This window comes from Leclercia sp. Colony189 (assembly GCF_009740165.1).
Classification (GTDB): Bacteria; Pseudomonadota; Gammaproteobacteria; order Enterobacterales; family Enterobacteriaceae; genus Enterobacter.
The window spans coordinates 2,692,089-3,150,823 of the sequence record NZ_CP046557.1 but is presented as its reverse complement, the minus strand read 5'-3'; the positions used below and the strand labels follow the sequence as shown (position 1 = coordinate 3,150,823).

General features: G+C 55.3%; 460 protein-coding genes, 8 tRNA genes, 11 pseudogenes and 1 other annotated feature (2 of these 480 cut by a window edge). Of the genes and pseudogenes, 320 read left to right on the top strand and 159 right to left on the bottom strand.

Annotated elements, in window-relative coordinates; translation table 11 throughout:
* The 3 genes in view from GNG29_RS15105 to GNG29_RS15095 are tightly spaced (at most 9 nt apart) and all read left to right on the top strand, a layout consistent with a single transcriptional unit that may run on beyond the window.
* A protein-coding gene (locus GNG29_RS15105) for an ABC transporter permease (protein WP_103180250.1) crosses the window boundary here: on the top strand, positions 1–502 show its 3' portion. 404 nt of this gene lie to the left of the window's left edge; the window shows 502 of its 906 coding nt (coding positions 405–906); the start codon falls outside the window, past its left edge; its stop codon occupies positions 500–502.
* Complete coding sequence (locus GNG29_RS15100) at positions 474–1,337, top strand: ABC transporter ATP-binding protein (RefSeq protein WP_103181111.1); 864 nt, start codon at positions 474–476, stop codon at positions 1,335–1,337. Before GNG29_RS15105 ends, GNG29_RS15100 begins: the two co-directional genes overlap by 29 nt.
* Positions 1,338–1,346: 9 nt before the next feature.
* Positions 1,347–2,120 carry an ABC transporter ATP-binding protein gene (locus GNG29_RS15095; RefSeq protein WP_103180249.1) on the top strand — a complete coding sequence of 258 codons (774 nt, stop codon included), beginning with the start codon at positions 1,347–1,349 and terminating at the stop codon, positions 2,118–2,120.
* Positions 2,121–2,205: 85 nt separating this feature from the next.
* On the opposite strand, the gene yegS is transcribed toward GNG29_RS15095, so the two are convergent.
* From yegS to ycgZ, 5 genes are all read right to left on the bottom strand, one after another.
* Positions 2,206–3,105, bottom strand: coding sequence for a lipid kinase YegS (yegS, locus tag GNG29_RS15090; RefSeq protein WP_103180248.1), 900 nt, complete (start codon positions 3,103–3,105; stop codon positions 2,206–2,208).
* A gap of 825 nt (positions 3,106–3,930) precedes the next feature.
* The gene (gene yegQ, locus GNG29_RS15085; protein ID WP_103180245.1) at positions 3,931–5,292 is read right to left on the bottom strand and encodes a tRNA 5-hydroxyuridine modification protein YegQ; all 1,362 of its coding nucleotides are present in this window, start codon (positions 5,290–5,292) and stop codon (positions 3,931–3,933) included.
* 172 nt (positions 5,293–5,464) lie between these two features.
* Positions 5,465–5,743 carry a biofilm development regulator YmgB/AriR family protein gene (locus GNG29_RS15080; RefSeq protein ID WP_103180244.1) on the bottom strand — a complete coding sequence of 93 codons (279 nt, stop codon included), beginning with the start codon at positions 5,741–5,743 and terminating at the stop codon, positions 5,465–5,467.
* A gap of 39 nt (positions 5,744–5,782) precedes the next feature.
* Entirely contained in the window at positions 5,783–6,100 is a 318-nt protein-coding gene (locus GNG29_RS15075; RefSeq protein ID WP_156654881.1) for a hypothetical protein, read from the bottom strand.
* Positions 6,101–6,237: 137 nt separating this feature from the next.
* Positions 6,238–6,477: a regulatory protein YcgZ gene (gene ycgZ / locus GNG29_RS15070; protein ID WP_103180242.1), complete on the bottom strand. Its 240-nt coding sequence runs from the start codon at positions 6,475–6,477 to the stop codon at positions 6,238–6,240.
* A gap of 305 nt (positions 6,478–6,782) precedes the next feature.
* On the opposite strand from ycgZ, the gene GNG29_RS15065 reads away from it, so the two are divergent.
* Positions 6,783–8,009 carry a diguanylate phosphodiesterase gene (locus tag GNG29_RS15065; protein ID WP_103180241.1) on the top strand — a complete coding sequence of 409 codons (1,227 nt, stop codon included), beginning with the start codon at positions 6,783–6,785 and terminating at the stop codon, positions 8,007–8,009.
* A gap of 108 nt (positions 8,010–8,117) precedes the next feature.
* Positions 8,118–8,861, top strand: coding sequence for a MerR family transcriptional regulator (locus tag GNG29_RS15060; RefSeq protein WP_103180240.1), 744 nt, complete (start codon positions 8,118–8,120; stop codon positions 8,859–8,861).
* Positions 8,862–8,898: 37 nt separating this feature from the next.
* Here the strand turns inward: GNG29_RS15060 and baeR are convergent, their stop codons facing one another.
* The 7 genes from baeR to yegD form a co-directional block, all read right to left on the bottom strand.
* A complete protein-coding gene (baeR, locus tag GNG29_RS15055; protein WP_156654880.1) occupies positions 8,899–9,624 on the bottom strand; it encodes a two-component system response regulator BaeR in 726 nt (241 codons plus the stop codon).
* A complete protein-coding gene (gene baeS / locus GNG29_RS15050) occupies positions 9,621–11,024 on the bottom strand; it encodes a two-component system sensor histidine kinase BaeS (RefSeq protein WP_103180238.1) in 1,404 nt (467 codons plus the stop codon). The genes baeR and baeS overlap by 4 nt, the downstream gene beginning before the upstream one ends.
* Positions 11,021–12,436 (bottom strand): MFS transporter, encoded by a 1,416-nt coding sequence (locus GNG29_RS15045; protein WP_156654879.1) that lies wholly within the window; start codon positions 12,434–12,436, stop codon positions 11,021–11,023. Before GNG29_RS15045 ends, baeS begins: the two co-directional genes overlap by 4 nt.
* Complete coding sequence (gene mdtC, locus GNG29_RS15040; protein ID WP_103180236.1) at positions 12,436–15,513, bottom strand: multidrug efflux RND transporter permease subunit MdtC; 3,078 nt, start codon at positions 15,511–15,513, stop codon at positions 12,436–12,438. The genes GNG29_RS15045 and mdtC overlap by 1 nt, the downstream gene beginning before the upstream one ends.
* Positions 15,514–18,639: an MdtB/MuxB family multidrug efflux RND transporter permease subunit gene (locus GNG29_RS15035; RefSeq protein ID WP_156654878.1), complete on the bottom strand. Its 3,126-nt coding sequence runs from the start codon at positions 18,637–18,639 to the stop codon at positions 15,514–15,516. It lies immediately after the preceding gene.
* Positions 18,639–19,871 carry an MdtA/MuxA family multidrug efflux RND transporter periplasmic adaptor subunit gene (locus GNG29_RS15030; RefSeq protein ID WP_103180234.1) on the bottom strand — a complete coding sequence of 411 codons (1,233 nt, stop codon included), beginning with the start codon at positions 19,869–19,871 and terminating at the stop codon, positions 18,639–18,641. The genes GNG29_RS15035 and GNG29_RS15030 overlap by 1 nt, the downstream gene beginning before the upstream one ends.
* Positions 19,872–20,095: 224 nt before the next feature.
* On the bottom strand, positions 20,096–21,448 hold the full coding sequence (gene yegD / locus GNG29_RS15025) for a molecular chaperone (RefSeq protein ID WP_103180233.1): 1,353 nt from the start codon (positions 21,446–21,448) through the stop codon (positions 20,096–20,098).
* 133 nt (positions 21,449–21,581) lie between these two features.
* Between yegD and alkA the strand changes: the two genes are divergently transcribed.
* On the top strand, positions 21,582–22,448 hold the full coding sequence (gene alkA / locus GNG29_RS15020) for a DNA-3-methyladenine glycosylase 2 (RefSeq protein ID WP_103180232.1): 867 nt from the start codon (positions 21,582–21,584) through the stop codon (positions 22,446–22,448).
* On the opposite strand, the gene GNG29_RS15015 is transcribed toward alkA, so the two are convergent.
* Positions 22,416–25,745 (bottom strand): diguanylate cyclase, encoded by a 3,330-nt coding sequence (locus tag GNG29_RS15015; protein ID WP_156654877.1) that lies wholly within the window; start codon positions 25,743–25,745, stop codon positions 22,416–22,418. The two genes, alkA and GNG29_RS15015, sit on opposite strands and share 33 nt — an antisense overlap.
* A gap of 343 nt (positions 25,746–26,088) precedes the next feature.
* Between GNG29_RS15015 and udk the strand changes: the two genes are divergently transcribed.
* From udk to asmA, 3 genes are all read left to right on the top strand, one after another.
* Positions 26,089–26,730: a uridine kinase gene (gene udk / locus GNG29_RS15010; protein ID WP_032612454.1), complete on the top strand. Its 642-nt coding sequence runs from the start codon at positions 26,089–26,091 to the stop codon at positions 26,728–26,730.
* A gap of 89 nt (positions 26,731–26,819) precedes the next feature.
* The gene (dcd, locus tag GNG29_RS15005) at positions 26,820–27,401 is read left to right on the top strand and encodes a dCTP deaminase (protein ID WP_103180230.1); all 582 of its coding nucleotides are present in this window, start codon (positions 26,820–26,822) and stop codon (positions 27,399–27,401) included.
* A gap of 27 nt (positions 27,402–27,428) precedes the next feature.
* The gene (gene asmA, locus GNG29_RS15000; protein ID WP_156654876.1) at positions 27,429–29,282 is read left to right on the top strand and encodes an outer membrane assembly protein AsmA; all 1,854 of its coding nucleotides are present in this window, start codon (positions 27,429–27,431) and stop codon (positions 29,280–29,282) included.
* Between the two features lie 39 nt (positions 29,283–29,321).
* Here asmA and GNG29_RS14995 read toward each other — a convergent pair whose 3' ends face one another.
* Positions 29,322–30,905, bottom strand: coding sequence for a TerC family protein (locus tag GNG29_RS14995; RefSeq protein ID WP_103180228.1), 1,584 nt, complete (start codon positions 30,903–30,905; stop codon positions 29,322–29,324).
* Between the two features lie 691 nt (positions 30,906–31,596).
* Here GNG29_RS14995 and GNG29_RS14990 point away from each other — a divergent pair.
* The 32 genes from GNG29_RS14990 (at position 31,597) to ugd (ending at position 67,864) form a co-directional block, all read left to right on the top strand.
* The gene (locus GNG29_RS14990; RefSeq protein ID WP_103180227.1) at positions 31,597–32,733 is read left to right on the top strand and encodes a polysaccharide export protein; all 1,137 of its coding nucleotides are present in this window, start codon (positions 31,597–31,599) and stop codon (positions 32,731–32,733) included.
* 5 nt (positions 32,734–32,738) lie between these two features.
* Entirely contained in the window at positions 32,739–33,182 is a 444-nt protein-coding gene (gene wzb, locus GNG29_RS14985) for a low molecular weight protein-tyrosine-phosphatase Wzb (protein ID WP_103180226.1), read from the top strand.
* Positions 33,183–33,184: 2 nt separating this feature from the next.
* Positions 33,185–35,347, top strand: a complete 2,163-nt coding sequence (wzc, locus tag GNG29_RS14980; protein WP_103180225.1) for a tyrosine-protein kinase Wzc — start codon at positions 33,185–33,187, stop codon at positions 35,345–35,347.
* Positions 35,348–35,367: 20 nt separating this feature from the next.
* Positions 35,368–36,207 (top strand): colanic acid biosynthesis glycosyltransferase WcaA, encoded by an 840-nt coding sequence (wcaA, locus tag GNG29_RS14975; RefSeq protein WP_103181110.1) that lies wholly within the window; start codon positions 35,368–35,370, stop codon positions 36,205–36,207.
* 2 nt (positions 36,208–36,209) lie between these two features.
* Complete coding sequence (gene wcaB / locus GNG29_RS14970) at positions 36,210–36,698, top strand: colanic acid biosynthesis acetyltransferase WcaB (RefSeq protein WP_103181109.1); 489 nt, start codon at positions 36,210–36,212, stop codon at positions 36,696–36,698.
* Positions 36,695–37,912: a colanic acid biosynthesis glycosyltransferase WcaC gene (wcaC, locus tag GNG29_RS14965; RefSeq protein WP_156654875.1), complete on the top strand. Its 1,218-nt coding sequence runs from the start codon at positions 36,695–36,697 to the stop codon at positions 37,910–37,912. Before wcaB ends, wcaC begins: the two co-directional genes overlap by 4 nt.
* A complete protein-coding gene (gene wcaD, locus GNG29_RS14960) occupies positions 37,887–39,107 on the top strand; it encodes a colanic acid polymerase WcaD (protein ID WP_156654874.1) in 1,221 nt (406 codons plus the stop codon). Before wcaC ends, wcaD begins: the two co-directional genes overlap by 26 nt.
* Positions 39,108–39,118: 11 nt before the next feature.
* Positions 39,119–39,865, top strand: a complete 747-nt coding sequence (wcaE, locus tag GNG29_RS14955) for a colanic acid biosynthesis glycosyltransferase WcaE (RefSeq protein ID WP_156654873.1) — start codon at positions 39,119–39,121, stop codon at positions 39,863–39,865.
* A 15-nt stretch (positions 39,866–39,880) separates the two neighbouring features.
* Positions 39,881–40,429: a colanic acid biosynthesis acetyltransferase WcaF gene (gene wcaF / locus GNG29_RS14950; RefSeq protein WP_156654872.1), complete on the top strand. Its 549-nt coding sequence runs from the start codon at positions 39,881–39,883 to the stop codon at positions 40,427–40,429.
* Between the two features lie 27 nt (positions 40,430–40,456).
* Positions 40,457–41,578, top strand: coding sequence for a GDP-mannose 4,6-dehydratase (gene gmd, locus GNG29_RS14945; protein WP_103180220.1), 1,122 nt, complete (start codon positions 40,457–40,459; stop codon positions 41,576–41,578).
* Between the two features lie 2 nt (positions 41,579–41,580).
* Positions 41,581–42,546, top strand: coding sequence for a GDP-L-fucose synthase (locus GNG29_RS14940; protein WP_103180219.1), 966 nt, complete (start codon positions 41,581–41,583; stop codon positions 42,544–42,546).
* A gap of 2 nt (positions 42,547–42,548) precedes the next feature.
* The gene (locus tag GNG29_RS14935) at positions 42,549–43,022 is read left to right on the top strand and encodes a GDP-mannose mannosyl hydrolase (protein WP_156654871.1); all 474 of its coding nucleotides are present in this window, start codon (positions 42,549–42,551) and stop codon (positions 43,020–43,022) included.
* Positions 43,019–44,242, top strand: a complete 1,224-nt coding sequence (gene wcaI / locus GNG29_RS14930; protein ID WP_103180217.1) for a colanic acid biosynthesis fucosyltransferase WcaI — start codon at positions 43,019–43,021, stop codon at positions 44,240–44,242. Before GNG29_RS14935 ends, wcaI begins: the two co-directional genes overlap by 4 nt.
* A 3-nt stretch (positions 44,243–44,245) precedes the next feature.
* The gene (cpsB, locus tag GNG29_RS14925; protein ID WP_103180216.1) at positions 44,246–45,682 is read left to right on the top strand and encodes a mannose-1-phosphate guanyltransferase; all 1,437 of its coding nucleotides are present in this window, start codon (positions 44,246–44,248) and stop codon (positions 45,680–45,682) included.
* Positions 45,683–45,793: 111 nt separating this feature from the next.
* The gene (gene cpsG / locus GNG29_RS14920; RefSeq protein ID WP_156654870.1) at positions 45,794–47,164 is read left to right on the top strand and encodes a colanic acid biosynthesis phosphomannomutase CpsG; all 1,371 of its coding nucleotides are present in this window, start codon (positions 45,794–45,796) and stop codon (positions 47,162–47,164) included.
* Between the two features lie 49 nt (positions 47,165–47,213).
* On the top strand, positions 47,214–48,608 hold the full coding sequence (gene wcaJ / locus GNG29_RS14915; protein WP_103180214.1) for an undecaprenyl-phosphate glucose phosphotransferase: 1,395 nt from the start codon (positions 47,214–47,216) through the stop codon (positions 48,606–48,608).
* A 1-nt stretch (position 48,609) separates the two neighbouring features.
* The gene (wzxC, locus tag GNG29_RS14910) at positions 48,610–50,088 is read left to right on the top strand and encodes a colanic acid undecaprenyl disphosphate flippase WzxC (RefSeq protein ID WP_103180213.1); all 1,479 of its coding nucleotides are present in this window, start codon (positions 48,610–48,612) and stop codon (positions 50,086–50,088) included.
* 50 nt (positions 50,089–50,138) lie between these two features.
* Positions 50,139–51,419, top strand: a complete 1,281-nt coding sequence (gene wcaK, locus GNG29_RS14905; RefSeq protein WP_156654869.1) for a colanic acid biosynthesis pyruvyl transferase WcaK — start codon at positions 50,139–50,141, stop codon at positions 51,417–51,419.
* On the top strand, positions 51,416–52,636 hold the full coding sequence (gene wcaL, locus GNG29_RS14900; protein WP_103180211.1) for a colanic acid biosynthesis glycosyltransferase WcaL: 1,221 nt from the start codon (positions 51,416–51,418) through the stop codon (positions 52,634–52,636). Before wcaK ends, wcaL begins: the two co-directional genes overlap by 4 nt.
* 11 nt (positions 52,637–52,647) lie before the next feature.
* Positions 52,648–54,033 carry a colanic acid biosynthesis protein WcaM gene (gene wcaM / locus GNG29_RS14895; protein WP_156654868.1) on the top strand — a complete coding sequence of 462 codons (1,386 nt, stop codon included), beginning with the start codon at positions 52,648–52,650 and terminating at the stop codon, positions 54,031–54,033.
* A 178-nt stretch (positions 54,034–54,211) separates the two neighbouring features.
* A complete protein-coding gene (gene galF, locus GNG29_RS14890; protein WP_156654867.1) occupies positions 54,212–55,108 on the top strand; it encodes a GalU regulator GalF in 897 nt (298 codons plus the stop codon).
* A gap of 371 nt (positions 55,109–55,479) precedes the next feature.
* Positions 55,480–56,565: a dTDP-glucose 4,6-dehydratase gene (gene rfbB, locus GNG29_RS14885; RefSeq protein WP_156654866.1), complete on the top strand. Its 1,086-nt coding sequence runs from the start codon at positions 55,480–55,482 to the stop codon at positions 56,563–56,565.
* Positions 56,565–57,464, top strand: a complete 900-nt coding sequence (rfbD, locus tag GNG29_RS14880) for a dTDP-4-dehydrorhamnose reductase (protein ID WP_156654865.1) — start codon at positions 56,565–56,567, stop codon at positions 57,462–57,464. Before rfbB ends, rfbD begins: the two co-directional genes overlap by 1 nt.
* Positions 57,465–57,516: 52 nt before the next feature.
* On the top strand, positions 57,517–58,395 hold the full coding sequence (rfbA, locus tag GNG29_RS14875; protein WP_156654864.1) for a glucose-1-phosphate thymidylyltransferase RfbA: 879 nt from the start codon (positions 57,517–57,519) through the stop codon (positions 58,393–58,395).
* A gap of 72 nt (positions 58,396–58,467) precedes the next feature.
* A complete protein-coding gene (locus GNG29_RS14870; protein ID WP_156654863.1) occupies positions 58,468–59,730 on the top strand; it encodes a flippase in 1,263 nt (420 codons plus the stop codon).
* A gap of 4 nt (positions 59,731–59,734) precedes the next feature.
* The gene (locus GNG29_RS14865) at positions 59,735–60,700 is read left to right on the top strand and encodes a glycosyltransferase family 2 protein (RefSeq protein WP_156654862.1); all 966 of its coding nucleotides are present in this window, start codon (positions 59,735–59,737) and stop codon (positions 60,698–60,700) included.
* Positions 60,690–61,463, top strand: a complete 774-nt coding sequence (locus tag GNG29_RS14860; protein ID WP_156654861.1) for a glycosyltransferase family 2 protein — start codon at positions 60,690–60,692, stop codon at positions 61,461–61,463. Before GNG29_RS14865 ends, GNG29_RS14860 begins: the two co-directional genes overlap by 11 nt.
* Before the next feature lie 12 nt (positions 61,464–61,475).
* The gene (locus GNG29_RS14855; RefSeq protein ID WP_156654860.1) at positions 61,476–62,612 is read left to right on the top strand and encodes a glycosyltransferase family 4 protein; all 1,137 of its coding nucleotides are present in this window, start codon (positions 61,476–61,478) and stop codon (positions 62,610–62,612) included.
* Complete coding sequence (locus tag GNG29_RS14850; protein WP_156654859.1) at positions 62,599–63,792, top strand: hypothetical protein; 1,194 nt, start codon at positions 62,599–62,601, stop codon at positions 63,790–63,792. The genes GNG29_RS14855 and GNG29_RS14850 overlap by 14 nt, the downstream gene beginning before the upstream one ends.
* Before the next feature lie 20 nt (positions 63,793–63,812).
* Positions 63,813–64,916: a glycosyltransferase gene (locus GNG29_RS14845; protein ID WP_156654858.1), complete on the top strand. Its 1,104-nt coding sequence runs from the start codon at positions 63,813–63,815 to the stop codon at positions 64,914–64,916.
* A 122-nt stretch (positions 64,917–65,038) separates the two neighbouring features.
* A complete protein-coding gene (gene gndA / locus GNG29_RS14840) occupies positions 65,039–66,445 on the top strand; it encodes an NADP-dependent phosphogluconate dehydrogenase (protein ID WP_156654857.1) in 1,407 nt (468 codons plus the stop codon).
* A gap of 252 nt (positions 66,446–66,697) precedes the next feature.
* Complete coding sequence (ugd, locus tag GNG29_RS14835) at positions 66,698–67,864, top strand: UDP-glucose 6-dehydrogenase (RefSeq protein WP_156654856.1); 1,167 nt, start codon at positions 66,698–66,700, stop codon at positions 67,862–67,864.
* A 42-nt stretch (positions 67,865–67,906) separates the two neighbouring features.
* On the opposite strand, the gene GNG29_RS14830 is transcribed toward ugd, so the two are convergent.
* Complete coding sequence (locus GNG29_RS14830) at positions 67,907–68,911, bottom strand: NAD-dependent epimerase (RefSeq protein ID WP_156654855.1); 1,005 nt, start codon at positions 68,909–68,911, stop codon at positions 67,907–67,909.
* A 194-nt stretch (positions 68,912–69,105) separates the two neighbouring features.
* Between GNG29_RS14830 and wzzB the strand changes: the two genes are divergently transcribed.
* Positions 69,106–70,086, top strand: coding sequence for an LPS O-antigen chain length determinant protein WzzB (gene wzzB, locus GNG29_RS14825; protein ID WP_156654854.1), 981 nt, complete (start codon positions 69,106–69,108; stop codon positions 70,084–70,086).
* Positions 70,087–70,117: 31 nt separating this feature from the next.
* On the opposite strand, the gene hisIE is transcribed toward wzzB, so the two are convergent.
* The 9 genes from hisIE to hisL all read right to left on the bottom strand — a co-directional run bounded on the left by hisIE (position 70,118) and on the right by hisL (position 77,334).
* Complete coding sequence (gene hisIE / locus GNG29_RS14820; RefSeq protein ID WP_156654853.1) at positions 70,118–70,729, bottom strand: bifunctional phosphoribosyl-AMP cyclohydrolase/phosphoribosyl-ATP diphosphatase HisIE; 612 nt, start codon at positions 70,727–70,729, stop codon at positions 70,118–70,120.
* Positions 70,723–71,499 carry an imidazole glycerol phosphate synthase subunit HisF gene (hisF, locus tag GNG29_RS14815; protein WP_156654852.1) on the bottom strand — a complete coding sequence of 259 codons (777 nt, stop codon included), beginning with the start codon at positions 71,497–71,499 and terminating at the stop codon, positions 70,723–70,725. Before hisF ends, hisIE begins: the two co-directional genes overlap by 7 nt.
* The gene (gene hisA / locus GNG29_RS14810) at positions 71,481–72,218 is read right to left on the bottom strand and encodes a 1-(5-phosphoribosyl)-5-[(5-phosphoribosylamino)methylideneamino]imidazole-4-carboxamide isomerase (protein ID WP_156654851.1); all 738 of its coding nucleotides are present in this window, start codon (positions 72,216–72,218) and stop codon (positions 71,481–71,483) included. Before hisA ends, hisF begins: the two co-directional genes overlap by 19 nt.
* A complete protein-coding gene (hisH, locus tag GNG29_RS14805; protein ID WP_103180193.1) occupies positions 72,218–72,808 on the bottom strand; it encodes an imidazole glycerol phosphate synthase subunit HisH in 591 nt (196 codons plus the stop codon). Before hisH ends, hisA begins: the two co-directional genes overlap by 1 nt.
* A complete protein-coding gene (hisB, locus tag GNG29_RS14800; protein WP_156654850.1) occupies positions 72,808–73,875 on the bottom strand; it encodes a bifunctional histidinol-phosphatase/imidazoleglycerol-phosphate dehydratase HisB in 1,068 nt (355 codons plus the stop codon). Before hisB ends, hisH begins: the two co-directional genes overlap by 1 nt.
* Positions 73,872–74,933 (bottom strand): histidinol-phosphate transaminase, encoded by a 1,062-nt coding sequence (gene hisC / locus GNG29_RS14795; protein WP_156654849.1) that lies wholly within the window; start codon positions 74,931–74,933, stop codon positions 73,872–73,874. Before hisC ends, hisB begins: the two co-directional genes overlap by 4 nt.
* Positions 74,930–76,234: a histidinol dehydrogenase gene (gene hisD, locus GNG29_RS14790; protein ID WP_103180190.1), complete on the bottom strand. Its 1,305-nt coding sequence runs from the start codon at positions 76,232–76,234 to the stop codon at positions 74,930–74,932. Before hisD ends, hisC begins: the two co-directional genes overlap by 4 nt.
* 5 nt (positions 76,235–76,239) lie before the next feature.
* On the bottom strand, positions 76,240–77,139 hold the full coding sequence (gene hisG / locus GNG29_RS14785; RefSeq protein ID WP_103180189.1) for an ATP phosphoribosyltransferase: 900 nt from the start codon (positions 77,137–77,139) through the stop codon (positions 76,240–76,242).
* Between the two features lie 45 nt (positions 77,140–77,184).
* Positions 77,185–77,308, bottom strand: a sequence feature (His leader region).
* Complete coding sequence (gene hisL / locus GNG29_RS14780; RefSeq protein WP_001364200.1) at positions 77,284–77,334, bottom strand: his operon leader peptide; 51 nt, start codon at positions 77,332–77,334, stop codon at positions 77,284–77,286. (Overlaps the previous feature by 25 nt.)
* A 174-nt stretch (positions 77,335–77,508) precedes the next feature.
* On the opposite strand from hisL, the gene GNG29_RS14775 reads away from it, so the two are divergent.
* The 4 genes from GNG29_RS14775 to GNG29_RS14760 all read left to right on the top strand — a co-directional run bounded on the left by GNG29_RS14775 (position 77,509) and on the right by GNG29_RS14760 (position 80,931).
* Positions 77,509–78,333 carry an SDR family oxidoreductase gene (locus GNG29_RS14775; protein WP_103180188.1) on the top strand — a complete coding sequence of 275 codons (825 nt, stop codon included), beginning with the start codon at positions 77,509–77,511 and terminating at the stop codon, positions 78,331–78,333.
* Positions 78,334–78,373: 40 nt separating this feature from the next.
* A complete protein-coding gene (locus GNG29_RS14770; protein ID WP_103180187.1) occupies positions 78,374–79,303 on the top strand; it encodes a LysR family transcriptional regulator in 930 nt (309 codons plus the stop codon).
* A 217-nt stretch (positions 79,304–79,520) separates the two neighbouring features.
* On the top strand, positions 79,521–79,583 hold the full coding sequence (gene yoeI, locus GNG29_RS23530; protein ID WP_138370007.1) for a membrane protein YoeI: 63 nt from the start codon (positions 79,521–79,523) through the stop codon (positions 79,581–79,583).
* Positions 79,573–80,931 carry an APC family permease gene (locus GNG29_RS14760; protein WP_168192029.1) on the top strand — a complete coding sequence of 453 codons (1,359 nt, stop codon included), beginning with the start codon at positions 79,573–79,575 and terminating at the stop codon, positions 80,929–80,931. Before yoeI ends, GNG29_RS14760 begins: the two co-directional genes overlap by 11 nt.
* Positions 80,932–81,027: 96 nt before the next feature.
* Here the strand turns inward: GNG29_RS14760 and sbcB are convergent, their stop codons facing one another.
* Entirely contained in the window at positions 81,028–82,452 is a 1,425-nt protein-coding gene (gene sbcB / locus GNG29_RS14755) for an exodeoxyribonuclease I (RefSeq protein WP_103181108.1), read from the bottom strand.
* Between the two features lie 204 nt (positions 82,453–82,656).
* On the opposite strand from sbcB, the gene dacD reads away from it, so the two are divergent.
* The 4 genes from dacD to GNG29_RS14735 all read left to right on the top strand — a co-directional run bounded on the left by dacD (position 82,657) and on the right by GNG29_RS14735 (position 86,088).
* A complete protein-coding gene (dacD, locus tag GNG29_RS14750) occupies positions 82,657–83,829 on the top strand; it encodes a serine-type D-Ala-D-Ala carboxypeptidase DacD (RefSeq protein WP_156654848.1) in 1,173 nt (390 codons plus the stop codon).
* 121 nt (positions 83,830–83,950) lie between these two features.
* On the top strand, positions 83,951–84,424 hold the full coding sequence (gene sbmC / locus GNG29_RS14745) for a DNA gyrase inhibitor SbmC (protein WP_156654847.1): 474 nt from the start codon (positions 83,951–83,953) through the stop codon (positions 84,422–84,424).
* Positions 84,425–84,526: 102 nt separating this feature from the next.
* A complete protein-coding gene (locus tag GNG29_RS14740; protein WP_103180182.1) occupies positions 84,527–85,585 on the top strand; it encodes an FUSC family protein in 1,059 nt (352 codons plus the stop codon).
* Between the two features lie 167 nt (positions 85,586–85,752).
* Positions 85,753–86,088, top strand: a complete 336-nt coding sequence (locus GNG29_RS14735; protein WP_103180181.1) for a DUF496 family protein — start codon at positions 85,753–85,755, stop codon at positions 86,086–86,088.
* Positions 86,089–86,198: 110 nt separating this feature from the next.
* On the opposite strand, the gene GNG29_RS14730 is transcribed toward GNG29_RS14735, so the two are convergent.
* Positions 86,199–86,274, bottom strand: a tRNA-Asn gene (locus GNG29_RS14730).
* Positions 86,275–86,467: 193 nt separating this feature from the next.
* Between GNG29_RS14730 and GNG29_RS14725 the strand changes: the two genes are divergently transcribed.
* The 4 genes from GNG29_RS14725 (at position 86,468) to GNG29_RS14710 (ending at position 91,668) form a co-directional block, all read left to right on the top strand.
* Positions 86,468–87,943: an EmmdR/YeeO family multidrug/toxin efflux MATE transporter gene (locus GNG29_RS14725; protein WP_114314540.1), complete on the top strand. Its 1,476-nt coding sequence runs from the start codon at positions 86,468–86,470 to the stop codon at positions 87,941–87,943.
* 80 nt (positions 87,944–88,023) lie between these two features.
* A tRNA-Asn gene (locus tag GNG29_RS14720) sits at positions 88,024–88,099 on the top strand.
* Between the two features lie 537 nt (positions 88,100–88,636).
* Positions 88,637–89,803: an anaerobic sulfatase maturase gene (locus tag GNG29_RS14715; RefSeq protein WP_156654846.1), complete on the top strand. Its 1,167-nt coding sequence runs from the start codon at positions 88,637–88,639 to the stop codon at positions 89,801–89,803.
* Positions 89,800–91,668, top strand: a complete 1,869-nt coding sequence (locus GNG29_RS14710) for a sulfatase-like hydrolase/transferase (protein WP_156654845.1) — start codon at positions 89,800–89,802, stop codon at positions 91,666–91,668. Before GNG29_RS14715 ends, GNG29_RS14710 begins: the two co-directional genes overlap by 4 nt.
* A 78-nt stretch (positions 91,669–91,746) precedes the next feature.
* Here GNG29_RS14710 and GNG29_RS14705 read toward each other — a convergent pair whose 3' ends face one another.
* From GNG29_RS14705 to shiA, 3 genes are all read right to left on the bottom strand, one after another.
* On the bottom strand, positions 91,747–93,519 hold the full coding sequence (locus GNG29_RS14705; protein ID WP_156654844.1) for an aminopeptidase P family protein: 1,773 nt from the start codon (positions 93,517–93,519) through the stop codon (positions 91,747–91,749).
* Between the two features lie 18 nt (positions 93,520–93,537).
* Entirely contained in the window at positions 93,538–94,992 is a 1,455-nt protein-coding gene (locus GNG29_RS14700) for an AMP nucleosidase (RefSeq protein WP_156654843.1), read from the bottom strand.
* A 73-nt stretch (positions 94,993–95,065) separates the two neighbouring features.
* Positions 95,066–96,376 carry a shikimate transporter gene (gene shiA, locus GNG29_RS14695; RefSeq protein ID WP_156654842.1) on the bottom strand — a complete coding sequence of 437 codons (1,311 nt, stop codon included), beginning with the start codon at positions 96,374–96,376 and terminating at the stop codon, positions 95,066–95,068.
* 234 nt (positions 96,377–96,610) lie between these two features.
* On the opposite strand from shiA, the gene ldtA reads away from it, so the two are divergent.
* From ldtA to GNG29_RS14670, 5 genes are all read left to right on the top strand, one after another.
* Positions 96,611–97,567 carry a L,D-transpeptidase gene (ldtA, locus tag GNG29_RS14690; protein WP_168192058.1) on the top strand — a complete coding sequence of 319 codons (957 nt, stop codon included), beginning with the start codon at positions 96,611–96,613 and terminating at the stop codon, positions 97,565–97,567.
* A gap of 170 nt (positions 97,568–97,737) precedes the next feature.
* Entirely contained in the window at positions 97,738–98,415 is a 678-nt protein-coding gene (locus GNG29_RS14685; RefSeq protein WP_156654841.1) for a molecular chaperone, read from the top strand.
* A 113-nt stretch (positions 98,416–98,528) separates the two neighbouring features.
* Positions 98,529–100,988, top strand: coding sequence for a fimbria/pilus outer membrane usher protein (locus tag GNG29_RS14680; protein ID WP_231736531.1), 2,460 nt, complete (start codon positions 98,529–98,531; stop codon positions 100,986–100,988).
* Entirely contained in the window at positions 100,972–101,928 is a 957-nt protein-coding gene (locus GNG29_RS14675) for a fimbrial protein (protein ID WP_156654840.1), read from the top strand. Before GNG29_RS14680 ends, GNG29_RS14675 begins: the two co-directional genes overlap by 17 nt.
* 39 nt (positions 101,929–101,967) lie before the next feature.
* Positions 101,968–102,495: a fimbrial protein gene (locus GNG29_RS14670; RefSeq protein WP_158251033.1), complete on the top strand. Its 528-nt coding sequence runs from the start codon at positions 101,968–101,970 to the stop codon at positions 102,493–102,495.
* A gap of 82 nt (positions 102,496–102,577) precedes the next feature.
* On the opposite strand, the gene GNG29_RS14665 is transcribed toward GNG29_RS14670, so the two are convergent.
* Positions 102,578–102,653, bottom strand: a tRNA-Asn gene (locus tag GNG29_RS14665).
* A 319-nt stretch (positions 102,654–102,972) separates the two neighbouring features.
* Here GNG29_RS14665 and nac point away from each other — a divergent pair.
* Positions 102,973–103,890 carry a nitrogen assimilation transcriptional regulator NAC gene (gene nac, locus GNG29_RS14660; RefSeq protein WP_103180170.1) on the top strand — a complete coding sequence of 306 codons (918 nt, stop codon included), beginning with the start codon at positions 102,973–102,975 and terminating at the stop codon, positions 103,888–103,890.
* 96 nt (positions 103,891–103,986) lie between these two features.
* Positions 103,987–104,937: an HTH-type transcriptional regulator Cbl gene (gene cbl / locus GNG29_RS14655; RefSeq protein ID WP_103180169.1), complete on the top strand. Its 951-nt coding sequence runs from the start codon at positions 103,987–103,989 to the stop codon at positions 104,935–104,937.
* A gap of 85 nt (positions 104,938–105,022) precedes the next feature.
* Here cbl and GNG29_RS14650 read toward each other — a convergent pair.
* A tRNA-Asn gene (locus tag GNG29_RS14650) sits at positions 105,023–105,098 on the bottom strand.
* A gap of 100 nt (positions 105,099–105,198) precedes the next feature.
* A complete protein-coding gene (mtfA, locus tag GNG29_RS14645; protein WP_103180168.1) occupies positions 105,199–105,996 on the bottom strand; it encodes a DgsA anti-repressor MtfA in 798 nt (265 codons plus the stop codon).
* A 92-nt stretch (positions 105,997–106,088) separates the two neighbouring features.
* On the opposite strand from mtfA, the gene GNG29_RS14640 reads away from it, so the two are divergent.
* Positions 106,089–106,178: transfer RNA gene (locus GNG29_RS14640), tRNA-Ser, on the top strand.
* A 161-nt stretch (positions 106,179–106,339) separates the two neighbouring features.
* On the opposite strand, the gene dcuR is transcribed toward GNG29_RS14640, so the two are convergent.
* The 3 genes from dcuR to GNG29_RS14625 form a co-directional block, all read right to left on the bottom strand.
* Positions 106,340–107,065, bottom strand: coding sequence for a two-component system response regulator DcuR (gene dcuR / locus GNG29_RS14635; RefSeq protein WP_103180167.1), 726 nt, complete (start codon positions 107,063–107,065; stop codon positions 106,340–106,342).
* Complete coding sequence (locus GNG29_RS14630; RefSeq protein ID WP_156654839.1) at positions 107,062–108,675, bottom strand: sensor histidine kinase; 1,614 nt, start codon at positions 108,673–108,675, stop codon at positions 107,062–107,064. Before GNG29_RS14630 ends, dcuR begins: the two co-directional genes overlap by 4 nt.
* Before the next feature lie 134 nt (positions 108,676–108,809).
* Positions 108,810–109,883, bottom strand: coding sequence for a porin (locus GNG29_RS14625; RefSeq protein WP_103180165.1), 1,074 nt, complete (start codon positions 109,881–109,883; stop codon positions 108,810–108,812).
* Between the two features lie 639 nt (positions 109,884–110,522).
* Here GNG29_RS14625 and drpB point away from each other — a divergent pair.
* Genes drpB through GNG29_RS14605 form a run of 4 tightly spaced genes read left to right on the top strand, consistent with a single transcriptional unit; the run spans position 110,523 to position 113,487 of the window.
* Positions 110,523–110,795 carry a cell division protein DrpB gene (gene drpB / locus GNG29_RS14620; protein ID WP_156654838.1) on the top strand — a complete coding sequence of 91 codons (273 nt, stop codon included), beginning with the start codon at positions 110,523–110,525 and terminating at the stop codon, positions 110,793–110,795.
* 41 nt (positions 110,796–110,836) lie between these two features.
* A complete protein-coding gene (locus GNG29_RS14615; protein WP_103180163.1) occupies positions 110,837–111,532 on the top strand; it encodes a phosphohydrolase in 696 nt (231 codons plus the stop codon).
* A gap of 49 nt (positions 111,533–111,581) precedes the next feature.
* Complete coding sequence (locus GNG29_RS14610) at positions 111,582–113,012, top strand: DNA cytosine methyltransferase (protein ID WP_168192028.1); 1,431 nt, start codon at positions 111,582–111,584, stop codon at positions 113,010–113,012.
* The gene (locus GNG29_RS14605; protein WP_103180161.1) at positions 112,996–113,487 is read left to right on the top strand and encodes a very short patch repair endonuclease; all 492 of its coding nucleotides are present in this window, start codon (positions 112,996–112,998) and stop codon (positions 113,485–113,487) included. The genes GNG29_RS14610 and GNG29_RS14605 overlap by 17 nt, the downstream gene beginning before the upstream one ends.
* Here the strand turns inward: GNG29_RS14605 and yedA are convergent.
* Complete coding sequence (gene yedA, locus GNG29_RS14600) at positions 113,459–114,373, bottom strand: drug/metabolite exporter YedA (RefSeq protein WP_156654837.1); 915 nt, start codon at positions 114,371–114,373, stop codon at positions 113,459–113,461. The genes GNG29_RS14605 and yedA overlap by 29 nt on opposite strands.
* A gap of 177 nt (positions 114,374–114,550) precedes the next feature.
* Here yedA and GNG29_RS14595 point away from each other — a divergent pair, with 177 nt between their 5' ends.
* The 3 genes and pseudogenes from GNG29_RS14595 (at position 114,551) to dgcQ (ending at position 117,528) form a co-directional block, all read left to right on the top strand.
* The gene (locus GNG29_RS14595; RefSeq protein ID WP_156654836.1) at positions 114,551–115,468 is read left to right on the top strand and encodes a DUF808 domain-containing protein; all 918 of its coding nucleotides are present in this window, start codon (positions 114,551–114,553) and stop codon (positions 115,466–115,468) included.
* A 78-nt stretch (positions 115,469–115,546) separates the two neighbouring features.
* Positions 115,547–115,729 carry a YodC family protein gene (locus GNG29_RS14590; protein WP_103180158.1) on the top strand — a complete coding sequence of 61 codons (183 nt, stop codon included), beginning with the start codon at positions 115,547–115,549 and terminating at the stop codon, positions 115,727–115,729.
* Between the two features lie 126 nt (positions 115,730–115,855).
* Positions 115,856–117,528, top strand: a pseudogene (gene dgcQ / locus GNG29_RS14585) (cellulose biosynthesis regulator diguanylate cyclase DgcQ).
* On the opposite strand, the gene GNG29_RS14580 reads toward dgcQ, so the two are convergent.
* Positions 117,510–118,322 carry a mannosyl-3-phosphoglycerate phosphatase-related protein gene (locus GNG29_RS14580; protein WP_103180156.1) on the bottom strand — a complete coding sequence of 271 codons (813 nt, stop codon included), beginning with the start codon at positions 118,320–118,322 and terminating at the stop codon, positions 117,510–117,512. The pseudogene dgcQ and the gene GNG29_RS14580 sit on opposite strands and share 19 nt — an antisense overlap.
* Positions 118,323–118,621: 299 nt before the next feature.
* Positions 118,622–118,849, bottom strand: coding sequence for a YodD family peroxide/acid resistance protein (gene yodD / locus GNG29_RS14575; RefSeq protein ID WP_103822455.1), 228 nt, complete (start codon positions 118,847–118,849; stop codon positions 118,622–118,624).
* Between the two features lie 127 nt (positions 118,850–118,976).
* Between yodD and dsrB the strand changes: the two genes are divergently transcribed.
* Positions 118,977–119,165 carry a protein DsrB gene (gene dsrB / locus GNG29_RS23200; RefSeq protein ID WP_180209824.1) on the top strand — a complete coding sequence of 63 codons (189 nt, stop codon included), beginning with the start codon at positions 118,977–118,979 and terminating at the stop codon, positions 119,163–119,165.
* A 91-nt stretch (positions 119,166–119,256) separates the two neighbouring features.
* On the opposite strand, the gene rcsA is transcribed toward dsrB, so the two are convergent.
* The 14 genes and pseudogenes from rcsA to fliF form a co-directional block, all read right to left on the bottom strand.
* Positions 119,257–119,880 carry a transcriptional regulator RcsA gene (gene rcsA, locus GNG29_RS14565; protein ID WP_103180154.1) on the bottom strand — a complete coding sequence of 208 codons (624 nt, stop codon included), beginning with the start codon at positions 119,878–119,880 and terminating at the stop codon, positions 119,257–119,259.
* Between the two features lie 286 nt (positions 119,881–120,166).
* Positions 120,167–120,959 (bottom strand): annotated as a pseudogene (gene fliR / locus GNG29_RS14560) (flagellar biosynthetic protein FliR); the annotation flags it as partial.
* A 2-nt stretch (positions 120,960–120,961) separates the two neighbouring features.
* Entirely contained in the window at positions 120,962–121,231 is a 270-nt protein-coding gene (fliQ, locus tag GNG29_RS14555) for a flagellar biosynthesis protein FliQ (protein WP_032612271.1), read from the bottom strand.
* Positions 121,232–121,241: 10 nt separating this feature from the next.
* On the bottom strand, positions 121,242–121,979 hold the full coding sequence (gene fliP / locus GNG29_RS14550; RefSeq protein WP_103180152.1) for a flagellar type III secretion system pore protein FliP: 738 nt from the start codon (positions 121,977–121,979) through the stop codon (positions 121,242–121,244).
* Entirely contained in the window at positions 121,979–122,353 is a 375-nt protein-coding gene (gene fliO / locus GNG29_RS14545; RefSeq protein WP_103180151.1) for a flagellar biosynthetic protein FliO, read from the bottom strand. Before fliO ends, fliP begins: the two co-directional genes overlap by 1 nt.
* A 2-nt stretch (positions 122,354–122,355) precedes the next feature.
* Positions 122,356–122,769, bottom strand: a complete 414-nt coding sequence (gene fliN, locus GNG29_RS14540) for a flagellar motor switch protein FliN (protein ID WP_103180150.1) — start codon at positions 122,767–122,769, stop codon at positions 122,356–122,358.
* Positions 122,766–123,770 carry a flagellar motor switch protein FliM gene (fliM, locus tag GNG29_RS14535; RefSeq protein ID WP_103180149.1) on the bottom strand — a complete coding sequence of 335 codons (1,005 nt, stop codon included), beginning with the start codon at positions 123,768–123,770 and terminating at the stop codon, positions 122,766–122,768. Before fliM ends, fliN begins: the two co-directional genes overlap by 4 nt.
* A gap of 4 nt (positions 123,771–123,774) precedes the next feature.
* Positions 123,775–124,242, bottom strand: a complete 468-nt coding sequence (gene fliL / locus GNG29_RS14530; protein WP_103180148.1) for a flagellar basal body-associated protein FliL — start codon at positions 124,240–124,242, stop codon at positions 123,775–123,777.
* Between the two features lie 111 nt (positions 124,243–124,353).
* The gene (gene fliK, locus GNG29_RS14525; protein ID WP_156654835.1) at positions 124,354–125,553 is read right to left on the bottom strand and encodes a flagellar hook length control protein FliK; all 1,200 of its coding nucleotides are present in this window, start codon (positions 125,551–125,553) and stop codon (positions 124,354–124,356) included.
* Entirely contained in the window at positions 125,550–125,993 is a 444-nt protein-coding gene (gene fliJ, locus GNG29_RS14520) for a flagellar export protein FliJ (RefSeq protein ID WP_103180146.1), read from the bottom strand. The genes fliK and fliJ overlap by 4 nt, the downstream gene beginning before the upstream one ends.
* Positions 125,994–126,013: 20 nt before the next feature.
* Entirely contained in the window at positions 126,014–127,384 is a 1,371-nt protein-coding gene (gene fliI / locus GNG29_RS14515; protein ID WP_156654834.1) for a flagellar protein export ATPase FliI, read from the bottom strand.
* Entirely contained in the window at positions 127,384–128,091 is a 708-nt protein-coding gene (fliH, locus tag GNG29_RS14510; RefSeq protein ID WP_103180144.1) for a flagellar assembly protein FliH, read from the bottom strand. The genes fliI and fliH overlap by 1 nt, the downstream gene beginning before the upstream one ends.
* Positions 128,084–129,079, bottom strand: coding sequence for a flagellar motor switch protein FliG (fliG, locus tag GNG29_RS14505; protein WP_103180143.1), 996 nt, complete (start codon positions 129,077–129,079; stop codon positions 128,084–128,086). The genes fliH and fliG overlap by 8 nt, the downstream gene beginning before the upstream one ends.
* Positions 129,072–130,751, bottom strand: coding sequence for a flagellar basal-body MS-ring/collar protein FliF (fliF, locus tag GNG29_RS14500; RefSeq protein WP_103180142.1), 1,680 nt, complete (start codon positions 130,749–130,751; stop codon positions 129,072–129,074). The genes fliG and fliF overlap by 8 nt, the downstream gene beginning before the upstream one ends.
* Before the next feature lie 227 nt (positions 130,752–130,978).
* Here fliF and fliE point away from each other — a divergent pair, with 227 nt between their 5' ends.
* Positions 130,979–131,293, top strand: coding sequence for a flagellar hook-basal body complex protein FliE (gene fliE / locus GNG29_RS14495; protein WP_103180141.1), 315 nt, complete (start codon positions 130,979–130,981; stop codon positions 131,291–131,293).
* Between the two features lie 68 nt (positions 131,294–131,361).
* A complete protein-coding gene (gene yedD, locus GNG29_RS14490) occupies positions 131,362–131,775 on the top strand; it encodes a lipoprotein YedD (RefSeq protein WP_103180136.1) in 414 nt (137 codons plus the stop codon).
* Between the two features lie 50 nt (positions 131,776–131,825).
* Here yedD and amyA read toward each other — a convergent pair whose 3' ends face one another.
* The 4 genes from amyA to fliD are packed head-to-tail and all read right to left on the bottom strand — an operon-like array spanning position 131,826 to position 135,591.
* Positions 131,826–133,310: an alpha-amylase gene (gene amyA, locus GNG29_RS14485; protein WP_156654833.1), complete on the bottom strand. Its 1,485-nt coding sequence runs from the start codon at positions 133,308–133,310 to the stop codon at positions 131,826–131,828.
* A gap of 54 nt (positions 133,311–133,364) precedes the next feature.
* Positions 133,365–133,739, bottom strand: a complete 375-nt coding sequence (fliT, locus tag GNG29_RS14480; RefSeq protein ID WP_156654832.1) for a flagella biosynthesis regulatory protein FliT — start codon at positions 133,737–133,739, stop codon at positions 133,365–133,367.
* A gap of 5 nt (positions 133,740–133,744) precedes the next feature.
* A complete protein-coding gene (gene fliS / locus GNG29_RS14475) occupies positions 133,745–134,149 on the bottom strand; it encodes a flagellar export chaperone FliS (protein WP_156654831.1) in 405 nt (134 codons plus the stop codon).
* 14 nt (positions 134,150–134,163) lie between these two features.
* The gene (fliD, locus tag GNG29_RS14470; protein ID WP_156654830.1) at positions 134,164–135,591 is read right to left on the bottom strand and encodes a flagellar filament capping protein FliD; all 1,428 of its coding nucleotides are present in this window, start codon (positions 135,589–135,591) and stop codon (positions 134,164–134,166) included.
* A gap of 392 nt (positions 135,592–135,983) precedes the next feature.
* On the opposite strand from fliD, the gene GNG29_RS14465 reads away from it, so the two are divergent.
* The 9 genes from GNG29_RS14465 (at position 135,984) to sdiA (ending at position 146,458) form a co-directional block, all read left to right on the top strand.
* Positions 135,984–136,964: a flagellin gene (locus GNG29_RS14465; RefSeq protein ID WP_269775901.1), complete on the top strand. Its 981-nt coding sequence runs from the start codon at positions 135,984–135,986 to the stop codon at positions 136,962–136,964.
* 156 nt (positions 136,965–137,120) lie between these two features.
* On the top strand, positions 137,121–140,588 hold the full coding sequence (locus GNG29_RS14460; RefSeq protein ID WP_156654829.1) for a methyltransferase regulatory domain-containing protein: 3,468 nt from the start codon (positions 137,121–137,123) through the stop codon (positions 140,586–140,588).
* A gap of 179 nt (positions 140,589–140,767) precedes the next feature.
* Positions 140,768–141,487, top strand: coding sequence for an RNA polymerase sigma factor FliA (gene fliA / locus GNG29_RS14455; RefSeq protein WP_039030897.1), 720 nt, complete (start codon positions 140,768–140,770; stop codon positions 141,485–141,487).
* 55 nt (positions 141,488–141,542) lie between these two features.
* A complete protein-coding gene (gene fliZ, locus GNG29_RS14450) occupies positions 141,543–142,094 on the top strand; it encodes a flagella biosynthesis regulatory protein FliZ (RefSeq protein ID WP_156654828.1) in 552 nt (183 codons plus the stop codon).
* Positions 142,095–142,182: 88 nt separating this feature from the next.
* Positions 142,183–142,983, top strand: a complete 801-nt coding sequence (gene tcyJ / locus GNG29_RS14445) for a cystine ABC transporter substrate-binding protein (RefSeq protein ID WP_114314567.1) — start codon at positions 142,183–142,185, stop codon at positions 142,981–142,983.
* 106 nt (positions 142,984–143,089) lie between these two features.
* Positions 143,090–144,076 (top strand): D-cysteine desulfhydrase, encoded by a 987-nt coding sequence (gene dcyD / locus GNG29_RS14440; RefSeq protein ID WP_103180127.1) that lies wholly within the window; start codon positions 143,090–143,092, stop codon positions 144,074–144,076.
* Positions 144,077–144,097: 21 nt separating this feature from the next.
* Positions 144,098–144,766 (top strand): cystine ABC transporter permease, encoded by a 669-nt coding sequence (gene tcyL, locus GNG29_RS14435; RefSeq protein WP_103180126.1) that lies wholly within the window; start codon positions 144,098–144,100, stop codon positions 144,764–144,766.
* On the top strand, positions 144,763–145,515 hold the full coding sequence (tcyN, locus tag GNG29_RS14430) for an L-cystine ABC transporter ATP-binding protein TcyN (RefSeq protein ID WP_103180125.1): 753 nt from the start codon (positions 144,763–144,765) through the stop codon (positions 145,513–145,515). Before tcyL ends, tcyN begins: the two co-directional genes overlap by 4 nt.
* Positions 145,516–145,735: 220 nt before the next feature.
* The gene (gene sdiA, locus GNG29_RS14425) at positions 145,736–146,458 is read left to right on the top strand and encodes a transcriptional regulator SdiA (RefSeq protein ID WP_156654827.1); all 723 of its coding nucleotides are present in this window, start codon (positions 145,736–145,738) and stop codon (positions 146,456–146,458) included.
* 66 nt (positions 146,459–146,524) lie between these two features.
* Here sdiA and GNG29_RS14420 read toward each other — a convergent pair whose 3' ends face one another.
* Positions 146,525–146,749 carry a DUF2594 family protein gene (locus tag GNG29_RS14420; RefSeq protein WP_103180123.1) on the bottom strand — a complete coding sequence of 75 codons (225 nt, stop codon included), beginning with the start codon at positions 146,747–146,749 and terminating at the stop codon, positions 146,525–146,527.
* Positions 146,750–147,221: 472 nt separating this feature from the next.
* On the opposite strand from GNG29_RS14420, the gene uvrY reads away from it, so the two are divergent.
* The 7 genes from uvrY (at position 147,222) to GNG29_RS14385 (ending at position 151,158) form a co-directional block, all read left to right on the top strand.
* The gene (gene uvrY, locus GNG29_RS14415) at positions 147,222–147,878 is read left to right on the top strand and encodes a UvrY/SirA/GacA family response regulator transcription factor (protein ID WP_156654826.1); all 657 of its coding nucleotides are present in this window, start codon (positions 147,222–147,224) and stop codon (positions 147,876–147,878) included.
* A complete protein-coding gene (gene uvrC / locus GNG29_RS14410) occupies positions 147,875–149,707 on the top strand; it encodes an excinuclease ABC subunit UvrC (RefSeq protein ID WP_156654825.1) in 1,833 nt (610 codons plus the stop codon). The genes uvrY and uvrC overlap by 4 nt, the downstream gene beginning before the upstream one ends.
* Before the next feature lie 56 nt (positions 149,708–149,763).
* A complete protein-coding gene (gene pgsA, locus GNG29_RS14405; protein ID WP_032612063.1) occupies positions 149,764–150,312 on the top strand; it encodes a CDP-diacylglycerol--glycerol-3-phosphate 3-phosphatidyltransferase in 549 nt (182 codons plus the stop codon).
* Between the two features lie 152 nt (positions 150,313–150,464).
* Positions 150,465–150,540, top strand: a tRNA-Gly gene (locus tag GNG29_RS14400).
* Positions 150,541–150,591: 51 nt separating this feature from the next.
* A tRNA-Cys gene (locus tag GNG29_RS14395) sits at positions 150,592–150,665 on the top strand.
* A 12-nt stretch (positions 150,666–150,677) separates the two neighbouring features.
* Positions 150,678–150,764, top strand: a tRNA-Leu gene (locus GNG29_RS14390).
* Positions 150,765–150,975: 211 nt separating this feature from the next.
* A complete protein-coding gene (locus GNG29_RS14385; RefSeq protein ID WP_103180120.1) occupies positions 150,976–151,158 on the top strand; it encodes a hypothetical protein in 183 nt (60 codons plus the stop codon).
* A 6-nt stretch (positions 151,159–151,164) separates the two neighbouring features.
* On the opposite strand, the gene GNG29_RS14380 is transcribed toward GNG29_RS14385, so the two are convergent.
* The 4 genes from GNG29_RS14380 to GNG29_RS14365 form a co-directional block, all read right to left on the bottom strand.
* Positions 151,165–152,130, bottom strand: a complete 966-nt coding sequence (locus tag GNG29_RS14380) for an ABC transporter permease (protein ID WP_103822432.1) — start codon at positions 152,128–152,130, stop codon at positions 151,165–151,167.
* Positions 152,127–153,107: an ABC transporter permease gene (locus GNG29_RS14375; RefSeq protein ID WP_103180118.1), complete on the bottom strand. Its 981-nt coding sequence runs from the start codon at positions 153,105–153,107 to the stop codon at positions 152,127–152,129. The genes GNG29_RS14380 and GNG29_RS14375 overlap by 4 nt, the downstream gene beginning before the upstream one ends.
* Positions 153,100–154,581 carry a sugar ABC transporter ATP-binding protein gene (locus tag GNG29_RS14370; protein ID WP_156654824.1) on the bottom strand — a complete coding sequence of 494 codons (1,482 nt, stop codon included), beginning with the start codon at positions 154,579–154,581 and terminating at the stop codon, positions 153,100–153,102. Before GNG29_RS14370 ends, GNG29_RS14375 begins: the two co-directional genes overlap by 8 nt.
* Before the next feature lie 72 nt (positions 154,582–154,653).
* Positions 154,654–155,637 carry an autoinducer 2 ABC transporter substrate-binding protein gene (locus GNG29_RS14365; protein ID WP_103822429.1) on the bottom strand — a complete coding sequence of 328 codons (984 nt, stop codon included), beginning with the start codon at positions 155,635–155,637 and terminating at the stop codon, positions 154,654–154,656.
* Between the two features lie 531 nt (positions 155,638–156,168).
* Between GNG29_RS14365 and GNG29_RS14360 the strand changes: the two genes are divergently transcribed.
* The 5 genes from GNG29_RS14360 to GNG29_RS14340 all read left to right on the top strand — a co-directional run bounded on the left by GNG29_RS14360 (position 156,169) and on the right by GNG29_RS14340 (position 160,615).
* Positions 156,169–157,311, top strand: coding sequence for a transglutaminase-like domain-containing protein (locus GNG29_RS14360; protein ID WP_156654823.1), 1,143 nt, complete (start codon positions 156,169–156,171; stop codon positions 157,309–157,311).
* Complete coding sequence (locus GNG29_RS14355; protein WP_156654822.1) at positions 157,289–157,645, top strand: mercuric transporter MerT family protein; 357 nt, start codon at positions 157,289–157,291, stop codon at positions 157,643–157,645. The genes GNG29_RS14360 and GNG29_RS14355 overlap by 23 nt, the downstream gene beginning before the upstream one ends.
* A complete protein-coding gene (locus tag GNG29_RS14350) occupies positions 157,642–157,923 on the top strand; it encodes a heavy-metal-associated domain-containing protein (protein WP_156654821.1) in 282 nt (93 codons plus the stop codon). Before GNG29_RS14355 ends, GNG29_RS14350 begins: the two co-directional genes overlap by 4 nt.
* 283 nt (positions 157,924–158,206) lie before the next feature.
* Positions 158,207–159,781 carry a sulfatase-like hydrolase/transferase gene (locus tag GNG29_RS14345; RefSeq protein ID WP_156654820.1) on the top strand — a complete coding sequence of 525 codons (1,575 nt, stop codon included), beginning with the start codon at positions 158,207–158,209 and terminating at the stop codon, positions 159,779–159,781.
* Between the two features lie 165 nt (positions 159,782–159,946).
* Positions 159,947–160,615: a YecA family protein gene (locus tag GNG29_RS14340; protein WP_156654819.1), complete on the top strand. Its 669-nt coding sequence runs from the start codon at positions 159,947–159,949 to the stop codon at positions 160,613–160,615.
* Positions 160,616–160,698: 83 nt separating this feature from the next.
* Here GNG29_RS14340 and tyrP read toward each other — a convergent pair whose 3' ends face one another.
* The gene (gene tyrP, locus GNG29_RS14335) at positions 160,699–161,910 is read right to left on the bottom strand and encodes a tyrosine transporter TyrP (protein ID WP_103180110.1); all 1,212 of its coding nucleotides are present in this window, start codon (positions 161,908–161,910) and stop codon (positions 160,699–160,701) included.
* A gap of 249 nt (positions 161,911–162,159) precedes the next feature.
* Between tyrP and GNG29_RS14330 the strand changes: the two genes are divergently transcribed.
* On the top strand, positions 162,160–162,501 hold the full coding sequence (locus GNG29_RS14330; protein WP_156654818.1) for a hypothetical protein: 342 nt from the start codon (positions 162,160–162,162) through the stop codon (positions 162,499–162,501).
* A gap of 67 nt (positions 162,502–162,568) precedes the next feature.
* Entirely contained in the window at positions 162,569–162,808 is a 240-nt protein-coding gene (locus GNG29_RS14325) for a YecH family metal-binding protein (protein ID WP_156654817.1), read from the top strand.
* Positions 162,809–162,841: 33 nt separating this feature from the next.
* Here GNG29_RS14325 and ftnA read toward each other — a convergent pair whose 3' ends face one another.
* Positions 162,842–163,339, bottom strand: coding sequence for a non-heme ferritin (ftnA, locus tag GNG29_RS14320; RefSeq protein WP_103180107.1), 498 nt, complete (start codon positions 163,337–163,339; stop codon positions 162,842–162,844).
* 206 nt (positions 163,340–163,545) lie between these two features.
* A complete protein-coding gene (gene yecR / locus GNG29_RS14315) occupies positions 163,546–163,887 on the bottom strand; it encodes a YecR family lipoprotein (protein WP_103180106.1) in 342 nt (113 codons plus the stop codon).
* Between the two features lie 293 nt (positions 163,888–164,180).
* Here yecR and GNG29_RS14310 point away from each other — a divergent pair, with 293 nt between their 5' ends.
* On the top strand, positions 164,181–164,819 hold the full coding sequence (locus GNG29_RS14310) for an RpiB/LacA/LacB family sugar-phosphate isomerase (protein ID WP_156654816.1): 639 nt from the start codon (positions 164,181–164,183) through the stop codon (positions 164,817–164,819).
* A 41-nt stretch (positions 164,820–164,860) separates the two neighbouring features.
* Here GNG29_RS14310 and GNG29_RS14305 read toward each other — a convergent pair whose 3' ends face one another.
* Positions 164,861–166,282 carry an MFS transporter gene (locus GNG29_RS14305; protein WP_156654815.1) on the bottom strand — a complete coding sequence of 474 codons (1,422 nt, stop codon included), beginning with the start codon at positions 166,280–166,282 and terminating at the stop codon, positions 164,861–164,863.
* A 212-nt stretch (positions 166,283–166,494) separates the two neighbouring features.
* Here GNG29_RS14305 and azuC point away from each other — a divergent pair, with 212 nt between their 5' ends.
* Together azuC and GNG29_RS14295 are read left to right on the top strand one after the other, a co-directional pair.
* Positions 166,495–166,578, top strand: coding sequence for a stress response protein AzuC (gene azuC, locus GNG29_RS14300; protein ID WP_098946254.1), 84 nt, complete (start codon positions 166,495–166,497; stop codon positions 166,576–166,578).
* A 96-nt stretch (positions 166,579–166,674) separates the two neighbouring features.
* Positions 166,675–166,926, top strand: coding sequence for a DUF2766 family protein (locus tag GNG29_RS14295; RefSeq protein ID WP_039030868.1), 252 nt, complete (start codon positions 166,675–166,677; stop codon positions 166,924–166,926).
* Positions 166,927–167,093: 167 nt separating this feature from the next.
* Here GNG29_RS14295 and GNG29_RS14290 read toward each other — a convergent pair whose 3' ends face one another.
* A complete protein-coding gene (locus tag GNG29_RS14290) occupies positions 167,094–167,597 on the bottom strand; it encodes a non-heme ferritin-like protein (protein ID WP_103181106.1) in 504 nt (167 codons plus the stop codon).
* A gap of 542 nt (positions 167,598–168,139) precedes the next feature.
* Here GNG29_RS14290 and GNG29_RS14285 point away from each other — a divergent pair.
* The 6 genes from GNG29_RS14285 (at position 168,140) to otsA (ending at position 174,951) form a co-directional block, all read left to right on the top strand.
* The gene (locus tag GNG29_RS14285) at positions 168,140–168,697 is read left to right on the top strand and encodes a DJ-1 family glyoxalase III (protein WP_103180103.1); all 558 of its coding nucleotides are present in this window, start codon (positions 168,140–168,142) and stop codon (positions 168,695–168,697) included.
* Positions 168,698–169,012: 315 nt separating this feature from the next.
* Entirely contained in the window at positions 169,013–170,002 is a 990-nt protein-coding gene (araF, locus tag GNG29_RS14280; RefSeq protein ID WP_103180102.1) for an arabinose ABC transporter substrate-binding protein AraF, read from the top strand.
* Positions 170,003–170,070: 68 nt separating this feature from the next.
* A complete protein-coding gene (gene araG / locus GNG29_RS14275) occupies positions 170,071–171,585 on the top strand; it encodes an L-arabinose ABC transporter ATP-binding protein AraG (protein WP_156654814.1) in 1,515 nt (504 codons plus the stop codon).
* Between the two features lie 14 nt (positions 171,586–171,599).
* Positions 171,600–172,580, top strand: coding sequence for an arabinose ABC transporter permease AraH (gene araH / locus GNG29_RS14270; RefSeq protein WP_103180100.1), 981 nt, complete (start codon positions 171,600–171,602; stop codon positions 172,578–172,580).
* Between the two features lie 165 nt (positions 172,581–172,745).
* The gene (gene otsB, locus GNG29_RS14265; RefSeq protein WP_156654813.1) at positions 172,746–173,552 is read left to right on the top strand and encodes a trehalose-phosphatase; all 807 of its coding nucleotides are present in this window, start codon (positions 172,746–172,748) and stop codon (positions 173,550–173,552) included.
* A complete protein-coding gene (gene otsA / locus GNG29_RS14260) occupies positions 173,527–174,951 on the top strand; it encodes an alpha,alpha-trehalose-phosphate synthase (protein WP_103180098.1) in 1,425 nt (474 codons plus the stop codon). The genes otsB and otsA overlap by 26 nt, the downstream gene beginning before the upstream one ends.
* A gap of 19 nt (positions 174,952–174,970) precedes the next feature.
* Here the strand turns inward: otsA and uspC are convergent, their stop codons facing one another.
* The gene (gene uspC, locus GNG29_RS14255) at positions 174,971–175,399 is read right to left on the bottom strand and encodes a universal stress protein UspC (protein ID WP_103180097.1); all 429 of its coding nucleotides are present in this window, start codon (positions 175,397–175,399) and stop codon (positions 174,971–174,973) included.
* A 790-nt stretch (positions 175,400–176,189) separates the two neighbouring features.
* On the opposite strand from uspC, the gene flhD reads away from it, so the two are divergent.
* The 24 genes from flhD (at position 176,190) to GNG29_RS14135 (ending at position 201,766) form a co-directional block, all read left to right on the top strand.
* Positions 176,190–176,540 (top strand): flagellar transcriptional regulator FlhD, encoded by a 351-nt coding sequence (flhD, locus tag GNG29_RS14250; protein ID WP_103180096.1) that lies wholly within the window; start codon positions 176,190–176,192, stop codon positions 176,538–176,540.
* A 2-nt stretch (positions 176,541–176,542) separates the two neighbouring features.
* Positions 176,543–177,121: a flagellar transcriptional regulator FlhC gene (gene flhC / locus GNG29_RS14245; RefSeq protein ID WP_103180095.1), complete on the top strand. Its 579-nt coding sequence runs from the start codon at positions 176,543–176,545 to the stop codon at positions 177,119–177,121.
* Between the two features lie 121 nt (positions 177,122–177,242).
* Complete coding sequence (motA, locus tag GNG29_RS14240; protein ID WP_103180094.1) at positions 177,243–178,130, top strand: flagellar motor stator protein MotA; 888 nt, start codon at positions 177,243–177,245, stop codon at positions 178,128–178,130.
* Entirely contained in the window at positions 178,127–179,056 is a 930-nt protein-coding gene (motB, locus tag GNG29_RS14235; protein WP_103180093.1) for a flagellar motor protein MotB, read from the top strand. The genes motA and motB overlap by 4 nt, the downstream gene beginning before the upstream one ends.
* A 4-nt stretch (positions 179,057–179,060) precedes the next feature.
* On the top strand, positions 179,061–181,088 hold the full coding sequence (gene cheA / locus GNG29_RS14230) for a chemotaxis protein CheA (RefSeq protein ID WP_103180092.1): 2,028 nt from the start codon (positions 179,061–179,063) through the stop codon (positions 181,086–181,088).
* 21 nt (positions 181,089–181,109) lie between these two features.
* Entirely contained in the window at positions 181,110–181,613 is a 504-nt protein-coding gene (cheW, locus tag GNG29_RS14225; RefSeq protein ID WP_032611989.1) for a chemotaxis protein CheW, read from the top strand.
* Positions 181,614–182,134: 521 nt separating this feature from the next.
* On the top strand, positions 182,135–182,659 hold the full coding sequence (locus tag GNG29_RS14220; protein WP_409201139.1) for a spore coat protein U domain-containing protein: 525 nt from the start codon (positions 182,135–182,137) through the stop codon (positions 182,657–182,659).
* A gap of 86 nt (positions 182,660–182,745) precedes the next feature.
* On the top strand, positions 182,746–183,219 hold the full coding sequence (locus GNG29_RS14215; protein ID WP_371816558.1) for a spore coat U domain-containing protein: 474 nt from the start codon (positions 182,746–182,748) through the stop codon (positions 183,217–183,219).
* Positions 183,220–183,235: 16 nt separating this feature from the next.
* Complete coding sequence (locus tag GNG29_RS14210; RefSeq protein WP_156654811.1) at positions 183,236–183,991, top strand: molecular chaperone; 756 nt, start codon at positions 183,236–183,238, stop codon at positions 183,989–183,991.
* Positions 183,967–186,348 (top strand): fimbria/pilus outer membrane usher protein, encoded by a 2,382-nt coding sequence (locus GNG29_RS14205; protein ID WP_156654810.1) that lies wholly within the window; start codon positions 183,967–183,969, stop codon positions 186,346–186,348. Before GNG29_RS14210 ends, GNG29_RS14205 begins: the two co-directional genes overlap by 25 nt.
* Entirely contained in the window at positions 186,345–187,307 is a 963-nt protein-coding gene (locus GNG29_RS14200; RefSeq protein WP_156654809.1) for a spore coat U domain-containing protein, read from the top strand. Before GNG29_RS14205 ends, GNG29_RS14200 begins: the two co-directional genes overlap by 4 nt.
* A gap of 83 nt (positions 187,308–187,390) precedes the next feature.
* A complete protein-coding gene (gene tar / locus GNG29_RS14195; protein ID WP_156654808.1) occupies positions 187,391–189,046 on the top strand; it encodes a methyl-accepting chemotaxis protein II in 1,656 nt (551 codons plus the stop codon).
* Positions 189,047–189,090: 44 nt separating this feature from the next.
* Complete coding sequence (gene tap / locus GNG29_RS14190) at positions 189,091–190,692, top strand: methyl-accepting chemotaxis protein IV (protein ID WP_156654807.1); 1,602 nt, start codon at positions 189,091–189,093, stop codon at positions 190,690–190,692.
* 23 nt (positions 190,693–190,715) lie between these two features.
* Positions 190,716–191,585 carry a protein-glutamate O-methyltransferase CheR gene (gene cheR, locus GNG29_RS14185; RefSeq protein ID WP_103180084.1) on the top strand — a complete coding sequence of 290 codons (870 nt, stop codon included), beginning with the start codon at positions 190,716–190,718 and terminating at the stop codon, positions 191,583–191,585.
* Entirely contained in the window at positions 191,582–192,631 is a 1,050-nt protein-coding gene (locus GNG29_RS14180) for a chemotaxis response regulator protein-glutamate methylesterase (RefSeq protein WP_156654806.1), read from the top strand. Before cheR ends, GNG29_RS14180 begins: the two co-directional genes overlap by 4 nt.
* A gap of 16 nt (positions 192,632–192,647) precedes the next feature.
* The gene (gene cheY, locus GNG29_RS14175; protein WP_032611971.1) at positions 192,648–193,037 is read left to right on the top strand and encodes a chemotaxis response regulator CheY; all 390 of its coding nucleotides are present in this window, start codon (positions 192,648–192,650) and stop codon (positions 193,035–193,037) included.
* Between the two features lie 10 nt (positions 193,038–193,047).
* Complete coding sequence (gene cheZ / locus GNG29_RS14170; protein ID WP_103180082.1) at positions 193,048–193,692, top strand: protein phosphatase CheZ; 645 nt, start codon at positions 193,048–193,050, stop codon at positions 193,690–193,692.
* Positions 193,693–193,965: 273 nt separating this feature from the next.
* The gene (gene flhB / locus GNG29_RS14165; RefSeq protein WP_156654805.1) at positions 193,966–195,114 is read left to right on the top strand and encodes a flagellar biosynthesis protein FlhB; all 1,149 of its coding nucleotides are present in this window, start codon (positions 193,966–193,968) and stop codon (positions 195,112–195,114) included.
* Entirely contained in the window at positions 195,107–197,185 is a 2,079-nt protein-coding gene (gene flhA / locus GNG29_RS14160; protein ID WP_103180081.1) for a flagellar biosynthesis protein FlhA, read from the top strand. The genes flhB and flhA overlap by 8 nt, the downstream gene beginning before the upstream one ends.
* Positions 197,185–197,577 carry a flagellar protein FlhE gene (gene flhe, locus GNG29_RS14155; protein WP_103180080.1) on the top strand — a complete coding sequence of 131 codons (393 nt, stop codon included), beginning with the start codon at positions 197,185–197,187 and terminating at the stop codon, positions 197,575–197,577. Before flhA ends, flhe begins: the two co-directional genes overlap by 1 nt.
* Before the next feature lie 198 nt (positions 197,578–197,775).
* Positions 197,776–198,225: a hypothetical protein gene (locus GNG29_RS14150; protein WP_103180079.1), complete on the top strand. Its 450-nt coding sequence runs from the start codon at positions 197,776–197,778 to the stop codon at positions 198,223–198,225.
* Positions 198,226–198,266: 41 nt separating this feature from the next.
* Positions 198,267–198,779, top strand: a complete 513-nt coding sequence (locus GNG29_RS14145) for a DUF805 domain-containing protein (RefSeq protein WP_156654804.1) — start codon at positions 198,267–198,269, stop codon at positions 198,777–198,779.
* A gap of 259 nt (positions 198,780–199,038) precedes the next feature.
* Positions 199,039–200,622, top strand: a complete 1,584-nt coding sequence (locus GNG29_RS14140; RefSeq protein WP_156654803.1) for an MFS transporter — start codon at positions 199,039–199,041, stop codon at positions 200,620–200,622.
* Between the two features lie 4 nt (positions 200,623–200,626).
* Positions 200,627–201,766, top strand: a complete 1,140-nt coding sequence (locus GNG29_RS14135) for a glycoside hydrolase family 105 protein (RefSeq protein WP_156654802.1) — start codon at positions 200,627–200,629, stop codon at positions 201,764–201,766.
* Positions 201,767–201,890: 124 nt separating this feature from the next.
* On the opposite strand, the gene argS is transcribed toward GNG29_RS14135, so the two are convergent.
* Positions 201,891–203,624, bottom strand: coding sequence for an arginine--tRNA ligase (gene argS, locus GNG29_RS14130; RefSeq protein WP_103180075.1), 1,734 nt, complete (start codon positions 203,622–203,624; stop codon positions 201,891–201,893).
* 174 nt (positions 203,625–203,798) lie between these two features.
* Here argS and GNG29_RS14125 point away from each other — a divergent pair, with 174 nt between their 5' ends.
* Both GNG29_RS14125 and cutC read left to right on the top strand, forming a co-directional pair.
* The gene (locus tag GNG29_RS14125; RefSeq protein WP_156655500.1) at positions 203,799–204,359 is read left to right on the top strand and encodes a VOC family protein; all 561 of its coding nucleotides are present in this window, start codon (positions 203,799–203,801) and stop codon (positions 204,357–204,359) included.
* Between the two features lie 84 nt (positions 204,360–204,443).
* The gene (gene cutC / locus GNG29_RS14120; RefSeq protein ID WP_156654801.1) at positions 204,444–205,187 is read left to right on the top strand and encodes a copper homeostasis protein CutC; all 744 of its coding nucleotides are present in this window, start codon (positions 204,444–204,446) and stop codon (positions 205,185–205,187) included.
* Positions 205,188–205,338: 151 nt separating this feature from the next.
* Here the strand turns inward: cutC and cmoB are convergent, their stop codons facing one another.
* From cmoB to GNG29_RS14045, 16 genes are all read right to left on the bottom strand, one after another.
* Positions 205,339–206,310 (bottom strand): tRNA 5-methoxyuridine(34)/uridine 5-oxyacetic acid(34) synthase CmoB, encoded by a 972-nt coding sequence (gene cmoB, locus GNG29_RS14115; RefSeq protein WP_103822389.1) that lies wholly within the window; start codon positions 206,308–206,310, stop codon positions 205,339–205,341.
* Entirely contained in the window at positions 206,307–207,047 is a 741-nt protein-coding gene (cmoA, locus tag GNG29_RS14110) for a carboxy-S-adenosyl-L-methionine synthase CmoA (protein ID WP_103180071.1), read from the bottom strand. Before cmoA ends, cmoB begins: the two co-directional genes overlap by 4 nt.
* Before the next feature lie 40 nt (positions 207,048–207,087).
* Entirely contained in the window at positions 207,088–207,483 is a 396-nt protein-coding gene (locus GNG29_RS14105; RefSeq protein ID WP_103180070.1) for an MAPEG family protein, read from the bottom strand.
* Between the two features lie 50 nt (positions 207,484–207,533).
* Positions 207,534–208,307, bottom strand: coding sequence for a DUF72 domain-containing protein (locus tag GNG29_RS14100; RefSeq protein ID WP_156654800.1), 774 nt, complete (start codon positions 208,305–208,307; stop codon positions 207,534–207,536).
* On the bottom strand, positions 208,286–209,599 hold the full coding sequence (locus GNG29_RS14095) for a site-specific integrase (RefSeq protein WP_156654799.1): 1,314 nt from the start codon (positions 209,597–209,599) through the stop codon (positions 208,286–208,288). Before GNG29_RS14095 ends, GNG29_RS14100 begins: the two co-directional genes overlap by 22 nt.
* A 55-nt stretch (positions 209,600–209,654) precedes the next feature.
* Positions 209,655–209,900: an excisionase family protein gene (locus GNG29_RS14090; protein WP_156654798.1), complete on the bottom strand. Its 246-nt coding sequence runs from the start codon at positions 209,898–209,900 to the stop codon at positions 209,655–209,657.
* Entirely contained in the window at positions 209,893–210,315 is a 423-nt protein-coding gene (locus GNG29_RS14085) for a hypothetical protein (protein WP_063135773.1), read from the bottom strand. The genes GNG29_RS14090 and GNG29_RS14085 overlap by 8 nt, the downstream gene beginning before the upstream one ends.
* A complete protein-coding gene (locus GNG29_RS14080) occupies positions 210,308–211,165 on the bottom strand; it encodes an ORF6N domain-containing protein (protein WP_156655499.1) in 858 nt (285 codons plus the stop codon). Before GNG29_RS14080 ends, GNG29_RS14085 begins: the two co-directional genes overlap by 8 nt.
* A 12-nt stretch (positions 211,166–211,177) precedes the next feature.
* On the bottom strand, positions 211,178–211,684 hold the full coding sequence (locus tag GNG29_RS14075) for a hypothetical protein (protein WP_156654797.1): 507 nt from the start codon (positions 211,682–211,684) through the stop codon (positions 211,178–211,180).
* Positions 211,681–211,899: a hypothetical protein gene (locus GNG29_RS14070; RefSeq protein WP_156654796.1), complete on the bottom strand. Its 219-nt coding sequence runs from the start codon at positions 211,897–211,899 to the stop codon at positions 211,681–211,683. The genes GNG29_RS14075 and GNG29_RS14070 overlap by 4 nt, the downstream gene beginning before the upstream one ends.
* Positions 211,871–212,113, bottom strand: coding sequence for a hypothetical protein (locus GNG29_RS23400; protein WP_231736530.1), 243 nt, complete (start codon positions 212,111–212,113; stop codon positions 211,871–211,873). Before GNG29_RS23400 ends, GNG29_RS14070 begins: the two co-directional genes overlap by 29 nt.
* Positions 212,091–212,471, bottom strand: coding sequence for a hypothetical protein (locus GNG29_RS14065; RefSeq protein ID WP_156654795.1), 381 nt, complete (start codon positions 212,469–212,471; stop codon positions 212,091–212,093). Before GNG29_RS14065 ends, GNG29_RS23400 begins: the two co-directional genes overlap by 23 nt.
* Positions 212,472–212,696 (bottom strand): hypothetical protein, encoded by a 225-nt coding sequence (locus GNG29_RS14060; protein WP_156654794.1) that lies wholly within the window; start codon positions 212,694–212,696, stop codon positions 212,472–212,474.
* A gap of 179 nt (positions 212,697–212,875) precedes the next feature.
* Positions 212,876–213,073 carry a hypothetical protein gene (locus tag GNG29_RS14055; RefSeq protein WP_156654793.1) on the bottom strand — a complete coding sequence of 66 codons (198 nt, stop codon included), beginning with the start codon at positions 213,071–213,073 and terminating at the stop codon, positions 212,876–212,878.
* On the bottom strand, positions 213,063–213,383 hold the full coding sequence (locus tag GNG29_RS14050) for a hypothetical protein (RefSeq protein ID WP_156654792.1): 321 nt from the start codon (positions 213,381–213,383) through the stop codon (positions 213,063–213,065). The genes GNG29_RS14055 and GNG29_RS14050 overlap by 11 nt, the downstream gene beginning before the upstream one ends.
* A gap of 183 nt (positions 213,384–213,566) precedes the next feature.
* Entirely contained in the window at positions 213,567–214,256 is a 690-nt protein-coding gene (locus tag GNG29_RS14045) for a helix-turn-helix transcriptional regulator (RefSeq protein WP_156654791.1), read from the bottom strand.
* Positions 214,257–214,375: 119 nt separating this feature from the next.
* Between GNG29_RS14045 and GNG29_RS14040 the strand changes: the two genes are divergently transcribed.
* The 44 genes and pseudogenes from GNG29_RS14040 (at position 214,376) to GNG29_RS13830 (ending at position 248,887) form a co-directional block, all read left to right on the top strand.
* A complete protein-coding gene (locus GNG29_RS14040; RefSeq protein WP_156654790.1) occupies positions 214,376–214,609 on the top strand; it encodes a helix-turn-helix transcriptional regulator in 234 nt (77 codons plus the stop codon).
* Positions 214,593–214,889, top strand: a complete 297-nt coding sequence (locus tag GNG29_RS14035; protein WP_156654789.1) for a hypothetical protein — start codon at positions 214,593–214,595, stop codon at positions 214,887–214,889. The genes GNG29_RS14040 and GNG29_RS14035 overlap by 17 nt, the downstream gene beginning before the upstream one ends.
* Before the next feature lie 426 nt (positions 214,890–215,315).
* Positions 215,316–216,926 (top strand): DEAD/DEAH box helicase, encoded by a 1,611-nt coding sequence (locus GNG29_RS14030; RefSeq protein ID WP_156654788.1) that lies wholly within the window; start codon positions 215,316–215,318, stop codon positions 216,924–216,926.
* A complete protein-coding gene (locus tag GNG29_RS14025) occupies positions 216,923–217,900 on the top strand; it encodes a toprim domain-containing protein (RefSeq protein WP_156654787.1) in 978 nt (325 codons plus the stop codon). Before GNG29_RS14030 ends, GNG29_RS14025 begins: the two co-directional genes overlap by 4 nt.
* On the top strand, positions 217,897–218,679 hold the full coding sequence (locus GNG29_RS14020) for an antitermination protein (protein ID WP_156654786.1): 783 nt from the start codon (positions 217,897–217,899) through the stop codon (positions 218,677–218,679). The genes GNG29_RS14025 and GNG29_RS14020 overlap by 4 nt, the downstream gene beginning before the upstream one ends.
* A 273-nt stretch (positions 218,680–218,952) precedes the next feature.
* Positions 218,953–219,381: a tellurite resistance TerB family protein gene (locus GNG29_RS14015; RefSeq protein ID WP_063160072.1), complete on the top strand. Its 429-nt coding sequence runs from the start codon at positions 218,953–218,955 to the stop codon at positions 219,379–219,381.
* A complete protein-coding gene (locus tag GNG29_RS14010; protein WP_156654785.1) occupies positions 219,378–219,533 on the top strand; it encodes a DUF3927 family protein in 156 nt (51 codons plus the stop codon). Before GNG29_RS14015 ends, GNG29_RS14010 begins: the two co-directional genes overlap by 4 nt.
* A 107-nt stretch (positions 219,534–219,640) precedes the next feature.
* On the top strand, positions 219,641–220,027 hold the full coding sequence (locus tag GNG29_RS14005) for a phage holin family protein (protein WP_063136051.1): 387 nt from the start codon (positions 219,641–219,643) through the stop codon (positions 220,025–220,027).
* On the top strand, positions 220,014–220,295 hold the full coding sequence (locus tag GNG29_RS14000) for a phage holin family protein (protein ID WP_156654784.1): 282 nt from the start codon (positions 220,014–220,016) through the stop codon (positions 220,293–220,295). The genes GNG29_RS14005 and GNG29_RS14000 overlap by 14 nt, the downstream gene beginning before the upstream one ends.
* Positions 220,295–220,924, top strand: a complete 630-nt coding sequence (locus GNG29_RS13995) for a glycoside hydrolase family 19 protein (protein ID WP_156654783.1) — start codon at positions 220,295–220,297, stop codon at positions 220,922–220,924. Before GNG29_RS14000 ends, GNG29_RS13995 begins: the two co-directional genes overlap by 1 nt.
* Before the next feature lie 7 nt (positions 220,925–220,931).
* Complete coding sequence (locus GNG29_RS13990; RefSeq protein ID WP_156654782.1) at positions 220,932–221,207, top strand: hypothetical protein; 276 nt, start codon at positions 220,932–220,934, stop codon at positions 221,205–221,207.
* On the top strand, positions 221,158–221,352 hold the full coding sequence (locus GNG29_RS13985; RefSeq protein ID WP_156654781.1) for a hypothetical protein: 195 nt from the start codon (positions 221,158–221,160) through the stop codon (positions 221,350–221,352). The genes GNG29_RS13990 and GNG29_RS13985 overlap by 50 nt, the downstream gene beginning before the upstream one ends.
* The gene (locus tag GNG29_RS13980; protein WP_156654780.1) at positions 221,349–221,642 is read left to right on the top strand and encodes a hypothetical protein; all 294 of its coding nucleotides are present in this window, start codon (positions 221,349–221,351) and stop codon (positions 221,640–221,642) included. Before GNG29_RS13985 ends, GNG29_RS13980 begins: the two co-directional genes overlap by 4 nt.
* Positions 221,643–221,739: 97 nt before the next feature.
* Positions 221,740–222,153, top strand: a complete 414-nt coding sequence (locus tag GNG29_RS13975; protein WP_156654779.1) for a hypothetical protein — start codon at positions 221,740–221,742, stop codon at positions 222,151–222,153.
* Positions 222,154–222,277: 124 nt separating this feature from the next.
* Complete coding sequence (locus tag GNG29_RS13970; RefSeq protein ID WP_156654778.1) at positions 222,278–223,735, top strand: glycosyltransferase family 2 protein; 1,458 nt, start codon at positions 222,278–222,280, stop codon at positions 223,733–223,735.
* On the top strand, positions 223,717–224,307 hold the full coding sequence (locus tag GNG29_RS13965; RefSeq protein WP_156654777.1) for a hypothetical protein: 591 nt from the start codon (positions 223,717–223,719) through the stop codon (positions 224,305–224,307). The genes GNG29_RS13970 and GNG29_RS13965 overlap by 19 nt, the downstream gene beginning before the upstream one ends.
* The gene (locus GNG29_RS13960; RefSeq protein WP_156654776.1) at positions 224,304–224,645 is read left to right on the top strand and encodes an HNH endonuclease signature motif containing protein; all 342 of its coding nucleotides are present in this window, start codon (positions 224,304–224,306) and stop codon (positions 224,643–224,645) included. Before GNG29_RS13965 ends, GNG29_RS13960 begins: the two co-directional genes overlap by 4 nt.
* Positions 224,645–224,848: a hypothetical protein gene (locus tag GNG29_RS13955; protein ID WP_156654775.1), complete on the top strand. Its 204-nt coding sequence runs from the start codon at positions 224,645–224,647 to the stop codon at positions 224,846–224,848. The genes GNG29_RS13960 and GNG29_RS13955 overlap by 1 nt, the downstream gene beginning before the upstream one ends.
* Before the next feature lie 183 nt (positions 224,849–225,031).
* Positions 225,032–225,517, top strand: coding sequence for a hypothetical protein (locus GNG29_RS13950; protein WP_063922244.1), 486 nt, complete (start codon positions 225,032–225,034; stop codon positions 225,515–225,517).
* 5 nt (positions 225,518–225,522) lie between these two features.
* Positions 225,523–227,037 carry a terminase large subunit gene (locus GNG29_RS13945; RefSeq protein ID WP_156654774.1) on the top strand — a complete coding sequence of 505 codons (1,515 nt, stop codon included), beginning with the start codon at positions 225,523–225,525 and terminating at the stop codon, positions 227,035–227,037.
* Positions 227,037–228,311 carry a phage portal protein gene (locus GNG29_RS13940; protein WP_156654773.1) on the top strand — a complete coding sequence of 425 codons (1,275 nt, stop codon included), beginning with the start codon at positions 227,037–227,039 and terminating at the stop codon, positions 228,309–228,311. The genes GNG29_RS13945 and GNG29_RS13940 overlap by 1 nt, the downstream gene beginning before the upstream one ends.
* 17 nt (positions 228,312–228,328) lie before the next feature.
* Positions 228,329–229,006, top strand: coding sequence for an HK97 family phage prohead protease (locus GNG29_RS13935; RefSeq protein WP_156654772.1), 678 nt, complete (start codon positions 228,329–228,331; stop codon positions 229,004–229,006).
* Between the two features lie 2 nt (positions 229,007–229,008).
* Positions 229,009–230,166: a phage major capsid protein gene (locus GNG29_RS13930; RefSeq protein ID WP_057059277.1), complete on the top strand. Its 1,158-nt coding sequence runs from the start codon at positions 229,009–229,011 to the stop codon at positions 230,164–230,166.
* Between the two features lie 34 nt (positions 230,167–230,200).
* Positions 230,201–230,527 (top strand): head-tail connector protein, encoded by a 327-nt coding sequence (locus GNG29_RS13925; protein ID WP_156654771.1) that lies wholly within the window; start codon positions 230,201–230,203, stop codon positions 230,525–230,527.
* The gene (locus tag GNG29_RS13920) at positions 230,527–230,865 is read left to right on the top strand and encodes a phage head closure protein (RefSeq protein WP_150320643.1); all 339 of its coding nucleotides are present in this window, start codon (positions 230,527–230,529) and stop codon (positions 230,863–230,865) included. The genes GNG29_RS13925 and GNG29_RS13920 overlap by 1 nt, the downstream gene beginning before the upstream one ends.
* Entirely contained in the window at positions 230,862–231,311 is a 450-nt protein-coding gene (locus tag GNG29_RS13915; protein WP_156654770.1) for an HK97-gp10 family putative phage morphogenesis protein, read from the top strand. Before GNG29_RS13920 ends, GNG29_RS13915 begins: the two co-directional genes overlap by 4 nt.
* Positions 231,308–231,655 carry a DUF3168 domain-containing protein gene (locus tag GNG29_RS13910; protein WP_156654769.1) on the top strand — a complete coding sequence of 116 codons (348 nt, stop codon included), beginning with the start codon at positions 231,308–231,310 and terminating at the stop codon, positions 231,653–231,655. The genes GNG29_RS13915 and GNG29_RS13910 overlap by 4 nt, the downstream gene beginning before the upstream one ends.
* A 54-nt stretch (positions 231,656–231,709) precedes the next feature.
* Positions 231,710–232,180: a phage tail tube protein gene (locus GNG29_RS13905; RefSeq protein ID WP_156654768.1), complete on the top strand. Its 471-nt coding sequence runs from the start codon at positions 231,710–231,712 to the stop codon at positions 232,178–232,180.
* A gap of 53 nt (positions 232,181–232,233) precedes the next feature.
* Entirely contained in the window at positions 232,234–232,635 is a 402-nt protein-coding gene (locus tag GNG29_RS13900) for a phage tail assembly chaperone (protein WP_156654767.1), read from the top strand.
* 23 nt (positions 232,636–232,658) lie between these two features.
* Positions 232,659–232,922, top strand: coding sequence for a DUF4035 domain-containing protein (locus GNG29_RS13895; RefSeq protein ID WP_156654766.1), 264 nt, complete (start codon positions 232,659–232,661; stop codon positions 232,920–232,922).
* Between the two features lie 70 nt (positions 232,923–232,992).
* A complete protein-coding gene (locus GNG29_RS13890) occupies positions 232,993–233,334 on the top strand; it encodes a hypothetical protein (protein ID WP_156654765.1) in 342 nt (113 codons plus the stop codon).
* 40 nt (positions 233,335–233,374) lie between these two features.
* Positions 233,375–236,653 carry a phage tail tape measure protein gene (locus GNG29_RS13885; RefSeq protein WP_156654764.1) on the top strand — a complete coding sequence of 1,093 codons (3,279 nt, stop codon included), beginning with the start codon at positions 233,375–233,377 and terminating at the stop codon, positions 236,651–236,653.
* Positions 236,654–236,661: 8 nt separating this feature from the next.
* Positions 236,662–237,003, top strand: a complete 342-nt coding sequence (locus GNG29_RS13880) for a phage tail protein (RefSeq protein ID WP_156654763.1) — start codon at positions 236,662–236,664, stop codon at positions 237,001–237,003.
* A gap of 52 nt (positions 237,004–237,055) precedes the next feature.
* A complete protein-coding gene (locus GNG29_RS13875) occupies positions 237,056–237,793 on the top strand; it encodes a phage minor tail protein L (RefSeq protein WP_156654762.1) in 738 nt (245 codons plus the stop codon).
* A gap of 2 nt (positions 237,794–237,795) precedes the next feature.
* Positions 237,796–238,542: a C40 family peptidase gene (locus GNG29_RS13870; protein ID WP_156654761.1), complete on the top strand. Its 747-nt coding sequence runs from the start codon at positions 237,796–237,798 to the stop codon at positions 238,540–238,542.
* A complete protein-coding gene (locus GNG29_RS13865; RefSeq protein ID WP_156654760.1) occupies positions 238,520–239,134 on the top strand; it encodes a tail assembly protein in 615 nt (204 codons plus the stop codon). The genes GNG29_RS13870 and GNG29_RS13865 overlap by 23 nt, the downstream gene beginning before the upstream one ends.
* A 53-nt stretch (positions 239,135–239,187) precedes the next feature.
* Positions 239,188–241,651, top strand: a pseudogene (locus GNG29_RS23395) (host specificity protein J); the annotation flags it as partial.
* Positions 241,652–241,674: 23 nt separating this feature from the next.
* Positions 241,675–244,116, top strand: a complete 2,442-nt coding sequence (locus tag GNG29_RS23390) for a DUF1983 domain-containing protein (RefSeq protein WP_409201138.1) — start codon at positions 241,675–241,677, stop codon at positions 244,114–244,116.
* A gap of 64 nt (positions 244,117–244,180) precedes the next feature.
* The gene (locus GNG29_RS13855; protein WP_156654758.1) at positions 244,181–245,842 is read left to right on the top strand and encodes a hypothetical protein; all 1,662 of its coding nucleotides are present in this window, start codon (positions 244,181–244,183) and stop codon (positions 245,840–245,842) included.
* A complete protein-coding gene (locus GNG29_RS13850) occupies positions 245,842–246,144 on the top strand; it encodes a hypothetical protein (RefSeq protein ID WP_156654757.1) in 303 nt (100 codons plus the stop codon). Before GNG29_RS13855 ends, GNG29_RS13850 begins: the two co-directional genes overlap by 1 nt.
* Before the next feature lie 10 nt (positions 246,145–246,154).
* Positions 246,155–247,018 (top strand): hypothetical protein, encoded by an 864-nt coding sequence (locus tag GNG29_RS23385; protein WP_231736528.1) that lies wholly within the window; start codon positions 246,155–246,157, stop codon positions 247,016–247,018.
* A gap of 695 nt (positions 247,019–247,713) precedes the next feature.
* Positions 247,714–247,953: a hypothetical protein gene (locus GNG29_RS13840; protein WP_142489979.1), complete on the top strand. Its 240-nt coding sequence runs from the start codon at positions 247,714–247,716 to the stop codon at positions 247,951–247,953.
* Positions 247,953–248,285 carry a hypothetical protein gene (locus GNG29_RS13835; RefSeq protein WP_142489978.1) on the top strand — a complete coding sequence of 111 codons (333 nt, stop codon included), beginning with the start codon at positions 247,953–247,955 and terminating at the stop codon, positions 248,283–248,285. Before GNG29_RS13840 ends, GNG29_RS13835 begins: the two co-directional genes overlap by 1 nt.
* A 191-nt stretch (positions 248,286–248,476) precedes the next feature.
* The gene (locus tag GNG29_RS13830; protein WP_048217473.1) at positions 248,477–248,887 is read left to right on the top strand and encodes a hemerythrin domain-containing protein; all 411 of its coding nucleotides are present in this window, start codon (positions 248,477–248,479) and stop codon (positions 248,885–248,887) included.
* A gap of 85 nt (positions 248,888–248,972) precedes the next feature.
* On the opposite strand, the gene GNG29_RS13825 is transcribed toward GNG29_RS13830, so the two are convergent.
* The 3 genes and pseudogenes from GNG29_RS13825 to GNG29_RS13820 all read right to left on the bottom strand — a co-directional run bounded on the left by GNG29_RS13825 (position 248,973) and on the right by GNG29_RS13820 (position 250,132).
* On the bottom strand, positions 248,973–249,212 hold the full coding sequence (locus GNG29_RS13825; RefSeq protein ID WP_000497460.1) for a DinI family protein: 240 nt from the start codon (positions 249,210–249,212) through the stop codon (positions 248,973–248,975).
* Positions 249,213–249,473: 261 nt separating this feature from the next.
* Positions 249,474–249,569, bottom strand: a pseudogene (locus GNG29_RS23380) (hypothetical protein); the annotation flags it as partial.
* Positions 249,566–250,132, bottom strand: a complete 567-nt coding sequence (locus GNG29_RS13820; RefSeq protein WP_103180068.1) for a hydrolase — start codon at positions 250,130–250,132, stop codon at positions 249,566–249,568. The gene GNG29_RS13820 and the pseudogene GNG29_RS23380, both read right to left, overlap by 4 nt.
* Positions 250,133–250,372: 240 nt before the next feature.
* Here GNG29_RS13820 and aspS point away from each other — a divergent pair, with 240 nt between their 5' ends.
* The 6 genes from aspS to ruvB all read left to right on the top strand — a co-directional run bounded on the left by aspS (position 250,373) and on the right by ruvB (position 255,628).
* Positions 250,373–252,145: an aspartate--tRNA ligase gene (gene aspS, locus GNG29_RS13815; protein WP_156654756.1), complete on the top strand. Its 1,773-nt coding sequence runs from the start codon at positions 250,373–250,375 to the stop codon at positions 252,143–252,145.
* 1 nt (position 252,146) lies between these two features.
* Positions 252,147–252,590 carry a dihydroneopterin triphosphate diphosphatase gene (gene nudB / locus GNG29_RS13810; RefSeq protein ID WP_103180066.1) on the top strand — a complete coding sequence of 148 codons (444 nt, stop codon included), beginning with the start codon at positions 252,147–252,149 and terminating at the stop codon, positions 252,588–252,590.
* 27 nt (positions 252,591–252,617) lie between these two features.
* Positions 252,618–253,358, top strand: coding sequence for a YebC/PmpR family DNA-binding transcriptional regulator (locus GNG29_RS13805; protein ID WP_103180065.1), 741 nt, complete (start codon positions 252,618–252,620; stop codon positions 253,356–253,358).
* A gap of 34 nt (positions 253,359–253,392) precedes the next feature.
* Entirely contained in the window at positions 253,393–253,914 is a 522-nt protein-coding gene (ruvC, locus tag GNG29_RS13800; RefSeq protein WP_103180064.1) for a crossover junction endodeoxyribonuclease RuvC, read from the top strand.
* An 83-nt stretch (positions 253,915–253,997) separates the two neighbouring features.
* On the top strand, positions 253,998–254,609 hold the full coding sequence (ruvA, locus tag GNG29_RS13795) for a Holliday junction branch migration protein RuvA (RefSeq protein WP_103180063.1): 612 nt from the start codon (positions 253,998–254,000) through the stop codon (positions 254,607–254,609).
* A gap of 8 nt (positions 254,610–254,617) precedes the next feature.
* Positions 254,618–255,628, top strand: a complete 1,011-nt coding sequence (ruvB, locus tag GNG29_RS13790) for a Holliday junction branch migration DNA helicase RuvB (protein WP_103180062.1) — start codon at positions 254,618–254,620, stop codon at positions 255,626–255,628.
* 101 nt (positions 255,629–255,729) lie between these two features.
* On the opposite strand, the gene znuB is transcribed toward ruvB, so the two are convergent.
* Both znuB and znuC read right to left on the bottom strand, forming a co-directional pair.
* Positions 255,730–256,515: a zinc ABC transporter permease subunit ZnuB gene (znuB, locus tag GNG29_RS13785; RefSeq protein ID WP_103180061.1), complete on the bottom strand. Its 786-nt coding sequence runs from the start codon at positions 256,513–256,515 to the stop codon at positions 255,730–255,732.
* On the bottom strand, positions 256,512–257,267 hold the full coding sequence (gene znuC, locus GNG29_RS13780; RefSeq protein WP_103180060.1) for a zinc ABC transporter ATP-binding protein ZnuC: 756 nt from the start codon (positions 257,265–257,267) through the stop codon (positions 256,512–256,514). The genes znuB and znuC overlap by 4 nt, the downstream gene beginning before the upstream one ends.
* A 77-nt stretch (positions 257,268–257,344) precedes the next feature.
* On the opposite strand from znuC, the gene znuA reads away from it, so the two are divergent.
* The 3 genes from znuA (at position 257,345) to lpxM (ending at position 260,715) form a co-directional block, all read left to right on the top strand.
* The gene (gene znuA, locus GNG29_RS13775; RefSeq protein WP_156655498.1) at positions 257,345–258,289 is read left to right on the top strand and encodes a zinc ABC transporter substrate-binding protein ZnuA; all 945 of its coding nucleotides are present in this window, start codon (positions 257,345–257,347) and stop codon (positions 258,287–258,289) included.
* A 15-nt stretch (positions 258,290–258,304) separates the two neighbouring features.
* Positions 258,305–259,627, top strand: coding sequence for a murein DD-endopeptidase MepM (mepM, locus tag GNG29_RS13770; RefSeq protein ID WP_103180059.1), 1,323 nt, complete (start codon positions 258,305–258,307; stop codon positions 259,625–259,627).
* A gap of 116 nt (positions 259,628–259,743) precedes the next feature.
* Positions 259,744–260,715 carry a lauroyl-Kdo(2)-lipid IV(A) myristoyltransferase gene (lpxM, locus tag GNG29_RS13765; protein WP_156654755.1) on the top strand — a complete coding sequence of 324 codons (972 nt, stop codon included), beginning with the start codon at positions 259,744–259,746 and terminating at the stop codon, positions 260,713–260,715.
* A gap of 111 nt (positions 260,716–260,826) precedes the next feature.
* Here lpxM and pyk read toward each other — a convergent pair whose 3' ends face one another.
* On the bottom strand, positions 260,827–262,269 hold the full coding sequence (pyk, locus tag GNG29_RS13760) for a pyruvate kinase (protein WP_103180057.1): 1,443 nt from the start codon (positions 262,267–262,269) through the stop codon (positions 260,827–260,829).
* A gap of 123 nt (positions 262,270–262,392) precedes the next feature.
* Positions 262,393–263,298 carry a MurR/RpiR family transcriptional regulator gene (locus GNG29_RS13755; RefSeq protein ID WP_103180056.1) on the bottom strand — a complete coding sequence of 302 codons (906 nt, stop codon included), beginning with the start codon at positions 263,296–263,298 and terminating at the stop codon, positions 262,393–262,395.
* Between the two features lie 323 nt (positions 263,299–263,621).
* On the opposite strand from GNG29_RS13755, the gene zwf reads away from it, so the two are divergent.
* From zwf to GNG29_RS13740, 3 genes are all read left to right on the top strand, one after another.
* On the top strand, positions 263,622–265,097 hold the full coding sequence (gene zwf, locus GNG29_RS13750; protein ID WP_103180055.1) for a glucose-6-phosphate dehydrogenase: 1,476 nt from the start codon (positions 263,622–263,624) through the stop codon (positions 265,095–265,097).
* A 234-nt stretch (positions 265,098–265,331) separates the two neighbouring features.
* Entirely contained in the window at positions 265,332–267,143 is a 1,812-nt protein-coding gene (gene edd, locus GNG29_RS13745; protein WP_103180054.1) for a phosphogluconate dehydratase, read from the top strand.
* Positions 267,144–267,182: 39 nt separating this feature from the next.
* Entirely contained in the window at positions 267,183–267,824 is a 642-nt protein-coding gene (locus GNG29_RS13740; protein ID WP_039030817.1) for a bifunctional 4-hydroxy-2-oxoglutarate aldolase/2-dehydro-3-deoxy-phosphogluconate aldolase, read from the top strand.
* Between the two features lie 105 nt (positions 267,825–267,929).
* On the opposite strand, the gene purT is transcribed toward GNG29_RS13740, so the two are convergent.
* Positions 267,930–269,108, bottom strand: a complete 1,179-nt coding sequence (gene purT / locus GNG29_RS13735) for a formate-dependent phosphoribosylglycinamide formyltransferase (protein WP_103180053.1) — start codon at positions 269,106–269,108, stop codon at positions 267,930–267,932.
* A 148-nt stretch (positions 269,109–269,256) separates the two neighbouring features.
* On the opposite strand from purT, the gene yebF reads away from it, so the two are divergent.
* The 3 genes from yebF (at position 269,257) to ptrB (ending at position 272,511) form a co-directional block, all read left to right on the top strand.
* Positions 269,257–269,604 (top strand): protein YebF, encoded by a 348-nt coding sequence (gene yebF, locus GNG29_RS13730; protein WP_103180052.1) that lies wholly within the window; start codon positions 269,257–269,259, stop codon positions 269,602–269,604.
* 87 nt (positions 269,605–269,691) lie between these two features.
* The gene (locus GNG29_RS13725) at positions 269,692–270,339 is read left to right on the top strand and encodes a tellurite resistance TerB family protein (protein WP_156654754.1); all 648 of its coding nucleotides are present in this window, start codon (positions 269,692–269,694) and stop codon (positions 270,337–270,339) included.
* 90 nt (positions 270,340–270,429) lie between these two features.
* Positions 270,430–272,511: an oligopeptidase B gene (gene ptrB / locus GNG29_RS13720; RefSeq protein WP_156654753.1), complete on the top strand. Its 2,082-nt coding sequence runs from the start codon at positions 270,430–270,432 to the stop codon at positions 272,509–272,511.
* Here the strand turns inward: ptrB and exoX are convergent.
* From exoX to GNG29_RS13705, 3 genes are all read right to left on the bottom strand, one after another.
* A complete protein-coding gene (gene exoX / locus GNG29_RS13715; protein WP_103180049.1) occupies positions 272,493–273,155 on the bottom strand; it encodes an exodeoxyribonuclease X in 663 nt (220 codons plus the stop codon). The two genes, ptrB and exoX, sit on opposite strands and share 19 nt — an antisense overlap.
* A 24-nt stretch (positions 273,156–273,179) precedes the next feature.
* Positions 273,180–273,836 (bottom strand): nitrilase-related carbon-nitrogen hydrolase, encoded by a 657-nt coding sequence (locus tag GNG29_RS13710; protein WP_103181103.1) that lies wholly within the window; start codon positions 273,834–273,836, stop codon positions 273,180–273,182.
* 107 nt (positions 273,837–273,943) lie between these two features.
* On the bottom strand, positions 273,944–274,174 hold the full coding sequence (locus GNG29_RS13705; protein ID WP_103180048.1) for a DNA polymerase III subunit theta: 231 nt from the start codon (positions 274,172–274,174) through the stop codon (positions 273,944–273,946).
* Between the two features lie 136 nt (positions 274,175–274,310).
* Here GNG29_RS13705 and yobA point away from each other — a divergent pair, with 136 nt between their 5' ends.
* The 3 genes from yobA to GNG29_RS13690 are packed head-to-tail and all read left to right on the top strand — an operon-like array spanning position 274,311 to position 275,903.
* A complete protein-coding gene (gene yobA, locus GNG29_RS13700; protein ID WP_103180047.1) occupies positions 274,311–274,676 on the top strand; it encodes a CopC domain-containing protein YobA in 366 nt (121 codons plus the stop codon).
* 1 nt (position 274,677) lies between these two features.
* Positions 274,678–275,550: a copper homeostasis membrane protein CopD gene (copD, locus tag GNG29_RS13695; protein WP_156654752.1), complete on the top strand. Its 873-nt coding sequence runs from the start codon at positions 274,678–274,680 to the stop codon at positions 275,548–275,550.
* 14 nt (positions 275,551–275,564) lie between these two features.
* Positions 275,565–275,903 carry a YebY family protein gene (locus GNG29_RS13690; RefSeq protein WP_103180045.1) on the top strand — a complete coding sequence of 113 codons (339 nt, stop codon included), beginning with the start codon at positions 275,565–275,567 and terminating at the stop codon, positions 275,901–275,903.
* 320 nt (positions 275,904–276,223) lie between these two features.
* Here the strand turns inward: GNG29_RS13690 and GNG29_RS13685 are convergent, their stop codons facing one another.
* From GNG29_RS13685 to GNG29_RS13645, 10 genes and pseudogenes are all read right to left on the bottom strand, one after another.
* Positions 276,224–277,309: a tyrosine-type recombinase/integrase gene (locus tag GNG29_RS13685; protein WP_156654751.1), complete on the bottom strand. Its 1,086-nt coding sequence runs from the start codon at positions 277,307–277,309 to the stop codon at positions 276,224–276,226.
* The gene (locus GNG29_RS13680) at positions 277,278–277,550 is read right to left on the bottom strand and encodes an excisionase (protein ID WP_032611896.1); all 273 of its coding nucleotides are present in this window, start codon (positions 277,548–277,550) and stop codon (positions 277,278–277,280) included. The genes GNG29_RS13685 and GNG29_RS13680 overlap by 32 nt, the downstream gene beginning before the upstream one ends.
* Positions 277,551–277,614: 64 nt before the next feature.
* Positions 277,615–277,854, bottom strand: coding sequence for a DUF4060 family protein (locus GNG29_RS13675; protein WP_156654750.1), 240 nt, complete (start codon positions 277,852–277,854; stop codon positions 277,615–277,617).
* A 37-nt stretch (positions 277,855–277,891) separates the two neighbouring features.
* Entirely contained in the window at positions 277,892–279,007 is a 1,116-nt protein-coding gene (locus GNG29_RS13670) for a RecT family recombinase (RefSeq protein ID WP_156654749.1), read from the bottom strand.
* A gap of 11 nt (positions 279,008–279,018) precedes the next feature.
* The gene (locus GNG29_RS13665) at positions 279,019–282,360 is read right to left on the bottom strand and encodes a RecE family exodeoxyribonuclease (protein WP_156654748.1); all 3,342 of its coding nucleotides are present in this window, start codon (positions 282,358–282,360) and stop codon (positions 279,019–279,021) included.
* Between the two features lie 138 nt (positions 282,361–282,498).
* Positions 282,499–282,660: a YdaE family protein gene (locus GNG29_RS23195; RefSeq protein ID WP_197431806.1), complete on the bottom strand. Its 162-nt coding sequence runs from the start codon at positions 282,658–282,660 to the stop codon at positions 282,499–282,501.
* 11 nt (positions 282,661–282,671) lie between these two features.
* Positions 282,672–282,887, bottom strand: a pseudogene (locus tag GNG29_RS13660) (cell division inhibitor protein); the annotation flags it as partial.
* A 360-nt stretch (positions 282,888–283,247) separates the two neighbouring features.
* On the bottom strand, positions 283,248–284,120 hold the full coding sequence (locus tag GNG29_RS13655; protein ID WP_301563372.1) for a hypothetical protein: 873 nt from the start codon (positions 284,118–284,120) through the stop codon (positions 283,248–283,250).
* Between the two features lie 56 nt (positions 284,121–284,176).
* Positions 284,177–284,650: a DUF6932 family protein gene (locus GNG29_RS13650; protein ID WP_156654746.1), complete on the bottom strand. Its 474-nt coding sequence runs from the start codon at positions 284,648–284,650 to the stop codon at positions 284,177–284,179.
* Between the two features lie 135 nt (positions 284,651–284,785).
* Positions 284,786–285,199, bottom strand: coding sequence for a helix-turn-helix domain-containing protein (locus GNG29_RS13645; protein ID WP_156654745.1), 414 nt, complete (start codon positions 285,197–285,199; stop codon positions 284,786–284,788).
* 72 nt (positions 285,200–285,271) lie between these two features.
* On the opposite strand from GNG29_RS13645, the gene GNG29_RS13640 reads away from it, so the two are divergent.
* From GNG29_RS13640 to GNG29_RS13550, 21 genes and pseudogenes are all read left to right on the top strand, one after another.
* Complete coding sequence (locus GNG29_RS13640; RefSeq protein WP_001568772.1) at positions 285,272–285,490, top strand: YdaS family helix-turn-helix protein; 219 nt, start codon at positions 285,272–285,274, stop codon at positions 285,488–285,490.
* An 11-nt stretch (positions 285,491–285,501) separates the two neighbouring features.
* Positions 285,502–286,071: a toxin YdaT family protein gene (locus tag GNG29_RS13635; protein ID WP_156654744.1), complete on the top strand. Its 570-nt coding sequence runs from the start codon at positions 285,502–285,504 to the stop codon at positions 286,069–286,071.
* An 81-nt stretch (positions 286,072–286,152) separates the two neighbouring features.
* Positions 286,153–286,761, top strand: a pseudogene (locus GNG29_RS23190) (replication protein); the annotation flags it as partial.
* Positions 286,762–287,121: 360 nt separating this feature from the next.
* Positions 287,122–287,433 (top strand): annotated as a pseudogene (locus tag GNG29_RS23375) (hypothetical protein); the annotation flags it as partial.
* 2 nt (positions 287,434–287,435) lie between these two features.
* Positions 287,436–288,188, top strand: coding sequence for an ATP-binding protein (locus tag GNG29_RS13625; protein ID WP_156654743.1), 753 nt, complete (start codon positions 287,436–287,438; stop codon positions 288,186–288,188).
* A 13-nt stretch (positions 288,189–288,201) separates the two neighbouring features.
* Positions 288,202–288,465 carry a DUF977 family protein gene (locus GNG29_RS13620; RefSeq protein WP_156654742.1) on the top strand — a complete coding sequence of 88 codons (264 nt, stop codon included), beginning with the start codon at positions 288,202–288,204 and terminating at the stop codon, positions 288,463–288,465.
* The gene (locus GNG29_RS13615; protein ID WP_231736527.1) at positions 288,458–288,904 is read left to right on the top strand and encodes a hypothetical protein; all 447 of its coding nucleotides are present in this window, start codon (positions 288,458–288,460) and stop codon (positions 288,902–288,904) included. The genes GNG29_RS13620 and GNG29_RS13615 overlap by 8 nt, the downstream gene beginning before the upstream one ends.
* Positions 288,901–289,233 (top strand): hypothetical protein, encoded by a 333-nt coding sequence (locus GNG29_RS13610; protein WP_156654741.1) that lies wholly within the window; start codon positions 288,901–288,903, stop codon positions 289,231–289,233. The genes GNG29_RS13615 and GNG29_RS13610 overlap by 4 nt, the downstream gene beginning before the upstream one ends.
* Positions 289,234–289,317, top strand: a pseudogene (locus tag GNG29_RS23370) (SAM-dependent methyltransferase); the annotation flags it as partial.
* A gap of 98 nt (positions 289,318–289,415) precedes the next feature.
* On the top strand, positions 289,416–290,198 hold the full coding sequence (locus GNG29_RS13605) for an HNH endonuclease (protein ID WP_156654740.1): 783 nt from the start codon (positions 289,416–289,418) through the stop codon (positions 290,196–290,198).
* Positions 290,199–291,089: 891 nt separating this feature from the next.
* Positions 291,090–291,329 carry a hypothetical protein gene (locus GNG29_RS13600; protein ID WP_156654739.1) on the top strand — a complete coding sequence of 80 codons (240 nt, stop codon included), beginning with the start codon at positions 291,090–291,092 and terminating at the stop codon, positions 291,327–291,329.
* 34 nt (positions 291,330–291,363) lie between these two features.
* Positions 291,364–291,960, top strand: a complete 597-nt coding sequence (locus GNG29_RS13595; protein WP_156654738.1) for a DUF1367 family protein — start codon at positions 291,364–291,366, stop codon at positions 291,958–291,960.
* Complete coding sequence (locus GNG29_RS13590) at positions 291,960–292,166, top strand: hypothetical protein (RefSeq protein WP_156655495.1); 207 nt, start codon at positions 291,960–291,962, stop codon at positions 292,164–292,166. The genes GNG29_RS13595 and GNG29_RS13590 overlap by 1 nt, the downstream gene beginning before the upstream one ends.
* A 2-nt stretch (positions 292,167–292,168) precedes the next feature.
* Complete coding sequence (locus GNG29_RS13585) at positions 292,169–292,780, top strand: recombination protein NinG (RefSeq protein WP_156654737.1); 612 nt, start codon at positions 292,169–292,171, stop codon at positions 292,778–292,780.
* Positions 292,777–292,917 carry a YlcG family protein gene (locus GNG29_RS13580; RefSeq protein WP_156654736.1) on the top strand — a complete coding sequence of 47 codons (141 nt, stop codon included), beginning with the start codon at positions 292,777–292,779 and terminating at the stop codon, positions 292,915–292,917. The genes GNG29_RS13585 and GNG29_RS13580 overlap by 4 nt, the downstream gene beginning before the upstream one ends.
* A complete protein-coding gene (locus GNG29_RS13575) occupies positions 292,914–293,696 on the top strand; it encodes an antitermination protein (RefSeq protein WP_156654735.1) in 783 nt (260 codons plus the stop codon). Before GNG29_RS13580 ends, GNG29_RS13575 begins: the two co-directional genes overlap by 4 nt.
* A 684-nt stretch (positions 293,697–294,380) precedes the next feature.
* Positions 294,381–294,566, top strand: coding sequence for a hypothetical protein (locus tag GNG29_RS13570; RefSeq protein ID WP_103179507.1), 186 nt, complete (start codon positions 294,381–294,383; stop codon positions 294,564–294,566).
* Positions 294,567–294,727: 161 nt separating this feature from the next.
* The gene (locus tag GNG29_RS13565) at positions 294,728–295,051 is read left to right on the top strand and encodes a four-helix bundle copper-binding protein (RefSeq protein ID WP_103179202.1); all 324 of its coding nucleotides are present in this window, start codon (positions 294,728–294,730) and stop codon (positions 295,049–295,051) included.
* Between the two features lie 521 nt (positions 295,052–295,572).
* Complete coding sequence (locus GNG29_RS13560; RefSeq protein ID WP_103179508.1) at positions 295,573–295,797, top strand: class II holin family protein; 225 nt, start codon at positions 295,573–295,575, stop codon at positions 295,795–295,797.
* Entirely contained in the window at positions 295,775–296,338 is a 564-nt protein-coding gene (locus GNG29_RS13555; RefSeq protein ID WP_103179509.1) for a lysozyme, read from the top strand. Before GNG29_RS13560 ends, GNG29_RS13555 begins: the two co-directional genes overlap by 23 nt.
* Positions 296,338–296,730: a DUF2570 domain-containing protein gene (locus GNG29_RS13550; protein WP_156654734.1), complete on the top strand. Its 393-nt coding sequence runs from the start codon at positions 296,338–296,340 to the stop codon at positions 296,728–296,730. Before GNG29_RS13555 ends, GNG29_RS13550 begins: the two co-directional genes overlap by 1 nt.
* 123 nt (positions 296,731–296,853) lie before the next feature.
* Here the strand turns inward: GNG29_RS13550 and GNG29_RS13545 are convergent, their stop codons facing one another.
* Together GNG29_RS13545 and GNG29_RS13540 are read right to left on the bottom strand one after the other, a co-directional pair.
* Positions 296,854–297,420, bottom strand: a complete 567-nt coding sequence (locus GNG29_RS13545) for a lecithin retinol acyltransferase family protein (RefSeq protein ID WP_156654733.1) — start codon at positions 297,418–297,420, stop codon at positions 296,854–296,856.
* A gap of 85 nt (positions 297,421–297,505) precedes the next feature.
* The gene (locus GNG29_RS13540; RefSeq protein WP_156654732.1) at positions 297,506–297,733 is read right to left on the bottom strand and encodes a hypothetical protein; all 228 of its coding nucleotides are present in this window, start codon (positions 297,731–297,733) and stop codon (positions 297,506–297,508) included.
* 23 nt (positions 297,734–297,756) lie between these two features.
* Here GNG29_RS13540 and GNG29_RS13535 point away from each other — a divergent pair, with 23 nt between their 5' ends.
* From GNG29_RS13535 to GNG29_RS13455, 17 genes are all read left to right on the top strand, one after another.
* The gene (locus GNG29_RS13535; protein WP_156654731.1) at positions 297,757–298,329 is read left to right on the top strand and encodes a terminase small subunit; all 573 of its coding nucleotides are present in this window, start codon (positions 297,757–297,759) and stop codon (positions 298,327–298,329) included.
* Positions 298,326–299,897 (top strand): terminase, encoded by a 1,572-nt coding sequence (locus GNG29_RS13530; RefSeq protein ID WP_156654730.1) that lies wholly within the window; start codon positions 298,326–298,328, stop codon positions 299,895–299,897. Before GNG29_RS13535 ends, GNG29_RS13530 begins: the two co-directional genes overlap by 4 nt.
* A 4-nt stretch (positions 299,898–299,901) precedes the next feature.
* The gene (locus GNG29_RS13525) at positions 299,902–301,305 is read left to right on the top strand and encodes a DUF4055 domain-containing protein (RefSeq protein WP_156654729.1); all 1,404 of its coding nucleotides are present in this window, start codon (positions 299,902–299,904) and stop codon (positions 301,303–301,305) included.
* Between the two features lies 1 nt (position 301,306).
* On the top strand, positions 301,307–302,413 hold the full coding sequence (locus GNG29_RS13520; RefSeq protein ID WP_156654728.1) for a phage minor head protein: 1,107 nt from the start codon (positions 301,307–301,309) through the stop codon (positions 302,411–302,413).
* 3 nt (positions 302,414–302,416) lie between these two features.
* Positions 302,417–302,626 carry a hypothetical protein gene (locus GNG29_RS13515; RefSeq protein WP_156654727.1) on the top strand — a complete coding sequence of 70 codons (210 nt, stop codon included), beginning with the start codon at positions 302,417–302,419 and terminating at the stop codon, positions 302,624–302,626.
* A 106-nt stretch (positions 302,627–302,732) separates the two neighbouring features.
* Positions 302,733–303,485 carry a DUF6651 domain-containing protein gene (locus GNG29_RS13510; RefSeq protein WP_156654726.1) on the top strand — a complete coding sequence of 251 codons (753 nt, stop codon included), beginning with the start codon at positions 302,733–302,735 and terminating at the stop codon, positions 303,483–303,485.
* Positions 303,486–303,501: 16 nt separating this feature from the next.
* Positions 303,502–304,638 (top strand): P22 phage major capsid protein family protein, encoded by a 1,137-nt coding sequence (locus GNG29_RS13505; RefSeq protein ID WP_156654725.1) that lies wholly within the window; start codon positions 303,502–303,504, stop codon positions 304,636–304,638.
* 39 nt (positions 304,639–304,677) lie between these two features.
* Positions 304,678–305,034 carry a hypothetical protein gene (locus tag GNG29_RS23360; protein ID WP_231736524.1) on the top strand — a complete coding sequence of 119 codons (357 nt, stop codon included), beginning with the start codon at positions 304,678–304,680 and terminating at the stop codon, positions 305,032–305,034.
* 2 nt (positions 305,035–305,036) lie between these two features.
* On the top strand, positions 305,037–305,519 hold the full coding sequence (locus GNG29_RS13495; protein ID WP_156654724.1) for a DnaT-like ssDNA-binding protein: 483 nt from the start codon (positions 305,037–305,039) through the stop codon (positions 305,517–305,519).
* Between the two features lies 1 nt (position 305,520).
* The gene (locus tag GNG29_RS13490; RefSeq protein WP_156654723.1) at positions 305,521–305,874 is read left to right on the top strand and encodes a hypothetical protein; all 354 of its coding nucleotides are present in this window, start codon (positions 305,521–305,523) and stop codon (positions 305,872–305,874) included.
* A 2-nt stretch (positions 305,875–305,876) separates the two neighbouring features.
* Positions 305,877–306,476, top strand: a complete 600-nt coding sequence (locus GNG29_RS13485) for a hypothetical protein (protein ID WP_156654722.1) — start codon at positions 305,877–305,879, stop codon at positions 306,474–306,476.
* The gene (locus tag GNG29_RS13480) at positions 306,466–306,915 is read left to right on the top strand and encodes a phage tail terminator-like protein (RefSeq protein ID WP_156654721.1); all 450 of its coding nucleotides are present in this window, start codon (positions 306,466–306,468) and stop codon (positions 306,913–306,915) included. Before GNG29_RS13485 ends, GNG29_RS13480 begins: the two co-directional genes overlap by 11 nt.
* Before the next feature lie 47 nt (positions 306,916–306,962).
* A complete protein-coding gene (locus GNG29_RS13475; RefSeq protein WP_156654720.1) occupies positions 306,963–307,895 on the top strand; it encodes a phage tail tube protein in 933 nt (310 codons plus the stop codon).
* A gap of 64 nt (positions 307,896–307,959) precedes the next feature.
* The gene (locus GNG29_RS13470) at positions 307,960–308,298 is read left to right on the top strand and encodes a phage tail assembly chaperone (protein ID WP_156654719.1); all 339 of its coding nucleotides are present in this window, start codon (positions 307,960–307,962) and stop codon (positions 308,296–308,298) included.
* A 17-nt stretch (positions 308,299–308,315) separates the two neighbouring features.
* A complete protein-coding gene (locus GNG29_RS13465) occupies positions 308,316–308,603 on the top strand; it encodes a DUF1799 domain-containing protein (protein ID WP_156654718.1) in 288 nt (95 codons plus the stop codon).
* Complete coding sequence (locus GNG29_RS13460; protein ID WP_156654717.1) at positions 308,603–311,758, top strand: phage tail tape measure protein; 3,156 nt, start codon at positions 308,603–308,605, stop codon at positions 311,756–311,758. The genes GNG29_RS13465 and GNG29_RS13460 overlap by 1 nt, the downstream gene beginning before the upstream one ends.
* 101 nt (positions 311,759–311,859) lie before the next feature.
* Complete coding sequence (locus tag GNG29_RS13455; protein ID WP_127472154.1) at positions 311,860–312,246, top strand: hypothetical protein; 387 nt, start codon at positions 311,860–311,862, stop codon at positions 312,244–312,246.
* Positions 312,247–312,752: 506 nt separating this feature from the next.
* Here GNG29_RS13455 and GNG29_RS13450 read toward each other — a convergent pair.
* A complete protein-coding gene (locus GNG29_RS13450) occupies positions 312,753–313,028 on the bottom strand; it encodes a DUF4236 domain-containing protein (RefSeq protein ID WP_156654716.1) in 276 nt (91 codons plus the stop codon).
* Positions 313,029–313,343: 315 nt separating this feature from the next.
* Between GNG29_RS13450 and GNG29_RS13445 the strand changes: the two genes are divergently transcribed.
* From GNG29_RS13445 to GNG29_RS13420, 6 genes are read left to right on the top strand one after another with little or no spacing between them, the layout of a single operon-like run.
* Positions 313,344–313,694 (top strand): phage tail protein, encoded by a 351-nt coding sequence (locus tag GNG29_RS13445; protein WP_156654715.1) that lies wholly within the window; start codon positions 313,344–313,346, stop codon positions 313,692–313,694.
* Positions 313,694–314,464: a phage minor tail protein L gene (locus GNG29_RS13440; RefSeq protein WP_059349861.1), complete on the top strand. Its 771-nt coding sequence runs from the start codon at positions 313,694–313,696 to the stop codon at positions 314,462–314,464. Before GNG29_RS13445 ends, GNG29_RS13440 begins: the two co-directional genes overlap by 1 nt.
* A gap of 12 nt (positions 314,465–314,476) precedes the next feature.
* Positions 314,477–315,208: a C40 family peptidase gene (locus tag GNG29_RS13435; protein ID WP_156654714.1), complete on the top strand. Its 732-nt coding sequence runs from the start codon at positions 314,477–314,479 to the stop codon at positions 315,206–315,208.
* Positions 315,196–315,789, top strand: a complete 594-nt coding sequence (locus tag GNG29_RS13430; protein WP_156654713.1) for a tail assembly protein — start codon at positions 315,196–315,198, stop codon at positions 315,787–315,789. Before GNG29_RS13435 ends, GNG29_RS13430 begins: the two co-directional genes overlap by 13 nt.
* Positions 315,790–315,844: 55 nt before the next feature.
* Positions 315,845–320,842, top strand: coding sequence for a DUF1983 domain-containing protein (locus GNG29_RS23355; protein ID WP_156654712.1), 4,998 nt, complete (start codon positions 315,845–315,847; stop codon positions 320,840–320,842).
* 60 nt (positions 320,843–320,902) lie between these two features.
* Positions 320,903–322,474 carry a hypothetical protein gene (locus tag GNG29_RS13420; RefSeq protein WP_156654711.1) on the top strand — a complete coding sequence of 524 codons (1,572 nt, stop codon included), beginning with the start codon at positions 320,903–320,905 and terminating at the stop codon, positions 322,472–322,474.
* 9 nt (positions 322,475–322,483) lie between these two features.
* Here GNG29_RS13420 and GNG29_RS13415 read toward each other — a convergent pair.
* Positions 322,484–323,604 (bottom strand): IS3-like element ISSen4 family transposase gene (locus GNG29_RS13415; RefSeq protein ID WP_156653759.1). Its coding sequence is split into 2 segments (ribosomal slippage): positions 322,484–323,346 and positions 323,346–323,604, totalling 1,122 coding nucleotides; the frame shifts between segments, so codons are not numbered across the junction.
* Positions 323,605–323,806: 202 nt separating this feature from the next.
* On the opposite strand from GNG29_RS13415, the gene GNG29_RS13410 reads away from it, so the two are divergent.
* The 4 genes from GNG29_RS13410 to GNG29_RS13400 all read left to right on the top strand — a co-directional run bounded on the left by GNG29_RS13410 (position 323,807) and on the right by GNG29_RS13400 (position 325,790).
* A complete protein-coding gene (locus tag GNG29_RS13410; protein ID WP_156654710.1) occupies positions 323,807–324,109 on the top strand; it encodes a hypothetical protein in 303 nt (100 codons plus the stop codon).
* Between the two features lie 11 nt (positions 324,110–324,120).
* Positions 324,121–325,119, top strand: coding sequence for a tail fiber domain-containing protein (locus GNG29_RS13405; RefSeq protein WP_156654709.1), 999 nt, complete (start codon positions 324,121–324,123; stop codon positions 325,117–325,119).
* 108 nt (positions 325,120–325,227) lie between these two features.
* Complete coding sequence (locus GNG29_RS23350; protein WP_032611736.1) at positions 325,228–325,467, top strand: hypothetical protein; 240 nt, start codon at positions 325,228–325,230, stop codon at positions 325,465–325,467.
* Positions 325,467–325,790 carry a hypothetical protein gene (locus GNG29_RS13400; protein WP_156655494.1) on the top strand — a complete coding sequence of 108 codons (324 nt, stop codon included), beginning with the start codon at positions 325,467–325,469 and terminating at the stop codon, positions 325,788–325,790. The genes GNG29_RS23350 and GNG29_RS13400 overlap by 1 nt, the downstream gene beginning before the upstream one ends.
* A 111-nt stretch (positions 325,791–325,901) precedes the next feature.
* Here GNG29_RS13400 and GNG29_RS13395 read toward each other — a convergent pair whose 3' ends face one another.
* The 3 genes from GNG29_RS13395 to GNG29_RS13385 all read right to left on the bottom strand — a co-directional run bounded on the left by GNG29_RS13395 (position 325,902) and on the right by GNG29_RS13385 (position 330,050).
* A complete protein-coding gene (locus tag GNG29_RS13395; protein ID WP_032611763.1) occupies positions 325,902–326,729 on the bottom strand; it encodes a universal stress protein in 828 nt (275 codons plus the stop codon).
* A 17-nt stretch (positions 326,730–326,746) separates the two neighbouring features.
* The gene (locus GNG29_RS13390) at positions 326,747–328,225 is read right to left on the bottom strand and encodes a SulP family inorganic anion transporter (RefSeq protein WP_032611732.1); all 1,479 of its coding nucleotides are present in this window, start codon (positions 328,223–328,225) and stop codon (positions 326,747–326,749) included.
* 877 nt (positions 328,226–329,102) lie between these two features.
* Entirely contained in the window at positions 329,103–330,050 is a 948-nt protein-coding gene (locus tag GNG29_RS13385; protein WP_231736520.1) for a VirK/YbjX family protein, read from the bottom strand.
* 176 nt (positions 330,051–330,226) lie between these two features.
* Between GNG29_RS13385 and pphA the strand changes: the two genes are divergently transcribed.
* A complete protein-coding gene (gene pphA, locus GNG29_RS13380; protein WP_156654708.1) occupies positions 330,227–330,871 on the top strand; it encodes a protein-serine/threonine phosphatase in 645 nt (214 codons plus the stop codon).
* Here the strand turns inward: pphA and GNG29_RS13375 are convergent, their stop codons facing one another.
* The 5 genes from GNG29_RS13375 to yebS all read right to left on the bottom strand — a co-directional run bounded on the left by GNG29_RS13375 (position 330,872) and on the right by yebS (position 336,915).
* Positions 330,872–331,063 carry a YebW family protein gene (locus GNG29_RS13375; RefSeq protein ID WP_039030805.1) on the bottom strand — a complete coding sequence of 64 codons (192 nt, stop codon included), beginning with the start codon at positions 331,061–331,063 and terminating at the stop codon, positions 330,872–330,874. It lies immediately after the preceding gene.
* A gap of 104 nt (positions 331,064–331,167) precedes the next feature.
* On the bottom strand, positions 331,168–331,407 hold the full coding sequence (locus GNG29_RS13370) for a YebV family protein (RefSeq protein ID WP_103181101.1): 240 nt from the start codon (positions 331,405–331,407) through the stop codon (positions 331,168–331,170).
* A gap of 103 nt (positions 331,408–331,510) precedes the next feature.
* A complete protein-coding gene (gene rsmF / locus GNG29_RS13365) occupies positions 331,511–332,953 on the bottom strand; it encodes a 16S rRNA (cytosine(1407)-C(5))-methyltransferase RsmF (RefSeq protein WP_103180043.1) in 1,443 nt (480 codons plus the stop codon).
* A gap of 76 nt (positions 332,954–333,029) precedes the next feature.
* Positions 333,030–335,663, bottom strand: coding sequence for a PqiB family protein (locus tag GNG29_RS13360; RefSeq protein ID WP_156654707.1), 2,634 nt, complete (start codon positions 335,661–335,663; stop codon positions 333,030–333,032).
* On the bottom strand, positions 335,632–336,915 hold the full coding sequence (yebS, locus tag GNG29_RS13355; RefSeq protein ID WP_103180041.1) for a membrane integrity lipid transport subunit YebS: 1,284 nt from the start codon (positions 336,913–336,915) through the stop codon (positions 335,632–335,634). Before yebS ends, GNG29_RS13360 begins: the two co-directional genes overlap by 32 nt.
* A 131-nt stretch (positions 336,916–337,046) precedes the next feature.
* On the opposite strand from yebS, the gene GNG29_RS13350 reads away from it, so the two are divergent.
* The 4 genes from GNG29_RS13350 (at position 337,047) to htpX (ending at position 341,470) form a co-directional block, all read left to right on the top strand.
* Positions 337,047–337,544, top strand: a complete 498-nt coding sequence (locus tag GNG29_RS13350) for a GAF domain-containing protein (RefSeq protein WP_103180040.1) — start codon at positions 337,047–337,049, stop codon at positions 337,542–337,544.
* A 97-nt stretch (positions 337,545–337,641) separates the two neighbouring features.
* Positions 337,642–338,325 carry an RNA chaperone ProQ gene (gene proQ, locus GNG29_RS13345; protein WP_103180039.1) on the top strand — a complete coding sequence of 228 codons (684 nt, stop codon included), beginning with the start codon at positions 337,642–337,644 and terminating at the stop codon, positions 338,323–338,325.
* 19 nt (positions 338,326–338,344) lie between these two features.
* Positions 338,345–340,393: a carboxy terminal-processing peptidase gene (gene prc / locus GNG29_RS13340; protein WP_103180038.1), complete on the top strand. Its 2,049-nt coding sequence runs from the start codon at positions 338,345–338,347 to the stop codon at positions 340,391–340,393.
* Positions 340,394–340,588: 195 nt separating this feature from the next.
* Complete coding sequence (htpX, locus tag GNG29_RS13335) at positions 340,589–341,470, top strand: protease HtpX (RefSeq protein WP_103180037.1); 882 nt, start codon at positions 340,589–340,591, stop codon at positions 341,468–341,470.
* Positions 341,471–341,517: 47 nt separating this feature from the next.
* On the opposite strand, the gene GNG29_RS13330 is transcribed toward htpX, so the two are convergent.
* Positions 341,518–342,891 carry an MFS transporter gene (locus GNG29_RS13330; RefSeq protein ID WP_103180036.1) on the bottom strand — a complete coding sequence of 458 codons (1,374 nt, stop codon included), beginning with the start codon at positions 342,889–342,891 and terminating at the stop codon, positions 341,518–341,520.
* A gap of 178 nt (positions 342,892–343,069) precedes the next feature.
* On the opposite strand from GNG29_RS13330, the gene kdgR reads away from it, so the two are divergent.
* Positions 343,070–343,861 carry a DNA-binding transcriptional regulator KdgR gene (gene kdgR, locus GNG29_RS13325; protein ID WP_039030796.1) on the top strand — a complete coding sequence of 264 codons (792 nt, stop codon included), beginning with the start codon at positions 343,070–343,072 and terminating at the stop codon, positions 343,859–343,861.
* Positions 343,862–343,916: 55 nt separating this feature from the next.
* On the opposite strand, the gene GNG29_RS13320 is transcribed toward kdgR, so the two are convergent.
* Positions 343,917–344,156 carry a YobH family protein gene (locus tag GNG29_RS13320; protein WP_103180035.1) on the bottom strand — a complete coding sequence of 80 codons (240 nt, stop codon included), beginning with the start codon at positions 344,154–344,156 and terminating at the stop codon, positions 343,917–343,919.
* 158 nt (positions 344,157–344,314) lie between these two features.
* On the opposite strand from GNG29_RS13320, the gene mgrB reads away from it, so the two are divergent.
* The 7 genes and pseudogenes from mgrB (at position 344,315) to rlmA (ending at position 349,541) form a co-directional block, all read left to right on the top strand.
* On the top strand, positions 344,315–344,458 hold the full coding sequence (mgrB, locus tag GNG29_RS13315; protein ID WP_103180034.1) for a PhoP/PhoQ regulator MgrB: 144 nt from the start codon (positions 344,315–344,317) through the stop codon (positions 344,456–344,458).
* A 73-nt stretch (positions 344,459–344,531) separates the two neighbouring features.
* Positions 344,532–344,822, top strand: a complete 291-nt coding sequence (locus GNG29_RS13310) for a YebO family protein (RefSeq protein WP_156654706.1) — start codon at positions 344,532–344,534, stop codon at positions 344,820–344,822.
* Positions 344,823–344,841: 19 nt separating this feature from the next.
* Positions 344,842–345,832: pseudogene (locus tag GNG29_RS13305) on the top strand (MBL fold metallo-hydrolase).
* 525 nt (positions 345,833–346,357) lie between these two features.
* Positions 346,358–346,502, top strand: a pseudogene (locus tag GNG29_RS13300) (DUF2627 domain-containing protein).
* Positions 346,503–346,514: 12 nt separating this feature from the next.
* The gene (gene cspE, locus GNG29_RS13295; protein ID WP_001062678.1) at positions 346,515–346,724 is read left to right on the top strand and encodes a transcription antiterminator/RNA stability regulator CspE; all 210 of its coding nucleotides are present in this window, start codon (positions 346,515–346,517) and stop codon (positions 346,722–346,724) included.
* A 219-nt stretch (positions 346,725–346,943) separates the two neighbouring features.
* A complete protein-coding gene (gene ftsI, locus GNG29_RS13290; RefSeq protein WP_103180030.1) occupies positions 346,944–348,662 on the top strand; it encodes a peptidoglycan glycosyltransferase FtsI in 1,719 nt (572 codons plus the stop codon).
* A gap of 63 nt (positions 348,663–348,725) precedes the next feature.
* Complete coding sequence (gene rlmA / locus GNG29_RS13285; RefSeq protein ID WP_156654705.1) at positions 348,726–349,541, top strand: 23S rRNA (guanine(745)-N(1))-methyltransferase; 816 nt, start codon at positions 348,726–348,728, stop codon at positions 349,539–349,541.
* On the opposite strand, the gene mntP is transcribed toward rlmA, so the two are convergent.
* From mntP to manX, 5 genes are all read right to left on the bottom strand, one after another.
* Positions 349,538–350,101: a manganese efflux pump MntP gene (mntP, locus tag GNG29_RS13280; protein ID WP_139156373.1), complete on the bottom strand. Its 564-nt coding sequence runs from the start codon at positions 350,099–350,101 to the stop codon at positions 349,538–349,540. The genes rlmA and mntP overlap by 4 nt on opposite strands.
* Positions 350,102–350,488: 387 nt before the next feature.
* Positions 350,489–350,947, bottom strand: coding sequence for a DUF986 family protein (locus GNG29_RS13275; RefSeq protein ID WP_103180027.1), 459 nt, complete (start codon positions 350,945–350,947; stop codon positions 350,489–350,491).
* Between the two features lie 57 nt (positions 350,948–351,004).
* On the bottom strand, positions 351,005–351,856 hold the full coding sequence (locus tag GNG29_RS13270; RefSeq protein WP_168192027.1) for a PTS mannose transporter subunit IID: 852 nt from the start codon (positions 351,854–351,856) through the stop codon (positions 351,005–351,007).
* Positions 351,857–351,868: 12 nt separating this feature from the next.
* The gene (locus GNG29_RS13265) at positions 351,869–352,666 is read right to left on the bottom strand and encodes a PTS mannose/fructose/sorbose transporter subunit IIC (protein WP_103180025.1); all 798 of its coding nucleotides are present in this window, start codon (positions 352,664–352,666) and stop codon (positions 351,869–351,871) included.
* Between the two features lie 58 nt (positions 352,667–352,724).
* Positions 352,725–353,702, bottom strand: a complete 978-nt coding sequence (gene manX, locus GNG29_RS13260) for a PTS mannose transporter subunit IIAB (RefSeq protein WP_114314650.1) — start codon at positions 353,700–353,702, stop codon at positions 352,725–352,727.
* 317 nt (positions 353,703–354,019) lie between these two features.
* Here manX and GNG29_RS23525 point away from each other — a divergent pair, with 317 nt between their 5' ends.
* Positions 354,020–354,178: a protein YoaL gene (locus GNG29_RS23525; protein ID WP_371413849.1), complete on the top strand. Its 159-nt coding sequence runs from the start codon at positions 354,020–354,022 to the stop codon at positions 354,176–354,178.
* The gene (gene yoaE, locus GNG29_RS13255; protein ID WP_103180023.1) at positions 354,166–355,725 is read left to right on the top strand and encodes a CNNM family cation transport protein YoaE; all 1,560 of its coding nucleotides are present in this window, start codon (positions 354,166–354,168) and stop codon (positions 355,723–355,725) included. The genes GNG29_RS23525 and yoaE overlap by 13 nt, the downstream gene beginning before the upstream one ends.
* Here the strand turns inward: yoaE and GNG29_RS13250 are convergent, their stop codons facing one another.
* The 4 genes from GNG29_RS13250 to pabB all read right to left on the bottom strand — a co-directional run bounded on the left by GNG29_RS13250 (position 355,726) and on the right by pabB (position 360,965).
* Complete coding sequence (locus tag GNG29_RS13250) at positions 355,726–357,318, bottom strand: EAL domain-containing protein (RefSeq protein WP_156654704.1); 1,593 nt, start codon at positions 357,316–357,318, stop codon at positions 355,726–355,728.
* Positions 357,319–357,482: 164 nt separating this feature from the next.
* Positions 357,483–358,847 carry an L-serine ammonia-lyase gene (gene sdaA / locus GNG29_RS13245; protein WP_156654703.1) on the bottom strand — a complete coding sequence of 455 codons (1,365 nt, stop codon included), beginning with the start codon at positions 358,845–358,847 and terminating at the stop codon, positions 357,483–357,485.
* A gap of 183 nt (positions 358,848–359,030) precedes the next feature.
* Positions 359,031–359,609 carry a CoA pyrophosphatase gene (locus GNG29_RS13240; RefSeq protein ID WP_103180020.1) on the bottom strand — a complete coding sequence of 193 codons (579 nt, stop codon included), beginning with the start codon at positions 359,607–359,609 and terminating at the stop codon, positions 359,031–359,033.
* Between the two features lie 3 nt (positions 359,610–359,612).
* Positions 359,613–360,965: an aminodeoxychorismate synthase component 1 gene (gene pabB, locus GNG29_RS13235; RefSeq protein WP_103180019.1), complete on the bottom strand. Its 1,353-nt coding sequence runs from the start codon at positions 360,963–360,965 to the stop codon at positions 359,613–359,615.
* Positions 360,966–361,026: 61 nt separating this feature from the next.
* On the opposite strand from pabB, the gene GNG29_RS13230 reads away from it, so the two are divergent.
* Positions 361,027–361,209 carry a YoaH family protein gene (locus tag GNG29_RS13230; RefSeq protein WP_039030781.1) on the top strand — a complete coding sequence of 61 codons (183 nt, stop codon included), beginning with the start codon at positions 361,027–361,029 and terminating at the stop codon, positions 361,207–361,209.
* Between the two features lie 5 nt (positions 361,210–361,214).
* Here the strand turns inward: GNG29_RS13230 and GNG29_RS13225 are convergent, their stop codons facing one another.
* A complete protein-coding gene (locus tag GNG29_RS13225; protein ID WP_103180017.1) occupies positions 361,215–361,559 on the bottom strand; it encodes a RidA family protein in 345 nt (114 codons plus the stop codon).
* A 126-nt stretch (positions 361,560–361,685) separates the two neighbouring features.
* Between GNG29_RS13225 and GNG29_RS13220 the strand changes: the two genes are divergently transcribed.
* The 5 genes from GNG29_RS13220 to rnd all read left to right on the top strand — a co-directional run bounded on the left by GNG29_RS13220 (position 361,686) and on the right by rnd (position 368,076).
* On the top strand, positions 361,686–363,596 hold the full coding sequence (locus GNG29_RS13220; protein WP_103180016.1) for an ATP-dependent DNA helicase: 1,911 nt from the start codon (positions 361,686–361,688) through the stop codon (positions 363,594–363,596).
* A 66-nt stretch (positions 363,597–363,662) separates the two neighbouring features.
* A complete protein-coding gene (gene tsaB, locus GNG29_RS13215; protein WP_156654702.1) occupies positions 363,663–364,358 on the top strand; it encodes a tRNA (adenosine(37)-N6)-threonylcarbamoyltransferase complex dimerization subunit type 1 TsaB in 696 nt (231 codons plus the stop codon).
* Positions 364,359–364,395: 37 nt separating this feature from the next.
* Positions 364,396–364,983, top strand: a complete 588-nt coding sequence (locus GNG29_RS13210; protein ID WP_156654701.1) for a Slp family lipoprotein — start codon at positions 364,396–364,398, stop codon at positions 364,981–364,983.
* A gap of 205 nt (positions 364,984–365,188) precedes the next feature.
* On the top strand, positions 365,189–366,874 hold the full coding sequence (gene fadD / locus GNG29_RS13205) for a long-chain-fatty-acid--CoA ligase FadD (RefSeq protein ID WP_156654700.1): 1,686 nt from the start codon (positions 365,189–365,191) through the stop codon (positions 366,872–366,874).
* Between the two features lie 74 nt (positions 366,875–366,948).
* Positions 366,949–368,076, top strand: a complete 1,128-nt coding sequence (gene rnd / locus GNG29_RS13200; protein WP_156655493.1) for a ribonuclease D — start codon at positions 366,949–366,951, stop codon at positions 368,074–368,076.
* Positions 368,077–368,174: 98 nt separating this feature from the next.
* On the opposite strand, the gene minE is transcribed toward rnd, so the two are convergent.
* The 3 genes from minE to minC are packed head-to-tail and all read right to left on the bottom strand — an operon-like array spanning position 368,175 to position 369,976.
* Positions 368,175–368,444 (bottom strand): cell division topological specificity factor MinE, encoded by a 270-nt coding sequence (gene minE / locus GNG29_RS13195; RefSeq protein WP_103180012.1) that lies wholly within the window; start codon positions 368,442–368,444, stop codon positions 368,175–368,177.
* A gap of 3 nt (positions 368,445–368,447) precedes the next feature.
* Positions 368,448–369,260, bottom strand: a complete 813-nt coding sequence (minD, locus tag GNG29_RS13190; protein ID WP_103180011.1) for a septum site-determining protein MinD — start codon at positions 369,258–369,260, stop codon at positions 368,448–368,450.
* A gap of 23 nt (positions 369,261–369,283) precedes the next feature.
* Positions 369,284–369,976 carry a septum site-determining protein MinC gene (gene minC / locus GNG29_RS13185; protein WP_103180010.1) on the bottom strand — a complete coding sequence of 231 codons (693 nt, stop codon included), beginning with the start codon at positions 369,974–369,976 and terminating at the stop codon, positions 369,284–369,286.
* Between the two features lie 126 nt (positions 369,977–370,102).
* On the opposite strand from minC, the gene GNG29_RS13180 reads away from it, so the two are divergent.
* From GNG29_RS13180 to GNG29_RS13170, 3 genes are all read left to right on the top strand, one after another.
* Entirely contained in the window at positions 370,103–370,378 is a 276-nt protein-coding gene (locus GNG29_RS13180) for a YcgL domain-containing protein (protein WP_103180009.1), read from the top strand.
* A gap of 46 nt (positions 370,379–370,424) precedes the next feature.
* Entirely contained in the window at positions 370,425–371,084 is a 660-nt protein-coding gene (locus GNG29_RS13175; RefSeq protein ID WP_103180008.1) for a fumarylacetoacetate hydrolase family protein, read from the top strand.
* 93 nt (positions 371,085–371,177) lie between these two features.
* Positions 371,178–371,618, top strand: a complete 441-nt coding sequence (locus GNG29_RS13170) for a YcgN family cysteine cluster protein (RefSeq protein WP_103180007.1) — start codon at positions 371,178–371,180, stop codon at positions 371,616–371,618.
* 101 nt (positions 371,619–371,719) lie between these two features.
* Here the strand turns inward: GNG29_RS13170 and dsbB are convergent, their stop codons facing one another.
* Both dsbB and nhaB read right to left on the bottom strand, forming a co-directional pair.
* A complete protein-coding gene (gene dsbB, locus GNG29_RS13165; RefSeq protein WP_103180006.1) occupies positions 371,720–372,250 on the bottom strand; it encodes a disulfide bond formation protein DsbB in 531 nt (176 codons plus the stop codon).
* A gap of 141 nt (positions 372,251–372,391) precedes the next feature.
* On the bottom strand, positions 372,392–373,930 hold the full coding sequence (gene nhaB, locus GNG29_RS13160; RefSeq protein WP_103180005.1) for a sodium/proton antiporter NhaB: 1,539 nt from the start codon (positions 373,928–373,930) through the stop codon (positions 372,392–372,394).
* A gap of 200 nt (positions 373,931–374,130) precedes the next feature.
* On the opposite strand from nhaB, the gene fadR reads away from it, so the two are divergent.
* Positions 374,131–374,850: a fatty acid metabolism transcriptional regulator FadR gene (fadR, locus tag GNG29_RS13155; RefSeq protein ID WP_103180004.1), complete on the top strand. Its 720-nt coding sequence runs from the start codon at positions 374,131–374,133 to the stop codon at positions 374,848–374,850.
* Positions 374,851–374,976: 126 nt separating this feature from the next.
* On the opposite strand, the gene GNG29_RS13150 is transcribed toward fadR, so the two are convergent.
* The gene (locus GNG29_RS13150) at positions 374,977–376,509 is read right to left on the bottom strand and encodes a SpoVR family protein (protein WP_103180003.1); all 1,533 of its coding nucleotides are present in this window, start codon (positions 376,507–376,509) and stop codon (positions 374,977–374,979) included.
* A 324-nt stretch (positions 376,510–376,833) separates the two neighbouring features.
* On the opposite strand from GNG29_RS13150, the gene GNG29_RS13145 reads away from it, so the two are divergent.
* Together GNG29_RS13145 and dadX are read left to right on the top strand one after the other, a co-directional pair.
* On the top strand, positions 376,834–378,132 hold the full coding sequence (locus GNG29_RS13145; protein ID WP_156654699.1) for a D-amino acid dehydrogenase: 1,299 nt from the start codon (positions 376,834–376,836) through the stop codon (positions 378,130–378,132).
* A 12-nt stretch (positions 378,133–378,144) separates the two neighbouring features.
* The gene (gene dadX, locus GNG29_RS13140; protein ID WP_103180001.1) at positions 378,145–379,215 is read left to right on the top strand and encodes a catabolic alanine racemase DadX; all 1,071 of its coding nucleotides are present in this window, start codon (positions 378,145–378,147) and stop codon (positions 379,213–379,215) included.
* Between the two features lie 81 nt (positions 379,216–379,296).
* Here dadX and GNG29_RS13135 read toward each other — a convergent pair whose 3' ends face one another.
* Together GNG29_RS13135 and ldcA are read right to left on the bottom strand one after the other, a co-directional pair.
* A complete protein-coding gene (locus GNG29_RS13135) occupies positions 379,297–381,030 on the bottom strand; it encodes a potassium/proton antiporter (protein ID WP_156654698.1) in 1,734 nt (577 codons plus the stop codon).
* A gap of 98 nt (positions 381,031–381,128) precedes the next feature.
* Entirely contained in the window at positions 381,129–382,043 is a 915-nt protein-coding gene (gene ldcA / locus GNG29_RS13130) for a muramoyltetrapeptide carboxypeptidase (protein WP_103179999.1), read from the bottom strand.
* A gap of 113 nt (positions 382,044–382,156) precedes the next feature.
* Here ldcA and emtA point away from each other — a divergent pair, with 113 nt between their 5' ends.
* Positions 382,157–382,768, top strand: coding sequence for a membrane-bound lytic murein transglycosylase EmtA (gene emtA / locus GNG29_RS13125; protein WP_103179998.1), 612 nt, complete (start codon positions 382,157–382,159; stop codon positions 382,766–382,768).
* A gap of 36 nt (positions 382,769–382,804) precedes the next feature.
* Here emtA and GNG29_RS13120 read toward each other — a convergent pair whose 3' ends face one another.
* A complete protein-coding gene (locus GNG29_RS13120) occupies positions 382,805–383,536 on the bottom strand; it encodes a flagellar brake protein (protein WP_156654697.1) in 732 nt (243 codons plus the stop codon).
* 207 nt (positions 383,537–383,743) lie between these two features.
* Between GNG29_RS13120 and GNG29_RS13115 the strand changes: the two genes are divergently transcribed.
* Positions 383,744–383,998 (top strand): GlsB/YeaQ/YmgE family stress response membrane protein, encoded by a 255-nt coding sequence (locus tag GNG29_RS13115; protein ID WP_103179996.1) that lies wholly within the window; start codon positions 383,744–383,746, stop codon positions 383,996–383,998.
* Between the two features lie 94 nt (positions 383,999–384,092).
* Here GNG29_RS13115 and GNG29_RS13110 read toward each other — a convergent pair whose 3' ends face one another.
* Positions 384,093–385,937, bottom strand: coding sequence for an alpha,alpha-trehalase (locus GNG29_RS13110; protein ID WP_156654696.1), 1,845 nt, complete (start codon positions 385,935–385,937; stop codon positions 384,093–384,095).
* A gap of 332 nt (positions 385,938–386,269) precedes the next feature.
* Between GNG29_RS13110 and GNG29_RS13105 the strand changes: the two genes are divergently transcribed.
* The 5 genes from GNG29_RS13105 (at position 386,270) to GNG29_RS13085 (ending at position 391,627) form a co-directional block, all read left to right on the top strand.
* The gene (locus tag GNG29_RS13105) at positions 386,270–387,628 is read left to right on the top strand and encodes a glycoside-pentoside-hexuronide (GPH):cation symporter (protein WP_156654695.1); all 1,359 of its coding nucleotides are present in this window, start codon (positions 386,270–386,272) and stop codon (positions 387,626–387,628) included.
* Positions 387,629–387,669: 41 nt separating this feature from the next.
* Entirely contained in the window at positions 387,670–389,013 is a 1,344-nt protein-coding gene (locus tag GNG29_RS13100) for a carbohydrate porin (RefSeq protein ID WP_103179994.1), read from the top strand.
* A gap of 89 nt (positions 389,014–389,102) precedes the next feature.
* Positions 389,103–389,900: an OBAP family protein gene (locus GNG29_RS13095; RefSeq protein ID WP_103179993.1), complete on the top strand. Its 798-nt coding sequence runs from the start codon at positions 389,103–389,105 to the stop codon at positions 389,898–389,900.
* 12 nt (positions 389,901–389,912) lie between these two features.
* The gene (locus GNG29_RS13090) at positions 389,913–390,749 is read left to right on the top strand and encodes an MBL fold metallo-hydrolase (protein ID WP_156654694.1); all 837 of its coding nucleotides are present in this window, start codon (positions 389,913–389,915) and stop codon (positions 390,747–390,749) included.
* Positions 390,750–390,877: 128 nt separating this feature from the next.
* The gene (locus tag GNG29_RS13085) at positions 390,878–391,627 is read left to right on the top strand and encodes a phage antirepressor KilAC domain-containing protein (RefSeq protein ID WP_103822326.1); all 750 of its coding nucleotides are present in this window, start codon (positions 390,878–390,880) and stop codon (positions 391,625–391,627) included.
* A 22-nt stretch (positions 391,628–391,649) separates the two neighbouring features.
* On the opposite strand, the pseudogene GNG29_RS13080 reads toward GNG29_RS13085, so the two are convergent.
* The 3 genes and pseudogenes from GNG29_RS13080 to hpaX form a co-directional block, all read right to left on the bottom strand.
* Positions 391,650–391,832 (bottom strand): annotated as a pseudogene (locus GNG29_RS13080) (helix-turn-helix domain-containing protein); the annotation flags it as partial.
* Between the two features lie 193 nt (positions 391,833–392,025).
* Positions 392,026–392,829, bottom strand: a complete 804-nt coding sequence (locus tag GNG29_RS13075; RefSeq protein ID WP_103179989.1) for a Zygote formation protein zyg1 — start codon at positions 392,827–392,829, stop codon at positions 392,026–392,028.
* A 329-nt stretch (positions 392,830–393,158) separates the two neighbouring features.
* A complete protein-coding gene (hpaX, locus tag GNG29_RS13070; RefSeq protein ID WP_371816556.1) occupies positions 393,159–394,526 on the bottom strand; it encodes a 4-hydroxyphenylacetate permease in 1,368 nt (455 codons plus the stop codon).
* A gap of 388 nt (positions 394,527–394,914) precedes the next feature.
* Here hpaX and GNG29_RS13065 point away from each other — a divergent pair, with 388 nt between their 5' ends.
* The 17 genes from GNG29_RS13065 to catA all read left to right on the top strand — a co-directional run bounded on the left by GNG29_RS13065 (position 394,915) and on the right by catA (position 408,830).
* Positions 394,915–395,379, top strand: a complete 465-nt coding sequence (locus GNG29_RS13065) for a MarR family winged helix-turn-helix transcriptional regulator (RefSeq protein WP_103179987.1) — start codon at positions 394,915–394,917, stop codon at positions 395,377–395,379.
* Between the two features lie 335 nt (positions 395,380–395,714).
* Positions 395,715–396,839, top strand: coding sequence for an amidase (locus tag GNG29_RS13060; protein WP_156654691.1), 1,125 nt, complete (start codon positions 395,715–395,717; stop codon positions 396,837–396,839).
* 102 nt (positions 396,840–396,941) lie between these two features.
* Positions 396,942–398,069 carry an acyl-CoA dehydrogenase family protein gene (locus tag GNG29_RS13055; RefSeq protein WP_156654690.1) on the top strand — a complete coding sequence of 376 codons (1,128 nt, stop codon included), beginning with the start codon at positions 396,942–396,944 and terminating at the stop codon, positions 398,067–398,069.
* A gap of 21 nt (positions 398,070–398,090) precedes the next feature.
* Positions 398,091–398,447: an IacB protein gene (locus GNG29_RS13050; RefSeq protein WP_156654689.1), complete on the top strand. Its 357-nt coding sequence runs from the start codon at positions 398,091–398,093 to the stop codon at positions 398,445–398,447.
* 11 nt (positions 398,448–398,458) lie between these two features.
* Positions 398,459–398,971 (top strand): nuclear transport factor 2 family protein, encoded by a 513-nt coding sequence (locus GNG29_RS13045; protein WP_156654688.1) that lies wholly within the window; start codon positions 398,459–398,461, stop codon positions 398,969–398,971.
* Between the two features lie 28 nt (positions 398,972–398,999).
* Positions 399,000–400,313 carry a Rieske 2Fe-2S domain-containing protein gene (locus GNG29_RS13040; RefSeq protein ID WP_156654687.1) on the top strand — a complete coding sequence of 438 codons (1,314 nt, stop codon included), beginning with the start codon at positions 399,000–399,002 and terminating at the stop codon, positions 400,311–400,313.
* A complete protein-coding gene (locus GNG29_RS13035) occupies positions 400,313–400,792 on the top strand; it encodes an aromatic-ring-hydroxylating dioxygenase subunit beta (protein WP_156655492.1) in 480 nt (159 codons plus the stop codon). The genes GNG29_RS13040 and GNG29_RS13035 overlap by 1 nt, the downstream gene beginning before the upstream one ends.
* A 10-nt stretch (positions 400,793–400,802) precedes the next feature.
* Positions 400,803–401,543 (top strand): SDR family NAD(P)-dependent oxidoreductase, encoded by a 741-nt coding sequence (locus GNG29_RS13030; protein ID WP_156654686.1) that lies wholly within the window; start codon positions 400,803–400,805, stop codon positions 401,541–401,543.
* A 9-nt stretch (positions 401,544–401,552) separates the two neighbouring features.
* Complete coding sequence (locus GNG29_RS13025; RefSeq protein ID WP_103179980.1) at positions 401,553–402,485, top strand: PDR/VanB family oxidoreductase; 933 nt, start codon at positions 401,553–401,555, stop codon at positions 402,483–402,485.
* Between the two features lie 10 nt (positions 402,486–402,495).
* Positions 402,496–402,990, top strand: a complete 495-nt coding sequence (locus GNG29_RS13020; RefSeq protein WP_103179979.1) for a flavin reductase — start codon at positions 402,496–402,498, stop codon at positions 402,988–402,990.
* An 86-nt stretch (positions 402,991–403,076) separates the two neighbouring features.
* The gene (locus tag GNG29_RS13015; protein WP_197431854.1) at positions 403,077–404,336 is read left to right on the top strand and encodes an MFS transporter; all 1,260 of its coding nucleotides are present in this window, start codon (positions 403,077–403,079) and stop codon (positions 404,334–404,336) included.
* Positions 404,333–405,019: a 3-oxoacid CoA-transferase subunit A gene (locus tag GNG29_RS13010; RefSeq protein WP_156654684.1), complete on the top strand. Its 687-nt coding sequence runs from the start codon at positions 404,333–404,335 to the stop codon at positions 405,017–405,019. The genes GNG29_RS13015 and GNG29_RS13010 overlap by 4 nt, the downstream gene beginning before the upstream one ends.
* A gap of 9 nt (positions 405,020–405,028) precedes the next feature.
* Entirely contained in the window at positions 405,029–405,691 is a 663-nt protein-coding gene (locus GNG29_RS13005; protein WP_103179976.1) for a 3-oxoacid CoA-transferase subunit B, read from the top strand.
* The gene (pcaD, locus tag GNG29_RS13000) at positions 405,692–406,459 is read left to right on the top strand and encodes a 3-oxoadipate enol-lactonase (protein ID WP_156654683.1); all 768 of its coding nucleotides are present in this window, start codon (positions 405,692–405,694) and stop codon (positions 406,457–406,459) included.
* Complete coding sequence (locus tag GNG29_RS12995; RefSeq protein ID WP_156654682.1) at positions 406,456–407,571, top strand: muconate cycloisomerase family protein; 1,116 nt, start codon at positions 406,456–406,458, stop codon at positions 407,569–407,571. Before pcaD ends, GNG29_RS12995 begins: the two co-directional genes overlap by 4 nt.
* Before the next feature lie 12 nt (positions 407,572–407,583).
* Positions 407,584–407,871 carry a muconolactone Delta-isomerase gene (gene catC / locus GNG29_RS12990; protein WP_103179973.1) on the top strand — a complete coding sequence of 96 codons (288 nt, stop codon included), beginning with the start codon at positions 407,584–407,586 and terminating at the stop codon, positions 407,869–407,871.
* Positions 407,872–407,903: 32 nt separating this feature from the next.
* Positions 407,904–408,830 (top strand): catechol 1,2-dioxygenase, encoded by a 927-nt coding sequence (gene catA / locus GNG29_RS12985; RefSeq protein ID WP_156654681.1) that lies wholly within the window; start codon positions 407,904–407,906, stop codon positions 408,828–408,830.
* A 143-nt stretch (positions 408,831–408,973) separates the two neighbouring features.
* Here catA and GNG29_RS12980 read toward each other — a convergent pair whose 3' ends face one another.
* The gene (locus tag GNG29_RS12980; RefSeq protein ID WP_156654680.1) at positions 408,974–410,140 is read right to left on the bottom strand and encodes an NACHT domain-containing NTPase; all 1,167 of its coding nucleotides are present in this window, start codon (positions 410,138–410,140) and stop codon (positions 408,974–408,976) included.
* A gap of 1,214 nt (positions 410,141–411,354) precedes the next feature.
* Here GNG29_RS12980 and GNG29_RS12975 point away from each other — a divergent pair.
* The 3 genes from GNG29_RS12975 to GNG29_RS12965 are packed head-to-tail and all read left to right on the top strand — an operon-like array spanning position 411,355 to position 412,555.
* On the top strand, positions 411,355–411,837 hold the full coding sequence (locus GNG29_RS12975) for an Hcp family type VI secretion system effector (RefSeq protein WP_103179970.1): 483 nt from the start codon (positions 411,355–411,357) through the stop codon (positions 411,835–411,837).
* Complete coding sequence (locus GNG29_RS12970) at positions 411,834–412,310, top strand: DUF2778 domain-containing protein (protein ID WP_103179969.1); 477 nt, start codon at positions 411,834–411,836, stop codon at positions 412,308–412,310. Before GNG29_RS12975 ends, GNG29_RS12970 begins: the two co-directional genes overlap by 4 nt.
* Before the next feature lie 2 nt (positions 412,311–412,312).
* Positions 412,313–412,555 carry a hypothetical protein gene (locus tag GNG29_RS12965; RefSeq protein ID WP_103179968.1) on the top strand — a complete coding sequence of 81 codons (243 nt, stop codon included), beginning with the start codon at positions 412,313–412,315 and terminating at the stop codon, positions 412,553–412,555.
* 55 nt (positions 412,556–412,610) lie between these two features.
* Here GNG29_RS12965 and GNG29_RS12960 read toward each other — a convergent pair whose 3' ends face one another.
* Positions 412,611–413,066: a hypothetical protein gene (locus GNG29_RS12960; protein ID WP_103179967.1), complete on the bottom strand. Its 456-nt coding sequence runs from the start codon at positions 413,064–413,066 to the stop codon at positions 412,611–412,613.
* A gap of 394 nt (positions 413,067–413,460) precedes the next feature.
* Between GNG29_RS12960 and GNG29_RS12955 the strand changes: the two genes are divergently transcribed.
* The 4 genes from GNG29_RS12955 (at position 413,461) to GNG29_RS12940 (ending at position 415,702) form a co-directional block, all read left to right on the top strand.
* Positions 413,461–414,189, top strand: coding sequence for an FUSC family protein (locus GNG29_RS12955; RefSeq protein WP_197431805.1), 729 nt, complete (start codon positions 413,461–413,463; stop codon positions 414,187–414,189).
* Between the two features lie 18 nt (positions 414,190–414,207).
* Positions 414,208–414,528 carry a hypothetical protein gene (locus tag GNG29_RS12950; RefSeq protein ID WP_156654678.1) on the top strand — a complete coding sequence of 107 codons (321 nt, stop codon included), beginning with the start codon at positions 414,208–414,210 and terminating at the stop codon, positions 414,526–414,528.
* Positions 414,529–414,642: 114 nt separating this feature from the next.
* A complete protein-coding gene (locus tag GNG29_RS12945) occupies positions 414,643–415,377 on the top strand; it encodes an AzlC family ABC transporter permease (RefSeq protein ID WP_103179965.1) in 735 nt (244 codons plus the stop codon).
* A gap of 1 nt (position 415,378) precedes the next feature.
* On the top strand, positions 415,379–415,702 hold the full coding sequence (locus tag GNG29_RS12940) for an AzlD domain-containing protein (RefSeq protein WP_103179964.1): 324 nt from the start codon (positions 415,379–415,381) through the stop codon (positions 415,700–415,702).
* 263 nt (positions 415,703–415,965) lie between these two features.
* Here the strand turns inward: GNG29_RS12940 and GNG29_RS12935 are convergent, their stop codons facing one another.
* On the bottom strand, positions 415,966–416,535 hold the full coding sequence (locus GNG29_RS12935; protein WP_156654677.1) for a hypothetical protein: 570 nt from the start codon (positions 416,533–416,535) through the stop codon (positions 415,966–415,968).
* Between the two features lie 245 nt (positions 416,536–416,780).
* Between GNG29_RS12935 and GNG29_RS12930 the strand changes: the two genes are divergently transcribed.
* A complete protein-coding gene (locus GNG29_RS12930; RefSeq protein ID WP_103179963.1) occupies positions 416,781–417,182 on the top strand; it encodes an SgcJ/EcaC family oxidoreductase in 402 nt (133 codons plus the stop codon).
* A gap of 90 nt (positions 417,183–417,272) precedes the next feature.
* On the opposite strand, the gene GNG29_RS12925 is transcribed toward GNG29_RS12930, so the two are convergent.
* The gene (locus GNG29_RS12925) at positions 417,273–419,546 is read right to left on the bottom strand and encodes an FdhF/YdeP family oxidoreductase (RefSeq protein WP_156654676.1); all 2,274 of its coding nucleotides are present in this window, start codon (positions 419,544–419,546) and stop codon (positions 417,273–417,275) included.
* Positions 419,547–419,842: 296 nt separating this feature from the next.
* Between GNG29_RS12925 and GNG29_RS12920 the strand changes: the two genes are divergently transcribed.
* Complete coding sequence (locus GNG29_RS12920) at positions 419,843–421,228, top strand: cytosine permease (RefSeq protein ID WP_197431853.1); 1,386 nt, start codon at positions 419,843–419,845, stop codon at positions 421,226–421,228.
* A 45-nt stretch (positions 421,229–421,273) separates the two neighbouring features.
* Here GNG29_RS12920 and GNG29_RS12915 read toward each other — a convergent pair whose 3' ends face one another.
* Entirely contained in the window at positions 421,274–421,669 is a 396-nt protein-coding gene (locus GNG29_RS12915; protein WP_156654674.1) for a rhodanese-like domain-containing protein, read from the bottom strand.
* 108 nt (positions 421,670–421,777) lie between these two features.
* On the opposite strand from GNG29_RS12915, the gene ftrA reads away from it, so the two are divergent.
* A complete protein-coding gene (ftrA, locus tag GNG29_RS12910) occupies positions 421,778–422,743 on the top strand; it encodes a transcriptional regulator FtrA (protein ID WP_156654673.1) in 966 nt (321 codons plus the stop codon).
* Between the two features lie 114 nt (positions 422,744–422,857).
* On the opposite strand, the gene ychF is transcribed toward ftrA, so the two are convergent.
* Both ychF and pth read right to left on the bottom strand, forming a co-directional pair.
* A complete protein-coding gene (gene ychF, locus GNG29_RS12905) occupies positions 422,858–423,952 on the bottom strand; it encodes a redox-regulated ATPase YchF (protein WP_103179958.1) in 1,095 nt (364 codons plus the stop codon).
* Between the two features lie 126 nt (positions 423,953–424,078).
* A complete protein-coding gene (pth, locus tag GNG29_RS12900) occupies positions 424,079–424,663 on the bottom strand; it encodes an aminoacyl-tRNA hydrolase (RefSeq protein WP_103179957.1) in 585 nt (194 codons plus the stop codon).
* 274 nt (positions 424,664–424,937) lie between these two features.
* Here pth and ychH point away from each other — a divergent pair, with 274 nt between their 5' ends.
* Positions 424,938–425,213, top strand: coding sequence for a stress-induced protein YchH (gene ychH / locus GNG29_RS12895; RefSeq protein WP_103179956.1), 276 nt, complete (start codon positions 424,938–424,940; stop codon positions 425,211–425,213).
* A gap of 117 nt (positions 425,214–425,330) precedes the next feature.
* Entirely contained in the window at positions 425,331–426,374 is a 1,044-nt protein-coding gene (locus GNG29_RS12890; RefSeq protein WP_103179955.1) for a MerR family transcriptional regulator, read from the top strand.
* Here the strand turns inward: GNG29_RS12890 and dauA are convergent.
* The 4 genes from dauA to lolB form a co-directional block, all read right to left on the bottom strand.
* Positions 426,360–428,036, bottom strand: coding sequence for a C4-dicarboxylic acid transporter DauA (dauA, locus tag GNG29_RS12885; RefSeq protein ID WP_197080164.1), 1,677 nt, complete (start codon positions 428,034–428,036; stop codon positions 426,360–426,362). The genes GNG29_RS12890 and dauA overlap by 15 nt on opposite strands.
* 120 nt (positions 428,037–428,156) lie before the next feature.
* Complete coding sequence (prs, locus tag GNG29_RS12880) at positions 428,157–429,104, bottom strand: ribose-phosphate diphosphokinase (RefSeq protein ID WP_003856663.1); 948 nt, start codon at positions 429,102–429,104, stop codon at positions 428,157–428,159.
* 123 nt (positions 429,105–429,227) lie between these two features.
* Complete coding sequence (ispE, locus tag GNG29_RS12875) at positions 429,228–430,097, bottom strand: 4-(cytidine 5'-diphospho)-2-C-methyl-D-erythritol kinase (protein ID WP_103179954.1); 870 nt, start codon at positions 430,095–430,097, stop codon at positions 429,228–429,230.
* Positions 430,094–430,705, bottom strand: a complete 612-nt coding sequence (gene lolB, locus GNG29_RS12870; protein ID WP_103179953.1) for a lipoprotein insertase outer membrane protein LolB — start codon at positions 430,703–430,705, stop codon at positions 430,094–430,096. Before lolB ends, ispE begins: the two co-directional genes overlap by 4 nt.
* Positions 430,706–430,926: 221 nt before the next feature.
* Between lolB and hemA the strand changes: the two genes are divergently transcribed.
* Genes hemA through kdsA form a run of 6 tightly spaced genes read left to right on the top strand, consistent with a single transcriptional unit; the run spans position 430,927 to position 436,230 of the window.
* Complete coding sequence (gene hemA, locus GNG29_RS12865; RefSeq protein ID WP_103179952.1) at positions 430,927–432,183, top strand: glutamyl-tRNA reductase; 1,257 nt, start codon at positions 430,927–430,929, stop codon at positions 432,181–432,183.
* Between the two features lie 42 nt (positions 432,184–432,225).
* Entirely contained in the window at positions 432,226–433,308 is a 1,083-nt protein-coding gene (gene prfA, locus GNG29_RS12860; RefSeq protein ID WP_103179951.1) for a peptide chain release factor 1, read from the top strand.
* Positions 433,308–434,141, top strand: coding sequence for a peptide chain release factor N(5)-glutamine methyltransferase (gene prmC / locus GNG29_RS12855; RefSeq protein WP_103179950.1), 834 nt, complete (start codon positions 433,308–433,310; stop codon positions 434,139–434,141). The genes prfA and prmC overlap by 1 nt, the downstream gene beginning before the upstream one ends.
* Positions 434,134–434,526: an invasion regulator SirB2 gene (gene sirB2 / locus GNG29_RS12850; protein ID WP_103179949.1), complete on the top strand. Its 393-nt coding sequence runs from the start codon at positions 434,134–434,136 to the stop codon at positions 434,524–434,526. The genes prmC and sirB2 overlap by 8 nt, the downstream gene beginning before the upstream one ends.
* A gap of 3 nt (positions 434,527–434,529) precedes the next feature.
* On the top strand, positions 434,530–435,339 hold the full coding sequence (gene sirB1, locus GNG29_RS12845; RefSeq protein WP_156654672.1) for an invasion regulator SirB1: 810 nt from the start codon (positions 434,530–434,532) through the stop codon (positions 435,337–435,339).
* 36 nt (positions 435,340–435,375) lie between these two features.
* A complete protein-coding gene (gene kdsA, locus GNG29_RS12840) occupies positions 435,376–436,230 on the top strand; it encodes a 3-deoxy-8-phosphooctulonate synthase (protein ID WP_103179947.1) in 855 nt (284 codons plus the stop codon).
* 113 nt (positions 436,231–436,343) lie between these two features.
* On the opposite strand, the gene chaA is transcribed toward kdsA, so the two are convergent.
* Positions 436,344–437,444: a sodium-potassium/proton antiporter ChaA gene (chaA, locus tag GNG29_RS12835; RefSeq protein ID WP_103179946.1), complete on the bottom strand. Its 1,101-nt coding sequence runs from the start codon at positions 437,442–437,444 to the stop codon at positions 436,344–436,346.
* Positions 437,445–437,712: 268 nt separating this feature from the next.
* On the opposite strand from chaA, the gene chaB reads away from it, so the two are divergent.
* Together chaB and GNG29_RS12825 are read left to right on the top strand one after the other, a co-directional pair.
* Positions 437,713–437,943: a putative cation transport regulator ChaB gene (chaB, locus tag GNG29_RS12830; protein WP_156654671.1), complete on the top strand. Its 231-nt coding sequence runs from the start codon at positions 437,713–437,715 to the stop codon at positions 437,941–437,943.
* 192 nt (positions 437,944–438,135) lie between these two features.
* Positions 438,136–438,831: a gamma-glutamylcyclotransferase gene (locus GNG29_RS12825; RefSeq protein WP_156654670.1), complete on the top strand. Its 696-nt coding sequence runs from the start codon at positions 438,136–438,138 to the stop codon at positions 438,829–438,831.
* Between the two features lie 40 nt (positions 438,832–438,871).
* Here GNG29_RS12825 and GNG29_RS12820 read toward each other — a convergent pair whose 3' ends face one another.
* The 3 genes from GNG29_RS12820 to ychN form a co-directional block, all read right to left on the bottom strand.
* Positions 438,872–439,114 carry a DUF1883 domain-containing protein gene (locus GNG29_RS12820; protein WP_103179943.1) on the bottom strand — a complete coding sequence of 81 codons (243 nt, stop codon included), beginning with the start codon at positions 439,112–439,114 and terminating at the stop codon, positions 438,872–438,874.
* A gap of 211 nt (positions 439,115–439,325) precedes the next feature.
* Complete coding sequence (locus tag GNG29_RS12815) at positions 439,326–441,110, bottom strand: methyl-accepting chemotaxis protein (RefSeq protein WP_103179942.1); 1,785 nt, start codon at positions 441,108–441,110, stop codon at positions 439,326–439,328.
* 106 nt (positions 441,111–441,216) lie between these two features.
* Positions 441,217–441,570, bottom strand: a complete 354-nt coding sequence (ychN, locus tag GNG29_RS12810) for a DsrE/F sulfur relay family protein YchN (protein WP_103179941.1) — start codon at positions 441,568–441,570, stop codon at positions 441,217–441,219.
* A gap of 73 nt (positions 441,571–441,643) precedes the next feature.
* Between ychN and nasR the strand changes: the two genes are divergently transcribed.
* The 7 genes from nasR (at position 441,644) to GNG29_RS12775 (ending at position 454,058) form a co-directional block, all read left to right on the top strand.
* A complete protein-coding gene (gene nasR, locus GNG29_RS12805) occupies positions 441,644–442,810 on the top strand; it encodes a nitrate regulatory protein NasR (RefSeq protein ID WP_103179940.1) in 1,167 nt (388 codons plus the stop codon).
* A gap of 228 nt (positions 442,811–443,038) precedes the next feature.
* On the top strand, positions 443,039–444,286 hold the full coding sequence (locus GNG29_RS12800; RefSeq protein ID WP_156654669.1) for a CmpA/NrtA family ABC transporter substrate-binding protein: 1,248 nt from the start codon (positions 443,039–443,041) through the stop codon (positions 444,284–444,286).
* Between the two features lies 1 nt (position 444,287).
* Positions 444,288–445,175, top strand: coding sequence for a nitrate ABC transporter permease (gene ntrB / locus GNG29_RS12795; protein WP_156654668.1), 888 nt, complete (start codon positions 444,288–444,290; stop codon positions 445,173–445,175).
* A 10-nt stretch (positions 445,176–445,185) separates the two neighbouring features.
* A complete protein-coding gene (locus GNG29_RS12790; protein ID WP_103179937.1) occupies positions 445,186–445,974 on the top strand; it encodes an ABC transporter ATP-binding protein in 789 nt (262 codons plus the stop codon).
* Between the two features lie 11 nt (positions 445,975–445,985).
* Entirely contained in the window at positions 445,986–449,966 is a 3,981-nt protein-coding gene (gene nirB, locus GNG29_RS12785) for a nitrite reductase large subunit NirB (RefSeq protein ID WP_156654667.1), read from the top strand.
* Positions 449,963–452,473: a nitrate reductase gene (locus GNG29_RS12780; RefSeq protein WP_156654666.1), complete on the top strand. Its 2,511-nt coding sequence runs from the start codon at positions 449,963–449,965 to the stop codon at positions 452,471–452,473. Before nirB ends, GNG29_RS12780 begins: the two co-directional genes overlap by 4 nt.
* Positions 452,474–452,654: 181 nt before the next feature.
* Entirely contained in the window at positions 452,655–454,058 is a 1,404-nt protein-coding gene (locus GNG29_RS12775) for a YchO/YchP family invasin (protein WP_156654665.1), read from the top strand.
* A gap of 2 nt (positions 454,059–454,060) precedes the next feature.
* Here GNG29_RS12775 and narL read toward each other — a convergent pair whose 3' ends face one another.
* Both narL and narX read right to left on the bottom strand, forming a co-directional pair.
* Positions 454,061–454,711 (bottom strand): two-component system response regulator NarL, encoded by a 651-nt coding sequence (gene narL / locus GNG29_RS12770; RefSeq protein WP_032611305.1) that lies wholly within the window; start codon positions 454,709–454,711, stop codon positions 454,061–454,063.
* The gene (gene narX, locus GNG29_RS12765; RefSeq protein WP_103179933.1) at positions 454,704–456,500 is read right to left on the bottom strand and encodes a nitrate/nitrite two-component system sensor histidine kinase NarX; all 1,797 of its coding nucleotides are present in this window, start codon (positions 456,498–456,500) and stop codon (positions 454,704–454,706) included. Before narX ends, narL begins: the two co-directional genes overlap by 8 nt.
* Positions 456,501–456,809: 309 nt before the next feature.
* Here narX and GNG29_RS12760 point away from each other — a divergent pair, with 309 nt between their 5' ends.
* Positions 456,810–458,204: a NarK family nitrate/nitrite MFS transporter gene (locus GNG29_RS12760; protein ID WP_103179932.1), complete on the top strand. Its 1,395-nt coding sequence runs from the start codon at positions 456,810–456,812 to the stop codon at positions 458,202–458,204.
* 378 nt (positions 458,205–458,582) lie between these two features.
* On the top strand, positions 458,583–458,735 hold the start of the coding sequence (locus tag GNG29_RS12755) for a nitrate reductase subunit alpha (RefSeq protein WP_156654664.1). 3,591 nt of this gene lie beyond the right edge of the window; the window shows 153 of its 3,744 coding nt (coding positions 1–153); it begins with the start codon at positions 458,583–458,585; the stop codon falls past the right edge of the window.

Genomic DNA, 458,735 nt, shown 5'->3' with positions numbered 1-458,735 from the left:
CCTGATGCGCGTCACCGATATCTTTATCTCTTTCCCGAGCCTGGTGCTGGCGCTGGCGTTTGTCGCAGCGCTCGGCCCGGGGCTGGAACATGTGGTGATCGCCATTACGCTCACCGCCTGGCCGCCGATAGCCCGACTGGCTCGCGCTGAAACCCTGTCGTTACGCCAGGCCGACTTTATCTCCGCCGTGCGTCTGCAGGGGGCCTCCCCGGTACGGGTGCTGTGGCGCCACATCGTGCCGCTGTGCCTGCCGTCGGTGATTATCCGTATCACCATGAATATGGCCGGGATCATCCTGACCGCTGCCGGGCTGGGCTTCCTCGGCCTTGGCGCGCAGCCGCCGGAGCCGGAGTGGGGGGCGATGATCTCCAGCGGCCGCACCTACATGATGGAGTGCTGGTGGGTGGTGACAATTCCGGGGCTGGCGATCCTGATTAACAGCCTGGCGTTCAACTTCTTAGGAGATGGCTTACGTGACATCCTCGATCCTCGCAGCGCCTGATGCGCCGCTGCTCGACGTGCGCGATCTGCACGTCGATTTTATCAACGGACGCGCGGTCACCCACGCGGTGCGCGGCGTCTCCTTTCAGCTCGGGCGCGAGAAGCTGGCGATTGTCGGTGAGTCGGGCTCCGGGAAATCCACCGTCGGGCGGGCGCTGCTGCGCCTGCACCCGGCAAAGGCGCAGATCACTGCCACCCGAATGCAGTTTGGCGATGTCGATTTACGCAGCGTCAGCGAGGCGCAGATGCGCGGCATCCGCGGCAAGCGCATCTCGATGATCATGCAGGATCCGAAGTACTCCCTGAACCCGGTGGTCTGCGTTGGGGATCAGATTGCCGAGGCCTGGCTGACTCATCATCCTGGGCGTAAGGCCGAGGCGAAAGCCAAAGTGCTGGAGATGCTCGATGTAGTGCGCATTCGCCAGCCGGAGCGGGTCTATCAGCTCTATCCGCATGAGATCTCCGGCGGGCAGGGGCAGCGCATCATGATCGCCATGATGCTGATCACGGACCCGGAGCTGGTGATTGCCGATGAGCCGACGTCAGCGCTGGACGTCTCGGTGCGGCTACAGGTGCTGGGCCTGCTGGACGATTTAGTCCAGTCCCGCGGGCTGGGGCTGATCTTTATCAGTCACGATATCAACCTGGTGCGCAGCTTCTGTGACCGGGTGCTGGTGATGTACGCCGGGCGGGTGGTGGAGTCCATCGCCGCCCACGATCTGCACAACGCGAAGCACCCCTACACGCAGGGGTTGATCAATGCCCTGCCTGAGATGAATCACCGCCGTCCGGTGCTGCCGGTGTTGCAGCGCCAGGCCAGCTGGCTGACCGAATAAGGAGCGAAGATGATCGAGGTAAAAAACCTGAATCTGGCTTTTGGTGAAGGGGAAAAACGCAGCCAGGTTCTGTACGACGTCAATATCAGCGTGCAGCCAGGGGAGATTTATGGCCTGGTAGGGGAGTCGGGTTCCGGTAAAACCACGGTGTTAAAGTGCCTGGCAGGATTATTCACCCACTGGGAGGGGGCGCTGGCGATTAACGGCCAGGCGCTGGAGCGGCGCATCAGCCCGCAACGCTGCCGTCTGGTGCAGATGGTATTTCAGGACCCGTACGGTTCGCTGCACCCCCGGCACACCATCGGCGATATTCTGGAAGAGCCGCTGCAAATTCACGGCATCAACGACCGGGAGCGACGTATTCACGGCTTGCTGGACAAGGTTGGTCTCAATCGCGCTTTCCGCGACCGCTACCCGCATCAGCTCTCCGGCGGCCAGCGCCAGCGCGTGGCCATTGCCAGGGCACTGATCCTGGAGCCGCAGGTGCTGTTGCTGGATGAACCTACCTCAGCGCTGGACGTCTCGGTACAGGCAGAAATCTTAAACCTGTTGGCGGAACTGCAGCGCGAGTCGAAACTCACCTACCTGATGGTGACCCATGACCTGGGGGTGATCGCCCATCTCTGCCAGAAGGTGGCGGTGATGCAGTACGGCAAAATTCTGGAAACGCTGACGGTGGATGACCTGGTGGCGGGGCAGGCTAAAACCGATTACACCCGAATGCTGGTCAGCGCCAGCCAGCAGTACAGCCGCGAGATGGCGAGGGAGGTGGCGGTCTATTAGTGCGGTCTGTTTGCCGGGTGGCGGCTTCGCCTTACCCGGCCTACAAAACCCGTAGACTCGCGCAAGCGCAGCGCCGCCGGGCAACTCAGCGCAGAAGCGGACAGTCCGGCGGCAACCGACATTTGAGCGCCCCCGGCAAAAGGGCGATGTGGAAGTGGTCCCCGCTCAACGGCTCGCCATCCAGGTTAAAGGTCATGCCGTGCGGCGCCTGAATTTCGAACCACGCCGACTCGCCATCCACAAGATGCGGGCTCTCTTCCGCTTTGGTCAGAGTAGTGAACAGGGCAGGCAGCAGCTCATCGCCAGTGATGATACGCACCCCGAGCAGCCCGTCATTGATCAGCGCCTCCGGGCAAAGCTGCTGACCGCCGCCTGCCTGACGGCCATTGCCGATGCCAATCACCAGGGCGTTACCCTGCCAGTGGAAGTTCTCGCCGCGGATTTCGCACAGATCGGGTTTCAGGGTATCTAATCGCGCCAGACCATGGATCAGGTACGAGACCCCACCCAATGCCGCTTTCAGTTTTTCCGGGGTTTCGCTGGTAATACGGGTGCCAAATCCCCCCGTCGCCATATTGATAAAGCAGGTTTTGTCGTTGACCCGGGCAATATCTACCGCCGTGGCTTTTCCGGCGATAGCCAACTGCAGGGCTTTATCGAGCGCCTCCGGGATGCCTGCGCTGGTGGCAAAATCGTTCGCTGTGCCGAGGGGCAGTATACCCAGCGCGGGACGGTGATCGCCCTGCAGATTAATTAATGCGGACGCCACCTCGTTAATGGTGCCATCACCACCGCCCGCAATGACCGTCTCGACGCCAAGCGTGCGGGCTTCATTGATATAGCGTGCCGCGTCGCCTTTTTCCCAGGTGACGCGCACGTGGATTTGAACGCCTTCGTCGCGTAACAGTGTAACCGCCTCGCGCAAAAGATCGTTGCCCGCGCTTTTACCATTGAGAATTAATAAACTTGCCGGATAGGTCGCCATCCACGTTGCTCCTGTGCTGATCTTCAAGAAGTGTATCGCAGCGCGGAGAAAAGCGGGTAAGAAGAGGACGAAAGGCGAAAAATTAAATGAGTGGCGATCCTAAGTTTGCGCCACTCGGTCAGGATATTAAGACGTTATCGCGCCATAGGGACATAATGCAAAGACGCAGTCGCGACGATGCATACAGCGGGTGATCAGCGCCCCCTCATTGCCAGGGCAGCCGGAACTTTTCAGAAATGATGACCAAAGCGTGGGGTTATAAGGGAATGTACGAAGAATGTTTAGTGCTCTGATTTTACCGTCGATAACAATACCGAAGGGACTTGTCACAAGGACCGAGCCGACGCTGATAAAATAATCTCCCTTGTACCAGATTATCAGCCTGAGATTTTTAACGGTGAGTACATGTATAAAAATTGTTCCAGTACGAGGGCAAACCATCCTTTTTTCAACCACCCAGTACATATTTCCTCCTTCTCCTTAAGTGAAATTTCCTTCATAAGAAGAATAGCATCAGACATGTTTATGAATAACCTGACTTTAATAAATTGATAAATTAAGTCACTTCCCGGCGAAAAAAGAAAGAAATTTACGTTAAGGGCGGGCTTTGAGGTCGTTACGATACTGGGTAGAAAAAAGAAGGGGTTTTTAGACAAAAAAATTAGCCTGCGTAAGGGAGATTACTCAGGCTAAGGAGGTGGTTCCTGGTACAGCTAGCATTTATGGGTTATGTTTTTCAGCGTTGGCAATAATACCCTCATCAAACGCAGCGGTATGTGATCGAATTCTAAGAATCATCTCATACCAAAAAATAACCCGCTTTCATTACTTAACGTGCGGCGCCTGGGTATTTTCGCCGTTAAAATTACGCATCAGTAACGCATAATCCAGGGCAATCTCTTCCGGGACCGGCAGCCAGACGGTATGTCCATCTCCCGGTGCGACGGTGACCGACTCGCCTTTGCCATTCACCATATGCTCCAGGGTAAAGTTGATATTGCCCTGCGGGGTCATCAACTCCAGGCTGTTGCCTACGAGGAACTTGTTTTTAACCGCCACCGCCGCAAGGTTGCCCTTGCGCTCGCCGGTGAACTCGCCGACAAACTGCTGGCGTTCAGAAACCGAGTGGCCATATTCATAGTTCTGGTAATCGTCATGGGTATGGCGTCGCAGGAAGCCTTCGGTATAACCGCGGTGCGCCAGCCCTTCCAGCGTTTGCAACAGGGTACTGTCGAACGGTTTACCTGCAGCCGCATCGTCAATCGCCTGGCGATAAACCTGGGCGGTACGCGCGCAGTAGTAATAGGACTTGGTGCGGCCTTCGATTTTAAGGGAGTGCACACCCATCTGGGTGAGGCGCTCCACGTGGGCAATGGCACGCAGATCTTTGGAGTTCATAATATAGGTGCCGTGCTCGTCTTCGAACGCGGTCATGTATTCACCCGGGCGCTGGGCCTCTTCAATCATAAACACGCTGTCGGTCGGAGCCCCGATACCCAGCGTCGGTTCAATATTTTGCACCGGAATAGGCTCGTGCTTATGCACGATATTGCCTACCTCATCCTGCTTGCCTTCCTGAACGTTATACTCCCAGCGGCAGGCGTTGGTGCAGGTGCCCTGGTTCGGGTCACGCTTGTTGATATACCCGGAGAGCAGGCAGCGGCCAGAGTAGGCCATGCACAACGCGCCGTGAACGAATATCTCCAGCTCCATGTCTGGCACCTGGGTGCGGATCTCTTCGATCTCTTCCAGCGACAGCTCGCGGGACAATATCACGCGGGTCAGCCCCATCTGCTTCCAGAATTTCACCGTCGCCCAGTTTACGGCGTTGGCCTGTACCGAGAGATGAATGTCCATCTCCGGGAAGTGCTCCCGCACCAGCATGATCAAACCCGGGTCCGACATGATCAACGCGTCTGGCCCCATCTCCACCACCGGCTTCAGGTCACGGATAAACGTTTTCAGCTTGGCGTTATGCGGCGCGATGTTGACCACCACGTAGAATTTTTTACCCTGCGCGTGGGCTTCGTTGATGCCGAGCTGCAGATTCTCATGGTTAAATTCATTATTACGCACGCGCAGGGAGTAGCGCGGCTGGCCCGCATAAACGGCATCGGCGCCGTAGGCGAAAGCGTAACGCATATTTTTCAGCGTTCCCGCCGGGGAGAGGAGTTCCGGTTTAAACATGTTCGTTCTCGTTCTGATGACAGGTCAGATGCGCGCACAAGGTGGGCGCCGGGAGGAGATCCCATACATTAAGGGCGGGCATTGTAGCGCTGCGGGAAGGGGAGGTAAACCATTGAGTGAGTAAACGCCGACGGCAGGACAGTACCGTCGGCATCAGCTCAGGCGTGGGGAATCAGAGGTCGTCCTGGGTGTGATCGACAATGATTTCCAGGGTCTTACGAATGACATCGGCACGGACAACGTCGCGCGTCGATTCAATTTCGCGGATCAAACGTAAAATAATCGCTTTGTTAGTCAGCGGTTCCTTCGCATCCAGAATGGCACCCGTTACAGTCTGAAGCAGCGCCCACTCTTCGGCCAGCAAACCGCCAGCACTGCGAAAGTAGTTGGACAATGCAGCATTGGGCAGTTCGTCGTAAAAATCATTATTCTGGAGCATAGCCTGGCTCATAGTGTCACACCGGTTCAGTTATATAAGTTAATTATGCAGTTAATGCTTATTTCTGTTGGCTTGCGGGCTATTGCCAAACAGAGGATAGACATTGCTGCTGCTGTGTCGACCATCCGTGTCCCACGCCTGTTGTTCACTTTGGTTATTACGCCGGGCGCTCCCTTTTCCATCATTGGAAATTTCCAGAATAATTTGGGAAAGCGCATTCCGGCGCTGCCCGTCCTGCTCTACCGATAACATCTGCTGCAGCCTCTCCAGCAACAGCTTCATGCTGATGGGGCCATTATCTTTCAGTAAAGAAAACGTGGCTTCGCCAATAAGTTCATCAGTCAGTCGTTCATGGTCACTTCTGTTCATAACTACGTCTCTGTCGCCGCATCTTCCTGCCAGGAGAGAAGCGGCATAAAGTCAGTCTGTGGCGACAGTATAAAAAAACTGTTGCAAAGAAAAAACTGACTCAAAAAACAAGGTAATCAGCTGCTGTGGCGTATCGCTTAACGTTCAAACAGCAGGCCAACCAGAGTTTGATATCGGCTCTCCTCTTCCCGATCCGACGCCTGTTCCATGCGGTGAAGAAGACGGGTACAAATCGCCTTTCGGTTAAGGATTTTTCCTTCCCGTAGAATTTCAACCACAATTTGACCCAGCGTCTCCTGCTGGGAGGGCTGGTTTGCTTTGTTAAAGTACTGGGCAATGGCATTGGCTGTGTTCGGTGTGTACCCGTTCTCGCGCATATGTCACTCCTGAATTCCGCTGTATTTAAATGGTTAATATCTTGTTAACTGGTAAATACTGTACATACTAATTGTACAAGTTAACAAATATATTTTGATCAATACGTGCTAAGTGTTTCTATTCAACATCTTAAAAAATACAAATTGTGTAAAACAGTCTAAAAAGATTGTACATTGTCGACGATTTTCGTCATTAAGGCGGGTACAGGTGACGGGCTATTTTCCCGTCTGGGCAGGCTGCCAAGACGTGCAGCCAACCATCTGATACTGTGGACTTTCATTCACCTCCTCTTATTGGAAACCCGATGCTCACTACCATCATTTACCGTAGTCATTTTCGTGACGACGTACCGGTTACCGTGCTGGAAGACATGGTTGTTGCAGCGAATGTAAAAAACAGAGAGGCCGGCGTAAGCGGCATTCTCCTGTTTACCGGCAAGCTCTTTTTTCAGCTGCTCGAAGGACCTGAGGAGAAGGTAAGAGCCATTTACCGCGCGATCTGTGAAGACCCGCGTCACCACAACGTGGTGGAACTGTTGTGCGATTACTCCCGCGCCCGACGCTTCGGCAAGTACGGCATGGAACTCTTCGATCTGCGCCACTATGACCGTCACGAGGTGATGCAAAACGTGCTGGATAAGGGCACCACAAAGTACCAGATGACCTATAACGACAGGGCGCTGCAGTTCTTCAGAACCTTCGTCGAGGAGAGTGAGAAAGAGAACTACTTTGAGCTGCCGTCAGGGGATCATTGGGTATTTGTCCCGGATAATGACGCTCCCAGCGTACGCGCGCTGCAGGGGCGTTTAAGCAATACGTGCAACTTCGCGTTCCAGCCGATTATCGACCCGCTGGCCCGTGAAATTGTCTCCTTCGAAGCCCTGATCCGCACCCCGGACGGGGAGTCTGCCCAGCACTGGTTTGAGGGGCTCGAAGGGGATGCTGTCTACGAAGCTGACCTCAAAAGCAAGAGCGTTGCTTTCGCGATGGCAAGCGAGTTGGGGCTGGGGGAACAGAGCCTGTCAGTGAACCTTTTACCGATGACGCTGGTCAATGTTCCCAATGCGGTCAACTATCTGCTCCAGGAGATAGAAGCTAACGGGCTGGTAGCCGAGCAGATTGTGGTAGAGTTTACCGAGCACGAGGTTATCTCCCGTCTGGACGAGTTCACCGGCGCGGTACGTGAGCTAAAAGCCGCAGGTATCGGCGTGGCGATCGATCACTTCGGTGGCGGGTTTGCCGGCTTATTGCTGCTGGCGCAGTTCCAGCCAGACAGAATTAAGATCAACCGGGACCTGATCCGCGACGTGCACAAGAGTGGTCCAAGGCAGGCGATTGTGCTCGCCATCATCAAATGTTGTACAGCTTTGGAAATATTGATCTCCGCGGTGGGCATTGAGCAGCCAGAAGAGTGGATGTGGCTCGAATCTGCCGGCGTTTCGCAGTTCCAGGGGCACCTGTTTGCCCACCCTGAACTGGCCGGCATCCCGCCAGTTTCGTGGCCTGAGCCGCGCGAGGAAGTCGTGCGCTAACCTTCGCCGGGCAGTGTTACAATTCTGTTGTACAATATAACGAGTTGTACAGCCCGGCGAGATTCGTTACCTTGAACAATGAATATATCGATCAGTCATGAGGAATCGATGGCCTTTTACAGTATTGGCGATGTGGCAGAACGTTGCGGCATCAACCCCGTCACCCTGCGTGCATGGCAGCGTCGGTATGGCCTGCTAAAACCGCAGCGCAGTGAAGGCGGACATCGACAATTTGATGATGACGACCTCCAGCGCATTGAGGAGATCAAGCGCTGGATTGAGCGTGGCGTACCGGTTGGTAAGGTAAAAGCCCTGCTTGACGGGGATAAAGCCCCCGAGCCGGGAGACTGGCGCGTGCTGCGGGAAGAGATGATTGCCACCCTGAGGCAGGTCAACCCGGCAAAATCCCGCGCGCAGATCGCGATTTTCTGCCAGCACCACTCCGTGGATGCGCTGGTAGACCATGTATTTATTCCCGTGCGGGCCACTCTCCGTCTCGATCACGCCACCGCGCGGGCGATGGGCAGCCTGCTGGACGGTATTCTGATCGAGCAGGCGGTCACCAGCCTGACGGAGTCGCGTGCGAAAGCAGGCAGGGATGCGTTACTGATAGGCTGGGGTATTGAGGACCGAACCCGCCTGTGGCTGGAAGCGTGGCGCCTTTCGCATCGGGGCTGGCGCATCAACGTATTTGCTGAACCTCTGGCGTTACCCCATCCGGAGTTCTTCCCGGGCCAACATATTCTCGTCTGGGCAGGCGAGACATTATCAGACGAACAGCGCCAGCAGCTGGAGCACTGGCAAAATCAGGGGTATGTCATTACGGCACACGGGGCGGCTGACGCCGTCTGATGCCATTACCCGCCGCAGCGGGTAACGTTCTCTCTTATCACCCGCCAATCCGGCACGCATCCGCTTCCCAGCGATACCCCACGCCATACACTGCGCGAATAAACGACTGGTCGGCATCCAGCGCTTCAAGCTTGCGGCGCAGATTTTTGATATGGCTGTCGATGGTGCGGTCCGTCACCACCCGGTAATCGTCATACAGGTGGTTCAGCAGCTGCTCGCGGGAGAATACCTTCCCCGGCTCATGGGAGAGGGTTTTCAGCAGACGAAATTCCGCCGGGGTGAGATCCAGTAACTTACTGCGCCAGCTTGCCTGAAAACGACCTTCATCAATGATGAGTGGGCTTTCGGCATCCAGCACCTGCAACTCACGCTGCGGTTTACAGCGGCGCAGAATGGTTTTCACCCGGGCCACCACTTCGCGCGGGCTGTAGGGTTTGCAGATGTAATCGTCGGCACCGATCTCAAGACCTAACAGGCGGTCAATCTCTTCAATTTTGGCGGTGACCATCACAATCGGCACTTCAGAGAAGCGGCGGATTTCGCGGCACAGGGTCAGGCCGTCGGTGCCCGGCAGCATCAGGTCAAGCAGGATCAGATCCGGCGGGGTCTGGCGTACATATGGCAGGACCTGATCGCCGTGGCTGCTAAGCGACGGGGCGTAGCTCGCCGCCCGCAGATAGTCGATTAATAACTGCCCAAGCTTAGGCTCGTCCTCCACAATCAGAATGCGGGGTGTGTTTTCGTCAATGGGTAACTCAGTCATGCTTCTCTCGATAAATCGCGTTCCAGCGGTAGCTCTACTGTAATGCTAACCCCGCCAAAAGGCGAATGGGCGGCGCGGAGGGTGCCGCCGTGGGCTTCAACGATGTTGACGCAGATCGCCAGTCCCAGGCCGGAGCCGCCGCTGGCACGATTGCGGGAGCCTTCGGTGCGGTAAAAACGCTCAAACAGCTTGTTGAGCTGGTCGTCCGTGACGCCAGGGGCGGTATCGGCGAAGGTCAGCGTAAAGCGCTGCTCTTCGCACTTGCCGGCGATCCGCAGCGCGCCGCCCGCGTCGGTATAGCGCAGGCTGTTTTCCAGCAGGTTGTTAAACAGCTGCATCAGCCGGTCGCGATCGCCAAACACTACGGCGTTTTCCGGTAGCGAGAGCTCAATGCGCAGGTCGCGGCTGGCAAAGCGTTCCCGGAAGGCGCCGCTGGCGACTTCCAGAATGTTGATCACATCCACCGGCGCTTTCTGGTAGGCCAGCGCCCCTTCGTCGGACATCGACAGCTGATGCAGATCCTCTACCAGTTTAGTGAGGGTGCCCACTTCCGCCTGTAAAGAGGCGACCGATTCCGGGGTGAACTTACGCACGCCATCCTGGATCGCCTCCAGTTCGCCGCGCAGCACCGCCAGCGGGGTGCGTAGCTCGTGGGAAATATCCGCCATAAAATCCCGGCGCATCTGCTGGTTTTTCTCCAGGGTACTGGCGAGCTGGTTAAAGTCCTGCGCCAGCTTGCCCAGTTCGTCCTGGCTGCGGGTATCGACGCGGGTGGAAAAATTCCCCGCAGCCAGCTGGTGGGTGCCGTCCACCAGCCGTTTGACCGGGGCCAGCAGGCCGCGCGCCAGCGGAAAGGTCGCCAGCGCCGCCAGCAGGGTGGAGAGCGCCACTATCAGCCAGCTGGTCTGGCGCTGCTGTCGATCAAAATTGATGTCGGTATTGCGCGTCAGCCGTTCGACCGGGGAGGCGATCACCCAGCCCACGGCCGCGCCGTTGACGGTGATGGCCCGCTTCGTGCCGTCCGGCGGTACCGGAGCCCGCGGGCCGACCAGCACACGCATCTCCTGGTCGATCACCCAGAACTGGGTGCGCCAGCCGTGGGGCGGCATGCCGGGTCCGGGACGATCGCTGTCGGTATCGTGCTCCAGCGAGCGCAGGATTTGAAAGACAAAGCGGTCATTGTTGCGTAAAAAGCGCCAGTTGCCGTGGAGAGCGTACTGCTCGGCCAGGGCATCGCTCAGGCCCTGCAGACGCTGCTCGTTACCGTGTTTGATGTAGTCAATAAAGCCGCGCTCAAAGCTGACCCGCACCGCCCAGTGCATGGTGATCAGCAGGACCATACAGGTGGCGAAAATGGCCAGAAACAGCTTGCCGGTGATACCCGGTCGCCAGAACTTCATCTTTCACTCCTTTTGCGCCGCCTGATGACGACATTCTTGCTGGTATCATCCGGAACCCGGGCGAAAATAAAGGCTGGCAGGGCGATAATCAGCGCCATGCTCAGGTAGGTGTAGAGGAATACCTGATGGACGACGGCACTGTCGGCGGTGAGCTGATGCTGCCCGTACAAGCCCAGCAGCAGCCCGGCAATCGTCACGCCCACGCTCATCGACAGCTGCATGATCATCGACAGCAGGCTGTTGCCGCTGCTCGCCTGCTCATCGGGCAGATCTTTCAGCGTCAGGGTATTCATGGAGGAGAAGCGGATGGAGTTGATCATCCCCTGGCAGAACAGCACCAGCGGCAGAACGTAGTACCAGCCCAGCAGCGCAACGCCCATAAACAGCAGGCTCACCAGCGCCAGCCCCAGGGTGGAGGCGACCAGCACCCGGCGATAACCGAAGTAGTTCACCACCTGCACGACAATGCGCTTCATCCCCATGCTGCCGAGCACCATCGGGATCATCATCAGCCCGGCGTGAAACGGCGAAAAGCCGAGGCCAATCTGCAAAAAGACCGGGGTCATAAACGGCAGCATGCCGCTGCCGATGCGTCCGGCCAGGCTGCCGAGCAGCCCCAGCCGGTAGGTGGTGTTCTTAAACAGCGTCAGGCTGAACAGCGCCCGGTCATTGCCCCGGGCGTGCCACAGATACCAGAGAATCGACACCACGCCGATGGCCACCAGTCCGGCGAGGGCCAGGGAGGAGATCCCGAGCCCCTTTTGCCCATCCAGCGCCAGGGTCAGGGTCGCCATCCCCGCCGCCAGCAGGAAAAAGCCACCCAGATCGAAACGCCGGGTCTGCATTTTGTAGTTCGGCATCAACATCAGGGTGGAAATCGCCCCGATAATCCCCACCGGCAGGTTAATCAGGAAGATCCAGTGCCAGGAGGCGTACTCCACCAGAACACCGCCCAGCGCCGGGCCCAGCAGCGGCCCCACCTGGCCGGGGAGGGTCACGAAGGTCATCGCCGCCATGTACTGCTCGCGCGGGACGATCTTCATCACCGTCAGCCTGCCTACCGGCACCATCATCGCGCCGCCGACGCCCTGCAACACCCGGGCCATCACCAGCTCGTTGAGCGTCTCCGCCCGGGCGCAGAACAGGGAGCCTGCGGTAAAAAGCACGATGGCGGTAAAGAAGATATTGCGCACCCCCACTTTGTCCGCCAGCCAGCCGCTGGCGGGGAGCATCACCGCCACCGTCAGCACATAGGCGACAATCACCATATGCATATGCAGCGGGCTCTCCCCAAGGCTTTTCGCCATTGAGGGGAGGGCGGTGTTGACGATAGTCGTATCCAGCGACTGCATAAAGAAGCCGAAGGCGACAATCCACAGCTGCCAGCGAACGTTCGCGGGGAGATCCGTCATTAGCCTGTTACCGTCTCTTTCTGTTTACGTGAAAAACGCACCCGTAAGCGATCAAAGAACAGATAGACCACCGGGGTGGTATAGAGCGTCAGCAGCTGGCTCATCACCAGCCCGCCAACAATGGTGATCCCCAGCGGCTGGCGCAGCTCCGCGCCATCCCCGCTGGAAATTACCAGCGGCAGAGCGCCGAACAGCGCCGCCAGGGTGGTCATCATAATCGGGCGAAAACGCAGCAGACAGGCCTGGAAGATCGCCTCCTGCGGCGTCATGTTGCCGTTGCGCTGTGCCTCCAGGGCAAAGTCGACCATCATGATGGCGTTTTTCTTCACGATGCCGATTAACAGCATAATACCGATCAACGCGATCAGGCTGAACGGGGCGCCAAACAGCTCCAGCGCCAGCAATGCGCCCACGCCCGCCGAGGGCAGGGTGGAGAGGATCGTCAGCGGATGAATATAGCTCTCATACAGCACCCCAAGCACGATATAGACCGTGGCGATCGCCGCCAGAATCAGGATCACCTGTGAGTTCATGGTCTCCTGGAACACCTGGGCGGTGCCGGCAAAGCTGCCACGCACGGTGGACGGCACCCCAAGCTGGGTCATGGCGCGGTTGATGGCGTCGCTCGCTTCCGAGAGGGATTTCCCGGTCGGCAGGTTAAACGACACGGTCGAGGCCGCCGACAGCCCCTGATGGTTGACCGACAGCGGCGCATTAGCGGGCTGCCAGCGGGCGAAATAGGAGAGCGGGATCGCCTTACCGTCGTTATTAATCACAAACATCTTATCCAGAGCGCTGATATCCTGCGTATAGCGGGGATCGACCTCCATCACCACCTTGTACTGGTTCATCGGCTGATAGATGGTGGAGATCTGCCGCTGGCCAAAGGCGTTGTTCAGCAGGCTGTTGGCGGCGCTGACGTCAATCCCCAGCCGCGACATGGTTTCGCGATCGTAGGTCAGGGCCATCTCCGCGCCGTTGTCCTGCTGGTCGGAGTTAACGTCCGCCAGCTCCGGCAGCGCTGCCAGCGCTTTGCGGATCTTCGGCTCCCACTCTCTGAGGGCGGCAAGATCGTCTGACAGCAGGGTGTACTGGTAGCTGGCATTCGACTGGCGCCCGCCCACGCGGATATCCTGCACCGCCACCAGGAACATATTTGCTCCCGGCTCTTTCGAAAGCGCGCCCCTGAGGCGGTCGATCACCTGCTGCGCAGTTTCGTTACGCTCGTCACGGGGCTTGAGGGTGATAAACATCATCCCGCTGTTGACCCGCGAGCCGCCGGTAAAGCCGGTGACGTTATCCACGGCTTTGTCTTCGCGGATGATCTTCATGAAATCCTGCAATTTGCCGCGCATCGCCTGGAAGGAGATGCTCTGGTCGGCCTGAATTCCCCCCATCAGCACCCCCGTGTCCTGCTCCGGGAAGAAAGTTTTTGGAATGGTGATATACATCCAGACATTGAGGGCGATAGTGCCGATCAGCACCAGCCCGACGATCCGGGTGTGGTTCAGCACCCACTTCAGCGATTTACCGTAGCCTGACTGCAACGCCATCAGCATCCGGCCAAAGCCCCGTTTGCGCGGCTGCGACGTCGGCGGGCTGCGTTTCAGCATCCAGCCGCACATCATCGGCGTGAGCGTCAGCGACACCAGCAGCGATATACCGATCGCCACCGACAGCGTGACCGCAAACTCACGCAGCAGACGCCCCGGCAGTCCGTCCATCAGCAGCAGGGGCAGGAACACCGCCACCAGGGAGAGACTCATGGAGAGCACCGTAAAGCCCACCTCACGCGAGCCTTGCAACGCCGCCTGCAGCGGTTTCATCCCCGCTTCGAGGTGGCGGGAGATGTTCTCCAGCACCACGATGGCGTCATCCACCACAAAGCCGGTGGCGATGGTCAGGGCCATCAGAGACAAATTGTTGAGGCTAAAGCCGCACAGGTACATGGCGGCGAAGGTGCCAATCAGCGACACCGGGACCGCCACCGCCGGGATCAGCGTCGCGCGCCCGGAGCGCAGGAAGAGAAATACCACCAGGATCACCAGCGCCACCGAGATAATCAGCGTTTGCTCTACCTCTTCGAGCGAGGCGCGAATGGTGGGGGAGCGATCCTGGGCAATCTGCAGATCGATGGCCGCCGGAATGGTCTCCTGCAGTTCCGGCAGACGGGCGCGGATGCTGTTCACCGTCTCAATAATGTTGGCTTCCGGCAGTTTGCGGATCATCAGCAAAATGGCGGGCTTAGCGTTGGTCATCCCGGCGTTGCGCACGTCCTGCACCGAGTCGGTGACGCTTGCCACGTCGCTTAAGCGCACCGCCGCGCCGTTATTGTAGTGGATGATTAAGGGCTGATATTCCTCCGCGGTCTTCAGCTCGTCGTTGGTCTGGATCTGCCAGCGGCGGCTGCCATCCTCCACCGACCCTTGCGGCCTGCGCACGTTGGCGTTGCTGATGGCGCTGCGCACGTCATCCAGCGAGACGCCCTGGTTAAAGAGCGCCTGCGGGTTCAGCCCCACGCGTACCGCGGGCAGGGAGCTGCCGCCGACGTCCACATCGCCCACGCCCTCGATCTGGGCGATGGTCTGCGCCAGCTGGGTGGAGGCGAAGTCGTACAGCTGCCCCTGGGAGTAGGTGTCCGAGGTGAGCGTCAGGATCATAATCGGCGCATCGGACGGATTGGCTTTGCGGTAGGTCGGACGGCTCGGCATGCCGCTCGGGAGCAGGCTTTGCGCGGCGTTGATCGCCGCCTGCACGTCGCGCGCCGCGCCGTTGATGTCGCGGTTAAAGTTAAACTCCAGAATGATGCGCGTACTGCCGAGCGAGCTGCTGGAGGTCATCTCGTTGACCCCGGCGATGCGCCCGAGCGAGCGCTCCAGCGGCGTTGCCACCGACGAGGCCATCGTTTCCGGGGAGGCGCCGGGGAGCGAGGCGCTGACCATGATCACCGGGAAATCCACCTGCGGCAGCGGGGCCACCGGCAGTAGCCGGAAGCCGAGCACGCCGCAGAGGGTGATGGCGAGGGAGATTAAAATCGTCGCCACCGGGCGGTAAATGAAGAGGGCGAAAAACTTCACTTACGCCTCCTCTTCTTCACGTTTCGGGAAGCGGCTTTTGCTCCACAGGGCCAGGCGGTCAAAGAGCAGATAGATCACCGGTGTGGTAAACAGAGTTAACACCTGGCTCACCAGCAGACCGCCCACCATGCCAATCCCCAACGGACGGCGCAGTTCGGCCCCGACCCCGGTGCTGAGCATCAGCGGCAGGGCGCCGAGCAGCGCGGCGAGGGTGGTCATCAGGATCGGACGAAAACGCAGCAGACAGGCCTGATAGATCGCCTCCCGCGGCGGCATGCCCTGCTCGCGCTCGGCGGCGAGGGCAAAGTCGATCATCATGATGGCGTTCTTCTTGACGATGCCGATCAGCAGGATAATGCCGATGATGGCAATCACATCCAGCTCGTTGCCCGCCAGCATCAGCGCCAGCAACGCACCCACGCCGGCGGTCGGCAGGGTCGAGAGGATGGTGATGGGATGAATAAAGCTCTCATAGAGCACCCCCAGCACGATGTACATCGCCACTACCGCGGCCACGATCAGCCAGATGGTGCTCCCGAGCGCCGCCTGGAACGCCAGCGTACTGCCCTGGAAGTGGGTCTGGATATCGGTCGGGAAGCTGAGACGTTTTTCCGTATCGGTAATGGCCTGAATCGCTTCGCCCAGCGAGTAGTCGTCCGGCACGTTAAACGAGATGGTGGTGGAGGGGAACTGATCCAGATGGTTCACCGCCAGCGGCGTAAAGCGCTCTTCCACTTTGGCAATTGCATTCAGGGGCACAATCCCGCCATCTTTGCTGGTCAGGCGCACCGAATCCAGTCCTGCCAGCCCCGGCGTCTGCCGGGTATCGTGCTCCAGCACCACCCGGTACTGGTTAGCCTGGGTATAGATGGTGGAGATCAGTCGCTGGCCGAAGGCGTTGTACAGGGCGTTATCCACATCCGCCATGCTAATGCCCAGCCGGCTGGCGCTGTCGCGATCGACATTGATATAGGCCGCCAGGCCTTTGTCCTGCCAGTCGCTGCTGACGTCCGAGAGCTGCGGCAGCTGCTGGAGCTCATCCACCAGCTGTGGCACCCAGGTGCTGAGCGCATCAAGGCTGGTGGCCTGCAACGTAAACTGATACTGAGTGCGGCTCACCGTGGTGTCAATGGTCAGATCCTGCGTCGGCTGCAGGTAGAGTTCCACGCCAGGCACCTTCGCCACTGCATTTTGCAGTCGGTCGATCACCGTGTTCACCCGGTCGTCGCGATCGTCCAGCGGCTTGAGGTTGATCTGCAGGCGAGCGCTATTGAGGGACGGGTTGGTGCCATCAACGCCGACGAACGAGGTCAGGCTCTCCACCGCCGGATCTTTCATGATCGCTTCTGAGACCGCCTGCTGGCGCTGGGCCATGCTGGCGAACGACACCGACTGCGGGGCCTGCAACGTGCCCTGAATAATGCCGTTATCCTGGATCGGGAAGAAGCCTTTTGGGATCATCACCCACAGCAGCACGCTCAGGGCCAGGGTACCCAGCGCCACGCCGAGGGTCGCCCACGGATGGTTCAGCACTTTGGCCAGCAGGCGTCCGTAAGCGGCAATAATCCGCTCGAACATCCGCTCCGAGGCGCGGGAGAAACGGTTCTGCTTGCGCAGAGATTCATGGCTCAGCATGCGGGCGCACATCATCGGCGTCAGGGTGAGCGACACCACCGCTGAGATTAAAATCGCCACCGCCAGGGTCACCGCAAACTCCCGGAACAGACGCCCGACGATATCGCCCATAAACAGCAGCGGGATCAGCACCGCAATTAACGAGAAGGTGAGGGAGATAATGGTGAAGCCGATCTCACCGGCCCCCTTCAACGCCGCCGCCAGCGGTTTCTCGCCTTTTTCGATATAGCGGGAGATGTTCTCGATTACCACGATAGCGTCATCCACCACAAAGCCGGTGGCGATGGTCAGGGCCATCAGCGTCAGGTTATTGATCGAGAAGTCGAGGAACACCATAACGGCGAAAGTGCCCACCAGTGACAGGGGCACCGCCACCGCCGGAATAATGGTCGCCGGAACGTTGCGCAGGAACAGGTAGATGATCATTACCACCAGCGCAATCGCCAGCATCAGTTCAAACTGGGTATCGCTCACCGACGCGCGAATGTTGGTGGTGCGATCCGACAGCACCTTAACGCTCACCGATTTTGGCAGACTATCGATAAGGGTGGGCAGCATCGCACGAATGCTGTCGGCGGTATCGATGATGTTAGCCCCCGGCTGGCGCTGGACGTTCATCACAATCGCCTGCTGTTTGTTGGCCCACGCCCCGAGCCAGCTGTTTTCTGCCCCCTGCTCGACGGTCGCCACGTCGCCAAGCCGGATCGCCGCCCCGTTCTGGTAGGCGACAATCAGCTGACGATACTCATCCGCGGACTGCATTTGGTCGTTAGCGGAGAGGGTCACCGCCCGGGTCGGACCATCGAGCGAGCCTTTCGCCGAGTTAACGTTGGCGTTAGTGATGGCGGTGCGGATGGTTTCGCTGGTCAACCCCAGGGAGGCGATCGCCTGGGCGTTGAGCTTCACGCGAACCGCCGGACGCTGGCCGCCGGAGAGGGTCACCAGCCCGACGCCGGAGACCTGGGAGATCTTCTGCGCCACGCGGGTTTCCACCATATCTTCCACCTGGGTCATCGGCATGGCAGAGGAGGTGACGGCGAGGGTCATGATCGGCGGATCCGCCGGGTTCACCTTGCTGTAGACCGGCGGGTTAGGCAGGTCGGACGGCAGCAGGTTGGTGGCAGCGTTGATAGCGGCCTGCACCTCCTGCTCGGCGACATCCAGCGACAGGCTGAGCTGGAACTGTAACGTCACCACCGACGCGCCGCCGGAGCTTTGGGAGGACATCTGCTTCAGGCCCGACATCTGCCCAAACTGGCGCTCCAGCGGGGCGGTGATGGCGGAAGTGACGACATCCGGGCTGGCGCCGGGGTAGAGCGTCACCACCTGAATGGTGGGGTAATCCACTTCCGGCAGGGCAGAGACCGGCAGGAAGCGGTAGCCAATGATCCCCGCCAGCAGGATCGCCACCATCAGCAGGGTGGTGGCGACAGGGCGCAGGATAAACAGACGCGACGGCCCGCCTGTAGCGCTCGGGGGCATCACCTGCATCAGGCGTTCTCTCCCTGTTTTTTAGCTTCGCGTTTGCCAGGATCGGCAGGGGTGTCGGCGTGGGATTCTACGACCTCCACTTTTGCCCCTTCGGTCAGACGGTCGATGCCGTCGGTCACCACGCGGTCGCCTGCCGACAGCCCGGCGGCAATGACCACGCTCTGGCTGTCCTGAATGCCCGGTTTCACCAGGTGCTTGCTGACCTTGTTGTCACTGTTCAGCACCCAGACGAAGTTGCCTTCGTTACCCATCTGCAACGCTGCCGTTGGGATCACCACCGCATTCTCTTCGGTAGCGACCAGCATGCGGGCGTTAACAAACTGGTTCGGGAACAGGGCGTCGTCCTGATTGTTAAACCGTGCTTTCAGCTTGATGGTGCCGGTGGTGGTGTCGATCTGGTTATCGAGGCTCAGCAGGGTGCCGTCGCTGAGCTTCTGCTTGTTGGCGCGATCCCAGGCCTCCACGGTTAAGCTTTTACCAGCTTTCTGCGCCTGGATAATGGTGGTGATATCGCTCTCCGGCAGGGTAAACACCAGATCGATAGGGTGGGTCTGGGTGAGCACCACGATCCCGGTGGTATCGCCGCTGGAGATCTGGTTGCCGATATCCACCTGTTTTAATCCCACGCGTCCGTCGATAGGGGCGGTGATGCGGCTCCAGTCGAGCTGGAGCTGCGCGCTGGCGACAGCGGCCTGGTCTGCCTTAATGGTCCCCATGCTTTCGCTCACCAGCGCCTGCTGGGCGTCGAGCTCCTGGCGGGAGACGAGGTTGGTTTTCACCAGCTGCTGATAACGGGCCAGATCCCGGCGGGCATTAGCAAGGGTGGCCTGATCTTTAGCCAGCTGTCCCTGGGCCTGGGCCAGCGCAACCTTGAACTGGCTGGGATCGACTTCGGCCAGCAGATCGCCAGCCTTCACCTGTTGTCCTTCCTGGAAGTGCAGGGCGATAAGTTGCCCGTCGACGCGGCTGCGCACGGTGACGGTGTTGGCGGCGGTAATGGTGCCGAGCCCGGAGAGATAACGCGGCACGGATTTACTGACTGCGGTGGCGGCCTGAACCGGCGCCAGAGCGCCGCCGCGCATGCCGTGACGTCCACCGCCTGCCGGGCGCTGCGCCTGGCTGGATGCACCGGCAGGAGCCGAAGCGTGTTGATGCCAGTACCACGCGGCGGCAAGGGCCACCACAATGATGCCAGCGGCGATTACCCAGCGGGATTTATTGCGGCCTTTCATCGTTATATGTTCTCGTCCTGAAACAGTGCGGAAAATAATACTAGTTTAGTGAGGCAATTGAGCGGAAAAATGGAGGAAATATGAAAGACTGTCGGGAATTGTCCGAATGGCGCGGGGCAAGGCCGGTGCGGTCTGCATGCCGGGTGGTGGCTGCGCCTTACCCGGCCTACGGGTTGGATGCGGTCTGCGTGCCGGGTAAGGCGTAGCCGCCCGGCATTTCCAGCCTAGCTGAAGACCACCTGCGCCCAGCGCGCCAGCCCGGCGGTGACAGAGCCAAAATCATCACCCCCGGCAATCGGGATGCCCGGCAACTGCTGCGCCAGGGCTTTTTTGATCAGCGGCGAACGGGCGCTGCCGCCGGTCAGGTAGATCACGTCCGGCTTCTCATTGCCGTTATCCAGCGCCAGCTGCACCTGCTCGAGGATGCGCTGTAACGGATGCGCCAGCGCCGCCTCCAGCCCCTGCTGGCTGATGGCCGTCGCCAGCTCATCGCTGATGAACGGCAGCGTTACGGCGTGTTCTGCGGCCTCGGAGAGGGCAATTTTGCTCTCTTCCGCGCTGCGTACCACCCGGTAGCTCAGACGTTGACGCCACACTTTATGCAACAGCGCCACTTTGTCGCCATCCTGAGCGTCGCGGATCAGATCGTTAAGAAAACGGCCATTGGCGACACTGTAGAATTCGCTTTGCGCCGGCACATCGTTTATCGCCACGGCGTTCCACCACGGCAGGATCGGAAGCGCGGTGCCTTTTTCTGTCTGCCCGCCCATGCCGAGCAGCGGCATCAGGCTCTTAAAGGCCAGGGCGATGTCCAGGTCATTACCGCCAATACGACAGCCGCTATGCCCCAGCAGGCTGTTCTCGCGATCCCGGCGCTGATGCCACTGCGGGCCCATCAGCAGCAGCGAGCAGTCGGTGGTTCCGCCGCCGATATCCACGACAAGTACCCGTTTTTCGCTCTCAAGCGTCGCCTCAAAATCGAGACCGGCAGCGACTGGCTCATACTGGAATACCACATCGCGGAAACCGGCGCGCTGCGCGGCGCGTTCCAGAATCCCCTGCGCCTGCTGATTGGCGTCATCGCCGCCCAGCCCCTGGAAGTTAATCGGCCGGCCAATCACCGCCTGGGTGATCGTATCCGTCAGCTGAGTCTGCGCCTGCTGGCGAATATGCAGCATCATGGCGCAGACCAGATCTTCAAACAGCGCCACCTGCTGCGGCTTCAGGCCGCTGGCGCCGAGGAAAGATTTTGGCGACTTCACAAAGTAGACCTCTTCCGGATCCTCAATGTAGTGACCCAGGGAAGAGAGGCCAAACTGTACGCTGGCCGGGGTGACGTCGATATCTTCTTCGCGGTTAAAGCTCACAGCCCGACGCAGCAGCGCCTGGGTTTCTGTGCCGGTAGCCGGCACCTGATGATGGCGGTACAGCCACTCGCTCACCGCCTCGCGGGTCGGCGCGCAGAGCATCGACGGCAACAGCGTGCTGTTATTTTCCATTTTCAGCAGCTGCGGCTGCCCGTTTTGCATCACCGCAACTGAACAGTTGGCGGTGCCATAGTCAAATCCGATAAACACTTCAGCGTCCCCATGCCATTGAGAAGGGGCGAGACTGTAGCGAAATGTCTGGCTGGCGACAACAGGAATATGAAAGCAAGGCGCAGGTGGCAATCTCCGTTTATGCTGTGACAGGACAAAATAAGGAGCGACGATGTTTACCCTCACCTGGCAGCCGCCCTATGACTGGCAATGGATGTTGAAATTTCTCGGCGATCGCGCGGTCGCCGGGATTGAAACCGTGACCCCCACCGACTACACCCGCAGCTTTGCCTGCCTGGGACACCGGGGGCTGATCCGCGTTACGCCACAGCCCGGGGGCACGCTGGAAGTAGGGCTCAGCGAGGGCCTGCTGCCCATCGCTGAACTGTGCCTGGCACGGCTTACCCGCCTGTTCGATTTGCACTGCGATCCGCAGCAGATCGCTCAGGCGCTGGGCTCGCTCGGCGCCGCGCGGCCTGGCCTGCGCCTGCCGGGCTCGATGGATACCTGGGAGCAGGGCGTGCGCGCCATCCTCGGGCAGCTGGTCAGCGTGGCCATGGCCGCGAAACTCACCGCGAAGCTGGTGGCGCTCTGTGGTGACCCCCTGCCGGAGGCGCCGGGCTATTGCTGTTTCCCGACGCCTGCCGCGGTAGCACAAACCGATCCGCTGGCACTGAAAGCGCTGGGCATGCCGCTGAAACGCGCAGAGTCGCTGATCCATCTGGCCCGGTCGGTCATGGCAGGGGATTTCCCGACAGAGGCCCCGGCCGATATTGAAAGCGCGATTAAAGGGTTGCAGACCCGGCCCGGAATTGGCCGCTGGACGGCAAACTACTTTGCCCTGCGCGGCTGGCAGGCAAAAGATGTCTTTCTGGCGGACGATTATCTGATTAAGCAGCGCTTTGCCGGCATGACGCCGGCGCAAATCCGCCGCTATGCTGAACGCTGGCAGCCGTGGCGCTCGTACGCCCTGCTGCATATCTGGTATACCGACGGCTGGTCGCCGTCAGTTGATGCCGAAATAGCTGGTATTCAGTAGCAGCTCCAGCGGCTGCGGCTCGCCAATGGTATTGCCGTAGATATAGTCGATGCCAATGCCGGAGAGGGTATCCATCATGATCGGTTGATTGCTCGGCCCGGCGATTGTTTTGATGCCCAGCCGCTGGGCGTGGCCCTGGATAATGGTCACCAGCATCTCATCCATCAGATTTCCATGAACGTTCGCCACCAGCTCGGGATCGAGGAGGAGATAATCGGCCATCTGCGCACTCAGGTGGTTGAACACCTCCATATCGCGGCCCACATGGCTCAGGATGATACGGCATCCGGCTTCACGCAGCTTCTGCAGATTGTGGTGGGTATTGTCATCCTCCTGCGTCAGGACGCTGACGTTAACGATCAGATGCAGCAGTCGCGGCTGCAGCGGACAGGCGCGCAGCATCTCCAGCAGTTCATCCACCAGCGTGGCGCTGGCAAGACCGGCCATGGAGAGCGGCAGGGCGACCCCGGTGCCTTTGTTGGTCAATGGGGTGGCGAAGTTGCGGAAAAACTCCTGCAAAATACGTCTGTCCAGGGCGTGGATTAACTCCGGCTCCGCCAGCCCCGCCCGGAAAGCCTGCTCTTCGAGCATCTCGCCGTCGTTGGTCCACAGACGCAGGGCAAGCATCCAGAAGGTGCTGCTTTCAGGGATACGCGGCGAGGCGACGCTGCGGGCAATCATCAGCAGATGATTGTCTTTGATCATGTGCCACTGCTCGTCCAGCGAGATGGTGCCCGGCGCGTTCAGCATTCGCTCCTGTTGCGGTTCATACACCGTCACTACGCCACGGCCACTGTTCTTCGACGAGTAGCAGGCGATATCGGCCTGGGACATCACCTCTGAGGCCTGGTTATTGCGCTCGTCGATCTGGGTGATCCCGGCGCTGGCCCCGATGCGGTGCAGGCGGCCCTCCCACATAAAGTGATACCCATTGATGGCGTCGATGATACGACCGGCAATATAGCGCGCGCTTTCGGTGTTGCAGTCCGGCAGCAGCAGGCCAAACTCATCCCCGCCCAGACGGGCCAGCATATCGGTAGAACGCAGCATGCTCAGCATCAGGGAGGAGAGCTCCCGCAGCAGCGCATCCCCCGCCGCGTGGCCTGCGGTGTCGTTGACCGCTTTAAAGCGGTCCAGATCGATAAACACCAGCGCGTGACGCTGGCGCGTCTCCTGTACGGTGTGCAACATCCGCTTAAGGGAAGCCTCAAAACTGACGCGGTTCGCCAGGTGGGTAAGGGCATCATGAGAAGCGTTATAGCTCAGCTCGCGCAGCATTTTACGCGATTCGGTAACGTCCTGAATAACCAGCACCGAGCCGATGTTCTGCCCGTCGAGGGTGCTTAGCGGGGTAATGCTGTAGTGAATATCGTAGCTGCCGCCGTTGCGGCTGTGCAGCACCACATCCTGTTCGATATCGCTACGGGACATATCTCCGCTGTGGATGTTCTCCATCAGCGGGCCGTTATCGCCAAAGGTGATATGCAGAACCGAGAGGATCGGCTGCGACAGTGCCTCTTCCTGCAGCCAGCCGCTCATCTTCTCCGCCACCGGGTTCATAAAGGTGACGTTCATATTGATATCGGTACAGAGCACCGCTTCGCCGATGGAGTCGAGGGTAATATGCAGGCGCTCTTTTTCCTGGAACAGCGCCTCGTTCAGCTCTTTCACCTCGGTCATATCCATATTGATACCAAGCAGGCGTTCCACTTCACCCTGCTTATTCAGCACCCGGTTCGCCAGGGCGCGAATATGGCGGATACCGTCTTTTACCCGGATACGGAACTCCAGCTTGAACGGAACGCGGGCCGCCAGCGAATCCCGTACCACCTGTTCCGCCATGGCACGATCTTCCGGCAGCATGCACTCATGCCAGAGCTGCCAGGTGGGTTTAACATGGGCAGGCACTTCATACAGCTCGAACATGCGCTTATCCCAGCTGATAACGTTGGGTTTGACGTCCCACTCCCAGATACCAATTCCGCCAGCCTCGTTGGCAAGCGTAATACGTTCCATCAGTCGCTTGTTCACCCACTCGGTATGCTTGAGGTCGTTAATATCTTCAATCTGTGCAATAAAGTAGAGCGGGGTACCATCGGCGTGACGTACCAGGGAGACCGCGAGCAGAGCCCAGACCACCTCGCCGCTACGGGTGTAGTAACGCTTTTCCAGCGAGTAACTGTTGATTTTGCCTTGCAGCAGTTGATCCAGTTGCTCCAGATCGCTCTCTAAATCTTCCGGCCAGGTAAGTTGCTGGAAGCTAAGGGAACGCAGCTCGGACTGGGAGTAGCCGAGGAACTGACACAGCGCTTTGTTAGCCTGCAGCCACTGCCCGTCGGTGCTGACCAGCGCCATACCGATAACGGAATACTCCATCGCATTGCGAAAACGCTCTTCGCTCTCGGTAATGTGCTTACGCTCGGCGCGAAATGCGTACATCACCATCGTCATTACGTTGGCGGGCAGCAGCATCATCAGGAAGGGCAACCATGGGGCGTTGGTCATCGCGCCAAAATTTTGCGTGGTCAGCGGAACCGGATTTTTGGCAATCATCAACGACACCATCATGACCGTCACCAGGAAGACCAGGAAGGCTTCAAGACGCGGCAGACGCACGGCGCTCCACATCAGCAGAACAATGATGGCCGTAAAGGGCCAGGGCAAAAAATGCAGAGCGATCCAGCTCAGAAGCAGCGTCACTGCCATGGTCAGCAGGGTTTCAAACAGCAGGCGCGGGTTGCGATGGCGCAGCAGATAGTGCGGCTTAAACAGCAGGCCTAATGGCACCAGCGCCAGCGAGCCGACAGATTCTGACAGCACCCAGACCATAAAGCTGCGCAGCGGCTCGTCGCTTGGGACCAGCAGCCAGACCAGCACGCCGCCCAGCAGGGGCGGGATAAGCGCGCTGCCGATCGCCAGACGGATCCAGTCTCCGAGATTCTGTAAGGAATTGTAGGCGGGGAGCAGTTTGCGCAGCAGTAAAGCACCGGCAAAGGCCTCCACAACGTTGATGCCCGTGTACCACAGGTTGACGGTGTCCCAGGAGAAGATAAGCCAGGTGGCGAAGATATTCCCGACGCTACAGGCGAGGGCGATCCCGGGCCACATCTTTCCGGCGTGGCGGTAAAACGCCACCATCATAATTGAGGTCGGGAACCATAAAGGTGCTAAAAAAGTGCCTAAACGCGTTAATTCGAGCGAGAAAAGTGTGAATATAAAGGTAACCAGTCCAAGACTGACAAGCCGTAGTAAAGGATGTGGCGTAGTGACCAAAACGCGCTGGTATTTTTTATTCATTACCGCTCTATCCGAAGACACCATGCCGCCAGGAGTCTTCTCCAGACGAGTTCATTTTTTAATTTTGATCATGCTAGTACAAACAATTTACAATTTATATGGTATGCGCTCATAAATTGACATCACAGCATTATTAAATACTTATCCTGCAAAAAATTCATCTTTGGCGCTGGAAAAGTAGCCGAAAAAATTTGTATCAGGAGTAATCTGCACGGACTTTGAACGTGTCTCGCATAACATTTCTATTCGGCTGGTATCAGGCCGATGAAATCCCTATAATTGCCGCGTTTGACGCTCAGGCGTCGTCTTTCCTTACATCCAGGTTACTCAGGTCGCAAAATTTATGACTGATAAGTCTCATCAGTGCGTCATTATAGGCATCGCCGGCGCATCGGCTTCAGGTAAAAGTCTCATTGCCAGTACGCTTTACCGTGAATTACGTGAACAGGTCGGTGATGAGCACATCGGCGTTATTCCAGAAGACAGCTATTACAAAGATCAAAGCCATCTGTCGATGGAAGAGCGTGTCAAGACCAACTATGACCATCCCAGCGCGATGGACCACAGCTTGTTATTCCAGCATCTTCAGGCCCTGAAGAACGGCACTGCCATTGAGCTGCCCGTCTATAGCTATGTTGAACACACCCGTCTGCAGGAAACCGTGCGCATTGCGCCGAAAAAGGTCATTATCCTCGAAGGGATCCTGCTGCTCACCGACGCCCGTCTGCGCGAATCCATGAACTTCTCGATTTTTGTCGACACCCCGCTGGATATCTGCCTGATGCGCCGCATCAAACGCGACGTGAACGAACGCGGCCGCTCAATGGATTCGGTGATGGCGCAATACCAGAAAACGGTCCGCCCAATGTTCCTGCAGTTTATTGAACCGTCCAAACAGTACGCCGATATCATCGTGCCGCGCGGGGGTAAAAACCGCATCGCTATTGATATTCTGAAAGCGAAAATCAGCCAGTTTTTTGAATAACACGCGCGAATTGTGTACCGTTCAAAGATAACCGGGCTCGCCCTCCGGCTCTGGTGGCCTGAGGGCGCGCTGCACGAAAGGAGAAAGTGATGCGTCTTTGTGACCGAGATATTGAAGCCTGGCTGGACGAAGGACGTCTGAGCATTACCCCGCGCCCGCCGGTCGAGCGCATTAACGGCGTGACTGTCGATGTCCGTCTGGGGAATAAGTTTCGTACCTTTAGCGGCCATACCGCGCCCTTTATCGACCTCAGTGGGCCGAAAGATGAAGTCAGCGCCGCACTCGATCGGGTGATGAGCGACGAAATCGTGCTGGACGACGGCGAGGCGTTCTATTTACATCCGGGTGAACTGGCGCTGGCCGTCACCTTTGAATCCATCACCCTGCCTGCGGATCTGGTTGGCTGGCTCGACGGACGTTCGTCGCTGGCGCGTCTGGGGCTGATGGTACACGTGACCGCGCACCGTATCGATCCGGGCTGGTCAGGGCGTATCGTGCTGGAGTTCTTCAACGCCGGTAAACTGCCCCTGGCGCTGCGTCCGGGCATGATGATTGGCGCGTTGAGTTTTGAGCCGTTAACCGGCCCGGCGGCACGTCCTTACAACCGCCGCCAGGATGCTAAATATCGCGATCAGCAGGGTGCTGTCGCCAGTCGTATTGATAAAGATTGAGCTTAAATCCGGTCCATTGAGGAAGCCATGAGAAGAGTTCTGACAACGCTGATGATTTTGCTGGTGGTGCTGATTGCAGGCCTGTCAGCGTTGGTTCTGTTGGTCAATCCCAATGACTTTCGCACCTACATGGTGCGTCAGGTGGAGGCGCGCAGCGGCTATGTCCTGAAGCTGGATGGCCCGCTGCGCTGGCACGTCTGGCCGCAGCTTAGCATCCTTTCCGGACGCATGTCCCTCACCGCGCCGGGGGCGTCGGTGCCGATGGTGACTGCCGACAATATGCGCCTTGACGTGGCGTTAATGCCGCTGCTGTCGCATCAGTTGCAGGTCAATGAGGTGATGCTCAAAGGGGCGGTGATCCAGCTGACCCCGCAGTCTGAAGCGGTACGTAATGCCGATGCGCCGGTGGCCCCGCGTGAAAACACGCTGCCGGATAAAGCCGAGGATACCGGCTGGTCATTCGATATTGGCCGTCTGAAGGTGGCTGACAGCCTGCTGGTGTTCCAGCACGAGGGGGACGAGCAGGTCACGGTTCGCAATCTCAACCTGCAGATGGAACAGGATGAACACCACAAAGGCAAAATCGATTTTAGCGCCCGCGTGAACCGCAATCAGCGCGATCTGAACCTCGCATTTAGCGCTAACGTCAACGCCTCTGACTATCCGCATCTGCTGAGCGCCGACATTGAGCAGCTCACCTGGCAACTGACCGGCGTCGATCTGCCGGCGCAGGGCATCAGCGGGCAGGGCACCTTACAGGTTCAGTGGCGCGAGGAGCAGAAACAGCTCGCGCTCAATCAACTCAATTTGCAGGCTAATGACAGTGCCCTCACCGGACAGGCCAGCGTGATCCTGGGTACCGACCCGCAGTGGAACATGAATCTGCAGTTCGACAGGCTTAATCTGGAAAATCTGCTCCCGGCGCAGGCGACCGCAGCGGCAAACAATCAGGCGGTACAGCAGGGGCAAAATCAGGCCAGAGCCCAGCGCCCGGTTATCGCCTCCAGTCTGGACCAGCCTGATTACAACGGTCTGCGTGGCTTCAGTGCCGATATCCAGCTCAAAGCCAACAGCGTACGCTGGCGTGGGATGGACTTCACCCAGGTCAGCAGCCAGATGAGCAACGAGAACGGGCTTCTGACCATTGCGGAACTGAGCGGTAAATTGGGGGAAGGGCAGCTCTCCTTGCCCGGTACGCTCGACGTGCGTAAAGCCACCGCCCAGACCACCTTCCAGCCGCGTCTCGATAACATTGAGAGCGGCACCATCCTGAAGGCCTTTAATTATCCGATTGCGCTGACCGGCAGCCTGAACCTGGCCGGGGACTTCTCCGGCAGCAAGATTGACGCGGAAGCCTTCCGCCACAACTGGCAGGGTAAGGCGCATCTGGAAATGCACAATACCCGCATGGAAGGGCTTAACTTCCAGCAACTGGTGCAGCAGGCGGTGGAGCGCAGCAGTAACGTGAAGGTCAAAGACAACTTTGACAATGCGACCCGTCTGGACAGCTTTGTCACCGATCTGACCCTCAATAAGGGGCAGGTGACGCTGGAGGGGATGCAGGGCGAATCACCAATGTTGATGCTCGAAGGCAACGGCACGCTGGATCTGGTTAAGGAGACCGCCGACACCCGCTTCAAAGTTCGGGTGCTGGAGGGCTGGCTTGGCGAAGGTAAGCTGGTCGATTTCCTGAAAACGACGCCGATCCCGCTGAATGTCTACGGCAAATGGCAGGCGCTGAACTACACCCTGCAGGTGGATCAGCTGCTGCGTAAGCATCTCCAGGATGAAGCGAAACGTCGTCTGAGCGACTGGGCAGAGAAGAATAAAGAGTCGAAGAACGGGAAAGATGTGAAGAAGTTGCTGGATAAGCTTCAGTAGCGCTATCTCCCCTCACCCGAGAGGGTGAGGGGAATCGCATCACACCTCGTAATCCACATCATCCTCCGTGATCAGCGGGATTAGTTGTACCTTCTGCACCCGGTGGTTCTCCACCTCCAGCGTTTTCAGCGCGTAATCACCCACCTGCACCTCTTCCCCCGGCTGGGGGATTCGCTGCAGGTTCTCCATCAGCAGCCCGGCGATGGTATGATATTCGCGCTTATCATCCAGCGGCAACGGCACATACTGCACCAGATCTTCCAGCGGCATATGGCCGTTCGCGGTCCAGCTTCCGTCGGCGTTCTTCTGGATATCATGCCGGGCGTCGATCTCTTCCACTTCGTTTGGCAGGTTACCCGCGATGGTCTCCATCACGTCGCTAAGGGTGACAATCCCCTCCACGGAACCAAACTCATCCACCACAAAAGCAAAGTGGGTGCGCGCGTTGCGGAACTGCTCCAGGGCCTGCAGCAGCGGCAGCACCTCCGGGAAGACCAGCGGCTGACGGATCAGCACCCGCAGGTTTAACGGCTCGCCGCGCAGTTGCTGATTGAGCAGATCAATCACATGAACCACCCCCAGCAGCTCCTCTTCCCGGTCGCTACCGGTGACCACAATGCGGGTGTGCTGGTTTTTATCCAGCAGCGCACGGATGGTCGCCTCCGGGGCATTGAGGTCGATATGCTCGATATCATGGCGCGAGGTCATGATGCTGCTGACGGAGCGCTGGTTCAGGTGGAGCACCCGCTCAATCATCCGCCGCTCCTGAGGAGCGAAGATCGGGCTGTTGTCATGGTCGGCCAGCAGGGAGGCGGACTGCGCATCCAGCTCGGCATCCTCCTTTTTACCGCTCAGCAGACGAATCACCGTCTCGGCGGTGCGCTGGCGCAGCGTCTGATTGGCGGAGAGAAAGCGACGGCGGTTGAAAATCGCCAGCTGGTTCAGCGCCTCGATTATCACCGAGAAGCCGATCGCGGCGTAGAGATACCCCTTCGGAATATGGAAACCAAAACCGTCCGCCACGAGACTAAAGCCAATCATCAGCAGGAAGCTCAGGCAGAGAATGACAATGGTCGGGTGGTCGTTAACGAAGCGCGTCAGCGCCTTGCTGGCCATCACCATCAGCGCAATGGCAATAATGACGGCGGCCATCATGACGGGCAGATGATCGACCATCCCCACGGCGGTGATGACTGAATCCAGCGAGAAGACGGCGTCCAGCACCACGATTTGCGCCACCACCGCCCAGAACTTCGCCCCACGGCGTTGGGTGGGGTTCTCGCTGTCCTTGCCTTCCAGCCTTTCGTTGAGTTCGACAGTGGCTTTGAAGATCAGGAAAAATCCCCCAAACAGCATGATCAGATCGCGGGCGCTGAAGCCAAAGCCGTGGACGGTAAACAGCGGGCGGGTGAGGGTCACCAGCCAGGAGATAGAGGCCAACAGCAGCAGGCGCATGACCATCGCCATTAACAGACCGGTGATGCGGGCGCGGTCGCGCTGAGCAGGGGGCAGTTTTTCGGCGAGAATGGCGATAAAGACCAGGTTATCGATACCGAGCACAAGTTCCAGCACCACCAGGGTGACCAGACCGGCCCATATTGATGGATCTGCTATCCATTCCATAGTGAGCGTAATACCTTTCGTTATATGACAATTGTCACATTTCGATCATGGATACTGCGCCAGAAAAATGCAATGCCGGCCTGGCATTTATCTGCATAGATTTTCCTTATCTGGCCGGTAATAAACCCTGCATTCTGTGTGTTAATATCGGAATAATTCCGAATCAATAAAAATAAGAAATATCGCAGGGTGAATGGTGTTATTTAATAATGTCAATATAAAGCTATTCCTAAAAACACGGAAATGCGACCGTTAATATTATTCTTAAAAGACACGCCTTCGTTGATGATTCCTTGCCTGCTTTTCAGATAGCTGCAACAATTCTTTCAGCATCAAATAGCGGTCGTTTTTGGTGCTATTTCTGTGTCGGTTTAATGACCTGAAAAATGTATATCGTGTTCGGATTAATCTTGCCCGTTATATATTCTCATTAAACCCTGTCAAAGAGGGTGCTTGTCCCTAACTAGCTGTTTAAACAGTAGATTGGTAACTGAAAGCCAAGGGCGGTAGCGTGCCTGAAAGCGTGTTAATCAGCCTCGATTATTCTGTCAATAGCCTGAGAGCGAATAAGCTTCTTTTAGGACTGATGCCAGTTATATTTCTCTTTTATTGACTGCATGCTAAAAGTAATACGCCTTCGCACTTATTTAAATGCACAGGATAATTACTCTGCCATAGTGATAAATAATCAATGATGAAATCCAAAATGAAATTGATGCCATTATTGGTCTCTGTGACCTTGATGAGTGGTTGTACGATCTTCCCCGGCAGCAATATCTCAACTTCCGGTAAGGATGTGATTAAACAGCAGGATGCTGATTTTGACATCAACCGCATGGTTAACGTTTATCCCATGACCCCGCAGCTGGTTGAACAATTACGCCCTCGCCCGATTGTCGCACGGCCGAATGTCGATCTCGACCAGGAGATCGCCAACTACCAGTACCGCGTCGGGCCCGGGGACGTGATTAACGTCACCGTCTGGGATCACCCGGAGCTGACCACCCCGGCGGGGCAGTATCGTAGCTCCAGCGATACCGGTAACTGGGTTCAGGCAGATGGCACCATGTTCTATCCCTATGTCGGCAAACTTCGCGTGGCGGGCAAAACGCTCGCACAGATCCGTAGTGATATTACCGGCCGTTTAGCGCAGTACATCGCTGACCCGCAGGTGGACGTTAATATCGCCGCATTCCGTTCGCAGAAAGTCTATGTCTCCGGCCAGGTGAATAAATCCGGCCAACAGCCGATCACCAACGTGCCGCTGACGGTGCTTGACGCCATCAACTCCGCGGGCGGGCTCACTGATGGCGCCGACTGGCGCAATGTGGTGCTGACCCATAAAGGCAAAGAGGAGCGTATCTCCCTGCAGGCGCTGATGCAGAACGGCGATCTGAGCCAGAACCGTCTGCTCTATCCGGGCGACATCCTGTTCGTGCCGCGCAATGACGACCTGAAAGTGTTCGTGATGGGTGAAGTGAAGAAACAGAGCACCCTCAAGATGGACCTGAGCGGTATGACCCTGACCGAAGCGCTGGGCAACGCGGAAGGGCTGGATATGAGCACCTCCGACGCCAGCGGTATCTTCGTGATCCGTCCGATTACAGGAAACAATGCGAAGGGCAAGATTGCCAACGTCTACCAGCTGGATATGTCTGATGCCACCTCACTGGTGATGGCGACCGGCTTCCGCCTCCAGCCGTATGACGTGGTCTATGTCACCACCGCGCCGATAACGCGCTGGAACCGTGTGATGAACCAGCTGATGCCGACCATCAACAATATCCATACCATGACCGACACGGTACATCAGTACCACAACTGGTGATAACGATGTTTAACAAAATTCTGGTGGTTTGTGTGGGGAATATCTGCCGTTCCCCTACCGCTGAGCGGCTACTTAAGCAGTACCAACCGCAGCTCACCGTGGCGTCAGCCGGGTTGGGCGCGCTGGTGGGCAAAGGGGCCGATGAGCGTGCAAGTCAGGTTGCGGCAGAGCATCAGCTTTCACTCGACGGGCATTGCGCCCGTCAGGTGACGGCCAGCCTGTGCCGGGACTACGACCTGATCCTCGCGATGGAAAAACGCCACATTCATGCCCTGTGCGATATCGCACCGGAGATGCGCGGCAAAGTGATGCTGTTTGGTCACTGGGACAACGAGCGTGAGATCCCCGACCCGTACCGCAAAAGCCATGAAGCGTTTGAGGCGGTTTACACCTTACTCGACCAGTCTGCCCGCCAGTGGGCAGAGGCACTGAACGTTCAGCAGGGATAATAATGACAGCAAACGTAAAACCTTCTGCCGCCCCGAGTGCGGGCAGTGATGAAATTGATATTGGTCGTCTGATCGGAACCGTGGTCGAGGCGCGCTGGTGGGTGATTGGCATCACCGCGCTCTTTGCCGTTGCGGCGGTGATTTACACCTTTTTTGCCACCCCGATCTACAGCGCCGACGCGCTGGTACAAATAGAGCAAAACACCGGCAATTCGCTGGTGCAGGACATCGGTTCGGCGCTGGCAAACAAGCCGCCCGCCTCACAGGCGGAAATTGAGCTGATCCAGTCCCGCCTGGTGCTGGGAAAAACCGTGGACGATCTGGATCTCGACATCGGCGTTACTAAAAACACCTTCCCGGTGTTTGGTGCGGGCTGGGACCGGTTGATGGGCCGTCAGAATGATACGGTTAAAGTGACCACCTTCCAGCTTCCTGCCGGGGGCGCCAGCCAGGAGTTTACCCTTGAAGTGCTGGGGAAAGATCAGTATCAGCTTACCAGCGACGCCGGGTTTAGCGCCCGCGGCAAGGTGGGGGAGATGCTGAATAAAGATGGCGTCAGCATGATGGTCAGCGACATCCATGCCCAGAGCGGCAGCGAGTTCACCGTCAGCAAATTCTCAATGCTCGGGATGATCAATAATCTGCAGGGCAACCTGTCGGTCACCGAAACCGGAAAGGATACCGGGGTGCTGAGACTGACCTTTACCGGCGAGGATAAGGACAAGATCCGCGACATTCTCAACAGCATTACCCGCAACTACCAGGCGCAGAACGTGAAGCGTAAGTCGGAAGAGGCGTCAAAAAGCCTCGACTTCCTCGCGAAACAGCTCCCGGAAGTGCGCGCCCATCTGGATCAGGCCGAGAACAAGCTCAACGCTTTCCGTCAGGATAAAGACTCCGTCGACCTGCCGCTCGAAGCGAAGTCGGTGCTGGATTCGATGGTCAATATCGACGCCCAGATCAACGAGCTGACCTTTAAAGAGGCGGAAATTTCCAAACTCTACACCAAACGCCATCCGGCCTACCGTACGCTGCTGGAAAAACGCCAGACGCTGGAAGAGGAAAAAGCCAAACTCAATAACCGCGTCACCGCGATGCCAAAGACTCAGCAGGAGATCCTGCGTCTGACCCGCGACGTGGAGTCTGGCCAGCAGGTCTATATGCAGCTGCTGAACAAACAGCAGGAGCTGAAGATCACCGAGGCGAGCACCGTTGGCGATGTGCGTATTGTCGACCCGGCCATCACCCAGCCGGGCGTGCTGAAGCCGAAGAAGGCGCTGATTATTCTCGGCAGCATTATTCTCGGTCTGATGCTCTCCATCGTCGGCGTACTGCTGCGCTCCCTGTTTAACCGTGGGATCGAAAGCCCGCAGGTTCTGGAGGAGCACGGCATCAACGTCTACGCCAGCATCCCGCTGTCGGAGTGGCAGAAATCGCGTGACAGCGTCAAAACGTCCAATGGCATCAAACGTTACAAGCAGAGCCAGCTGCTGGCAGTCGGCAATCCGACGGATCTGGCTATCGAGGCTATCCGCAGCCTGCGCACCAGTCTGCACTTCGCCATGATGCAGGCCAGCAACAACGTATTGATGCTCAGCGGGGTCAGCCCCTCCATCGGCAAGACCTTTGTCTGCGCCAACCTGGCGGCGGTAGTCAGCCAGACCAACAAGCGCGTGCTGCTGATCGACTGCGATATGCGTAAGGGCTATACCCACGAGCTGCTCGGCACGAACAACGTAAACGGTCTGTCGGACATCCTGCTGGGCAAGGGCGATATCAGCCAGTGCGCGAAGCCGACCTCCATCCCTAACTTTGACCTGGTCACGCGCGGACAGGTGCCGCCGAACCCATCGGAACTGCTGATGAGCGAACGCTTTACCCAGCTGGTGAAGTGGGCCAGTGAAAACTATGACCTGGTGCTGATCGACACCCCGCCAATCCTCGCGGTAACGGATGCGGCAATTGTCGGTCGCCATGCGGGCACCACGCTGATGGTGGCGCGCTACGCGGTGAACACCCTGAAAGAGGTCGAAACCAGCCTCAGCCGCTTCGAACAGAACGGCATTGCGGTGAAAGGGGTGATCCTCAACTCCATCTTCCGCCGCGCCACCGGGTATCAAGATTACGGGTATTACGAGTACGAATATAAGTCGGACAGCAAGTAATGAGCCATTCGGGGAACACCATGACACCACGTCCTTTGATTTCCATTTATATGCCGACATGGAACCGTCAGCAGCTGGCGATCCGTGCGATAAAATCGGTATTACGCCAGGATTATGACCACTGGGAATTGATCATCGTCGATGACTGCTCCTCCTCGTACGAGCAGCTCCAGAAGTTTGTCGCTGACCTGGACGACCCGCGGGTGATCTACACCCATAACGCCATTAACTCCGGCGCCTGCGCGGTCCGCAATCAGGCTATTTTGCAGGCCTCTGGCCAGTATCTGACCGGTATTGACGATGACGACGAGTGGACGCCAAACCGGCTGTCTACCTTCCTGGCGCATCAGCATCACCTGGTTACCCACGCCTTTTTGTACGCCAACGACTATGTTTGCGAGGGGGAGGTCTACTCTCAGCCCGCCAGCCTGCCGTTGTACCCAAAATCGCCGTACTCCCGCCGCCTGTTCTACAAGCGCAACATTATCGGCAATCAGGTCTTTACCTGGGCGTGGCGCTTCAAGGAGTGCCTGTTCGATACGTCACTGGCCGCCGCCCAGGATTACGACATCTTCCTGCGGATGGTGGTGGAGTATGGCGAGCCGTGGAAGGTAGAAGAAGCCACTCAGATCCTGCACATCAATCATGGTGAAATGCAGATCACCTCGTCGCCGAAGAAGTTTTCCGGCTACTTCCACTTCTACCGCAAGCACCGGGATAAGTTCGACCGCGCCAGCCGCAAGTATCAGCTCTTTACGCTGTATCAGATCCGCAATAAGCGGATGAACTGGCGCACCCTGTTGACGCTGATTTCGGTTCGTAACGGTAAGCGTCTGGCCGACGGACTGCGGGGGAAATAATGGTGCTGGAAGATTGTCGCGCAAACAGCTGGAGCCTGCGCCCCTGCTGCATGGTGCTGGCCTACCGGGTGGCCCATTTTTGCTCGGTGTGGCGCAAAAAAAACGTCCTTAACAATCTCTGGGCGGCGCCGGTTCTGGTGCTTTACCGCCTCATCACCGAGTGCATTTTCGGCTACGAAATCCAGGCTGCGGCCACCATCGGCCGCCGCTTCACCATTCACCACGGCTATGCCGTGGTGATCAATAAATTCGTGGTCGCCGGGGATGATTTTACCATCCGCCACGGGGTGACCCTCGGTAACCGCGGCCCGGACAGCCTGGCCTGTCCGGTCATCGGCAATAACGTTGAGCTGGGTGCCAACGTGGTGATGATCGGTGATATCACCGTCGGTAATAACGTCACCGTGGGGGCAGGAAGCGTAGTGCTGGACAGCATCCCCGACAACGCGCTGGTGGTGGGCGAGAAGGCCCGCGTGAAGGTGATCAAATGAACATTCTGCAATTTAATGTCCGTCTCGCCGAGGGCGGGGCGGCGGGAGTGGCGCTGGATCTGCACCAGCGCGCGCTGCAAAAAGGACTTCAGTCGCGCTTTATCTACGGCTACGGCAAGGGCGGTAAAAAAAGCGTCAGCCACGATCGCTATCCGCAGGTGGTGAAACATACCCCGCGCCTGACCTCGGTGGCCAATATTGCCCTGTTCCGTCTGTTTAACCGCGATCTCTTTGGCAATCTTAACCGCCTCTATCGCACCGTTACCCGCACGCCGGGCCCGGTAGTGCTCCATTTTCACGTCCTGCACAGCTACTGGCTGAAACTGGAAGAGGTCGTGGCGTTTTGCCAGAAGGTGCAGGCGCACAAACCCGACACCACGTTCGTCTGGACCCTGCACGATCACTGGAGCGTCACTGGCCGCTGCGCCTTTACCGACGGCTGCGAAGGCTGGAAAACGAACTGCCAGAAGTGCCCGACGCTCAGCAACTATCCGCCGGTGAAGGTGGATCGCGCCCGTAAGCTGGTAGATGGCAAGCGTCAGCTGTTCCGTGACATGCTGGCGCTGGGCTGTCAGTTTATCTCTCCCAGCCAGCATGTGGCCGATGCCTTTAACAGCCTGTACGGGGCAGGGCGCTGCCGGATCATCAATAACGGTATCGACGTGGCGACAGAGGCGATTCTGGCAGAGCTGACCCCGGTCGCCGTTACCGCCGGCAAGCCGAAAATTGCCGTCGTCGCTCACGATCTGCGCTACGACGGCAAAACCAACCAGCAGCTGGTGCGGGATATGATGGCGCTTGGCGACAAGATCGAGCTGCACACCTTCGGCAAATTCTCGCCGTTTGAAGGGCCGAACGTGGTGAACCACGGCTTCGAAACCGACAAACGCAAACTGATGAGCGCCCTGAACGGGATGGATGCGCTGGTGTTCAGCTCCAGGGTGGATAACTACCCGCTGATCCTGTGCGAAGCGCTCTCCATCGGAGTACCGGTGATCGCCACCCACAGCGACGCCGCGCGGGAAGTACTGGAAAAATCGGGGGGCAAAACCTTCAGCGAAGAGGAAGTGCTGCCTCTGGTGCAGCTGGCGAAAGCGGATATCGCCCAGGCGGTATTTGGCACCTCCCTTGAGGCATTCCGCACCCGCAGCCGCCAGGCCTACAGTGGACAACAGATGCTGGAGGAGTATGTCTCGTTCTATCAGAATCTGTAGCTATCTGCTGCTGCCGCTCATCTACCTGCTGGTCAACGTCAAGATTGCCCAGCTGGGAGAGAGCTTCCCCATCACTATCGTGACCTTTTTACCGCTGCTGCTGTTGCTGTTTGTCGACAAAATCAGCGTGAAAAAGCTGATGATAGCGCTGGGGCTGGGGGCGGGGCTGACGGCCTTCAACTACATTTTTGGTCAGTCGCTGGATGCCAGTAAATACGTTACTTCCACCATGCTGTTTGTTTATATCGTCATCATTATCGGCATGGTGTGGAGTATCCGCTTTAAAACCGTCTCGCCGCACAATTATCGGAAGATCCTCAGGTTCTTTTATCTGGTCATTGGAATCATTGTCACCCTCGCCGCACTGGAGATGGCGCAAATTATTCTGACCGGTGGCAGTAGCCTGATGGAAATAATTTCGAAATATCTTATTTACAGTAATAGCTATGTACTGAATTTCATTAAATTTGGCGGCAAACGTACCACAGCGCTCTATTTTGAACCGGCATTCTTCGCTCTGGCGTTAATCTCAATTTGGCTCAGCATCAAACAGTTTGGTATCAAAACGCCCAAGAGCGATGCTATGATTCTTACAGGAATCGTTCTGTCAGGATCGTTCTCTGGGGTTATGACGTTTATTCTGTTTTACCTTCTGGAGTGGGCGTTCCAGTATCTGAATAAAGAGGCGATCAGGAAAAAGTTACCTTTAGCGATCATTTCATTGTCCGTCTTTTTAGTCGGGGTGGTATTTGCCTTCCCGTATATTTCCGAGCGTCTGGGTGATTTGGGCACCGAAGGATCATCCTCTTATTACCGTATTATCGGTCCGCTGGTGATGGTGGGGTACTCTTTAACCCATATTGACGGTGTAGTCAGATTTGGCTCACTTTATGAATATGTCGCGTCATTCGGAATCTTTAACGGTGCGGACGTCGGAAAAACAATAGACAATGGCTTGTATCTGCTGATTATTTATTTTTCATGGTTCGCAGTATTATTAACGGCGTGGTATCTGTTTAAAGTTTTCAAAATGATGATCAGCGCCTTTGGTGATAATCAGAATTTTCGCGTACAGCTTTACCTCTTTACGCCAGTATCGCTGTTTTTTACCGGGTCAATATTTAGCCCAGAGTATGCATTTTTGATTGTATGCCCGTTTATTTTGCGCAAGGCGCTTAATATTACGCATTCATAACGAGGTGGTTTATGTTACTAAGCGTTATTACTGTCGCCTTTCGTAACTACGAGGGCGTGGTAAAAACCTGGCGGTCGCTGCGTAATCTGGCAGGCGATCACAGCCTCAACTTTGAATGGATTGTGGTGGATGGTGGTTCGAACGACGGCACCGCAGAGTTCCTCGAAAAACTGAATGGTGAGTATAACTTACGCTACATCAGCGAGAAAGATCGCGGTATCTACGATGCCATGAATAAAGGTATCGACATGGCGCAGGGGCGCTATGCCATCTTCCTTAATTCTGGCGATATTTTTCATGACGACGTAGCGCAGTTTGTCCGTCAACTCGTTCGAGTCCAGGATAACGCCATGTACATGGGCGATGCGTTACTTGATTTCGGTGATGGAAATAAAGTACGCCGTACGGCGAAACCGGGCTGGTATATTTATCACAGCCTGCCGGCCAGCCATCAGGCGATTTTCTTCCCGCTGAGCGGGTTAAAAACGTACCCGTACGATCTGCAGTACCGCGTTTCATCGGATTACGCACTGGCCGCTCGGCTGTATAAAGCCGGATATCCTTTTAAACGTCTGCCAGGTCTGGTTTCTGAATTTTCGATGGGCGGCGTGTCAACGTCGAATAATCTGGAATTATGCCAGGATGCCCGCAAGGTGCAGCGCGACATATTACGCGTACCGGGCGTATGGGCGGAATTATCTTATTTATTGCGCCTTAAAACCACGGGTAAAACCAAAGCCTTATATAACAAAGTCTGAATATAAGGAAAAAGTATGCAGGAATTAAGCGGCTTCTCTGTGCCAAAAGGATTTCGTGGCGCAGGGGGGATTAAGGTGCAGTTATGGTGGGCGGTACAGGCGACATTATTTGCCTGGTCCCCACAAATTATGTATCGCTGGCGCGCATTTTTATTACGCAGCTTCGGTGCAAAAATCGGAAAAAACGTAGTGATTCGCCCGTCGGTAAAAATTACTTACCCATGGAAATTAACCCTTGGGGATAACGCCTGGGTTGGTGACGACGCGGTGTTATATACGCTGGGTGAAATTTCGATTGGCGCGAATGCAGTGGTATCTCAGAAATGCTACCTCTGTACCGGCAGCCACGATTATATGAGTCAACATTTTGATATTAACGCGCAGCCAATCACCATTGGCGAGAAATGCTGGCTGGCGACCGACGTATTTGTCGCCCCCGGTGTCTCCATTGGCAATGGCACCGTTATAGGTGCGCGCAGCAGTGTTTTTAAATCGCTACCGGCAAACAAACTTTGCCGTGGCAATCCCGCAGTGGTGATACGCGAACGCGTTGAAACTGAATAACTTCTGATAAGTCTGGAGAAAATAAACATGTCTAAAGTCGCTCTCATCACCGGCGTAACCGGACAGGATGGTTCTTATCTGGCGGAACTCCTGCTGGAAAAAGGCTACGAAGTGCACGGAATCAAACGTCGTGCCTCCTCTTTTAACACCGAGCGCGTGGATCATATCTATCAGGATCCGCACGCGGCGAACCCGAAATTCCATCTGCACTACGGCGATCTGACCGATACCTCCAACCTGACCCGTATTCTGCAGGAAGTCCAGCCGGATGAAGTCTATAACCTGGGCGCGATGAGCCACGTGGCCGTCTCCTTCGAATCCCCGGAATATACCGCTGACGTGGATGCCATCGGCACCCTGCGTCTGCTGGAAGCGATTCGTTTCCTCGGTCTTGAGAAGAAAACCCGTTTCTATCAGGCCTCCACCTCCGAGCTCTACGGCCTGGTGCAGGAGATCCCACAGAAAGAGACGACGCCGTTCTACCCGCGCTCCCCGTATGCAGTGGCAAAAATGTACGCCTACTGGATCACCGTTAACTACCGTGAATCCTACGGCATGTACGCCTGCAACGGCATCCTGTTCAACCACGAGTCTCCGCGCCGTGGCGAGACCTTCGTGACCCGTAAGATCACCCGCGCGATCGCCAACATCGCCCAGGGCCTGGAGAAGAAGCTCCACCTCGGCAATATGGACTCCCTGCGTGACTGGGGCCATGCCAAAGACTACGTAAAAATGCAGTGGATGATGCTGCAGCAGGAAAAACCGGAAGACTTCGTTATCGCCACCGGCGTGCAGTACTCCGTGCGTCAGTTCGTTGAGATGGCCGCTGCTCAGCTGGGCATCAAGCTGCGCTTCGAAGGCACCGGCGTGGACGAGAAAGGCATTGTGGTCTCCGTCACCGGCCACGACGCACCGGGCGTACAGCCGGGCGACGTGATTGTGGAAGTTGACCCGCGCTACTTCCGTCCTGCCGAGGTAGAAACCCTGCTGGGCGACCCGACCAAGGCGCACGAAAAACTGGGCTGGAAACCAGAAACCACGCTGCAGGAGATGGTCTCCGAGATGGTGGCAAAAGATCTCGAAGCGGCGAAAAAACACTCCTTGCTTAAATCCCACGGCTACGAGGTTGCCATCGCGCTGGAGTCCTGAGAATGACCAAACAACGTATTTTTGTTGCCGGACATCGCGGGATGGTGGGTTCGGCGATTGTTCGCCAGCTGGAGCAGCGTGGCAACGTCGAGCTGGTGCTGCGCACCCGTGACGAGCTTAACCTGCTGGATGCGCAAGCAGTCGAGGCTTTCTTTGCTGAACAGCGCATCGACCAGGTCTATCTGGCGGCGGCAAAAGTGGGTGGGATTGTCGCCAACAATACCTACCCGGCGGATTTCATCTACGAGAACATGATGATCGAGAGCAATATCATTCACGCGGCGCACCTGCACAACGTGAACAAGCTGCTGTTCCTCGGCTCATCCTGTATCTACCCGAAGATGGCGAAGCAGCCTATTGCCGAGAGCGAGCTGCTGCAGGGCACGCTTGAGGCAACCAACGAGCCCTACGCGATTGCCAAGATTGCCGGGATCAAGCTGTGCGAGTCCTACAACCGCCAGTATGGCCGCGATTATCGTTCGGTGATGCCGACCAACCTGTACGGCCCGAACGATAACTTCCACCCGAGCAACTCCCATGTGATCCCGGCGCTGCTGCGCCGGTTCCATGAAGCCACCGTCAGCAACGCACCGGAAGTGGTGGTGTGGGGCAGCGGTACGCCGATGCGCGAATTCCTGCACGTGGATGATATGGCTGCCGCCAGCATTCATGTGATGGAGCTGGCCCGCGAGGTGTGGCAGGAGAATACCGAGCCGATGCTGTCGCATATCAACGTTGGCACCGGGGTGGACTGCACTATCCGCGAACTGGCTGAAACCATCGCTGAGGTGGTGGGGTACAAGGGCCGCGTGGCCTTCGATGCCACTAAACCCGACGGCACCCCGCGCAAGCTGCTGGACGTGACCCGTCTGCACCAGCTGGGCTGGTTCCACGAGGTGACGCTGGCCCAGGGGCTGGCCAGCACCTATCAGTGGTTCCTGGAAAATCAGCACCGCTTCCGGGGGTAACTATGTTTTTAAGTCAGGAAGATTTTGCCACGGTAGTGCGTTCCACGCCGCTGATCTCCATCGATCTGATTGTGGAGAACGAGCGTGGCGAGTTCCTGCTCGGACAGCGCACCAATCGTCCGGCACAGGGCTACTGGTTCGTGCCAGGTGGGCGGGTGCAGAAAGATGAGACGCTGGAAAATGCCTTTGCGCGTCTGACGCAGGCGGAGCTGGGGCTCCGTCTGCCGATGACGGCAGGGCAGTTCTACGGGGTCTGGCAGCACTTCTATGACGACAACTTTTCCGGCACCGATTTCACCACCCACTATGTGGTGCTCGGTTTTCGCCTGAAGGTGGATCAGGCAGAGCTGCATCTGCCTGATGCGCAGCATGACGACTATCGCTGGCTGACGCCCGACGCGCTGCTGGCCAGCGATAACGTCCATGACAACAGCCGGGCCTATTTTCTGAAGCAGGCCGGAGTGCCGGGTTTATGAAAATTCTCGTATACGGCATTAACTACTCGCCGGAGCTGACCGGGATCGGTAAGTACACCGGCGAGATGGTGGAGTGGATGGCCCGTCAGGGCCATGAGGTGCGGGTCATTACCGCACCACCTTATTACCCGGAGTGGCAGGTGGACGAGCACTATTCCAGCTGGCGCTACCGCCGCGAAGAGGGGGCCGCGACCGTCTGGCGCTGTCCGCTTTACGTGCCAAAGCAGCCCTCGACCTTAAAGCGGTTGATTCATCTGGGCAGCTTTGCCCTGAGCAGTTTCTTCCCGCTGATGGCGCAACGTCGCTGGAAGCCGGATCGCATTATCGGCGTGGTGCCGACCCTGTTTTGCACCCCAGGTATGCGCCTGCTGGGCAAGCTCTCAGGCGCCCGCACCCTGCTGCACATTCAGGATTACGAAGTGGACGCCATGCTGGGCCTGGGAATGGCCGGGAAAGGCAAGGGCGGCAAAGTGGCGAAACTGGCCAGCGCCTTCGAGCGCAGCAGCCTGCATAACGTCGATTACGTCTCGACCATCTCCCGCTCGATGATGAACAAAGCGCAGGAGAAGGGCGTGGCAGCGGAGAAGGTGATCTTCTTTCCAAACTGGTCGGAAGTGGCCCGTTTTCGCGATGTGACTGCTGTTGAGGCGGCGGCCCTGCGCGAGCAGCTGGGTCTGCCAGAAGCCAAAAAAATCATTCTCTATTCGGGCAACATCGGTGAGAAGCAGGGGCTTGAGAACGTTATTGATGCCGCTGAGCAGCTCCGCGACCAGCCCTGGCAGTTTGTGATTGTCGGCCAGGGGGGTGGCAAAGCGCGGCTGCAAAAGATGGCCCAGGAACGTGGCCTGCAGAACATCACTTTCCTGCCGCTGCAGCCCTACGAGGCCTTACCGGCGCTGCTGAAGATGGCCGATTGCCATCTGGTTGTGCAAAAGCGCGGCGCGGCGGATGCCGTTCTGCCCTCCAAGCTGACCAACATTCTGGCGGTGGGCGGCAACGCGGTGATCACCGCCGAGGCCCATACCGAGCTGGGCCAGCTGTGCGACACCCTGCCGGGGATCGCGGTGTGCGTCGAGCCGGAGTCGGTATCCGCCCTGGTGGGCGGGATCGAACAGGCGCTGAATATGCCCAAAGAGAACGCCATCGCGCGTGACTATGCCGAACGCACGCTCGAGAAAGAGAACGTGCTGAACCAGTTTATTGCAGATATTCGGGGATAAATCATGAATAAGAATACGTTGTACCCGGTTGTGATGGCGGGTGGCTCAGGTAGCCGGTTATGGCCACTCTCCCGCGTGCTCTATCCGAAACAGTTCCTCTGCCTGAAAGGGGAGCTCACCATGCTGCAGACCACGGTAAACCGTCTTAATGGCGTCGATTGCGAAAGCCCGGTGGTGATCTGTAATGAACAGCACCGCTTTATCGTCGCCGAGCAGCTGCGACAGCTGAACAAGCTCACCGAAAATATCATTCTTGAACCGGCCGGACGCAATACCGCCCCGGCCATCGCTCTCGCCGCGCTGGCGGCGAAGCGCAGCAGCCCGGATTGCGATCCGCTGATGCTGGTGCTGGCGGCGGATCACGTCATCCAGCAGGAAGAGGCGTTCCGCGATGCGGTGCGTGCCGCCATCCCTTATGCCGAAAGCGGCAAGCTGGTCACCTTCGGCATCGTGCCGGACCTGCCGGAGACCGGCTATGGCTATATCCGTCGCGGTAACGTCACGCCGGGGGAGGGCGACAGCCTGGCCTTTGACGTCGCGCAGTTCGTTGAGAAACCGAATCTGGAAACCGCGCAGGCCTACGTCGCCAGCGGCGAGTACTACTGGAACAGCGGTATGTTCCTGTTCCGCGCCGGACGCTATCTGGAAGAGCTGCAAAAGTATCGCCCGGACATCCTGGAAGCCTGCGAACGCGCAATGGCCACCGTCGACCCGGATCTGGACTTTATCCGCGTGGACGAAGCCGCGTTCCTTGCCTGCCCGGAGGAGTCGGTGGATTACGCGGTAATGGAACGTACCGCCGATGCGGTGGTGGTGCCGATGGATGCGGGCTGGAGCGACGTCGGCTCCTGGTCATCCCTGTGGGAGATCAGCGCGCACACGCCGGAAGGTAACGTCCATCACGGGGATGTGATTAGCCATAAAACCGAGAACAGCTATGTCTATGCCGAATCGGGCCTGGTCACCACCGTCGGCGTTAAAGATCTGGTTGTAGTACAGACCAAAGACGCGGTGCTGATTGCCGATCGCAACGCGGTGCAGGACGTCAAAAAAGTGGTGGAGCAGATCAAGGCCGATGGCCGCCATGAGCACCACATTCACCGCGAAGTCTATCGTCCGTGGGGCAAATATGACTCCATCGACGAAGGTGACCGTTATCAGGTGAAACGCATCACCGTTAAACCGGGCGAGGGGCTGTCGGTGCAGATGCATCATCACCGGGCGGAACACTGGGTAGTGGTGGCAGGTACCGCCAAAGTCACTATCGACAATGTTGAAACCCTGCTCGGTGAAAACGAATCGATTTATATCCCGCTGGGGGCGACGCACTGCCTGGAAAACCCTGGGAAAATCCCTCTCGATCTGATTGAAGTGCGCTCCGGCTCCTATCTGGAAGAGGACGATATCGTCCGATTTGAGGACAGATACGGCAGGGTGTAGCACTCACGCATTTTGCCCGGTGGCGCTGCGCTTACCGGGCCTACGAAAACAAAAAAATCAAATTGGCCTGTATATCGGGCGGGCCAACTGTTGCCTGAAAAAGGGGTAATGATGCAAAAGTTAACCTGTTTTAAAGCCTACGACATTCGCGGCAAGCTCGGTGAAGAGCTGAATGAGGACATTGCGTGGCGCATTGGCCGCGCGTATGGCGAATATTTAAAGCCGAAAACCATCGTGCTGGGCGGCGACGTCCGTTTGACCAGCGAAGCGTTAAAACTGGCGCTGGCTAAAGGGTTGCAGGACGCGGGTGTGGATGTGCTGGATATCGGCCTTTCCGGTACCGAAGAGATCTATTTTGCCACCTTCCATTTAGGCGTGGACGGCGGGATCGAAGTGACCGCCAGTCATAATCCGATGGACTATAACGGCATGAAGTTGGTGCGCGAGGGTGCGCGCCCGATCAGCGGCGATACCGGCCTGCGCGACGTACAGCGTCTGGCGGAAGCCAACGACTTCCCACCGGTGAACGAGTCAACGCGCGGCAGCTATAAGAAAATCGATCTGCGTGATGCTTACATCGATCACCTGCTGGGCTACATCAATGTGGCGAACCTCAAACCGCTGAAGCTGGTCATCAACTCCGGCAACGGCGCCGCAGGCCCGGTGGTGGATGCCCTGGAAGCGCGCTTTAAGGCGCTTAACGTGCCGGTCACCTTCGTCAAAGTGCACAACACCCCGGACGGCACCTTCCCGAACGGTATTCCAAACCCGCTGCTGCCGGAGTGCCGCGACGATACCCGCAATGCAGTGATTGAACATGGCGCGGATATGGGCATCGCCTTTGACGGCGACTTCGACCGCTGCTTCCTGTTCGACGAAAAGGGGCAGTTTATCGAGGGCTACTATATCGTCGGCCTGCTGGCGGAAGCCTTCCTTGAGAAAAACCCCGGCTCGCGCATCATTCATGACCCGCGCCTCTCCTGGAATACGGTGGATGTGGTCTCCGCGGCAGGCGGCACACCGGTGATGTCCAAAACCGGTCACGCCTTTATCAAAGAGCGGATGCGCGAAGAAGACGCGATTTATGGCGGCGAGATGAGCGCCCATCACTACTTCCGCGATTTTGCCTACTGCGACAGCGGGATGATCCCGTGGCTGCTGGTGACCGAGCTGCTGTGCCTGAAGGGCCAGTCGCTGGGTGAACTGGTGCGCGACCGCATGGCGGCCTTCCCGGCGAGCGGCGAGATCAACAGCACGCTGGCGGCACCTGCCGAGGCGATTGCCCGGGTGGAGCATCACTTTGCCCTGCACGCGCTGGAGATCGACCGTACAGACGGTATCAGCATGACCTTCCCGCAGTGGCGCTTCAACCTGCGCTCGTCCAACACCGAGCCGGTGGTGCGCCTGAACGTAGAATCCCGTGCCGATGCGGCGCTGATGGCGGCGCGAACACAGGACATTATGGCGCTGTTGAATCAGTAACCTTTCCCCCTCTCCCGTTGGGGGAGGGGGCCCTGAAACAGGAACAACGATGACAAATCTAAAAAAGCGCGAGCGAGCCAAAACGAATGCATCGTTAATCTCTATGGTGCAGCGTTTTTCTGATATCACCATCATGTTCGGTGGGTTGTGGATGGTGTGTAAAATCAGCGGGCTGCCGTTCCTCTACATGCATCTGCTGATGGCGCTGATCGCGCTGGTCGTCTTCCAGATGATCGGCGGCATGACCGACTTCTACCGTTCATGGCGGGGCGTCAAAATCACCACCGAGCTGCAACTGCTGTTGCAGAACTGGACCTTAAGCCTGGTCTTCAGCTTCGGGCTGGTGGCCTTCAACAACGACTTCGATAATCGCTTTGCTACCTATTTTGCCTGGTATCTGTTAACCAGCGTGGGGATGGTGGTCTGTCGCTCTCTGATCCGCTTTGGCGCGGGCTGGCTGCGTAACCGGGGTTACAACACCCGCCGGGTGGCGGTAGCCGGGAGCCTGCCGGCCGGACTGGCGCTGCTTGACGGTTTTCGCAAAGAGCCGTGGCTGGGCTTTGACGTGGTGGGCGTTTATCACGACGCGCAGCCGGGTGGCGTCTCTTCGGACTGGGCCGGTAACTATTCGCAGCTGATTGACGATGCCAAAGCGGGCAAGATCCATAACGTCTACATTGCCATGCCGATGAGCGACGAGGCCCGTATCAAAACCCTGATGCGTAAGCTGGCAGACACCACCTGCTCGGTGATCCTCATCCCGGACGTGTTCACCTTTAACATTCTGCATTCCCGTATCGAAGAGGTGAACGGCGTACCGGTAGTGCCCCTGTATGACACGCCGCTCTCTGGCCTCAACCGGGTGCTGAAGCGCGTGGAGGACATCGTGCTGTCATCCCTGATCCTGCTGCTGATCTCCCCGGTGCTGTGCGCCATTGCGCTGGCGGTGAAGCTCACGTCAAAGGGGCCGGTGATCTTCCGCCAGACCCGTTACGGTATGGATGGTAAGCCGATCATGGTGTGGAAATTCCGCTCCATGAAGGTGATGGAAAACGACAACGTGGTGACCCAGGCGACGCAAAACGATCCGCGCGTCACCCGCGTGGGTAACTTCCTGCGCCGCACCTCGCTTGATGAACTGCCGCAGTTTATCAATGTGTTTACCGGTGGGATGTCCATTGTCGGCCCACGCCCGCACGCGGTAGCGCATAACGAGCAGTATCGTCAGCTGATCGAAGGTTACATGCTGCGCCACAAGGTGAAGCCGGGTATCACCGGCTGGGCGCAGATCAACGGCTGGCGCGGCGAAACTGACACCCTGGAGAAAATGGAAAAACGCATTGAGTTCGACCTCGAGTACATCCGCGAGTGGAGCCTCTGGTTCGATATCAAGATCGTCTTTCTGACCATCTTCAAGGGCTTTGTGAACAAAGCGGCGTACTGACATGAGCTTACGTGAAAAAACCCTCAGCGGGGCAAAGTGGTCGGCTATCGCGACGGTGATCATCATCGGCCTTGGGCTGGTGCAGATGACGGTGCTGGCGCGCATTATCGATAGCCACCAGTTTGGCCTGTTGACCGTCTCGCTGGTGATCATCGCCCTCGCCGATACACTGTCTGATTTCGGCATCGCCAACTCGATTATTCAGCGCAAAGAGATTAGCCAGCTGGAGCTAACCACCCTCTACTGGCTTAATGTCGGCCTCGGTATTCTCGTGTTCGTGTCGCTGTTCCTGCTGAGCGATCTTATTGCCCGGGTATTGAATAACCCTGAGCTGGCGCCCCTGATGCGCGCGCTGTCGTTCGCGTTTGTGGTGATCCCTCACGGACAGCAGTTCCGCGCGCTGATGCAAAAGGAGCTTGAGTTCAGCAAGATCGGCATGATCGAGACCAGCTCGGTGCTGGCCGGATTTACTTTTACCGTGATCAGCGCCCACTTCTGGCCGCTGGCGTTAACCGCCATCCTCGGCTACCTGGTCAACTCTGTCGTGCGCACGCTGCTGTTCGGCTACTTCGGGCGCAAAATCTACCGTCCGGGCTTCCACTTCTCGCTCGCATCGGTGTCCTCCAACCTGCGCTTCGGCGCCTGGCTGACCGCCGACAGCATCATCAACTATGTGAATACCAACCTCTCTACCCTGGTGCTGGCGCGTATTCTCGGTGCCAGCGTCGCCGGGGGCTATAACCTGGCGTACAACGTGGCGGTCGTTCCGCCAATGAAGCTCAACCCGATCATCACCCGGGTGCTGTTTCCGGCGTTCGCCAAAATTCAGGATGACACCGACAAACTCAGGCTCAACTTCTACAAGCTGCTGTCGGTGGTGGGGATCATTAACTTCCCGACCCTGCTGGGGCTGATGGTGGTCTCCGGCAATCTGGTGCCGCTGGTATTCGGTGAGAAGTGGTTGAGCATAGTTCCGATCCTGCAACTGTTGTGCGTGGTGGGGCTGTTGCGCTCCGTCGGCAACCCGATCGGATCGCTGCTGATGGCAAAAGCCCGCGTCGATATCAGCTTTAAATTCAACGTCTTCAAAACCTTTCTGTTTATTCCGGCGATCGTTATCGGCGGCCATCTGGCAGGCGCGATGGGCGTCACGCTGGGCTTCCTGCTGGTGCAGATCGTCAACACCATCCTGAGCTACTTCGTGATGATTAAGCCGGTGCTGGGCTCCAGCTACCGCCAGTACATCCTGAGCCTCTGGCTGCCGTTTTACCTCTCACTGCCAACCCTTGCCGTGAGCTATGGCTTAGGGCTGGCCCTGCAAGGCCATCTGCCGCTGGCGGCGTTGCTGGCGGTGCAGGTCGCCGCGGGCGCCCTGGCCTTCGCGGTGATGATTGTGCTGTCGCGGAACGCGCTGGTGGTGGAGATCAAGCGCCAGTTCTGCCGCAACGAAAAGATGAAAACGCTGCTTCGCGCAGGTTAATTATTTCCTCCCCCTCTCCGTTGGGGAGGGGAATTTTTTAAGAGGTTATTATGAAATTATTGATTCTGGGCAACCATACCTGTGGCAACCGCGGTGACAGCGCCATTCTGCGCGGCCTGCTGGATGCGATTTACACCCTCTCCCCTGAGACAGAAGTGGATGTGATGAGCCGTTATCCGGTCAGCTCCTCCTGGCTACTGAACCGCCCGGTGATGGGCGATCCGCTCTACAGCCAGATGAAGCAGCATAACAGCGCCGCGGGCGTGATGGGCCGGGTGAAAAAGGTGCTGCGCCGCCGCTATCAGCACCAGGTGCTGCTGTCACGTGTGACCGACACCGGCAAGCTGCGTAATATTGCCATTGCCCAGGGCTTTACCGATTTTGTCCGTCTGCTCTCCGGCTACGACGCCATTATTCAGGTGGGCGGATCCTTTTTTGTCGACCTTTACGGCGTGCCGCAGTTTGAGCATGCGCTCTGCACCTTTATGGCGAAAAAGCCGCTGTTTATGGTCGGTCACAGCGTCGGTCCGTTCCAGGATCCCCAGTTCAATCAGCTGGCAAACTACGTGTTTGGTCACTGTGACGCGCTAATCCTGCGCGAGTCGGTGAGCCTGAATCTGATGCAGCGTAGCGAGATCGACACAAGCAAGGTCGAGCAGGGAGTGGATACCGCCTGGCTGGTGGATCATCAGGAGGCGAATTTTACCCCCAGCTATGCCGTGCAGCACTGGCTGAACGTGGCGGCGCAGCAGAAGACCGTCGCCATTACCCTGCGCGAGCTGGCGCCGTTTGATAAGCGTCTTGGCACCACCCAGGCGGCCTATGAGAAAGCCTTTGCTGAGGTGGTCAACCGGGTGCTGGACAGCGGCTATCAGGTGCTGGCGCTCTCTACCTGTACCGGCATCGACAGCTACAACAAAGATGACCGGATGGTGGCGCTGAATCTGCGCCAGCACGTCAGCGATCCGTCCCGCTACCATGTGGTGATGGACGAACTTAACGATCTGGAGATGGGCAAGCTGCTGGGGGCGTGCGATCTGACCGTAGGCACCCGTCTGCATTCGGCCATTATCTCCATGAACTTCGGCACCCCGGCCATCGCGATTAACTACGAACACAAGTCTGCCGGGATCATGCAGCAGCTGGGTATGCCGGAGATGGCGGTGGATATTCGTCATCTGCTGGATGGCTCCCTGGGGGCAATGGTCGGCGATACCCTCGGCCAGCTGCCAGCCATCAACGAACGCCTGGCGGTAGCGGTGAAAGCCGAACGTGAAAACGGCATCAAAATGGTGAAATCGGTACTGGATCGGGTCGGGGAGGGCAAATGAAGGTTGGTTTCTTCTTACTGAAATTCCCGCTCTCCTCCGAAACGTTTGTGCTTAACCAGATCACCGCTTTTATCGATATGGGATATGACGTGGAGATTATCGCCCTGCAAAAGGGCGATACGCAAAATACCCACGCCGCATGGACGCAGTATGACCTCGCCAGCAAAACCCGCTGGCTGCAGGATGAGCCCCAGGGCCGGCTTGCGAAACTGCGTTACCGCGCCCGCCAGACCCTGCGCGGGCTGCACCGCCCTGGCACCTGGAAGGCGCTGAATATCTCCCGCTATGGCGCCGAGTCGCGCAATCTGATCCTCTCCGCCATTTGCGGCCAGACGCAGCGTCCCTGGCGTGCGGATGTGTTTATCGCCCACTTCGGTCCGGCAGGCGTGACGGCGGCCAAGCTGCGCGAGCTGGGCGTTATTGAGGGGAAAATCGCCACCGTCTTTCACGGCATTGATATCTCCAGCCGTGAGGTGCTGAACCACTATACACCTGAATACCAGCGGCTCTTTCAGCGCGGCGACATGATGCTGCCCATCAGCGAACTGTGGGCCGGGCGGCTCAAAACCATGGGCTGTCCGCCGGAGAAAATCACCGTTTCGCGCATGGGCGTGGATATGCAGCGCTTTACCCAGCGGCCGGTTAAAACGCCGGGAAGCCCACTGCAAATCATCTCTGTTGCACGTCTGACGGAGAAAAAAGGGCTACACGTGGCAATCGAAGCCTGCCGCCAGCTGAAAGCGCGTGGGGTGGATTTTCGCTACCGTATTCTGGGCATTGGCCCCTGGGAGCGCCGGCTGCGCACCCTGATCGAACAGTATGAGCTGGAGGCGCATGTCGAGATGCCAGGGTTCAAGCCCAGCCATGAGGTCAAAGCCATGCTCGATGCCGCCGATATCTTTTTACTTCCCTCCGTTACCGGCGCAGACGGTGATATGGAGGGGATCCCGGTTGCGCTGATGGAAGCCATGGCGGTGGGCATACCGGTCCTGTCCACGGTGCATAGCGGTATTCCTGAACTGATCGAACCAGGCCATTCCGGCTGGCTGGTGGAGGAGAACAATCCGGAGGCGCTGGCTAACCAGCTTGAACAGTTTGCCGCGATTGCCCATCAGGAGCTCTCGCCTGTGCTGCACAATGCGCGCAAAAAGGTGGAGACCGATTTCAATCAACACCTTATCAACCGACAGTTAGCCACTCTGCTACACACGCTTTAAACGGAGGCGATATGCCGAAAGAGATGACGCGACGCGCGTTTGTCACCACCTGTTCCGTGCTGGCGGCCGCGCCGCTGGTCGGCGTTCGGGCCGCCAAAAACGCTGCCACGGTGGAGATCAGCCGGTATGACCTTCGTGACGGAATTGCCGCATTTAAGAAGGCCTTTAACGAGGGTGATACCGTCGTGGTACCTGCGGACGTCACCTGCGAGAACATCAACGCCGCCATTTTTATTCCCGAGGGCAAAACCCTGCGCATTCTCGGTGCGATGACCGGCAATGGCCGCGGGCGGCTGGTATTGCAGGATGGCAGCAAGGTAATCGGGGAAGGGAAGGGGCGCAGCGAAAACATCACCCTCGACGTGCGCGGTTCTGACTGCGTGATCCAGGGCCTGGCGATGAGCGGCTATGGCCCGGTGACCCAGATCTACATTGGCGGTAAACAAAAGCGGGTGATGCGTAATCTGCTGATCGACAACCTGCGGGTCACTAAAGCCAACTATGCAATCCTGCGCCAGGGGTTTCATAACCAGATGGATGGCGTAAAGATTACCAACTGTCATTTCAGCTACCTGCAGGGTGACGCCATCGAATGGAACGTGGCGATTAATGACAAAAACATCCTCATCTCAGACCACGTGATCGACCATATCGACTGCACTAACGGGAAAATTAACTGGGGTATCGGCATCGGTCTGGCGGGCAGCACCTACGACAATAACTACCCTGAAGACCAGACGGTAAAGAACTTTGTGGTGGCCAATATTACCGGGAGCAATTGCCGTCAGCTGGTGCACGTTGAAAACGGCAAACACTTTATCATACGTAATGTTAAGGCCCGCAATATCACCCCGGACTTTAGTAAGAAAGCGGGTATTGATAACGCAACGGTCGCGATATATGGCTGCGATAATTTTGTCATCGATAATGTTGAGATGACCGACAGCGCCGGGATGTTAATTGGTTACGGCGTGATTAAAGGCGACTATTTGTCGATACCGCAGAATTTCCGCCTCAACAATATTCATCTGGATAACCAGAAACTTGCACGAAAATTGCGCGGAATACAGATCTCCTCCGGCAATAAAACCTCGTTCGTAGCCCTCACCAACCTTGAGATGAGGCGCGCTTCTCTGGAGTTCCATAATAAACCTCAGCATCTTTTTATGCGTAATATCAACGTGATGCAGGATGCAGACAGGGGCCCAGCCCTGAAGCTGAATTTTGATCTGCGCAAAGATGTGCGCGGCAAGTTTATGGCGCGGGACGAAACGCTGCTCTCGCTGGCGAACATTAACGCGGTTAATGAAAAGGGGCAAAGTTCGGTCGATATCGACCGAATTGACCATCATACGCTCAATACGGAACGGCTGAATTTTAACCTGCCGAAGCGCTAAATATTAACCAGCCGGCATTTTGCGAGGATTCCTGGAATTAAAGCGCGACTATTCGGATTGCATCCGCTGAAATTTACGCTGTAATTGCGTAACATCGTCTCCAGATTTGTAGCAATTCGTGCTGGCGAAACCAGGCTAAAGGGCTATAATTCGGCAACCATTTTAAGGTGGAAGAAATATGATTAATTTGAAAGCAGTCATTCCGGTAGCCGGTCTGGGCATGCATATGCTCCCGGCCACAAAAGCCATTCCTAAAGAGATGCTGCCGATCGTTGACAAGCCGATGATTCAGTACATCGTCGACGAGATTGTTGCTGCAGGGATCAAAGAAATCGTTCTGGTTACGCACTCCTCCAAGAATGCGGTGGAAAACCACTTCGACACCTCCTACGAACTTGAAGCCCTCCTGGAGCAGCGCGTTAAGCGTCAACTGCTGGCGGAAGTGCAGTCCATCTGCCCACCGGGCGTGACCATTATGAACGTTCGCCAGGCGCAGCCGCTGGGGCTGGGCCACTCTATTCTGTGCGCGCGTCCTGTAGTGGGGGATAACCCGTTCGTGGTCGTCCTGCCCGATATCATTCTGGACAATGCTTCTGCCGATCCGCTGCGCTATAACCTGGCGGCCATGGTGGCGCGTTTCAACGAGACGGGCCGTAGCCAGGTGCTGGCGAAGCGCATGAAAGGCGATCTGTCTGAATACTCCGTTATTCAGACCAAAGAGCCGCTGGATACCGAAGGTAAAGTCAGCCGTATCGTTGAATTTATCGAGAAGCCGGATCAACCTCAGACGCTGGATTCCGATCTGATGGCCGTCGGCCGCTATGTGCTGAACGCGGAAATCTGGGCTGAACTGGAACGTACCGAGCCAGGCGCCTGGGATCGTATCCAGCTGACGGATGCTATCGCTGAACTGGCGAAGAAGCAGTCAGTCGATGCGATGCTGATGACCGGGGACAGCTACGACTGCGGTAAAAAGATGGGTTACATGCAAGCCTTTGTACAGTATGGCCTGCGTAACCTGAAAGAGGGACAGAAGTTCCGGGAAAGCATGAAAAAACTCTTAACCAACGACTAACGGTTGGTTGGTCGTTGACTAAACGGCAGTGGATCATTCCAGGCGTTATTGGCCATGAGAATGACACTGCCGTTTTCTTTTTTTAAATTTGCCCTTAAATTTCAGTGAATTAATTGCAGCTTTTTTGTGTTGTTAGCCTGCTTTTTTCCCTTGTTTCTGCAAGCATTTAAGACGACAATTATTAATTGACTTGAACGCTACCCTGTCGCGATTTTGCCGGGGTCAGGCGGTGAATTACCTCATTTACGACAACGTTCAGTGCACTGGTAGCTGTAAAGCCAGGGGCGGTAGCGTGTCTGATTTCTGCCTTGCGATTAAAGGCCGCGGCAGTCGTCACTATCCCGAAATATTCATTTAACGGAAAATAACGCGTGAAAATTCTTGTTACTGGTGGTGCCGGTTTTATCGGCTCTGCGGTTGTCCGACATATTATTCAAAACACTCAGGACGAAGTCGTTAATGTCGATAAATTGACCTACGCCGGTAACCTGGAATCTCTTGCTGACGTGAGCAACAGCCCACGTTACGCTTTTGAGCATGCGGACATTTGCGAAAAAACGGCGATGGACCGTATTTTTGCCGAGCATAAGCCTGATGCGGTGATGCATCTGGCGGCAGAAAGCCACGTTGATCGCTCCATTACCGGACCGGCTGCGTTTATCGAGACCAATATTGTCGGTACCTATGTGCTGCTGGAGGCGGGCCGTGCATACTGGTCTACGCTTGACGAAGAGGCGAAAAAAGCCTTCCGCTTCCATCACATCTCCACGGATGAAGTCTATGGCGATCTACCGCACCCGGACGAGCATCCTGCCTCGGCAGCACTGCCGCTATTCACTGAAACAACGGCATATACTCCAAGCAGCCCTTACTCTGCTTCGAAGGCGTCCAGCGATCACCTTGTTCGCGCATGGTTACGTACTTACGGTTTCCCGACCATCGTGACCAACTGCTCCAATAACTACGGTCCTTATCACTTCCCGGAAAAACTGATTCCGCTGGTGATCCTCAATGCGCTGGAGGGGAAAGCGCTGCCAATTTATGGCAAGGGCGATCAGATCCGCGACTGGTTGTATGTTGAGGATCACGCTCGCGCGCTCTATATCGTGGTAACCCAGGGGCAGCCAGGCGAGACCTACAACATCGGCGGACACAACGAGAAGCAGAACCTGGATGTGGTGCATACCATCTGCGATTTGCTGGATGAGATCGTGCCTAAAGAGGGGTCGTATCGCGATCAGATCACCTATGTGACTGACCGTCCGGGTCATGACCGTCGTTATGCTATCGATGCCGATAAGATTAGCCAGACGTTGGGCTGGAAGCCGCAGGAGACCTTTGAGAGCGGCATCCGCAAAACGGTGGAATGGTATCTGGCTAATAACGAATGGGTTGAGAACGTGAAAAGTGGCAACTACCAGTCCTGGATTGAGCAGAACTATGGGGAACGTCAGTAATGAATATCCTTTTGTTCGGCAAAACAGGGCAGGTGGGTTGGGAGCTACAGCGCTCGCTCGCGCCCCTGGGTAATCTGATTGCCCTGGATGTTCGCTCCACCGAGTATTGCGGGGATTTCAGCGATCCTGAAGGGGTGGCTGAGACCGTCCGTCGCATTAAGCCTGATGTCATCGTGAATGCGGCTGCCCATACCGCCGTAGATAAAGCCGAGTCAGAGGCAGAATTTGCGCAGTTGCTGAATGCTACAAGCGTTGAAGCCATTGCCAAAGAAGCCGCCAAAATCGGTGCCTGGGTTGTGCACTATTCCACCGATTATGTTTTCCCGGGCAACGGCGAAAAACCATGGCGGGAGACAGATGCCACTGCGCCGCTGAATGTCTATGGCGAAACCAAACTGGCCGGTGAGAAAGCTTTGCAGGAAAATTGCGCCCGCCACTTAATTTTTCGCACCAGTTGGGTTTACGCGGGTAAAGGCAATAACTTTGCGAAAACCATGCTTCGTTTCGCCAAAGAGCGTACGGAGATGTCGGTCATCAACGATCAGTTTGGCGCACCGACAGGAGCTGAGTTGCTGGCAGACTGTACAGCGCATGCGATTCGTGTGGCGATGAAACAACCTGAAGTTGCAGGACTCTATCATCTGGTTGCGGGTGGCGTGACCACCTGGCATGACTACGCCGCCCTGGTATTCGACGAAGCGCGTGAAGCAGGTATTGAACTGGCGATTACAAAGCTTAACGCGGTGCCTACGAGCGCTTATCCTACCCCTGCACGCCGTCCGAATAACTCCCGTCTGAATACTGAGAAATTCCAGCAGAACTTCGACCTCGTATTACCTCAATGGGATATCGGGGTGAAACGAATGCTGGCTGAGCTGTTTACGACTACTGCGGTCTGACCTTACATTAAATGCCCGTTTACGGGCATTTTGCACATATAGAGATGATGAAATGAAAACGCGTAAAGGGATTATTTTAGCCGGTGGCTCAGGAACTCGTCTGTATCCGGTCACTATGGCTGTCAGCAAGCAGCTGCTGCCCATCTATGACAAACCGATGATCTACTACCCGCTCTCCACGCTCATGCTGGCGGGTATTCGTGACATTCTGATCATCAGTACCCCTCAGGATACGCCTCGCTTTGAGCAGTTGCTCGGTGATGGCAGTCAGTGGGGCCTTAATCTGCAGTACAAAGTCCAGCCGAGCCCGGACGGCCTGGCGCAGGCCTTTATTCTCGGCGAAGAGTTCATTGGTGACGATGACTGTGCGCTGGTGTTGGGCGACAACATCTTCTACGGCCATGACCTGCCGAAGTTAATGGACTCCGCTGTAAACAAAGAGAGCGGAGCTACCGTCTTTGCTTATCATGTGAACGATCCGGAGCGCTATGGTGTTGTTGAGTTTGATAAAGAAGGCACGGCTGTCAGTCTCGAAGAAAAACCGGCTGAGCCAAAAAGTAATTATGCCGTAACCGGTCTTTATTTCTATGACAATAGCGTGGTGGAAATGGCGAAGAGTCTGAAGCCCTCCCCGCGTGGCGAACTGGAAATCACTGACATCAACCGTCTGTATATGGAGCAGGGCCATCTCTCCGTTGCGATGATGGGCCGTGGTTTTGCCTGGCTGGATACGGGAACGCATCAAAGTTTGATTGAAGCGAGTAACTTCATTGCAACCATTGAAGAGCGCCAGGGATTGAAGGTGGCTTGTCCGGAAGAGATCGCCTACCGTAAAGGCTTCATCGATGCGGAGCAGGTTAAAGACCTTGCGAAACCTTTAGCGAAAAATGCTTACGGTCAATATTTGTTGAAAATGCTTAAAGGTTACTAACCAAATAAATCAATTGGCCAATTCAGAAAGGGTTACAATAAAACACTATTTATGAATAGAAATTACTAAATTATGTCACTTTTGAAAAACAGCATATGGAATATGGCAGGGTATGCAATCCCGACGTTGATTGCCATTCCAGCATTTGGAATTATCGCACGAAAGATAGGCGTTGAATTATTTGGGCTGTATACGTTGTCGATGATAGTTATTGGATATGCAAGCATATTTGATGCAGGTTTAACCAGAGCTGTTGTAAGAGAAATAGCGCTGTTAAAAGAGAATAAATCAGACAGCAATACCGTTATCATAACATCGCTCGTTGCTATTTTTATATTAGGATTGTTAGGTGGAGGGGCGTTATTTCTTTTCAGAGATAATATTATCACGTTGCTTAATATTAGCAGCCAGTATTATTCCGATGTATATCGTTCAATTGTCGTCCTTGCTTTACTTATTCCTGTGTTCTTAGTGACGCAAATATTCCTCGCCGAACTTGAAGGGCGTGAATATTTTGGGCATTTAAACATTCAAAAGAGCATTGGTAATTCACTTATTGCTGGTTTGCCTGTCTGCTTTGTTTTCTATCAGGAGAGTCTTTTTTTTGCCGTGTTAGGGATAGCTTTGGCTAGGATTATCTGCCTGCTATTAAGTTATTTATACGTCAGGAAAAGAATTACCTTAGGCATAAGCTATTTTTCACTATCTGTTTTAAAACGTATGTTTTATTACGGAGGGTGGGTAACCGTTAGTAACATTATATCGCCGCTGTTGATCAGCATGGATAGATTCATCTTATCAAATATTGCGGGCGCATCGAAAATTTCTTTTTATACTGTGCCAAATGAACTTGTAAACAGATTGTCTATAATACCGGGCTCATTAGGCAAAGCTATTTTCCCAAAACTTAGCCGCTTGAATAATTACGATGAGTCTATTACGCATCAGAAGAACGCCTACAAGCTGATGACACTTATCTGTCTCCCTTTATGTATTTTCGTCTATATTTTCGCTGAGAAAATATTAACTATCTGGATGGGTAGTCAATTTGCAGGGGCCTCGTCAACAATATTGCAAATTATGATTGTTGGCTTTTTCTTTAATTGCTTTTCACAAATACCATTTGCAAATATACAAGCCTTTGGCAAGGCAAAATATACAGCTTATATTCATATGCTAGAATTTATTCCGTATATGATTTTATTGTTTGTGTTTACTAAGCAATTCGGAATTGTTGGTGTTGCCTTTTTATGGACTGCAAGAGTTATTGTTGATTTTATGCTTTTGTATTATATGAGCCATAGATGTAATATTCTTATGAAGACGCAAAGGTAAAGTAATGGTATATGTAATAGTATTAAACTGGAATGGGGCGAAGGACACATGCCAGTGCGTCAATAGCTTACTCCAAATGAATTATGATAAATTTAGAATTATTATAATAGATAATAAATCAACGGATGACTCATATACCACGATAAAAAACGAAGTGATTAGCAAGGCCAGTGATAAGCGTCAGGCCAATATAATTACGACGGAAGAAATTAACACTTATAAAGTTAAGAATGATGAAAAAATAATTTACATTCAGTCAGATTATAATCGCGGCTATGCTGGTGGAAATAATCTGGGCGTGAAGTTTGCGCTTAACCAGGATGATGCCGATTATGTATGGGTGTTGAATAATGATACAGAAGTCGATATCAACGCACTTAAATATTTAGTTGATAAATGTAGTAAAGACTCAAGCCTTGGTATATGTGGTTCTCGGTTAGTATATTTTGATGACAGAGAAACGCAGCAAGGCTTAGGTGGATTACATAATAAATGGCTGTGTACAACAAAACAGTATGGCATCGGTGAAAGTGCACATGCTAAATATAATGATGAAGTTGTTGCTCAGCAAATCGATTATGTCATAGGCGCGGCGATGTTCTTCACTAAAGCGTGTCTGGATAAAATTGGTTTAATGTATGAAGAATATTTCTTATATTATGAAGAATTAGATATTTGTTTGCGGGCGAGAAAGGCTAATTTCAAACTGGGTGTTTGCTCTGACAGCATTGTTTATCATAAAGAAGGTGCAAGCACAGGCGGCGGTAAAAGTAAAGTTGCTGATTTTTGCTCCATCAGGAACCGACTTCTGGTAACTGCTAAGTTTTATCCTCAATGCTTTATCACAGTATGGTTATCTCTGTTCGGTGTTGCTTTTAATAGAGCCAGAAGAAAAGAATTCAACAAGATGATTGTATGTCTTCTCATTATTTTTAGTTTTGGTAGGAAAAAATTACAACATGGAAAATAATCAAAGTAAAATATTTATTTCCATTGTATCTCATGGTCATGACGATATGATTCGTGAAAGTGGGATTCTTGAACAAGTTAAAAATTATAAGAATATTAATCTTGTCGTTAAAAATAACAAAATACATTCCTCATTAAATGAAAAAGATTCAGAATGTATTTATTTTATCAATGAGCAATTTAATTGTGGATTTGGAGAGAATAACAATATTGTTTTCAACTTCTGTCAAAGTCATTTAAATATGAAAGGAGAAGATTACTTTATTGTTTTGAATCCAGATGTATTGATTGATTTAACTGATGTTGTTGAATTATGTCAGGCTATGCAACAAAATGATGAAAAAGCTGCAACAATAAATTTATTTAAAGATGATGCAAAAATCATTTACGATAATTCGATAAGACATTTTCCAAAATTTAAAGACTTTTTCCTTTCATATCTTGGTTTCCAAAATAAAACAATTATCGAAAAAGCTTCTATTAATAATAAATGTGTTGTTGATTGGGCAGCCGGTTCATTCCTCGCTTTCCGGGCAGATCATTACGCTAAGCTAGGCGGGTTTGATGAATCATTTTTCATGTATTGCGAAGATATCGATATTTGTTACAGAAGCAAAGTGGAGGGGATAAATCTCATCTATTACCCGATGATTAGCGCAGTACATAAAGCACAGCATGCCAATAGATCATTACTCTCTAAACATTTTGTTTGGCATGTGAGAAGTATTATTAAATATTGTGCTAAAACAAAAGCCTTTTTTTAGGGGAGCGTTTAGATGAAAGTTGCATTTCTGTCATCTTATGATCCTACCTCAACAGGTAGTTGGTCAGGGACACCTTATTATATGCTGTCTGCGCTTAAAAGGCATAATATTGACGTTAAGGTACTTGGTCCCGTAAATTCATTTACTAAGCCATTGTTGAAAGCATTTAAATTGGTTCTAAAATTATTCGGGATCAATTATGATTATAGTTACTCTTCGATTTTATCTTATGAATATGCGTTTCGGTTTAATAAAAGATTAAAAAAATTGTCAGGCATAGATTTCATTATTGCGCCGGCAGGCTCAACGCAAATAGCAAAATTAAAAACCAACATTCCAATATTATATTTATCAGACACAACTTACGATCAGCTAAAAAAATATTATAGTAATTTTAATTCTATTAATGATTCTTTCCATTACCAGGGAAGTAAGATTGAGAACGCTGCTTTAAATAACGCTGCAATAGTATCTTTCCCTTCAGACTGGGCTGCTGATTTTTGTGTCAAACATTACAACATACCTGAGTCAAAAGTTAAAAAATTACTCTGGGGGGCTAATATAGTAGAACCTTATACTCATCCAAAAATCAGAACCAAAGATGATGATAAATCGTGTACCTTATTATTTTTGGGCGTCGACTGGGAACGCAAAGGTGGAAAAGTAGCGTTAGAGGCAGTGCAATATTTGCGTGAAAGTAAAAATATTGCCGCTAAGCTTATTGTTTGCGGATGTACCCCTGATACCAGAGATCTTCCAGAGTGGGTTGAAGTGACAGGCCGCCTGAATAAAGACATTCCATCTGAGATGAATGTTTTTAAAAATGTTCTCCTTAAATCCGATGTGCTTTTATTACCAACGATCGCTGAATGCTATGGCATGGTGTTTTGTGAGGCAGCTGCTTATGGTATGCCAGTTGTTGCAACTAATACAGGCGGGATTAGTTCTATTGTTATTGAAGGTGAAACTGGATTGCTGATTAATGATCCAACAGATTCTCAAGCGTTCGCGAACAGTATTTATGAAATAATTCATAATTTAGATAACTATAATCGCTATGCAAGTAATGCATTTGAAAGATATCATAGTCATTTAAATTGGGACGCATGGGCAAAAGAAATAATTGAGTTAATGTATGACTATAAATAATTTTAAATCTCACAATACAAATACTTTTTTATTATTTTTGATGCTTGTGTTTATTGCTCCTGATTTTATATACTATCGATTAGGGCTTGGTAACTTTTCACTTGCAACTCTGGTCGCATTAACTGTCTTATTCGTTTTTTTACGCTTTAAATGGATAACCCGTGAGTGTCGTTTGGCAACTGCGCTGGTCTTTTTTGTGCTGGTATTAAATATTATTGCTAGCTTCTTTGTTAATGGTATTGCCGAACTCTTTAATATAAAGGTGTATTTCTCTGTTGTATCATTACTGCTTATGGTTTACTTCGCATCTTGTTTTGCGAATACTGTAAATTATCTGTCGGACTACACTATTAAAAAAGCTTCATTAAGAATGTTTTATATTCTTTGTGCTATAGGGTTGTTAGGAGCGCTGCTAATTATTGGCGGAGTAGTGCAAGATAAAAGCATGATATTTTTCTCTGAACCCTCTGCCTATGCCTTGATATTTTTGCCATTTTTTTCGTTTGCATTATTTTATGCAAGAGGGACAACCACGATAATTATCCTTATCGTATCGTTTAGTATTGCACTTGCCGTACAGAATTTGACCTTACTGGTTGGTTTGGCCTTTTGCGTAATTGCTCTTAAAAAGATAAGGGTTTTACCTTTCGCTATAGCGTTATGTTTGATAATATTTGTCTGGACTTTTTATCAGTTCACTTATGATTATACCTACTTTTCTTCGCGCTTAAGTTTTGCCAACTCTACCAACTTTTCTGTACTGGTATATCTTTCCGGGCTTGAACGTGCGTTTTTAAACTTCACTGAAAGTTTAGGGTTGGGTACAGGCTTCCAGCAAATGGGTTACAACGGCGTGGTTGGAGAAAGCCAAAAGGTCTTAGAAAGTTTAGGCGCCGGACATTTGAACTTGTATGATGGTTCATTTATTGCTTCGAAATTTATTTCTGAGTTTGGACTGATTGGTTTAGTTTTCTGCATTTTATTTACGCTTAAATTTATCAAGGCTTTCATTTCGTTTAACTCGAAAAAAACCTATTCTGCTCAGCATGTATTTGCTTATTGTTTCTTACTGTCATTTATTATTCCACTCTATATTCGTGGTGCCGGGTATTTGAACCCATATGTATTTATGATGATGTCATCGCTCTTTATGTACCGTAATTTAAATAAAAAAATGTAATCTGGTGGAAAGGAATATTTATGTTTATAGTCATTTCAGGCGTTAATCTTGTTGAGGGGGGAACGCTTAAGGTTTTCAGAGATGCATTGATAACATTAGATAAGAATACTTCTCCTGATGATACTGTTTATGCATTGGTACATAAAAAAGATTTGTTTAACGATATTGTTTTTAAAAACATCACATTCATTGAGTTTCCAGACATTAAAAAAAGCTGGCTCAAAAGACTCCATTTTGAGCTTGTGACATGTAAGGCTTTGAGTAAAAAATGGGGCGCGGATGTGTGGTTGGCTATGCACGATATCACACCAAATGTCACCGCTAAAAAACAATATGTTTATTGCCATAATTGCTCTACAGTGTATAAGGCAAATTTTAAGGATTTAGTATACGAGCCAAAGTTCTATCTTTTTTCTAAATTCTATAACTTGCTTTATAAAATCAATATCAAAAAAAACGATGCGATTATTGTACAGCAGCGTTGGTTTGGCGAGTATTTAAAAAACCATGTAGGAGCCGAGCGCTATATCGTTTCTCGCCCAATTAATCCTATTGTTAATGATTTGAAACCTTCTTTTACTCCTAAGCCTACGACGAATCTGTTCTATCCTGCATTACCCAGAACGTTCAAGAATTTTGAGTTATTGCTTGATGCACTCTCACTATTCAATGAGAAATTGCCTGAGCATAAAGGCAAGCTAACGCTCACCTTAACTTTTTCTGAAGATACGAATAAATATGCAAAACATTTAATTGAAAAATATAGACATGTTGAAGGTGTAAATTTTACCGGCATATTAAATTTTACTCAGGTTGAGCAGGCTTATTACCAATGTGACGTTGTTATATTCCCATCGTTGTTGGAAACATGGGGTCTGCCCATTTCAGAAGCGAAGACGCATGCAAAGCCGATTATATTGGCAGATTTACCCTATGCACATGAAACCTTGGGTAATTATGAATGCGCTGCTTTCATTGACCCTTATTCTTCAGATGCTTTAGCAGATTTGTTTGTTGATTTAGTGAATGGTAAACCCGTATTCAATGAAGTGAGTCTGGAAAAAGATGATGCATTTTATGATTGGGATAAAACCATAAAACACTTATTAACAACAAAAAATTAATATATTATCTGTTGCTAATATCCAAAAATTATCTTTTAAAAAAAACATTCGTTGAGTTAACATCTAAGCCACATTTCAAGCCGCGTACATGACGCGGTGACCACACCTGACAGGAGTATGTAATGTCCAAACAACAGATCGGCGTCGTCGGTATGGCAGTGATGGGGCGCAACCTGGCGCTGAACATCGAAAGCCGTGGTTATACCGTCTCCGTTTTCAACCGCTCCCGTGATAAAACTGAAGAAGTGATTGCCGAGAACCCAGGCAAAAAACTCGTTCCGTTCTATACGGTTCAGGAGTTTGTTGAATCCCTGGAGACGCCTCGTCGTATCCTGTTAATGGTGAAAGCTGGCGCTGGTACTGATGCTGCCATCGACTCCCTGAAACCGTATCTGGAAAAAGGCGACATCATCATTGATGGCGGCAACACCTTCTTCCACGACACCATTCGTCGTAACCGTGAACTGTCAGCTGAAGGCTTCAACTTTATCGGTACCGGTGTATCCGGCGGTGAAGAGGGCGCGCTGAAGGGCCCATCTATTATGCCAGGCGGCCAGAAAGATGCTTACGAGCTGGTTGCGCCAATCCTGACTAAGATTGCTGCTGTTGCCGAAGATGGTGAGCCGTGTGTAACCTATATCGGTCCGGATGGTGCGGGTCATTACGTAAAAATGGTTCACAACGGTATTGAATATGGCGATATGCAGCTGATTGCTGAAGCCTATTCTCTGCTGAAAGGCGGCCTGAATCTCACTAACGACGAGCTGGCGCAAACCTTCACCGACTGGAACAACGGTGAACTGAGCAGCTACCTGATCGACATCACCAAAGACATTTTCACCAAGAAAGATGAAGACGGTAAATACCTCGTCGATGTGATCCTTGATGAAGCGGCAAACAAAGGTACCGGTAAATGGACCAGCCAGAGCTCCCTGGATCTGGGCGAGCCCCTGTCCCTGATCACTGAATCGGTCTTTGCACGTTATATCTCTTCCCTGAAAGAGCAGCGTGTAGCGGCATCTAAGGTACTGAGCGGTCCGCAGCCGAAACTGGCCGGTGATAAAGCGGAATTTATCGAGAAAGTTCGCCGTGCACTGTACCTGGGCAAAATCGTCTCTTACGCTCAGGGCTTCTCTCAGCTGCGCGCCGCGTCTGACGAAAACAACTGGGATCTGAACTACGGTGAAATCGCGAAGATCTTCCGTGCCGGTTGCATCATACGCGCTCAGTTCCTGCAAAAAATCACCGATGCCTATACTGAAAACGCGGACATCGCAAACCTGCTGCTGGCACCATACTTCAAGCAGATTGCCGATGATTACCAGCAGGCGCTGCGTGATGTCGTCGCTTATGCGGTACAGAACGGTATTCCGGTTCCAACCTTCTCTGCAGCCGTTGCTTATTACGATAGCTATCGTGCCGCCGTGCTGCCTGCCAACCTGATTCAGGCGCAGCGTGACTACTTCGGTGCACATACCTATAAACGCACTGATAAAGAAGGTGTATTCCACACCGAGTGGCTGGATTAATCTGATTTAACTCAGTCATGTAGCGAAGCCCGGTGAACATCACCGGGCTTTTTTTATGTGTAATACCCTGCATTACCTCGGCTGATTCAACCGACACGCTAGAGCGCAGCATAAACCACTGTATTTATGCCTTTCTGTAGCCAGCCATACGCCTTGACATCAACTCGGCATACGAGGTAAAACCCCCAAAAGTTGCTTATTGCGGTGGGGCGGTAGTCGCTCCCGGACACTTAATCTAAAGAAGTTAACTCAATGAAAATAACAATCTCCGGAACAGGTTATGTGGGTCTCTCAAACGGGATCCTGATCGCGCAACACCACGAAGTGGTCGCACTGGATATCGTGCAGGCCAAAGTTGATATGCTGAACCAGAAGATCTCTCCCATCGTGGATAAAGAGATCCAGGAGTACCTGAGCAACAAGCCGTTGAACTTCCGGGCCACCACGGACAAAGTTGATGCCTACACCGGGGCCGATTTTGTCATCATCGCCACGCCAACCGACTACGATCCGAAGACGAACTACTTCAATACTTCAAGCGTTGAGGCGGTGATCAAGGACGTGACGGCAATCAATCCGAATGCCGTGATGATCATCAAATCGACCATTCCTGTTGGCTTCACTCAGTCGATTAAAGAAGAGCTGGGTATCGATAATGTCATCTTCTCACCCGAGTTTCTGCGTGAGGGCAGGGCATTGTACGATAACCTGCACCCATCCCGTATTGTTATCGGTGAGCGCTCAGAGCGTGCGGAACGCTTTGCTGCGCTGCTCCAGGAAGGCGCAATCAAAAAGGACATTGACGTGCTGTTCACGGATGCGACAGAAGCTGAAGCCATTAAACTCTTTGCTAACACCTATCTGGCTATGCGTGTTGCCTATTTTAACGAGCTGGACAGCTACGCAGAGAGCCTTGGGTTGAATACCCGTCAGATCATCGAAGGCGTGTGCCTCGACCCGCGTATCGGCAACCATTATAACAATCCGTCCTTCGGTTATGGCGGCTATTGCCTGCCGAAAGACACCAAGCAGCTGCTGGCTAACTATCAATCCGTACCAAACAATTTAATCTCTGCCATTGTGGATGCTAACCGGACGCGTAAGGACTTCATCGCCGACTCCATTCTGGCGCGTCACCCGAAAGTGGTGGGCGTGTACCGTCTGATCATGAAGAGCGGCTCGGATAACTTCCGTGCCTCCTCCATTCAGGGGATCATGAAGCGTATTAAGGCTAAGGGCGTACAGGTTATTATTTATGAACCGGTGATGAAAGAGGATGAATTCTTCCATTCACGTGTGGTTCGCGATCTGGAGGCCTTCAAAAAAGAGGCGGATGTGATCATCTCCAACCGGATGGCGGAAGAGCTCTCTGACGTGGCGGATAAGGTCTATACCCGCGATCTGTTTGGTAGCGACTGATACAGCAGTTAAAAAAGCCCGGCATTATCGCCGGGCTTTTTCTTATACCTTGTAAAATCCGCGGTACCAGTCAACGAAGTTTTTCACGCCATCCTTCACCGAAGTCTGCGGTTTAAAGCCGATGACCTCATACAGGGCGGAGGTATCCGCGCTGGTCTCCAGCACGTCGCCAGGCTGAATCGGCATCATGTTTTTGTCAGCTTCAATGCCTAACGCCTCCTCCAGCGCCGTAATGTAGTCCATCAGTTCGACAGGGGAGCTATTACCAATGTTATAAACGCGATACGGCGCGGAACTGGTGGCAGGAGAGCCAGACTCAACCGCCCATTCACTGTCTGCCTGAGGGATCACATCCTGCAGGCGAACAATGGCTTCAGCAATATCATCGATATAGGTGAAGTCGCGCTTCATCTTACCGAAGTTATAAACGTCAATACTTTTGCCTTCCACCATAGCTTTGGTGAACTTAAACAGCGCCATATCCGGACGACCCCACGGCCCATAAACGGTAAAGAAACGCAGACCGGTCGTTGGCAGCCCGTAAAGATGGGAGTAGGTGTGGGACATCAGTTCGTTGGCTTTTTTGGTCGCAGCGTAGAGCGATACCGGGTGGTCAACGGAATCATCGGTCGAGAAAGGCATTTTGCGGTTCAGGCCATAGACCGAACTTGATGATGCGTACAGCAGGTGCTGGACTTTATTGTGACGGCAGCCTTCCAGTACGTTCAGATGACCGACCAGGTTAGCTTCTGCGTAGGCGTGTGGATTATCCAGGGAGTAGCGTACGCCTGCCTGCGCGGCGAGATGAATGACGCGATCGAATTTTTCAGCGGCGAAGAGGGCCGCCATACCGTCGCGATCGGCCAGTTCAAGCTTATGGAAGCTAAAGTTCGCGGAGGTGAGCAGATCAAGACGCGCCTGCTTCAGGTTCACATCGTAATAGTCATTGAGGTTGTCGATACCCACAACCTGATGTCCGGCATCCAGGAGCCGCTTGCTGACATGAGCGCCGATAAAGCCTGCTGCGCCAGTGACCAGAAATTTCATAACTGTCCTCATCTGTTACTCATCATGTCCGGTGCGTTAAATACCGGATTTGCGGTATGATAACGCGATGCGCAGGGTAACCAAACATCATATTTTCGTTATGCCTCATCGGATTCCTATAGAAAATCCGAAAACAATCGATAAACTATATCTGAAACTTTATTATTTGCGCTTTTTGGCCTTCTAAGGATTATATGACGCACAACAACAATAACGCGGTCATGCGAAGCAATGACCCTGAACAGATTGATTTGATGGATCTTTTGGTGCAGCTGTGGCGTGGGAAATGGCTTATTGCTGTGTTTGTCTCCATCGCCCTTGTGATTGCCGGCCTGTACTTGGCCTTTGCCAAAGAGAAGTGGACCTCTACCGCGATCATCACCCAACCTGATGCAGCCCAAATTGGCAGTTACAGTAACGCGCTTAATATCCTTTATGGTAGTAATGCGCCGAAACTCACTGAGATTCAGGCAAGCGTAATCACGCGTTATAACGCCTCCTTCTCCGCATTATCCCAGACGCTGGAAAACGGTGCTGTCCCGGAAACGCTGACTATCGAGCCTACCGTTAAAGGCCAGGAGATGCCTCTAAGTATTAAATATGTGGGCAACTCGGCTGAAGCGGCGCAAAAGCAGGTGGCGCAATATATTCAGCAGATTGATGAACTAATTCAAAAAGAGCTTGAAGTTGATCTTAACGATAACATCAAGCAGCAGGTCACCAGCTTGAACGATGTGCTGGGTAACCAGCAGACCATTGCTCAGGAACAAAAAGACCTGCGAATCAGACAGATCACGGAAGCCCTGAAGTATGCTGAAGCGGCCAACATTACCACGCCAAAAATCCAGCAAACCCAGGATGTTACTCAGGAAACAATGTTCCTGTTAGGTACCGAAGCGTTGCAATCTATGATCGCTCATGAATCTTCGCGTCCGCTAACGTTGTCCGACAGCTACTATCAGAACAAACAGAAACTGCTCGATATTCAGAAACTAAAGATCGATCCGACTACCATCCATGCCTATCGCTATGTGATGAAGCCGGACCTGCCGATCCGCCGTGACAGTCCTAAACGTTCGCTGGTGCTTGTTCTGGCGGTACTGCTGGGCGGGATTGTCGGCTCCGGCATCGTGTTAGGACGTAATGCCCTACGCAATTATCAGAGCAGGGCGTAACAGCTAAAAAAACCGGGTTTCCCCGGTTTTTTTATTTGTGCCGCTGGCGCAGATTCTCAATCACCGTCGTTAAGTCCAGATCTTGATCCTGGAGCAGCACCAGCAGGTGATACATCAGGTCAGAGGCTTCATTGGTTAGTTCAGCCCGGTCGTTCACGGTGGCGGCCAGGGCTGTCTCAACGCCTTCTTCACCCACTTTCTGCGCGATGCGCTTAGTGCCGCTGGCATAGAGCTTCGCGGTATAGGAGCTTTGCGGGTCGGCCGTTTTGCGTTCGGCCAGCAGTTGCTCCAGCTGGTACAGGAACAGCCACTGGTGGCTGGCGTCGCCAAAGCAGCTGCTGGTGCCCAGGTGGCAGGTTGGTCCGATAGGGTTTACCAGCACCAGCAGGGTATCGTTATCGCAGTCCGGGGTGATGCTGACCACATTGAGAAAATGGCCGGAGGTTTCACCTTTAGTCCACAACCGCTGTTTGGTGCGTGAGAAGAAAGTCACTTTGCCGCTATCGACGGTCTTCGCCAGGGCGTCCTGATTCATATAGCCCAGCATCAGTACTTCACCGGACACCGCGTGCTGCACCACCACCGGCATCAGGCCGTCGGTTTTTTCCCAGTCCAGCTGCGCACGTTGTTGCTCTGTTAACATACCCTAATCTCCACGCCCTGATTCGCCAGGAACGTTTTTAACTCACCAATATTGATAATCTGCTTGTGGAATACCGAGGCCGCCAGCGCGCCGTCAACATCGGCATCACGGAAAGCTTCCAGGAAGTGCTCCATCGTGCCTGCGCCACCCGAGGCAATCAGCGGCACATGGCAGACGGCGCGCATCTTTTTCAGCTGCTCGAGGTCATAACCGTTGCGCACGCCGTCCTGGTTCATCATATTCAGGACAATCTCCCCCGCACCGCGCTTCTGCACTTCCTGTACCCACTCCAGTGTCTCCCACTGAGTCACGCGGGTACGGCTCTCATCGCCGGTGTACTGGTTAACGTGGTATTTGCCGGTGGCTTCATCAAACCAGGTGTCGATGCCGACCACAATGCACTGTACGCCAAAGCGATCCGCCAGACGGGTAATCAGTTCGGGATCGGCCAGGGCAGGGGAGTTGATGGAGATCTTATCGGCGCCAAAGGAGAGAATTTTGGCCGCATCGTCCGCCGATTTAATTCCACCCGCCACGCAGAAAGGAATATCGATCACTTCCGCCACGCGCGCCACCCAGCTTTTATCCACCACGCGGCCATCGCTGGACGCGGTGATATCGTAAAAGACCAGCTCGTCAGCCCCTTCTTCCGCATAGCGTTTTGCGAGGGGAACGATATCGCCGATGATCTCGTGGTTGCGGAACTGCACGCCTTTCACGACCTGACCATCCCGCACGTCGAGACAAGGAATTATCCGTTTTGCCAGCATTGAATCGCCTCCATCACAGTAAATTTTTCTTCCAGCAGGGCGCGACCAACGATAACCCCACGAACGCCCGTCCCGCGCAGGGCCGCGATATCATTTATATCACCAATGCCGCCTGAGGACTGGAACGCCACCTGCGGATAACGGGCGCACACCTCTTCGTACAGCGACACGTTGGAACCCGCCAGGGTGCCGTCGCGGGAGATATCGGTGCATAAAACATGCTTCAGGCCCACCGGCAGGTAGAGATCGACCAGCGCCTCCAGCGTCACCCCAGAGTTCTCCTGCCAGCCGCTGACCGCAACCTGTTTTTGACCCTGGTCATCGATACGCACATCCAGCGCCAGCACCAGCGCGTCGGCACCGAAGCGCCTGAACCAGCCTTTTACCGTCTCGGGATCGTTCACCGCGGTGGAGCCGACCACCACGCGCGCCACGCCCGCGTCGAGCAGCGCCGCCACATCTTCTTCGGTACGCACGCCGCCGCCAACCTGCACCGGAACATTAACGCCCGCGACCAGTTTTTTCAGCAGTGGGATCTGGCGTCTGGCCGGTTCTTTCGCCCCGGTGAGATCAACCAGGTGCAGCACCTCGGCGCCCTGGGCGGCATAGTCCTGCAGTCGGGGCAGCGGATCGTTGCCATAGTCGCGTTGCTGGCCGTAATCGCCCTGGTGCAGACGGACAACCGTGCCGTCAATTAAATCTAAAGCAGGAATAATCATCACATCTCCAGGAAGTTTTTCAGCAGCTGCGCGCCTGCGGCACCGGAGCGCTCCGGGTGAAACTGCACGCCGTAGAAGTTATCTTTCTGCACTGCGGCGGTGAAGGGCTCGCCGTAATGACACTGAGCGATAGTGTGTGTGTTCACCGGCATTGCGTAGCTGTGCACGAAATAGAAGTACGCCCCGTCCTCAATACCACGGAACAGGCGATCGCCCGCTTTCGGGTAGACGCGGTTCCAGCCCATGTGCGGCAGAGGTAAACCGTGATCGGTCATTTTCGGCACGTCTTCATCAATAATGCCCAGCAGGTCCACGCCGTTGGACTCTTCACTGCGGCGGCCCAGCAGCTGCATGCCCAGACAAATTCCCAGCACCGGCTGGGTACAGGCCTTAATCAGCTCGACCAGCTCACGCTGGTGGATCTGATCCATCGCCGCCTGTGCCGTACCGACGCCCGGTAAAAAGAGTTTACTGGCGCGCAGTACCACATCCGGATCGCGGCTAACCAGCGGCTCGTAGCCATGGCGGGCAATGGCTGATTTTACGGAGTTAAGGTTGGCGCAACCGGTATCGAGGATCACCACGTTCATCACAGCACTCCTTTCGACGACGGCAGGGTATCGCCTTCCACGCGAATGGCCTGGCGCAGGGTGCGGCCAAAGGCCTTAAAGAGGCTCTCCACGCGGTGGTGATCGTTCTTACCTTTGGTTTTCAGGTGCAGCGTCAGGCCCATGGCGTAGGAGAGGGAGCGGAAGAAGTGCTCAACCATCTCGGTGCTCAGGTCGCCTACGCGCTGGTAGGTAAAGTCAGCTTTATATTCCAGGTGCGGACGGCCAGAGATATCCAGCGCGCAGCGCGCCAGGCACTCATCCATCGGCAGCACAAAGCCAAAGCGGTTAATCCCGCGCTTGTCACCCAGCGCGAGCTTCAGCGCTTCGCCCAGCGCCAGGCCGGTATCTTCCACGGTGTGGTGATCGTCAATGTAGAGATCGCCTTTCACGCCGATCTCCATACGGAATCCGCCGTGGGTAGCGATCTGATCCAGCATATGATCGAAAAAGCCCACGCCGGTGTGGATTTTGCTGCCGCCTTCGCGATCCAGCCAGACCTTAACGTCGATCTGCGTCTCTTTGGTATTACGCTCCACGTGGGAGAAACGATCGCGTTTGGTCAGCTGCTCGCCAATCATCGCCCAGTTCAGGGCGTCACGGTGATAGCGCAGGCCCGTAATTCCCATATTAGCGGCCAGTTCTATGTCGGTAGCGCGATCGCCAATCACGTAGCTGTTGGCTTTATCCAGCGCCGCTTCGGCCAGATACTGCTCGACCAGCTTCACTTTCGGCTTACGGCAGTCGCAATTATCAGCGGGTAAATGCGGGCAAATCAACACTTCATCAAAGGCGACGCCCTGTGAGGTCAGGATCTGCATCATCAGATCGTGCGGGCCGTCAAAATCGGCCTGCGGGAAGCTGTCGGTGCCCAGACCGTCCTGGTTGGTGATCATTACCAGCTTAAAACCGGCTTTTTGCAGCTTAAGCAGCACCGGAATGACATCGGCTTCAAACGCCAGCTTGTCGAAACGATCGACCTGAAAATCCGAGGGTGGTTCCGAAATAATGGTGCCGTCACGATCGATAAAGAGGTACTTCTGGCTCATACTTTCTCCGCATTCAGGGCGTCGATAACGCGCTGGCTCTCTTCACGGGTACCCACGGTAATGCGTAAGCAGCCACTCAAAGAGGGTTGTTTGTTCTGGTCTCTAAGGATAATGCCCTGATCCCACAAAGATTTAAATACTGCACTCGAGGCGGTAAAACGCGCCAGAATATAGTTGGTTTCTGAGTCGAAAACCTGTTCAACGCAGGCAATGGTTTTAAGTGCGCTGACCAGATACTGACGCTCGTCAACGATCTGCGCCACGCGGCTGCGCATGGCCGTAATGCCGTCTGCCGACAGCGCCTGCGCGGCGATATCCGCCACTGGCGTCGAGAGCGGATAAGGCGCAATCACCTTCATCAGCAGATCGATCACCTCTTTATTCGCCAGGGTAAAGCCACAGCGCAACCCGGCCAGAGCAAACGCTTTTGAGAGGGTTCGCAGGATCACCAGGTGCGGATACTCTGCCAGCCAGCCGGCGAGCGTCGCCTGGGGGCAAAACTCGATATAGGCTTCATCGGCGACCACCAGGGCTTTGCCGCGGGTCATCTCCAGCAGGGCGCGAATATCCTGGGGATTAATCAGCTGGCCGGTGGGGTTATTCGGGCTGCAGACAAAGACCACCTTCACGCCGTCGAGATTATCGGCAATACCCTGTAAATCAAGCTGCCAATTTTCCAGAGTTGGCACTTTACGTAGCTCAACGTTGAAGGTTTCGGCGCTGACGCTGTACATGCCGTAGGTCGGCGGGCAGTAGAGCACTGCGTCTTTACCCGGCTCGCAGAAGGCGCGGATCAGCAGTTCGATGCCTTCATCCGCACCGCGGCTCACCAGCACCTGCTCCGGTTTTACACCAGCGTAGGCCGCATAGTTTTCAATCACCGCTTTCGGCTGACACTCCGGGTAGCGGTTCAGCGTCTGCTGGGTCAGCTCAAAGGCGACAGGCTTCGGAAATTCATTGGCATTCAGCCAGACATCGCCATTGCCCCCCAGGCGGCGGGCAGACTGATACGGGGTCAGGGCGCGAACGTTGTCGCGGGCTAACTCTTCAATACTCATGCTTGCTCCTTCAGGGCGGCAACGCGCAGCGTCACGGCATTTTTGTGGGCGGTCAGGCGTTCAGCGGCGGCCAGGGTTTCAATCGTCGCGGCAAGAGAGGCAAAGCCCTCGCGGGAGAGTTCCTGCACGGTCATACGCTTCTGGAAATCCGCCAGCCCCAGGCTGGAGCAGGTGGCGGTATAACCGTATGTCGGCAGCACGTGGTTCGTTCCGGAAGCGTAATCCCCTGCGGACTCCGGGGACCAGTCCCCAAGGAATACCGAACCGGCGCTGGTGATGCTGTCGACCAGCTCACGGGCGTTGCGGGTCTGAATGATCAGGTGCTCCGGGCCATAGAGATTAGAGATGGCGATGCACTGGTCCAGATCCCGGGCGACAATCAGGCGGCTGGCAGAGAGCGCCTGACGGGCAGTCTCTGCCCGGGGCAGATCCGCGAGCTGACGTTCTACGGCTTCACCCACTCGTTTTGCCATATCTGCATCCGGTGTCAGCAGGATAACCTGTGAATCCGGGCCGTGCTCGGCCTGGGAGAGCAGATCGGAAGCGACAAAATCCGGGGTCGCGCCGCTGTCTGCAATCACCAGTACCTCCGACGGACCGGCTGGCATATCGATGGCCGCACCGTCCAGCCGCTGGCTGACCTGGCGCTTGGCTTCGGTGACGAAGGCGTTGCCCGGGCCGAAGATTTTATCCACGCGCGGAACGGACTCCGTCCCCAGCGCCAGCGCCGCAATAGCCTGCGCCCCGCCGACGTTGAAGATCTCCTGTACCCCGCACAGCTGCGCGGCATAGAGGATTTCATCGGCAATCGGTGGCGGAGAGCAGAGCACCACTTTACGGCAACCGGCGATACGGGCAGGGGTCGCCAGCATCAACACGGTAGAGAAGAGCGGAGCGGAGCCACCCGGAATATACAAGCCCACCGAGTCGACCGGACGGGTCACCTGCTGGCAGCGTACGCCGGGCAGGGTTTCCACATCGACGGTTTGTAGCTTTTGCGCAGTGTGGAAGGTATCAATGTTCTGTACCGCGACAGCCATCGCCTGCCTTAACTCATCGCTCAGACGCGCTGCGGCCTCGGTAATCTCCTGCTCGCTGACCTTCAGCGCCGCGACGTCGGTTTTATCAAACTTAGCGCTGTACTCCCGCAGGGCGTCGTCGCCTCGGGTTTTCACATTTTCCAGAATCTCCGCCACGGTGCGGGTAATGCTCTGTGACGCGGAGATAGCCGGGCGCATCAGCAGGGCGCGCTGCTGTTCCGCGCTACAGGTGTTCCAGTCGATCACGGTGTTAAAGCTCATGGTTGTTACTCCATCATCTTCTCAATCGGCAACACCAGGATAGAGCTGGCCCCCAGCGCTTTCAGTTTTTCCATAGTTTCCCAGAACAGGGTTTCGCTGCTGACCATGTGCATCGCCACGCGCTGCTGATCCCCTGCCAGCGGCAGAATAGTAGGGCGTTCAGCGCCCGGCAGCAGGGCAATCACTTCATCCAGGCGTTCGGTAGGCGCATGCATCATGATGTACTTAGATTCACGGGCCTGGATCACACCCTGAATACGGGTCAGCAGACGGTCAATCAGCTGCTGCTTGGCTTCCGGCATTTCGCCGTCGCGCTGGATCAGACAGGCTTTGGAGCGGTAGATCACTTCCACTTCGCGCAGGCCGTTCGCTTCAAGCGTGGCGCCCGTGGAAACCAGATCGCAAATTGCATCAGCCAGACCGGCACGCGGCGCAACTTCAACAGAACCATTCAGCAGACAGGATTTAAACTGCACGCCCTTCTGATCGAGGTAGCGCTTCAGCAGGTGAGGGTAGGAGGTGGCAATTCGCTTGCCGTTCAGGGAAGCCGGGCCGTCCCACGGTTCGTCAGCCGCGGTGGCCAGCGACAGGCGGCAGCCGCCAAAATCCAGACGGCGCAGCGTGAAGTAGCGCGGATCTTCGCCCTGGGCGCGGCGGGTCAGCAGCTCTTCTTCCAGCACGTTTTCGCCAATGATGCCCAGATCCACCACGCCGTCCATCACCAGGCCCGGAATGTCATCGTCACGCACGCGCAGAATATCAATCGGCATATTCTCTGCCAGCGCAATCAGACGCTGCGTGTGCAGGTTAATTTTTATGCCACAGCGCGCCAGCAGTTCGCGTGAATCGTCGCTAAGACGACCTGATTTCTGCATAGCTATGCGTAAACGTGAATTATCTAACATTGTCGGTTCCTCATGATCCTGTTGTAACTTGCCTGAACACGGTCCAAAAAAAAGCCCCCGGAAGATGATCTTCCGGGGGCTTTTTCTTGCGTTCATGCACCACTGGAAGATCTAACTGTCTTCCAGCACACATCGCCTGAAAGACTAGTCAGGATGATGGTGATGATGGTGGTGTTTAAATTGAACGCGTGTCATAAAATTCTCGATGAATGCTTATTCATGTGATGTCGTTTAACCTAAACCACTTGCGCTATATAAAGCAAGGGCTTTTTTTAATCATTAAATGATTTCATATTAGCGCTATCAATTGTCAGTTCAGCGTGGCTGGCGTAGCCTTACAGCAGAGGCGTAATAGTCAGGAGAAAACGCATGAAAAAGGTCGCAATTGTCGGTCTGGGATGGCTTGGAATGCCGCTGGCTATGTCGTTACAGGCGCGGGGCTGGCACGTCACTGGCAGCAAAACCACCGCAGATGGCGTCGAGGCGGCGCGGATGTGCGGTATTGAGAGCGTTGAGTTGCGCCTTGAGCCGGAACTGGTATGCGACGCCGATGACCTGGACGCTCTGATGAATGTGGATGCGCTGGTATTAACGCTGCCGGCACGTCGCACCGGTCCGGGTGAAACCTATTATTTGCAGGCGGTGCAGGAAATTGTCGACAGCGCGCTGGCACACCATATTCCGCGCATTATTTTCACCAGCTCAACCTCGGTATATGGCGATGTCGAAGGTGCCGTCAAAGAAAATATGCCGCGCCAGCCGGTAACCTCCAGCGGGCGTGTTTTAAAAGAGCTGGAGGACTGGCTGCATAATTTACCCGGCACCCAGGTGGATATATTACGCCTTGCGGGGCTGGTTGGGCCTGGCCGTCATCCGGGGCGCTTTTTTGCCGGAAAATCAGCGCCTGACGGACAACATGGCGTCAATCTGGTACACCTTGAAGATGTTATTGGTGCGATTACTCTGCTATTACAGGCTCCAAAGGGCGGGCACATCTATAATATATGTGCGCCCTCTCATCCGACACGCAGTACATTCTATCCGGTGATGGCTCGTCAGCTTGGCCTGGCACCACCGCACTTTCACGATGCCCCTGGAGAGGGGAAGGGCAAATTGATTGATGGGAACCGCATCTGTCATGAACTGGGATTTGAGTATCTCTTTCCCGATCCGCTGGTTATGCCTATGGAGTAACGCCGCTGGCGGAGCGTAAGCGCACCACAAGGGGGTGAGCATGAAACCGCTGCTGGATGTCCTAATCATCCTCGATGCCCTGGAAAAAGAGGGGAGCTTTGCTGCGGCGTCGGCGAAGCTCTTTAAAACGCCCTCCGCCCTCAGTTATACCGTTCATAAGCTTGAAAGCGACCTCAACATTCAGATCCTCGACCGTACCGGCCACCGGGCGCGCTTTACCCGCACCGGAAAAATGCTGCTGGAAAAAGGGCGGGAAGTGCTGCATTCAGTACGCGAGCTGGAAAAGCAGGCCGTCAAACTGCATCAGGGCTGGGAAAATGAGCTGGTAATCGGCGTAGACGACACCTTTCCCTTTTCACTGCTCTCGCCGCTGATTGAAGCCTTCTATCAGCGACACAGCGTTACCCGGCTTAAGTTTATCAACGGCGTCCTCGCGGGCTCGTGGGAAGCGCTGGTGCAGGGGCGGGCAGATATCGTCGTCGGCGCATTACACGAGCCGCCCCAGCTCAGTGAATTTGGTTTTGCCTGTCTGGGGCAGCTCGAACAGGTCTTCGTCATTGCCCCGCACCATCCTTTAGCCCAGGAGCCAGAGCCAATTAACCGTCGGGTCATTAAAAGCTACCGTGCCATCGTGGTGGGCGACAGCGCTTTGCCTGGCTGCACCGCGTCATCGCAGCTGCTCGACGATCAGGAAGCCATTACCGTTTTCGATTTTAAAACCAAACTGGAACTGCAAATAAGCGGCTTAGGCTGCGGTTACCTTCCGCGTTATTTAGCTCAGCGTTTTATCGAAAGTGGGGCGTTAATTGAGAAGCAGGTGATGGCGCAATCCAGTTATGATTCAGTATGGATAGGCTGGAATGAACAGACTGCCGGCCTCGCCAGTGCCTGGTGGCGGCAGGAAATTTTAGCAAATAGTGCTATTGCTGCTGTTTATGCCCAAAGCGAAGCCGGAAAATCAAGCAATTAGTATGAATTATTGTTTCAAATTGCCGTCGCACCCTTGCCTTTTCGCCTCAAACCAGGGCAAAATGCGCCGCTGCAAACATATAAATAATCGACGATATAAAAGGCGTCGGTTATTTTTTTTTGCATGTAAGAAAATCATTTAAATCCAAGAGGCCGGGCTTCGTACCGGATAGATATTTACTAAAATCCGACAGTTGTTGTCGCTGAGGAAGAAAGAAATGGGGCAATCATTCGCTTACGTGGCGGTATTCACCGTAAAGGAGAATAACTATGTCGCATAACGCAACTCCAAAAACCTCTCGCGTGGAATTACGTAAAACGCTTACGTTGATTCCGGTTGTTATGATGGGCCTTGCCTATATGCAGCCGATGACGCTGTTTGATACATTCGGTATCGTATCAGGCCTCACTGACGGTCACGTTGCAACGGCGTATGCTTTTGCGCTGGTCGCGATCCTCTTTACTGCGCTGAGCTACGGCAAGCTGGTTCGCCGCTTCCCGTCCGCAGGCTCTGCGTACACCTATGCTCAGAAGTCCATTAGCCCGGCTGTTGGCTTTATGGTGGGCTGGTCATCACTGCTGGACTACCTGTTCATGCCGATGATCAACATTCTGCTGGCAAAAATTTACTTCGAAGCGCTGGTGCCTTCCGTGCCGTCGTGGATCTTCGTTGTGGCGCTGGTGGCCTTTATGACCATCTCTAACCTGCGCAGCATCAAGACCGTTGCCAACTTCAACACCCTGATCGTTATCCTGCAGATGGCGATTGTGGCGGTCATTGTCGGTCTGATCATCTACGGCGTTTCTCACGGTGAAGGTGCGGGTACGCTGGTAAGCTCACGTCCGTTCTGGTCTGAAGATGCGCATGTTGTGCCAATGATCACCGGTGCGACGATCCTCTGCTTCTCGTTCCTGGGCTTCGATGGTATCTCTTCTCTGTCTGAAGAGACGAAAGACGCAGAGCGTGTCATCCCGCGCGCTATCTTCCTGACGGCGCTGCTGGGCGGCATCATCTTTATCGGTGCGTCTTACTTCCTGCAGCTCTACTTCCCGGATATCTCTCGCTTCAAAGATCCGGACGCGTCACAGCCAGAAATCATGCTCTATGTTGCGGGTAAAACCTTCCAGTGGGGCGTGCTGATCTTCTCCAGCGTTACCGTACTGGCATCCGGCATGGCGGCGCACGCGGGCGTTTCTCGTCTGATGTATGTCATGGGCCGCGACGGCGTATTCCCGACGCGCTTCTTCGGTTATGTTCATCCGAAATGGCGTACCCCAGCATGGAACGTGCTGCTGGTCGGTGCGATTGCGCTGCTGGCGATTAACTTTGACCTGGTTACCGCTACCGCCCTGATTAACTTCGGTGCGCTGGTTGCCTTTACCTTTGTTAACCTCTCCGTGATCTCGCAGTTCTGGATCCGTGAGAAGCGCAACAAAACGCTGAAAGACCACTTCAACTATCTGCTTCTGCCGGTCTGTGGCGCGCTGACCGTGGGTGCGCTGTGGATCAACCTGGAAGAGAGCTCCATGGTTCTGGGTCTGATCTGGGGTGGTATTGGTCTGGTTTACCTGGCATGTGTGACTAAAAGCTTCCGCAACCCGGTACCGCAGTACGAAGACGTCGCCTGATTAATAGACCACAAAACCCGTAGGCCCGCGCCAGCGTAGTGCCGACGGGCAAAAAAAAGCCGGAGACATCGCCTCCGGCTTTTTTGCTTTCTCAGGTCACACTATCTCCTGCGCATACTGATACAGCGCTTTCAACAGTGCCTGCTTCTCCGCATTGCCTTCATACTCACCGTAGAGCATCTCCAGCTCCTGGGCATAAGCCTGTAAATACTCCGGCGTAAAGACGTTACGGCGATGCTGCAACCAGCGCTCCTGCTCGGCCTCATCCAGCGTGCCGGGGAAATTTCGCGCGCGGTAGTTAAACATCAGCTTCCTGATACGCTCATCCACAAAGGTAATGTCCAGTGCGGGCAGGTTGCGGGGATCGGTCTGCAAAACGATGTTCATGGCATTGCGGTCCGCATCGCTGAAAAAGCCGTTATAGAGCTGGGCATCGACATTCTCAGAAGGAATAAATGGTTCCGCTTCAGCGAAGATCGCCACCGCTTTTTCCCGCACCTGCGGGTTTTCCCGCAGCAGCTTCAGGTTAGCCAGGCAGCGTTGACGATCGATGCCCAACCGCTCGGCATCGATCGGGCGCAGGGTGTTGGCTGGCGCCAGCACCGGACACTTATTGATATGCACCAGCTTCACCGGTACGGCGGCATCGTCACCCAGCGCCTCTTTCGGCGTATACAAACGCTCGCGAAGCTGGTCGCTGTCGAGCGTCAGCAGCGGGGTAATATCGCCAGCCAGATCCACCATAATCACCGCGTTGCGGTTGTCCGGATGCCAGGCCAGCGGGGCGACCCAGCTGGTGTTGCCTCGCCAGGCGCCAAACATCCCGGAGATGTGCATCAGCGGTTTCATCTGCGGCACATCAATCAGAGTGGTTAATTTTTGCTTGCTGCGATGGCTTAGCAGATATTCAAACAGCTTCGGCTGTCGGGTCTTAACCAGCTTCGCCATCGCAATGGTGGCATACACATCCGCCATGGCATCATGGGCATTACTGTGTTCAATGCCGTTCGCGCGGGTCAGATGCTCCAGACGGAAGCTGGGCAGCCCGTCGTCGTTTTCCGGCCAGTTAATCCCCTCCGGACGCAGGGCGTAGCAGGCGCGCATCACGTCGAGCAGATCCCAGCGCGAATTACGGTTTTGCCAGCTCCAGGCGTAGGGATCGTAGAAGTTACGGTAAAAAATATGGCGGGTTACTTCATCATCGAAGCGCACGTTGTTGTAGCCCACCACGCAGGTGTTGGGCACGGTGAACAGGTCGTGAATGCGACGGGCAAACTCCGCCTCATTCACCCCTTTCTCGCGGGCCTCCTGCGGCGTAATACCGGTCACCATCACCGCCCCCGGCTGGGGTAAATAGTCATCGGCCGGTTTGCAATAGAATACCTCCGGCTCGCCAATAACGTTGAAATCCGCATCGGTGCGGATGGCAGCAAACTGGGCAGGGCGATCCAGCGAAGGGCTGGTGCCGAAGGTTTCGTAATCGTGGAATAAAAAAGTCGGGCGCGCGGCGGAGTCAGACACCAGTAATACCATCCTGTTTATGAGTGACACTGCTATGGTAAACCATCCGGCCAGGCACGCCGAAGAAAAAGCGCTGCCCACCTGCAAATTTGCGACCTGGTATCCGGGAAAAACATGCGTGCTGTCACATTTTTTTGCAATTATTCCAGGTATCCAGCGGGAAACTTCCGTAAAAAGGGCAACGATTTTAAATGACCTGAGGATATACCGTTGAAACGCCGTCTGTTTATTGCTGTTTCTTTACTCACTTTGAGCATTTCATCCGCGCTGGCTGCCGACCCGATTAATTATGCGCCGCAGCCGCCAGCTATCCAGGCGGGTTCCTGGGTGCTGATGGACTATACGACGGGACAAATTTTAACGGCGAGCAACGAACATCAGCAGCGCAATCCGGCCAGCCTGACCAAGCTGATGACCGGCTATGTGGTTGACCGCGCGATCGACAGCCATCGCATTACGCCGGACGATATGGTGACCGTAGGCCAGGACGCGTGGGCCAAAGGGAACCCGGTTTTTAACGGCTCCTCGCTAATGTTTTTGAAAGCGGGTGAACGGGTCTCCGTGCGCGACCTCAGCCGCGGACTGATTGTCGATTCCGGGAATGACGCCTGCGTGGCGCTGGCCGATTACGTGGCGGGCGGACAGCCGCAGTTCGTCAATATGATGAATGATTACGTTAAAAAGCTGAATTTGCGCGACACCCACTTTGAAACGGTACATGGTCTCGATGCGCCGGGCCAGCACAGCTCCGCTTACGATCTGGCGGTGCTCTCCCGCGCCATCATCCACGGCGAGCCGGCGTTTTACCATATGTACAGTGAAAAGAGCCTGACCTGGAACGGTATCACCCAGCAGAACCGGAACGGTCTGCTGTGGGACAAGTCGCTCAGCGTGGATGGCCTGAAAACCGGACACACCTCTGGCGCCGGCTTTAACCTGATCGCCTCTGCTGTTGACGGTGAGCGCCGTCTGATTGCTGTCGTCATGGGGGCTGAAAGCCCAAAAGGCCGCGAGGATCAGGCGCGCAAACTGCTCCACTGGGGCCAGCAGAATTTCGATACCGTGCAGATCCTGCGTAACGGTAAGCAGGTGGGCAACGAGCGCATCTGGTACGGCGATAAAGAGCGTATCTCGTTAGGTACCGATCGGGACTTCTGGCTGGCACTGCCAAAGGCGGAGCTGCCGAACATCAAGGCGAAGTATGTCCTGGATAAGAAAGAGCTCGAAGCACCGATTGCCGCCCATCAGCGGGTCGGGGAGATCGAACTGTACGATCGCGATAAAGTGGTAGCCCACTGGCCGCTGGTGACGCTGGAGAATGTGGGTAAAGGCGGGATGTTCTCGCGGCTGAGCGACTATCTGCACCATAAGGCGTAGCGCCTGGAGGAGCAGGCTGGCGACAGTGCGAGCCTGCTCCCATAATAGACAGGTCATTATTGTTAAACCGCTTTTTTCTGCATTACAGTGTATGTATATACAGTAAACAATCGGAGGCAGCATGGACTACAGCATCACGCACCAGAATAAACGCAAAATTGCCGGTTTTCATATGGTTGGCCCGTGGGAGCAAACCGTTAAGCAGGGTTTTGAACAACTGATGATGTGGGTAGAGGGGCGTCAGATCCAGCCGCTGGAGTGGGTGGCGGTCTATTATGATAACCCTGACGAAGTGCCTGCCGAAAAACTACGCTGCGACACGGTTGTCACCGTGCCGGACGATTTTGTTATCCCTCCCAACAGTGAAGGGGTGATCCTGACCGAAGTGGCGGCAGGCGACTACGCGGTGGCGACGGCCCGCGTTGAGAACCATGATTTCGCCACGCCGTGGAATCGGTTTTTCGACAGTCTGCTTGAGGATGTCGATTACCAGATCGCGCCAAAAGCCTGTTTTGAACGTTATCTGAATGATGGGAATGTCGACGGCTACTGGGATATTGAGATGTTTATTCCGGTACAGAGCCGCATGGCATAACGGTTCCTTAATGCCCACACTTAACAGGGTTTTTCTGCCGGGGAGCACAACTCCGGCAGAAAACGCAGTACAATCAGGGTTTGCCGTAAAGCTGGAGAGCGTGTGCGCCCCGACAAATCTCTAACGCCTTTTGAAATTCGACTGTATCGTCATTACCGCATCGTACATGGATGCCGTATCGCGCTGGCGTTTATCCTCACTTTTTTACTGGTGCGTCTGCTGGCCGTGCCGGAAGGGACATGGCCGCTGATCACCCTGGTGGTCATCATGGGGCCGATCTCCTTTTGGGGGAACGTCGTTCCGCGCGCGTATGAGCGCATTGGCGGCACCATTCTGGGCTCGGCAATGGGGTTAATTGCCCTGAAACTGGAGCTTATCTCTCTGCCGTTGATGCTGCTGTGGTGCGCGGCGGCCATGTTTCTCTGCGGCTGGCTGGCACTGGGCAAACGACCCTATCAGGCGCTGCTTATCGGTATCACCCTTGCGGTGGTGATTGGTGCGCCGACCGGGGATATGCAAACTGCGCTTTGGCGAAGCGGTGATGTGATCCTGGGGTCATTGCTGGCGATGCTCTTTACTGGCATCTGGCCGCAGCGGGCCTTTTTGCACTGGCGTATTCAGATGGCGAACTACGTCACCGCCTTTAACCGGGTCTATCAGGCGGGCTTTTCCCCCAACCTGGTGGAACGACCACGGCTGGAAAAACACCTGCAAACCATCCTCAACGATGTGGTCAAAATGCGCGGTCTGATTACCCCGGCCAGCAAAGAGACCCATATCCAGAAAGCGATCTTTGAAGCGATCCAGACCGTGAGCCGCAATCTTGTCTGCATGCTCGAGCTACAGATCAACGCCCACTGGTCCTCCCGGGCCAGCCATTTTGTGATGCTGAATGCCCGGACCTTAAAAGAGACGCAGCAGATGACACAGCAAACGCTGCTCACCATTGCCCATGCGCTTTATGAAGGCAATCCGCAGCCCATACTGGCGAACACCGAGCGGCTGAACGAAATCGTTGCCGAGCTGCGTCAGCTGATCAACGATCATCACAATGAAAACGTGGCGGAAACGCCCATACACGGCTATGTATGGTTGAGCATGGAACTTGCTCGCCAGCTGGAATTATTGTCGCATCTAATCTGCCGGGCATTGCGCAAATAAAAAGCGGCTATGCAGGGTTGTGTCGTCTGCTGCTTCGATTCAGCAGAAATTGAGGTTATGATAGGGACAACGGAAAAATTATTGTCATCAGCAATCGCTGTCAGTAAGGTTAATGCTATCGCGGTTGTTTAAACGAATCCGAATCTCACATTATCAGGGGTGTAAAAATGGAAACAACTAAGCCTTCGTTCCAGGATGTTCTGGAGTTCGTCCGCCTGTTCCGCCGCAAGAACAAACTGCAACGTGAAATCCAGGACGTTGAGAAGAAGATCCGTGACAACCAGAAGCGTGTTCTGCTGCTGGACAACCTGAGCGATTACATCAAGCCAGGCATGAGCGTTGAAGCAATCCAGGGCATCATTGCCAGCATGAAAAGCGACTACGAAGACCGCGTAGACGACTACATCATCAAAAACGCCGAGATCTCTAAAGAGCGTCGCGAGATCTCCAAGAAACTGAAAGTTATGGGCGAGATGAAGCACGCGGAAGCCAAAGGCGAGTAATCACCGCCAAAAAGCAAAGCCCTCCGACCTGTCGGGGGGCTTTTTTTTGGGCGCCGGTCTACCGTCATCAGAAAAGCAAAAAGCCTGCTCGAAAGCAGGCTTTTTAAATGTGGCTCCTCTGACTGGACTCGAACCAGTGACATACGGATTAACAGTCCGCCGTTCTACCGACTGAACTACAGAGGAATCGTTGTGGAGCGTTATCTTAGCGGCGAAAAAACTTTTGTCAAACCTGATCTTAGTCCGATTCGACCAACTGCCGATTCTGTCACCAGTTTGTCGTAATTCCCTACATATTTTTGTGGGAAATACTTTGCAGGATCTGCATTTCTCCCTCATTATTTGAAATGTAGTTTCAACTTTCTCTTTAAGGTCCACTTTGAACGTCACCTCCGCTTTACGCCAGGCCGTGATGCGCACGCGCTGGTATAGCAAACGCAAGAGCTACAAAGTTCTCTTCTGGCGCGAAATCACCCCCCTTGCCGTGCCTATCTTTCTGGAAAATACCTGTGTACTGCTGATGGGTGTGCTTAGCACTTTCCTGGTCAGCTGGCTCGGTAAAGAGGCGATGGCGGGTGTCGGGCTGGCCGACAGCTTCAATATGGTCATTATCTCCTTCTTCGCGGCGATAGACCTCGGTACCACGGTGGTGGTGGCCTTTAGCCTGGGCAAGCGCGATCCGCGCCGGGCCAGGGCTGCTGCGAGGCAATCGCTGGTGATCATGACGCTGTTCTCCATTGTACTGGCGGCGGTGATCCACTATTTTGGCGAAGAGATTATCGATGTGGTGGCTGGGGAAGCGACCGGAGAAGTAAAAGCTCTGGCGCTGTCGTATCTCGAAATGACGGTGCTCAGCTATCCGGCCGCGGCGATTGCGCTGATTGGCAGCGGGGCGCTGCGTGGGGCAGGGAACACCAAAATTCCGCTGTTGATAAACGGTGGGATGAACATCCTCAACATTCTAATCAGTAGCGTGCTGATTTACGGGCTTTTTTCCTGGGACGGGCTCGGTTTTATCGGGGCCGGTCTGGGTCTGACTATCTCCCGCTACATTGGCGCCATCGCCATTATTGTGGTGCTGGCGGTTGGTTTTAACCCGTCACTGCGCATCAGCCTCAAAAGTTATTTCAAGCCGCTCAACTTCGCCATTATCTGGGAAGTGATGGGGATCGGCGTACCCGCCAGCATTGAGTCGGTGCTGTTCAACGGCGGCAAGCTGTTGACCCAGATGTTCGTGGCGGGAATGGGTACTGACGTGATTGCCGGTAACTTTATCGCCTTCTCCATTGCCGCGTTGATCAACCTGCCGGGTAACGCGCTGGGTTCAGCCTCCACCATCATTACCGGTAAACGGCTCGGGAAAGGGCAGATAGGCCAGGCGGAGCGCCAGCTGCGCCATGTCTTCTGGCTTTCGACAATCGGGCTCACGGCCATTGCCTGGGGCACCGCGCCGTTTGCCAGCCTGATGGCGTCGTTCTACACCCATGAGCAGGATGTAAAAGACGTGGTGGTTATCTTAATCTGGCTGAATGCCGCCTTTATGCCCATCTGGGCGGCGTCGTGGGTGCTGCCTGCCGGGCTTAAAGGGGCGCGGGACGCCCGTTTTGCCATGTGGGTTTCGATGCTCGGGATGTGGGGCTGCCGCGTAGTAGCAGGTTACACCCTGGGGATCATGCTGGGTATGGGGGTGGTGGGTGTCTGGCTGGGGATGTTCCTCGACTGGACGGTTCGCGGCGCGCTGTTCTACTGGCGAATGGTCAGCGGGCGCTGGTTATGGAAATATCCGCGGCCTGTGCGTGAAAATGTGGCGGCGATCCCCGCAGAACGGATAGTGAATGCGCAAAGTGGGGAATAAATCGGCAAACGATGCAAAATCTGCATTCTGCCTTTGACAACGCCAGGTGGCATCGTTAATATTCGCCCCGTTCACACGATTCCTCTGTAGTTCAGTCGGTAGAACGGCGGACTGTTAATCCGTATGTCACTGGTTCGAGTCCAGTCAGAGGAGCCAAATTTTAATCTTAAGAAAGCGCAGTGACTCTTAGGATGCTTTAAAGCCAGATTAACCCGGCCATCTGAGTAAGATGGCCGGGTTTTTTGATCTCTGTCGCTTTTGCGGCCTGGTCGGGAACTTCACGCTCCGTTGGCCGTTTCTGATCCCCCATGGTCTCCTTCACTGATACCGCTATTCGCAAGCTCAGCCTCGTAGATAAATCCTTCACATCCGGCAAGCACCCGCGCAGTCAGTTCCAACCCTTACTGATATTTTCTTCGAATGCTTAATCCTCGAAAGCTTTTATAGCTTCCTGATAGATCACCTTAAAGAAACAGTCATCACGACCCAGAAATTTCTATTTCCAGATGATTAAGGCGTTATTAAATTACACCAATTATAACGGATAATAACATCTTCGCTTTTGTAGCTGACATAAATAAAGATAAAACAAGAAAAATATAATTACAGAACTATTAGTAACAATGGCAACGATCTTATTAATACAAATGATTTTATCATCACTGCAATTAATACCAACGAGCATAAGCAGTAATGAGTAATAATTTTAACACCGTCGCCAAACCAGGGGGCAATCTTTGTAATCTGGCATGTGATTATTGTTTCTATCTTAAAAATAATGTGTCCCGTCCTGCCTGTACCGTAATGGATGACGAAACGCTGGGAGCCTATATCCAGAATACCATTGCGTCGACACCCTCTATGAGCGTGGAGTTTTGTTGGCAAGGTGGTGAACCCACATTATGTGGACTGGCGTTCTTTGAACAGGTGGTTGCGCTGCAACAGCGTTACCGTGGTAACAAAACCATTCACAACAGCCTGCAAACCAACGGCATTCTGCTTGATGATAAGTGGGCCCGTTTTCTGAAAGAGAACGATTTTCTGGTGGGGTTATCAATTGATGGGCCCGCTTCACTTCACGACGCATGGCGTAAAACGCGTGCGGGAAAGCCCTCCTGGAAAAAAGTCGTACAGGCAATTCGCTGCCTTCAGCAGCACGATGTCCCGGTTAACGCCATGGTGGTGGTCAGCCATCAGTCTGAGACTCAGGGACAGACCCTCTACCGTTGTCTGACCCGGAAACTGGGCCTCCGCCATATTCAGTTCATTCCTCTCGTTGAACCTGCGTTTCCCTGGTCAGTGACGCCAGAGGGCTGGGGGGAATTTTTGTGCGCTATTTTCAATGAATGGCTGGAACAGGATGTCGGAGAGGTGTTTATCCAGTTTTTTGACAACCTGCTTGGCGTATGGACAGGGCAGCCCGCAACACTTTGTACAATGCAACCGACCTGCGGACAGAGCTTATTGGTTGAAAAAAATGGCGATGTCTACAGCTGCGATCACTTTGTCTCACCGGAATATAAGCTGGGCAATCTTAAACAGGACTCAATGGCCGTTCTGGCCAGTTCGCCGTTTCAACGGCAGTTTGGGCAAGAAAAGGCCCGGCTTTCCTCACGCTGTATGAACTGTCACTGGCGCTTTGCCTGCCATGGCGGATGCCCTAAACACCGTATTATCGCCGAGGGCAACGAGGCACAGAATTACCTCTGCGAAGGCTATTTAGCTTTTTTCCGCCATATCACACCCTATATGAACGTCATGAGAACGCTTCTATTAAATCACCAGCCGCCCGCATTGGTGATGAAAATTGCCCCGGAAATCCGGGCGCAGGTAGTAAAATTAACGGAGTCTGGAGAATGAAAGAAAAGAATATAATAAATGAAAATCGTCGTGATTTATTAAAAGGCCTGGGGATTGCCGTTGTTGCCAGTCTGTTGCCAGAAACCGGAAATGCAGCGCAGAGCTGTGCTGAAACTAAACCTGCCTGGGATAGGCCGTTTACAGGTAAAATTCCGGAAACCCTCCCTGAAGGCTATAACATTTTATTGATAACCTGCGATCAGGAACGTTTTTTCGATCGTTATCCCTTTCCTGTGCCTGGACGTGAGCGGTTGATGAAAACAGGGGTGACTTTTACCAATCACCAGAATACGGCCAACGTTTGTACACCTTCACGGTCAGTGATGTATACCGGGTTACATATGCCGCAAACCCGCATGTTTGATAACCTTGGCTTTCCATGGATGAATTACGATCTTGATCCTGAGCTCCGCACCGTCGGTCATATGATGCGTGAACTGGGCTACTACTCCGCTTACAAAGGAAAATGGCACTTAACACGGGAAATCGATCAGCCTGTTGCTGGGAAATCGGTAGAAGAAATTGATATTGCAGAAATCCCAACGCCTCGCCTGAACCAGATTATGGAAGAGTATGGTTTTTCTGACTATCACGGTATTGGCGATCTTATTGGTAAAAGTAAAGGCGGCTATTTCTTTGACTCGGTGACCACAGGGCAAACGATAAGCTGGTTACGTAATACCGGGCGCCCGCTGAATGATGAGAACAAACCCTGGTTTGCCGCCGTTAATCTGGTTAATCCACATGATGTGATGTTTATCGATACTGATGAAGCGGGTGAAAAAGTGCAATGGAAAGGCCCAATGGATAAAGAAAATCATACATTGCTCCCGACACAGCCGCCGCATAATAAAATTTATCAGCAGAGCTGGCCTGATTATCCTCTTCCGGCCAACCGCCACCAGGCATTTGACGAACCCGGAAGACCTGCCGCACATAAAGAGTATCAGAATGCCCGGGCCGTCATGGAGGGGCAGTTTCCAGACGAAGATCGCCGCTGGCGCAAATTGCTGGATTATTATTTCAACTGTATTCGCGACAATGACCGGCATCTTGAGGCTATTCTCAACGAACTGGATAATCTGCTCCTGACCGATAAGACCATCATCGTTTTTACCGCAGACCATGGGGAATTAGGCGGGGCACATCAGATGCATGGCAAAGGTTCATCAGTTTACAAAGAGCAGATTCACACCCCGATGATTATCCGCCACCCCGCTTATCCGGGAAACAAACGTTGTAATAGTTTAACCAACCATCTGGATTTAGTGCCGACGCTGGTGGGTCTGACCGGATGTGATATAGAAAAACGCAGTAAAGTTCTGGCTGGCAGGAAAGGCCGCGATATGAGCGTACTGCTTAGTCAGCCAGAAAGAGCAGGTGTACATACCCTTCGCTCTGGCTCACTTTATTGCTATGGGATGATCTTATATATGGATGCGAAATATACTGCACAATTCAGAGCGCTTGCAGCCCAAAAGCTTCCCCATGAGGAGTTCAAAAAAGAGATATCTAAAATAGCGCCTGATTTTAAGCACCGCTCCGCTATCCGAATGATTAATGATGGTCAGTATAAATTTGCTCGCTACTTCTCCCTGAAACAGCATAATACTCCAGTGACACTGGAAGCATTGCTGGATAATAACGATGTTGAACTCTTCGATATCGTCAACGATCCCGATGAAAACCATAATCTGGCTACAGAGCCGGAACGCTATCGCGATCTGATCATAAAAATGAACGACAAATTAAATCAGCTGATCGCGGATGAACTCGGTGTGGATGATGGCAGCTATATGCCACTATTTGATGGAGGCCACTGGAATCTGACGGCTTCAGAAATGTACCAGTATATGCGTGATTAACATCTTTCCGCTTCCCTGAAAATGGGTCGGTAAACCGAAAACGGTAACCCGAAGGTTACCGTTTCTGGTCTTTGTGCTTTAACCGTGTACGCGAACAGGCGCCGTGGCCGCGATCAGCCATGGGCGCGCCTCACTGTTAACGTGCGGCGAGAGTGCCTCACGCACCTGGTGATGATAATCATCCAGCCATTTAATCTCTTTTTCGCTCAGCAGATGCAGATCCACCTGACTCAGGTCGATGGGGACCAGCGTCAGCGACGCAAAGCGGCAGAAGCCCGGTACGCTCTCCACCACCTCTACCTGGTTTTCAATGCGAATGCCATATGCATCGGCCAGGTAATAGCCCGGCTCGATGGTGATGATATTTCCCGCCACCAGCGGCCAGGGGTTAACCTTCTTCGCGATACGCTGCGGATTTTCATGGATCAGCAGCTGATGACCCACGCCGTGTCCGGTGCCGTGATCAAAATCGAGCCCCAGCCCCCACAGCTCACGCCGCGCGAACGCATCGATCTGATGCCCGCAGGTTCCGGACGGGAATTGCAGGGAAATAAGCGAGAGAAAGCCTTTTAGCACGGCGGTGTAATGCAGACGGCACTGGTCGCTCAGCGGCCCGAAAGCCAGCGTGCGCGTGGCGTCGGTCGTGCCGTTGTGATACTGCCCGCCGGAATCATTGAGGTAAAAATGATTGCGGGTGATAGCCGCATTAGTCTGCTCGCTGGCGTGGTAATGGCACATCGCCGCATTGCTGCCAGAGGCGGAGATAGTGGCAAAACTCTGCTCGATAAAGCCCGGTCGCTGCTGACGGAAGAGAAGCTGCTGCGCCTGGGCTTCCAGCTCGGTAATGGGTTGACCAGAGGCTTCGCGACGCGGCACCTCGTGCGCCAGCCAGGCCAGGAAATTGACCCATGCCACGCCATCCTGATGGTGGCTGTCGCGGTAGCCCGCCAGCTCAATCGGGTTTTTGTACGCTTTTATCGCGGTGATCGGGTCAGCGTGCCAGAGAATCTCCCCCTGCGGCTCTACGGCAAAGCGCAGGGCGACAGGGGCGGAATCGGCATCCACCATCACGCGCTTACCGGCGCACAGCTGCTGGCTTTGCGACAGAAAATCGGATTCAGGCGCCAGCGTCAGGCTCTCCAGCAGCGCGGGCGGAAGCGCGCGGGTTTTTTCAGGCGTGACAAACCACGTCACCGCGCCGTCGCGGCTCAGCAGGGCAAACGAGTTCGGTACCGGGCTCGTCGGAATATCGCTGCCGCGTACGTTCAACAGCCAGGCGATGTTATCCGGCTGGGTGATGGCCAGATAATCGGCGTGCTGTTCTGCCAGAATGGCAGCAACGCGCTGGCGCTTGTCGGTACTGCTTTCACCGCTGATCTCCACCGGCATTTCGCGGATGGCACCCGCAGGCGGGGCCGGACGATCCTGCCAGAGGGTATCAAACGGCGATGCATTCAGGGCGACAAGCTCACAGTGACTGGCATTGAGTGCTTCATACTGGGTATGGGTCATCAGCATCGCTTCAAAGGCGATACGCGCCCCGGGCTTCATGTTCTGCTGTAACCAGTCTGCCAGCGGATCGTTGTGCAGATGCAGGATCTCAATCTCGGCCAGATTAACCTGTTCCCGGGCCTGAACCTGATAGCGTCCATCAACAAACAGCAGGGCGCGATCGCGCAGGATCAGGGCGTGTCCCGCCGAGCCGTCAAAGCCGGTCAGCCAGGCGAGAATATCGTCATGAGGGTGGCAATATTCGCTCTGAAAGGCATCGGCGCGGGGGACGATAATGCCATCCAGCGCCTGGGTCTCCAGCCACTGGCGCAGGGTGGATAGGGGTGAGGTGGTTTGCATAACTTTCCTTTTTTATGATCAGCGGAACGGCGGCTCGTTAAAGGTACGCAGTTTACGCGAGTGCAATTTATCCCCTTCGGCGCGCAGCAGATCGATAGCGCGAATGCCAATCTGCAGATGCTCGGAGATCGCCCCCTCGTAAAAACGGTTTGCCTGGCCGGGAAGTTTAATTTCCCCGTGCAGCGGCTTGTCGGAGACGCAGAGCAGAGTGCCGTAGGGTACGCGGAAGCGGTAACCCTGAGCGGCGATGGTGGCGCTCTCCATATCAATCGCCACCGCGCGGCTCAGGTTAAAGCGCAGCGCCGAGGCCGAGTAGCGCAGCTCCCAGTTACGGTCGTCAGTGGTAACAACCGTGCCGGTGCGCAACCGTTGCTTAACTTCTTCTCCCGGCATGCCGCTCACCTCTTTGGTGGCGTCGTACAGCGCCCGCTGCACTTCGGCGATGCTTGGGATCGGAATGTCCGGCGGCAACACCGCATCCAGCACATGGTCGTCACGCAGATAGGCGTGGGCGAGCACGTAATCGCCAATCAACTGGCTCTCACGCAGGCCGCCGCAGTGACCAATCATCAGCCAGACGTCCGGGCGTAGCACGGCGAGGTGGTCGCAGATGGTTTTGGCGTTCGACGGGCCCACGCCAATGTTAATCAGGGTGATGCCCTGACCGTCGGCGGTGACCAGGTGCCAGGCGGGCATCTGGTGTTTTTTCCACGCCAGGTCAGAAATGGCCTGCTCCGGCGCTTCGGTTTCGGCGGTGATCCAGATCCCGCCCGCGCAGGAGAGAGCAATATAGGGGCTGTTGGGATCGAGGATCTGGCTACAGCCCCAGCGGACAAACTCATCCACGTAACGGGTGTAGTTGGTGAACAGCACAAATGGCTGAAAGTGTTCGGCGGGGGTGCCAGTGTAGTGTCGCAGGCGCGCCAGCGAAAAATCGACCCGGCGGGCATCAAAGTGCGACAGCGGGGAAAACTCCGCCGGATGGTAGATCCCGTCTGCGGTCTCATCGCCGATCTGCGAAAGCTCGGTGGTCGGGAAATGGCGCGTTAAGCCCGCGCTCATGGAGCGGTCCAGGGTCAGCTCTGAGCCATCGATAACGTACGGGTAGGGGATCTCATGGCGCGAGGGCTCCACGGTGATATGGGCACCGTAATCCTGATACAGCAGCGTCAGCTGCTCCTCCAGGTAAGGGCGGAACAGCGTCGGACGGGTGACCGTGGTGGAGTAGCAGCCAGCGTGAGTGAATCGCGCATAGGCGCGGGTCTTCGGCGTATTGGTGGCGCTGCCATCCCAGGTCACGGAGAGTGACGGATAAACAAAGAGGCCATTCATTCTGGCCTCGGCATCGGGGAGCGTTCCGTCTTTGATATAGTCGCTGATGGCGCTGCGCAGGGCGTTAACCGCCTGATCGTACAGCGCATCCAGCATGTCCAGTGCCTGAGCCGGGGTCAGGCTGGAGTCCTTATTATTCATCTCTGTCTCCTTGTTCCACAGGTGTACGGCGTTACCCGATAGTATGTCACCTGTATGTGAAACAAAAGTGAGATCAGGTAGCGGCCGGTTTCATCACCAGGCAGGTGGCGGCGGAGAGCAGGCACCCGGCCAGCAGGTAGATCGCCACGCTGTGCCAGTCACCGCCGGAGAAGGTCACCAGCGCGGCGGCAATAAACGGCGTAAAACCGCCGCCTACTACGCTCGCCACCTGATAGCCAACCCCGGCGCCACTGTAGCGGTAACTTGCGCCAAACATCTCAGTGAACATCGGCTGCTGGACACACACCACCATGTCATGGGCGATATTCGCCAGCAAAATGGCAAACACCACAATCCAGATAACGGACTGGGCTTCGAGGGCCATAAAGAACGGGAAGGTACTCAATGCGCCCGTTAACGCCCCGGTGATATAGACCCGACGGCGGCCAAACCGGTCCGCCAGCCAGGCAAAACAGGGAATAGTGAGACAACTGATGCCCCCCACCAGCAGGCCGATATTCAAAAACAGCTCCCGGGGCAGGCCGAGATTCTGGGTGGAGTAGCTCAGCGCAAAAGCCGTGACGATATACATGGTCAGCAGCTCGCACAGGCGCAGGGCGATAATTTTCAAAAACGCGGCCGGATGACGGATCAGCGCGTCCATCACCGGCAGGCGACGCTTCTCTGCGGGTTGTTGCCGCTGCTGCTCGAACTCGGCAGACTCATCCATCCTGTTACGCACCCACAGTGCCCCCAGCACCAGCACAATGCTGAAAAGGAACGGGATGCGCCAGCCCCAGCTCAGGAACTGTTTATCGGTGGTCAGCGTGCTGATCAGCGACACCAGCCCGGTAGAAAGCAACAGACCTACGCCATAGCCCACCTGTACGCCGCTGCTATAGAAGGCTTTTTTCCGTGCCGGGGCGCTTTCAACGGACAGCAGCGCGGCGCCACCCCATTCGCCGCCGACGGCAAAACCCTGCACGGCCCGCAGGGTCACCAGCAGAACCGGTGCCCACCAGCCAATAACGGCAAAAGAGGGGAGGAGACCAATCAGCGCTGTGGCGATGCCCATCATCCAGACCGTCAGCATCAGCATTCGCTTGCGGCCCAGCTTGTCGCCGAAATGGCCGAAAATCACCCCGCCCAGCGGGCGGAACAAAAAACCGACGCCAAAGGTGGCAAAGGCGGCGAGGGTGCCCATCGCCGGATCGATCTGCGGGAAAAACTCACGGTTAAAAACCAGCGCGGCGGTAATGCCGTAGAGCAAAAAATCGTACCAGTCGACTACCGCACCGGCAAAACTGCCGAGGGCCGCGCGGCGCGCGCGATGCAGCGATGGTATAGCCCCGTCGGGGGACGAGGAGGCGAGGGTGGTATCCATAGTGATCCTGTCTGACGTTATTTTTTATAGGTATTAGAAAGAATATCGCTCACGTTGCGGTCGCCCTGAAACGGCGACGGGTATGAGACTACCGCGATAGCGGACGGGTGAAAACGATTTTATCCCCGCGTGAGGTAAACGGGTGATATTCATTGAAATGATGGTTTGTTAACTGGCGATAAACACAGCAACAGGGCTATGCTTGTCAGATACGCGGAGCGACAGAGGAAGGGAATAATGCGTCGTATAATGAAGTTGGGCTTTATCGCTGCTTTATTGGTCAGTCAGCATGCGCTGGCGGTGAGTTATCCGTTGCCGCCTGAAGGGAGTCGTCTGGTGGGAGCCTCGCAGGTGATCACCGTTCCGCAGGACAACAAACTGCCGCTGGAGGCGTTTGCGGCCCAGTACGGGCAGGGGCTCAGTAATATGCTGGAGGCGAACCCGGGCGTTGATCCGTTTTTGCCTCAACCCGGTACACAGCTGGTAGTGCCGCAACAGCTCATCCTCCCCGCAACCGTGCGTGAGGGGATTGTGGTCAACGTGGCGGAGATGCGCCTCTATTATTACCCGCCAGGGGGTAGCACCGTTGAGATCTTCCCCATCGGTATCGGCGAAGCCGGGCGCGAGACGCCGCGTAACTGGGTAACCGCCGTCGAGCGCAAGCAGGACGGGCCCACCTGGACGCCAACCCCAAACACCCGTCGGGCTTACGCCAAAGAGGGCAAGACTCTGCCCGCGTTTGTACCTGCGGGGCCGGACAACCCGATGGGGCTGTATGCGCTCTATATCGGCAGGCTTTACGCAATTCATGGCACCAATTCAAACTTTGGGATCGGGCTGCGCGTGAGCCAGGGCTGCATTCGTCTGCGCAACGACGATATCAAATACCTCTTCGATAATGTTCCGGTCGGGACGCGCGTGCAGCTTATCGATCAGCCGATTAAAGTCACCACCGAGCCGGACGGCAGTCGTTGGGTCGAAGTGCATGAGCCGCTGTCCCGTAATCGTGCGGAGTTTGAATCGACAAATAAGGTGCCGCTACCGATGACCGCAGGGTTACGCGCCCAGCTCAACGGCGCGGATGTGGATGCCGTGAAGGCTAGCGGGGCGCTGGAGCGCCGGTCGGGGATGCCGGTGAATGTCGGTATCGGCGCACAGAGCACGCCGCTGGTCATGACGTCCAGCCAGTAAGCCTGGCCGTAAGAATAAAAGCCCGCTTAAGTCTCCTTAAGCGGGCTTTTACTTTAATGCAGGTAAAGCGTCTGTCAGAGTAAAATTACGCTGGGTTTTCATTGTTGGCTTAAATGAAAAGATAAATACTCTGGTGAAATATTTACCAGCTTATTTAAAACCCAGATTTTATGAAACGTTTCAGAAATATCCTTTTTACCGTTTTGCTGGCACTCTCTGGCGCATCGTCAGCCTATGCGGGCGTTAATATAGGCGGAACGCGAGTGATTTACGACGGCGGAAAAAAGGAAGCAGCCATTAGCGTTTCCAATCCCGATACCGTGCCTTACCTTATTCAGTCATGGTTTGATAATCAGGATAATAGCACCGGAAGGATCCCCTTTATTATTACGCCTCCTCTGTACCGACTGGATCGCGGTCAGGAGAATGTGATGAGGATCGTCCGCGCCGGGAATTTACCGGACAATAAAGAATCGATGTACTGGTTAAATATCAAGGCCATTCCTGCGGCGGAAAAAAAAGCGAACTCGCTTCAGATTGCAGTAAAAACACGCATCAAATTAATTTATCGCCCTTCGTCATTAAAAGGAAAGGTACCTGAGGATTTTGCTGAAAAATTGATTTGGAAAATTTCTGCGAATCACGTTTCGGTGCGTAATCCGGGTAATTATTATATGAATTTTAATGAAATTACCGTTGCGGGAAAAAACGTGCCTGAACCGACTTTTGTCGCACCAGGCGCATCGGCGTCGTTTTTACTTCCGGCAGGGGTCAGTTCCGGGCCTGTCACATTTAAATTGATTAATGACTATGGTGGTGTCGGAGCGACACATCATGCCGCTATTTAAGGCGTTGATAACCAAGGGATGGTTAATAAAAACTCATTATGCGCACGATATTATGTTGCTGGTTTCCACCGACCCGGCTCGCCTTATTAATTATACTGGCTTTACCCGGTGTGATGCAGAGCGCCTGTGCAGAGGAGTATTTTAATCCGGCACTGCTGGAAGTCGATAATCCCTCCATGAAAGGCGTTGATCTCTCATCCTTTGCGCGTGGTGCGCAGGTGCCAGGGAAATATCGCGTTGAGGTGGTTGTTAACGGTCAGACGGTGGATACACGCGAAATTGCATTCAGATCGGTTGCCACGACCCGGGGTGATAATCGTCTGCAGCCTTGCCTGTCGCCAGGTTTGCTACAAAGTTATGGCGTCAAAACCGATCGCTTCCCCGGGCTCGATACCGAAAGCGAATGCGTAGAACTCGCCGCCATTCCTCAGGCGTCTGCCGACTTTATCTTTGGTGCGCAAAAACTGTTGTTGAGTTTTCCGCAGGCCGCACTCACTTCCCAGGCGCGCGGCTATGTTGCGCCGGAAATGTGGGACGAGGGGATTAACGCCTTGCTGCTGAATTACAGTCTCAGCGGCGATAATACCTGGGGCAGAAACAGCACGACGAATAACAGCCATAGCGAGTATGCCAACCTGCGCCCGGGTATCAATATGGGGCCCTGGCGTCTGCGAAATTATACAACCTGGCGCCGGGATAACGACGGCAAAGCGCAGTGGGATTCGGTTTACACCTATGCCCAGCGCAACATTATCCCCCTGAAAAGCCAGCTGACGCTCGGCGACAGTTCATCGCCTTCCGACGTTTTCGACAGTATCCCTTTTCGCGGCGGTCAGCTGGCCTCTGATGATGAGATGCTGCCGGACAGTCAGAAAGGGTACGCGCCCGTGGTTCGCGGCATTGCGCGCACGAATGCCCAGGTAGTTATCCGCCAGGATGGCTACATCATTTATCAGAGTTATGTTGCCCCGGGCGCATTTGAAATTACCGATATGTATCCCACCGGTGGCGCCGGTGATTTAACGGTTTCCGTTAAAGAAGCGGACGGCAGCGAACATGATTTTGTGGTGCCCTATGCCTCTGTGCCTGTTCTGCAGCGAGAGGGGCGGTTGAAGTACAGCCTGACGGGCGGTCAGTATCGTCCCAGTGACAGCGAGGTTGAAAAGCGTCCGCTGATGCAGGGCACCGCCATTTATGGTCTGCCTCAGGGCTTAACACTCTATGGCGGCATACAGGTATCTCGCCCATATCACGCCTGGGCCCTTGGCATCGGTAAAAATATGGGAACGATTGGCGCCTTGTCAGTGGATGTCACCCAGGCGTGGTCGAACCCTGCCTCGATGAGCAAATCAAGCGGGCAAGCCTGGCGCGTACGCTTCAGTAAAAATTTCACCGATACCGGAACCAATTTTTCGGCGACCAGCTATCGCTACTCTACGGCAGGCTATTACGCAATGCAGGAGGTGCTGGATGCCGACGGCGAGAGTGATTCGTTGCAGGATCGTCGGCGTAACCGTGCTGAAATGACGTTAAGTCAGACGCTGGGGCCCGCCTTCGGCTCCCTCACCGGCAGCGCAATCCGTGAGGATTACTGGAATGCTGACAAGACGATGAGCTCATACAGCGTCAGCTATAACAACGCATGGAACGGCATTACCTGGGGGCTGAGTTATAGCTACAGCAATAATGCGAGCGCAGCGGGCAGCGGCGGGGGGAAAACGTACGATAAAGATCGGATCCTGGCATTAAATATCAGCATTCCGTTGGATCGTTTCCTGAGTCATACCTGGGCCAGCTACAGTCTGAATACCAGTAAAAAAGGAAACACAACCCAGACGGTGAGTCTGAGTGGCACGGCGCTGGAAGAAAACGCCCTGGACTGGAGTATGCAGCGAGGGTATAGCAACAACGCAGCAGGTCGTACCGGTAATCTTAGCGCTGACTATCACGGAACCTACGGCGAAGTGACCGGCGGTTATAGCACTGACGAAAATATGCAGCGCGTCAACTACGGCCTGAATGGGGGGATTTTGGTTCATGCCAACGGGATGACGCTGGCTCAGCCTTTTGGCGAAACCATCGCGTTGATTAAAGCCCCGGGCGCGTCGGGCGTGGGCGTCTCTGGCCAGACCGGCGTGAGAACGGATTTTCGCGGTTATACTGTCGCCAGCAATGTCTCGCCATATCGCAAAAATAGCCTGAGCCTGGAGACGGAAACGCTACCTGATGATGTTGAACTGCAATTAACGACTCAGACCGTTATTCCTACTCGCGGTGCGGTGGTCAGCGCGAAATATATCGCTAACGTGGGGATCCGTGTATTAATGACCCTGACACGGGGAAATGGGCTGCCCGTTCCCTTCGGAACTACGGTGACCCTTGCCCGAGACAAAAATTCTCGCGGATTTATTGTTGGGGATCAGGGCCAGGTTTACCTCACCGGACTCGAAAACAGCGGAGAGCTCATTGCACGCTGGGGCCAGGCAGCGGATGAACAATGCCGCGTTAATTATGTGCTTCATGAATCTGCAATTAATTCCGGAGTGGTATTAAGCAATGAAATATGCAAATAAAATTATGGGCGCTAAGATCCCTGGCGTATTACTCATAATGGTATGCTGGTTTTCCAGCTTTGATGTGTTTGCCGATTGTGTATTTGCTGAGGGCCAGGGACAACAAATCCTGAGCTTTTCGCCCAATAACGTGATAGTGCAAAGAGATGTACCCGTTGGCTCCGTAATCTATTCAAGTTCGACCGGAGTAGGCCAGAAACTGCTGGAATGCAAGGGTGACACAAATACTAACTATTATAAAATGACTTATCTGGGTGGCGTAGCGACATCGATTACCCATGCCTATGCGACCAATATTCCCGGTGTGGCTATTGAAGTAAACTTTTCGTGGGCATATCTGGACAACCCGCCCTCCACCGATAATACAGTTTCAGGTTCAGTGAACCTCCCCCCGATTAGCTATACATTGTATAAAACGGGCGTTATTCAGTCCGGTGCATTCACTATCGGACAACTTGGCACCTGGTCGGTATCAGGAATCACACCCGTTATTGTTCATTTGAACGGGGGAGGCATTACCCAAGTGGCCTGTTCGATCACTACACCTAATTTAACGTTTCCGATAGGCAATGTTTCAAAAGCGGATTTTGGCACAACGCCAGGCTTTACCCCTGGAAAAACCAGCACGCAGAATCTTGGCCTGGATTGCGATCGAGCTGCCAATATCTATGTCACGTTGAACGGACAGCAAAACCCGGATGTCAGCGATCCCAGTGTAATGGCATTAAATAATCAAGGTGGCGCTAATACCGCGCAAGGCGTTGGGGTGCAGTTATTATATGATGGTAAACCTCTTATTATTAACAGCAGGCTGGCGTTAAAAACATCCAGCGGCGGGAAAGAGTTATTTCCTGTTACTGCCCGTTATTATCAGACAAAAAATCATGTCACTGTCGGTGAAGCGAATTCAACTGCTACGCTGACACTGACATATCAATGACGTTTGTCATATCTTAATATCATGCCAAGGTGGGCTAAAATGAAAAAATGTTTATGCTATTTGACCGCATCCATTTCCGCTGTTCTTTTTGCTGGCAATATTTACGCGGCAGATACGGTGGGTATCAATGTCACAGGAAAAGTGATTGCTACTCCCTGTAAAACACTTAATGGTGGCTCCAGTACATTGAACGTGGACTTGGGACAATCCATCGCGGCCACGTCCTTAGAGGCGGCAGGTTCGGGGTCACCCATAACCATGTTTGATTTACCTGTGACCGACTGCCCGGCCAGCACCACTAATGTAAAAGTGACTTTTACGGGTACCCCTGACCAGACAGATGCCACGCGATGGGCAAACAACGCGGCGCAACCTGCAGCCAATACTGCCGTTGAGTTATCTCAGCAAACCACGGGAACCATTTTGAGCAATAACAGCTCATTAATCGGTGCTGTGGAAGGGGGGAGTACCACTTTCAAACTTCAGGCGCGCGTTTATTCGAAAGCGGGAACCGTTATGCCAGGGGACGTTTCTTCAGCCATCGTGGCCTCTTTCGAATACCAGTAAACCCGGTGGTGCCGACGCTGTCGGCACCCGTGCACAAAAACAAAAAGCCCGCATAAGTTTCCTTAAGCAGGCTTCTTAAATTTGGCTCCTCTGACTGGACTCGAACCAGTGACATACGGATTAACAGTCCGCCGTTCTACCGACTGAACTACAGAGGAATCGTGTGAACGGGGCGCATATTATCGACGTGGGTCGCCGTTGTCAAAGGGTGATCTCCTCTGTTTGACGCGTTTGCTGACAAAATCAGCAAAGTGATGCTTTCCCCAGCGGATTGCACGTTTTTGGTGCGGATATACCCCGAATGGGGCAGATCATAAACCGCTGTTTCACTTTAAAATGCGACGACAGTGATTGGATTTCCTTATTTTCAGCCGCTTAGCGGACATATCGGACCTCTTTTAAAAACTGGCAAGCATCTTGCAAAACCCTCTGTACATTCGCGCCGGAACCGGCAACGCATTTCGTACAGGGGGCAACATGAACTTAAGACGACTGAAATACTTCGTAAAAATCGTCGATATCGGCAGCCTGACCCAGGCCGCTGAAGTGTTACATATCGCGCAGCCGGCACTGAGCCAGCAGGTGGCCACTCTGGAAGGTGAACTCGATCAGCAACTCTTGATCCGCACGAAACGCGGCGTGACCCCGACCGAAGCAGGCAAGATCCTTTATACCCATGCACGCACTATTTTGCGCCAGTGTGAACAGGCGCAGCTGGCGGTGGGCAATGTCGGGCAGACGCTGACCGGCCAGGTTTCGATTGGCCTGGCACCGGGTACGGCGGCCTCGTCTGTGACTATGCCGTTATTGCAGGCGGTGCGCGCAGAGCTGCCGGAGGTACTGGTCTACCTGCATGAAAACAGCGGCGCGGCGCTGAACGACAAATTACTCAGCGGACAGCTGGATATGGCGGTGCTTTACGATCGCTCCCCCGTGGCGGGGATCACCAGCCAGCCAGTACTAAAAGAAGATCTCTATCTGGTAGGGACGCGGGATTGCCCGGGTCAGAGCGTCGATTTAACGGCGGTGGCCGAGATGAATCTGTTCTTACCGCGTGATTATAGCGCCGTGCGTTTGCGCGTCGATGAAGCCTTCTCGCTGCGCCGTCTGACGGCGAAAATCATTGGCGAGATCGACTCCATCTCTACCCTGACCGCTGCCATTGCCAGCGGAATGGGGGTGACGGTGCTGCCTGAATCGGCTGCGCGATCGCTCTCCAGTGCCGCTAACGGCTGGATGGCGAGAATTAGCTCGCCGTCCATGAGCCTGCCGTTATCGCTTAACGTCTCGGCCCGCGGCTCGCTGTCACCGCAGGCGCAGGCGGTGAAAGAGATCCTGATGTCGCTGGTGAGCCGCCCGTCGCTGGAGAACCGCGAGCTGCAGCTGGTCAGCTAATATTCCATAAAAGCATAAGTTGCGGATTTTTATTATTTGTTTACACGGCGGACGCACTTTAACAATAGCGTCATGTCAGTTTCGCCGGAGTGAACCGTGAATTTCCAGCAGCTTAAAATTATCCGTGAGGCGGCCCGTCGGGATTACAACCTGACCGAGGTCGCCAACATGCTCTATACCTCTCAGTCGGGCGTCAGTCGCCATATCCGCGAGCTGGAAGAGGAGCTGGGCATTGAGATCTTCATTCGTCGCGGCAAACGTCTGCTGGGAATGACCGAGCCCGGCAAAGCACTGTTGACCATCGCCGAACGTATTCTCAATGAAGCCAGCAACGTGCGCCGTCTGGCAGATCTCTTTACCAACGACGCCACCGGCGTGTTAACTATCGCGACCACCCATACTCAGGCCCGCTACAGCCTGCCCCCGGTGATCAAGGCCTTTCGGGAGCTGTTCCCGGATGTGCGCCTGGAGCTCATCCAGGGTACGCCCCAGGAGATAGAGATGCTGTTGCAAAACGGTGGGGCGGATATTGGCATTGCCAGCGAGCGCTTAAGCAACGATCCGCTGCTGGCGGCGTTCCCGTGGTTTCGCTGGCATCACAGCCTGCTGCTGCCCCCAGACCATCCGCTGACGCAGGTCTCTCCGTTGACGCTCGAGGCTATCGCAAAATGGCCCTTAATCACCTATCGGCAAGGTATCACCGGGCGGTCACGCATTGATGAGGCCTTCAACCGCAAAGGGCTGACGCCGGATGTGGTGCTCAGCGCCCAGGACTCCGACGTGATTAAAACCTACGTCGAGCTCGGGCTGGGTATCGGGCTGGTGGCGGAACAGTCCGGCGGCGAGCACGAGCAGGGGAGCCTGGTGCGTCTTGATACCCGTCATCTTTTCGATGCCAACACCGTGTGGCTCGGCCTTAAGCGAGGGCAGTTGCAGCGCAACTATGTCTGGCGCTTTATCGAACTCTGCAACGCCGGACTGTCGGTAGAGGAGATCAAGCGTCAGGTTATGGAGCCGGAAGAGGTGGCGATTGACTACCAGATATAGCCAGATTAACCCTGCGATGCGGGGTTTTAACGGTGAGAAATAGCAAAAAGCCCGCTTAAGTTTCCTTAAGCGGGCTTCTTAAATTTGGCTCCTCTGACTGGACTCGAACCAGTGACATACGGATTAACAGTCCGCCGTTCTACCGACTGAACTACAGAGGAATCGTGTGAACGAGGCGCATATTAATGGCCTCGCTATTTTGTGTCAACACTAAATTCAACGCACTGATTCAATTGATTAATTATGACACAGGCTGCTGTTTTAGTGTACTTGCGCGGCGGAATCTTCGCCAGGTCCTTCATTTTCACGTAAACGCTGTAGCGGGTCCTGCTGGTAAAAGTGGCAAAAACGCTGCCACAGGGCCGGGAAGCGCGGAGCGAAAAGTTCGGGTGCACTGAAGAAATATTCCGACAATACCGCAAAGCATTCGGCGGGATCGGTGGCAGCATAGGCGTCGATACTGGCCGCGCTTTCGCCCACCAGATCGATCTCATCCTGAATATTGTTCATGGCGGCGTGCAGATCGTGTTCCCAGCCTGCCACTTCACGCAGGGGAATAAAGGGAACGCCGCTGGCGCGATCGCCGTTACGGGTATCCAGTTTGTGGGCCACTTCGTGAATGATGAGGTTGAAACCTGACGCATCGAACGAGTCCTGAATATCCAGCCAGTTGAGGATAATCGGCCCTTGCTGCCAGCTCTGACCGGACTGCACCATCCGCTGATTGTGCACCAGCCCGATCTCATCCTCCCATTCGTCATCCACTACAAAAGGTGCCGGATAGATAAGAACTTCATGAAAACCGTCCAGCCACTCGATCCCCAGCTGCAGTACCGGCAGGCAAAAGAGCAGCGCTATGCGGGTGCTTTTGCGATCGTCGAGCTCAAAACCCTGCAATGGAACCAGGCGTTTTTGCTGTAAGAACCGTATGGCAAGCTGTACCAGACGCGATTTATCCTCATCCGATAAGGTGGACAGGACGGGGATCGCCAGGGCCTCTTCCCACGGCAGCGCCGCGCTTCGGGCGGATTCATTCGATTTCCAGGGCCACTTAATCATCGCTTTGCTCGCAAACTCGTCACTTGAACAAAATTGAACGGTTATGGTCTGTTAAAATGCCAAATTACCCGGCATGATGGCAACATCAAAACGGAGAGATGCCGGAGCGGCTGAACGGACCGGTCTCGAAAACCGGAGTAGGGGCAACTCTACCGGGGGTTCAAATCCCCCTCTCTCCGCCACGCTCTCTTCCGTCACCCTTTCCGCACGTTTTCTCGTCAGAGATCTTTTACGCTGGCTACCTTATCATTCCACTTATGTGGAGTAATAGCCCTTTACTGCCTCAAGACAATATATGTGAGCTAAATCAGGATGTTTATCGGAAGAGGTTGAAGTGCATTCATTACTCCTGGTGGCAATACTGTCTGAGCAGGGCAATCTGCTCGGGCCGCAGGCGATAGCGATATACCGGCCGGCCGGTCGCGCCGTAGTGAATGCTGGTGTGTAAAATGTTGACCTGCGCCAGCCAAATCAGGTATTTGCGGCAGGATACCCGCGAGATATTAACTGCGCCAGCCAGTTCGTCGGTGGAGAACTCCGTTTCCGGATGCGCATCAATCCACAGGCATAGCGTTCGCAGCGTCTGCGGGGTTAACCCTTTTGGCAGACGGCGGCTGTCTGCCAGCGCCGGCGCACCGCCACGCAGAAGCCGGTCAACATCAGCCTGGTCATAATACTGATGCGCTTCCATCAGCTGCTTTTTTTCGCGCCAGCCCTTTAGTGCCTCTTCGAAACGCGGGAACTGAAACGGTTTGATCAGATAGTCCACCACACCATAGTGCATGGCGACCTGAATAGTGGCACCATCAGAGGCCGAGGTAATCATAATGACGTCTGTTTTGCGCCCGGATGCCCGGATAACCGGCAGCAGGCTCAGGCCATTATCGCGCTGCATATAGACATCCAGCAGGATCAGGTCAACCTGCCGGGCAGGGGAGTGAAGTATGGCCCCGGCTTCTGCCAGGGAAGTGGCTACGCCGCAGCAGCAAAAACCCTCAACCCGATTGACGTACTGGCGGTTAAGATCGGCCACCATGGCATCGTCATCAACAATTAAAACATGTATCACGCGCTATTCCTTTCACTCTCCCAGGGGAGTTGCACAAAAAACTGGGTAAACACGCCCGGTTCCGATTCAACGACGATCTCTCCGCCCAGATCCTCGATCTGCTGACGGGCCAGGTATAATCCCACCCCCCGGTTCTCCCCTTTGGTAGAAAACCCTTTGCTAAAAATGGCGTGCAGATGTTCCGGGGCGATGCCCGGACCATCGTCGCTCACCTCGGCGCTAAGCCAGCCCTGCTGATAGTGCAGCAGCAGACCGATTTCGCCCTCGGGCTGCCCAGTCATAGCATCAAGCGCATTTTCAATCAGATTACCCAGCACGGTAATCAGCCCGGCGACCTGCTGCGCATTGGGATTATCCGGCACCTGACTGGCATCGGAGAGCGTCAGGCGAAACCCTGTCTCTCTGGCGCGATTGATTTTACCCAGCAGAAATCCTGCGACCACCGGCGATTTGATGTTGCGCTGTAGCGTGCCGACATCGGTCTGCCAGGCGTTGGCGGTCGACAGAACATACTCTTCCAGTCTGGCATAGTGCTTCATATGCAGCAGCCCAAGTATCACATGCAGCTTGTTCATAAACTCATGGGAGTGGCTGCGCAGCGCATCCAGATAGTTCACCATACCGTCCAGCCGTTGCAGGAGCTGGCTAATCTCCGTCTTATCACGAAACGTCGTGATGGCGCCCATCAGCTGATTATCGCTCCTGACGGGCAAGGTATTGCAGAGCAACAACCTGCCGTGGCAGTTGAGCTCCTGGTCCTGGCGAGCCATGCCGCTACGCAGCACCTCGCGCAGATTCGCCAGCAGCGGTTCCTCGTGCAGGGCCTTGCTGCTGGCGCTGATATTCAGGATCTGGCGGGCGGCGTGGTTGACCATCGTTACACGCCCCTGCTGATCCACGGCGATCACCCCTTCGCGCAGGGAGTGCAGCATCGCCTGACGTTGTTCGAGCAGGGCTGAGATTTGATAAGGCTCCAGCCCAAACAGAATGCGCTTCAGCATCCGCACCAGTCCCCAGGCGCCGAGCGCGCCCAGCAGCGCGCTGAACAGCACCAGCCAGATGGCGTCCCAGCGATTGCGGGCGATCTGCTGCTCTACTTTATTCAGTGAGATCCCCACGGCAACGACACCAATTTGCTGGTGGTGCGCGTTATACACCGGAGTGAACACGCGCAGCGCCTCGTCGAGTACGCCGTGATTGATGGCGACATTCTCTTTATCCTCCAGCGCAGGCCGCAGATCGGCCCCAATAAAAGCTTTGCCGAGCAGGGCGCTGTTAGGATGGGAATAGCGGATCCCCTGCATATTGGTGACAACGGCAAACAGCAGATTATTACGCTGCATCACTGCCATAGCGACAGGCTGAATAATGTTGCTGTCCGGCGGGAAGGATAAGCCGCGGATCACCTCCGGGCTGTCGGCCAGGGTTCTGGCGACGGCGAGAGCGGTATCCCGCACACCATCACGGGTGGCGCGGGTGATTTGGGCAAAGTAGAGAACAAAAATCACCAGTAATATTGCGCCCGTTACACCGTACACCATCAGCGTGACCAGCGTGTTCAGTTTCATTGGGCGCTTGTGCGTGGGGGGAAGGGGCGGCAAATCGCGCATTGAAACTCCGGTCAAGAGGGAAAGGGGGGCATTATCGCTGATGGGCGGGATTTGTAAAAGCGATGTAAAACTGGTGGCGACAGAAAGTAAAAAGCCCGCTTTGCAGCGGGCTTAAGAGCGTTTGGCGATCTCAATCAGAACTGGTAAACGATACCCATCGCGAACTGGTCATCAGCATGCGCGCCAGTAATACCCGCTTCGTCTTCATCCAGCAGGTTGAATTTATAGGCGGTATAAACGTTCATGTTTTTGTTGAAGTAGTACCAGGTACCCAGTTCAACATAGTTCACCAGATCGGCATCAACGCCGCCATGACCGTTACGTGCATACAGGTCTTTGCCCTGGGAGTAGACGTAGCCCAGAGAAGGACGCAGGCCGAAATCGAACTGGTACTGGACCACGGCTTCGACGTTGCGGGTTTTGTTAGCGAAACCCGCATCTCCCGCCCAGGTCATGTTACGGGTTTCACCGTACATCACCGCAGCATAGAGGTTGTTGGCATCATACTTCGCTGCCAGTGACCAGATTTCTGCGGTATCGCCGTAGCCGTCAGCAGTCTGCTTGTTGGTACGGTCAGACTTACCGTATACACCCACGAAGCCGAAGCCATCAAAGTTGTAGGCCAGAGAAGTGCTGTAGCCGTCACCGTTGGCTTTTTTCATCTGACGATCGTTGTTTTTACCCTGGTACTGGAGGGCAAAATCCAGACCCTCAACGGCACCAAAGAAGTCGCTGTTGCGATAGGTCGCCACGCCGGTTGTGCGGCCAGTCATGAAGTTATCGGTGTGAACCCAGGAGTCGCCACCCCATTCCACCAGCATATCGGTGTATGCACCTGCATCGTACGCCACGCCGTAGTTACGGCCATAGTCGAACGAACCATAGTCACCGAATTTCAGGCCTGCGAACGCCAGACGGGTGCTCTCATCCTGCTCGCCTTCCGGAGTGCTGGCGTTCAGGTTGTATTCAAACTGGCCATAACCGGTCAACTGGTCGTTGATCTGCGTTTCGCCTTTGATACCGAAACGGGCATAGGAGGTATCGGCATTCTCGCTGTTGCTATCATCGGTCTTGTCCCAGATACGCTCACCGACCATTTTTCCGTACAGATCGAATTTATTGCCGTCCTTGTTGAAAATCTCCGCCGCATTAGCCGCGCCAGCGCATAATAAAACAGGGACAAGAACTGCCAGAACTTTTCTTTTCATTATATATTCCTTTGTATGTATTTTCTTCATGAATATACGTAAGCCCCTCCGGGTTACGGAGGTAATACTATTTCAGTGCAGGTTTTTTCTGTTTAAAAATAAATGTAACAGAATTATTTAGAGTATTTCAAAATATTAATATAAGTGTCTTTATATGTTTATTTTATACGTTTAAGACAAGCATATACGGTGATTATTGATTTTTATATCAGTTAGTTATTGATGGTTTGGATTTATTAGGTTGCTTTATGTTTTCAGGACGGGAAAAAGTAATAAAAAAGCCCGATAATATTATCGGGCGAAGATAAGGGTAATTTAAGGGTGTTTAATCATGAAACGACAAAAAAGCTCATAACCTCTTTATCATTACATAATTATAAGCTTTAGAAAACAGGTTTATCGGAATGCTGAGAGCAAAATAATGCCGCAATATAATTGATCTCCTGCTGACCTCTCATTAGCGCGTAAGCGAAGCCGCGTAATAAACAGGCACGCTTAAAAATTGCTTAAGATCAACTTAACGCAAATCGGCAGCATAAAATCTGCTCAGGAGAGTGCATTAAATAGAAAAATGTGATTTATTTCACATTTTATATTATTGATGTGAATGTAGTGGTGCTGCTGCGCTGAGAGGAGAACATGGCAAAGAAAAACGAACGCAGCCTGGGCGGCAAACTGGCATTGTGGGTATTTTACGCCTTTTGCGGCTACTTTCTCTGGGCGATGGCGCGCTATGTATGGGTCATCAGTAAAGTCAGCTCGGTATCAGGTTCGCTGATTCAAAGCGATCCCGGCTCGACAGCCGGCAAGTGGCTGGGCGCCCTGTGCGGCTTTCTGGTATTGAGTGTTGTGGGGGCGATCCTCGGCGGCATTGCCTGGTATACCCGGCCGCGTGATATGTCAGATCGGTAAATAGTTGCTATTGTACAGCTTTTCACTTTATGGAAAGCGCTATGGAACTTGTGCAGTGGCAGCAACGCTTTGAAAACTGGCTGACGGCGCATTACGCCAGCGAGGATACCGCCCATGATATCTCCCATTTCCGTCGTGTCTGGAACACCGCTAAACGCCTGATGGCTGACCAGCCGGTCGATGCGCTGGCGATCCTGGCCGCCTGTTATTTTCACGATATTGTCAGTCTGCCAAAAAATCATCCGCAGCGAGGCCGCTCGTCGCAGCTGGCAGCGGAAAAAACGATCGCGATCCTGCGCGAGGACTTTGCCGATTTCCCGCCCCCACGCTACCCCGCCGTTCAGCATGCGATTGAAGCGCACAGTTTCAGTGCCGGGATCCCGCCGCGCACGCTGGAAGCGAAAATCGTGCAGGATGCTGACAGACTGGAAGCCCTGGGTGCTATTGGTCTGGCACGCGTGTTTGCCGTCTCTGGCGCGCTGGGTGTGCCGCTTTTCGACCCGGAAGATCCCTTTGCCGATGAGCGCGAGCTGAACGACCGCGCCTTTGCGCTTGACCATTTTCAGACCAAATTGCTGCGCCTGCCGCAGACGATGCAAACCGCCGCCGGGCGTGAGCTGGCGCGTCAGAGCGCTGATTTTTTAATCCAGTTTATGGCCCGGCTGAGTGCCGAACTACGCGGTGATTACGAAGGCACCGACAGTGCGGTGTTACAGCGTTTCCGGGAAAGTCTGTAAAGGCTTTCTGTGTTACTCTCTTTTAACCCCTTTTGGTCCGGTTAAATGTATGCAGGAAAATGTATCAGTGACGGAGTCCGCGTTTTTGCTGGCAGAAAAATCAACGGCGTCAGTGCAGGCGTTATTGTGCCAACTGCTGGAAATTTACGATGCCAGAACGCTGGCGCATCTGCTGAATGCTCAGGGCGAAAGCCACTGGAGCCCGGCAATCATTAAGCGGCTGGTGACCAGTGAGCGGGCAGGGCGTCGTCTCAGCGACGGCGAATATAGCGTCTTGCAAAATCTGCTGCCTCGTCCGCCAGCCTGTCATCCTCACTATGCTTTCCGTTTTGTCGATCTCTTCGCCGGGATCGGCGGCATCCGCCACGGCTTTGAGGCGATTGGCGGGCAGTGCGTGTTTACCAGCGAATGGAATAAACACGCGGTGCGTACCTATAAAGCCAACTGGTATTGCGATCCTGACGCGCATCAGTTCAACGAGGACATTCGCGAAGTGACGCTCAGCCACCAGAGCGGTGTGACGGACGAAGAGGCGGCGCAGCACATTCGTGACAACATTCCTGCCCATGACGTCCTGCTCGCGGGCTTCCCGTGCCAGCCGTTTTCCCTGGCGGGGGTATCAAAAAAGAACGCGCTGGGCCGCGCGCACGGCTTTGCCTGCGATACCCAGGGAACCCTCTTCTTCGATGTGGCGCGCATTATTGATGCCCGCCGCCCGGCCATCTTCGTCCTTGAAAACGTCAAAAACCTGAAGAGCCACGACGGGGGCAAAACGTTCCGCATCATCATGCAGACCCTGGATGAACTGGGATATGACGTGGCGGATGCCGCTGACAGCGGCCCGGACGATCCTAAGATCGTTGACGGTAAACATTTTCTGCCGCAGCACCGCGAGCGCATTGTGCTGGTAGGCTTTCGTCGCGATCTCAACCTGTGTGGTAATTTTACGCTGCGGGATCTCCCGGGGCTGTGGCCGACCCGACGCCCGACCATTGCCGATCTGCTTGAGCCCGTGGTGGACGCCAAATTCATTCTCACCCCGGTGCTGTGGAAATATCTTTATCGCTATGCCAAAAAGCATCAGGCGAAGGGCAACGGTTTTGGTTTCGGCATGGTCGATCCTACCAACCCACACAGCGTCGCCCGCACGCTGTCGGCACGCTATTACAAAGATGGCGCCGAGATCCTCATCGACAGAGGCTGGGATAAAGCCCTTGGCGAGCGCGATTTCGATGATGCCGAAAACCAGCGCCACCGTCCGCGCCGTTTGACGCCGCGGGAGTGCGCGCGATTGATGGGATTTGAAACCCCTCAGGGCTACGGCTTCCGCATTCCGGTATCAGATACTCAGGCCTATCGCCAGTTTGGTAATTCGGTGGTCGTGCCAGCTTTTGCAGCTGTTGCCCGGTTGCTGGAGTCGCGCATTTTGCAGGCAGTTGAGAAACGCAAGGCTGAGGCCGCGAATGGCGGACGTTCATAATAAAGCCACCCGCAGTAAAAACATGCGCGCTATCGGCACGCGGGATACGGCTATCGAAAAACGGCTGGCCGGCCTGCTTACGGAGGTCGGTTTTGAGTTTCGTGTGCAGGATGCCGCCCTTGCCGGACGGCCTGATTTTGTCATCGACAGCCATACGTGTGTGATCTTTACCCACGGCTGTTTCTGGCATCGTCACGACTGCTATCTGTTTAAAGTCCCGGCGACCCGAACCGATTTCTGGCTGGAAAAAATTGGCAAGAATGTCGCGCGTGATGCACGAGATATCGCTGTGTTGCAGGAGCAGGGCTGGCGGGTGCTGGTGGTGTGGGAGTGTGCGCTGCGCGGCAAAATGAAGCTCGATGACAGGGCGCTCACGGAGCGGCTGGAAGAGTGGATCTGCAGCGGCGGTAACGCCGCGCAGATCGACACGCAGGGCATTCGCCCGCTTACGGTTTCTCAGCCTGACAAGAGGTAACCACCGGTTTTGCCGGCAGCAGGTACTTGCCGAGCGTCACCAGCACCACCGCCATAATAATAATCCCCAGCGCCAGCCACTCTGTCGCCGAGAGCGATTCCCCGCCAAGACCCGTGCCCAACAGGACGGCCACTACTGGATTGACATAGGCATAGCTGGTGGCGACCGCCGGTGAGACATTGCGGATCAGAAACATATAGGCGTTAATCGCGATCACCGAACCGAAAATCGCCAGATAGCCCACCGCCAGCCACCCTGAGAGGTCGGGTAGGGCGGTCATTTTCTCCCCCGACAGCAGGGACGCTGCCAGCAGTACGATCCCGGCGGTGACCATCTCAATGGCGCCGGCCATCATGCCGGAGGGCAATTCAATGCGCGAGCCGTAAACCGAACCAAACGCCCAGCTCATCGAGCCAATCAGGATCAACACCGCTCCCCACGGATTACCGCTGAGGTTACCACCGCTGTTAAGCAGAATAATGCCCACCATCCCGATGGCGATCCCCAGCCACTCCAGCTTGCGCGTTTTGATGCCAAAAAGACGGCTGAAGCAGAGGGTGAACAGCGGAACGGTGGCCACCACCACCGCGGCGATACCGGACGGCACATTCTGATGCTCGGCGACGGTGACAAAGCCATTGCCCACCGCCAGCAGCAGGACGCCAATCAGGGCGGCATTGAGTAACGGACGCAGCGGCGGCAGCCTATGGCCGCGCAGGAGCAGAAACGCCAGCAGCAGCGTACCCGCCGAGAGGAACCGTACCCCCGCCATCAGCAGAGGGGGCCAGCTTTCCACCCCAATGCGGATCACGAAGTAGGTGGAGCCCCAGATGATATAGAGCGCAAACAGGGCGCCCGCTAATGGTAAGACTTGCCTGAAACGCATACTCCCTCACGGCGAATTAAAAAGGTCGCATATAGTTAACGTGAAAACTATCACGCTGGCGAGTCCTTTAATTGTGTCGTTGATGTGAATAATTTGTTGACATATACGGGGTGGTTTCGAGGTTTGCGGTTTTACTCCATACTGTTGTGGTAATTAACAAAAAGAAGGAACCTTATTTTGGCGGGAAGTAGCTTATTAACTCTGCTGGATGATATCGCCACGCTGCTGGACGATATTTCACTGATGGGAAAACTGGCGGCGAAAAAGACCGCAGGCGTGCTGGGTGACGATTTGTCGCTAAACGCCCAACAGGTGACGGGCGTGCGTGCCAACCGGGAACTGCCCGTGGTCTGGGCCGTGGCGAAGGGATCGTTGCTCAATAAAGTGATCCTCGTGCCGCTGGCGCTATTGATCAGCGCCTTTATTCCGTGGGCCATTACGCCGTTGCTGATGATCGGCGGGGCGTTTCTCTGTTTTGAAGGGGCGGAGAAAATCCTCCACTCCCTGGCATCACGTAAAGATAAGGAGAAGGAGTCTCCGGCCGCGCGGCAACAGCGTCTGGAAGCGCTGGCAGCAAAGGATCCTGTCGCGTTCGAGCGCGATAAGGTGAAGGGGGCTGTTCGCACCGACTTTATTCTGTCGGCGGAAATTGTCGCCATCACTCTGGGTATCGTGGCGGATGCGCCGCTGCTGAATCAGGTGCTGGTGCTCTCGGGGATCGCCGTTCTGGTGACCATTGGGGTTTACGGTCTGGTAGGGCTCATCGTCAAACTGGACGATATCGGCTACTGGCTAAACGAAAAGCGCAATGCGCTGGCGAAGGCCACAGGCAAAGCGCTGCTGGTGATTGCGCCCTGGCTAATGAAGTCGTTATCGGTGATTGGCACCCTGGCGATGTTCCTGGTCGGCGGCGGGATTGTGGTGCACGGTATTGCGCCGCTGCATCATGCCATTGAACACTTTGCAGAAGCACAAGCATCTGTTATTGCAGCCATTTTGCCAACGTTACTCAACCTGGTGCTCGGCTTTATCATTGGCCTTATCGTTGTGGCAGTCGTGAAAGTTGTGGAAAAAATGCGAGGGCACTCACATTAATAGGTTGAAGCTATACCAGGCATAACTGTTATTCCTCGACTAAATTGATACAGTTTCACACTGATAAAGGAGGCGGTTATGGTCTTTCTGGTCAGCGATGAAGTTAAGCCTAAAAATGGCGGCCCACGTATGGTCGTCACCGGCTATGCAAGCGGAATGGTGGAATGTCGCTGGTACGACGGTTACGGCATCAAGCAGGAAGCGTTTCATGAAGATGAGCTTCAGCATGGTGATGGCACCCGGCGACAGGACAAGGCTTAAGTCACGCTACGCCCGGCACTGCCGGGCGTTTTTGTACGTTATAATCGCGCCAACCGCAGTAGCATTGCAAAATCAGCCAGGCTTTGACGTCATGCAGATGGCGAAGGTGGCCTTCACGGAGTAGGTGTGGAGCACGACATCGTTTCAGGAAAAGACGCTTTTACGGCACGACATCGCTTTCATCCGGGCCGGGTTGTTAACATCTGCTTTATTGTCGTCCTCATCTTCTCCACGCTGTTGACCTGGCGTGAAGCCGTGGTGCTGGAGGATGCGTACGCGGCCAGCCAGAAAAATCATCTGGAGACGGTGGCCAATTCACTGGATCGCCAGCTTGAGTTCAGCGTGGAAAAGCTGCTGTTCTTTCGCAACGGCATGCGCGACGCCCTTGAAACGCCCCTCGCATCCCCACTGTTGCGTAATACTGTCGACCACTTTAACGATCTGCAGGGCAAGCCCTCCTGGCAGCTGACCTTCGATGTGCGTCGCACCTTACCCTTGAACGGTTTTCTGATGCCTTTGTACGGCAAACCACCAGCCTGTCACGTGATGATGAACGGATTGAAAGAGAGTTGAGCGCCGCGTTTGAAATGGGCTATTTGCTGCGCATCGACTCTCCGGCAGCACACGCCAGGCGCGTGGTCTATGTTTCCCGCGCCGGGTTTTACGTCTCAACCGATCCCACCGACTGGGGAGGTGACATTATCTCCCGCTACTATCATTTGGTCACACGTCCGTGGTACACCGGCCAGTCGGAGCGTGAGAACCGGGCCCGAAGCGTGCGCTGGTTTACGCATGGGGCAGACGATCGCACCGTTACCGTCAGCGTACCGGTCGATTACCAACGCTACTGGTACGGCGCGCTGGCGTTAGAGTTTACGCTCCCGGGGCTGAAGAAACTGCTGCAGGATGCAGTAGACGGCAATGGTGAAGGTGAGTTCCAGCTCTATGATAAAGGCTTTAATCTGCTCGCCACGTCGGAGAATATTGCGGACAACGTGAATCATTTTGACGAGCGCGAGCGGGCGCAAATTGCCGCTGCTCTGGAAAAAGATACCGAAGGGGATATCCGTCTGGGGAGCCGCTACGTCAACTGGCATCATCTGGATCATTTTAATGGTCTTGTGCTGCGCATCCACACCCTGAGGGAAGGGGCGAACGGTGATTTCGGCAGCATTACTATCGCGCTGGCGATGCTGTGGCTGCTCTTTACCGCGATGCTGGTGGGCTCATGGTTTGTGATCCGCCGGATGGTCAGCAATATGTACCGCCTGCAACACTCGCTGCAGTGGCAGGCCTGGCACGATCCGCTGACCCGGATAAATAACCGTGGCGCGCTGTTTGAGCGGGCAAAAGCGCTGGCGAAGCGGTGTGAACAGCAAAATCAGCCCTACTCGGTGATGCAGATGGATCTTGACCATTTCAAACGGGTTAACGACAGCTTTGGTCACCAGGCGGGGGATAAAGTGCTGACGCATGCGGCTGGCTTAATTACCCGCACGATAAGGGACACCGATGTTGCCGGACGTGTCGGCGGAGAAGAGTTCTGTGTAGTGTTACCGGACACCGGGCCGGAACAGGCGATGGCAATTGCCGAGCGGATCCGCGAGCGCATCAATCGTCGGGAAATCCTGGTGAAAAAAAGCCAGACGACGCGCGTCAGCGTGTCGATTGGCGTCAGCAGCGCAGAGGAGAGCGGTAACTACGATTTTGAACAGCTACAGTCCATCGCCGACGCCCGGCTTTACCAGGCGAAGCAGCGAGGACGCAACCAGGTGGTGGGTCAGGACGAGAAGAAGTGATCCAGCGCTTCACGCCAGCCAGCAGGACCAGGCTGGTGGGTGTGGTAAACCCGCGCCGGATCGTCGTTTTTGAGCGTAATTCCCTGGCGATTGATGCCTTTAACCACCACCGCGAAATCGACACTATCCAGCAGCGGCGCGTCGTTTGGCCCGTCACCCAGACCGAGAGTAGTGGGAAGCGCGCCTTCGCGCTGCAGGTATTGCTCGTTGAGCCAGTTAATCGCCTGATCCTTACCGCCGCGTTCATCAAGAATGTGCCAGAACCGTGCGCCCTGAACATACTTCAACCCCAGCGCGGTCAGCGCATCTTCAAACGCAGCCATTCTCTCATCGCTGTCGCGCCAGATGAGCGTCACCGAGGCTTCATGCAGTTTCGCCAGCCTAGCACGGGCATAATTAAGACCGGTCCACTCACTAATAACCCGCTCGTCCACGTCATCGAAGGTGGTGAATTTGTAACCCTCCCGGGCGCGCAATTGATTGATGATGTTAACGATATCGGCATGGGGAGCGCCATTGATTAACCGTGGGGCGTTGGGATGGTCATCCCAGCGGACATCCAGCTGGATCACCGCGCCATTTTCGGCAATAAAGGGCAAGCCCTCCAGCCCCAGATCGCTCTGGATCTCCAGCATCTCCGCCGCGGTTTTGCTGCTGCAGAGGATCACCGGGATCTGATGGTCCTGTAAGGTATCCAGCCAGCCAAGAGCGGGCTGCCAGTCATAGGTGTGAATATCCAGCAATGTGCCGTCCAGATCGCTATAGATAAGCAGCGGATCGTCGAGTGAAGGCATAGCATCTCCCCTAACAGATGAAGGTCTTTTATAAGAATTTTCTTAAAATAAAATTCTGCAAAACGGTTATCTTATGGAACCGATCCCGCGCACCCCACGGCTGATGCCTGTTGGGCAACTATAATCAACATTTTAATTGCACAGGGAAACTATAAATATGAAGAATATTTCCTTGTCTTGCAAAAAAATTGCAGATAATGTTTACGCGACATCAGATTTCCTGGTGTAACGAATTTACAAGTGCTTCTTGCATGAGCAAGTTTGATCCCGGTCACCCCATGACCGGGATTTTTTTCGCCTCAGCGATTCACCTCTGTGACGCTGAAATCATGGATATCCAGCTCAAAGGCTTCAGCCAGCTCGCGCCAGGTATGGTAATCCCGATCGTTAACCCGTACCCGGGTAGGGTCATCCTCTATGCGCTGTACTTCGCTCTCGCTGATTTCATTGATCGCGGCGAGCAAGGCATCCACATCAACATTCACTTCCCGTTTAGCCGTTTCGCTGTACTCTTTTTCGGTCTTCATTGCGTACTCCTCGTTTACCCTTTACAGCTTTAAGTATAGACCGCCGATAAAAGCGGCAAACGCGCAGCAACACGCTGCCAGTTTTCACGTTTTGTTCTACACTGGCTCAAAACCAGAGGAGGATTTTATGAACGTCAACGATCGGGTAACCGTCAAAACCGACGGCGGGCCGCGTCGCCCGGGTGTGGTACTGGCAGTTGAGCAGTTTAATGAAGGCACGATGTATCTGGTCTCGCTGGAGGACTACCCGCTCGGGATCTGGTTCTTTAACGAGCTTGGCCACCCTGACGGGATTTTTGTTGAGAGCGTGGAGTAACATGCGTGTCGGCTGACGCGGGCTGGCGCGGCCGAAATGAAAAATCTCTGGCATAGCCAGAGATCGGTTTACGTGGCAAAAAGGGAAGGGGTTAACGCAGATTAACGTAAATTCCGTTGGTCACATTGTCGGTCAGGCGAACGACATGATAGATCACTTGCTTATTATGCGTTTTAATCTTCCTTTTAATATTTCCTTTATGTGACGATACGGTTTTCGCCTTGATATTCATCTGGTCTGAAATCTGAATCGTTCCCTGTCCAGCCATCCACATTCGCAGCATGCTGGATTCAGTTCGGCTTAATGATAAAGTGGGAAAATTAAATTTCGCTACACTCTTTATCTCTTTGTTTAAATAATCCCCGATCAGTTCATCCAGCGATTCCGGCTTAATAGATTTCGAACTAATCAGAAGATTCTGACGCACCCGCAAATATTCATCGAAATGGATATTGGCTATAGCCATAAAAACAATAAACAGGGTGCCGGGATGCTGATTAATGATCTGCTTTATTTGCTGACTGTTGGCGGGATCGTGAATGAAACAGTCCTCATTAATAAACACCACACCTGGCGTAAGGGCGTCACATGCGGCGGCAAGTTCGTCAACCGTATGTACATCGTTGATCTCTTTTTTCTTTACCCCTCTGCTGGCCAGATACCCGGTTAACCCTAGCCGGGTGTAACTGCATAAATCCATAATGATCGTTGACATGGCATACCCTCACTCAATGCATAACGATAATTCACCACCTGCCTGAGAGCTCTTTAACAGCCAAACGGGATGGAAAAATAAATTACCTGTGAGCATTACAAGGACTTTCAGGCGAACTCACTATCCCGTAAAGTTACGTATAATTTGCCAGGAAACTTCTTAAAGTAAAGTAAATGTTGAATTATGTGAGGAGTATAAAAGCATTAAACCCGCTCCAGATATATCCTGGCAGATGTTTCTCATTTTCTATTTTAGGAATATCCTCAGAAAGACAATATAAAAAAGAGGGTTTATTGTTTCACGGAAAGCTCGCGCACGATATTGGCCAATAAATTAAATATTTCACTAAATAGATGTTCGCAGAATGGCGCAATAAGCGGCATTAAGAGGCCGATAAGCACAAGGCCGATAGTCAGGGTGATAGGGAAACCAATGACAAACACCGACAGCTGTGGCGCCATACGGTTAAGTAAACCCAGCGCCAGGTTGACGATCAGCAGCAGGGTAATCAGCGGCAGCGCCAGCATCAGGCCGTTAAGGAAAATCAGCCCGGCCGCACGGGTCAGCGCCATAAAAGCGTTGCTGTTTACCGGCTCCCCGCCAATCGGCAGGGTGTGGAAGGTATCCACCAGCATCGAAATCAGCCACAGATGCCCGTCAAAGGACATAAACAGCAGCATCGCCAGCAGGTCGATGATACGAGCAATGATCGGCATGTTAAGCCGACTGCCAGGGTCAAAGAAGGTGGCGAAGGAGAGACCCATCTGCAGACCAATCAGCTCCCCGGCGGTGCGCACGGCGGCAAAGGCAAACTGCATCGTAAAGCCGATGGCCACGCCAATCAGGATCTGCTGTAGCCCAACCCACAGGGCTGGCGCGGAGAAAATTGGCACATTTACCGGCGGCAGCGTTGGGGCAACGATGATGGTAATGAGAATAGCCAGGCCCAGCTTGACCCGCTTGGGTATCGCCCGCTCGCTCAGGATCGGCGCGGTGGAGATGAGGGCCAGGATGCGCAAGAGCGGCCAGAAGTAGAGGCCCAGCCACTCAAGCCACTGGATGCTGGTAACTTGCAGCATACCTAGCCGATGATATAGGGCAGGTTAGTGAACAGATTGCGCATGTAATCCAGCAGCAGGTTGAGCATCCACGGCCCGGCGATAATGATCGCCACAAACACGGCGATGATTTTCGGGATAAACGACAGCGTCATCTCGTTAATCTGCGTGGCGGCCTGCAGGATACTGATGATCAGACCGGTGACCAGCGCCACCAGCAGCAGGGGAGCGGCAACGGAGATGGCGACCTTCATCGCTTCCGTGCCCATCATCATGACCGATTCTGGCGTCACCGGGCGCTCCTTAACTGTAGAAACTTTGTGCCAGCGACCCCACCAGCAGCTGCCAGCCGTCCACCAGGACAAAGAGCATCAGCTTGAAGGGCAGGGCAATGGTTGCTGGCGGCACCATCATCATCCCCAGCGCCATCAGGACGCTGGCGATAACAAGGTCGATAATCAAAAACGGAATGAAGATCGTAAAACCAATCTGAAAGGCGGTTTTCAGCTCGCTGGTGACGTAAGCGGGCAGCAGAATGCGCATCGGCACCGCCTCAGGCCCCTGGATCGGCCCGGCGTTCGCCAGACGGGCAAAGAGCGCCAGGTCAGCTTCGCGGGTCTGACGTAGCATAAATTCCCGCAGCGGTTGCGCCCCTTTTTCCAGCGCCTCCTGCATGGAGATCTTCTCTTCGCTGAAGGGCTGATAGGCGTCGGTGTAAATCTTGTCGATCACCGGCGACATAATGAAAAAGGTCAAAAACAGGGAGAGACCGAGCAGCACCTGGTTAGGCGGCGCGGACGGGGTACCAAGGGCGTTTCGCAGCAGACCGAAGACGATGATGATGCGGGTAAAGCTGGTCATCATCAGCAGAATAGCCGGGATAAAGGTCAGCGAGGTGATAAACACCAGCGTCTGAACAGGCAGAGACCAGCTCTGACCGCCATTGGCCATCGGCGTCGAGATCAGGCCGGGCAACTGGGCATACACGGCGGGAGCAAACAGGCCAACCCCGGCAAGCGTAAGGGATAACAAACGGCGCATCACGATCTCCCGGAACGCTTAAGCAAACTCTTCATCACGGACTGAAAATCCTGCGGAACCTCTGTGCGACTCTCCTCAGAGACCGGCGCAGGCGGTAATTTATGCAGAATATTAATGTTTGAGGCGGTCACACCCAGCACCAGCCGGGCGTCTTCCACTTCAACGATCACCACGCGCTCACGCGGGCCCAGCGAAGTGCTGGCAGCAAGCTTCAGCCCGCGGGCACCGGCGGTTTTGCCCGCCAGTCCCACGCGTTTAGCCAGCCAGGCGGCAACGAGAATAAAGGCAATAATACCCAGCAGCGCGCCGCTGACCTGAAGCAGCGGCGAACCTGGCACCGCAGAGGGCTGAGAGACGACTGCCTGGGTCTTCATGCTTAACGGCTCAGACGACGCATACGTTCAGACGGGGTAATGATGTCGGTGATACGCACGCCGTACTTATCGGCGACAACCACAACTTCACCCTGGGCAATCAGGTAGCCGTTGATCAGAATATCCAGCGGCTCACCGGCCAGGCCATCCAGCGCCACGACCGAACCCTGCGTCAGGCGCAGCAGCTCTTTAATGGTCATGCGGGTACGGCCCAGCTCCACGGTCAGCTTGACCGGGATATCCATAATCAGATCGATATCCTGCAGCGTACCGCTGACGTCGCCGCCGCCCAGCTGCTGGAATACCGAATCGGCAACGCTTTTGCTGGCCGGTGCTTTTTGTTCGTTTAACGCCTCAGCCCACAGATCGTCCAGTGCTCCGGTGTTGTCATCGGACGGATTGTTCATATCACTCATTTGGGCTGTTCCTCATTCAGAGAATTCAAAATCGGGTTGATCAGGTGCTCAACGCGTAACGCGTACTGATTATTCACGGTGCCATACTGGCTGGTCAGCACGGGCACGCCATCCACATGCGCAATGATGCGGTCGGGTTTTTCTATCGGCAGAACATCGCCGGGTTTTAATTTTAAGATCTGCGACAAACGCAGCGGCACGTCGGCAAAATTGGCCACCAGTTCTAACTGGGAGTGCTGAACCTGGCGTACCAGGTTCTCACGCCAGTTCTGATCTTCATGGCGGGAGTTCTCCAGCGGCGGGTTCACCAGCACTTCGCGCAGCGGCTCAATCATGCTGAACGGCAGGCAGATATTGAATTCGCCGGTCAGGTTGCCGATCTCCACGTGGAACGGGGTGTTGACCACGATGTCGTTTGGCGAGGTGGTAATGTTGGTGAACTTCACCTGCATCTCGGAACGCACATACTCCACGTCGAGCGGGTGGATCGCCTTCCATGCGTCGCTGTACCCCTCAAGGGCCAGCTTCAGCATGCGGTTGATAACGCGCTGTTCGGTGTGGGTGAACTCGCGGCCTTCCACTTTAGTCGGGAAACGTCCGTCGCCGCCGAAGAGGTTATCTACGGCGATAAACACCAGGCTTGGCGAGAAGACGAACAGACCCGTGCCACGCAGCGGTTTCAGATGGATTAGGTTGAGGTTCGTCGGCACCGGCAGGTTACGGGCGAACTCATGATACGGCTGAATGCGGATCGCACCGACGGTAATATCCGGGCTACGGCGCAGCAGGTTAAACAGCCCCATACGGAACTGACGGGCAAAACGTTCGTTGATGATCTCCAGCGCCTGCAGACGCTCGCGCACCACGCGACGCTGGGTATTGGGATCGTAGGGGCGAATATCACTTTCGCCCGCCAGGCCCGCTTTTGGTTCGTCGGCTTTATCGCTGTCGCCGTTGAGCAGCGCATCGATTTCCGCCTGAGAAAGAATACTGTCGCCCATGTCGTTACCGCAGAATGAAAGCTGTATACAGAACGTCGGTGACTTCCTGCTTAGGTTGACCGCTGATCAGAGGCGCGGCCAGCGTTTGCTTAATGGCTTCCACCAGCTTCTGCTTACCTTCATCGGTAGAGAGCTGGGTGGCATCCTGACGAGAAAACAGCAGCAGCAGACGGCTGCGCACTTCCGGCAGGTATTCACTCAGACGCGCGCGGGTAGCTTCGTCTTTCAGACGCAGCGTAATGCCCACGTAAAAGACGTGATCGGCGTCGCCCAGGTTAACGGTGAACGTATCCAGCGCAAAAAAGACAGGTGCCGCCGGCGGTGGTGGCTCCACTTTGGCTTCGGCTGAAGGGGCTTTATTCATACGCCAGTAGCTGTAACCTGCGGTGGCGCAGGCGGCGAGCGTAATTAACACCAACAGCGGGATCCAGATGGAACGCTTACTTTTTTTGGTGATGGCGGAGTCAGTCATCTGTTGCGTGCTTCCTGTTTCGGGACTGCTAATGTGGTGATTATCCCGTGTCCTGTCGCCGTCAAAGGGTCGAAAAGACGGGGATAATCACGCTACCTCTGGCGTTTAGGTTTAGGCGAAGATATCGACGGCACTGTTTCCACGGGCTGCAGACTGCAGCGAGGCCGGTGCCGCCAGCAGCTCATCGCTCTCTTCATCAAATCCGCCGTTATTGCCGGAGCGGGATGCCTGCTGCTGATGCTGAGAGGAGGCCTGCTGTTGACCGTTAAAGTTTTCACTGCTGATGCTGCTTTGCGTAAGCTGAATACCGTTTTCCGCCAGCTGAGTACGCAGCACCGGCAGTGCCGCTTCCAGCGCCGCGCGAACGTGGCTGTGGCCTGACACCATCTGCAGCTGCGCCTGGTTATCATCCAGCTTAAGCGTAATTTGCACCTGGCCCAGATCTTCCGGGTGCAGACGCAGCTCGGCGCTCTGCTGGCCCTGACGGGTGAACAGCGTGATGTGCTGGCTGATGGTCTGCTGCCACTCATTGCTGCCCAGCTGGGCGCTGACCACCGGTGCGGCGGCCATCGTCGGCTGAGCAGAGGTAAGATTGCTGACAATCGGCCCCATCGTGATGGTCGGCCCGGTCGGGGATGGTGTGCTCTCAGCCGCCTGTCTGGTCGTTGCCGCGGCGACGGCTGGCGTCAGTTGGGTGTCAGAGGCTAAGGCCGCACCTTTATCCTGAGCCACGTTTTTTGCGGTGCGCAGCGCATCGGTATCCAGCGCTGGCTGATGACCACGATCGCCATTCAGCGTCGCCTTCACATCCAGGCTTCCGGCGCTCACTGGCTGAGGCGCGGCCGCGGTTGCGGTCTGCTGGTGGGGAAGCATCGCCATGAGGGCGCTTAATCCCGCCAGCTCTTCCTCGCTAAGCTCCGTTTTGCTGTCAGCCTCTTTAGCGGCCTGGGCCAGCGATTTCAGCACCTCGCTTTTGGCGACCGGCAACAGGCCGTGTGCCAGCCCCGGCTGGCTGGCATCTTCATCGGATAGCGTCAGATCCTGACGCGCCAGCAGCTCGGCAAGCTTGCCGGCATCGGCGTCAACGTCGCTATCGGCGGCACCGGTTTGCAGCGCCGCCTGGGCGAACTTGCCGCCCGATGAGTGGAGATCGTTCAGCGTCAGGCCGACATCTTTGCCCTGACCTTTGGCATCGCTTAACGCGCCCGCCAGCAGGGCAAGAAAATCCTGCGCGCCGTCGGCCGCTTTTCCGCCCCGCGCGCCAGCCGTAAGATCGCTGTCGCTCGAAAGCAGTTGTTGAAGGGTGATCATTCCGGGGTCCTCATTGATGCCCGCTGGGCAAATTCATCCATTTTTTTCTGATCGAGACGGCTTTCCGCCAGGGTTGCGGCGGCAAGCTGGCGATCCTGCAGTGTCTGCCAGGCCTGTAAGCGCTGTTTCTTCTCTCGCCAGGCTGTTAACGCAAGGTCGACTTTATTGCTCCACTGAACCACCTGCTGGCGATGCTGTTCGATCGCTTTCTCCAGCGTCTGGATGAACTGTTGATAGTTGATCCAGCGCTGGCTGCCGATGCCCTGCGTCATATCGGTATTGAGGTTGGTGCGATACTCATGCTGGTAGTCAATCAACATCTTCAGCTGCTCTTCCGCCTGTTGCTGTCCGCGGCGCATCACCCCAAGGTGCTGCGCGGCATGATCAACATCCTGCTCGGCCAGATCTTTCAGCGTGGTTAATGCGCCGTGTTGTGCCATGACATTCGCCCTCTACCTTGTTACACCTGCGGGAAGATCATCTCCAGAGCCTGGATTGAGCTTTCCCAGTCGGCCTTCTCAAAAATACCCTGCTGCAGATACGCCTCCAGATGCGGCCACAGGGCAATCGCCTTGTCGAGCATCGGGTCGCTGCCTTTGGCATACGCCCCGACGCTGATCAGATCGCGGTTGCGCTGGAAGCTGGAGAGCAGCTGTTTGAAGTTACGCACCCGGGCGTAATGCTTCTCGGTAATCAGCGCCGTCATCGCACGGCTGATAGAGGCTTCGATATCGATAGCCGGATAGTGGCCCGCTTCGGCCAGGCGGCGCGACAGGACGATATGGCCGTCGAGGATCGCGCGTGCCGAGTCGGCAATCGGGTCCTGCTGGTCATCGCCTTCGGTCAGCACCGTGTAAAAGGCGGTAATGGAGCCCCCGCCATTGATGCCGTTCCCGGCGCGCTCCACCAACGCCGGGAGTTTGGCAAACACCGAAGGCGGGTAGCCTTTGGTAGCCGGTGGCTCGCCAATCGCCAGAGCGATCTCACGCTGGGCCATCGCATAACGGGTCAGGGAGTCCATGATCAGCAGCACGTGCTGGCCGCGGTCGCGAAAATCTTCGGCGATACGGGTGGCATAGGCAGCCCCCTGCATGCGCAGCAGGGGAGAGACATCCGCCGGGGCGGCAATCACGACCGAGCGGGCACGCCCCTCCGCACCGAGGATGTTCTCGATAAAATCTTTAACTTCACGGCCACGCTCGCCAATCAGCCCCACCACGATAACGTCGGCCTGGGTGTAGCGGGCCATCATGCCGAGCAGCACCGATTTTCCGACGCCGGAGCCGGCAAAAAGGCCCATACGCTGGCCGCGACCGACGGTCAGCAGGGCGTTGATCGGGCGCACGCCGGTATCCAGTACGTGTTCGATTGGGGTGCGTTGTAACGGGTTGAAGGGCGGTGTGACCAGCGCCCCGGTTTCGGTGGTGTCGGGCGCGGGCTGGCCATCCAGCGGCTTACCGGCGCCGTCCAGCACCCGTCCGAGCAGCGCCGGGCCGAGCGGCAGTTGCTTGCCGCTGTGCAGTCCGTCGCTGGAGAAATTTTTGGCATAGACCCGCGCGCCGGGCAGCACGCCTTCGACCTCTTCCAGCGGCATCAGGAACAGACGCTGGCCGTTAAAGCCGACCACTTCGCTCTCGACTTCGTGGATCTCGTTACCGTCCTGCCGTTCGATAATGCAGGTGGCCCCCAGCGGCAGTTGCAGGCCCGTCGCCTCCAGTACCAGACCGGTGGCGCGGGTTAAGCGGCCATAGCGACGAACGGGGGGCAGTTGCGCCATCTTCGCTTCAAAGTTGTCGAGGGTGGTGAGCCAACGGGTGAGGCGAGCGGTCATCAGATGACTCCCGGTGCCGCCAGGCGGCACAGTTCCTGCCAGCGGGTTGCCACGCTGGCATCCAGATCCCCTTCATCGGCAGAGACTTTGCAGCCGCCGTGATGCAGGGTCGGATCGCCGCGCAGACGCCAGCCGTGCAGGCTCAGGGTCGCGCCGAGCATCTCTTCCACGCGCTGCAGATCGTCTGGGTGGACGCGCAGCTGCGGTTTGCCGCTGAACAAGGGCTCCTGCTGCAGCAGCCCCTGGATCTGTTTGATAAGCGAAGAGTTATCCACTGGCGGCGTATGGCCAATCACCTGGCGTGCCGCCTCAAGCGCCATCTGCATCAGGCGCGAGGCGATCACGCTGTCCAGCGCGTCCAGGGTATTCTGGAACTCGCTCACCAGCTGCTGCATCCGGGCATGGATCGGCGCCTGCTGCGAACGCGCCTGTTCTAACCCCTGGGCCAGCCCCTGAGTCAGACCTTCCTGATAGCCCTGCTCCTGGCCTTTCTGCCTGCCTTCGTTCAGACCGGCCGCGTAGCCTTGATCGTGCGCCTGCATCTGGATCTGCGCCAGCTGCTGCGCGCGCTGCTCCTCTTCGCTCAGCTCTGGCGCGTCCTCTTCCTCGCCCAGATCGGCAGAAGCGACGGCCGCAGGCACAAATTCCGCGCGGGGAGGGGAGAGATCGTCCGGGGTCCAGACTTTCCACGGCAGTTCATCAGACATAGGTATCCTCGCCGCTGCCTACCACCATCTCGCCGGTTTCTGCCAGACGACGCACAATAAGCAGGATCGCTTTCTGTTCGTTTTCCACCTGAGACAGACGGACCGGGCCACGGTTGGCAAGGTCGTCGCGCAGGATATCCGCCGCACGCTGGGACATGTTGCGCAGGAACTTCTCGCGCAGCGGCTGTTCGGCGCCTTTGAGGGCGATAAGCAGCGATTCGGAGTCCACTTCCTGCAGCAGGCGCTGGATACTGCGGTCGTCCACGTCGACCAGGTTTTCGAACAGGAACATTTCGTCGATAATTTTCTGCGCCAGTTCGCCGTCGAATTCGCGCACTGCGGTAATAACCGCCTCTTCCTGCTGCGTTTTCATCAGGTTGATAATTTCGGCCGCCGTTCTCACGCCGCCCATTTTGCTGCGCTTGAGGTTCTGGCCATCAAGCAGGCCATTCAGTACCTCGGTCAGTTCCGCCAGCGCCGCCGGCTGGACGCCGCCGAAGGTGGCGATACGCAGCATCACATCGTGACGCAGGCGCTCGTCGAACAGCGCCAGAATATCGGCCGCCTGACCACGCTTAAGGTGAACCAGGATAGTGGCGATGATCTGCGGATGTTCGTCGCGAATAAGATCGGCTGCGGTCTGCGGCTCCATAAAGTTGAGCGTTTCGATGCCGCTGGCGGTATCGCGGGTCTCGAGAATATCCTCCAGCAGGCTGGCGGCACGCTCTTCGCCGAGGGCTTTGACCAACACCGAACGCAGGTATTCGTTGGCATTGACGTTGAGCGCCGCAAACTGTTCCGCTTCCTGCTCAAACTCCGACAATACGTCGGTCAGCTGTTTGTTGGAGATCTGACGCACGTTGGCCATTGCCGCACTGAGAATCTGCACTTCGCGCTGGGAGAGGTGTTTGAACACCTCCGCCGCCCGGTCCTCGCCAATGGTCATCAGCAGGATGACGCTTTTATCCGTTCCGGTAAGGTTACTCATTTTCGTTACTCATCCACTGGCGAATGACCAGCGCCACGACGCGCGGATCGTTATCTGACATTTCGCGAATACGCTGGCTCATCACCTCAGCGCCCATGCGCTGGTTAGCACGGCGCTGCTGCAGCTGTTCGTCTTTGCTGAGACGGACTTCCACCGCTTCTTCTGTTTCCTGACGCAGCATGGTCTGCTCTTTCAGCGCCTTCGCCTCTTCGGCGCGGCGTACCAGCTGCGGACGTACCGCTTTACGCCACAGCAGCCAGGCGACAATCACCACCAGCAGCCAGCGACCGGCATCCATCATCTGGGCGATAAAGGACTGAGTTTTCCAGAACGGCAGCTCGCCGCTGTTATCGTCAACCGCACTGAACGGCGAGTTCACGACGTTTAAGGTATCGCCACGCGTCTCTGAGTAACCCATCGCTTCACGGGTCAGGTTTTCAATCTGTTTCATCTGCTCGGCGGTCAGCGGTAGCGGCTTACCGTCCGGCAGAGTTTTGTAGTTGACGACCACCGCCACGGAGAGACGCTGCACATCACCCGTGTTCATTTTGGTGTGGCGAATGGTGCGATCGACTTCGTAGTTAGTGGTTTCGTTGCGGCTGCTGGTGCGCGGGCCGGAATTGGCCGCAGCCGCCGTTTGCTGCTGATTCGCCTGCTGACCGTTCTGCGGGTTCTGCGCTGGCGCATTAATCGGCGCAGTGTTGGCCGGGGCTGGTTGGTTAGAGAGCGCACCCGGTACGCCCCCCGGGAATGGGCCGCCCACCTGCAGATTTTCATTTACCTGACGCGAACGCATCACCGCCTGGGCGGCATCGCCGTTCGGACGATACTGCTCTTCGGTCTGCTCTTTATCGGAGAAATCGATCTGCGCGGTAACCTGGGCATGAACGTTGGTTGTCCCTACAATCGGCCCGAGAATGGCTTCGATGCGGCTCTGAATGCGATTTTCCACATCAGTGGCATATTTCAGCTGTGCGTCATTGAGGTCGCGATCGCCGGTGTTGGATTTGGTTAACAGACGACCCGTCTGATCCACCAGGGTCACATTACCCGGCGGTAAACCCGCCACGGCGCTGGAGACCAGATGCACCACCGCACTGATTTGCCCTTCGTCCAGCGCGCGGCCAGGCTGCAGATTAACGGTGACGGATGCCGAAGGGGCTTTTTGTTCCCGGACAAACAGGGTCGGTTTCGGCATGGCCAGGTGCACGCGGGCGCTTTTCAGCGGACCCAGCGTTTCGATGGTACGGGCCAGTTCGCCTTCCAGCGCGCGCTGATAGTTCACCTGCTCGCTAAACTGGCTGATGCCAAATTTTTCCTGATCCAGCAGTTCAAAGCCTACTGCCCCGCCTTTCGGCAGGCCTTGCTGGGCAAGACGTAAGCGGAGTTCATGAACTTTATCGGCGGGGACTTCCAGCGCGCCGCCGTTATCCGCGAAGCGGTAAGGGACGTTCATCTGGGTGAGCTGGGTGACGATAGCGCCGCCATCCTGATCGGAAAGGTTGCTGAAGAGCGTGCGGTAGTCTGGTTGTTTGGCCCATAAGACCATAGCGACAACAATCGCGATGGCGGCAGCGCCTGCCACGATCAACGGCACTTTAGGGTTCGCGCGCAAGCGGCTCATCCATTCGAGAGATTTAGTTTGAGGGCTTGTTGTTGCTGACGCACTCATAGCGCACCTCGCGACTCATCGTGGATTTCATTATTAGTGTGGAGAAACAAAACAGACTCCCGGGTCGGCAAACACACAAAAAATTCCATAATCATGGCTGTGCCATTATTTGTTGAAACGGGAATTTCTATGCGTCAAATAACCTGGTTTTTTAACGCTATTTAGCGCCTTTATCTCATTGACAGACTGCTACTCTTGAGCGCGTAGAAAACCATCAGGGGAACGTCATGGCAATACAGGGCATTGAAAGCGTCATCAGCCAGCTCCAGGCAACGGCGATGACCGCGCGTAATCAGAACGTGGCTGATGTGCAGTCGACGGTCAGCTTCGCGGGCCAGCTGCATGCGGCGCTGGACCGGATCAGCGACACGCAAACCGCGGCGCGCGTGCAGGGCGAAAAATTCACCCTCGGCGTACCGGGCATTGGTCTGAACGATGTGATGGCCGATATGCAAAAAGCATCGGTATCGATGCAGATGGGCATTCAGGTGCGTAATAAGTTGATGCAGGCGTATCAGGACGTTATGTCGATGCAGGTTTAGTCCTTCTGGTGCTGGCGACGCGACGGCTTTAATGCCACACTATTTTTTTCGACATAGACGGAATCATGATGAAAAAAATAGCAATTATAGCGGGGCTGCTGGCCTTAACCGGCTGTGTACAGGTCGACAGATATCAGGACGTGATCAAACATCCTGTCCCGGCTGAACTGGCGGGTTACTGGCAGTCGAAAGGGCCGCAGAGCAGCATGGTCAGCCCGGAAGCGATCGCGACGCTGGTCGTGACGCAGGAGGGGGATACCCTCGATTGCCGGCAGTGGCAGCGCGTGGTGGCCGTGCCGGGGAAAATCATGCTGCGTTCTGACGATTATTACAACGTCACCCGCAAGCTGGATATCTACCCGCTGGAGCGGGAAGGCTCCGCCATTGAGTACGATGGCATGAGCCTGCAGCGCGTCGACAAACCTACCGTCGAGTGTGCAAATTACCTGAGTAAAAATCCGCTTGAGAGCAAGCTGCCTTAAGGGATTTGCAGGCCGGGCAGGGGCAACGCCGCCCGGCTATCAACGCCTTACTATTCCGCTTCTATAACCCACACGCTGACGCTGCCGCCGTTGCAGGTGAAGACACCGGTACCGGTTTCGTCGGTCATTACCACTTCCTCGCGGTTACCGAGAAAATCTTTCCAGGTTTTATGGCCGTAGTTTTCCCCAAGCGTAATGGTTTTTTCGCCTTCGTCACCGTTAGAGAGCACCACCACGCAGCCGGGATTATCGTCGGTGCCGCTGCGGCTGAAGGCGATGCAATTAGGGTGATCGAACCACAGAGTCTGAATGCCGTGAGCAAAGCGCTGGCGGGCGAGGATCAGCTGATCGAGCTGCTCAATCACCGGCATATCGATGTGGTACATCTCGCCGTCACCACCGGTATCGTCATAGCTGGCGCCGTACAAATCGGGGTAGAAGACGCTGGGAACGCCGTTTTCGCGCAATAAAATCAGGGCATAGGCCAACGGCTTAAACCAGGCTTCAACCGGTGCCTCCAGCGCCTGTAGCGGCTGGGTGTCATGGTTAGCGACCAGGGTCACCGCGTGGAAGGGGGCTGCCTCTACCAGCGTGCCGGTAAAGATCTGGCTCATGTCGTAATCACGCCCCTGCAGAGAAGCTTCGTGAAACTTCATGTGCAGCGGGGCGTCAAACAGCATGGTTTTCCCCTCCACCTGATCGATATATTGTCGCAGTTTATCAACATCTGGCGACCAGTATTCCGCCACGATAAACAGCGGTTTCGGCGCTACCTCCTGGACATGTTCGATCCACTCTTTATAGAACCAGGCCGGAATATGTTTTACCGCATCCAGACGGAAGCCGTCACACTGGGTTTGCTCCATCAGCCAGCGCGCCCAGTATTTGATCTCCTCGGTTACCGCACGGTTGCGAAAATCGATGTTTTCGCCCATGAGGTAGTCAAAATTTCCCATCTCGTTATCGACCTGATCGTTCCAGCCTTCGCCGGTGTAATCATTGACGATCTTGAAGATGCCGTTTTCATCAGGGTTTTCGATATGATCTATGCCGCTGAAACATTTGTAATCCCAGATGAATTTTGAATACTTTCCGGCGCGAACCGGGAAGGTGTAGCGGGTCCAGGCTTCACACTCGATAATCTCGTCATCGATCTGGTTGCGATCGTCGGCGTTCACCCGCTGAACGCGGATGGCCTCTTTCTCATCGGCGCCCATCTTGTGGTTCACGACCACGTCCATCAGCACCGCGATATTGTTGCGTTTCAGTGCGTCGATAGCGGCGAGCAGCTGGTTTTTGTCACCATATTTGGTGGGAATAGATCCTTTTTGATCGAACTCGCCGAGATCGAAAAGATCGTAGCAGTCATAGCCGACAGAGTAGCCGCCGGTCGCGCCTTTATAGGCCGGGGGCAGCCAGACCATGTTAATACCGATATCATTTAAGCCGTCGGCGCGCTCGGCCACTTCCGGCCAAAGCTGACTGCCTTCAGGGTAATACCAGTGGAAGAACTGCAAGAGGGTGGGGTTTTTCATCTTCCGTGCTCCAGAAGCCGTTTCGGCTGACCTCTGGAGTATGGATCATAAGAATCATAACGGGGTGATATTGGTTAAATTTTCCGGATAGAGAATATTGCCAGACAGTCTGCCGTAAGTAGAGGAGAGAGATTGTTGTTTGCCGGTTTGGGTGATCAATTCACGCAGTTCATCCATTCTTACTTTCAACAATGCCTTAAGCTCAGTCTCATTTTGCAGTACTTTTTCAAGAATAAAGCGTGCCTGTTCAATCTGTGCCGGAGGGCATGCGGAGATAGGGTTATGCGAGATGCCCTCGACTAACTGAACGTACTCCACTTCTTTTTCAATAAGCTCATCCCACTGACCGGAATGAGCGAGGTTCAGCATGGCAATACTCAAGGCATGGAGAGCATGCCAGTTGTTGAGAGCTGAGCTAGGACTGTTCATCAAAATTATCCTGAAATAGAGGCAGCATCGGGGCCGATTTGTTTCCACGCGTCAGCAATGTTATTCAATAAGCCCTCAACCTCGACGATCGCCTCGACATCATTTCGTAGGTTCGCTTGTAATAAACGACGAACCATATAGTCATAAAGTGCGGCGAGATTTCCCGGCAACTCACTGTCAACATCCATATTCAGGCCAGCCTTTAAGCCATTGTCGATGATGTTAATGGCTTTAGATAAAGCTTCGCCTTTCTCCGGCAGTTGGCCTGCTTCAAGAAACAGGCGGGCCCGAACAAGGGCGCTATGCGCCCCATCGAACAACATGACAATTAGCTGATGTGGACTGGCGTTCATTACCGCGCTTTCCACCCCTATCTGCTGATAGGACTGAACACCAGAGGTGTTGTACATATTTGCTCCTGAAATTACGATGAACTAGAGAACTGTTGAGTCAGGTAGTTACCTGTATTCGTCATTTTCGTCACGAGGACGTTCAGACTGGTAAACTGTGTTTTATAACGCTCCATGGTTGCTTCAATAGAGGCTTCCATCGCGTCATATCGCTTACCCAGCGTTTTGATCGTCGCATTGATACCGTCTTTCGCATTCTGGATCACGCCGGTACTGCCTGCGCTGGTACTCAGCATGGTATCCAGCGTTTTGCTCATTTTGGTGGCGAGCCCCGTCGTTTTACCGTCACCGATAAAATACTGCTGAACGGCATCCGGATTATCGGCCAGAGCTTTTTTCAGCTTGTCGGAATCAATTTTTAAATTGCCGAGTGTTCCATCCGTCGCGCGGTTAGGATCCTGAGTTACCCCAAGCTGAGCCATGATCTGCATTGAGCCGCTTTGCACTTCGGTCAACAAACCGCGCAGCTGAGACTGGATACCGCGGACATTGCCATCACCCACCAGTGCACCATTACTGGAGGACTGGCTGTCGGCTCCCGCCTCGACAGCAACATACTTTGTGACGCTGTTGATTGTGGATTGCAGCGAGTTATACGCTGTCACCCAGTCAGAAATTGCTTTTTGGTTAGCGTCCGTTGCACGGGTAATATCCAGCGATTCGTCAGCTTTACTCTCTGCTTTCAGGTTGAACGTCACGCCCGGAATCGCATCGGAAATCGTGTTTGACTGACGCTCAATCGTAATATCGTTCACCACGATAGTGGCATTTTGTGCAGCGGTCTGAACGTTCAATGCACCGGTTTTGGCTGTTGAGTCATAGCCAATTGCACTTTGTAATTTGTCGTCCCCAGTGACTTTTATCGTCATCTCACCGTCGGTACCGGTGGATTTAGACGTCAACATAAGGCGGTAATCACCATCTTTCGCTTTGATTACGCTGGCGGTCACATTGCCGTTTGCTTTATTAATGGCGCTGGCAATACCGTTCAGGGAGGTGTCGGAATCCGACAGTTCCACTTCCAGCGGCTTTTCGGTGCCCGGCTGGGTAATCGTAATTTTGCGCGTGGTGCCTGTTGTGTCGCCTAACGCATCGGTGTTGCTGCCAATAGTCCCGGTCGTCAGAGACTGCGCTTTTGCAAGGTGGTTGACGTTCACCGTATAAGATCCGATAGCCGCTTCGGATGATGTTGTCGCCGTAAATGCCGTGTTGGTACTACTCACCGCCGTCGAGTTCCAGGTAGTGGTTTTACCCAGAGTCGCAGTTGCCGTCTGCAGACTGGTCATGGCGCTCTGCAGTTTGCCATACGCGCTTAATTGCGCGTTATAGGTCGTTTGCTGGGAAGTAATCGTTGTTAGCTTGGTTCTTTCCGCTGCTTCTAACTGATTGTACAAATCCCCGAGTCCTGCAGAACCTATCCCGAGATTACTGATAGTTGCCATGCATATTTTCCTTAAAAGACGAAGTAGTTCAGAACTCGTTATCGGCGTCTTGGGATAAAAGTTTACGGCCTCAAAAAAAAAATAATCTAAGAAAAAGCCGCCACTGAATAGGGTATATGGAGGGATTGCGTCAGGTCGTGAAGATCACCCTAAGAAGTAAAACGTCGATTGAGAGAGTGAAAACAAAAGAGTGAGTTTGCGTTAGGGGGGATTTATTCAGAAAGACTAAATGTGATTTTTTTAATAAAATTCTCTGTTTATCATCAGGTTAAAATTTTTTAAAAATTGATTCTAAAGTCTTTTGGCGACCCGTCGATAACCTTGTTGACGGTGAGAGACGCCGTGAGTGTTAGGCACCGAAACCTAAACCCAATTTTGAAGGAATGAAAATTATGGCAGTTATCAATACTAACCTGTTGTCCCTGACTACTCAGAACAACCTGAACAAATCTCAGTCTTCCCTGGGTACAGCAATCGAGCGTCTGTCCTCCGGTCTGCGTATCAACAGCGCTAAAGACGATGCAGCGGGTCAGGCGATTTCTAACCGCTTCACCTCTAACATCAAGGGTCTGACTCAGGCTTCCCGTAACGCCAACGACGGTATCTCCCTGGCGCAGACTGCTGAAGGTTCTCTGAACGAAATCAACAACAACTTACAGCGTATTCGTGAGCTGTCAGTTCAGGCGCAGAACGGTACTAACTCTGCTTCCGACATCGACTCCATCCAGTCTGAAGTTAACCAGCGTCTGCTGGAAATCAACCGTGTTGCTCAGCAGACTCAGTTCAACGGCAGCAAAATTCTGGCGAACAACACGGCTGATACCGATATCAAGATCCAAGTTGGCGCTAACGACAACGAATCAATTGATATCGGTATCAAAGCAAACGCAGATTGGAACAAATTGGGTGCCAACTCAGTTGGCGCAGACACTGCGACTCAAGCATTTGCAAGCTACACTAGCAACGTTGTAACTTCATCTTCAGATACTGCCGCTAGTACTTCTGCTTCAGGTACTGCAGTAAGCACCATGTCCTTGGCCAGCGTTGGAACAGACGCACGTTCAGTAAGTGTGTTAAGTGGTGGCTTCGATGTGCTTTCTACTGATGTATTAAGCAACGTTGATGCAGCAATCAAAGCAGTTGATAACCAACGTTCAGATCTGGGTGCGATTCAGAACCGTTTCGAATCCACCATCTCTAACCTGAGCAACACCATCACCAACCTGTCTGCTGCACAGTCCCGTATTCAGGATGCTGACTATGCGACCGAAGTGTCCAACATGTCTCGCGCGCAGATCCTGCAGCAGGCTGGTACTTCTGTACTGTCTCAGGCGAACCAGGTTCCTCAGGGCGTACTGTCTCTTCTGCGTTAATATCGCTCCTTGTTCAACAAAGGTCAGCCTTAGGGCTGGCCTTTTTTATTGTGCTGGGATAAACGCGAATTGAGGGTAATAAATCCGGCTCTTCCTCTAATTGGTACATGATGGGTTTTGCTACTCTTCCGCTATATCAATACAAGAGGTAGAACCATGAACAGCGTGGCCAATAATGAAACTCCGGCTGAATTTACGCCCTCCGGAGCTCGTCGTCTTTACAGCTCTATTGAACATATTCGCGCTACAGCGTGGTTATATGGTGTCGAAACAGCCCGCGTTCGCCATGCTTCAGTGTTAGTTCTGGGATGTGGAAAGGGAGAGGAGCTGCTTGCCACATCGGTTAAATATCCTTATGCAAACATTGTGGGAATTGAACTAGAGACAGAGAACCGCCATGACGCTATGTTGGCAACGCTGGGGAGTGGCAGAGATAACTTGCAACTCTATTCTGCCTCAATTGAAACGTTCCTTGAGGCTGATTTAGGCAAGTTCGATTTCATTATTGTGCAGGGCAGTTTTACTTTCCTGGCAAACTCGCTGACAGATGCGATTTTGCTATCTTGCCAACAGCGTTTAAGCGAGAAAGGGATCGTTGCCGTTGATTGGTTTTGTCAGCCTGGTGCCAGGTTCACAGAAATGCTCCGCGATGCGATGCAGATCCACAGCAGCCGGGCCGACACGCACACAGGGCAAGTCAATCAAGCACGCGCAATGCTGAACTGGCTTGATCAAACCACAGTTGAAACCAGTACAACCAAAAAACTGATTTCTTATATCAACGAAACTTCTCAGGGGCTTTCTGACGAACTGCTAAGCCATCACTATCTCAGCAGCGATCATACTGCCAGCTACCTGATCGAATTCAACGAGCGAATCGGGAACAACGGGCTGGCCTATGTGGGTGATCTCAGGCCTGCCACCGAACATACCAGTTATTATGATGATGGCATGACGCAGTCATGGCTGGAGATGTCCAACGGCGCCGGGAAGATTTTAACCCAGCAATATCTGGATATTGCGGTTAACCGTAATCGCCGGTTTAGCTTATTAGTGAATGCGAGCAGAAGTGCTGAAGTTCTGGAAACCGTCGACTACGGTCGTCTGGCTGGTATGCGCTGGGCAGGCAGCTTCCGCCGTAAAAGCCAACATATTCGCCATAGCCCTAACTTTTTGACCGGGCACGACGGGACGCCGATTGCTACGGAAGATATAACCACCCTTGGGATCCTCGATATCCTGGGTGAGGCCTGGCCGCTTAGCGTCAGTTTTGAACAGCTCGTGTTCCATACTCGCCTGCCTGATGACGACCCACTTGAAAATGACGAACAGTCCCACAGAAAAAAAGTGCTGGCTGCACTGACAGCACTGTTCAAAACAAATTTTGCCGGCTTGCACTATGTGCGTGAGGCGGAACCTGCCTCAGCGGAGCATGAGTTAGGCGTGGCTCCTATGGTGGCTGCACAACTTCTGGCTCAACCTGATGCCAGCGTGCTTATAAATCTCTGGGGCGAAACAGTCAACGTCAACGATGAAGAGCGCACGTTGATGAGCGGTACAAAATTCATCAGCGATGAAGAGCATCATCATTTGTTTGAAGGGCTGATATTCAAAGGTTTGCTGACGGGCTCAGTCATCGGCTGGAAGCGCTATTACCAGTTATTGGCTAACCAAGCAGTTATTACCGAGGTAGGGCGTATTGCCACTTCATTGCTGCTGTTCTCCAGTAATGAAACGGCAGGCGGCTTCTATACCAGTGCGTTTGAAAAAGTAGCCAAAAAGATGACGCTGTCCACGCAAACCGGTACAGAGCCGGAAGTGGATGCGGATATGATCATTGAAATTAACAAACTTCTTATTAAAGGCGAGTATACCCAAGCGCGTGAGTTGGTGGCAAAAAGATTGCCACTTCTTCAAGAAACTTTAAACGGCAATTACTATCTTCTCCGTTTTTATAAGCGCGTTGCAGATTATCCTGCAGCAATTCTTGCCCTTACCCGCATGCTCTCTTTTAATTCGACCAGCTTGTTTATCTATTCTGAGTTGGCCATGGCCTTATACGAATACCGTATGTCGTGGCAGGCAGGGCGTTTAGCAAGGGCGATATTGCGTTGCGATAAAACCAGCGGTCCGGACTGGTATCTGCTGGGTATTTTGCACAAAGAGAGTAAAACGCTTGAGCGGGCAGAGTATTGTGCTCGCAAGGGCGTGGAATTAGTGCCCACCAGCAAACAGATGGTTAGCCTGTTGGGCAGTTGCTTGTGTGAGCAAGCCAAAACAGAAGAAGGCATTGCGTTTCTGAAACAGTCGATTAAAGATCCTGCTGTCGATTTTGGCAATATGGGATCTCTGGCCTTTATTCTGACGCACAGCGGCAACGCCTCTGTGCAGGAAATTTTAGAATGCCATCTGGGCTATGCGAATGGCGCAATGCGCTGGGCTGAGCAGCAGAAATTTGTGGGTTACCAACCGGCAGATAAAACCAGTAACCGCAAATTACGCATTGGCTTTGTCTCGGGCGATTTCAAAGAGAACCATCCGGTTAACTTCTTCTTCTTACCTGTCTGGGATGCACTGGACAGAAGCAAATTCGAGCTCTTTGCCTATAACAGCGCCCCTGCGTATGGAAGAAATGCCGGCACGGACTATTACGAGAAGACCTCTGACGGCTGGCGAGAAGTTCAACATACCAGCACTACGGAACTGGCGGAAATGATCAAGCAGGATCAGATTGATATTCTTATCGATCTGGCTGGTCATACGGCGTTTAACCGTCTGATGACGTTTGCGTTGAAACCTGCACCGGTGCAGATCTCCTGGGTGGGCTACCATGCCACCACGGGACTGCCGACCATGGATTATTATGCGACCATATTCCCGGTACCGAAAGATCCAGCACTTGAGGCGCAATTCACGGAGAAATTGATTTATCTTTCACTGCCACGCAATTTCGGGGCAAAGGAAGAGAGTCCGGACATTAATATCTTACCTGCGTTTGAAAATAATCATTTCACCTTTGGAAGTTTTAACCGACCAAATAAAGTGAATGACAGCGTCCTGGATGCCTGGGCGGAAATTCTATTGGCGGTTCCAACGGCCCGGATGATTGTTGCCAATATGCCAATGGTGACATGGCCAGAACTGGAACATAAATTTGAAATACGCGGTATCGATAAAGACCGCATCACGCTGCGTGAAGCAACCGATATGCAATCCTATTTGAAAGCGCATAATGAGGTTGATTTGCTGCTGGATACCTTCCCGTTCACCGGTGGAACGGTAACCAGCCATGCGGCCTGGATGGGTGTGCCGACGGTCTCACTTTCAGGGGAAACGCTGGTGTCGCGCCAGGGGGCATCCATTATGTATTCGCTGGATTTACCTGAATTTATTGCGCACAGTAAAGAAGAGTATGTCGCCAATGCAGTAGGCTGGACGCAGCGTTTGAATGAACTTTATTCGATTCGCATGAATCTTCGTAACAGCATGAAAATTAAAAATAATCAGAAAGAAAGTATCGCTGGTTATGTTGAACAGATGCTGTATAAGTGCTGGCAAGATTATTGCGAAGGGCGTGAGCCTGAAAGTTTCTCGGTAGGAGAAATTTATGATGTTAATAAATAAAGCAATTTCTTAACTTCTCTCATCGGCAGCAAGGATATCTTAATTATCCTTGCTGCAATCTGTCTGCATTTAGCTTAACTCTCAAAATACCCCCCCATTTCACCCCTATTCACACGATTAAAACCCCTCCAGAATCGGATAATCATGCCGATAACTCAACTAACGCAGGGCTGTTTATCGTGAATTCACTCTATACCGCTGAAGGTGTAATGGATAAACACTCGCTGTGGCAGCGTTATGTTCCGCTGGTGCGTCATGAAGCATTGCGGCTTCAGGTACGTCTGCCGGCGAGTGTGGAACTGGACGATCTGCTACAAGCGGGCGGGATCGGGTTACTGAATGCAGTTGACCGATACGACGCTCTGCAAGGAACGGCATTTACGACTTACGCAGTACAGCGTATTCGTGGTGCGATGCTGGATGAACTGCGCAGCCGGGATTGGGTGCCGCGCAGCGTTCGCCGCAATGCACGCGAAGTAGCGCAAGCGATGGGGCAGCTGGAACAGGAGCTTGGACGTAACGCGACGGAAACCGAAGTTGCGGATCGTCTGGGGATCACTACTGCCGACTACCGTCAGATGTTGCTCGATACCAACAACAGCCAGCTCTTCTCTTATGATGAGTGGCGCGAAGAGCATGGCGATAGCATTGAACTGGTGACGGACGATCATCAGCAGGAAAACCCGTTGCACCAGTTAATGGAAGGCAACGTACGCCAGCGCGTAATGGAAGCTATTGAAGCTTTACCGGAACGCGAACAACTGGTGCTGACCCTTTATTACCAGGAAGAGCTCAATCTCAAGGAGATTGGTGCCGTGCTGGAAGTGGGGGAGTCGCGGGTTAGCCAGCTGCACAGCCAGGCCATTAAACGCTTACGTACCAAGCTGGGTAAGTTATAGGTGATCCTTGTCACCCGTTAAGTGCCGCACAACGTATTGACAACCAGGAGTTATCATGACGGTGCAGCAATCTAAAAGACGGCCATTAAGCCGCTACCTGAAAGACTTTAAACACAGCCAGACGCATTGCGCCCATTGCCATAAATTGCTTGACCGCATCACGCTGGTCCGTTGTGGAGAGATCGTCAATAAAATCGCGATCTCCCGTCTCGATACCCTGCTGGATGAAGCCGGCTGGCAGCAAGAGCAGCAGGAGTGGGTGGCGTTATGTCGTTTTTGTGGCGACCTGCACTGTAAAGAGCAGAGCGACTTTTTCGATATTATTGGCTTCAAGCAGTTCCTGTTTGAACAGACAGAGATGAGTCACGGAACGGTGCGCGAGTATGTTGTGCGTCTGCGTCGTCTTGGCCAGCATCTGACCTCGCTGAATATTTCCCGTGAGCTTCTGACCAACGGTTATCTGGATGAAAATCTTGAACCGTGGCTGCCTGCGACCAGCACCAACAACTACCGGATCGCGCTGCGCAAATATGCGCAATACAGGTCGCAAATGCCGATGGCGGTGAAGCAGAAAGTCCACCGCGAAACAACTTCTGATATATATTAAAAATGAATAACATGTAGCGCAGTCGTGTTTGACCTTGCGGCCGAACGCCCTACACTACAACCAAAATTCCAATCATATCGGGGTATGTATGAAATTTGCACTTCTGGGTCGTCAGGCGCTGATGGGTGTAATGGCCGTTGCGCTGGTTGCGGGTATGAGCGTCAAGACCTTCGCTGCAGAGGGTCTTTTAAACAAAGTTAAAGAGCGCGGCACGCTGCTGGTTGGGCTGGAAGGAACCTACCCTCCGTTCAGCTTCCAGGGTGACGACGGTAAACTGACCGGTTTTGAGGTGGAGTTTGCTGAAGAGCTGGCAAAACACCTCGGTGTTAAAGCGTCGCTGAAGCCGACCAAATGGGACGGCATGCTGGCCTCGCTGGACTCAAAACGTATTGATGTGGTGATTAACCAGGTCACCATCTCTGACGAACGTAAGAAAAAGTATGACTTCTCCACCCCGTATACCGTCTCCGGTATCCAGGCGCTGGTGAAAAAAGGTAACGAAGGCTCCATTAAATCTGCTGCCGACCTGAAAGATAAAAAAGTGGGCGTCGGTCTGGGGACCAACTACGAAGAGTGGCTGCGCCAGAACGTGCAGGGCGTTGATATCCGCACCTATGACGACGACCCGACCAAATACCAGGATCTGCGCGTAGGCCGTATTGATGCCATTCTGGTTGACCGCCTGGCGGCGCTGGATCTGGTGAAGAAGACCAACAACACCCTGGCCGTAGCCGGTGATGCCTTCTCCCGTCAGGAAGCGGGCGTTGCGATCCGCAAAGGCAACGAGGATCTGGTCAAAGCTGTTGACGGTGCCATTGCCGAGATGCAGAAAGACGGCAGCCTGAAGGCGCTCTCCGAAAAATGGTTCGGGGCAGACGTCACAAAGTAAGCAGTTGACTGAAAAAAAAGGCGCTTTGATAAGCGCCTTTTTTATTTCCTCGCCATCAACGTGCATAATAAAAAAATCAGACTTAGACAGGGTTATGGAGGTTTTCATGTCATTACAGAACCTGACGCGTTTTCCGCGCCTGGAGTTTATCGGCGCGCCGACGCCGCTGGAGTATTTGCCGCGCTTATCGGATTACCTGGGGCGCGACATCCTTATCAAACGTGATGATGTGACGCCCATAGCAATGGGGGGCAACAAACTGCGCAAGCTGGAGTTCCTCGCGGCGGATGCGCTGCGTGAAGGGGCCGACACGCTGATCACCGCAGGCGCTATCCAGTCGAACCATGTTCGCCAGACCGCTGCCGTCGCGGCAAAGCTGGGGCTGCACTGTATCGCCCTGCTGGAAAACCCGATTGGCACAAAGGCGGAAAATTATCTCAGCAACGGCAACCGTCTACTGCTGGATCTGTTCAATGTACAGATAGAGATGTGCGATGCGCTGACCGATCCCGTGGCGCAGCTGAATGCGCTGGCGACCCGCGTTGAAGCCCAGGGTTTTCGCCCGTATGTGATCCCGGTTGGCGGTTCGAATGCGCTGGGTGCGCTGGGCTACGTCGAAAGCGCCCTGGAGATTGCCCAGCAGTGTGAGGGCACGGTCGGTCTCTCCTCGGTGGTGGTGGCCTCCGGCAGTGCAGGCACCCATGCCGGGCTGGCGGTCGGGCTTGAGCAGCTGATGCCGGAGGTTGAACTGATTGGCGTCACCGTATCGCGCAGCGTAGCCGATCAAAAACCGAAGGTAGTGTCGTTGCAACAGGCGGTGGCACAGCAGCTGGAGGTGAGCGCAAAGGCGGATATCGTGCTGTGGGATGACTATTTCGCGCCGGGCTACGGCACGCCTAATGATGAGGGGACCGAGGCGGTGAAACTGCTGGCGCGTCTTGAAGGGATTTTGCTGGATCCGGTCTATACCGGCAAAGCTATGGCCGGGCTTATTGACGGAATCGAACGGAAACGCTTTAAAGATGAAGGCCCGATTCTGTTTATTCATACTGGCGGGGCGCCCGCTCTCTTTGCCTACCATCCTCATGTCTAAATCACAGGCAGAAAAATCATAATGCAAGAAAGTATCCAACTGGTGATTGATTCGTTGCCCTTCCTGCTGAAAGGCGCCGTATTTACGCTGCAGCTGAGTATTGGCGGGATGTTTTTCGGTCTGGTGCTGGGCTTTGTGCTGGCGTTGATGCGCATGTCGCCTCTGCTGCCCGTGCGCTGGCTGGCGCGTTTTTATATTTCCATCTTCCGCGGCACGCCGCTAATTGCCCAGCTGTTCATGATTTACTACGGCCTGCCGCAGTTTGGTATTGAGCTGGATCCCATCCCGGCGGCAATGATCGGCCTGTCGCTTAATACTGCTGCCTATGCGGCGGAAACCCTGCGTGCAGCCATCTCCTCCATCGACAAAGGCCAGTGGGAAGCTGCAGCCAGTATCGGGATGACGCCGTGGCAGACCCTGCGCCGGGCCATCCTGCCGCAGGCCGCGCGCGTGGCCCTGCCACCGCTCAGCAACAGCTTTATCAGTCTGGTAAAAGACACCTCGCTGGCGGCCACCATTCAGGTGCCGGAGCTGTTCCGCCAGGCGCAGCTGATCACCTCGCGCACGCTGGAGGTCTTTACCATGTATCTGGCTGCCTCGCTGATCTACTGGATCATGGCAACCGTGCTGTCCGCGCTGCAAAACTATTTTGAAAACCAGCTTAACCGCCAGGAGCGTGATCCGAAATGAGTGCTATCGACGTTAAAAACCTGGTGAAGAAATTTCACGGCCAGACGGTGCTGCACGGTATCGACCTGGAAGTGCAGGAGGGAGAAGTGGTGGCGATTATCGGGCCCAGCGGGTCCGGTAAAACCACGCTGCTGCGCAGTATCAACCTGCTGGAGCATCCGGAAGCCGGCACCATTCGCGTGGGTGATATCACCATTGATACCGGTAAGTCGCTGGGTCAGCAAAAGGGGCTGATTCGTCGTCTGCGTCAGCACGTCGGCTTTGTCTTCCAGAGCTTCAATCTGTTTCCCCATCGCACGGTGCTGGAAAACATTATTGAAGGGCCGGTAATTGTCAAAGGCGAACCCAAAGAGGAGGCCACAGCCCGTGCCCGGGAGTTACTGGCAAAAGTGGGGCTTTCCGGGAAAGAGGGCAGTTACCCGCGCCGTCTCTCCGGTGGACAGCAGCAGCGTGTGGCGATTGCCCGCGCGCTGGCAATGCGTCCTGATGTGATCCTGTTTGATGAACCGACCTCAGCCCTGGATCCGGAGCTGGTGGGGGAGGTGCTGAATGCCATTCGCCAGCTGGCACAGGAGAAACGTACTATGGTCATTGTCACCCATGAGATGAGCTTTGCCCGCGATGTGGCAGACAGGGCGATTTTTATGGATCAGGGACGTATTGTGGAGCAGGGGCCGGCGAAAGCGCTGTTTGCCGATCCTCAGCAGCCCCGTACCCGGCAATTCCTTGAGAAATTCCTGATGCAATAGCATATTTGCTTTTAATTGCTCCGGAATTAATCTCCGGAGCAAAATATTCATCCCTGAAAAGAATGGTCCCGCGATTTTATCCCGCCACAAACCCCCTAAGTGCATAAAATCTGTAGATAATTACCTCAGGGTCGATATTTTATACATATAAATAAGATTTATGTGTTAATTTAAGAAATCATAATAATGATTATCTTTACAGGGGCTTCATTCACTTGGTATGAAGGATTTAGACTTTTTTACATGGCGACGGGAGTGCTATCTCCGTTTTCAGGAGATGACATCCGCCAGCGAGGTATATCCCGAACTTCAGCGTCAAACTCAGAACCTGGGTTATGAGTATTTCGCTCTCTGCGTCCGTCATCCGGTACCGTTTACCCGACCGAAAGTCTCGGTGCATTCAACCTATCCGCAACAGTGGATGGCGCACTATCTGGCGGAAAATTATTTCACCATCGATCCTGTGCTGAAACCCGAGAATTTCGTCCACGGGCACTTACCCTGGAACGACGCCTTATTCGCCGAAGCGCAATCCTTATGGGACGGCGCGCGCGACCACGGCCTGCGCAAAGGGATCACCCAGTGTCTGATGCTGCCTAATCATGCGATGGGGTTCCTGTCGGTCTCCAGCACCAGCCTGTCGGTTAATATGATGGCGAATGAAGTGGTTGAGTTGCGTCTGCAAATGCTGGTGCACATGGCCTTGACCACGCTGCTACGCCTGGAGCATGAAATGGTGATGCCACCCGAGATGAAATTCAGCAAGCGCGAAAAGGAGATCCTGAAATGGACAGCGGAAGGCAAAACCTCAGCAGAAATAGCGATTATTCTCTCTATCTCTGAAAACACGGTGAACTTCCACCAGAAGAATATGCAGAAGAAATTCAATGCGCCGAATAAAACGCAAATAGCCTGCTATGCGGCAGCGACGGGCATTATCTGACTACACTTCAGTTCTGCGTGGCAGACGAGTAAACGGCTGAATGCACTGCTTTCAGCCGTTTTTGTTTTATTGACGGTAAGCTTGCTTGATTTGCTTAACGGTGCTGGAAAATACCTCAGCCTGAGCCTGGTCTTCCATCTGCGCAATCTGGCGTTCCATCTTAATGATCACACGACCGGCATCCGCCTGGCCCATTGCCTGCAGCATCAGGGTCAACAGAGATTTCAGACAGGAGACTTCCTGTGCCAGTTCTTGATTATTCTCAGCAGTGGCAAAATCAGGTGTGCTCATTTATTTTCCTCATGATAAAAACGGCGCTTGAGCGCATAGTTCAAAGTTCAAGGCGGCGGAGTATACCACAAGCCTTAAAAAAAAACGCAGTGCTTGTTTTTTGTACTTTTAGCCGGTTTGGTTATTTAATTGAATGACCGTTCGCCCTACACTTTTAAGGCGTTAAGCGCAGGGTAATTGTTTAACTAAGGTAGTTAACAGGTTAATTATTGTTACAAAATTACGTGTGGTATTTTAACAATAAGAAAATAGCCTCTCAAATCTGTAAATTTTTGAAAACATTAGCCTAAAAAATGATGCCTAAGCCGCATGGCGCAAGGCTTCCGTTTCCAGTTGATGTACAAGTTAATTTCCAAAAAAGAGAGTTATAACGAAGGCCTGCATTTTTTAACGTTTTCAGTTTGCGATAAAAAACGTTAATATGAGCCGAATTAACTGTCTGTAGCGTTATCCCTATTCTGGAGAATTTCCTTTGATCAACGTCCTTCTTGTTGATGACCACGAACTGGTGCGCGCAGGGATACGACGCATTCTTGAAGATATTAAAGGTATAAAAGTTGCTGGCGAGGCCTGCTGCGGTGAAGATGCCGTCAAATGGTGCCGGACGAATAGTGCTGATGTTGTCCTGATGGGCATGAACATGCCCGGTATTGGCGGCCTTGAAGCAACGCGTAAAATCGCGCGCGCCTGGGTTGATACCAAAGTGATCATGCTGACGGTTCACACTGAAAATCCTCTTCCTGCAAAAGTGATGCAGGCGGGCGCCGCGGGCTACCTGAGCAAGGGCGCTGCCCCTCAGGAAGTGGTTAATGCTATCCGTTCTGTCTATTCCGGGCAGCGCTATATCGCTTCTGATATCGCGCAGCAAATGGCGCTCAGCCAGATTGAACCAGAAAAGACCGAATCACCGTTTGCCAGTTTGTCTGAGCGCGAATTGCAGATTATGCTGATGATTACCAAAGGCCAGAAGGTGAATGAGATCTCTGAGCAGCTTAATCTCAGCCCAAAAACGGTGAACAGCTACCGCTACCGTATGTTCAGTAAGCTGAACATTCATGGCGATGTCGAACTCACTCACCTGGCCATCCGTCATGGTCTGTGCAATGCCGAGACCCTAATTAGTCAGTGAGTGAAGTGTTTGATTCCAGTGCTTTTCTGAAAACCGTCACCAGCCAGCCAGGCGTCTACCGGATGTATGACGCAGGCGGGACGGTTATCTACGTCGGTAAAGCGAAAGATCTTAAGAAGCGTCTTTCCAGCTATTTCCGCAGCAATCTTGCCTCCCGCAAAACTGAAGCGCTGGTCGCTCAGATCCAGCAGATCGACGTCACTGTGACCCACACAGAGACCGAAGCGCTGTTGCTGGAGCATAACTACATTAAGCTATACCAGCCGCGTTATAACGTGCTGCTGCGCGATGACAAATCCTACCCGTTTATTTTTCTCAGCAGCGATACCCATCCACGTCTGGCTACCCATCGCGGTGCCAAACATGCGAAAGGTGAGTATTTCGGCCCGTTCCCTAACGGCTACGCCGTGCGGGAAACGCTGGCGCTGCTGCAGAAGATATTCCCGATTCGCCAGTGCGAAAACAGCGTCTATCGCAACCGCTCTCGCCCTTGTCTGCAGTATCAGATTGGTCGTTGCCTCGGGCCCTGTGTGGAAGGGCTGGTCAGCGAAGAGGAGTACGCACAGCAGGTAGAATATGTGCGCCTGTTCCTGGCCGGTAAAGACGATCAGGTGCTGAACCAGCTTATCGCCCGTATGGAGAAGGCCAGCCAGGCGCTGAACTTTGAAGAGGCGGCGCGGATCCGCGATCAGATCCAGGCGGTACGACGGGTCACGGAAAAACAGTTTGTCTCTAATACCGGCGATGACCTGGACGTGATTGGCGTGTCGTTTGATGCGGGCATGGCCTGCGTGCATGTGCTCTTTATCCGCCAGGGTAAGGTGCTGGGCAGCCGCAGCTATTTCCCGAAAGTGCCGGGCGGTACCGAACTGGGTGAAGTCGTTGAGACCTTTGTCGGCCAGTTCTATTTGCAGGGCAGCCAGATGCGAACCCTGCCGTCGGAAATTTTGCTCGATTTTAATCTCAGCGATAAAACGCTGCTGTCAGATTCGCTGTCGGAGCTGGCGGGACGCCGGGTTAACGTCCAGACTAAACCGCGCGGCGATCGTGCCCGCTACCTCAAGCTGGCGCGCACCAATGCGGCAACGGCATTGACTACTAAACTGTCGCAGCAGTCGACTGTCCATCAGCGTCTTATCGCGCTGGCAACCGTGCTTAAGCTGCCGGAAGTGAAACGGATGGAGTGTTTCGACATCAGCCACACGATGGGGGAGCAGACGGTGGCCTCCTGTGTGGTATTCGATGCTAACGGACCGCTGCGGGCGGAGTACCGGCGCTACAACATTACGGATATCACTCCCGGTGACGATTACGCAGCCATGAATCAGGTGCTGCGCCGTCGCTATGGTAAAGCTATTGAAGAGAGTAAGATCCCGGACGTTATCCTGATTGATGGTGGTAAAGGCCAGCTCGCCCAGGCAAAATCCGTTTTTGCCGAACTGGACGTAAGCTGGGATAAGCATCATCCGCTGCTGCTGGGCGTGGCGAAAGGCACCGATCGTAAAGCCGGGCTGGAGACGCTGTTCCTTGAGCCGGAAGGGGAGGGCTTTAGCCTGCCGCCGGACTCGCCTGCGCTCCATGTGATCCAGCATATTCGCGATGAGTCGCACGATCACGCCATTAGCGGTCACCGTAAAAAACGGGCAAAGGTGAAAAATACCAGCACTCTGGAAACGATCGAAGGGGTCGGGCCAAAACGTCGCCAGATGTTGCTGAAATATATGGGCGGTTTGCAAGGATTACTCAACGCCAGCGTAGAGGAAATTGCAAAAGTGCCAGGTATTTCGCAAGGGCTGGCAGAAAAGATCTACTACTCGTTGAAACATTGAGGGCTCTGTAGCAACATAGGGCTAATAATTACTGACAACAAACAGTTACCGTCACTATGCGATTAAATATCCCTACATTGCTGACGCTTTTCCGCGTCGTTCTCATTCCTTTCTTCGTACTGGCGTTTTATCTGCCATTTGTCTGGGCGCCTTTCGCATGTGCACTTATCTTTTTTGTTGCGGCAGTCACTGACTGGTTCGACGGCTACCTGGCGCGTCGCTGGAATCAAAGCACCCGTTTCGGCGCGTTTCTCGACCCGGTGGCTGACAAGGTGATGGTGGCCATCGCCATGGTGCTGGTGGTTGAGCACTATCACAGCTGGTGGGTCACACTGCCTGCGGCAACCATGATTGCCCGTGAGATTATTATCTCTGCCCTGCGCGAGTGGATGGCGGAGCTGGGTAAACGCAGCAGCGTGGCCGTCTCCTGGATCGGTAAGGTCAAAACCACCGCGCAGATGGCGGCGCTGGTATGGATGCTGTGGCGTCCAAACGAGTGGGTAGAGTGGGCGGGTATTGGCCTGTTTATGGTCGCGGCGGTGCTGACGCTGTGGTCAATGTTGCAATATTTGAACGCCGCGCGTGGGGATTTGCTTGATCAGTGATCGTTTCGGCGCAATTTTCAGCAAACGATCTATCCTTGCGAAAATTAACGTTGACTCAAAACGTCAGGTAAGTAGAATGCAACGCATCGAACGACGGCACGGCCCGTTAGTCGATAGCAAAATCAAGTGATTAGCATAATGACTTGATAAATGCGGGAATAGCTCAGTTGGTAGAGCACGACCTTGCCAAGGTCGGGGTCGCGAGTTCGAGTCTCGTTTCCCGCTCCAAATTTAAGACATGCGCAATAGCGGGTGTCAGTCGTAAGACAAAAGATTTAAGGCGCGTTAGCAAAGCGGTTATGTAGCGGATTGCAAATCCGTCTAGTCCGGTTCGACTCCGGAACGCGCCTCCACTTTCTTCCCGAGGCCGGATGGTGGAATCGGTAGACACAAGGGATTTAAAATCCCTCGGCGTTCGCGCTGTGTGGGTTCAAGTCCCACTCCGGCTACCATGGGAAAGACAAGAATAATCAAAGCAATAAGCAGTGTCGTGAAACCACCGAAAGGTGGTTTTTTTGTGCCTGAAATTTCATCGCCCTCTCAAACTTTCCTCGTATTCACCGGAATTAATCACCTTTCTTTACGACCAGCTTCGCGTTACGGATAACTATTCTGTAAAAAGGTAGTACTCGCTAATAACGACCATTTCGCGAGAGGTTCAAAATGAACAAACTGACCTTGATTACCGCGTTAGTGACATTCGCTGCATCATGCGCCTGGGCTGCGGGCGATGACGATATCATCTATGACAGCCACGGCCATCCCATCCGCCATGATAAGCAGGATGATGATCAGGGCAAACAGCGCAGTGACGACCACACCAACCGGCGCAGCGAGCACAATTAGCGGCAATCAGGGTTTACCAAACAGACGCGAGATCTGCGCCCCTTTCAGGAAAATAAACGCTAACAGCAAACCGCCCCACAGAGCCATGGTGATGTAGCTGCTCACGCCCAGAATATTGAGGCCGCTCTCCAGCATCTGGAGCAGGATCAGCGCCATCACCATGCCAAAGACTTTACCGAAGCCTCCATCCGGATTTACCCCGCCCAGTACAGCCGCCAGAATCGACACCAGCAGATAAGATTCACCGTAAGAGGCCTTGGCTGAATTGAGTTTCGACATCATCAGCAGGGCGGCGATCACGCACAGCACCGAGGAGAGCACATAGACCCAGATGAGGGTTTTACGGGTGTTAATCCCGGAGTAGTGGGTCGCCTGCTCGTTAGAGCCGATCAGGTAGAGGGTGCGCCCGAAGGCGGATTTTTCGAGGATCACCCACAGTACGACCACCACCGCCAGAAAGACCAGCAGCGGCAGCGGGATGCCGAGGATGTTGGTGCTGTTAATCACCAGAATATAGTCCGGGAAGTTAGAGATCGCCGAACCTTTGGAGATGAGGATATTAATGCCTTTCAGCAGGGTCATGATCCCAAGGGTGGCTAAAATCGGCGAGACCCGCACCACGGCAACCAAAAATCCAATCACCGAACCGATCGCCAGGGCCATGACTAACCCGGCGGCAATCACCAGCAGCATGCTGCTGAAGGTTGGAGGATAATGGGTAGCGACCCAGGCCATCACCAGCCCGCAGGCGTTCATGGTGGCGATGATGGACAGGTTGATCCCCCCGGTGAGGATCGTCACCGCCATCGCGAGGGCCAGCACGCCGAGGATCGGCATTTGCGAGGCAATGGACTGGAAGTTAGCGGCTGACCAGAAGACCGAGGGTATCAGGAAGCTGAACGCGATCACCACCACCGCGATTAACACGCTCAGGTAAATCTCGACGCGATCCTGGGTTTTGTTGGCGCTCATACTATGACTCCCTGACCTTTACGCTGACTCCATGCCGTCATACTGATACTGGTGACGATCACCACCCCGGTAACGACCGTATGCCAGTACGAAGAGATCCCTAACAGGTTAAGACCGTTCTGCAACACGGCGAGTAAAATCACCCCTAACAGGGTGCCGAGTAAGGTGCCGCGCCCGCCGACGATACTGGTTCCGCCTAACACCACGGCGGCGAGTACCGTCAGTTCGTAGCCCAGCAGGGAGTCGGGCGCGACGGTTAAGACGGTCGCGGATTGCACTACGCCTGCCACCCCGGACATCAGCCCCATGTAGCCATATACAAACAGCTGCATCTTAAAGATGCCAAATCCCATGCGGGAGGCCGCCTCCCGGTTGCCGCCCATGGCATAAATCATCCGCCCGACGCTGGTTTTATTCATGATGAAGCCGGTTAACGCCACCACCGCCAGCAGGGTGAGGATCGGCAGGCTTAAGCCATAATCGTAGCCATCTGCGGCGGTGAATTTGAATAGCATCACCCCCTCTTCAAACCACTCAGGATAGCTGTAGAGCCAGACGCCTTTGGTCAGGTAGAGCAGCAGGCCGTAAAAAATATTCAGGGTTGAGATGGTGATAATGATGGAAGGCACGTTGAGCCGGTTGACCAGCGTGGCGTTGATCAACCCGAGCAGCAATCCCAGCCCCCCGGCCAGCGCAAACGCGAGGGCAAAATTACCGGTGGTACCCTGAATCAGCGTCACCATCACGTACTGTGAAATGATGGTCATGGCGGGAAAGGAGATATCGATCCCGCCGGAAATCAGCACAATAAACAAGCCGCAGGCCAGAATGGTGAGCATGGCGTAGTTATTGATTAGATCGTAGATATTGCCGAGCGTCAGGAAATCGCTGCTGGCAAACGACAGATAGCCGCCAATCACCAGAATGGTCAGGCCTAAAAACAGCTCGTGGGTTTTAATCCCGAATTTATTAACCATTGACCACCTCCGCCAGCGCGGCTTCCGAGGTCTTTTCCGGGAGGAGTTCCGCGACGATCTCACCCTTGCGCATGACTAAAATGCGATGACTGTTAAAGTAGGCTTCATCGATCTCATCGGTGATCATCAGCATCGCGATCCCCTGGCGCGACAGAGCAGAGATGATTTGATAGATCCCCGCTTTATTGGCAATGTCCACCCCGACGGTGGGGGAGTCGAGGATCAGCACCCTGGGATTGATCGCCAGCCATTTGGCTATCGCCACACGCTGGGCGTTGCCCCCGGAGAGGGTATTGACCGGCAGATTGACGCTGCCAATTTTAATGCTCAGCTGCCCGACTAAATCGGCGACAACGCGGTCCGCTTTGGCTCTGTCTAACAATTTAAAGGGGGTTTTCAGCCGTCGAAGCACGGTAGAGATAATGTTGTCGTTGATGGACTGTTCCATCACCAGGCCGGTACTCATCCGGTCTTCAGAGACATAGCCAATCCCGGCATTGATCGCATCCCGGTTGCTGGCGAAGCGCACCGCTTTGCCTGCCAGCACTATCTCCCCGGAGTCAGGCTGCGTGAGCCCAAACAGGCTCAGGCAAAGCTCTGTTCTGCCCGCACCGAGTAATCCGGTAATGGCGAGGATTTCACCCTGATGCACCTGAAATGAGATGTTCTTGTATTGGTGATGCTTAGTGAGGTTCTTAACGCTCAGCGCTACGTCGCCAAGTTTTTCTATCGGCGGTAATAACGCATACGAAAACTCTTTACCGGTCATCAGGAAAGCGAGTTTTTTATTATTGATGTCGCTGGCAGGCCAGGTGCCAACCAGGGTGCCATTTTTGAGCACGCTGATACGGTCGGAAATAGAGAGCACTTCATCCAGACGGTGGCTGACAAACACGACGCAAATGTTTCTTTTCTTTAAATCGCCAATCACCCGCAGCAGTCCTTTTACCTCCTGCATGGTGAGAGAGGCGGTGGGCTCATCCATAATAATCAGCCTGGCTTCCTGGGCCAGCGCCCGGCAGATCGCCACAATCTGACGCTGGGCAATGGGCAGGGATTCTACATTGGCATCCAGATCCAGCTCCGCCTCAATGCTTTTCACGGTGCGCGCGGCGATGCGATGGATCTCGCTCTTATTCACCAGCAGATTATGGTGATGCTGGTGGATCGCGATGTTTTCCGCCACGGTGAGGTTCGGGAACAGTGAGAGATCCTGATAAATAACCTGTATTCCGGCTTTCACCGAGTCGATGGGGGAGAGGTGGGAGCGGGGCTTACCGTCAATGACGATCTGAAAGCCGGGATCGGGTTTATAGACGCCAGAAATAATTTTAATCAGCGTCGATTTACCGCATCCGTTCTGCCCGGCCAGACAGTGAACCTCCCCGGGAAATAGCGTCAGGGCGATGTTATCCAGCGCTTTCACACCGTAGAACGTTTTGCTGATATGACCCAGTGAAATAAACGGCTCCATTATTACCTCTCAGGGGCTCACACAGCACGCCCGTATTGCGACGATCGCAGCAGGGCGTGCAGAACCAACGGGTTAATACAGACTGTCGATATTTTCTTTCGTCACGCGCAGGACTTTATGGAATTTGATGATGCGTTTTTCGGTATCCACATCCGCTTTACCGAGATTGGGGATCTCAAGACCCTGAGTAATCTCTTCTCCCTTCAGAACCTTGTCGGCCACGGCGGTAATGGCGTAACCCGCAGAGGCAGGGTCGTAGGTGATGCCCATGGCGATATCACCGCTCTTAATCAGGGAAGCGGCCTGAGAGGGGATCATCATGCCGTAAACGAACACTTTGCCTTTCGCCCGTTTCTCTTTCACCGCGCGGCCCGCGCCAATGGGTCCCTGAGAGCCAAAGGAGACAATCCCTTTCAGGTCGGGGTGAGCTTTCATCAGGTCGATGGTCGTCCGGCGGGCATCGTCGATATTCTCGGCCACCGGCATACGGCTGGTGACTTCATGCATATCCGGGTAGTGCTCTTTCTGATATTTAACGAACAAGTCCGCCCACAGGTTATGTTGCGGCACGGTCAGACTGCCGACATAAATAACATAGCCTCCTTTACCGCCCATGGCTTTGGCCATCTCTTCAACGTTATCGGCGGCAAATTTTTCGTTATCAATAATTTCAACGTCCCAGTTGGCGCTCGGTTGTCCGGGAGATTCGTTGGTTAATACCACGATGCCAGCATCCCGCGCCTTTTTAAATACCGGCTCGAGCACATCGGCATCGTTGGGAACAATCCCGATCGCCGATACTTTTTTCGCGATTAAGTCCTCAATAATTTTTACCTGCTGCGGGGCATCAGTGCTGGAAGGGCCTACCTGAGAGGCTTTAATACCGAGGTCGCTGCCGGCTTTGGTGACACCTTCCCCCATACGATTAAACCAGGGCATGCCATCTATTTTTGAAATATTTACCACTTCAATTTCTTTCGCCATTGCGGAAGTGGAAAAGACCATCAATCCGAGCAAACCAGCCGACAGTAATTTTGTTAAGCACATTTTACTCATCTCATACCTCTGAATGGTGGTGAAAATAAATGATAGTGATAACGTTGTTTCGCTGTTTGACCTACCCGTGTGCGTTTTAATATTAGGTGATAATAATCCTTTCCTCGCAGACTTTATCCCAGATAAAGCCAGGGGAAATAGCAAGTTAGCTCCGCTGGTTTAAAAGAATTAACAGTAGGGTTTTCATATTTATAATGTTATGGAACTACTGGCTTATCGCATGGACTATTTTGCCAATACTCCGTTTTGGGATTTCCATCACTTATTCGGCTTACTGCGCCATCCGCCGGGCTGAAGCAACCGTCTGGCGCGTTTGAGAGAAACTGCCGCTTTTTTTGACTTCAAGCCTGTACAACCGGCGCTGAAAAGCGCCTAATACCGTCTCCAAAATTTTTATCATTCACAGTTAACAGGTCTGTTATTGATGAATAAATCCCATCGCTTCGCGCCAGCGCCTGTCTGCTGTGATGAACCTCTGTGCTGTCGGCCCGTTTTGCCGTCGCCAGACTCATTTTCAAGGGACAGATAGCCATGCAGCGTCGACAATTTCTTAAAAATAGCGTTCTTCTTTCTGCCGCAGGTTTAGTAGGCCCGGCTCTCGCCAGCGAGACGGTAAAAACCAGCCTGGCGCCCATAGCGCCGGTGATGCGCCGCCGCTTTGTCTTGTCGCAAACCTATAAACTGGCGCCGCCACAGGGCTCCAGCGGCGTCGTGAAGCTGTGGATCCCGCTTCCGGTGGATACTGCCTTTCAGCAGATGACCGGCATGGCGTTTACCGGCAACTATCAGCAGGCCTATGTCACCACCAACAACGCCTATGGTGCGAAAACTTTGTTCGCAACCTGGCCAAAAAGTGAAGGCGACCTGCTGCTTCAGCTCGATCTGGAGATCGAAACGGCGGACTGGGAGCCGCTGAAACATGACGCGCTGAAAAACTGGCAGGCACCGGAACAGATTGTTTATCCGCTGGCGGTGAAGCCATACCTGCTGCCAACAACGCACACACCGGTTGATGGCCTGGTGCGCGAAACGGCGCAAAAAATTACCGGCGGCGAAACCGATCCACTGAAGAAAGCGCGCCTCATTTACGAATGGGTCAGCAGCCATATGGAACGCGATAACGACGTCATTGGCTGTGGCACCGGCGACGTGGCGACCATTCTGCAAAGCGGCAAGCTCAGCGGCAAATGCACCGACATCAGCTCGGTGTTTGTAGCGCTGGCGCGCGCCAGCGGGATCCCGGCGCGGGAACTGTTCGGCATCCGTCTGGGCAGAGCCAACAAACTGGAGCGCTACTCCGCCAGCGCCTTCGGCAAAGCCGATAGCGCGGGCGTGGCCGATGTCAGCGGCGGACAGCACTGTCGCGCGGAGTTTTATCTGGCCGGTTACGGCTGGCTGCCGTGTGACCCGGCGGACGTCACCAAAATGCGTCTGGCGGAGAAAAAAGCCCATCAGGATCCCGATGTGCAGGCGGTGAATGCTTACCTCTTTGGCAACTGGGAGATGAACTGGGTGGGCTTCAACTATGGGCGCGATTTTGAGCTCTATCCGGCGACGGAGCAGGGGGCGGTAAATAACTTTGGCTACCCCTATGCCGAGGTGGACGGCGATCCACTCAATTTCTACGATCCAAAGGTGTTCACTTACCACTATGTCTCAACCGAACAACGCTAAGGGGGCAGGCCTTACCCTGCTGACGGCAGCCGCGGCTGCCGTTACCGCCGGGCTCTGCTGCGTCGGTCCGCTGCTCTACCTGCTCTTTGGCATCTCGGCGGCGGGGTTTGCCGGGCTCAGCCAGCTTGAGTTCCTGCGCCTGCCGATGATTGTGCTCTCCCTCGGGCTGATGCTGCGGGTGTTCTGGCGGCTCTATTTTTCAAAAAGGCTGTGGTGTACCGGGCGTTTAACCCTGGGGCAGATGCGTCTGCTGTTCTGGCTCACGCTGCCGGTGCTGCTGCTGGTGCTGTTCTACCCCACGGTGGTGACCTGGGTTTATGAGGTGATGGAATGAAACGACTGTTGATAAGCGCGTGTCTGCTGCTTCCGCTGTTTGCTCAGGCGGCGAATCAAAAAGTGGTGCTGGATATTCAGGGCATGACCTGTTCGCTGTGCGTCATTTCGGTTAACCAGGCGCTGCGGGAAACCGAAGGGGTAGTGAAAGCGAAAGCGTCATTAAAGACCCGACAAACCGACGTTATCGTCGCGGAAGGTTTCCCTGTCGAGACATTATTACAGGCGGTGGCGAAAACAGGTTATACGGCGACGCTCAATCATATTGAAAAGCTGTAAATATAATACGAACTCATGATGGATTAATTGTTGTTTAATGTATTTTTGCCTTTCCCTGGATGAGGGAAAGGCGTTATTTCAGACAATTATTAATAATTAATGATGATACGCCTTCAGTTTTATAAATATATTGTTACGAAACGTTGATCTTCCCGTTCGTCCGCTCTATCTTTTGATAACTTTCTCCATAAAACGATCCTTTTTATCCATGCCTTTTCTTTATCGGCGGTGGAGCGCTCCTTGCTCTCAGCGTTTTTACACTATATTTTTGGTGATGGTAAATATGAATATAACAGCCAGCAAATATACCCTCTGGATCCGCGATATTACGCTCAATCCCTGGATCGCCTTTTATTTTCTTCAGTCGGTACTAATAAATTACTCTTTCGGCTACTCATTCAGCGCAATCTATACGGTGGCATTTTGCTGCGTGCTGTTAGTGCTCTGGCGAATCACCCCCCGCCTGCAAAAAGGCGTTATTATCCTGTGCAGTCTGCTGGCTGCGATCTACTTTCCTTTTCAGCAAGCGTATGGCGCGCCAAATTTCAATACGCTGTTAGCATTACATTCCACCAATTTTAATGAGTCCGTCGAGATCCTGACGATATTTCCGTGGCACAGCTACCTGGTGTCATTCATTATTCTGACATTAGGCCTCATTGCACTCCGGCGTAAGATTATGCCCAAACAGGGCTGGCGCCGTTTCGATATGCTCTGTCTGGCCTTTAGCGTCCTCTGTTTCTTTTTAACCCCCCTGAAAAACCTGGTTTACTGGGGGCACTTTACCCTGATGGACGTGGGGTATCCGGTGTTCCGCTTTGTAAAAGATGTGGTGATCAACAATCGGGAAGTGGTTACGGAGAAAGCCCGCATGCTGGAGCTGGCCAAAGTGAAGGACAACTGGACCGTTCTGGCGGTGAAGCCCCGCTACCATAACTACGTGATGGTGATCGGTGAAAGCGCACGCCGGGATGCGCTGGGTGCCTTTGGCGGGCAGTGGAATAATACGCCGTTCGCCAGCTCGGTGAAGGGAATCCTGTTTACCGATTACATTGCCGCCAGCGCCTCCACCCAAACCTCGCTGGGGTACTCCCTGAGCCGGGTGAGTGGTGATACGCCGGAGTATCAAAATAACGTTGTCACGCTGGCGAATCGCGCCGGATTTCAGACCTGGTGGTTCTCCAATCAGGGGCAGATTGGCGAGTACGATACCGCCATTGCCAGTATTGCGAAGCGGGCCGATGAGGTGCAGTTTCTCAGAAAGGGGTATTACGAAGACGAGAGTAATCCTCGGGACGAAGCCTTACTGCAGATGACCCAGCAGGTGCTCTCAACCCCGCGCATACAAACGCGACTGATTGTCCTGCACCTGATGGGTTCCCATCCGCAGGCCTGCGAACGCACCCAGGGGAAATACGCCGAGTTTGTGCAGTCGAAAGAGACCTCCTGTTATATCTACAGCATCACCCAGACCGATACCCTGTTAAAACAGCTTTATCAGCAATTGCAGAACACTGGCGACAGTTTCTCGATGGTCTACTTTTCCGATCACGGTCTGACCTATAAAGCCCGTCTGACCGGCGGGCAATATATGGCTCACGGTGATGCCTGGCAGCAAAACTACCAGGTGCCGTTTATGATCGTATCGAGTGACGATAAAGAGCACCGCCTGATCAAAGCCCGGCGTTCCGCCAATGATTTTCTCGATTTCTTCTCGGTCTGGACCGGCATTCAGGCGAAGGAGCTGACGCCGAAATACGCATTTGTCTCGGAACAGGAGGCGGGCAGCGCCTGGGTGACCAACTTTAAGATGCAGAAAGTAGATTTCGCGCAGTTGCCGGACGATTTCCACCCGTAGGGGGCGCCGGTTACGCTCCGTCCATCTCATTAACAGCAAAACAGATACCCGGTGCAACGGTCATGATTTAACCTTTTTTGCACCAGCTAAGACCGCGGATAAACAGGGAAGAGAACCGTTTCTGTGTTACCCTGCACGCCATTCTATTCTGCAGGAGATTGACCCATGACTGAAGGCCCGTTAAACGAAACCGAAATGGAGTGGCTGGAAGAGACCTTAATGACCTACGGTCATGATGACGAGTCCGTTATGGATGTCTCAGAACTCGACGGTATGTTGACCGCGGTGCTTTCCGGCCCCGTGGTGGTGGAGCCGGACCGCTGGCTGGTGGCGGTGTGGGGCGGTGAAAAGAACATTCCGCGCTGGAAGAACGAGCGCGAGATGAACCGCTTCATCGATCTCTGCTTCAAGCATATGAACGATATCGCCGAACGCCTGAGCGACTACCCGGATCAGTTTGAACCGATGTTCGGCATGAACGATGTCGACGGTGAAACCTATACCGTGGTGGAAGAGTGGTGCTTCGGCTATATGCGCGGCGTGGCGCTGACCGACTGGTCATCCCTGCCGGAGTCACTGCGTGCCGATCTGGATTTAATTGCCCTGCACGGCTCCGAAGAGAAATTTGAGCGCCTGGATTCCTTCAGTGAAGAGGAGTTCCAGCAGAGCATCGAGGGGATTCGTCCGGCAGCGCTGCGTCTGTATAACTACTGGATTGCCAACCCGCAAGAGCCGGTTACTCAGCAGCCGGTGATCAACGGCACCAAAGTGGGACGCAACGATCCCTGTCCGTGCGGCAGCGGCAAGAAATTCAAGAACTGCTGTCTGCATTAACAGCGCCCGGCGGCGTTTCGCTTGCGCGGGCCTACACTATTCGTAGGCCGGGTAAGCGCAGCGCCACCCGGGATCATTGCACGCTATCCCACCTCTGGCAGCAACCCCGCCGTAATCCCGAACTGCACCAGGATTATCGCGATCCCGCAGGCGAAGACCAGACAGAGCACAGGCTTACCGCCTGGTACCCGGTAGTTCCCTTCAGGATGATGCTTACGGCTTTGCCAGACCAGCAGAGAGGGCAGCAGCAGCGCCAGCACCGCCAGCGCCACGCCCGCGTATCCCAGCGCCATCACAAAACCCCGTGGGTAGAACAGGGCGAAGGCCAGCGGCGGCAGAAAGGTGATCGCCCCGGTCTGGATACGTCCGCTGAACGTGCGGCTGCGCTGGAACAGGTCGGCGAGGTAGTCGAACAGACCCAGCGCCACTCCCAGGAACGAGGTCGCCAGGGCGAGGTCGGCAAAGAGATGCACCGCCAGCTCAACGTGCGGCGAGGCAACCACTTCGCGTACGGCCTGCAACAGCCCGTTCAGCCCACTATGGTTTGCCAGCATTCCCATGAAGCTCGACGAGTTGATACTGCCGAGGGTGACCAGCTGCCAGAAGATGTAAGCCACCAGCGGAATGGCGCTGCCAGTGATAAAGATCCAGCGCAGCTTGCGCACGTTGCCATTCATATAGCTGACAATGCTCGGCACGCTGCCGTGAAAACCAAACGAAGTAAAAATGACCGGTATAGCCGACAGTGCCAGCCCTTTCTCCAGCGGCAGCGTCAGTAAGTTGACCTTATGAATGTGCGGGACCAGCAGGGCCAGCATCACCACCAGGAAGACTATTTTTGCCGAGAACAGGAGGCGGTTGAACAGATCGACCAGCGACGTGCCCACGCAGACCACGCCCCCACCAATCAGGGTAAATAAGATCACCCCTGTGGCGGGAGAGATATCAGCGTTGAACCCGTCATTGACGCTGGAGGCGATTAACTCCCCGGCGCCGCTGATGTAGGCTGCCGTCAGGGCATACATCAGGAACATCATGCTAAAGCCGGCGATCCACTGGCCGAATCGCCCCAGATAACGCCCGGCCAGCGATCCCAGCCCGGTATCGGCTGGAACGTGTTGATACACTTCGAGCAGCAGCAGGGCGGTGTAACACATCAGTGCCCACAGTACGCCCAGTAACACCAGCGTAACGCCAAAACCGACACCTGCCGCCGCCAGCGGCATCGCCAGCATCCCGGCGCCAATCGTCGTTCCGGCGACGATAAAAATACTACCCAGCGTTCTGTTCTTCACGTTTTCCTCTAAAACCCTACGACACGACGACAAAATCTGCGGCGCAGAGTAAGGGAAAAGAACGGACTCGTCAAACCGGCGTTACAACGAGTGTAATGTAATCTTTACGTTATTTAACTTAAGCGTCGCTCTGGTCATATGCCCGTAAAAATGAGGAGGTTTGCCTACTTCATAAGAGCAATGTTTTCGCCCGATAATCAGGCGTAACGTAAACGTTTCTTATAAATATTCAAAAAAAGTGAGACGGCGATGACGGCCAGTAATCCCTTCTGTGCGAAATGGAGTCGTTCAGGCAATTTATTGTGTCACGGGCACTGGATAATCAGCTGGCAGGGCCAGGCGCTAACCTTACCGGAGGCAAGGCGGGAAAAGGATATGGGTACCTGGGCCATCTATTCGATTATCGATCCCGAAGATGAGACCTTTGCCCAGGAGTTGCAGGAAGATGAGTGGATCATTGAAAACGTCGAATGGCTGACCGATCTCTTTTTCGACCACGGCATCCCGCTGGAGACGGCCAGCTATCGCCAGTTTTATCAGGCGGTCAATAAACAGGACTGGCGCTGCACCAGCTGTGCGGGTTGCATGTAAACCTGCGCCAGCGCAAAGCGTTGCGGGGAGGAAAGGGTTAGGCTGCGCCTTTTCTTCTGGAGGGTTTATGGCATCCATTCATGGGCACGATGTGCTGACGATGATGATCGAGTCCGGCGAGCAATACAGCGAAGAGAGTTTGATTGCCGCGATTACGGCGCGTTTTGGTGACGAGGCGCGTTTTCACACCTGTTCAGCCGCGGACATGACGGCAGCAGAGCTGGTGGCATTTCTGGCGGCGCGCGGTAAATTCATTCCGCAGGCGTCGGGTTTTTCAACTCATGAAAGTAAAATCTGCCGCCATTAATAATTTGCGGCGCCAGATGGCGCCGCATGAATATTAATTTTGGGCATCGAGCGTCGACAGCTCTTTATCAATAAAGTACAGACCTTCACCCGATTTTCCGGCCAGGGTGAGTTTATCGATAACCGATTTAAACAGCTTCTCTTCTTCGTGCTGTTCTGCCACATACCACTGCAGGAAATTAAAGGTGGGATAATCCTGGCTGGTCATAGCCGCGTGTACCAGTTCGTTAATTTTTTGTGTGATCAGCTGTTCATGCTCGTAGGTAGCGCGGAACAGTTCATCTAATGAGGCATATTCTGCAAATGGCGATGCTACCGGGTTAATGCGCGGCAGGCTGCCGGTATCCGTAAGATAATCAAAGAGACGCTGCATGTGTGTCATCTCTTCCTGGGCGTGACGACGCATAAACGCCGCCGCGCCTTCAAAACTGTGATAGCTACACCAGGCACTCATCTGTTGATAGAGCAGGGAGGAGTAAAGCTCCAGATTCATTTGCTCATTGAGCTTGTCGATCATTTCACTTTTAAGCATGGTGTGGCTCCGTTTTATTATTAACTGGTCAACGTGAGCGTCACTATAATTTGTTATTTATTTATTTGCAAAAAGTAAAATAAATATTTAAGCAATCATAATACGAATGGGAATAAAACGCATTGCGCGCAACTCAAATATATTAATGAGAATTATTCTGTTTCGTGTTCAGAATTTTATTGCCAGCTCTAAAGCTGGCAACGAAATTAGTAATAAGCCGAGGTCGTGACGGCAGGGGCGGGGGCGTAACCGTGGCACTGGTACTGGATAGTGACGGTTTTGTTCAGACACAACGAGCCGCTGATCACGCTACAGGTTTCGATCGGCTGACCGTAGGCCTGGGCCGTACTGTATCCCATGGCCTGACATTCGCGGGTGGCAGTGCCACTTGTTACATAAGCATCATCATAAGAGGTCTGGAATAGTGGCTGACCATAATCAAGCCTGACGACCCCCGAGGTGACATCGACGCTGCTCACTTCAGCTTTGCGGGTAATACCGCAACCTGCCAGTAACAGCACCAGACCGACCGTGCATAATCTCTTCATAGAACACTCTGAATGCGTTGAAATAACCTATACTAACGCCAGACGTAAAGCGCAATGCCAGGAATAACCACCTGTTCTCTCTTTTCTCTTCGCCACGAGCATCCGGCTCCTTCAATCATAAGCCATCCTTTTGCGAACCGGTGCTCACATCCCTCTCCATCAAAATTGTGAGCGCATCTTTGTTTTTTGAAACTATTTTTCACTTAATTTGAAAGTGCGTTTGCTTAGTAGTAAGGTGGATTGAGTAAGCTATTCACAGCGGGGTGCCCCGCATCGCATTCAGGAGACGAAGTATGAAAATTGCACTGATGATGGAAAACAGCCAGGCGCAAAAAAACGCCATCATCCTCAAGGAATTGAACGCCGTTGCTGAAGAGAAAGGTTTACCGGTTTATAACGTTGGGATGAGCGACGAAAACGATCACCACCTGACCTATATTCATCTGGGGATCATGGCGAGCATTCTGCTGAACTCTAAAGCGGTTGATTTCGTGGTGACCGGTTGCGGTACCGGCCAGGGTGCGCTGATGTCCCTGAACATCCACCCGGGCGTGGTGTGTGGCTACTGCATCGATCCTGCTGACGCCTTCCTGTTTGCACAGATCAACAACGGTAACGCACTCGCCCTGCCATTTGCCAAAGGCTTCGGCTGGGGTGCAGAGCTGAACGTGCGCTTTATCTTTGAAAAAGCCTTCACTGGCCGTAAAGGCGAAGGTTATCCGCCAGAGCGTAAAGAGCCTCAGGTTCGCAACGCGGGCATCCTGAATCAGGTGAAAGCGGCTGTGGTGAAAGAGAACTATCTCGACACCCTGCGCGCCATCGATCCGGAGCTGGTTAAAACTGCGGTTACCGGTCAGCGTTTCCAGCAGTGCTTCTTCGAGAACTGCCAGGATAAAGAGATCGAAGCCTTTGTCCGCGGTATTATCGGCTAAGTTGCTAACACCGATAAAAAGCCAGCTTGCGCTGGCTTTTTTTATGCCTCTTTTCTGGATACCGCACTGCCGGCATCTTTTACCAGCCGCAGGGTATCGACCATCCCCAGCAGACAGACCAGCGCAATCGCCACAAACGCCAGCCGGAAGCTGATGCCCGGTAGCGACGCCATCCCCAGCCATTCGCTACACAGTTCGCCGATGCGGATCCCGATGGCGCCGAGGGTGATCCCCAGCCCCACTGCCAGCTGGGTGGCGGTGGAAAATAGGGTGTTGGCATAGCTCATTTGCGGCGAAGGCACATCCGCAAAGGCAAGGGTGCTGATGGCGGTAAACTGAATGGAACGGAACACGCCGCCGAGATAGAGCACCAGCATGATAACCCACACCGGGGTTTGCGGGGTCAGGAAAGCGCAGGCCAGCAGGGCCAGCACGTTCAGCGCGCCGTTGATCAGCAGCAACTTTTTAAAACCCAGCCCGCGCAGCAGTGGCGTGGTGGCGGGTTTGATGGTCAGGTTACCGACGAATACCGCCAGCATCAGCAAACCGGAGTGGAAGGCATCCATGCCAAAGCCCACCTGAAAAAGCAGCGGCAGCAAAAACGGCACGGCGCTGATGGAGGCGCGAAACAGCGAGCCGCCAAACATCGTTACGCGAAACGTGGGCACCTGCAGGGCATCAAGACGGATCATTGGCCACTCGGTGCGCCGGAAATGGCGCAGGGCATAAATCATGGTCACCATCCCTGTTGCCAGCAGTGCAAGGGTCACGCCTGTATTCACCTCCTGCGCCCCCATCATCTCCATGGCATAGACCAGGCTCACCATCGCCACCGAGGTGGCGATAAAGCCCGGCGTATCGAACGGGCGACGGATCTCTTCATAGATATCGGGAATAATGCGCAGCGCCAGCACGATAGCTATTAGCCCTAACGGCACGTTAATAAAGAAGATCCAGCGCCAGTTAGCATAGCTGGTAATAAAGCCCCCCAGCGGCGGGCCGATGATGGGTGCCACCAGCGCGGGCCAGGTGAGGGTGGCTATGGCGGTAATCAACAGGTGCTTGGGCGTGGTGCGCAATACGGCAAGGCGGCCTACCGGCACCATTAATGCACCGCCCATTCCCTGCAGTACGCGCATGGCGATGAACTGATCCACGCTGGTGGCGAGACCGCACAGCACCGAGGCGAGAGTGAAGATCGCCAGGGCAAGGGTAAACACCTTACGCGCGCCAAAGCGATCGGCGATCCAGCCGCTGGCCGGAATAAGTACCGCCAGGGTGATCAGATAGGCGCTGATCCCGAGATTAAGATCGACCGCCTGTATGCCAAAGCTTTTCGCCATATCGGGTAATGCCGTGGCGATCACCGTACCGTCCAGAAACTCCATAAAGAACGCGCCGGCCACCAGCAGCGCGGCGGGAGAGATCCCGCTGGCCGCTTTAGCGGAGTGATTTTCAGTCATTTTTTCTCTGCCACTTAAAATTTTTTTTAAAAATTTACGGTAACCCGCGGTGCGATAATTTGCTGATTAATATTAGATTTTAATCGGAACGGTGTTTTGTTTTAAATAAACTGGCGTGATGAATATCACAAAAACATTGATTTTTGTGATGAAGGTCATATTATAGCCGCATCAACATTAACACCTGCATAACACTTAGCCGGAGCATACCGATGAAATTGCGCAAAATTCTGAAAAGCATGTTCGAATCCTACTGCAAGACCTTTAAGGACGTACCGCCAGGCGCGATGTTCTGATAAGAAAAACCTGCTCCGGCAGGTTTTTTTGTGCCTGTACGCCGCATCAGGGCTGACGTTTTGCTACTATGACGGCCTTTCAAACAGGAGAAGCCTATGTCTCAAAACCTGAGTGCCGATCAGGAACTGATCTCTGACGTCGTTGCATGCCAGCTGGTCATCAAACAAATTCTTGATGTGATTGAAATCATTGCTCCCGCAGAAGTGCGCGAGAAAATGTCCAGTCAGCTGAAAAACATCGATTTCGCCAGCAATCCTGCGTCGGCCGACCCTGTTACGCTGCGCGCCGTGCAGAAAGCCATTGCGCTGATCGAGCTGAAGTTCACGCCGCAGGGTGAGTCTCACTAAAATAAACCGGTGTTTTGATTTTATAAACGGTTTTGTGAGAATAATGTGAACGGGCGACCCAGGGTCGTCCGAAATGTGAGTTACATGAAGCTCTGCATCAGTAGGGTGTTGACTCTTTTGCAAAAAATTACCCGGCACAGGCCGGGTAATTCAGTTAACGCGCAGAATCAGTGGTGCTGACGGCTGACGACGTTAAGCAGCTGGCGATCGGTCTGTTCCAGACCCATGCCGGTGAGACGTGCCTTGCGAACTTCATCAAGGATGGTTTTAAGTAATACTCCATCCTGCTGCTGTTCTTTCTCAATATCATGCAGGAAGTTAAGCGTAGAAGTGTCTTTCATTTTCCGCGCTTCATCCGTTAATTGATTCAGCGTCTGACAGCGCTGCTCATACTCTTCCAGCGTGCGCTGGAAAACTGCTTCCAGGCAATTGCACTCTTCGTCAGTCATATCCACGGGTTTCAAAACCGGCATAGCGCCTGATGCTTTTAAAAAATCGAAAACGCGCATCATTTGCGTAACGTTGCTCTGCGCCTGGAGGCGCAGGAAAGTCGCGGAACCGGTTAGCTGATGTTCTGAACACCACTCGCTGAGGTGCAAAGAGAGATTAGACGCATGAAACTCGAGGTTCATCTGCGTGTTGAGCCTGGTGATCATATCCGAGACAGCCATATCCATTCCCTTTTCTTCGTTTATGTAACCAAAAAATAATCATCATTAACGATAGTTCACTACAGAATAAAAGCATTCTGTTTTCCCTGTATGTGATCCCAAATTCGTTTCAGGCATCAGGTAAAATTCATCATAACAGCGAATCCATTATAAGAAAATCCTTATAAATATATTCTTACTAAACCTTACCCCCCATCAGGAATTAAAAAACATGGAGGATTTCGAGAGGGGAGGGTCGAGGTTGAAGATGATTAAGAGATTGTATTATAAGGATTTGTGTAAATTTAATGCTATCCGAAAAGTGAAATTACTTTATGTTTTTCTCAGGAGCGGTGAAATAGGCGCTTAGCGAAAAAAAAGATAATTATTCCTGTCAGGTGGAATACAGATAATTCTGGTAATTAATGGATTTTTACACCTAGCTAAAATTGCGTCAGATCATTTTTACTGGAAATAGTGCGATATGTGATCCCGCTGGAAGTTTTCCGCTACACACGCTGTGAAAATGAAACATTGTTTTATATTCCCTAACGGAGTTCATTATGGCAAAAGTAGCGGTGCTGCTGGCACCCGGATTTGAAGAGGCGGAGGCGATTATCACTATTGATATCCTGCGCCGTCTCAACATTGAGGTAGATACCCTGGCCTGCGCCGAGTCGCGGGCGGTTGTGAGCTACCATAATATCCCGATGGTGGCGGACAGCACCCTCAGCGAAAAAATCGACAGTTACTACGATGCGGTCGTATTACCCGGCGGCCCGCAGGGCAGCGTGAATCTGGCGGCCAGTGCAGATGTGGTGCGTTTTGTCGCCGCGCATGACGAAGCGGGTAAATTTATCGCTCCAATTTGTTCGGCTGCGGCGCGTGTGCTGGGCGGCAATGGCCTGTTAAAAGGGCGTCGCTATGTCTGCTCGGGGGAACTCTGGCAGGAGATTCAGGACGGCGAATATGTCGATGCGCCAGTGGTGGAAGATGGCAACCTCATCAGCGGCAAGGGACTGGGCCATGCCTTTGACTTTGCGCTGACGCTCTCAGCACGTCTGCTGGGTGAGGAAGCACCGGTACGCGATCACGCCGAGCATATCTACTATCCCTGGTAATATTATGCCGGGCGCCCGCGCGCCCGGATCACAAGGATATCTTAGCTAATCTTATGGACTAATCTGCTTTACCCCTTTCTATTTGTCAGACAAATACCTGCATATTTATGTCTTTTTCCGCTGAATCTATGTACTCAATTACTGTAATTCTGCGGTGTGATGGCGCTCTCTTATGGATGATTAATTTCCCGCTAAAACTATCTCAAGCAAATGCGCTAAATACACGCCTGGCGCTAATGCCTTGTTTTAAGTCCGATTAAAAACATTTTAGTTGTTATTCCCCTACAAATTAAAACGCTAAAGCTGGAGTTAACCATGCACAAATTTACTAAAGCGCTGGCGGCCATCGGTCTGGCTGCCGTTATGTCACAATCCGCTATGGCGGAGAACCTGAAGCTCGGTTTCCTGGTGAAGCAACCGGAAGAGCCATGGTTCCAGACAGAGTGGAAATTTGCCGATAAAGCCGGGAAAGATTTGGGTTTTGAAGTCATTAAAATTGCTGTGCCTGATGGTGAAAAAACGCTGAACGCCATCGACAGCCTGGCAGCCAGCGGCGCGAAAGGGTTTGTCATCTGTACTCCGGATCCAAAACTGGGCTCGGCTATCGTGGCGAAAGCGCGTGGCTACGACATGAAAGTCATCGCTGTGGACGATCAGTTCGTGAACGCCAAGGGCAAGCCGATGGATACCGTGCCGCTGGTGATGATGGCGGCGACCAAAATCGGCGAGCGCCAGGGCCAGGAGCTCTATAAAGAGATGCAAAAACGCGGCTGGGACGTGAAGGACACCGCGGTTATGGCGATCACCGCCGATGAACTGGATACCGCACGCCGTCGCACCTCCGGTTCGATGGAAGCCCTGAAAGCGGCCGGCTTCCCGGAAAAACAGATCTACAAAGTGCCAACCAAATCCAACGACATCCCGGGCGCTTTCGATGCGGCCAACTCCATGCTGGTGCAGCACTCTGAAGTGAAACACTGGCTGGTGGTGGGGATGAACGACAACACCGTCCTGGGCGGCGTGCGCGCCACCGAAGGCCAGGGCTTCAAAGCGGCAGATGTTATCGGCATCGGCATCAACGGCGTTGATGCGGTGAGCGAGCTTTCTAAAGCGCAGGCCACCGGCTTCTACGGTTCTCTGCTGCCAAGCCCGGACGTACATGGCTATAAATCCAGCGAAATGCTCTACAACTGGGTCACCAAAGGTGCCGAGCCAGCGAAATTCACTGAAGTTACCGACGTGGTGTTGATCACCCGTGACAACTTCAAAGCAGAGCTGGAGAAAAAGGGACTGGGCGGTAAGTAATTCCACTGTGATTGCGCCCCCCGGGCATCGGGGGGCCAGACGTTCACTACTCGATCCTCGGAGACGTTATGCAACAGTCTGAACCGTATCTCTCTTTTCGCGGCATCGGCAAAACCTTTCCCGGTGTCAACGCGCTGACCGACATCAGCTTTGACTGCTATGCGGGTCAGGTTCATGCCCTGATGGGTGAGAACGGCGCCGGAAAATCCACGCTGTTGAAGATCCTCAGCGGTAACTACACCCCCACGACAGGCACCCTCGCCATCCAGGGCAAAGAGGTCGCCTTCGCGGACACCACCGCCGCGCTGAATGCCGGTGTCGCCATCATCTACCAGGAACTGCATCTGGTGCCGGAGATGACCGTGGCGGAGAACATCTATCTTGGGCAGCTTCCGCATAAGGGCGGTTTTGTTAACCGTTCGCTGCTCAACTATGAGGCCGGTCTGCAGCTGAAGCACCTTGGGCTGGATATTGATCCCCAGACCCCACTGAAGTATCTCTCCATCGGCCAGTGGCAGATGGTGGAGATTGCCAAGGCGCTGGCGCGCAATGCCAAAATTATCGCTTTTGACGAACCCACCAGCTCGCTGTCGGCGCGTGAAATCGAGAACCTGTTCCGGGTGATCCGCGAGCTGCGCAAAGAGGGGCGCATCATTCTGTATGTGTCGCACCGTATGGAAGAGATCTTCGCCCTCAGCGACGCTATTACCGTGTTTAAAGATGGTCGCTATGTCCGCACCTTCAGCGACATGCAGCAGGTCAACCACGACCTGCTGGTGCAGGCGATGGTGGGGCGCGAACTGGGTGATATCTATCACTGGGAACCGCGCCAGTATGGCGGCGAACTGCTGCGCCTCGAAGAGGTTAAAGCCCCGGGCGTACGCACCCCGATAAGCCTGACGGTGCGCAGCGGTGAAATTGTTGGCCTCTTCGGGCTGGTAGGGGCAGGGCGCAGCGAGCTGATGAAAGGGTTGTTTGGCGGCACCCGCATCACCGCAGGGCAGGTGTTTATCGACGGCCAGCCTGTCGATATTCAGAAACCGGCCCATGCCATTCGCGCAGGGATGATGCTCTGCCCGGAAGACCGCAAGGCCGACGGGATCATCCCGGTGCACTCGGTACGGGATAACATCAATATCTCGGCCCGCCGGAAGACCATCCGTGCCGGATGCCTGATTAACGACACCTGGGAGGTTAGCAACGCCGATCACCACATTCGTTCGCTTAACATCAAAACCCCGGGCGCGGAACAGCTGATCATGAACCTCTCCGGTGGCAACCAGCAAAAGGCCATTCTGGGCCGCTGGCTGTCGGAAGAGATGAAGGTGATCCTGCTGGATGAACCGACGCGCGGTATCGACGTGGGCGCCAAGCACGAAATCTATAACGTCATTTATGCCCTGGCAAAACGTGGCGTGGCGGTGCTCTTCGCCTCCAGCGATCTGCCGGAAGTACTGGGCGTGGCCGACCGTATCGTGGTGATGCGTGAAGGGGCCATTGCCGGTGAATTGCTACATGAACAGGCGAATGAACAGCAGGCGTTAAGCCTCGCCATGCCTAAAGTCAGCCAGGCTGTCGCCTGAGTAAGGAGAATAAGATGTCCTCTGTCACTACATCCGGAGCGCCAAAATCGGCCTTCAGCTTTGGGCGGATCTGGGATCAATACGGCATGCTGGTCGTGTTTGCCGTACTGTTCCTCGGCTGCGCCATCTTTGTGCCTAACTTCGCCACCTTCATTAACATGAAAGGGCTGGGGCTCGCCATCTCCATGTCGGGCATGGTGGCCTGCGGGATGCTGTTCTGTCTGGCATCCGGCGACTTCGACCTGTCGGTCGCCTCGGTTATCGCCTGTGCGGGTGTCACCACTGCAGTGGTCATTAACATGACCGAAAGCCTGTGGATTGGTGTGGCGGCCGGGCTGCTGCTCGGTGTGCTCAGCGGGCTGGTGAACGGCTTCGTGATTGCGCGCCTGAAAATCAATGCCCTGATCACCACGCTCGCCACCATGCAGATTGTGCGCGGGCTGGCCTATATCATCTCTGACGGTAAAGCGGTGGGGATTGAAGATGAGCGCTTCTTTACCCTCGGCTACGCCAACTGGCTCGGTCTGCCAGCCCCTATCTGGCTGACCGTCGGCTGCCTGATCATCTTTGGTTTCCTGCTCAACAGAACCACTTTTGGCCGTAATACCCTGGCGATTGGTGGTAATGAAGAGGCGGCGCGTCTGGCGGGTGTGCCGGTGGTACGGACCAAGATCATCATCTTCGTGCTTTCCGGTCTGGTGTCGGCGGCGGCGGGGATTATTCTGGCTTCACGTATGACCAGCGGCCAGCCAATGACCTCTATCGGCTATGAGCTGATCGTCATCTCAGCCTGCGTTTTAGGTGGCGTATCGCTGAAGGGCGGCATCGGAAAAATCTCATATGTGGTGGCCGGGATACTGATTCTTGGCACGGTTGAGAACGCCATGAATCTGCTGAACATCTCCCCGTTCTCGCAGTATGTGGTACGTGGCCTAATCCTGCTTGCGGCGGTGATTTTCGACCGTTACAAGCAAAAAGCAAAGCGCACCGTTTAACCCTTTTTTCCACCCCCTCCCGACTTAACTTTTAAGTGTAGCCCCCCTTCCCAGCCGCAGCGGGAAGGGGGATGTCAAATGGCGAGCCCCGTCACACTGTCTATACTTACATGGCTACTGAGATGTTTGCCGTTTTTCATCTCGCCAACTGTAAGGAGGATCAGGGTGGCCGATACGTTAACTTCACCGCCTTTACTATCAGAAAACTTTGCGTACTTTTTCGACCTCGACGGGACCCTTGCTACCATCAAGCCACACCCCGATGAGGTAGTTGTTCCCGCAGAAGTATTACAGGCACTGAATCAGCTGGCACAGCTGAATGAGGGGGCACTGGCATTGATATCAGGGCGTTCAATGGCCGAGCTGGACCAGCTCGCCAGACCCTACCGTTTCCCGCTTGCCGGTGTACACGGGGCGGAGCGCCGCGACATCCATGGTCATTCGCAATCCGTTTCTCTTCCCCCGGATCTGATCCAGACGCTGCATGCGCAGCTTACAACGGCGCTTTTATATCTGCCTGGCACCGAACTTGAAGCCAAAGGGATGGCATTTGCAATCCACTACCGTCAGGCTCAGGAATATGAGAAGAATATTTTCGCCCTGGCGGAACAGATCGTGCACGACAATCCGCAGCTGTCACTCCAGCCTGGTAAATGCGTGGTCGAAATCAAACCGAGAGGGATCCACAAAGGCGAGGCTATCTCAGCCTTTATGCATGAAGCGCCTTTCCTCGGCAGAACGCCGGTTTTCTTTGGTGATGACCTCACCGATGAGCATGGCTTTGAAGTGGTGAATCAGCTTAAAGGGGTATCAGTGAAAGTCGGCGCAGGTGAGACCAAAGCCAGCTGGCGGCTGGCTACGGTACCTGAAGTCTGGCAATGGGTAATTAAAGCCGCTAACCATCAACAAGAACAAGAAATAGCGCAAATTAACAGGAGAAAACCTTATGGGTCGCTTGATCGTAGTTTCTAATCGCATCGCTCCCCCGGATGATAAAAAAGCCAGCGCAGGTGGCCTGGCTGTTGGGGTGCTGGGGGCGTTAAAAAATACGGGGGGGCTCTGGTTTGGCTGGAGTGGAGAGATTGGTAATGAGGACAAACCGCTAAAAAAGGTGACGCGCGGGAATATCACCTGGGCTTCATTTAATCTCAGTGAACAGAATTACGATGAGTATTACAGCCAGTTCTCCAACGCCGTGCTGTGGCCTGCGTTCCACTATCGCCTCGACCTGGTAAAGTTTAAGCGCGAGGCCTGGGAAGGGTACACGCGGGTCAATAGCCTGCTGGCCGATAAGCTGCTGCCGTTAGTCCAGCAGGACGACGTGCTATGGATCCACGATTATCATCTGCTGCCGTTTGCCGGCGAGCTGCGCAAGCGCGGCGTAAACAACCGGATTGGCTTCTTCCTGCATATTCCGTTCCCGACCCCGGAGATCTTCAACGCGCTGCCGCCGAGCGACGAGCTGCTTGAAGAGCTTTGTGATTACGACCTGCTGGGCTTCCAGACCGAAAATGACCGCCTGGCCTTCCTTGACAGCGTGGCCAGCAAAACGCGCCTGACGGCGCATGACGATGACTCGCACTCCGCCTGGGGCAAGCGCTTCCGCACTGAGGTCTATCCGATTGGTATTGAGCCGGACGAGATTATCGAGCAGGCCTCCGGGCCGCTACCGCCTAAGCTGGCGCAGCTGAAAGAAGAGCTGAAGCACGTAAAAAACATCTTTTCCGTTGAGCGTCTCGATTACTCCAAAGGGCTGCCGGAACGCTTCCAGGCTTACGAGACCCTGCTGGAGAATTATCCTGAGCACCACGGTAAGATCCGCTATACCCAAATCGCACCGACCTCGCGCGGCGAGGTGCAGGCCTATCAGGACATCCGACATCAGCTTGAGAACGAAGCCGGTCGCATTAACGGCCGTTACGGCCAGTTGGGCTGGACGCCGCTGTTCTATCTCAACCAGCATTTTGAACGCAAGATCCTGATGAAGGTCTTCCGCTATGCCGATGTCGGCCTGGTCACGCCGCTGCGTGACGGGATGAACCTGGTGGCGAAGGAGTATGTCGCCGCGCAGGATCCGGCCGATCCGGGCGTGCTGGTGCTGTCGCAGTTTGCCGGTGCTGCCAATGAGCTCACCTCGGCGCTGATCGTTAACCCGTACGATCGGGACGATGTGGCCAATGCTCTGCACCGTGCGCTGAATATGCCCCTCACGGAGCGTATTTCACGTCATGCCGACATGATGAAGGTGATCCGCGAAAATGACATAGACCGCTGGCAGGCGCGCTTCATTGAGGACCTGAACCAGATCACTCCCCGCAGCGTGGAGAGCAATCTGCAAAAAAAGGTCGCAACCTTTCCTAAATTAGCCTGATTATATTCCACTCGGCGTTTTATTCTGCGCCGAGTGGAATTAAAAGCACATCAACCTGACTGTTGCTGACGATTGTTTTAGCGGAACATGCTGCGCGTGAAAAAAAGCTGTGGTTGTGATTTCCGCATATCACCAGGTCTACCTTTTGCTTTTGACATATATCACTTATCTGCTCGCTTAATTCTCCTGTCGCGCACAAAGTTTGCGCGATGGGATATTCTGCGCGGGCAATGAGCTCGTCAAGAAATTGCCTGGTTTCCTCCTGAAGAACACCACGAATATCTTCCAGCATCGGTGCTGCCAGTTGATTATACATCTCTGGTTCGGCCATTAACGTGACCACCGTAATACGCGCCTGCGTTGGCCTGGCGATAGCAACCGCTTTGGCGATCAATTGATGACTTTCAGGAGAAACTGAAACAGAAACAAGGATATGGGAATAGCTCATTTTACCCACCTTCATTGTGTGGTTATTGCACATACTTCAGCATTAGCGCGAATGCTTTTTTTGCGCAATAGCCAAAGATGGCATTAGTGTGACAGTTGTCATAATTATTCATTAATTATTCTTATGCAATGAATTGCAGGGGGACTGGACGAAAGGGCAAAAATCCGCTTCCTAAACGTAAATCATGCGCTTTGAGCCCGCTGTAATCGCAAAAAATCCACCTAAATGCTTCAACTAAAAATGATAACGCCAGGTAATAACTTTTGTCACTTTTTCATATAAGCCTTTGTTTTAAAACCATATTGACAAAGTGTTTCTGTGATAGATATGGACTGGTTTGTTGCCAGTTTACGCTATGACAACGACAGGCAATTAACATGCCCTCTTTGTTCATACTTCTGCATGAATATTCGCCCGGAAAGAATATATTCTGCGCTTAATCGCTCATAAAACAAACAAATTAGAAGGAGTGCTGATGGATTTTTGGGTAAAATTCACTTAAATTATGTGATCTGCGTCACATTTTTTTTAAATTTCAGGTGAAGCCACATTGTATGTGGTACATCGGACGGGTAAAGTTGCCGCGAATTAGGAAAAGTCTTAGTTAATTGTAAGAAGCGATAAATGTGTAAGAGACAGATTTTGTTTTTCTTAACGTGATTCATCGATACAAAACTTAATTCAACTATGCGTTTTAGCCTTTTCTTTTTTTTACCGGGGTTTTCCCGGCGACATCACGGGGTGCGGGTTGACCGCACAAGAAATTAAAGTGTTATTCGGGAAGGAATAAATGAACACATCCGAATTGCTAAAACACATCTATGACATCAACCTGTCATATTTATTACTTGCACAACGTTTGATTAGCCAGGATAAAGCCTCTGCAATGTTTCGTCTGGGTATTCAGGAAGAAATGGCCACCACGCTTGGCGGTTTAACGTTGCCGCAGATGGTGAAACTGGCCGAGACAAACCAACTGGTTTGCCAGTTCCGCTTTGATAATCACCAGACCGTCACGCAGCTGACGCAGGAATCCCGCGTGGATGATCTGCAACAGGTTCACACCGGTATTCTGCTTTCTACCCGTTTGCTTAACGAAATCAGCCAGCCTGATGACGTAGCCCGTAAGAAAAGGGCCTAAAAATGAGTGAGAAGAGCATTGTTCAGGAAGCGCGTGATATTCAACTGGCCATGGAACTGATTACGCTAGGTGCTCGTTTGCAAATGCTGGAAAGCGAAACCCAGCTGAGCCGTGGCCGTCTTATCAAGTTGTATAAAGAATTACGTGGCAGCCCACCCCCAAAAGGGATGCTGCCATTCTCTACCGACTGGTTTATGACCTGGGAGCAGAATATTCATGCTTCCATGTTCTGTAATGCCTGGCAGTACCTGCTCAAGACCGGCTTATGCAGCGGCGTTGATGCGGTCATTAAAGCGTACAAACTTTACCTCGAGCAGTGCCCGCAGCCTGAAGAAGGCCCTTTGCTGGCCCTGACCCGCGCATGGACATTGGTGCGTTTTGTTGAGAGCGGATTGCTGGAACTCTCCCGCTGCAACTGCTGCAGCGGCAACTTTATCACCCATGCACATCAGCCCGCGGGCAGCTTCGCCTGCAGTTTGTGCCAACCACCGTCTCGTGCGGTAAAAAGACGTAAACTTTCCCGGGATGCTGCCGATAGTAATCCACAACTGCTGGATGAACAGATCGAACAGGCTGTTTAACCCGAACGTGTGGGCAAGGATCCAGCAGCGGTAGAGATTACCGCTGCTTTTTTTTGCCCCGCAGAAGGATAAACCCCGACCTGCGCATCCTGGCTACAGTCACTAGCGGAAGGATGATGTCGTGCTTATCGTATTAGGTTACCTGGTAGTTCTCGGTACAGTTTTCGGCGGTTACATGATGACCGGCGGGCACCTTGGGGCACTCTATCAACCGGCCGAACTGATTATTATCGGTGGTGCAGGGGTGGGGGCGTTTATCGTTGGCAACAACGGCAAGGCGATCAAGGGAACGTTAAAAGCGTTGCCGTTACTGTTCCGTCGTTCGAAATACACCAAAAGTATGTATATGGACCTTCTGGCGCTGCTCTATCGCCTGATGGCCAAGTCGCGTCAACAGGGGATGTTCTCCCTGGAGCGCGATATTGAGAATCCGAAAGAGAGCGAGATCTTTGCCAGCTACCCGCGCATTATCGCCGATAAGATGATGCTTGAGTTTATCGTCGACTATCTGCGTCTGATCATCAGCGGCAACATGAACACCTTCGAAATCGAAGCGTTGATGGATGAAGAGATTGAGACGCATGAAAGCGAAGCTGAAGTCCCGGCCAACAGCCTGGCGATGGTGGGTGACTCCCTGCCTGCGTTCGGTATCGTTGCGGCGGTCATGGGGGTCGTTCACGCCCTGGCCTCGGCGGATCGTCCGGCGGCTGAACTGGGCGCCTTGATCGCGCACGCCATGGTGGGAACCTTCCTCGGCATCCTGCTGGCGTACGGATTTATCTCTCCGCTGGCGACCGTATTGCGTCAGAAGAGCGCTGAAACCACCAAAATGATGCAGTGCGTCAAAATAACGCTGCTCTCGAATCTTAACGGTTATGCCCCGCCGATCGCGGTAGAGTTTGGCCGTAAAACCCTGTACTCCAGCGAGCGTCCGTCGTTTATTGAGCTTGAAGAGCACGTGCGCGCTGTGAAGAACCCAAACCAGCAGACGAGCACTGAGGACGCATGAAAAACCAGTCCCATCCCATCGTCATAGTCAAAAAGCGCAAGCATAAAGGGCATGGAGGCCATCATGGTGGCTCGTGGAAAATCGCCTACGCCGATTTCATGACCGCGATGATGGCGTTTTTCCTGGTGATGTGGCTGATCTCTATCTCCAGCCCGAAAGAGCTGATTCAGATCGCAGAGTATTTCCGTACCCCGCTGGCAACGGCGGTGTCGGGGGGGCCGCGTATCTCCAACAGCGACAGCCCGATCCCGGGCGGTGGAGATGACTACACGCAAAAGCAGGGTGAGGTGAAGCGCGAGCCGAACATCGACGAGCTGAAAAGACGCATGGAGCAGAGCCGCCTGAAAAAACTGCGCGGCGATCTGGATCAGCTGATCGAAGCGGATCCGAAGCTGCGCGCCCTGCGTCCGCACCTGAAGATCGATCTCGTTCAGGAGGGGCTGCGCATTCAGATTATCGACAGCCAGAACCGTCCCATGTTTAAAACCGGCAGCGCCGATGTGGAGCCCTATATGCGCGACATCCTGCGCGCCATTGCGCCAGTGCTGAACGGAATCCCTAACCGAATCAGTCTTTCCGGTCACACCGATGACTTCCCTTACGCCGGTGGCGAAAAAGGGTACAGCAACTGGGAGCTCTCGGCAGATCGTGCAAACGCATCCCGTCGTGAGCTGGTGATCGGCGGGCTGGACGATGGCAAAGTGCTGCGCGTCGTCGGCATGGCCGCCACCATGCGCGTGACCGACCGCGGCCCGGATGATGCCATCAACCGCCGTATTAGTCTCTTAGTGCTCAACAAACAGGCAGAGCAGGCCATCCTGCACGAAAATGCCGAAAGTCAGAATGAGTCACTGGATGATTTAAAACAGCCAGGCCCTGCGCCTTCGGCTGCCGTTCCAACATCGCCACCAGCCAATCCGAGGTGATAGCGTGAGCATGGATATTAGCGATTTTTACCAGACGTTTTTTGATGAAGCCGACGAGTTGTTGGCGGATATGGAGCAACACCTGCTGGATCTGGTGCCCGAGGCGCCGGATTCAGAGCAGCTCAACGCCATATTTCGCGCAGCTCACTCCATTAAAGGAGGCGCCGGTACGTTTGGCTTTACCATTTTGCAGGAAACCACTCATCTGATGGAGAACCTGCTCGATGAGGCCCGACGCGGTGAGATGCAGCTCAATACCGACATTATTAACCTGTTTTTGGAAACGAAAGACATTATGCAGGAACAGCTCGATGCCTATAAAAGCTCGGAAGAGCCGGACGCTGCCAGCTTTGAATATATCTGCAACGCGCTGCGTCAGTTAGCGCTGGAAGCCAAAGGCGAGACGGCAGCCGTTGCCGTCAGCCCGGCAAAACTGAGCGTTGTTGAGCCCGCCCCGGCGGCCGCACCTGCCGCTGACAACCGTCTGCGCGTGGTGCTGTCCGGCCTGAAAGAGAGCGAAGTTAACCTTCTGGAAGAAGAGCTGAGCAATCTCGCCACCCTGAGCAACGTGGTGAAGGGCAAGGACACGCTGGCAGCTAACCTCGATGGCGGCATCAGCAAAGATGACGTGATCGCCGTGCTCTGTTTTGTCATTGAACCTGAGCAGATTGACTTTGAGGCCGTGACCGATGCACCGGCTGCAGAAACGGCGGAAGTGGCCGAAGTCGCGGCTGCACCGGCGGTACCGGCCGTGGCACCTGCCGCGCCTGCGCTGAAAGCCGTTCCGGGCGAATCCGCTGCGCCAAACCGCGGCGAGCGTGAAAAACCGGCCGCCCGCTCCAGCGAATCGACCAGTATTCGTGTCGCTGTGGAAAAAGTGGATCAGCTGATTAACCTGGTGGGCGAACTGGTGATCACCCAGTCGATGCTGGCCCAGCGCTCCAACGAGCTGGACCCGGTCAACCATGGCGATCTCATCACCAGCATGGGCCAGTTACAACGTAACGCCCGCGATCTGCAGGAATCGGTGATGTCCATCCGTATGATGCCGATGGAATACGTCTTCAGCCGCTTCCCGCGTCTGGTGCGCGACCTGGCGGGCAAGCTCAATAAGCAAATCGAACTGACGCTGATGGGCAGCTCCACCGAGCTGGATAAGAGCCTTATTGAGCGCATTATCGACCCGTTAACGCACCTGGTGCGTAACAGCCTTGACCACGGGATCGAACTGCCGGAAAACCGTGTTGCCGCAGGGAAATCCCCGGTGGGTAACCTGATTTTGTCTGCGGAACACCAGGGCGGGAACATCTGCATCGAAGTGACCGATGACGGCGCAGGCCTGAATCGCGAGCGTATCCTGGCGAAAGCGATGTCGCAGGGGATGGCGGTCAGCGAAAACATGACCGACGAAGAGGTGGGTATGCTGATCTTCGCCCCAGGCTTCTCCACCGCGGAGCAGGTGACAGACGTCTCCGGGCGCGGCGTGGGTATGGACGTGGTGAAACGCAACATCCAGGAGATGGGCGGCCACGTTGAGATCAAGTCGAAGCAGGGCTCAGGTACCACTATCCGCATTCTGCTGCCGCTGACGCTGGCGATCCTCGACGGCATGTCGGTCAAAGTGGCGGACGAAGTGTTCATCCTGCCGCTGAACGCGGTGATGGAATCGCTGCAGCCGCGTGAAGAAGATCTGCACCCGCTGGCAGGCGGTGAGCGCGTGCTGGAAGTGCGTGGCGAATACCTGCCGCTGGTGGAACTGTGGAAAGTGTTCGACGTGGACGGCGCCAAAACCGAAGCCACGCAGGGGATTGTGGTTATTCTGCAAAGCGCAGGCCGCCGTTACGCTCTGCTGGTCGATCAGCTGATTGGTCAGCATCAGGTGGTGGTGAAGAACCTCGAGAGCAACTACCGCAAAGTACCTGGCATTTCAGCCGCCACCATCCTCGGCGATGGCAGCGTGGCGCTGATCGTCGATGTTTCGGCGCTTCAGGGATTAAATCGTGAACAACGTATGGCGCACACAGCCGCCTGATTCAGTTAAGAAGGTAAAAAAATGACCGGTATGAGTAATGTAACCAAGCTGGCCGGCGAGCCATCAGGGCAGGAATTCCTGGTTTTCACCTTAGGTGACGAAGAGTACGGTATCGATATTCTGAAGGTGCAGGAGATCCGTGGCTATGATCAGGTGACCCGCATCGCCAACACGCCAGATTTCATTAAAGGCGTGACCAACCTGCGTGGCGTTATCGTGCCAATCGTCGACCTGCGCGTGAAGTTCAGCCAGGGCGATGTCGAGTATGATGACAATACGGTCGTGATCGTGCTCAATCTGGGCCAGCGCGTGGTCGGGATTGTGGTTGATGGGGTTTCCGATGTCCTTTCCCTGACCGCCGAGCAGATCCGCCCGGCGCCGGAATTCGCGGTTACGCTGTCCACCGAATACCTGACCGGTCTGGGGGCGCTCGGTGACCGTATGCTGATTCTGGTGAATATCGAGAAGCTGCTGAACAGTGATGAGATGGCGCTGCTGGACGTGGCGGCAAGCCACGTAGCCTGACGCCATCACCGCTGCGGCGGCCAGGACAACACTTCAAGGGGACCATGCTGGTCCCCTTATTTATTTCTCCCGTTATGTACCGACCTGTTCTTATTTCTGCCCGTTATTTATTCAAATTGTGAATATATTCATCACCCGAATTCAGGTAATCGTGTCTCTGGCTTAACTCTTATTTAACCGCTATTAAAATAACCAATGAAAACAAGAAGATATATTGTGATCTGTATCACATTATTCCTATTTTTTATCTCGCCTGGCTTCGATATTCAGGTGTTTTAAAAATTTATCCTGTTGTTATTAAAAGATAATTTTTGTCAATACGCCGTTTGTCTTAGCCGTCTGGCTAAAGTGGTTGTTCGCGGTGCCTTAATCTAAATTGATTTTAACCACCTATTAACAATAGTAATGGGTGCTAACAATTTGAGCGTTATCAAAAATAGAGGATAACGACGGCGACATTTTCTGGAGGGTGGAAAATGAACAGAAAAATTTTGGTGTTATTGGCGGGATCGGCCCTGGCGATGGCGGTAGTTCCGGCACAGGCGGTAACCAGCAGCGGGACCATCGGCGCAACCCTGACCTTGACCAACGGCTGCCTGATCAACGGATCGCCAAACCAGAACGGCATTAACTTCGGTACCCTCGATTTCGGTACCCATCCGGCAACCTTCTCCACGCTCACCACCCAGCTCACCGGAGCCAATGGGGGCAATACCTTTACCATCCAGTGCACCACCGACAGCTACACGGTCGCCATTACCGGCAATACCAATTCCACCGCGCCGGGAACGGTTGTGGGTACGCCCGGCACGCCAGCGCGCTATCTGGTCAACACCGCGAATACCGCTCAGGGTGTGGCATATAGCCTGTTCAGCGACAGCAGCTTTAACAACGTGATCGCCAATAACGCGCCGATCCCGGTGGCCTCTACCGCAGGCGGGGTTAATAGCTACACGCTCTATGGCCGTATTACCGGCGGCGGCAACAGCGTCACCGTGGTCCCTGGCACCTACACCGACACCATAAACGTCAGCGTCACTTACTAGCCGCGCGATTGATGAAGCGCATGACCATATCACTCCTGTCGTGGAGTGAGGGGAGGCTGCATGCCATTTTTTGCCTGGTCGCCCTGATGCTGACGACGACCAGTGCCCGGGCGGTGACCAGCCAGTCGTTTCAGGTGAATGCCACCATTACTCCCGGCTGCTCGGTGATTTCCGGCACCGGCGGAGTCCTGGGGGCGCTCAATTTTGGCAGCTACAGCGGGGTGCAGAGCGGTCAGGTCAGCACCAGCTTTGTGCCTAATGGTTCGCTGAGTATCGCCTGCACGCCGGGGGTGGCGCTGAGCATGAGCATCGATGGCGGACAGTATTACGCCTCGGTGCGCAATATGCAGCGCGCCGGCGGCACCCAACGGGTCGCCTACCGGCTCTACAGCAGCAGTTCGCTGGGGGCAAACAGCGAAATCGGCGTTAACCAGGCCATACCCGTAACTTATACCAATAGCAATAACATCGCCCTGCCGCTGTTTGGCGTGGCGCTTCTGACGGGCTTTAGCCCGGCCGGGAACTATTCAGATCAACTCACCGTGACCTTGTCCTGGTGATACAGGGAGAACGACCATGAAGGCATTTGCAAGCGGCCCGCTGGCGCTGCTGGTGGCGCTGGGGATAACGGCGCACGCCGCCCAGGGCGCGGCATCCATTCTGCTGTGGCCCATCGATCCCTGGCTATCGGCCGATACCAAAGCGACCGAGCTGTGGGTGCAAAACCAGGGCAACAGCGCCACCACCATGCAGGTGCGCATTGTGCGCTGGCGCCAGGAGGGCGGCCTTGAGCGCTACACCGCCCAGCAGGAGGTGGTAGCCAGCCCGCCGATTGTCACTATTGCCAAAGGCAGCAAGCAGCTTATTCGCCTGATAAAACAGGGCGGGGTGCCGATGGGGGTTGAGCAGGCCTACCGCATCATCGTCGACGAAATTCCCCAGCCTCAGGACAACACCACGCCGCAGATCGGCCTTAAGCTGCAGATGCGCTACTCCATTCCGCTGTTTGTTTACGGCCAGGGGATCGAAACCATCAAAGAGGGGGAACATCATGCCCTTGCCGAGCCGCGCAACCTGAGCTGGCGGGTTATCCGCGAAAACGGCCAGCCCGCGCTGCAGGTACGTAACCGGGGTGATGTCCACGTTCGGCTCAGTCAGGTTTCCCTGACTCAGGGCGGACAGAAAAGGAGCATGGCGGACGGTCTGCTGGGGTATGTTCTGCCGGGCAGTGAACGCAGCTGGCCTCTCCCCTCAGGCATCACCCAGCCGGGCCAGATGAGTGCGCAAATTAATGCCAGGGATACCGAATGGCAGTCGGCCCCCGTCAACTGAAACGCACGATGATGATCCTGCTTTGCGTCTCCACGGCAGGCTGGGCCAACACCGGCGACGATGCGCTACCGCCGCCGCCCGCGCCCCAGTCCCTGAACGACGAAGCGGTCTTTCAGCTGGCGCTGATCGTCAACCACTACGATACCGGGCTGGTGGTGCCTGTCACCCGGCGCAACGGCGATTATCTGGTCTCCAGCGCTGACCTGCTGCGCGCAGGCCTGCCGCCGGAAAATGTCCCGCCGGGGGAGGTTAATCTGACGACCCTCGCCGATGTGCGCAGCGAGTATGACAGCGCCGGGCAGCGCCTGCTGTTGAGCGTGCCCCGGGAGTGGATCTCCGCCCGGGTCACCCCCTTTGGCGGCGAGCTGACCCAGAGTACTCCCCACTACGGCAGAGGGGCGCTGCTCAACTATGACTTCTATACCAGCAAGACCGATCATGCGGGCGGGCAAGCCTCGCTCTGGCATGAGTTCCGCTACTTTGACGAGCGGGGTTCTCTCTCCTCCACCGGCTTTGTGCGCAAAAACCTCTCCGGCGGCGGCATGCAGGAGGGATACGTGCGTTACGACACCACGCTGCTGGTCACCAATGAAGATAATGCCACCACCTGGACCGCCGGGGATGTCATCAGCGATGCCGTCAGCTGGAGCAGCAGCGTGCGCATGGGGGGCATCAGCTATGGCCGCGACTTTTCGCTCCGCCCGGATCTGGTCACCTGGCCGCTGCCGGAGTTCTCCGGGGAGGCGGCGGTGCCCACCTCGGTAGACCTGTTCGTTAACGGCTATCGCGCCGGCTCCACCCGCCTGCAGCCGGGGCCGTTCACCCTCACCAATCTGCCCTATATCAACGGCGCCGGAGATGCGGTGCTGGTCACCACCGATGCGTTGGGCCGCCAGGTGAGCACCACGCTGCCGTTTTACGTCACCAGCGAACTGCTGAAGGCGGGGCTGAGCGACGGGGCAGTGACCCTCGGCAGCCTGCGCCGCAACTACGGTATTGAAAGCTTTGATTACGGCCCGGCGGCGGGGAGCGGCTCTTACCGCTACGGGCTGACCGACTGGCTGACCCTCGAAGGACATGGCGAAGGGGCCGAAGAGCTGGCGCTGGGCGGTGTGGGCACGGTGGTAAAAATGGGGCGTTTCGGCGTGGTCAATACCGCATATACCCGCAGCCGGATGTATGGTGAAGAGGGGGGGCAGGTTAACTGGGGCTACCAGTACAGCACCAGCGAATTCAGCATCGCTACCCAGCACAGCCGCCGGGATCGCGGCTTTGGCAACCTGGCCCTCTACGACCAGCCGACGGTATACGACGAATTCAACCAGCCCATCGCCAGCCTTAGCCGCAATACGGACCAGTACTCCCTGAGCCTTAATCTGGGTGATTATGGCAATATCGGCGCCGCCTGGATTGGGGTGGAGAGTTTCGACAGCGAGAAAACCGAGCTGCTCAACCTCTCCTGGAGCCGCAACCTGTGGCGCAGCAGCAGTATCTATCTTGCCGCCAGCCGGGACCAGCAGCGGGGCGACTGGACGGTCGCCCTGTCGCTGCAAATTCCGCTCGGCGAACGCGACAGCGCCGCCGTCACCCTGGAAAACACCCCGGACGCGGGCAGCACCCAGCGCATTAACTACAACCACGCCATGCCCACCGACGGCGGCTTTAGCTGGAACATGGCCCTGGCGAACCAGTCCCGATCCCGCAGCTACCAGCAGGCCTCGCTGGGCTGGCGTAACAACAGTATTGAAGTGCAGGGCGGCACCTACGGCGAGCGCGACATGATGACCTGGTGGGGCGAGGCGCTGGGCTCGCTGGTGCTGATGGACGGCGAACTCTTTGCCGCCAATAAGATCAACGACGCCTTCGTGGTCATCAGCACCGACGGCAAGCCCGACGTGCCGGTAAGCTACGAAAACCAGCCGGTGGGAAAAACCAACCAAAATGGCTACCTGCTGGTGAGCGGCGTATCCGCCTACTATCCGGCGAGCTACAGCATCAACACCCTGAACCTGCCCGCCGATACCCGGCTAAAAGAGACCGAGCGGCGGGTGGCGCTGCGCCGCAACAGCGGGTATCTGGTGGATTTCCCGATGGAGGAGGAGCGGGTGGCCAGCGTGATCCTGCACGACGGCGAGGGCCAGGATATTCCGCTCGGCAGCCAGGTGCGACGCGCCTCACGCGCCCCGGCCACCGTGGGCTATGATGGCATCGCCTGGCTGGAGAACCTGAATGACGTTAACCCACTGGAGGTGCGCACCCCGGAGGGCAAATATTGCCAGGTGACCCTGACCCTTGCCCCTAACCCGGACCATAAGCTGCAAACTTACGGCCCGCTGACCTGCAGGCTGGCACCATGAGGCGCCTGCTGCTGTTACTGCTGCTGTTGGTCTCCGGTACCGGCTGGGGGGCCTGTGCCGTCAGTACCGTCAACGCCAGCTTTGGCAGCGTGACCTCTTTCGCCCTGAGTGGGGGCAACGAGGTACAGACCACCGGCACCCTGGTGGTAAGCTGCGATGCGGTGCTTAACCTGCTGACCAACGACTCCATCACCCTCAACTACACCGGCGCCACCGTCAGCGCCGCCAGCCGCGCCACCCTGAAACGCACCGATAACGCCACCATCACCGATGTTATTCCCACCCGACTGTGCGGTGCGTCGGGCTGCACCGGCACCAGCGAAGTGCAGATCGCCCGCTCCTACACCTGGAGCGGTAGCACGCTGCTGGGGCTGCTCGGTTCCAGACAGTACAATATTCCGCTCTATTTCCGCACCGTCGCCGGGCAGAACGTCAGCGCCGGGCCCTATCAGGTGACGCTTAACTTCAGCGTTAATTACAACGTCTGCCAGGTAGGGGCCGTGGGGCTCTGCCTGACCCCTCAGACCGGTACGGCGGTGACCAGCATCACCCTCAATATGAACGTCACCAATGATTGCAGCGCCATGACCACCCCGAACATCAACTTTAACAGCGCGCCGCTGGTACAGAATTTCCCCACCATCTCCCAGTCCATCGCCGTCACCTGCACCAAGGGCAGCGCCTATACCATCGGCATCAATAACGGCCTCAACGCCCTGAATAATGTCCGGCGCATGGCCAGCGGCAACAACCGCATGAGCTATGAGATCTATAAAGAGGCCACCGCCAACCGCTGGGGCGTAAGCGGCACCGAGCGCTGGTCGAGCGGAGCCTCATCCCAGGTGAGTACCGACGGCCTGCTGCGCACCTATAACTACACTGCCCGCATCCTCCCCAACCAGACCACGCCCCCTGCCGGCAACTACAGCGATACCCTCGTGGTAGACGTCGCGTTCTGAACCGCGCTTTTCCCTTTCGCAAATGTAAAGTTCCTCTCAGTTGTGCCGATAACACCGAGAACAAAACAATGAGAAGGTGTTGTATGTTGAACCGTATGCGCGTTGTGACAATGCTGATGTTGGTGCTGGCTGTCTTCGCTCTGCTGCAGCTCGTTTCCGGCAGTCTCTTTTTCTCTTCCATTAAAGCCAACCAGGACAGTTTCGCGGTTTCTAACGCGTTCCGGGTTCAACAAAGTGAAATCACCTCCACCTGGGATTACCTGCTGCAAACGCGCATCAACCTGAGCCGCGCCTCCGCACGTATGGTGACCGATCCCGCTAAGCCGCAAACGGAACTGATGAACAGCGCCCGCACTACGCTGGCGGAAGCGGATAAACACTTCAAAGCTTACAGCGCCATCCCTCCACAGCCTTCGATGGAGCAGGTGAGCCAGACCATCAATGAGGCATACCGGGACTATGCAGCGGCGCTCACTGAACTGATCCAGTTCCTTGATAACGGCAACATGGAGGCCTATTTCGCCCAGGCAACCCAGTCAAAACAGAACGCGCTGGGGACCGCTCTGCGGGATTACGTTTCCGCGTCCGACGTGCGTAACCAGGCGGCGTTTAATGCCAGCGTAAAGGATTACACCTTTGCCAAATGGCAGATGGGGATCCTGGCCCTGGCGCTGGCGATCGTACTGGTGGGGGTCTGGTACGGCATTCGCCATACCCTGCTTAACCCGTTAAACCGTGTCATCGACCATATCCGTCACATTGCCAGCGGCGATCTGACCCAGTCCCTGACCATCACCGGGCGCAGCGAAATCACCCAGCTGGCCATCAGCGTTGACCACATGCAGCGCTCGCTGAGCGAGACGGTGGCGAACGTGCGTCAGGGCTCGGAGGCCATCTATACCGGCACCAGCGAAATCGCAATGGGTAACAACGACCTCTCCTCCCGTACCGAGCAACAGGCGTCGGCGCTGGAAGAGACCGCGGCCAGCATGGAGCAGCTCACCGCCACCGTGAAACAGAATGCGGATAACGCCCGCCAGGCCTCACAGCTGGCGAACAGCGCCTCCGAAACCGCACAGCGCGGCGGCAAGGTGGTGGATGGCGTGGTGAAAACCATGCACGACATCGCCGGAAGCTCGAAGAAGATCGCTGACATTATCAGCGTGATCGACGGTATCGCCTTCCAGACCAATATCCTGGCGCTGAACGCCGCGGTAGAAGCGGCGCGTGCCGGTGAGCAGGGGCGCGGCTTTGCGGTGGTCGCCGGTGAAGTGCGTAACCTTGCCAGCCGCAGCGCCAACGCGGCGAAAGAGATCAAAGCTCTGATTGAAGACTCTGTCGCGCGCGTCGACACCGGCTCGGTGCTGGTGGAGAGCGCGGGCGAAACCATGAATGACATCGTGAATGCCGTTACCCGCGTCACGGACATTATGGGGGAAATTGCCTCCGCTTCCGATGAGCAGAGCCGTGGTATCGACCAGGTGGCCCTGGCGGTATCGGAAATGGATCGCGTCACACAACAAAACGCCTCGCTGGTTCAGGAGTCCGCAGCCGCTGCGGCGCAACTGGAAGAGCAGGCGAGCCGTCTGAAGATGGCCGTCTCGGCGTTTCGTCTTAACTCTGGACCTGCAAGCACGGTTTCATCGCGCGTCAGCCCGCAACCGGCCGCGCCGGTTAACGCACCGGCTTACGTACGCGCAGTGGCAACCGGGAAAGATGAGAATTGGGAAACATTTTGATTGTACGTTAAATCGCGGCTGCTGGCCGCTAAATGGGAGCGTGGATGTTAAATCGTATTCGTATCTCGACCACCCTGTTTTTGATTTTGATTCTCTGTGGGGTGTTGCAGGTTGGCAGTAACGGCTTGTCATTTTGGGCTTTTCGCGATGGTTATCAAAATTTACAGGAGATGCAGGGCAGTAATCAGCAGCGTGAGCTGCTTACCCAGAGTCGGGCAGTCTTGTTGCAGGCCAGCACGGCGCTGAATAAAGCGGGCACCTTAACCGCCCTGAGCTATCCGCCCGATGACATTAAGGCGCTGATGGTGACCGCACGCGGTAGCCTGAAGCAGGCTGATGGCCTGTTCAAAACCTTTAGCGGCCAGGCGGCGATTAGCGCGAAGGACGCAGAGCTGAAAAAAGCGATGCAGGGTGCGTTCAGCCAGTGGTATGGCGATCTGGAGCATCAGGCGACGTGGCTTGAGAACAACCAGCTGTCAGATTTCCTGACCGCGCCAGTGCAGGAATCGCAGGCGGCATTTGACGCCAGCACCGACGCCTGGCAGCAGGAGATCAATAACTTTGTGCAGGCGGCGGGGAATGACAGCCGCAACAGCTACCACATGTCCGGCGTGATTTTCGCCACCATGATTGTGCTGGCGGTGTTGCTGACCAGCGCCGCGCTGTTCTGGTCGCGCAAGATGATTGTCCAGCCGCTGGCAATTATCAGCAGCCATTTCGACAGCATTGCCAAAGGCGATCTGGCGCGGCCGGTGGCGGTATACGGCAAAAATGAAATTTCGGCCATTTTCGCCAGCCTGAAGGCGATGCAGGGCTCGCTGCGTGAAACGGTATCGGAGGTGCGTCAGGGCAGTTACGCCATGCACACCGGGATCGCCGAAATTGCCGAGGGCAATAACGATCTCTCTTCGCGCACCGAGCAGCAGGCGGCATCGCTGGCGCAAACGGCAGCCAGCATGGAGCAGTTAACCGCCACCGTCGGGCAGAACGCCGACAACGCCCGCCAGGCCTCTGGTCTGGCAAAGAGCGCGGCGCAGACGGCGAAGAGGGGGGGCGAACAGGCGTCCCACGTGGCGAACACCATGAATGAGATCGCCGCCAGTTCGCAAAAGATTGGCGACATCATCAGCGTGATCGATGGCATCGCGTTCCAGACCAATATTCTGGCGCTGAACGCCGCGGTCGAAGCCGCCCGCGCGGGCGAGCAAGGGCGTGGCTTTGCGGTGGTGGCTGGCGAGGTCCGTAACCTGGCGAGCCGCAGCGCCAACGCGGCGAAAGAGATTAAGGTGCTGATTGAAGAGTCGGTGTCCCGCGTTCAGCAGGGTTCGGCGCTGGTGGATACGGCGGCGAAAACCATGACCGAGATCGTCAGCTCGGTCACCCGGGTTAACGACATTATGGGCGAAATCGCCTCCGCATCCGATGAACAGCGCCGCGGTATTGAGCAGGTGGCGCAGGCGGTAAGTCAGATGGATCAGGTGACTCAGCAGAACGCCGCGCTGGTGGAAGAGGCCGCGGCAGCCACCGATCAGTTAGCCGGCCAGGCGGATCACCTTACCTCGCTGGTGGCAGTATTTAATGTGAATGAACGTGTTGAAACAGTTACAGAAGTCGGGCGGTCGCAGGCCGTACCAGTCGGAACCTGAACGTGATTAAGTAAGAAGGCGCTATGACATCACCACTGCCCTCAGGGCAATCGTCATTATTGTTACAGATGACACAGCGCCTCGCGCTGTCCGACGCGCATTTCCGTCGGATATGTCAGTTAATCTACCAGCGCGCGGGGATTGTGCTGGCCGATCACAAGCGGGACATGGTCTACAACCGCCTTGTGCGTCGCCTGCGCACGCTCGGACTGGATGATTTTGGTCGCTATCTGGGGATGCTGGAAGCAAATCCAAACAGCGCGGAATGGCAGGCGTTTATCAACTCCCTGACCACCAACCTGACCGCCTTTTTCCGGGAAGCACACCACTTCCCGGTGCTGGCGGAGCATGCCCGCCGCCGCAGCGGCGGCGAATATCGCGTCTGGAGCGCGGCGGCGTCGACCGGGGAAGAGCCTTACTCGCTCGCCATCACCCTGGCCGACACGCTGGGTACCGCCCCGGGCCGCTGGAAGGTGATCGCCAGCGATATAGATACCGAGGTGCTGCAAAAAGCGCAGAGCGGGATCTATCGCCAGGAGGAGCTAAAAACGCTGTCACCCCAGCAGCTTCAGCGCTACTTCATGCGTGGCACCGGTCCGCACGAAGGGCTGGTGCGGGTGCGTAGCGAACTGGCAAATGCGGTGGAGTTCTCCATGGTCAACCTGCTGGAGAAGCAGTACAACGTGGCGGGGCCCTTTGACGCCATTTTCTGTCGTAACGTGATGATCTATTTCGACAAAACGACGCAGCAGGAGATCCTGCGCCGCTTTGTTCCGTTGCTCAAACCTGACGGTTTACTGTTTGCCGGGCACTCGGAGAACTTCAGCAATCTTGTGCGCGAGTTTAGCCTGCGTGGCCAGACGGTATATGCGCTGAGTAAGGATAAAGCATGAGTAAAATCAGGGTCTTGTCAGTTGATGATTCAGCGTTAATGCGCCAGATCATGACTGAGATTATCAACAGCCACAGCGACATGGAGATGGTGGCGACGGCCCCCGATCCGTTGGTAGCCCGGGATTTAATTAAAAAATATAACCCCGACGTGCTGACCCTGGATGTCGAAATGCCGCGCATGGACGGCATCGACTTCCTCGAAAAGTTAATGCGTCTGCGGCCGATGCCGGTGGTGATGGTCTCTTCTCTGACCGGCAAAGGGTCCGAAATCACCCTGCGGGCGCTGGAGCTGGGGGCGGTGGATTTCGTCACCAAACCGCAGCTTGGCATTCGCGAGGGGATGCTGGCGTACAGCGAGATGATCGCCGAAAAAATTCGTACCGCGGCCAGGGCGCGGGTTGCCACGCATAAGCCGCTGGCGGCCCCGGCCACCCTGAAAGCCGGTCCGCTGCTGAGCTCGGAAAAGCTTCTGGTTATCGGCGCCTCTACCGGCGGAACAGAGGCAATTCGTCATGTACTCCAGCCATTGCCGCTTTCAAGCCCAGGTATTCTGATCACTCAACATATGCCGCCAGGCTTTACCCGCTCGTTTGCGGAGCGTCTGAACAAGCTGTGTCAGATTAGCGTGAAAGAGGCGGAGGATGGCGAACGCGTTCTGCCGGGGCATGCCTATATCGCCCCGGGCGACAAGCATATGGAGCTGGCGCGCAGCGGCGCTAACTATCAAATCAAAATTCATGACGGGCCGCCGGTTAACCGGCACCGTCCGTCGGTGGATGTGCTGTTTCATTCGGTGGCGAAACACGCGGGGCGCAACGCCGTTGGGGTGATCCTGACGGGGATGGGCAACGATGGCGCCGCCGGAATGCTGGCGATGCACCAGGCTGGCGCCTGGACCATCGCGCAGAATGAAGCAAGTTGTGTGGTGTTCGGCATGCCGCGCGAGGCCATCAATATGGGTGGCGTCAGCGAAGTGGTCGATCTTAGTCAGGTTAGTCAGCAGATGCTGGCGAAAATCAGTGCCGGACAGGCAATACGTATTTAACGAGGAGTGTAGTTTTATGGCGGACAAAGAGCTCAAGTTTTTGGTTGTGGATGACTTTTCCACCATGCGTCGCATCGTGCGCAACCTGCTTAAAGAGCTGGGTTTTAATAACGTAGAAGAAGCAGAAGACGGCGTTGATGCGCTGAACAAACTGAATGCCGGCGGCTTTGGTTTTGTTATTTCCGACTGGAACATGCCGAACATGGATGGTCTGGAACTGCTGAAAACCATTCGTGCGAATGCCGCGATGGCCTCTATGCCTGTGTTGATGGTGACGGCTGAAGCGAAGAAAGAGAACATCATTGCTGCGGCACAGGCTGGCGCAAGCGGATATGTGGTGAAACCATTCACCGCGGCAACCCTGGAAGAAAAACTCGGTAAGATCTTCGAGAAACTCGGCATGTGAGGTACGGGAGATGATGCAGCCTTCGATTAAACCTACGGATGAGCATTCACCCGGCGACATAATTGCCCGCATCGGCAGCCTGACGCGTATGTTGCGCGACAGCCTGCGTGAGCTGGGCCTGGATCAGGCGATTGCGGAAGCGGCGGAAGCGATTCCCGATGCCCGCGACCGTCTGGATTATGTTGTACAGATGACTGCCCAGGCGGCAGAGCGTGCGCTGAACAGTGTTGAAGCGTCACAGCCGCATCAGGACGAGATGGAAAAGGGCGCAAAAGCGCTGACCAAACGCTGGGACGAATGGTTCGAAAATCCGATCGAACTCTCCGACGCCCGCGAACTGGTGACCGATACTCGTCACTACCTGAAAGCGGTGCCGGACCATACCAGCTTCACTAATGCCCAACTGCTGGACATCATGATGGCGCAGGATTTCCAGGACCTTACGGGTCAGGTGATCAAGCGCATGATGGACGTGATCCAGGAGATTGAGCGTCAGCTGTTAATGGTGCTGCTGGAGAACATGCCGGAACCTTCCGCACGTCCACAACGCGAAAACGAAAGCCTGCTGAATGGCCCCCAGCTCGACACCACCAAAGCCGGTGTCGTGGCAAGCCAGGACCAGGTGGACGACCTGCTGGACAGCTTAGGGTTCTGATAGCCTGCGTTTTGCTGGAATTGCCGGGTGGCGCTGCGCTTACCCGGCCTACAAAACCTGCAATATCATCATATTGCGCGGTTCCGGTAGGCCTGTGCAAGCGAAGCGCCGCCAGGCAAAAACGCTACCTGTAAAGGTGGCGTTTTGTTCTTCAATTTTCCCTGTCACAGGCGAAAGCCCTAAATCAGCCCTTTTCACGCCCCTAATTAACGCATTGGTCAGGCGCGGCTTTGGCATCATATCGTCCAGACCTCTACCTGCGAGATGCTTGCCGTGGCAGAAGACAGCGACGACAAAACAGAAGCCCCCACACCCCACCGACTTGAAAAAGCGCGTGAGGAAGGGCAAATACCCCGATCCCGAGAACTCACCTCGCTGCTGATTTTATTGGTTGGCGTGTGCATTATCTGGATAGGCGGGGAGTCCCTTGCCCGCAGACTGGCCGGCATGCTCTCGGCCGGGTTGCGCTTCGATCACAGCATGGTCAACGACCCTAACCTGATCCTCAGCCAGATTATCTTGCTGATCAAAAGCGCGATGGTCGCGCTGCTGCCGTTAATCACCGGCGTAGTGCTGGTGGCTATCGTATCGCCGGTGATGCTGGGCGGGCTGGTGTTCAGCGGGAAATCGCTGCAGTTTAAATTCTCCAAGCTGAACCCCTTGCCTGGTATCGCGAGAATGTTCTCCGCGCAGACCGCCGCCGAACTGCTAAAGGCATTGATGAAAGCGACGCTGATGGGCAGCGTGGCGGGATTTTTTATCTGGCATAACTGGCCGGAGATGATGCGCCTGATCAGCGAGTCGCCGTTCACCGCCATGCGCAACGCGCTCAATCTGGTGGGGCTCTGTTCGCTGCTGGTGGTGCTCTCGATTATCCCGATGGTCGGATTTGACGTCTTCTTCCAGATCTACAGCCACATTAAAAAACTGCGCATGTCCCGCCAGGACATCCGGGATGAACATAAGCAGATGGAAGGTGACCCGCACGTCAAAGGGCGTATTCGCCAGATGCAGCGTGCCGCCGCACGTCGCCGGATGATGGAAGATGTACCGAAAGCGGATGTGATTGTCACCAACCCAACCCACTACTCCGTTGCGCTGCAATATGACGAAAACAAAATGAGCGCGCCTAAAGTGGTGGCGAAAGGGGCGGGGCTTATCGCGCTGCGCATCCGCGAAATTGGTAATGAAAACCGTATCCCGATGCTGGAAGCGCCGCCACTGGCGCGTGCGCTCTACCGGCATGCGGAAATAGGACAACAGATCCCGGGCCAGCTCTATGCCGCAGTCGCGGAAGTGCTGGCGTGGGTATGGCAGTTGAAACGCTGGCGTCTTGCCGGTGGTCAACGGCCTGTCAAACCTGAGAATCTCCCGGTGCCTGCCGCGCTGGATTTTATGAACGAGAAGGACTCTGATGGCTAATCTGGTGGCAATGTTGCGCCTCCCCGGCAACCTGAAATCGACTCAATGGCAGATCCTTGCCGGGCCGATCCTCATCCTGCTAATCCTGTCGATGATGGTGTTGCCGCTGCCGGCATTCATCCTCGACCTGCTTTTCACTTTCAACATTGCGCTCTCCATTATGGTGCTGCTGGTGGCGATGTTCACCCAGCGCACCCTGGAGTTCGCCGCGTTTCCGACCATCCTGCTCTTCACCACGCTGCTGCGTCTGGCGCTGAACGTCGCCTCCACCCGTATCATTCTGATGGAAGGGCATACCGGCGGCGCGGCGGCAGGTAAGGTGGTTGAGGCCTTTGGCCACTTCCTGGTCGGCGGCAACTTCGCCATCGGGATCGTGGTGTTTATCATCCTCGTGATCATCAACTTCATGGTTATCACCAAAGGTGCGGGGCGTATCGCAGAAGTTGGCGCGCGTTTCGTCCTGGACGGGATGCCGGGTAAACAGATGGCGATTGACGCCGATCTTAACGCCGGTCTGATTGGCGAAGATGAAGCGAAAAAACGCCGTGCCGAAGTGACCCAGGAAGCGGACTTCTACGGCTCGATGGACGGTGCGAGTAAGTTCGTTCGCGGCGATGCCATTGCCGGTATTCTGATCATGGTGATCAACGTGATCGGCGGCCTGCTGGTGGGCGTGCTGCAACACGGAATGGCTATGGGCCAGGCAGCAGAGAGCTACACGCTGCTGACCATTGGTGACGGTCTGGTCGCCCAGATCCCGGCGCTGGTGATCTCCACCGCAGCCGGTGTGATCGTAACCCGCGTCGCCACCGATCAGGACGTCGGCGAGCAGATGGTCGGGCAGCTGTTCAACAACCCGAACGTGCTGATGCTCTCTGCCGCGGTACTTGGCCTGCTGGGCATGGTGCCGGGAATGCCGAACTTCGTCTTCCTGCTGTTCACCGCCGCACTGCTGGGGCTGGCCTGGTGGCTACGCGGACGCGAAGCCAAACCGAAGAGCGAGCCTGCTCCGGTGAAAATGCCGGAAAACACCCAGGCGGTGGAAGCCACCTGGAACGACGTCCAGCTGGAAGATTCGCTGGGCATGGAAGTGGGCTACCGCCTGATCCCGATGGTCGATTTCCAGCAGGATGGCGAACTGCTGGGACGTATCCGCAGTATTCGTAAAAAATTCGCCCAGGACATGGGCTTCCTGCCGCCGGTGGTGCATATCCGCGACAACATGGATCTGCCTCCTGCGCGCTATCGCATTCTGATGAAAGGGGTGGAGATCGGCAGCGGAGATGCCTATCCGGGGCGCTGGCTGGCCATTAACCCTGGCACCGCGGCGGGTACGCTGCCGGGTGAACAAACTATCGACCCGGCCTTTGGCCTGGCCGCCATCTGGATCGAAAGTGCCCTGAAAGAGCAGGCGCAGATCCAGGGCTATACCGTGGTGGAAGCCAGTACCGTCGTGGCAACTCATCTTAACCACCTGATTGGTCAGTTCTCCGCAGAGCTGTTCGGCCGCCAGGAGGCGCAGCAGCTGCTGGATCGCGTCACTCAGGAGATGCCGAAGCTCACCGAAGATCTGGTGCCGGGTGTCCTGACCCTGACCACGCTGCACAAGGTGCTGCAAAATCTGCTCGACGAGAAAGTGCCGATCCGCGATATGCGCACCATTCTGGAGACTCTGGCCGAGCATGCACCGCTGCAGAACGATCCGCACGAGCTGACGGCGGTGGTGCGCGTGGCGTTAGGCCGCGCCATCACTCAGCAGTGGTTCCCGGGTACCGGCGAGGTGCAGGTCATTGGACTCGACACGCCGCTTGAGCGTCTGCTGCTGCAGGCGTTGCAGGGCGGCGGCGGGCTGGAGCCGGGGCTGGCGGATCGTCTGCTGGCGCAAACCCAGGAGGCGTTGCAGCGTCAGGAGATGCTGGGGGCGCCACCGGTGCTGCTGGTGAATCACGCCCTGCGTCCGCTGCTCTCGCGCTTCCTGCGCCGCAGCCTGTCGCAGCTGGTCGTGCTGTCGAATATGGAACTGTCGGACAACCGCCATATCCGCATGACCGCCACCATCGGAGGCCAGTAATGCGTAAATTACTCTGGTTACTGGCCCTGCCGCTGATGGCGCAGGCCGCAGGGGAGGGGGCATGGCAGGCCAGCAGTATCGGCCTGACCCTTGCCCACCGTGGCGTGGCGGCTTCGTCACGCCCACTGTCGGCGCAGCAGCCGGTATCGGGCCTGATGACTCTGGTGGCCTGGCGCTATGAGCTGAATGGCCCGACCCCCGCCGGGCTGCGGGTGCGGCTCTGTTCCCAGACGCGCTGTACCGAACTGGATGGGGCCAGCGGCACGACCCATGCGTTCAACAACGTGCCCGCCGTCGAGCCGCTGCGCTTTATCTGGGAAGTCCCCGGCGGTGGTCGCCTCATCCCGGCCCTGAAGGTCCAGCGTAACGAAGTGATTGTGAACTACCGCTAACCCTCTGACTCCATTCCGTTCGCCCGAACGGAATGGGGGTGTCATTCCACAGGCTTCGTTATTTTTCCTGCTCTTCTTGCCCTGTTAATTTTTCCCTCACTCTTTTCATTAAGAGAATAGCTCTGGAAGTCAACATCCGGAGAATCTACTCTACGCGCTGAGATAATGTGATATACATATCAATGATGGAACGCAATAATGCAAAAGGGAGCAGGTATGAAATTGAGCTTTCAGCAAGTATGCATCTTTTGGGGGGTTATGGATGTTTTATATCTGGCAACCTATGTCTGGAAGAGTAGTACCCAGGGGCGTATTCCTTTCGTTGATGATATTATCAATTTTAGCGCGCTTTATTCAGAACAGGGTGGCAGCTACTGGCTCCTTATTCTCTTTGTTTTGTCAATGATAACAACCCTGTCCATTGGGTTTTCTGCCCTGTTTCTCCTTACCGCATGGAATAAGGTCGGCTACCTGGTAGCTGCGCAGACCCCTTTGCGCCTGCTGGTGGTTGTGCCGTCTCTCACCTTTTTACCCTGGATTATGAAATGGATTACTCCGGGGAACGTCGCGGTGGCGTTATTTTTATTGCTGATTTCAGAGGCGCTAAAGGTCAGTTCGGTAATCATCTCAGGAAAATTAAATAAATAATGCTTAATCACTCAGGGATATTCTTTTAAAAGGATGAAGGTATGCATAAAAGTATTAAGGATTGTTATTTCGACGGCTGGAAAAAGGCGTTAGTTTATAAGGGGCGAGCGACAAGAAGAGAGTTCTGGTTATTTATCGTCATTAATATAGCGATTGTTCTCTTTATTGCCGCACTGAGTTATTGCTTTCTCATAGCATTGATTGCCGATCGTACCGGTCGCGGGGGAATGATACTGGTGTGGGCCTGGTTTGTCTGGCTTCCGCTCAGGGCGCTTGCCCCGGTAATCTTGCTCGTACCAGTCGTCTCACTGGGTATCCGCCGAATGCACGATGCAGGAAAATCGGGGTGGTGGTTTGGCGGGGCGCTGCTCTTCATTCTGCTGATCCTGCCGCTCATTCTGACGGGTATTCATCAGGTTATGCTTATCCCGGTAGATAATCACTCTGCAGAGCAGGTGACGGCGTTCATCACGATTACGCTAAATGTATTACCGGCTATCTATATTCTCTGGCTTTGCTGCTTACCAACACAACCCTCTGAACAGACCGTTTAGTGATCGCTTTTTCGCCAGTTATCAGGCTATTCTGATGACTGGCTCGCAAAACTGACCCCTCCTTTTGAAGCAAAAGAAACGCTGTTTTATAAAACAGTGACACGCGTAGTAATTCTCTTTGCATTTTTGCCAGTTGCCGCCTGGCGGTGGCAGAAACAGAAAGGTATCCCGTAAGCGATACTCTTACTGTAACCGTCTAGTCACTCCCGTTGGCGTCGCGTTAACCGGGAGTCATCTAAAACTTACAGGGTCGACGGTAATGAAAACACGTAAAATTGGACTCGCGAACTATCTTGCTTACGGATCGGGTGATTTTCTCGGGGCAGGGACCACAGCGCTGACCGCTGCCTGGCTATTATATTTCTACACCACCTTCTGTGGCCTCACGCCGATTGAGGCTACCTTCATCTTTGCGGCGGCAAGGGTTCTGGATGCCGTCGTCAGTCCGCTGATGGGCTTCCTGACCGATAACTTTGGCACCACCTGGCTTGGCAAACGCTTTGGCCGCCGCAAGTTCTTTATTCTGCTCGGCATCCCCTGCGTCTTCAGCTACTCGCTGATGTGGGTCGGCGATATGGGCTTCTGGTACTACCTGCTGACCTATCTGATCTTCGATATCGTCTACACCATGATCCTGGTCCCATACGAAACGCTGGTGCCGGAGATGACCGACGATTTCAAACAGAAAACCAAGTTCTCCGGCGCGCGTATCTCTATGGCGCAGATGTCGGCGATTCTGGCCTCGTTCCTGCCGGGTATTCTGTTAACCCACTTCGGTAAAGACAACGCCATCTCCTTCTTCTATGCCAGCCTGGTCTTCTCGGTGCTGTGCGCCCTGATGCTGACCTTCGTCTGGTTCTTCACCTGGGAACGTCCGCGTGAAGAGTGGAGCGAAGCCGCGCTGCGCGCCGAAGAGGAGAAGAAAAAACTGACCCTCGGCCAGAGCCTGAACCGTCTGTTCGTTGAGCTGAGCTCTACCCTGCGGATCAAAATCTTCCGCCAGCACCTGGGGATGTACCTTGGGGGCTACATCGCCCAGGATGTGTTCAACGCCGTCTTTACCTACTACGTGGTCTTTGTGCTGATGCAGGAAGCTTCTATGGCCTCGAATCTGCTGGGCACCATGGCTATCTTCCAGTTCCTGGCCGTTATCGCGATGATCCCGCTCTGCATCCGCTTTGGACCGGCACCGTCGTACCGCATGGTGGTGGTGCTGTTTGGTCTGGCGTCGCTCTCCTATGCCGGTTTGTATTACGCCGGTATGAGCGACATCTACGCGCTGCTGCTGCTGGTCTCTGCCCTGGCGGGTCTGGGTCGCGGTGGGATCAACTATGTGCCGTGGAACACCTACACCTATATCGCTGATGTGGATGAAGTCATCACCGGCCAGCGCCGCGAAGGGATCTTCGCCGGGATCATGACTCTGACCCGTAAAGCGTCCCAGGCGGGAGCCATCATGCTGGTGGGTATCGTCATGCAGATGTCTGGCTTTGTCAGCGGCCAGAAGGTGCAGCCGGAAGGGGTAAGCCACACCATTCTGATGATCCTGAGCGTGGGCACTATCCTGGTGCTGACCTGCGGCTTCCTGGTGTCGCTGCGCTTTAAGCTGAATTTACAGACGCACAGTACGCTGCGTGAAGAGACGGCCAAAATGCGTGAATCTGGCCGCGCGATGCCGGAGGCCGCCACGCCGCAGGCCCGCACCACGGTTGAGATGCTGGCCGGTATGCCTTACGACTGCCTGTGGGGAAACAACAACATCGGCTATCTGAACCGCAATAAACCCGCTGCACCGTCCCTGAAAGAACGTGCTCCACTGAATTCGACATACAACAGAGGTTAAGATTATGAAGGTTTGGCCTGTCAAACATAGCCCGTTACTGCGTCAGCCAGAGCGTTTTATCGCCAGAGATGAACTGAAAACGCTGATCCAAAACGTGACGCATAACCTGGTGAACATTCACGATAAAACCGGCGAGTTTTTACTGCGGCTGGACGACGGGCGGGTAATCGACACCAAAGGCTGGGCGGGCTGGGAGTGGACCCACGGCGTTGGTCTCTACGGTATCTGGCAGTATTACTGCCAGACCGGGGATGAAGCGATGCGCGATATCATCGACAGCTGGTTTGCCGAGCGTTTTGCCGAAGGGGCCACCACCAAAAACGTCAACACCATGTCGCCGTTTTTGACCCTCGCATATCGCTATGAAGAGACGCGCAACCCGGCCTGGCTGCCGTGGCTGGAGAGCTGGGCGGAGTGGGCGATGAACGAGATGCCGCGCACCGATCACGGCGGTATGCAGCACATCACCCTGGCGGAGGAGAACCACCAGCAGATGTGGGACGACACCCTGATGATGACCGTCCTGCCGCTGGCGAAGATTGGTAAACTGCTCAATAAACCCGACTATGTTGAGGAGGCGGTCTATCAGTTCCTGCTGCACGTGCAGAACCTGATGGATCGGGAGACCGGGCTCTGGTTCCACGGCTGGAACTACGATGGCCACCACAACTTTGCCAACGCCCGCTGGGCGCGCGGCAACAGCTGGCTGACGATCGTTATTCCTGATTTCCTTGAGCTGGTGGATCTGCCAGAAAATAACGCCGTGCGCCGCTATCTGGTGCAGGTGCTGAACGCGCAGATTGCTGCCCTGGCGAAGTGTCAGGATGAGAGCGGCCTGTGGCATACGCTGCTCGACGATCCCAACTCCTATCTTGAGGCCTCAGCCACCGCCGGGTTCAGCTACGGGATCCTGAAAGCGGTACGCAAGCGCTATGTGGGAGCCGAATATGCGGAGGTGGCGGAGAGAGCCATTCGCGGGATCGTGAAGAACATCTCCCCGGAAGGGGAACTGCTGCAAACCTCGTTCGGTACCGGCATGGGCAGCGATCTGGCGTTCTATCGTCAGATCCCGTTGACCTCAATGCCGTATGGTCAGGCGATGGCAATCCTCTGTCTGACGGAGTATCTGCGCAAGTATTTTTGACCACTGCACTCCCCGGTGGCGCTACGCTTACCGGGGCTACAAACACAAAACCCGGCTTGCGCCGGGTTTTGTGTTATTGCGATAACCGGTTGAAGCGCCATCAGGCGTTAACCAGGCACCGATGTTACATACGCTCGACGGTTTCGATACCCAGGGTATCCAGACCCAGCTTCAGGGTCTTCGCCGTCAGCTGCGCCAGCTTCAGGCGACTGTTGCGCACCGCTTCGCTCTCGGCAGAGAGGATAGGGCAGTGCTCGTAGAAGCCGGAGAACAGGCCCGCCAGGTCATACAGGTAGGCACACATCACGTGCGGGGTGCCGTCGCGGGCGACCACGGAGAGCGTCTCTTCGAACTGCAGCAGACGCGCCGCCAGCTGCGCTTCACGATCTTCGGTGATGGTCACCTGCGTCCGGGCCAGTACGCTTTCATCGATGTCAGCCTTACGGAAGACAGACAGCACGCGAGTGTAGGCATACTGCATGTACGGCGCGGTGTTACCTTCGAACGCCAGCATGTTATCCCAGTCGAAAACGTAGTCGGTGGTCCGGTTCTTGGAGAGATCCGCGTATTTCACCGCACCGATGCCGACGGCGTTGGCCAGTTTTTCCAGCTCATCGGCAGGCATATCCGGGTTTTTCTCCGCCACCAGACGGCGGGCACGCTCCAGCGCCTCGTCCAGCAGATCCGCCAGCTTCACGGTGCCGCCCGCACGGGTTTTAAACGGCTTGCCGTCTTTACCCAGCATCATGCCGAACATGTGGTGCTCCAGCGGTACGGAGTCCGGTACATAGCCCGCTTTACGCACGATGGTCCATGCCTGCATCAGGTGCTGGTGCTGACGGGAGTCGATGTAATAGAGGACGCGATCCGCATGCAGGGTTTCGTAGCGGTATTTCGCGCAGGCGATATCGGTGGTGGTGTAGAGGAAGCCGCCATCCTTTTTCTGGATGATGACGCCCATCGGTTCGCCTTCCTTGTTTTTGTACTCATCAAGGAACACCACCGTCGCGCCTTCGCTTTCGACCGCCAGGCCTTTGGCCTTCAGATCGGCCACGATACCGGCCAGCATTGGGTTATAAAGGCTTTCACCCATCACGTCCTTACGGGTCAGGGTGACGTTCAGGCGGTCATAGGTGATCTGGTTCTGGGACATGGTGATGTCCACCAGCTTGCGCCACATCTCAAGGAAGTACGCATCGCCACCCTGCAGTTTCACTACGTAGCTACGGGCGCGCTCGGCAAAGGCTTCATCTTCGTCGTAGTGCTTTTTCGCATCGCGGTAGAAGCCTTCGAGGTCCGCCAGGGCCATTTCACCGGCATTTTCCTGCTGCTGCTTTTCCAGCCAGGCGATCAGCATCCCGAACTGGGTGCCCCAGTCGCCGACGTGGTTCGCGCGGATTACGTTGTGGCCGAGGAACTCCAGGGTGCGTACCGCGGCATCACCGATGATGGTGGAGCGCAGATGGCCGACGTGCATCTCTTTCGCCACGTTCGGGGCAGAGTAATCAACGACGATGGTCTGAGGCTGCGGCTGCGCCACACCCAGACGATCGGACTGCAACGCGGCATCGACGTTCTGCGCCAGGAAGGCAGGATCGAGGAAAATGTTGATAAAGCCCGGTCCGGCGATTTCGGTTTTGCTGGCAATACCGCTGAGATCCAGATGGGACAGAACCTGCTCTGCGAGTTGTCGTGGCGCCATGCCCAGTTTTTTCGCTACGGCCATCACGCCATTAGCCTGATAGTCGCCAAACTGTACTTTCGCGGACTGACGAACCTGCGGTTCACAGTCTGCAGGTGCGCCTGCAGCAATCAGTGCCTGACTGACTTTTTCTGAGAGAAGAGCCTGAATATTCACCGGGATACCTTACATTTTTGACGCGCGCATCACGTTGCCGCGCCCGTTAACGAATTTAGGCCGGGAGTATACTGCAATTGCCCGTTGCCGTCAGCACTGGCTCAAAACAGCGGTTGGTCGCAGGCCAGCAACAGAGTAAATTAACGCTTTTGCATGACGATAAGAGTACTGATGATGGCGAACTGGCAATCTATTGACGACCTGCAGGATATTGCAGCCGATTTACCGCGTTTCACTGACGCCTTTGCGGCGCTTTCCGCTCGCCTGGGTCTGGATATCGCTCCGCTCGCGGCGGACCACATCTCCCTGCGCTGCCATCAGAATGCCACGGCGGAGCGCTGGCGGCGAGGGTTTGAGCAGTGCGGCGAACTGCTCTCGGAGAACATCATCAATGGCCGTCCTATCTGCCTCTTTAAGCTGCATGAACCCGTCTGCGTCGCCCACTGGCGCTTTACGGTGGTTGAACTGCCGTGGCCGGGTGAAAAACGCTACCCCCACGAAGGCTGGGAGCATATTGAGATCGTCCTCCCCGGCGACCCGGATACCCTGAATGCCCGCGCCCTGGCGCTGCTCTCTGATGAGGGCTTAAGCCAGCCTGGCATTTTTGTGAAAACCAGCTCGCCAAAAGGGGAGCGCGAGCGACTGCCAAATCCGACCCTGGCGGTTACCGACGGCAGCGTGACGGTGAAGTTTCACCCCTGGACAATCGAAGAGATTGTCGCCAGTGAACAATAAAGCGAAAGAGTTGTGAGGTAACGCCGTGTCGCGGGGAAAGCGGCATGGCATGATGCAAAACCCAACAGGTTATAAGGAGATTTCGTGGCATTGCTGGAGATCTGTTGTTACAGCATGGCGTGCGCCGTGACCGCCCAGGCGCATGGGGCCGATCGTATTGAACTCTGTGCCGCTCCGAAAGAGGGCGGGCTGACTTCCTCTTATGGGGTGCTGAAATCGGTGCGTCAGGCGGTGAGCATTCCGGTTCACCCGATTATTCGACCCCGCGGCGGGGACTTTTGCTACAGCAGCGGCGAATTTAACGCCATGCTGGAGGATATCGCCCTCGTTAAGGCGCTGGGTTTCCCGGGGCTGGTCATCGGCCTGCTGAATGAAGATGGTCATATCGATATGCCGCGCATGCGCCAGATTATGGCTGCTGCGAAGGGAATGGCGGTAACTTTTCATCGCGCCTTCGATATGTGTTTAAATCCGCGGCAAGCCTTTGAAAATCTCGCGGAACTGGGGGTTGCGCGCGTGCTGACTTCGGGTCAACACGCCTCCGCCGAAAAAGGTATTTCATTAATTAAGGAACTAAAAGCCCAATCAGGTGTTCCAATAATAATGGCGGGTGCTGGCGTTCGCGCCGCCAATCTGGAGACGTTTTTACGGGCAGGGGTGGAAGAGTTGCACAGCTCGGCAGGGAAGTGGCTACCGTCACCCATGCGCTATCGCAACACAGGCTTGTCGATGTCGACGGATGCCGACGCGGATGAATATTCCCGCTACGGCGTCGAGGGAGAGTCGGTTGCAGAGATGAAGGCGATAATTGCACGCTATTGTCGCTAAAACAGTTTTTACCGCGCATCATGTCGCCCAATATGATGCTTGTTTGTACCAGGCCCCTGCAATTTCAACAGGGGTCTTTTTTTATGCATTTTCCGGCGACACGGCACCGTTTTTGTAGGCCGGGTAAGGCGCAGCCGCCACCCGGCATAAATTACGGCTTGGTAGCAATCAACACTGCGCGAACCGGAGCCGGATAACCCTCAATCGTTTTGCTGCTGTCATTCGGATCGAGGAACTCGGCCAGAGATTCGGTGGTCATCCACTCGGTGCGGCGCTGTTCGTCGGTAGTGGTAGGGCAGACATCCGCGATGCGGATATCGACAAAACCGCACTTCGCCAGCCAGTTTTTCAACGCCAGCGCCGACGGAATAAAGTAGACGTTACGCATCTGGGCATAGCGATCCCCTGGCACCAGCACGGTGTTCTCATCCCCTTCTACCACCAGCGTCTCCAGCACCAGCTCACCGCCGTTGACCAGCTGATCTTTCAGCTGCCAGAGGTGTTCCAGCGGGGAGCGGCGATGGTAAAGCACGCCCATCGAGAAGACAGTGTCGAACGCGGCCAGCGCCGGGAGTTGCTCAATCCCCAGCGGCAACAGGTGCGCGCGCTGGTCGTTGCCAAGCAGTTTGCGCACCGCTTCGAACTGGCAGAGGAACAGCTGGGTCGGATCGATGCCTACCGCCAGATGGGCGCCTGCGCCAATCATACGCCACATGTGATAGCCGCTGCCGCAGCCGACATCTAGAATGGTGCGTCCGGTTAAATCAGAGAGGTGCGGCAGCACGCGCTCCCACTTCCAGTCTGAACGCCATTCGGTATCGATCTGCATGCCGTAGAGAGAAAACGGCCCTTTGCGCCACGGCATCAGGTTGCGCATCAGGTTTTCGAGACGCAGCATCTGGCCTTCGCTCAGCGGCTGTTCGCTCTCGGCGGTAACGCTGTGCAGCAGGTCGAGCTTATAGGGCGTCATCTCTGGCAGAAATTCCACCGCATTTTTCCACTGCTTAAACTGGCCGTGCAGGGATTCACGCTGCCAGGCGGCAATCTGCGCGGGCAGGGTTTCCAGCCAGTGGGAGAGGTGGTTTTTGGCAATCAGCTGATAAAAGTTACCGAAATCAATCATGCGTTACCGCCTTTCAGCGCTACCAGGGAGCCAAAGTTGAAGCACTGGAACCACAGCTCGCTGTGCGGGAAACCCGCCTTGTGCAGACGGGCTTTGTGGGTTTCAACCGAATCGGTCAGCATCACATTTTCCAGCATGCTGCGCTTCTGGCTGATCTCCAGCTCGCTGTAGCCGTTGGCACGTTTGAAATCGTGGTGCATGTTGAACAGCAGTTCGCCGACGGTGGCATCTTCGAAACTGAATTTTTCCGACAGCACCAGGGCGCCGCCAGGGTTCAGCCCCTGATAAATTTTGTCCAGCAACAGCTGACGGTCTTCGGGCACCAGGAATTGCAGGGTAAAATTCAGCACCACCATCGAGGCGTTTTTAATCTCGATATGGCGGATATCGCCTTCGACCACTTCTACCGGCGTCGGGGCTTTCCAGGCGTCAATATGGCGCCGGCAGCGTTCAACCATGGCCGGTGAGTTGTCGACGGCGATAATTTTGCAACCGTCGTGCTTAATATTACGACGAACCGACAGCGTGGCTGCGCCCAGCGAACATCCCAGATCGTAGACCTGCGTGTCCGGCTGAACAAAACGTTCCGCCAGCATGCCGATCATGGAGATGATATTAGAGTAGCCGGGGACCGAGCGCTGGATCATATCCGGGAAGACTTCAGCCACCCGTTCATCAAAGGTCCAGTCGCCCAGACTGGCGATAGGCGCAGAAAAAAGCGTGTCGCGATCTGACATAACGTAAAAATCCGGGATAAATAAAGGGGCGTATTGTGCGCTAATGCAGGGAGAAAACCAACTCCCAGGGCATATACCACAGGTTAGCCAGCACCATTAGCACAAGCGAACACCAGGTCGCGCTCATGCCGGAGCGGCGCCAGCGGAACAGACGCTGATGGAGACCATAGTAGTGCATCAGGCGCCCAAGGATCAGCAGCAGGCCGCAGACGTGCACCATCCAGGTCTCTGCGCCATTCATTTCCATAAATAACAGCAAGATCAGTGCCGCCGGGAGATATTCCACCGCATTGCCATGAATGCGGATTGCGGTTTGCAACTCAGAGAAACCTCCGTCGCCATAAGAGACGCGGTACAACATCCGCAGGCGCGCAATATCGAACGAAAACTTGATTAACAGCAACGCACCCAGTACCGCATACAGCGCGCAAACCATACAAACTCCCTGTTTTTTGGCAGATGGCACTTCTATGATAGGGGGTGAGCTCAGAAAAGAGAAGATTGCTGCGGAATTGCGGGGGCGTCGCCGATGGACGGTGCCACGGCCTGCAAGGCGTGCCAGAGAGCATCGACCAGTTGTGGCGCCTGGGCGATATCAGGGGTATGCAAAAAAAGATATGGCGTGGCGGTCTGTTCCCACTTCGCCAGAGTCTGTAACCAGACAGCAAACAGCGCCTGGTTTTGCGGCATGTTGTCGCTACCGATAAAACGCACCATCGGATTGCTGGCGGTCATCACCGCATGTACCGGCACCTTCGGTTTTTTACGCTGGGCGTCGATGATGGCCTCGTTATGCGGCACGGCGGCGTGGACCGGGCGGCTGTCGAGAACGGTGCGATTGACGCCGCGCTCATGCAGACCGCGGTTAAGCGCTTTCTCCGCCTCGCCTTTCATGAAGAATTCAGGATGACGAACCTCAACGCCATAAGTGAACTCCCGGGGCAGGGCATCGAGAAACTGCCATAGCGCGGGCAGATCGCGTGGGCCAAAGGTGGCGGGGAGCTGCACCCAGTACTGGCCAATACGGTTGGCCAGCGGCGCCAGGCGGGTAAAAAATTCTGCGGTTAAATCGTCACAGTTACGCAGCGCAGCCTGATGGGAGATGGTAGCCGGGAATTTAAAGCAGAAGCGAAAGTCGTCGTCGGTCTGCTCCCGCCAGCGCGCCACCACTTCAGGTTTAGGCAGGGCATAGAGCGTGGTGTTACCTTCCACGCAATTAACATGTCGGGCATTCGTATTTAACTTACTGATTTCAATAATGCTCTGGTGCTGCTTTGCAGGCTTTGGGGCATCTGTGGGGCAAAACTCGCAAGCCTCTGATTCAGCATCGCGATCTGCTCACTGCTGCTGTCAGCCATCCACGCCCCGTACACATTGAAGACCATCTGGGCGCTCGCATGGCCCATCTGGCTTGCAATAAAGCTGGGGTTAGCGCCAGCTGACAGTGACCAGCACGCATACGTGTGACGCGACTGATAAGCTTTCCTGTGCCTTATCCCTGCTCGCTTCTCCGCTGCATCCCACAAATCACCTATCGAGTCGACTTTGTAGATGAACCCGACATGCTGACATCTTCTGACCAGTTGAGGGTTGAAGACAAATGTACAGTCGTGGCTCTCCGTTCTGCCGTACTCGCGCAGCTGCACAGCAATGTGATGCTGCTTTCCAAGCCTGGTCATTTCCGCCTGATTCCTCAGGACGCTGATCGCGGGCTGGATAAGGTGTATGACCCTGTTTGTGCTCGCCTCAGTTTTCGGTAGAGTGAATTCGCCCAGTTTTGTATAATTACGCCTGATTGTTATTGTTCCAGCTTCAAGATCGATATCCTCCCAGGCCAGGGAGGTCAGCTCCCCGTGACGTACCCCTGTGTAAACTGCAAGTGACCACAGGTTTTTCGTCTGCTGATGCCGGCATGCATCGATCAGGCGAATAAATTCGTCACGAGTTAGCGGATCTGGCTCTGCCCTGGCTTTTTTAAGAGGTTTCATCCCCTCGAAGGGGTTTGCCTCTACGTAGCCGTGATCTGCGGCAAACTGAAACATTCCGGCAATGGTTGTCATGTAATAATTCACGGTGACAACACTTCGTCCCTTCGCCGGAGCCTTTCCCTTAACTGGCGTCTGGTGACCGGTCAGCAAATCTTTCCTGATATACAGCAGTTCCTCTTTGGTCACCGCCGACACAAGCCGATTACCCCCGATCCTGGGCACCACATTCCTTGCGACTGACTCATAACGGTTGAGTGCGTTCGCGCAGATTTCCATCCTCTTCAGATCCAGCCACTTTTCTGCAAGCTCTGACACTGTAATTTCTTTTTTACCCACCCCAAAAGTCTTGAGGTTAGGGGAATCCGGAAACTGTGCCGCATAATCAAATGTGCCTGTGCGGATGGCAAAACATACCGATGTCCGCAGCTCCCCGGCGATCTTCCTGTTCTTAGCGGTGTCAGGGACACCGAGACTTTCCCTGACACGCTTACCTTTAAAATTAAACCAGATGCGCAATGTGCCACCGTGGTTTTCGACGCCTGTTGGATATGTGACTTTATCCATTGACTCCTCCAGACGCCCAAGAGCGATATGAGATTACCTTTTTCATGGCATCAAATCACCCAGGCTGTTTGTTTTTCATTGAGGCGACCCATGCATCAACCGCTTTCCGGTTATACATGCACTCGCTGGATGGCTTCGGGGTTCCGTCCGGTGAGACGTGAAGATATTCCCGCCCGACCATCCAGCACTCCTTTCTGGCCCGGAGGATGGTTCCGGGCTTGAGCCCGGTGACCGCGATCAGCACCTTTTCGCTCACCCAATCATTCGGGACCAGCCAAACGACATCGGCAGTATCACGCATTAGTACCCTCCATTTTCTTCTCGACGCAGTTTTCCCAACCACCGCAGCTGTTGACCATTTCTCCCAACCTCGAGAAACAGGCGTTCATCCAGCGCAACCCGCGGGGCGTTAGTGATGGCACGGTTCCCCAGTCAATGAAGTCCGAATTTTTTCGACCCATATAGCGGATAAGGTCAAGCATGTTGATGTAATGCGCGCGGCGGCGATCTAAATCCCAGCTCTTTTCTTCCAGATACGAGTCGATAAAACCCCGCAGCGCTGGCTGGTCTAGCGAAATATCACCGTACTGGTGGCGATATACCGGGCGACGGTGCAGGCTGACCAGATGGAACAGGTAGGCATCACACACCCATGTCAGCGCCTGCTGGTGGGCTTCCTCCAGTGAGCCAGCGGGATACCAGAATTGCTTATTCATACTTGCGCCCCTCCGGGGTATAAATCGCTTTATCGTGGAGGTACGCGCCATTCCAGGTCTTTTTCATTGGCAGCTCACCTTTCATGTACAGCTGATACAGGCGGTGGCAGCCTTTCTCTAGCAGCACTGGCGTAAACTTCGTGAAAGCATCCTTGCCGTGCGGCGTGATCTGCGTCTGGTCTTCGGTCAGGTATTTATCACGGGCGTAGGAGGCAACGCGCCAGCGCGGATCTTTCTCTGGGTCGCGCTGCTCGTTGAAAACCCAGTCACGCTCGGACGCCCACCACATCATTTTGTTGATGTTGACGCCGTTCAGCGCCTTGCAGAATGCCGGGATCGTCATGCCTTTGGTGAAGTGCTTCTCCAGACTCTCGACGGTGGCACTGAGCGTTTTGTTTTCCAACGCAGCGGCTTCGGCTCGTTCTTCGGCCTCGATAACCATCAGCGCCAGCTCTTTACGGCTGACTGGCAGGGCAATTGCGTCACGCTGTGTGAAGTAAAACTCCACCAGGTCTTCGTGGTAACCCCATGCCTGATCAGTTTCCAGCATTTTTGCGTGATTGGCTGCGCCACGTTCGGTCCAGAGAATCAACTGACTCGTATATTTACTAACCAACCCTCTTAAAGAGGGGAGCCTTTTGAACTCCTGCAATTCAGCACCTTCCACTTTGAAGAAGTGCTTACCCTCAACGAAACGCGATTCGTTGCGAGAAAAGTTATTTGTGAGCATTTTCTCCGTGGCACCGTAACCCACTGCCATTTGCTCGGTGGTCACTACGCGCAGGCCGCGATACTCGATGATCTGCAAGTCACGGGCCGCTACTGGTGCTAATTCTGCTTTCATTGCCATCATCACTGCTCCTTAATACAAAACGTGGTTGGCTGGCATTGTTTTACCGGTGCGCAACTGGGCAGCGAGATCTACAAATATCTCGTCGAGAAACTCTGCGAACCACGAATGACCGACTTCTTTCAGGCGCTGATCGTTGGCGTAGTAGAACTGGTAAACCGCCAGATAGCGTTCCTCAGGCTTGTGCTCGATCAGTGCGCATTCCACATGCTTAATCAGCAGATTTTCAATTAGTTCCCGGGTTAAGCCGAAGGTAAACTCCTCGGTTTTAAACTGGTATTGCCCGTCTCGGAGTCCCCAGCGGTTTTCGCAGGTGATGAGATAAAGCAGGGCGACCGTACCGCGCATGGACTGGACGACGGTTTGAGCCCACTCATGCTGCTCTTCTAAAGTAAGGGAGCCTTTGCCATAGCGGTTTTCGTCAAGCATCCAACCGGGAATCGTTACGTCGGATTGCTTCTGGATTTCCTTCAGGCGAGCAACAAGCTGCTTCACGTTTTCTTTTTCAAGGTCGGTCATTTATCTTTCTCCCGGTTATAGGTTTCATGGCTCATTACTTCCCAGCTCTTGCCGCCATCGCGTGAAAGTAGCCGCCAGCGGTGATTTACCTTCAGGCTCAGATTCCCGGTGCCGATCATGCGGCAGGGGTGAATCCTCCTCGCCCTGAACTGGCGCAACACGTGAGCCGCTTTGAGGTGAACCCACTCAGGAATTCGAATTGCAGTCAGCGTCACTTTTTACCTCCGCGAGCCGCAGCTCCATGTCGCGAGCCATTTCAATAAACGTGTCCAAAGCGCAAATGTGCTCGTCGGGAGATAACCGCCGATCACACCTCACCTGCCCGTTTTCGATGTAGAGAACGACCCGGCCAGTGAAGTCAGGCAGAACATGCAGATCAATATTCAGAACCGGGCGGCAACCCGGGTTAGCGTTTTGCTGACTTAACATGCTGACCCTCCGCTAATGCTGGTTTGTGCTTTTTGGCAAAATCCACCAGCTCCTTAATGAGATCGTCGATTAACTCTTTGCCGCTTTCTGTCAGGAACTCGCCGCGGCCATTCACATCTACGGCGCTGCTATAAATTCCCCTGACCGCCTTAACCCCTTCGATATTCCCAAATTCACTCACGGCTTGTTTTTCAAATCGGCTCAACAGGCCATCGAGAAGAATCTCTGTTAATTCGATTGTTTTTATTTCGCCTTTGGGCTGATTAATAATGATGCAATTGCTGCCTGTCTTACGCAGGTGGCGGAGTAATGCAGCTTTAAGAATTCGACGCCGATATGTTTCGATTAATTTATCCATCTAAATAATCCTTCTTTGCGCGTCTTCATTCGCCAGTACAATTTTTTCCTCTGTTTCGGTCCAGGAATAAACAGAGCCAGCGAGGTCATAAGCCAGACCTAAAAGGCCATCAAGCTGGTAGCAATCGAAATCCTTATGATGGGCGTGGATAGTTTGCATAAGGAAGTTGAGCTGTTCTGCTTTGATATTCAGTGTCTGAATATCTTGTCGTTGTTGAATGGACATAATTTATCTCCCATATGCTTTCTTTAGAAAGAGATTGGCGATGTGCCAATATCCGGCGCTGCGCATTAACTGCGCTGTTTTATAAGCAGCTTTATTTACCATGATGAAAGCCTATTAAAAGAATGTAATATTCCCCAGCGATTAAGCTGTATTTATTCCAGGTTAAATTAAATGGATGGTTATTTGTTTTTGGCTTTAACAGCCTGCTCTTCAATCAACCACGCACATACATCACCAGTGAGTCTGCGCAGTAGCGAGGCAATAGCTATCACTTCGGAATCAGCCATTCGGTCTGGATAAGATTCCATCATCAGGCAAATAATTTCAGCTTGATGCGCACGTTCAGTTGCTTGCTCTAAAGAAATTTCATGCGCCATGATTCCCGTCCTTTACACCAGAAAGATAAGCAGCGGTTTGAGAAATTTTATTTGTTGCAATCGCCAATTCGGCGAGAGATGAAATAATAGTGGAAAGATTGCTGATTTTTTCTTTATCAGTTTCATCATCCTCAGTTAAAGAGAAAATATTTAAACTGATGTGATTAATAGCATCCAGCAAACTGATAGTTTTGGTATCGCAATCAGAGGCGAGATCAGCATATCCAATATCAGAGCAATTAGCTTCACTTCGGAAATCTTTGATATCTACTAACTGATAAAACTTATTGGTGGTCGGTTTAGCTGTCATTTTATTGGCTCCATTGTTTGCCGATGAAATAAGCATACGATCACCAAAATTGTCTGTCAAACATAATTATGCGTGATAAACATATTATGGGTCTAACCAACTGTTTTCGTGACTTTAAAAGATATGTTTCAAAAGCAAAAAAAAAGAGCCCTCAGGCTCTTTTGTATGTGTGGGAAGGTAGGGTTATGCGTGGCGTCTGAATTGTTGTGATTGGCTTAGAAGCACCTTTCCGCATACGTGAAGCATGTCCATCTCTGCATCAGTGATCTGCCATTCTCTGTACAGTGGATTGTCTGAAAGCACATGTAGCTGAGTCTTGATTTTCTGAAGGCGCTTAACAAAAAGATCGCCGCTAAAATCAAAAACGTATATGCCGTCACCATCGAAGTGGTTTACACCAACGTCAACAAAAATGAGATCACCTGGCTCGATTGTGCCCTGCATGCTATCGCCGCGAACGTTAATGAGCTTGACCTGATTTGCGGGCCGGTGGCCAAAGAGATTTCTCGCCTCTTCGGTAACGTACTCTATCGAACTAATAACTTCGATGAAGTCACGGGTAGAGTTGCCATTGCCTGCACTTGCAGAAACGTCCATCACATCAACTCGATACACGTCCCTTCTCCTTTCCTGCGAAAGTGAATTGATACTGTATGTATCTACAGTATCTTTTTTATCTTGGAAAGAGAATAGTTCAGAGAGTGGAACTTCTAAAGCCTCGGCAATCTTTTTGAGGCTGGCTTCACTGTAGCCCTGCATACCTCTTTCGAGCCGAGAAATGTTGCCGACGTCCCAGTCAGTCAGGGACGCCAGCTGGTTTATAGTCATTTTCTTTGCTTTTCTCAGCTCTCTAATGCGTTGCCCTACGTTCATCGAAGCACCCCCGCCAAATGTTATTTAATTTGTATTTTATACATAATTTTGCAACTCACACAACTCAACTTGCATAATATGTTTGTCGCGCATATTATGTCTTAAACACATATGGAGTTATGCGCATGTTTACTACACCGCTACGCAAAGCTCGCCTCAAAGCAAAGATGACCATTCAGGAGGTTGCATCATCCATCAAGTGCGACCCCGGTAATCTTAGTCGAATGGAGCGAGGTATACAGAGGCCTTCTCCGGAAGTTGCTGAGAAGCTGGCCAAATTGTTCAGCGCGGAGCTGACAGAAATTCAGATCCTCTATCCCGAAAGGTTTAGCCCTGATGGATATCACCCGTAATGAGCACCTGGTTATGCCTGATGGTCATAGCCAGGCGGATTCGGATTGGATTAGGCAGCAATTATTAACCCTGGCGCCAGCAGTACGGCAAAAAGCCATCCAGCGTTACGCAGCTGTGTATCAGGAAACGTTTGAGGCTGAACCCGTTTCATATCGCAAGGAGAACCGGGCAAGGCACGAAGCAAACACACGGCTTCGCCTGTTCGTAAGGAATCACGGCAGGGCATTACAGGGGTATACCGCCGAACCACCCCCGGCTGGAATGCAAGCGCGTTCTTGATTGTTCCGGGTTTAAAGGCACCCGAACAGATGCAGGCTTAAAGGTGCCTGATCAGGTTGGCAACCATCTGAACCTCATCCCCATACGTACTAGGGAAGTAGTACGTTTTTATGGGGAAGAGGGAAAGGGGGGTAAGGGGGGATTGGGTGTAGGGGTAGGAATAGGGCCTTTTCCAACAGGCGAGATCCATTGGTTAGGTAGATCTCAGTCTTAAGGGCTGAACCAAAAAAAGCGGCCGTATCAGCAAGGTAGTACGAAAGCTGAAGGCGCAGAGAAACGAGGAAGGTTCTTCCTGGAAGAGTGAATTTCAGGAGGACTGATTAAGAAGGGAGGCTGGCAACCTTTGGGGAGGCCGCCAGCCATGTGAGGGGAATCCATGAAAACCACATCACAAAATTATTATCTCATCACCGCGGGGGCAGCACAATGCAGCTGACGATCACACCGAATTTTGCACAGGAGCGCGCGCTGAATATGTTGCGCCGGAACTGGAAGGCAAACGACACCTTCATGGTGTACTCGCCAACCGGCAGCGGCAAAACGGGGCTGGCCGCTTTCATTGTCGCCGGGTTCGTCAGCCGCGGCATGCGCGTTCTGTTCTGCGCACCATACACCATCCTGATCGGTCAGACGGCCAATCGCTTTGTTGAATATGGCCTGCCGGGTGATGAAATTGGCTATATCTGGGCGGATCATCCGAATTACGATCCGTCTCTGAAAATCCAGATTGCCAGCGCTGATACGCTTATTCGCCGCGTGTTCCCTGACAACATCGATCTGCTGATAATCGACGAAGCGCACCTGCGTAAAAAACGCATCCTGCAGGATATCGAACGTCTGCGCGCTAAAGGCGTGAAAGTGATTGGCCTGTCAGGTACGCCGTTTTCACCGTTCCTGGGTAAATACTATGACCGGCTTATTAAACCTACCACCATCGGCGAGCTGATCCAGCGCGGGGACCTGAGCAAATACGAGTTCTACGCGCCCACTAAGCCGGATCTGAAAGGCGTCAAATCGGCTCCATCACTGGAGTTCGGCAGCGATTACAACGAGACGCAGCTGGCCGAGATTATGTGCGGCTCCACGCTGGTGGGCGATATCGTTCAGAACTGGCTGGAGCATGGCCGGGATCTGCCGACAATCGCGTTCTGCGTGAACGTAGCCCACGCCAATTTCCTGACCATCCGGTTTAACCAGGCTGGCGTTAACGCTGAGGTTATGACCGCCGACACCCCGGTGGAGGATCGCCAGACCATCGTTCATCGCTTTGAAACCGGCGCTACAAAGATCATCGTCAGCGTGGGCGTCCTGGTGGCCGGGTTCGACAGCGACGTTCGCTGCATTATTTACGCCAGGCCAACCAAAAGCGAAATTCGCTGGCTGCAGGCGCTGGGCCGCGGTCTGCGCACCGCGCCGGGCAAAGAGTCCTGCCTCATCTTCGATCACAGCGGCACCGTACACCGCCTGGGTTATCCGGATTCCATCGAGTATGACGATCTGCCCGGCAAATCAGATGGTATGGAAGAAAGCGCGCGCCGCGCAGCTGAAGAACGCGAAGAGAAGCTGCCACACGAGTGCTCGCAATGCCATTACATGAAACCAGCTGGTGTCTATGTCTGCCCGAAATGCGGACACAAGCCGCTGGCCGGTGAAGATATCGATACAGACACCGGGCGCAAGCTTAAAAAGCTGGGCACCGAACAGCGCCAGCCCACAAAGGCCGAGAAACAGGCCTGGTGGAGCCAGATTAAGTTTTACCAGCGTCAGCGTGAATCTTTGGGCAAAAAGCCCGTAAGCGATGGGTGGTGTAAGCACACTTTTCATGATCGCTTCGGAGAGTGGCCCAACGGCCTGAGCGACTACCCGATGGACATCACTCCTACGGTTTCGAACTTCATCAGGCACAAACAGATCGCCTTTGTGAAAGGGAAGGCTAAACGCCAGCAGGATGTAGCAGCAGAACCTGCGACTTCCCGTATTCGCCACGCGCATAACACGATTAACGAAATCAGGCAGCAGTTAGGGAAACAAGCATGAAGACGGCAGCAGCGGCTAAAGGCCAGTGGGCCATGATTTTTGAACATTATGGGCTTCCGCCGATCACCGGCAAAAACCACTTCAAAGGCAAATGCCCGCTATGTGACTCTATTGGTAAGTTCCGTATCGATGATCGTGACGGTGCCGGCACCTGGATCTGTACCTGCGGCAGCGGTGATGGATTAAAACTGGTTACGCAAACCCAGGGCAAACCCTTCAATGAGATCTGCCGTGAAATCGACGAGCTGATCGGCAATACCTTTGCTCGGGAAAAAATACCGGTCACCAGTAACGCTGGCAGCCTGCGCAAAAGGGTGATCAGTAAGTTTTCGAAGCTTGCACCGCTGCGCGGCACGTCCGGCGCTGAGTATCTCAGCTCCCGTGGTGTCTACCAGCTTCCGCAGGACGCTATCAGATTCAACGACCATGAGCGCTACGGCGGAAAGGTTTTCCAGAGCCTGTATTCACTCGCAACAGATGACAAGGGCGAGCTTTGCTATCTGCACAGAACCTTGCTGGACGGAAACCGGAAGGCTCAGTTGAAAGATTCATCAGGGGCGAAGCGTCAAAAATCACTTCAGGAAGAAAGTTACCTGGATCACGCCCGTTCGGTGGCGATCCGTATGTTCCCAGTTTCCACCACGCTGGGCATCGCCGAGGGCATCGAAACAGCCCTGTCAGCGCACCAGCTTTACGGGGTCAACACCTGGGCAACCATGACCAGCGGATTCATGAAGAAATTCCGTGTGCCGGCTGGCGTGAAGAACTTCATCATTTTTGCAGACCGTGACGTCAACAGTGCTACCGGTTTAGCGGCTGCTATGGAATGTGCTCATGCCAATTTGATGGCAAAAAACGACCTCGAAAAGGTCAGTATCTACTGGCCGGATAATGGAGACTTTAACGACATGCTCATGAACGGCGATCAGGTTCGTGAAATGGTTTTCTATAAAAAACAGCAGGTGGCCGCATGAAACTGGAAGCAGCACTTAAACATTTTAGTCCTCAGGGAATGCATATCAGCGACGACGTAAAAGGAACCTCTCCGGATCGTCTCACCGGCACTGATGTTATGGCGGCGATTGGTACCACCAGCAGCCGTGCGCGCTTCGGCCTGGCTGCTTTCTTCGGAAAGGCTGGCATCAGCAAAACAGATGAACAGCTCGCGGTTCAGGCGCTGGCCCGTTATGCGATGGATTCCGCTCCAAAGAACGTGCGTAAAGCAGCTGGTGGTGAGTTCGGCTGGTGCATGCAGGTCCTGGCGCAATTTGCCTTTGCTGATTATTCCCGTTCGGCGGCCACCAGCGCGGCGTGCAGTAGCTGCGGCGGTACCGGTTTTATGTCCCAGCTCGAGGATGTAATCAAGCACCCTGGTATTTTCGATGCAGACGGCGCTGAAGTTGTGGCCCCGAAGATCAAGCGTGAGACGGTGAAGCGTATATGCGGCACCTGTGGAGGTAAGAGAGTGATCCATGCCCGTTGCCGCTGCGGAGGTAAAGGCGAGGTCCTCGACCGTGCCGCGACGAAGGAAAAGGGGGCCCCGGTGTTTAAAACCTGTGGCCGCTGCTCTGGTAATGGCTTCTCTGTTGTCTCTTCTGCCACGGCACACCGAGCCATTCTGAAGCGTCTCCCGGATCTCCATCAGTCCTCATGGTCACGAAACTGGAAACCATTCTATGAAATGCTGGCGGACACGCTGCGCCAGGGAGAGCGGCAAGCCGCTGTAGAATTCGAGAAGGCCACAGCTTATTAATGTTTTCGGAACAAATGGCGACATTTTATTGCACGATAGCGTTGACTTTGCATAAAGTTGTCCTGTATGCTTTCCATCGTGGGATATTACGCCTGCACGACATCAAACCCGCCTCTGTGCGGGTTTTTTTATGCCTGTAATTCTTCGCGCCACGCTCGGCGCAATTCAACCACAGAGCCTTTCAGGGGTGAGCCATAGGGAACGGTCGGTGTGACTGTCTCTGTGGGCCGATCATTCCTGAGCGCTGGCTCACCCGCTAAAAGGAAAGTCACTATGTTCGGTTTCGGTAAAAAAGCCCGTAAAGCAGTAAGCGACATCAAAAAGTTCGAAAAGCGCGATCTGGCTCAGGCAGTGGTTAACGCTGCTTACCTGGTGGCTTATGCAGATGGTGAATGCGAAGCATCAGAAAAGGCGAAGATTGAGCAAGTGCTGCGCAATCAGCCATCACTGGCAGCGTTCACCTCTGAAATCAACGCCATCAGCGCAACGATCGTCGGTCAGCTGGACACCAACTTTAAGATTGGTCGCCGTGCTGCGCTGCGTGAGATTGAAGATGTTAAGCACGACACCCGCGAAGCTGAAGACGTTCTCGATGTGGCCGTGGCCATCGCAGAGGCTGATGGTGAAGTAGAGCCAGAAGAGCGCAAGGTGCTGGAAGAGATCGCCAACGTCCTCGGCCTGCGTCTGGAAAACCATCTGTGATCGGCAATCTCCGCTGGGCCGCTGCCGGGGTGCTGTTGTTCCTTGTGGTGGCAATCGACTTTACCAGCAAGATGATGTCGATTCTGGCAGACGGCGTGATGGTGGCTGGGGTGGTTGCCCTGCTCTGGCCCCTGATTAAATCCAGTAAATAACACTGTGCAAAAGGTCATTGCGATGGCCTTTGACAGAGTGACATCCAGCCGCACAGCGGCCTTCTTTCCCCTCATATTGAGAGGATTCACAGCACTGAGGGGGACCAATGTCCGATCCAATTTCCGGCACGGGGTTAGCCGGTGGCACCCTGGCGGGGGCCAGCGTTTATGGACTGCTGACCGGGACCGATTACGGTGTAGTTTTTGGCGCATTTGCAGGGGCGGTATTTTATATCGCCACGGCAGCCGACCTGGGCGCAGCACGCCGACTTGCTTATTTTATCGTGTCCTATATCGCTGGCATTCTGTGCTCCGGCCTGGTCGGGTCGAAGCTGGCTAATCTGACCGGTTACAGCGACAAACCCCTGGACGCCATTGGTGCCGTTATCGTTTCTGCTTTAGCCGTCAAAATCCTGACGTTCCTGAATAACCAGGATGTCGGCTCGCTGGTGGCGCTGATAACGCGCCGGGGAGGTTCAGGTGGTTCTAAATGACCCGACAGCAACTATTAACGCGCTGATCTGCGCTGGCGTAGTTCTTACTCTGATGTTTTACCGCCGGGGTGATTCACGGCATCGCCCGTGGGTTTCCCGCCTGGCATGGCTGATTACTGTGACGTACAGCGCCGTGCCACTGGCCTACCTTTGCGGCATTTATCCTCATTCATCGTGGGCCACCATTGGGGCCAACGTTCTTTTCCTTTTCGTGCTGGTGGCCGTCAGGGGCAACGTAGCGCGTCTGGTTGATCATCTGAGGCAATAATGAATCAAACACAATTTCAGAAGGCGGCTCGTATCAGCGCCGGGCTGGCTGCGCGCTGGTTTCCGCATATTGACGCTGCAATGAAAGAGTACGGCATAACCGCTCCGCTCGATCAGGCCATGTTTATTGCCCAGATGGGGCATGAGTCCGCCGGGTTTACGCGGGTGGTTGAAAACCTGAACTATGCAGCTGAGAGCCTGGTACCAACGTTCGGTAGTCACCGCATTACCGCACAGCAGGCCGCTGCCCTCGGCAGAACGGCAACGCAGCCTGCAAACCAGAAGGCGATCGCCAATCTGGTTTATGGGAATGAGTGGGGCAAAAACAATCTGGGTAATCAGGTGGCGGGCGATGGATGGAAATATCGCGGGCGCGGACTGAAGCAGATTACCGGGCTGAGCAACTATCGCAGCTGCGGACTGGCCCTGAAGCTGGATCTGGTCACGCACCCGGAACTGCTTGAGCAGGATGTCTACGCTGCCCGATCAGCTGCATGGTTCTTCGCATCCCGTGGCTGCCTTCTTCACTCCGGCGATGTGGAGCGCGTTACGCTGATCATCAACGGCGGCCGCAACGGGCTGGATAAGCGGCGCATTCTGTTCAACCTGGCAAAATCCGTGCTGGTGTGAGGTCAATATGGGTATTGAAACGATCATCGGTCTGGCCGCGGCAGTGATAGCAGCCATTGCTGGCGCTTTTGGCCTGGGCCACGTTCGCGGCACCAGCAAAGCCGAAGCAAAAGCAGACCAGCAGCGAACCGAAGATAACGCCGCGGCCACGGTCGCTGTGGCAGAACGCCGGGTTGAAGCAACGAAAGAGGCCAGCAATGTACAGCAGACTGTTAACCATATGCCTGGCGACGATGTTGATCGCGAGCTGCGTGACTCGTGGCAGCGCCCCGGTAGTGTTTGATACCGCCTGTGACTGGGTAAAGCCAATCTACCTGACCGATCATGACATTGATGTGCTGGATAAGCAGACGAAGAAAGACATCCTGGCGCATAACAAAGCGTGGCAGGCGAACTGCCAACAACCTTACGTTAGGGCAGCGAAATGAGTGAAGCAAAACCGCAAGATGGCAGTACCGTAAAGGGATACCGCTCGTTAACTCCGGGTGAAATCGAACGCATGAACCGCCTGAAGGACGTCAGTCGTCAATTCTGCAACCTGCTGGATACCGAGCGCAGCGAGCTGCTTACTGTCCGTAATGGGCCAGCAATGCTGAGCACTGAGCAGGCACGTGAGATTGATGACGCATTGCGCTGCCTGTCTATTGCCCGCACCAAAATGCAAGAAGCCTGCATGTGGGCCTGTCGTGCAGTAACACGTCCTGACTCTGATTGTTAACGCATTCCAAAGCTCATCTGCGGGTGGGCTTGATAATGCTTTAACCATTTTCAAGCAATGGATATTATACATGCTCCATAATGCAAAGGGGTTAGCTATGCTTGAATTCAATGGTAATGATAGAGAAGTGCAGGAAGTGGTCGCTTCAAAGGTCCGAGATAATGTCTTACTTAATATTGTTCATTTAACGAACTTGGATGAAATCTCAGTAGGTTTAACCTTATTTTGCAAAGGAACCGTGATATCAGGAGATGTGATTTCAGGTAAAGAATATTTTGCTTCGATGGTTGAGAACTGTAAAGGCGAAGCCCTGAAAAATCTTTATTCTGAAATTGGTAAGACCTTTTATGAAATGGACCCCGCTAAGGGAAATGAGCCTCCATTGAATTACATTCATCTCAAAAAAGTAGCAGTGCAAGGTTCAGATTCTGAATTCACTCCATTTTTAGGTGGCCTGCTAAGAATGCGCATAGACGAAATTGATGGGCATCTATTAGGACGCTTTGAATAATTTACCTGTAATTTAACTATAAACCCCGCACATATGCGGGGTTTTTTTATGGACATCATCATGGGTAGACTCATCGTAATGTCTATAGCGGATAAATAGTAAATATGCCCTATAGGGGATAAAAATGCAGGTCACCATAGATGGCGTCCAGTATGCGCCAGTAAGTTTTTCTTCCTCCAAGATTGGCATAGCAATAACCACGCATAATCGGCCAGAAGTTCTTAAGCTCGCTTTCGAGCAGCACATGAAGCATCTGCCTGCTGGAGCATTGCTGATGGTTATCGATGATGGTTCCAAATCTGCAGCAGTAGTGCCCAGCGGCGTGCAGTTGCTTCGCCATGAAACATCACTCGGAATCGTCGCCTCAAAGAACGCCAGCCTGACCGTACTGATGGATGCAGGATGTGAGCATCTCTTCCTGTGGGATGATGACGCCTGGCCGATTGCCGATAACTGGCACCTGCCTTATATCGAATCACCTGAACCACACCTGGCTTACCAGTTCCTCGATCTGGCTGGCCGCAATAAGCTGAACGATATGGCTGTGCTGTACCGGGATGACAAGCACGTCGCTTACACCGGGCAGCGCGGAGTGATGCTGTATTACCACCGCAGCGCCATCGAGAAGGTGGGCGGGTTCGATCCGGTATACGGTCGCGGCATGTACGAGCATCCGGATCTGGCCCTTCGCATTCACAACGCCGGGTTATCGACATGGGCGTTTGCTGATGTGGCTGGTTCTGAAAAGCTGATTCATTCGATGGATGAGCACGAAGAAGGAACACGCTCAATACCCCGGCCCGACCGGGAGGCGCTGGTAAAACGAAACGTTGGCATCTTCAACGCACGACGCGACAGTGGGTATACCGGCTTTGCCTCGTACAGCAGCAATCCGAATCTGGTATTAACGACGCTGCTCACGAGCCAGCCGGATCCACAGCGCACCGGAAAGATGAGACCCGAACCGCAGGTTCTTCAGTCCTGGTCAGGCTCCATATCCGGCGCGCTGCCGATGGTGCTGGCCGACGAACTTAAAGAACCTCCCAGCGGTGCCAGCCTGTGCGAGGTGCCCGCATTAGACATGAGCCCTTACTTTGCGCGCTGGCTGCATATCTATCAGTATCTTCGTGCCCACCCTGAATACCATCTTGTCTGGTGTACTGACGGGACAGACGTTGAGATGCTGCGTGAGCCCTGGGCAGAAATGGTGCCCGGTAAAATTTACGTTGGCTCTGAGCACAAGACCTACGCTGACAAGTGGATGAAGGCCAATCACCACGGCAAAGCCTATAGCGACTTCCTCGATCTGCACCGGGATGAACAGCTGCTTAATGCTGGCCTGATTGGTGGCAGCCGTGAAGATGTAATGGAGTTCGCCCACCGGATCATCCGTCAGCATTATCTGATTGAAAGCCACCGCTTCTGGAAGATAGAAACAGCGCCCGCCACGCTGGTGGACATGGGCGCGTTCGGTATGGCTGCAAAGTCATTCGGCGATCGTGTCGTTACCGGCCCTAAGGTGCACACCATATTCAAAACAGACGGCATCGGTAAGGAGGCAGCATGGTGGAAACACAAGTGAGGTTCGTTGTCGTTGGCCATCACACCCGGTTTGCCTCAGCAGCATTGCTCGCTGGTGAACTGGGAGCCCATCTTCTTCTTGATGAAGGGAATCACGGCGCGAACTGGAATCACCGGCGCGCGCTTGAATGGGCCGCCGAACAATCCTGCCGGGTAGTGGTGCTGGAAGACGATGCTTTACCCGTGCCCGGGTTCGCTGACAAGGTGGCTGACTGGCTGGCCCGTTTCCCTGACGACATGCTGAGCTTTTATCTGGGTACAGGACGACCGCCGCAGTATCAAAAAGAAATAGCCGGAATGCTGGTGGATGCTGATCGCGTCTGTGGTGATCACATCGTGATGCGAAAGCTGATTCACGGTGTCTGCTATAGCCCACCTCAGGGCAGGTTAGTGCGCATGCTCAGCGCATGGAATAAAACGCTGGCAGCAGATTACGCAGTTGGTGAGGCTTACGGCGGCAGGGTGGTTTACCCGTGTTACTCGCTGGTGGATCACGCTGACCTGCCGACGGTTGAGCGTCACCCGGACAACGAGCCGAGGACAGAACGCCGCCGAGCATGGAGATTGGCATGAACAAAGAGCCCCGGATATATGGCAGTCGATGGGATAAGGCCCGCCTGCGTTTCCTGCAGCAGCACCCGCTCTGTGTGATGTGCGAGCAGCAGGGACGAATAACGGCGGCCACGGTCGTTGACCACATCGAACCTCACAAGCTCAAAGATGCGCTTAAGTCGGGTAACCCGCTGGCCATCTCGAAGGCACAGCACCTGTTCTGGAGTAAAGAGAACTGGCAGCCACTGTGCAAAGCCCACCACGATTCAACGAAGCAGAGAATGGAGAAGAGCGGCACCGTCATCGGCTGTGATGCCAACGGCTACCCACTCGATCCTGCGTCTCACTGGAGCACGTAATGAAAGACCTCAGTATTGAATACCGCGACGGTAAGTTTGTTCAGTTGGTGATCGATGGCGTGGTGATGAAGGGCGTGACCTCGATTGAGTTCTCCCACTCAGTCGGCCAGGACGTGCCGACGCTGAGTGTATCGGGTCACTTATGGCCTGAACCTGAGAAGATCAATCCAGTCCTCCTGCAGGTGGATAAAGACTCGGCCTAGCGCGGCGATGAGGCAGGGGATAGACATCAAATGAAATCATTTCAAATGCAATGATGTCAAATGATAATGAATCGCATCAGGGGTAGGGGGGGATCAAATCTTCAAATCCATTGCCCCAAATGACCGCCGCCAAAGTTTGATTTTAACGCTAACCCGATTTTTTCCGTTTTAAGGTGTTGACATATGGCAGATAAACGAACCCGCTCCGACAGTTCGGCGGCGGCGATTCAGGCCATGAATAATGCAGCAGTGGACACCATCGATCCGCCGTCCCATGCAGGTTTGGAGAAAAAAGCCGAACCATTCTGGCATGACAATATCAGATCGAAAGCTCTGGACAGCTGGACACCCGCCGACCTTTTAGCCGCTGTAGAACTGGCGAATAACCAGCTCTATATCACCGTTTTACGCAGAGATTTGCGCAAAGAAGAGCGCGTGCGCGGTGAAGGCAGAAACGAGGCACTGATTAAAGACCTGCGGAAGCAAATTCCAGAATTGCAGCGAACCATCCTGGCACAGCGACGTGACCTGCAGATCCATTCCCACGCAACCAACGGCGAAAGCCGCGACCAGAAGAAACGCAACCAGAATGATCGTGCCGCCCGGGATACCCGAGCTGAACATCAGGACCAGGACGACAACCTGATCGCCTTTCCCAAACACGGATAAAAACTATGACGCGAGGTGAGCGCGTAATAGCGTTCATTGAGCGCTTTTGCATCGTGCCTGAAGGCAAGCTAATCGGGCAGCCAATGCGGCTCGACCCTTTTCAGAAAACATTCATCCTGTCGATTTATGACAATCCGGCCGGTACGGACATGGCGATCCTCAGCATCGCGCGTAAAAACGGTAAAACAGGGCTGATTGCCGGAATCCTGTTGGCGCATCTGGTGGGACCCGAAGCGGTACAGAACACGCAGATCGTCAGCGGCGCTCTCAGTCGGGAGCAGGCGGCCATCGTTTTTAACCTGGCAGTGAAGATGGTTAACCTTAATCCGAAGCTGCAGGAGCTGGTTCACATCACGCCCAGCGGCAAAAAGCTGATCGGGTTGCCGTGTAATGTGGAGTACAAAGCTTTATCTGCTGAGGGTAAAACCACACATGGCCTTTCGCCCATTCTTGCGATTTTGGATGAAACCGGGCAGGTAAGGGGGCCGCAGGATGATTTTATCGACGCCATAACCACGGCTCAGGGCGCACATGAAAGCCCGCTGCTGATTGTTATCAGCACCCAGGCGGCGAACGATGCCGACCTGCTGAGCATCTGGATAGATGACGCGGTTAAATCGAAAGATCCGCACATCGTCTGTCACGTTTACGAGGCCCCCAAAGAGGCGGATATCAGTAAGCGTGAATCATGGCTTGCCGCTAACCCGGCGCTTGGTACGTTCAGGTCTGAAAAAGACATGGCGCGCCAGGCGGAAAAAGCGGGGCGCATGCCGAGTTTCGAGAACACCTTCCGCAACCTGAACCTGAACCAGCGCGTGTCTACTGTATCGCCGTTCATATCCCGCAGTGTTTGGGAGCTGTGCGGCGGCATACCGCAGAACACAGCGCGGAAATGGTATGCCGGGCTGGATCTGTCAGCCAGAAACGATTTAACGGCGCTGGTCATTGCTGGTGAAGCAGAAGACGGTGTCTGGGATGTTTTCCCCTTCTTCTGGACGCCTGAAAAGACGCTTGAAGAACGCACCAAAACAGACCGCGCGCCGTATGACGTCTGGGTCAGAGAAGGCCTTCTACGCACGACGCCAGGCGCGTCTGTCGATTATTCATTCGTGGTCGCTGATATCGCCGCAATTATCGGTGATTTCGATATTACCTCGATGGCCTTTGACCGCTGGCGCATTGACCAGTTCAGGAAAGAGGCGGACACCATCGGGCTGAGCCTCCCTCTGGTTGAGTTCGGCCAGGGCTTTAAGGATATGGGCCCGGCAGTGGACACCCTTGAATCGCTGATGCTTAACGGGCGGGTTAGGCATGGCATGCACCCGGTTTTAACGATGTGCGCCGTGAATGCGGTGATCGTTAAAGATGCTGCCGGCAACCGCAAACTCGATAAATCAAAAGCAACGGGTCGTATTGATGGCATGGTCGCAATGACAATGTCCGTTGGTGCCGCCAATGGGGAAGTTACCGAACAGGGTGGTGACTTCGAGGACTTCATTTTTCGACCGCTGAGCATGTGATGGAAGAACCTAAATACACGATTGACCTGCGAACCAATAACGGCTGGTGGGCAAGGCTGCAGTCCTGGTTTGTCGGCGGGCGTTTAGTCACCCCAAATCAGGGCTCGCAAACAGGGCCTGTTTCGGCCCACGGACACCTGGGCGATTCATCCATTAACGATGAACGGATACTGCAAATATCGACGGTGTGGCGCTGCGTGAGCCTGATTTCGACCCTTACTGCGTGCCTTCCGCTGGATGTCTTCGAGACTGACCCGAGCGACAACCGAAAAAAAGTCGGTTTGAGCAATCCGCTGGCTCGCCTGTTGCGTTATTCCCCCAATCAGTACATGACCGCCCAGGAGTTCAGGGAGGCCATGACGATGCAGCTTTGTTTCTACGGGAACGCCTATGCGCTGGTGGATCGTAACAGCGCTGGCGACGTGATCAGCCTGATACCGCTTCAGTCCGCGAATATGGATGTGAAGATGGTTGGTAAGAAAGTGGTTTATCGCTATCAGCGCGACAGCGAATACGCGGACTTTTCCCAGAGAGAGATTTTTCACCTTAAAGGATTCGGTTTTACCGGGCTGGTCGGCCTCTCACCCATCGCGTTTGCCTGTAAATCGGCAGGCGTGGCGGTGGCGATGGAAGACCAGCAGCGAGATTTCTTTGCCAACGGCGCTAAATCGCCCCAAATCCTCTCTACCGGCGAAAAGGTGCTAACCGAGCAGCAGCGTTCGCAGGTTGAAGAGAACTTCAAAGAGATCGCCGGCGGCCCGGTAAAAAAACGCCTCTGGATTCTGGAAGCGGGTTTTTCGACTTCGGCAATTGGCGTGACACCTCAGGATGCCGAAATGATGGCGTCCCGAAAATTCCAGGTTAGCGAACTGGCCCGATTCTTTGGCGTACCGCCTCACCTTGTTGGCGACGTTGAGAAGTCAACGAGCTGGGGATCGGGCATCGAGCAGCAGAATCTCGGCTTCCTGCAGTACACCCTGCAGCCCTATATCTCGCGCTGGGAAAACAGCATCCAGCGATGGCTGATCCAGGCGAAGGACGTTGGCCGCATTCACGCTGAGCACAATCTTGATGGTCTGTTGAGAGGTGATTCTGCTTCCCGCGCTGCATTCATGAAGGCGATGGGCGAGGCGGGGCTTCGCACGATCAATGAGATGCGGCGAACAGATAACCTCCCGCCGCTGCCGGGTGGCGATGTGGCAATGCGGCAGTCGCAATACGTGCCGATCACCGATTTAGGAACCAACAAAGAGCCCCGCAATGACGGGGCTTAATTTTTATGGGGGCCGCGATGCCTGAGATCGTAAAAACCCTGTCTTTCGACGAGACAGAAATCAAGTTCACCGGTGACGGGAAGCAGGGCGTTTTCGAAGGATACGCTTCTGTTTTCAATAACACCGATTCCGACGGCGACATCATTCTGCCCGGCGCTTTCAAAAACGCGCTGACCAACCAGACCCGGAAAGTGGCGATGTTCTTCAACCACAAAACATGGGAATTGCCGGTTGGAAAGTGGGACAGCATCGCAGAAGACGATAAGGGCCTGTTTGTACGCGGTCAGTTAACGCCCGGGCACAGCGGTGCCACTGACCTCAAAGCGGCCATGCAACATGGCACCGTTGAGGGTATGTCGGTGGGCTTTTCAGTGACGAAAGACGATTACTCCATCGGTACCAGCGGGCGCATTTTCAAAAATATCCCGTTCTTGCGCGAAATCAGCGTCTGCACCTTCCCGGCCAACGAACAGGCTGGCATTGCAGCCATGAAAAGTGTCGATGGCATTGAAACGATCCGTGACGTGGAGAACTGGCTGAGGGATTCAGTCGGCCTCACCAAATCACAGGCAGTTGGGTTAATAGCCCGGTTTAAGTCAGCGATTCGGAGCGAGTCCGAGGGCGACGGAAACGAAGCACAAATCAACGCTCTGCTTGAGAGCATCAAATCCTTCCCTTCTAATTTAGGAAAATAATTATGTCTGAACTCGCTCAAATTCAAAAAGCCATCGAAGAGTCCCAGCTGAAAATGACCCAGCTTTTCGATGCCCAGAAGGCAGAAATCGAAAGCACCGGCGTGGTGTCCAAACAGCTGCAGTCCGATCTGGCGAAAGTACAGGAAGAGCTGAGTAAATCCGGTACCCGCCTTTTCGATCTGGAACAGAAACTGGCTTCCGGTGCCGAAAACCCAGGTGAGAAGAAATCCTTCTCTGAGCGCGCAGCTGAAGAGCTGCAAAAGTCCTGGAACGGCAGCAAAGGCAGCTTCGATGCGAAGACCTTCAATAAATCCCTGGGCAGTACTGCGGCATCTGCTGGCAGCCTGATCCAGCCGATGCAGGTTCCGGGCATTATCATGCCGGGCCTGCGCCGCCTGACCATTCGTGACCTGCTGGCACAGGGCCGCATTTCCAGTAACTCACTGGAGTACGTGCGCGAAGAGGTGTTTACCAATAGCGCCGATGTGGTCGCTGAAAAGGCGCTTAAGCCTGAATCGGATATCACTTTCAGCAAGCAGACCGCCAACGTCAAAACCATCGCCCACTGGGTGCAGGCTTCGCGCCAGGTTATGGACGACGCCCCGATGCTGCAGTCCTACGTCAATGACCGCCTGATGTACGGTCTGGCGCTGAAGGAAGAAGGTCAGTTGCTGAACGGCGACGGCAGCGGGGATAACCTGGAAGGTCTGAACAAAGTGGCCACCGCCTACGACACATCGCTGAATGTCACCGGTGATACCCGCGCGGACATCATCGCTCACGCTATTTATCAGGTGACCGAGTCCGAGTTCAGCGCCTCCGGCATTGTCCTTAACCCGCGCGACTGGCACAACATCGCGCTGCTGAAAGACAACGAAGGTCGTTATCTCTTCGGTGGCCCACAGGCATTCACCAGCAATATCATGTGGGGCCTGCCAGTCGTTCCGACTAAGGCGCAGGCAGCCGGCACCTTCACCGTCGGCGGTTTCGACATGGCGTCTCAGGTCTGGGATCGCATGGATGCCACCGTGGAAGTCAGCCGTGAAGACCGCGACAACTTCGTGAAAAACATGCTGACCATCCTGTGTGAAGAACGCCTGGCGCTGGCTCACTATCGCCCGACAGCAATCATCAAGGGCACTTTCTCTTCTGGCTCATGATGGGGGAGGGCGGGGTAACCCGCCCTTTTAACGTATGGCGATAGATGTTCTGCAGGTAATCGGCCTCAACCTGTTTAAGCAGCAGATAGAGTTTGAAGAAGATGACCGGGACGAGCTGATCACGCTTTACGCCCAGGCAGCCTTTGACTACTGCTATCGATGGTGTGACGAGCCAGCATGGAAGGCGCCAGGTGATATTCCGGCAGCGGTTAAGGGAGCCGTGCTCCTGGTATTTGCTGACATGTTCGAACACCGGACCGCACAAAGCGAGGTTCAGCTTTACGAAAATGCTGCTGCTGAGCGAATGATGTTTATTCATCGCAACTGGCGCGGAAAAGCGGAACCTGAGGAGGGCTCCTGATGGAACCTGGACGATTCAGGCACAGGGTTAAAATCCTGAACTTCACAACCTCCCGGGATTCATCTGGTCAGCCAGTGGAGTCATGGAGTGGTGGCGATCCGGTTCCGGCAGAGGTGAAAGGGATCAGCGGCAGAGAGCAAATGTCAGGTGGAGCGGAGATGGCACAGGCAACGATTCGCATCTGGATGCGGTTCAGGCCTGAGGTACATGCTTCCTCCCGCGTAGAAGTGCTCAGCGGCCCATACAAAGGCCAATTGCTGAATATTATCGGCCCACCTGTCGCCAACCCGAACGGTACTCGCCTGGAAATTCTGTGTAAAACAGGAGCTGAAAAGTGATCGGAACGAGCCTTGATTTTTCCGGACTGGCCGACATAGCTAAAGACCTTGAAGCACTCAGCCGCGCAGAAAATAACAAGGTTCTTCGCGATGCCACGCGCGCCGGCGCGGAAGTGCTTAAAGAAGAGGTGATCGCCCGCGCCCCGGTACGCACCGGCAAGCTGAAGAAAAACGTGGTGGTGGTGACACAGAAAAGCCGACGCCGCGGTGAAATCTCTTCCGGTGTGCATATCCGTGGAGTTAACCCTCGCACCGGCAACAGCGATAACACCATGAAGGCGAAGAATCCGCGGAACGCTTTTTACTGGCGTTTCGTTGAGATGGGAACCGCCAACATGCCGCCTCACCCCTTCGTGCGTCCGGCTTTTGATGTGCGGCAAGAGCAGGCCACAGAGGTGGCTATGCGGCGCATGAACCAGGCCATTGACGAGGCGTTAAGCAAATGACCGAAGACGATCTCTATCCGCTGCTGGCATCACTGGCTGGCGGCAAGGTTTATCCCTACGTTGCACCTCTCGGCAGCGATGGGCAGCCTTCAATCGCGCCGCCGTGGGTGATTTTCTCGATCATCACCGATGTGGCCGCAGACGTTCTTTGCGGACAGGCAGAGTCTGCCGTATCGGTCCAGGTGGATGTCTATTCCAGTGCCATTACCGAAGCGCGCGCGATCAGGGATATGGCGCTGGATGCCGTCCAGGTGCTCAAGCCGGGAAATATCGTCAAAACGCCTGGTTATGAACCTGACCTGCGCTATCACAGGGCAACGCTTGAATTTCAGGTAACCGTTTAGCCTCACTCACCCTCACAGACCGCTACGGCGGTCTTTTTTTTATCTGGAGAAATCATGGCCAGTAAGTACGAAGTCACTAAGGGGATGACCTTTGCTGTCTCCTCAGCCCCCGTAACCGCAGATGACTTTAACGCATCTGCATTCCCGGGATCCGGTGTTACCTGGCTGGAAGCGGCCTGTGCAACGAAGGAAATCACCTTCGCCGGTGGCCAGAAGGGTGATATTGACGTCACCACGTTGTGCTCAACCGAACAGGAGCAGACCAACGGCCTGGCCGCACCGGCGGAGATGAGCATTACCCGTAACTGGGTAGGCGACGAAGCCGCACAGGAGGCACTGCAGACCGCTTACGAAAATGACGAACTGCGTGCGCTGCGCGTGGTTTTCCCGTCGGGCAACGGTTTTTATGTGCTGGTGGAAGTTCGCCAGAGCTCGTGGTCTGCGGCAACGTCTTCCGTTGTTGGGGCGACCTATTCGCTGCGCGTTCGCGGCAAGCCTAAACGCATTTTCGCGTCTGGTTCCTGAGCGGCTTCGGCCGCTTTTTTAATCCCCTTATCCTGCAACAAGAGAAGAATGAAATGGCACAAAGGACATCACAGAATTCATTACGCAACGTGGCGCTTACTGCATCGAAAGCGTACCGCACAAAACCGGGCGTTACCGTGCCCGAATGGGACGGCGCAAAGGTCACACTGCGCGAACCCTCCGGCGATGCCTGGGTAAAGTTCCGTGAGATCGTCAACCCCCAGATCCCGGAAGGTGAAGAGCCGCCTGTCCTGACCGAATCGCAGAAGTTTTTGCGTAACAAAGAGGCCGATGTCGTTCTGTTTATTGACGTTCTGCTGGATGAAAACGGTGAGCGCGTATTCAGTGATGACGATCAGGCGCAGGTTTCAGAGATTTACGGCCCGGTGCATGCCCGACTGCTGGCCCAGGCTCTCGGCCTCGGAATGAGCCAGGAAGAAGCGGGAAAGCCGTAAAGCAGCCGCTGACCTTCTTCCTTATGTCGCTGGCGCTCCGGCTGGGGCGGACTCTGCAGGAGCTGCGCCAGACCATCACCGCCAGCGAACTGAAAATGTGGATCGAGTTTGACCGCATCAGTCCGATTGGCGACTGGCGCGCCGACGCGCAGGCGGCACAGATCGCCGTTGCGACGCTGAACTCTCAGGGCGGCAAATTCACCATTCCGGACGTGATGCTGAAATGGGGAGAGCAGGAAGAAGACAGGGAAATTAGCGAGCTGGAGGAATGGATATCTGGATTGTAACTAAATCTGCCAATTTTGATGTTCATGAGGTAACCTATGAGTGATTATATATTCATAGGGAAGCCCGCAAATGTTTAAATATGCATTGATTGTTTTATTAACTTTATTTATTTCTGCATGTAAACCCAGTGATGAAGAAATGATTAAATTTGGCGAGTCTTTAGTTGCTCAATCACTTAAAGACCCCGAGAGCGCAAAATTTAGTTCATATTATCGACCATTTGGAGATGGTGTTGGGTATGTTTGTGGAACGGTTAATGCAAAAAACTCATACGGCGGCTATGTTGGAAATAGAAATTATTATGTTCACCTGACTGTTAAAGACGATAAGGTTGTTGATAATAGTCCTGTCAAAATAATTGACGAGAACGATGATAAAGGTGAAGGTAATTTCAGGAGCATATGCCAGTAAATAATTAAAGCCCTTTGGGGCTTTTTTTTATAGGTCAACTATGGCAACCCTGCGCGAGCTAATTATCAAAATTTCGGCGAACTCCTCCTCTTTCCAGACAGAGATCGCCCGGGCTTCCCGCATGGGGACAGATTACTACCGCACTATGGAGCAGGGCGGGAAAAAGGCAGCAGCGGCCACGCGTGAAACACAGCGTTCCCTGTCAGACCTGAACTCACAACTTGCGACTGTACGATCCTCAGCTGCTGGTCTGGCCGGTGCATGGGCTGGTGCTTTTGCCACGCATCAACTCGTCGCTTTCGCAGATACATGGAACCAGTTGAACGGCCGCCTTCGCCTGGCGTCATCTTCCAGTGAGGATTATGCCCAGTCCCAGCGGGTACTGATGGAAATAAGCCAGCGTACCGGGACATCACTTGAGGCGAACAGCAACCTTTACAGTCGTATCGCCCAGTCGCTGCGGGACGCTGGCTATGCCTCCTCAGACGTGGCAAAGGTGACCGAGACCGTTGCCACGTCCCTCAAGCTTTCTGGAGCCAGCACGGAAGAAGCCAGCTCGGTGATTACCCAACTGAGCCAGGCGTTGGGATCTGGCGTTCTGCGCGGCGAGGAATTTAACGCCATCATGGAGAACGGCGGACGTTTGGCTAAATTGCTGGCGGACGGACTGGGGACCACCGTTGGCGGCCTTCGTAATATGGCCAACAATGGCGAGCTGACGACAAACAAGATCGTCCCACTGCTGACCAATGTCGAGATCCTGCGCAAGGAGTTTGATACGCTGCCGGCATCCATCAGTGGTTCTGCTCAAAAAGTAGAAAATGCTTTTCTCGCCTGGGTGGGCGGGGCTAATGATGCAGTCGGGGCATCTTCCACGCTTTCCGGCGTGCTGGATGGCCTGGCGAATAACATTGATGGTGTAGCAAATACGGCAGGCTTATTGGTTGGCGTCGGGCTGGCCCGTTATTTTGGCAACATGGTTGGCAGTATAGGGCAGTCCACCCGCGCAGTGATCTCTAACGCTACTGCAGAAGTAACTTTAGCTCAGGCACAGGTTCGCGGTGCGCAGGTTAGCGTTGCCGCTGGCCGGCAGGCTGTCTACCGGGCACAACAGGCGCGAGCAGCGGCAACCAGTATTGAGGCGCAGATTGTCGCAGAGCGTAAGCTCGCAGCCGCTCAGACATCGCTGGATAAAGCTCTGGCAGGTAGGGCTGCCGCCGTTAACAACCTCACCAGTACAGCTTCGGTAATGTCCAATTTGGGTGGCAAGGTGCTGGGCATTCTCGGCGGATGGCCAGGCATTATTATTGGTGCAGGCGCTGCGATGTACGGACTGTACCAGCACACGCAGCAGGTACACCGTGAAGCGGTTGGGTTTGCCAACAACCTCGACGAGATCAACACCAAACTGAAGCAGATGTCAGTAATGGGGCTTCGCTCCACGGCGGCTGATGCCCGGACATCATTACAGGCTCAGAAGCAGGACCTGGCCGAACTTGATTCGCAGATTGCACGAGTGAAGGACAGCCTTAAGGCGGTTGACCAGATTCAGCAGGACTACAACCGCCACCCGACGCTAACCCTGATCAACACCTTCATGGATCAGGCCGACATCACGGCCAAAAACGTGGAGCTTACCGATAAGCTGAATCAGCTGGAGTATCAGCGCGAACAGGCTGCCTCGAAGGTTGAGCGGACGCAGAAACTGGTGAACGATGCCAGTGATCTGGCGACACAGAAAGCAATTGAGCAGGCTGGCGCAGTTTCCATCCTTAAAGGTGCTTATGACCTGCTTAACCGCTCGATGTCAGCGACCGCAGGCGCAAAACCTCCGCAGTATGCCGGTCCGGTTGTATCGATGGCAAACGCCACGCCTCAACAGCAAACGGCGCTCGAGCGGTCACGACGTGATAACGAAATGGCCAGCCTTAGCGGGCTGGAAAAGTTGCATCAGCAGCATGTCTACGAAGCAGAAGACCTTAAGCTGACCGGCGCGCTTTATACCCAGTACATCTATAACAAGGATCAGGCCGCCAAAAAGGATGCAGCAGCAGCATCGGCTAAAAAGGATTCAACGGCTGCCTCTCAGGCCCAGAGCAAGGCAGAACGCGAAGCTGCGAGCCAGGCGGAACAGTACTCAAGCAAAATGGCCGATCTTAGTATTGCTACCGAAGTGCAAAAGGTCCGTGCACTGCAGGGGGAAAAGGCGGCGGAGTTGTACGCGGCATCGCACGAAAACGGAACTAAATGGAGTGAAGAACAGCGTAAATCCATAGAGGCGGGATCCTTGGCGCTGGCTCAATGGACGCAAAAAGCAGATGAGGCGGTGCGGAAACAGCGCGAGATGGCCGATGCGCTTAAGGATCTCAAAGACGCGGCGCGGCGATATCAGGATGAAACAGAACTTAATGCCAAAACATCTGGGATGGGTAGCCGTGATCAGGAGCTGTACCGTTCACGGCAGGAAGTTGAACGAGTCTTTGATAAAACCGATAAAGGTGCTGAGGCTGTAGCTGCCCGCGCCTCAGCGCTGGATGCGCTTGATAAAAAATATCAGCAGGCTAAAGCCAGCGAACTGGACTGGCGGGCTGGCGTAAGTGCTGGTCTGGCTGACTGGATGGATAATGTCAGCAATATTGCAGGCACGGTTTCGCAGGGTATTACCTCTACTATGGACAGCGCTCTGGATAACGTAGCCTCTATGCTTGTTCGCGGAAAGGCAGACTGGAAAGAGTGGGGCCTGTCAGCGCTGGAGATGATCGCGAAGGTCAGTCTTCAGATGGCAGCTGTTAGCGCGCTGGGTGGGTCTTCTTCCTCGGGGTCAGGGATTTTAGGCTCGCTGGTCGGCAGCGTGGCGGGAGCTTTTGGTGGCGGTGCCGCTGGCGCAACTCCATCAGGAGCATATACCGCCGCTGCGGGCTCGCTCACATTCAACGCTAAAGGCGGAGTTTACGGCTCTCCTTCGCTGAGTGCGTTCAGTAACAGCATTGTTGATACACCGACATTCTTCGCCTTTGCAAAAGGCGCGGGCGTCATGGGCGAGGCGGGGCCGGAGGCGATCATGCCGCTGACCCGGGCCGCTGATGGTTCGCTGGGCGTGCGGGCCGTATCTTCTGGTGTTAATAATGCAACAGGTTATGGCAATACAGCCATCACTGTTCATGCCCCGGTCAACATTACCCAGGATGGTTCTGCAGGTGAAATTAGTAACGCCAATAACGCCAGCACAGCACGCCAGCTTGAAGGCATTGTTCAGCAAACCCTTACCGATCGCCTGAGGAAAGAAATATCGCCAGGCGGCATCCTCTATCGCCGCTAAGGAGCAATATGGCAATCGACACTTTTACCTGGTGCGTCCGCATAGGGCCCACTGGAGCAAATACTGTGGCCACGCTTCAGGCGCAGTTTGGCGACGGCTATAAGCAGGTGGCTGGCAATGGGATCAACACCGATGCCGAAACCTGGAATCTGGCATGCAATGGCGATGTGGCGACGATGAAGAATGTACGCGATTTCCTTCTGAGCCATGTCATCAAATCGTTCTGGTGGGTTAACCCGTGGGGCGAGCAGAAGCTATACCGGGTTAAAGCTGATTCTGTCAGCCCAACCTTTCCCCACGGTGGCTTTGTAGAATTATCGTTTGTGTTTGAACAGGCCTTCGGGCCTTAGTTATTCCTCCTTTTCCAGGGCCGCTTCCGCGGCCTTTTTTTATGGGCTGAATATGAGCTTTACGAACGACGTACAGAAACTGGAACCGGGTGAACTGATACAGCTCATCGAGATCGACGGCACCGAATTTGGCATGGATACCGTGCTGCGCTTTCATGCCCACAATATTGCTTCTGCAGGCTGGGCTGCATTCGCGGCTGACAACCTGCCTGCCATTATCTGGCAGGGTCAGCAGTACGACCCTTACCCTTACGAGCTGAAAGGCCTGGAGCTGTCCAGTACCGGAGCACAGCCCACACCCACGCTTTCCGTGTCGAACGTTGGCAATTATGTGACGGCGCTGTGTCTCGAGTACGACGACCTGGCGAGGGCGAAGGTGAAGATCCACACCACGCTGGCGAAGTACCTGGACGCGGCCAACTGGACAGCCGGCAACCCGAACGCCAGCCCGGCCGACGAGCGCGTACAGCTTTTTTACGTCAATGCCAAAACCGCTGAAACGCGGGTGCAGGTCGACTTTGAACTGTGCTCACCCTTTGACATCCAGAACCTGCAGCTGCCCACCCGGCAAATTACGCCGGTCTGCACCTGGTGCACGCGCGGCTGGTACCGCACCGGCACCGGGTGCGACTACAACGGGAACCGTTATTTTCTCAAGGATGGCACCCCCACGGATAACCCGGCGCTGGATATGTGCGGCGGCCAGATACAGGACTGCGAAGCGCGGTTCGGAACCGGTAACCCGCTGCCGTTTGGCGGCTTCCCGGCGGCAAACCTTCAGGGTAAATAACCATGCGAAAAAAACTGATGGATGCGATCCGCGCTCATGTTGCCGCGGAATATCCGAACGAGGCGTGCGGCGTGGTGGTGCAGGCCGGACGGGCGCAGCAGTACATTCCGTGCCGGAATATTTCGGAAACGCCCACTGAGACCTTCACGATCTCGCCGGGGGATAAGCTGGCTGCATCGGAGCAGGGAGAAATCATTATGATTATCCACTCGCATCCTGATGTGGTGCAGCTTGTGCCGTCCGAAATGGACAGGGTGCAGTGCGACTGGTCCGGGGTGGAATGGGGCATCATGAGCTGGCCGGACGGTGATTTTTGCACTCTGGCACCCCGTGAGGACCGGGACTACGCCGGGCGGCGCTGGGTGCTGGGCTTTGCTGACTGCTGGTCGCTGATCCGTGAGTGGTTCCAGCGTGAGCACGGCATTACCCTGGGTGATTACTCGGTACCGTACGAGTGGTGGGAGCAGGGCGAAAATCGCTACGACGATAACTGGGAGGCAGAAGGCTTTGTCCAGGTGGACCCTGCTGATATGCGGCCCGGCGATATGATCATGATGCGCATACAGGCGCAGGTAACCAATCACGCGGCTGTTTACCTCGGTCATCACGAGCACCAGGAAAACATCATACTGCACCATAATTTCGGCAGCCTCTCTGCCCGGGTGCCGTACGGCAAGTATTACCGCGACCGCACCGTTCGTGTGGTCCGGCACAGGAAGCTAATGAATGCTGAAAACACTGATTCTTGAAGGCCGTATGGCGAAAAAGTTCGGGCGTGAACACAAATTTCACGTTGAGGATCTGCGCGAGATGTTGCGCGCCATGTGCAGCCAGGTTCCCGGTTTTAAACGCTACCTGTCAGAAGGACATATGCAGGGGATACGCTTTGCCTTCTTCAATGGCAAAAACAACATCGGGCTCGACGAATTCGACATGACCCGCGGCGGTGCGGTGTATCGGATTTCGGCCATTACCGAAGGTTCAAAGCGCGGCGGTGTGCTGCAGATCGTTATCGGGGCGGTGGCTCTCGTGGCCGCGTATTTTACCGCGGGGGCTTCGCTGACGGCGATAGGCCTGAGCACAGCTGCTGCGACCGCCACAACAACGGCGCTAACCGGCCTGGGCCTGTCGATGATGCTGGGGGGTGTTGTTCAGCTGCTGACACCCCAGCCGAAATACAACGTCGGCGCGTCGTCCAGCACGGACAACAAACCCAACTACGCCTTTGGCGCGCCGGTGAACACCGTGGCGGTGGGTTATCCGGTTCCCGTGTTCTTTGGTGAGCGCGAAATCGGCGGGGCAGTTATCAGCGCGGGGATCTTCTCCAGCGACCAGCAGTGAAATTTATTCTCAGCTACAGGCCACCTCCGGGTGGCTTTTTTTATGGGTGAACTATGCGACTTCTCGAAGATGAATCCCTTATTCAGGGACGTAAAGGCGGTGGCGCTAAACAGCACACCCCTGTTGAGGATCCGGATGACCTGCTGTCGACAGCAAAATTAAAAATGCTGCTGGCGATCGCTGAAGGTGAAATCCAGGGCGAGCTGACGGCACAGAACATCTTCCTAAACGACACCCCGCTGGCGAACGCCGACGGCAGCTACAACTTCACCGGCGTGAGGTGGGATTTTCGCCCGGGCACTCAGGATCAGGACTACATTCAGGGATTGCCGGAGGTCGACAACGAAATGTCGGCCAACGTGACAGTGACCACCACCGCGCCGTGGACACGCCAGTTCTCTAACCTGATGCTGGATGCCGTGCGTATTAAACTGAGCCTGCCCGTACAGTACACCTATAAAGACAACGGTGATATGGTCGGGACGGTCACAGAGTACGCCGTTGATCTCTCGACTGATGGTGCTGCCTGGCAGACGGTGGTTAACGGCAAATTCGACGGAAAGACAACCACGGAATACCAGCGCGACCTCCGCATTGATCTGCCAGCGGCCACTACTGGCTGGGCTGTGCGGGTACGTCGTATCACGCCTGATTCCATCGGGAACTCAAAACTGATAAACGCCTTCAAGGTGTTCTCGTTTGCTGAGGTGATCGACAGCAAGTTACGCTATCCCAATACGGCGCTGCTGTATATCGAGGTCGATGCCAGCCAGTTTACCAATGGCGCGCCGAAGGTGACCTGCAGGCCGAAGGGGAAACTGGTACGCGTGCCGGACTCCTACGATCCGGTTACGCGCACCTACAGCGGTACCTGGTCCGGTGGCTTCAAAATGGCCTACACCAACAACCCGGCCTGGGTATTTTACGATCTGGTGCTGGATGAGATTTACGGCATGGGTACGCGCATCGATGCAGGCATGATCGATAAGTGGGAGTTGTACGCCATTGCGCAGTATTGTGACCAGAAGGTGTCGAACGGGGCGGGTGGTACCGAGCCGCGCTTTACCTGCAACGTTTACATCCAGAGCCAGCAGGACGCCTACACCGTTCTCAGCGATCTGGCAGCGATATTCCGGGGGATTACCTTCTGGGGCAACGACCAGATTTACGTGCGCGCGGATGTGCCGCAGGATGAGGTTGATTTTACCTACCATGCCTCGAACGTGATCGACGGGTTGTTTACCTACGGCGGCGGCAGCTACAAAAACCGCTACTCGTCTGCCCTGGTGTCCTGGTCTGACCCGCAGAATCATTACAGCGATACTGTTGAGAGTGTCTACGATTCCGACCTGGTGAAGCGGTACAAGGTCAACCAGATGTCGATGACGGCGATTGGCTGCACATCCCAGAGTGAAGCGCACCGCCGGGGCCGCTGGGCGCTGCTGTCTAATGCGCGCGACGGAACGGTGTCATTTGGCGTTGGGCTGGACGGTTATATTCCCCTGCCTGCAGAAATTATCGGTATCGCGGATCCGTTCCGTGCCGGCAGGCAAAACGGCGGGCGTATTCGGGCGGTGAGCGGGCGTAATGTCACGCTTGATCGCCCTGCTGACTACGCCGCCGGCGACCGCCTGGTGGTCAACCTGCCGGACGGCAAGGCGCAGACGCGGACAATCGCATCCATCAGCGCGGACAAACAGACGGTGACGGTCACCACCCCCTTCAGGCTGCTGCCTGAGTCCGGTGCAGTGTGGGCCATCGACAGCGACAACCTGGCTATCCAGTATTTTCGTGTGACATCCATCCGGGCGAACGACGACAGCAACGGTGGTTTCACGATCACCGCAGTTCAGCATGACCCGAATAAATACCGCTATATCGATGACGGTGTGCGCATTACCCCAGCGCCAGTCACCGTCACGCCGGTAAGCGTTCTGCCGGCACCGAAAAACATCACCCTCACCGAAACCGACCATATCGAGCAGGGACTTACCGTTGCCACCATGAATGCTTCCTGGGATCGGGTGGATGGTGCGATCCGGTACCAGGCGCAGTGGCGCAAGGATAACGGCGACTGGATAAACGTTCCGGTGAGCAGCGCCCAGGGATTTACGGTGCAGGGGATTTACACCGGGAGTTATGACGTGCGGGTGCGTGCGCTGAACGCTCAGGATTCAAGCTCGCCGTGGGGTTATGCTGATACCACGTATCTTACGGGCAAAAACGGCAGGCCTGGAACGCCGCAGGCACTGGCCGCCACGGACGATGTTGTCTGGGCTATCGATATTACCTGGGCTTTCCCGGATGGCTCAGGTGATACGGCATACACCGAGATTCAGCGCGCCACCACAGAAGACAAGGCTAACCCGCAATTACTGGCTCTGGTGCCGTATCCGGCCACGCATTACCAGCATGGCCCGATGCGGGCGGGCGTCAGTCAGTGGTACCGCGCCCGTCTGGTGGATCGTATCGGCAACACCGGCGACTGGACAGAGTGGGCGGCAGGACAGTCCAGCTCGAAAGCCGGTGATTATCTCGACATGATCGGCGACACGCTTGAACAGACCGAGGGCTACAAAAACCTCGTGTCGGACATTGCCGATCTCGGTGAAGATATCCAGTCGGCGCGCGACGACATCACCGCAGTTACGACAGAGTCGGCGGCGACTAAAGCGGGCCTGGCGCAGGAGGTCACGGACCGTAAGAAAGCCATCACCGACGAGGCAGCGGCGCGGGGGCAGGCGCTGCTGACAGAGAAGAACGAGCGCGTCGCGGATATCAGCAACGTCAATCAGACGATCCAGACCACCACCGAGTCACTGGCGCAGCAGATTGGGCAAATTTCTGCAGGTACCGGCTCGCAGTTCGACCCGGCCAAAATCTGGTACTTCGATTCGACGGTAGAGGGCTGGACCGGGAACGGGACCCCAACAATCGTTGACGGGTGGATTCGACCAGCGAACCATGCCACCGATCCGTGGGTGGCATCCCCGGGCTCACTGGCCATCAACTCCTCGTCCTATCGCTTCATCAAACTGCGCATCAGGAAATTCGGTGCGCCGGGCTGGACGGGGCAGCTGCGGTGGCGTGGTACGGGTGGTTTCAACGACACCAACATGTTCACCGTCGCCGAGCCTGCCTATGACGCGAACGGTATCGCAACTGTGGAGTTCGACAACATCCCCTGGCTGACCGAAACCACGATGAATCAGTTCAGGCTGGACCTGTCCACTAAACAGGACGCGACGAACTATTACCTGATTGACTGGGTGGCGGTCGGACGGCCAACACCGGGGGCCGGGATGGCGGCGCTGCAGCAGGAAACGACAGCACGTGTTGCTGGCGACCAGGCGGAAGCCACAGCGCGCGAGACGCTGGCGGCGCAGATCCGTGGCGGCTACACCGGTGATGACCCGTCGAAGCTGGCCTCGGGCTTGCTCTACACCGAACGCCAGGCGCGCATCACGGCGCAGGAAGCGGAGGTTACAGCCCGGACGGCGCTGGAAGCGACCGTTAATGCCAACAAAGCTGCTGTAACGCAGGAGCTGGCAACGCTGACGACTGAGCAGGAGGCGCAGGCCACCACGCTGTCGGGCCTGCAGACCACCGTCGGGAAAAATTCCGGCGATATCACGCGCATCGATAAAGCCGTCGCCGATAACAACAAAGCGCAGACTACCGCGCTGGCTGCGGTCAAGGCTACTACCGACCAGAACACGGCTGACATCAGCACGGAAATCACGGCCCGTACGGATGGTGACTCCGCGCTGGGGCGTCGTATCGACAGCCTGAAAGTGGATGTGGACGGTAACACTGCCAGCCGCGACGCAGGCATTGTCGGCAGCGTCAGCAACGCCATTGCCAACTTCTTTGCGTTTTCGGATCAGCGCGTCACGTTTGCCGTTGGCGAAACCAAAACGCAGGCCGATATTACCGAGACCCGGAAGACCGCCGCGGATGCCACAAGCGCTGTAGCCGAACAGGTCACGACGCTTAAGGCCACGGTTGAACAAAACGGCCAGACCAACGCCGCCGCCATTACGCGCATTGATAAAGCTGTTACGGATCTGGAGAGCGCCACGGCGACCAGTATCCAGCAGGTGACTGCGTCGATTGGGCAAACCAACGCTAACGTCCAGACGACCAGCCAGGCTGTTGTTGATATCAACGGCAAGCTCTCGGCCCAATGGGGCGTTAAAGTCCAGGTGGAAGCGAACGGTGTCAAACGCATCGCGGGTATTCAGCTGGGCATTGACGGTACAGGGGCCTCAAACTTCCTGATTTCTGCCGATACGTTCGCGGTTTATAACCCAACGACGAACGGGCAGGAGCTGGTGTTTGCTTCGACCGGCGGCCAGATGTTCATGCGTTCGGTGTTCATCCAGGACGGTTCTATCGACAACGGCAAGATCGGGAATTACATCCAGTCCAGCAACTGGGACGGGACCGGCAATGTCGGCTGGCATATCAATAAATCCGGGTATGCCACGTTCAACGGCGTGACCGTTCGCGGCACGATCTATGCCACCGACGGGAGTTTCAGAGGCAGAGTTGAGGCGACCAGCGGGAGCTTCAGGGGCACGGTTGAAGCGACATCTTTCATTGGGGATGTCGCCAACACAGGGGTGTATCCCGACTCCAGCAACCGGTCTAACAATGCCGTTTCTACCAGTGTAGCCATGGCATACACCGACTCCAGCAATAACGGGCTGAATAAAAACGCCGTTGTAGAGTCATTGATATATGTGCGGGGGATTACAGGTGCGGTTACGTCCACCGTTCAGGTAACTATCGCGGGTAACGTCCGTACGTTCAATTATGACGTTCCTGTAGGTGGGCTATGGTTCACTGCACGGCACGCGGCGACCGGGATGGGTGGACAACGTATTGATGCCAGCATTGTCGTTAATTCCAGTAATGCAACCGTGGCAATTTATGCACCAACTATCACTGTGACCCGCGGTACCGGCTCCTTCTCCTGATCCCTACAACCTCAGACCATCCAACCCAGCTCCGGCTGGGTTTTTCATTTTAAGGACATCACGAATGGCCACACTTGATGACGATTTAGCGAAAGCCGTCACGGAAGGGTTTCGCCTGGCGCAAAGCAGTATCATCAACCAGGACCTTATTTTATCGGGTGCCGGTGATGTCACCGTAACCCTGGCAGACGGCTCGAAAAAGACGGGTCCCAGCTGGACGAAGCTGATCGCCCAGGCGGGTGCGGCAGGAGCCAGCGCCGCCGCAGCCAAAACCAGCGAAACAAACGCTCTTGCTTCAAAAAATGCAGCAGCACAAAGCGCCACGAACGCGGCAACGTCTGAGGGGAATGCTCTCTCGTCGAAGAACGCGGCCAAAACTTCAGAAACCAACTCGAAAACGTCTGAGACGAACGCGAAGACTTCAGAGAATAACGCCAAAACCAGCGAAACGAACGCCGCAGCATCACTGGCGGCGGCACAGCTGCTGACGTCTGTACCTTACGAGGAGGCTCCGTTCCCTGACGTCTGGTTACCGCTGAATGATGACATGCGCCTGCTGGCGGGTTCCGCGCCTTATGACCGGCTGACGATTTCCGGGCAGGTACTGGAGCTACCAACAAAGTCAGCGACCTTTGCCCGTTCAACCACTGCAACAGTTATGGATAAGTCAGGGTCAATGCGTTTAGCAGATATTAACGAACCGCGTTTTGAGCGCGGGGGGTTATTAATGGAATCTCAGGCCACGAATTTATATACAAACTCCGAACAGTGGGGGGCGGGGCAACGAGTTACCACAACCAATAATAGCGGCGACTCGCCTCGTGGCGATAAAACGATGGCGTTATTGGTTGAGGATACAGCAAGTTCTGAACACTACTCGCAAGACCGAAATATATCGTTAACAGCAGGCACAACTTATTGTTATTCGGTTTTCGTAAAAGCTCACACAAATCCACGTAATCTATATCTGCGTGTCGCAGCTGGTAGTACAGCCGGTGTTTTCTTCGACCCTGTAGCGGGTGCCTGGGTTGGAACTGGTAATGGTGCTCAGTTTGTCGACCGTGGATTTGAAGTTCTCAGTAATGGTATCTTTCGCGTCTGGATGACATTTACCGCTGCGGCCAGCCAGAGTACAGTTATTCGCCTTCAATTGGGGAATGGACCTTCTTCGAGTTATACCGGTGACGGTGTATCCGGTTTATATGTCTGGGGTGCGCAATTAGAAGACAGTCCTTTCCCAACTTCATACATCCCTACAAATGCGGCAGCAGTGACTCGGACCGCGGATAGTTGGGTCATCCCAGCGGAGAATGCAGGATATAAAACTCTTACCACGCTTTTTGACCGAACCGTTGCCGTGGAGTTAACGACAAAATTTATGCCTGTTGGTGGCTATACAGAGGCTATATCTGTCCAGGGTCCTAGATATGACATCATTTGTCGACTTGATACGAATAAAATGATCCGTTCTTACAGGAGTTCCCCGCTGGAAATTGCCTCACAAGATGGGACGGCAAGTATTTTTTCATACAGAGTTGCGGGTAATAATGTGTATATGTCATTCAATGGCAAGATTACATCAGGCACACGAGCTAATACTGACAATAATGTAATTACGAAATTTGGGAATACAAGTCAGTCAGTTGCCCGGTTCGTATATTACATTCGAAATCTGCGCATCTGGCACCGCGCATTAACTGATAACCAAATTAATGGACTCCGCTAATGAGAGACTTATATCTGCGCTTTAATGACGCCGACGAAATGCGCACGCAGTTAATCGCGGCGGGGTTTATGGATGATGAGGGGCATGGCAGCTTTTATCACCCGGATATCAGCCTGGATATCGTCGGCGTTATCACTGTTCCTGCTGAAGTTATCAATCCCGGTGAGGTAAACGAAGTTATCAAATACACCACCGAACCCGGCTATCACGTCAATTTGCGGGTCATGAATGACTCGCTCGATTTATCCGGGCTGAACGACTTTGTGGTTACACCGAAAACACCGGCTCGCGTCTGGGCTTAGGAGTTAAATCATGGCAAACAGAAAAGACAGTATTACTCTGACCACTGCGGAGATTTCGGATCTGGGCACGGCCGCCAAAAAGGATGTTGGCGCAGCGAAGGGGCAGGTTATAACGGTGGGCGATACGCTGGGAATAGGTGATCCTGTCGTTACTGTCCCGACGTCAGCTCAGGAGAAGGGCGCTCATTACGCATATTATGACGGGAACACCGGGTATGGTGGCTCAGGCGTGGAACTCAAGCACGTTCTCAGGGCTTCATCTGCTGCAACAGGCGGCCTCTCAGTAATCAGGATGATCAATTACTTCAACCGGGACAGGAAGGTTGTAGGGGTTGCATGCTTTGGTGCGTCTGAAGAGTGGAGGGTTAATTTCTATCACTCAGGGAATACGACCCAGGCTGCCGATGGAACCTTAAAAGCAGCCTCGCCAGTCATCCGCCTGTTTCATGACGGCCGCGCAGTCTGCAACGAAGAATCTGAGGGGTGCGCAGTTGAGCGACTGGGCGTCGGGGAGTATCTGATAAGCGGCTGCATAGGGCTCAATTCAGATGCGGCCTGGGGTGGGGTTGATGGCGGGTTCGATATACCCAAAGACCGTAACCGTCAGCCGCTTATCTGGCTGGATTATAAAGTTAACCCGGACGGCTCAGTGCTGGTAAAAACCTTTCACCGTACCCACCCTGATGCTCCGGCGTTCGCCAGAAATGAGATCTCCGGGATTTCCGAAGGCGACCCGGTTGATATCCCGGTCGATCAGTTCGTCTCTGTCCGTGTGGAGATGCCGGTGGACAGCATCTGGAATCAGCGCCAGTTGGAGGCCGCGGCTGCTATGGCTGAAACAGTCCCAGAAGAACAGCCGGATGTTCAGCCGTAATTATCATCAGCTGTCTCAGCGAACAACTCAGGATAGAAAAAAAGCCCGCACGGGAGCGGGCATAACTCCCTTAGCTTTGTTATTAATCCTGCGTTCATGACGCAGGTAAGTAACATATCGGCAGCATTTGCCCTTACTTTAAAAATCAGCTTTTTAAAATGTCGACCGGCCAAATGGCACAGGCGGAAATGGGGCAGGGTCAAACTGCGTGTGAAGTATTGATACTGAGAAATGTTGAATTGAGGCACTGTTAGCTATATAAAAATATTTATTAATTTGATACAGCTAACGGCCCGGGGGCATCGTACCTGTCATGAAATTCATCTGTCCTGTTTGCAGAAGTAACCGGTTCTTTTTCACCTCCTTTAATCCCGAGCAAAACCTGCCCCACGGCGCGGTATGTTCCGTATGCGGAACCCGACTTACTACGCGCTCCATTCGTCCAACGCCACGCAGAAGACGCTGGCCTAAACAGGTGGATTAAGTCCCTGCTGACACGAAGCGGGCTCCTGTCACCGCTACAGTCCTCTGGGCTTTTCAGAGCTCAGTTTTATACCGGAAATTCTGGTATACCCGCTTGGTCAATTCGGCAGAACAGCCAGATATTCAGCATTATCTATCAATAGGCAATGCTTTCTTGATCTGCACCCTCTTTAAAACTACTGTATATAAAAACAGTGGAAGGAGTGCGGCTCATGCCCCGCCGTTCCGACATTCACGCCGCATTTGTGGCCGCAATACAGCTAAACCCCAAGGGCTACCGGTGCTTACGCACTGAAGACTTTATCCGCGAGTTGGCAAAAGTCCATTGGCATTTCAGCCGGGCCGACGCCAACGAGTGGATAGAGCGCTATCAGCCCGACTTCGCCGACAAGACTACAGACCTGAGCGAGAACCGCCTGTGGATCCTGCGCAATATGGGGAGGGTTCACTAATGGGCTTCGCCTCACCAGCTACCGACTATATAGAGCAGCGGGTTACGCCAGCCAGTGTCTGCATGACTCCCGACAGTCGCATCCTCGAGACGTCGGCGGGTTATGCGATCATCGTCCCGGTCACGCGCCCACAGCAGGGTGATGCGCTGTTGATTCTGTCCGGAGGTCGGACGCAGTTTGCGAAGCTTAGGGGTAAAGCGTTAATCACGGATGACGGCGAAGCGATCGAAGGTGATGCAGCTGAAGAGGCTGAGGTTATGAGGCGGGTGACGCACTTTATCAACAGCACTGATGCTGCGATATCTCCTGAGGCGGCATTGGCGCAGTTTTGAGACATATGTACGATAGAAAAATTACGAAGATTGGCAATAGATCTCTTTATATTTGCATTCAAATTTTGTTTATTATGTATTTACATAACGTAAATTTATAAAATTTAATAAAAACAACTCAGGTTGCTTATTTTTAAAGATGCATTTAATATATATGTTATAAATTGCAAAGCTCATTAAGGGATTCCCCAGTGAATATTGATAAAATGAAGATCCAGCATGCCGAGATTATCCATAAAATTAGCCGCCTCAGGGAGCTTAGCCGGGCGGGTGTGACGGCTCATGCGCAAGAAATCGCTCAAACCGTTATCAGTATGAGTTCTGTGATTAAAGTACACCTTTCTGCCGAAGATCAGTTTTTATATCCTTATCTGGAAAAGGTGAACGATCAAAAGCTAAAAACAATGAGCGTAAATTTTCAGCGCGAGATGGCTGATATTGTTGCCGAGTATGAAAAGTTTTCCCGTCGCTGGAATACGGCAAATAAGCTTATCAATTGTGACGAGGCATTTCGCCGCGACGCGAATGTAGTGTTGCGCAAGGTGCATGAACGAATGCAGCGCGAGGATCATAATTTTTATCCGCTGGTAGAGCAGCTTTAAAAAAGGGCGGCAATGGTTCATCCAATACGGGAATTTGGTTTCCCGTATCCAGAAAGGTATGAAAAGGACTTGGTAAAAGCTGGCACTACTCCGAAACTAACCACATATCGGATTCTTCAAACATTTCCTCCAGCATGCGGTTCAGCTTCTCCCGATCGCTTTTGCTGGCATCGCTGTTTAAGCCGTTCGCCTGCATCGGCTTAACCTTCACTTCTGCATCCGGAAAGATCCGGTGCACTCGCTTTGTTAACTCATTCAGAATTATTTCTCTGGCACCTGTTAATCCTTCAACATTCCGTTTGTCGTACACCAACTCAACGAACATACCGCCTCCAAAGCAACAATGATTTTGCACGCAATTTATACTGTTTATTTATACAGTGTCAACGGTTGGGCACGTAGCTTTTTAAGGAAGGTTTTTGGGGCATGTATGGGGCATAAATGCCAGTTTTGGGGCATGGTTGGGACATTTTAACTCATATGAACTTAACCGAATTTCATATGGAGGCGTCTTATAATGCACTGATTAACCTAAAGAAAACACATGCTCTTGGGCGTTCTTTAGTGATTTTAAAAATTACCGCGTCACGCAATTAAAGTGGCGGGCGTACTCTTCAAGACCCGTTATGCCCAGCCGCACCCATTTCGGGTGCGACCATTGGGGTAACCCCAGATAGATCATAGTGCGTTGATAATCTCTTCGGTGCTGCGTACCCGGCCAATACGCGGGAAGATATTGGTCATACTGCCGAGATGCTGCTCGGCCGAAGCTGCGCTGCAGGCATCTTCGGCGATCACCAGGTTAAAGCCCAGCTCCCAGGCGTTACGGGCGGTGGATTCGACGCCAATATTGGTGGCGATCCCACACAGAACGATCGTATCGATGCCGCGACGACGCAGCTGTAACTCAAGATCGGTGCCGTAAAACGCGCCCCACTGGCGCTTGGTCACTTCGATATCGCTCTCTTGCTTACCCAGTGACAGCGGGTAGTCCCACCAGTTTTCCGGCAGAGCATGGGCAGGGGCTTGTGCATCTACCGGCTGCTTCAGCGCCTCGGCGAAATCAGCGGACCAGCCCACGCGGACCATCACCACCGGCGAACCGCTGGTGCGGCATTTTTCCGCCAGACGAGCACTGCGGCTGACCACATCCTGAGCGGTATGCGGGCCACCGGCAAAGGGCAGGATCCCTTCCTGTAAATCAATCACCACAAGGGCGGTACGGGCAGCGTCGAGTGTGAACATGGTTTTTCCTGTTAAATAGTGAGCCATGCTAATACCTTACGCTGAGCCAGCCTGTTCCAGGTCTGATATTTTTGTTAAATTTTGTGAGAATATGCAAGATGCGAGCAGCAAACGCGCGCATGGCGCGCTTCTCTCTTATCGTCTGGCGGAATTTCCAGTATAATAGCCGCCTTTTTTCATCCAGTTTGACATACAAAAAGCTGCGACATAGTAGCCTGCGGCTAAGTTAAGGGATATCTCATGCGTACAGAATATTGCGGGCAGCTGCGTCAGTCCCACGTCGGACAGCAGGTGACCTTGTGTGGTTGGGTCAACCGTCGTCGTGATCTTGGCAGCCTTATCTTTATCGATATGCGCGACCGTGAAGGCATCGTGCAGGTGTTTTTCGATCCAGACCGCGCCGATGCGTTAAAGCTGGCAGCTGAACTGCGTAACGAGTTCTGCATCCAGGTGACCGGTACCGTGCGTGCGCGTGACGAGAAAAACATCAACAGCGACATGGCGACCGGCGAAATCGAAGTGCTGGCGACCGATCTGACCATCATCAACCGTTCAGAATCGCTGCCGCTGGACTCCAACCACATCAATACCGAAGAAGCGCGTCTGAAATTCCGCTACCTCGATCTGCGTCGCCCGGAAATGGCCCAGCGCCTGAAAACCCGTGCAAAAATCACCAGCCTGGTGCGCCGCTTTATGGACGATCACGGTTTCCTCGATATCGAAACCCCGATGCTGACCAAAGCGACCCCGGAAGGCGCGCGCGACTACCTCGTGCCATCCCGCGTTCATAAAGGCAAATTCTACGCGCTGCCGCAGTCTCCTCAGCTGTTCAAACAGCTGCTGATGATGTCCGGTTTCGATCGCTACTATCAGATCGTCAAATGCTTCCGTGACGAAGATCTGCGTGCTGACCGTCAGCCAGAATTTACCCAGATAGACGTCGAGACCTCCTTCATGACCGCCGGGCAGGTGCGTGAAGTGATGGAAGCGCTGGTGCGCAGCCTGTGGCTGGACGTGAAGGGTGTGGATCTGGGCGACTTCCCGATCATGACCTTCGCCGAAGCCGAGCGCCGCTACGGTTCCGACAAGCCAGACCTGCGTAACCCGATGGAGCTGGTGGACGTTGCCGACCTGCTGAAAGGCGTTGAGTTTGCGGTCTTCTCTGGCCCGGCTAACGATCCGAAAGGCCGCGTGGCTGCCCTGCGCGTACCGGGCGGTGCGAGCCTGAGCCGTAAGCAGATTGACGACTACGGTAACTTCATCAAGATTTATGGCGCGAAAGGCCTGGCTTACATCAAAGTCACCGAGCGCGCGAAAGGCATCGAAGGCATCACCAGCCCGGTGGCGAAATTCCTGAATGCTGAGATCGTCGAATCCATCCTGGCGCGCACCGAAGCCCAGGACGGCGACATGATCTTCTTCGGCGCAGACAACAAGAAAGTGGTTGCCGACGCGCTGGGCGCACTGCGTCTGAAGCTGGGTAAAGATCTGAACCTGACCGACGAAGCCAAATGGGCGCCGCTGTGGGTTATCGACTTCCCAATGTTTGAAGACGACGGCGAAGGCGGCCTGACCGCTATGCACCACCCGTTCACCTCGCCGAAAGATATGAGCGCGGCAGAGCTGAAAGCGGCGCCGGAAGAGGCCGTGGCGAACGCCTACGATATGGTCATCAACGGCTACGAAGTGGGTGGCGGTTCCGTGCGTATTCACAGCGGTGAAATGCAGCAGACCGTGTTTGGTATTCTGGGCATTAACGAACAAGAGCAGCGCGAGAAGTTTGGCTTCCTGCTGGACGCGCTGAAGTACGGTACTCCACCGCACGCGGGCCTGGCGTTTGGTCTGGATCGTCTGACCATGCTGCTGACCGGTACCGACAACATTCGTGATGTTATCGCCTTCCCGAAAACCACCGCCGCGGCCTGTCTGATGACCGAAGCGCCAAGCTTTGCTAACCCTGCCTCCTTAAGCGAGCTGGGTATCGAAGTGGTGAAAAAGGAAGAGAAAAACTGATATGGCATATAAGCTTCCCGTTTCCGTGTTAGTGATCATTTATGCAGAAGACACGAAGCGGGTGCTGATGTTGCAGCGACGCGACGATCCCGCCTTCTGGCAGTCGGTAACCGGCAGCCTGGAGGAGGGAGAAACCGCGTTGCAGGCCGCCGCGCGCGAAGTAAAGGAAGAGGTCACCATTGACGTTGCTCGCGAGCAACTGACCCTGAAGGACTGTCAGCGCACGGTGGAGTTTGAAATTTTTAGTCATTTACGTCATCGCTATGCGCCGGGGACTGAACGCAATACAGAATCCTGGTTCTGCCTTGCGCTTCCCCACGAACGGGAGATCGTGTTCACCGAACATTTGACCTACCGCTGGGTTAATGCGACCGAAGCCGCGGCGTTAACCAAGTCGTGGAGCAACCGGCAGGCGATTGAAGAATTTGTAATTAACGCCGCCTGAAAGGGCGCGCTCTTTGAGGATATTTTTATGGCAGGTCATAGTAAGTGGGCCAACACCAAACACCGCAAAGCGGCACAGGATGCCAAACGCGGTAAGATCTTTACCAAAATCATTCGTGAGCTGGTTACCGCAGCCCGTCTGGGTGGCGGCGATGCCGGTTCCAACCCGCGTCTGCGCGCAGCGATCGATAAAGCGCTGAGCAACAACATGACCCGTGACACCCTGAACCGTGCTATCGCCCGTGGCGTAGGCGGCGATGAAGACGCGAACATGGAAACCATCATTTATGAAGGTTACGGTCCTGGCGGTACGGCGGTCATGGTTGAGTGTCTGTCCGACAACCGTAACCGTACCGTGGCGGAAGTGCGTCATGCCTTCAGCAAAACCGGTGGCAACCTGGGTACCGACGGTTCCGTTGCCTACCTGTTCAGCAAAAAAGGCGTCATCTCCTTCGAGAAAGGCGACGAAGATGTGATCATGGAAGCGGCGCTGGAAGCGGGTGCTGAAGATGTGGTGACCTATGACGACGGCGCGATTGACGTCTATACCGCATGGGAAGAGATGGGCGCGGTGCGTGATGCACTGGAAGCCGCTGGCCTGAAAGCCGACGCGGCTGAAGTCTCCATGATCCCGTCCACCAAAGCGGATATGGATGCGGAAACCGCACCAAAACTGCTGCGTCTGATCGATATGCTCGAAGATTGCGACGATGTGCAGGAAGTCTACCACAACGGTGAAATCTCCGACGAGGTTGCGGCTACGCTGTAATGGCCCAACGTAAACCAATAACCGGAGCGGCGTGATGGCAATTATTCTCGGTATTGACCCGGGCTCACGCATCACCGGTTATGGCGTTATCCGTCAGGTCGGGCGACAGTTGACCTACCTGGGCAGTGGTTGTATCCGTACCAAAGTGGACGATCTGCCGTCGCGCCTGAAGCTGATCTATGCGGGCGTGACGGAGATCATCACCCAGTTCCAGCCGGACTATTTCGCCATTGAACAGGTATTTATGGCGAAAAACGCCGACTCGGCGCTGAAGCTTGGCCAGGCGCGCGGCGTGGCGATTGTCGCGGCGGTGAATCAGGATCTGCCGGTGTTTGAATACGCCGCACGGCAGGTTAAGCAGACCGTGGTGGGAATTGGCAGTGCGGAAAAAAGCCAGGTGCAGCACATGGTGCGTACCCTGCTTAAACTGCCCGCCAATCCGCAGGCGGATGCTGCCGATGCCCTGGCGATCGCCATTACCCATTGCCACATCAGCCAGAATGCGGTGCAGATGAGCGAATCGCGGCTCAATCTGGCGCGCGGTCGATTGCGCTAAATGTAAAAATCAGGCTGGATGTTTATCCAGCCTTTTTTTATTATGGCAGCGGTAACTTTTAGCCCTTAACGCAGGAGCGTCACGTGATAGGCAGACTCAGAGGCATCATTCTAGAAAAACAACCCCCGATAGTGCTGCTTGAGACCGGAGGCGTGGGCTATGAAGTCCATATGCCGATGACCTGTTTCTATGAATTGCCGGACGCGGGCAAGGAAGCGATCGTCTTTACCCACTTTGTGGTGCGTGAAGATGCCCAGCTGCTGTATGGCTTTAACAACAAGCAGGAGCGCACCCTGTTTAAAGAGCTGATTAAAACCAACGGCGTGGGGCCAAAACTGGCGCTGGCCATCCTCTCCGGGATGTCGGCTCCGCAGTTCGTTAACGCCGTAGAGCGTGAAGATCCCGCGGCTCTGGTTAAGCTCCCTGGCATCGGTAAGAAAACGGCCGAGCGCCTGATTGTCGAGATGAAAGATCGCTTTAAAGGTCTGCATGGCGATCTGTTTACCCCTGCCGCCGACCTGGTGCTGACCTCACCGGCTGGCCCGGCAACAGACGATGCGGAACAGGAAGCGGTTGCCGCGCTGGTGGCGCTGGGCTATAAACCTCAGGAAGCGAGCCGGATGATTAGCAAAGTGGCTAAACCGGACGCCACCAGTGAAACCCTGATTCGTGAAGCGCTGCGCGCCGCATTGTGAGGTAAAGGATGATTGAAGCAGACCGTCTGGTCTCGGCAGGCAGTGTTCAGACAGAAGATCTGGTGGACAGGGCGATCCGCCCGAAACTGCTTGATGAGTATATTGGCCAGCCACAGGTGCGTTCGCAGATGGAGATCTTTATCCAGGCGGCGAAACTTCGCGGCGATGCCCTCGATCACCTGTTGATTTTCGGCCCGCCGGGGCTCGGGAAAACGACCCTCGCAAATATCGTCGCCAATGAGATGGGCGTTAACCTGCGCACCACCTCCGGCCCGGTGCTGGAAAAGGCAGGGGATCTGGCGGCGATGCTGACCAACCTTGAACCCCACGACGTGCTGTTTATCGATGAGATCCACCGCCTGTCACCGGTGGTGGAAGAGGTGCTCTATCCGGCGATGGAAGATTACCAGCTGGATATCATGATTGGCGAAGGTCCGGCTGCGCGTTCGATTAAGATCGATCTGCCGCCTTTCACGCTGATTGGCGCCACCACCCGCGCCGGGTCGTTAACGTCACCGCTGCGCGATCGTTTCGGCATTGTGCAGCGTCTTGAGTTTTATCAGGTGCCCGATCTCCAGCATATCGTCAGCCGCAGCGCGCGCTTTATGGGGCTGGATATGAGCGAAGAGGGGGCCTTTGAAGTGGCGAAGCGTTCCCGCGGTACGCCACGTATCGCCAACCGGCTGCTGCGCAGGGTGCGTGATTTTGCCGAGGTGAAGCACGACGGCACGATTTCGCATGAGATCGCCGCCCAGGCGCTGGATATGCTGAACGTCGATGCTGAAGGGTTCGACTATATGGATCGCAAGCTGCTGCTGGCGGTGCTGGATAAATTCTTTGGCGGGCCGGTCGGGCTGGATAACCTGGCGGCGGCGATTGGCGAAGAGCGTGAGACCATTGAAGATGTGCTGGAGCCCTATCTGATCCAGCAGGGCTTTTTGCAGCGTACGCCGCGCGGGCGCATGGCGACGGTGCGGGCCTGGGATCACTTTGGCATTACGCCGCCGGAGATGCCGTAACCTCGGCGGAAGTTGCCGGATGGCGGCTGCGCCTTATCCGGCCTACAAAAGCGCGATCCTGTAGGCCCGGTAAGCGTAGCGCCACCGGGCAATTAATGACCTTAGCTGGCTGGTTTCTTCATCATGCTGAAGATAAACAGCACTGCCGCGCACAGCACGACCGACGGTCCGGCAGGGGTGTCGTAAAACGCCGAGAAGGTGAGCCCGCCGGTGACGGCAATCATCCCTACACCCACGGCTACACCGGCCATCTGCTCCGGGGTACGGGCAAAACGACGGGCGGTGGCGGCTGGGATAATCAGCAGTGAGGTGATGATCAGCGCCCCGACAAACTTCATCGCCACGCCAATGGTCAGGGCGGTGACCAGCATCAGCAGCAGCTTCACGCGCTGCAGCTTCACGCCATCTACAAAGGCTAAATCCGGGCTGATGGTCATAGCCAGCAGGTTACGCCACTGCCACAGCAGGATTGCGAGGACAATCACCACCCCGATGGCAATGGCGATCAGATCGTCAGGTGTCACCGCCAGCAGATCGCCAAACAGATAGGCCATTAGATCCACGCGGATATTGGACATCAGGCTGACCACCACCAGACCCAGCGACAGGGCGCTGTGGGCCATGATCCCAAGCAGCGTATCCACCGCCAGGTGCGGGCGCTTCTCCAGCCAGACCAGGCCGGCGGCCAGCAGCAGCGTAACCACAATCACCGCGTAGAATGGATTCACATCCAGCAGCAAACCAAACGCCACCCCCAGCAGGGAAGCGTGCGCCAGCGTATCGCCAAAGTAGGACATCCGGCGCCAGACAACAAACGAGCCCAGTGGACCCGCCGCGCAGGCGAGCATCATCCCGGCCAGCCAGCCGGGCAGTAAGAGTTCAATCATGAGTTACCGTTTCCCCGGCGAAGGACAATGCGTCCCTGCAAATCATGGCGGTGGTTGTGATGGTGGCGATAAATGCCCAGCTGTTCGGCACCGCGAGGACCAAACATCGAGATAAACTCCGGATGCATGGAGACCACTTCCGGCGTGCCGGAGCAGCAGATGTGATGGTTAAGACAAAGCACTTCGTCCGTTTTCGCCATGACCAGATGCAGGTCGTGCGACACCATCAGCACAGCGCAGTCCAGCTCTTTACGTAGCTGATCGATGAGGTCATACAGGGCAACCTGACCGTTGACATCCACGCCCTGAGTCGGCTCGTCGAGCACCAGCAGCTGCGGCTTATTCAGCAGGGCGCGGGCCAGCAGCACGCGCTGGGTTTCGCCGCCGGAGAGTTTTTGCAGGGGCGCGTCGATAAGATGCCCGGCCTGTACCCGCTTGAGCGCCGGAAGAATATCCTCTTTACGCGTATCGGGACGCAGACGCAGGAAACGGCTGACCGTCAGCGGCAGCGTGGCGTCCAGATGCAGTTTCTGAGGGACATAGCCAATACGTAGCTGCCGATCACGCTTGATCAGGCCCGCATCGGGTGCTACCAGGCCGAGTACAAGCCGCACCAGCGTTGATTTACCCGCGCCGTTGGGGCCGAGTAACGTCAGAATTTTGCCAGGCTTCAGATCCAGCGAAACGTCAGAGAGGACGCGGCGCTGGCCAAATGAAACCGAAATATTTTCGAGAGAAACCAAAGTCGTCATATCAATTTATGCTTGCAGAAGTCATCGAATGTTATAATATCACATTCCACATGTTCATTACGATGATTAGTCGCATTATGTTACAGAAAAATACGCTTCTTTTCGCAGCATTATCCGCTGCCCTTTGGGGTACCGCAGTACAAGATGTTAACGCCGCCGTTGTCGCTTCGCTTAAACCGCTCGGTTTTATCGCTTCCGCTATCGCAGATGGCGTCACCGAAACCCAGGTTTTATTGCCTGATGGCGCGTCAGAGCATGACTACTCCCTGCGCCCTTCGGACGTAAAACGTTTACAAAACGCGGACTTAGTTGTATGGATTGGCCCGGAGATGGAAGCCTTCATGCAGAAGTCAGCGAGTCAGTTGCCTGACGCTAAACAGGTTAACATCTCTGGCCTTGCAGGTGTGAAACCGCTTCTCATGAAAGGGGCGGATGATGACGAGCACGACCACGATCATGGCCACGGTGCCGAGGAAAAAGGTGACGAGCATCACCATCACGGTGACTACAACATGCACCTTTGGCTTTCACCAGAAATAGCGCGGCTGTCAGCGGTTGCAATCCATGAAAAATTAGTGGAACTTATGCCGCAAAGTCGAGCCAAACTAGACGCCAACCTGAAGGATTTTGAGGCACAACTTGCCGCAACCGACAAGCAGGTGGGTACCGAGCTCGCACCATTGAAAGGTAAGGGATATTTCGTTTTTCATGATGCCTATGGCTACTACGAAAAACACTACGGTCTTGCGCCGCTTGGCCACTTCACCGTGAATCCAGAAATTCAACCTGGTGCGCAGCGTTTACATGAAATCAGAACACAGTTGGTTGAGCAAAAAGCGACCTGCGTTTTTGCTGAGCCACAGTTCAGGCCAGCGGTCGTTGAAGCCGTGGCAAGGGGAACGTCCGTCCGTATGGGCACCCTTGACCCACTGGGAACCTCTATCCAGTTGAGCAAAGCGAGCTATTCACAGTTCCTCAGCCAACTGGCGAACCAGTATGCGAGCTGCCTGAAAGGAGATTAACGAGGAAGTGATTACGTGCAACAGATAGCCCGCTCTGTCGCCCTGGCATTTAACAATCTGCCCCGGCCCCACCGCGTCATGCTGGGGTCGCTTACAGTTCTCACCTTAGCGGTCGCCGTCTGGCGGCCCTTTGTATACCACCCAAATTCCGCGCCAGTTATCAGAACCATTGAGCTGGAAAAGAGTGAAATTCGCTCCCTGCTGCCGGAAGCCAGTGAACCTATCGACCAGGCCCCGCAGGAAGAAGAAGCGATTCCGCAGGATGAGCTTGATGAAAAGACCGAAGCCGAAGTGGGCGTACACGAATATGTCGTGTCAACGGGCGATACATTAAGCAGCGTTCTGAACCAGTACGGCATTGAAATGGGTGAAATCAGCCAGCTTGCTGCGTCTGATAAAGATCTGCGGAACCTGAAAATCGGTCAACAGCTCTCCTGGACCCTCACCGATAACGGTGACTTGCAGCGCCTGACCTGGGAAGTCTCCCGTCGTGAAACCCGTACTTACGATCGTACTGAAAACGGTTTCAAGATGAGCAGCGAAATGCAGCAGGGTGACTGGGTTAACAGCGCCATCAAAGGTACCTTAAGTGGCGGCAGTTTTGTTGCCAGCGCCCGTGATGCGGGGCTGACCAGCGGTGAAATCAGCTCGGTGATCAAAGCCATGCAGTGGCAGATGGACTTCCGTAAGCTGAAAAAAGGCGATTCGTTTTCGGTGCTGATGTCCCGCGAAATGCTGGACGGCAAGCGCGAGCAGAGCCAGCTGCTGGGCGTCCGTCTACGCACGGATGGTAAAGATTATTACGCCATCCGCGCCGAAGACGGTAAATTCTACGATCGTAACGGTACGGGTCTGGCGAAAGGCTTTTTACGCTTCCCGACGTCGAAACAGTTCCGCGTCTCTTCGAACTTTAACCCGCGTCGTCTGAATCCGGTCACTGGCCGTGTTGCGCCGCACCGTGGGGTGGATTTCGCCATGCCGCAGGGTACGCCGGTTCTGGCTGTCGGTGACGGCGAAGTGGTAATGGCAAAACGCAGCGGCGCGGCGGGCTATTATGTCGCCATACGTCACGGGCGCACCTACACCACGCGCTATATGCACCTGCGTAAGCTGCTGGTGAAGCCGGGCCAGAAAGTGAAACGTGGCGACCGTATTGCGCTGTCGGGCAATACCGGGCGTTCTACCGGCCCGCATCTGCACTATGAAGTGTGGATCAACCAGCAGGCGGTCAACCCGTTAACGGCGAAGCTGCCGCGCACCGAAGGGCTGACCGGTAAAGACCGCACCGATTATCTGGCGCAGGTCAAAGAGGTTATTCCCCAGCTGACCCTGAATTAATTCAGCAGCGTTAAAAGCCGGTGCACTCCTGCACCGGCTTTTTCTTTTGTGCGTTGCACATGGCCTCGCTAAACTATCTCATCACTCTTTAAAGCATCACCCGCCCTGGAAAAAGCATGGAAACCAAAAAGAACAATAGTGAATACATTCCTGAATTTGAGAAATCGTTTCGTCATCCGCGCTTCTGGGGCGCCTGGCTGGGTGTCTATGCGTTTGCAGGTATTGCGATGCTGCCGCCCGCCCTGCGCGATCCGCTGCTCGGCAAAGTGGGGCGCCTGGCGGGCAAACTGGGCAAAAGCGCCCGTCGTCGCGCCCAGATAAACCTGTTTTACTGCTTCCCGGAGAAGAGCGAGGCAGAACGCGAAGCCATCATTGATGAGATGTTTACTACCGCGCCGCAGGCGATGGCGATGATGGCTGAGCTGGCCTTACGCGGGCCGGAAAAAGTGACCAGCCGGGTCGACTGGAAGGGGCTGGAGATCGTCGAAGAGATGCGTCGCAACGACGAAAAGGTGATCTTCCTGGTGCCGCACGGCTGGGGCGTGGATATTCCGGCGATGCTGATGGCCTCGCAAGGGCAAAAAATGGCGGCGATGTTCCATAATCAGGGAAATAAGGTCTTTGATTATGTCTGGAACACCGTGCGTCGTCGCTTCGGCGGACGCCTGCATGCCCGTAACGACGGGATCAAACCCTTTATCAAGTCCGTACGCCAGGGCTACTGGGGCTACTATCTGCCGGACCAGGATCACGGGCCGGAACATAGCGAGTTTGTCGATTTCTTTGCCACCTATAAAGCGACGTTACCCGCCATTGGCCGCTTGATGAAGGTGTGTCAGGCGCGGGTGATCCCGTTATTCCCCATTTACGACGGCAAAACCCATCGCCTGACGATTGAAGTCCGCCCACCGATGGACGATCTGCTCACCGCGGACGACAACACTATTGCACGCCGGATGAACGAAGAGGTGGAGATTCTGGTGGGGCCCCACGCGGAGCAGTACACCTGGATCCTGAAACTGCTGAAGACGCGCAAGCCCGGCGAGAAAGAGCCCTATAAGCGTAAAGAGCTCTATCCGAAGAAATAAAAAATCCCCCGGAAACGGGGGATTTTTTTATTGCCCGGCGGCGCTGCGCTTGCACGGGCCTACGGACCTGTAGGCCGGGTAAGCGCAGCGCCACCCGGCGAAACCGTCGGATTATTCGACGGTCATCACGCGGGTGGTGTTGGTCGAGCCGATGGTGCTCATCACATCGCCCTGAGTGACGATAACGATATCGCCGGAGACAAGATAGCCTTTGTCGCGCAGCAGGTTCACGGCGTCGTTCGCCGCGGCCACACCGTCGTTATTGCTGTCGAAGAACACCGGCGTCACGCCGCGATAGAGCGCGGTCAGGTTCAGGGTGCGCTCATGACGGGACATGGCGAAGATCGGCAGGCCGGAGCTGATACGGGAGGTCATCAGCGCAGTACGGCCCGATTCGGTCATGGTGATGATCGCCGTCACGCCCTTCAGGTGGTTCGCCGCGTACATGGCGGACATCGCAATCGCTTCTTCGACGTTGTCGAACTGAATGTCCAGACGGTGTTTAGAAACGTTGATGCTTGGGATCTTCTCTGCACCCAGGCAGACGCGCGCCATTGCAGCCACGGTCTCCGCCGGGTACTGGCCGGCAGCGGTTTCCGCAGAGAGCATCACGGCATCGGTGCCGTCGAGGACGGCGTTCGCCACGTCCATCACTTCCGCACGGGTCGGCATTGGGTTGGTGATCATCGACTCCATCATCTGGGTTGCGGTGATCACGGAGCGGTTAAGCTGACGCGCACGGCGGATCAGCGCTTTCTGGATCCCGACCAGTTCCGGGTCGCCAATCTCAACGCCCAGGTCACCACGGGCAACCATCACCACATCAGACGCCAGGATGATATCGTCCATAGCATCCTGGCTGCAGACCGCTTCAGCACGTTCTACTTTCGCCACGATTTTGGCATCGCAGCCAGCGTCGCGCGCCAGACGGCGGGCATAGTTCAGATCTTCGCCACAGCGCGGGAAGGAGACGGCCAGATAATCCACGCCGATATCCGCGGCGGTGATGATGTCAGCTTTGTCTTTTTCGGTCAGGGCTTCAGCAGAGAGACCGCCGCCCAGCTTGTTGATGCCTTTGTTGTTGGAGAGCGGGCCGCCAACGGTCACTTCGGTGAAGACCTTCATGCCCTGAACGTCGAGCACCTTCAGCTGAACGCGACCATCGTCCAGCAGCAGGATATCGCCCGGCACCACGTCAGCGGGCAGGCCCTTGTAGTCGATGCCCACTTTCTCTTTATCGCCTTCGCCTTTGCTCAGGTTGGCATCCAGCAGGAACTTATCCCCGATATTGAGGAAAACTTTGCCTTCTTTGAAGGTGGATACACGGATTTTTGGACCCTGCAGATCACCGAGGATAGCGACATGACGTCCCAGTTTTGCCGCGATCTCACGGACCTTGTCTGCACGTAATTTATGATCTTCTGGCGTACCGTGAGAGAAGTTCATACGCACGACGTTGGCCCCTGCGGCGATAATTTTCTCAAGGTTATTATCGCGGTCAGTAGCCGGGCCTAAGGTGGTAACGATCTTGGTTCTGCGAAGCCTTCTGGACATGTAATACTCCGTTGTCTAAAACAACCTGGTGTTGCGTGAACGATGATTCGGCACGTTGTCCGTCTTTAATAGCAACAGCAAACTTACCGAATGCCGAAAAAAGTAACAACTTTGTAATTGAAATCAGGGAATGTCACCCTTGATGAACAATTCTTTATCAAAACGCGATTCCTTGAGCGCTTCTTTGACACGCTTCAAGTTATCTCTGAATTTCGCCCCGCGGCGCAGGGTAAAACCGGTCGCCAGCACATCGATGACGGTGAGCTGCGCCAGACGGGACACCATCGGCATGTAGATATCGGTGTCTTCCGGCACGTCGAGCGTGATCGCCAGCGTCGCTTCACGCGCCAGCGGCGTCCCGGTGGAGGTGAGGGCGATAACCATGGCATCGTTTTCACGCGCCAGCTGGGCCAGTTCGACCAGACTTTTGGTGCGGCCAGTATGTGATATCAGCACCACCACGTCATCTTCGTTACAATTCATACAGCTCATGCGTTGCAGCACGATGTCGTCGGAATAGATAACCGGGACGTTAAAGCGAAAAAATTTATTCATCGCATCGTGAGCGACAGCGGCGGAGGAACCGAGGCCAAAGAAAGCAATTTTCTTCGCCTGGGTCAGCAGATCGACAGCGCGGTTAACCGAGGTCATATCCAGCGACTGGCGAACCTGATCCAGCGTCGCCATGGCCGATTCGAAAATTTTGCCCGTATAGGCTTCCACGCTGTCGTCTTCATCGACATTGCGGTTCACATAGGGCGTACCGTTCGCCAGACTTTGCGCCAGATGCAGTTTAAAATCGGGAAATCCACGCGTCTCCATGCTGCGGCAGAACCGATTGACGGTCGGTTCACTGACCCCGGACTCCTGTGCCAGGGCGGCAATGCTGGAATGAATGGCCTGAGCGGGCGCGGCGAGAATTACTTCAGCCACTTTTCGCTCGGATTTGCTAAGGTGTTCCAGTTGAAACTGGATTTTTTCCAGCATGTTCATTATTAACACAGCGCTCATCGGTGGAAGCGATTTCATAAATGGGTGAAATCGCGATTCGAATTAGCAAGAATATACGCCTGTGATAGTCCGAAAAGGACAAACCATGGAAAAAATGTTGTTGTTTTTTTTCATTACTTGATCGCTGTCGGATTTTAGCAACGGCGTGACTGAGCAAAGTTTCACCAGTTTCATCGCCCTTACCTTCGCTGCTGCGCGCTCCGGGCGAAATATCGCCGTATCGCACGGGAGGATAAGCGCAAATGGTTTCGGGAATGACGTAAAAGCAGTAGAGTGCATTGTAATAAAATTACAACGATATTCTGGCAAAAGCACCAGGATATCCAACTGAGGAGAATGACATGGCGGTAACGCAAACAGCCCAGGCATGTGACCTGGTCATTTTCGGCGCGAAAGGCGATCTTGCACGCCGTAAATTGCTGCCTTCCCTGTATCAACTGGAAAAAGCGGGTCAAATCCACCCGGAGACCCGCATCCTGGGCGTGGGCCGTGCGGACTGGGATAAAGACGCGTATACCAAAGTCGTGCGCGAAGCCCTGGAAACTTTCATGAAAGAGAAAATCGATGAAAGTTTGTGGGACAAGCTGAGCGGACGTCTCGATTTCTGCAACCTCGACGTTAACGACACGTCGGCATTTGCCAACCTGAGCGCAATGCTCGATCAAAAAAATCGCGTCACCATTAACTACTTTGCCATGCCGCCAAGCACCTTCGGCGCCATCTGCAAAGGGCTGGGTGAAGCGAACCTCAACGCCAAACCTGCGCGCGTGGTGATGGAAAAACCGCTGGGCACCTCCCTTGCCACCTCCCGCGAAATCAACGACCAGGTTGGCGAGTACTTCGAAGAGTGCCAGGTTTACCGTATCGACCACTATCTGGGTAAAGAGACGGTGCTGAACCTGCTGGCGCTGCGCTTTGCGAACTCCCTGTTTGTGAATAACTGGGATAACCGCACCATCGATCACGTTGAGATCACGGTGGCAGAAGAGGTCGGCATTGAAGGGCGCTGGGGTTACTTCGACCAGGCCGGGCAGATGCGCGACATGATCCAGAACCACCTCCTGCAGGTGCTCTGTATGATCGCCATGTCTCCGCCGTCGGATCTCACTGCGGACAGCATCCGCGACGCGAAAGTGAAAGTATTGAAGTCACTGCGCCGTATCGACCGCTCCAACGTGCGTGAGAAGACGGTACGCGGCCAGTACACCGCCGGGTTTGCGCAGGGCAAAAAAGTGCCAGGCTATCTGGAAGAAGAGGGCGCGAACAAATCCAGCAACACCGAGACGTTTGTGGCGATCCGCGTGGACATTGATGACTGGCGCTGGGCGGGGGTTCCGTTCTACCTGCGTACCGGTAAACGTCTGCCCGCTAAATGCTCTGAAGTGGTTGTCTATTTCAAAAATCCAGAGCTGAACCTGTTCAAAGAGTCCTGGCAGGAGCTGCCGCAGAACAAACTGACCATCCGTCTGCAGCCGGACGAGGGCGTGGACATTCAGGTGCTGAACAAAGTGCCGGGCCTGGACCACAAACACAACCTCCAGACCACCAAACTGGATCTGAGCTACTCCGAAACCTTCAACCAGACCCATCTGGCGGATGCGTACGAACGTCTGCTGCTGGAAACCATGCGCGGTATCCAGGCGCTGTTCGTCCGTCGTGACGAAGTGGAAGAGGCGTGGAAGTGGGTCGACTCCATCACCGAAGCGTGGGCAGCGGATCAGGATGCACCGAAACCGTATCAGGCGGGCACCTGGGGACCGGTCGCCTCGGTGGCGATGATCACCCGTGATGGCCGTTCCTGGAACGAGTTTGAGTAAGGCTGACCGCTAATCCCTACGGGGTATTTTACCGGTAACATGATCTGGCTCAGACCAACGTGCAATTTTTAATCATTTAAGCCCCGGGTGGATTTCCACCCGGGGCTTTTTTTATTACACTGCCAGCAGCGATTTTGCCCCAGGGCTCCGGCAATCAAGCGTTTCAGCGATGTTATCGCCTGCTAAACACTTTGTTAATTCCAGAGCGCGGACAGATAAATGACAGGAGCTTCTATGAATTCGACATTGTTACGGGTAACACAGCGCATTATTGAGCGTTCGAAACAGACCCGTTCTGCCTACCTTGCGCGCATCCAGCAGGCGAAGTCCGATACGGTCCATCGATCGCAGCTGGCCTGCGGCAACCTGGCGCACGGTTTTGCCGCCTGTAAGCCGGAAGATAAAGCCTCGCTGAAAAGTATGCTGCGTAACAATATCGCGATCATCACCTCCTATAACGACATGCTCTCGGCACACCAGCCCTATGAGACCTACCCGGATATCATCCGCAAGGCGCTGCATCAGGCCAACGCGGTAGGCCAGGTAGCGGGAGGCGTGCCCGCCATGTGCGACGGCGTGACTCAGGGGCAGGATGGCATGGAGCTGTCGCTGCTGAGCCGCGAAGTGATCGCCATGTCCACGGCGGTTGGTCTGTCGCATAACATGTTTGACGGCGCGCTCTACCTCGGCGTGTGCGACAAGATTGTCCCGGGCCTGACCATGGCGGCGCTGTCGTTTGGTCATCTGCCTGCGCTGTTTGTGCCGTCAGGCCCAATGGCCAGTGGTCTCGCCAATAAAGAGAAAGTCCGTATTCGTCAGCTTTACGCCGAAGGCAAAGTTGACCGCATGGCGCTGCTGGAATCCGAGGCTGCCTCTTACCATGCACCGGGGACCTGTACCTTCTACGGCACCGCCAACACTAACCAGATGGTGGTGGAGTTTATGGGGATGCAGCTGCCGGGCTCGTCGTTCGTCCATCCGGATGCTCCGCTGCGCGAAGCGCTGACCGCGGCCGCTGCCCGTCAGGTGACCCGCCTGACCGGTAACGGCAACGAGTGGATGCCGCTCGGTAAAATGGTGGATGAAAAAGTGGTGGTGAACGGTATCGTGGCCCTGCTGGCGACGGGCGGTTCCACTAACCACACCATGCATATGGTGGCGATGGCGCGTGCCGCCGGGATCCAGATCAACTGGGATGATTTCTCCGATCTGTCTGAAGTGGTTCCGCTGTTGACCCGTCTTTACCCAAATGGTCCGGCCGATATCAACCACTTCCAGGCGGCGGGCGGTGTACCGGTGCTGATGCGCGAGCTGCTGAAGGGCGGCTTGCTGCATGAAGATGTCAACACTGTGGCCGGTTTCGGCCTGCAGCGTTACACCCTGGAGCCGTGGCTGAACGAGGGCGAGCTGGACTGGCGTGAAGGCGCCCAGGCCTCGCTGGATGACAGCGTCATCGCCACCTTCGACAAGCCTTTCTCCCACCACGGCGGCACCAAAGTACTGACCGGCAACCTGGGCCGGGCGGTGATGAAGACCTCCGCGGTGCCGGTGGAAAACCAGATCATTGAAGCCCCGGCAGTGGTTTTCGAAAGCCAGCATGATGTTCTGCCGGCTTTTGAAGCCGGTCTGCTGGACAAAGATTGCGTCGTTGTTGTCCGTCATCAGGGTCCAAAAGCGAACGGAATGCCAGAATTACATAAACTAATGCCGCCACTTGGTGTATTATTGGACCGCTGTTTCAAAATTGCATTAGTTACCGATGGACGCCTCTCCGGTGCATCGGGTAAAGTGCCTTCCGCTATTCATGTCACCCCGGAAGCTTACGACGGTGGACTGCTGGCGAAAGTGTACGATGGCGACATCATCCGCGTTAATGGTCAGACAGGCGAGTTGACCTTACTGGTGGATGAGGCGGTCCTGGCCGCACGTAAGCCGCATATTCCTGACCTGAGCGCATCGCGCGTGGGAACGGGACGCGAAATGTTCAGCGCGTTACGCGAGAACCTCTCGGGTGCAGAACAGGGCGCGACCTGTATTACGTTTTAAGACGACAAGAATTATCGATCTGGCGAGAGAAAAACTCTGATGAAAAACTGGAATACAAGTGCAGAAGCAATCCTGAAAACTGGCCCGGTAGTGCCGGTTATCGTGATCAATAAGCTGGAACACGCAGTCCCGATGGCGAAAGCGCTGGTTGCGGGCGGTGTACGCGTACTGGAAGTCACGCTGCGTACTGCCTGTGCAATGGATGCTATTCGCGCCATCGCCAAAGAAGTGCCGGAAGCGATCATCGGTGCGGGTACCGTACTGAATCCGCAGCAGCTGGCTGAGGTTACCGAAGCCGGTGCGCAGTTCGCCATCAGCCCGGGCCTGACCGAGCCTCTGCTGAAAGCCGCAACCGAAGGCTCCATTCCTCTGATCCCGGGCATCAGCACCGTGTCTGAACTGATGCTGGGTCTGGACTACGGTCTGCAGGAGTTCAAATTCTTCCCGGCGGAAGCGAACGGCGGCACCAAAGCGCTGCAGGCTATCGCAGGTCCGTTCGCGAACGTCCGTTTCTGCCCGACTGGCGGTATCTCTCCGGCGAACTACCGTGACTACCTGGCGCTGAAAAGCGTGCTGTGCATCGGTGGCTCCTGGCTGGTGCCGGCGGATGCCATGGAAGCGGGCGACTGGGATCGCATCACTAAGCTGGCGCGCGAAGCGGTAGAAGGCGCGCAGCAGTAAGATTCAGGTATTGTGCGCGTTTTTTGCCGGGTGGCGGTTTCGCCTTACCCGGCCTACGATAAACGTCAAATGCCATACAAAAACGGGCCAATCGGCCCGTTTTTTTTATCCTGCTACCTGCACGCTGGCGGCCGCGGTTTTCGCCCGCTCAACGGCCTCTTCCACGCTGTCGCCCGTCGCCAGCGCCACGCCCAGACGACGCGAGCCGTCAATTTCTGGCTTACCAAACAGACGCAGCTGCAGGCCAGCGCCCACCGCGGCATCGACATTATCGAAAGTGACGTTCTGGCTGGTCAGCTGCGGGAGGATCACCGCCGACGCTGCCGGGCCATACTGACGCACGCCGCCAACCGGCAGACCAAGGAAAGCGCGAACGTGCAGGGCAAACTCGGAGAGATCCTGCGAAATTAAGGTCACCATACCGGTGTCGTGCGGGCGAGGGGAGACCTCGCTGAAGATGACCTCGTCGCCGCAGACGAACAGCTCCACGCCAAACAGCCCATGGCCGCCCAGCGCCAGCACCACTTTACGGGAGATCTCTTCGGCGCGCGCCCGGGCCAGCGGGCTCATCTGCTGCGGCTGCCAGGATTCACGGTAGTCGCCATCTTCCTGGCGATGACCAATCGGATCGCAGAAGTGGACCCCATCCACGGCGCTGACGGTCAGCAGGGTGATCTCAAAGTCAAACTGCACCACACCCTCGACGATCACGCGTCCGGCTCCGGCGCGCCCTCCCTGTTGGGCGTAATCCCAGGCGTTATCCAGCTGTTCGGCGCTGCGCACAAAGCTCTGTCCTTTACCGGAGGAGCTCATCACCGGTTTAATGATGCACGGGTAGCCAATGTCAGCGACAGCCTGCAAAAAATCATCTTTGCTGTCGGCGAAACGATAGCGTGAGGTGGGCAGGGAGAGCTCTTCCGCCGCCAGACGCCGGATACCCTCCCGGTTCATGGTCAGCTTCGCAGCGCGGGCGCAGGGCACCACGCGCTGGCCTTCGGCTTCCAGCGCCAGTAGGGTATCGGTGGCGATGGCTTCGATTTCCGGCACCACGAAGTGCGGTTTTTCTTCATTGATCAGGGCGCGCAGGGCATCGCCGTCGAGCATATTAATGACGTGGGCACGATGCGCAACGTGCATCGCTGGCGCATCGGCATAACGATCAACGGCGATCACTTCGATACCTAAACGCTGGCACTCAATGGCCACCTCTTTACCCAGTTCACCTGAGCCCAGCAGCATCACACGCGTTGCTGCCGGACGCAGCGCAGTTCCTAAACGAGTCATAATGATTCCCCTGAAAAAGTTGCGCGCAGTATAAACGAAAACGTTTGCGTCTGTCTTGTGTTGCGAAAATCTGTCGCGCTGACGGAGGTTTATTTGCATCGCGGCATTTTTCGACCATGCTTTTGTTGAACCAAAACAGGAGAGCATGATGAAAAAAACAGGGGTAGCGATAGCACTGCTGGCCGCCAGCCTGACGGCGCAGGCCGCAGAGGAGAAAACCGTGAAATTTCCCACCTGCGAAGGGCAGAATGCCGAAGGTATTGCCGCCAGCGTGAAGCGGGATTATCTGCAAAACCGCATCGTGCGCTGGGCGGACGATCAGAAAACCCTGGGACAGGCCGATCCGGTGGCCTGGATCAACCCTAAGCAGGTGAAAGGCGAGAAAGATCGCTGGACGGTACCGCTGACGGTGCGAGGCAAAAACACCGATATCCATTATCAGGTGAAGATCGACTGTAAAGCGGGTAGCGCGCAGTATCAGTCGTCGAAGAGGTGAATTTTCGCTTCTTTTGTCGCCATAGACATTTCCTGACATCCCCTCGCTTACGCTGTGAAATTCATCCACCGTTAAGTGAGGGTAAACATGTCAAACTGGCTGAATCAATTACAGTCTCTGCTCGGGCAGAAAGGGTCGTCATCCGGTGAAGGCCTGAGCAAACTGCTGACGCCGGGTGCGCTTGGCGGCCTGGCCGGATTACTGGTAGCGAATAAATCCTCGCGTAAATTACTGAGCAAATATGGCACCGGCGCGCTGCTTGCCGGGGGCGGTGCCGTTGCCGGTACCGTGCTCTGGAACAAGTACAAAGAGAAGATTCGCAGCGCGCATCAGGGCGAGCCGCAGTTTGGCCAGCAGGCGTCGCCGCTGGACGTGCGCAGCGAAAGGCTGATCCTGGCGCTGGTCTTTGCCGCAAAGAGTGACGGGCACATCGACGATAAAGAGCGGGCGGCCATCGAGCAGCAGTTGCGCGAAGCGGGCGTGGAAGAACAGGGCAGGGCGCTGGTGGCACGTGCTATCGAGGAGCCGCTCGATCCTGCACGTCTGGCCCAGGGGATCCAGAATGAAGAGGAGGCTCTCGAACTTTACTTCCTGAGCTGTGCGGCTATCGATATCGATCACTTTATGGAGCGCAGCTATCTTAATGCGCTGGGCGATGCGCTGAAAATCCCGGCAGACGTGCGGGAAGGGATCGAGCAGGATATTCGCCAGCAAAAACAAGCGCTCCCCGGCTAGTTTTTTACGCCTTGCGGAGCCGTTTCGCTTGCATCGTGCGCATGTTTTGCCAACCTTATAGGGTGTTAAACGTAGAAGAATCATAACGCCATGCCACCTAAAGCCCAACGCATACCGCACGCTCTCACCATGCACGGTGACACGCGTATCGACAACTATTACTGGTTGCGCGACGATACCCGCTCCAAGCCGGAGGTGCTGGACTACCTCCACGAGGAAAACGACTATGGCCGAAGGATCATGGCGACGCAGCAGGCGCTGCAGGATCGTCTGCTCAGCGAAATGGTTGAGCGCGTCCCGCAGCGTGACGTCTCGGCCCCCTGGAGTCGAAATGGCTATCGTTACCGGCACATTTATGAGCCCGGAAACGAATATGCCATCTACCAGCGCCAGTCGGTACTTTGCGCCGAGTGGGAAGAGTGGGAGACGCTGCTGGACGCCAACCAGCGTGCGGCGCACAGCGAGTTTTATACCCTGGGCGGCATGGCGGTATCGCCGGATAACGCCATCATGGCGCTGGCGGAAGATTACCTCTCCCGACGACAGTATGGTTTGCGTTTCCGCAATCTGGAGACCGGCAACTGGTATCCGGAGATGCTCGATAACGTTTCACCCGACTTTATCTGGGCCAACGACTCTGAAACCGTCTACTACATTAAAAAGCACGCCACTACCCTGCATCCTTATCAGGTCTGGCGGCATACGGTCGGTACTTCATCGAGAAGTGATGAACTGGTATATGAGGAGAAAGACGAAACCTTTTACGTCAGCCTGCATAAAACCACCTCCAAACACTATGTGATTATTTTTCTCGCCAGCGCCACCACTACTGAGGTGCTGCTGCTTGACCCCGAGCTGCCGGACGCTCAGCCGCTGTGCTTTATGCCGCGTCGCAAGGATCATGAGTACAGCCTCGATCACTTCCAGCACACCTTCTATTTGCGCTCCAACCGGGAGGGGAAAAACTTTGGCCTCTACAAGACCAAGGTACGAGATGAACGCAAATGGGAAGTGCTGATCCCGCCGCGGGATCAGGTGATGCTGGAAGGCTTCACCCTCTTTACCGACTGGCTGGTGGTTGAAGAGCGCCAGCGCGGGCTCACCAGCCTGCGGCAAATCAACCGTAAAACCCGCGAAGTGATTGGCATCGCCTTCGACGATCCCGCCTATGTCACCTGGATTGGCTATAACCCCGAGCCGGAAACGTCGCGCCTGCGTTACGGTTACTCCTCCATGACCACCCCGGACACCCTGTTTGAACTGGACATGGACACCGGGCAGCGCCGGGTGCTGAAGCAGGCTGAGGTGAAAGGGTTTAATGCCGATCTTTATCGCAGCGAGCACGTATGGATTGTCGCCCGCGACGGCACCGAAGTGCCCGTCTCGCTGGTCTATCACAAGCACCATTTTCGCAAAGGTAAAAACCCGATCCTCATCTACGGCTATGGCTCGTATGGCTCCAGTATTGACGCGGATTTCAGCGGTAGCCGCCTGAGCCTGCTCGACCGGGGGTTTGTCTTCGCCATCGCCCATATCCGCGGCGGCGGCGAGCTGGGGCAAAAATGGTACGAAGATGGCAAATTCCTGAAAAAGAAAAACACCTTCAATGACTACCTGGATGTCTGCGAGGGACTGCTGGAGCTGGGCTATGGCGATCGCAAACAGTGCTTTGCCATGGGCGGCAGCGCGGGCGGCATGCTGATGGGCACCGTGATTAACGAACGTCCAGGACTCTTTAAAGGGGTGATAGCGCAGGTGCCCTTTGTGGATGTCCTGACCACCATGCTGGACGAATCTATCCCGCTGACCATTGGTGAATATGAAGAGTGGGGCAATCCCCAGGATGAGACCTACTATCGCTACATGAAAGGTTACAGCCCCTACGATAACGTTGGCGCGAAAGCCTATCCTCACATGCTGGTTACCACCGGTTTACATGACTCCCAGGTTCAGTACTGGGAGCCAGCGAAGTGGGTGGCGAAGCTGCGGGAAATGAAGACCGACAATAATTTACTGCTGCTCTGCACCGATATGGATGCCGGGCACGGCGGGAAATCCGGTCGCTTCAAATCCTACGAAGGGGTGGCCCTGGAGTATGCCTTTCTGGTTGGCCTGGCCCAGGAGACGTTAACCAGCCAGGCGGCAGAGGTCGATCAGGATCCGCCCAGATAGTGCTTCAGCGTCAGACGCAGCTCGGGACTCATCCTGTCGAGGTTATTGTACAGCCAACGGAGATAGCCCGGATCCTTGTCTGCCACTTCCGCCACCGCTTTGCCGCGGTATTTGCCGAAGGTAAAGGTGGTCAGCAGCGCCGGGCGTCCGGTGATGTCGGCCATCTCATCCGGCGTCCAGCCGGTGGTGTTCATGATATCGATCAGCAACGCGGCGGTGATGTAGCAGTCATACAGGGCCCGGTGGTGGTGCAGCCCTTCCGGCGTCCGGACGCTCAGTTTGCGCGATTTGTAGAGCGCCATATTGCTGTATTTAATGCCCGGCCATAAGCGCCGCGCCAGCTTCATGGTGCAGATCCACTCCCCGGGCATCTCGGGCAGTACACGGCGATCGAAGCTGGCATTGTGCGCCACATACCAGGCGCTCCCGTGGTACTGCGGGATCACCTCTTCAATCCAGGGTTTATCGGCGACCATCGCCTCGGTGATGCGGTGGATAGCCATCGCCTGCGGGCTGATGGGGCGATCCGGACGTACCAGATGGCTGCGTGGATTGACGATCTGCCCGTTCACAACGTCGACAGATGCCACTTCCACAATCCCCCCCTGCAGGTCACAGGTTTCGGTGTCGATGACACGTAGCATGGCTCTCTCCTGGCCGTAAAAGGCTTAGCGTAATGGAATGATATCACCTTGCCAACCCTGCTCAACAAAGCGCCCGGTCAATAATAGCTCACCCCGATCGGCGCGGACGATTAATTGCCCACGGGCATCCCACAGCGCGCTCCCGCCATCACGGTTCGCCATCAATACGGCGATAGCATAGCGATGGGCAAAACGCTGTAGCTGGGAAAAGGTGGCTGACCAGCCTGTTTCACTTACCGCCATGCCGCGGGTAAACAGGGCGGCATCGGGAGCGATATTGGGCAAATCGGGGTGAGAATCAACGATACTCAGACCACCATGCCTGCTCTCCAGGCAGGCCCCTGCGCCATGGGGATAAAGGGCGGCATCAGGCTGGTCCGGGGTAAACCAGGCCAGGCCAGGCTGGCGCTCTCCCCTCACTTCTACGGTCGTTCCGGCAATCACCGAGACGTTATGGGCGCAGGCGGCATCAACAAGCGGCGCCAGCTGATGGCTGTCGGGCGGGGCAGGAAGCTGGCCATCGGGCAGGGCAGGGCCCGTTAAAGAGAGCTCCGGGAAAAGCACTAAATTGCACTCAAGCTTCGAGGCGGCGGAGATAAAACGCAGGTGATGCGCGATGTGTTCATCAACGCGGTGATGGTTCAGGCGGTACTGTGCGGCAGCAATATTCCAGTGAGACATCGTGATTTCCTTATACACCGAGTCGCAGAGATTCATAAAGTCCATGAATATAACATGGATTTCTATCCTGGCATAAACGGTGTAAGGAAATGTAACGCTGGTTAAGCTTACTTAACTTTTGGCTCCCACGGCAGGCGTGAGAGGTTGACGGAGTTTAATCGATGGGCAATCAGGCGCTCCCGAAACCAGTCACGCAGGTGCGACGGTTGCTCACGCTCCACCACTTCGGCGATCACCGGCATGTTATAGCGCTCTTTGAACGCCACACCTGCGGCCGCCAAATCAACATTCACTTTGTCCATCTCCTCCTGGGGGAGGGTGGCGAGATTAATATGCATTACCGTCTCCTTCATTTGCGGGCCAACGTTACCCAAACGGCGGGGCGTTGACAAGCCCGGGCAGGATGATCCTCGACTGGACCATTATACAGCGTTATCCTCTGGTAATCAGGCATAACAAAAAGGAATATATGTGATGACTAAACACCTTACCTGCACCCTGACGTTGCTGCTGGCGACGCTCACGACACCCATTGTTTTTGCTCATGCTCATTTACAGCATCAATATCCCGCGGCAGACGCTGCTGTAGATGCGGCGCCTCAGGCGTTGACCCTGAACTTCTCCGAGGGGATCGAACCCCGTTTTAGCGGCGTCACCCTCACCGATGATAAACAGCAGCCCGTCGCACTCGGGGCGGTAAAACGCAACGAGAAAGACCCGACCCAGCTGATCGTGCCGATGACCTCTTCACTGACGGCGGGTACTTATCAGGTGAAGTGGCATGTGGTCTCCGTAGATGGTCATAAGACCGAGGGCAGCTATCGTTTTAGCGTGAAGTAAGATGCTGGCGTTCTGCTACGTTACGCTGCGCTTCGCGCATTTTGCTGCCCTGATGGTGCTGTTTGGCAATGCCCTGTACGGTGCATGGCTGGCGCCCGTTGCGCTGCGGCGGCTGATGGTGCGTCGCTTTCGCGGCCAGCAAAAAAAAATCGCGTTTATCAGCCTGCTCGCGGCGCTGATGATGCTGGCGCTACAGGGCGGGATGATGGGTAACGGCTGGCCAGATGTGGTCAGCCCATCTATCTGGCAGGCGGTACTCACGACCCATTTTGGACGGATCTGGTTATGGCAGATGATCCTGGCCCTGATTACACTCTGGGTCGCCTGGATGCAGCCGGGAAAAACCATGCTGCTGATGCTGTTCTTTACCGCTGCGCAGTTTTTCCTGCTGGCAGGAACCGGGCATGCGGCGTTGCATGATGGGATAACGGGCCTGATGCAGCGCAGCAACCATGGCCTGCATCTTTTATGTGCCGCAGGCTGGCTGGGGGGCCTGCCGCCGCTGCTGTTTTGCCTGCGCCTGTCCCGTGGACGCTGGCGGCGAGCCGCCGTTCACACCATGATGCGCTTCTCGCGCTACGGGCATCTGGCGGTGGCGGGGGTGCTCCTCACCGGAATGGCAAATATTGTACTGATCCAGGGGTGGGTGCTGCCGTGGCACTCGGCCTGGGGGAAAATGCTGTTGGTGAAATGTGCGCTGGTGGTAATGATGGTGGTAATTGCCCTGGTGAATCGGTATGTTCTGGTGCCGCGGTTTCGTTCTGGCGACGGACGCGAGCAACGCTATTTTATCAGGATGACGCAGAGTGAGGTTGTGCTGGGGGCGCTGGTGCTGGCGGCAGTCAGCCTGTTCGCGACCTGGGAACCCTTCTGACGAGGTGGAATACAATGAAAAAAACAGTACTTTCTTTCTTATTGCTGGCCTGCTCCGGCGCGGCACTGGCAGCTCCGCAGGTGATCACCGTCAGCCGGTTCGAAGTGGGTAAAGACAAATGGGCGTTCAACCGTGAAGAGGTGATGCTGACCTGCCGTCCGGGACACGCGCTCTATGCCATTAACCCCAGCACCCTGGTGCAGTATCCCCTGAACGACGTGGCGCAGCAGCAGGTCGACAGCGGTAAAAGCAACGGCCAGCCCATCTCGGTTATTCAGATTGACGATCCGGCAAACCCGGGGCAAAAGATGAGCCTGGCGCCATTTATCGAGCGCGCGAAGACGCTCTGCTAGCTTCCCGCTTCCAATAAAAAAACCGCAGGCTTCTCTTCGGAAGCATTGCGGTTTTTATGTTTAAGGAGAGACTAACGCTTTTTTTCAGGCCACTTTTGCTGCGGACTGGAAAACCTGGCGTCGTCATCTATTCTTAAAGTGCAAGGCGACTTAGCCTGCATTAATGCCAACTTTTAGCGCACGGCTCTCTCCCAAGAGCCATTTCCCTGGACCGAATACAGGAATCGTATTCGGTCTCTTTTTATGTCTTTGTTTTCTATAGGTTTTTTCGGCGTCCTCACGAAATCCCACGAAAATTACTCGAAATGTCCATATCCTGTTTAAACCATAACATACTCTGCACCGCGTGCGTCCAGGTATTTTTTTGTCATGGCGATATTTTTGTGACCAAGTAATCTCTGGGTAAATTCCTCTCCGCGCTCTCTTTCATACATTCTGGTCGCCAAGCTCCTGATCTCATGGTACGGGGGAGGGTTAGGGCCAAATTTTAAGGCAGTCGCATCACGAACGTCTGCAAAAGCCTGGGTTAATCCATCTGGAGTTAATGGACCCGGTTTTCTGCCTCCCCGCCGTACGGGAGAATAGATCATAAAATCTGATGGATTATTCACCTTACACCGCTCGATCACTTCTCCCAACTCCAGCCCTACTGCTTCTAGTCTCAGATCGAGTGGAAGCGCCAGCTTGTGCCCGGTCTTTTCCTGAGTAATAAACAATCTCCCGTTTTTTACATCACTGAACCGGAAAAGCGTAATATCTTCGCGGCGCTGTCCAGACACCAGAGCAAGATCGCACGCATTGGGCAGCCATTCCGAATGTGTGAGAGCCGCTTCTCTTATCGCCAGGAAATGCTCGAGCAGTAAACGCTCTCGTTTAACCTTCGGCGTCGGCGTTCGTGTCGGTTCCGCCGGGTTCCTTTCTATATGTCCCTCCACGATTGCCTCCCTGAATATGTCCAGGAGTACCGAACGCAAACCGGCTGCCATGCTCTTCTTGTCGCAGAGGATGTATGACTCCAGAAAATTCGAGATGTCTTTAGTGCTGACTGACGAAAGTGGCGTGCGGCCAAACTCATCATTAATAGTGGCGATCTGGTTTCGCCTGACCTTCATCGTATTCGGCTTTAGCTCTCTTCGTTCCAGAATCACCTCGTAACGCTCAAGCCACGCCGACACAGTAAAAGTAGGCGCGTCTTTAATACGGTCCAGAAGGGAGGACGGAAGGTAATTCTGGTCGATATAGTTGTTGGCTTCGATCGCCTGGGCGACGGCGTCTTTTCTGTCGATCCGGCCAAGAGAAATTTCCTGGCCGGTTGTCGGATTTCGCCAGCTATAAAGCCTGTCTCTTTTGCGATAGGTCAGGTTACGGGGCAGATTAGCGTCGTAACGAACTGGCCTTTTCGCCATGAGTCAGTCTCTCCAGTAAGGTGCCGCCAGCTGGCAGCTTCAGGTGTTTCGGTTTTTGCCGCAGGTTCTTTTTGCTCGGATCCACATAGGTGGCGTCTTGCTGAACCTTATATTCTTTTCCGTGCAGTTCGGGCGCAGGGTAAATGCGGCCCTCTCGTGCCCAGCGGCGCAGAGTGGAAAGGGAAGGCGGCTTTGAATAAGTCAGGTCTGCCCATTCCAGTAAATTTAGAAGCTTGGCCATATAACCTCCTGCTTCCGACAACTCATTATAAAGTTGCCGGAAAAGTGTTTGTGATATTTCTATATCAGGCGATCTGCCCGGGTAAGGATCGCAGGCGGCGCATGCCGGTCATTGCCGTGGCCACGTAGCTCGCTTTCCGGTTCACCACCTCCACCCAGACCTTCACTCCTTCCACCCGTACCGTGTACGTCTCTTTCATCCGGCTGCGCCCGTAGTTTCCGTATCGCTCTTGATGGGCCGCCAGGGCGATTTCGCAGGCCTGACGCGCCAGCGGTGACTGTGTGCTGCGGTTGATTAATCGCATAATTTCTCTACCGGGAGGGCGAACCCTCCCGCCTCCCTTAGGCCACGTATTCCGGTTTCATATCTGCCAGGGTGATGCTGAACTTATCGTGCAGCTCGTCGCCCAGATGACGTTTTGCCGACGCCAGCACGCGTTCAGCTTCTTCGAAGCGCTCGGCACCATCCGGTTCGCCGGGCTGCGGCAGGGAGTTGATCGCTGCCTCGACCCTGTTATATGCATCCACCAGGTGATAACGCTTCACGGCCTTGTTTTTCAGCTCGGTGTACAGGGCCGAACCCAGCGTGTTCTTGGCAGTTTCGATATCGGCCCGAACTGCTTTGGCGTTATCTACGTCCTGCGCGGCCTCAATGCGATCCCGGAAATCATCAGCCATAGCGTCAATGTTGGTGGCTGATTCCTGCGCGCTGAGGGTGGTTGTTACGCTGTCACCTTTGATATCAGCCAGGCTCACGCGCTGGACTGGGGCCGGATTGATCTCTTTCTCGGTGCGCTGCTCGACTTCATCCGGGGTATACACGCCAAGTACGACCGCAGGGCAGTACAGGCGCGCCCAGTATTTGAGGGCCAGATATGCGATCTGCTGCTTAGGATTCGAAATCCACAGGGGAGAATTACGCGTAATCACGCTGGACAGGAATACCGGTTCGCCCCAGGTGATCTCACTCTCACCGCGAATGACAGCCCCCACACGAACAGACAGGCCTTGCTCGTCAGCACTGGTCCAGCCGCGTACCATTTCTTTTTTGTCGTACGTACCGCCGCCTTTCGCTGGCTTCTTAACGATCTCTTCGCGCATGCTGGCGCATTTCGACCAATCGCCCTCGTACTCATAGTGGAAGCGGCCCACAATGGCGTTTGAACTGGAGATCACCGCGTTTACCAGCTGCGCCTCGTAGCCCAGCACGCCGTTGACCAGGTGCGTTTTCTGCGCCACCGCGTACGGGTTCATCCCCCACTGCATAGCCTGCATGACGATCGCCATACAGTCGGCGGGATTGCCACGAAGGTGCTCAGGAACGGTGACGGCGGACTGCGCCATTAATCCGGCGAACGCCTGGAGCTGCCCCAGCGCCTGCACGTTAAAAATGGAATTAGTAGCAGAGATAGTGTTTGGAGCTTGCTGCTCCGCGGTTACGATATTCATGTTTTCCATCGTCATTCCCCTTATGCCTGAGTACGCAGCGCTTCAAGGCGGCGCAGGTCGAAGTCGTTCAGTTCGTCGGTGTAGTCTTCGGTGATCGGCGCTGGCCACACGCCAGTGTCGAACGCGTTTGCGATGCGGTTCATCGTCTGGCGATACTCGAGCATGCCCAGCTCAATCAGCTCTTCGCTGGCTTCAACAATGGCGATCCAGTGGTAGCCCTCGTCTTTGTTGACGAAAATCCAGAAGAACTGGTCCAGGGCAGCGGTCTGCATGTACATGGCAGCGCTAAGGTGATAATCGCGGTCGATGATTTCCCTGTGCAGGCGGGCGCGCAGGCCGGACTGCTTGACGTTCCACATGCTGATGGTTTTCAGGTCAGCGCCCACACGTACCGCCTCGATGTCAATTTCCAGATCCGGGCGTACGCGGATTTCCAGCCCGGTCTCTTCGTCGATACCGAAGTAGCTCGTCTCAACAGCGCGATCAGGGTGCAGCAGCAGTTTCCCGGCGGTCGGGTGCTCACGAAGCGCTTTCTGAATGGCCAGCGCCGTTTGCATCTGCTGTTGGGTCACCAGAATCTTGTCGCTCGGATTGTCGCGCCACGCATCCAGTAGTTCGTCAGCAAACACAGCATCCGGCTTAACGGACTTCACCGCCTGAATCATCTCTGCTTTGGTGCCGGACACTTTCAGCGGTGCCGGTTTCTGAGCTTCCTGCGCCACCAGGTCAGGATTGATGAGCGCCAGTTGCTCCAGCAACGCGTCACGGCTGCCGCTGGTTTTCACCGGTGCAGGCAGGGTGGCGTTGTACTCTTTGATGCAGGCCTTCATCGCGACAGCAGTCTGTTTCTGGTCTTGCTCGATACGCTGGAACTCAGCTGGTAGCGTCATATAGCTCTGCGCTGTTTCTTCCAGGCTGCCGCCCATCGGCACCTGCGCGGGCAGGGTGGCGTTGTGCTCTTCCAGCAGCGATTTGATATCATCAGCGCTCAGCAGCGCCGGCAGGCTGGCGTTGTGTTCGTCGATAAAGGCGCGCAGGGTCGCCACAGTGGTGAATGCTCCCTCCGGGATCACGGGCTCCACGCTGAACTCTTCATCGAGGTTTTCCGGCTGCAGCGCCAGCGCATGCACCAGGTTGCCCATATCCAGCACTTTGGAACCTTCGCGCGGGATGGTTTTAGCAACGTGGCGCGCGTTGAAGTACATCAGGCTGACCCGGGCATCCTTCACCTGGGTGCTGCTGATCCCGTTCGCCGCGTGATACACGTTATTCGGCAGACCTTCATAGCGGCCAGGTTCGAAGTAGGCAGGATATTCGGATTCTGGTTCGGCCTGATGCGTTTCTGGCTCGCTCTGATTCACTTTTGGCTCGTTTTGATGCGCAGAATCCTCATTCTGATGCGCATTTTCCGTTTTCTGGTTTACATCCGCCTCGTCATGGTTTGCCAGGGTCGGCGCCGCGGCGGCAAGAATCTCTGCCGGGCTCAGGGCATCTGTTTGCGGATCAGTTGCATCAGCGCTTTCGCCTGATTGAACCGGATTACCAGCTTCTCCTTCCGCCGGGTCAGTCTCTTCCATCTGCACATCGCTGGTGGTCTCCTCATTAACCGGTGAACGGTCATCATTTTCTGGTTGTTTTTCGTTCATCAGGCCTTCGATGGAGAACATGCCGCCACCGAGGTTTTCGACCTGCGGCTGGCTGGCGGCGGTCAGGTTCTCTTTAACCCACTTCGGATCGGCTGGGTCGCTGATGCCTTCCACGAATTCGCCGCGGTCGGCCGCCAGTTGCCCATCAACAAATTGGCTATCAATTTCAGGTTCAACTGGTGCAGGTAGTGGCAGCAATTCAACGGCAGCATTAAATTCAGCCGTCATTGTCCGGTTCACGAACTCCAGATGCGCAGCAGGAGTCAGGTGGATATTCTCCGGCGCGATGCGTACCAAGTTGAAGATAGCCGCGCGGTTCACTGCCAGAACGCCAGGCTGATTGCGCAGGATTTTGCTCCACGATTTCCATGGTTCTTCTTTGGTCGCGACAATCTCTTTTGCGCGACGCAAAACACTGGAAGGGATTTCAAAGTGGTGAAAATCCATCGGCAGCAGGGCGCAGGCGATCTCCAAATCGAGAGTATCCAGGGTATGGTGCGCATCAGCGCCGCGGTCAGTTACGTACCCGCCATCGGCATTGGTCCCGGCGTCAGTGCGCTGTACGTTGCTGATGCGGTTGCCGGCGGTCCATTCCCGCGTCAGGATCCCGCGGTCGATATATGGTGTAGTTACGAAGGCTTTAGTGAACTGCAGCAGCAGGCCCAGCTCATGGCGTTTGTCCATGCTGAACACTTTGCGAATGGCATTCGTATAGCGCCACAGGTCTTTGGTATCGAACGCCTTAACTTCCGGGAAATTTTCAGCAGCGAGCAGAAGATCCTGGACATAACCATTATCCGTATCCATTTCCAGCGCATGCAGTTCCGCATTCTCGCTGCGGGTGATGTGATGGCGCAGTTCGTCCACCGTCAACTGGGCAAGCAGCTGTTTGCGGAATGGCATTTTGCAGACCGGATAGCGTGTTAACCCATCGTCGTTTTTATTTACACGCAGGCCGTTTTCATACCAATGAGTCGGCTCATCCTTGGCGGGAAGCTTGCCGCTCTTCCAGTCCTCTACCAGCTGGTTGCGGTCATCAGCTTTAATCCAGCCCGACATGAAGGTAGCCAGTATCGCGGGTTCGTGTTCTTTGTCCTGGGGGAAAACGTCTTTGATGGCCTGCACCAGTTTCCACTCAGCATGCAGACTGAGGCCGCCAATATCAGCAACGTCATTTTTGGCCTGCAGCAGGTTCTGGAAGTAAGCATTCCCCTCATCGGTCGCCAGTTCGTTGGCAACGATTTGCTGATCCTGGCTAATCTCCGAAAGGTATTTATCACCCAACAGATGGACGGCGAAGCGGACAGCCGGGGTGCGATTTTCCAGCAGGGAAGTTTTGCCGGCGTCTGCGGTATCAGTGGAGGTTACCGGCGCGGCAGGCTGTTCCGCATCGCTGGTGGTCGCCGGGGTAGGGGTGGCTTCGCCCTGAGACGCGGCGCCAGGGATCACATTCCAGGTGCGCTGGTCGTCGGCCAGAGCGTAGCGCTTACAGAACTCGAAGCAGACGACACCTTCTTCCGGCAGGTCGTCAACAACAGGCATGTCGGTGCGTACTGGCTTGGCGTAGTCTTTCCCACGGCCGGTTTCGATGCCAGCTTCTTCCAGCTCAACATCAAGCGTCAGGGCGGCGCGGGCTTCGCTTTTCGCAGTGAACCAGATCACTGCATCTTGCTTGCCGGATTTCTGAGTGGCCTTAACCACGTAGAAAAATTCCATGTCAGATCCTCATTTTTGGATGTAAGATCCCCGGGCCAGAGATAGCGCCCATTGGGTGTGTTTTTGGTTTTGGTAAAAATTCCGGTGTACTTTGGTCGGTGGCACCGGACGTAGACCCCGCCTTGCGCGGGTTTTACGTTAGGCTTCGTGGGCCATCTGGTCGTACGAAGCGCAACGCACAGAACAGTAATCACGTTGTTCGCGCGCCAGCTGGGCACCGCGGATGAAGAGCAATACGTTTTTAACTTCTTTCCCTTGCTCGATTGGTTTGCGGCAGTACGCGCATTTCTTCTCTTGCATGACTCCCTCCGTTAATGGCTCAGGCCATTCCCCACGCCATTCAGAAAAACTTCGACCAGCAGATCGGTGGTGTAAGTGCGCTCAATACCACGATGCAGGTAGAGTTTTCCGCGCTTATTAGCTGATGCCGTCCAGGTGCTGTCTTTGTGCTTAACGAGCATGCCGGGTAGAACTGCGCCGCGGTTGACCGTCTGGGTGCCATAGTGCTGATGAACCATGATGATTCCCTCTCATTTGCCCTTGTCGCCAGGCTGGCGGAACGTTTCTTGAACCTGATGCGCGTTAATCACTCCACCTCATCCGACTATTCGTATGCCGTCGGCGGCTACTTCGTGGGCTCCATGCCTGGGTGGTTCGTGGTGCGTCTTGGTGATAGAGATTAAATCACTGGTTTATAGATATGTCAACTCAAGGTTAATGCTAATTGTAAATCGATGGTTTATATAGGTGGGTTTTGTGAGGGCTCTGCCTGATTTCAGGCAAAAAAAACCCGACGCTATGGTCGGGATCGGGGGGGGCGGGGTGTTAGTTTGGCAGCGGAGCTGGTGGGGGAGGGTATAAAAAACCCGGCACGGTGGCCGGGTTGGTTAGTTAAGACTTTTAATCATATAGTTACGTCTAGAAATTTTTAATCTGTCATTATGAATTTCTGTAACACTAGCGACCATTGATACGTGCGAGCCGACTTTAAACTTTGATTGGATTTCAGTAAGCATATCAATAGGATAGGATGCTTTTATTTTTCCGTCAGCATTTACCACTTCTAGTTTGCCATACATGGAGAGCAGTGATAGCTCACCTGTGATAATCTCATCCCATGGTTTGGATATTTCCGTGAAAGCCAACCGTTTTGTGAGCCTATCAATAGCTTCTTTGTTTAAGGAAACTGAACGTCTACCTTCACTTAATGGACCGATCCACGACATTTCTAGTGCTAAGCTATTCCGCTCGCACTCTTCTACAATATTTTTAAGATTATGGGTTGAGTTAGATCCGATTTCTGCAAGCTTAGATATAAATGAATCTTCGTCAGTAGCCTCTAGTACTGAGAAAATCTCTTTAACGGCATGGCTAGAAACCGTATCAACTAGTTCGCATGCACCTGTAGAAAACGTGATGGCTAGCTTTGTTGAACCAGGCCTCAAATCAGCGAGTCTCATATCTAGAGACTGCTTTATTCCAACAGGCACCTTGCGGGAGTCTTTTCCTGATGAAATGCGATGCACAGCTTTTTGAACTAAGCCAGCAAGGTTGCCAGATATAACGGAAAGTAATTCCAAAGGCATGGTTCCTGCGTCAACAAGGAAGCCTTTAAACCTTAACTCCATGAAATCTTGTAGAGGGTGCTCTATCTCAACAGATCTCAGTTCAGCCCTCAAATCACTCAAATGAGAGTCTAAGCTGCGCGCTAAAATTCTGTCGGCAAGAGTCATTTCATGAGCAGGGCCGATTTTGTTCATACGATCCTGAATGAACGCAATCCTTTGTTTTAAAGTTATGAATTTAGGCTCTGTGCTCATACTACAACCCTCGCTAAACCTTTTGGTGTTTCCTCTCTATCGTACCCAAAACACCCTCTCCAATACATCCTGTCGTTTGTATAGTCAGACTTTGGATCCCCTTTGAACAGGGGCAGAAGATCAATATGATAATTTAACTTTATGAAATCCCTATCCAAGAGACTTTCCACTTGAGGAACAAACATAACGGGAATGGCATTTATAGCATCAAAATCCATAACAACAAGTATATCAACGTCATCAGGATCTTGTTTTTCAGTTGTAAATGAGCCATCTACCCAAATTTCCAGAAAGCAATTAAATTGCTTATTGAGAACACGCAGGCTGGAAATTAACTGTATAAAATTACAGTATAGCATGGATCGCCGAGTTGACTGAGGAAAACTATCAACACAGATTTTCTTCAATTCATTGTCGTCAAGGTCATGAAAACCGGGTGTGAAAAGTGGCGGATAGCATTTCTTAGACATAAGAAGCGTAATCCCTTACATGTTTTAATTAAATGTGTACCAACGATTTTGGCGGTACGTTCGCCCAGTCTGATTTAAACTCATTTTCTGATAGCTACAAAAATTCTATCCCGTTAAAAGCGCTAACCTAGAGTATTAATTTTCTTGAGATCGAATCCGACCCTTCATGTACTTCTCATATAACTCATCCAACTCCTTCAGTCGGATAGCAAAGATGCGAAGCATGTTCTGTTGCTCTTCTTCAGGCAGCTGGCGGTAGAGCTCCAGTAGGCGCTGTTCGTCCGGCTTTAGTCCGTCTTTCTCTCCGACATCTTCACCGAGAAGCCACGCGACAGAGATTCCAACAGCATCGGCTATGGCCAGTGCTGATTTCTTACTAATCACGCCTTTTTTGAACCAGCCGTTTACCGCCTGAGGGGTCACTCCGGCTATGCGTGCCATATCTGCTTTGGTAACGCCGCGATCAGTGATCTCGGTGAGGCGTTCTACCAGAACGAGGTTGGGTTCTTCTTTTCTCATATCGTCATTGTAAATATTTGGTTTATACATACAATAAATCCAAAGTTTGCATGAATTGTAAATCTGTGGTTTACTTCTGCTGTCAATAAGCAGGAGAACCACATGTCCGCACTCGATAAAGCAATTAAAGCCGCTGGCTCTGCCAGAAAGCTCAGCATCGCACTTGGTGTGACAAGCATGTCTGTAAGTCATTGGAAGAATCGTGACCAGGGGATCGTACCACCAAGCTATATCTTCCCAATTTTTAAAATGACAGGCGTAACCCCCCATGAACTGCGTCCTGATCTCTACCCGAACCCCACTGATGGTTTACCTAAGTAGGAGTACTGACAATGCAAACACGAATTTTTAACCATGATAGCAACCCAGCCCCAGGGCGAGTGACATTGAAATATCAGGAGCTGCCGCGCCACTCGTGCAAACTCTCAAATATCCGGGAGGCTGTGAAAGCTTGGAACAGGGCAACGCCCGGCGATGCGCAAAACTACATCTCGCAGCTGGTTGCGAAAGAGTGGTTTTCCAGTGGTGGTCGCGGCCTGCTGCTGGCCGGTTCGGTGCATGGCACCAAAGTTAATTTCTTCCGGATGATTAATAACACCGGGCCAAAGTATGACAAGTACCTGGAAATGCTGACTCCTGCGATCGTGGCGGTGATGGCTCGCGATAACGAAGCAGTAGCGCGGGAATTCGGCCTGGTGACGGGCAAAACGAATGAAGAGCTGATCGCAGAAGCCATCAAAGAATGCGGAGAGGCGCATCAGGCAAAACTGCTTGGGCAGCCAATTCAGCGATTGGAGAAGGAGGTTCGTGAAGCAGCAGAAGCATTACTGCGCTTCCTGCCAACTGATTCCCTCGGCCCGGTTCTGGCGAGCCTGGCCGCGATGGTTCCGGGAGTGATGTGATGACAGTTTCTAAAAAGGCGAAAGCCGAGGTGCGCGAACACCAACGGCTTTCTGATGCAAAAACTGAGCGTAATTGCGGAGATCAGTATGTCAAATACCGCTGAAATATACAAATTCCCCGCGCAGCAGGGAAAACAGGAGAGCCGCATGGCTGAACTGGAGAACGGCTATTTGCGTTTAGCCAACCAGATTCAGGATGCCCTGTGTATCGTCGAGCTATCGGGCCGGGAATTCCGCGTTCTGAATGCCATCGTTCGGCTGACGTATGGCTGGTCGAAAAAATCAGACCGGATCGCCAACAGCCTCATCGCAGACAAAACGACGCTGAAGGTGAAACATGTTTCTGAAGCCGTGCTGAATCTGGCTTACCGGAACATCATCATCCTGCGCCGGATTGGGCAAACCAGATACATAGGGATCAACACCAATCTGGATAAATGGGCTTACGCAAAGCCAAATTGCACGAAATGTCCAGCGGCTTTCCCTGCTGCTGAAGTTGTCACATGGGTTATCACCATCCCTGAATTCAGGGATAGCAATTTTACCCCTTCAACCATCCCTGAAAACGGGGATAACCATCCCCAAAAACAGGGAAAGGGATCCCTGAAAACAGGGAACACCAAAGACATTCTTCCAAAGACAAATATAAATACAGATCTAACCCAACCCAAACCCTTCCCTGCTGGAAGGGATTTTCGGGAGTACGTTGCTGGGGTGCTTGAGGGAAAATTATCGGGCGCTTCAGCATTGGAATTTCACGATTCAGCGATCGCCACCTTGCAAGCTGCCGGTTTGGATGTTCACCGCGAGTATCCGGTTCCTGAACGCGGTGATGGGCGTGAAGGGAGGATTGATATCGTCGTGACTGATGGGAATGGAACTCGGTGTGGTATCGAGCTAGATCGAATTTCCCCTCGACAAAAATCACTACTGAAACTTGGCGCAGTCGAGTCGGGCATTTGCGTTTTACGACGTGGCGACATCGCAAGGCGTACTGAGCAGGGCGTTCTGATAATCGGCGGGTCTAAATCTGCCAAAAAAGATCGGGCGGCAAGATTTGACCCGCTGAGTATCCCGGTTCCTGAATGGCTGGACGCGTCGTCCTGGAGTGAGTGGGTCGCCTATCGCCAGCAGTCTGGCAAAGCCATTAAAACCGAGCTGACTGTCACCAAGGCGTTCAGCCTGCTGAAACAGTGTCTGGACGAAGGTCACGATCCGGTAGCCGTAATCAACGCCAGCATCGCCAACGGGTACCAGGGACTGTTCAAGCCAAAATTCGGCCTGAGCAGCCGCAATGCGGGGCGGGATGTGAACCGCATTTCTCAACCAGACAAGAAAATCCCAACGGGTTTCAGGGGGTAGCGATGAAAAGCTTAATCGGAACTGGCAGCGCACTTGAGCGCCTGAAGAAGTTCATCCCGGACAGCGTACAGCCGAAATTTAACAGCGTCGAAGAGTGGCAGGCATGGCAGGAAGCTGAGGGCCGCAAGCGTTCTGAGGAGATCGACAAGCAGAACCAGCGTGCGCGCTCGGAGAAGATTTTTGGTCGTGCCGGCATCCAGGCTCTGCACCGCAGCTGCTCGTTCGCAAATTACCAGATTTCGAGCCCAGAGCAGCGCAAGGCGTACAGCATGGCGAAGAGCTACGCGCAGAATTTTGGCGGCGGTGGATTCGCAAGCTTCGTCTTCAGCGGCGCGCCGGGGACCGGAAAGAACCATCTGGCGGCGGCGATCGGTAATTTCCTGCTGGCCGCTGGCCACTCCGTTCTGGTGGTTACCATCCCTGACCTGATGCTCCGCGTCCGCGAATGTTACGACGACGGGCAGTCCGAATCGTCGCTGCTGAATGACCTCTGCAACGTCGATCTGCTGGTGCTGGACGAAGTAGGGATTCAGCGCGGCAGCAGCGGCGAGAAGGTGATCATCAATCAGGTCATCGACCGCCGTCTATCTGCCATGAAGCCAGTTGGCATCCTGAGCAACCTGAATTACGAAGAGCTGGTTGTCACACTCGGTGCGCGAGTCGTAGACCGCCTCCGTATGGATGGCGGCATCTGGGTCAACTTCGACTGGGCAAGCTACCGCGGGAACGTGTCACACCTGCGGACCGTGAAGTGAGAAGGGGGTGAGTATGCCAAGACCAAAAACACCTAAGGAACGCACACTGTTCATCGCCTGGATTATCGAGCTGGTGAAAACGCATGGCCGCGCAACGACCAACGATGTCGCCGCCATGTTTGGTCTACATCGCAACACCGCAGAGAAGTACATTCGGGCTGCCATAGAGCAGGGCCATCTTATCCGCCACGGCCGCAGCGGCGTCTTCCGCGATCAGCGGGCAGTTATCGACTTTGATATGGAACGTTATACGCACCGAGGAGCATCACATGAGTGATTCACTGAACAACAAAGAGCTGGTGGCCGTTGGTCATCAATTTGCCAAGGCGTTGAGCAGCGACACGGCGATCATGGATATGGCGAAGATGTTCACTCGCCTGGCCGAACGGCTGGACTGCACCACCGCGGCGCTGCGCGAGATGACGAAGCAGCGGGATGCGCTGGCTGCTGAGAATGCGGCGCTGAAAGAATCGGAGCGTGAGTTCGATAAGATGTGCGCCGAAGAATTCGGCCATGACTGGGTTAGCGAGTTCACAGAAACACCATCAACCGACGCCTTCCTGGCTGAAGTGCGGGCCAGCACCGTCGAAGAGTTCGTGAGAATGGCTGATTACTATGAATCGGTTGTTGATGGAGAAATTGTTGTCACACCTAACTCAGTGTTCGCGGCAGGTCATGAGTTCGCCGCCCAACTTCGCCATGGCGGTGCAGCATGAGCATAAGCAAACACGAGCTTTTAGGCGCACCTAAACATGCCAATCAACACCGCTTATCTCGCCTCACCATGGAATCGCATACCGATGAACTGCGGATTATGGCATCAGCGGTAGAGAACTATACCGACGAGCTGATAGCAGCGCTGGAAGCCGCAGAGAAGCGGATCGCTGAACAGCAAAAATCCCGGGAACGCGCGCTGACTCTGCTGGAAGGCGCAACACCGGAGAACTCATGGGAAACCATCGCCCGCCTCAAGGTGGTGATCGGTGGAGATTATCGCAGCCAGGCGGAAATTGACGCTGCTGGCATCAGCATCAAGGAGGAGTAGATGGCAGAGCAAACCATTTTGGATATGTGCTGCGGCTCCCGCATGTTCTGGTTCGATAAGCAGGATCCGCGCGCCGTATTCACGGCTTCATGTATCAACAATCGGAACGCATTAACAAGTTAAGTTTTCTCGCAGAATTGCCGATATAGTTTTTTTCTTTATAAAAAGGAAAGGTATAGTACATGCAATATTTCTATGCATATCATGGCCCAAAAAATACGCAGGATTTTAATTACCGTAACGGCTATGGCGTCGGTCAGGAATGGAAAATACGTCAAGTAAATTCCGGTGACCGCCTTTTTATTATTCAAAAACTAGCTGGTGCGAAAGGCTTCCAGCTATGTGGTTTGTATGAAGTTATTGATACTTACGATGCTCCAGATAATGAATATCCTTATCGAGTTAAACTCGAAGACCTATCTGTGCTTGATTCATTCTTGCCTATGGATGAATCGCTCATTGGTGAACAACTCCCGCTAAGCAAGCGAAAAGAGCCATGGACCAATTTTAAACGACATTTCTGCCATCAGGGTGCTTCGCTTGGAGCAGTTCTGGATGATAAAATCATATCGGTACTTAATTCACTGATAGTAATGCCAGATGAGCAGACCGAAGCCCCGGAACGCAGGGAGGATGGTCTGCGCATGGTTAAAATTCGTAGAGAGCAAAAAAAGTTTCGTAAAGCAGTTATGACGAACTGGGGCGGTAAATGTGCAATTACCGGTAGTTCATTAGCAGTTGAAGCCTGTCATATAATTAGACACGCTGATAGAGGTCGGGCAAGTGTAGAAAATGGAATTGTGCTGGCTGCCGATTTCCATAAGTTATTTGATAGTGATCACCTGAGTTTTGAGGGTAACCGTATTATTCTTTCTGAATCAGCAAGGCTTGAACCTCGATATAAAGATATTCATGATACTGAACTTCGTGTGCCTCTGGAACGAGTGAATCTATCAGTTAAGTGATTGATGAGTTATTTAAAGGAACATTCAATGATAATCCTCACAATGGCAGCAAAGAACGATAATACACACGACAAGATCAACGTTCATCTTGCCGAGTCAGTAATGACTGACAAATAGCTCATGGTATGCCCTTCAACGCTGAGCAGGTAGCCCGCAGCGATAACGCGTTGACGCATCCGTTTGCCGAGGCGCTGGTGCGAGCAAACCTGCCGGAGATGTGCGAGCAACGGGAGCAGGCCGCATAACCTACCATACAAGCGATATGGGGATTCCCATATCGACAGTCAGGGCCTCTTCGGAGGCCTTTTTCTTGGGTGTCACAGAGGGCTCGCAGTGAGACGGGAGCGGGTGGCATTACGCATATCTGCCTACTGATCGATACAACCGATCGATAACGCAATATTGATCTGCAAAAGTGATTAAGAAGTGCGCACAGGTCGACAACAAACCCTCAACCTTTCGGCCTGCCTCGCTGCCGGCCTTTGCGGTGCTGCCGCGACGGTCACGTAATTCCCTGTGTTTCCCGTACGGGTACAGATGCCAAATCAAACCTTTAAGCGCAGCGCTGTCATCGTGCCCGCCTTGTTAAAAATAACGATCAATGTTTGCGCTCAGGTAGCAATAATATTTACTTAAATCAATCGGATAAATGGTATTGCATCCATAGATGGTTTTTGTGCATACTTGGGCAAATGAAATTATACTGTAAATGCATACAGTAATTCAGGTTTAACTATTTGCCTTTTGATAGCGAAAACGACTTTCGAAATTTATTTTTTTTTAAGCCCTTAACAAACAGATCGACTTTGCTATCGTGCCTAAAGTGCAGTGCCGGGAGGCATTTGCTGAAGAATAAATTTCTGGTTTATCTGTGGGAAAGAAGGGGGTTTTGTGAGTGATAGCAAGGAACAAACCGACTGGTATGACATTGTCAGGCGCTCGGACGGGACGGTTGTGGGCTCAATGTCGCTTGAGCGCCGGTACCTGGTCTACACCAGGAACGGGATGGTATCTTGCCGCCCGCTGCTGGAGGATGAAGGAATTTTTAATCTTTCGTCCGGAACCCGTTTTCTTCGCCGCCTCGGCTACCACGTCAATCAACCCTCTGATATTATGATATCAACGGACTGAACACCCGTTGACCTGATGCGCCACGGAGAACACCATGGCGCAGTTACAACTCATCAAGAATTCTGCAGGAACCCTGATCCCCGCCTCGCCGGAGACCAGCGAATTACTGCAATCAAAAATCAAGCTCGGCGCCGTGCTGGTGGCCGACTTCAAACAGGTCCGTAATCCGGCCTTCCATCGTCGTTTCTTCGCTCTGCTGAATCTCGGCTTCGAATACTGGGAGCCAACCGGCGGAGCTATCTCATCCAACGAACGCAAGCTGGTGACCGGCTATGCGAAGTTTCTGGCCTCGTTCGGCGGGAGCGAAGCTGCGCTGCTGGATGCTGCTGAGCAGTATCTCGAGCGCATCGCCGACAAACGCACTGGCAGCATCAGCGCCTGCAAATCCTTCGATGCCTACCGTGCCTGGGTAACCATCGAGGCAGGGCATTACGACGCCATCCAGCTGCCTGACGGAACCCTCCGGAAACATCCCCGCAGTATCGCCTTCGCCAATATGGATGAGACCGAGTTTCAGCAGCTCTACAGGGCCGCACTGGATGTCCTGTGGCGCTGGATATTGTCCAGGACATTCAAGAGCCGTAGCGAGGCGGACAACGCCGCTGCGCAGCTGATGAGCTTCGGGGGATGATGCCGATGAAATCCTCATGGTTCCAGCATACCGAATGCACAACCGAGCAGGCCGATGAACTTCAGCGGCAGTACCAGCGCCGCGGCGTAGCCGTTAAGCGCAGCCTCAATCCTGATTACCTCACCTGGACCGTCAGCGTAGAGCGGCAGGAGGTTAAGTACCTCGAGCCAACGCCGCGAACGTTCCGCCAAAAGGTCTGGGGGTGAGCATGGCTAAGAAACCCCGCCGTAAGTGCGCAAACCAGATCTGCCGCGAGTGGTTCCACCCAGCTCGCGACGGCCAGGTGGTATGCAGCTACGAATGCGCTACTGCCGTCGGAAAAGAACAGACCAAAAAAGCCCGTGAGGCGTCTCAACGTAAAGAGTTGGCCCAACAGCGCGCCATCGAGAAAAAAGAAAACGCTGTCTGGCGCAAGAGGAAAGCCGCGGTAAAGCCTCTTAAGCACTGGGTGGATCTGACGCAGCGCGCCGTTAACGACATTTGCAGGGAAACCGAACTCGCAGAAGGTAAGGGGTGCATATCATGCGGAACTAAAACAGCATTTGCCTGGCATGCCGGCCATTACCGGACAACTGCTGCAGCAGGGCACTTACGTTTTACTCGTATCAACATCCATCTTCAGTGTGACGTTTGCAACGTCTACAAATCTGGGAACATTGAAGCCTATCGCGCCGCTCTTGTGGAACGCTACGGAGTAGAGCTGGTTCTGGCACTGGAGAGCAACAATACCCCGCATCGCTGGACGGTTGAAGAGCTTGAAGAAATCAGGCTCACCGCCCTCGCAGACTTACGCACGCTGAAAAAACAGGTAGCAGCATGAAACCAGAACTGATCGAATCGCTTCGCATGCGCTGGCTGCGCCTCCGCATTTATCGCCGCCCGGGAACGGTGCTGGTGGACTATCGCATCCTTCGTAACTTGATCCGCATTTACCTGATGGCAGGAGCCGCAACATGAACCTCGAAAACACAGTGAAATACCACTTCGCAAAGTCCACGATGATCAGCGACTCCCCGCGCGCCACCGCATCAGATTCCCTGACCGGTACGGACATCATGGCAGCCATGGGCATGACGCAGGAACGCGCCGCCATGGGGTATAGCGCTTTCCTCGGTAAGATGGGGATCAGCCATAATGACAGGGAGAAGGCGATCGCGCTGCTGGCCGAATACGCACTGACCAAATGCGACAAGGTTGCAGCGCTGCGCAAGCTGAGCGAAGGAGTTAAGCCGCTGGTAATGCATCAGCTGGCAGCCTTCGCCTTTGAGGATTATTCCCGCAGCGCAGCCAGCGTTAAGCAGTGTGATTGCTGTGCCGGGGCCGGCTTCATTCTGGCCGACGTCTTCACCAATAAATACCGCAAGCCGGAAGGCAAGATGACCGTGGCCGGCATGGTGAAGGTTCAAGAGACCGTTAAGGTGCTCTGCAAAAAATGCAATGGCGCAGGCCAGGTCAGCGCGGCATGCAGCGACTGCCGGGGGCGCGGTAAAGCGGTAAGCAAAGAACTGACCGATCAGCAGGGTGTTCCGGTTCTGGCCGACTGCAAGCGCTGCGGCGGGAGAGGGTACGAGCGGATCCCTTCGACTGAGGCACATGCGGCTGTTTGCCAGATTACCGATGCGATCTCTGTTGCTACTTGGGAAAAGTCGGTTAAGCGGTTCTACGACCAGTTGATCACTAAATTCGACATTGAAGAGGCGTGGGCAGAGGCGCAGCTGAAACAGATAACGCGATAGCGCTCACGGAAATAGCTTACGTTTCAAGCGAGGGCTATTTACTTTTCCGGAATCTGTGTTAATTTCTTACTAACGATGGGCTTTATATGTCCAGAGTTAAAAATTCTGAACCTCGCTACGGCGGGGTTTTTTATTATTAAGTAACTTGTAAGTTAAATATATCTTTTAACATGCAAGCAACGTAGAGTGCCCGGGTGGTGAATCCCCCTTAGCGGTGGGGCGACTAGGCAAAACGAGTCGGGTTTGTAAAACGCGGTTCTGCGGTCTAGCGCAGGGTCACCGGGAGGCACCCGGCACCACAACCTCATTATCTTCTATTTCTAAGGCTGTCGATTGACGGCCTTTTTGTTTTACCTGACCCTAACCAGCACAGCACTGCTGGTCTTTTTGTTCATACTGAATAAATATACAGATATAAATAGCTTTATGGCAGGAAGAAGACTAGGCTGTGCCTGTGATGAATCCCCCTATGCGGCGGGGCGACTAGACTGGCAGGTGAGTAGAACGCGGTTCTGTGGTCTGGCGCAGAGTCACCGGGAGGCACCCGGCATCACACCCACTCATGCACTTCTTTGTCCGGCCCTAATGTAAGTTATGTGGCGCACAGCAAGCCTGGATTCCGGTTTACATATCAGATAATGTCATCTTGATGAGTTCTGTCAGAGCTTGCAGAGGACAATGATTATGGAGGAAGGATTTTACTGGATACAGCACCAAGGGAAGGTCCAGGTTGCCTACTACACCCACGGAGAAACCGAAGACCTTGAAACGGGTAAGACCGTAACCGGTATCTGGCACCTGACGCAGGGGGATCCCATTTGTGATAATGGTGAAGCAGAAGTTCTGGAAGGTCCTCTTACACCATCATGAGATCGTTAGTCGTTTCGGAATTTGATGAAGGTAGTCGTTATTCGAATGCGTTCCCTGTAATTACAATTTAGGCGAATTTGGAATAACGCTCCTATTAACTGGCATCATCGCACTCCTGTAACCAGACTTAGTTTTCTGCTTACGACTGAAAGGAGCGAAATATGCCAATTAACCATGCTGAATGCATCGAGGCCTGCTACAAATGCGCGGCTGCCTGTGATTATTGTGCTGCTTCATGTCTGAAAGAAGAACAAGTGGATATGATGCGTGAGTGCATAAGACTCGATATGCAGTGCGCGAATATTTGTCGGCTCGCAGCGCAATTTATGACCTTTGATAGTGAATTTGCCAAATCGCTATGCCGTGTCTGCGCAGAAGTCTGTCAGAAATGCGGTGAAGAATGTGGGAAGCACGAAGCAGAACATTGTCAGAAATGCTCTGAAGCTTGCCTTCGTTGCGCAGAAGCGTGCCGCTCGATGGCTTAATGGAACTTGCTTCCAGTTTTCTGTTTGAGCATCGACACTTTAGAATTCTGACAAACTTTTGCTATTGTTAAGAGTCAGGTGAATCCCCCTGTGCGGCGGGGCAATCCAGTTAACTGCTAAGTGCAGATATGCTTGCGGCTCGTATAACTGGTAACGAGTCACCGGGAGGCACCCGGCACCTGTCTTAGTATCAATACCTGGGTTTAGTATTGCCTGCTTGCAAAAGCAGGCTTTTTTTATATGCGCTTCGTTAGTAGTGCTATTATTTAATCGTAACCAAGTCATAACCATTAACCGGAGCTCCTGACCGGTCAGTAATGCTGCTCGACACAGTAGCAATACGGATGGTGGCTGGGGAACATACCTACCTACTTAGATTTAAACTCAGTTAGGCCCGCTGAAAATGCGGGCCTTTTTTTATCTCAGGCTCCCGGAACTCCCATCACTCGTCTTGTCGTTAATTCGTCCGGAGAGCCTGATCCCAACTACACACAGCACCCCGGAATTATCGGAGGTGAGAGATGTTTCGAATGGACAAAATAACCACCGGCGCAGCTTATGGCGCCTCTGCGGGGAGCGTGTTGAACGGCATTCTTAACGCATACAGCCCTGAGCAGTGGAACGCCATTGGCGTACTGGTGGGCATAGTAGTTGCTGTTCTTACGTACCTGACAAATTTGTACTTCAAAATCCGCGAAGAAAACCGTCGCAACAGGAGCCGGCATGAACCCGACATTGAGGAATAAGCTGATGGCCGCGATTGCTGGCGGTTCGGGAGCCATCACGATTGCAGCGGTTATGCTGGGCAATGCTGGCGGACTGGAAGGGCGAAGGTATTACGCATACCAGGATGTGGTTGGCATATGGACCGTATGCGACGGACACACTGGAGCTGACGTTCGGCGCGGTTACCGCTATACCAACCGGGAATGCGATGCCCTATTGCAGTCAGACCTGCGCAAGGTGGCAGCGGCCATCGATCCGTTGATTAAGGTTCGTATCCCTGAGACCACCAGAGCGGCGCTTTACTCGTTCACCTATAACGTGGGCGCTGGCGCGTTTGGCAAATCAACGCTGCTGAAAAAGCTGAACTCCGGTGATGTAGCTGGTGCCTGCAAAGAGCTGCAGCGCTGGACGTACGCTGGCGGGCAACAGTGGAAAGGCTTGATCACCCGACGCGAGATAGAGCGCTCAGTCTGCGAGTGGCAGCAAAAGCCGCAGCTGTTTGACGGTGGCGCCGGGCCGCTTAACCCGGGTACTCCACCATCAGCCCCGGGAGTGTTCTGATGAAACTCCACTATCTCATTGCGATCGCAATATTCATTCTCTGCCTGTTCGGCGGGGCATGCTGGTCAGCCTGGTATTACAGCGATAAAGCCAACCGGGAAAAGGCCCGGGCGGACAGCGCAGAACAGCAGGCCGAATCGTCAAACATCGTCACCGCCAACGTCATTCAGGCCGTTAACATCATCAATGCTATTTCAGAGGCCAACCAGGATGCAAAGAACCAGATCACACTGGAGTCACAGAGAGCCCAGGCAGATATCAAAGTGGCTGTTGCGAATGATGACTGCGCTCATCGGCCTGTGCCTCCTGCAGCTGCTGACCGGTTGCGGGAATACGCGGACAGTGTACGTGCCGGTGCCGGTGGTACCACTCCCGGCAAACCTGACAGCTGAGACGCAGCAACCAGCCATTCCCGACCCGCTGACCTACGGGGCCAGTTTGGAGCTAAATGTCAGCCTGCTGTCGGCGCTGGGCCAGTGCAATTTGGATAAAGCCGATATAAAACGCATTGAACATCAGCAAAAAAATGAGGAAAAGAGAAAATGATCTTTTATCTTTTCTGTTGCTTTTTTTGCTTTGCGATTGCGTTCAGCGATTTTTTTCCAAAATGCCACTTGCTCACTTTCAAGCAATCCTGTTTTGCACCAAACAGCAAAGTGTTCGCAGTTATTGAAGAGCAGGCTGTATTGTTGCTCGCCAATCTCCTTTCGGGCTCTTTCAACAACTTCGTCAGGACTGAATAGTTCGTATAGGAACTCTCGGGTTTCATATTTTTGATCCCACATTTGAGTTATGAAATCAGTTATGGGTAAAACAATTGCTCCTGTACTTGCTGGTGTGAAAGTCTTCTTCCCTGAGTAACTTGATGGGAATTTAACAATTTCAAATTTCGTTTCACCCCTGAGAAAATGTGATAAATGTGTAGCCTGAATCTTCAAGTCTGAACCGACATCAGAATCTAAGGATGTGTAATGGATTACTTCATCCTGGGAAACATATACGGCCCAGTGCCAATAATTTTTGATACGGCCCTTTCTTCTTATTCGAAGAATATCCCCGCTGCATGGAACCTTACGACGCATAGAAGAACTCCTTGTAATGTTATAAATAACATATCAGAGACCTATAGCTATCACCATGGGCGGACCCATCGTAATGGCGACTTGGCTACACTCTCTTACCATCAACCGTAACGCTGGCATCAGCTGAGCTGTTAGGGATGTAAATTTTGACCTTAGAGCCACTTTCGGTAATCACCTCAATAGTCACAGATGTTGGCGGTGCGCCAGTATCATCGCTTGTGAAGGCAGTAACGATATCTTCTGAGGTTTTATCCTCAATGATTGGCATAAGGTCGCCGTTAACCAAGCCAGCGTAAATCTTCACGTTGCCCATAGGCATCTCCCAAAGGTATTTAAATGGCACTCACTGACAAACAGGATATGTTCTGTCGCGAGTACCTCATCGATTTAAACGCCACTCAGGCAGCAATTCGTGTGGGGTACAGCGCTAAAACTGCTAACCGTACCGCCACAAAGTTGCTGTCAAAAGCTGTCATTCAAAACAGGATTGCTGAACTCAAAGCCAAGCGCAACGAAGATGTGGGTATTGATGCCGATTATGTGCTCCGGCGCTTGGTTGAAATCGACCAGATGGACGTTCTGGATATTCTTAACGATGACGGCAGCCTTAAAGCTATCAGCCTATGGCCCAAGTCGTGGCGAACGACGCTCACCGGGCTGGATATCAGTACCACCATTCAGAACTTCGACGAGGAGACGGCGGAAACAATCCTCAAAAAGATTAAATGGCCTGACAAGGTTAAGAACCTTGAGTTGCTCGGCAAACATGTGCGCGTGCAGGCCTTCAAAGAGCAGGTGGAGCAGAGGGTCACCGCAACTCACAGCAACATGCCGGTCCCATCGTGCGATAACGTCGACGACTGGGAAGCGGCAGCGCAGAAGCAGCAGAGCGAGGTTCTTGGTGGATGAATTACAAAGCCGTCTGGAAACCCTTGCCGGGATCGCAATCGCTCTCCCTGAGCTGCCCGTGTAATGAAATTCTCTACGAGGGAACGCGCGGGCCGGGCAAAACTGCCGCGCAACTGGCGCGCTTTCGTCGCCTAGTTGGTCTTGGCTATGGCTCGTTTTGGCGTGGAGTAATATTTGATACTGAGTATAAGAACCTCACCGACATCATCACCCAGTCAAAGCGTATGTACCGCCTGTTTAATGACGGTGCACGTTATCTGGCGTCAGCGTCTGAACTGCGCTGGGTATGGCCTACCGGTGAAGAGCTGCTGTTCCGCTTCGGGAAGGAAGAGGGGGACTACTGGGACTATCACGGTCAGGAGTTCCCGTTCATCGGCTTTAACGAGCTGACCAAGCAGCAGTCGGGTGAGTTCTACGAGATGATGTTCTCCTGCCGACGCTCGTCATTTCGGCCAGAGAACTATCCGCGCGATGATGGCTCGCTGCTGAAGCCGATCCCCTTGGAGACGTTCAGCACCACCAACCCGTTTGGCATCGGCCACACTTGGGTGAAGAAACGCTTCATCGAGCCCGCACCGCGCGGCACCATCATTCGCGAAACGCAAAAGGTGTTTAACCCGCAGACCGAGCGAGAAGAGGACGTTACTCTTACGCGCGTTGCGATTCACGGATCGTTTAAAGAGAACCCCTATCTGGATCCCCAGTACATCGCGACGCTGATGGCCATCAAAGACCCTAACCGCCGTAAGGCATGGGTTGAGGGCTCATGGGATGTCACCAGTGGTGGGCGCTTTGACCATCTGTGGAATGCCTCGCATCATGTCATCAAGCCGTTCCGCATTCCTGATAGCTGGACGGTTGATCGCTCCCACGACTGGGGAGAATCGAAGCCGTTCTCCAACCTCTGGTGGGCGCGTGCCGACGGCACCGCCGCCGAGCTGCCTGATGGTCGCCAGTTTTGTCCGCCGGCCGGGTCGCTGATCCTAATTGGCGAATGGTATGGCTGCCCGCCTGATGAATTGAACAAAGGCCTGAATATGTCGTCCACAAACGTCGCGAAAGGCGTGGCTTGGGTTGATAAACGGCTGGTGGGAGAAGAGCTTGCTGAGCCCGAGGAGATAAAACTCAACGGGGTGACGCAGGGGCAGCTGAACATCATGCCCGGTATCTGCAAGAAGGTTGTTCCCGGCCCTGCTGACGGGGCTATCTACAACACCGGTGATGACGAATTATCTATTGCCCAGAAAATGGAATTCCAGGGCGTTAAATGGGTGCCATCCAACAAGAAGCCGGGATCGCGTGTGAACGGCGCGGCCCTGTTTGCTGACATGCTGGAGGCCGTCATTGAGGGCAAGAAGCTGGAATCAGGTACGCCCGAGAAACCAGCATTCTACGTGTTCGACTATTGCCGGGGCTGGATTAGCCGTGTGCCGGTGCTCGTTCGCGACAGTAAGAACCCTGACGACGTAGACACCCAGCAGGAAGATCACGACTGGGATGGCACGCGCTACGCCGTCCTGCATTCACCGCCGAAGAAAGTCGGCAAAGTCACCAGCCTGAGGCTCTAACCCCATGCCTGATATTTCAACACCCAATCTGGACTATGGGAACATGGTGCAGGCGTGGGACATTAACGACGCTCTGATGGGCGGTACGCTGTACATGCGCGAACTGGGTGAGGCCTATCTGCCGCGCTGGCCGAAGGAAGACAGAGAGGATTTCAAAAAGCGCCTGGCTGTGGCCACGCTACTTCCTGCCTACGAAGAGACGATCAACCAGAACGTCGGGCGTGTGTTCGCTGAGCCAATCCAGTTGGGCGAAAACGTGCCGAACCAGTTGCGTGAGTTCGCAAAAGACGTGGACCTTGAAGGCACCCGTCTGGATGTATGGGCGCAGTCGTTCTTCAGCCTGGCGATGCAGTATGGCCTCTCCCATGCGCTGGTGGACTATCCCCGCGTTGACCCCGAACAGGTGAAGACGAAGGCGGATGAGAAGGCCACCGGCGCGCGTCCGTACGTTACCATGCTGAATCCCCGCCAGGTGATCGGCTGGAAGTCGAAGATGACTGGCGGCAAGGTCGTGCTTACGTCGCTGCGCATCAAAGAGGTGGTGGTCGAAGACGGTGACGACTTCGGGCAGACGAAAGTCGAACAGATCCGCCTCCTGACGCCGGGCAAGGTTGAGATTTACCGGAAGTCTACCGGTGCAGAGGGGCAGGCCACCTGGGCGTTACACGACGAATGGCAAACCTCTCGTCGCGATATCACCCTGGTCACGCTCTACACCAAGCGCACCGGCTTTATGTGCGGTTCACCGCCGCTACTCAACATGGCGCTGCTGAACGTCAAGCACTGGCAGAGCCAGAGCGAGCAGGACAACATCCTTCACGTCGCCCGGGTGCCGATCCTCACTGTGTTCGGGCTGGAGGAGGGGCAGGAACTGGTAATTGGTTCTTCATCTGCGGCAAGTTTCAATGATCGGCAGAAACAGGGCCTCGAGTACGTCGAGCACACCGGCTCCTCCATCGGCGCTGGCAAAGAGTCGCTGGCTGAGCTGGTGGAGCAGATGCGCCAGGCTGGCGCGAAGCTGCTGCGCACCGACAATACCTCGACCAAGTCCGTAGACCAGACCTCAGAAGAGAAGATGCAGGAGCAGTCCCCGCTCTACACCATGGCAACCAGCCTGGAAGACGCGATCGACAACATCCTGCAAATCATGGCCGAGTACATTGGGGAGAAAGACGGCGGCAGTGTCGATGTCCGCACTGAACTGGATGTCGAGTCGAAAGAGTTCAACCCTCCGGCGGCGCTGGCTATTCAGTCCCTGCGTCAGGGTGGTGACCTCCGTCGTATTGATGCCATTAAAGCCCTGCAGAAGCTCAACCTGATTGATGCTGATGCCGACCCTGAGAAGGTCCTGGATGAACTACTGACTGAATCGGCCTCGCTGATTGAGCCACCAGCAGAAGAGGTGTGATATGGCCCGTACCGTCAACGACCGCCTGCAGGATGAGACGATAGCGCATGGCCTCTATGTGACGCGCTACGGCACTGGCGTCGCCCGGCGCATGGTGGCGCTGCTGAATAAACTCGATGCAGACCTGGCCGCGAAACTGCTGGTGCTTCTGGACGGCAAACGGGCGGATACCTACAGCGCCCGTCGCCTGGCATCGCTGCTGGCTGGTGTGCGTGAGCTGAATCATCAGGCCTACGAACCGGTTAACGCGGCGCTGGCACGCGAACTGACGCGCTACGTTGAATATGAGGCCGGGTATCAACTGGACCTGTTCAGCAACATCATCCCGCAGCAGATCTTGAAACACGTTCCGCTGCAAAGCATTGCACCCGAGCAGGTCTACGCCGCAGCAGCGGCGCAGCCGTTCCAGGGGCGATTGCTGAAGGAGTGGGGCCAGAAGCTCGAAGCTGACAGGCTGGACAAAATCACCAACGCTGTGCGAACCGGTTTCCTCCAGGGAGAAACGGTAGAGCAGATTGTCCGGCGCGTTGCCGGTACGCCGAAACTCAATCGTGAAGACGGGGTGATCAACGCATCCCGGCGCGACCTGGCGGTGGTGACCCGCACCGCTGTGAATCATATGGCCGCTACGGCGCGGCAGGAGTTTGCCCAGGCCAACAGCGATATCGTCAAGGCCAAGCAGTGGTCATCCACGCTGGATACGCATACCAGTCAGTGGTGCATCATCCGCGACCGCAAGCTCTACACCCTCGACGGCAAGCCGCTGGGGCATGTGGTGCCGTATTTGCGCGGCCCCGGCAAAATTCACTTCTGCTGCCGCTCTGGGGAAACTCTGATCACGAAATCGTGGGAGGAGTTGCAGATATCCTCTGGCGAGCTGAGCAGCGCTACGCGTGCGTCGATGGACGGGCAGGTGCCAGCGCATACCAGCTATGCCGACTGGCTCGCCCGGCAACCATACGCGCGACAGGAGCAGGTGCTGGGTGTTACCCGGGCGCAGATGCTGCGTGACGGCAAAATCACGGTACCCGAGATGTTCAACGATGCCGGGGAGTTCCTGACCCTGGACGAACTGCGCCGCGTGGATGCTTCGGCGTTTGAGGAATAGCAGATGCGTAACGACAATTTTCACTGCGTGGGCGATGGCTGCGGCAAGCGCCGAGTGTTCGTTAATGGCAACGAACTTAAGAGCTGCATATGGGCTGACATTAAGCGAGGTATCGCCTGCATACATCCACACCCGCTGCGGATCCACAAGCGAAAGCGGGATGAGATCTATTCCCGCAAGCTACGCGGCGTAATAACCATTGAATTTATCTAACAGGCTGCCTCCGGGCAGCTTTTTTTATGCCTGCCGCCGAGCGGATGCGACGCGGTGACCGGGTCGGATGACCCACTACCAATGGCCGGAAGGCTGGAGCAAAACAATGAAACTCAAACTCGATGCTAACGGAAATGTGGTTGTTGAAAACGGTATGCCTGTGTACGTCCATGATGACGGCAAAGTGTTCCCGTTCGATGCAGCCGCAGCGATGACCAAAATCACCTCCCTGAACGGTGAAGCCAAAACCCACCGTGAGGCGAAGGAAGCGGCGGAAGCCAACCTCGCGAAATTCGCTGGCATCTCCGACCCGACCAAGGCGCTTGAGGCCCTGGAAATGATGACCAAAATCGACCAGAAGAAGCTGATCGACGCTGGCGCCGTTGACCAGGTGAAGGCCGAGATTACCAAGGTTTACCAGCAGCAACTGGACGAAGCGAACGGCAAGACCAAACAGCTCGAAACCCAGCTCTACGACGAGATGATCGGCGGCCGCTTCGGTGGTTCGAAATTCATATCCGAGAAGATGGCGATCCCGGCTGAGTTCGTGCGTTCCCACTTCGGCCAGAACTTCAAAATCGAAGACGGCAAGGTCGTGGCCTACGACGGGCAGGGCAACAAGGTGTTCTCCCGCACCAAGCCTGGCGAACTGGCTGGCTTCGATGAAGCGCTGGAATCTCTGGTCGAGTTGCATCCGCAGAAAGACTACATCCTCAAAGCGTCCGGCAACAGCGGCGGTGGCTCTCACCAGTCGCAGCATCAGGCCGGGCAGAAAACCATGAAACGCGCTGCTTTCGACGCCTTACCGCCAGTTGAACAACAAACGGTAATTGGCGGCGGCACGAGCATCGTTGATTAACCGAAAGGAAACCTGAATGTCCAACACCCTCACTGGCCTCATCCCAACCATCTTCACCGCCCTGAATCGCGTATCCCGCGAGCAGGTGGGCTTTATCCCGGCGGTGGCCCGTAACGCCAAAGCCGATGCCGCGGCTAAAGACCAAACCGTGACCGCACCGGTCGCACCAAAAACCACCACCGTTGATATCACTCCGGCGGCAACCGCGCCAAACGACGGTGATCAGAACATTGGTACTGTGGACGTCAAAATCACCAAGTCCAAAATGGCCCCGGTCAAATGGAATGGTGAAGAGCAGCTTGCCATCGGGCCGTCAGGCACCTATGACATTGTCCTGGCTGACCAGTTCTCTCAGGCATTCCGCGCACTGAGCAACGAAATGGACGCTGACCTGGCAGCGCTGGCTTACAAGTCTTCCCGTGCAATTGGTGCGCCGAAAGACACCCCGTTCAGCATCAAAGACGACCTGTCTGATGCGGCGAACGCTCGCCAGGTGCTGACTGATAACGGCGCACCAACCACTGACATGCGCATGGTCCTGGGCGGCGAAGCGATGGCGTCCATCCGTGGTAAACAGTCCGTACTGTTCAAAGCGAACGAAGCCGGTACCGATCAACTGCTGCGTGAAGGCATTATTGGTAGTGTGATGGGCTTTAACCTGCACGAATCCGCCAACATCAAGCGCACCGCGAAAAGCACTGCGGCGGGCTATAAGGTCAACGGCGCGAAGAAAGAGGGCGACATCATTGTTGCTATCTCTGCTGGCACTGGCGGTATTGCTGCCGGAACAGCAGTGAAGTTCGATGGCGATGACAACCAGTACATGGTCGTAGCGGCAACCTCTTCCACTATCACCATCGGTGCGCCGGGCCTGCGTCAGGATCTTGCAGACCAGGCAACTGTCACTGTGCTGAGCGAGTTCGCGCCAAACGTTGCCTTTGACCGTAACGCATTTCTGCTGGCTTGTCGTACCCCGGCCATGCCTAAAGGCGGCGATACCGCTGACGACGTGATGAACGTAACCGATCCGGTCTCTGGTATCACCTTCCAGATCGCGCTGTATCGCCAGTACCGTCAGGTGCGTTACGAGGTTGGCGTGGCATGGGGTGTGGCATCTGTTCAGCCTGAACATTCCACCATCATCATGGGTTAACCCACAGGGGCTTCGGCCCCTTTGTTTTTAGGAGGCCCAATGGCCGGATTAACCAAAGAGCAGCGCGCGCAGCGTGAGGCTGAGAAGCTTGCCGCGCAGAACGGAGCTGAACATGCTCCTGCCCAGCAGGACCAGCAGGACCAGCAGGACCAGCAGGACCAGCAGGACCAGCAGGACCAGCAGGACCAGCAGGACCAGCAGGACCAGCAGGACCAGCAGGACCAGCAGGACCAGCAGGACCAGCAGGACCAGCAGGACCAGCAGGACCAGCAGGGTATTGAGCTGGTGGTGATGGTGCGCGATACTCCAGAATTTCCCGGCGGCCCGCTGAGCGCTGAGGTTCACCCTGACGAGGTGGATAACTGGCTGGCGCTGGACTGGCGTCTGGAGGAATAACCATGCTGGTTGCCGATCCCCATTCACCTGCCTTCAACAGTTACGCCAGCGTTGCTGACCTGCGTGCGTTCGCGGCGGGGCGCGGGTATACCGTTCCTGCCGATGACGGTGAGTGCGGCCAGATGCTGATGCAGGCTATGGATTTCCTCGAAGGGAAGGCCTGGCGCGGCCAGCGCTCCAGCACATCGCAGCCGCTGTCGTGGCCGCGCTCGGGCGTGCGCTTTGATGGCGTTGACCTTCCTGATGACTCCATCCCGCAGCGCCTCGTTGACGCCCAGTGCCGCCTGGCTCTCGAATCGCAGGAGATAGATCTCACGCCTTCGGTTGTTGGTGGCGGGGCGGTGACGATGGAACGCGTCGAGGGTGCGGTGACTGTCCAGTACGAACCGGGAACCAACAAGGCCGCGCCTTCATTCCCGTGGTTCTATTCATCGCTGCGCGGGCTGGTGGTGGGCGGCAATCAGATCCGCATCGAAAGGGGGTGATATGCAAATCGACTACCGCCGCATTCGAAACACCGCAACGCGACTGCTGACCGAGAACGGGAAGACTTATCCGCTTACCCGCGGTGGCGGCACTACCCGCGATCAGTTCGGCAAAGAGGTAACCACCCCGGCTATCACTGCGACCGTCACTGGCGTTGTCACTGAATACTCATCTCGTGAAATAGATGGCTCTCTGATTACTACTGGCGATAAAAAACTGGCGGCCACAGCCGAAACGGAAGTACTTATTGACGACCGCATCGAGATCGACGGCAAAGCATGGCGGGTGGTGCAGCCTAATCCGGTTAAGCCTGCCGATGTACTCATCTCCTACAACATCCAACTGAGGGCGTGACTATGGCCAGCTCTGTTAATCAGCCGTTCCTGGCTGCCATTCAGTTATTTGTGGATAGTTCGAAGCAGGAGATGGATCAGGTAGTGCGCCGGACGGGTATTAAAATCCTCGCTCAACTGGTTGAGATGTCCCCGGTGGGCCAGCCGGATATCTGGCAGGTCAACCAGACCGCGACGGCGTACAACACTGCGGTGCGGGAGCATAACGCTGCCCTTCGCGATGACCCTGCCAACCTGACCAAATCGGGACGGCTTAAGCGAGGTCTGCGCGTAAATGACTCGATGGACATCAAAAAGCCTGAGGGCTATGTCGGCGGGCGCTTCAAAAACAACTGGTATGTGGGTTTCGACAGCCAGCCGACGCAGTCCAACGATACACCGGACGCTTCCGGCCAGGGTTCAAACTCCCGTGGCATGGCGGTGCTCGAAGTGTTCAGGGTGGGCCAGGTCAGCTCGATTTACTTCACCAATAATCTGCGTTATGCGGCAGCGCTTGAGAACGGGCACTCTGGTCAGGCGCCCGGCGGCATGGTGGGTATCACTGCGCTGGATGCCGCGCAAATGTTCCGTGAGGCAATGAGCGAGGTGCGTAATGGCCAGTGACCAGTCAATGCGTATCGCTGGCCTGCTGGAGAGCCGTGTTGCGGTTATCTGCTCGTCGCTTGGCCTGCCGGTGGCCTGGCCGAACATCGCGTTCACTCCCCCGGATAATGCGCCATACGGGCGTGTTTATATCCTGCCTGCGCAGACCGTTGGGCAGGATCTGGAAGGCCAACTGCGCACCTATCAGGGCATTCTCCAGCTCAACATCATCGCGCCTGCCGGCAGCGGCGTGTCTCAGGCCAGGGGACTGGCAAAGTCTGTTGTTGATGCCTTCCCCGAAGGTCTGCCGATGGTGGATGGTGACCTGACCGTCTACATCAACGGTCCACCGCAGGTGCGTACGCCGATACAGGATCGTCCGACATCAGCACCAAACGGCAGTAGCGGCTCTATAACCTACACCACCCCCGTCAGCATGCAGTACCGCGCTGATTACTGACCCGCCGCCTGGTGGGTTTTTTTATTACCTCAATTCAGGAGAATGCAATGGCATTCGCAATCCCTAACGGGTCACGTGTGAACGTGGCCAAGGCCTATCTTGCGCCGATTGTCTTCACAGCAGCCTCCAACGCGACGGAATGCGAACTGACCGTTGCCTCCGCTGCCGGGATCCTTGCGGGCGATGTCGTCCAGGTAAGCTCTGGCTGGCTCAAACTCGATAACATGGTGCTGCGCGTTAAATCGGTGACCGGCACCAAAATTGTGCTGGAAGCGTTTGATACCACCGATACCAAGAAATTCCCGGCGGGCACCGGCGCAGGCACACTGCGCAAAATCGACTCGTGGATCACTATGCCTCAGGTCATGACGCTCTCTACCGAAGGCGGCGACCAGCAGACCATCAGTGTCCAGTTCCTGGAAGATGATAAGGCCCGTACCATCCCGACGTTTAAAAACGCCGTGGTTCAGGTCTATACGTTCGCCCACGACCCGCAGCTGGCGATTTACAAGCGCCTCATCGACCTGGACGACTCCAGCGACACCACGGCGGTCTGGTTCCACAACCCTCGCGGGAAAGCGGATCGTTACTACTCTGCCAAAGTGTCGTTCCAGCGCGTGCCACGTACCGAAATCAACGCCGTGGAAAGCAACGAAGCGCGCATGAACTTCGAATCGGATATGCAGATTTACCCGATCGCCGACTCCTCCGCTATGCCGCTGGTCTTCCTGACTGACCTGCCTGCAACCAAATCGGTCGCCTCTGGTTCTGCGCTGGATCTGGCGGTTGTCATGCAGGGCGGTTCCGCGCCTTACACCTACGTGTGGAAGAAAGGCGGTACCGCTATCCCGGGCAAAACGGCCTCGACGTTCAACATCCCGTCTGTGGTATCCGGCGATGCTGGCTCTTACACCTGCGAAGTCACAGACGCCGCGGGCAAGACCATCACCTCTGGTGCGTGTGTCGTCACGGTCAGCTAACCATTCTGGCCCGGTTCGCCGGGCTTTTTTACGGCCCCATCCTGCACCTTTCTAAGGAACCGAAATGACCCAATTCTCCCTGATCCCAAACCCGACCTTTCCCGCCACTGCCAGCATTCCGCGCGCCGGTGCTGAAGACGGCAAGCTGACCTTTACCTTCCGCCATAAGACGCTCGAAGAGTTGTACGCCATGGATGAGAAGCTGCGCAAAGGTGCCGAAGGCAAAAAGTCCCTTATCGAGCCACAGGCCGACTACCTGATGGCGATCGTTGACGGCTGGGCACTGCCTGACGAGTTCAACCGCGATAACGTGATCGTTCTACTGCAGAACTACCCGCGCGCGTTCGACAACATCGGCCTGTCCTATACCAAAGAGCTGATGGGTGTACGAGAAAAAAACTGAGGCAGGTCGCCGCAGCGTTGTACACGCCCGGACCGACTCTCGCGGAGTTAGCCGCTTTTGGTTTGACGCCTGAGGACGTGGAGGAAGAGGTGGGGATCCTGCCGTCGGTATGGAAATCATTCACTATCTTCTCTGCACTGGCGACTCAATGGCGCGTTGGCGCGGGCGGGGCGACCGGCCTTGATTACAACGTTCTCCCCTGGGTGTTTGAGTTACACGGGATTGATGATGCGGCGGCCTGCATGGCTGACCTTCAGATTATGGAAAGCGAGGCTCTCAAAGTAATGCATAAGGAGACGAAATAATGACAGACCAGATCGCCTCGATTACTTTGCGGGCCGATGTTTCTGACCTGAAAACTGCCAGCAATGAGCTGGATAAACTCGGTGAAGCCGCGGCTGGTGCCGTCGGCAAAGCTGATGACCTTAACAGCGTATTCCGCGCTGGTGCTGAGTCTGCAAAGCAGGGTAGCGAAGGCATTAAGGAGCAGCAGGCTGCGCTGAAAGGCCTGCTTGAGAATATCGATCCGGTAAACAAAGCGCTGAACCGGCTGGACGAACAACAGGCCGCTCTGCGTAACTTCCAGACCAAAGGCTTTCTGGATACCGATGATTTTCAGCACTACAACAAAATCCTCGACGATACCCGGCTTAAGCTGACGGATACCGGCGAAGCAGCTGCGCGTGCCCAGGCAGAACTCGCGGCCACTCAGGCGGCAGAGAAGCAATCAGCCGCGCTGAAGAACCTGCTGGGTTCAATCGACCCGACGATCCGCGCATTCAACTCGCTGGACGAGCAGCATGCGCAGCTGGTGGCACACTTCGAAGCAGGGCGCATTAACGGAACCCAGTTCGAGCATTTCAACACCATCCTCAACCAGACGCGTGAACGGCTCTCTGGCGTGGCTGACGTGCTGCCTGAGGCGCTATCCCGACAGGAGGCCGCTGCACGCCGCGCTGGAATTTCTGTGGGGCAGTACAGTGCTGCGCTGCGCACGCTCCCGGCGCAGTTTACCGATATTGCTACTCAACTGGCAGGTGGACAATCCCCATTCCTGATCCTGCTACAGCAGGGTGGGCAGATTAAGGATTCCTTCGGGGGCCTCGGTCCAATGCTCCAGGCTCTGAGAGATGCATTATTTGGCTTTAACGAAGAAAGCAGAGAGACCGCTGAATCGGCAACAAACATCAGTGATGCTGCTGAAGGTCTTAATAACACGAGTGAGGCAGCGGAAAAACTGGGGCGGGCGGGTGGTCTGCTAAATACCTTTAACCTTGCTATTGCGGGTTCTGTAGCCGTTCTGGCTGTTCTGGCGGGAGCTGCATATAGCTCATCCCAGCAGTTCGACAATGTTGCCAGATCGCTCATTTTGATGGGAGGGGCTGGCTTCTCATCAATGCAGCAATTGAATGACGCGGCAAAAGATGTTGCAGAAAATGCTGGCGCGTCCCTGGCTGATTCTGTTGATACCCTGGTGCAACTTAATGACACCGGGAAGTATACCGCCGACCAGATGACTAAAATCGCCAAATCCATTATGACTATGGGCGATGCTGGCCTCGATACGAAGGCTGCGCTGGCGGACTTTTCACGGCTGGCAAGCGATCCTATTAAGGCGCTGGCAAGCCTTAATCAGCAATATGGCTTTGTTGATGAAGCTATGATGAAGCACATCATCACCCTTGAAAAAACTAAGGGCAAAACAGCAGCTGCAAACGAAGCGATAACATTGTTTGCCAGCACTATGGAGGACCGTAGCAACAAAATTGTTGAGGCCACCGATAATATCGGGCAAGCCTGGAACGGACTAAAAGCCTCCTCTTCCGACATTTTCGGCCAAATCGGGATTACAGTTCGGGCCTGGGGCAATCAAATCATTGATATCTTCAATTTGCTGAAAGCATCCATCAATGATTTGTTTCTGAATCTCACCTCGCTTGACGCTAAATTCACCGGAACAGTTGCCGGATGGGCTGAAAAAATTCCTGGTGGTGGTGCGCTGGCAAATTTCCTCGGCATGGATGTCGAGGCAATGAAAAAGGCTGGGGCTGAAGCTGACAAAGAAATCGCAGCCAATAAAAAACGCTACAATGAACTCTGGAAACGGATCTCCGCACCAAACGCGCAAGCTAATTACGAGGCTGAAGCGCGAGGAATCTCGGTCAAGGGTGAAGGGGGTACAAGTCGCGAATCGAGAGATGCAGTTTCGAAGCTTACCCAGGACTCTGCCAAAAAGACCAAAGAGGCAAGAGCTACGCTGGATGCTGGCGATCGCACCCTGGAGAACTACCGCGCCCAGGCCAGAACCCTAACGGAAACGCTCGAAACGCTGCGTCAGACGGGAGATGTTCACGCCAAAAATACCGAGTTCAGCAAACAGCAATCCCATTTTGCCGAGCTGGACGAGGCTGCTAAGTCTCGCGCTCTGAGCGCACAGGAGAAATCTCTTCTATCGAACCGTGAGGCCATCCTCAACGCCGCCAAAGTTGTGGATCAGAAAAATAAGGAAGTTGAGGCCCAGCAGAAGATTAACGGGCTGGCGCAGCAGGCAAACAAATATGTCACCCAGATGGCTGAAAAAACCGATGCATTGCGTGATAGCGCCGGGTTAAGTAGTCGTCAAACGCAGCGCCTGATGGAAGAAGCTCAGCTTCGACAGGGATGGCTGAATGGCGGTGGCAAGCTTGAAGATGCTGGTTATGAAAAAGAGCTGGCAGCACTTCGCAATTACTACGCCGAAGAGGATAAGCTGCGCGGTGACTGGAAAGCTGGTGCAGTAAGCGGCTGGAATGAGTATCTGGACGCCGCCATAAATACCTACGATGCCGTAAAGAATGTTGCCAGCTCCACGCTAACAGGACTGAGCGACATGCTGACCGAGCTTATGACAACAGGCAAAGCATCGGTTAAAGAGTTCGGGAAATCGATGCTCAAGATGATCCTGGATGTGACGAACCGCCTCATGGTTGCCTATGCAGTACAGGCTGCGATGGGGTGGGTAAGTGGGGGATCAGGAGGTGGCAACACACCTGGTGGAGCATACGCGAACGCAGCTGCAGGTTTAACATTTAACGCTAAAGGCGGAGTATATGAATCTCCGGGTCTCAGTAAGTATGTGAATGGCGTGTACGATACACCTCAGTATTTCACATTCCAGGGGGCCTCTAAGTTTGCCAAGGGGGGTGTCTTCGCTGAGGCTGGCGCTGAGGCAATCATGCCGCTGACGCGTGATTCCGCTGGCCGGCTTGGTGTCAGGGCACAGGGTGGGGGTGGTGCGCAGCCGCAGGTCAACATAGATATTTATGTGGATAATAAGGGCAATGCATCATCTAACACGTCTGGGGATGGCAGCGCTGCAGCGCGGGCGTTAGGGAAAGAAATAGAAACTAAGGTAACGGAGATCCTTGTGAGGGCTGCTCGAAGCGATGGCCTTCTTGGCAGGCAGTTCCAGAGCAAGTGACCCTGGGTTGTGATCCTGAGATGGCAATATCACGCGCGCCTGGTTACAGCAATGCATCCCCTGGTTATCATGTTTAAAAACATACTAATCAGGGGATGATAGTGCTTAAAAAAATATTTATGAAAATTCTCAAGACTGTTGGGATGCTTATTCTTCTCATCATTGTGGTCGGTATTGCTGCTGTACTTAATAAGCCGTCCGAAGCAGAAAAGAAGCAGAAAGAGGCCAAAGAACTTTCTGATGCGAAACTGGATCAGCTTCGTGAATCCTGTGATGCTTACGTTAAAAAATCAGTCCTTAACAAAAGCACCCTGAATATGTCTGCGTTTGGTGCAAAAAGGTTGCTGGGTAATGACGGGAAGTTTTACGCAACACAGGAGTTTAGCGCCAAGAACAAATTCGGCCTTGAGCAGAAATTCAGAGCTGTATGCGTCGAAGATAAAGACGGTAAAACTGATTACCGACTTGAAGAATTGAGCGGAAGTTAAGCATAACTGACCATAACCACCAAGTCCTGGCCGGACTTCAATAACAGCCCACTCAGATGGGCTACATGTTCTTGCAACCATGCCCAATCACACATGACTGTCTGATTGTAGTAATGCGTTCAGCTGCTTTTTCAGTTATGTAATCCTGCGCCAAACCAGCGCAAATTGTGACAATCAACACGATTAGCCAAACCCGGTTCATGTGACCCTCTGAACAAATATGAAGCGATAGTGCAGGGCTGCTCTGTGGAGGCTTGATAACCTACTCAGATGTGCTTTTGATATTAAAAGGGCGACCGAAGCCGCCCAACTGTTAGTAGCAAGTGCCGCCCGCGTGATGCGAACCAGTTCCACCATGCGGATGTGTACCTTTCGGGCAGGCCATTGAGTTAGTGGTCATCAAGCCGAATGCTACTACCAGTAACAGTGCTAGTACTTTTTTCATTTGTTAATCCTTACCAATATTAATGTAATGCGATGTTTATGCAGGTTATTGTAATAAGAATTTATGAAGTAAAAACTTTGTAAATCACAAATAAAATAAATAAGCAAATAAGATTGCTAATTATGCTGCTGCCTTTCTTATTAGCAGATTTTTTCCCTGAAGTACCGGCGGTGTATGAAATTCCAGTGCCAAGGATGCCAAGCGTTGTTTTTACGCCTCTACTGCTGATATTTGTGGTACAGCCGCTTTTACCGATTGATGTGCTTACGCCGCTTTTGCTGATATTTATAGCGAGTCCGGGAGCAATTCGGATTCGTTTGCGAAATCTAAACCCCATTGGAAACTCCTTTAATTAAAGATGCGATGGGGCAGGGCCGCTCTGTGGCAGCTTATAACTCCATGTTAGATTTTGACATATCAAAGGGTGTCTTAGCTAATCTTAGTTGATTGAAAAGCGAGCAGTTGATTTGAATGGCGCGCAATATTACAGCAATCTATTAAGAAGCACATTGTCATCTGGGCTCTTAAATTTGTCGCTGTGGTGCTACACCTTCCGAATGAGTTCATGTAGAACCGACTAACAACCAAGCCCAGTCCGGGGCTTTCAACCACCCCAAGCCTCGCTAATGCGGGGCTTTTTTATGGAGCAAACATGGCAGTCGAAACCTACAGCTGGCGCTCGCAGCTCGGCGCTGGTGCTGTTGAATACAGCCAGACGGTGCGTGCGGCGCAGTTTGGCGATGGCTATGAGCAGGTTGCCGAGAACGGCATCAACTCCACCGCGATCCAGGTGCCGATGAAACATACCGGCACTGAGACAGAGGTAAACGCAGTGCGCGATTTCCTTCTGGCTCATACCGTGAAGGCCTTCATCATTACGCCGCCGGGCGAAGAGAAGGGAATGTATCGCGTTGTCGCCGACTCTGTTCGCAAAAACCAGATCAGCAGCAAATTCGCAGAGCTGACGTTCACTATTAAACGGGCCTATGGGGTATACGCATAATGGCACTTGTTGATCAGGCGGCGAAGCTGGCGCCAGGTGGCAGGGTCCGCCTGGTCGAAGTGGATGCCTCAGAGTTCAGCGGCGGGATCCACCGCTTTCACTACAGCCCGTTTCCCCATTCACCTGCCGAGATAGACGCGGCGAACGGCGACGAGGCCAGGCTGGGGCCGAAGCCCATCATCTGGGATGGCAACGCCTACGAGTTCTGGCCCTTCCAGATTGCCGACCTGGCGCTTTCAACGGATCAGGCCGCCGAGCCAAAGCTCAGCGTGTCTAACCTCGACGGCCATATCACTGCGCTGTGTCTCCAGTTTAAAGACATGGTGAATGCAAAGGTAAGCATCATTGACACCTACGCGGTTTACCTGGATGCGGTGAACTTCCCGGGCGGTGTTAATCCGACAGCAGACCCGACGATGTTCTCCCTACAGACCTTCTGGCTGGACACCAAAACCTCTGAAGATGACGAGATGGTGTCCTGGTCGCTCAGTAGCCCGGCAGACCTGCAGAACCTGGTTATACCCACCCGGCAGATCACCTCTCTCTGCGAATGGGCACTGCGCGGACAATACCGCAGCGGTGACGGCTGCACCTACAACGGCACGGCATATTTCGATGCGAAGGGTAATGCGGTAGCTGACCCGGCGTTTGATGTATGCGGGGGTTGCCTCAGTGACTGCCGCAAGCGTTTCGGCGCCGGGCTGGCAGAACCGAACACTGCCGTTCTTGATTTCGGCGGCTACCCGGCGACAGTTCTCTTCACCCGATAACCGGATATACCCATGAACAAAATCATTATGACGGCGATCCGGGCGCATGCGCTGGAGGAATCCCCACGCGAGTGCTGCGGCTTCGTCATTCAGTCAGGACGGCGCCAGCGCTATATCCCGGTGCCGAACAGCCACGAAAACCCGACCGAGCATTTCAGAATCGATGGTCTGCACTGGGCGAACGCCGAGGACGCAGGAACCATTATCCGCGTCATTCACTCCCACCCGGGCGATGGCGCACGACCTATTCCGTCTGACCTCGATCGCCAGCAGTGTAATAACTCTGGTGTGGTCTGGGGCATTTACGCGCCGGACTGCGATGATTACGCAGAGATAACACCGGACGCCATCCCGCTGATTGGCCGCCCGTTCCTCCTTGGCTCGCACGACTGCTGGGGCCTGGTCATGGACTGGCACGCCATACAGGGCGTCACGCTGAACGATTTCCGCGTGGATTATCCGTGGTGGGAAAGCCAGTACCCGGACAACCTCTATTTCGATAACTGGGAGCGCGAGGGGTTTGTCGAATGCGACCCCGCGCCCGGGTGCATGGTGATCATGCAGGTCGAGTCGGACAAGTGGAACCATGCGGGGATCATCACCGAAGAGGGCGAGCTGCTGCACCACCTGTACGGCCAGCCATCCTGTATCACACCTTATGCCCGTGGATATTTTAAAGACCGGACGATGATCTGCGTTCGGCACAAAGACCTGCCGCAGGAGATTAAACCATGGCGCGCTTAACCACGATTCGATTGTATGGCGCGCTGGGTGCCCGGTTTGGCCGCGTTCACCGGCTGGCGGTGCAGACGTCAGCGGAAGCGGTAAAAGCGCTGTGCATCAACCTGGACGGGCTGGAAAGCTTTCTCATGAATGCCAAAAAAAACGGCATGACCTTCGCGGTGTTTCGTGGCAAACGCAACATCGGCGAACAGGATTTCAAGGAGCTGGGTGGTGACAGTGATATCCGCATCGCGCCTGTGCTGGAAGGGGCGAAAAAGGCAGGTTTATTTCAGACGATCCTTGGCGCAGTGATGGTGGTGGCGGGCATCGTGGTGTCTGGCCTCTCTGCTGGCTGGGCCAGTCCGGTCGGTGGCGCCATGATTTCTGCTGGTATCGGCATGGCTGCAGGCGGTATCTACCAGATGCTCTCGCCGCAGCCCAAAGGCCTTCAGGGGCGCGATGACCCTGACAATAAGCCCAGCTATGCCTTCGGCGGCGCAGTGAACACCCTGGCGATGGGCAACCCGGTCGCGCTGCTGTATGGCGAGCGCGAAATTGGCGGCGCCATAATCAGTGCGGGGATCGTGGCCGAGGACATCTGAGAATTTCTTACTCTTCAATTAGCACCCAATCGGGTGCTTTTTTTATGGATGCAATATGGCAACGATTACTGGTGCAAAAGGCGGCAGTCAGAAGCAGCACACGCCTGTTGAACAACCCGATTCCGCGCAGTCGATGGCGCGCTGCCGTATGCTGCTGGCGCTCGGTGAAGGCGAGTTCGCTGGTGGACTGGATGCTACCCGGATCTTCCTTGACGGCACGCCGCTGGGCAACGCCGACGGATCGATGAACTTCGAGAATGTCTCCTGGGACTTTCGTCCGGGCACGCAGACGCAGTCGCCGATCCCCGGGTTCCCAGCCGTGGAGAACGAGACCAGCATTGGCGTGTCGCTGACGAAGGTCACTCCCTGGACCCGTGCCATCAGCAATACCCAGATTGACGCAGTGCTGGTGCGTATCGGCATTACCGGTCTGCAGCAGCAGGAGAATGATGGCGATATCGTCGGCACTTCCGTCACCTATCACATCGATGTGGCTTTAGATGGCGGTGCATACAGCACTGTGCTCACCAAAACCGTAACCGAAAAGCTCAGCTCACTGTACGAGCTGACCCATCGCATCAATCTGCCGAAGGCTAACACCGGCTGGCAGATCCGCGTGGTTCGCGACACTGCCGACAGCACCAGCCAGATGCTACAGAACAAGACACAGGTGCAGGCCATCACGGAGGTGATCGACGCGCGCCTGCGGTATCCGCATACCGCGCTACTGTATGTGTCGTTCAACGCAAAATCCTTCAACAACATCCCGAAGATATCCTGCAAGCCGAAAGGGCGGATTATCCGCATCCCGCAGAACTATGATCCGGTTAGCCGGGTTTATAACGGCACCTGGGATGGGACATTCAAATGGGGCTGGTCGAATAACCCGGCGTGGATTTGGTTCGATGTACTCACGGAGCCGCGCTTTGGCCTGGGTCGTCGGGTAACGGCAGCCATGCTGGATAAGTGGGAACTGTACCGCATAGCCCAGCGCTGTGACCAGAAGGTGCCGGACGGTAAGGGCGGCACCGGTACCGAGCCGCGCTTCCTGTTTGACGTCTATATCCAGTCGCAGGCCGATGCCTGGCAGGTGATTAAGGATATCGCCGCTGGCTTCAACGGTATGACATTCTGGGGCAACAACATGTTCAATGTTGTCTCGGACATGCCAGCGGACACGACGAAGCTGCAGATCCTCACCCGCGCATCGGTCGTCGGAAAGCCGAACTATTCCAGCGGCAGCGAGAAGAACCGCTACAGTTCGGCGCTGATTAACTTCAGCGACCCGGACAACCACTATCAGGATCGCACCACTGCGGTGATGTTTCCTGACCTGGTTAAGCAGTTCAAATTCAAGCAGACGCAGCTGACTGCCATTGGCTGTACGCGTGAGAGTGAGGCGCAGCGTCGCGGCGGCTGGGCGGTGTACTCCAACTATCTCGATCGCCTGATCACGCTGCAAACCGGGCTGGATGGCTTTGCCTATGTTCCCGGCACCGTGTTTGCTTTTGCGGATGAACGTTTTTCCGGGCGAGTGTATGGTGGGCGCGTTGTGAGTTACAACGCCGGGCTTAAGGCCGTTACAACCGATCGCGGGACCAGCGCCGTCCCGGGCGACACGCTGATGATCCGCACACAGGGCGGCATTGTGGAAAACCGGGTCATTCAGGCGGTCAACGGCACGCAGTTAATCGTGGCCACGGCGTTTTCCTCTGCGCCAGCGCCAGATGCTGTTTTCGTTATCGATGCCGGACAGCTGCGCCTGCAGTATTTCCGTGTGATGAACCTGACATTCAACGACGAGGAGAACACCTACACCATTACGGGTGCGGAATACAACGCCTCGAAATATGACGCTGTCGATAACAATGCGCGCCTGGACATCCCGCCTGTCAGCCTGATTCCTACTGGTGTTGTCTCTCAGCCCGGAAACGTCGTGGTATCGAGCTACGACTCAGTGAGACAGGGGCAGCGCAATGCCACGCTGACAGCCTCCTGGGATGCTCCGCTGGATAAAGCCGGGAAACCGCAGGCAGACGTTATCGCCTACCAGGCACAGTGGCGCCGGGGTGATAGTGAGTGGGTTAACGTACCGCAAACCGGGCTGCGCAATGTCGAAGTGCCGGGGATCTACGAAGGTGATTACCTGGTGCGTGTCAGGGCGATTAACGCTGGCGGCGCATCCAGCCTGTGGGCCACCTCAGTGCTGACGCATCTCAAGGGCCGGGCCGGTGATGTGCCAAAGCCCGCCAATTTCCGTACCACGCCGTTGCTCTGGGGCGTACAGCTGGACTGGGATTTCCCGGCTGGTACCGGCGATACCTTACAGACGGAGATCCAGTATTCCACTGCATCGACTGGCACAAATCCGCTTCTGCTGGCCGGGGTACCCTATCCGCAGCATGTTTATCAGCAACTGGGCCTGAAAGCCGGGGTAGGATTCTGGTACCGCGCGCGGCTTGTGGATCGCACCGGCAATAAGTCGGCATGGACTGACTTCATTCAGGGCAGCAGCAGCTCGGTTGCGGCCGATTACCTGGTGGATATCGACAACCAGATCAAACAGACAGACGCGTATAAGGAACTCACCTCGGATATCGCTGATCTCAGCGACGATATTCAGTCAGCGCACGACGACATCAGCAAAGTTACGACAGAGTCGGCGGCAACCAAAGCAGGCCTGGCACAGGAGGTCACGGACCGTAAGAAAGCAATCACCGATGAAGCGGCAGCACGTGGCCAGGCGTTGCTGACCGAGAAGAACGAGCGCGTCGCGGATATCAGCAACGTCAATCAGACGATCCAGACCACCACCGAGTCACTGGCGCAGCAGATTGGGCAGATTTCTGCTGGCACCGGTTCGCAGTTCGACCCGGCCAAAATCTGGTACTTCGATTCGACGGTAGAGGGCTGGTCCGGGAACGGGACCCCGACGATTGTTGACGGGTGGATCCGCCCGTCGAACCATGCCACCGATCCATGGGTGCAGTCTCCCGGTTCACTGGGTATTAACTCGTCGTCCTATCGCTTCGTTAAACTGCGCATCAGGAAGTTCGGGGCGCCGGGCTGGGCGGGGCAACTGCGGTGGCGGGGTACCGGTGGCTTTAACGACACCAACATGGTCACCGTCGCTGAGCCTGCTTATGACGCGAACGGGATCGCCACGCTTGAGTTCGACAATATCCCCTGGCTGACTGAAACCACGATGAATCAGTTCAGGCTGGATCTGTCCACTAAGCAGGATGCGACGAATTACTTTCTGATTGACTGGGTGGCGCTCGGACGGCCTACGCCCGGCGCGGGTATGGCGGCGCTGCAGCAGGAAACGACAGCCCGTGTCGCTGGCGACCAGGCGGAAGCCACAGCGCGAGAAACGCTGGCTACGCAGATCCGGGGCGGTTATACCGGTGATGATCCGTCGAAGCTGGCCTCGGGCTTGCTCTTCACCGAACGCCAGGCGCGCATCACGGCGCAGGAAGCGGAGGTGACAGCCCGGACGGCGCTGGAATCGACCGTTAACGCCAACAAAGCCAGCGTGACGCAGGAACTGGCAACGCTGACGACTGAGCAGGAGGCGCAGGCCACCACGCTGTCGGGCCTGCAGACCACCGTCGGGAAAAATACCGGCGATATCACGCGTATCGATAAAGCTGTAGCCGATAACAACAAAGCGCAAACTACCGCGCTGGCTGCTGTAAAAGCCACAACAGACCAGAACACGGCGGACATCAGCACGGAAACCACGGCCCGCACGGATGCAGACAGCGCGCTCGGTCGCCGTATCGACAGCCTGAAAGTGGATGTGGATGGCAACACGGCCAGCCGCGACGCCGGTATTGTCGGCAACGTCAGCAACGCTCTCGCCAACTTCATGGCTTTCTCTGATCAGCGCGTCACGTTTGCTGTTGGTGAAACAAAAACGATGGCTGAAATCACAGAGGCCCGGAAGACCGCCGCGGATGCCACAAGCGCTGTGGCGGAGCAGGTCACGACGCTTAAGGCCACGGTTGAGCAAAACGGCCAGACTAACGCCGCAGCCATCACGCGCATTGATAAAGCCGTTACGGATCTGAAGAGCGCTACCGCGACCAGTATTGAGCAGGTGACGGCTGCAATCGGCGATACCAATGCAAATGTCCAGACGACCAGCGAGGCTGTTGCTGACATTAACGGCAAGCTGAAAGCGCAGTGGGGCGTTAAGGTTCAGGTGGAGGCAAACGGTGTTAAACGCATCGCGGGTATCCAACTGGGTATTGATGGCACAGGGGCATCAAACTTCCTGATTTCTGCCGATACGTTCGCGGTATATAACCCGACGACGAACGGCCAGGAGCTGGTATTTGCTTCGACCGGCGGCCAGATATTCATGCGTTCGGTGTTCATCCAGGACGGTTCTATTGATAACGGTAAGATCGGTAATTACATTCAGTCCAGCAACTGGGACGGTACCGGCAATGTCGGCTGGCATATCAATAAATCCGGGTATGCCACGTTTAACGGTGTGACGGTTCGGGGGACGATTTATGCCACCAACGGAGAGTTCCGGGGTACGGTTTACGCTACAGATGGAGACTTCAAGGGCACCGTGTACGCGAATAAAATCGTAGGCGATGTCGTTAATATGTTCTCGTTCCCTGGTGGCAGGTATCGGGGGGATCCTGGCAAACAACAGGATTTCTATCGACAGGTTACCTGGGCGGGTGGTGTTCCATATGATGTCACTATCGCTGTACCGACCTTTGTCGTATGGAATGAAAGTGATAGTTATAACGCTGCCATGGAAGCCTACGTCAATATAAACGGACGTAATATTACAGTCGCGCCTCTTGGGTTAAGGCTGTCGTATGCCGGCCCGAATAACACTCAACGCCAGGTAAACTGTTATGTACCTGTTACGGCTAGTCTGGATATTCCTGCAAATTCAGGGCCTGTAGCTATACGTGTTGGCCTGAGAGGAATAGCTAATGGCGAGGCTTATATGGACATGCAGCCATCAATGGTATTAATCACCAAGAGAAATACCCCAAACTTTTCTGGTTACTCCGGTAATTGATATGAATCCCACCCTTATAACCCAGCTCCGGCTGGGTTTTTTATTTTAAGGACATCACGAATGGCCACACTTGATGACGATTTAGCGAAAGCCGTCACAGAAGGATTTCGCCTGGCGCAAGGCAGCATCATCAACCAGGACCTGATTTTATCGGGCACCGGTGACGTCACCGTAACCCTGGCAGACGGTTCGAAAAAGACGGGTCCCAGCTGGACGAAGCTGATCGCCCAAGCCGGTGCGGCAGGAGCCAGCGCCGCTGCAGCGGCAGCATCAGAGAAAAATGCAAAGACCTCTGAGACGAATGCGAACTCATCAAAAACCGCAGCGGCAAGCAGCGCTTCAGCAGCCAAGACCAGCGAAACGAATGCCAAAACCTCTGAGACGAACGCAAAAACGTCTGAGACGAATGCCAAAACGTCGGAGAACAACGCAGCCGCCAGCGCCAGCAGTGCCGCCGCATCACTGGCCGCCGCGCAGCTGCTGACGTCTGTACCCTATGAGGCGGCGCCGTCCCCTGATGTATGTATACCGTTGAACGATAGTTCAAAATTAGATGCTGGTTTTGGACCATACGACACGTTGACTATTTCTGGAAAAATTGTGGAACTACCGACGAGATCCGCAACCTTTACTAGGTCCACAATAGCACTATATAGAGATAAGTCGGATGTCTTGCAAGTCGCAGATATTAATGAACCTCGTTTTGAACGTGAAGGTTTATTACTAGAGGGGTCTAGTTCAAACCTATATACTTACTCTGAACAGTGGGGTGCAGGCCAGCGCATCACCACTACAAATAATGCCGGTGACTCTCCTCGTGGCGATAAAACGATGGCGTTATTGGTTGAGGACACTAATAATTCTGAACACTATTCGCAAGACCGTAATATTACGTTAACAGCAGGGACAACTTATTGCTATTCGGTGTTTGTCAAAGCCCATACAAATTCACGTCTTTTATATCTACGTATTGCTTCTGGAAGTACGTCCGGTGTCTTCTTTGACCCGGTGGCAGGGGCGTTTGTTGGGAGTGGCGGAGTGGGGGCTCAATATGTTGATCGTGGGTTTGACGTCCTCAGTAATGGTGTCTATCGCGTATGGATGACATTTACCGCTGCGACGAGTCAGAGCACAGTTGTTCGCCTTCAATTAGCTAAGGACGGCGTAACCGCGAGCTACACCGGGGACGGTGTATCAGGTTTATATGTCTGGGGCGCGCAACTAGAGGCCGTGCCAGTGATGACCAGTTATATCCCAACAGCAGCCTCAGCTGTAACAAGAGCCGCTGATAAGCTCTCATTACAACCGTCTGGTAATGTTGGGTATCAACTACTCGGGGATGCGTTCAACAGGACACTGGCATTTGAAATCGCTATTAATAGATATGTCACGCCCAGTAATAATTACGCTGACCTTATCAGGGCGACCGGCGCCAACAACGATATTATATTCAGGGCGGGAGCATCTACCCTTTTCACATATATTGGTGGGAGCGGGCCATCTCTACCAGTTACATATCCAATCGATAGAAAAGTTTACGCACAATCTGTAGATGCCAACAATACGACTAGCATGTACTTCGATGGGAAAATTAACAGCAGGACGGTAGCACTGACCTGCCCCCACGATTAGATACAACACTCAGTTAGTAACGTCGGAATCTTCATTCTCAGAATGACCCTTTCTCCAGCCCGCTGCAAATTCAGACGGTGTCTGATAATTCAGCGTGGAGTGCGGGCGGCATTCGTTATAATCCTGCCGCCAGTCATTAATAATTTTCCTGGCATGAACGATATCGCTGAACCAGTGCTCATTCAAACATTCATCGCGAAATCGTCCGTTAAAGCTCTCAATATATCCGTTCTGCGTTGGCTTGCCCGGCTGGATTAAGCGCAACTCAACACCATGCTCAAAGGCCCATTGATCCAGTGCACGGCAAGTGAACTCCGGCCCCTGGTCAGTTCTTATCGTCGCCGGATAGCCTCGAAACAGTGCAATGCTGTCCAGAATACGCGTGACCTGAACGCCTGAAATCCCAAAGGCAACAGTGACCGTCAGGCATTCCTTTGTGAAATCATCGACGCAGGTAAGACACTTGATCCTGCGACCGGTGGAAAGTGCGTCCATGACGAAATCCATCGACCAGGTCAGATTGGGCGCCGCCGGACGGAGCAGCGGCAGACGTTCTGTTGCCAGCCCTTTACGACGTCTTCTGCGTTTTACGCCCAGGCCACTGAGGTGATAAAGCCGGTACACGCGCTTATGATTAACATGAAGCCCTTCACGGCGCAGCAACTGCCAAATACGACGGTAGCCAAAACGCCTGCGCTCCAGTGCCAGCTCAGTGATGCGCCCTGATAAATGCGCATCAGCAGCCGGACGGTGAGCCTCATAGCGGCAGGTCGACAGGGATAAACCTGTAAGCCTGCAGGCACGACGTTGCGACAGACCGGTCGCATCACACATCAACATCACGGCTTCCCGCTTCTGGTCTGTCGTCAGTACTTTCGCCCAAGAGCCACCTGAAGCGCCTCTTTATCCAGCATGGCTTCGGCAAGCAGCTTCTTGAGTCTGGCGTTCTCTTCCTCAAGCGACTTCAGGCGCTTAACTTCAGGCACCTCCATACCGCCATACTTCTTACGCCAGGTGTAAAACGTGGCATCGGAAATGGCATGCTTGCGGCAGAGTTCACGGGCGGGTACCCCAGCTTCGGCTTCGCGGAGAATACTGATGATCTGTTCGTCGGAAAAACGCTTCTTCATGGGGATGTCCTCATGTGGCTTATGAAGACATTACTAACATCGGGGTGTACTAATCAACGGGGAGCAGGTCAGCACCAGTAAATCCAGCGTCTAAACCGACGAGTATTGATATACAAGGGCACCCGAACGTTGTTTACCACATTCGCAACTTCCGTATCTGGCACCGCCTGCTAACTCTTAACCAAATTAATGGACTCCGCTAATGAGAGACTTATATCTGCGCTTTAATGACGCCGACGAAATGCGCACGCAGTTAATCGCGGCGGGGTTTGTTGATGATGAAGAGCAGGGAGGTTTATTTCACCCGGTTATCAGCCTGGATATCATTGGCGTTATCAGTCTCCCTGCTGAAGTTATCAATCCCGGCGAAGAAAACGAAGTTATCAAGTACACCACCGAACCCGACTATCACGTCAATTTACGGGTCATGAATGACTCGCTCGATTTATCCGGGCTGAACAAATTTGTGGTTAAACCGAAAACACCGGCTCGCGTCTGGGCGTAAGGAATTAAGTTATGGCAAACAGAATAGACACAGCTGAATTAAGCAGGGCCATTGCTGCCTGGACATCCACCATCAATGACGCGTCTCTGCCGGGGGTCGGGAGTACGGTTTATGGCGGATACATAAAGTCACAGTACACCGTAAATGGCGTTGAGAAGATATCCGCCCAACTCCAGATCGTGAAACGCATCGAATGGAACTACTCCATTGCCAGACTGGTGGTGTTGCAAAATGCGGGGGGTACTGACTCCGCGCAGAACAACTACTTCGACTTCATGTCCAACGGCAATGTGCAAATTCCCGGACGTTTGTATATGGGCGGTCCAGCCGTGAGTTCGTGGTGGAACTCAGCACAGGCCCACTATGCCTCTTATTACGCGGAGACCGCCACGGATTCTCCGGGTAACGGGGCTATAGCTGGCCTTTCCTGGGGGTATCAACATGGTGGTGGGTATAACCTTCGATCGATGTGGGGTAATGTTGGTAACGGGCTGGGCGCCTGGGCTAACACTGCGCTAACACAGTTCGGAGATAGTGGGTCCAAGATACGGTACTGGTATTTCACCCCAGCCAACGGGGATTTAGTCACCTCGACAAGTGGCGATGGCGGCTTTGCTGGCAACTACACCTATCAGAAGTCAGCGACCTCTGATGCCACTCTGAAGCACGATATCACCTATGACGACGGCCAGGCATCTTACGAGAACATCAGGAAGCTGAAACCCTGCACGTTCGTGTATAACGGGGATTACTTCGAACGGGCACGCCGGGGAATCATTGCTCAGGATGCTTTGCGTGATATCGATCGTGAGTATGTGAAGCTGGTTCCTGCTGCACCTGAGTTCGATGAGGACGGGAATCGTTGTGATAAAGACGACACGTTAGCCCTGGATAACAACGTCATCATGATGGACACCGCACTAGCGCTCCACCACACTATCGCCAAGATGGAAGCTCTGATGCAGGAAGTCGCTGACCTGAAGGCAGAGATTAACGCGCTGAAAGCGTAACAGCATCATGATGTTCAGCAGTAATTATCAATAGGCACAGCCTCCTTGCCCTGGACTCCCTTTAAAACTACTGCATAAATACACAGTAATGATAAATGAGAGGTCACCATGCCCCGCAAATCAGACATTAACGCGGCTTTTACCGCGGCGATACAGCTAAACCCGAAAGGGTATCAATGCCTGCATACAGAAGACTTCATACGTGAGCTGCGCGCCAGGAACTGGCATTTCACCCAGGCTGATGCGAATGATTGGATCGAGCAGTACCAAACTTGCTTCGTAGACAAGACGCCGGACGGTAGCCAGAACCGCCTATGGATGCTGCGCAATATGGGGAGGGTTCTGTAATGGGATTCCCTTCACCTGCCAGCGACTATATAGAGACCAGGCTCACTCCAGAAAGGATTTGCGGCGTAGGCATTGATACCCGCATCCTGGAAACGTCATCCGGGTTTGCGGTGATCGAACCGTGCACCAGGCTGGTACAGAATCAGGTTCTGCTGATTTTGTCCGGCGGCCGCACTCAGTTTGCTCGGGTCATGGGTCGGGCTTTAATCACGGAAGATGGCGAAGCGATAGAGGGTGAAGCGGCGGAAGATATCGAGGTTATGGGGAGGGTCACTTACTTCATCAACAGCGCGGACGCTCATGAAGATGAGTGCCCAGTCTAAGAAGCGGCCAGCATCTGAACGCAGTGGAAAGAAAGACATGATGGCCTTGCTCAAAAGTCTAAGGTCCGCTATGAGCGAAAAGCGGACCCTCAAATCAGGGCCCGCCTGTTTTTATCTGAGCATCAGCAGGGGCTGACTGCTATTAGATAGCATCTCTGCTGTGTTGCTGCCGATAAAGAATCTGCGCAGCCGTGAATGTCCGTACGCTCCCATGACCATAAGATCAATCCCGTGTTCCCCGGCGTAGCGGCACAGTGCATTAGCCACGGTATCGGCTTTCAGCAGACTCGCCTGACTGGTTATGCCAGCTCTTTGCAACAGAGACTGAGCTGCATCCAGCGATTCTGAATTTCCATTCACCATCACCAGGTGGCAGGTCAGATTCAGGAACAATGGACTTACAGAAAGTCGGCGCAAATTTTCCAGACTCGCCTCACTTCCGTCATAGGCGAACATTACGCGTGAAGGAACAGAGAAGGTTTCGGGTACAATTAACACAGGATTTTTTTGCAGACGAATAACATTCTCAATATGGCTCCCGACCGGATTGGATGCCCCCCGGCGCCCCAGCACCATAAGACGCGTATCCCCCAGTTCAGCCAAAATCCCGTCCAGCGTGCCATGTTTTTGTAATTGCTGTGGTGCCGGTAATCCCGCCTCTGTCAGCAGTTCAGCACAGTTTTTCAGGATGGCTTTACCCTGCGTCATCAATAATCGGTTACGTTCACCCTCAAGGCGAACCAGCTCATCTGTAAAATGCTCCCGACTGTCTAAGCCAATGGTTCCTGTCAGGTCCGAAACCAAAGGCTGGTCACTTTTTTCCAGGACATGAAGCAGGGCCACCGATATCTTCAGCGCGGAGGCAGCCCAGACCGCATATTCGCAGACTGCCTTTGTTGATGACGATCCATCCACACAGGCAACAACGGTATTGTTCATTTCATGACTTTCGGACATTAATGACCTCCCATTAATTTATCAACTTCTTCGGGTTTATCATGCACACCAAACCGGTCAACAATGGTACGGGTGGCATCATTCATCCCACGTATCTCAACCTCAGTTCCCTCTCTGCGGAACTTAATAACCACCTTGTCCAGGGCACTCACCGAAGTGATGTCCCAGAAATGGGCGTGTGAAACATCTATCGTCACATTCTCAATCGCCTCGCGGAAATCAAAGTGGCTGGTAAAGCGATCTGCTGATGCAAAGAATACCTGGCCGGTGACGGTATACGTTCGACTCGTCCCTTCCAGAACTGAGGTTACACGCATGAACCGGGATACTTTCGTAGCAAAGTTGAGCGAAGCAATCAGCACTCCGGTCAGCACGCCGAAGGCCAGATTATGTGTTGCCACCACAACCGCGACGGTGGCAAGCATGACCACGCTGGTTGAAAGGGGGTGTGTACGCAGGTTAGTAATGGAGCGCCAGGAGAATGTTCCGATGGAAACCATAATCATCACTGCGACCAGCGCCGCCATCGGGATTTGCGATACCCAGTCGCGCAGGAACACAATCAGGCAAAGCAGCACCACGCCAGCTGTGAGGGTTGAAAGCCGTCCACGGCCACCGGATTTTACGTTGATAACGGATTGCCCAATCATCGCGCAGCCTGCCATTCCTCCGATAAAGGATGTGCAAATATTCGCGATACCCTGCGCTTTACACTCCCGGTTTTTGTCGCTTGGCGTGTCGGTCATGTCATCCACAATCGTGGCGGTCATCATCGACTCAAGCAGGCCAACCACCGCAAGCCCGGCAGAATAAGGCAGGATGATGAGCAGTGTCTGGAGATTTAAAGGCACGTCAGGAAGCAGGAAGACCGGCAGGCTGTCGGGAAGTTTCCCCATATCGCCGACGGTTCGCACATCCAGTTGCAGCCACATGGCAATGCCGGTCAGCACCACGATGCACACAAGCGGTGATGGAATGGTTTTGTTGATATAGGGGAAGAGATAGATGATTCCCAGCCCTGCCGCAGTCATGGCATAAACATGCCATGTAACGTTGGTCAGCTCAGGCAACTGGGCCATGAAAATCAGGATTGCCAGTGCGTTAACAAACCCCGTCACCACTGAGCGTGAAACAAAACGCATCAGCCCACCTAGCTTCAGATATCCGGCTATCAGCTGGAATACTCCTGTAAGGATGGACGCGGCCAGTAAATACTCCAGGCCATGATCTTTCACCAGAGTCACCATCAGCAGCGCCATTGCACCGGTAGATGAAGAAATCATCGCCGGACGCCCGCCAAAGAAGGCCATAACGAGAGGGATACAGAACGCCGAATAGAGGCCTACCTGGGGATCCACACCGGCAATAATGGAAAATGCGATCGCTTCTGGAATGAGCGCGAGCGCGACAACAATACCGGCAAGAACGTCACCACGGACGTTACCCAGCCAGTCCTTACGTGTCGAGGACAGCAACATAGTAATTTCTCAGATTTTGAATACAGTCAGCCCGTGTGGGCAAAAAATTTCAGATACGAAAAAACACATCCGCAGACGGGATGCTTTTGATTGTGCGACTGAGACTACTCAGTGCGACAGAGGAGGGTTACAACTCAGGGTGGCGTAAGACGCATGATTTTTTGAGTTCTCCTTTACGGTAAACGATACCTTCAGGACTGAATTAAGCCAGGTCATCAGGAGATGAACACAGACCACGAAGCCTGATCTTGTCAGAACAGGCGCTTAACTATAAACGAAAGCAAAGGAAGATCAATGTTTCACCATGAAGATCATTGTCAGGGAAGGGATCAGAAAGGTACTCCTGCTAACGTCTGCTTCTGGCACAAAGCGGCCTTCGATGTAAGAAGCGGTGCGCACCATTAAATCTTACAAACGGATCGGTAGCGATTCTGCCAGGGTAGTCAAAGCTGGTAAAGCGGCAGAAGTGATTTCTGGAAGGAGCTACGCAAAGTTTTGTGCGGACCATGTAGAGCCGTGAGGGGATGTTAATTTGTGGATTAAGGCCGCCACGAAGTTTACTCGTCGCTCCCTCGAATTAGAGAGTAAGAGTTTGATCTTGAAAGGGTGTAATGGTAAGTGTTGCGATGTTTATTTAGGGGTGTTTTGTGTAGTAACTTCTTGATATATAAGGAAGAACAGAGGTTAAGCCGTAAACAGGAATCGTATTCGGTCTCTTTTTATCTGTTGAAAGTAAACGCCTTTTCCCGTTGCGGACTTTAACAGATGGGCAACATTCTCTGTTCTTCGTTAAACCATACCACACTACGCCCGGCGGAAGTCCAGTGCTTTTTAGCGGTTTTGTTAAATTTTTAGCTGTTACCGATGAAAGCAGAGATTAGCGGCAAAAACGTGCGCTGATGCCGCATTCAATCTCATCAAGCAGTTGAAAACGGCGGCGGTATTCCGCGCGTTTTTTACTGGCAATGCTGTCGATCGCTTTGCGCTCCATACCTGCTGGCAGGGCCCAGCGAAATGCACCGCACGACTTAGCGCCCAGCGATTGCCAGAATTCGTCATAGCTGGCATGCAGATGACGACCTTTACTCAGACGATAGCGCAGGGCGCGAAAAACATGGCCTTCATCGCTCACACCATAAATGGCGCTGATACCTGACTGCTTCGCCAGATTGAAGATCGCTTCCAGCAGGATCCTTTTTGGAAACAGGCCATAACAGGCGCGGGTGGCATTTTTGATCGTCTCCCGCCCTACGTCTTTTCGCGGCCCCTGCAGGCCGCCAATCACCAGCGCACTTTGGCCCTTCTCCTCAACAACGCTGAAGGTCAGGCTCGCCAGCAGGGTGTTATCCCCGGCCCGTAGCCAGAGCGTGGTTTCGCCCTCGCGTTCGGCCTTCACCGCGCTGCTGGCGTAAATCGTATAGTGCGCATCGTCTTTAGTGGCGAACTGCAGCAGCGAAAGTGGAGTCGGGCTGCTAAAGCTCCGCGCCAGGCTGGCGTCCGGCAGCGCATCAAGCCAGGCGTAATGGTGCAGGATGGCGTTGGCCCGCTCACCGGCACGTAATCCGCGAGTGAGATACTGACGCTGGGTTTTCACCGGCAGCGTAGTTTGTGCTTTTAACAACAGCGGAAAATCATCGCGACGGGAGAGCGTCTCCAGCATGCGGGTGGTTGAGGACCAGAACAGCAGGGAGCGCAGGAAAAATTTCAGCCTGTAATCGCGTTTATGCCACAGCGGGCCGGGCATAAACTCGCCCTTCGCCAGGGCGAAAATAACAGAAGAACGGTGCGTTAAAGACAGCTCAGCAGGCAGGATGGTATTAGACACGATGAAGACCTCTTTATATTTCTGCAATTATCTTAAAGGCCATCGGATAATCATTTAAGCGTTGCTAAACCTTTATTTCCGCTTTGTTTAATGTCGATTGAGGTTATTCCTAACCCCAGTTACCGCTCATCTTATTGTCAGCATTCCAGGGGCTATACTGATCATGAGGGGGCGCTATGTATCTCAATCTTGATGGTCACAACTGGCGACACGTCTGGGTGGTAAGCGATCTTCACGGTTGTTATCAAATGCTTATGGCAGATCTGCGGCAGCGGCATTTTAACCCGTATGAGGATTTACTTATTTGCGTTGGCGATTTAATCGATCGCGGACCGGATAGCGTGAAATGCCTGCAGCTATTAAATGAAGCGTGGTTTTATGCCGTGCGGGGCAACCATGAGCAGATGGCGCTGGACGCGCTGCAGAATAATGATTTTGGCCTGTGGATGATGAATGGCGGCAATTGGTTAGCACAATTAAAGGGTGAACAGCAGGCGCAGGCGCTGGCGTTGCTCAGGCGCAGTGAGACCCTGCCGTGGATTATCGAAATTGCCTGCGCCAACGGCGTGAATGTTATTGCTCATGCCAATTACCCGTCCTCCCACTACGTGCGGGACAAGCCGGTCAACAAGCAAAGCGTCCTCTGGGACAGGGCACACTTGCGGGAACTGATGAGCGGCAAAGAGGCGGGGATCGCTGGGGCGGATCACTTCTGGTTCGGGCACACACCGCTCAAAACACGTTATGACTGCCAGAACCTGCACTATATCGACACCGGGGCGGTATTTGGCGGCGCGTTGACCCTGGCGCAGCTACAGTGATTACAGGTCGGAATACTCCTGCGCCGGACGCCAGAAGCCGTCGATGAAGTCTTCAACCGGATAACAGCCGCCGTGACGAATACGCTGATCGTCCATCGAGGCCTCACACTGCGGTTCGGTGCGATACACATCCACCACCAGATCTTCACAGCCTGCGTCCAGATAACAGATAAATAACACCAGTGCGTACATCATGCCCCTCAGCATTTACTACCATATTGATATTGTAGGGGATGATTCAGGGAAGAGGAGATTATGAGAATAAATAACCCGCCTGCGGGCGGGTTCTCTTTGAATCAGGCAAGGCGCATGATCCAGGCATCGGAACTTTGATCGTAATGCTCACGGTAAAGGACTGAGTGTTCGCCATCGAGGATTGCCGGGACGCTGGTGTCTGCATCCCATGCATCGAGCTGCATGCAAAGGTCGGGATCGGACTTGCAGGGGATGGTTAACGTTCGTTCGCCCTGCGTATCGCCGCTTAACTCGGCATCATCGATTTCGAATGCGCCAATGCGCACATTGGTTTTCGTCATAATGCTCTCCATGATCACGCTGTGTTCTGGTACGACCAGTATAGTCGCCCACTTTTCAGCCTGGACAATGAAGAGCAAAAGCGCCAGTAAAAAAGTGCTTTTTTTAGCGCGTTTCACCGTTACCGGTAAACAAGCGGCCATCGCGAACCAGCTCGCGCGGATAGCTGTTTTTAAGCCGCGAGCCCACTTTTTTCGCCATGCCTATTGGGAAGCCCTGCCAGGTCACTACCGCATCATCCCCGGACGGGGTTGTTTGTGGCCAGACATCGCGTCCGCGATACCACTCTTCCGCTTCCGCCTGGGTTAAGGCAAAGGTGTTGTGCTGGCCTGCCAGCGCGATCACCGCTTCATGCTGCCAGCGATAGCCTTTGTTGTGCGTCTCCGCCAGGCGCAGGCCAAGACGGGAGAAGCGCACTTTGCCGATCAGCGGCTCAATCTCTGTCGGGAATAACCACACCTCTTTATCTCGCTGCCACAGACGCAGACTGTCGTCCCAGAACAGGCCCGCCTGGTTAGCGGCGGCAGTAATCTGTTGGGCTTCGCGGGTTTTAAGGGGCGTGAACGGGAAGTTTCCGACCTTATATTTGGGAGCGGGCAGCGGTGCAACGGCGGCCTTTTTACGCAGGCGCGCCACGAAAAAGCCTTCGCAATCGTAAATATGCGGAAAGACGTGCAGGAAGCCTTCAGGCGTGACGCAGTCCCCGGCACTGGCGAACAGGTCGTTAAGCGGCAGGAATTCAACGGCATCCGGGTACTGCTCTTTCAGCCACAGACAAACGGCTTCGTTTTCGTCGCGGTTCAGGGTGCAGGTGGAGTAGACCAGCGTGCCGCCCGGACGCAGGGCGTGGAAGGCGCTGTCGATAAGCTCGCGCTGGGTGGCGGCGATCTCCAGGTTGCTGGCAACGGACCAGTTTTTCAGCGCATCGGGATCTTTTCGCACCACCCCTTCGCCGGAGCAGGGGGCGTCCAGCAGGATCGCATCGAAAGCTTCCGGCAGGGCGGCGCCAAACACGCGGCCATCGAAATGGGTGAGCGCCACGTTGCTGATCCCGCAGCGGCTGATATTCGCGTGCAGCACCTTAACGCGGCTGGCGGAGAACTCGTTGGCGAGGATCGCGCCCTGGTTGTTCATCCGCGCGGCGATCTGGGTGGTTTTGGAGCCGGGGGCGGCCGCCACGTCCATCACCCGGGCGGGCATATTGCCATCGGCAAACAGCGCAGCAACCGGCAGCATGGAGCTGGCTTCCTGAATATAGAAGAGCCCGCTCAGATGTTCTGCGGTACTGCCCAGCGGCAACGCCTCTTCGTCGTCACGCTCGATCCAGAATCCCTCTTCGCACCACGGCACAGGGGTGAGCTGCCAGCCGTAGGGGGCGACAAGCGTGAGAAAATCCGCCACGCTGATTTTCAGGGTATTGACGCGCAGGCTGCGGCGCAGCGGGCGCTGGCAGGCAGCGATAAACGCATCAAGAGAGAGAGGGTCAGGCAGAGCCTGGCGCATTTGTGCCAGAAATTCTTCTGGCAAATAGACGGAACGTTGAGACACGAGCGCACCACAGGGAGTCAAAGAGGCGCGCAGTGTACCACAAACGCTCCGGTGGGTTGACACCGGAGCGTAGGGGTTATCGTGGCAGGGCCGTTCCCCAGGTGCGCCACTCTTTCGGTTCGCTCTCCTGCAGCAGGAAGTGCTTGCCAGGCTGAGATTTCGGCGCGAGCGGGGTGCCAGGCGGCGTCGCAAAGGCGATACCGCCGCGGATAAACTGATTAAAGGTCCCGGTTTTCACCACCCCGCCGGTCAGGCCGAAGTCGAGCGAGTAGCCGGAGGCCAGCCAGAAGACGGAGTTGTTACGCACCAGGTGCTGATAGCGATCGCTGATACGCAGGGCTACCATCACCCGATCCGAGAGCGTCCCCAGCGACAGGCCGGTGACCGTACCCACTTCCATACCGCGGAACAGCACCGGTGTACCGATATCAAGGGATGCTGCATCCGGGACCTCCACCACAATGCTCAGGCCATCGAGATAGCGTGAATCGGTGATGGTCGCCTCCTGCAGCTCGAAGTCGCGGCGCGATTTACCCTGTCCGGGCTCCACGTTGATATAGGGCTGCAGAATGGTATCGAGATGCTCAACGCCCGCCGCGGAGATCTGCGGGGTGATGACCGAGAAGCGCGTCCCGGTGCGGGCGAAGTTGTCGACATATTCCGGGTAGAGCACCGCCGTGGCCTGCACTTCATTGCGGGCGGTGATCAGCTTCAGGCTCTGGACCTGCCCGATATCGATCCCCAGATAGCGTATCGGCATCCCTTCGGAGAGCTTGCCCGCGTCAAAGGCATGCAGGGTGATCTGACTGCCGACTGCACGCGCTGCGGTCTCAGAAGGATAGAGGATCCGCTTGTCGCCTTTACGCTGACTGGCGCTGGCCCCGCTCAGGTTGTCGAAGCTGATGGCCCCGCGCAGGGCGCGGGAGAGCGGAGAGGCCTGCACCGTCAGGCCGCTGCCGTTAAGCTGCACTTTGGCCCCGCCCTCAGCCCAGAACACGCTGTTGCTGGTCAACAGCTTGCGGTATTCCGGTTTGATATGCAGTTCGATATCAAAGGCATTGGCGCGCGGGCGCACCAGGATCACTTCACCCACTTCAAATTTACGATACAGCACCACCGAGCCCGCCTGCACATCCGGCAGGGTGTCGGCCACCAGCGTCAGGGTGGTGGTCGGCAGATCGCTCAGGCTGTTTTCCAGGGCTTTATCGAGATTGGCATACAGCGGATAGCTGTCGCGCATGGCGCCTTTCTCACCCGGCAGGATACGGATCCCGCCGCTGATCCACTCGCTGGCGCTGGCCGCCAGGAACTCGACGCCGTCGAGTCCGACTTTCACGTCCACCCGGCTGTTAACCACGAATTTACTGTCGCCATGCACCAGCTCGCGGTACTGCGGATCAATCGCCACCGCAAAGGTGACGCCTTTGCTGGTTAAGTTGCGCTCAAGCACCTGGCCAATCTGCACCCCGTGCAGAATCAGCGGCTGGCCGGCGTCGATGCCGTAGCTTTCCGGTGCGTTGAGGGTCACGGTCAGCACGCCGGGTTTTTGCAGCAGCGCCTTATCGGCCGGGGCGATGACAAACTGGTTAACCGGTTCGCCGCCGCCGGGAATGAGCTCAAACGTACTGCCGGTCAGCAGGCTGCTGACGCTGGGGTTGCTGAGCGTCAGTTTCGGCGTACGTAATTCTATGCGGGTGTTTTTACGCAGCAGATCGACCACGCTGGGGTCAACGGTCATCTCACCGGTTACCAGCCCGCCAGGGTTAAGCGTCATTTTGGTGAGCTGCCCGACCTGTAACCCCTGGTACATCAGCGGGGTGGAATCCTCCTTCAGGCCATCCGCCGAGGGGAGGGTGAGCTTCACAATCACGCCGCGCTGGCTGTGAGCCAGATCTTTATACAGGCCGAAATCATCTTCCTGGGTAGCGGGCTCAGAACCTTCCGGTGAATCGAAGGCGATTGCGCCGTTCACCAGCGCCGCCAGGCTCTCAAGCTTCACTTTGGCCCCGCTCAGGCTCAGGTCGGCATCCACGCCGGAGACGTTCCAGAACCGGCTGCCTTTTTTCACCAGCGAGGTAAAGCGTCGCTCAATCAGCACATCGATAACCACCCCCTGCTTGTTAGGGGTGATGGCGTAGTCATATACGCGGCCAACGGGGATCTTACGGAAATAGACCACCGAGCCGCTGTTTAAGGAGCCCAGATCCGCTGCATGCAGATGGATCATCAGATCGCCATTGTTAAGCCGGTATTTCGGCTGCGTGTCGAGGGCGGTAAAGTGATCCTTTGGCTCACCTTTGCCCGGCATCATGCCGATATAGTTACCCCCGACCAGCGCATCCAGCCCGGAGACGCCCGCCAGCGAGGCTTTGGGCGTAACCAGCCAGAACTGGGTCTCATCGCGCAGGGCATCTTTCATATCGGATTTGATGCTGGCGCGAACCTCAATTTTATTCAGGTTCTTGTCCAGGGAAACATCCTGGACGGTGCCCACCTCAACCCCCTGAAAACGGACGGGCGTTCGGCCTGCAACGATGCCGTCGGCGCTCTGGAAGTCAATGGTGATGGTATTGCCGCGATCTTCGTAGCTGGTCCAGATTAACCAGCCGGCGATCATCAGAGCGATAACCGGCAATAACCAGAATGGCGAAATACGACGTTTTGTTTTAACTCGCGCTTCAGTCGGCGAAGCTGGCGTTTCCTGACTCATGTGCATCCCAAAGTAAGCGGCTATCCAGCCATTCCACTGCAAGAATAGTCAAAATCACCGCAGAGCCGAAATAGAACGCTGCGGGTCCCATAGTAAAAGCAAGGAGCTGATCGCGATTGATCAGCGACATCATCAACGAAATAACAAACAGATCCAGCATTGACCAGCGGCCAATCCAGGTCACGAAACGCAACAACAGTATGCGGGTTCTCAGCCCCTGCTCACATTTGAAATGAATGCTCACGAGCAGAGTAAACATCACCACCACTTTGGTAAAGGGCACCAGAATACTGGCGATAAAGACGATCGCAGCCACGGCGATGTTGCTGTGGGCCAGCGAGACGATGCCCGACATAATGGTATCCTCCTGCCGCGCGCCGTTGACATAAATCACCGAAATCGGCAGCAGGTTAGCCGGGATCAGAAATATCAGCGAGGCGATGAGCGCCGCCCAGCATTTCTGCAGGCTGTTATGCCGCCGCAGGCGCAGGGGAATATGGCAGCGCGGACAGCGGCCCCGCGCGTCGGGCAGGCCGGTATAGTGGCAGCCCAGACAGACCCGCAGTGCCGGATCGTAGCGGGTGGCGGGGCGCTGCGGGTAGAAGCGCTCCCAGAGCTGCTCCACGTTGAGGTGAATCAGGGTCAGGACGCTCAATATCACCAGCGCGATAAAGGCGAACAGGCCAGAGCCCGGCTGCAGATAAGCGTAGTCCTGCACTTTGATTGAGGCCACGACGATCCCTACCAGGTAGATATCCAGCATCACCCACTCTTTGAGCTTCTCAAGCATCAGGAGCACCGGGCGAAGGTTCATACCCAGAATATTGCCGAACCACAGATAGGCTATCGCCGCCACCAGCACCACCGGCGCGCCGACGGTACAGAAGAGCACCATGGAGGCCGTCAGGGGATCGCCCTGGCGGGTCATCTGCCAGATCCCCTGCAACAGATTCGCGTCGATGCGCACGCCCAGCAGGTGCAGCTGAAGCAGGGGCTCGCTCCAGGCGAAGGGCATCAGCAGCATCATGGTCACGGCCATCGCCGCCAGCCGGGTCAGCGACCAGTCGCGGCCATCGCGGATTTTTGCGTTGCAGCGCGGGCAGAAAGCACTTTGGTATGATTTCATCTTTGGCAACGTAAAAAGCGTATCGCATTGCGGGCAACGCTGATAATGTGCACGAGGCAGCGCATCGCCGACCGTGTGCACAGTGATCTTTTTCGTCGGCATTATTTTCGGTGATTTAAGAGCCATCGGTCGCGCTAAAAAGGGATAGTTAATAGTTATCTTAACTCATGAATTGATTCATCTTGAGCATGAACGCAAATAATGCGTATTTTAATAGGCTATGCTGTAATTTTGTAAGACAACCAAGTGATTGAATAATGAACAAAACAGAATTCTACGCGGACTTAAACCGCGATTTCCAGGCATTGATGGCAGGTGAAACCAGTTTCCTGGCCACCCTGGCGAACACCAGCGCGTTACTCTTTGAACGTCTGTCCGATGTGAACTGGGCCGGTTTTTATCTGCTGGAAGGCGACACGCTGGTGCTGGGGCCGTTTCAGGGCAAACTGGCCTGCGTCCGTATCCCGGTTGGGCGCGGGGTTTGCGGTACGGCGGTAGCACAAAACCAGGTGCAGCGCGTGGATGACGTTCATGCGTTCGACGGGCATATCGCCTGCGACAGCGCCAGCAACGCTGAAATCGTGCTGCCACTGACTGTGGAGAATCAGATTATTGGTGTTCTGGACATCGACAGCACGGTCTTCAATCGCTTTACCCCCGAGGACGAACAGGGGCTGCGCGAGGTGGTAGGGAATCTGGAACAGGTTCTCGCCGCGACCGATTATCATAAATTCTTTGCGAGCGTCGCAGGATAATCAACGGATAACGTAGCATTTACGGATGGCGTCATTATAATGACGCCTGTTCATGCCTGCGGCTTGTCGGCAACGTCCGTTGTAATCAGGAAATTTCATGGAAAATCAACCTAAGTTGAATAGCAGTAAAGAAGTTATCGCGTTTTTGGCCGAACGTTTTCCTCAATGTTTTAGTGCCGAGGGCGAAGCTCGTCCCCTGAAAATTGGTATTTTTCAGGATCTGGTAGAGCGTGTTGAAGGTGAGATGAACCTCAGCAAAACCCAACTCCGCTCCGCCTTACGTCTTTATACTTCGAGCTGGCGTTACCTTTACGGTATTAAAGCGGGCGCAACGCGTGTTGACCTCGACGGCAACCCGTGCGGCGTGCTGGACGAGCAGCACGTAGAGCATGCGCGTAAGCAGCTTGAAGAAGCCAAAGCGCGCGTTCAGGCTCAGCGTGCTGAACAGCAGGCGAAAAAACGCGAAGCGGCTGCGGCCAATGGCCAGGAAGAAGCGCCTCGCCGTGAGCGCAAGCCACGTCCTGCACCGCGTCGCAAAGAGAATACCGAGCGTAAGCCTCGTGCTGAGCAACCGGCAAAAGCCCCGCGTGCGCCTCGTGAAGAGCCGCGCCACACTCCGGTTTCTGACATTAACGCCCTGAGCGTCGGTCAGTCTCTGAAGGTAAAAGCGGGTAACAATGCTATGGATGCCACCGTACAGGAAATCACCAAAGATGGCGTTCGTGTACAGCTGACTTCTGGTCTGTCAATGATTGTACGCGCAGAACACTTGTTGTTCTAAAACGGAGGCCAAGCCCGGCATGAACACATTTTTTAAGCTCACCGCGCTGGCTGGCCTGTTTGCGATAACAGGCCACGCTTTCGCTGTGGACGAGATTACGCGTGTCGATCAGATTCCGGTTCTGAAGGAAGAGACTCAGCACGCGACGGTGAGTGAGCGCGTCACGTCGCGCTTCACCCGTTCGCACTATCGTCAGTTCGATCTCGACCAGGCTTTTTCGACAAAAATTTTCGACCGCTATCTGAACCTGCTGGACTACAGCCATAACGTCCTGCTGGCGAGCGATGTCGAACAATTTGCCAAAAAGCAGACCCAGGTCGGGGATGAGTTACGCAGCGGCAAGCTGGACCTGTTCTACGACCTGTATAATCTGTCGCAGAAACGCCGTTTTGAGCGCTATCAATACGCGCTTAAGGTGCTTGAACGTCCAATGGACTTCACGGGTAACGACACCTTTAATCTTGACCGCAGCAAGTCGCCGTGGCCAAAAGATGAAGCCGAGCTGAATCAGCTGTGGGACAGCAAAGTTAAGTATGACGAGCTGAGCCTCAAACTCACCGGTAAGGATGAGAAAGAGATCCGCGAAACGCTGACCCGCCGCTACAAATTTGCTATTCGTCGCCTGGCGCAGACCAACAGTGAAGATGTTTTCTCGCTGGCGATGACCGCCTTCGCGCACGAAATCGATCCGCATACTAACTATCTCTCTCCGCGCAACACCGAGCAGTTCAACACCGAGATGAGCCTCTCCCTTGAAGGGATCGGCGCGGTGCTGCAGATGGACGACGATTACACCGTGATTAACTCCATGGTTGCCGGCGGTCCGGCTGCCAAAAGCAAGGCGATAAGCGTAGGCGATCGCATTGTGGGTGTCGGTCAGGTTGGTCAGAGCATGGTCGATGTCATCGGCTGGCGTCTGGATGATGTGGTTGCCCTGATCAAAGGGCCGAAAGGCAGTAAAGTCCGTCTGGAAATTCTGCCAGCGGGTAAAGGCACCAAGACCCGTATCGTTACCCTGACCCGCGAGCGCATCCGTCTGGAAGATCGCGCGGTGAAAATGTCGGTGAAAACCGTGGGTAAAGACAAGGTTGGCGTGCTGGATATTCCTGGTTTCTATGTGGGCCTGACGGACGACGTCAAAGTCCAACTACAGAAACTGGAAAAACAGAACGTTAAGAGCGTAATTATCGATCTGCGTAGCAACGGCGGTGGCGCCCTGACCGAGGCGGTTTCGCTTTCGGGCCTGTTTATCCCGTCCGGCCCGGTGGTACAGGTTCGCGACAATAACGGTAAAGTGCGTGAAGACGCGGATACCGATGGCGTTGTCTACTACAAAGGGCCGCTGGTGGTGATGGTCGATCGCTTCAGTGCTTCGGCCTCAGAGATCTTTGCTGCCGCCATGCAGGATTATGGCCGCGCGCTGATTGTTGGCGAACCGACCTTCGGTAAGGGTACGGTACAGCAGTATCGCTCCCTGAACCGTATTTACGATCAGATGCTGCGTCCGGAATGGCCAGCGCTGGGCTCGGTGCAGTACACCATTCAGAAGTTCTACCGCGTGAATGGCGGCAGTACCCAGCGTAAAGGCGTGACTCCGGATATCATCATGCCGACGGGCAACGAAGAGACCGAAACAGGTGAGAAGTTTGAAGATAACGCGTTGCCGTGGGATAGCGTAAACGCTGCCACCTTCGTGAAGTCGGGCGACATGACTCCGTTTGGTCCGGCGCTGCTGAAGCAGCACGACGATCGCATTGCCAAAGATCCTGAGTTCCAGTACATCATCAAAGATATTGCCCGCTTTAACGCCCTGAAGGCGAAACGCAATATCGTCTCTCTGAACTACGCGCAGCGTCTGAAAGAGAACGAAGAGGATGATGCAACGCGTCTGGCGCGGATCAACGACCGCTTCAAACGCGAAGGAAAGCCAGCCCTCAAAAAACTGGATGACCTGCCGAAGGATTATCAGGAGCCGGATCCCTATCTTGATGAGACGGTAAAAATCGCTATCGATCTGGCGAAACTGGAAAAAGATAAGCCAGCCGGGAATCCCGCTCCGGCTAAATAATCTCCCCTGACAGGCACAAGAAATTGTGCCTGTTTTTTTGTTAACCGCATCCTGCCGTCAGGCATTCCTTTTATTGTGTAAAGTTGTGTCTTTCTGGTGACTTACGCCGCTGCAATCCTTGAAAATATACGGAATACCCATACGATGTGGGTAATCGCATAGTGCGTTTTGTTAAAATGAGGTTAAAAGAATATTATGATGCGAATCGCGCTCTTCCTGCTCACCAACCTGGCGGTCATGGTGGTATTCGGGCTGGTGCTCAGCCTGACAGGAATTCAGTCGAGCAGCGTTCAGGGTTTGTTAATTATGGCGCTGCTGTTTGGTTTTGGTGGCTCCTTTATCTCACTGCTGATGTCCAAGTGGATGGCACTTAAGTCCGTTGGCGGCGAGGTTATTGAGCAACCGCGTAACGATATGGAACAGTGGTTGATGACCACCGTTGCTAACCAGTCCCGTCAGGCGGGTATCGCCATGCCGCAGGTGGCGATCTATCACGCGCCGGATATCAACGCCTTCGCCACCGGCGCGCGTCGCGACGCCTCTCTGGTTGCGGTGAGTACCGGCCTGTTGCAGAACATGAGCCGTGATGAAGCCGAAGCGGTTATCGCCCACGAGATCAGCCACATTGCGAACGGCGATATGGTGACCATGACCCTGATTCAGGGTGTCGTGAACACCTTCGTTATCTTTATCTCGCGTATTATTGCCCAGATTGCCGCAGGCTTTATGGGGGGCGATCGTGAGGAAGGCGAATCAAGTAACGGTAACCCACTGATCTACTTCGCGGTCTCTATGGTGCTGGAGCTGGTATTTGGTATTCTGGCAAGCATCATCACCATGTGGTTCTCCCGTCACCGTGAATTCCATGCGGATGCGGGTTCAGCCAAACTGGTGGGACGCGAGAAGATGATTGCTGCGCTGCAGCGTCTGAAAACCAGCTATGAACCGCAGGAAGCCTCAAGCATGATGGCATTCTGCATCAACGGTAAATCAAAATCCCTGAGCGAGCTGTTTATGTCTCACCCGCCGCTGGATAAGCGTATCGCAGCGCTGCGTAACGGTGAATACCTGAAATAACGGCCTCGGTTTGCTAATAAAAAAGCGCGTCCAAAGACGCGCTTTTTTTATGGCTGTGAATGAGGCTGGGTCACCCGCAACCCGCTGATGATGGCCGCGACGGTGGCCAGCGTGCCGGCGGTCAACAGCGCCAGATGCGTGCCGCTTTGTCCGGCCAGGTTGAACATCAACGCCACCAGTGCCGCGCCGGTACTCTGTCCCAGCAGGCGGGCAGTGCCCAGCATTCCACTGGCGCCGCCGCTGCGGTGGCGAGGCGCTGCCGTAACAATGGTATGGTTATTCGGTGACTGAAACAGGCCAAAGCCCGCCCCGCACAGCACCATCCGCCAGATAATATCCAGATCGTGAGGTGCCGCAGGCAGCAGGGCGAGAGCGAAAAGACCTGTCGCCATCACCACCAGTCCCAGCGCGCCCAGTAACCCCGCATGTACCCGCTCAATCAGATGGCCCGCCAGCGGAGCCATTACCATGGTCGCCAGAGGCCAGGGCGTTAACAGCAGGCCCGTTTCCACTTCCGAGCGGCCAATCACGCTTTGCAGGAAGAAGGGCAGAGAAACCATCGCCAGCATCTGTGCGCAGAAGGAGCAGATAGAGGTGCAGATAGAGAGGGAGAAGAGCGGAATACGCAGCAGATCTACCGGCAGTAACGGCACCGGCAGTGCCAGCTGGCGACGCACGAAGAAGAAGCCTACCACCAGCAGCGCCACGACCTCGCCCGCAATCAGCATCAGCGACTGTCCCTGAGCGAAGCCGCTCAGGGCGGTGATCAGCAGGCCAAAGGTGAGGGCGTTCATCACCGCGCTCGGAAGATCGAATTTTGGCATGCTGCTTTTCGCGCCATTGGCCGGTAAAAAACGCAGGGCGAACAGCAACGCCACGATCCCAAGTGGAACGTTAATTAAAAATAGCCACTGCCAGGACGCGACCGAGAGGATCGCTGCGGCGATAGTTGGGCCCGCCGCAGACGACACGGCAACAATAAAGGAGTTGATCCCCATCCCCCGGCCCAGATGTCGCTGAGGATAGATAAGACGGATCAACGCGGTATTCACACTCATCAGCGCCGCACCGCCGAACCCCTGCATGATACGCGCCAGCGTCAGCATGTGCAGCGTATCTGAAAGGGCGCAGAAAAGGGAGGTCAGCGTAAATACCGCCAGCCCGCACTGATAAACCCGGCGGTAGCCAAACATATCCCCGAGGAACGAGAACGAGAGCAGCGAGATAACAATGGCTATCTGGTAGGCGTTAACAATCCAGATTGAGCTGGCCGGGGAGGCATTCAGGTCGCTGGCAATGGTTGGCAGGGCGACATTGGCGATAGCGCCATCCAGTACAGCCATTGAAATACCGATAATAATGGTTGCAATGGCACCATAACGTTGCGGCAGCGGCAGGCCGTCTTTGGGGAGAGTCGTCATGAAAATTAATTAGCATTGGAGGTTATTATTAACAGGGTAAGGATATTATCACTGTTATTTCTGTTGTGTGTCGCAGATTTGTAACCAGGTAAGCCAGGATTGATTGCAGCAACGCCGGAGCGAATTTATAATAAAAACCGGTTCTGAATTTTATAAAACACTTGCGTTGAGGTGATTAATGGCAATCGCGGATTTGGATAAACAGCCAGATTCTGTTTCATCCGTGTTAAAGGTGTTCGGCATCCTGCAGGCGCTTGGTGAAGAGCGCGAAATCGGTATTACTGAGCTGTCCCAGCGTGTAATGATGTCAAAAAGCACCGTTTATCGCTTTTTACAGACCATGAAATCACTGGGTTATGTTGCTCAGGAGGGCGAGTCCGAAAAGTACTCCCTGACCCTGAAGTTATTTGAACTGGGCGCTCGTGCGCTGCAGAACGTCGATCTGATCCGCAGCGCGGATATTCAGATGCGCGAACTCTCCCGTTTGACGAAAGAGACGGTGCACCTGGGGGCGCTGGATGAAGACAGTATCGTCTATATCCATAAAATTGATTCCATGTATAACCTGCGTATGTACTCACGCATTGGCCGCCGCAACCCGCTCTACAGTACCGCTATCGGTAAAGTTCTGCTGGCATGGCGCGACCGTGATGAAGTGAAGCAGATCCTCGAGAACGTGGAGTACAAACGCAGCACTGAGCGCACCATTACCACCACCGAAGAGCTGTTGCAGGTGCTGGATAAAGTCCGTGAACAAGGTTATGGCGAAGATAACCAGGAGCAGGAAGAAGGCTTGCGCTGCATCGGCGTTCCGGTATTTGACCGTTTCGGTGTGGTCATTGCCGGCCTGAGTATCTCCTTCCCGACGCTGCGTTTCTCTGAAGAGCATCTGCACGAGTATGTTGAAATGCTGCACACAGCGGCGCGTAAGATTTCTGAACAGATGGGTTACAACGACTATCCGTTCTGATTGAAAGCGCGATAAAAAAACGCGGCCTTATGGCGGCGTTTTTTTATGCAAGGGATCAGCCGTTATCGATCACTGTCTCGCTCTTTCGCAGGAGCGGGCAGCGAGAGAGGCCGATAATACCGCTGTCTGAATGAATATACTGCGCCGTGCTGACGCCGCGCGCGGTGAGATACTGGCACTGGATCCCGAGCCCGCCCGCATTCTCTTTACTGCCGATCAAGACACCGTAGCCTGCGAGCAGTATACCCGTCCAGACCAGTGCTATAACAATCAATGTGCGAATAAAAAAGCGCATCATTACCTCATTTTTTGAATAACTGCCGCTTAGCGTAATCGATACACTTACTTTAACAAGTCTATGATTCCGAAAGCATCGCCTTCGCGTTACAGTTAGGCATGGTTTAAGTTGCGCATGATAACCTGGCATCAGGCAGTTACGGTACGGAGAGTGGAGTGAAGAAAATACGCTGGGTTATTCTGGTCTTAGTGTTAGTGGCCTGTGTTTTACTTTGGACGCAGACCATCAATGTGATGTGCGACCAGGATGTACAGTTCTTTAGCGGTATTTGTTCTATCAATAAGTTTATCCCCTGGTAGTTGTCATTTTTATCGCAAGTGATTTCCTTCCTTAACGCGAGTGGTAAAATAGGCGCTTTTATGGGGGAGTGAAATGGGTGAGTTAGTAAATTCCGGGATGTTCAGCGTGGCATCTCTGGCGATCTCGATCGTACTGCTGGTTGCGGGTCTGGTGCTGTGGTTTTTTGTCAATCGCGCGAGCTCCCGTACCAACGAGCAGATCGAACTGCTAGAGAAGTTAGTCGACCTGCAGAAACGACAGAATGTCCTGCTGCGTCGCCTGTGCGAAGCCAATGAGCCGGAAGAGAAAGAGGTACCAAAAGCGCCAGAAGAGACGGCTAAGAGCCAGGACGATGACTTTATTCGTCTGGTAGCCGAACGCTAATCGGTCAGGGGAGGTATGTATGGCCTGGCGTAATCCCTGGTATAATCCCTCCCTTGCACACCATACCCCGCAGGGTTTCCGCAATCCGGATGCCCCTGTTCGTCAACCCGGCGATGTTGAACGCTGGCGCAAGGCGCGAAAAGCCGCCGGGTTGCCAAAACCCCCTTCAGAAGGCTATGACGCCTTTATCCGCCAGTGGTGGCAACCCGTTACGCTTAACACCCTGGAAGAAGATGGTGTCTGGTGGCTGGGCCACGCCAGCCTGCTGCTACGCCTGAACGGAAAATATATCCTTACCGATCCGGTCTTTTCCCGGCGCGCCTCGCCGGTGCTGTTTGCCGGACCGATACGAAAAACGCCTCCGGTGATGAGTGTCGCGGCGCTTCCTAGTCCTTGATGCTGTTGTTATTTCCCATAACCATTTCGATCACCTGGACTCGGCCACGGTGCGCCAGCTTGTGCATCGTTTTCCGCAGCTGACCTTTTTTGTGCCTTTAGGTCTTGGGGCATGGTGCCGCCGCCGCGGGGCGAAACAGGTTATTGAACTGGACTGGTGGCAAAGCTATGTTTTCGAAGGGCTGGTGTTTACCGCCGTGCCGGCACAGCACTGGAGCATGCGTAGCCTCTGGGATCGCGATCGCTCGTTATGGTGTGGCTGGGTCTTTGAGAGCGAGCAGCAGCGCTTCTGGTTTAGCGGCGATACCGGTTATACCCCGGAACTGTTAACCATTCCGGAGCGACTGGGAAAAGTGGATGCCGCTGCCATACCTGTCGGAGCCTATGCACCACGTTGGTTCATGTCGATTCATCATATGGATCCGCAGGCGGCGGTGAAGCTCTGGCAACAGCTGGGCATGCCGCTGGCGATCCCGATCCACTGGGGTGTCTTTGAACTGGCGGATGAATCACTGGATGAGCCTGTCAGAGAGCTCGCGCAGGCACTGGCAGAGTTATCCCCGCGCAGCGATAACTTTCATCCGCTGCGCATTGGTCAATATTTATCCTTGTAAACGAATACTTGTTCAATTAGCGAATATTTTTTATTAAATCGACGGTTGTCATATTTTATTTTAATCGAAACGTTTTGATTGCCTTTTTTTGAGGCAGGTTCATAAAAATATCATTATTTTGGTGCATAGCGGATTACCGGTTTAGGTGTATATAACTTAAACAAGCGAACCGATATACAATGTTTTTTTCCTGAAACAATCCCTTGTCGTTACGATCAATTCAGCATAACTTTTCACGAAAAGTTCTAAATGAAATAGCGACCACAGAAATTCTGGCGCGCTTGCTGGACGATATGAAGTTATTGAGCTAATGTAAAAAAGTCTTTGATAACAGCGCTTATCCTGACAGCGACTGGGCAGGCAACATTTTGGTCTGGTATACACTGAACGTGCATTACTGTGCAGATTGTGGCAAGTCAGTCTCGGAATTTGTGCGGCTGATCGAGACACCTTTAAAAATGGCTTGCCATTATTTAAGTTGTATGTGATAACACGGTTTGGGTCAAACGAGGTACAGTTCTGTTTATGTGTGGCATTTTCAGTAAAGAAGTCCTGAGTAAACACGTTGTCGTTGAATACCGCTTCTCTGCCGAACCTTATATTAGTGCCTCATGCAGTAATGTCTCAGTTTTATCTCAGTTAATGCCCGCGGGCTAAGAAAACATTCTAAGGAATTTTGCAAATGGCAAAGATCAAAGGTCAAGTTAAGTGGTTCAACGAGTCTAAAGGTTTTGGTTTCATTACTCCTGCTGACGGCAGCAAAGATGTATTCGTACATTTCTCTGCAATCCAGGGTAACGGCTTCAAAACTCTGGCTGAAGGCCAGAACGTTGAGTTCGAAATTCAGGACGGCCAGAAAGGTCCGGCTGCTGTTAACGTAACCGCTATCTGATCGAACCCCTGCCTGATCTGAAGCGTCACGACGTTTCAGTTGCAGAGATATAAAGCCTCGCCTGTGCGGGGCTTTTTAATGGATATTTTTCAAAGTGTTACCACATGCGTCGCTGTTAGCAGTTTGTTTCAAAGCTGCGAGAGTATTAGCATTGTTTTCACCCTCGCGGCTCAAATTTGCCGTTAAATCAGGGCGTTGTTACTCAGCCCTGGAGCCCTGGTGAAAAAGAAACCCGTCAATCCCGCAGCAAACTTCACCCCGTTACGTTTTGCTCTCCTCTGTCTGGTGATTTTAGGCAGCCTTCTCTTTCTTCTTGGTCGTGTCGCCTGGTTGCAGATCGTTAAACCCGATCCGCTGGTTAAGCAGGAGGATATGCGCTCCCTGCGCGAGGTCGCCATCAATGCCCCCAGAGGGATGATTATGGACAGGGAGGGGAGACCGCTGGCCGTGAGTGTGCCGGTGCGGGCCGTGTGGGCGGATCCGAAAACGGTGCTGGCAAAAGGGGGAGTGGGTTTTGACACGCGCTGGCAGGCATTAGCCAGTGCATTGCATCTGTCGCTCCCCACGCTTGCGGCGCGCATCAACAGCAATCCACATGGCCGTTTTATCTATCTGGCCCGCCAGGTGGATCCCGCTCAGGCCCAGTGGATCGCCAAACTCCGGCTGCCTGGTATCAGCCTGCGTGATGAGTCGCGCCGTTTTTACCCGGCCGGACACGTGGCAGCTAACCTGATCGGCTTTACTAATATCGACGGTCAGGGCATCGAAGGGATCGAGAAAAGTTTTAATGCCCAGCTCACCGGCAAACCCGGTCTGCGCCGCGTGCGTGAGGATCGCTACGGACGCGTGATCGAAAATATTACCGAAGTACCGCCCGTTCCGGCGCACAACATCCAGTTAAGCATTGATGAACGGCTGCAGACGATTACGGAAGATGCGCTGGACAATGCTGTCGCCTGGAATAAAGCGGAGTCGGGGGCAGCGGTGCTGATCAACATCCAGACTGGGGAGATCCTGGCGATGGCCAACTACCCGGATTTCAATCCCAATAACCGCGAGGGTGCCACGCTGAATGATTTTCGTAATCGTGCCATCAGCGACACCTTTGAACCCGGCTCTACCGTTAAGCCGCTGGTGCTGATGACCGCCCTGCAGCAGGGGCTGGTGCAGCCAGACAGCGTGATCGACACCCATCCTTATACCCTGGCCGGACACCGTATCCGCGACGTCGGTTACTACCCGGAGCTGACGCTGACCGGCATTCTGCAAAAATCGAGCGACACGGGTGTGTCGCGCCTGTCGCTGGCGATGCCGATCCAGCGGCTGCTGGATACCTACCACGGGTTTGGTTTTGGTCGTTCCACCGGTCTCGGATTGACGGGGGAGAGCAGCGGCTTGTTACCGGAGCGTAAATTCTGGAGCCAGCTCGATCGCGCCACCTTTGCCTTCGGCTACGGCCTGATGGTCACGCCGTTGCAGCTCGCCCACGTCTACGCCACCATCGGCAGCTATGGCCTGGAGCGTCCACTCTCTATCACCCGCATCGATCCGCCGGTTATCGGTACCCAGGTGATGCCCGCGTCGATTGTGCAGGAGGTGGAGCACATGATGGAAAGCGTGGCCCTGCCGGGTGGGGGCGGCATCAAAGCCGCGGTGCGTGACTACCGGGTGGCGGTGAAAACCGGCACCGCGAAGAAAATCGACGATGGCGGTAATTATGTCGACAAATATGTGGCCTACACCGCCGGCGTCGCACCGGCCAGCCGCCCTGTATTTGCCCTGGCGGTGGTCATTAACGATCCGCAAAACGGCGCCTATTACGGCGGGGCGGTTTCAGCACCGGTATTCAGCCAGATTATGGGTGACGTGCTGCGTATTGAAAACATCAAGCCGGATGGACTCCCGGCCGATTCCAGCCACCTCATCGTAATGCGTTAAGGCCGTTTTATAGCAGGGCGATTAGCGGTACACTTTCGCCCTTTATGATTGCCCGGAGTTCCCATGACATTCTGCTGTCCTCTTTGCCACGCGCCGCTCGCCCATGCGGATAAAAGTTACGCCTGCCCACAGGGGCATCGGTTCGATATGGCGAAAGAGGGCTATGTCAATCTGCTGCCGGTCCAGCACAAGCGATCGCGCGATCCGGGCGACAGTGCAGAGATGATGCAGGCGCGCAGAGCCTTTCTCGATGCCGGGCACTATCAGCCCCTGCGTGACGCGGTAGCCGGTAAGCTGGCGGCCTTGCTGCCGGATGGCGCGACCTCGCTGCTTGATATTGGCTGTGGCGAAGGCTATTACACATCGGCCTTTGCCCAAACCGCGCAGGAAAAGGGCGCGACCACCTTTGGTCTGGATGTCTCAAAATCTGCCATCCGCGCGGCGGCTAAACGCTATTCAGAGGTGACGTTCTGTGTGGCCTCCAGCCATCGTCTGCCTTTTGAAGAGAACAGTATGGATGCGGTAGTCCGCATCTACGCCCCCTGCAAAGGCGAGGAGCTGGCGCGGGTGGTAAAAGAGGGCGGCTGGGTGATCACCGTGACGCCAGGACCGCGTCACCTGATGGAGCTGAAAGGGCTGATTTACAGTGAAGTTCTGCTGCATGCGCCGCATTCGGAGCAGCTGGAGGGTTTTGCCCTGAAAGAGGCGCTGTCGCTGGCCTATAACATGTCACTGACTGGAAAAGAGGCGGTAGCGCTTTTGCAGATGACCCCGTTTGCATGGCGGGCAAAGCCGGAGGTGTGGGAGGCGCTGGCAAAACAGACGCATTTCAGCTGCCAGACCGATTTTAGTATCCACTGCTGGCAGCGAGTCAGTTAACCGGCGAAGTGGCTCCACATAATTTGTGCGCCAATGCCGATCAAGACGATACCGCCGAGGATCTCGGCGCGTTTCCCTAACAGCGGGCCAATAAAACGGCCAATCATCATGCCCAGGGTAGACATAATAAAGGTCGCGCAGCCAATCGCCAGCGCGGTGGCAATGATGTTGACCTGCAGGAAAGCCAGGCCGACGCCGACCGCCATCGCATCCAGACTGGTAGCTATAGCGGTTGTCACCAGCAGCCAGAAGCCGTGACGCTGAATCGGCTCATCGTCCTCGACATCATTCCGAATGCCTTCGATAACCATACGTCCGCCGAGGAAGGTCAGAAGTATAAAGGCGATCCAGTGGTTCCACTCCAGCACGAACTGGCTGGCGAGCATCCCCAGCCCCCAGCCAATCAGCGGGGTCAGGGTTTCGATAGCACCAAAGATAAGACCGGTACGCAGGGCTTCAGAGAACTTAGGTTTATGCAGCGTGGCGCCTTTGCCCATGGAAGCGGCGAATGCATCCATCGACATGCCAAAGGCCAGGAGAAGTGTTGCAGAGAGGTTCATCAGCGCGTCCAGACCGGGGATATCCATATGACACATCACTGCCCCCAGTAAACAGCAGTCGATGCGTCTATGGTCTCGCCTGATCCTTCTGCTGTGCAGAAAAATCCGTACGTGCCACGTTTTGCAACGAGTATGTTGACACGTACATTTCCGGTAAACCGGAAATCGGCTACTCCCCAACGACGGGCGCAACCTTAACATATTTTGAGAATATAAAACAACTACAGGGGAGTATTATTCAGATTAGTTTTTGATAACGATTTTCATTTAGAAATTGATGTGAAGATAACGTTAATAATAGCCCGTAAATGTCGCGTAATAATATAGCTTTGGCTATATAACACTGTGAAAAGCATAGCGAAATATAGCCAGTGCTATTTTTTTATCTTATTGAGTCTTAACCAATAATTTGTATATCTTCTCCAGATCGTCAATATTTCTTACCCGGATAAGCAAACGTCGCTGCTCTAATTGCATCACCAGCACGCCGTCTTCTGATAAATTCATCTCTTTAATGCGGTTATATTCTATCCAGACATTGGCGAAAAAGAATCCAGTGGATTTGAAGATTATTTTCGGCGCCCGGATCCAGAACAGGTAAAACCCCATTAATGCCAGGGCAGATAATAACCATGTGGTCAGTAATGCCCCCTGGCTCATCACGTTGTTATAGATAAGGATCAGCAGCAGACCGGTAAAGATGATGGCATCAACGCGACCGCGGCGCAGAAGGGGGATTGAGAGCAACGTCGCGCCGTTGCGGCGGGGCATGATCAATTCGTCGTAGAGGGCATACGCCAGAAGGGCAACAATAAAGACAACCAGTACGATGTCCGTGACCGTCATTCATCCTCCGGATAAAAAAACGGGGGCGTTCATGCCCCCGGTGTATTCACAAAAAAATTACAGACCCAGCAGACCGATAGCGTAACCGACGATACCGATAACGAAGAAGCCGACGATGATCCACAGCGCATTGACCTTTTTACGCAGCAGCCACATACAGGCGAAGGTCAGCAGCAGCGGTACCAGGCCCGGCATCAGCTGGTCAAGAATGGTTTGCACGGTGGTCACACGGGTCTGACCATCCTGACCGGTGATGGTTGACACCACCAGCGGGATGTTAACGTGCGTCCACTTGTTAACCAGCGCCCCCATGACAAACAGGCCGAGGATTGACGCCCCCTCAGTCAGTTTCTGCAGGAAGCCGCCGCCCATATCCTGGACGATATCCACGCCCTTACGGTAGCCATAGGCCACGCCGTAGTAGCGGGTTGCCAGACGTACCACGTTAAACAGGATAAAGAAGAGCAGAGGACCCAGCAGGCTGCCGCTCATGGCGATACCCGCACCGAGCGCGGCGAAGACCGGACGCACGGTACCCCAGAAGATCGGGTCACCTACGCCCGCCAGCGGCCCCATCAGACCCACTTTGATACCGTTGATGGCACCATCGTCAATCTCTGCGCCGTTAGCACGCTGCTCTTCCATCGCCAGCGTTACGCCCAGAACCGGCGCTGCGACGTAAGGGTGGGTGTTGAAGAATTCCAGGTGACGTTTAATCGCCTGACGACGCGCTTCGTTGTTCTCGGGATACAGACGTTTGATTGCCGGTACCATAGAGAAGCAGAAGCCCAGCGCCTGCATACGTTCGAAGTTCCATGAACCCTGGAACAGGTTTGAACGGATGAACACGCCACGAATATCACCCGAAGTCAGTTTTTTCTGAGGGGTAGTTTTAGTCATATCAACCATTTCGCTCACCTGCTAGTCCAGTTCGTTATCGAGATCGTTATTACCAGCAACCTGTGCACTACCGGCTACGCGGTTATATTTCGGGCTGAGCTGGATGTAGAGGATAGCCATTACCGCACCAATCACACCCAGTGCCACCAGGTTGAAGTTGGTGAAGGCCGCGGTAACGAAGCCGAGATAGAAGAACGGCATCAGGTAGCCTGCGCGCATCATGTTGATGACCATCGCATAACCGACGACCACGATCATGCCGCCTGCAATGTTCAGACCGCTGGTGACCACTTCAGGAATGGCGTTCAGCATACCCTGGACTTCGCTGGTACCGACGGAGATTGCCACGATAACCGCCGGGATAGCGATACGCATGGCCTGCAGGAACAGGGACGAGACGTGGATCCACGACAGCGCCGTCAGGTTGCCATTCTCCGCCGCCTTATCTGCCGCATGCTGGAATGCAACGGTGATAGTACGCACGATGATGGTCAGAACCTGGCCTGCTGCAGCCAGTGGGATAGCCAGCGCGATACCGGCACCGATATTTTGATGGCCGGCGATGACCAGCACGGTAGAGATGATGGAGGCGAGAGCCGCATCCGGCGCAACGGCCGCGCCGATGTTCATCCAGCCCAGGGCGATCATTTCCAGGGTACCACCGATGATGATACCGGTTTTCATATCGCCGAGAACGGCGCCGATTAACGTACAGGCGACCAGCGGACGGTGAAACTGAAATTCATCTAGTACGGATTCCATACCCGCTATACACGCGACGATGAACACCAGCACAATCTGAAGAGTGGTAATCTCCATTGTACTTCTCCTATAGCTTTAACAGACTTAAGTGTGAAATTTGTCAACCAGCGCCGGCTTATTTCGCCACTTTGCTGATCAGATCCATCATTTTCAGTTTCGGGTCGGTAGAGACTTTACGGACTTCAAGCTCGATCCCGCGATCGTTAAGTTTCCTGAACGCTTCGATATCTTTTTCGTCCACCGACACCGCATTGTTCACCTGCGTTTTGCCCTGACGGTAAGCCATACCACCGATGTTCACGGAGGTGATTTTTACCCCTTCCTCAACAATACGTTCGACGTCCGTTGGGTTGGTAAACAGCAGCATCACACGCTCACCCGCATATTTCGGGTTGTTGTAAACGCGGATCATCTTGGCGACATCCACCACGTGCGCGGTTACGCCCGGCGGGGCCACCTGGGTAAGGAGAGTTTTACGAACCGTATCAGCGGCGACTTCATCGCTGACCACAATGATGCGCTGGACGTTGGTCTCTTTGGTCCAGCGGGTAGCCACCTGGCCGTGAATCAGACGGTCGTCGATACGCGCCAGGCCAATCTGCATGTAATCGTTCGGACCCATCGGCTTAAGCGGGGCGGCGGCTTTCGGGGCAGCAGCCGGGGCAGGGGCCGCCGCCGGAGCGACGTTTTCTGTAGGTTTCGCTTTCAGCGCTTTCACGCCTTCACGACCGGTTTCGACAGCCAGGGCAACCAGCTCGTCAAAGCTTGGATTGTCGTCACGGGCCATCAGCGTTTCGACCAGCATGGGGATGTTAACCCCGGCAACAACCTCATGCTGCTCTTTATCAACCACAATGCGGCTTGCCGCGTTAAATGGACTGCCGCCCCAGGTATCAACAAGGAACAGCACGCCGCTACTGGTATCCAGATTTGCCAGTTGAGCGGTATATTTTTCTATCAGCGTCTCAGCATTTTCACCGGGAACGAAATCGATCCAACCGACGTTTTCCTGTTCGCCTAAAAGCATTTCTGCGGTTTTAAGTAACTGCTCTGCAGCCCAACCATGTGTGCCTATAACAATAGCAATAGTCACTTGCTACCTCCTTTTATTATCGTTAATGCCCCCGGGTGAGAGGAGCATTAGAGATCATCTTCGAAAGAACGAATCGATTCAGATAAGGGTTAGAGTTCAATTAACTAAGACTTACGCGATTTATTTTAGACATCGAAAAAATAATTTATGTGATGAAGATCCGTAATTTAGCCTAAGCCAATGAGATATTTCTGTGATCAAAAAAAGCACGGAAACATCTGTTTGCAAAGGAAAGTAAATCTTTGCCAAAGAGCTCAGGTCTCTGATATGTTTACCATCCGTTTAATTGTCAGGAGTATGGGGCAGTAGCCCACTGTATGGACCGTCACCGACGCCAGTCACACACCCGGCCAGCTCTGGCCAGCCTTATCGGCGATTCGCGCCACTCACTGTTTACGTTCTTTACCGCTTCGCCCGACCTTTTCGCGGCGCCGTTTTGCCATTCCTTTAGCAGGAGCTTGTCATGGAATTCTTAATGGACCCGCAAATCTGGGTAGGATTGCTCACGCTGGTGGTGCTTGAGATCGTTCTCGGTATCGATAACCTCGTGTTTATCGCGATCCTTGCGGATAAACTTCCACCTAAACAACGTGATAAAGCACGTTTAATCGGTCTGTCGCTGGCGCTGATTATGCGTCTTGCGCTGCTGTCGGTGATATCATGGATGGTTACGCTTACGCAACCGCTGTTCACTGCCTTCAACTTCACCTTCTCAGGGCGCGACCTGATCATGCTGCTGGGGGGGATATTCCTGCTCTTCAAAGCCACAACCGAGCTCCATGAACGGCTGGAAAACCGCCAGCACGACGACGGACACGGTAAAGGCTATGCCAGCTTCTGGGTAGTGGTACTGCAAATCGTGGTACTGGACGCGGTCTTCTCCCTCGACGCGGTCATTACCGCTGTCGGTATGGTGAATCATCTGCCGGTGATGATGGCGGCCGTGATTATCGCGATGGCGGTGATGCTACTCGCCTCGAAGCCGTTGACGCGATTCGTTAACCAGCATCCGACCGTGGTGGTGCTCTGTCTGAGCTTCCTGCTGATGATCGGTCTGAGCCTGGTGGCAGAAGGTTTCGGCTTCCATATTCCGAAAGGCTATCTGTACGCCGCCATTGGTTTCTCCATCATTATAGAGCTGTTTAACCAGATTGCCCGTCGCAACTTTATTCGCCAGCAGTCGAACCAGCCGCTGCGTGCCCGGACCGCTGATGCGATTTTGCGTCTGATGGGTGGCCGCCGCGAAGCCAAAGCACAGCAGGACAGCGATAACCATGTCCCGGTGCCGGTTCCGGAAGGCGCCTTTGTTGAAGAAGAGCGCTATATGATTAACGGCGTGCTGTCCCTGGCCTCGCGTTCCCTGCGCGGCATCATGACCCCGCGCGGTGAAATCAGCTGGGTCGATGCCAGACTGAGCGTGACGGAAATCCGCCAGCAGCTGCTCTCCTCTCCGCACAGCCTGTTCCCGGTGTGTCGCGGCGAGCTGGATGAGATCATCGGCGTGGTTCGTGCCAAAGAGATGCTGGTGGCACTGGAAGAGGGCGTGGACGTTGAGGCCATTGCCGCCGCATCGCCTGCTATCGTGGTGCCGGAAACGCTCGACCCGATCAACCTGCTTGGCGTGCTGCGCCGTGCCCGGGGTAGCTTTGTCATCGTGACCAACGAGTTTGGCGTGGTGCAGGGTCTGGTTACGCCGCTGGATGTTCTTGAAGCGATTGCCGGTGAGTTCCCGGATGCCGACGAAACGCCGGAGATCGTTAACGATAATGATGGCTGGCTGGTCAAAGGCACCACGGATCTGCACGCCCTGCAACATACGCTGGGGCTGGAACACCTGACCAACCACGATGAAGATATCGCGACGGTGGCCGGTCTGGTGATTGCTGTGAACGGTCAAATTCCGCGAGCCGGTGATGTGCTTGAGCTGCCGCCGCTGAAGATAACCATCGTGACCGCCAACGATTACCGCGTTGATCTGGTGCGCATTGTTAAAGAACAGTCCGCCCACGACGAAGAAGAGTAATTACGGAGCCGACGGCATCATATCGCCGTTATGAGAGGCTGGCGGAGGGGAACTCTCCGCCAGCCACTGCGGGAAATCCCGCAGTGGCATCGGCCGCGCGTACAAAAATCCCTGAAGGATATCCACCCCGTGCAGGCGCAGATGGCTCGCCTGGTCGCGGGTTTCCACCCCTTCAGCCACCAGTTCAATATTCAGTCTCTGAGCCAGGGCGATAATAATGTCTGTCACCGTTGAGTTGACGGCATCCGTGCCGATGGCGGCGGTAAAAGATTTATCAATTTTCAGCACTTCCGGATTGAGTTTCTCCAGCCACGAAAGCGAACTGCTCCCGGTACCAAAATCGTCAATCGCCAGCTTCACCCCTTTCTGATGTAACGCCTCTACCATGGTGTAGTCCATCTCCAGCAGGGTATCGCGCTCGGTTAATTCAATGACCAGCTGCTGCTCGGGCTCGGCGCTGAACCAGACGCGATTCAGGTCGTGAAGCAGAGTGCCGTCACGGAAATGGCTGGCTGCGACGTTAATCCCAATATGAAAGCCCGGCGCGGTAGGAAACATCGCCAGATGACGGACGGTTTCAATAAGCACGTAGCGGGTGAGGGGGACAATCAGGTTATGCTCCTCCGCCAGCGGAATAAAAATATCCGGGGCGATCCACCCCTGCCGCGGATTATTCCAGCGCAGAAGAATTTCCACGCCGACGCAATCCTGTTTTTTGGCATCGATCAGCGGCTGGCAAAAGAGCTTAAACTCACCGGAGGCCAGGCCAAAGTTGATCTCCCGGGTAAAGCTCATGCGACTGGCGGTGGCAAGCCAGGCGATATACCCCACCAGCATGCTGAATATCACCGCCAGCGGCAGCTGCGACGGCAGATTTTTCAGCGCCAGCGCGGTCAGCCCCGGGCCGTTGACGGTGATGATGAAAGGAAAGTTGAGGGAAGCCTGCTGGTAAACGTTGTCGCCAGCGTCTGTCACCAGCCTGTCCGAAAGCTGGCGCTCATGGTTCAGGTACTTACCGCCGACGCTGAGGTTAACGTCGCTGATGAGCGGCAGCTGGGGCTCCAGCAGCATCCGGGCGATAAGATCGATATTCACAATCTCCATGATGCCATCCTCACTCTGGCCGGGCGCCGGATACCATTGGATCAGCACCGGGCTGCCTTTCATCAGCGGCTGGTCTGTGGTCAGGAGCAGTAAGGGCTGCGCGGCGGGCAGCAGGGGCTGAAACTGGCTGATGGGGATATCGCGGTCACCGAACATGCTTGAGCAATAGAGAATGCCGTCTTTAATCAGGCCGATTGAGCGCACGGTTTGCAGGGAGGCGGCGTGCTTGCGCAGTAAAAAGTTGACCTCCACGCAGGGCAGGCCGATAAGCGGTTGTACCACCTCGCGTCCCGTCTCCAGCGGCTGCAGGATCTTATCCAGCGTATCGACAGCATGGGAGACAAAGGCCACGGTGGTCTGCTGATTTAAATTGCGCTGTGAAATAAAGCCGATAATTAGCGTGCAAACGAGAGTGGAAAGGGACAGCAGGAGGCAAACGATTACCCGTTTGCGGTGATAATTTTTAATTATCCTGTGCGTTGTTTGCATGCCACGGTCACCCGAAGAGCCACTGGCGCAGATGCCCGTGGCAACCTGGCTAGTGTAGTCGGCATTATTTCAGGTAACGAGGAAAGGGGATGAAATTCGCCCATCCCTATCAGATGGGCGTTTAAAGCATGAAAGACGAAAGTTGCAGAAGCGCTTTCAGCGTCTTAGTCGCACTGCACCTTAATGGCCAGACCGCCGCGGGACGTTTCGCGGTATTTGGCGTTCATATCTTTACCGGTTTCGTACATGGTTTCGATCACCTTATCCAGCGAGACGCGCGGTTCGCTGGTACGGCGCATCGCCATACGGGAGGCGTTGATCGCTTTTACGGAGGCAATCGCGTTACGCTCAATACATGGCACCTGCACCTGACCGGCAACCGGGTCACAGGTCAGACCGAGGTTATGTTCCATGCCGATCTCGGCGGCCACGCATACCTGCTCCGGGCTGGCGCCCAGCAGCTCAGCCAGACCGGCTGCCGCCATGGAACAGGCCACGCCCACTTCACCCTGACAGCCAACCTCAGCGCCGGAAATGGAGGCATTCATCTTATACAGCGCACCCACCGCGCCTGCGGCGAGGAAGTAGCGAATATAGATATCCGGGCTTACCGATTCGATAAAGTGATCGTAGTAGGCCAGCACTGCCGGAACGATCCCGCAGGCACCGTTGGTCGGCGCGGTCACCACGCGGCCACCGGCGGCGTTCTCTTCGTTCACCGCGAGGGCAAACATGTTGACCCAGTCCACCACGTTCATCGGATCGTTGGAGTACTTATCCGTCGTAACCAGCATCCGGCGCAGGGCAGAGGCACGACGCGGCACGCGCAGTGGGCCAGGCAGTACCCCTTCGGTATTCATACCGCGATCGATACAGGCGCGCATGGTCTGCCAGACGTTGGCGAAATAGTCTTCAATCTCTTTCTTGCTGTGCAGCGCCAGCTCGTTCTGCATCACCATGCCGGAGAGGGACAGGCCAGTCTCCTTGCAGTAATTCAGCATTTCTGTCGCCGATTTGAATGGGTAAGGCACCTTTACGTCGCCCGTGACGTCCTGGCCGAAATGCTCTTCATCGACGATAAAGCCGCCGCCGATGGAGTAGTAGGTCTTGCTGTAGACCACCTTCTCGCCGCTGAAGGCGTGGATCTGCATCCCGTTTTCATGCAGGGAGAGGTTGTCGCTGCGAAAACGCATGCCGTCGTCCTGCGGGAAATCGACTTCATGCCGGCCATTCGCCAGCAGCAGACGACCGCGCGTTTCCACGTCGCGAATAAACGCCGGAATGGCGTCAATATCTACGGTGCCCGGCATATTCCCGGCCAGACCCATAATAATGGCGATATCGGTGTGGTGGCCTTTACCCGTAAGCGACAGTGAACCGTAAACGTCTACAGCCACGCGGGTAACGCTATCCAGTAATCCTTTTTCGACCAGGTCATCGACGAACTGTTTACCGGCCTTCATCGGCCCGACAGTGTGGGAAGAAGAGGGACCAATCCCCACTTTGAACATGTCGAATATACTAATCACTTTAACACTCCTGACAGGGTTACCGGGTTTCCAGTAACGATGTAATAACTTCGCATAGTGTAAGAGGGAACCCTGTCGTCAGCTTAACTATTCACATGAATTAAACTAATGATTAACGCCTGATAAACTAATAGCGGGAGGCCGATCGCAAAGGCGCAAAAAAGAGGCGAATGTAAAGTATAGTCAAGGTTTCAGGCCGATCTGCAGCGCCAGCTCACGAATTATTCCCGCCGTCATGCCCCAGACAAAATAATGCTCATACCAGGAGAGCCACACCCGATGATCGTGGCCACGGCGATGAATATCGAGCGGATGATAACGGCCCAGACGCAGGGCTTCCGCCAGCGGCATTTCAAAGACCGACTCCACTTCGTCCTCGCTGGCGTGATAGTGCAGATCCGGCGGAATAATCCCCACCACCGGCGTAACCTGAAAACCGGTGACGCTGTCCACCGGCGGCAGGACGCCAATCACCTCGACCTTGTGCGGCGGGATCGCCACCTCTTCTTCGGCTTCACGCAGGGCGGCGGCAATTAATGAGGCGTCGGTGCTGTCTACCGCGCCGCCGGGAAAGGCCACCTGACCGGCATGTTTACGCAGCTTCGCCGAGCGCCGGGTCAACAGCAGGCCCGGCTGCTCCCGGCGCACCACCGGGATCAACACTGCCGCCTGACGCTGGTTCAGCGACGTGCTGTTCACCTGCGGGCGCAACAGCTGAAAACGCGATAAAAAATGGTCGAGGGTCAGATCGTCGATATTCACCAGTTAGCACTCCAGTTGTTGCAGAATACGATTCACTTTATCAAACGTTTCCTGATATTCCGCCCCGGCCTGGCTGTCAGCCACAATGCCACCGCCTGCGGAACAGTAGAGCTGCCCCTCCACCGCCGTCAGGGTTCGAATGGTGATGCTGGTATCCATGCCGCCGCAGAGGCTGATATAGCCGATGCTGCCGCACCATGCGTTCCGGCGATGCGGCTCCAGTTCGTCGATGATCTCCATCGCCCGCACTTTTGGCGCGCCGGTGATCGACCCGCCGGGAAACGCGGCGCGCAGCAGATCGCACGCGGTCTGCGCTTGCGGCAGGCGGGCGGTGATGGTGCTCACCAGGTGATGCACGGCCGGGAAGGGCTCCACCACGAACAGCTCCGGCACCCGCACGCTTCCCGGCTCCGCCACCCGGCCAATATCATTGCGCATCAGATCGACAATCATCAGATTCTCGGCTCTGTCTTTCGGCGAGGCGGCGAGCTTCTCCGCCTGCTGGCGATCCGCCTCGGCATCCGCCAGGCGCGGCAGAGTGCCTTTGATCGGGCGGGTCTGAATGGTGCCTTCCGCCAGATGAATAAAACGCTCCGGGGAGAGGCTCAGGATCGCCCCCTCTTCAAGACGCAAAAAGGCGCTGAAGGGGGCGCGGTTGTTGGCGTTCAGCCGGGTAAACGCCTGCCATTCGTCGCCCTCGTAGCGGGCCTGGAAACGCTGGGCCAGATTCACCTGATAGCAGTCGCCGCTGTGCAGGAAGGCCTGCACGCGCTCAAATTTTTCCTGGTACTCCGCCGCGGTCATATTGGCCTGCCAGCCGGAGGTCAGCCGGAATGCAGGTACGTTCTCAGGGGGGCGCTGTGCTTCAAGCCAGGCCAGCCGCGCCTGTGCATCGCCATGACAGACCAGCGACACCCGCTCTTTGTGGTGATCGACGATTATCGCCCAGTCATACAGGCCCACCGCCATATCCGCCAGGGTGATATCACGCAAGGCCCGTTCCGGCAGCTTTTCGAAGCGGCGGCCAAGGTCATAGCCGAACAGCCCCAGCGCGCCGCCCTGGAAGGGGAGGTCCGGGTCAGGCGTGCAGGGCAGGCCCATCTCATCAAGGGCCTGCTGCAACAAACTCAGCGGGCAGGCGTCAGAATGAACCCCGTCGATCATCGTATCCGCTCCGTGCGTCACCAGTGTGCTGCGCGGGTCAGCGACCAGAATGTCAAAGCGACTGTAGGGGTGATCCGCATGGCCCGAGTGCAGCAGCATGGCCCACGGCAGATGGCTGAGCGGAGCAAACCAGAATTCTGCGGCGTCAGGACGCCACGGTAATGTCATAACAGTGGGGGATAGCGAGTTCATGGGTGGTAAACAACCGGGCAGCGTGAAATAATTAGCGCCAATAATTTAGCAGGAGTTGACAATGTTTGCAGGTTTACCTTCACTGAGCCACGAGCAGCAGCAAAAGGCCGTCGAGCGCATACAGGAGCTGATGTCCCAGGGGATGAGCAGCGGGCAGGCAATTTCTCAGGTGGCAGAAGAGCTTCGCGCCACCCATACCGGCGAGCGGATCGTGGCGCGTTTTGAGGATGATGAAGAGGAGTAACGCCCTTACACCGCAGCGATAATCTTAATCTCAACCTTATACTGCGGCTTCATCAGCGTCGCCTGTACCGTGCAGCGGACAGGCGCGTGACCCGCCACCACCCACTCGTCCCAGGCTTTGTTCATCGCCGCAAAATCCTCTTTACTGGCAAGGAAAATGGTCGCATCCAGAATGCGGGATTTGTCGCTGCCCTGTTTTTCCAGCACTGCGTCAATCTGCGCCAGGGTATTGGCGGTCTGCTCATAGGCGTCGGCATCCAGGTTTTCCGGTACGCCGGTGTAGTAGAGGGTCTGGTTGTGGATCACTACATCTGACCAGCGGGCTTCGGCATCAATGCGCACAATTGTCATACACGTTTCCTCGTTATGGTGACTTTCTGCGGGCAAGACTGCCATATTGTTTTGCCTGCGTCACTCTCGACTGGCGCCAGGACGATCGGCCTGACATAATCCCTGTGCAAAATTACAGGGGGCAGAGTGGCAGACGATTTCGCAGCAGACGGACAGTTAGCAAAGGCAATTCCCGGCTTCAAGCCGCGCGAACCGCAGCGCCAGATGGCGCACGCGGTAGCCGAGGCGATCGACAGCGCCCAGCCACTGGTGGTAGAGGCGGGGACCGGCACCGGTAAAACGTACGCCTATCTGGCGCCAGCGCTGCGCACGAAGAAAAAGGTGATCATCTCCACCGGTTCGAAAGCGTTGCAGGATCAGCTCTACAGCCGCGATCTGCCCACCGTCGCCAAAGCCCTGAAATATAAAGGCCGTCTGGCCCTGCTGAAAGGGCGCTCCAACTATCTCTGTATTGAGCGGCTCGAACAGCAGGCGCTCGCGGGCGGCGATCTGCCGGTACAGACCCTCAGCGATGTGATCATCCTGCGCAGCTGGGCCAACCAGACCCAGGATGGCGATATCAGTACCTGCGCCAGCGTCGCCGAAGACTCTCCTGCCTGGCCGCTGGTCACCAGCACCAACGACAACTGTCTGGGCAGCGACTGTCCGCTCTATAAAGACTGTTTTGTGGTCAAAGCGCGTAAAACGGCGATGGAGGCCGACGTGGTGGTGGTGAACCATCACCTCTTCCTGGCGGACATGGTGGTGAAAGAGAGCGGTTTTGGCGAGCTGATCCCCGAAGCCGAGGTGCTGATCTTCGACGAAGCCCATCAGCTCCCCGATATCGCCAGCCAGTATTTCGGCCAGTCGCTCTCCAGCCGCCAGCTGCTGGATCTGGCGAAAGATTTTACCATCGCCTACCGCACCGAACTGAAAGATACCCAGCAGCTACAGAAGTGCGCCGACCGCCTGGCGCAGAGTACGCAGGATTTTCGCATGCAGCTTGGCGATCCGGGTTTTCGTGGCAACCTGCGCGAACTGCTGGCCGATCAGCATATTCAGCGCGCGCTGCTGCTGCTGGATGATGCCCTGGAGCTCTGTTACGACGTGGCGAAGCTCTCCCTCGGCCGTTCGGCGCTGCTGGATGCCGCCTTTGAACGCGCCACGCTCTACCGCGCGCGCCTGAAACGGCTGAAAGAATTTAACCAGCCCGGCTACAGCTACTGGTACGAATGCAACTCGCGCCATTTCACCCTCGCGCTGACGCCGCTCACCGTGGCCGATAAATTCCAGGATGTGATGGCGCAGAAGCCGGGTAGCTGGATCTTTACCTCCGCCACGCTGTCGGTTAACGACGATCTGCACCATTTCACCGAACGTCTCGGCATCGCAGAGGCCAAATCCCTGCTGCTGCCGAGCCCGTTTGATTACGCCACCCAGGCGCTGCTCTGCGTGCCGCGCAACCTGCCGCTGCCTAATCAGCCCGGCGCCGCCCGCCATCTGGCGGCGATGCTCAAGCCGATGATTGAGGCCAACAATGGTCGCTGCTTTATGCTCTGCACCTCCCACGCCATGATGCGCGATCTGGCGGAGCAGTTCCGCGCCACCATGACGCTGCCGGTACTGTTGCAGGGTGAAACCAGCAAAGGCCAGCTGCTGCAGCAGTTTGTCAGCCACGGCAATGCCCTGCTGGTGGCCACGAGTAGCTTCTGGGAAGGGGTCGACGTGCGCGGCGATACCCTGTCGCTGGTGATCATCGACAAACTGCCCTTTACCTCGCCGGACGATCCGTTGCTGAAGGCGCGGATGGAAGATTGCCGCCTGCGGGGAGGCGATCCGTTTGATGAGGTGCAGCTTCCGGATGCGGTCATTACTCTTAAGCAGGGAGTGGGGCGCCTGATCCGTGACGTGGACGATCGCGGAGTGCTGGTGATCTGCGATAACCGCCTGGTCATGCGACCTTACGGCGCCACCTTTATCGCCAGCCTGCCGCCGGCGCCACGTACCCGGGATATCGATCGCGCCGTGCGTTTCCTTGCCGCGTCGCAGACGCAGTAATTTGCTGGTGGGTGTGCTAAAATGCGCCCCTTTTTGTGACTGACCACTGCGAGAGCGCGACAATACATGCGAATTCTGGCTATCGATACCGCCACGGAGGCCTGCTCCGTTGCCCTGTGGAATGACGGTACTCCCTTTGCTCATTTCGAAGAGTGCCCCCGGGAACACACCCAACGTATCCTGCCTCTGGTGAAGATGATCCTCACCGAGGGCAATACCTCTCTTACCGACCTCGATGCGCTGGCCTATGGCCGTGGTCCGGGCAGCTTTACCGGCGTTCGCATCGGTATCGGCATTGCCCAGGGGCTGGCGCTGGGCGCTGAACTGCCGATGATTGGCATCTCGACCCTGGCGACCATGGCGCAGGGGGCGTGGCGCCGTACCGGTGCGACCCGCGTGCTGGCGGCTATTGATGCCCGCATGGGCGAAGTCTACTGGGCGGAGTACACCCGTGATGAGCAGGGCGTCTGGCACGGGGAAGAGAGCGAAGCGGTGCTCACGCCGGAAGCGGCAGGTGAGCGCATGAAGCAGCTTTCCGGTGAGTGGGCGACCGTCGGGACCGGCTGGCCAGCCTGGCCTGACATGGCAAAGGAGAGCGGTCTGACCCTGGTGGACGGCACTGTCCTGTTACCTGCCGCAGAAGATATGCTGCCCATCGCTTGTCAGATGCTGGAGGCAGGGCAAACCGTGGCGGTGGAGAAAGCCGAGCCGGTTTATTTGCGAAACACCGTAGCGTGGAAGAAACTTCCGGGCCGGGAGTGAATCTCAGTATAAGAGCCTGAGAAAAAGGAGTCGCATCATGGCGGTTCAAAAATATGTCGTTCGTCTGCTGACCGTCGGGGCGCTGGCCCTGGCGTTAACGGGATGTATCTCCGTACCTGATGCCATCCAGGGCAGCAGCCCCACGCCGCAGCAGGATCTGGTCCGGGTGATGAACGCCCCGGAACTCTACGTGGGTCAGGAAGCGCGTTTCGGCGGCAAAGTCGTGGAGGTGCTCAACCAGCAGGGGAAAACCCGTCTGGAGATTGCCACCGTTCCCCTCGACAGCGGTGCGCGTCCGGTGCTGGGTGAAGCCTCACGAGGCCGTATCTACGCCGATGTTAACGGCTTCCTCGATCCGGTGGATTTCCGGGGACAACTGATCACCGTAGTGGGACCGATCACCGGCGCAGAGCAGGGTAAAGTCGGCAACACGCCTTATAAATTCATGACCATGCAGGCCAACGGCTATAAACGCTGGCGGGTGCAGCAGCAGGTGATGATGCCGCCACCCGACCCCTGGTACTGGGGACCGCATCCATGGCGTTATGGCTATGGTTACGGCTACGGCGGATGGCCAGGCTATGGCCCCGGTCCAGCTCAGGTCCGAACGATAGTAACAGAGTAAGTCACTGTTATTCTTAATTAAGAAACAGCGGCCCGTCCGCTGTTTTGTTTTTTTCCACGGTAATAAGAAAAATAAATAGTGACGCGCTTCGCAACCTTAAATCCGGACAATAAATAAACTGGTACGCTGAGTTAATATTATGTTAACGACTTGTTTATTAACCGGGGTTGTGATGACGACGAACACGCATTTCAGAGGTGATGTAGTGAAGAAGGTTTGGCTTAACCGATATCCTGCGGATGTTCCCGCAGAGATAAATCCTGACCGTTATCAATCCCTGGTTGAACTGTTTGAAAACTCCGTAACGCGTTACGCCGATCAGCCTGCGTTTGTGAACATGGGCGAGGTGATGACCTTCCGTAAACTGGAAGAGCGCAGCCGGGCCTTTGCCGCCTATCTGCAACAGGGCTTAGGCCTGCAGAAGGGCGATCGCGTGGCGCTGATGATGCCCAACCTGCTGCAGTATCCGGTGGCGCTGTTCGGCATTCTGCGCGCCGGGATGATCGTGGTTAACGTCAACCCGCTCTATACTCCGCGTGAGCTGGAACATCAGTTGAATGACAGCGGTGCCGCGGCGATTGTGATTGTCTCCAACTTCGCCCACACGCTGGAAAAAGTGGTTGATAAGACCCAGGTCAAACACGTCATCCTGACGCGGATGGGCGACCAGCTCTCCACCGCCAAAGGGACGCTGGTTAACTTCGTCGTCAAATATGTCAAACGTCTGGTGCCGAAATATCACCTGCCGGATGCCATCTCTTTTCGCCAGGCGCTGCACACCGGCTACCGGATGCAGTACGTTAAGCCTGAGATCGTCTCGCAGGATCTGGCCTTCCTGCAATATACCGGCGGCACAACCGGCGTGGCGAAAGGGGCGATGCTTACCCACCGCAACATGCTGGCGAACCTCGAACAGGTTAATGCCACCTACGGGCCGCTGCTGCATCGCGGCAAAGAGCTGGTCATTACTGCGCTGCCGCTGTATCACATTTTTGCCCTGACCATGAACTGTCTGCTGTTTATCGAACTCGGCGGGCAGAACGTGCTAATCACCAACCCGCGTGATATTCCGGGGCTGGTGAAAGAGCTGGCGAAATATTCGTTTACCGCCATGACCGGGGTAAACACCCTGTTTAACGCGCTGCTCAATAATAAAGAGTTCCAGCAGCTCGATTTCTCCACCCTGCATCTGTCAGCGGGTGGCGGGATGCCGGTGCAGCAGGCGGTGGCCGAGCGCTGGGTCAAGCTCACCGGGCAGTACCTGCTTGAAGGCTATGGCCTGACCGAGTGCGCCCCGCTGGTGAGCGTAAACCCGCACGATATCGACTATCACAGCGGCAGCATTGGCCTGCCGGTGCCCTCCACCGAAGCTAAACTGGTGGATGACGACGATAACGAAGTGCCGCATGGCGAGCCTGGCGAGCTGTGCGTAAGAGGGCCGCAGGTGATGCTGGGTTACTGGCAACGCCCGGACGCTACCGACGAAATCATCAAGGATGGCTGGCTGCACACCGGCGACATCGCAGTGATGGATGACGAAGGTTTCCTGCGCATCGTCGATCGTAAGAAAGATATGATCCTGGTCTCCGGGTTCAACGTCTATCCCAACGAGATCGAAGAGGTGGTGATGCAGCACAACGGCGTACTGGAGGTGGCCGCAGTAGGGGTACCGGCAGGCAGCAGCGGCGAAACGGTAAAAATCTTTGTGGTGAAAAAAGATCCTGCCCTGAGCGAAGACGCGCTGATCACCTTCTGCCGTCGCCATCTTACCGGCTACAAAGTGCCGAAGCTGGTGGAGTTTCGCGACGAACTGCCAAAATCGAACGTCGGGAAGATATTACGACGAGAATTACGTGACGAAGCGCGCGCCAAAGTAGACAATAAAGGCTGAGCTTCGTGTTAGTCACCCAGAAACGCTGGCCTGGCCAGCGTTTTTTTATGGGCGCAAACCATAGAGAAAATGATTTGAATTACCAGATGATCACCACCAACGACGAACTGGCTTCGCTGTGCGATCTCACCCGCGATGCATCCGCCATCGCGCTGGACACCGAGTTTGTTCGTACCCGCACTTACTACCCGCAGCTGGGTCTCATCCAACTGTATGACGGCAAACGGGTATCGCTTATCGATCCGCTGGGGATCACCGACTGGACGCCGATGCGTGAGTTGCTGCTGGACACCGCCATCACCAAATATCTGCATGCCGGCAGTGAAGATCTGGAAGTTTTCCTCAACACCTTCGGCATCATGCCGCAGCCGCTGATTGATACCCAGATCCTCGCCGCGTTTGCGGGTCGTCCACTGTCATGGGGCTTTGCTGCCATGGTGGAAGAGTATACCGGCCTTGTCATCGACAAGAGCGAATCCCGCACCGACTGGCTGGCGCGTCCGCTGACCGAACGTCAGCTCGACTACGCGGCGGCGGATGTGTTCTACCTGCTGCCCATCGCCAGTCAATTGATGAAAGAGGCCGAAGCCTCCGGCTGGCTGGCTGCGGCGCTGAATGAGTGCCAGATGACGCAGCAGCGTCGTCAGGAGATCGCCGACCCGAAAGAGGCGTGGCGCGACATCACCAACGCCTGGCAGCTGCGCACCCGTCAGCTGGCCTGTCTGCAACTGCTGGCAGACTGGCGTCTGCGTAAGGCGCGCGAGCGTGACCTGGCGGTGAATTTTGTGGTGCGTGAGGAGCATCTCTGGGCCGTGGCGCGGTACATGCCGGGCAGCCTGGGCGAGCTGGACAGCATCGGGCTTTCGGGGTCGGAGATCCGGTTCCACGGGAAAACGCTGCTGGCGCTGGTGGCGAAAGCTCAGCAACTGCCGGATGAGGCGCTGCCGGAGCCGCTGCTGAATCTGATGGATATGCCAGGGTATCGCAAAGCATTTAAGGCGATCAAGGCCCTGGTGCAGGAGGTGGCGTCAGAGAGCAAAGTCAGCGCCGAGCTGCTGGCCTCACGCCGTCAGATCAACCAGCTGCTGAACGCGCACTGGAAGCTGAAACCGCAAAACGGCACGCCGGAACTGATTGCCGGATGGCGCGGGGAATTGATGGCCGATCGCCTGAATGCGTTACTGGAAGAGTATCCGCAGTAAGCGCGATCTGTAACCCCCGGCGGCGCTGCGCTTGCCGGGGCTACAAAACGACAAACCGTAGGCCGGGCAAACGACGTGCCGCCCGGCAATACGCACGTTTATGAACGCGACTCTTCCGCTTCCGGCAGGGTGACGTTGAGCTCCAGAATCGAGATATCTCCGTCTTTTTGCTCCAGCTGCACGGTGACCATTTCCGGGTCGATCTGCACGTATTTGCAGATCACTTCCAGGATGTCTTTGCGCAGCTGCGGCAGATAGTGCGGTTCAGCGTCGCTGCGGCGGCGTTCCGCCACGATGATCTGAAGTCGTTCTTTAGCGATGTTGGCGGTGTTTTTTTTCCGCGAGAGAAAAAAGTCCAGTAATGCCATAACTTATCCTCCGAACAGGCGTTTGAGGAAACCTTTCTTCTCTTCTTCAATGAAGCGGAAAGGACGTTCTTCTCCGAGCAGACGATCCACAGTGTCCGCATACGCTTTACCCGCGTCTGCGTTGGCGTCGAGGATAACCGGTTCACCCTGGTTAGAGGCGCGCAGCACGGATTGATCTTCCGGGATAACGCCAACCAGTTTGATGCGCAGGATCTCCAGCACGTCTTCCATACTCAGCATATCACCTTTGCTGACACGACCCGGATTATAGCGGGTCAGCAGCAGGTGCTCTTTGATCGGTTCCTGACCATTTTCCGCTCGACGGGATTTTGAGGCAAGGATACCTAAAATACGGTCCGAGTCGCGCACGGATGAGACTTCCGGGTTGGTGGTGATGATCGCTTCATCGGCGAAGTAGAGCGCCATCAGCGCACCGGTTTCGATGCCTGCAGGTGAATCGCAGATCACGAAATCGAAGTCCATCTTGTTCAGCTCATCGAGCACTTTTTCCACGCCTTCACGGGTCAGCGCGTCTTTGTCGCGCGTCTGGGAAGCGGGAAGAATATAGAGATTATCGGTACGCTTATCTTTAATCATTGCCTGATTCAGCGTGGCATCACCCTGAATCACGTTTACAAAGTCGTAAACCACGCGGCGTTCACAACCCATAATCAGGTCAAGGTTACGCAGGCCGATATCAAAGTCGATAACGACAGTTTTCTTTCCCTTCTGGGCCAAACCAGTAGCGATGGCCGCGCTGGAGGTGGTCTTGCCAACGCCTCCTTTACCCGAAGTAACAACAATAATGCGTGCCATAGAAATTCCTTGTTAAAAAGGGATCAATTCAACGGTTGAACGGTCAAAGCGTTGTCTGCCAGACGCAAACGCGCTGCTTTGCCAGAAAATTCGGCCGGGATGTTATCGCTCAGCCAGTAAACACCTGCGATGGAGACCAGCTCCGCCTCCAGGTGGGTACAAAAAATTTGCGCATCGCGATCGCCACTGGCGCCTGCCAGCGCCCGGCCTCGCATTGAGCCATAGATATGAATATTGCCATCGGCAATAAGCTCCGCTCCTGCGCTGACGTGGTTTGTTACAATAAGGTCACAATTTGGCGCATAAATACGCTGCCCGGAACGTACCGGCAGGTCGATCAAACGCGTTTTTGTGGCGGGTGTAACAGGAAGTTCAGGCGGGGCAGGGGGCTCTGCGCGCGGGGCTTTATCTTTACCTTCGGTGAGCAGCGGAAGACCCGCCTCGTCGATTTCGGCTTTCAGTTCAGGATCTTTACAGCCGCTGATGCCGACAATCCGCAGCCCGGTGGCTAAGACCGCCTGTTGCAGCTGCTGCCAGTTAATCGGCGCTTCAAGATCGCTGACGTTAATGACGACGGGCGCATGTTTCAGAAATGCGGGCGCCTGGGCGATTTTGTCTTCTAACGCCTGACGAATAACCTCGGGTTTTGCTTCATGCAAATGAACCACTGATAAGGTGAAGCTACTGCCTTTAAGCTCGATTGGCGTGTTTGACATCCTGGCCTTACTCAATTTGCTTTTTACCACGGCGTGTGCGTCGTGATATTCCGAAGAGTATCAGGCATGTTATAGTCACAATTATATTGAGGCAAGTCACCCTCCCCGTTAATTCTGAGTAAATATATGTTTTGTGTGATCTACAGAAGTACCCAGCGCGACCAGACCTATCTTTATGTCGAAAAAAAAGACGATTTTTCCCGTGTGCCTGAGGCGCTGATGAAGAGCTTCGGTAAGCCGCAACTGGTGATGCTCATGCCGCTTGACGGGCGTAAGCAGCTGAAGAACGCCGATCTGGAAAAAGTAAAAAGCGCGTTAGCCGAACAGGGCTATTATTTACAACTCCCTCCGCCGCAAGAGAATTTACTCAAACAGCATCTTGAGGCGCTGGGGAAAAAATAGTTTGAGATTAATCTGTCAGCGTTACATTAACCTTTAGGGGCTCATTATGTATCAGCATCATAACTGGCAAGGCGCCTTGCTGGATTATCCGGTCAGTAAAGTCGTCTGTGTGGGCAGTAATTACGCAAAGCATATTCAGGAAATGGGCAGTGCAGTTCCGGACGAGCCGGTGCTGTTTATTAAACCCGAAACCGCACTCTGCGATATCCGCCAGCCGCTGGTGATCCCGCAGGGGCTGGGGTCGGTGCACCACGAAGTGGAGCTGGCGGTGCTGATTGGCGCCACGCTGCGCCAGGCCTCTGAAGATCATGTGCAGAAGGCGATTGCCGGTTATGGTGTGGCGCTGGATCTCACCCTGCGCGAGGTGCAGGGCAAAATGAAAAAAGCGGGCCAGCCGTGGGAGAAAGCCAAAGGTTTTGATAATTCCTGCCCCATCTCCGGGTTTGTACCGGCGGCGGAGTTCCAGGACGATCCGCAGAATACGACCCTGAGCCTGAAAATTAACGGCGAAGTGCGTCAGCAGGGCTCTACCTCTGACATGATCCATAAGATTGTGCCGCTGATTGCCTATATGAGCCGTTACTTCACCCTGAAACCGGGCGATGTGATCCTCACCGGCACCCCGGAAGGGGTGGGGCCGCTGCACAGTGGCGATGAGCTGGACCTATCCGTCAACGGTCTGTCACTGAAAACACGCGTACTGTAATCCTCGCTTGCCGCGCTTTTCGGTCGGCGAAACTTGCATCGAGGTGCCAGACTGGTTATAAGGTGCGCTTTATTTTGACGTGTGGACATCCTTATGAGCGAAATCCCTTTCTGGCAAAGCAAAACTCTCGACAACATGACCGACGCCGAGTGGGAATCGCTGTGCGATGGTTGCGGGCAGTGCTGCCTGCATAAGCTGATGGATGAAGACTCGGACGAAATCTATTTCACCAATGTCGCCTGTAATCAGCTGAACATCAAAACCTGCCAGTGCCGCAACTACGAGCGGCGTTTCGAGCTGGAGCCGGACTGCATCAAGCTGACCCGGGATAACCTGCCGACCTTCGAATGGCTGCCCCCGACCTGCGCCTACCGCCTGCTGGCGGAAGGGAAAGATCTGCCGGCGTGGCACCCGCTGCTGACCGGCTCAAAAGCGGCGATGCACGGCGAGCGGATCTCCGTGCGTCATATCGCGGTGAAAGAGTCCGAGGTGCGCGACTGGGAAGACCATATTCTGAATCATCCCAACCGCTGATAATAAAAAACCCGCCAAGGCGGGTTTTTTAATGTGCGGCTTTATTGCCGGGTGACGCTGCGCTTACCCGTAGGCCCGTGCAAGCGAAGCGCCGCCGGGCATCAACGACCAAACAGATCGCGTTTTTTCGCTTTAAACGGCTGGGCAATCAGCACCAGCAGCGCCACGATCAGGTAGGCGGCAAAAATGCCCACCAGCCACTGCGGCATCTCCAGGGTCAGGAATTCCCACTGACGCACGGCGCAGTCACCGGTAGCCACAAAGACCTGCGGCAGCCACTTGTCCAGCGGCAACCAGCTCGGAAAGCTGGCGGCAAAGTCACAGGTCTGGAACGGCGACGGGTGCAGCTGGATCATGGTGTGCTCCCAGGCCAGTTGCAGGCCTTTACCGGCACTGTAAAGCCAGATGGCAATGGCACCATAGCGCAGCGGGCTTTTTGGGGCGATGGCGCCCACCAGACCCGCGCCCATGACGCCAAACAGCGCGCAGCGTTCATAGATACAGAGTACGCATGGCTTCAGCAGCATTACGTGCTGGAACCACAATGCCACCATTTCTAACACGAAGGCGGTCAGGGCCAACAACAACCACGCCCCGCGACCGCGCGAGCACTGGTTCAAAAATTTCAACATAATCATTTCCCTGGAGCAGGTATAGAAAGCGCAGTGTAAACGAAATCAATCTACGCGCCAGCTTCAGCGCGTAAAATATAACGTAATCGAATACTTATCATGCACAAGTGCAGCCGGGCAATGACCGCCCGGCCGACTCATTTAATGCGTCGCCAGTATACCTGCCTGCAGCATCCATTGGGTAAAAGGAATGAGGGTAATTTTGACGCACAGCAAACCCACAGCGGTTAACACCAGGCTATAAGGCAGCGCCATCCATACCATCCGGCCATAAGAGAGGCGGATAAGTGGGGCGAGGGTGGAGGTCAGTAAGAACAGGAAGGCCGCCTGACCGTTTGGCGTGGCCACGGAAGGCAGGTTGGTGCCGGTGTTGATCGCCACCGCCAGCAGTTCAAACTGCTCCCGGTCGATGATACCACTCTCCATCGCCGCTTTCGCTTCGTTGATATAGACCGAACCGACAAAGACGTTATCGGAGATGGCCGACAGCAGGCCGTTAAACAGATAAAACAGCGACAGCTGGGCATCGGGAGCCGCCTGTAGCACGAAGTTAATGATCGGCCCAAACAGGTGCTGATCGACGATCACCGCCACTACCGCGAAAAAGACCGCCAGCAGCGCGGTAAACGGCAGCGCTTCGGTAAAGGCTTTACCGATGGCATGTTCATCCGTCACGCCGGAGAAGGTGGTCGCCAGGATAATGACCGACAGACCAATCAGTCCCACCTCCGCCAGATGAAACGCCAGGGCAATAATCAGCCAGACGCCAATGATGCCCTGGGAAATCAGCGCCAGCCGTTGCTGACGGGTACGCTGGCTGCGGCTCTCTTCGTCGAAGCGTTGCAGCACGTCGCGCACCTGATTCGGCAGCAGGGTGCCGTAACCAAACCACCTGAACTTCTCTACCAGCCAGCAGGTGAGCAGGCCGCACACCAGCACCGGCACGCTGACGGGAGCAACGCGCAGGAAAAATTCGATAAAATTCCAGTCCGCGGCTTTGGCGATAATCAGGTTCTGCGGCTCGCCGACCATGGTCATGACGCCGCCCAGCGCAGTCCCCACGCCAGCATGCATCATCAGGCTGCGCAGAAAGGCGCGAAACTGCTCCAGCACGTCGCGCTGGTGGGCATCAACCTGACTGTCATCCTGCATGCCCGATGCCGGCTGGGAAGAGGCCACCCGGTGATAAATCCCGTAAAAGCCGACGGCGACGCTGATCACCACTGCCACCACGGTCAATGCATCGAGGAAGGCCGATAAAAAAGCGGCCGCCAGACAGAAGGCCAGCGACAGCAGCCTTTTTGAGGGGATGCTCAACAGCAGGCGGGTAAAAATGAACAGCAGCAGCTGCTTCATAAAATAGATCCCGGCCACCATAAACATCAGCAGCAGGAGCACTTCCAGGTTGGACGCCAGCTCTTCTCTCACGTGTTCCGCACTGGTCATCCCTATTGCTACCGCCTCGAAGGCCAGCAGGCCGCCCGGCAGCAGGGGGTAACACTTCAGCGCCATGGCCAGGGTAAAGATGAACTCTGCCACCAGCAACCAGCCTGCGGCAAAAGGACTCACCATAAAGATAAGCGGGTTAATTACCAGGAAGATAACCAGAGCCAGTTTGTACCAGTCGGGAGACTGGCCTAAAAAATTGCGCCAAAGGGCGCGACGATACGACATTTTCACAACAGATTTCCTTGCCCGTCACATAATTACGCACTAAGTATACGCAAATGGCGCCGGGGAAGGAGCGCAGGCCGCGTTTTTTTAAATGATAAAAATAAAACGGCGATCCCTTTTTTCTCGGCTCGCTGCGCTATCTGCCTCTGTCTGCCTCTGGTATGATGAGTGAATTTTGTAAAAAGCAGTGGAATGGAAAACTCACTATGGTAATAAAGGCGCAAAGCCCGGCGGGTTTCGCGGAAGAGTATATTATCGAAAGCATCTGGAACAACCGTTTCCCCCCAGGCTCGATTCTTCCCGCAGAACGCGAACTCTCTGAACTGATTGGCGTCACACGTACCACCTTACGTGAAGTGTTGCAGCGACTGGCACGCGACGGCTGGCTGACGATCCAACACGGCAAACCGACCAAAGTGAATAACTTCTGGGAAACGTCGGGTCTGAATATCCTTGAAACGCTTGCGCGCCTCGATCACGAGAGCGTGCCGCAGCTGATCGACAATCTGCTCTCCGTGCGCACCAACATCGCTACCATCTTTATCCGCACGGCGTTTCGCCAGCATCCGGATAAGGCGCAGGAGGTGCTCGCCCGCGCTACGGCGGTGGAAGATCACGCCGACGCCTTTGCGCTGCTGGATTACAACGTCTTCCGCGGGCTGGCGTTTGCCTCCGGCAACCCAATTTACGGCCTGATCCTCAACGGCATGAAAGGGCTCTATACCCGCATCGGTCGTCACTACTTCGCCAATCCGGAAGCCCGCAGCCTCGCGCTGGGCTTCTATCACAAGCTGAGCGAACTCTGTGCCGAAGGCCAGCACGATCAGGTGTATGACATCGTGCGTCGCTACGGTCGCGACAGCGGCGAGATCTGGCATCGGATGCAGAAGACCCTGCCGGGCGATCTCTCCATCCACGGCCGATAAAATAAAAAACCTCTCATCTGAGAGGTTTTTTTGCCGGGTGGCGGCTAAGCCTTACCCGGCCAACAAAATCCGCAATATATGTTTGCCGGATAAGCGAACGCCACCCGGCAAACAGGCGATACCGGCCTAAAGGATATTACCCTTAGGTGGGCAGCGCTCCAGCAACTCCACGCTGCCATCTTCGTTCTGCTGTTCAAGCAGAATGTCAAAGCCCCACAGACGATGTACGTGCTTCAGCACCTCTTTACGTCCTTTATCCAGCGGCGCGCGGTTATGCGGGATATAGCGCAGCGTCAGGGAGCGATCCCCGCGCAGATCCACATTCCAGACCTGAATATTCGGCTCCAGATTGCTTAAGTTGTACTGGGCCGAGAGACGGGAGCGGATCTCACGGTATCCCTCTTCATTGTGGATAGCAGAAATTTCCAGATAGTTGTTGTGATCGTCATCCAGCACCGTAAACAGGCGGAAATCACGCATCACCTTCGGCGACAGGAACTGGCTGATAAAGCTCTCATCCTTGAAGTCGCGCATCGCGAAATGAAGCGTCTCCAGCCAGTCGGAACCGGCGATATCCGGGAACCAGTATTTATCCTCGTCCGTCGGGTTCTGGCAGATACGCTTGATATCCTGGAACATGGCAAAGCCCAGCGCATAGGGGTTAATGCCGCTGTACCAGGGGCTGTTATAGGGCGGCTGGAACACCACGTTGGTGTGGCTGTGCAGGAACTCCAGCATAAAGCGTTCGGTCACTTTGCCTTCGTCATAGAGGTGATTGAGGATAGTGTAGTGCCAGAAGGTGGCCCAGCCCTCGTTCATCACCTGGGTCTGCTTTTGCGGGTAGAAGTACTGGCTCACCTTGCGCACGATGCGCAGGATCTCACGCTGCCACGGCTCCAGCAGCGGGGCGTTCTTCTCCATAAAGTAGAGCAGGTTCTCCTGCGGCTCAGAAGGATAACGGCGTGCTTCGGGAACCGCTTTCTCCTCTTCCCGTTTCGGCAGGGTACGCCACAGGGTATTCACCTGGCTTTGCAGATACTCTTCACGGCTTTTCTGCCGGGCTTTCTCCTCCTGCAAGGAGATCTTCTGCGGACGTTTGTAGCGATCCACGCCGTAGTTCATCAGCGCATGGCAGGAGTCCAGCAGCTTCTCGACCTCTTCCACCCCGTAGCGCTCTTCACATTCGGTGATGTAGTTTCGGGCGAAGATCAGGTAATCGACAATCGAGCTGGCGTCGGTCCAGCTGCGGAACAGGTAGTTATTTTTGAAAAACGAGTTGTGCCCGTAGCAGGCGTGCGCCATTACCAGCGCCTGCATGGTGATGGTGTTCTCTTCCATCAGGTAGGCGATACAGGGGTTTGAGTTAATGACGATCTCATAGGCCAGCCCCTGCTGACCGTGCTTGTAGAGCCGTTCGGTCTCAATGAATTTTTTACCAAACGACCAGTGGGTATAGTTAATGGGCATCCCGACGCTGGAGTAAGCGTCCATCATCTGTTCGGAGGTGATCACTTCGATTTGATGGGGATAGGCGTCCAGACGGTAGAGTTTTGCCACCCGGTCAATTTCCGCCAGATAGGTGTCCAGCAGCTCGAATGTCCAGTCGGGTCCATCGCTCAGACGAGTGGTGTCCTTATTCATGGAATCAATAGTAGCCATTAGCGCGCCCTCGTTGTTGGTAGCTCTCTCTGTCTGGAGAACCTCTTTTCAAGCATAGAACACGCCATTCAAAAGCGTGCTGGTGCGCTATTTTTTTTCTTTGCGATTTCCCGTCGCGGGCATGACGAAAAGGGGGTGGGTAACAGCATAATCTGCTGGTTAAAAATGCCGCGCAGCATGAGATGCCAAATACGCCACAGCCCCGTCATAGGGGGAAGGTGTGAGGTAAGTCACCATAAAAAATGCCTATGTTGAATAATATTTTCATCTGGGTTATCAATATGTAATCAGAAGATTGTTCTTTTGCTTATAAATGGAGTGGCTATGCGTGTTGTCATACTGGGAAGTGGCGTCGTTGGTGTGACCAGCGCCTGGTATTTGAGTCAGGCCGGGCATGATGTAACCGTCATCGATCGGGAACCGGGTCCGGCACTGGAGACCAGCGCGGCGAACGCCGGACAAATCTCTCCGGGCTACGCGGCGCCGTGGGCGGCACCGGGCGTACCGTTGAAGGCGATTAAGTGGATGTTCCAGCGCCATGCGCCGCTGGCGATCAGTCTCGACGGCACTCAGTTCCAGCTGAAGTGGATGTGGCAGATGCTGCGCAACTGCGACACTTCGCACTACATGGAAAACAAAGGACGGATGGTGCGTCTGGCGGAGTACAGCCGCGACTGCCTGAAAGCGCTGCGTGCCGCCACCGGTATCCAGTATGAAGGCCGTCAGGGAGGCACCCTGCAACTATTCCGCACCGCCCAGCAGTACGAAAACGCCACCCGTGATATCGCTGTACTCAAGGATGCGGGCGTCCCGTATCAGCTGCTGGAAGCGAGCCAGCTGGCGCAGGTGGAACCGGCCCTGGCGGAGGTCGCGCATAAGCTGACCGGCGGTCTGCGTCTGCCCAATGACGAGACCGGCGACTGCCAGCTCTTTACCCAGAATCTGGCGCAGATGGCCGAGCAGGCCGGCGTCAAATTCCGCTACAACACCGGTGTCGATAAACTTCTCTACGAAGGGGATAACATCTATGGCGTGCTGTGTGGCGACGAGGTGGTGAAGGCCGACGCTTACGTGATGGCTTTTGGCTCTTACTCTACCGCCATGCTGAAAGGGATTGTGGACATTCCGGTCTACCCGCTGAAAGGTTATTCGCTCACTATCCCGGTCAAAGAGGAGAGCGGTGCCCCGGTTTCAACTATCCTTGATGAAACCTACAAAATCGCGATCACCCGTTTTGACAACCGGATCCGCGTGGGAGGAATGGCGGAAATCGTCGGCTTTAACACTGAGCTGCTGAAACCGCGTCGGGAAACGCTGGAGATGGTCGTTGGCGATCTCTTCCCCCGCGGCGGCTTTATCGAACAGGCGACCTTCTGGACCGGGCTGCGTCCAATGACCCCGGACGGTACCCCGGTGGTCGGGCGGACACCGTTTAAAAACCTGTGGCTAAACACCGGACACGGTACGCTGGGCTGGACAATGGCCTGCGGTTCAGGGCAGCTACTCAGTGATTTGATCTCCGGGCGCACACCCGCTATTCCGTTTGATGATTTAAGCGTTGCGCGCTACCGTCCGGGATTCACGCCGTCACGTCCACAACATTTACACGGCGCGCATAACTAACAAGGAGTCGTCATGTCCCGTCCTGTTCTGGCTCAGATGGATCTGCAGGCCCTGAAGGATAATCTGCAAATTGTCCGTCGCGCTGCGCCCGCTTCACGCGTCTGGACCGTGGTCAAAGCCAATGCTTACGGCCACGGTCTGGACCGCATCTGGAGCGCGTTAAGCGCCACGGATGGTTTTGCGCTGCTCAACCTTGAAGAGGCGATCCTGCTGCGCGAGCGCGGCTGGAAAGGGCCGATTCTGATGCTCGAAGGTTTCTTCCACAGCGATGAACTGCCGCTGTTTGATAAGTACCGCCTGACTACCAGCGTGCACAGCAACTGGCAGGTCAAGGCGCTACAGAATGCGAAGCTGCATGCCCCGCTCGATATCTACCTGAAAATGAACAGCGGTATGAACCGGCTCGGTTTCCAGCCGGAGCGCGTGCACAGCGTCTGGCAACAGCTGCGGGCGCTGAAGAACGTCGGCGAAATGACCCTGATGGCCCATTTTGCCGATGCGGAAAAGACGGAGGGCATTGTCGAACCGATGAAGCGCATCGAGCAGGCAGCAGAAGGTCTGGCCTGTCCGCGTTCGCTTTCCAACTCGGCGGCAACGCTCTGGCATCCGGAGGCGCATTTTGACTGGGTGCGTCCGGGGATCATCCTCTACGGCGCCTCGCCGTCGGGTCAGTGGCAGGATATCGCCAACAGCGGCCTGAAGCCGGTGATGACCCTGCGCAGTGAGATCATTGGCGTCCAGACCCTGAAAGCGGGGGATACCGTGGGTTACGGCAGCCGCTATCGTGCGTCGGGCGAACAGCGGATCGGCATCGTCGCCGGGGGTTATGCCGACGGCTATCCACGCGTTGCCCCTTCCGGTACCCCGGTATGGGTGGACGGCGTGCGCACCGGCACGGTCGGCACGGTGTCGATGGATATGCTGGCGATTGACCTGACGCCGTGCCCGCATGCGGGGATCGGTACGCCGGTTGAGCTGTGGGGCAACGAGGTGAAAGTGGACGATGTCGCCGCCGCCGCGGGCACCGTCGGGTATGAGCTGTTAACGGCGTTAGCGCCACGAGTACCGATCGTCGTTGTGTAACATCGCCCGGCGGCGCGACGCTTGCCGGGCCTACAAAACCCGTAGGCCGGGTAAGGCGTAGCCGCCACCCGGCAAACCGGCCTACTCTTCGGCATCCTCCGCCACGCGCACGCCCACCCTCAGCACCGCGTTATCCTCTTTCTCCGCCACCGTCCAGATCATCCCGGCAAACTCCACCTGGTCACCCACGACCGGCGCGGCACCGAGCTGCTTCTGCACGATCTCGCCCAGGGTCTGCTGGTTATCGCGATACTCCAGCCCGACATCCAGACCGTAAATCATCGCCACGTCGGCAAATTTGGCGCTGGCTTCCAGAATAAAGTCCCCGAAGAAGCGCTGATCCAGTGCCACCGGCGGCGACTGGCTGAAGAGCTTGCCAAGGGCAGGAAGGTCATGCTCGCGACCAATCACACAGAGAATATCTCCCTCGCGCAGCCGGGTGCTGCCGGTCGGATGCAGCAGGGCATTATCGCGGAAGAGGGCGGCAATGCGCGTCTCGGCGGGCATATGGAGGTCGCGCAGCGAGGCGCCCACGCACCACTTATCGGCGCTGAGCTGGTACACAAACTGCTCCCAGGGGTTTTCAGGGTGAAGATCCAGCCCCACGCGGGAGACCGGCCAGCCCACCGGTGGGATCACCACCTTCGCTTTTTTCGCCGCCCACGACAGCGACGTGCCCTGGAACAGCAGCGACACCAGCACTACGAAGAACGCCACGTTGAAGAAGAGACGGGAATTATCGAGCCCAGCCATCATCGGGAACACCGCGAGGATGATCGGCACCGCACCGCGCAGTCCCACCCAGCTGATAAACACCCGCTCGCGCAGGTTAAAGCCTCTGAAAGGCAGCAGCCCGGCGAAGACCGACAGCGGACGGGCAAAGAAGATCATCCACAGTGACAGCATCAGCGCCGGAACGGCAATCGGCAGCAGATCCGACGGCGTCACCAGTAGCCCCAGCACCAGGAACATGCCAATCTGTGCCAGCCAGGCCAGGCCATCGAAGTTTTGCAGAATGCCAAAGCGGTTGCGGATTGGACGGTTGCCGAGCAGGAAACCGCAGAGATAGACCGCCAGAATGCCGCTGCCGTCCAGCGCCGTGGTAAGGGCAAAAATCAAAATCCCGCCGCTCAGCGCCAGCAGCGGATAGAGCCCGCCCGGGAGCGAGATGCGGTTGATCATCTGTTGCAGCAGATAGCCGCCGCCAAGGCCAAAGATGATACCCAGACCAAACTGTTGAATGATGTGCCAGGCGAACATCCAGCTCAGGCCGGTTTCATGCTGCTGGATCATCTCAATCAGGGTGATGGTGAGAAATACCGCCATCGGATCGTTACTGCCGGATTCAATCTCCAGCGTCGAGCCGACACGTTCGTTCAGCCCTTTGCCACCCAGCAGGGAGAAGACCGCCGCGGCATCGGTAGAGCCGACAATCGCGCCAATCAGTAACCCTTCCATGAGGTCAAGGTGGAACAGCCACGCCGCCATCATCCCGGTGAGGCCGGAGGTGATTAGCACCCCGACCGTTGCCAGCGACAGGGCCGGGCCCAGCGCCACGCGAAACGAACTGGCCTGGGTGCGCATCCCGCCATCCAGCAGGATCACCGCCAGGGCGAGGTTACTGATCATGTACGCAAACGGGTAGTTGTCGAAGGGGATGCCCCCGATGCCATCAACCCCCGCCAGCATGCCGATGGCGAGGAAAATAACCAGAATGGGGATGCCGAGACGCGAAGAAAACGAACTCAATAAAATACTACAGGTTACAAGAACTGAACCCAGGATAAAAAGACTGATTATTGCTGCGGCATCCAATGTGTGCGTACTCCCTGCCTGACGCGATGACTAGAAGTAAAACCCTATCATATTAACGCCCCTTACAGGGCGTTAATCCGCCGCTTAAGGGGCTTTTTTTATGCCCGGAGCACCGGATGCCCGCTCAGGGTTAAACGACTGTTGCCGGGGGTGTGAACCAGCGTTGCCTGCGCACCGAGCGGCAGGGTAACGGTCCGTTGCTCGTGGCCGAAGTCGAGTCCGCTGATAACCGGCACCGATATCCGGGAACGCAGGTAATCGACCATGGTTGCCAGATCGTATCCGGCATCGTAATCGTTAGGGGTCGCGCCGCTGAAGCTGCCGAGCACAATCGCCTGCTGACGGTTGAGAATACCCGCGTGATGCAGCTGGAGCAGCATCCGTTCTACGCGGAACGGATGCTCATTAATATCCTCCAGCACCAGGATGCCGTTCTCAATGGCGGGCAGCCAGCGGGTGCCGATAAGTGACACGACCATCGCCAGATTGCCGCCCCACAGCTGGCCTTCGCACACGCACGACGGGCCATCCCCCGGCCACTCAACGGAGTAGGTACTGTTGCTGAGCGCCCGCCAGAAATGGTCTACCGTGAAGGCGTTCAGCTCCGGGGCGCCAAAATTGCCCGCCAGCATCGGGCCGCTGAAGGTGATGACGTTGTGCAGCGCCAGCAGGCCGAGCTGGATCACGGTGAAATCACTGTGGCCGCAGATCAGCAAGGGATCCTGCTGCTGGCGTTTCGCCAGGCCCTCCCAGTCAATCTGTTCCAGCAGGCGGCTGGCGCCGTATCCACCGCGCACCGGCAGCACTATCTGGTCGGCGCCCGGCAGACGGGCGAGGGCGTTGATATCATTCAGCCGCTCCGCCTCGGTACCAGCAAATCGCTGCTGGCGGCGGGGTATAATCGTCTGATTTTGTACCTGATGACCCTCGTCCAGTAATCGCGCCACGCCCCGCTGCGCCGCCTCCTGATTAATGCAGTACCCTGATGGTGCAATGAGATGAAACTGAGACATGGCATTTCCTTGCTGACTTATAAAGCTGAATGTATATATCATGCCGCCTGAGCGCGTCCTTCATCAAGCGGAGGATAGGGTAACAGCGATGAATGACCATAAGGACAGATGACGTGAAATTAAGATGGTTTGCTTTTTTGATTGTGCTACTTGCAGGCTGTAGTTCAAAGCAGGATTACCAGAAGCCGGAATGGAACCCGGAAGTCCCGGTTAAACGGGCGATGCAGTGGATGCCGATCAGTGAAAAAGCCGGTGAGGCGTGGGGAGTCAGCCCACGGCTGATCACCGCCATCATTGCGGTGGAGTCGGGTGGGAACCCGAACCTGGTGAGTAAATCAAACGCGGTGGGTCTGATGCAGCTGAAAGCCTCCACCGCCGGGCGTGAGGTCTACCGGCACATGGGCTGGAGCGGGCAACCCTCCACCAGCGAGCTGAAGAACCCGGAACGCAATATCTCTATGGGTACCGCCTACCTGAGCATTCTGGAGCACGGGATCCTGAACGGTATTGAGGACCCGGAAGTGATGCAGTATGCGCTGGTGGTCTCCTACGTGAACGGCGCGGGCGCGCTGTTGCGTACCTTCTCGTCGGATCGTAAAAAGGCGATCGCCGAAATCAATGACATGGATAAAGACGAGTTCTTTGATCATGTCGTCAATAACCATCCCGCCCCGCAGGCCCCACGCTATATCTGGAAAGTGCAGAAAGCGATGGACGCTATGTAATCTGTTGCCGGGCAGCCACGCGCTGCCCGGTGGCGATTAACGCACTTTATTGGCACGTTCCCGCGCTTCACGCTCCAGCGAGTAGATGATTTTCTGCAGTTCTCGCTCAGGACCCGGCCCGACGTTAAGAAACCGGAAACTCAGACGCGGCGTGGTGATGGTCTCGTTTTTGCTGTCCACCACTTTACGTTCGCTGACGGTAATCAGCTGCGCATCGAAAAAGAAGCGGCCCCAGCCCCCCATATCCAGCTCGATCTGCGAAAAACGCATTCCCTCGACCAGGCCTTCGGGTTTCGCGGTATCCATCAGCGCGCCCATGCCGCCCAGCGACAGATCGTGCAGGCGGAAACGAATGATGCTCTTATCAGGCATTCGGGCTTTGCAGAAGTAGGCCGGATGCAGCGGGGCATTGATGCGGAAGTACTCCCGGCGCTGAATGCACCATACGGAGGTCGGCAGCGGCGAGATAAAAGCAGGCAGCGCCTGGTAGTCACCCTGTTCCACCTTCGGCAGGTCGAACTCGACTTTGGCCCCCTGGGTATCGGCGGCCACGGTGATATTCTCCGCACGTAACACCGAGCGGTTTTCAAACTCCTGACTGCCCAAATCAATGATCAGTCGTTCCGGGGTAGCATCCAGGATTTTGCTGATGAACTGGTTGTTCCCCCAGCTGATACGTACGGGAACGTCATTTTTTTGCAGATCGCGTACTACACCCAATACAGCCAGCGGATTAGTTTTCAGGAACTGCTCACTGTAATTACTCACGCCCCGGGGCTCCTCGTTAGATGACAGTCTGTGGATGCGTTATCGGCAGCGGGCCGCGGAACTTAATACAAACCGGCAATTATTTTTTTCGCCTGAGCCGCAATTAAGTCGGTGTAGTAAAACTGGTTTTCCGGCGATTGCCTATACTTACTATTACCTGCGCTGGGGGTGTCCTGCGCAAGCTTAACTCTGCAAGAGGGCAACACTATGGGTATCATCGCCTGGATTGTATTTGGTCTGATTGCTGGCGTTATCGCAAAGTTCATCATGCCGGGACGTGATGGCGGCGGCTTTATCGTGACCTGTATCCTTGGGATCATCGGTGCGGTTGTCGGCGGCTGGCTGGCGACGATGTTTGGCATCGGTGGCAGTGTATCCGGATTTAACCTGCAAAGTTTTCTGGTGGCTGTGGTGGGTGCCATTCTGGTACTGCTTATCTACAGGATGGTACGACGCGCCTGAAACCGATAAAACGGCTCTTGTTAAGAGCCGTTTTTTTATGGGCAGAGCCTGGACGGCATGCCGGGTGGCGGATACGCCTTACCCGGCCTGGAGGTTACTGCTGTCCGACACTTTTCTGCGTTTCTGTTTCATCGTTAGCCGCTGGCTGGTCGGTGGTAGCCGGTGGCGTTGTGGTGGTCGTTGACGGGTTAGTTGTCGACGGGGTGCTTGTCGCCGCTGGCTGGTCGCCGGTGGTGGATGTGCCATTCGCCGCAGGTTGTGCGCCGGTAGTCGATGGGGTGGTAGTTACCGAACCCTCATTGGCCGCGGGTCGCGTGGTGGGCACTTTGTCGCACGGGTTCGCCTGCGGACAGACCAGATCCAACATTTTCAGCGTCACGCCGTTAGTCCAGCCGAAGCCATCCTGCAACGGATATTCACCGCCGCCGCCGCCAGTGCCGGTGGTGGAAACATCATATTTCTCTACCAGCTTCTGCTCGCGATCGTAGGTGTGCTGCACGTTGGTGAGGAAGCGCCACGTCACATCCATCGCCACTTTATCCTGCCCGTAATTCTGCAATCCTTCGGTGGCGACCCACTGCAACGGCGCCCAGCCGTTAGGGGCATCCCACTGTTGGCCGCTGTTAACGGTGGTGGTCGAAATGCCCCCCGCTTTCAGCAACTGGGCTTCGGCAGCAGAGGCGGTTTTGTCCGCGCGTTCCTGCGAGGCGGCCTTGACGTAGAGCGGGAAGAGCGCCGCGGCGGTCAACTGATTACGGACCTGGTTGGTTTTCAAATCGTAATCGGCGTACCAGCCCTCTTTCTCGTTCCACAGATAGCGCTCCATCGCTTTCTGACGATCGGAGGCCAGGCCCTCGTAACGGCTGGCTGCGGCGCTGTCACCGCCCTCCTGGCTGGCCTTCGCCAGCAGTTTCTCCATCTTGAACATCAGGGCGTTCAGATCCACCGGCACGATACTGGTGGTGCGGATCGTTCCCAGCTGCTGCGGATCGTCCATCCAGCGTGAGCTGAAGTCCCAGCCGGAGGCGGCGGCGGAGCGCAGATCCCGGTAGATCTCGGTTGCCGGACGGCTGGGGTATTTTTTCGCGGTGTTGATATCATCCAGCCACGATTCCGGGCGCGGCGTATCACGATCGTCCCAGTAACGGTTAAGCACGGCGCCATCGTCGAGCTTCACCACCCGCTGGCTGGCCTGGCCCGGCTGAAGGGCATCTACCCCCTCCATCCAGTAGGCGTACTCTTTTTCCATCTGCGGACGGTATTTTTTCAGCGCCTCTTTATCGTGCGTCGCCAGCAGCTCCACCATCAGGGCAAAGAAGGGCGGCTGGGAGCGGCTCAGATAGTAGCTGCGGTTACCGTTAGGGATATGACCCCAGCTGTCCAGTTCGTACGCGAAGTTGTCCACCATACTGGCGACCTTGTCCCAGTGGCCGCTCTCGGCCAGCCCCAGCATGGTGAAGTAGCTGTCCCAGTAGTAGATCTCGCGAAAACGTCCGCCCGGCACTACGTAAGGCTTCGGCAGCGGCAGCAGGGAATCCCACTTTCCGGCGCTGGAGGTAGTGCGCGTCAGCACCGGCCACAGACCATCAATGTGCGCCCGCAGGCTCTGCCCGGCAGGCGGCACATATTTTTCCTTCTCGGTCGGCAGGGTGAAGTTCACCTCTACAAAGTGGCGCAGGTCAAAGCCGGACTGTTTACGCTGCATGTGATAGTCGGCAAGGATCGTCTGGGGATCGTTTTTCGGTACTGCATCGGCGAAGGTCTTTTGATCCGGGAAGAGTTTGGCGGTTTGCACATCGTTAAACAGCGGGCCAAACAGAATATCGGGGGCTTGTTTCCGGGCGCCGGACGGTTCTTCCGCATAGCTAAAGGCAGTTATCCCAAGCAGGATGCCGCCAATCGCCAGCCGCAATGCTGTTTGCTGCTGAGGTCTCATCATGGTTGTTCTCCTGGGTTCTCTGGGCAGCGCGACCGCTACCATCAATCACCTGAAAACCTTAGACGAATATTTGTCACTTCGCGTGTCGGAGGTAACACTTTGCACAAAACCAGACTATTTACCGTTGCGTATTTAGCCTCCTGAAGCAGTGTCAGAAATATAGTAGTGGCGCGATTTATTTATCGCATAAATAACCACTAATCACGCAGATCACATAAAGGGAAAATCATAACTTCTTAGCGAGAAAACATAATAGATTGCTCTGGAAGGGATATGGAAATTATGTCGGCAGCTACAACGAAAGGACTGAAAAATACAGGGAGAGACCTGAAATGTCGGCAACGGAAAAATTAACGGTAAAAGAAAAAATAGGCTACAGCCTCGGCGATGCGGCCAGCCATATCGTCTTTGACTCCTCAGTGGCGATCCTCGCCTATTTCTATACAGATATCTACGGGCTGCCGCCCGCAGTGATGGGGACAATGTTTTTACTGGTCAGGCTGCTGGATGCCATCACCGACCCGATAATGGGGGCGATTGCCGATGCCACCTCCTCACGCTGGGGACGCTTTCGTCCGTGGCTTCTGGCGATCTGCGCCCCGTTCGCGGTCAGCTGCGTACTGGTCTATACCATCCCATCCTTTTCTGACAGCGGTAAAGTGGTCTATGCCGTGGCGGCCTATATCTTTATGACCCTGATGTATACCGCCATCAATATTCCTTACTGCTCGCTGGGCGCGGCACTTACTTCCGATCCGCGGGAAAACCTCTCTTTGCAATCCTGGCGTTTTGCCATCACCCCATTGGGCGGCGCCCTGGGCACCGCCTGCATTCTGCCGCTGGCGGATTATCTCTATCCTCAGGATCGCGCGAGCGGCATTCAGATGGCGATGGCCATTTTCGGGGTGATTGGCTGCCTGATGTTTATCATCTGTTTCGCCACCACCAAAGAGCGCGTTCAGCCCATCAAAGAAGAAAACCTCAATGTCGTCCGTGACGTCAAAATTCTGTTTCGCAATGAGCAGTGGCGCATTCTGTCGATCTACAACTTTATGATGCTGGTGGCGGTGGTGATCCGCGGCGGCGCGGTGGTCTATTACGTCAATACCGTGCTGCGTCAGGGCTCTACTATCATCTCGCTGTTTATGCTGGGCGGGATGATCGCCTCAATGCTGGGCTCGGCGCTGGCGCAGCCGCTGGGTTCCCGGTTCTGCAAAATCAAACTCTCATTCTGGATAAACCTGCTCAACGCCGGGCTGGGCATCGTCTGCTTCTGGTTGCCGGTGCAATACTGGCTAATTCCGCTGGTGGCCCATTTTCTTATCCAGACGGTGCAGGGCGGAAACGGCGCGCTGCAGTGGTCGATGATCACCGACGCCAATAATTACGGCGAGTGGAAAACCCAGCGGCGAATTACCGGCATGAATGTCGCGGCCAATATTTTTGTCATTAAATTAGGCGTGGCTGTCGGCGGCGCTATTCTGGGCTGGGTTCTGGCCGGGTTTGAATATCAAGCCAGCGCAGCAGTGCAATCCCCTCAGGCGGTGCAGGGGGTTGTCTGGTTATTTACCCTTATCCCCTCGCTCTTTTATCTGTTGACCGCGCTGGCAATTAAATTCTACCGCCTCGATGAACAGGTAATGAATACCGTGGTGACGGATTTAAATAACGGAAAATTTGCAAAGCCCTAATGTACCAGTGGAATCAACAATAAACTCACAGGATGGAATCTATGCGTATTCATTATATTGCGCTGCTGATCAGCGCCTCTATTCCGGCGACCACGCTGGCGGCCACCCAAACGGACAGCATGGAGGCGAAAATCGCCCGGCTGGAAGCCAGTCTGGCAAAAGCCGAAGCCCAGATTGCGCGCTTAGCGCAGGCGCAACAGACTCCGGCGGTGAATGTGGTCTCAGCTGAACCCCCGACGTCTCCAGCGCCGACGTTAACCCTGTCAGGCTATGGCGATCTGCGCTTCTATGGCGATGTGGAGTTCAATATGGACGCCGCCAGCCGCAGCGGCAGCCTGACATCCATGCGCACCAGTGCCAATAAGGACTGGGCCCCGTCAAACAACGAGCGCTGGGATATCAATGGCCGTCTCCTGCTGGGGTTTGACGGCTATCGGCGAATGGACAACGGCCAGTTTGCCGGTTTCTCGGCGCAGCCGCTGGCGGATCTTACCGGCAAGATGAATCTGGATGACGCGGTTTTCTTCTTCGGCCAGGAGAACGACTGGAAAATCAAAGTCGGGCGTTTCGAAGCCTACGACATGTTTCCCCTCAACCAGGACACCTTTATCGAATACTCCGGCAACACGGCGAACGATCTCTACAGTGACGGTTATGGCTACATCTACATGATGAAAGAGGGGCGCGGGCGCAGCGACAGCGGCGGTAACTTCCTGCTGAGTAAAAACCTCGGTAATTGGTATTTTGAGGTCAACACCCTGCTGGAAAACGGCAGCTCGCTGTTTGTCGATAAGCAGTACCATGGCATGGACCTGGATAACGATAAAAACGTGGCCTACGTGCGCCCGGTTATCGCCTGGTCAGAGGGGCGCTTCACCACGGCGCTGGCTATGGAGAGCAACCTGGTGAACAACGCTTACGGTTATCGGGATGCAGAAGGTCACTGGATCGATCAGTCCGATCGCACCGGCTATGGCCTGACGATGAACTGGAACGGGCAAAAAACCGACCCGGATAACGGCGTGGTGGTCAACCTCAACACCGCGTACATGGATGCCAGCGACGAAACTGATTTCACCGCCGGGGTGAATGGTCTGTGGAAGAACATTGAGCTGGGCTATATCTACGCCCATAACGAGATCGACAGATTCAGCGCTGCCGGGCTGAATGACGACTGCGATGGCGACTGCTGGATCACCCATCCGGGCGATTACGATATCCATACGCTTCACGCGTCGTATCTGTTCCCTGACGTAATGAAAATGAAAAACTTCAATGTTTATCTCGGAGCCTATGCCTCGTGGATCGATGCTCACCCGAAAGAGGGTGACGGCGACACCGACGCCCGCTACGGTGGCCGCCTCCGTTTTAAATATTACTTCTGATCGTCTCCCAGCCAGACCTCCGGCACGGTCTGGCTGGCTTGCCACATCTGCACTACCTTCATAACGAGTTCAAATGAAAGGGAGTGCCAATGAAATCATTACCTCAGATCCTTCCAGCCATTCTGCTGCTTGTCGGCTGCGGAGCGAATAATACCCCGCCGCAGGTGCCTGTTCCCGGTAAAACCACCTCAACTACCCTCAGTACCCTGGAGACGGGTGCCCAGGTGATCCAGTCCCGACCGCCGGTGGAGGCTATCAGTGCCTATCTTGACGGTTTTCATTTTTACAACGGGGATAAAAACGGGCAGATGGAGGCGCATCACTACGTGACGGTACTCAATGAAGAGGTCATGCAGGCGGTCATCTATGACGGCAATACAAAGGATGCCCGGCTGATGGGGGTAGAGTACATCATCAGCGAACGCCTCTTTAACAGCCTGCCGCCGGAGGAGAAAAAGCTCTGGCACAGCCACCAGTATGAAGTGAAATCGGGCAGCCTGGTGGCGCCTGGCCTGCCTGCGGTCGCTGACAAGGCGCTGATGAATAAAATCGTCAACACCTACGGCAAAACCTGGCATACCTGGCACACCGACAGGGATAAGACCCTGCCGCTCGGCATACCTGCGCTGATGATGGGCTTTACCGGCGAGGGACAGCTCGATCCCCGGCTGCTGGCGGATCGCGATCGTCGTCTGGGGATCGATACGCAGCAGATCAAAGCCCAGCGTGCCGACATCGTGGCCCATCCGGTAGCGGAAGGGGCCAATGCCTGGCAGCGCGGCGAGGTCATTCAGCTTAAACGCGTGCAGGGCAGCGGCGAACACGGGCATGGGGACACTACCCATTTCGGCACGTCCGAGCAGAGTCAGCAGAAACACCTACCCTGATGAGGAGGCGATATGAAGATTCATCATCTTAACTGTGGTTGTATGTGCCCGCTGGGCGGCGCGTTGTTCGACGGTTTCAGCAAGGGGCTACATGCGCACCTGGTCTGCCACTGCCTGCTTATCGAAACCGACCATGACGGACTGGTGCTGGTGGATACCGGTTTTGGGCAAGGGGATGTACGCGATCCCTCCCGGCTGTCGGGCTTTTTCCGGGCGCTAAACAATATCCAGCGTCGGGAGTCCCTTACGGCGCGCGCCCGCGTCGAGGCGCTGGGCTTTAGCGTGGCGGATGTCCGCCATATTGTGCTTACGCACCTCGATTTCGACCACGCGGGTGGGCTGAGCGATTTCCCTCACGCGCGCATCCATTTAATGCAGCAGGAGATCGACACGGCGCAACGGCGCCATAGCTGGCTGCAACGGGAGCGCTATCGTCCCGGGCAGTGGAGCGGTATCTCTGGCTGGGAGGGATACCAGGTGCAGGGCGAACGCTGGTTTGGCTTCGATGCGGTGACGGCGTTACGCGGCTTGCCGCCGGAAATTTTGCTGGTGCCGCTGGCCGGGCACACGCCGGGGCATGCAGGGATCGCCATCAGCCAGCCGTCCGGGTGGTTGCTGCACGGTGGCGACGCCTGGTTCTATCGGGATGAGATGCGCCAGCCGCAGCGCCATTGCACGCCGGGGCTGCGGTTTTACCAGTGGATGATGGCGATGGACAACGGTACCCGGCGGCACAACCAGCAGCGGCTGCGGGAGCTCTCCTGCGCGCATGCCCACGACATCACTTTTTTCTGTAGCCATGACGCACGGGAACTGGAGAGCCTGGTGACACAGGCAAAACAGCTCTAATTACCGCAACTTAGGCGTGGCCTGCTCTGGCAGAAGATCGTTTAAAAATTATACTGGATATTTGAACAGGTATTTGTATACTATTAGAGCAAATTACCCGAGTAATGTATGAGTGAGGGGTGAAACCTATGGTAATTCCTGTTGAAACTTTCCAGTCCAGTGGCCAGCTTGCCACCATCAGCAGTCGCGAAATCGCGAAGCTGACCGGTATTGCTCATACCGAGGTGAAGCGCATGGTAAAAAGCCTGGAAACGGCGCAGCGTCTTTCGCAGCCGGTAACGGCCAGCCTGTATGAGCGCGAAGGTGAAATGCGGCAGGAGTTTTTGCTGAACAAACGGGACTCCCTGCTGACGGTTTCGCGTATCTCCCCGGGCTTTACTGCCGCCATGCTCGATCGCTGGCAGGAGCAGGAGAGAAACGTCAATATTCCGGACTTCACCAACCCGGCGGCGGCGGCGCGCGCCTGGGCCGAGCAGTATGAAAAACGCCAGCGTGCTGAGGAGCAGCTAGCCCTCTGGGCACCAAAGGCGGCGTTCTTTGATCAGTTTGTTCAGGTCAAGGAGTCGCTGGGCTTCCGTCAGCTCTGTAAGATCCTCAAAGCGAAAGAGCCCCAGTTCCGGGAGTTCCTGCTTGAGCGGAATATCATGCAGCGCGTCGGCGGGAACCTGGTTCCGCCGCAGCACCACATTGATGCGGGCTATTTTACCCTGCACAGCGGCGTGGGCGAAAACGAGCGCACCTGGTCTCAGGCACGCTTTACCGCCCGCGGCGTGAAATGGGTGGCTGACCTGTGGGCTAAACACCTGTCAACGCTGGCAATTGAAATGCCTCGCACGGAGCGCACCGAAGGCGCCCCTGTCCAGCAGAGCTGGCTTTAATCTCTCCTGTAAAGCGAACCGGTCAGATCTCCTCTGGGGTCTGACTGGCTTCACGCAATGCCCCCGGCGACTTACCGACAACACGCTTAAACGCCCGGCTGAATGCCGCCAGCGAACTGTAGCCGAGACGCAACGCCACGGTTTCAATCGCCTGTTTCTCCTGCCCGATATAGTGGATCGCCAGCCGCATCCGCAGTTCGGATATTTTGCCAGCGTGCGGGTTAAGCCGGTAGCCGCGGACGCATAACGAAGCCGTAAACTGGCTAACCAGAGAGGCTTAGGGTTAGCCAGATTAATATTACTGGCACACTTCAGCTTCATTATCGTCACGCCGATGTTGTGCAAGCGTACAATAATATAAAAAATGGCTGGCTTAATTTTGTATAAAGGAGGGGGTATTATTTTTCCTTAACCATTTTTTTAAAACGTTCAATAAGATTTTTATATCTGGCGGGTTGCGCTGTAAAAATAGTGGCATATTCCGCGATCGTATCAGGTGAAACAAACAGGAAGGTATGGGCTTCCTGTAACTGCTCAAACGTGGCGTTAACCGACTTATCGCACGGAGGCTGGAACAGGGCACAGTGAGATTTTTTCGAGGCGTAAAACAGACGAACCGTTACGCTCGGGGCCCCGTAAAGCTCTTCACAGATAAAAAGAAGGTGGCCTCGTTTCGCGTTTTCATCGCGTTCAGTTGCCTGAAATTCTCCCTTTACCGCACTCAACACCCCGTTGGCGATCGCCATCGCGCTGCCACTACTCAGGCCGGGGATGAGCTGCTGTATGATTTGTGTATCAACGTTAACCCCACTGTTTTTGATTGTTAGTATGTTCCTGTTTTTCTGCACTTCAACAAAAAAAGCAGACTTACCCATCAGGGAGCGCCATGCCTCATAGTCAAAAAGTGATCTACCCGATTGATTCATCGCGCTGGACATGGCTGCAAACAACACCGCCACGCTGGCAAATAATTTTTTGGTGCGTATGGTTAATTCAGCAGAGGTTAAGACAAAGAGAATATTTCCACTCTGATTTATTCGCAGCAGGGCATGTTTTTCAGTATCGATGGCACAGTCCAGTACCATCAGACCCCGATGCTTTTCTTCCAGCTCCGGTGATACAAAGAGATAGTTATCCAGGGGCGCTTTTCCTGCGTCTACATATGTATCCAGATTGGTATCGATAATTGGTTCAATATTCATAAAATAACTCTCTTATACTTATTAAGTGTAGAAATAAAATACGCGCGAATGATTTCAATTTATGATGGGCATTATATTTTTTGAGTAAAATCCTATGCTGTTAAATATGCGCTGAATAAAATAAGGAAAATGTGATGAATGTCGTCATTCCTGGGTTTATATAATTAAAAGTGATCAATTTTATATTGTTAATATCTTTTATCTATATTAATAGAACGATGTATCACGCAAAATGATCTTTTCCGCGCGGGCTGGGACGAGGCAAGGCCGGAGACAGAGAGGAAAAAGCCCGGAACAGGGCTGCTGTTCCGGGCTTTTTAGAGGAAGGGCTATCGCTGCGGTTCCGCCTGTTTCATCGGAATCAATGCAATCACTACCGCACCCAGCACCAGGAAACCGGCCACCATAAAAATACCGGCGTTAAAGTTCCCGGTGAGATCTTTCATCATCCCCATCAGCAGTGGGCCCAGCGCGGCGCCGGTCATCCCGGTGGCGTTGATCACTGCAATACCTAAGGCGCGGGCACGCAGAGAGATGGAACGATCCGGGGTGGTCCAGAAGATCACCATGGCGGCAAAGGCCCCGGCCGAGGCCATCACGATGCCAGTGAACTGCAGCATCGGATCGGTGCTGGTGGCGGTGAGGATCCAGCCTGCGGCGGCAAAGAGGTACGGCAGCAGGGTGTGGACTTTACGCTCGTTGCGCTTGTCGGAACGTTTACTCCACCAGACCATTGCCACAATGGTACAGACCTGTGGAATGGCGCTCAGGATACCGATAGTCACGTTACTGCTCTCCTCGCTGATGCTGCGCAGGATCAGCGGCGTCCAGACGCTCAGGGCGCTCAGGGTGTTGGTCAGGCAGAAGTAGGCGAGGGTGTAAAGCATGATAGTGGGCGTGAACAGCTCGCGCATCAGGCTACGCTGCTGCGGCGCCAGGGCGGCCTGCTCCCGCAGCTGCTTACTCTCGGCGTTCAGGCGATCCGCTTCCAGCATCTCCTTCAGGCAGGCTTTATCATCCTGGGTCAGCCAGCGCGCTTTATCCGGGCTGTCGTCCAGCCAGAACCAGACCACAAAGCCCAGAATGACCGACGGGAAGCCTTCGAGCAGGAACAGCCACTGCCAGCCCTTCAGGTTCATCACCCCATCTAGGTTGAGAATATAGCCGGAGGCCAGCGAACCCAGCGCCATGGTCACCGGCATGGCAATCATAAACAGGGCGTTAGCGCGGGCGCGGTAGTGCGCCGGGAACCAGAACGTTAAATAGAGTAACAGCCCCGGCAGGAAGCCCGCTTCGGCAATCCCCACCAGCATACGCAGCACGTACAGGCTGTTAGGGCCGGTAGCGAACATCGTGGCGGTGGAGGCGATCCCCCACACCACCATCAGAATCGCAATCCAGCGGCGCGCGCCCACTCTGCTCAGCATCACGTTGCTGGGGATCCCGCAGATGACATACATCACGTAAAACAGCGTGGTTGCCAGTCCGAACATGGTGCTGGTGAGGCCCAGATCTTTGCCCATCGTCAGACCGGCAAAGCCGATGTTGATGCGATCCAGATACGAAAAGACGAACAGAATGAACAAAAAGGTGATCAATCGCCGGAATAACTTTTTGATCACCCGCTGTTGACGCGGATCGAGCGTGTCGTCAGCAGACGCAGGCGGAGCCAGCACGCTAGCGCGTGTTTGCTCCATCGATGGGCTCTCATTCATGAAATGCTCCACATAACGGTTAGAGGTAGTGTTAGCCCCGTTTGACGCGGGGTGTTTTTATAATGTGTTGATAAGCAGGTAAATTTTAATAAAAGCCGATAACTAGCGGGTAAGGGGAGCTACCCGGTGCACGCGATGCAAACACGTGCGCTAACGTATAGGAAATCGCGAGCATGGACGTCAATGTTCTGTTTAAAAAATGATACGTAATTGTTAATCTCGTAGCGTTTTTGAATCATAATGCGATATCGATCGGCTTTTGCGGCGCAGCGAGTGGTTAACCGCAGGGGGCAGGGTGCGATCGGGCTATAGCGGGGGATAAATAGCGGGTATAATTGCGGTCAATGCATTACTTCTGGAACGTCATTTCATGAGTCATACGAACACATCGTCAGACAGCGGCCCCACTTTTCACCGCGAAGAGTTCCCGTTCTACTGGATAGTTAACGTCTACGCACGTTATACGCAAGTGATGGAAATCACACTGAAAAAGGTGCAGCTTGATGTGTCCCGCTTTCGGGTGCTGATGATTACCGAGCAGTACGGTAAGGCCAGCATTTCGCAGATCGCCGAATTCGCGATGGCCAAAATGCCCACCGTCACCAAAATCGTTGGTCGCCTGCGCGACGATGGCCTGGTGACCACCGCCAGCAGCGTGCAGGATGCCAGAGTGACCGAAGTGATGCTCACCGATGCCGGACGCGAAAAAGTGGCCGAGGCACACCGCCTTACCCGCAAGGTTTTCGAGAAGGGTTTTAAGGGCATGACCGCGGCCCAGCGGGAAAAAATGAACCTCTCACTGTCGAAGGTACTCGACAACCTCAACGCGCTCTGAAGCGTTCCCGCAGAGAATTGCGGATTTGTGACAGCCTTAAAAATTCAAGATAAGTCACTGTAAAGTATAATATTATAAAAGAGCCGCTCTGATGACCAGAGCGGCTCTTTTTTCATTTCCGCGCCGCGTTTATTGTTATTTATCATCATCCTAAGCCTCTCTTCATGGATTGTTAGAAAAATGTTTCAGTGTTATTTTTTCGTAAAATTAACGTGAAATATTACTTGAATATTCATCTAAATCTTCCATGATTGACCAGAACAAACGTGGGTCGAACCGCAGCGAAGAGTGCGTCACCCAAATGTGATTCGTTTTTTCTGGTTAAGGTGCAAATTATGCAACCTGTTACTGAGAGCAATGGTTTTGTCACCCGATGTACCCTCGGCGAGGGCGATCTCCGCTTCGCGGTAAAAGACACCCTCGACATCGCAGGCTTTCCCACCCGTGCAGGCTGCCCGGCACTGGCCGCAAACCCGGCGGCGGAACAACATGCCGACGTGGTCGCAACCCTTCTCGGGCAGAAGTGCATCCTGACCGGAAAAACCACCCTGCACGAGCTGGCGTTTGGTGTCACCGGAATCAACCCCTGGGCCGGCACGCCGGTTAACCCGCTGTTTCCTGACCTGATCCCCGGCGGCTCCTCCAGCGGCTCTGCCGCAGTGGTGGCTGCTGGTGAGGTGGATTTTGCGCTCGGCACCGATACCGGTGGCTCGGTGCGCATGCCTGCCGCCTGCTGCGGCATCCTCGGCTTAAAACCGACTTACGGCGCCGTGAGCCGGGCAGGGGTGATGCCCGCGCAAAGCTCGCTGGACTGCGTGGGGATCTTCGCCCGAGAGCCGGGCGTCCTGCGTGACGTACTGACCCGACTGGGGCTGCCGGTTGACGCGCCGCTGCACAGGATGCCCGCCATCGGCTTTATCCCGTCGGCGCTCATCAGCATCGATTCCCTGCTGTTGAACTTCCTCGCCCAGGCCGACCTGCAACCGCGTCAGGCTGAATTGCCGCTGCTGGGGGATGCCCATCGCGCCGGGTTGACCCTCATCAGCCATGAAAACTGGCAGGCTTTTAAAACGCTACTGCGTGACGACAGGGTCTCTGCCGACGTCGGCACCCGCATCCGTGCCGGGGCCGGGATCGATGCCCATGCCCTTGAGGCCGCAGAGGCTATCCGCCGCACATTTACCGCCCAGGTGGATGACCAACTGGCGAAAACCCCGTTGCTGGCCCTGGCAACCCTGCCGGAACTGCCGCCCACGCTGGAAGAGGCGAAGGATCCGCTGAGCGTCGTCAATCTCACCCGGCTGGTGCGCCCGTTCAACCTCAGCGGCCACCCGGCGCTGACCCTGCCTGCGGGTACGCTTGATGGCCGTCCGGTGGCGCTACAGCTCGTTGCCGGCAAAGGGCAGGAGGGGCTGCTGGTGCAGGCGGCTGAATGGCTCTCTGAGCGACGACGCCGCTAACCATCCCGCTTTACCGACAGTTTCAACACTAACTCAGTGAGTACCACTCATTGCGGCAGCACTCGTCTCTCTGCGGGCCGCACACTCTTTTGGGAGGAAGCTATGTCTGCCGTTCATGTTCGTGAGGAACTCGTTCCACTGCTGAATGAAGTCGCCACCCGCAGCGCCGATTTTGAGCAACAGCGTCATATCTCGGACGACATCATCGCCCGCTTTAAGCAGGTGGGCGTCTACCGCGCGTTAGTCCCCAAAATCTACGGCGGCGAGGAGTGTACCCCGGCACAGTTCTGTGAGCTGATCGAGCAGATTGCCACCGCCGATGGCTCCGCAGGCTGGGTCGCCAGCTTCGGCATGAGCCCCTTCTACCTTGGGGCGCTGCCGCCGGACACCCTGAAAGAACTCTACCGTGACGGCCCGGACGTGGTCTTCGCCGGCGGTATTTTCCCGCCGCAGAAAGCGGTGCTGGCGGATGGCGGCTACCGCGTCTCTGGCCGCTGGGGCTTTGCCAGCGGCAGCATGGGGGCCTCGGTCTTTGGCGTCGGCATCCTGCCGGAGAGCGGCGAACCGCTGCCGCGCATGGCGGTACTACCCCGCGACAGCGTGCAGATTGACCCGGTGTGGAACACCGTCGGCCTGGCCGGAACCGGCAGCCACGATCTGGTGGTTAACGATGCGTTTGTGCCGCAGGAGTGGACCTTTATACGCGGCGGCGCCCTTAACCTGGAGGGGGCGCTCTATCGCTATCCGGTGCTCTCCCTGGCCACCCAGGTGCTCTCGGTGGTGGCGCTCGGCGTCGCCCGCGCGGCCCTCCATGAAATCTATGCCATTGCCCATCGTCAGCAGTCGGTGACCGGCGCGCCGCGCCTCGCGGAACGGCCGCAGGCGCAGATGCAGATAGCCCGCTGCGAAGCGGAACTGCGCTCCGCCCGGGCCTGGTTCTATGAGGCCATCGACGAGGTGTGGCAGTGCATCCTCGCCGGGGATGACCCTGCCTGCGCGCAGATCAACGCCCTGCGGCTCTCCTCCACCCACGCCACCCGCGTGGCCGCTGAAGTTACCCGCCAGGCGCTGGCACTGAACGGCATGGGCGGCATCACTATGAAAAGCCCGCTGCAACGCTACGTCCGCGACACCATGGTGATCACCCAGCACGCCTTTATGGGCGACCTCTCTTATCTCAACGCCGGTACGGTCTATTTCGGTGGCCAGCCTCTGCCGGGTTATTTGTAATTTTCACCACAGGAGCAACAGATGAGCCAGATAACAACCTTACGCGTGCTGTTTTGCATCGGCGTGAACCAAAACTTTTTTGATGCCACCCCGGCAGAAGCCAGACAGGTGTGGGCCGCGTTCGGCGTGATGATGAAAGGCATCGACGAAACCCAGGGCATCCGCGTCATCGGCAACATGGACGATGACCGCCTGATGGTCGGCCCGTCCACCACCTCGCCCTGGACCACCTACGTGCTGGCCGATGCCGACACCCTCGACAGCGTGGTGGCCGCCTGCAACCTGTTCCGCACCACTCCGGTGGGCGACGGCGAGTACAAGCTGTGGAAGTACTGCAAGATCGAAGCCCGCGTCGGGCGTGAGCTGATCATTCAGTAACGGAGCACACCATGAGCCCACAGGATGCGCTGCGTTTACAGCAGCTTGAGGATCAGCAGGCCGCCCGGGTCTGTATCAGCACCTACATGCGGCTGTGCGATCGCCTCGACAGCATGGAGACGGTACAGGCCATCGGCGCGCTGTTCAGCGCAGACGCCTGCTGGGAAGGGCTGGGTGAACCCTACGCCACCCGGCTGGGCAGACATCAGGGGCGCGAGGCGATTGTAGCGATGATGGCGGGCTACGTCCGCACGCCCGCGCACTTCGCCCTGAATGGCCACTTTTTATGCTCCGAGGCGCTCTGGCACGAGGCCGACGGCGAGCTGCATGGCCGCTGGCAGATGCTGCAAACCTCCGCCTTTACCGCCGGTGGCGCGCACCTGAATGCTGCCGAGCTGCAGATTATTTTCCGTCGCGAAGCTGGGGAGATGACCATGCACCATTTCACCACCCGCAACCTGTTCAGCAGGCCGGTAAGCCACTGGCATGCGGCGGATGCGCTACCTGTACCGGACAAAAACTAAAACGCCGACCACGAGCAGGAGAAAGATTATGCAGTGTGACCAGATCATCAATGTCAAAAATATCGATACCACGACGCCGAGGGCCCCGAGCCGGGAAGCGATTGCGGCTCTGGTAAAGGCGGATCGTGTCCACACGTCGCTCTACACCTCTGACGAGCTGTTCCAGCTGGAGCTGGAGCGCATTTTCAGCAAAACCTGGGTCTGGGTGGCGCACGTCAGCGAGATCCCGGAGACCGGCAGCTTCAAAACCACCGAGATCGGCACCCAGCCGGTGATCGTGGTGCGCGACCGCAAAGGCACCCTCCACACCCTGCTAAACCGCTGCCGCCATCGCGCGGCCACCGTCTGCGAACACCGCAGCGGCAAAACCAACAGCTTCGTCTGCCCCTACCACGGCTGGGGCTACGCCCTAGACGGCAGCCTGCGCGGCGTGCCGCACCCGGAAAGCTATGCCGACAGGCTTGAGAAGAACGAACTGGGGCTGGTGTCGCTGCGTACTGAGCAGTATGCGGGCATGGTTTTCGCCACCTTTAACGAGCAGATCGAACCGCTGGAGGATTTCCTCGGCGCGGCGAAGAAGTGGATGGATCTCTTTATGAAGCAGGGGGCGGGCTACCCGATCAAAACCGGGCCTGCACACCGCTTCCGCTTCCCGGGCAACTGGAAAATTCAGCTGGAGAACACCACCGACGGCTATCACTTCCCGGTTGTGCACCGTTCTTTCCTGAGCTCCGTCGATAAGCAGACCGAAGAGATGCTCAACTTCGTGGACGGCAGCGGCTATGTCGAAGATCTCGGCAACGGCCACAGCGTGATGGTGATGATCCCGGAACTGGTGGATCTGGAGGCCAACCTCGATGCGCCCATCCCGGAGCGCTTTATCGGGCTGGCGGACGAACTGCGAAAAGATCACGACGAAGCGCAGGTCAGACGCATCGTGCGCGCGGTGGGCGGCTCCGGCTTCAACCTCAACCTGTTCCCGAACATCGCCTGTTCAATGGCTTTCTTCCGCGTCCTGCAACCCATCTCAGTGATGGAAACCGAAATTCATCACGCGGTGATCACCATGGACGGCGGGCCGGAGATCGCGAACCAGGCGCGGCTGCGTCTGCACGAGCACTTCCAGGGGCCGATGGGCTTTGGCACCCCGGACGACTCCGAGGCCTGGGAGCGCGTGCAGCGCGGAGCCACCGCGGGGGATGACCTGTGGATCATGCTCAACCGCGGCCTGGCGGGGGAGTACCGCACCGATGACGGCCTGCGCAGCGACGTCAGCGCCGAAACCGGGATGCGCGCGGCCTACCAGCAGTGGAAAAAATTGATGACGGAGAGCGAAAAATGATGACGCCAGATTCTGTGCTGTTTGCGGCGATGTCCGTAATCAACCTCGAAGGCGATCTGCTGGACCAGGGCGAGTTCAACGCCTGGCTGGATCTCTGGCAGCGCGACGGCCTTTACGTGGTGCCCATCGACCCGAACGAAACCGATTTTAAAAACACCCTTAACTACGCCTGCGACGATCACCACATGCGCGAGAAGCGGGTGAAGCGCCTCTACAGCGGAGAGTCCATCTCCACCACGCCCCGCGCCAGAACCCTGCGCACCCTGTCGCGCTTCCGCCTGCTGGAGTCCCGCGAGGATCTGATCGTGGTGCGCGGGGCGCAGTCCCTGTGGGAGCACCGCAAAGGCCACAGCCGCCACTATGCCGCGGATATCACCTGGCACCTGACACCGCAGGAGGGCAGGTTGCTGATTACCCGGAAGGTGATCCGCCTGGTCAACAGCGACGATGTGCTGCACAGCATCGGCTACATCCTCTGAGGAACTCCCCATGACGCAAACCGTATTAGTGACCGGCGCGGCCGCCGGTCTGGGCAACGTGATTGCCGCTCACCTGCTGGCGCAGGGGGATCAGGTGGTGCTGACCGACGTTGATGTGGCCCGCGCCCGGGAAGCTGCGGATCGTCTTGATGACGGCCAGGGCAGAGTGCTGGCGCTGGGGTTAGATATCTGCCAGCCGCAGGATTTTGCGCAGGCGCTCGACGCGACCATTAAACGCTTCGGCAGCCTGGAGGTGCTGGTCAACAACGCTGCCCTGACCCTCGCCACCCCGGTGATGGAGATTACGGTGGAGGAGTTCGACCGGGTGATCGCCACCAACCTGCGCGGCACCTTTGTCGGCTGCCAGACCCTGGGGCGTTACTTCGCAAGTACAGGCTACGGCCGCATCATCAACCTCGCCTCGTTAGCGGGGCAGAACGGCGGCACCGCCTCCGGCGCCCACTACGCCGCCTCGAAGGGCGGCATTCTGACCCTGACCAAAATCTTTGCCCGGGAGCTCGGCAAATCCGGCGTGACGGTGAACGCCATCGCCCCGGGCCCGCTGGATCTGCCGATGGTTCACGCCCTGGTGCCGGAAGAGAAGATGGCCGGTCTGCTGGGGATGATCCCGGTCGGCCAGTTAGGGGAAGCCGGGTTTGTTGCCCAGGCGGTGGCTTTGCTGGCATCAGAGCAGGCGTCGTTTGTCACCGGGGCGACCTGGGACATCAACGGCGGTCTGTTTATGCGTTAAGGAGCCAACATGCTGACATTACAGGTTATCAGGCGGGAGTTGCAGGGCGAGGTGCTCCTGCTGACGCTGGCGCATGCTGACGGGAACGATCTTCCGGCATTCAGCGCGGGGGCGCATATCGATCTCCATCTTGCAGACGGCCTGGTGCGTCCGTACTCCCTCTGCGGCGACCCGCAGGATCGCCGTCACTACCAGCTCGGCATTCTGAAAGACAAAAAGTCTCAGGGCGGCTCCCTTGCCGCGCATGCGCTCAACGTTGGGGATCGGATCCAGGTCAGCGATCCGCGCAACCTCTTTGCACTGGAGGAGACGGCCAGCCATTGCCTGCTGATTGGCGGCGGGATCGGTATCACCCCGATGCTGGCGATGGCCGCCGAACTGCACGCCAGCGGCCGCTCCTTCAGCCTGCACTACTGCGCCCGTACCCGGGCCGGGGCGGCGTTTATTGCCCAGTTGGAGCAGGCGGCCTGGGCCGACCGCGTGCATCTGCACTTCAGCGACACGCAACGCCTCAATCTGAAGGCGGTGCTGAGCGACGTCCCGGCCAATACCCACGTCTACACCTGCGGTCCGACCCGGCTGATGGATGCGGTCACCGACGAGGCAAGCCGCCTCGGTTATCGCCCGGAGCAGGTGCATCAGGAGTGCTTCAGCGCCGAAGTCGTCACCGGTGGTGCGGCCTTTGAGGTGGTCGCCGCCGCAAGCGGCATTACCGTCCAGGTGCTGGAGAACCAGACCATCGTCGAGGCGCTGGCCCAGGCCGGGCTGAAGGTCTGCGTCTCCTGCAAACAGGGGATCTGCGGCAGCTGCCTGACCGACGTGCTGGAGGGAGAGCCGGACCATCGCGACAGCTACCTGACCGACGAAGAGAAAGCTGACGGCGATCAGATGTTGTTGTGCTGCTCCCGGGCCAAAAGCGCCCGTTTAGTCATCGATCTGTGAGGAAACCCTTATGACACTGCAAACCGAATTTCGTAACGCGATGGCACAGCTGGGGAGTGCGGTCTCGGTGATCACCACCGACGGCCCGGCGGGTAAATTTGGTTTTACCGCTTCCGCCGTCTGCAGCGTCACGGACTCGCCGCCGACGCTGCTGGTCTGTATGAACCGCAACTCCTATGCCAACGCGCACTTCAAGCAGAACGGAGCGCTGTGCGTCAACGTCCTCTCCAGCGACCATCAGGATCTCTGTGGGGTCTTCGCCAACGCCAGCCTGCGATCCGAGCAGCGTTTTGCGTATGACTCCTGGCAGGTGATGGCCAGCGGCGCGCCGGTGCTCAGCTCGTCGGTCGCCAGCTTCGACTGCCTGATCGACACCTGTCATGAAGTGGGCAGCCACTCCGTTTTCTACTGCCAGGTGCAGGCGATACGCATCAGCGAAGCGCCGCGCGGGCTGGTCTACTTTAACCGTCGCTACCATGCCATCGGGCATGATGTGGAAGCGTAAAACCAACCATAAGGGTAACGCTGATGAGCAATGTCGTGACTGAAAACCGCAACGCTGCGGCCGCCGTTCCACACGATGCCGGGCAGATGCGCAAGCTGGTGTTCGCCTCGGTACTGGGTAATGCCCTGGAATGGTATGACTTCTTCCTCTACGGCACCGCCGCGGCGCTGGTGTTTGGCCCGCTCTTCTTCCCGGTGGTCGGCGACCCGATGCAGGGCACGCTGCTGGCCTTCTCCGGCTTTGCGGTGGGCTTTCTCGCCCGTCCGCTGGGCGGGATTGTCTTCGGTCATCTTGGGGATCGCTACAGTCGCAAGATGACGCTGATCATGACCCTGACCCTAATGGGAGCCACCACCTTTGTCATCGGCCTGCTGCCGACCTACGCGCAGATTGGCATCTGGGCGCCGCTCTCCCTGATCACGCTGCGCTTTTTACAAGGCGTGGCATCGGGCGGTGAGTGGGGCGGTGGGGTGCTGATGCTGAGCGAGAACGCGCCCGCGTCCCGTCGCGGCTACTTTACCGCCTGGAGCCAGATGGGGGTCTCCGGCGGGTTTGTCCTCTCCGCCTTCGCCTTTTACCTGGTGCAGAAGCTGCCGGAAGCGGAGCTGATGAGCTGGGGCTGGCGCGTGCCCTTCCTGCTGAGCATCGTTATCTTCCTGGTCGGGGTCTATATCCGCAAAAACATCCGCGAGAGCAAAGCCTTTACTCAGGCCAGACCGGAAGAAAAACACGAGAAGATCCCGCTGATGGTGCTGGTGCGCGAGCATCCTAAGGCGCTGATGCAGGCCATCGCCCTGCGCCTGCCGGAGAACGGTGCCTCCTATATCTTCTTCACCTTCTCGGTGGTCTACGCCAAACACATCGGCATCGGTACCGGGGAGATCATCAGCGCCGTAACCCTGGCGATGCTGGTGGAGTTCTTCTCGATCCTGTTCTGGGGGGCGCTCTCGGATCGCATCGGCCTGAAGCCGGTCTACTACATCGGCGTCATTGGCCTGCTGGTAATGGCGTTCCCGTTCTTCTGGCTGCTCTCCACCGGCGACTACGGCTGGATCATGCTGGCGATGCTGCTCGGCCTGCCGTTCTGCCACGGGGCGATGATCGGCACCCAGCCCTGCATCATGAGCGACCTGTTCCCGGTGCGTGTGCGCTACTCCGGCCTGGCGCTGGGGCATGAGGTGGGCTCGATCTTCTCCGGCGGCCTGGGGCCGATGCTGGCGGTGGCCTTGCTGATGCATTTCGACGCCTCATGGCCGATCTCCCTGCTGCTGATGGCCTATGCCCTGCTGGCGTGGATCGCTCTGCGTAGCCTGCCGTCCACGAATAACAACGAGGTAACGAAATGATTGATAAACGGATTGCCGCCACCGACGGTGCCGTGGCGGACATTTTCGACGGCGCGGTGGTGATGGTGGGTGGATTTGGCGCCGCCGGACAGCCCGCCGAACTGCTGGATGCCCTGATCCGCCGCAGGCCGCGGGATCTGACCCTGATCAGCAACAATGCCGGGAACGGCGACTACGGTCTGGCGGCGCTGCTGAAGGCTGGCTGCGTGAAGAAGGTGATCTGCTCCTTCCCACGCCAGACCGACTCCTGGGTCTTTGACGACCTCTACCGCCGCGGCGAGGTCGAGCTGGAGCTGGTCCCGCAGGGCAACCTCGCGGCGCGCATTCAGGCGGGCGGCAGCGGGCTGGGGGCGATCTTCACCCCCACCGGGTTTGGCACCGAACTGGCGGCGGGCAAAGAGACCCGCCATATCGATGGCAAAGATTATGTCCTCGAGTACCCGTTAAAAGCTGATTTCGCCCTGATCAAAGCCCTGAAGGCCGACCGCTGGGGCAACCTGGTCTACGACAAAACCGGGCGCAACTTCGGGCCGATCATGGCCGCCGCCGCCCGCTGCACCATTGCCCAGGTGAGCGAGATTGTCGCCCTCGGCGAGCTCGACCCGGAGGCGGTGGTGACCCCCGGGATTTTTGTCCAGCGCGTGGTGACGGTCGCGCCGCAATGCCTGCAGCAGAGCGCATAAGGAGAGCCCGTGAATAAACTGACCCATCAACAGCTGGCCGAACGCATTGCCCGCGACATCCCGGAAGGGGCCTACGTCAACCTCGGCATCGGCCTACCGACGCGGATTGCCAACTATCTGCCTGCGGACCGCGAGATCTTCCTGCACAGCGAAAACGGCATTCTCGGTATGGGGCCTGCGCCGGAACCGGGCTGTGAAGATCCGGAGCTGATTAACGCCGGGAAACAGCCGGTGACGCTGCTTGCGGGCGGCTGCTATTTCCATCATGGCGACTCCTTCACCATGATGCGCGGCGGCCACCTGGATATCTGCGTGCTGGGGGCCTATCAGGTCTCCGAACGCGGGGATCTGGCGAACTGGAGCACCGGCGAGCCCTCTTCGATTCCCGCCGTCGGCGGGGCGATGGACCTGGCGATTGGCGCGAAGCGCGTCTATGTGATGACCGAACATCTGACCCGTCAGGGCGACTGCAAGATTGTCAAAACCTGCACCTATCCGCTGACCGGCATGGCCTGCATCGACCGGATCTACACCGACATGGCGGTGATGGATATCACCGATCGGGGCATTGTGGTACGGGAACTGTTTGGCGACGTGACGGCGGAATACCTCCAGTCCGTCACCCCGGTGGCGCTCACCTTTGCCCTGAACAGCGAAACCGAGGAGGCGTGAATGGAGCTTGAATATCGCCTCGAGGGCCTGGAAGCGGCCCCGCTGCTGGTGCTCTCCAACTCGCTCGGCACCACCTGGGAGATGTGGCAGGGGCAGATGGCCGATTTTACCCGCCATTTTCGCGTGCTGCGCTACAACACCCGCGGGCATGGCCGCTCTCCGGTTTCGGCTGGGGGCATCACTCTCGACTCGCTGGGGCAGGACGTGATTGCCCTGCTGGATCGTCTCGACGTTGAGCGGGCCTGTTTTTGCGGTATCTCGCTGGGCGGCATGACCGGGATGTGGCTCAACCGGCACGCCCCGTCGCGTTTTGATCGCATCGTGGTGGCGAACACCGCGGCAAAAATCGGTGAAGCGAAAGGCTGGCAGCAGCGCGCCGCAACGGTGCGCCAGCAGGGGATGGCCCCGGTCGCCAGCACCGCGGCGGCGCGCTGGTTCACCCCGGCATATCGCCAAAGCAATCCCGGGATGGTGAAGCTGCTGGTTGACGGTCTGGCCGACACCCCAGCCGAAGGTTACGCCGCCTGCTGCGAAGCGCTGGCAACGGCGGATCTCCGTGATGAGGTGGCGGCCATGCTGCGCCCAATGCTGGCTATCGCAGGGGATGAAGATCCGGTCACCACGGTGCAGGACGCCCAGTGGATCGCGGCTCAGGCGAAGCAGACAGAATATGTGGCGTTACCCGCCTCGCACCTGTCGAACGTCGCCTGCCCGGACGCATTTAATCAGCAGGTGCTGACCTTTTTAACCCGCAGGAGCATGACATGACCCTCACTATAGAATCCCTGGTCTGCTGGCTGGTGGACATTCCCACCATCCGCCCGCACAAGCTGTCGATGGCCACCATGGGTTGCCAGACGCTCACCATCGTCCGGATGCAATGCGCGAACGGCGTTACCGGCTGGGGCGAAGCCACCACCATCGGCGGCATGAGCTACGGCCCGGAAAGCCCGGAGGCGATCAAATCCGCCATTGAAACCTATCTCGCCCCGCTGCTGTGCGGCCAGTCGTTCAGCGGCGTGGCGCAGCTCGCCGACAGGATGAACGCCCACGTAAAGGGTAACACTTTTGCCAAATCCGCCCTCGAAACCGCCTTCCTCGATGCCCAGGGCAAAGCGCTGGGGCTGCCGGTGAGTTCACTCCTGGGCGGGGCGCTCACCACGCGTCTGCCGGTGCTCTGGACCCTGGCGAGTGGCGACACCCGGAAAGATATCGAAGAGGGTAAACGCCTGCTGGCAGAGGGGCGACACAACACCTTCAAGCTGAAAATCGGCGCCCGCGGGCTGGAGGTGGATGTCCGCCACGCCCTGGCGATCAAGGCCGCGCTGGGCGACGAGGTGAGCGTGCGGGTGGACGTCAACCAGGCCTGGGATCTGACCACCGCTATTAAAGGGATGACGCAGCTACAGGCGGGCGGGATCGACCTGGTGGAGCAGCCGATCCCGCTGTGGGATCGGCAAGGGCTTATCACCCTCAGCCAGCGTTTTGCGGTACCGATCCTCGCCGACGAAGCGGTGGCCACCAGCCATGACGGCTACGCCCTGGCGAGCGGCGGCTTTACCGGGGCGTATGCCCTGAAGATCGCCAAAGCGGGCGGCCCGGCGCAGGCCCTGAAGCTGGCGCACGTGGCGCAGGCGGCAGGCGTGGCGCTGTACGGCGGCACCATGCTGGAAGGGACACTCGGCACCGTCGCCTCGCTGCACGCCTGGTCCACGGTGAGGATGCAGTGGGGCACCGAGATGTTCGGCCCGCTGCTGCTGAAGGATGACATCGTGGTCCGTCCGCTGGATTTCAGCCAGGGAGAGGTGACGTTACCGCAGGGGCCGGGGTTAGGCATTGAGATCGACGAAGACAAGCTGCGTCATTACGCACGTCAATAAAAGGAAAACGCGATGCTTTTTAAAGTGGAAATGACCGTCAACATCCCGTCGTCGCTGCCGGCGGCAGAGGTGGAAGCGATCAAGGCGAAAGAGAAAGCCTACTCCCAGCGCTTACAGCGTGAAGGCAAGTGGCCGCACATCTGGCGCGTGGTCGGGCAGTACGCCAACGTCAGCATTTTTGACGTGGCGGACAACCAGGAGCTGCACGACATCCTGACCGCGCTGCCGCTCTACCCGTGGATGGAGATCAGCGTGCAACCTCTGTGTACGCATCCCTCATCCATTCATCACTCGCAATAACAACAAACGTACCCTACAAAGAGGAATATGCAATGTCTGTGAATCCCGTACATCAAACCGAACTGGATACCTTACTCGCGATCAGCAGCGGCTTAAATTCCACCGGCGGTAACGATCGTTTAAAGAACATCATGCACCAGCTGCTGAGCGATCTGTGCAAGACCATCAAGCAGTTCGACGTGACGGATGAAGAGTTCTGGATTGCGGTGAACTACCTTAACGCGCTGGGCGGACGTCAGGAGGCGGCGCTGCTGGCGGCGGGCCTGGGTCTGGAGCACTATCTCGATATGCGCGCCGACGAGAAAGAGGCAGCCTCCGGCAACGACGTGGGCACCCCGCGCACCATCGAGGGGCCGCTGTACGTCGCCAACGCCCCGCTGAGCGAAGGCTTTGCCCGTATGGACGACGGGAAAGAGCAGGGCGAAACCCTATGGTTGCAGGGCCAGGTGACCGATCTGAACGGTAAGCCAGTGGCGGGCGCGATCGTGGATATCTGGCACGCCAACACCCTTGGCGGCTACTCGTTCTTCGACCCGTCCCAGAGCGAATACAACCTGCGCCGCCGCGTGCGCACCGGGGATGATGGCCGCTACGCCGTGCGCAGCATCGTGCCGTGCGGCTACGGCTGCCCACCGGATGGGCCGACACAGAAGCTACTGACTGCGCTTGGCCGCCACGGCAACCGCCCGGCCCACGTACACTTCTTTGTATCCGCGCCGGGGTACAAGCATCTGACCACCCAGATCAACCTCAACGGGGATGAGTATCTGTGGGATGACTTTGCCTTCGCGACCCGCGCGGAGCTGATTGCGGACCCGGTGAAGGTGACGGACGCGGCTGTGGCGCAGGCGCGGGATCTCGCAGGGGAGCATACGGAGGTGAACTTTAACTTTACGCTGGTGGAAGCGGCGGAGAGCGGGGAAGAGGAGAGAGGGAAGCGAGCGCGGGTTAAGGAGTGAGTGCTGAGAGGTTGATAGGGCCGGGTCCGCGGTGAGCGGGCCCGTTTTATTTGACCACTCAACAAAAGATAACAGCCTTTATTATGCTGAGCATTAAAAAACTTACTGAACCCTTTTAAGTATAATATCTATCACTTCGCTCACTAAAAATTAAAATAATCCGTAGAGTTTAATGAGTCTTTTCTGTTATTAATTTTATCTACTGCTTTATTGTATCGTCGTCTAATGAGCACATCAATGCTTAGTCTTAGTGCTTCTAAGGCAATTGATTCTGGAAGTCTTTTAAAATCAAGAATTTTAAGAATGCTTAACTTACACCAATCACCCTCTAAACTATTACCATTCTCTCTGATAAGACTTATTAATTCTTTATCAGTTAACTCTATTTTCATAAAGTCAAAGGAGAATATAAATAAGTTTGAAAATAAACTTGGGTAGAAATCGGATTTATCGAAAGTGAAATTTGTTTTCTCTATTTCATAGCTTTCTTTATGACCAGCCTTGAAAGTAGTAAATTTGACGCGGATAAAGATATCATTCAAGAAAATCTCTTTAACAGAGGGCGGTATTACATAGTTGTCATTTTTGATATACTGAGAGGATAAAGATAAGAAATTAGTTATTGCTGGTATAAACCCATGCTCATGGAAGTTGTAATAGTCTAATTCTTCCAAGAAGAATAAGGTGTTATGAAATGTGGTATAAAAAGAATAATCGTTAAAACATTTTTTATAGAATGCTATTTTTTTATCATGTTGCAATGAAATGATAAAAGATGCGGCGAAGAATTCTTGAATTGACTTATGAATAAAGCGATACTCATTAAAGCCATCCTCAATTATCAAGTTAGTAATAGAAGATAACTCTCTTAATGTTTTCTCAGCTATAGATTTGTCCTCGTTGATATGCTTAAGTGCAATTGAGACAAAGATTACTAGCTTTTCATGACTGAATCCATTTAAACCCTCCCTCAAGGAAATAAAACACAAACAATCAAAAAGTTCTCTATAGATGCGTCTATTATCATTCCAGTGGCGTTCTCTGTAGACTTTTCCTTTTATATTATCGTGTCTATGAAAAACAGTGTTGAAAATATTTGAATAAAATTGTGATAATGTATTTGGGATATCTTCACCTACGTTATAACTTATACAAAATAAAACCACTAAAATTGGCGACTTTAATATGGAATCTTTCTTTGTATGTAAAGGACTACGTTTTAATGCACCACATAGCTCATCACATTTTTCTTCATCAGTGGCAGTTTTTTTTATAATCCCAAAAATTTGTTGTTCAGTTAATTCGCACACTGAAAATGTTCTTAATTCTGACAGAGAGTCGATTTCAGTATCGGGTCTGCTTGTACAGATCACATGACAGTTGAAAGAATTAATGAAGCGTCTGATTTCATCAAGCAGATCTATTCTAAACTCTGGCTTAACCTCATCAAACGCATCAAGATATAACTTAACATTACTGTCTGCAAATAATTTTTTCAGCGCATACTCTGATATGTTAACTCCATAATGGCTTAGCGATTTTGATATCGCAAGTTCGAGAGTTCCACCAGTATAATTTTTTAGCTCATAGAAAACAGGGAGTCGACTATATTTTTTTTGCGTTATTAGATAATAATTTTCGTAATAGTGTGGATTTTCCTTGGCCTGCTAATCCTTTTATTAATATAGATCTATCATTATCTAAAACTGTGGAATCGTTGACCTCTAATCTGCTCTGTGTACCTGATTGCATTATATCAATCGGAATATAAACGTAATCAACATGAAAAGATTTATCTTAAGAGATCAAGGTTTTTATTTCTAAATTCCTTTCACAATATTCTAAATAGTGATCTTTGAATCTCAGTATGTCTAAAAGTTCATACTTTTTAGCTAACAAATCGAAAACGGACGCTATTGTTTTTTTTGCGACCTCATTAGCCGTTGAGGTCAACACCGTACTAGTAACTGCTCCCATAGACACTTTCAAACCTCAGTTTGGTGAATTGCAGTCTGCATTATATCAATAAAGTGTAACCATAACAGGTATTGTCCTTGCTCAAAATTAATCCAGTGCCATCTAACTTATGACGCTCATCACAGAAACGCTGCCAGAGGCATGAGTGATTAACAAGACAAAACGGTTAGCTTTAGGCAGCTGATGTTCAGCCTGCGGGAACGTAGTTTTAACATGATGAGTGTTGTTATAACATGTTAATTGTCTCGGTGTAGTACGATGTATTGTGTCTGCATATGGATGTGTTGTAACACTTACACTTTACTATTGGTGGTACTGCGCACAGTAAGCTTGAAGATACTGGTTTTGGTGCTAAGCAAAACATAATGAATAGATATTAACATTTATAAAATATATTATTTAAATAATACTCATAAGCTAGCCAATTACTTTGTCGAGGTTTTAGGTTTTTGACATTTGACAATCTACACAGTTAATTAATCTATATACCGTCTAAAATAACCATATTATAATTATGGTTTCTAAGGTCAAATGGAGATTAAAGATCATGGCTATTCCAGCTTACTTATGGCTTAAAGATGACGGTGGGGCAGATATTAAAGGTTCTGTAGATGTAAGGGCTCGAGAGGGCAGCATTGAGATTCATAGTTTCGCGCATGGTCTACATCTACCCACAGATAACATGACGGGTAAAATTACAGGAACTCGAGTGCATAGTGCATTAACCTTCGAAAAGGAATTCGATTCATCAAGTCCCTACTTGTACAAGGCAGTAGCGAAAGGCCAGACGCTAAAAAGTGCCGAATTTAAGTGGTATCACATCAACGATGCCGGGCAGGAAGTTGAATACTTCAACATGCTGCTGGAAGGTGTCAAAGTCGTCTCGGTCTGTCCTCTGATGCATAACTGCAAAAATGCCAGCACCGAAAAACATAATCATCTTGAATCTGTTTCGCTCCGCTATGAAAAGATTACATGGAAGCACTGCGACGGAAATATCATGTTTACTGATGCGTGGAACGACCGATGATTCATTGTACCTTTCGGCTTAACGGCAATGCTTTGTCTAATCTGAGCTGTCCGGGTATTGGTTTTTTCCCTGCGTATTCGGGTAATACAGGACAGCACCGGAATAATCCTGATTCAGTTGCCATAAAGGATATTGGTCCACTGCCGCCGGGTAAATATTATATTGTTGACCGGCCCCGTAGCTTAAGTACACGCGTAAAAGATGTTTTTGCAACGCAAGTGACGGGCTCTGATCACTCAATATGGTTCGCTCTGTATCGCGTAGATGGGAATATCGATGATCACACATTTATTGAACAAGTGGAAAGAGGGAACTTCAGACTTCATCCTGCAGGATATAAAGGGATCAGTAACGGCTGCATTACGCTTCCTTCTCGTTGTCATTTTGCAGTACTACGGGAAGCACTCCTAAGAACCCCTACAGTGATGGTATCCGCATCACTTAACGCTTACGGCACTATTCAGGTGTATTAACGATGACGCCAGCGAAACACGCAGGTTTATGGCTTATTCAATTCTTGTCATTTCTCGTGATTTTTTCAGCATTTTACCTGCTCCTGCCTGAAGTATATTTGTTCAAGCGCTTCAGCGATCGGTTTGGATTTATTACCGAGCAGGCGTGGAATGATTTATTCATGTTATCCGTTCTCACTGCGTCAGTAATCATCAATACACTATTGATTTTCACTGTCGCCAGGATGAAAGAAAGACACCTATAACCAGCACAAACCCGGTCTTACTGACCGGGTTATGTGCCCAGACGTTCAGCAGCGCTTAGTGCGCCGTAATATACCGCTCCTTCACAAACTCCGCCAACAACCACACCATATCATGCAGCAAACCTGTTAATTCCTTCGTTACGCCAGGCGGCAGAGTGCCTGCCAGCAGCGCCTCTGTTAACGCCAGCGCATAATCCACCTGTAACGCGGTTTCCTGCCAGCAATCCGGTACGCAGGAGGCGACTTTCTCCCCCACGATAAGCTGTGCGACCAGGTACGGCGGCAGATCGGCATCGCAGAGTTCTCGCAGCTGGCGAAGGCCATGCAGTAAACGCTCACAAAGCGCACTGAATATAGCTGCGTCGTCAGTTTCAACCAGCACGCTCACCAGTGCGGCGCAATGTTCGGCGGTCTCGAAGAGATCCGCATCAGCCGGAAAGGGCAGGGCGGTAAGTTGATGAATAACGCTTTCGTCAGATGGGGTATAATACAGATTAGAGAGAGTTGTCATGTCGTGTTCCTTTTTAAAAATCTCCTCACCATCCCATGAGTTCCTACGCTCATGAGTGGTAGCGCTGACGGAGGTAGGAATGCCGTACACGACAAAAACGGCCAGCCTCGCGGCTGCTCCGCCAGCGCCACCGTGATTTTAACGGGATGAGCGCTCTCGCGACAAAAAATATTGTCGTGTCGTGAAAGTACGGGTTCCTACGCCCGATTGCGGATGTGCCGCAACGCAGTCACTCTACGACGCCGATCCCCTGATAAAAAGAGTTAACCCCGAATTACATAAGGTTACTTGAGACTTTGCGAGGCGGCTTCCAGAAAGGTCATACCGGGTGATTTGCTTGCCCTGTGCGGATAACTACACTCCCTTTTAGCCACATAAATAGAGGGAGAAGATCGTGAACATCAGCTTTCATTCACCGACCGCTCAACTCAAAAATTGGCTAAGTCGTCTGGCTGCAGCAACGCTGAAAGAATTATTCGCAATTCAGGTCATCTCAGCCGTGTTGGTGTCGGTGCTGTTGTCCGATCTGGCGGGTTTTGATTACTCTGGCTGGGCAGCACTGAGTAGCTATGCGGTGATGAATAATTCAGTGAAGGCCTCCATGGTTCGGGCGTTTAACCGGGTGACAGGAACCGTGCTGGGCGGTGTGCTGGCACTCTTGCTTACCACGTATCTCGTCCAGGACTCGGCGTTTCTGGTCCTGTTCTGCGCAGTTGTCGGGGGCGTGGCGGTATGGCAAGCGGACATCTCCCGCTGGTCCTATTCCTGGGTGCTGGGGGCGGTCACATCCATGATGGTGATGGCTGAAGCGCAGAAGAACAGTGAGCTGCGTCATCTGTTACGTTTTACGTTTAACCGTATCGAAGAGGTGGTGTTGGGTTGCGTAGTTTGCATTGCGATTACTTTGCTCTTTTATCCGTTAAACCGGCGCAGACAGGTTGCACCGCCGCATCAGGAGAGTCACCCTGAGCCAGCTCATCGACCGCTATTGCCCCTGCAGGCCGGGATTACACTATTACTGGTGACGCCGATATTGCTCGTTTTCCAGCTGACGGGATTCTGGCAGGCGATGGTTTCAGTGCTGGCGGTCTTTATTCTTCCTGCCTCGACTCAGCCCCTATAACAGCAGATCGGCCAGCGAATGCAGCAACGTTTATACGGGTGCATGGCCGCTACATTGCTGAGTTTTATCCTTTTACCTCTCATGCATCATTATCCCCCGGTGTATATAGCAATACTGGTCGCGGGATTATGGCTGGGGTGTCATCTGCAACAGGGAAAATCTTCCATCAGTTATTTCGGACGTCAGTTTACTGTGGCCTGGATCATCGTTTTTATACAGGATACGTTATGGCTGGCCGAGCCGATCCAGGCCGTTATGCGCTGTGCCAGCATACTGATCGCCATTATTTTCATTAGCATTGTTATGGTGGTATTTCGCTCGCTAAAACTAAGCGTCTGAATTCTCTGGCTCCCACAACCTGAATAAATTTCACGGCTAAGCAGTATTTTACTATAGCGTTTGCTGTTGATTCTTAAGATAGTTATTGAGCTAAGTAATATAAGGGAAGAAACGATGTTGATGAAGATAAATACCGGACATCCCGCGTCCGTCACGGACGAATTTCGGGCCGGTATTGCTGCCTGTCTCCCCACCATTGCAGGCTACTGGAGCATTGGCTTTGCGGCGGGGGCGATAGGCACGCTCTCCGGGTTTACCACCGGGCAAATCGCGCTGTTGGCGAGCGCCCTCTACGCCGGTTCGGCGCAGTTCCTGTTTTACTCACTCTGGGCCGCAGGGGCGGAAATGGCCTCCGTGGTGCTGAGCGTGCTGCTGGTCAACCTGCGCTACCTGCTGATGAGCTCCTCCATGAGCGTTTTTTTTCGTGACTACACCACCCTGCAGAAAGTGGTCAGCGGGCTGTTGCTGACCGACGAAACCTTTGGCGTGGCGGTGCAGCGCGCCAGCCCGCAGGGCAAAATCAGCTACCCCTGGATGCTGGGGCTGAATATTACCGCCTGGCTGAACTGGATCATCGCCTGTGTGGCCGGAGCATGGCTGGCAACCACGCTGCCCGCCTCGCTGATGGAGGGGCTGGGCTTCAGCCTGGTGTCGATGTTTATCGGCCTGATCCTGATGATGTGGTTTGCCAGCCGCAGGAAGATCCTCGAAACCATCAATATTGTCGTCGCGGTGGCGATCACACTGCTGACTGCCGGGAGTAGCTCGCTCAGTCTGGTGGTCATTTTGGCCGCATCCCTGGCCGCCACGCTGGCGACGCTGCTGTTACGCGCCCGGAAAGGAAAATAAGATGGAAAGAAATATTCTGCTGGCGATCCTCGCCTCGGCGCTGGTCACTGCCCTGATGCGTACCGTGCCGGTTTTGTTGTTATCCCGTTTTCGGCTGCCGGAGGTGTTGCTGCAGTGGCTGAGCTTTATCCCCACCGCCATCATGGCCGCCCTGGTTGCCGCCGAACTGATGAGTAAACCTGCAATGACAGATTCGGGGATCAGCATCTCGCTGCTGGCGGCGGCGTTTGCCACTCTGGTGGGCATTCTTACCCGCGGACTCTTTGCCACGGTGATCGCGGGAGTGGTAGCGTTTTGCGCGGCGGGGTATTTTTTAGGCACTTAATCTGCAAAAAATAAGGCCCGATTGTTGGGCCTGTTGCTGGAAGCTACGCTCAGATGTCGGGTTATTCTCGCCCAGATGATGCATTTAGTTTTTTGCGAAGCAGGGTGGCAGAAGATCGTTTTTTAACTGCAGCCAGTTCGGCTTTAAGATCGTGAATATATGCCTCTGCACTGATGCCATGAGTGTGCAACTCCGCAGATGCTAATGCCTGAAATACTCTCTTTTCCCTGTCACCAGGGGCAAGAAGCGCGGAATGTTCGTGCTTATTGCAATACGACATAGCAGGCTCTCCCTTCTGTAACTCTCTTGTAGGCATGGACATCTCCCTGTATCAGTGGTCGCGGCGTTCTTTTTGGCAACCCTGTGTGCGGATTGTAGCGCGGTACATTTTTTAACCCAAGCAGAACGTCATAGATCTCTTCCAGAGAGGTGCGGCGCCCCTTATCCACCACGCCTCCAGAAGCCGCCTGAAAAACAAATCCCCCGATGTGAAGTTTCTCTGCGTGAGCGATTAAGGCCAGGGAAACTGATTGCAAAACAACAGCGCTGCCTAATCCTTTGAATTTAATATGACGAAAATCAGCCAGGCCCCCCATACCGTCGAAAGTATCAAAACAGACTTCTGCCATTCCATTGATCGGGAATGGAATGGCTGGCGGCATTTCATATCCGATCCGAGTAAATGTCGCTTCATCTAACAGACTGCCCACAATCACGGTATATACCTCGTGACCAGCAACAAAGACGTAGCTGTGATGAACCCGATGATCGTAGACGAATCTTTTTCTCCTCATACCATAATCGTCAAGAAAAACCTCTTCTTCTATACGCACTTATTGCTCCCTGCATACAACGCCTGATAGTTCCCTGGCACAATGGCAAATGTGCCGCAATGCGGTCACTTTATGACCGTGATTGAAGTATGAAAACCCACAACCGGGTATTACATGGATTTACTTTTGGCTTTGCGAGACCTCTTCCAGAAAGGCCAGCCGGGCACTTTCGCTTGCCCGGCCAACACTTTGCGCCGACGGGTGATACAGTGAATAGAGGCAATCACTGAACAGGGAGTATGCACATGTACGAACACCCGCTTCGCAATATCATTAAGGCGTGTGACAGGGCGATCTTAGCCAAAGATTTTGATTCGCTGATGGAGCACTACGCCGACGACGCCGCGCTGGTGGTTAAGCCCGGTATGATCGTTAAAGGTAAAGACAATATCCGCAGCGCCTTTATTTCCATTTCTGATTATTTCCAGGATCAGCTCGTTGTGAAGCAGGGCGATATCCAGATCATTGAAGGCGGAGGAGATGCGCTGGTGATCATGGAATCCCAGCTTTTTTACCCGGATGAACAGGGCGCTACAACAGAGATCACCCGGCGTGCAACCTATGTATTCCGTCTGGAAAATGACCGCTGGCTGTGCACCATCGACAATTCCTACGGAACGTCAGTGTTAGATGCTGAACCCACCTGACCTTTTTATTTGCTGACCGGCGTCAAACTGAACAGAGAGAGCATCACCGATCCGGGCAACACACCGGATCGGTGACGGCGTGAGAAGAGATTAGAGGGCGCGGATCTCCTTTGAGCGCAGACTCAGGCGGACGGGCACTGATTTGTACGACGGCGTACCGCTCTCTTTATCGAGATAATCCAGCGGTACCAGCACGTTCGCTTCCGGGTAGTAGCCAGCAACCGTGCCAGGGGCAATGCTGTAGGCCACCACGGTGATGTCATCCAGACGCTGCTGTGAGCCGGGGAGGGCGGTATGAATATCTACCCGATCGCCATGCTCCAGCCCCAACTGCTGCATATCCTCTTCGTTCATAAACAGCACGTCGCGCCGGCCGAACACGCCGCGATAGCGGTCATCCAGGGCATAGATGGTGGTGTTGTACTGGTCGTGACTACGCAGTGTAACCAGACGCAGCACGCGCTCACCTTCGCCCGGACTGTTCTCGCTCACACCCTCAAACAGCGAAAACATCGCCTTGCCGCTGGCGGTGGGCCAGACGCGCTCCGTGGGCGGCAGCGGCATACGAAATCCGCCCGGCACCCGGATGCGGGCGTTGAAATTTTCAAAGCCCGGCAGCGTCTGCTCGATAGCGTCGCGAATGCGGTCGTAATCCTCCACCAGACCCAGCCAGTCGGTTTTGCTGTGGAGCAGGGTGGCGTGGGCGATCCCGGCGACAATGGCGGGTTCCGAGCGTAGCCAGGGAGAGGCCGGTTTGAGCTTGCCGCGGGAGGCATGCACCATCGACATCGAGTCTTCCACGGTGATTGACTGCTGGCCGCTCTGCTGCATATCCAGTTCGGTGCGCCCCAGGCAGGGGAGAAGATATGTCTCTTTCCCGACCAGCAGGTGGGTGCGGTTCAGCTTGGTAGCGACATGTACGCTGAGATCGAGACGTTTCAGCGCCGCAAACGCCCTGTCGTGATCGGGCATCGCTACCGCAAAATTTCCCCCGAGGCAGAGGAGCGCTTTGGCCTCGCCGTTAATCATCGCCTGCGCCGCCTGTACCGCGTCGTGGCCGTGGGTGGCTGGTGGGGTAAAACCGAACACCGTGCCCAGCCGGTCCAGAAAGGCCGCGGTCGGTTTTTCGGTGATCCCCACGGTGCGGTTGCCCTGCACGTTGGAGTGGCCGCGTAACGGACAGATGCCCGCGCCGGGCTTGCCAAAATTGCCGCGCAGCAGCAGGAGGTCGGCGATCAAACGCACATTGGCGGTACCCTTGTTATGCTGGGTGATCCCCATGCCGTAGGTGATGATGGTGGCGCTGGACTTAGCGTAGAGGCGCGCCACGTTCTCCAGATCGGCGCGCTTCAGGCCAGACTCGCGCTCGATGGCCTCCCAGCCCGTGGCGGCGATATCGGCGGCAAAATCGGCAAACCCCTGGGTGTGGCTGGCGATAAAGTCATGATCCAGCGCATCCAGCACCAGCAGATGTTTTGCGATACCTTTTAACGCCGCGGCGTCGCCCCCGGCTTTAACCTGATAGTACGTCGAGGCGATATCGGTGGCGCTGTATGTCGCCATCTCTCTGACATTTTGCGGATCGGCGAAGCGCTCCAGCGCCGTTTCGCGCAGCGGGTTAAAAACGATAATCGGCACGCCCCGGCGGGAGAGCTCGTGCAGGGTGCCCATCATCCGTGGATGGTTGGTGCCCGGGTTATGGCCGATGGAGATCACCAGCTCAGTATGGTCGAAATCCTCCAGCGAGACGGTGCCTTTGCCAATCCCGATGGAGCGGGGCAGGCCGACGCTGGTGGCCTGGTGGCACATATTAGAGCAGTCGGGGAAATTATTGGTGCCCAGCTGACGGGCAAACAGCTGATACAGGAAGGCGGCTTCGTTTGACGCGCGCCCGGAGGTGTAAAACTCCACCTCATCCGGGGGGAGCTCGCGCAGCACCTCGCCGATACGGGCAAAGGCTTCATCCCACGCCACCGGAAGAAAAGTATCGCTCTGCGGATCGTATTTCATGGGATGGGTCAGGCGCCCATAGCCTTCCAGCTCAAAATCGCTTTTTGACCACAGGGTGTTGACGGTGTGCTCAGCGAAAAATTCCGGGGTGACACGCTTTGTGGTCGCTTCCCAGGTCACCGCCTTGGCGCCGTTCTCGCAAAACTGAAAGGTGGATTTGTGTTCTTTGTCGGGCCAGGCGCAGCCCGGGCAGTCGAAGCCGTCGGGCTGGTTGGTGCGCAGCAGCGTGGCGGGAGCGTCAAAGGTGTCCATCTGCGTACGCACGGCAATCGCCGTGGCTTTTAAGGCTCCCCAGCCCCCCGCAGGGCCGGCGTAATGGCGAATGCCGGGTACCGCTCGTCTGTTATTGCTCATCTGCACTCCTGTCTTAAGCGGGTATATGTGATGGCGATGCCTGATTTGACTGTCGATCGAAACCCATCTCAATCACATATAGTTTTCATGTTAATTACAAATTATTCACAGTTCAGTTCACAAATCCACCATCAGATGCGTGTGGGTGGATGTCAATGGTTGTATATACATGTTCTGTCATATGGCGTTGCATAGGTATAGCAGGGTTTCTGACGGGCATTAATCATCCACTCAGAGAGGAAACTATGTCGTCTTTTTCATCTTCAGAAGTGCAGTCAAAGCGCGGCGGGACGCGAATATCGGAAACACGATCCATCGATTACATCCCGGATAATGAACGGCACGGCCACCCCTTCAGTCAGTTTACGCTGTGGTTTGGCGGCAATCTGCAGATCACCGCCATTGTGACCGGGGCGCTGGCAGTGGTGCTGGGCGGGGATGTGGTGTGGTCCATCATTGGCCTGCTGGTGGGGCAGGTGCTGGGCGCGGTGGTAATGTCATTTCATGCCCTGCAGGGACCGCGCCTCGGTCTGCCGCAGATGATCATCAGTCGCGCCCAGTTTGGTGTGCTGGGTGCGGTGATCCCGCTGGCGCTGGTCTGCGTGATGTATGTCGGCTTCTCCGCCAGCGGGACGGTACTGGCCGGACAGGCGATGGCCAGGCTGCTGTCGATCTCGAACGTGGCCGGTATGATCCTGTTCAGCGCGATCATTATCGTGATTGCGGTGCTGGGATATAAGGTGATCCACAAGCTCGGCAAGGTAGCGAGCGTGGTGGGGGTGCTGGCGTTTGTCTATCTGTTTATCGCTCTGCTGATCGCCAGCGATGTGGGCTCTGTGATGCAGAATAACCACTTCTCGATGCCGATGTTCCTGCTGGCGGTATCGCTCTCCTCCTCATGGCAGATCGCCTTTTGTCCCTACGTCTCCGACTATTCCCGCTATCTGCCGCGCGACGTCTCAGGGGTGAAGACCTTCCTCTCCGTCTTCAGCGGTACGGTGCTGGGCACCCAGGCGTCCATGACGCTCGGGGTGATCACCGCGGCAATCGCCGGCAGCGCCTTCAAGGGACATGAGGTGAGTTACATCGTCGGACTGGGTAAAAGCGAGGCGATGGCGATGGTGATCTACTTTGCGATCTGCTTTGGCAAAATCACCTTTACCACCCTCAACGCCTGCGGCAGTTTTATGTCCCTGACCACCATTGTCTCGGGCTTTCGCCGGCAGACGACGCTGAACCAGAAAAGCCGTGTGACCTTTGTGGTACTGATGGTGGCCCTTTCGTGCGTGATTGCGCTGCTGAGCGAACCGGCGTTCCTGAAGCACTTCACCCATTTCCTGCTGTTCCTGTTGGCCTTTTTCGTACCGTGGAGCGCCATCAGCCTGACCGATTACTTTATTATCTCCCGTAAAGCGGTAGATATTCCGGCGCTGTTCGATTCCCGTGGTCGCTACGGGCACTGGAACATGTTTGCCATCAGCGTCTATGTTGTTGGCGTGTTGATCCAGCTGCCGTTTATTGAAAACCCACTCTACCACGGCTCGCTGACCTGGCTGTTTGCCGACAACGATGTCTCGTGGGTGATTGGCTGGTTCTGTACCGCAGCGCTCTATTATAGCTTGCGGCGTTTTGATCGGCGGGTGCTGCCGACAGAGACGATCTATCCGGCGTCGGGCAGGTGAAAGAGGTGTCAGCGATCCCGCAGGTCAGACGGGATCGCGGCTCTTTTACTGGGGGTTAAAAGCAAAACCTTCGTCGGCCCAGCCGGTCATTCCGCCAATCATAATTTTCACCGGGCGGCCCATCTGCGCCAGCTTCAGCGCGGCGCGATCCGCACCGTTGCAGTGCGGCCCGGCGCAATAGACCACAAACACTGTATCGGAGGGCCACTCCGCCATTCTTTGCTCGGTCATATCGCGATGTCGCAGGTGCAGCGCCCCAGGAATATGACGGCGGGCGAATGCCTCCGGGCTACCGACCACATGCAGCAACACAAAATCGACATTACCCTCTTTAAACGCGGTATGCACATCGTCACAGTCTGTTTCCACGCTCAGTCGCTGTAAAAAATGGTTTGCTGCGACATTTGGCGACGCAGCAGGATAATCAGTTACATAGCTCATAAACACCTCCAGGAATGAGCCTTTACTCTACGGCGGAGACGCGGCTTTGACAGCTGGCAGAAATGCCAGATAACATCAAGATCATGACAAAACCCATTGAGTGTGGTGATGAATAATCCTCTGGTGGTTGTACTGGCCTATGACGGCCTCTGTACCTTTGAATTCGGTATTGCCGTCGAAATTTTCGCGCTGCCCCGCCCCGAGATGGGCGAGGAGTGGTATCGCTTTGCGGTGGCGGGCGTTGATCCGGGTGAGTTACGCGCAACGGGCGGCTTCAGGTTGGTGGTGGATGGCGGGCTGGAGCTGCTGAGTGAGGCCGGAACGATCATCGTGCCCGGCTGGCGGGGGGCCGAAGTTCCGGTGCCCGCCGCGCTGTGCGAGCAGCTTGTCGCGGCACATCAACGTGGGGCGAGGATCCTCTCTATCTGTTCCGGAGTCTTTGTGCTGGCCGCCGCAGGGTTACTCGACAACCGGCAGGCGACCACCCACTGGCGTTATACCGACCTGCTGCAACAGCGTTATCCCGCCATCAAGGTCACACCTGACGTGCTGTATATTGATAACGGTGATGTATTGACCTCCGCAGGCAGCGCGGCGGGTATCGATCTTTGTCTGCACCTGGTGCGCCGGGATTATGGCAGCGTGGCGGCCAACCGCGTCGCGCGTCGGCTGGTGGTGTCGCCCCATCGCGACGGCGGCCAGGCTCAGTTTATTCAGCAGGCGGTGCCTGTCGCCTATGAAGGCCATCGCCTTGGGGCACTCTTCGACTACCTGTACGCCAGACTTGCCGAGCCGCATACCGTTGAGTCGCTGGCAAAATTTGTCGGGATGAGCCCGCGTACCTTTTTGCGCCGTTTCACCGCCACCACCGGCAAGACGCCCGCCCAGTGGTTGCTCCACGCCCGCCTGAGCCGCAGCCAGGATTTGCTGGAGAATAGCCAGTTGTCGATTGAGCGTATCGCGGAGGAGGTGGGGTTTGGCAGCGTGGCGACGATGCGTCATCACTTCAAAAATCAGCTGTCGACGACCCCTGCGGCATACAGGAAGGGGTTTTACACTTCAGCAGAGCAATAATGGGCAAGGTTGTTTAATGATTCTCCAGGCGAGACAACGTGCCTTTGATAAAAAAATCCACGCCATGGCGTGGATTTTTTCAGGTCAGTTAACGCATCCGCAGATGCATGACCCTTAAACGTTAAACAGGAAGTTCATCACATCGCCATCTTTAACGATGTAGTCTTTCCCTTCTGCACGCATCTTGCCGGCTTCTTTCGCACCTTGCTCACCCTTGTAGGTAATAAAGTCTTCAAAGGCGATGGTCTGGGCACGGATAAAGCCTTTTTCAAAGTCGGTGTGGATTTTACCCGCCGCCTGTGGTGCCGTCGCGCCGACAGGGATAGTCCAGGCGCGCACTTCTTTCACGCCAGCGGTGAAGTAGGTCTGCAGGTTCAGCAGTTGGTAACCGGCGCGGATCACGCGGTTCAGACCTGGCTCTTCCAGACCCAGCTCAGCCATGAACTCTTCACGGTCGGCATCGTCCAGCTCGGCGATATCAGACTCAACAGCCGCACACACGGCCACGACCACAGAACCTTCCGCTGCTGCGATTTCACGCACTTTGTCCAGGTATGGGTTGTTTTCAAAACCGTCTTCATTGACGTTGGCAATGTACATGGTCGGCTTCAGGGTCAGGAAGCTCAGGTATTTGATCGCCGCTTTGTCTTCGTCAGTCAGGTTTTTCAGCGCGCGCAGCATGCCCGCGTTTTCGAGCTGTGGCAGACATTTTTCCAGCGCAGCCTGTTCCGCTTTCGCGTCTTTGTCGCCGCCTTTGGCTTTCTTCTGCACGCGCTGCAGGGCGCGCTCGCAGGTATCCAGGTCCGCCAGTGCCAGCTCGGTGTTGATCACCTCGATATCGTCAGCCGGGTCCACTTTGTTGTTCACGTGGATGATGTTGTCGTTCTCAAAGCAACGCACAACGTGGCCGATCGCTTCGGTTTCACGGATGTTGGTCAGGAACTGGTTACCCAGGCCTTCACCTTTCGAGGCGCCTTTTACCAGGCCCGCGATGTCCACGAACTCCATGGTGGTGGGCAGAATGCGCTGCGGTTTTACGATCTCCGCAAGCTGATCCAGACGCGGATCGGGCATAGGTACAACACCGGTGTTTGGCTCAATGGTACAGAACGGGAAGTTAGCCGCTTCGATGCCCGCCTTAGTCAGCGCGTTAAACAGGGTGGATTTGCCAACGTTAGGCAGACCAACGATACCGCATTTGAATCCCATTTCTGAATCACCTTAATATCTTGATATTCAACACGTTAACATTAACGAGTCGAAGAAAAGTAAATAACTACGCCTATTATACACGTAACCCGCAGCCTGCGGGGCAAAAAAGCCGTTTCGCGCCGGTTATTGCGCTTTGAAAGCGTGAAGACGGTTGGTGGCTTTGGTTAAACCATCCTGGAGCCAGATTTCGGTGCAACGCGCCGCTTCGTCTACCGCCTCGTCGATCAGTTTCTGCTCGGAAACCGGTGGCTTACCCAGGACAAAACCAACAACTTTGTTTTTATCGCCCGGATGACCAATCCCCACGCGTAAGCGATGGAAGTTAGGGTTATTGCCCAGTTTGCTGATGATGTCTTTTAAGCCGTTGTGCCCGCCGTGGCCGCCACCAAGTTTGAATTTTGCCACGCCCGGCGGCAGATCCAGTTCGTCGTGCGCCACCAGGATCTCATCCGGATTGATGCGATAAAAGGTCGCCATCGCGGCCACCGCTTTACCGCTTAAATTCATAAACGTCGTGGGCACCAGCAGACGCACATCGGCGCCAGCCAGGTTAACGCGAGAGGTAAACCCGTAGAATTTAGGTTCTTCACGCAGAGGGGCGCGTAACCGCTCGGCCAGCAGATCAACATACCAGGCGCCAGCATTATGGCGGGTGGCAGCATATTCCGCGCCGGGGTTAGCCAGGCCGACAATCAGTTTAATCGTCACGTTTTTATTCCTGAAAGTGCTAAGTCTGGCGCGTAGTGTACTGTCTGCCGCGTCGGTTGACAAAATTCTGCTAAGCGACACGTAGAAACTGAATAATCCCGGCGTTGAACCATTAGAATTTCATGCTACTCAAAGGCTTATTTGTAAAGTTTTGTTGCACCGAAGTAGATATTTGTGATCGTTGACGCAATCCGCAAAACGGGTGGTGTCTATACTTTACACACAAGGAATAGGGAGATTATTCCCTAACAACCCAAAGTTCCGGAGGTGCTATATGAAACGCAAAAACGCTTCGCTACTCGGTAACGTGTTGATGGGGTTGGGATTAGTCGTCATGGTTGTCGGCGTCGGTTATTCCATTTTAAACCAGCTTCCGCAACTTGACCTGCCACAATACTTCGCCCATGGCGCAGTGTTGAGCATCTTCCTGGGAGCGGTGCTCTGGCTGGCCGGGGCGCGCGTCAGCGGCCACGAACAGGTCTGCGACCGCTACTGGTGGGTGCGCCATTATGATAAACGCTGCCGTCGCGAACAGCATAAGCACAGCTAACCTGTGACAGCGCGAAAAGCGGTTTCTTCGGAAGCCGTTTTTTTTTGCCTTTTTTCTTGACCCTCACGTAACGTAAGGCACCAGAGTGACCGTGATGGCGAGATAAAAGGAGCAGCGATGTTAATTCAGGTTGGCCTGTTGGCGAAGAGAGCGGGGATCACCGTTCGGACATTACACCATTATGAGCAAACCGGCTTGCTGCTGCCCTCTGCCAGAAGTGCGGCAGGTTACCGTCTTTATACCCTCGCGGATGTACAGCGGCTACACCGTATCCAGGTGTTAGCCAGAGCGGGGCTGGAGCTTGCCGAAATTAAAGAGGTTCTCGATCGGGATCCGCGCTCCATGGTGGATCTCCTGGGCGCGCAAATCGCTCTGCTGGATAAACAGATGCGCAGCATTCAGACGCTGCGCGAGCAGCTCGTGAGTTTGCATAGCACGCTGGCCGCAGGCACCGAGCCCGATCTGGAATCCTGGTTACAGACGCTGGAGTTAATGACGATGTACGATCGCTGGTTCAGTAAAGAAGAGTTACAGGTATTACCGTTTGCGCAGCAGAGTGACGCCCTGGCAGAGATCTGGGCCGGGCTGGTGGCCGAAGCCCGCCGCATGCTGGCGGAAAAGGTGGACGTTGCCGACCCACGCGCTACCGGGCTGGCTACGCGTTGGATGACGCAGCTTGAGCAGGATACCGCAGGCAACCCCGACTTCCTGACCCGCCTGAATGAGATGCACAGCGTGGAGCCGCAAATGCGTGAGCAGACGGGGATCGACGCTGATATCCTCGATTTCATCACCCGGGCCTTCGCCGAGAGCAAGCTGGCTATCTGGCAGCGCTACCTGACGCCCGAGGAGATGGCGTTTACCCGTGCGCACTATTTTGATCGCATGATGGAGTGGCCTGCACTGGTGGCAAAACTGCATCAGGCAAGCCGGGAAGGGGTGCAGGCAGAGAGTCCGGAAGCACAGCGGCTGGCGGAAAACTGGCTGGCGCTGTTCCAGTCTTACGCAGGGGATAATCCTGCAACTCAGCAAAAATTCCGCGAGGCGATGCAGCAGGAGCCGCATCTGATGAAAGGGACCTGGATGACGCCTGCTGTGCTCGAGTGGCTTCAGCAGGCGATAGGCATCATGATGCAGCGCCGGATGTCACAGATCCGCTAACGCGGCCTCACGGTCAGGATAGAACGCCAGACGGCCCGCAATGGGCTGAACCCCTGCGCGCGCCATCGTGCGCAGGGGCTGGAATTCGAGATTGGTCACCCGCAGTTCACAGCCCTCCGGCAGACGTTGGACAAAACGCTGGAAGGCGTCCAGCCCGCCGGCATCCAGCACCGGGACCGCATCCCATTTCAGCACCACGACACGTTTCCCCGCAATGCGCGACTCCAGTTCGCTGAACAATCCTTCCGCGGCGGCAAAAAACAGCGGGCCGATGACTCGCAGCACCAGCACGTCTTCCGGCGTGGCGACATTGACGCTGGCCAGACGGGTCATACGGGCAATGCGACGCATAAACAGTAATGATGCCAGCACAATCCCGACGCTTATCGCAATGACCATGTCAAACAGTACCGTCAGCGACATGCAGATCAGCATTACGATGATGTCGTCTTTGGGGGCGCGGCGCAGCAGGTTGATGACTTTATGCGCCTCGCTCATGTTCCATGCCACCATCAGCAGCAGGGCGGCCATGGCCGAGAGCGGCAACCAGGAGAGCAAGGGCGCCAGCACCAGCAGGGCGAGGATCACCAGCACCGAATGGACCACCGCCGAGACCGGCGACGTGGCGCCCGCGCGCACGTTGGCCGCGGAACGGGCGATGGCCGCTGTGGCGGTAATGCCGCCGAAGAACGGGGCGATAATGTTGCCCAGCCCCTGGCCGACCAGTTCGCTGTTGGCTTTATGTTTGGTGCCGGTCATGCCGTCCAGCACCACGGCGCAGAGCAGCGACTCAATCGCCCCTAACATCGCCATCGAAAAAGCGGCTGGCAGCAGGGCGCGCAGGGAGTCCCAGCTTAAGGTAAAGCTGGAGCCGGGCAGATCCCACGGCAGCACCAGCTGGGGCAGAAGCTGCGGAATACCGTTACCCTGGGAGCCATCCGCCAGCACGTAGTGGAACTGCGAGCCGATAGTGGCGACATGGCCGCCCAGCAGATTGACTATCCCCATTACCGCGCAGCCCAGCAGCAGGGCGGGCAGGTGTCCTGGCAGGCGGATGCCCAGCCGTGGCCAGAGGATCAGCGTGCCCAGGGTCACCACGCCAATCGCCGCATCGCCCAGGTTTGTTGTCGGCAGCGCCATCGCCAGCGCCCCCACTTTTTGCAGGTAATGCTCCGGCACGTGGGCCATCTGTAAGCCCAGGAAGTCCTTAATCTGCATGGTGCCGATGGTGATGCCGATCCCGGAGGTGAAGCCCAGCGTGACGGAGAGGGGAATATACTCAATCAGCCGGCCAAAGCGCGCCAGACCGAACAGAATCAAAAATACCCCGGACATCAGGGTCGCCACCAGCAATCCGCCCAGACCAAACTGCTGAGAAACCGGATAGAGGATCACCACAAAGGCTGCGGTGGGCCCGGAGACGCTAAAGCGCGACCCACCGGTCAGGGCAATCACAATCCCGGCAACGGCGGCGGTGTAGAGGCCATACTGAGGCGCCACGCCGCTGCCAATGGCCAGCGCCATCGCCAATGGAATGGCAATAATGCCGACCGTAATGCCGGCGATAAGATCGCGGGTAAACCGCGACAGGGTATATTTCTCTTTCCAGCAGGCGTCGATGAGGGCGCGGAAGGGAAGAACATGAGAGGAAGCGTTTTTCACAATCATCATCCGTGTGCGCATCATCTGTCATATCAATGGCAGGTGAAGGAGGCATTAATCATACAAATACATCTTGCAGACAAAAAAACCCGCCGTAGCGGGTTTTCTGACTGCGTCCGATTAGTGTTCGAACATGGCAGAGATAGACTCTTCGTTGCTGATACGACGAATCGCTTCTGCCAGCATCCCGGAGAGGGTCAAAGTACGCACGTTTGGCAGCGCTTTGATCTCGTCGCTCAGTGGGATGGTGTCGCACACCACAACTTCATCAATAACGGAGTTGCGCAGGTTGTTCACGGCATTGCCGGAGAAGATCGGGTGAGTCGCGTAGGCGAACACGCGTTTAGCACCACGCTCTTTCAGCGCTTCGGCGGCTTTGCACAGAGTGCCGCCGGTGTCGATCATGTCGTCAACCAGCACGCAGTCACGGCCAGCAACGTCACCGATGATATGCATCACCTGAGAAACGTTAGCGCGCGGACGACGTTTATCGATGATCGCCATGTCGGTGTCATTCAGCAGTTTGGCGATAGCGCGAGCGCGAACCACGCCGCCGATGTCCGGAGAAACCACAATCGGGTTGTCCAGGTTCAGCTGCAGCATATCTTCCAGCAGGATTGGGCTGCCGAATACGTTATCAACCGGAACATCAAAGAAGCCCTGGATCTGCTCGGCATGCAGGTCAACCGTCAGAACGCGGTCAACACCCACGCTTGAGAGGAAGTCAGCAACAACTTTTGCGGTAATTGGCACACGTGCGGAACGGACGCGACGGTCCTGACGGGCATAGCCAAAGTAAGGAATAACAGCAGTGATACGGCCAGCGGAAGCACGGCGCAGGGCATCGACCATAACAACCAGTTCCATCAGGTTGTCGTTAGTTGGAGCACAGGTGGACTGGATGATGAAAATATCACCACCGCGTACATTTTCGTTAATTTGTACGCTGACTTCGCCATCGCTAAAGCGACCTACGGCGGCGTCGCCAAGAGAAGTGTACAGGCGGTTGGCAATACGTTGTGCTAGTTCCGGGGTGGCGTTACCAGCAAAAAGCTTCATATCAGGCACGAGAAGAACCTCAGGCATGCGTCCAGTGGTGGATAGTTCGCCGTAAACTGTGCGGGCCAGGCGAATGCTATCCAGGCGGTGTATTAAAGAGCGCGATGCAACGTCTGGAACAGGGTGACGTTGTCACCGAAACTCAGATTGCGCCAGAATGGCCTGCTGTAGCGGGGAGATATTCATACCGCGCGCCACGAAACCATGCAGCCACTCTGGAGCCAGCTCGAGCACCTGACGTGCAGCGGATTCCGTATCAAATTCAGCAAAGACACAGGCTCCTGTGCCAGTCAGGCGCGACGGCGCGTATTCTAACAGCCAGGAAAGCGCTTCATCAACCTCGCGAAAACGTTTTCTTGCGATATCCTCGCAATCGTTGCTGAATTCACATTTTAATAACGTTTCTATTGACCGGACGGGGGTATCGCGTGGAAGGTCCGGATCTTTAAAGATAACCGGGGTAGGGATGCTGACGCCCGGGTGGGCGACCAGGTACCATTTTTCCGCGGGTTCGGCCGGGGAGAGGATCTCGCCCACCCCTTCGGCAAAGGCCGCATGCCCCCGGACAAACACCGGCACGTCGGCCCCGAGCGTTAACCCGAGCGCGGCCAGTTCATCCACCGAGAGATCGCAGCCCCAGAGGTGATTGAGCACCACCAGTACGGTAGCGGCATTTGACGAGCCCCCGCCGAGCCCGCCGCCCATCGGCAACCTTTTCTCCACGCGGATATCCGCGCCGCTGCCCGCCGGCAGGCGTCCGCTTTGCTGCGCCGCCGCCATCAGCATCCGGGCAGCACGGACGATCAGGTTATCTTCATCGGCCACGCCCTCCACCGGGGTGAGCAGACGAAGCTGCCCATCCTGACGCGGTTCAATCGAAATGGTGTCGCCGTAGTCGATAAACTGAAACAGCGTCTGCAGGGTGTGATAGCCGTCCGCACGCTGGCCGGTGATGTATAAAAACAGGTTAAGTTTTGCGGGTGAAGGCCAGTGGGTCATCATTTGACAATCCAGTTATCCATCTTCAGCTTGATGCGCTGGCCGCCTTCGGTCAATTCCAGGCTGGTTGGCAGGGCCGGTTTGGTGTTGCTGTCGTAGCCGCCATAGACCACGTGCCAGTTTTTACCGTTCTGGCTGTAGTTCACTTCACTCAGACGATACTGGTCGTCGAGTTTGTAATCGGTGGCGTCGCCCGGCAGGCCGAGGATCCACTGGCGCAGGCTGGTAATCGGAATCGGCATCCCGGTCAGCTTGCCGATCATCTCTTCGGCATCGGTACCGGTATATTTCTGCCCTTTATTATCGGTGATTTGCGCGCTGCCTGGCTGGGCAATCAGCTCCATTTCGGTGCTCCCCACCGGGTTGAGCAACAGCAGGCGATAGCGATCCTGGCCGGTCTGCTGCCAGAAGAAGCGGGCATACACTTTCTGCTGATCCGACAGATATGCAAAGGCACCGCGGGTCTGGTACTGGCTTAAACCACGCACCTCCTGCTGGTGCTGACGCCACTGCGGTGAGTCAGGGCTTTTGCCTGGCCCTTTGGGCGGCGTAATGGAACATGCGGTAAGTACCAGCGCGGCGAGAGGCAGGAGGCGAATCAGTCTGGTCATAATAATGACAAATCCTTGAGATACGTGGCGGTTATAACCCTTAATGCTAGCGCCCGGTAGCGGGAGCGTCTACGCTCAAGTTGTCCTAAATCATCAAATTAGCGGTTAATAACAACTAATAACCTATTACTCCGAAAGGGGGCAGTCTCTTTTATTGATCTCGCGCATCCTGTATGATGCGCCCTGCTAACCCTATTAACGCTGGTACTACTCCCGCTCATATGACCCTTTTAGCACTCGGTATTAACCACAAAACGGCCCCGGTTTCACTGCGAGAACGCGTCACGTTTTCGCCGGATACGCTCGACCAGGCGCTGGAAAGTCTGCTTGCCCAGCCGATGGTGCAGGGGGGCGTGGTGCTGTCGACGTGCAACCGTACTGAGCTCTATCTCAGCGTGGAAGAGCAGGACAACCTGCACGAAGCGTTGATCCGCTGGTTATGCGAATACCACAACCTGAACGAAGAAGAGCTGAGTAACAGCCTCTACTGGCATCAGGATAACGATGCGGTCAGCCATCTGATGCGCGTGGCCAGCGGCCTTGATTCGCTGGTGCTCGGCGAGCCGCAGATCCTCGGACAGGTTAAAAAAGCGTTTGCCGACTCGCAAAAAGGCCACCTTAAGGCCAGCGAGCTGGAGCGCATGTTCCAGAAATCCTTCTCTGTCGCTAAGCGAGTGCGAACCGAAACCGACATTGGCGCCAGTGCCGTTTCCGTTGCGTTTGCCGCCTGTACGCTGGCGCGCCAGATCTTTGAATCCCTCTCGACGGTCTCTGTGCTGCTGGTTGGCGCAGGCGAAACCATCGAGCTGGTCGCGCGTCATCTGCGCGAACACAAAGTGAAGAAGATGATTATCGCCAACCGCACCCGCGAACGCGCCCAGGCGCTGGCGGATGAGGTCGGCGCGGAAGTGATTGCCCTCAGCGACATCGACGCCCGTCTCAACGAGGCGGATATCATCATCAGCTCCACCGCCAGCCCGCTGCCGATTATCGGCAAAGGTATGGTCGAGCGCGCCCTTAAGTCCCGCCGGAATCAGCCGATGCTGCTGGTGGACATCGCCGTTCCGCGTGATGTCGAACCGGAAGTGGGCAAGCTGGCGAACGCCTATCTCTACAGCGTGGACGATCTGCAAAGCATCATTTCCCACAATCTCGCCCAGCGTAAAGCGGCGGCGGTGCAGGCCGAAACGATTGTCGAGCAGGAAACCAGCGAATTTATGGCCTGGCTGCGCGCGCAAAGCGTCAGCGAGACGATTCGCGAATACCGCGGTCAGGCGGAACAGGTACGTAATGAACTGACTGCCAAAGCGATGGCGGCCCTGGAGCAGGGCGGCGATCCGCAGGTCATCATGCAGGAACTGGCATGGAAACTGACCAACCGTTTGATCCATGCCCCAACCAAATCACTTCAACAGGCTGCCCGTGACGGGGACGACGAACGCCTGAATATTCTGCGCGACAGCCTCGGGCTGGAATAGCGCGCCATACCCATTTTATAATTAAAAGGTGCACTTACGCCTATGAAGCCCTCTATTGTCGCCAAACTGGAAGCGCTGCACGAGCGCCATGAAGAAGTTCAGGCGCTGCTCGGCGATGCCGCGACCATTGCCGACCAGGAACGTTTCCGCGCCCTGTCGCGCGAATATGCGCAATTAAGTGACGTTGCGCGCTGCTTTACCGACTGGCAGCAGGTTCAGGAAGATATTGAAACCGCGCAGATGATGCTCGACGACCCGGAAATGCGCGAGATGGCGCAGGAAGAGTTGCAGGAGGCGAAAGTCCGCTCCGAAGAGATGGAACAGCAGCTTCAGGTGCTTCTGCTGCCAAAAGATCCGGACGATGAACGCAACGCCTTTGTCGAAGTCCGCGCCGGAACCGGCGGGGATGAAGCGGCCCTGTTTGCCGGGGATCTGTTCCGCATGTACAGCCGCTACGCCGAGTCGCGTCGCTGGCGTGTGGAGATCATGAGCGCCAACGAAGGCGAACATGGTGGCTATAAAGAAGTGATCGCCAAAATCAGCGGCGAGGGCGTATATGGTCGCCTGAAGTTTGAGTCCGGCGGCCATCGCGTCCAGCGCGTCCCGGCCACCGAATCCCAGGGGCGTATCCACACCTCCGCCTGCACCGTGGCGGTGATGCCCGAGCTGCCGGAAGCTGAGCTGCCGGACATTAACCCGGCGGATTTGCGTATCGATACTTTCCGCTCCTCCGGCGCGGGCGGTCAGCACGTTAACACCACCGACTCCGCGATCCGTATTACCCACCTGCCAACCGGCATCGTGGTGGAGTGTCAGGACGAACGTTCCCAGCATAAAAACAAAGCCAAAGCGCTCTCGGTGCTGGGTGCCCGTATCCATGCCGCAGAGATGGCGAAACGCCAGCAGGCGGAAGCCTCAACCCGTCGCAACCTGCTGGGCAGCGGCGATCGCAGCGATCGCAACCGCACCTATAACTTCCCGCAGGGTCGCGTGACCGATCACCGCATCAACCTGACCCTCTATCGTCTGGATGAGACGATGGAAGGCAAACTGGATCTGCTGATCGAACCTATCGTGCAGGAGTACCAGGCCGACCAGCTGGCAGCGCTGGCAGAGCAGGATTAATGGATTTTCAGCACTGGCTACAGCAGGCGATAAGCACGCTGGCGGGGAGCGAAAGCCCCCGTCGCGATGCGGAGATCCTGCTGGAGCATGTGACGGGCAAAGCACGCACCTGGATTCTCGCCTTTGGCGAAACAGCGCTTACCGCCGATCAGCAAAGAGAGCTTGATGCACTCCTCGCCCGGCGCAAAACCGGCGAGCCGGTGGCGCACCTGGTGGGCGAACGTGAGTTCTGGTCGCTGCCGCTCTATGTCTCTGCTGCAACGCTAATTCCCCGTCCCGATACCGAATGCCTGGTGGAGCAGGCGCTGGCGAGATTGCCCGCCACCCCCGCGCGCATTCTGGATCTCGGCACCGGCACCGGGGCCATCGCCCTGGCGCTGGCCAGCGAGCGTCCGGACTGTCAGGTGACGGCAGTAGATCTCATGCCCGATGCGGTGGCGCTGGCACAGCGTAACCTTGAGCGCCTGGCGTTAAAGAATGTGACGGTGCAGCAGAGCAGCTGGTTTACCGCTCTTGCTGACCAGCAGTTTGAGATGATCGTCAGTAACCCGCCCTATATCGATGAGTGCGATCCGCATCTCGGCGAAGGGGATGTGCGCTTTGAACCGCGCAGCGCGCTGGTTGCGGCGGATCACGGACTGGCAGATCTCAGCCATATTATTATCCAGTCTCGCCAACACCTGGTCAGCAATGGCTGGCTGCTGCTCGAGCATGGCTGGACGCAGGGCGAAGCGGTGCGCAATCTCTTCCTGCAGGCCGGTTTTGCCCAGGTTGAAACCTGTCGCGACTATGGCGGCAACGAGCGCCTGACCGTGGGCAAGTGGCATGAATAGCTTCTCTGTACTGATCGCCCTGCACCTGACGGCAGTCGTCCTGACCGTCACGTTTTTTGCGCTGCGTTACTGGTGGCGTTACAGCAATAACGCCCTTATCAACGCGCGCTGGGTGCGGGTTCTGCCGCACTGCATCGACACCGTGCTGTTTCTTTCCGGCGCAGGGTTGATGTGGGTGACCGGTTATCTGCCGTTTACAGATGAAGGGTCATGGCTGACTGAAAAGCTGTTTGGCGTTATCATCTACATCGTTTTGGGTTTTATTGCGCTGGGGCGTCATCGTCCGCGCAGCCAGCAGGCGGGGTTTGTTGCCTTTCTGCTGGGGCTGGTGGTGCTGTACATCATCATTAAACTCGCCACCACAAGAATACCGATACTGGGGTAAGTCATGGAGTCCTTGGCCGATTTCGAATTTAACAAAGTGCCGCTGTGCGATGGAATGATTAAGGTATCAGAGATGATCCGCGATGATTTCATTTCACAATACGTCTACGATGAACTGGAGAAACTGGTGTGTCTGGCGCGTGAAGAGATTAATCAGGCGCGCCCTCAGGACTGGCAACTGGAGAAACTGATTGAGCTTTTTTATGGCGAGTGGGGCTTTTGCGATACGCGTGGCGTGTATCGGCTCTCCGACGCGCTGTGGCTCGATCAGGTACTGAAAAACCGTCAGGGCAGCGCTGTCTCCCTGGGGGCGATTTTATTATGGGTGGCGCACCGTCTTGATATTCCGCTGGTGCCGGTCATCTTCCCGACGCAGATGCTGCTGCGCGCCGAGTGGCTGGACGGCGAGATGTGGTTAATCAATCCCTTTAATGGCGACACGCTCGACGATCACACGCTGGATGTCTGGCTGAAGGGCAACATCAGCCCGATGGCGGAGCTCTACAACGAAGATCTGGACGAAGCGGATAACGCCGAGGTGGTTCGCAAGCTGCTGGACACCCTGAAGTCAGCGTTGATGGAAGAGCGGCAGATGGAGCTGGCCTTGCGTGCCAGTGAGGTGTTGCTGCAGTTTAACCCGGAAGATCCTTACGAGATCCGCGATCGCGGCCTTATCTACGTGCAGCTTGAGTGTGACCACGTTGCGCTGAATGATTTGAGCTATTTTGTTGAGCAGTGTCCGGAAGATCCGATCAGCGAAATGATCCGCGCGCAGATTAATTCCATCGCGCACAAACAGATTACACTGCATTAATCTTAATTCCGATTCACACCTGAATAAGGCGATCCTATGAAACAAAAAGTGGTTAGCATTGGCGATATCAACGTGGCGAACGACCTGCCGTTCGTGCTGTTCGGCGGCATGAACGTACTGGAATCCCGCGACCTCGCGATGCGTATCTGCGAACACTACGTCACCGTGACCCAGAAGCTGGGTATCCCGTATGTGTTTAAGGCCTCTTTTGACAAAGCCAACCGCTCCTCTATTCGCTCTTACCGTGGCCCGGGCCTCGAAGAGGGGATGAAAATTTTCCAGGAGCTGAAGCAGACCTTTGGCGTAAAAGTGATCACCGACGTCCATGAAGCAAGCCAGGCGCAGCCTGTGGCAGACGTGGTTGACGTGATCCAGCTGCCCGCGTTCCTCGCCCGTCAGACCGATCTGGTCGAAGCGATGGCGAAAACCGGCGCCGTCATCAACGTGAAAAAACCACAGTTCGTCAGCCCAGGCCAGATGGGGAACATCGTCGATAAGTTTATCGAAGGCGGTAACGACCAGGTGATCCTCTGCGACCGTGGTTCCAACTTCGGTTATGACAACCTGGTGGTGGACATGCTGGGCTTCAGCGTGATGAAAAATGTCTCTAACCAGTCGCCGGTCATCTTCGACGTGACCCATGCTCTGCAGTGCCGCGACCCGTTTGGCGCAGCCTCAGGCGGCCGTCGTGCTCAGGTTACCGAACTGGCGCGCGCCGGTATGGCGACCGGTCTGGCGGGTCTGTTTATCGAAGCGCATCCGGATCCTGCCAACGCCAAGTGCGACGGCCCATCCGCGCTGCCGCTGGACAAGCTGGAGCCGTTCCTGAAGCAGATTAAGGCGATTGACGATCTGGTCAAGAGCTTTGAAGAGCTGGATACCAGCAACTAATAAAAAAACCCGCTTCGGCGGGTTTTTTTATGCGCTTATTGCCGGGTGGCGCTGCGCTTACCCGGCCTACAAAACCCGTAGGCCCTGCAAGCGAAGCGCCGCTGGGCAAAGGACTAGGCAAATATCGTCATCAGATAGGCCGCAAACAATGCCAGGTGCGCCGCACCGTTGAGCACGTTGGTGCGCCCGGTGGAAAATGAAATCTGGCACAGCAGTAGCGACGCCAACATCACAATCATCTCCGGTGCACCAAGGCTAAACATCAACTCGTTACCGGTAAGAAGGGCAATCAGCGTCACCACCGGCACGGTCAGGGAGATGGTCGCCAGCACCGAGCCAAAGAAGAGGTTCATGGCACGCTGCACCTGGTTATTCAGCACGGCACGTAATGCCCCCAGTCCTTCCGGGGAGAGGATCAGCAGCGCCACCAGGAAGCCGGTAAAGGCCACCGGCGCGTTCATCGCCGTCAACAGTGTCTCCAGCGGTGCGGCATTCATCTTGGTGACTGCAATGACCGCAATCAGATGCACCACCAGCCAGACCGTATGCCACAGGCTGCTGTGCGCGGACGGCTTGCCGTGGTGCGGGTCATCGTCGTCGCTCTCATCTTCATGCTCATAGACGAAGAGACTCTGGTGCGTTTTGGTCTGGATCAGCAGAAACACGCCGTACATCGCCGCAGAAATCAGCGCCACGAGCAGGGCCTGACCGGTAGTGAAATTGGCCCCCGGCAGCGCCATCGGGAATACCAGCACGATAATCGCCAGCGGGAAGAGGGCGATCAGATACTGCTTAATACCAAACAGGTTCAGATATTGCGTTGCGAATTTGCGCCCGCCCAGCAGCAGCGAGAAGCCGACCAGCCCGCCGGTGACAATCATAATGATGGAGTAGAGCGTATCGCGCATCAGGGTAGGTGCGGCGTCACCGGTCGCCATCAGAGCGGAAATAAGGCTCACTTCGAGAATAACGACGGAAAGACTTAAAATCAGGGAACCGTAGGGTTCGCCCAGGCGGTGGGCCAGCACGTCGGCATGGCGTACAACGCTAAAAGCACTGCTCAGAATACCCACAAGGGCCAGAATATTAATCCCGATGACCACTGGCAGTGACTGCGCGCTTCCCCAGAAGAACAGCACGGCCAGGGCCAGCACCGGGAAAATGAGAGACGTCTCCTTATGACGGGTTTTCACCGTCTCGTGTGCGGTTGTCATGTAATTCTCCGTTTTGGCAGGTGCTTGTAATTATAAACAGAAAGTGAGGAGCTTAAATTAACAGATCGCCGTTAATCTCTGAGTATCTTTTACTTAATTTTACGGTACAGGGGAATTATTTCACGAGAGCGTCATAATAATATATTTTTGTTAAATAGGGTCTTAATAACAGTAGATTAAGAAACTGAAATCCAGGATTATCGATTCGACTGGAAGCCTTCGGCATTGTCGACCACACTTATTAAGTGAATAAAAAGAGGGGGTTGCTATGCCATACAAATCGAAAACTGATTTACCGCATAACGTTAAGAACGTACTGCCTGCCCACGCGCAGGATATCTACAAAGAAGCCTTTAACAGCGCCTGGGATCAGTACAAAGATAAAGAGGACCGCCGGGGCGATGACAGTCGTGAGGAGACCGCACACAAGGTGGCCTGGGCGGCGGTGAAGCAGGATTACGAAAAGGGAGACGATGATAAGTGGCACAAGAAGAAATAGTCATTGCTTAGTTGGCTGTGCTTAATAGTTTGCACCGTCGGCTTTGACTTTTAAGGCGGTCGGCCTCCCGCTCTGTTGCACCCGGCGAGATTATTGCATATCGTCACCCTACTGCTTTCTAATTGAGCAGTAAAAGGACCCGGAAGGTTCATAAAGTGAGGGCAGGGATGCAGGCAGTGGCGGAGGTGCAATATGTTAACGCGTGATTTTCTTATGAAGGCCGACTGCAGAACGGCCTTTGGTGCGATCGAAGAGTCGCTTCTGTGGTCAGCCGAGCAGCGCGCAGCGTCGCTGGCTGCGACCCTGTCCTGCCGTCCGGACAACGGTCCGGTATGGCTCTTCGGCTACGGTTCCCTGATGTGGAACCCGGCGCTGGAGTATGTTGAATCGGCAACCGGGACGCTTCCGGGCTGGCATCGAGCCTTCTGTTTGCGCCTGACCGCCGGACGCGGCAGCGCCTGCCAGCCAGGCCGTATGCTTGCACTGAAAGAGGGCGGACGCACCACCGGCGTGGCCTACCGTCTGCCGGATGCGACCCTGGAAGAGGAGCTGGCGCTGCTGTGGAAGCGTGAGATGATCACTGGCTGCTATATGCCGAGCTGGTGTCGGCTGGAGCTGGATGATGGACGCACCGTTAACGCCCTGGTCTTTATTATGGATCCGCGCCATCCGCTGTTTGAGGCCGACACGCGCGCGCAGGTCATCGCCCCGCTGATTGCCGCCGCCAGCGGCCCGCTTGGCACCAACGCACAATATCTCTTCTCGCTCGATCAGGAGCTGACGCGTCTCGGCATGCAGGATGATTGTCTGAACGAGCTGGTGTCGCGGGTGCGGGCATTGCTGGATAACGAATCGCCGGAAAGCCAGCTGCGCCCCGGCTTTGCCTGAAAAAAAGCCCGGTGACAGTGCGCCACCGGGCGAAGAATGATCAGGCTGCGACGTAGCTGATGGAGTGCTCAAGCGACTGGCTGTGGCTGTCGATGAGCACCTCCCAGGTTCCGGTATAAGGCACCGTCAGCCAGGCGTTGTCTTTGTCCTGTACGCTTAAAATATCTGCCTGCGTTTTGCGTGGTGCTTTATTACTCATCAGATGAATATGACAACGCTCTGAGCAGCGCACCACGACCGTATCCCCGCCAAACAACTTCAGACTTGCTTTTACCAGTGCCATTTTTTTACCCCGTATCCGAAACAACGCTCTCCTTGCGGCTAATCCTGAGCGTGATGTTGTTCACAATTCACTCATGGCATAACACCAAAGGGGAAGGGCCGGGGTGCTGATTTTGATCAAAAAATGGCGTAAGCCTTAAACAAAAATGACAAAATGCCTGAAAGCGCGCAGCGAACATCGCTTTACGCGGCTTTCAGGCAGCGGATTAACATTAAATGCGGAAATGACCGGCGGTTTCAGCGAGGTCGCCTGCCTGACCCTGAAGGGCGCTGGCGGCGGCAGCCGACTGCACCACCAGTTCGGCGTTTTGCTGCACCATACTGTCCAGATTGAGCACCGCGCGGTTAATCTCCTGAATGCCTTTCATCTGCTCGCTGGTCGCCACGGTGATCTCCCGCATGATCCCCGACATGCTGCCAATGCTGGTGACGATCTCATTCATGCTCTGCCCGGCAAGATGCACATAGCGCGAACCGGTCGCCACGCTGTCGGTGGTAGAGTCGATCAGGCTTTTGATCTCTTTTGCCGCCTGGGCGCTGCGGCTGGCGAGATTGCGCACTTCGCCCGCCACCACGGCAAAGCCGCGCCCTTGCTCACCGGCACGCGCCGCTTCAACCGAGGCGTTCAGCGCCAGAATGTTGGTCTGGAAAGCAATGCCGTCAATCACGCTGGTGATGTCGCCAATTTTGGTCGAGGCGGCTTCGATGGACTGCATGGTGGTGATCGCCTGCGACACCACGTTGCCGCCCCGCGTCGCGGCCTCGGCAGCTTTGCCCGCCTGCTCGTTCGCCACGGCGGCAGATTCGGTGGACTGCGCCACGGAGGCGGTGATCTGCTCCACGGCGCTGGCGGTTTCACGCAGGCTGGAGGCGGCCCGCTCGGTGCGGCCAGAGAGATCCTGGTTCCCGGCGGCAATCTCCTGGGCGGCGTTCTTCACCGAGGCGCTGGCGTCGCGCAACTGCACCATCACCACCGCGAGTTTATCGCTGAAGGCGTTAAAGGCATGGGCGATCTGCGCCACCTCATCGTCACCTTTCTCCGGCAGACGCTGGGAGAGATCGTTGGTGCCGTTGGCAATGGCGTGCATCGCATCGCGAATATCTGACAGGCGCTTCAGCAGGCGGGCAATCACGAAATGCACAACCACCGCGCTGAGCAGCACCAGCACAACCAGCGACAGGGAGGAGGCTTTCAACAGGGTACGCATACCTGTCGTCGCATCATCGCTGTCAAGCGCGACAATCAGCTGCCACTGGGTACCAGCAATCGGGGTTGCGGAGAAGGTTTTCGCCACGCCGTTGTACTCCCCCTCGGCGCTGTTGCCATTCTTTAGCGCAGCCAGATCGACGCCGCTGATGACCGCTTTAAAGGGCTTTAAGGTCAGCTCGGGATCGCTGGCGGCAATGACCGAACCCTCGCTGTCAACCAGCAGCCCGCTGCTGGCTGGCGTCGGATGGATGCCGCGCACGTTGGCGATCACGCTGTCCATCGCCACATCGCCCGCCAGCACCGCTTTCAGCTCGCCGTTCTCTTTCACCGGCACGGCGAAAGTGACCACCAGCTTTTTGGTGCCGGTATCCACATACGGGACGGTGACGATGGCGCGATCCTCTCTCACCGCCTGCTGATACCACGGACGCACCGTTGGATCGTAGTCGGCAGGTACCCCTTCAGGATTGGAAAACTTCGCGGTTTTGCTGGCGTAGCCGGCATAGACGTTGATAAACCCGCCCGCCTGCGCCAGCTGTTTAAACATCGGTACCGGATCGTCGGTCAGGACGACGTTCTGCAGGGAGTTGATCATCAGCGTCTTGCTGCTGACCCAGTCGGCAATCGCCATGCTGTGGCTGGCGCTGGTGCTGGCCAGTATCGAACGTTGGGACTGTTGATTATCCTGACGCGTGACCTGGAAATTAATCACGGTATTCAGTAAAAGCGCGGCGATCAGACATCCGACCGTCGCCGCAATAATACGAGCGCGAATTGACCTGAACATAATGAAATACCTGCTGTGTTGTTGTAAAAAGCCTATCGGCATCGGGCAGGCAAACTTGAAGCTGGAACCGCGCTCATAAGAAAAAAATATTTTTGTTAATGCATTATTAAAAAGTTAATAGTTTATCCGCGGATAGCGTCCACTGCGCCAGCTCCACCAGGGTGCCAATCTCCACCCCGTCGATCAGCGGCAGGGCGCTGATACCGCGGCCATCGGCGCAGGTTTTGCACAGCTTCACCGGCACGTTCTGCGCCGTCAGGATCTCCAGCATCTGCTGGATATTGTAGCCCTCCGCCGGTTTTTGCCCCCGCAGTCCGGCTGTGACCGCGTCGGACATCAAAAACAGGCGCAGATCCAGGTCGCTCTCCTGCTCGCGTAAGGCAATCGCCAGTCGCAGGCTGTTGAACAGCGATTCGCTGCCATAGGCCGCACCGTTAGCGACAATCACAATCTTCTGCATGTTGACTCCTGAATAATGAAAAGGCATGAAAATTGCTTCTCTCTTCGGCAGACACTGACCCGGGAGAGTAAGCATGACGATAAACAGAGGCCGTCCACCCGGCGCCACGGAATGGTTCCAGCAGGCCAGGCTGCTGCGTAAACAGCAGCTGTGCAAGCTGGCACAACTGGGCACGCTGGTGAGCCGGATCAGCCATCTTGCGCACATGCTACAGTGCGAGCGGGGCGCCTCCAACATCTGGCTCTGTTCCGAAGGGGCGCTCTATGCCCTGGAGTGTAAAGCCAGCCGCGCGCTGGTAGACGAGCATGTGCAGGCGCTGCATCAGGCGCTCGGCTCGCCGGTGATGGCCAGCGGTGCCCTGTGCGAGCGGGTGGCCAACGCCCTGCAAAGTCTGGAGCAGCTTCCCGCGCTGCGTGAGGCCATTACGGCTTGCGCGCTGCCCGCTACGGCGGCGATGGAGCGTTATAGCCGTATGCTGCGAAACCTGCTCAGTATTGTGCCGCAACTCAATGACAGCATTGATAACCCGCAAATCGCGGGCAGATTTGTTGCGCTCTACAGCCTGATGCAGGGCAAAGAGCTGGTGGGGCAGGAGCGGGCGCTGGGAGCGATTGGCTTTACCCAGGGCTTTTTCAGCGATGAGATGCGCCAGACGCTGGTAGACAGAATCGACGGCCAGCAAACCTGTTTCGAGGTCTTCCTCTCCCTGACCCCTCCCAGCCTGCACGATCCTTTCAACCTCAGCGTACCGGGGGCGGAGGTCGAACAGCTGCGGCGGCTGGCCTGTACCCGGCAACCCGCCGCGGATCAGGGGGTGCTGGCGCTGCACTGGTTCTCGCTGCAAACCGAACGCCTCGAACATCTGCGCACCCTGGAGGAGATGCAGATCGCCGATCTGATGCTGGCGGTGGAGTCGCTGATTAGCCAGGCTGACGACGAGCCGCCCGCAGAGCCGCAGACGGCGGAGCCGCTGGCCCTCTATCCGCAAAAACCGCTGCTGCCGCTGGTGCGCCAGCAGGCGCAGGAGATCGAGCAGCTCTCACGCCAGCTGGCCTCGATGCGCGACACGCTGGAGGAGCGCAAGGTGATCGACAAGGCCAAAAGCGTGTTGATGACCCATCAGCAGATGAGTGAGGAGCAGGCCTGGTGCCAGCTGCGCAAGATGGCGATGGATAAAAATCAACGGATGGTGGATATCGCCCGCGCGTTGCTGACGGTCAAAGCCCTGTGGCAGCAGTAAATGCACCCCGGATGGGCAACGCCTGCATGGTTGAGGTGCGTTCTCGCTGTCGGCAGGCAGAAAAACCCCGTTATTTAAGCCTTTAAAACCTGGCATCACCCTTGCATTAATCAACATAACAATTCTGACGACGCGCCAACGGCGGTGTGTCGTTTTTGAGGATAAAGGCGTCCTGCGGTGCTTCGGCACTGCCGGGCGCTTTTTTTTGCCATTTTTTCAGGAGTGAGCATGGTGGAATGGACAAGACGGCGTTTTTTACATGCCAGTGCGCTGGCGGGCGGGACGCTGATGGTGCCGGGATTGATGCAGAGCGCATGGGCCGCGGGCTCCGATAAACCGGAGCTGGAGACGGTGCGCGTCGGCTTTATCCCGCTGACCGACTGCGCGCCGCTGGCGATCGCGGCCTGGAAAGGGTTCGATAAGAAATATGGCTTCACCCTGGTGCCGAGCAAAGAGGCGAGCTGGGCGGCGGTGCGCGACAAGCTGGTGGCCGGGGAGCTGGACGCAGCGCACATTCTCTATGGCCTGCTGTATGGCCTGGAGTTGGGGATCGCCGGTAAACCTAAACCGATGGCCAACCTGATGACCCTCAACCGGAACGGGCAGGCGATCACCCTGTCGAGCGATCTGGCTCAGCAGGGCGTGCGCGACGTCGAGGGGCTGAAGAAGCTCATCGCCCGGGAGGCACCGGGTACCTACACCTTCGCCCACACCTTTCCCACCGGCACCCATGCCATGTGGCTCTACTACTGGCTGGCGAGCGCAGGCATCAACCCCTTCGACGACGTGCGCACCGTGGTGGTGCCGCCGCCGCAGATGGTGATGAACATGCGCATCGGCAATATGGTTGGCTTCTGCGTCGGCGAGCCGTGGAACGCCCGCGCTATTAACGATCGCATCGGCTTTACCGCCGCCACCTCCCAGTCCATCTGGCCGGAACATCCGGAAAAAGTGCTCGGCACCCGCCACGAGTGGGTAGAGCAATATCCGAACACGGCCCGGGCGCTGGTCAGCGCCCTGCTGGAGGCCCAGCGCTGGATCGACGCCTCACCGCAGAACAAAGAGGAGACCGCGCAGCTGCTGGCCCGGCGCGCCTGGCTCAACACCAAAGAGCAGTACCTCACTGGCCGGATGCTGGGCGAATACGACAGCGGAACCGGCAACCGCTGGCAGGATGCCAACCCGATCCGCTTCTTTGAGGAGGGGGCGGTGAGCTACCCGTGGCACTCCGACGGAATGTGGTTCCTGACCCAGTTCCGCCGCTGGGGACTGCTGAAAACCGACCCGGATTACGCCGCTATCGCCCAGCGCATCAACCGCACCGACATCTGGCAGGAGGCCGCCACTGCCGTGGGCGGCATTCGCGCACCTTCATCGCCGCTGCGCACCAGCACCTTAATGGACGGCACCGTCTGGGACGGCACCGATCCGAAGGGTTACGCCAACCGTTTCGCCATTCACCGTACAGGGGCCTGATATGAAAAACGTCAACATTAAAGCCGCACCCGCCATACCCGCCGAGCCGGTCAGCGGGGAAGTGATCGCCCTGCCGCCGGTGCAGGTCCGCCGCCGTACTCCGGGGTTTGCCCGCCGGACCAACGATCTGCTCCAGCGCATCATTCCGGCGCTGCTTGGCCTGGGATTACTGGTGATCGCCTGGCAACTGGCGGCTATCAACAGCAAAGGGTTCCCGACGCCGCTCAGCACCCTGGACTCGGCCATCACGCTGTTTGCCGATCCGTTCTACCGCGATGGCCCCAATGACATGGGAGTGGGTTGGAACGTGCTGGCCTCGTTGCAGCGTGTCGCTATCGGCTTTGGCCTGGCAGCGATCGTCGGCATCCCGCTGGGCTTTATGATTGGCCGGTTTACCTTTATGTCCCGCATGTTCACCCCGCTGATTGCGCTGCTGCGCCCGGTCAGCCCGCTGGCATGGCTGCCCATCGGCCTGCTGCTGTTCCAGAAGGCGGAGCCTGCCTCCAGCTGGACCATTTTTATCTGCTCGATCTGGCCGATGATCATCAACACCGCCGAAGGGGTGCGCCGTATCCCGGAAGATTACCTCAACGTGGCGCGGGTGTTGCAGCTCTCCGAGTGGACGGTGATGCGCCGCATTCTCTTCCCGGCCGTGCTGCCTGCGGTGCTGACCGGGGTGCGGCTCTCCATAGGTATCGCCTGGCTGGTGATCGTCGCCGCCGAGATGCTCACCGGGGGGCTGGGGATCGGCTTCTGGATCTGGAACGAGTGGAACAACCTCAACGTCGAAAACATTCTCATCGCCATCGTCATTATCGGCGTGGTGGGTTTGCTGCTGGAGCAGGGGCTGATGCTCATCGCCCGCCGTTTCAGCTGGCAGGAAAAATAAGGAGCACATGATGAAACCTCTCATTCAGGTCCAGGCCGTCAGCCAGCGTTTTTCCACCGCCAGCGGCGAGTTTCTGGCGCTGCAGAACGTCTCTTTTGATATTCACGAAGGGGAGACCATCAGCCTGATCGGCCACTCCGGCTGCGGCAAATCGACGCTGCTGAACCTGATCGCCGGCATCACCCTGCCGACGGAAGGTGGGCTTCTCTGCGATAACCGCGAGATCGCCGGGCCAGGGCCGGAGCGGGCGGTGGTGTTCCAGAACCACTCCCTGCTGCCGTGGCTCACCTGCTTCGACAACGTAGCGCTGGCGGTGGATCAGGTGTTCCGCCGCAGCATGAGCAAAGCCGAGCGGCGGGAGTGGATCGAACACAACCTCGAGCGGGTGCAGATGGGGCACGCCATCCACAAGCGGCCGGGGGAGATTTCCGGCGGCATGAAGCAGCGGGTGGGGATTGCCCGCGCCCTGGCGATGAAGCCAAAAGTGCTGCTGATGGATGAGCCGTTCGGCGCCCTCGATGCTCTGACTCGTGCCCATCTGCAGGATTCGGTGATGCACATTCAGCAGGAGCTGAACACCACCATCGTGCTGATCACCCATGACGTGGACGAAGCGGTGCTGCTCTCGGATCGGGTGCTGATGATGACCAACGGCCCGGCGGCAACGGTAGGCGAGATCCTGCGCGTTGACCTGCCGCGCCCGCGCAACCGGGTGCAGCTGGCGGAGGAGAGCCGCTATCACCATATGCGCCAGCAGATCCTGCACTTCCTCTATGAAAAACAGCCGAAAGCGGCCTGAGGAGCATAACCATGCGCCTGGTCATCATTGGAAACGGACTGGCGGCAACGCGGCTGGTTGAGTCATTGACCGAGCGCGCGCCAGGCCGCTTTGAGATCACCCTCATCGGCGAGGAGCGCGTACACGCCTACAACCGCATACAGCTTTCGCCGGTGCTGGGGGGCGAGAAAGAGGCGGCGGCGACACAGCTTCATGATGAGAGCTGGTATCGGACGCGCGGCATCACCGTGGTGTGCGGCGAGCGGGTGCGGGCAGTGGATATCAGCGCCCAAACGCTGCGTACTTACAGCCGACAGTTCGTATGGGATGAACTGGTCTTTGCCACCGGTTCCCGGCCGTTTGTGCCGCCCATCCCCGGCAGCCATCTGCCCCACGTCTTCACTTTTCGCACCCTGGAGGATGTGAACGCCATTCTGGCGACGCCCGGCCCGGCGGTGGTGCTGGGGGGCGGGGTACTCGGCGTGGAAGCCGCCGCAGCATTAAGACAGCAAGGTGACAATGTCACGTTAGTCCATCGCGGTCCGTGGCTGATGGAGCAGCAGCTCGACCAGCAGGCGGGTCTGCTGCTGGAGCAGGCGCTCGGCGAGCGAGGTATCGGCTGTGAGCTGAACGCCGGGTTGTCGCAGATCGCCCCTGACAGCGTCACCCTCAGCGACGGACGCACCCTGGCCGCCACCCGGGTGGTACTGGCGACGGGCGTGTTGCCCAACATCGCCCTGGCGCAGGCAAGCCGCGTGCCGTGCGGCCGGGGGATCCTGGTGGATAACCAGATGCGCACCGCAATGGAGGGCATCAGCGCCATCGGCGAGTGCTGTGAATTAAACGGCGAGACCTGGGGGCTGGTGGCGCCGTGCCTCGCCCAGGCGGAGATCCTCGCCGCCCGTCTCGCCGGGGAGTGCGTCGCACCCTTTACCCCCACCCAAAACGGCATGCGCCTGAAGGTGACCGGTATTGAGCTGTTCAGCGCTGGCGAGGTTATCGCGCAGGAAAAAGATGCGGTGTGGACCAGCTGGGACCCGCTGACCCGCCACTACCGCCGTCTACTGGTTCGCAACGGCACGCTGGCAGGCGTGCTGCTGATGGGGGAGTGTCGCAGCGCGGCCACCCTCACCGATTTACTGGCAACGTCAGAACCCGCTCAGGCGGACTGGCTGTTCGATCGATTCACTACGCAGCCGCAGGTTGCAGGACAGAACGCTATGACAAAACCTACTCTGGTTGTGGTTGGGCACGGTATGGTCGGCCACCATTTTCTTGAAGACTGCGTCAATCGCGGTTTGCATCAGCAGTATCAGATTGTGGTCTTCGGCGAAGAGCGCTATGCCGCCTACGATCGCGTCCATCTGTCGGAATATTTTGCCGGACGCAGCGCCGACTCGCTGTCGATGGTGGCCGGAGATTTCTTTGCCGATAACGGCATTGAGCTGCGCCTCTCCCAGCCGGTGGTCGCCATCGATCGCGACGCCCGGGTGATTCGCACGGGATCAGGGCATGAAACACACTGGGACAAGCTGGTGCTGGCGACCGGTTCGTACCCCTTTGTACCGCCGGTGCCGGGCCGGGATCTGCCGGGCTGTTTTGTCTACCGTACTCTCGACGACCTGGATAACATCGCCGCCCATGCAAAAAATTCGCGCACCGGGGTGGTGATTGGCGGCGGCCTGCTGGGGCTGGAGGCCGCCAACGCCCTGAAACAGCTTGGGCTGGATACGCACGTGGTGGAGTTTGCCCCGAACCTGATGGCGGTGCAGCTTGATAACGACGGCGCCGCGATGCTGCGCCGTAAAATTGAAGCCCTCGGCGTGGGGGTGCATACCAGTAAGGCCACCACCGAAATCGCAGAAACCGACAGCGGGATGGTACTGCGCTTTGCCGACGGCAGCGAGCTGGCGACCGACATGGTGGTCTTCTCCGCCGGGATCCGCCCGCAGGATGCGCTGGCCCGGAGTTGCGGCCTGGTGCTGGGCGAACGCGGGGGGATTGCCATCGACAACCAGTGCCGCACCTCGGATAGCGATGTTTTTGCTATCGGCGAATGCGCCCTCTGGGAGGGAAAAATCTACGGTCTGGTGGCGCCCGGCTACCAGATGGCGCGGGTGGCCTCCGCCGCGCTGGCGGATGAAGAAAACGCGTTTATGGGTGCGGACATGAGCACCAAGCTGAAACTGTTAGGCGTAGATGTCGCGTCGTTCGGCGATGCCCATGGCCGCACCGCAGGGGCGCAGAGCTACCAGTGGACTCACGGCCCGCAGCAGATCTACAAGAAGATCGTGGTCAGTGCCGACAATAAAACCCTGCTTGGCGGCGTGCTGGTTGGGGATGCCAGCGAATATGCCACCCTGGTGCAGATGATGCTTAACGACATCCGCCTGCCCAACGATCCAGAAACCCTGATCCTGCCTGCGGTGGCGGGCAGCGCCCCGAAAGCGCTGGGCGTGGCGGCTCTGCCGGAGAGCGCGCAGATCTGCTCCTGCCACAACGTCAGCAAAGGCGACATCTGCCAGGCGGTGAGCAGCGGTGCCACCGACATCGGGGCGGTGAAACAGTGCACCAAAGCGGCCACCGGCTGCGGCGGGTGCAGCGCCCTGGTGAAACAGGTGATGGAGTTCCAGCTGGCGGCCCAGGGCGTGGAGGTGAAAAAGGACATCTGCGAGCACTTCGCGTACTCGCGTCAGGAGATCTACCACCTGGTGCGCGTCAACCGCATCCACACCTTTGATCAGCTTATCAGCCGCTACGGCCAGGGGCACGGGTGCGAGATCTGTAAGCCGCTGGTGGGATCGGTGCTGGCCTCCTGCTGGAACGAATATCTGCTGAAACCGGCCCATCTGCCCCTGCAGGACACCAACGACCGCTACTTCGCCAATATCCAGAAAGATGGCACCTACTCCATTGTGCCGCGCATGGCCGCCGGGGAGGTCACCGCCGACGGGCTTATCGCCATCGGCCAGATCGCCAAACGCTACCAGCTCTACAGCAAAATTACCGGCGGGCAGCGTATCGACCTGTTTGGCGCCCGGCTGGAGCAGCTCCCGGAGATCTGGCAGCAGCTGATCGACGCCGGGTTTGAAACCGGCCACGCCTACGGCAAATCCCTGCGCACGGTAAAATCCTGCGTCGGCTCCACCTGGTGCCGCTACGGCGTGCAGGACTCCACCGGGCTGGCGGTGACGCTGGAGAACCGTTACAAGGGGTTGCGCGCCCCGCATAAGATCAAGATGGCCGTTTCCGGCTGCACCCGCGAGTGCGCCGAAGCCCAGAGCAAGGATGTGGGGGTGATCGCCACCGACAAGGGGTGGAACCTCTATCTGTGCGGTAACGGCGGGATGAAGCCGCGCCACGCGGATCTGTTCGCCAGCGATCTCGACGACGCCACGCTCCTGCGCTACGTCGACCGCTTCCTGATGTTCTATATCCGCACCGCCGATCGCCTGCAGCGCACCAGCACCTGGCGGGATAACCTCGAGGGTGGGCTGGCGTACCTGCGCGAGGTGATCATCGACGACAGCCTCGGCATTGCCGCCGAGCTGGAGCAGGAGATGCAGCGGGTGGTGGATACCTATCAGTGCGAATGGCAGACCACCCTGCAGGACCCGGGCCGTCTGGCGCAGTTCCGCACTCTCGACGCCGTGCCAGCATCCGCAAAACGCTGGCAGGATATCTGTACCCTGGACGAGATCCCGGAACAGGCGGGCATTGGCGCGCGTCTGGGTACGCAGCCCATCGCGCTGTTCCGCTTTGGCAAGGCGATTTATGCCCTGGAGGATCGCGAGCCGGGCGGCAGCGCCAGCGTATTGTCGCGCGGCATTCTCGGCGATGCCGGGGGCGAGCCGGTGGTGATCTCGCCCCTGTATAAAACGCGGATCCGCCTGCGCGACGGGCGCCATGTTGAAACCGGCGAAGTGGCGGTGCGCGCCTGGCCGGTCAGAGTCGATGGCGACCGGGTGCAGGTGGGCAGTGAAGAGCTGGTGATGCGCGCGGAGGCCTCATGACGGAAACCCAAACGACCTGTCCTTACTGCGGCGTGGGCTGCGGGTTGATCGCCCGCGTCGAAAAGGGCGAGGTAAGCGTGCGCGGTGACGACAGCCATCCGGCCAACTTCGGACGGCTGTGCGTTAAAGGCTCGGCGTTGGGGGAGACCACCGGTTTAGCGGGCCGCCTGCTGCACCCGGAGGTGGACAACCAGCCGGTGAGCTGGGAGCAGGCGCTGGATACCGCGGGTGCGCGGCTGCGGGAGATTATTGAGCAACATGGGCCGCAGGCGGTGGCCTTTTATGCCTCCGGCCAGCTGCTGACGGAGGATTACTACGCCGCCAACAAGCTGATGAAAGGCTTTATCGGGGCGGCCAATATCGACACCAACTCCCGGCTCTGCATGTCCTCGGCGGTGGTGGGCTACAAGCGCGCCTTTGGCGAAGATGTGGTGCCGTGCAGCTACGAAGACATCGAGCAGACCGATCTGGTGGTGCTGGTGGGATCTAATGCCGCCTGGACGCACCCGGTGCTCTATCAGCGCCTGGTACAGGCGAAAAGCGTCAATCCGGCGCTGAAGGTGGTGGTGATCGACCCGCGACGCACCGCGACCTGTGACATTGCCGATCTGCATCTGGCCCTGACGCCGGGCAGCGACGCCGGGCTGTTCGTGGGGCTGCTCAACGCGGTCGACCCCGGCCAGGCCAGTGACTGGCCGGCTGAGCGGGTGGCCGAATTTTGCGGCCTGCCGCCCGACGATGTCGCCGCCTTTTACGCCTGGTTTAATGCTGCCCCGCGCGCAGTGACGCTCTATACCATGGGGATCAACCAGTCCACCAGCGGCAGCGACAAGTGCAATGCCATAATCAACGTCCATCTGGCGAGCGGCAAAATCGGGCGCGAAGGCTGCGGACCCTTTTCGCTGACCGGTCAGCCCAATGCGATGGGCGGGCGCGAGGTGGGCGGGCTGGCGAATCAGCTGGCGGCGCACATGAATTTCACGCCGGACGATTTAAGCCGCGTGGCCCGCTTCTGGGGGACGGAGCGGCTGGCGCAGACGCCGGGACTGATGGCGGTGGAGCTGTTTGAGGCCATCGCCCGCGGTGACGTGAAGGCGGTGTGGATCATGGGTACTAACCCGGCAGTTTCCCTTCCGGACAGCCATGCGGTCTGCCAGGCGCTGGCGGCCTGTCCGCTGGTGATGGTCTCCGAAGTGATGCGCGACACCGATACCAGCCGCTTCGCCCACATCCGTTTTCCGGCGCTCGGCTGGGGAGAGAAAGAGGGGACGGTGACCAACTCCGAACGCCGCATCTCCCGTCAGCGCGCCTTTTTGCCCGCGCCCGGCGAGGCGAAACCCGACTGGTGGATCATCGGCCGTATCGCGCAGAGGCTGGGCCATGGCGCGGCCTTCTCCTGGGATCATCCTCACGCCATCTTTACCGAACACGCCGCCCTGACCGCCTTTGAGAACCATGGCGAACGGCAGCTTAACCTCGCGGCCCTGACGCAGTTGACCCGCGCGCAGTGGGATGGGCTGACGCCCTGGCAGTGGCCCGTCAACCGGGAAGTATTCACCCGTGCGCACCGGGTGCCGGTCAACCCGCAGACGCATGGCGCTACGCCGAATCTGCTCTATCCCTTTACCCTCAACAGCGGACGCATGCGCGATCAGTGGCACACCATGACCCGCACCGGCTATGTGCCGCGCCTGATGCAGCACCGCGATGAACCGACCGTGGAGATCTCGCCGCAGGATGCCGCCCGGCTGGGGATGCAGGATGGACAACTGGCACGCATCAGCGCCCCGCGCGGGCTGATGGTGGTCCGGGCGCGGATCAATGACGGGCAGCGCCCCGGGGAGCTGTTTGTCCCGATGCACTGGAACAGCTGTTTTTCACGCCAGGGCAAAGTGAATGCCCTGGTAGAAGGGCGCTGCGATCCCCACTCCGGCCAGCCGGAGAGCAAACAGACTGCGGTGCGACTCATGCCGTGGCAGCCTGCCTGGCAGGGGGAGCTTTACAGCCGGGAGGAACTGACCCTGCCGACACACGTCCACTGGTGGCGCAAGGCGGCAAAGGGGGTGTCGCGCCTGACCCTGGCGGGGGACAAGCCGCTGCTGGAGTGGCTGCTGGCACACTGCGCCGGCCAGGGCTGGCAGCTGCAAATCGCGCAGACGGGCGAGCGCAGCAGCCTGCTGGCCTGGCATCAGGGAGCATTAATGCTCGGCTTCTGGCAGGATGTTGCTTTGCCAGGGCTGGCGCATACTTTTATCGAAGCCGCGTTTCACGCCGCGCCGGTCGCGCTGGCGGAGCGTCACGCCCTGCTTGACGGGCAGGATCCTGGCGAGCGCAGCGATCCGGGGCGCATCATCTGTAGCTGCTTTGGCGTCGGCGAAAACGCTATCCGCAAGGCCATTGCGGGGGGATGCGACTCTGCGGCGGCGCTGGGGGCAAAATTACGCTGCGGCACCAACTGCGGCTCCTGTGTGCCGGAGCTGAAAGCGATGCTTTCTGTGAGGGTGTAAACGCCTGGTGGCGCTGCGCTTATCAGGCCCAAAGGATGCGTAGGCCGGGTAAGCGCAGCGCCACCCGGCAATCAGGCTTCAGGATATTCCTGAAATTTCCCTTAGGGCTGAAATTTTTTCTCAGGCACGCTAAGGTGTTAACTCCGTTTTCTCTCAACACAGGCACCCTTACACGACGGTGATGGTTGTTTCCCCCCGTATTCGTTCGCTGTTTCTTCTCCTCTGTTATGCCGGAGCCGTTCACGCTGCCCCGAATTCGTTTATCCATCAGGCGCAAAATCCGTTCGATAATAATGGCGACAGCCTGCCGGACTTAGGCATGGCGACCCCGACGGGGGAAAGCGAAAAGCATCTGGCGGAGATGGCGAAAGCGTTCGGCGAAGCCAGCATGACCGACAACGGCCTGACCACCGAGGAGCAGGCCCGGCAGTTTGCCCTGGGCCAGGTGCGGGACGCCGTCAGCCAGGAGGTGAACCAGCACATTGAGTCCTGGCTTTCGCCGTGGGGCAATGCCAGCGTCGATCTGCTGGTCAATGACGAGGGGCGCTTCACCGGCAGCAAGGGGAGCTGGTTTATACCCTGGCAGGATAACAACCACTACCTCACCTGGAGTCAGCTCGGCCTGACCCAGCAGGAGGACGGCCTGGTGAGCAATGCGGGCATCGGCCAGCGCTGGGTGGCGGGCAAATGGCTGCTGGGTTACAACACCTTTTATGACAATCTGCTCGATGAAAATCTCCAGCGCGCCGGGCTCGGCGCCGAAGCCTGGGGCGAATACCTGCGCCTGTCGGCCAACTACTATCAGCCGTTTGCCAGCTGGCGTGACAGCTCGGAGGTGCAGGAGCAGCGCATGGCGCGCGGGTACGATATCAGCGCCAACGCCAGGCTGCCCTTTTATCATCACCTCAACACCAGCATCAGCTTTGAACAATATTTTGGCGACAGCGTGGATCTGTTTCACACCGGCACCGGGTATCACAATCCGCTGGCGGTCAACCTCGGGTTGAACTACACCCCGGTGCCGCTGGTGACCCTTTCCGCCGGGCATAAGCAGGGGGAGAGTGGGGTGAGCCAGAACAACCTTGGCCTGAAGCTCAACTACCGCTTCGGGGTGCCGCTGAAAAAACAACTCTCCGCCAGCGAAGTGGCTGAAAGCCGCTCCCTGCGGGGTAGCCGCTACGATCCGCCTGAGCGTCAGAACCTGCCGGTGCTGGAGTTCCGCCAGCGTAAAACGCTCTCGGTGTGGCTGGCGACGCCGCCGTGGGATCTTAAGCCTGGCGAAACGGTCATGCTGAAGCTGGATATTCGCAGCCGACACGGGGTGCGTTCCCTGCACTGGCAGGGCGATACGCAGGCGCTGAGCCTGACCTCACCGGCGAAGGCCAGTGACAGCGAAGGCTGGAGTATTATCCTGCCGGCGTGGGACAGCAGTGAGGGGGCGAGCAACCGCTGGCGGCTGTCGGTGGTGGTGGAAGATGAAGCGGGGCAGCGTGTCTCTTCCAATGAGATCACGCTTGCCCTGACGGAGCCGCTACTGGCGCTGCCAGAGGAGGATCCGCGCTGGACGCTGCTGCCGGAGGAGTAAACTCAGAAAATGCGCTCCTGGTGTACCCAGACCGCCGCTTCCACCCGTGACTTCAGCTTCATCTTCTTCAGCATATGCTTCACATGGACTTTGACCGTGCTTTCGGTGATGTCCAGACGGCGGGCGATCATCTTGTTTGGCAATCCCTGGGCAATGAGCTTGAGGATATCGCGCTCGCGCGGGGTCAACTGGCTGACGTCGCGATCGGAGGTGGCACGGTTGGCGCGCAGGCTGGCCGCCAGTACCGGGGTCAACGCTTCGCTCAGCACCATGTCGCCAGCCGCCGCCTGTTGCAGCGATTTCAGCAGATCTTCCGGCTCCATGTCTTTCAGCAGGTAGCCGTCGGCGCCACGTTTCAGGGCGGTGACCACATCCTCTTCATGGTTGGAGACGCTGAAGACCACCACGCGCCCGGAGAGCGATTTTTCGCGCAGCTTATCCAGGGTTTCGAGGCCGTTCATGCCGGGCATATTCAGGTCGAGCAGGATCAAGTCAGGATCGAGGGCCTCGGCCAGTTCAATGCCCTGTTCCCCGTTGCTGGCTTCGCCCACGACGGTGATATCCGACGCCATGCTGATAAGTTGTTTAACACCGGTGCGCAGCATCGGATGGTCGTCGATCAACAGGATTGTAGCGGGCTCCTGATTAGACATGATGTTCTCCTTGAGCAGTGAAAAGAGGCTTTTCGGGAATAAAGGTGACGATAACGTCCGTTCCGCCCGATTCGCTCCGGCGGACCTGACAATCTCCGCGCAGGCTTTGCGCGCGGTCTCGCATAATAATCAGACCATAGTGGTTACTGCGTTCGGCGTTTTCCGGGATCCCGCAGCCGTTGTCACGCACCACCAGCCTGACCTGGTTTTCGTGCTGGCTCACGGTGAGCGAGACCGCCGTCGCCCCGGCGTGTTTCAGGGCGTTGCTTAACGCCTCCCGGGCGATCTGCAGCAGATGAATAGCCTGATGAGAGGGCACGAAACGGGGTGGTAGCTGATAGTCCAGCGAGACGGTGAAGCCGAGCCGGGCGCTAAACTCCTGACAGCTGGCCTCCAGGGCAGGCCGCAGGCCGGGCTCCGTCAATTGCAGGCGGAAGGTGGTCAGCAGTTCACGCAATTGTATCCAGGAGGTGTTCAGCTCGTTGCGGATCTGGCTCAGAAGCTGCTTGCTGCTCTCCGGCAGATCCGTGTCCTGCATCTGTAGACAGCTGACCTGCATCTTCATGCAGGAGAGGGACTGGGCGATAGAGTCATGCAGTTCGCGGGCAATGGTGGCGCGCTCTTCCATCACAATCAACTGCTGCTGTTTTTCCTGATGACGGTCGAGGGCTAACGTCGCGGTCAGCTGCTCCACCAGCGTATCGACCAGCTGCTGCTGATCGTGGCTGAGATGACGTCCGGCGGGCAGCGTTGCCAGTAAGATGCCATATTGCGTCAGGTTATCTGCCAGGCGCCACTTCAGGGTTGTCCCGCTGGTGGTCAGCGGCGACAGGCCGCGCGGGCAGAGGTGGCAGCCAATTTCATCGCAGCTGGCATCCGACTGACAGGTAAATTCCTGATGATTCTCTTCATCTTCCAGGTCGTATACGCGCAGTTCGATGTCGTGCAGCTGGGTCAGATTCTGCAGGCCGTTAAGCACCGGCGAGAGGCGCTCGCACAGCGGCACCTGGGAGTGCAGGCGGCGGTTGGCCTGCCAGAGGAAGGAGAGGATCTCGTTTTTCTGCTCCAGCCCGGCGGTTTTTTCACGCACGCGCTGCTCCAGCACCGCATAACTCTCGGCCAGCTCGCCGGACATGGTGTTCAGCGCCTCGCCGAGCATCGCCATCTCATTGCGTCCGTTGATGTGGGCGCGCTGGGTAAAATCACGCTGGGTCACGGCGCGGGCCATCGCCAGCAGCTGGCGCCAGGGGTGCAACAGCCGGGCGCGCAGCCAGAGGATGGTGAAGACCAGCAGCAACCCCATGAAGACCGCCATCAGTTGCTGCAACAATACTACCCGGCCGATACGCAGCTCGGTGCTGTGATCGAACGCCGAAACCAGAGTATCCAGACGGCTGACAAAGCCGGAGACATCCTGGGCTACCGCATCCGGATTACGCGCCTGTCGCAGCCCGGGCATTAACTGGGTATGCCAGTAAGTCTGCAGGGCCTTCAACTGCGCCTGCTGACGATCGCGGCGGGCGGCAATTTCCAGTTCGGGGCTGAACGCCGTTGCTTCCATTTCGTCGAGTAACGCCTGGTCTTTGGCTTCCAGTGGGATGGCCGCCAGCAGGCGATAACTCTGCATACGCAGTGAACCGGCCTTATTAATGGCGTGCGCGCTGCCCTGAACGCCCTGAACCAGCCAGCCGGAGATCGCCATCCCTGTCACCCCGATCCCGGTAGACAGCATGACAATCAGCACCAGTTGGTTAACCAGCGTGAGTGGTGAAAAACAGCGTTTAAACATAGGGCAGTCTGGCTCCTGACAATGCCTGGACTCGGCAAGAACTCTATTCTCAGGCAACCCCTGGAGTATACCCATACCCCAAAAGGATTACCTACTAATTGCCATTGGAGGGGTGAATGGGAGGAGAGGGGTAAGCGGGGGGAGCAGTACCGTGAAAAACCACACCTTTTTCACTGAAAAGCGCTACTCACTTTGGAGGATAGCGATTTTCAGGCCATAAAATTGCCCACCTTCCCATTGATTTATATCAACTTCCTGTCGGCTTAAAACCCTGATCTTTGTGGCAACTTTTAAGAATCAGAGGTGTCTATGAGTCACTCTACTACCCCCGAAAGGGATTCTGGCGCAGTCATTACCGAGTGGCGTCCGGAAGATCCGGCGTTCTGGCAACAGCGCGGCAAACGTGTAGCAAGTCGTAATCTGTGGATTTCCGTTCCCTGTCTGCTGCTGGCGTTCTGCGTCTGGATGCTGTTCAGCGCCGTCGCCGTTAACCTGCCGAAAGTGGGCTTCACGTTTACCACCGATCAGCTGTTTATGTTAACCGCGCTGCCTGCGCTCTCCGGCGCACTGCTGCGTGTCCCTTATGCCTTTATGGTACCGGTGTTCGGCGGACGCCGCTGGACCGCGTTCAGTACCGGCATCATGATCATTCCGTGCGTCTGGCTCGGCTTTGCGGTACAGGATACCTCTACACCGTTTAGCACCTTCGTGATCATCTCTCTGCTGTGCGGCTTTGCAGGGGCAAACTTTGCCTCCAGCATGGCGAACATCAGCTTCTTCTTCCCGAAACAGAAGCAGGGCGGGGCGCTGGGGATCAACGGCGGCCTGGGCAACATGGGCGTCAGCGTAATGCAGCTGATTGCGCCGCTGGCGATCTCGGTCTCTATCTTTGCGGCCTTTGGTGGCGCAGGCGTGGAGCAGGCTGATGGCTCGTACCTGTTCCTGCAGAATGCGGCGTGGATCTGGGTACCGTTCCTGGTGGTCTTTACCCTGGCCGCATGGTTTGGCATGAACGACCTGGCGGCATCGAAAGCGTCGCTCAGCGAACAGCTGCCGGTGCTGAAGCGCGCCCACCTGTGGATCATGGCGCTGCTCTATCTGGCAACGTTCGGCTCCTTTATCGGCTTCTCTGCCGGGTTTGCGATGCTGTCCAAAACCCAGTTCCCGGATGTGCAGATCCTGCACTACGCCTTCTTCGGGCCGTTTATTGGTGCCCTGGCACGCTCTACCGGCGGGATGATCTCTGACCGTCTGGGCGGCACCCGCGTCACGCTGGTGAACTTTGTGGTGATGGCTATCTTCTGTGCCCTGCTGTTTATGACCCTGCCGGTAAACGGCGTGGGCGGCAACTTCGGCGCCTTCTTCGCGGTCTTTATGGTGCTGTTCCTGACCGCCGGGCTGGGGAGTGCTTCCACCTTCCAGATGATTTCGGTGATCTTCCGTAAACTGACGATGGATCGCGTTAAAGCGCAGGGCGGCACTGAGCAGCAGGCGATGCGTGAGGCGGCTACTGACACCGCAGCCGCACTGGGCTTTATCTCAGCGATCGGCGCGATTGGCGGGTTCTTTATTCCGAAAGCTTTTGGTATCTCGCTGGATCTGACCGGCTCGCCGGCGGGTGCGATGAAGGTGTTCCTGATTTTCTATATCGTCTGCGTGTTTGTCACCTGGCTGGTATACGGACGGAATTCTAATAAAAAGTAAGTTTGATTATCCGTTTGCGCGGCCTGGTGCCGCGCTTTTTTTAGCCTGCAATTAGTTACAACATACTTGAGGGGTGAGCCGCCGTTAGCATGCGGCCACTGTGATCGCCATCGCTAAACAGGCTTACCTACCCCTTAATACCGCTGGGGTTAAATGTTACGCGCGCTTTTGTAGGATAAATAAATAATGACCATATAAAACAGTGAGTTACATTATTGTATTCTGTACCGCTTTGGTGGTAGTCGAAAATTTACCCTTCTGAACATCCCCAGCTCCCCTTGATCGTTATCAATTCTCCTCCTCTTTCAGAGCGTTACCTTCGCTGCAAATCAGCAATGTCGATTTAGAGAGCCACAGGCTCCATACAGGAGATACCCGATGAGCAAATTTTTGGACCGGTTTCGCTACTTCAAACAGAAGGGCGAAACATTTGCCGATGGGCACGGCCAAGTTCTGGAGACTAACCGGGACTGGGAAGACGGTTACCGTCAGCGCTGGCAACATGACAAAGTCGTACGTTCGACCCACGGC

Bases quoted from the DNA above. Each gene is read 5' to 3' on its own strand.
- GNG29_RS15095 (WP_103180249.1), top strand. From the start codon at position 1,347: ATGATCGAGGTAAAAAACCTGAATCTGGCTTTTGGTGAAGGGGAAAAA.
- yegS (WP_103180248.1), bottom strand. From the start codon at position 3,105: ATGGCGACCTATCCGGCAAGTTTATTAATTCTCAATGGTAAAAGCGCG.
- yegQ (WP_103180245.1), bottom strand. From the start codon at position 5,292: ATGTTTAAACCGGAACTCCTCTCCCCGGCGGGAACGCTGAAAAATATG.
- GNG29_RS15080 (WP_103180244.1), bottom strand. From the start codon at position 5,743: ATGAGCCAGGCTATGCTCCAGAATAATGATTTTTACGACGAACTGCCC.
- GNG29_RS15075 (WP_156654881.1), bottom strand. From the start codon at position 6,100: ATGAACAGAAGTGACCATGAACGACTGACTGATGAACTTATTGGCGAA.
- ycgZ (WP_103180242.1), bottom strand. From the start codon at position 6,477: ATGCGCGAGAACGGGTACACACCGAACACAGCCAATGCCATTGCCCAG.
- GNG29_RS15065 (WP_103180241.1), top strand. From the start codon at position 6,783: ATGCTCACTACCATCATTTACCGTAGTCATTTTCGTGACGACGTACCG.
- GNG29_RS15060 (WP_103180240.1), top strand. From the start codon at position 8,118: ATGGCCTTTTACAGTATTGGCGATGTGGCAGAACGTTGCGGCATCAAC.
- baeR (WP_156654880.1), bottom strand. From the start codon at position 9,624: ATGACTGAGTTACCCATTGACGAAAACACACCCCGCATTCTGATTGTG.
- baeS (WP_103180238.1), bottom strand. From the start codon at position 11,024: ATGAAGTTCTGGCGACCGGGTATCACCGGCAAGCTGTTTCTGGCCATT.
- GNG29_RS15045 (WP_156654879.1), bottom strand. From the start codon at position 12,436: ATGACGGATCTCCCCGCGAACGTTCGCTGGCAGCTGTGGATTGTCGCC.
- GNG29_RS15035 (WP_156654878.1), bottom strand. From the start codon at position 18,639: ATGCAGGTGATGCCCCCGAGCGCTACAGGCGGGCCGTCGCGTCTGTTT.
- GNG29_RS15030 (WP_103180234.1), bottom strand. From the start codon at position 19,871: ATGAAAGGCCGCAATAAATCCCGCTGGGTAATCGCCGCTGGCATCATT.
- alkA (WP_103180232.1), top strand. From the start codon at position 21,582: ATGTTTACCCTCACCTGGCAGCCGCCCTATGACTGGCAATGGATGTTG.
- GNG29_RS15015 (WP_156654877.1), bottom strand. From the start codon at position 25,745: ATGAATAAAAAATACCAGCGCGTTTTGGTCACTACGCCACATCCTTTA.
- udk (WP_032612454.1), top strand. From the start codon at position 26,089: ATGACTGATAAGTCTCATCAGTGCGTCATTATAGGCATCGCCGGCGCA.
- dcd (WP_103180230.1), top strand. From the start codon at position 26,820: ATGCGTCTTTGTGACCGAGATATTGAAGCCTGGCTGGACGAAGGACGT.
- asmA (WP_156654876.1), top strand. From the start codon at position 27,429: ATGAGAAGAGTTCTGACAACGCTGATGATTTTGCTGGTGGTGCTGATT.
- GNG29_RS14995 (WP_103180228.1), bottom strand. From the start codon at position 30,905: ATGGAATGGATAGCAGATCCATCAATATGGGCCGGTCTGGTCACCCTG.
- GNG29_RS14990 (WP_103180227.1), top strand. From the start codon at position 31,597: ATGATGAAATCCAAAATGAAATTGATGCCATTATTGGTCTCTGTGACC.
- wzb (WP_103180226.1), top strand. From the start codon at position 32,739: ATGTTTAACAAAATTCTGGTGGTTTGTGTGGGGAATATCTGCCGTTCC.
- wzc (WP_103180225.1), top strand. From the start codon at position 33,185: ATGACAGCAAACGTAAAACCTTCTGCCGCCCCGAGTGCGGGCAGTGAT.
- wcaA (WP_103181110.1), top strand. From the start codon at position 35,368: ATGACACCACGTCCTTTGATTTCCATTTATATGCCGACATGGAACCGT.
- wcaC (WP_156654875.1), top strand. From the start codon at position 36,695: ATGAACATTCTGCAATTTAATGTCCGTCTCGCCGAGGGCGGGGCGGCG.
- wcaD (WP_156654874.1), top strand. From the start codon at position 37,887: ATGTCTCGTTCTATCAGAATCTGTAGCTATCTGCTGCTGCCGCTCATC.
- wcaE (WP_156654873.1), top strand. From the start codon at position 39,119: ATGTTACTAAGCGTTATTACTGTCGCCTTTCGTAACTACGAGGGCGTG.
- wcaF (WP_156654872.1), top strand. From the start codon at position 39,881: ATGCAGGAATTAAGCGGCTTCTCTGTGCCAAAAGGATTTCGTGGCGCA.
- gmd (WP_103180220.1), top strand. From the start codon at position 40,457: ATGTCTAAAGTCGCTCTCATCACCGGCGTAACCGGACAGGATGGTTCT.
- GNG29_RS14940 (WP_103180219.1), top strand. From the start codon at position 41,581: ATGACCAAACAACGTATTTTTGTTGCCGGACATCGCGGGATGGTGGGT.
- GNG29_RS14935 (WP_156654871.1), top strand. From the start codon at position 42,549: ATGTTTTTAAGTCAGGAAGATTTTGCCACGGTAGTGCGTTCCACGCCG.
- wcaI (WP_103180217.1), top strand. From the start codon at position 43,019: ATGAAAATTCTCGTATACGGCATTAACTACTCGCCGGAGCTGACCGGG.
- cpsB (WP_103180216.1), top strand. From the start codon at position 44,246: ATGAATAAGAATACGTTGTACCCGGTTGTGATGGCGGGTGGCTCAGGT.
- cpsG (WP_156654870.1), top strand. From the start codon at position 45,794: ATGCAAAAGTTAACCTGTTTTAAAGCCTACGACATTCGCGGCAAGCTC.
- wcaJ (WP_103180214.1), top strand. From the start codon at position 47,214: ATGACAAATCTAAAAAAGCGCGAGCGAGCCAAAACGAATGCATCGTTA.
- wzxC (WP_103180213.1), top strand. From the start codon at position 48,610: ATGAGCTTACGTGAAAAAACCCTCAGCGGGGCAAAGTGGTCGGCTATC.
- wcaK (WP_156654869.1), top strand. From the start codon at position 50,139: ATGAAATTATTGATTCTGGGCAACCATACCTGTGGCAACCGCGGTGAC.
- wcaL (WP_103180211.1), top strand. From the start codon at position 51,416: ATGAAGGTTGGTTTCTTCTTACTGAAATTCCCGCTCTCCTCCGAAACG.
- wcaM (WP_156654868.1), top strand. From the start codon at position 52,648: ATGCCGAAAGAGATGACGCGACGCGCGTTTGTCACCACCTGTTCCGTG.
- galF (WP_156654867.1), top strand. From the start codon at position 54,212: ATGATTAATTTGAAAGCAGTCATTCCGGTAGCCGGTCTGGGCATGCAT.
- rfbD (WP_156654865.1), top strand. From the start codon at position 56,565: ATGAATATCCTTTTGTTCGGCAAAACAGGGCAGGTGGGTTGGGAGCTA.
- rfbA (WP_156654864.1), top strand. From the start codon at position 57,517: ATGAAAACGCGTAAAGGGATTATTTTAGCCGGTGGCTCAGGAACTCGT.
- GNG29_RS14870 (WP_156654863.1), top strand. From the start codon at position 58,468: ATGTCACTTTTGAAAAACAGCATATGGAATATGGCAGGGTATGCAATC.
- GNG29_RS14865 (WP_156654862.1), top strand. From the start codon at position 59,735: ATGGTATATGTAATAGTATTAAACTGGAATGGGGCGAAGGACACATGC.
- GNG29_RS14860 (WP_156654861.1), top strand. From the start codon at position 60,690: ATGGAAAATAATCAAAGTAAAATATTTATTTCCATTGTATCTCATGGT.
- GNG29_RS14855 (WP_156654860.1), top strand. From the start codon at position 61,476: ATGAAAGTTGCATTTCTGTCATCTTATGATCCTACCTCAACAGGTAGT.
- GNG29_RS14850 (WP_156654859.1), top strand. From the start codon at position 62,599: ATGACTATAAATAATTTTAAATCTCACAATACAAATACTTTTTTATTA.
- GNG29_RS14845 (WP_156654858.1), top strand. From the start codon at position 63,813: ATGTTTATAGTCATTTCAGGCGTTAATCTTGTTGAGGGGGGAACGCTT.
- gndA (WP_156654857.1), top strand. From the start codon at position 65,039: ATGTCCAAACAACAGATCGGCGTCGTCGGTATGGCAGTGATGGGGCGC.
- ugd (WP_156654856.1), top strand. From the start codon at position 66,698: ATGAAAATAACAATCTCCGGAACAGGTTATGTGGGTCTCTCAAACGGG.
- GNG29_RS14830 (WP_156654855.1), bottom strand. From the start codon at position 68,911: ATGAAATTTCTGGTCACTGGCGCAGCAGGCTTTATCGGCGCTCATGTC.
- wzzB (WP_156654854.1), top strand. From the start codon at position 69,106: ATGACGCACAACAACAATAACGCGGTCATGCGAAGCAATGACCCTGAA.
- hisIE (WP_156654853.1), bottom strand. From the start codon at position 70,729: ATGTTAACAGAGCAACAACGTGCGCAGCTGGACTGGGAAAAAACCGAC.
- hisF (WP_156654852.1), bottom strand. From the start codon at position 71,499: ATGCTGGCAAAACGGATAATTCCTTGTCTCGACGTGCGGGATGGTCAG.
- hisA (WP_156654851.1), bottom strand. From the start codon at position 72,218: ATGATTATTCCTGCTTTAGATTTAATTGACGGCACGGTTGTCCGTCTG.
- hisH (WP_103180193.1), bottom strand. From the start codon at position 72,808: ATGAACGTGGTGATCCTCGATACCGGTTGCGCCAACCTTAACTCCGTA.
- hisB (WP_156654850.1), bottom strand. From the start codon at position 73,875: ATGAGCCAGAAGTACCTCTTTATCGATCGTGACGGCACCATTATTTCG.
- hisC (WP_156654849.1), bottom strand. From the start codon at position 74,933: ATGAGTATTGAAGAGTTAGCCCGCGACAACGTTCGCGCCCTGACCCCG.
- hisD (WP_103180190.1), bottom strand. From the start codon at position 76,234: ATGAGCTTTAACACCGTGATCGACTGGAACACCTGTAGCGCGGAACAG.
- hisG (WP_103180189.1), bottom strand. From the start codon at position 77,139: ATGTTAGATAATTCACGTTTACGCATAGCTATGCAGAAATCAGGTCGT.
- GNG29_RS14775 (WP_103180188.1), top strand. From the start codon at position 77,509: ATGAAAAAGGTCGCAATTGTCGGTCTGGGATGGCTTGGAATGCCGCTG.
- GNG29_RS14770 (WP_103180187.1), top strand. From the start codon at position 78,374: ATGAAACCGCTGCTGGATGTCCTAATCATCCTCGATGCCCTGGAAAAA.
- GNG29_RS14760 (WP_168192029.1), top strand. From the start codon at position 79,573: ATGTCGCATAACGCAACTCCAAAAACCTCTCGCGTGGAATTACGTAAA.
- sbmC (WP_156654847.1), top strand. From the start codon at position 83,951: ATGGACTACAGCATCACGCACCAGAATAAACGCAAAATTGCCGGTTTT.
- GNG29_RS14735 (WP_103180181.1), top strand. From the start codon at position 85,753: ATGGAAACAACTAAGCCTTCGTTCCAGGATGTTCTGGAGTTCGTCCGC.
- GNG29_RS14715 (WP_156654846.1), top strand. From the start codon at position 88,637: ATGAGTAATAATTTTAACACCGTCGCCAAACCAGGGGGCAATCTTTGT.
- GNG29_RS14710 (WP_156654845.1), top strand. From the start codon at position 89,800: ATGAAAGAAAAGAATATAATAAATGAAAATCGTCGTGATTTATTAAAA.
- GNG29_RS14705 (WP_156654844.1), bottom strand. From the start codon at position 93,519: ATGCAAACCACCTCACCCCTATCCACCCTGCGCCAGTGGCTGGAGACC.
- GNG29_RS14700 (WP_156654843.1), bottom strand. From the start codon at position 94,992: ATGAATAATAAGGACTCCAGCCTGACCCCGGCTCAGGCACTGGACATG.
- shiA (WP_156654842.1), bottom strand. From the start codon at position 96,376: ATGGATACCACCCTCGCCTCCTCGTCCCCCGACGGGGCTATACCATCG.
- GNG29_RS14685 (WP_156654841.1), top strand. From the start codon at position 97,738: ATGAAACGTTTCAGAAATATCCTTTTTACCGTTTTGCTGGCACTCTCT.
- GNG29_RS14680 (WP_231736531.1), top strand. From the start codon at position 98,529: ATGCAGAGCGCCTGTGCAGAGGAGTATTTTAATCCGGCACTGCTGGAA.
- GNG29_RS14675 (WP_156654840.1), top strand. From the start codon at position 100,972: ATGAAATATGCAAATAAAATTATGGGCGCTAAGATCCCTGGCGTATTA.
- GNG29_RS14670 (WP_158251033.1), top strand. From the start codon at position 101,968: ATGAAAAAATGTTTATGCTATTTGACCGCATCCATTTCCGCTGTTCTT.
- nac (WP_103180170.1), top strand. From the start codon at position 102,973: ATGAACTTAAGACGACTGAAATACTTCGTAAAAATCGTCGATATCGGC.
- mtfA (WP_103180168.1), bottom strand. From the start codon at position 105,996: ATGATTAAGTGGCCCTGGAAATCGAATGAATCCGCCCGAAGCGCGGCG.
- GNG29_RS14630 (WP_156654839.1), bottom strand. From the start codon at position 108,675: ATGCGCGATTTGCCGCCCCTTCCCCCCACGCACAAGCGCCCAATGAAA.
- GNG29_RS14625 (WP_103180165.1), bottom strand. From the start codon at position 109,883: ATGAAAAGAAAAGTTCTGGCAGTTCTTGTCCCTGTTTTATTATGCGCT.
- drpB (WP_156654838.1), top strand. From the start codon at position 110,523: ATGGCAAAGAAAAACGAACGCAGCCTGGGCGGCAAACTGGCATTGTGG.
- GNG29_RS14615 (WP_103180163.1), top strand. From the start codon at position 110,837: ATGGAACTTGTGCAGTGGCAGCAACGCTTTGAAAACTGGCTGACGGCG.
- GNG29_RS14610 (WP_168192028.1), top strand. From the start codon at position 111,582: ATGCAGGAAAATGTATCAGTGACGGAGTCCGCGTTTTTGCTGGCAGAA.
- GNG29_RS14605 (WP_103180161.1), top strand. From the start codon at position 112,996: ATGGCGGACGTTCATAATAAAGCCACCCGCAGTAAAAACATGCGCGCT.
- yedA (WP_156654837.1), bottom strand. From the start codon at position 114,373: ATGCGTTTCAGGCAAGTCTTACCATTAGCGGGCGCCCTGTTTGCGCTC.
- GNG29_RS14590 (WP_103180158.1), top strand. From the start codon at position 115,547: ATGGTCTTTCTGGTCAGCGATGAAGTTAAGCCTAAAAATGGCGGCCCA.
- GNG29_RS14580 (WP_103180156.1), bottom strand. From the start codon at position 118,322: ATGCCTTCACTCGACGATCCGCTGCTTATCTATAGCGATCTGGACGGC.
- yodD (WP_103822455.1), bottom strand. From the start codon at position 118,849: ATGAAGACCGAAAAAGAGTACAGCGAAACGGCTAAACGGGAAGTGAAT.
- dsrB (WP_180209824.1), top strand. From the start codon at position 118,977: ATGAACGTCAACGATCGGGTAACCGTCAAAACCGACGGCGGGCCGCGT.
- rcsA (WP_103180154.1), bottom strand. From the start codon at position 119,880: ATGTCAACGATCATTATGGATTTATGCAGTTACACCCGGCTAGGGTTA.
- fliP (WP_103180152.1), bottom strand. From the start codon at position 121,979: ATGCGCCGTTTGTTATCCCTTACGCTTGCCGGGGTTGGCCTGTTTGCT.
- fliO (WP_103180151.1), bottom strand. From the start codon at position 122,353: ATGAAGACCCAGGCAGTCGTCTCTCAGCCCTCTGCGGTGCCAGGTTCG.
- fliN (WP_103180150.1), bottom strand. From the start codon at position 122,769: ATGAGTGATATGAACAATCCGTCCGATGACAACACCGGAGCACTGGAC.
- fliM (WP_103180149.1), bottom strand. From the start codon at position 123,770: ATGGGCGACAGTATTCTTTCTCAGGCGGAAATCGATGCGCTGCTCAAC.
- fliL (WP_103180148.1), bottom strand. From the start codon at position 124,242: ATGACTGACTCCGCCATCACCAAAAAAAGTAAGCGTTCCATCTGGATC.
- fliK (WP_156654835.1), bottom strand. From the start codon at position 125,553: ATGATCACCCTTCAACAACTGCTTTCGAGCGACAGCGATCTTACGGCT.
- fliJ (WP_103180146.1), bottom strand. From the start codon at position 125,993: ATGGCACAACACGGCGCATTAACCACGCTGAAAGATCTGGCCGAGCAG.
- fliI (WP_156654834.1), bottom strand. From the start codon at position 127,384: ATGACCGCTCGCCTCACCCGTTGGCTCACCACCCTCGACAACTTTGAA.
- fliH (WP_103180144.1), bottom strand. From the start codon at position 128,091: ATGTCTGATGAACTGCCGTGGAAAGTCTGGACCCCGGACGATCTCTCC.
- fliG (WP_103180143.1), bottom strand. From the start codon at position 129,079: ATGAGTAACCTTACCGGAACGGATAAAAGCGTCATCCTGCTGATGACC.
- fliF (WP_103180142.1), bottom strand. From the start codon at position 130,751: ATGAGTGCGTCAGCAACAACAAGCCCTCAAACTAAATCTCTCGAATGG.
- fliE (WP_103180141.1), top strand. From the start codon at position 130,979: ATGGCAATACAGGGCATTGAAAGCGTCATCAGCCAGCTCCAGGCAACG.
- yedD (WP_103180136.1), top strand. From the start codon at position 131,362: ATGAAAAAAATAGCAATTATAGCGGGGCTGCTGGCCTTAACCGGCTGT.
- amyA (WP_156654833.1), bottom strand. From the start codon at position 133,310: ATGAAAAACCCCACCCTCTTGCAGTTCTTCCACTGGTATTACCCTGAA.
- fliT (WP_156654832.1), bottom strand. From the start codon at position 133,739: ATGAACAGTCCTAGCTCAGCTCTCAACAACTGGCATGCTCTCCATGCC.
- fliS (WP_156654831.1), bottom strand. From the start codon at position 134,149: ATGTACAACACCTCTGGTGTTCAGTCCTATCAGCAGATAGGGGTGGAA.
- fliD (WP_156654830.1), bottom strand. From the start codon at position 135,591: ATGGCAACTATCAGTAATCTCGGGATAGGTTCTGCAGGACTCGGGGAT.
- GNG29_RS14465 (WP_269775901.1), top strand. From the start codon at position 135,984: ATGGCAGTTATCAATACTAACCTGTTGTCCCTGACTACTCAGAACAAC.
- GNG29_RS14460 (WP_156654829.1), top strand. From the start codon at position 137,121: ATGAACAGCGTGGCCAATAATGAAACTCCGGCTGAATTTACGCCCTCC.
- fliZ (WP_156654828.1), top strand. From the start codon at position 141,543: ATGACGGTGCAGCAATCTAAAAGACGGCCATTAAGCCGCTACCTGAAA.
- tcyJ (WP_114314567.1), top strand. From the start codon at position 142,183: ATGAAATTTGCACTTCTGGGTCGTCAGGCGCTGATGGGTGTAATGGCC.
- dcyD (WP_103180127.1), top strand. From the start codon at position 143,090: ATGTCATTACAGAACCTGACGCGTTTTCCGCGCCTGGAGTTTATCGGC.
- tcyL (WP_103180126.1), top strand. From the start codon at position 144,098: ATGCAAGAAAGTATCCAACTGGTGATTGATTCGTTGCCCTTCCTGCTG.
- tcyN (WP_103180125.1), top strand. From the start codon at position 144,763: ATGAGTGCTATCGACGTTAAAAACCTGGTGAAGAAATTTCACGGCCAG.
- sdiA (WP_156654827.1), top strand. From the start codon at position 145,736: ATGAAGGATTTAGACTTTTTTACATGGCGACGGGAGTGCTATCTCCGT.
- GNG29_RS14420 (WP_103180123.1), bottom strand. From the start codon at position 146,749: ATGAGCACACCTGATTTTGCCACTGCTGAGAATAATCAAGAACTGGCA.
- pgsA (WP_032612063.1), top strand. From the start codon at position 149,764: ATGCGATTAAATATCCCTACATTGCTGACGCTTTTCCGCGTCGTTCTC.
- GNG29_RS14385 (WP_103180120.1), top strand. From the start codon at position 150,976: ATGAACAAACTGACCTTGATTACCGCGTTAGTGACATTCGCTGCATCA.
- GNG29_RS14380 (WP_103822432.1), bottom strand. From the start codon at position 152,130: ATGAGCGCCAACAAAACCCAGGATCGCGTCGAGATTTACCTGAGCGTG.
- GNG29_RS14375 (WP_103180118.1), bottom strand. From the start codon at position 153,107: ATGGTTAATAAATTCGGGATTAAAACCCACGAGCTGTTTTTAGGCCTG.
- GNG29_RS14370 (WP_156654824.1), bottom strand. From the start codon at position 154,581: ATGGAGCCGTTTATTTCACTGGGTCATATCAGCAAAACGTTCTACGGT.
- GNG29_RS14365 (WP_103822429.1), bottom strand. From the start codon at position 155,637: ATGAGTAAAATGTGCTTAACAAAATTACTGTCGGCTGGTTTGCTCGGA.
- GNG29_RS14360 (WP_156654823.1), top strand. From the start codon at position 156,169: ATGCAGCGTCGACAATTTCTTAAAAATAGCGTTCTTCTTTCTGCCGCA.
- GNG29_RS14355 (WP_156654822.1), top strand. From the start codon at position 157,289: ATGTCTCAACCGAACAACGCTAAGGGGGCAGGCCTTACCCTGCTGACG.
- GNG29_RS14350 (WP_156654821.1), top strand. From the start codon at position 157,642: ATGAAACGACTGTTGATAAGCGCGTGTCTGCTGCTTCCGCTGTTTGCT.
- GNG29_RS14345 (WP_156654820.1), top strand. From the start codon at position 158,207: ATGAATATAACAGCCAGCAAATATACCCTCTGGATCCGCGATATTACG.
- GNG29_RS14340 (WP_156654819.1), top strand. From the start codon at position 159,947: ATGACTGAAGGCCCGTTAAACGAAACCGAAATGGAGTGGCTGGAAGAG.
- GNG29_RS14330 (WP_156654818.1), top strand. From the start codon at position 162,160: ATGACGGCCAGTAATCCCTTCTGTGCGAAATGGAGTCGTTCAGGCAAT.
- GNG29_RS14325 (WP_156654817.1), top strand. From the start codon at position 162,569: ATGGCATCCATTCATGGGCACGATGTGCTGACGATGATGATCGAGTCC.
- ftnA (WP_103180107.1), bottom strand. From the start codon at position 163,339: ATGCTTAAAAGTGAAATGATCGACAAGCTCAATGAGCAAATGAATCTG.
- yecR (WP_103180106.1), bottom strand. From the start codon at position 163,887: ATGAAGAGATTATGCACGGTCGGTCTGGTGCTGTTACTGGCAGGTTGC.
- GNG29_RS14310 (WP_156654816.1), top strand. From the start codon at position 164,181: ATGAAAATTGCACTGATGATGGAAAACAGCCAGGCGCAAAAAAACGCC.
- GNG29_RS14305 (WP_156654815.1), bottom strand. From the start codon at position 166,282: ATGACTGAAAATCACTCCGCTAAAGCGGCCAGCGGGATCTCTCCCGCC.
- azuC (WP_098946254.1), top strand. From the start codon at position 166,495: ATGAAATTGCGCAAAATTCTGAAAAGCATGTTCGAATCCTACTGCAAG.
- GNG29_RS14295 (WP_039030868.1), top strand. From the start codon at position 166,675: ATGTCTCAAAACCTGAGTGCCGATCAGGAACTGATCTCTGACGTCGTT.
- GNG29_RS14290 (WP_103181106.1), bottom strand. From the start codon at position 167,597: ATGGCTGTCTCGGATATGATCACCAGGCTCAACACGCAGATGAACCTC.
- GNG29_RS14285 (WP_103180103.1), top strand. From the start codon at position 168,140: ATGGCAAAAGTAGCGGTGCTGCTGGCACCCGGATTTGAAGAGGCGGAG.
- araF (WP_103180102.1), top strand. From the start codon at position 169,013: ATGCACAAATTTACTAAAGCGCTGGCGGCCATCGGTCTGGCTGCCGTT.
- araG (WP_156654814.1), top strand. From the start codon at position 170,071: ATGCAACAGTCTGAACCGTATCTCTCTTTTCGCGGCATCGGCAAAACC.
- araH (WP_103180100.1), top strand. From the start codon at position 171,600: ATGTCCTCTGTCACTACATCCGGAGCGCCAAAATCGGCCTTCAGCTTT.
- otsA (WP_103180098.1), top strand. From the start codon at position 173,527: ATGGGTCGCTTGATCGTAGTTTCTAATCGCATCGCTCCCCCGGATGAT.
- uspC (WP_103180097.1), bottom strand. From the start codon at position 175,399: ATGAGCTATTCCCATATCCTTGTTTCTGTTTCAGTTTCTCCTGAAAGT.
- flhD (WP_103180096.1), top strand. From the start codon at position 176,190: ATGAACACATCCGAATTGCTAAAACACATCTATGACATCAACCTGTCA.
- flhC (WP_103180095.1), top strand. From the start codon at position 176,543: ATGAGTGAGAAGAGCATTGTTCAGGAAGCGCGTGATATTCAACTGGCC.
- motB (WP_103180093.1), top strand. From the start codon at position 178,127: ATGAAAAACCAGTCCCATCCCATCGTCATAGTCAAAAAGCGCAAGCAT.
- cheW (WP_032611989.1), top strand. From the start codon at position 181,110: ATGACCGGTATGAGTAATGTAACCAAGCTGGCCGGCGAGCCATCAGGG.
- GNG29_RS14220 (WP_409201139.1), top strand. From the start codon at position 182,135: ATGGCGGTAGTTCCGGCACAGGCGGTAACCAGCAGCGGGACCATCGGC.
- GNG29_RS14215 (WP_371816558.1), top strand. From the start codon at position 182,746: ATGCTGACGACGACCAGTGCCCGGGCGGTGACCAGCCAGTCGTTTCAG.
- GNG29_RS14210 (WP_156654811.1), top strand. From the start codon at position 183,236: ATGAAGGCATTTGCAAGCGGCCCGCTGGCGCTGCTGGTGGCGCTGGGG.
- GNG29_RS14205 (WP_156654810.1), top strand. From the start codon at position 183,967: ATGGCAGTCGGCCCCCGTCAACTGAAACGCACGATGATGATCCTGCTT.
- GNG29_RS14200 (WP_156654809.1), top strand. From the start codon at position 186,345: ATGAGGCGCCTGCTGCTGTTACTGCTGCTGTTGGTCTCCGGTACCGGC.
- tar (WP_156654808.1), top strand. From the start codon at position 187,391: ATGTTGAACCGTATGCGCGTTGTGACAATGCTGATGTTGGTGCTGGCT.
- tap (WP_156654807.1), top strand. From the start codon at position 189,091: ATGTTAAATCGTATTCGTATCTCGACCACCCTGTTTTTGATTTTGATT.
- cheR (WP_103180084.1), top strand. From the start codon at position 190,716: ATGACATCACCACTGCCCTCAGGGCAATCGTCATTATTGTTACAGATG.
- GNG29_RS14180 (WP_156654806.1), top strand. From the start codon at position 191,582: ATGAGTAAAATCAGGGTCTTGTCAGTTGATGATTCAGCGTTAATGCGC.
- cheY (WP_032611971.1), top strand. From the start codon at position 192,648: ATGGCGGACAAAGAGCTCAAGTTTTTGGTTGTGGATGACTTTTCCACC.
- cheZ (WP_103180082.1), top strand. From the start codon at position 193,048: ATGATGCAGCCTTCGATTAAACCTACGGATGAGCATTCACCCGGCGAC.
- flhA (WP_103180081.1), top strand. From the start codon at position 195,107: ATGGCTAATCTGGTGGCAATGTTGCGCCTCCCCGGCAACCTGAAATCG.
- flhe (WP_103180080.1), top strand. From the start codon at position 197,185: ATGCGTAAATTACTCTGGTTACTGGCCCTGCCGCTGATGGCGCAGGCC.
- GNG29_RS14150 (WP_103180079.1), top strand. From the start codon at position 197,776: ATGCAAAAGGGAGCAGGTATGAAATTGAGCTTTCAGCAAGTATGCATC.
- GNG29_RS14145 (WP_156654804.1), top strand. From the start codon at position 198,267: ATGCATAAAAGTATTAAGGATTGTTATTTCGACGGCTGGAAAAAGGCG.
- GNG29_RS14140 (WP_156654803.1), top strand. From the start codon at position 199,039: ATGAAAACACGTAAAATTGGACTCGCGAACTATCTTGCTTACGGATCG.
- GNG29_RS14135 (WP_156654802.1), top strand. From the start codon at position 200,627: ATGAAGGTTTGGCCTGTCAAACATAGCCCGTTACTGCGTCAGCCAGAG.
- GNG29_RS14125 (WP_156655500.1), top strand. From the start codon at position 203,799: ATGGCGAACTGGCAATCTATTGACGACCTGCAGGATATTGCAGCCGAT.
- cmoB (WP_103822389.1), bottom strand. From the start codon at position 206,310: ATGATTGATTTCGGTAACTTTTATCAGCTGATTGCCAAAAACCACCTC.
- cmoA (WP_103180071.1), bottom strand. From the start codon at position 207,047: ATGTCAGATCGCGACACGCTTTTTTCTGCGCCTATCGCCAGTCTGGGC.
- GNG29_RS14105 (WP_103180070.1), bottom strand. From the start codon at position 207,483: ATGGTTTGCGCGCTGTATGCGGTACTGGGTGCGTTGCTGTTAATCAAG.
- GNG29_RS14095 (WP_156654799.1), bottom strand. From the start codon at position 209,599: ATGGATAAAGTCACATATCCAACAGGCGTCGAAAACCACGGTGGCACA.
- GNG29_RS14090 (WP_156654798.1), bottom strand. From the start codon at position 209,900: ATGCGTGATACTGCCGATGTCGTTTGGCTGGTCCCGAATGATTGGGTG.
- GNG29_RS14085 (WP_063135773.1), bottom strand. From the start codon at position 210,315: ATGAATAAGCAATTCTGGTATCCCGCTGGCTCACTGGAGGAAGCCCAC.
- GNG29_RS14080 (WP_156655499.1), bottom strand. From the start codon at position 211,165: ATGGCAATGAAAGCAGAATTAGCACCAGTAGCGGCCCGTGACTTGCAG.
- GNG29_RS14075 (WP_156654797.1), bottom strand. From the start codon at position 211,684: ATGACCGACCTTGAAAAAGAAAACGTGAAGCAGCTTGTTGCTCGCCTG.
- GNG29_RS23400 (WP_231736530.1), bottom strand. From the start codon at position 212,113: ATGTTAAGTCAGCAAAACGCTAACCCGGGTTGCCGCCCGGTTCTGAAT.
- GNG29_RS14065 (WP_156654795.1), bottom strand. From the start codon at position 212,471: ATGGATAAATTAATCGAAACATATCGGCGTCGAATTCTTAAAGCTGCA.
- GNG29_RS14060 (WP_156654794.1), bottom strand. From the start codon at position 212,696: ATGTCCATTCAACAACGACAAGATATTCAGACACTGAATATCAAAGCA.
- GNG29_RS14055 (WP_156654793.1), bottom strand. From the start codon at position 213,073: ATGGCGCATGAAATTTCTTTAGAGCAAGCAACTGAACGTGCGCATCAA.
- GNG29_RS14050 (WP_156654792.1), bottom strand. From the start codon at position 213,383: ATGACAGCTAAACCGACCACCAATAAGTTTTATCAGTTAGTAGATATC.
- GNG29_RS14045 (WP_156654791.1), bottom strand. From the start codon at position 214,256: ATGAACGTAGGGCAACGCATTAGAGAGCTGAGAAAAGCAAAGAAAATG.
- GNG29_RS14040 (WP_156654790.1), top strand. From the start codon at position 214,376: ATGCGCATGTTTACTACACCGCTACGCAAAGCTCGCCTCAAAGCAAAG.
- GNG29_RS14035 (WP_156654789.1), top strand. From the start codon at position 214,593: ATGGATATCACCCGTAATGAGCACCTGGTTATGCCTGATGGTCATAGC.
- GNG29_RS14030 (WP_156654788.1), top strand. From the start codon at position 215,316: ATGCAGCTGACGATCACACCGAATTTTGCACAGGAGCGCGCGCTGAAT.
- GNG29_RS14025 (WP_156654787.1), top strand. From the start codon at position 216,923: ATGAAGACGGCAGCAGCGGCTAAAGGCCAGTGGGCCATGATTTTTGAA.
- GNG29_RS14020 (WP_156654786.1), top strand. From the start codon at position 217,897: ATGAAACTGGAAGCAGCACTTAAACATTTTAGTCCTCAGGGAATGCAT.
- GNG29_RS14015 (WP_063160072.1), top strand. From the start codon at position 218,953: ATGTTCGGTTTCGGTAAAAAAGCCCGTAAAGCAGTAAGCGACATCAAA.
- GNG29_RS14005 (WP_063136051.1), top strand. From the start codon at position 219,641: ATGTCCGATCCAATTTCCGGCACGGGGTTAGCCGGTGGCACCCTGGCG.
- GNG29_RS13995 (WP_156654783.1), top strand. From the start codon at position 220,295: ATGAATCAAACACAATTTCAGAAGGCGGCTCGTATCAGCGCCGGGCTG.
- GNG29_RS13990 (WP_156654782.1), top strand. From the start codon at position 220,932: ATGGGTATTGAAACGATCATCGGTCTGGCCGCGGCAGTGATAGCAGCC.
- GNG29_RS13985 (WP_156654781.1), top strand. From the start codon at position 221,158: ATGTTGATCGCGAGCTGCGTGACTCGTGGCAGCGCCCCGGTAGTGTTT.
- GNG29_RS13980 (WP_156654780.1), top strand. From the start codon at position 221,349: ATGAGTGAAGCAAAACCGCAAGATGGCAGTACCGTAAAGGGATACCGC.
- GNG29_RS13975 (WP_156654779.1), top strand. From the start codon at position 221,740: ATGCTTGAATTCAATGGTAATGATAGAGAAGTGCAGGAAGTGGTCGCT.
- GNG29_RS13970 (WP_156654778.1), top strand. From the start codon at position 222,278: ATGCAGGTCACCATAGATGGCGTCCAGTATGCGCCAGTAAGTTTTTCT.
- GNG29_RS13965 (WP_156654777.1), top strand. From the start codon at position 223,717: ATGGTGGAAACACAAGTGAGGTTCGTTGTCGTTGGCCATCACACCCGG.
- GNG29_RS13960 (WP_156654776.1), top strand. From the start codon at position 224,304: ATGAACAAAGAGCCCCGGATATATGGCAGTCGATGGGATAAGGCCCGC.
- GNG29_RS13955 (WP_156654775.1), top strand. From the start codon at position 224,645: ATGAAAGACCTCAGTATTGAATACCGCGACGGTAAGTTTGTTCAGTTG.
- GNG29_RS13950 (WP_063922244.1), top strand. From the start codon at position 225,032: ATGGCAGATAAACGAACCCGCTCCGACAGTTCGGCGGCGGCGATTCAG.
- GNG29_RS13945 (WP_156654774.1), top strand. From the start codon at position 225,523: ATGACGCGAGGTGAGCGCGTAATAGCGTTCATTGAGCGCTTTTGCATC.
- GNG29_RS13940 (WP_156654773.1), top strand. From the start codon at position 227,037: ATGGAAGAACCTAAATACACGATTGACCTGCGAACCAATAACGGCTGG.
- GNG29_RS13935 (WP_156654772.1), top strand. From the start codon at position 228,329: ATGCCTGAGATCGTAAAAACCCTGTCTTTCGACGAGACAGAAATCAAG.
- GNG29_RS13930 (WP_057059277.1), top strand. From the start codon at position 229,009: ATGTCTGAACTCGCTCAAATTCAAAAAGCCATCGAAGAGTCCCAGCTG.
- GNG29_RS13925 (WP_156654771.1), top strand. From the start codon at position 230,201: ATGGCGATAGATGTTCTGCAGGTAATCGGCCTCAACCTGTTTAAGCAG.
- GNG29_RS13920 (WP_150320643.1), top strand. From the start codon at position 230,527: ATGGAACCTGGACGATTCAGGCACAGGGTTAAAATCCTGAACTTCACA.
- GNG29_RS13910 (WP_156654769.1), top strand. From the start codon at position 231,308: ATGACCGAAGACGATCTCTATCCGCTGCTGGCATCACTGGCTGGCGGC.
- GNG29_RS13905 (WP_156654768.1), top strand. From the start codon at position 231,710: ATGGCCAGTAAGTACGAAGTCACTAAGGGGATGACCTTTGCTGTCTCC.
- GNG29_RS13900 (WP_156654767.1), top strand. From the start codon at position 232,234: ATGGCACAAAGGACATCACAGAATTCATTACGCAACGTGGCGCTTACT.
- GNG29_RS13895 (WP_156654766.1), top strand. From the start codon at position 232,659: ATGTCGCTGGCGCTCCGGCTGGGGCGGACTCTGCAGGAGCTGCGCCAG.
- GNG29_RS13890 (WP_156654765.1), top strand. From the start codon at position 232,993: ATGTTTAAATATGCATTGATTGTTTTATTAACTTTATTTATTTCTGCA.
- GNG29_RS13885 (WP_156654764.1), top strand. From the start codon at position 233,375: ATGGCAACCCTGCGCGAGCTAATTATCAAAATTTCGGCGAACTCCTCC.
- GNG29_RS13880 (WP_156654763.1), top strand. From the start codon at position 236,662: ATGGCAATCGACACTTTTACCTGGTGCGTCCGCATAGGGCCCACTGGA.
- GNG29_RS13875 (WP_156654762.1), top strand. From the start codon at position 237,056: ATGAGCTTTACGAACGACGTACAGAAACTGGAACCGGGTGAACTGATA.
- GNG29_RS13870 (WP_156654761.1), top strand. From the start codon at position 237,796: ATGCGAAAAAAACTGATGGATGCGATCCGCGCTCATGTTGCCGCGGAA.
- GNG29_RS13865 (WP_156654760.1), top strand. From the start codon at position 238,520: ATGCTGAAAACACTGATTCTTGAAGGCCGTATGGCGAAAAAGTTCGGG.
- GNG29_RS23390 (WP_409201138.1), top strand. From the start codon at position 241,675: ATGATCGGCGACACGCTTGAACAGACCGAGGGCTACAAAAACCTCGTG.
- GNG29_RS13855 (WP_156654758.1), top strand. From the start codon at position 244,181: ATGGCCACACTTGATGACGATTTAGCGAAAGCCGTCACGGAAGGGTTT.
- GNG29_RS13850 (WP_156654757.1), top strand. From the start codon at position 245,842: ATGAGAGACTTATATCTGCGCTTTAATGACGCCGACGAAATGCGCACG.
- GNG29_RS23385 (WP_231736528.1), top strand. From the start codon at position 246,155: ATGGCAAACAGAAAAGACAGTATTACTCTGACCACTGCGGAGATTTCG.
- GNG29_RS13840 (WP_142489979.1), top strand. From the start codon at position 247,714: ATGCCCCGCCGTTCCGACATTCACGCCGCATTTGTGGCCGCAATACAG.
- GNG29_RS13835 (WP_142489978.1), top strand. From the start codon at position 247,953: ATGGGCTTCGCCTCACCAGCTACCGACTATATAGAGCAGCGGGTTACG.
- GNG29_RS13825 (WP_000497460.1), bottom strand. From the start codon at position 249,212: ATGTTCGTTGAGTTGGTGTACGACAAACGGAATGTTGAAGGATTAACA.
- GNG29_RS13820 (WP_103180068.1), bottom strand. From the start codon at position 250,132: ATGTTCACACTCGACGCTGCCCGTACCGCCCTTGTGGTGATTGATTTA.
- aspS (WP_156654756.1), top strand. From the start codon at position 250,373: ATGCGTACAGAATATTGCGGGCAGCTGCGTCAGTCCCACGTCGGACAG.
- nudB (WP_103180066.1), top strand. From the start codon at position 252,147: ATGGCATATAAGCTTCCCGTTTCCGTGTTAGTGATCATTTATGCAGAA.
- GNG29_RS13805 (WP_103180065.1), top strand. From the start codon at position 252,618: ATGGCAGGTCATAGTAAGTGGGCCAACACCAAACACCGCAAAGCGGCA.
- ruvC (WP_103180064.1), top strand. From the start codon at position 253,393: ATGGCAATTATTCTCGGTATTGACCCGGGCTCACGCATCACCGGTTAT.
- ruvB (WP_103180062.1), top strand. From the start codon at position 254,618: ATGATTGAAGCAGACCGTCTGGTCTCGGCAGGCAGTGTTCAGACAGAA.
- znuB (WP_103180061.1), bottom strand. From the start codon at position 256,515: ATGATTGAACTCTTACTGCCCGGCTGGCTGGCCGGGATGATGCTCGCC.
- znuC (WP_103180060.1), bottom strand. From the start codon at position 257,267: ATGACGACTTTGGTTTCTCTCGAAAATATTTCGGTTTCATTTGGCCAG.
- znuA (WP_156655498.1), top strand. From the start codon at position 257,345: ATGTTACAGAAAAATACGCTTCTTTTCGCAGCATTATCCGCTGCCCTT.
- lpxM (WP_156654755.1), top strand. From the start codon at position 259,744: ATGGAAACCAAAAAGAACAATAGTGAATACATTCCTGAATTTGAGAAA.
- pyk (WP_103180057.1), bottom strand. From the start codon at position 262,269: ATGTCCAGAAGGCTTCGCAGAACCAAGATCGTTACCACCTTAGGCCCG.
- GNG29_RS13755 (WP_103180056.1), bottom strand. From the start codon at position 263,298: ATGAAATCGCTTCCACCGATGAGCGCTGTGTTAATAATGAACATGCTG.
- zwf (WP_103180055.1), top strand. From the start codon at position 263,622: ATGGCGGTAACGCAAACAGCCCAGGCATGTGACCTGGTCATTTTCGGC.
- edd (WP_103180054.1), top strand. From the start codon at position 265,332: ATGAATTCGACATTGTTACGGGTAACACAGCGCATTATTGAGCGTTCG.
- GNG29_RS13740 (WP_039030817.1), top strand. From the start codon at position 267,183: ATGAAAAACTGGAATACAAGTGCAGAAGCAATCCTGAAAACTGGCCCG.
- purT (WP_103180053.1), bottom strand. From the start codon at position 269,108: ATGACTCGTTTAGGAACTGCGCTGCGTCCGGCAGCAACGCGTGTGATG.
- yebF (WP_103180052.1), top strand. From the start codon at position 269,257: ATGAAAAAAACAGGGGTAGCGATAGCACTGCTGGCCGCCAGCCTGACG.
- GNG29_RS13725 (WP_156654754.1), top strand. From the start codon at position 269,692: ATGTCAAACTGGCTGAATCAATTACAGTCTCTGCTCGGGCAGAAAGGG.
- ptrB (WP_156654753.1), top strand. From the start codon at position 270,430: ATGCCACCTAAAGCCCAACGCATACCGCACGCTCTCACCATGCACGGT.
- exoX (WP_103180049.1), bottom strand. From the start codon at position 273,155: ATGCTACGTGTCATCGACACCGAAACCTGTGACCTGCAGGGGGGGATT.
- GNG29_RS13710 (WP_103181103.1), bottom strand. From the start codon at position 273,836: ATGTCTCACTGGAATATTGCTGCCGCACAGTACCGCCTGAACCATCAC.
- GNG29_RS13705 (WP_103180048.1), bottom strand. From the start codon at position 274,174: ATGCATATTAATCTCGCCACCCTCCCCCAGGAGGAGATGGACAAAGTG.
- yobA (WP_103180047.1), top strand. From the start codon at position 274,311: ATGACTAAACACCTTACCTGCACCCTGACGTTGCTGCTGGCGACGCTC.
- copD (WP_156654752.1), top strand. From the start codon at position 274,678: ATGCTGGCGTTCTGCTACGTTACGCTGCGCTTCGCGCATTTTGCTGCC.
- GNG29_RS13690 (WP_103180045.1), top strand. From the start codon at position 275,565: ATGAAAAAAACAGTACTTTCTTTCTTATTGCTGGCCTGCTCCGGCGCG.
- GNG29_RS13685 (WP_156654751.1), bottom strand. From the start codon at position 277,309: ATGGCGAAAAGGCCAGTTCGTTACGACGCTAATCTGCCCCGTAACCTG.
- GNG29_RS13680 (WP_032611896.1), bottom strand. From the start codon at position 277,550: ATGGCCAAGCTTCTAAATTTACTGGAATGGGCAGACCTGACTTATTCA.
- GNG29_RS13675 (WP_156654750.1), bottom strand. From the start codon at position 277,854: ATGCGATTAATCAACCGCAGCACACAGTCACCGCTGGCGCGTCAGGCC.
- GNG29_RS13670 (WP_156654749.1), bottom strand. From the start codon at position 279,007: ATGGAAAACATGAATATCGTAACCGCGGAGCAGCAAGCTCCAAACACT.
- GNG29_RS13665 (WP_156654748.1), bottom strand. From the start codon at position 282,360: ATGGAATTTTTCTACGTGGTTAAGGCCACTCAGAAATCCGGCAAGCAA.
- GNG29_RS23195 (WP_197431806.1), bottom strand. From the start codon at position 282,660: ATGCAAGAGAAGAAATGCGCGTACTGCCGCAAACCAATCGAGCAAGGG.
- GNG29_RS13655 (WP_301563372.1), bottom strand. From the start codon at position 284,120: ATGAACAAAATCGGCCCTGCTCATGAAATGACTCTTGCCGACAGAATT.
- GNG29_RS13650 (WP_156654746.1), bottom strand. From the start codon at position 284,650: ATGTCTAAGAAATGCTATCCGCCACTTTTCACACCCGGTTTTCATGAC.
- GNG29_RS13645 (WP_156654745.1), bottom strand. From the start codon at position 285,199: ATGTATAAACCAAATATTTACAATGACGATATGAGAAAAGAAGAACCC.
- GNG29_RS13640 (WP_001568772.1), top strand. From the start codon at position 285,272: ATGTCCGCACTCGATAAAGCAATTAAAGCCGCTGGCTCTGCCAGAAAG.
- GNG29_RS13635 (WP_156654744.1), top strand. From the start codon at position 285,502: ATGCAAACACGAATTTTTAACCATGATAGCAACCCAGCCCCAGGGCGA.
- GNG29_RS13625 (WP_156654743.1), top strand. From the start codon at position 287,436: ATGAAAAGCTTAATCGGAACTGGCAGCGCACTTGAGCGCCTGAAGAAG.
- GNG29_RS13620 (WP_156654742.1), top strand. From the start codon at position 288,202: ATGCCAAGACCAAAAACACCTAAGGAACGCACACTGTTCATCGCCTGG.
- GNG29_RS13615 (WP_231736527.1), top strand. From the start codon at position 288,458: ATGAGTGATTCACTGAACAACAAAGAGCTGGTGGCCGTTGGTCATCAA.
- GNG29_RS13610 (WP_156654741.1), top strand. From the start codon at position 288,901: ATGAGCATAAGCAAACACGAGCTTTTAGGCGCACCTAAACATGCCAAT.
- GNG29_RS13605 (WP_156654740.1), top strand. From the start codon at position 289,416: ATGCAATATTTCTATGCATATCATGGCCCAAAAAATACGCAGGATTTT.
- GNG29_RS13595 (WP_156654738.1), top strand. From the start codon at position 291,364: ATGGCGCAGTTACAACTCATCAAGAATTCTGCAGGAACCCTGATCCCC.
- GNG29_RS13590 (WP_156655495.1), top strand. From the start codon at position 291,960: ATGCCGATGAAATCCTCATGGTTCCAGCATACCGAATGCACAACCGAG.
- GNG29_RS13585 (WP_156654737.1), top strand. From the start codon at position 292,169: ATGGCTAAGAAACCCCGCCGTAAGTGCGCAAACCAGATCTGCCGCGAG.
- GNG29_RS13580 (WP_156654736.1), top strand. From the start codon at position 292,777: ATGAAACCAGAACTGATCGAATCGCTTCGCATGCGCTGGCTGCGCCTC.
- GNG29_RS13575 (WP_156654735.1), top strand. From the start codon at position 292,914: ATGAACCTCGAAAACACAGTGAAATACCACTTCGCAAAGTCCACGATG.
- GNG29_RS13570 (WP_103179507.1), top strand. From the start codon at position 294,381: ATGGAGGAAGGATTTTACTGGATACAGCACCAAGGGAAGGTCCAGGTT.
- GNG29_RS13565 (WP_103179202.1), top strand. From the start codon at position 294,728: ATGCCAATTAACCATGCTGAATGCATCGAGGCCTGCTACAAATGCGCG.
- GNG29_RS13560 (WP_103179508.1), top strand. From the start codon at position 295,573: ATGTTTCGAATGGACAAAATAACCACCGGCGCAGCTTATGGCGCCTCT.
- GNG29_RS13555 (WP_103179509.1), top strand. From the start codon at position 295,775: ATGAACCCGACATTGAGGAATAAGCTGATGGCCGCGATTGCTGGCGGT.
- GNG29_RS13550 (WP_156654734.1), top strand. From the start codon at position 296,338: ATGAAACTCCACTATCTCATTGCGATCGCAATATTCATTCTCTGCCTG.
- GNG29_RS13545 (WP_156654733.1), bottom strand. From the start codon at position 297,420: ATGCGTCGTAAGGTTCCATGCAGCGGGGATATTCTTCGAATAAGAAGA.
- GNG29_RS13540 (WP_156654732.1), bottom strand. From the start codon at position 297,733: ATGGGCAACGTGAAGATTTACGCTGGCTTGGTTAACGGCGACCTTATG.
- GNG29_RS13535 (WP_156654731.1), top strand. From the start codon at position 297,757: ATGGCACTCACTGACAAACAGGATATGTTCTGTCGCGAGTACCTCATC.
- GNG29_RS13530 (WP_156654730.1), top strand. From the start codon at position 298,326: ATGAATTACAAAGCCGTCTGGAAACCCTTGCCGGGATCGCAATCGCTC.
- GNG29_RS13525 (WP_156654729.1), top strand. From the start codon at position 299,902: ATGCCTGATATTTCAACACCCAATCTGGACTATGGGAACATGGTGCAG.
- GNG29_RS13520 (WP_156654728.1), top strand. From the start codon at position 301,307: ATGGCCCGTACCGTCAACGACCGCCTGCAGGATGAGACGATAGCGCAT.
- GNG29_RS13515 (WP_156654727.1), top strand. From the start codon at position 302,417: ATGCGTAACGACAATTTTCACTGCGTGGGCGATGGCTGCGGCAAGCGC.
- GNG29_RS13510 (WP_156654726.1), top strand. From the start codon at position 302,733: ATGAAACTCAAACTCGATGCTAACGGAAATGTGGTTGTTGAAAACGGT.
- GNG29_RS13505 (WP_156654725.1), top strand. From the start codon at position 303,502: ATGTCCAACACCCTCACTGGCCTCATCCCAACCATCTTCACCGCCCTG.
- GNG29_RS23360 (WP_231736524.1), top strand. From the start codon at position 304,678: ATGGCCGGATTAACCAAAGAGCAGCGCGCGCAGCGTGAGGCTGAGAAG.
- GNG29_RS13495 (WP_156654724.1), top strand. From the start codon at position 305,037: ATGCTGGTTGCCGATCCCCATTCACCTGCCTTCAACAGTTACGCCAGC.
- GNG29_RS13490 (WP_156654723.1), top strand. From the start codon at position 305,521: ATGCAAATCGACTACCGCCGCATTCGAAACACCGCAACGCGACTGCTG.
- GNG29_RS13485 (WP_156654722.1), top strand. From the start codon at position 305,877: ATGGCCAGCTCTGTTAATCAGCCGTTCCTGGCTGCCATTCAGTTATTT.
- GNG29_RS13480 (WP_156654721.1), top strand. From the start codon at position 306,466: ATGGCCAGTGACCAGTCAATGCGTATCGCTGGCCTGCTGGAGAGCCGT.
- GNG29_RS13475 (WP_156654720.1), top strand. From the start codon at position 306,963: ATGGCATTCGCAATCCCTAACGGGTCACGTGTGAACGTGGCCAAGGCC.
- GNG29_RS13470 (WP_156654719.1), top strand. From the start codon at position 307,960: ATGACCCAATTCTCCCTGATCCCAAACCCGACCTTTCCCGCCACTGCC.
- GNG29_RS13460 (WP_156654717.1), top strand. From the start codon at position 308,603: ATGACAGACCAGATCGCCTCGATTACTTTGCGGGCCGATGTTTCTGAC.
- GNG29_RS13450 (WP_156654716.1), bottom strand. From the start codon at position 313,028: ATGGGGTTTAGATTTCGCAAACGAATCCGAATTGCTCCCGGACTCGCT.
- GNG29_RS13445 (WP_156654715.1), top strand. From the start codon at position 313,344: ATGGCAGTCGAAACCTACAGCTGGCGCTCGCAGCTCGGCGCTGGTGCT.
- GNG29_RS13440 (WP_059349861.1), top strand. From the start codon at position 313,694: ATGGCACTTGTTGATCAGGCGGCGAAGCTGGCGCCAGGTGGCAGGGTC.
- GNG29_RS13435 (WP_156654714.1), top strand. From the start codon at position 314,477: ATGAACAAAATCATTATGACGGCGATCCGGGCGCATGCGCTGGAGGAA.
- GNG29_RS13430 (WP_156654713.1), top strand. From the start codon at position 315,196: ATGGCGCGCTTAACCACGATTCGATTGTATGGCGCGCTGGGTGCCCGG.
- GNG29_RS23355 (WP_156654712.1), top strand. From the start codon at position 315,845: ATGGCAACGATTACTGGTGCAAAAGGCGGCAGTCAGAAGCAGCACACG.
- GNG29_RS13420 (WP_156654711.1), top strand. From the start codon at position 320,903: ATGGCCACACTTGATGACGATTTAGCGAAAGCCGTCACAGAAGGATTT.
- GNG29_RS13410 (WP_156654710.1), top strand. From the start codon at position 323,807: ATGAGAGACTTATATCTGCGCTTTAATGACGCCGACGAAATGCGCACG.
- GNG29_RS13405 (WP_156654709.1), top strand. From the start codon at position 324,121: ATGGCAAACAGAATAGACACAGCTGAATTAAGCAGGGCCATTGCTGCC.
- GNG29_RS23350 (WP_032611736.1), top strand. From the start codon at position 325,228: ATGCCCCGCAAATCAGACATTAACGCGGCTTTTACCGCGGCGATACAG.
- GNG29_RS13400 (WP_156655494.1), top strand. From the start codon at position 325,467: ATGGGATTCCCTTCACCTGCCAGCGACTATATAGAGACCAGGCTCACT.
- GNG29_RS13395 (WP_032611763.1), bottom strand. From the start codon at position 326,729: ATGAACAATACCGTTGTTGCCTGTGTGGATGGATCGTCATCAACAAAG.
- GNG29_RS13390 (WP_032611732.1), bottom strand. From the start codon at position 328,225: ATGTTGCTGTCCTCGACACGTAAGGACTGGCTGGGTAACGTCCGTGGT.
- pphA (WP_156654708.1), top strand. From the start codon at position 330,227: ATGTATCTCAATCTTGATGGTCACAACTGGCGACACGTCTGGGTGGTA.
- GNG29_RS13375 (WP_039030805.1), bottom strand. From the start codon at position 331,063: ATGTACGCACTGGTGTTATTTATCTGTTATCTGGACGCAGGCTGTGAA.
- GNG29_RS13370 (WP_103181101.1), bottom strand. From the start codon at position 331,407: ATGACGAAAACCAATGTGCGCATTGGCGCATTCGAAATCGATGATGCC.
- GNG29_RS13360 (WP_156654707.1), bottom strand. From the start codon at position 335,663: ATGAGTCAGGAAACGCCAGCTTCGCCGACTGAAGCGCGAGTTAAAACA.
- yebS (WP_103180041.1), bottom strand. From the start codon at position 336,915: ATGGCTCTTAAATCACCGAAAATAATGCCGACGAAAAAGATCACTGTG.
- GNG29_RS13350 (WP_103180040.1), top strand. From the start codon at position 337,047: ATGAACAAAACAGAATTCTACGCGGACTTAAACCGCGATTTCCAGGCA.
- proQ (WP_103180039.1), top strand. From the start codon at position 337,642: ATGGAAAATCAACCTAAGTTGAATAGCAGTAAAGAAGTTATCGCGTTT.
- prc (WP_103180038.1), top strand. From the start codon at position 338,345: ATGAACACATTTTTTAAGCTCACCGCGCTGGCTGGCCTGTTTGCGATA.
- htpX (WP_103180037.1), top strand. From the start codon at position 340,589: ATGATGCGAATCGCGCTCTTCCTGCTCACCAACCTGGCGGTCATGGTG.
- GNG29_RS13330 (WP_103180036.1), bottom strand. From the start codon at position 342,891: ATGACGACTCTCCCCAAAGACGGCCTGCCGCTGCCGCAACGTTATGGT.
- kdgR (WP_039030796.1), top strand. From the start codon at position 343,070: ATGGCAATCGCGGATTTGGATAAACAGCCAGATTCTGTTTCATCCGTG.
- GNG29_RS13320 (WP_103180035.1), bottom strand. From the start codon at position 344,156: ATGCGCTTTTTTATTCGCACATTGATTGTTATAGCACTGGTCTGGACG.
- GNG29_RS13310 (WP_156654706.1), top strand. From the start codon at position 344,532: ATGGGTGAGTTAGTAAATTCCGGGATGTTCAGCGTGGCATCTCTGGCG.
- cspE (WP_001062678.1), top strand. From the start codon at position 346,515: ATGGCAAAGATCAAAGGTCAAGTTAAGTGGTTCAACGAGTCTAAAGGT.
- rlmA (WP_156654705.1), top strand. From the start codon at position 348,726: ATGACATTCTGCTGTCCTCTTTGCCACGCGCCGCTCGCCCATGCGGAT.
- mntP (WP_139156373.1), bottom strand. From the start codon at position 350,101: ATGAACCTCTCTGCAACACTTCTCCTGGCCTTTGGCATGTCGATGGAT.
- GNG29_RS13275 (WP_103180027.1), bottom strand. From the start codon at position 350,947: ATGACGGTCACGGACATCGTACTGGTTGTCTTTATTGTTGCCCTTCTG.
- GNG29_RS13270 (WP_168192027.1), bottom strand. From the start codon at position 351,856: ATGGTTGATATGACTAAAACTACCCCTCAGAAAAAACTGACTTCGGGT.
- GNG29_RS13265 (WP_103180025.1), bottom strand. From the start codon at position 352,666: ATGGAGATTACCACTCTTCAGATTGTGCTGGTGTTCATCGTCGCGTGT.
- GNG29_RS23525 (WP_371413849.1), top strand. From the start codon at position 354,020: ATGGACCGTCACCGACGCCAGTCACACACCCGGCCAGCTCTGGCCAGC.
- yoaE (WP_103180023.1), top strand. From the start codon at position 354,166: ATGGAATTCTTAATGGACCCGCAAATCTGGGTAGGATTGCTCACGCTG.
- GNG29_RS13250 (WP_156654704.1), bottom strand. From the start codon at position 357,318: ATGCAAACAACGCACAGGATAATTAAAAATTATCACCGCAAACGGGTA.
- pabB (WP_103180019.1), bottom strand. From the start codon at position 360,965: ATGAACTCGCTATCCCCCACTGTTATGACATTACCGTGGCGTCCTGAC.
- GNG29_RS13230 (WP_039030781.1), top strand. From the start codon at position 361,027: ATGTTTGCAGGTTTACCTTCACTGAGCCACGAGCAGCAGCAAAAGGCC.
- GNG29_RS13225 (WP_103180017.1), bottom strand. From the start codon at position 361,559: ATGACAATTGTGCGCATTGATGCCGAAGCCCGCTGGTCAGATGTAGTG.
- tsaB (WP_156654702.1), top strand. From the start codon at position 363,663: ATGCGAATTCTGGCTATCGATACCGCCACGGAGGCCTGCTCCGTTGCC.
- GNG29_RS13210 (WP_156654701.1), top strand. From the start codon at position 364,396: ATGGCGGTTCAAAAATATGTCGTTCGTCTGCTGACCGTCGGGGCGCTG.
- minE (WP_103180012.1), bottom strand. From the start codon at position 368,444: ATGGCATTACTGGACTTTTTTCTCTCGCGGAAAAAAAACACCGCCAAC.
- minD (WP_103180011.1), bottom strand. From the start codon at position 369,260: ATGGCACGCATTATTGTTGTTACTTCGGGTAAAGGAGGCGTTGGCAAG.
- minC (WP_103180010.1), bottom strand. From the start codon at position 369,976: ATGTCAAACACGCCAATCGAGCTTAAAGGCAGTAGCTTCACCTTATCA.
- GNG29_RS13180 (WP_103180009.1), top strand. From the start codon at position 370,103: ATGTTTTGTGTGATCTACAGAAGTACCCAGCGCGACCAGACCTATCTT.
- GNG29_RS13175 (WP_103180008.1), top strand. From the start codon at position 370,425: ATGTATCAGCATCATAACTGGCAAGGCGCCTTGCTGGATTATCCGGTC.
- GNG29_RS13170 (WP_103180007.1), top strand. From the start codon at position 371,178: ATGAGCGAAATCCCTTTCTGGCAAAGCAAAACTCTCGACAACATGACC.
- dsbB (WP_103180006.1), bottom strand. From the start codon at position 372,250: ATGTTGAAATTTTTGAACCAGTGCTCGCGCGGTCGCGGGGCGTGGTTG.
- fadR (WP_103180004.1), top strand. From the start codon at position 374,131: ATGGTAATAAAGGCGCAAAGCCCGGCGGGTTTCGCGGAAGAGTATATT.
- GNG29_RS13150 (WP_103180003.1), bottom strand. From the start codon at position 376,509: ATGGCTACTATTGATTCCATGAATAAGGACACCACTCGTCTGAGCGAT.
- GNG29_RS13145 (WP_156654699.1), top strand. From the start codon at position 376,834: ATGCGTGTTGTCATACTGGGAAGTGGCGTCGTTGGTGTGACCAGCGCC.
- dadX (WP_103180001.1), top strand. From the start codon at position 378,145: ATGTCCCGTCCTGTTCTGGCTCAGATGGATCTGCAGGCCCTGAAGGAT.
- ldcA (WP_103179999.1), bottom strand. From the start codon at position 382,043: ATGTCTCAGTTTCATCTCATTGCACCATCAGGGTACTGCATTAATCAG.
- GNG29_RS13115 (WP_103179996.1), top strand. From the start codon at position 383,744: ATGGGTATCATCGCCTGGATTGTATTTGGTCTGATTGCTGGCGTTATC.
- GNG29_RS13110 (WP_156654696.1), bottom strand. From the start codon at position 385,937: ATGATGAGACCTCAGCAGCAAACAGCATTGCGGCTGGCGATTGGCGGC.
- GNG29_RS13105 (WP_156654695.1), top strand. From the start codon at position 386,270: ATGTCGGCAACGGAAAAATTAACGGTAAAAGAAAAAATAGGCTACAGC.
- GNG29_RS13100 (WP_103179994.1), top strand. From the start codon at position 387,670: ATGCGTATTCATTATATTGCGCTGCTGATCAGCGCCTCTATTCCGGCG.
- GNG29_RS13095 (WP_103179993.1), top strand. From the start codon at position 389,103: ATGAAATCATTACCTCAGATCCTTCCAGCCATTCTGCTGCTTGTCGGC.
- GNG29_RS13090 (WP_156654694.1), top strand. From the start codon at position 389,913: ATGAAGATTCATCATCTTAACTGTGGTTGTATGTGCCCGCTGGGCGGC.
- GNG29_RS13085 (WP_103822326.1), top strand. From the start codon at position 390,878: ATGGTAATTCCTGTTGAAACTTTCCAGTCCAGTGGCCAGCTTGCCACC.
- GNG29_RS13075 (WP_103179989.1), bottom strand. From the start codon at position 392,829: ATGAATATTGAACCAATTATCGATACCAATCTGGATACATATGTAGAC.
- hpaX (WP_371816556.1), bottom strand. From the start codon at position 394,526: ATGGAGCAAACACGCGCTAGCGTGCTGGCTCCGCCTGCGTCTGCTGAC.
- GNG29_RS13065 (WP_103179987.1), top strand. From the start codon at position 394,915: ATGAGTCATACGAACACATCGTCAGACAGCGGCCCCACTTTTCACCGC.
- GNG29_RS13060 (WP_156654691.1), top strand. From the start codon at position 395,715: ATGCAACCTGTTACTGAGAGCAATGGTTTTGTCACCCGATGTACCCTC.
- GNG29_RS13055 (WP_156654690.1), top strand. From the start codon at position 396,942: ATGTCTGCCGTTCATGTTCGTGAGGAACTCGTTCCACTGCTGAATGAA.
- GNG29_RS13050 (WP_156654689.1), top strand. From the start codon at position 398,091: ATGAGCCAGATAACAACCTTACGCGTGCTGTTTTGCATCGGCGTGAAC.
- GNG29_RS13045 (WP_156654688.1), top strand. From the start codon at position 398,459: ATGAGCCCACAGGATGCGCTGCGTTTACAGCAGCTTGAGGATCAGCAG.
- GNG29_RS13040 (WP_156654687.1), top strand. From the start codon at position 399,000: ATGCAGTGTGACCAGATCATCAATGTCAAAAATATCGATACCACGACG.
- GNG29_RS13035 (WP_156655492.1), top strand. From the start codon at position 400,313: ATGACGCCAGATTCTGTGCTGTTTGCGGCGATGTCCGTAATCAACCTC.
- GNG29_RS13030 (WP_156654686.1), top strand. From the start codon at position 400,803: ATGACGCAAACCGTATTAGTGACCGGCGCGGCCGCCGGTCTGGGCAAC.
- GNG29_RS13025 (WP_103179980.1), top strand. From the start codon at position 401,553: ATGCTGACATTACAGGTTATCAGGCGGGAGTTGCAGGGCGAGGTGCTC.
- GNG29_RS13020 (WP_103179979.1), top strand. From the start codon at position 402,496: ATGACACTGCAAACCGAATTTCGTAACGCGATGGCACAGCTGGGGAGT.
- GNG29_RS13015 (WP_197431854.1), top strand. From the start codon at position 403,077: ATGCGCAAGCTGGTGTTCGCCTCGGTACTGGGTAATGCCCTGGAATGG.
- GNG29_RS13010 (WP_156654684.1), top strand. From the start codon at position 404,333: ATGATTGATAAACGGATTGCCGCCACCGACGGTGCCGTGGCGGACATT.
- pcaD (WP_156654683.1), top strand. From the start codon at position 405,692: ATGGAGCTTGAATATCGCCTCGAGGGCCTGGAAGCGGCCCCGCTGCTG.
- GNG29_RS12995 (WP_156654682.1), top strand. From the start codon at position 406,456: ATGACCCTCACTATAGAATCCCTGGTCTGCTGGCTGGTGGACATTCCC.
- catC (WP_103179973.1), top strand. From the start codon at position 407,584: ATGCTTTTTAAAGTGGAAATGACCGTCAACATCCCGTCGTCGCTGCCG.
- catA (WP_156654681.1), top strand. From the start codon at position 407,904: ATGTCTGTGAATCCCGTACATCAAACCGAACTGGATACCTTACTCGCG.
- GNG29_RS12975 (WP_103179970.1), top strand. From the start codon at position 411,355: ATGGCTATTCCAGCTTACTTATGGCTTAAAGATGACGGTGGGGCAGAT.
- GNG29_RS12970 (WP_103179969.1), top strand. From the start codon at position 411,834: ATGATTCATTGTACCTTTCGGCTTAACGGCAATGCTTTGTCTAATCTG.
- GNG29_RS12965 (WP_103179968.1), top strand. From the start codon at position 412,313: ATGACGCCAGCGAAACACGCAGGTTTATGGCTTATTCAATTCTTGTCA.
- GNG29_RS12960 (WP_103179967.1), bottom strand. From the start codon at position 413,066: ATGACAACTCTCTCTAATCTGTATTATACCCCATCTGACGAAAGCGTT.
- GNG29_RS12950 (WP_156654678.1), top strand. From the start codon at position 414,208: ATGCAGCAACGTTTATACGGGTGCATGGCCGCTACATTGCTGAGTTTT.
- GNG29_RS12945 (WP_103179965.1), top strand. From the start codon at position 414,643: ATGTTGATGAAGATAAATACCGGACATCCCGCGTCCGTCACGGACGAA.
- GNG29_RS12940 (WP_103179964.1), top strand. From the start codon at position 415,379: ATGGAAAGAAATATTCTGCTGGCGATCCTCGCCTCGGCGCTGGTCACT.
- GNG29_RS12930 (WP_103179963.1), top strand. From the start codon at position 416,781: ATGTACGAACACCCGCTTCGCAATATCATTAAGGCGTGTGACAGGGCG.
- GNG29_RS12925 (WP_156654676.1), bottom strand. From the start codon at position 419,546: ATGAGCAATAACAGACGAGCGGTACCCGGCATTCGCCATTACGCCGGC.
- GNG29_RS12915 (WP_156654674.1), bottom strand. From the start codon at position 421,669: ATGAGCTATGTAACTGATTATCCTGCTGCGTCGCCAAATGTCGCAGCA.
- ftrA (WP_156654673.1), top strand. From the start codon at position 421,778: ATGAATAATCCTCTGGTGGTTGTACTGGCCTATGACGGCCTCTGTACC.
- ychF (WP_103179958.1), bottom strand. From the start codon at position 423,952: ATGGGATTCAAATGCGGTATCGTTGGTCTGCCTAACGTTGGCAAATCC.
- ychH (WP_103179956.1), top strand. From the start codon at position 424,938: ATGAAACGCAAAAACGCTTCGCTACTCGGTAACGTGTTGATGGGGTTG.
- GNG29_RS12890 (WP_103179955.1), top strand. From the start codon at position 425,331: ATGTTAATTCAGGTTGGCCTGTTGGCGAAGAGAGCGGGGATCACCGTT.
- ispE (WP_103179954.1), bottom strand. From the start codon at position 430,097: ATGATGACCCACTGGCCTTCACCCGCAAAACTTAACCTGTTTTTATAC.
- lolB (WP_103179953.1), bottom strand. From the start codon at position 430,705: ATGACCAGACTGATTCGCCTCCTGCCTCTCGCCGCGCTGGTACTTACC.
- hemA (WP_103179952.1), top strand. From the start codon at position 430,927: ATGACCCTTTTAGCACTCGGTATTAACCACAAAACGGCCCCGGTTTCA.
- prfA (WP_103179951.1), top strand. From the start codon at position 432,226: ATGAAGCCCTCTATTGTCGCCAAACTGGAAGCGCTGCACGAGCGCCAT.
- prmC (WP_103179950.1), top strand. From the start codon at position 433,308: ATGGATTTTCAGCACTGGCTACAGCAGGCGATAAGCACGCTGGCGGGG.
- sirB2 (WP_103179949.1), top strand. From the start codon at position 434,134: ATGAATAGCTTCTCTGTACTGATCGCCCTGCACCTGACGGCAGTCGTC.
- sirB1 (WP_156654672.1), top strand. From the start codon at position 434,530: ATGGAGTCCTTGGCCGATTTCGAATTTAACAAAGTGCCGCTGTGCGAT.
- kdsA (WP_103179947.1), top strand. From the start codon at position 435,376: ATGAAACAAAAAGTGGTTAGCATTGGCGATATCAACGTGGCGAACGAC.
- chaA (WP_103179946.1), bottom strand. From the start codon at position 437,444: ATGACAACCGCACACGAGACGGTGAAAACCCGTCATAAGGAGACGTCT.
- chaB (WP_156654671.1), top strand. From the start codon at position 437,713: ATGCCATACAAATCGAAAACTGATTTACCGCATAACGTTAAGAACGTA.
- GNG29_RS12825 (WP_156654670.1), top strand. From the start codon at position 438,136: ATGTTAACGCGTGATTTTCTTATGAAGGCCGACTGCAGAACGGCCTTT.
- GNG29_RS12820 (WP_103179943.1), bottom strand. From the start codon at position 439,114: ATGGCACTGGTAAAAGCAAGTCTGAAGTTGTTTGGCGGGGATACGGTC.
- GNG29_RS12815 (WP_103179942.1), bottom strand. From the start codon at position 441,110: ATGTTCAGGTCAATTCGCGCTCGTATTATTGCGGCGACGGTCGGATGT.
- ychN (WP_103179941.1), bottom strand. From the start codon at position 441,570: ATGCAGAAGATTGTGATTGTCGCTAACGGTGCGGCCTATGGCAGCGAA.
- nasR (WP_103179940.1), top strand. From the start codon at position 441,644: ATGACGATAAACAGAGGCCGTCCACCCGGCGCCACGGAATGGTTCCAG.
- GNG29_RS12800 (WP_156654669.1), top strand. From the start codon at position 443,039: ATGGTGGAATGGACAAGACGGCGTTTTTTACATGCCAGTGCGCTGGCG.
- ntrB (WP_156654668.1), top strand. From the start codon at position 444,288: ATGAAAAACGTCAACATTAAAGCCGCACCCGCCATACCCGCCGAGCCG.
- GNG29_RS12790 (WP_103179937.1), top strand. From the start codon at position 445,186: ATGAAACCTCTCATTCAGGTCCAGGCCGTCAGCCAGCGTTTTTCCACC.
- nirB (WP_156654667.1), top strand. From the start codon at position 445,986: ATGCGCCTGGTCATCATTGGAAACGGACTGGCGGCAACGCGGCTGGTT.
- GNG29_RS12780 (WP_156654666.1), top strand. From the start codon at position 449,963: ATGACGGAAACCCAAACGACCTGTCCTTACTGCGGCGTGGGCTGCGGG.
- GNG29_RS12775 (WP_156654665.1), top strand. From the start codon at position 452,655: ATGGTTGTTTCCCCCCGTATTCGTTCGCTGTTTCTTCTCCTCTGTTAT.
- narL (WP_032611305.1), bottom strand. From the start codon at position 454,711: ATGTCTAATCAGGAGCCCGCTACAATCCTGTTGATCGACGACCATCCG.
- narX (WP_103179933.1), bottom strand. From the start codon at position 456,500: ATGTTTAAACGCTGTTTTTCACCACTCACGCTGGTTAACCAACTGGTG.
- GNG29_RS12760 (WP_103179932.1), top strand. From the start codon at position 456,810: ATGAGTCACTCTACTACCCCCGAAAGGGATTCTGGCGCAGTCATTACC.